General features: G+C 66.2%; 393 protein-coding genes, 5 tRNA genes, 1 other RNA gene, 1 pseudogene and 1 riboswitch (2 of these 401 only partly in view). Of the genes and pseudogenes, 132 read left to right on the top strand and 268 right to left on the bottom strand.

What is annotated here, in order from left to right; all coding sequences use genetic code 11:
- The 8 genes and pseudogenes from purF to AC1PLA_RS05445 form a co-directional block, all read right to left on the bottom strand.
- Positions 1-357: the 5' end (the start) of an amidophosphoribosyltransferase gene (gene purF, locus AC1PLA_RS05480; RefSeq protein ID WP_016902228.1), read on the bottom strand. 1110 nt of this gene lie to the left of the window's left edge; the window shows 357 of its 1467 coding nt (coding positions 1-357); the start codon lies at positions 355-357; the stop codon falls past the left edge of the window.
- Between the two features lie 30 nt (positions 358-387).
- A complete protein-coding gene (locus tag AC1PLA_RS05475; protein ID WP_016902227.1) occupies positions 388-1134 on the bottom strand; it encodes a CvpA family protein in 747 nt (248 codons plus the stop codon).
- A 224-nt stretch (positions 1135-1358) separates the two neighbouring features.
- Entirely contained in the window at positions 1359-2426 is a 1068-nt protein-coding gene (locus AC1PLA_RS05470; RefSeq protein ID WP_184353440.1) for an SPOR domain-containing protein, read from the bottom strand.
- A 59-nt stretch (positions 2427-2485) separates the two neighbouring features.
- On the bottom strand, positions 2486-3778 hold the full coding sequence (gene folC, locus AC1PLA_RS05465; RefSeq protein ID WP_481105729.1) for a bifunctional tetrahydrofolate synthase/dihydrofolate synthase: 1293 nt from the start codon (positions 3776-3778) through the stop codon (positions 2486-2488).
- A 150-nt stretch (positions 3779-3928) separates the two neighbouring features.
- Positions 3929-4474, bottom strand: a complete 546-nt coding sequence (locus AC1PLA_RS05460) for a hypothetical protein (RefSeq protein WP_481106163.1) — start codon at positions 4472-4474, stop codon at positions 3929-3931.
- A 53-nt stretch (positions 4475-4527) separates the two neighbouring features.
- Positions 4528-5172: a histidine phosphatase family protein gene (locus AC1PLA_RS05455; RefSeq protein WP_016902223.1), complete on the bottom strand. Its 645-nt coding sequence runs from the start codon at positions 5170-5172 to the stop codon at positions 4528-4530.
- A gap of 97 nt (positions 5173-5269) precedes the next feature.
- Positions 5270-5456 (bottom strand): annotated as a pseudogene (locus AC1PLA_RS05450) (S46 family peptidase); the annotation flags it as partial.
- Between the two features lie 11 nt (positions 5457-5467).
- The gene (locus tag AC1PLA_RS05445; RefSeq protein WP_481105728.1) at positions 5468-7549 is read right to left on the bottom strand and encodes a phosphocholine-specific phospholipase C; all 2082 of its coding nucleotides are present in this window, start codon (positions 7547-7549) and stop codon (positions 5468-5470) included.
- A 194-nt stretch (positions 7550-7743) separates the two neighbouring features.
- Between AC1PLA_RS05445 and AC1PLA_RS05440 the strand changes: the two genes are divergently transcribed.
- Entirely contained in the window at positions 7744-10089 is a 2346-nt protein-coding gene (locus AC1PLA_RS05440) for a TonB-dependent receptor (RefSeq protein WP_481105727.1), read from the top strand.
- Between the two features lie 565 nt (positions 10090-10654).
- Positions 10655-11689 (top strand): L-threonine 3-dehydrogenase, encoded by a 1035-nt coding sequence (gene tdh / locus AC1PLA_RS05435; protein WP_016902219.1) that lies wholly within the window; start codon positions 10655-10657, stop codon positions 11687-11689.
- A gap of 625 nt (positions 11690-12314) precedes the next feature.
- Here tdh and AC1PLA_RS05430 read toward each other — a convergent pair.
- The 5 genes from AC1PLA_RS05430 to AC1PLA_RS05410 all read right to left on the bottom strand — a co-directional run bounded on the left by AC1PLA_RS05430 (position 12315) and on the right by AC1PLA_RS05410 (position 17285).
- Complete coding sequence (locus tag AC1PLA_RS05430; protein ID WP_481105726.1) at positions 12315-13031, bottom strand: TorF family putative porin; 717 nt, start codon at positions 13029-13031, stop codon at positions 12315-12317.
- Positions 13032-13331: 300 nt separating this feature from the next.
- Positions 13332-14363 carry a sulfate/molybdate ABC transporter ATP-binding protein gene (locus AC1PLA_RS05425; protein ID WP_349779252.1) on the bottom strand — a complete coding sequence of 344 codons (1032 nt, stop codon included), beginning with the start codon at positions 14361-14363 and terminating at the stop codon, positions 13332-13334.
- A 7-nt stretch (positions 14364-14370) separates the two neighbouring features.
- Entirely contained in the window at positions 14371-15324 is a 954-nt protein-coding gene (cysW, locus tag AC1PLA_RS05420; RefSeq protein ID WP_481105725.1) for a sulfate ABC transporter permease subunit CysW, read from the bottom strand.
- Positions 15321-16181: a sulfate ABC transporter permease subunit CysT gene (gene cysT, locus AC1PLA_RS05415; RefSeq protein WP_046345821.1), complete on the bottom strand. Its 861-nt coding sequence runs from the start codon at positions 16179-16181 to the stop codon at positions 15321-15323. The genes cysW and cysT overlap by 4 nt, the downstream gene beginning before the upstream one ends.
- A 3-nt stretch (positions 16182-16184) precedes the next feature.
- On the bottom strand, positions 16185-17285 hold the full coding sequence (locus AC1PLA_RS05410; protein WP_481105724.1) for a sulfate ABC transporter substrate-binding protein: 1101 nt from the start codon (positions 17283-17285) through the stop codon (positions 16185-16187).
- Between the two features lie 89 nt (positions 17286-17374).
- On the opposite strand from AC1PLA_RS05410, the gene kbl reads away from it, so the two are divergent.
- Positions 17375-18583, top strand: a complete 1209-nt coding sequence (kbl, locus tag AC1PLA_RS05405) for a glycine C-acetyltransferase (protein ID WP_481105723.1) — start codon at positions 17375-17377, stop codon at positions 18581-18583.
- Positions 18583-18972, top strand: coding sequence for a hypothetical protein (locus tag AC1PLA_RS05400; RefSeq protein WP_047128227.1), 390 nt, complete (start codon positions 18583-18585; stop codon positions 18970-18972). The genes kbl and AC1PLA_RS05400 overlap by 1 nt, the downstream gene beginning before the upstream one ends.
- On the opposite strand, the gene AC1PLA_RS05395 is transcribed toward AC1PLA_RS05400, so the two are convergent.
- The 3 genes from AC1PLA_RS05395 to AC1PLA_RS05385 all read right to left on the bottom strand — a co-directional run bounded on the left by AC1PLA_RS05395 (position 18926) and on the right by AC1PLA_RS05385 (position 21600).
- Positions 18926-19777 (bottom strand): pseudouridine synthase, encoded by an 852-nt coding sequence (locus AC1PLA_RS05395; RefSeq protein ID WP_481105722.1) that lies wholly within the window; start codon positions 19775-19777, stop codon positions 18926-18928. The genes AC1PLA_RS05400 and AC1PLA_RS05395 overlap by 47 nt on opposite strands.
- Before the next feature lie 19 nt (positions 19778-19796).
- Positions 19797-20312, bottom strand: a complete 516-nt coding sequence (locus tag AC1PLA_RS05390) for a hypothetical protein (RefSeq protein WP_481105721.1) — start codon at positions 20310-20312, stop codon at positions 19797-19799.
- Positions 20313-20502: 190 nt separating this feature from the next.
- Positions 20503-21600, bottom strand: coding sequence for an OmpA family protein (locus AC1PLA_RS05385; protein WP_016904179.1), 1098 nt, complete (start codon positions 21598-21600; stop codon positions 20503-20505).
- A gap of 416 nt (positions 21601-22016) precedes the next feature.
- On the opposite strand from AC1PLA_RS05385, the gene AC1PLA_RS05380 reads away from it, so the two are divergent.
- From AC1PLA_RS05380 to AC1PLA_RS05360, 5 genes are all read left to right on the top strand, one after another.
- Positions 22017-23039, top strand: a complete 1023-nt coding sequence (locus tag AC1PLA_RS05380) for a zinc-binding alcohol dehydrogenase family protein (protein ID WP_481105720.1) — start codon at positions 22017-22019, stop codon at positions 23037-23039.
- Between the two features lie 579 nt (positions 23040-23618).
- Positions 23619-25658, top strand: coding sequence for a 2,4-dienoyl-CoA reductase FMN-binding domain-containing protein (locus tag AC1PLA_RS05375; RefSeq protein WP_481105719.1), 2040 nt, complete (start codon positions 23619-23621; stop codon positions 25656-25658).
- 298 nt (positions 25659-25956) lie between these two features.
- On the top strand, positions 25957-27270 hold the full coding sequence (locus AC1PLA_RS05370; RefSeq protein ID WP_481106162.1) for an MFS transporter: 1314 nt from the start codon (positions 25957-25959) through the stop codon (positions 27268-27270).
- A gap of 1130 nt (positions 27271-28400) precedes the next feature.
- Positions 28401-28862: a cell wall hydrolase gene (locus AC1PLA_RS05365; RefSeq protein WP_016905076.1), complete on the top strand. Its 462-nt coding sequence runs from the start codon at positions 28401-28403 to the stop codon at positions 28860-28862.
- A gap of 63 nt (positions 28863-28925) precedes the next feature.
- On the top strand, positions 28926-29540 hold the full coding sequence (locus tag AC1PLA_RS05360; RefSeq protein ID WP_411862672.1) for a glutathione binding-like protein: 615 nt from the start codon (positions 28926-28928) through the stop codon (positions 29538-29540).
- A gap of 191 nt (positions 29541-29731) precedes the next feature.
- Here the strand turns inward: AC1PLA_RS05360 and AC1PLA_RS05355 are convergent, their stop codons facing one another.
- Both AC1PLA_RS05355 and AC1PLA_RS05350 read right to left on the bottom strand, forming a co-directional pair.
- Positions 29732-30718, bottom strand: a complete 987-nt coding sequence (locus AC1PLA_RS05355) for a malate dehydrogenase (RefSeq protein ID WP_024938556.1) — start codon at positions 30716-30718, stop codon at positions 29732-29734.
- Between the two features lie 115 nt (positions 30719-30833).
- Positions 30834-31328 carry a peptidylprolyl isomerase gene (locus tag AC1PLA_RS05350; RefSeq protein ID WP_016904578.1) on the bottom strand — a complete coding sequence of 165 codons (495 nt, stop codon included), beginning with the start codon at positions 31326-31328 and terminating at the stop codon, positions 30834-30836.
- Between the two features lie 218 nt (positions 31329-31546).
- Here AC1PLA_RS05350 and typA point away from each other — a divergent pair, with 218 nt between their 5' ends.
- The 3 genes from typA to AC1PLA_RS05335 all read left to right on the top strand — a co-directional run bounded on the left by typA (position 31547) and on the right by AC1PLA_RS05335 (position 35580).
- Positions 31547-33376, top strand: a complete 1830-nt coding sequence (gene typA / locus AC1PLA_RS05345; RefSeq protein WP_016904579.1) for a translational GTPase TypA — start codon at positions 31547-31549, stop codon at positions 33374-33376.
- 70 nt (positions 33377-33446) lie between these two features.
- The gene (locus AC1PLA_RS05340; RefSeq protein WP_175430059.1) at positions 33447-33866 is read left to right on the top strand and encodes a DUF2127 domain-containing protein; all 420 of its coding nucleotides are present in this window, start codon (positions 33447-33449) and stop codon (positions 33864-33866) included.
- A 106-nt stretch (positions 33867-33972) separates the two neighbouring features.
- Positions 33973-35580 carry an amidase gene (locus tag AC1PLA_RS05335; RefSeq protein ID WP_481106161.1) on the top strand — a complete coding sequence of 536 codons (1608 nt, stop codon included), beginning with the start codon at positions 33973-33975 and terminating at the stop codon, positions 35578-35580.
- Here AC1PLA_RS05335 and AC1PLA_RS05330 read toward each other — a convergent pair.
- The 55 genes from AC1PLA_RS05330 to AC1PLA_RS05060 all read right to left on the bottom strand — a co-directional run bounded on the left by AC1PLA_RS05330 (position 35570) and on the right by AC1PLA_RS05060 (position 79818).
- The gene (locus AC1PLA_RS05330; protein WP_047128220.1) at positions 35570-36697 is read right to left on the bottom strand and encodes a mechanosensitive ion channel family protein; all 1128 of its coding nucleotides are present in this window, start codon (positions 36695-36697) and stop codon (positions 35570-35572) included. The genes AC1PLA_RS05335 and AC1PLA_RS05330 overlap by 11 nt on opposite strands.
- 84 nt (positions 36698-36781) lie before the next feature.
- Positions 36782-38173, bottom strand: coding sequence for a class II 3-deoxy-7-phosphoheptulonate synthase (locus tag AC1PLA_RS05325; protein ID WP_039530484.1), 1392 nt, complete (start codon positions 38171-38173; stop codon positions 36782-36784).
- A 48-nt stretch (positions 38174-38221) separates the two neighbouring features.
- Positions 38222-38740 (bottom strand): disulfide bond formation protein B, encoded by a 519-nt coding sequence (locus AC1PLA_RS05320; RefSeq protein ID WP_039513404.1) that lies wholly within the window; start codon positions 38738-38740, stop codon positions 38222-38224.
- A 324-nt stretch (positions 38741-39064) separates the two neighbouring features.
- Positions 39065-39448: a 50S ribosomal protein L17 gene (gene rplQ, locus AC1PLA_RS05315; RefSeq protein ID WP_065046565.1), complete on the bottom strand. Its 384-nt coding sequence runs from the start codon at positions 39446-39448 to the stop codon at positions 39065-39067.
- A 181-nt stretch (positions 39449-39629) separates the two neighbouring features.
- Positions 39630-40628 (bottom strand): DNA-directed RNA polymerase subunit alpha, encoded by a 999-nt coding sequence (locus AC1PLA_RS05310; protein ID WP_002811635.1) that lies wholly within the window; start codon positions 40626-40628, stop codon positions 39630-39632.
- Between the two features lie 53 nt (positions 40629-40681).
- Entirely contained in the window at positions 40682-41308 is a 627-nt protein-coding gene (gene rpsD / locus AC1PLA_RS05305; protein WP_002811641.1) for a 30S ribosomal protein S4, read from the bottom strand.
- Between the two features lie 15 nt (positions 41309-41323).
- A complete protein-coding gene (gene rpsK / locus AC1PLA_RS05300) occupies positions 41324-41716 on the bottom strand; it encodes a 30S ribosomal protein S11 (RefSeq protein WP_003486671.1) in 393 nt (130 codons plus the stop codon).
- Positions 41717-41726: 10 nt separating this feature from the next.
- Positions 41727-42083, bottom strand: a complete 357-nt coding sequence (gene rpsM / locus AC1PLA_RS05295; protein WP_003486672.1) for a 30S ribosomal protein S13 — start codon at positions 42081-42083, stop codon at positions 41727-41729.
- A gap of 332 nt (positions 42084-42415) precedes the next feature.
- Positions 42416-43783, bottom strand: coding sequence for a preprotein translocase subunit SecY (secY, locus tag AC1PLA_RS05290; RefSeq protein WP_016900648.1), 1368 nt, complete (start codon positions 43781-43783; stop codon positions 42416-42418).
- A 7-nt stretch (positions 43784-43790) separates the two neighbouring features.
- Positions 43791-44234, bottom strand: a complete 444-nt coding sequence (gene rplO, locus AC1PLA_RS05285; RefSeq protein WP_016900650.1) for a 50S ribosomal protein L15 — start codon at positions 44232-44234, stop codon at positions 43791-43793.
- 4 nt (positions 44235-44238) lie between these two features.
- Entirely contained in the window at positions 44239-44430 is a 192-nt protein-coding gene (gene rpmD, locus AC1PLA_RS05280) for a 50S ribosomal protein L30 (protein ID WP_024938563.1), read from the bottom strand.
- Positions 44423-44965, bottom strand: coding sequence for a 30S ribosomal protein S5 (gene rpsE, locus AC1PLA_RS05275; RefSeq protein ID WP_003486682.1), 543 nt, complete (start codon positions 44963-44965; stop codon positions 44423-44425). The genes rpmD and rpsE overlap by 8 nt, the downstream gene beginning before the upstream one ends.
- Before the next feature lie 159 nt (positions 44966-45124).
- Entirely contained in the window at positions 45125-45484 is a 360-nt protein-coding gene (gene rplR, locus AC1PLA_RS05270) for a 50S ribosomal protein L18 (RefSeq protein WP_016900655.1), read from the bottom strand.
- A gap of 90 nt (positions 45485-45574) precedes the next feature.
- Positions 45575-46102 (bottom strand): 50S ribosomal protein L6, encoded by a 528-nt coding sequence (rplF, locus tag AC1PLA_RS05265; protein ID WP_016900656.1) that lies wholly within the window; start codon positions 46100-46102, stop codon positions 45575-45577.
- Positions 46103-46117: 15 nt separating this feature from the next.
- The gene (gene rpsH / locus AC1PLA_RS05260) at positions 46118-46516 is read right to left on the bottom strand and encodes a 30S ribosomal protein S8 (RefSeq protein WP_010371096.1); all 399 of its coding nucleotides are present in this window, start codon (positions 46514-46516) and stop codon (positions 46118-46120) included.
- 205 nt (positions 46517-46721) lie between these two features.
- Positions 46722-47027, bottom strand: coding sequence for a 30S ribosomal protein S14 (gene rpsN / locus AC1PLA_RS05255; RefSeq protein WP_005917137.1), 306 nt, complete (start codon positions 47025-47027; stop codon positions 46722-46724).
- An 18-nt stretch (positions 47028-47045) separates the two neighbouring features.
- Positions 47046-47588, bottom strand: coding sequence for a 50S ribosomal protein L5 (rplE, locus tag AC1PLA_RS05250; RefSeq protein ID WP_010371090.1), 543 nt, complete (start codon positions 47586-47588; stop codon positions 47046-47048).
- A gap of 11 nt (positions 47589-47599) precedes the next feature.
- On the bottom strand, positions 47600-47917 hold the full coding sequence (rplX, locus tag AC1PLA_RS05245) for a 50S ribosomal protein L24 (protein WP_003486696.1): 318 nt from the start codon (positions 47915-47917) through the stop codon (positions 47600-47602).
- A 15-nt stretch (positions 47918-47932) separates the two neighbouring features.
- Positions 47933-48301 carry a 50S ribosomal protein L14 gene (gene rplN / locus AC1PLA_RS05240; RefSeq protein ID WP_003486699.1) on the bottom strand — a complete coding sequence of 123 codons (369 nt, stop codon included), beginning with the start codon at positions 48299-48301 and terminating at the stop codon, positions 47933-47935.
- Between the two features lie 14 nt (positions 48302-48315).
- Positions 48316-48585 (bottom strand): 30S ribosomal protein S17, encoded by a 270-nt coding sequence (gene rpsQ, locus AC1PLA_RS05235; protein ID WP_016900663.1) that lies wholly within the window; start codon positions 48583-48585, stop codon positions 48316-48318.
- Between the two features lie 11 nt (positions 48586-48596).
- A complete protein-coding gene (rpmC, locus tag AC1PLA_RS05230; RefSeq protein ID WP_006450638.1) occupies positions 48597-48782 on the bottom strand; it encodes a 50S ribosomal protein L29 in 186 nt (61 codons plus the stop codon).
- Positions 48782-49195: a 50S ribosomal protein L16 gene (gene rplP, locus AC1PLA_RS05225; protein WP_011036127.1), complete on the bottom strand. Its 414-nt coding sequence runs from the start codon at positions 49193-49195 to the stop codon at positions 48782-48784. The genes rpmC and rplP overlap by 1 nt, the downstream gene beginning before the upstream one ends.
- A 5-nt stretch (positions 49196-49200) precedes the next feature.
- Positions 49201-49935 carry a 30S ribosomal protein S3 gene (gene rpsC, locus AC1PLA_RS05220; protein WP_024938565.1) on the bottom strand — a complete coding sequence of 245 codons (735 nt, stop codon included), beginning with the start codon at positions 49933-49935 and terminating at the stop codon, positions 49201-49203.
- A 17-nt stretch (positions 49936-49952) separates the two neighbouring features.
- The gene (rplV, locus tag AC1PLA_RS05215) at positions 49953-50288 is read right to left on the bottom strand and encodes a 50S ribosomal protein L22 (protein WP_002811686.1); all 336 of its coding nucleotides are present in this window, start codon (positions 50286-50288) and stop codon (positions 49953-49955) included.
- A 12-nt stretch (positions 50289-50300) separates the two neighbouring features.
- A complete protein-coding gene (gene rpsS, locus AC1PLA_RS05210; RefSeq protein WP_005993369.1) occupies positions 50301-50570 on the bottom strand; it encodes a 30S ribosomal protein S19 in 270 nt (89 codons plus the stop codon).
- 6 nt (positions 50571-50576) lie between these two features.
- Positions 50577-51404 (bottom strand): 50S ribosomal protein L2, encoded by an 828-nt coding sequence (gene rplB, locus AC1PLA_RS05205; protein WP_003486715.1) that lies wholly within the window; start codon positions 51402-51404, stop codon positions 50577-50579.
- A 10-nt stretch (positions 51405-51414) separates the two neighbouring features.
- Entirely contained in the window at positions 51415-51714 is a 300-nt protein-coding gene (gene rplW / locus AC1PLA_RS05200) for a 50S ribosomal protein L23 (protein ID WP_002811694.1), read from the bottom strand.
- Positions 51711-52316 (bottom strand): 50S ribosomal protein L4, encoded by a 606-nt coding sequence (gene rplD, locus AC1PLA_RS05195; protein ID WP_016900669.1) that lies wholly within the window; start codon positions 52314-52316, stop codon positions 51711-51713. Before rplD ends, rplW begins: the two co-directional genes overlap by 4 nt.
- Before the next feature lie 12 nt (positions 52317-52328).
- A complete protein-coding gene (gene rplC, locus AC1PLA_RS05190) occupies positions 52329-52979 on the bottom strand; it encodes a 50S ribosomal protein L3 (protein ID WP_006450633.1) in 651 nt (216 codons plus the stop codon).
- 11 nt (positions 52980-52990) lie between these two features.
- Positions 52991-53302, bottom strand: a complete 312-nt coding sequence (gene rpsJ / locus AC1PLA_RS05185) for a 30S ribosomal protein S10 (protein ID WP_003486723.1) — start codon at positions 53300-53302, stop codon at positions 52991-52993.
- A 466-nt stretch (positions 53303-53768) separates the two neighbouring features.
- Positions 53769-54959, bottom strand: coding sequence for an elongation factor Tu (tuf, locus tag AC1PLA_RS05180; RefSeq protein ID WP_024938571.1), 1191 nt, complete (start codon positions 54957-54959; stop codon positions 53769-53771).
- A 48-nt stretch (positions 54960-55007) separates the two neighbouring features.
- Positions 55008-57125 carry an elongation factor G gene (gene fusA / locus AC1PLA_RS05175; protein WP_024938568.1) on the bottom strand — a complete coding sequence of 706 codons (2118 nt, stop codon included), beginning with the start codon at positions 57123-57125 and terminating at the stop codon, positions 55008-55010.
- 137 nt (positions 57126-57262) lie between these two features.
- A complete protein-coding gene (gene rpsG / locus AC1PLA_RS05170; protein WP_005993356.1) occupies positions 57263-57730 on the bottom strand; it encodes a 30S ribosomal protein S7 in 468 nt (155 codons plus the stop codon).
- Positions 57731-57742: 12 nt separating this feature from the next.
- A complete protein-coding gene (rpsL, locus tag AC1PLA_RS05165) occupies positions 57743-58117 on the bottom strand; it encodes a 30S ribosomal protein S12 (RefSeq protein WP_002811712.1) in 375 nt (124 codons plus the stop codon).
- Positions 58118-58338: 221 nt separating this feature from the next.
- On the bottom strand, positions 58339-62553 hold the full coding sequence (gene rpoC / locus AC1PLA_RS05160; RefSeq protein ID WP_039524480.1) for a DNA-directed RNA polymerase subunit beta': 4215 nt from the start codon (positions 62551-62553) through the stop codon (positions 58339-58341).
- Between the two features lie 100 nt (positions 62554-62653).
- A complete protein-coding gene (gene rpoB, locus AC1PLA_RS05155; RefSeq protein ID WP_016900677.1) occupies positions 62654-66805 on the bottom strand; it encodes a DNA-directed RNA polymerase subunit beta in 4152 nt (1383 codons plus the stop codon).
- A 298-nt stretch (positions 66806-67103) separates the two neighbouring features.
- The gene (gene rplL / locus AC1PLA_RS05150; RefSeq protein WP_016900679.1) at positions 67104-67469 is read right to left on the bottom strand and encodes a 50S ribosomal protein L7/L12; all 366 of its coding nucleotides are present in this window, start codon (positions 67467-67469) and stop codon (positions 67104-67106) included.
- Between the two features lie 54 nt (positions 67470-67523).
- The gene (gene rplJ, locus AC1PLA_RS05145; RefSeq protein ID WP_016900680.1) at positions 67524-68057 is read right to left on the bottom strand and encodes a 50S ribosomal protein L10; all 534 of its coding nucleotides are present in this window, start codon (positions 68055-68057) and stop codon (positions 67524-67526) included.
- A gap of 549 nt (positions 68058-68606) precedes the next feature.
- On the bottom strand, positions 68607-69305 hold the full coding sequence (gene rplA / locus AC1PLA_RS05140; RefSeq protein ID WP_016900681.1) for a 50S ribosomal protein L1: 699 nt from the start codon (positions 69303-69305) through the stop codon (positions 68607-68609).
- Positions 69306-69308: 3 nt separating this feature from the next.
- Positions 69309-69737, bottom strand: coding sequence for a 50S ribosomal protein L11 (rplK, locus tag AC1PLA_RS05135; protein ID WP_016900682.1), 429 nt, complete (start codon positions 69735-69737; stop codon positions 69309-69311).
- Between the two features lie 199 nt (positions 69738-69936).
- Positions 69937-70494, bottom strand: a complete 558-nt coding sequence (gene nusG / locus AC1PLA_RS05130) for a transcription termination/antitermination protein NusG (protein WP_016900683.1) — start codon at positions 70492-70494, stop codon at positions 69937-69939.
- A 13-nt stretch (positions 70495-70507) separates the two neighbouring features.
- Positions 70508-70918 carry a preprotein translocase subunit SecE gene (gene secE / locus AC1PLA_RS05125; protein WP_016900684.1) on the bottom strand — a complete coding sequence of 137 codons (411 nt, stop codon included), beginning with the start codon at positions 70916-70918 and terminating at the stop codon, positions 70508-70510.
- 49 nt (positions 70919-70967) lie between these two features.
- A tRNA-Trp gene (locus AC1PLA_RS05120) sits at positions 70968-71043 on the bottom strand.
- A 106-nt stretch (positions 71044-71149) separates the two neighbouring features.
- Positions 71150-72340, bottom strand: coding sequence for an elongation factor Tu (gene tuf / locus AC1PLA_RS05115; protein WP_024938571.1), 1191 nt, complete (start codon positions 72338-72340; stop codon positions 71150-71152).
- Between the two features lie 46 nt (positions 72341-72386).
- A tRNA-Thr gene (locus AC1PLA_RS05110) sits at positions 72387-72462 on the bottom strand.
- A 33-nt stretch (positions 72463-72495) separates the two neighbouring features.
- Positions 72496-72569 (bottom strand) — tRNA-Gly (locus AC1PLA_RS05105).
- A gap of 29 nt (positions 72570-72598) precedes the next feature.
- Positions 72599-72684 (bottom strand) — tRNA-Tyr (locus AC1PLA_RS05100).
- Between the two features lie 154 nt (positions 72685-72838).
- Positions 72839-73930: a redox-regulated ATPase YchF gene (ychF, locus tag AC1PLA_RS05095; protein ID WP_016900686.1), complete on the bottom strand. Its 1092-nt coding sequence runs from the start codon at positions 73928-73930 to the stop codon at positions 72839-72841.
- A gap of 74 nt (positions 73931-74004) precedes the next feature.
- Positions 74005-74589, bottom strand: coding sequence for an aminoacyl-tRNA hydrolase (pth, locus tag AC1PLA_RS05090; protein ID WP_167704705.1), 585 nt, complete (start codon positions 74587-74589; stop codon positions 74005-74007).
- 49 nt (positions 74590-74638) lie between these two features.
- Positions 74639-75274: a 50S ribosomal protein L25/general stress protein Ctc gene (locus AC1PLA_RS05085; protein WP_016900688.1), complete on the bottom strand. Its 636-nt coding sequence runs from the start codon at positions 75272-75274 to the stop codon at positions 74639-74641.
- A gap of 110 nt (positions 75275-75384) precedes the next feature.
- On the bottom strand, positions 75385-76344 hold the full coding sequence (locus AC1PLA_RS05080; RefSeq protein ID WP_002811729.1) for a ribose-phosphate diphosphokinase: 960 nt from the start codon (positions 76342-76344) through the stop codon (positions 75385-75387).
- Between the two features lie 186 nt (positions 76345-76530).
- Positions 76531-76607, bottom strand: a tRNA-Gln gene (locus AC1PLA_RS05075).
- A gap of 3 nt (positions 76608-76610) precedes the next feature.
- Entirely contained in the window at positions 76611-77498 is an 888-nt protein-coding gene (gene ispE / locus AC1PLA_RS05070) for a 4-(cytidine 5'-diphospho)-2-C-methyl-D-erythritol kinase (RefSeq protein ID WP_481105718.1), read from the bottom strand.
- The gene (gene lolB / locus AC1PLA_RS05065; RefSeq protein ID WP_481105717.1) at positions 77480-78133 is read right to left on the bottom strand and encodes a lipoprotein insertase outer membrane protein LolB; all 654 of its coding nucleotides are present in this window, start codon (positions 78131-78133) and stop codon (positions 77480-77482) included. The genes ispE and lolB overlap by 19 nt, the downstream gene beginning before the upstream one ends.
- A complete protein-coding gene (locus AC1PLA_RS05060) occupies positions 78130-79818 on the bottom strand; it encodes a tetratricopeptide repeat protein (RefSeq protein WP_481105716.1) in 1689 nt (562 codons plus the stop codon). The genes lolB and AC1PLA_RS05060 overlap by 4 nt, the downstream gene beginning before the upstream one ends.
- A gap of 65 nt (positions 79819-79883) precedes the next feature.
- Here AC1PLA_RS05060 and hemA point away from each other — a divergent pair, with 65 nt between their 5' ends.
- From hemA to ppk2, 5 genes are all read left to right on the top strand, one after another.
- Positions 79884-81182 carry a glutamyl-tRNA reductase gene (gene hemA / locus AC1PLA_RS05055; RefSeq protein WP_481105715.1) on the top strand — a complete coding sequence of 433 codons (1299 nt, stop codon included), beginning with the start codon at positions 79884-79886 and terminating at the stop codon, positions 81180-81182.
- Positions 81160-82245, top strand: a complete 1086-nt coding sequence (gene prfA / locus AC1PLA_RS05050) for a peptide chain release factor 1 (RefSeq protein ID WP_481105714.1) — start codon at positions 81160-81162, stop codon at positions 82243-82245. Before hemA ends, prfA begins: the two co-directional genes overlap by 23 nt.
- Complete coding sequence (locus tag AC1PLA_RS05045; RefSeq protein ID WP_481105713.1) at positions 82242-83948, top strand: O-linked N-acetylglucosamine transferase, SPINDLY family protein; 1707 nt, start codon at positions 82242-82244, stop codon at positions 83946-83948. The genes prfA and AC1PLA_RS05045 overlap by 4 nt, the downstream gene beginning before the upstream one ends.
- Positions 83949-84506: 558 nt before the next feature.
- Positions 84507-85025: a molybdenum cofactor biosynthesis protein B gene (gene moaB, locus AC1PLA_RS05040; RefSeq protein ID WP_039510148.1), complete on the top strand. Its 519-nt coding sequence runs from the start codon at positions 84507-84509 to the stop codon at positions 85023-85025.
- A gap of 30 nt (positions 85026-85055) precedes the next feature.
- Positions 85056-85838, top strand: a complete 783-nt coding sequence (gene ppk2, locus AC1PLA_RS05035; RefSeq protein ID WP_104593905.1) for a polyphosphate kinase 2 — start codon at positions 85056-85058, stop codon at positions 85836-85838.
- On the opposite strand, the gene AC1PLA_RS05030 is transcribed toward ppk2, so the two are convergent.
- From AC1PLA_RS05030 to AC1PLA_RS05015, 4 genes are all read right to left on the bottom strand, one after another.
- Positions 85820-87043, bottom strand: a complete 1224-nt coding sequence (locus tag AC1PLA_RS05030; RefSeq protein WP_126968013.1) for a hypothetical protein — start codon at positions 87041-87043, stop codon at positions 85820-85822. The two genes, ppk2 and AC1PLA_RS05030, sit on opposite strands and share 19 nt — an antisense overlap.
- Positions 87044-87127: 84 nt before the next feature.
- Positions 87128-87394, bottom strand: a complete 267-nt coding sequence (locus AC1PLA_RS05025; protein ID WP_104593907.1) for an acylphosphatase — start codon at positions 87392-87394, stop codon at positions 87128-87130.
- Positions 87394-88002 carry a TlpA family protein disulfide reductase gene (locus AC1PLA_RS05020; protein ID WP_016900699.1) on the bottom strand — a complete coding sequence of 203 codons (609 nt, stop codon included), beginning with the start codon at positions 88000-88002 and terminating at the stop codon, positions 87394-87396. The genes AC1PLA_RS05025 and AC1PLA_RS05020 overlap by 1 nt, the downstream gene beginning before the upstream one ends.
- The gene (locus tag AC1PLA_RS05015) at positions 87999-89276 is read right to left on the bottom strand and encodes a YihY family inner membrane protein (RefSeq protein WP_115510485.1); all 1278 of its coding nucleotides are present in this window, start codon (positions 89274-89276) and stop codon (positions 87999-88001) included. Before AC1PLA_RS05015 ends, AC1PLA_RS05020 begins: the two co-directional genes overlap by 4 nt.
- Positions 89277-89327: 51 nt before the next feature.
- Between AC1PLA_RS05015 and wrbA the strand changes: the two genes are divergently transcribed.
- The 4 genes from wrbA (at position 89328) to ybaK (ending at position 91374) form a co-directional block, all read left to right on the top strand.
- Positions 89328-89984: an NAD(P)H:quinone oxidoreductase gene (wrbA, locus tag AC1PLA_RS05010; protein ID WP_172454310.1), complete on the top strand. Its 657-nt coding sequence runs from the start codon at positions 89328-89330 to the stop codon at positions 89982-89984.
- A complete protein-coding gene (locus AC1PLA_RS05005) occupies positions 89981-90325 on the top strand; it encodes a DUF2069 domain-containing protein (protein ID WP_039523750.1) in 345 nt (114 codons plus the stop codon). The genes wrbA and AC1PLA_RS05005 overlap by 4 nt, the downstream gene beginning before the upstream one ends.
- Positions 90326-90410: 85 nt before the next feature.
- The gene (locus AC1PLA_RS05000) at positions 90411-90896 is read left to right on the top strand and encodes an asparaginase domain-containing protein (RefSeq protein ID WP_102583828.1); all 486 of its coding nucleotides are present in this window, start codon (positions 90411-90413) and stop codon (positions 90894-90896) included.
- Between the two features lie 4 nt (positions 90897-90900).
- On the top strand, positions 90901-91374 hold the full coding sequence (gene ybaK, locus AC1PLA_RS04995; protein ID WP_115510486.1) for a Cys-tRNA(Pro) deacylase: 474 nt from the start codon (positions 90901-90903) through the stop codon (positions 91372-91374).
- Between the two features lie 201 nt (positions 91375-91575).
- Here the strand turns inward: ybaK and AC1PLA_RS04990 are convergent, their stop codons facing one another.
- From AC1PLA_RS04990 to sufT, 5 genes are all read right to left on the bottom strand, one after another.
- Complete coding sequence (locus tag AC1PLA_RS04990; protein WP_481105712.1) at positions 91576-93273, bottom strand: S8 family peptidase; 1698 nt, start codon at positions 93271-93273, stop codon at positions 91576-91578.
- A 363-nt stretch (positions 93274-93636) separates the two neighbouring features.
- On the bottom strand, positions 93637-95046 hold the full coding sequence (locus tag AC1PLA_RS04985; RefSeq protein WP_039530516.1) for a S8 family peptidase: 1410 nt from the start codon (positions 95044-95046) through the stop codon (positions 93637-93639).
- Positions 95047-95307: 261 nt separating this feature from the next.
- Positions 95308-97053 (bottom strand): S8 family peptidase, encoded by a 1746-nt coding sequence (locus AC1PLA_RS04980; protein WP_039523743.1) that lies wholly within the window; start codon positions 97051-97053, stop codon positions 95308-95310.
- A 315-nt stretch (positions 97054-97368) separates the two neighbouring features.
- A complete protein-coding gene (locus tag AC1PLA_RS04975; protein ID WP_481105711.1) occupies positions 97369-98454 on the bottom strand; it encodes a branched-chain amino acid aminotransferase in 1086 nt (361 codons plus the stop codon).
- A 64-nt stretch (positions 98455-98518) separates the two neighbouring features.
- Complete coding sequence (sufT, locus tag AC1PLA_RS04970) at positions 98519-99073, bottom strand: putative Fe-S cluster assembly protein SufT (RefSeq protein ID WP_016900709.1); 555 nt, start codon at positions 99071-99073, stop codon at positions 98519-98521.
- A gap of 174 nt (positions 99074-99247) precedes the next feature.
- Between sufT and AC1PLA_RS04965 the strand changes: the two genes are divergently transcribed.
- On the top strand, positions 99248-99667 hold the full coding sequence (locus AC1PLA_RS04965; RefSeq protein WP_024940819.1) for a hypothetical protein: 420 nt from the start codon (positions 99248-99250) through the stop codon (positions 99665-99667).
- 787 nt (positions 99668-100454) lie between these two features.
- Positions 100455-101378 (top strand): IS110 family RNA-guided transposase, encoded by a 924-nt coding sequence (locus AC1PLA_RS04960; protein WP_481105486.1) that lies wholly within the window; start codon positions 100455-100457, stop codon positions 101376-101378.
- Positions 101379-101755: 377 nt separating this feature from the next.
- Here the strand turns inward: AC1PLA_RS04960 and AC1PLA_RS04955 are convergent, their stop codons facing one another.
- Positions 101756-103213: an NAD(P)(+) transhydrogenase (Re/Si-specific) subunit beta gene (locus tag AC1PLA_RS04955; RefSeq protein ID WP_115510491.1), complete on the bottom strand. Its 1458-nt coding sequence runs from the start codon at positions 103211-103213 to the stop codon at positions 101756-101758.
- On the bottom strand, positions 103210-103515 hold the full coding sequence (locus tag AC1PLA_RS04950; protein ID WP_115510663.1) for an NAD(P) transhydrogenase subunit alpha part 2: 306 nt from the start codon (positions 103513-103515) through the stop codon (positions 103210-103212). The genes AC1PLA_RS04955 and AC1PLA_RS04950 overlap by 4 nt, the downstream gene beginning before the upstream one ends.
- 123 nt (positions 103516-103638) lie before the next feature.
- On the opposite strand from AC1PLA_RS04950, the gene AC1PLA_RS04945 reads away from it, so the two are divergent.
- From AC1PLA_RS04945 to AC1PLA_RS04935, 3 genes are read left to right on the top strand one after another with little or no spacing between them, the layout of a single operon-like run.
- Positions 103639-104202: an RNA polymerase sigma factor gene (locus tag AC1PLA_RS04945; protein ID WP_167704710.1), complete on the top strand. Its 564-nt coding sequence runs from the start codon at positions 103639-103641 to the stop codon at positions 104200-104202.
- Positions 104199-104543: a hypothetical protein gene (locus AC1PLA_RS04940; RefSeq protein ID WP_047125931.1), complete on the top strand. Its 345-nt coding sequence runs from the start codon at positions 104199-104201 to the stop codon at positions 104541-104543. The genes AC1PLA_RS04945 and AC1PLA_RS04940 overlap by 4 nt, the downstream gene beginning before the upstream one ends.
- Positions 104544-104548: 5 nt before the next feature.
- On the top strand, positions 104549-105037 hold the full coding sequence (locus AC1PLA_RS04935) for a DUF3106 domain-containing protein (protein ID WP_481105710.1): 489 nt from the start codon (positions 104549-104551) through the stop codon (positions 105035-105037).
- Positions 105038-105218: 181 nt separating this feature from the next.
- On the opposite strand, the gene AC1PLA_RS04930 is transcribed toward AC1PLA_RS04935, so the two are convergent.
- Both AC1PLA_RS04930 and AC1PLA_RS04925 read right to left on the bottom strand, forming a co-directional pair.
- Positions 105219-106310 (bottom strand): NAD(P) transhydrogenase subunit alpha, encoded by a 1092-nt coding sequence (locus AC1PLA_RS04930; RefSeq protein ID WP_481105709.1) that lies wholly within the window; start codon positions 106308-106310, stop codon positions 105219-105221.
- Positions 106311-106370: 60 nt separating this feature from the next.
- Positions 106371-106967 (bottom strand): TetR/AcrR family transcriptional regulator, encoded by a 597-nt coding sequence (locus AC1PLA_RS04925; RefSeq protein WP_126966985.1) that lies wholly within the window; start codon positions 106965-106967, stop codon positions 106371-106373.
- 136 nt (positions 106968-107103) lie between these two features.
- Here AC1PLA_RS04925 and AC1PLA_RS04920 point away from each other — a divergent pair, with 136 nt between their 5' ends.
- Positions 107104-107967, top strand: a complete 864-nt coding sequence (locus AC1PLA_RS04920) for an alpha/beta hydrolase (RefSeq protein WP_481105708.1) — start codon at positions 107104-107106, stop codon at positions 107965-107967.
- Between the two features lie 38 nt (positions 107968-108005).
- On the opposite strand, the gene AC1PLA_RS04915 is transcribed toward AC1PLA_RS04920, so the two are convergent.
- Positions 108006-110363 carry a DUF1631 domain-containing protein gene (locus AC1PLA_RS04915; protein ID WP_481105707.1) on the bottom strand — a complete coding sequence of 786 codons (2358 nt, stop codon included), beginning with the start codon at positions 110361-110363 and terminating at the stop codon, positions 108006-108008.
- Between the two features lie 222 nt (positions 110364-110585).
- A complete protein-coding gene (locus AC1PLA_RS04910; protein WP_212579208.1) occupies positions 110586-112832 on the bottom strand; it encodes a DUF1631 domain-containing protein in 2247 nt (748 codons plus the stop codon).
- A gap of 130 nt (positions 112833-112962) precedes the next feature.
- Here AC1PLA_RS04910 and AC1PLA_RS04905 point away from each other — a divergent pair, with 130 nt between their 5' ends.
- Genes AC1PLA_RS04905 through AC1PLA_RS04890 form a run of 4 tightly spaced genes read left to right on the top strand, consistent with a single transcriptional unit; the run spans position 112963 to position 115847 of the window.
- Positions 112963-113538, top strand: a complete 576-nt coding sequence (locus tag AC1PLA_RS04905) for a nitroreductase family protein (RefSeq protein WP_481105706.1) — start codon at positions 112963-112965, stop codon at positions 113536-113538.
- A gap of 14 nt (positions 113539-113552) precedes the next feature.
- Complete coding sequence (locus AC1PLA_RS04900) at positions 113553-114521, top strand: 5'-3' exonuclease (protein WP_221202393.1); 969 nt, start codon at positions 113553-113555, stop codon at positions 114519-114521.
- Positions 114518-115069, top strand: coding sequence for an NUDIX hydrolase (locus AC1PLA_RS04895; protein WP_481105705.1), 552 nt, complete (start codon positions 114518-114520; stop codon positions 115067-115069). Before AC1PLA_RS04900 ends, AC1PLA_RS04895 begins: the two co-directional genes overlap by 4 nt.
- Positions 115062-115847, top strand: coding sequence for an N-formylglutamate amidohydrolase (locus tag AC1PLA_RS04890; protein WP_481105704.1), 786 nt, complete (start codon positions 115062-115064; stop codon positions 115845-115847). The genes AC1PLA_RS04895 and AC1PLA_RS04890 overlap by 8 nt, the downstream gene beginning before the upstream one ends.
- Before the next feature lie 131 nt (positions 115848-115978).
- Here the strand turns inward: AC1PLA_RS04890 and pip are convergent, their stop codons facing one another.
- Both pip and prmC read right to left on the bottom strand, forming a co-directional pair.
- On the bottom strand, positions 115979-116920 hold the full coding sequence (pip, locus tag AC1PLA_RS04885; protein WP_481105703.1) for a prolyl aminopeptidase: 942 nt from the start codon (positions 116918-116920) through the stop codon (positions 115979-115981).
- A gap of 230 nt (positions 116921-117150) precedes the next feature.
- Entirely contained in the window at positions 117151-118002 is an 852-nt protein-coding gene (prmC, locus tag AC1PLA_RS04880; RefSeq protein WP_481105702.1) for a peptide chain release factor N(5)-glutamine methyltransferase, read from the bottom strand.
- Between the two features lie 201 nt (positions 118003-118203).
- Between prmC and ahpC the strand changes: the two genes are divergently transcribed.
- The 6 genes from ahpC to AC1PLA_RS04850 all read left to right on the top strand — a co-directional run bounded on the left by ahpC (position 118204) and on the right by AC1PLA_RS04850 (position 124427).
- Positions 118204-118767, top strand: coding sequence for an alkyl hydroperoxide reductase subunit C (gene ahpC / locus AC1PLA_RS04875; protein WP_016900725.1), 564 nt, complete (start codon positions 118204-118206; stop codon positions 118765-118767).
- Positions 118768-118982: 215 nt separating this feature from the next.
- The gene (gene ahpF / locus AC1PLA_RS04870; RefSeq protein ID WP_024940622.1) at positions 118983-120575 is read left to right on the top strand and encodes an alkyl hydroperoxide reductase subunit F; all 1593 of its coding nucleotides are present in this window, start codon (positions 118983-118985) and stop codon (positions 120573-120575) included.
- A 79-nt stretch (positions 120576-120654) separates the two neighbouring features.
- A complete protein-coding gene (locus tag AC1PLA_RS04865) occupies positions 120655-121596 on the top strand; it encodes a LysR substrate-binding domain-containing protein (protein ID WP_024940621.1) in 942 nt (313 codons plus the stop codon).
- 460 nt (positions 121597-122056) lie between these two features.
- A complete protein-coding gene (gene rnk / locus AC1PLA_RS04860) occupies positions 122057-122479 on the top strand; it encodes a nucleoside diphosphate kinase regulator (RefSeq protein WP_016900728.1) in 423 nt (140 codons plus the stop codon).
- 75 nt (positions 122480-122554) lie between these two features.
- A complete protein-coding gene (gene tal / locus AC1PLA_RS04855) occupies positions 122555-123520 on the top strand; it encodes a transaldolase (RefSeq protein ID WP_481105701.1) in 966 nt (321 codons plus the stop codon).
- A gap of 337 nt (positions 123521-123857) precedes the next feature.
- Positions 123858-124427, top strand: a complete 570-nt coding sequence (locus AC1PLA_RS04850) for a type 1 glutamine amidotransferase family protein (protein ID WP_016900730.1) — start codon at positions 123858-123860, stop codon at positions 124425-124427.
- A 331-nt stretch (positions 124428-124758) separates the two neighbouring features.
- Here the strand turns inward: AC1PLA_RS04850 and msrA are convergent, their stop codons facing one another.
- Together msrA and AC1PLA_RS04840 are read right to left on the bottom strand one after the other, a co-directional pair.
- On the bottom strand, positions 124759-125409 hold the full coding sequence (gene msrA / locus AC1PLA_RS04845; protein ID WP_065032008.1) for a peptide-methionine (S)-S-oxide reductase MsrA: 651 nt from the start codon (positions 125407-125409) through the stop codon (positions 124759-124761).
- Positions 125410-125491: 82 nt separating this feature from the next.
- A complete protein-coding gene (locus AC1PLA_RS04840; protein ID WP_047128182.1) occupies positions 125492-126007 on the bottom strand; it encodes an SgcJ/EcaC family oxidoreductase in 516 nt (171 codons plus the stop codon).
- Between the two features lie 124 nt (positions 126008-126131).
- On the opposite strand from AC1PLA_RS04840, the gene AC1PLA_RS04835 reads away from it, so the two are divergent.
- The 3 genes from AC1PLA_RS04835 to AC1PLA_RS04825 are packed head-to-tail and all read left to right on the top strand — an operon-like array spanning position 126132 to position 129207.
- Complete coding sequence (locus AC1PLA_RS04835) at positions 126132-126839, top strand: helix-turn-helix transcriptional regulator (RefSeq protein WP_047125944.1); 708 nt, start codon at positions 126132-126134, stop codon at positions 126837-126839.
- On the top strand, positions 126836-128746 hold the full coding sequence (locus AC1PLA_RS04830; protein WP_166772565.1) for an ATP-binding protein: 1911 nt from the start codon (positions 126836-126838) through the stop codon (positions 128744-128746). The genes AC1PLA_RS04835 and AC1PLA_RS04830 overlap by 4 nt, the downstream gene beginning before the upstream one ends.
- Positions 128743-129207 carry a response regulator gene (locus AC1PLA_RS04825; protein WP_039530555.1) on the top strand — a complete coding sequence of 155 codons (465 nt, stop codon included), beginning with the start codon at positions 128743-128745 and terminating at the stop codon, positions 129205-129207. Before AC1PLA_RS04830 ends, AC1PLA_RS04825 begins: the two co-directional genes overlap by 4 nt.
- A 141-nt stretch (positions 129208-129348) precedes the next feature.
- Here the strand turns inward: AC1PLA_RS04825 and AC1PLA_RS04820 are convergent, their stop codons facing one another.
- Together AC1PLA_RS04820 and AC1PLA_RS04815 are read right to left on the bottom strand one after the other, a co-directional pair.
- Positions 129349-129579, bottom strand: coding sequence for a putative signal transducing protein (locus tag AC1PLA_RS04820; protein WP_016900736.1), 231 nt, complete (start codon positions 129577-129579; stop codon positions 129349-129351).
- A 1-nt stretch (position 129580) separates the two neighbouring features.
- Positions 129581-130222 carry a glutathione S-transferase family protein gene (locus tag AC1PLA_RS04815; RefSeq protein ID WP_102254739.1) on the bottom strand — a complete coding sequence of 214 codons (642 nt, stop codon included), beginning with the start codon at positions 130220-130222 and terminating at the stop codon, positions 129581-129583.
- Positions 130223-130466: 244 nt separating this feature from the next.
- On the opposite strand from AC1PLA_RS04815, the gene AC1PLA_RS04810 reads away from it, so the two are divergent.
- The 6 genes from AC1PLA_RS04810 to rlmM all read left to right on the top strand — a co-directional run bounded on the left by AC1PLA_RS04810 (position 130467) and on the right by rlmM (position 135900).
- On the top strand, positions 130467-132206 hold the full coding sequence (locus AC1PLA_RS04810) for a glutamine--tRNA ligase/YqeY domain fusion protein (protein ID WP_481105700.1): 1740 nt from the start codon (positions 130467-130469) through the stop codon (positions 132204-132206).
- Between the two features lie 217 nt (positions 132207-132423).
- The gene (locus tag AC1PLA_RS04805) at positions 132424-133353 is read left to right on the top strand and encodes a DMT family transporter (protein ID WP_154831507.1); all 930 of its coding nucleotides are present in this window, start codon (positions 132424-132426) and stop codon (positions 133351-133353) included.
- A gap of 40 nt (positions 133354-133393) precedes the next feature.
- Positions 133394-133666 (top strand): hypothetical protein, encoded by a 273-nt coding sequence (locus AC1PLA_RS04800; protein ID WP_481105699.1) that lies wholly within the window; start codon positions 133394-133396, stop codon positions 133664-133666.
- A gap of 177 nt (positions 133667-133843) precedes the next feature.
- Positions 133844-134260, top strand: coding sequence for a hypothetical protein (locus AC1PLA_RS04795; RefSeq protein WP_104574008.1), 417 nt, complete (start codon positions 133844-133846; stop codon positions 134258-134260).
- On the top strand, positions 134260-134820 hold the full coding sequence (locus AC1PLA_RS04790) for a nucleoside deaminase (RefSeq protein WP_024938261.1): 561 nt from the start codon (positions 134260-134262) through the stop codon (positions 134818-134820). Before AC1PLA_RS04795 ends, AC1PLA_RS04790 begins: the two co-directional genes overlap by 1 nt.
- Before the next feature lie 36 nt (positions 134821-134856).
- The gene (gene rlmM / locus AC1PLA_RS04785) at positions 134857-135900 is read left to right on the top strand and encodes a 23S rRNA (cytidine(2498)-2'-O)-methyltransferase RlmM (protein ID WP_481105698.1); all 1044 of its coding nucleotides are present in this window, start codon (positions 134857-134859) and stop codon (positions 135898-135900) included.
- A gap of 311 nt (positions 135901-136211) precedes the next feature.
- Here the strand turns inward: rlmM and AC1PLA_RS04780 are convergent, their stop codons facing one another.
- Positions 136212-137321, bottom strand: coding sequence for a Gfo/Idh/MocA family protein (locus AC1PLA_RS04780; protein WP_481105697.1), 1110 nt, complete (start codon positions 137319-137321; stop codon positions 136212-136214).
- A gap of 260 nt (positions 137322-137581) precedes the next feature.
- Between AC1PLA_RS04780 and AC1PLA_RS04775 the strand changes: the two genes are divergently transcribed.
- From AC1PLA_RS04775 to AC1PLA_RS04745, 7 genes are all read left to right on the top strand, one after another.
- Positions 137582-138484, top strand: coding sequence for an SMP-30/gluconolactonase/LRE family protein (locus AC1PLA_RS04775; RefSeq protein WP_481105696.1), 903 nt, complete (start codon positions 137582-137584; stop codon positions 138482-138484).
- 81 nt (positions 138485-138565) lie between these two features.
- Complete coding sequence (locus tag AC1PLA_RS04770) at positions 138566-139288, top strand: hypothetical protein (protein ID WP_016900745.1); 723 nt, start codon at positions 138566-138568, stop codon at positions 139286-139288.
- A 203-nt stretch (positions 139289-139491) separates the two neighbouring features.
- Entirely contained in the window at positions 139492-139887 is a 396-nt protein-coding gene (locus tag AC1PLA_RS04765) for an EF-hand domain-containing protein (RefSeq protein ID WP_024938265.1), read from the top strand.
- Between the two features lie 145 nt (positions 139888-140032).
- Positions 140033-140506: a MarR family winged helix-turn-helix transcriptional regulator gene (locus AC1PLA_RS04760; RefSeq protein ID WP_024938266.1), complete on the top strand. Its 474-nt coding sequence runs from the start codon at positions 140033-140035 to the stop codon at positions 140504-140506.
- Between the two features lie 34 nt (positions 140507-140540).
- Entirely contained in the window at positions 140541-141368 is an 828-nt protein-coding gene (locus AC1PLA_RS04755; RefSeq protein ID WP_016900748.1) for a p-hydroxycinnamoyl CoA hydratase/lyase, read from the top strand.
- A gap of 83 nt (positions 141369-141451) precedes the next feature.
- Positions 141452-142921 carry an aldehyde dehydrogenase gene (locus AC1PLA_RS04750; RefSeq protein ID WP_481105695.1) on the top strand — a complete coding sequence of 490 codons (1470 nt, stop codon included), beginning with the start codon at positions 141452-141454 and terminating at the stop codon, positions 142919-142921.
- A gap of 204 nt (positions 142922-143125) precedes the next feature.
- Positions 143126-144604 carry an AMP-binding protein gene (locus tag AC1PLA_RS04745; RefSeq protein WP_481105694.1) on the top strand — a complete coding sequence of 493 codons (1479 nt, stop codon included), beginning with the start codon at positions 143126-143128 and terminating at the stop codon, positions 144602-144604.
- 195 nt (positions 144605-144799) lie between these two features.
- Here the strand turns inward: AC1PLA_RS04745 and AC1PLA_RS04740 are convergent, their stop codons facing one another.
- The 3 genes from AC1PLA_RS04740 to AC1PLA_RS04730 all read right to left on the bottom strand — a co-directional run bounded on the left by AC1PLA_RS04740 (position 144800) and on the right by AC1PLA_RS04730 (position 147143).
- On the bottom strand, positions 144800-145801 hold the full coding sequence (locus tag AC1PLA_RS04740; RefSeq protein WP_016900751.1) for a LysR substrate-binding domain-containing protein: 1002 nt from the start codon (positions 145799-145801) through the stop codon (positions 144800-144802).
- 66 nt (positions 145802-145867) lie between these two features.
- Positions 145868-146227 (bottom strand): protocatechuate 3,4-dioxygenase, encoded by a 360-nt coding sequence (locus AC1PLA_RS04735; protein WP_039523676.1) that lies wholly within the window; start codon positions 146225-146227, stop codon positions 145868-145870.
- 10 nt (positions 146228-146237) lie between these two features.
- Positions 146238-147143: a gallate dioxygenase gene (locus AC1PLA_RS04730; RefSeq protein WP_481105693.1), complete on the bottom strand. Its 906-nt coding sequence runs from the start codon at positions 147141-147143 to the stop codon at positions 146238-146240.
- A gap of 235 nt (positions 147144-147378) precedes the next feature.
- Between AC1PLA_RS04730 and AC1PLA_RS04725 the strand changes: the two genes are divergently transcribed.
- Positions 147379-148053 (top strand): GntR family transcriptional regulator, encoded by a 675-nt coding sequence (locus AC1PLA_RS04725; protein ID WP_047128171.1) that lies wholly within the window; start codon positions 147379-147381, stop codon positions 148051-148053.
- A 210-nt stretch (positions 148054-148263) separates the two neighbouring features.
- On the opposite strand, the gene AC1PLA_RS04720 is transcribed toward AC1PLA_RS04725, so the two are convergent.
- From AC1PLA_RS04720 to ubiH, 5 genes are all read right to left on the bottom strand, one after another.
- Positions 148264-149298, bottom strand: coding sequence for a SphA family protein (locus tag AC1PLA_RS04720; RefSeq protein ID WP_349780365.1), 1035 nt, complete (start codon positions 149296-149298; stop codon positions 148264-148266).
- 125 nt (positions 149299-149423) lie between these two features.
- Positions 149424-149855, bottom strand: coding sequence for a nuclear transport factor 2 family protein (locus AC1PLA_RS04715; protein WP_039523669.1), 432 nt, complete (start codon positions 149853-149855; stop codon positions 149424-149426).
- An 85-nt stretch (positions 149856-149940) separates the two neighbouring features.
- Entirely contained in the window at positions 149941-150663 is a 723-nt protein-coding gene (locus tag AC1PLA_RS04710; protein ID WP_047125963.1) for an alpha/beta fold hydrolase, read from the bottom strand.
- Between the two features lie 114 nt (positions 150664-150777).
- Positions 150778-151959, bottom strand: coding sequence for a UbiH/UbiF family hydroxylase (locus AC1PLA_RS04705; protein WP_349780364.1), 1182 nt, complete (start codon positions 151957-151959; stop codon positions 150778-150780).
- Positions 151956-153164 (bottom strand): 2-octaprenyl-6-methoxyphenyl hydroxylase, encoded by a 1209-nt coding sequence (gene ubiH, locus AC1PLA_RS04700; RefSeq protein WP_481105692.1) that lies wholly within the window; start codon positions 153162-153164, stop codon positions 151956-151958. The genes AC1PLA_RS04705 and ubiH overlap by 4 nt, the downstream gene beginning before the upstream one ends.
- Before the next feature lie 284 nt (positions 153165-153448).
- On the opposite strand from ubiH, the gene AC1PLA_RS04695 reads away from it, so the two are divergent.
- The 9 genes from AC1PLA_RS04695 (at position 153449) to AC1PLA_RS04655 (ending at position 162770) form a co-directional block, all read left to right on the top strand.
- On the top strand, positions 153449-154027 hold the full coding sequence (locus tag AC1PLA_RS04695; protein WP_481105691.1) for a hypothetical protein: 579 nt from the start codon (positions 153449-153451) through the stop codon (positions 154025-154027).
- A 1-nt stretch (position 154028) separates the two neighbouring features.
- A complete protein-coding gene (locus AC1PLA_RS04690; protein WP_481105690.1) occupies positions 154029-154586 on the top strand; it encodes a cob(I)yrinic acid a,c-diamide adenosyltransferase in 558 nt (185 codons plus the stop codon).
- A 37-nt stretch (positions 154587-154623) separates the two neighbouring features.
- Positions 154624-155532: a histone deacetylase family protein gene (locus tag AC1PLA_RS04685; RefSeq protein ID WP_481105689.1), complete on the top strand. Its 909-nt coding sequence runs from the start codon at positions 154624-154626 to the stop codon at positions 155530-155532.
- A gap of 125 nt (positions 155533-155657) precedes the next feature.
- Positions 155658-158087 (top strand): LPS-assembly protein LptD, encoded by a 2430-nt coding sequence (gene lptD / locus AC1PLA_RS04680; protein WP_167763027.1) that lies wholly within the window; start codon positions 155658-155660, stop codon positions 158085-158087.
- Positions 158084-159484, top strand: a complete 1401-nt coding sequence (locus AC1PLA_RS04675; protein WP_104560200.1) for a peptidylprolyl isomerase — start codon at positions 158084-158086, stop codon at positions 159482-159484. The genes lptD and AC1PLA_RS04675 overlap by 4 nt, the downstream gene beginning before the upstream one ends.
- 4 nt (positions 159485-159488) lie before the next feature.
- Complete coding sequence (gene pdxA, locus AC1PLA_RS04670) at positions 159489-160457, top strand: 4-hydroxythreonine-4-phosphate dehydrogenase PdxA (protein WP_104590410.1); 969 nt, start codon at positions 159489-159491, stop codon at positions 160455-160457.
- A 116-nt stretch (positions 160458-160573) separates the two neighbouring features.
- Positions 160574-161362, top strand: coding sequence for a 16S rRNA (adenine(1518)-N(6)/adenine(1519)-N(6))-dimethyltransferase RsmA (rsmA, locus tag AC1PLA_RS04665; RefSeq protein WP_047124649.1), 789 nt, complete (start codon positions 160574-160576; stop codon positions 161360-161362).
- 36 nt (positions 161363-161398) lie between these two features.
- Positions 161399-161782, top strand: coding sequence for a Co2+/Mg2+ efflux protein ApaG (apaG, locus tag AC1PLA_RS04660; protein ID WP_039523655.1), 384 nt, complete (start codon positions 161399-161401; stop codon positions 161780-161782).
- A gap of 28 nt (positions 161783-161810) precedes the next feature.
- Positions 161811-162770, top strand: coding sequence for a symmetrical bis(5'-nucleosyl)-tetraphosphatase (locus tag AC1PLA_RS04655; protein WP_039530601.1), 960 nt, complete (start codon positions 161811-161813; stop codon positions 162768-162770).
- 351 nt (positions 162771-163121) lie between these two features.
- Here the strand turns inward: AC1PLA_RS04655 and AC1PLA_RS04650 are convergent, their stop codons facing one another.
- The 7 genes from AC1PLA_RS04650 to AC1PLA_RS04620 all read right to left on the bottom strand — a co-directional run bounded on the left by AC1PLA_RS04650 (position 163122) and on the right by AC1PLA_RS04620 (position 168465).
- Complete coding sequence (locus tag AC1PLA_RS04650) at positions 163122-163616, bottom strand: dihydrofolate reductase (RefSeq protein ID WP_481105688.1); 495 nt, start codon at positions 163614-163616, stop codon at positions 163122-163124.
- Positions 163617-163681: 65 nt separating this feature from the next.
- Complete coding sequence (locus AC1PLA_RS04645; protein ID WP_481105687.1) at positions 163682-164476, bottom strand: thymidylate synthase; 795 nt, start codon at positions 164474-164476, stop codon at positions 163682-163684.
- Complete coding sequence (gene lgt / locus AC1PLA_RS04640) at positions 164473-165363, bottom strand: prolipoprotein diacylglyceryl transferase (protein ID WP_039523643.1); 891 nt, start codon at positions 165361-165363, stop codon at positions 164473-164475. The genes AC1PLA_RS04645 and lgt overlap by 4 nt, the downstream gene beginning before the upstream one ends.
- A 54-nt stretch (positions 165364-165417) precedes the next feature.
- A complete protein-coding gene (locus tag AC1PLA_RS04635; protein ID WP_481105686.1) occupies positions 165418-165909 on the bottom strand; it encodes a TPM domain-containing protein in 492 nt (163 codons plus the stop codon).
- Positions 165909-166805, bottom strand: a complete 897-nt coding sequence (locus AC1PLA_RS04630; protein ID WP_481105685.1) for a TPM domain-containing protein — start codon at positions 166803-166805, stop codon at positions 165909-165911. The genes AC1PLA_RS04635 and AC1PLA_RS04630 overlap by 1 nt, the downstream gene beginning before the upstream one ends.
- 384 nt (positions 166806-167189) lie before the next feature.
- Entirely contained in the window at positions 167190-167807 is a 618-nt protein-coding gene (locus tag AC1PLA_RS04625; protein ID WP_016900775.1) for a LemA family protein, read from the bottom strand.
- 277 nt (positions 167808-168084) lie between these two features.
- Positions 168085-168465: a diacylglycerol kinase gene (locus tag AC1PLA_RS04620; RefSeq protein ID WP_481105684.1), complete on the bottom strand. Its 381-nt coding sequence runs from the start codon at positions 168463-168465 to the stop codon at positions 168085-168087.
- A gap of 318 nt (positions 168466-168783) precedes the next feature.
- Here AC1PLA_RS04620 and AC1PLA_RS04615 point away from each other — a divergent pair, with 318 nt between their 5' ends.
- The gene (locus AC1PLA_RS04615; protein ID WP_481105683.1) at positions 168784-169485 is read left to right on the top strand and encodes an SGNH/GDSL hydrolase family protein; all 702 of its coding nucleotides are present in this window, start codon (positions 168784-168786) and stop codon (positions 169483-169485) included.
- A 294-nt stretch (positions 169486-169779) separates the two neighbouring features.
- On the opposite strand, the gene AC1PLA_RS04610 is transcribed toward AC1PLA_RS04615, so the two are convergent.
- From AC1PLA_RS04610 to AC1PLA_RS04600, 3 genes are all read right to left on the bottom strand, one after another.
- A complete protein-coding gene (locus tag AC1PLA_RS04610) occupies positions 169780-171051 on the bottom strand; it encodes a sensor histidine kinase (RefSeq protein ID WP_481105682.1) in 1272 nt (423 codons plus the stop codon).
- 144 nt (positions 171052-171195) lie between these two features.
- Positions 171196-171909: a response regulator transcription factor gene (locus AC1PLA_RS04605; protein ID WP_002811889.1), complete on the bottom strand. Its 714-nt coding sequence runs from the start codon at positions 171907-171909 to the stop codon at positions 171196-171198.
- Between the two features lie 104 nt (positions 171910-172013).
- The gene (locus AC1PLA_RS04600; RefSeq protein ID WP_481105681.1) at positions 172014-172682 is read right to left on the bottom strand and encodes an arylesterase; all 669 of its coding nucleotides are present in this window, start codon (positions 172680-172682) and stop codon (positions 172014-172016) included.
- A 109-nt stretch (positions 172683-172791) separates the two neighbouring features.
- Here AC1PLA_RS04600 and AC1PLA_RS04595 point away from each other — a divergent pair, with 109 nt between their 5' ends.
- From AC1PLA_RS04595 to AC1PLA_RS04565, 7 genes are all read left to right on the top strand, one after another.
- Positions 172792-173391, top strand: coding sequence for an ATP-binding cassette domain-containing protein (locus AC1PLA_RS04595; protein ID WP_166764110.1), 600 nt, complete (start codon positions 172792-172794; stop codon positions 173389-173391).
- Positions 173388-175871 (top strand): ABC transporter permease, encoded by a 2484-nt coding sequence (locus tag AC1PLA_RS04590; RefSeq protein ID WP_481105680.1) that lies wholly within the window; start codon positions 173388-173390, stop codon positions 175869-175871. Before AC1PLA_RS04595 ends, AC1PLA_RS04590 begins: the two co-directional genes overlap by 4 nt.
- Before the next feature lie 194 nt (positions 175872-176065).
- A complete protein-coding gene (locus AC1PLA_RS04585) occupies positions 176066-176983 on the top strand; it encodes a TauD/TfdA dioxygenase family protein (protein WP_102254771.1) in 918 nt (305 codons plus the stop codon).
- Between the two features lie 85 nt (positions 176984-177068).
- The gene (locus AC1PLA_RS04580; RefSeq protein WP_481105679.1) at positions 177069-178115 is read left to right on the top strand and encodes an ABC transporter substrate-binding protein; all 1047 of its coding nucleotides are present in this window, start codon (positions 177069-177071) and stop codon (positions 178113-178115) included.
- A gap of 3 nt (positions 178116-178118) precedes the next feature.
- Entirely contained in the window at positions 178119-178958 is an 840-nt protein-coding gene (locus tag AC1PLA_RS04575; RefSeq protein ID WP_065032036.1) for an ABC transporter ATP-binding protein, read from the top strand.
- Positions 178955-179839 (top strand): ABC transporter permease, encoded by an 885-nt coding sequence (locus AC1PLA_RS04570; protein ID WP_481105678.1) that lies wholly within the window; start codon positions 178955-178957, stop codon positions 179837-179839. The genes AC1PLA_RS04575 and AC1PLA_RS04570 overlap by 4 nt, the downstream gene beginning before the upstream one ends.
- Positions 179840-180024: 185 nt before the next feature.
- Positions 180025-180378 carry a DMT family protein gene (locus AC1PLA_RS04565; RefSeq protein ID WP_024938302.1) on the top strand — a complete coding sequence of 118 codons (354 nt, stop codon included), beginning with the start codon at positions 180025-180027 and terminating at the stop codon, positions 180376-180378.
- Between the two features lie 127 nt (positions 180379-180505).
- Here AC1PLA_RS04565 and AC1PLA_RS04560 read toward each other — a convergent pair whose 3' ends face one another.
- The 5 genes from AC1PLA_RS04560 to AC1PLA_RS04540 form a co-directional block, all read right to left on the bottom strand.
- Complete coding sequence (locus AC1PLA_RS04560; protein WP_481105677.1) at positions 180506-181429, bottom strand: DUF6607 family protein; 924 nt, start codon at positions 181427-181429, stop codon at positions 180506-180508.
- 27 nt (positions 181430-181456) lie between these two features.
- Entirely contained in the window at positions 181457-182089 is a 633-nt protein-coding gene (locus AC1PLA_RS04555; protein WP_481105676.1) for a Hemin transport protein, read from the bottom strand.
- A gap of 5 nt (positions 182090-182094) precedes the next feature.
- Entirely contained in the window at positions 182095-184326 is a 2232-nt protein-coding gene (locus AC1PLA_RS04550; RefSeq protein WP_481105675.1) for a TonB-dependent hemoglobin/transferrin/lactoferrin family receptor, read from the bottom strand.
- 155 nt (positions 184327-184481) lie between these two features.
- A complete protein-coding gene (gene hemP, locus AC1PLA_RS04545; RefSeq protein WP_024938306.1) occupies positions 184482-184721 on the bottom strand; it encodes a hemin uptake protein HemP in 240 nt (79 codons plus the stop codon).
- Positions 184722-185053: 332 nt separating this feature from the next.
- Positions 185054-186022, bottom strand: a complete 969-nt coding sequence (locus AC1PLA_RS04540) for a potassium channel beta subunit family protein (protein ID WP_104624410.1) — start codon at positions 186020-186022, stop codon at positions 185054-185056.
- A 1348-nt stretch (positions 186023-187370) separates the two neighbouring features.
- Between AC1PLA_RS04540 and AC1PLA_RS04535 the strand changes: the two genes are divergently transcribed.
- The 4 genes from AC1PLA_RS04535 (at position 187371) to AC1PLA_RS04520 (ending at position 191981) form a co-directional block, all read left to right on the top strand.
- Positions 187371-188669, top strand: coding sequence for a NupC/NupG family nucleoside CNT transporter (locus AC1PLA_RS04535; RefSeq protein ID WP_016903833.1), 1299 nt, complete (start codon positions 187371-187373; stop codon positions 188667-188669).
- A gap of 78 nt (positions 188670-188747) precedes the next feature.
- Entirely contained in the window at positions 188748-189704 is a 957-nt protein-coding gene (locus tag AC1PLA_RS04530; RefSeq protein WP_016903834.1) for a ribokinase, read from the top strand.
- A gap of 422 nt (positions 189705-190126) precedes the next feature.
- Positions 190127-191125: a tRNA dihydrouridine synthase DusB gene (dusB, locus tag AC1PLA_RS04525; RefSeq protein ID WP_102254778.1), complete on the top strand. Its 999-nt coding sequence runs from the start codon at positions 190127-190129 to the stop codon at positions 191123-191125.
- A gap of 28 nt (positions 191126-191153) precedes the next feature.
- On the top strand, positions 191154-191981 hold the full coding sequence (locus AC1PLA_RS04520) for a methyltransferase domain-containing protein (RefSeq protein WP_047125989.1): 828 nt from the start codon (positions 191154-191156) through the stop codon (positions 191979-191981).
- Positions 191982-192040: 59 nt separating this feature from the next.
- Here AC1PLA_RS04520 and AC1PLA_RS04515 read toward each other — a convergent pair whose 3' ends face one another.
- Together AC1PLA_RS04515 and AC1PLA_RS04510 are read right to left on the bottom strand one after the other, a co-directional pair.
- Positions 192041-193129: a metal-dependent hydrolase gene (locus AC1PLA_RS04515; protein ID WP_349780349.1), complete on the bottom strand. Its 1089-nt coding sequence runs from the start codon at positions 193127-193129 to the stop codon at positions 192041-192043.
- A gap of 233 nt (positions 193130-193362) precedes the next feature.
- Positions 193363-194169 (bottom strand): UDP-2,3-diacylglucosamine diphosphatase, encoded by an 807-nt coding sequence (locus tag AC1PLA_RS04510; protein ID WP_039524069.1) that lies wholly within the window; start codon positions 194167-194169, stop codon positions 193363-193365.
- 446 nt (positions 194170-194615) lie between these two features.
- On the opposite strand from AC1PLA_RS04510, the gene metK reads away from it, so the two are divergent.
- Complete coding sequence (gene metK / locus AC1PLA_RS04505) at positions 194616-195827, top strand: methionine adenosyltransferase (RefSeq protein WP_349780348.1); 1212 nt, start codon at positions 194616-194618, stop codon at positions 195825-195827.
- A gap of 871 nt (positions 195828-196698) precedes the next feature.
- Here metK and AC1PLA_RS04500 read toward each other — a convergent pair.
- The 7 genes from AC1PLA_RS04500 to AC1PLA_RS04470 all read right to left on the bottom strand — a co-directional run bounded on the left by AC1PLA_RS04500 (position 196699) and on the right by AC1PLA_RS04470 (position 209484).
- Entirely contained in the window at positions 196699-198021 is a 1323-nt protein-coding gene (locus AC1PLA_RS04500; RefSeq protein WP_374151343.1) for a histidine-type phosphatase, read from the bottom strand.
- A 593-nt stretch (positions 198022-198614) separates the two neighbouring features.
- On the bottom strand, positions 198615-199817 hold the full coding sequence (locus tag AC1PLA_RS04495) for an OmpA family protein (RefSeq protein WP_016904953.1): 1203 nt from the start codon (positions 199815-199817) through the stop codon (positions 198615-198617).
- Between the two features lie 318 nt (positions 199818-200135).
- Positions 200136-202079 carry an esterase/lipase family protein gene (locus AC1PLA_RS04490; RefSeq protein ID WP_230673699.1) on the bottom strand — a complete coding sequence of 648 codons (1944 nt, stop codon included), beginning with the start codon at positions 202077-202079 and terminating at the stop codon, positions 200136-200138.
- Positions 202080-202156: 77 nt separating this feature from the next.
- Entirely contained in the window at positions 202157-203194 is a 1038-nt protein-coding gene (locus tag AC1PLA_RS04485) for a DUF4105 domain-containing protein (RefSeq protein WP_016902214.1), read from the bottom strand.
- A complete protein-coding gene (locus AC1PLA_RS04480) occupies positions 203191-203763 on the bottom strand; it encodes a TetR/AcrR family transcriptional regulator (RefSeq protein ID WP_016902213.1) in 573 nt (190 codons plus the stop codon). The genes AC1PLA_RS04485 and AC1PLA_RS04480 overlap by 4 nt, the downstream gene beginning before the upstream one ends.
- A gap of 132 nt (positions 203764-203895) precedes the next feature.
- Positions 203896-206610: a phosphoenolpyruvate carboxylase gene (gene ppc, locus AC1PLA_RS04475; protein ID WP_349780346.1), complete on the bottom strand. Its 2715-nt coding sequence runs from the start codon at positions 206608-206610 to the stop codon at positions 203896-203898.
- 399 nt (positions 206611-207009) lie between these two features.
- The gene (locus AC1PLA_RS04470; RefSeq protein ID WP_374151358.1) at positions 207010-209484 is read right to left on the bottom strand and encodes a S9 family peptidase; all 2475 of its coding nucleotides are present in this window, start codon (positions 209482-209484) and stop codon (positions 207010-207012) included.
- A 188-nt stretch (positions 209485-209672) separates the two neighbouring features.
- A riboswitch (S-adenosyl-L-homocysteine riboswitch) is annotated at positions 209673-209786 on the top strand.
- 31 nt (positions 209787-209817) lie between these two features.
- Here AC1PLA_RS04470 and ahcY point away from each other — a divergent pair.
- The 5 genes from ahcY to AC1PLA_RS04445 all read left to right on the top strand — a co-directional run bounded on the left by ahcY (position 209818) and on the right by AC1PLA_RS04445 (position 212978).
- Positions 209818-211260 carry an adenosylhomocysteinase gene (gene ahcY / locus AC1PLA_RS04465; RefSeq protein WP_016902210.1) on the top strand — a complete coding sequence of 481 codons (1443 nt, stop codon included), beginning with the start codon at positions 209818-209820 and terminating at the stop codon, positions 211258-211260.
- 24 nt (positions 211261-211284) lie between these two features.
- Entirely contained in the window at positions 211285-211677 is a 393-nt protein-coding gene (locus AC1PLA_RS04460) for a hypothetical protein (protein WP_481105674.1), read from the top strand.
- Positions 211674-211859, top strand: a complete 186-nt coding sequence (locus tag AC1PLA_RS04455; RefSeq protein ID WP_481105673.1) for a hypothetical protein — start codon at positions 211674-211676, stop codon at positions 211857-211859. The genes AC1PLA_RS04460 and AC1PLA_RS04455 overlap by 4 nt, the downstream gene beginning before the upstream one ends.
- Positions 211860-211875: 16 nt before the next feature.
- Positions 211876-212181 (top strand): hypothetical protein, encoded by a 306-nt coding sequence (locus AC1PLA_RS04450; protein ID WP_481105672.1) that lies wholly within the window; start codon positions 211876-211878, stop codon positions 212179-212181.
- A 203-nt stretch (positions 212182-212384) separates the two neighbouring features.
- Positions 212385-212978: a porin family protein gene (locus AC1PLA_RS04445; protein ID WP_039530662.1), complete on the top strand. Its 594-nt coding sequence runs from the start codon at positions 212385-212387 to the stop codon at positions 212976-212978.
- A gap of 213 nt (positions 212979-213191) precedes the next feature.
- On the opposite strand, the gene AC1PLA_RS04440 is transcribed toward AC1PLA_RS04445, so the two are convergent.
- Together AC1PLA_RS04440 and AC1PLA_RS04435 are read right to left on the bottom strand one after the other, a co-directional pair.
- Entirely contained in the window at positions 213192-213749 is a 558-nt protein-coding gene (locus AC1PLA_RS04440) for a DUF3228 family protein (protein ID WP_024938322.1), read from the bottom strand.
- Positions 213750-213806: 57 nt separating this feature from the next.
- Positions 213807-214352: a DUF2058 domain-containing protein gene (locus AC1PLA_RS04435; RefSeq protein ID WP_481105671.1), complete on the bottom strand. Its 546-nt coding sequence runs from the start codon at positions 214350-214352 to the stop codon at positions 213807-213809.
- A gap of 383 nt (positions 214353-214735) precedes the next feature.
- Here AC1PLA_RS04435 and AC1PLA_RS04430 point away from each other — a divergent pair, with 383 nt between their 5' ends.
- Complete coding sequence (locus tag AC1PLA_RS04430) at positions 214736-216106, top strand: alpha-amylase family protein (protein ID WP_481106160.1); 1371 nt, start codon at positions 214736-214738, stop codon at positions 216104-216106.
- Between the two features lie 135 nt (positions 216107-216241).
- Here the strand turns inward: AC1PLA_RS04430 and AC1PLA_RS04425 are convergent, their stop codons facing one another.
- Complete coding sequence (locus AC1PLA_RS04425; RefSeq protein WP_481105670.1) at positions 216242-217177, bottom strand: Gfo/Idh/MocA family protein; 936 nt, start codon at positions 217175-217177, stop codon at positions 216242-216244.
- 399 nt (positions 217178-217576) lie between these two features.
- Here AC1PLA_RS04425 and AC1PLA_RS04420 point away from each other — a divergent pair, with 399 nt between their 5' ends.
- The gene (locus AC1PLA_RS04420; protein WP_104627036.1) at positions 217577-217975 is read left to right on the top strand and encodes a VOC family protein; all 399 of its coding nucleotides are present in this window, start codon (positions 217577-217579) and stop codon (positions 217973-217975) included.
- A gap of 264 nt (positions 217976-218239) precedes the next feature.
- Here AC1PLA_RS04420 and AC1PLA_RS04415 read toward each other — a convergent pair whose 3' ends face one another.
- Positions 218240-219217 carry an NAD(P)H-quinone oxidoreductase gene (locus tag AC1PLA_RS04415; protein WP_481105669.1) on the bottom strand — a complete coding sequence of 326 codons (978 nt, stop codon included), beginning with the start codon at positions 219215-219217 and terminating at the stop codon, positions 218240-218242.
- An 87-nt stretch (positions 219218-219304) separates the two neighbouring features.
- Between AC1PLA_RS04415 and AC1PLA_RS04410 the strand changes: the two genes are divergently transcribed.
- The 3 genes from AC1PLA_RS04410 (at position 219305) to AC1PLA_RS04400 (ending at position 221140) form a co-directional block, all read left to right on the top strand.
- Positions 219305-219574, top strand: a complete 270-nt coding sequence (locus AC1PLA_RS04410; RefSeq protein ID WP_349780337.1) for a hypothetical protein — start codon at positions 219305-219307, stop codon at positions 219572-219574.
- Positions 219571-220398: a methylenetetrahydrofolate reductase [NAD(P)H] gene (gene metF, locus AC1PLA_RS04405; protein WP_024938327.1), complete on the top strand. Its 828-nt coding sequence runs from the start codon at positions 219571-219573 to the stop codon at positions 220396-220398. Before AC1PLA_RS04410 ends, metF begins: the two co-directional genes overlap by 4 nt.
- Positions 220399-220468: 70 nt before the next feature.
- A complete protein-coding gene (locus AC1PLA_RS04400; protein WP_481105668.1) occupies positions 220469-221140 on the top strand; it encodes a hypothetical protein in 672 nt (223 codons plus the stop codon).
- A gap of 160 nt (positions 221141-221300) precedes the next feature.
- On the opposite strand, the gene AC1PLA_RS04395 is transcribed toward AC1PLA_RS04400, so the two are convergent.
- The 5 genes from AC1PLA_RS04395 to AC1PLA_RS04375 all read right to left on the bottom strand — a co-directional run bounded on the left by AC1PLA_RS04395 (position 221301) and on the right by AC1PLA_RS04375 (position 227560).
- Positions 221301-221813 (bottom strand): P-loop nucleotide/nucleoside kinase family protein, encoded by a 513-nt coding sequence (locus tag AC1PLA_RS04395; RefSeq protein WP_481106159.1) that lies wholly within the window; start codon positions 221811-221813, stop codon positions 221301-221303.
- 2 nt (positions 221814-221815) lie between these two features.
- Positions 221816-222763, bottom strand: coding sequence for a Nudix family hydrolase (locus tag AC1PLA_RS04390; RefSeq protein ID WP_115510553.1), 948 nt, complete (start codon positions 222761-222763; stop codon positions 221816-221818).
- A 137-nt stretch (positions 222764-222900) separates the two neighbouring features.
- On the bottom strand, positions 222901-223269 hold the full coding sequence (locus AC1PLA_RS04385) for a VOC family protein (protein ID WP_016902193.1): 369 nt from the start codon (positions 223267-223269) through the stop codon (positions 222901-222903).
- Positions 223270-223721: 452 nt separating this feature from the next.
- Complete coding sequence (gene secA, locus AC1PLA_RS04380) at positions 223722-226460, bottom strand: preprotein translocase subunit SecA (protein WP_039523566.1); 2739 nt, start codon at positions 226458-226460, stop codon at positions 223722-223724.
- Positions 226461-226615: 155 nt separating this feature from the next.
- A complete protein-coding gene (locus tag AC1PLA_RS04375; RefSeq protein ID WP_166764105.1) occupies positions 226616-227560 on the bottom strand; it encodes a M23 family metallopeptidase in 945 nt (314 codons plus the stop codon).
- Between AC1PLA_RS04375 and AC1PLA_RS04370 the strand changes: the two genes are divergently transcribed.
- Complete coding sequence (locus AC1PLA_RS04370) at positions 227561-228007, top strand: DciA family protein (protein WP_166764104.1); 447 nt, start codon at positions 227561-227563, stop codon at positions 228005-228007. It abuts the gene before it with no gap.
- Between the two features lie 186 nt (positions 228008-228193).
- On the opposite strand, the gene lpxC is transcribed toward AC1PLA_RS04370, so the two are convergent.
- The 15 genes from lpxC to mraZ all read right to left on the bottom strand — a co-directional run bounded on the left by lpxC (position 228194) and on the right by mraZ (position 245931).
- The gene (lpxC, locus tag AC1PLA_RS04365) at positions 228194-229105 is read right to left on the bottom strand and encodes a UDP-3-O-acyl-N-acetylglucosamine deacetylase (protein ID WP_166764103.1); all 912 of its coding nucleotides are present in this window, start codon (positions 229103-229105) and stop codon (positions 228194-228196) included.
- Between the two features lie 231 nt (positions 229106-229336).
- Positions 229337-230575, bottom strand: a complete 1239-nt coding sequence (gene ftsZ / locus AC1PLA_RS04360; protein WP_016902188.1) for a cell division protein FtsZ — start codon at positions 230573-230575, stop codon at positions 229337-229339.
- 293 nt (positions 230576-230868) lie between these two features.
- Complete coding sequence (ftsA, locus tag AC1PLA_RS04355) at positions 230869-232104, bottom strand: cell division protein FtsA (protein WP_003485272.1); 1236 nt, start codon at positions 232102-232104, stop codon at positions 230869-230871.
- The gene (locus AC1PLA_RS04350) at positions 232101-232937 is read right to left on the bottom strand and encodes a cell division protein FtsQ/DivIB (protein ID WP_047126005.1); all 837 of its coding nucleotides are present in this window, start codon (positions 232935-232937) and stop codon (positions 232101-232103) included. Before AC1PLA_RS04350 ends, ftsA begins: the two co-directional genes overlap by 4 nt.
- Positions 232938-233106: 169 nt before the next feature.
- A complete protein-coding gene (locus tag AC1PLA_RS04345; RefSeq protein WP_481105667.1) occupies positions 233107-234063 on the bottom strand; it encodes a D-alanine--D-alanine ligase in 957 nt (318 codons plus the stop codon).
- The gene (gene murC / locus AC1PLA_RS04340) at positions 234060-235493 is read right to left on the bottom strand and encodes a UDP-N-acetylmuramate--L-alanine ligase (RefSeq protein WP_016902185.1); all 1434 of its coding nucleotides are present in this window, start codon (positions 235491-235493) and stop codon (positions 234060-234062) included. Before murC ends, AC1PLA_RS04345 begins: the two co-directional genes overlap by 4 nt.
- Positions 235490-236770 carry an undecaprenyldiphospho-muramoylpentapeptide beta-N-acetylglucosaminyltransferase gene (gene murG, locus AC1PLA_RS04335; protein WP_481105666.1) on the bottom strand — a complete coding sequence of 427 codons (1281 nt, stop codon included), beginning with the start codon at positions 236768-236770 and terminating at the stop codon, positions 235490-235492. The genes murC and murG overlap by 4 nt, the downstream gene beginning before the upstream one ends.
- Positions 236767-238146, bottom strand: coding sequence for a putative lipid II flippase FtsW (gene ftsW, locus AC1PLA_RS04330; RefSeq protein WP_481105665.1), 1380 nt, complete (start codon positions 238144-238146; stop codon positions 236767-236769). The genes murG and ftsW overlap by 4 nt, the downstream gene beginning before the upstream one ends.
- Positions 238146-239231: a phospho-N-acetylmuramoyl-pentapeptide-transferase gene (gene mraY / locus AC1PLA_RS04325; RefSeq protein ID WP_016903082.1), complete on the bottom strand. Its 1086-nt coding sequence runs from the start codon at positions 239229-239231 to the stop codon at positions 238146-238148. Before mraY ends, ftsW begins: the two co-directional genes overlap by 1 nt.
- A complete protein-coding gene (locus AC1PLA_RS04320) occupies positions 239221-240714 on the bottom strand; it encodes a UDP-N-acetylmuramoyl-tripeptide--D-alanyl-D-alanine ligase (protein WP_434982430.1) in 1494 nt (497 codons plus the stop codon). The genes mraY and AC1PLA_RS04320 overlap by 11 nt, the downstream gene beginning before the upstream one ends.
- Positions 240711-242186 (bottom strand): UDP-N-acetylmuramoyl-L-alanyl-D-glutamate--2,6-diaminopimelate ligase, encoded by a 1476-nt coding sequence (locus AC1PLA_RS04315; protein ID WP_481106158.1) that lies wholly within the window; start codon positions 242184-242186, stop codon positions 240711-240713. Before AC1PLA_RS04315 ends, AC1PLA_RS04320 begins: the two co-directional genes overlap by 4 nt.
- 8 nt (positions 242187-242194) lie before the next feature.
- Positions 242195-244063 carry a peptidoglycan D,D-transpeptidase FtsI family protein gene (locus AC1PLA_RS04310; protein ID WP_016903085.1) on the bottom strand — a complete coding sequence of 623 codons (1869 nt, stop codon included), beginning with the start codon at positions 244061-244063 and terminating at the stop codon, positions 242195-242197.
- An 82-nt stretch (positions 244064-244145) separates the two neighbouring features.
- Positions 244146-244409: a cell division protein FtsL gene (ftsL, locus tag AC1PLA_RS04305; RefSeq protein ID WP_005991913.1), complete on the bottom strand. Its 264-nt coding sequence runs from the start codon at positions 244407-244409 to the stop codon at positions 244146-244148.
- Positions 244406-245461, bottom strand: a complete 1056-nt coding sequence (gene rsmH, locus AC1PLA_RS04300) for a 16S rRNA (cytosine(1402)-N(4))-methyltransferase RsmH (RefSeq protein WP_181098526.1) — start codon at positions 245459-245461, stop codon at positions 244406-244408. Before rsmH ends, ftsL begins: the two co-directional genes overlap by 4 nt.
- A gap of 14 nt (positions 245462-245475) precedes the next feature.
- Positions 245476-245931 carry a division/cell wall cluster transcriptional repressor MraZ gene (gene mraZ / locus AC1PLA_RS04295; RefSeq protein ID WP_016903087.1) on the bottom strand — a complete coding sequence of 152 codons (456 nt, stop codon included), beginning with the start codon at positions 245929-245931 and terminating at the stop codon, positions 245476-245478.
- A gap of 314 nt (positions 245932-246245) precedes the next feature.
- Here mraZ and AC1PLA_RS04290 point away from each other — a divergent pair, with 314 nt between their 5' ends.
- The gene (locus AC1PLA_RS04290; protein WP_126961618.1) at positions 246246-247019 is read left to right on the top strand and encodes an NRDE family protein; all 774 of its coding nucleotides are present in this window, start codon (positions 246246-246248) and stop codon (positions 247017-247019) included.
- A 420-nt stretch (positions 247020-247439) separates the two neighbouring features.
- Here AC1PLA_RS04290 and rnpB read toward each other — a convergent pair.
- An RNA gene (rnpB, locus tag AC1PLA_RS04285) (RNase P RNA component class A) lies at positions 247440-247867 on the bottom strand.
- A gap of 164 nt (positions 247868-248031) precedes the next feature.
- On the bottom strand, positions 248032-248853 hold the full coding sequence (rsmI, locus tag AC1PLA_RS04280) for a 16S rRNA (cytidine(1402)-2'-O)-methyltransferase (protein WP_039523544.1): 822 nt from the start codon (positions 248851-248853) through the stop codon (positions 248032-248034).
- A gap of 82 nt (positions 248854-248935) precedes the next feature.
- Here rsmI and AC1PLA_RS04275 point away from each other — a divergent pair, with 82 nt between their 5' ends.
- From AC1PLA_RS04275 to AC1PLA_RS04260, 4 genes are read left to right on the top strand one after another with little or no spacing between them, the layout of a single operon-like run.
- The gene (locus AC1PLA_RS04275) at positions 248936-250666 is read left to right on the top strand and encodes a penicillin-binding protein activator (RefSeq protein WP_016903090.1); all 1731 of its coding nucleotides are present in this window, start codon (positions 248936-248938) and stop codon (positions 250664-250666) included.
- A gap of 4 nt (positions 250667-250670) precedes the next feature.
- Positions 250671-251039: a YraN family protein gene (locus AC1PLA_RS04270; RefSeq protein WP_016903091.1), complete on the top strand. Its 369-nt coding sequence runs from the start codon at positions 250671-250673 to the stop codon at positions 251037-251039.
- Positions 251040-251055: 16 nt separating this feature from the next.
- Entirely contained in the window at positions 251056-251595 is a 540-nt protein-coding gene (locus AC1PLA_RS04265) for a metal-dependent hydrolase (RefSeq protein ID WP_166764099.1), read from the top strand.
- Entirely contained in the window at positions 251592-252980 is a 1389-nt protein-coding gene (locus AC1PLA_RS04260) for an FAD-binding oxidoreductase (protein WP_481105664.1), read from the top strand. Before AC1PLA_RS04265 ends, AC1PLA_RS04260 begins: the two co-directional genes overlap by 4 nt.
- A gap of 179 nt (positions 252981-253159) precedes the next feature.
- Here the strand turns inward: AC1PLA_RS04260 and AC1PLA_RS04255 are convergent, their stop codons facing one another.
- The 7 genes from AC1PLA_RS04255 to AC1PLA_RS04225 all read right to left on the bottom strand — a co-directional run bounded on the left by AC1PLA_RS04255 (position 253160) and on the right by AC1PLA_RS04225 (position 263481).
- Positions 253160-255160, bottom strand: a complete 2001-nt coding sequence (locus AC1PLA_RS04255; RefSeq protein WP_481105663.1) for an alpha/beta hydrolase family protein — start codon at positions 255158-255160, stop codon at positions 253160-253162.
- 259 nt (positions 255161-255419) lie between these two features.
- Positions 255420-256136 carry a response regulator gene (locus AC1PLA_RS04250; protein ID WP_016903095.1) on the bottom strand — a complete coding sequence of 239 codons (717 nt, stop codon included), beginning with the start codon at positions 256134-256136 and terminating at the stop codon, positions 255420-255422.
- On the bottom strand, positions 256126-258786 hold the full coding sequence (locus tag AC1PLA_RS04245) for a DUF4118 domain-containing protein (RefSeq protein WP_481105662.1): 2661 nt from the start codon (positions 258784-258786) through the stop codon (positions 256126-256128). Before AC1PLA_RS04245 ends, AC1PLA_RS04250 begins: the two co-directional genes overlap by 11 nt.
- Before the next feature lie 55 nt (positions 258787-258841).
- Positions 258842-259495 (bottom strand): potassium-transporting ATPase subunit KdpC, encoded by a 654-nt coding sequence (gene kdpC / locus AC1PLA_RS04240; RefSeq protein ID WP_026064462.1) that lies wholly within the window; start codon positions 259493-259495, stop codon positions 258842-258844.
- Between the two features lie 3 nt (positions 259496-259498).
- Positions 259499-261547, bottom strand: coding sequence for a potassium-transporting ATPase subunit KdpB (kdpB, locus tag AC1PLA_RS04235; protein ID WP_039515790.1), 2049 nt, complete (start codon positions 261545-261547; stop codon positions 259499-259501).
- Positions 261548-261558: 11 nt separating this feature from the next.
- Positions 261559-263373, bottom strand: coding sequence for a potassium-transporting ATPase subunit KdpA (gene kdpA, locus AC1PLA_RS04230; RefSeq protein ID WP_481105661.1), 1815 nt, complete (start codon positions 263371-263373; stop codon positions 261559-261561).
- A gap of 15 nt (positions 263374-263388) precedes the next feature.
- Positions 263389-263481, bottom strand: a complete 93-nt coding sequence (locus AC1PLA_RS04225) for a potassium-transporting ATPase subunit F (protein WP_006452907.1) — start codon at positions 263479-263481, stop codon at positions 263389-263391.
- 1007 nt (positions 263482-264488) lie between these two features.
- On the opposite strand from AC1PLA_RS04225, the gene AC1PLA_RS04220 reads away from it, so the two are divergent.
- On the top strand, positions 264489-264827 hold the full coding sequence (locus AC1PLA_RS04220; RefSeq protein ID WP_039509881.1) for a hypothetical protein: 339 nt from the start codon (positions 264489-264491) through the stop codon (positions 264825-264827).
- Between the two features lie 40 nt (positions 264828-264867).
- Here AC1PLA_RS04220 and AC1PLA_RS04215 read toward each other — a convergent pair whose 3' ends face one another.
- Together AC1PLA_RS04215 and AC1PLA_RS04210 are read right to left on the bottom strand one after the other, a co-directional pair.
- On the bottom strand, positions 264868-265794 hold the full coding sequence (locus AC1PLA_RS04215) for a DMT family transporter (protein WP_481105660.1): 927 nt from the start codon (positions 265792-265794) through the stop codon (positions 264868-264870).
- On the bottom strand, positions 265791-266582 hold the full coding sequence (locus AC1PLA_RS04210) for a PhzF family phenazine biosynthesis protein (protein ID WP_481105659.1): 792 nt from the start codon (positions 266580-266582) through the stop codon (positions 265791-265793). The genes AC1PLA_RS04215 and AC1PLA_RS04210 overlap by 4 nt, the downstream gene beginning before the upstream one ends.
- A gap of 130 nt (positions 266583-266712) precedes the next feature.
- Between AC1PLA_RS04210 and AC1PLA_RS04205 the strand changes: the two genes are divergently transcribed.
- Positions 266713-268122, top strand: a complete 1410-nt coding sequence (locus tag AC1PLA_RS04205) for an aminotransferase-like domain-containing protein (RefSeq protein WP_481105658.1) — start codon at positions 266713-266715, stop codon at positions 268120-268122.
- Positions 268123-268701: 579 nt separating this feature from the next.
- Here AC1PLA_RS04205 and fghA read toward each other — a convergent pair.
- From fghA to AC1PLA_RS04170, 7 genes are all read right to left on the bottom strand, one after another.
- A complete protein-coding gene (fghA, locus tag AC1PLA_RS04200) occupies positions 268702-269532 on the bottom strand; it encodes an S-formylglutathione hydrolase (protein ID WP_024939445.1) in 831 nt (276 codons plus the stop codon).
- A gap of 58 nt (positions 269533-269590) precedes the next feature.
- On the bottom strand, positions 269591-270166 hold the full coding sequence (gene gfa, locus AC1PLA_RS04195; protein WP_024939446.1) for an S-(hydroxymethyl)glutathione synthase: 576 nt from the start codon (positions 270164-270166) through the stop codon (positions 269591-269593).
- Positions 270167-270234: 68 nt separating this feature from the next.
- The gene (locus AC1PLA_RS04190) at positions 270235-271344 is read right to left on the bottom strand and encodes an S-(hydroxymethyl)glutathione dehydrogenase/class III alcohol dehydrogenase (protein WP_016902625.1); all 1110 of its coding nucleotides are present in this window, start codon (positions 271342-271344) and stop codon (positions 270235-270237) included.
- 63 nt (positions 271345-271407) lie between these two features.
- Complete coding sequence (gene frmR, locus AC1PLA_RS04185; RefSeq protein ID WP_016902624.1) at positions 271408-271683, bottom strand: formaldehyde-responsive transcriptional repressor FrmR; 276 nt, start codon at positions 271681-271683, stop codon at positions 271408-271410.
- Positions 271684-271962: 279 nt separating this feature from the next.
- On the bottom strand, positions 271963-275538 hold the full coding sequence (locus AC1PLA_RS04180; protein ID WP_481105657.1) for a PAS domain-containing sensor histidine kinase: 3576 nt from the start codon (positions 275536-275538) through the stop codon (positions 271963-271965).
- A 362-nt stretch (positions 275539-275900) separates the two neighbouring features.
- Positions 275901-276461, bottom strand: a complete 561-nt coding sequence (locus AC1PLA_RS04175) for a hypothetical protein (RefSeq protein ID WP_481105656.1) — start codon at positions 276459-276461, stop codon at positions 275901-275903.
- A 235-nt stretch (positions 276462-276696) separates the two neighbouring features.
- Positions 276697-277797 carry a glycosyltransferase gene (locus AC1PLA_RS04170; RefSeq protein ID WP_481105655.1) on the bottom strand — a complete coding sequence of 367 codons (1101 nt, stop codon included), beginning with the start codon at positions 277795-277797 and terminating at the stop codon, positions 276697-276699.
- Between the two features lie 137 nt (positions 277798-277934).
- Here AC1PLA_RS04170 and AC1PLA_RS04165 point away from each other — a divergent pair, with 137 nt between their 5' ends.
- Together AC1PLA_RS04165 and AC1PLA_RS04160 are read left to right on the top strand one after the other, a co-directional pair.
- Complete coding sequence (locus tag AC1PLA_RS04165; RefSeq protein ID WP_087962308.1) at positions 277935-278654, top strand: response regulator; 720 nt, start codon at positions 277935-277937, stop codon at positions 278652-278654.
- Positions 278651-280171, top strand: coding sequence for an ATP-binding protein (locus AC1PLA_RS04160; protein ID WP_481105654.1), 1521 nt, complete (start codon positions 278651-278653; stop codon positions 280169-280171). Before AC1PLA_RS04165 ends, AC1PLA_RS04160 begins: the two co-directional genes overlap by 4 nt.
- A 135-nt stretch (positions 280172-280306) precedes the next feature.
- On the opposite strand, the gene AC1PLA_RS04155 is transcribed toward AC1PLA_RS04160, so the two are convergent.
- Complete coding sequence (locus tag AC1PLA_RS04155) at positions 280307-281671, bottom strand: glutamate--cysteine ligase (protein ID WP_481105653.1); 1365 nt, start codon at positions 281669-281671, stop codon at positions 280307-280309.
- A 291-nt stretch (positions 281672-281962) separates the two neighbouring features.
- Here AC1PLA_RS04155 and AC1PLA_RS04150 point away from each other — a divergent pair, with 291 nt between their 5' ends.
- Together AC1PLA_RS04150 and AC1PLA_RS04145 are read left to right on the top strand one after the other, a co-directional pair.
- Entirely contained in the window at positions 281963-282799 is an 837-nt protein-coding gene (locus AC1PLA_RS04150) for a helix-turn-helix transcriptional regulator (protein WP_039523510.1), read from the top strand.
- A gap of 104 nt (positions 282800-282903) precedes the next feature.
- Positions 282904-283881, top strand: a complete 978-nt coding sequence (locus tag AC1PLA_RS04145; RefSeq protein ID WP_039523508.1) for an MBL fold metallo-hydrolase — start codon at positions 282904-282906, stop codon at positions 283879-283881.
- A 72-nt stretch (positions 283882-283953) separates the two neighbouring features.
- On the opposite strand, the gene yihA is transcribed toward AC1PLA_RS04145, so the two are convergent.
- Positions 283954-284577 carry a ribosome biogenesis GTP-binding protein YihA/YsxC gene (gene yihA / locus AC1PLA_RS04140; protein ID WP_024939454.1) on the bottom strand — a complete coding sequence of 208 codons (624 nt, stop codon included), beginning with the start codon at positions 284575-284577 and terminating at the stop codon, positions 283954-283956.
- 144 nt (positions 284578-284721) lie between these two features.
- On the opposite strand from yihA, the gene AC1PLA_RS04135 reads away from it, so the two are divergent.
- The 7 genes from AC1PLA_RS04135 to betA all read left to right on the top strand — a co-directional run bounded on the left by AC1PLA_RS04135 (position 284722) and on the right by betA (position 293415).
- Positions 284722-285519 (top strand): c-type cytochrome, encoded by a 798-nt coding sequence (locus AC1PLA_RS04135; protein ID WP_024939455.1) that lies wholly within the window; start codon positions 284722-284724, stop codon positions 285517-285519.
- Between the two features lie 97 nt (positions 285520-285616).
- Positions 285617-286264: a thiol:disulfide interchange protein DsbA/DsbL gene (locus tag AC1PLA_RS04130; protein ID WP_481105652.1), complete on the top strand. Its 648-nt coding sequence runs from the start codon at positions 285617-285619 to the stop codon at positions 286262-286264.
- 91 nt (positions 286265-286355) lie between these two features.
- On the top strand, positions 286356-287171 hold the full coding sequence (locus AC1PLA_RS04125) for a thiol:disulfide interchange protein DsbA/DsbL (RefSeq protein ID WP_016902612.1): 816 nt from the start codon (positions 286356-286358) through the stop codon (positions 287169-287171).
- A gap of 49 nt (positions 287172-287220) precedes the next feature.
- Complete coding sequence (locus AC1PLA_RS04120) at positions 287221-287958, top strand: endonuclease/exonuclease/phosphatase family protein (RefSeq protein ID WP_024940789.1); 738 nt, start codon at positions 287221-287223, stop codon at positions 287956-287958.
- Positions 287959-288094: 136 nt separating this feature from the next.
- The gene (gene betT, locus AC1PLA_RS04115; protein WP_016902610.1) at positions 288095-290074 is read left to right on the top strand and encodes a choline BCCT transporter BetT; all 1980 of its coding nucleotides are present in this window, start codon (positions 288095-288097) and stop codon (positions 290072-290074) included.
- Positions 290075-290114: 40 nt separating this feature from the next.
- Positions 290115-291587 carry a betaine-aldehyde dehydrogenase gene (betB, locus tag AC1PLA_RS04110; RefSeq protein WP_024940791.1) on the top strand — a complete coding sequence of 491 codons (1473 nt, stop codon included), beginning with the start codon at positions 290115-290117 and terminating at the stop codon, positions 291585-291587.
- Between the two features lie 157 nt (positions 291588-291744).
- Complete coding sequence (gene betA / locus AC1PLA_RS04105) at positions 291745-293415, top strand: choline dehydrogenase (protein ID WP_481105651.1); 1671 nt, start codon at positions 291745-291747, stop codon at positions 293413-293415.
- A 441-nt stretch (positions 293416-293856) separates the two neighbouring features.
- On the opposite strand, the gene AC1PLA_RS04100 is transcribed toward betA, so the two are convergent.
- Positions 293857-296736: a TonB-dependent receptor gene (locus tag AC1PLA_RS04100; protein WP_481105650.1), complete on the bottom strand. Its 2880-nt coding sequence runs from the start codon at positions 296734-296736 to the stop codon at positions 293857-293859.
- A gap of 271 nt (positions 296737-297007) precedes the next feature.
- Here AC1PLA_RS04100 and AC1PLA_RS04095 point away from each other — a divergent pair, with 271 nt between their 5' ends.
- Together AC1PLA_RS04095 and AC1PLA_RS04090 are read left to right on the top strand one after the other, a co-directional pair.
- On the top strand, positions 297008-298981 hold the full coding sequence (locus tag AC1PLA_RS04095) for a transglycosylase SLT domain-containing protein (protein WP_481105649.1): 1974 nt from the start codon (positions 297008-297010) through the stop codon (positions 298979-298981).
- An 881-nt stretch (positions 298982-299862) separates the two neighbouring features.
- Entirely contained in the window at positions 299863-301095 is a 1233-nt protein-coding gene (locus tag AC1PLA_RS04090) for a multifunctional CCA addition/repair protein (protein ID WP_481105648.1), read from the top strand.
- 168 nt (positions 301096-301263) lie between these two features.
- Here the strand turns inward: AC1PLA_RS04090 and AC1PLA_RS04085 are convergent, their stop codons facing one another.
- The 26 genes from AC1PLA_RS04085 to AC1PLA_RS03960 form a co-directional block, all read right to left on the bottom strand.
- A complete protein-coding gene (locus AC1PLA_RS04085; RefSeq protein WP_481105647.1) occupies positions 301264-303927 on the bottom strand; it encodes a TonB-dependent receptor in 2664 nt (887 codons plus the stop codon).
- Between the two features lie 618 nt (positions 303928-304545).
- Positions 304546-305301, bottom strand: a complete 756-nt coding sequence (locus AC1PLA_RS04080; RefSeq protein WP_481105646.1) for a S41 family peptidase — start codon at positions 305299-305301, stop codon at positions 304546-304548.
- Entirely contained in the window at positions 305246-305866 is a 621-nt protein-coding gene (locus AC1PLA_RS04075; protein WP_481105645.1) for a hypothetical protein, read from the bottom strand. Before AC1PLA_RS04075 ends, AC1PLA_RS04080 begins: the two co-directional genes overlap by 56 nt.
- Positions 305867-306145: 279 nt before the next feature.
- Positions 306146-307300 (bottom strand): N-acetylglucosamine-6-phosphate deacetylase, encoded by a 1155-nt coding sequence (gene nagA, locus AC1PLA_RS04070; RefSeq protein WP_104576121.1) that lies wholly within the window; start codon positions 307298-307300, stop codon positions 306146-306148.
- A 2-nt stretch (positions 307301-307302) separates the two neighbouring features.
- Positions 307303-308331 carry an SIS domain-containing protein gene (locus AC1PLA_RS04065; RefSeq protein ID WP_228608594.1) on the bottom strand — a complete coding sequence of 343 codons (1029 nt, stop codon included), beginning with the start codon at positions 308329-308331 and terminating at the stop codon, positions 307303-307305.
- 5 nt (positions 308332-308336) lie between these two features.
- Complete coding sequence (locus AC1PLA_RS04060) at positions 308337-309404, bottom strand: LacI family DNA-binding transcriptional regulator (protein WP_024940298.1); 1068 nt, start codon at positions 309402-309404, stop codon at positions 308337-308339.
- A 40-nt stretch (positions 309405-309444) separates the two neighbouring features.
- Entirely contained in the window at positions 309445-310722 is a 1278-nt protein-coding gene (locus tag AC1PLA_RS04055) for a sugar MFS transporter (protein ID WP_024940299.1), read from the bottom strand.
- A 46-nt stretch (positions 310723-310768) separates the two neighbouring features.
- Positions 310769-311491 (bottom strand): GntR family transcriptional regulator, encoded by a 723-nt coding sequence (locus tag AC1PLA_RS04050; RefSeq protein WP_016900882.1) that lies wholly within the window; start codon positions 311489-311491, stop codon positions 310769-310771.
- Between the two features lie 260 nt (positions 311492-311751).
- A complete protein-coding gene (locus AC1PLA_RS04045; protein ID WP_481105644.1) occupies positions 311752-312918 on the bottom strand; it encodes an acyltransferase family protein in 1167 nt (388 codons plus the stop codon).
- A 121-nt stretch (positions 312919-313039) separates the two neighbouring features.
- Positions 313040-315472 (bottom strand): alpha-N-acetylglucosaminidase, encoded by a 2433-nt coding sequence (locus tag AC1PLA_RS04040; RefSeq protein WP_481106157.1) that lies wholly within the window; start codon positions 315470-315472, stop codon positions 313040-313042.
- Positions 315472-318366 (bottom strand): beta-galactosidase GalA, encoded by a 2895-nt coding sequence (galA, locus tag AC1PLA_RS04035; RefSeq protein WP_481105643.1) that lies wholly within the window; start codon positions 318364-318366, stop codon positions 315472-315474. Before galA ends, AC1PLA_RS04040 begins: the two co-directional genes overlap by 1 nt.
- A 165-nt stretch (positions 318367-318531) precedes the next feature.
- The gene (locus tag AC1PLA_RS04030; protein ID WP_481105642.1) at positions 318532-321240 is read right to left on the bottom strand and encodes a TonB-dependent receptor; all 2709 of its coding nucleotides are present in this window, start codon (positions 321238-321240) and stop codon (positions 318532-318534) included.
- A 725-nt stretch (positions 321241-321965) separates the two neighbouring features.
- On the bottom strand, positions 321966-322649 hold the full coding sequence (gene gspN / locus AC1PLA_RS04025) for a type II secretion system protein N (protein ID WP_374151357.1): 684 nt from the start codon (positions 322647-322649) through the stop codon (positions 321966-321968).
- 32 nt (positions 322650-322681) lie between these two features.
- Positions 322682-323158, bottom strand: coding sequence for a type II secretion system protein GspM (gene gspM, locus AC1PLA_RS04020; protein WP_349780744.1), 477 nt, complete (start codon positions 323156-323158; stop codon positions 322682-322684).
- Entirely contained in the window at positions 323155-324210 is a 1056-nt protein-coding gene (gspL, locus tag AC1PLA_RS04015) for a type II secretion system protein GspL (RefSeq protein ID WP_481105641.1), read from the bottom strand. Before gspL ends, gspM begins: the two co-directional genes overlap by 4 nt.
- Positions 324207-325199, bottom strand: coding sequence for a type II secretion system minor pseudopilin GspK (gspK, locus tag AC1PLA_RS04010; RefSeq protein WP_481105640.1), 993 nt, complete (start codon positions 325197-325199; stop codon positions 324207-324209). The genes gspL and gspK overlap by 4 nt, the downstream gene beginning before the upstream one ends.
- Positions 325196-325819, bottom strand: a complete 624-nt coding sequence (gspJ, locus tag AC1PLA_RS04005; protein ID WP_349780741.1) for a type II secretion system minor pseudopilin GspJ — start codon at positions 325817-325819, stop codon at positions 325196-325198. Before gspJ ends, gspK begins: the two co-directional genes overlap by 4 nt.
- Entirely contained in the window at positions 325816-326196 is a 381-nt protein-coding gene (gspI, locus tag AC1PLA_RS04000) for a type II secretion system minor pseudopilin GspI (protein WP_481105639.1), read from the bottom strand. The genes gspJ and gspI overlap by 4 nt, the downstream gene beginning before the upstream one ends.
- Positions 326180-326662 carry a GspH/FimT family pseudopilin gene (locus AC1PLA_RS03995; RefSeq protein WP_481105638.1) on the bottom strand — a complete coding sequence of 161 codons (483 nt, stop codon included), beginning with the start codon at positions 326660-326662 and terminating at the stop codon, positions 326180-326182. Before AC1PLA_RS03995 ends, gspI begins: the two co-directional genes overlap by 17 nt.
- Before the next feature lie 27 nt (positions 326663-326689).
- The gene (gene gspG / locus AC1PLA_RS03990; RefSeq protein WP_481105637.1) at positions 326690-327154 is read right to left on the bottom strand and encodes a type II secretion system major pseudopilin GspG; all 465 of its coding nucleotides are present in this window, start codon (positions 327152-327154) and stop codon (positions 326690-326692) included.
- Between the two features lie 28 nt (positions 327155-327182).
- Positions 327183-328379 (bottom strand): type II secretion system inner membrane protein GspF, encoded by a 1197-nt coding sequence (gene gspF / locus AC1PLA_RS03985; protein WP_481105636.1) that lies wholly within the window; start codon positions 328377-328379, stop codon positions 327183-327185.
- Positions 328366-329853: a type II secretion system ATPase GspE gene (gene gspE, locus AC1PLA_RS03980; protein WP_481105635.1), complete on the bottom strand. Its 1488-nt coding sequence runs from the start codon at positions 329851-329853 to the stop codon at positions 328366-328368. Before gspE ends, gspF begins: the two co-directional genes overlap by 14 nt.
- 4 nt (positions 329854-329857) lie before the next feature.
- Positions 329858-331939, bottom strand: coding sequence for a type II secretion system secretin GspD (gene gspD, locus AC1PLA_RS03975; protein WP_481105634.1), 2082 nt, complete (start codon positions 331937-331939; stop codon positions 329858-329860).
- Complete coding sequence (locus AC1PLA_RS03970; protein ID WP_481105633.1) at positions 331936-332751, bottom strand: type II secretion system protein N; 816 nt, start codon at positions 332749-332751, stop codon at positions 331936-331938. Before AC1PLA_RS03970 ends, gspD begins: the two co-directional genes overlap by 4 nt.
- A 158-nt stretch (positions 332752-332909) precedes the next feature.
- Positions 332910-335564: a TonB-dependent receptor domain-containing protein gene (locus tag AC1PLA_RS03965; RefSeq protein WP_481105632.1), complete on the bottom strand. Its 2655-nt coding sequence runs from the start codon at positions 335562-335564 to the stop codon at positions 332910-332912.
- Between the two features lie 78 nt (positions 335565-335642).
- Positions 335643-337121 (bottom strand): hypothetical protein, encoded by a 1479-nt coding sequence (locus AC1PLA_RS03960; protein WP_104595494.1) that lies wholly within the window; start codon positions 337119-337121, stop codon positions 335643-335645.
- A 189-nt stretch (positions 337122-337310) separates the two neighbouring features.
- Here AC1PLA_RS03960 and AC1PLA_RS03955 point away from each other — a divergent pair, with 189 nt between their 5' ends.
- Entirely contained in the window at positions 337311-338171 is an 861-nt protein-coding gene (locus AC1PLA_RS03955; protein WP_481105631.1) for a 2OG-Fe(II) oxygenase, read from the top strand.
- Positions 338172-338885: 714 nt separating this feature from the next.
- Here AC1PLA_RS03955 and AC1PLA_RS03950 read toward each other — a convergent pair.
- Positions 338886-339302 carry a VanZ family protein gene (locus AC1PLA_RS03950; protein ID WP_102583443.1) on the bottom strand — a complete coding sequence of 139 codons (417 nt, stop codon included), beginning with the start codon at positions 339300-339302 and terminating at the stop codon, positions 338886-338888.
- Positions 339290-340543: a class I SAM-dependent methyltransferase gene (locus tag AC1PLA_RS03945; protein WP_024939666.1), complete on the bottom strand. Its 1254-nt coding sequence runs from the start codon at positions 340541-340543 to the stop codon at positions 339290-339292. The genes AC1PLA_RS03950 and AC1PLA_RS03945 overlap by 13 nt, the downstream gene beginning before the upstream one ends.
- Here AC1PLA_RS03945 and AC1PLA_RS03940 point away from each other — a divergent pair.
- The gene (locus tag AC1PLA_RS03940) at positions 340542-341279 is read left to right on the top strand and encodes a pteridine reductase (RefSeq protein ID WP_481105630.1); all 738 of its coding nucleotides are present in this window, start codon (positions 340542-340544) and stop codon (positions 341277-341279) included. The two genes, AC1PLA_RS03945 and AC1PLA_RS03940, sit on opposite strands and share 2 nt — an antisense overlap.
- A 12-nt stretch (positions 341280-341291) precedes the next feature.
- Here AC1PLA_RS03940 and folK read toward each other — a convergent pair whose 3' ends face one another.
- From folK to AC1PLA_RS03915, 5 genes are all read right to left on the bottom strand, one after another.
- The gene (folK, locus tag AC1PLA_RS03935) at positions 341292-341804 is read right to left on the bottom strand and encodes a 2-amino-4-hydroxy-6-hydroxymethyldihydropteridine diphosphokinase (protein WP_016900856.1); all 513 of its coding nucleotides are present in this window, start codon (positions 341802-341804) and stop codon (positions 341292-341294) included.
- A 92-nt stretch (positions 341805-341896) separates the two neighbouring features.
- Positions 341897-343399: a hybrid sensor histidine kinase/response regulator gene (locus AC1PLA_RS03930; protein WP_039523449.1), complete on the bottom strand. Its 1503-nt coding sequence runs from the start codon at positions 343397-343399 to the stop codon at positions 341897-341899.
- Positions 343400-343402: 3 nt separating this feature from the next.
- A complete protein-coding gene (locus AC1PLA_RS03925; RefSeq protein ID WP_016900854.1) occupies positions 343403-343843 on the bottom strand; it encodes a response regulator in 441 nt (146 codons plus the stop codon).
- Complete coding sequence (locus tag AC1PLA_RS03920) at positions 343840-345651, bottom strand: sensor histidine kinase (protein WP_481105629.1); 1812 nt, start codon at positions 345649-345651, stop codon at positions 343840-343842. The genes AC1PLA_RS03925 and AC1PLA_RS03920 overlap by 4 nt, the downstream gene beginning before the upstream one ends.
- A 288-nt stretch (positions 345652-345939) precedes the next feature.
- Complete coding sequence (locus AC1PLA_RS03915; protein WP_016900852.1) at positions 345940-346314, bottom strand: BON domain-containing protein; 375 nt, start codon at positions 346312-346314, stop codon at positions 345940-345942.
- A 150-nt stretch (positions 346315-346464) separates the two neighbouring features.
- Between AC1PLA_RS03915 and AC1PLA_RS03910 the strand changes: the two genes are divergently transcribed.
- Positions 346465-347532 carry an oxidoreductase gene (locus AC1PLA_RS03910; protein WP_481105628.1) on the top strand — a complete coding sequence of 356 codons (1068 nt, stop codon included), beginning with the start codon at positions 346465-346467 and terminating at the stop codon, positions 347530-347532.
- A gap of 206 nt (positions 347533-347738) precedes the next feature.
- On the opposite strand, the gene gnd is transcribed toward AC1PLA_RS03910, so the two are convergent.
- The 8 genes from gnd to AC1PLA_RS03870 form a co-directional block, all read right to left on the bottom strand.
- On the bottom strand, positions 347739-348680 hold the full coding sequence (gene gnd / locus AC1PLA_RS03905; RefSeq protein ID WP_104560615.1) for a phosphogluconate dehydrogenase (NAD(+)-dependent, decarboxylating): 942 nt from the start codon (positions 348678-348680) through the stop codon (positions 347739-347741).
- A 20-nt stretch (positions 348681-348700) separates the two neighbouring features.
- The gene (locus AC1PLA_RS03900) at positions 348701-350008 is read right to left on the bottom strand and encodes a hypothetical protein (protein ID WP_481105627.1); all 1308 of its coding nucleotides are present in this window, start codon (positions 350006-350008) and stop codon (positions 348701-348703) included.
- Positions 350009-350206: 198 nt separating this feature from the next.
- Entirely contained in the window at positions 350207-350587 is a 381-nt protein-coding gene (locus AC1PLA_RS03895) for a glycine zipper 2TM domain-containing protein (RefSeq protein ID WP_026063982.1), read from the bottom strand.
- A gap of 120 nt (positions 350588-350707) precedes the next feature.
- On the bottom strand, positions 350708-351490 hold the full coding sequence (locus AC1PLA_RS03890; RefSeq protein WP_481105626.1) for a DUF2242 domain-containing protein: 783 nt from the start codon (positions 351488-351490) through the stop codon (positions 350708-350710).
- Positions 351491-351563: 73 nt separating this feature from the next.
- Positions 351564-352628 carry a DNA methyltransferase gene (locus AC1PLA_RS03885; RefSeq protein ID WP_481105625.1) on the bottom strand — a complete coding sequence of 355 codons (1065 nt, stop codon included), beginning with the start codon at positions 352626-352628 and terminating at the stop codon, positions 351564-351566.
- Positions 352621-353721, bottom strand: coding sequence for a radical SAM family protein (locus AC1PLA_RS03880; protein ID WP_481105624.1), 1101 nt, complete (start codon positions 353719-353721; stop codon positions 352621-352623). Before AC1PLA_RS03880 ends, AC1PLA_RS03885 begins: the two co-directional genes overlap by 8 nt.
- A gap of 22 nt (positions 353722-353743) precedes the next feature.
- Entirely contained in the window at positions 353744-355147 is a 1404-nt protein-coding gene (locus AC1PLA_RS03875; protein WP_126968051.1) for a nicotinate phosphoribosyltransferase, read from the bottom strand.
- Positions 355148-355273: 126 nt separating this feature from the next.
- Positions 355274-356329 (bottom strand): bifunctional nicotinamide-nucleotide adenylyltransferase/Nudix hydroxylase, encoded by a 1056-nt coding sequence (locus AC1PLA_RS03870; RefSeq protein ID WP_481105623.1) that lies wholly within the window; start codon positions 356327-356329, stop codon positions 355274-355276.
- Positions 356330-356493: 164 nt separating this feature from the next.
- Between AC1PLA_RS03870 and AC1PLA_RS03865 the strand changes: the two genes are divergently transcribed.
- A complete protein-coding gene (locus AC1PLA_RS03865) occupies positions 356494-357360 on the top strand; it encodes an endonuclease/exonuclease/phosphatase family protein (protein ID WP_481105622.1) in 867 nt (288 codons plus the stop codon).
- A gap of 54 nt (positions 357361-357414) precedes the next feature.
- Here the strand turns inward: AC1PLA_RS03865 and AC1PLA_RS03860 are convergent, their stop codons facing one another.
- Entirely contained in the window at positions 357415-358299 is an 885-nt protein-coding gene (locus AC1PLA_RS03860; RefSeq protein WP_481105621.1) for a LysR substrate-binding domain-containing protein, read from the bottom strand.
- Positions 358300-358476: 177 nt separating this feature from the next.
- On the opposite strand from AC1PLA_RS03860, the gene AC1PLA_RS03855 reads away from it, so the two are divergent.
- Entirely contained in the window at positions 358477-359220 is a 744-nt protein-coding gene (locus AC1PLA_RS03855; protein WP_212579158.1) for a sulfite exporter TauE/SafE family protein, read from the top strand.
- Positions 359221-359403: 183 nt separating this feature from the next.
- Here the strand turns inward: AC1PLA_RS03855 and AC1PLA_RS03850 are convergent, their stop codons facing one another.
- The 5 genes from AC1PLA_RS03850 to AC1PLA_RS03830 all read right to left on the bottom strand — a co-directional run bounded on the left by AC1PLA_RS03850 (position 359404) and on the right by AC1PLA_RS03830 (position 365052).
- Entirely contained in the window at positions 359404-361563 is a 2160-nt protein-coding gene (locus AC1PLA_RS03850; RefSeq protein ID WP_481106156.1) for a carboxy terminal-processing peptidase, read from the bottom strand.
- Between the two features lie 384 nt (positions 361564-361947).
- On the bottom strand, positions 361948-362961 hold the full coding sequence (gene lipA / locus AC1PLA_RS03845) for a lipoyl synthase (protein WP_024939683.1): 1014 nt from the start codon (positions 362959-362961) through the stop codon (positions 361948-361950).
- A 15-nt stretch (positions 362962-362976) separates the two neighbouring features.
- Positions 362977-363675 carry a lipoyl(octanoyl) transferase LipB gene (gene lipB / locus AC1PLA_RS03840; RefSeq protein WP_481105620.1) on the bottom strand — a complete coding sequence of 233 codons (699 nt, stop codon included), beginning with the start codon at positions 363673-363675 and terminating at the stop codon, positions 362977-362979.
- Positions 363663-363941, bottom strand: coding sequence for a YbeD family protein (locus tag AC1PLA_RS03835; protein WP_016900827.1), 279 nt, complete (start codon positions 363939-363941; stop codon positions 363663-363665). Before AC1PLA_RS03835 ends, lipB begins: the two co-directional genes overlap by 13 nt.
- Before the next feature lie 127 nt (positions 363942-364068).
- Positions 364069-365052, bottom strand: a complete 984-nt coding sequence (locus tag AC1PLA_RS03830) for a CsgG/HfaB family protein (protein WP_024939685.1) — start codon at positions 365050-365052, stop codon at positions 364069-364071.
- Positions 365053-365342: 290 nt separating this feature from the next.
- On the opposite strand from AC1PLA_RS03830, the gene AC1PLA_RS03825 reads away from it, so the two are divergent.
- The gene (locus AC1PLA_RS03825; protein WP_481105619.1) at positions 365343-366404 is read left to right on the top strand and encodes a lipid A deacylase LpxR family protein; all 1062 of its coding nucleotides are present in this window, start codon (positions 365343-365345) and stop codon (positions 366402-366404) included.
- A gap of 152 nt (positions 366405-366556) precedes the next feature.
- Here the strand turns inward: AC1PLA_RS03825 and AC1PLA_RS03820 are convergent, their stop codons facing one another.
- The 9 genes from AC1PLA_RS03820 to AC1PLA_RS03780 all read right to left on the bottom strand — a co-directional run bounded on the left by AC1PLA_RS03820 (position 366557) and on the right by AC1PLA_RS03780 (position 378787).
- Positions 366557-367762, bottom strand: a complete 1206-nt coding sequence (locus AC1PLA_RS03820) for a D-alanyl-D-alanine carboxypeptidase family protein (RefSeq protein WP_016900824.1) — start codon at positions 367760-367762, stop codon at positions 366557-366559.
- 259 nt (positions 367763-368021) lie between these two features.
- Positions 368022-369437 carry a septal ring lytic transglycosylase RlpA family protein gene (locus AC1PLA_RS03815; RefSeq protein WP_481105618.1) on the bottom strand — a complete coding sequence of 472 codons (1416 nt, stop codon included), beginning with the start codon at positions 369435-369437 and terminating at the stop codon, positions 368022-368024.
- Positions 369434-370573 (bottom strand): lytic murein transglycosylase B, encoded by a 1140-nt coding sequence (mltB, locus tag AC1PLA_RS03810; RefSeq protein WP_481105617.1) that lies wholly within the window; start codon positions 370571-370573, stop codon positions 369434-369436. The genes AC1PLA_RS03815 and mltB overlap by 4 nt, the downstream gene beginning before the upstream one ends.
- A 340-nt stretch (positions 370574-370913) precedes the next feature.
- A complete protein-coding gene (locus AC1PLA_RS03805; protein WP_104623411.1) occupies positions 370914-372314 on the bottom strand; it encodes a glycoside hydrolase family 28 protein in 1401 nt (466 codons plus the stop codon).
- Between the two features lie 321 nt (positions 372315-372635).
- Positions 372636-373754, bottom strand: a complete 1119-nt coding sequence (gene rodA / locus AC1PLA_RS03800; RefSeq protein ID WP_039523409.1) for a rod shape-determining protein RodA — start codon at positions 373752-373754, stop codon at positions 372636-372638.
- Positions 373751-375811: a penicillin-binding protein 2 gene (gene mrdA, locus AC1PLA_RS03795; protein WP_104623412.1), complete on the bottom strand. Its 2061-nt coding sequence runs from the start codon at positions 375809-375811 to the stop codon at positions 373751-373753. Before mrdA ends, rodA begins: the two co-directional genes overlap by 4 nt.
- A 3-nt stretch (positions 375812-375814) precedes the next feature.
- Positions 375815-376300: a rod shape-determining protein MreD gene (mreD, locus tag AC1PLA_RS03790; RefSeq protein WP_115510411.1), complete on the bottom strand. Its 486-nt coding sequence runs from the start codon at positions 376298-376300 to the stop codon at positions 375815-375817.
- Complete coding sequence (gene mreC / locus AC1PLA_RS03785) at positions 376297-377568, bottom strand: rod shape-determining protein MreC (RefSeq protein ID WP_481105616.1); 1272 nt, start codon at positions 377566-377568, stop codon at positions 376297-376299. Before mreC ends, mreD begins: the two co-directional genes overlap by 4 nt.
- A gap of 172 nt (positions 377569-377740) precedes the next feature.
- Positions 377741-378787: a rod shape-determining protein gene (locus AC1PLA_RS03780; RefSeq protein WP_006452025.1), complete on the bottom strand. Its 1047-nt coding sequence runs from the start codon at positions 378785-378787 to the stop codon at positions 377741-377743.
- A gap of 276 nt (positions 378788-379063) precedes the next feature.
- On the opposite strand from AC1PLA_RS03780, the gene AC1PLA_RS03775 reads away from it, so the two are divergent.
- Together AC1PLA_RS03775 and AC1PLA_RS03770 are read left to right on the top strand one after the other, a co-directional pair.
- Positions 379064-379996 (top strand): carbohydrate kinase family protein, encoded by a 933-nt coding sequence (locus AC1PLA_RS03775; protein WP_003482735.1) that lies wholly within the window; start codon positions 379064-379066, stop codon positions 379994-379996.
- 346 nt (positions 379997-380342) lie between these two features.
- Positions 380343-382316, top strand: a complete 1974-nt coding sequence (locus AC1PLA_RS03770; protein ID WP_481105615.1) for a sigma-54-dependent Fis family transcriptional regulator — start codon at positions 380343-380345, stop codon at positions 382314-382316.
- A gap of 747 nt (positions 382317-383063) precedes the next feature.
- On the opposite strand, the gene AC1PLA_RS03765 is transcribed toward AC1PLA_RS03770, so the two are convergent.
- The 11 genes from AC1PLA_RS03765 to ubiE all read right to left on the bottom strand — a co-directional run bounded on the left by AC1PLA_RS03765 (position 383064) and on the right by ubiE (position 398498).
- Complete coding sequence (locus AC1PLA_RS03765; RefSeq protein WP_481105614.1) at positions 383064-385448, bottom strand: TonB-dependent receptor; 2385 nt, start codon at positions 385446-385448, stop codon at positions 383064-383066.
- A gap of 11 nt (positions 385449-385459) precedes the next feature.
- Positions 385460-386566, bottom strand: coding sequence for an S-(hydroxymethyl)glutathione dehydrogenase/class III alcohol dehydrogenase (locus AC1PLA_RS03760; RefSeq protein ID WP_211914791.1), 1107 nt, complete (start codon positions 386564-386566; stop codon positions 385460-385462).
- A gap of 35 nt (positions 386567-386601) precedes the next feature.
- Positions 386602-387636 (bottom strand): beta-propeller fold lactonase family protein, encoded by a 1035-nt coding sequence (locus AC1PLA_RS03755; RefSeq protein ID WP_481105613.1) that lies wholly within the window; start codon positions 387634-387636, stop codon positions 386602-386604.
- Positions 387633-388283: a c-type cytochrome gene (locus AC1PLA_RS03750; RefSeq protein ID WP_181142002.1), complete on the bottom strand. Its 651-nt coding sequence runs from the start codon at positions 388281-388283 to the stop codon at positions 387633-387635. Before AC1PLA_RS03750 ends, AC1PLA_RS03755 begins: the two co-directional genes overlap by 4 nt.
- Before the next feature lie 25 nt (positions 388284-388308).
- Complete coding sequence (locus tag AC1PLA_RS03745; protein WP_481105612.1) at positions 388309-390069, bottom strand: quinoprotein dehydrogenase-associated putative ABC transporter substrate-binding protein; 1761 nt, start codon at positions 390067-390069, stop codon at positions 388309-388311.
- Complete coding sequence (locus AC1PLA_RS03740) at positions 390066-392084, bottom strand: methanol/ethanol family PQQ-dependent dehydrogenase (RefSeq protein WP_481105611.1); 2019 nt, start codon at positions 392082-392084, stop codon at positions 390066-390068. Before AC1PLA_RS03740 ends, AC1PLA_RS03745 begins: the two co-directional genes overlap by 4 nt.
- A gap of 627 nt (positions 392085-392711) precedes the next feature.
- Positions 392712-393335 (bottom strand): HAD family hydrolase, encoded by a 624-nt coding sequence (locus tag AC1PLA_RS03735; protein WP_481105610.1) that lies wholly within the window; start codon positions 393333-393335, stop codon positions 392712-392714.
- Between the two features lie 142 nt (positions 393336-393477).
- Positions 393478-394197 (bottom strand): hypothetical protein, encoded by a 720-nt coding sequence (locus AC1PLA_RS03730; RefSeq protein WP_104561876.1) that lies wholly within the window; start codon positions 394195-394197, stop codon positions 393478-393480.
- 252 nt (positions 394198-394449) lie between these two features.
- Entirely contained in the window at positions 394450-396405 is a 1956-nt protein-coding gene (locus AC1PLA_RS03725; protein ID WP_481106155.1) for a M1 family metallopeptidase, read from the bottom strand.
- A gap of 237 nt (positions 396406-396642) precedes the next feature.
- Positions 396643-397533 carry a GGDEF domain-containing protein gene (locus AC1PLA_RS03720; protein ID WP_024940237.1) on the bottom strand — a complete coding sequence of 297 codons (891 nt, stop codon included), beginning with the start codon at positions 397531-397533 and terminating at the stop codon, positions 396643-396645.
- A gap of 203 nt (positions 397534-397736) precedes the next feature.
- Positions 397737-398498, bottom strand: a complete 762-nt coding sequence (gene ubiE, locus AC1PLA_RS03715) for a bifunctional demethylmenaquinone methyltransferase/2-methoxy-6-polyprenyl-1,4-benzoquinol methylase UbiE (protein ID WP_016903622.1) — start codon at positions 398496-398498, stop codon at positions 397737-397739.
- Positions 398499-398585: 87 nt separating this feature from the next.
- Between ubiE and AC1PLA_RS03710 the strand changes: the two genes are divergently transcribed.
- From AC1PLA_RS03710 to AC1PLA_RS03695, 4 genes are read left to right on the top strand one after another with little or no spacing between them, the layout of a single operon-like run.
- Positions 398586-400235 (top strand): MFS transporter, encoded by a 1650-nt coding sequence (locus tag AC1PLA_RS03710; RefSeq protein WP_411758970.1) that lies wholly within the window; start codon positions 398586-398588, stop codon positions 400233-400235.
- Positions 400232-401320: an HlyD family secretion protein gene (locus tag AC1PLA_RS03705; RefSeq protein WP_039523380.1), complete on the top strand. Its 1089-nt coding sequence runs from the start codon at positions 400232-400234 to the stop codon at positions 401318-401320. The genes AC1PLA_RS03710 and AC1PLA_RS03705 overlap by 4 nt, the downstream gene beginning before the upstream one ends.
- Before the next feature lie 26 nt (positions 401321-401346).
- Positions 401347-401847 (top strand): GNAT family N-acetyltransferase, encoded by a 501-nt coding sequence (locus AC1PLA_RS03700; RefSeq protein ID WP_104575250.1) that lies wholly within the window; start codon positions 401347-401349, stop codon positions 401845-401847.
- On the top strand, positions 401844-402299 hold the full coding sequence (locus tag AC1PLA_RS03695; RefSeq protein WP_024940233.1) for a nucleoside deaminase: 456 nt from the start codon (positions 401844-401846) through the stop codon (positions 402297-402299). The genes AC1PLA_RS03700 and AC1PLA_RS03695 overlap by 4 nt, the downstream gene beginning before the upstream one ends.
- 588 nt (positions 402300-402887) lie before the next feature.
- Here the strand turns inward: AC1PLA_RS03695 and hslU are convergent.
- The 8 genes from hslU to AC1PLA_RS03655 form a co-directional block, all read right to left on the bottom strand.
- Entirely contained in the window at positions 402888-404255 is a 1368-nt protein-coding gene (gene hslU / locus AC1PLA_RS03690; protein WP_024940232.1) for an ATP-dependent protease ATPase subunit HslU, read from the bottom strand.
- 109 nt (positions 404256-404364) lie between these two features.
- Complete coding sequence (gene hslV, locus AC1PLA_RS03685) at positions 404365-404916, bottom strand: ATP-dependent protease subunit HslV (RefSeq protein ID WP_005997221.1); 552 nt, start codon at positions 404914-404916, stop codon at positions 404365-404367.
- Positions 404917-405362: 446 nt separating this feature from the next.
- Entirely contained in the window at positions 405363-406250 is an 888-nt protein-coding gene (xerC, locus tag AC1PLA_RS03680; protein WP_481105609.1) for a tyrosine recombinase XerC, read from the bottom strand.
- Positions 406251-406328: 78 nt separating this feature from the next.
- Complete coding sequence (locus AC1PLA_RS03675) at positions 406329-407000, bottom strand: DUF484 family protein (RefSeq protein WP_167708387.1); 672 nt, start codon at positions 406998-407000, stop codon at positions 406329-406331.
- A complete protein-coding gene (dapF, locus tag AC1PLA_RS03670; protein WP_481105608.1) occupies positions 407000-407851 on the bottom strand; it encodes a diaminopimelate epimerase in 852 nt (283 codons plus the stop codon). The genes AC1PLA_RS03675 and dapF overlap by 1 nt, the downstream gene beginning before the upstream one ends.
- Positions 407841-408095, bottom strand: coding sequence for an LPS translocon maturation chaperone LptM (lptM, locus tag AC1PLA_RS03665; RefSeq protein WP_016903632.1), 255 nt, complete (start codon positions 408093-408095; stop codon positions 407841-407843). Before lptM ends, dapF begins: the two co-directional genes overlap by 11 nt.
- Positions 408096-408133: 38 nt before the next feature.
- Positions 408134-408532 carry a YbaN family protein gene (locus tag AC1PLA_RS03660; RefSeq protein ID WP_026064608.1) on the bottom strand — a complete coding sequence of 133 codons (399 nt, stop codon included), beginning with the start codon at positions 408530-408532 and terminating at the stop codon, positions 408134-408136.
- A 161-nt stretch (positions 408533-408693) separates the two neighbouring features.
- Positions 408694-410808 (bottom strand): S9 family peptidase, encoded by a 2115-nt coding sequence (locus AC1PLA_RS03655; protein ID WP_481105607.1) that lies wholly within the window; start codon positions 410806-410808, stop codon positions 408694-408696.
- 109 nt (positions 410809-410917) lie between these two features.
- Between AC1PLA_RS03655 and AC1PLA_RS03650 the strand changes: the two genes are divergently transcribed.
- On the top strand, positions 410918-412102 hold the full coding sequence (locus AC1PLA_RS03650; protein WP_481105606.1) for a pyridoxal phosphate-dependent aminotransferase: 1185 nt from the start codon (positions 410918-410920) through the stop codon (positions 412100-412102).
- Between the two features lie 195 nt (positions 412103-412297).
- Here AC1PLA_RS03650 and AC1PLA_RS03645 read toward each other — a convergent pair whose 3' ends face one another.
- From AC1PLA_RS03645 to AC1PLA_RS03635, 3 genes are all read right to left on the bottom strand, one after another.
- The gene (locus AC1PLA_RS03645) at positions 412298-412870 is read right to left on the bottom strand and encodes a hypothetical protein (protein WP_244860157.1); all 573 of its coding nucleotides are present in this window, start codon (positions 412868-412870) and stop codon (positions 412298-412300) included.
- A 4-nt stretch (positions 412871-412874) separates the two neighbouring features.
- Positions 412875-414968, bottom strand: coding sequence for a prolyl oligopeptidase family serine peptidase (locus AC1PLA_RS03640; protein ID WP_481105605.1), 2094 nt, complete (start codon positions 414966-414968; stop codon positions 412875-412877).
- Positions 414969-415035: 67 nt separating this feature from the next.
- A complete protein-coding gene (locus AC1PLA_RS03635) occupies positions 415036-415347 on the bottom strand; it encodes a hypothetical protein (protein WP_481105604.1) in 312 nt (103 codons plus the stop codon).
- Positions 415348-415635: 288 nt separating this feature from the next.
- On the opposite strand from AC1PLA_RS03635, the gene AC1PLA_RS03630 reads away from it, so the two are divergent.
- Positions 415636-416205, top strand: coding sequence for a lipocalin family protein (locus tag AC1PLA_RS03630; protein ID WP_024940222.1), 570 nt, complete (start codon positions 415636-415638; stop codon positions 416203-416205).
- 285 nt (positions 416206-416490) lie between these two features.
- Here the strand turns inward: AC1PLA_RS03630 and AC1PLA_RS03625 are convergent, their stop codons facing one another.
- Entirely contained in the window at positions 416491-417456 is a 966-nt protein-coding gene (locus tag AC1PLA_RS03625) for a helix-turn-helix transcriptional regulator (RefSeq protein WP_024940221.1), read from the bottom strand.
- A 296-nt stretch (positions 417457-417752) separates the two neighbouring features.
- On the opposite strand from AC1PLA_RS03625, the gene AC1PLA_RS03620 reads away from it, so the two are divergent.
- Positions 417753-418553: a DUF481 domain-containing protein gene (locus AC1PLA_RS03620; protein ID WP_016903804.1), complete on the top strand. Its 801-nt coding sequence runs from the start codon at positions 417753-417755 to the stop codon at positions 418551-418553.
- A 338-nt stretch (positions 418554-418891) separates the two neighbouring features.
- Here AC1PLA_RS03620 and hemC read toward each other — a convergent pair whose 3' ends face one another.
- The 8 genes from hemC to AC1PLA_RS03580 form a co-directional block, all read right to left on the bottom strand.
- Positions 418892-419806, bottom strand: a complete 915-nt coding sequence (gene hemC / locus AC1PLA_RS03615) for a hydroxymethylbilane synthase (protein WP_481105603.1) — start codon at positions 419804-419806, stop codon at positions 418892-418894.
- A 112-nt stretch (positions 419807-419918) separates the two neighbouring features.
- On the bottom strand, positions 419919-420650 hold the full coding sequence (locus AC1PLA_RS03610; protein WP_016903806.1) for a LytR/AlgR family response regulator transcription factor: 732 nt from the start codon (positions 420648-420650) through the stop codon (positions 419919-419921).
- A gap of 32 nt (positions 420651-420682) precedes the next feature.
- Entirely contained in the window at positions 420683-421735 is a 1053-nt protein-coding gene (locus AC1PLA_RS03605) for a sensor histidine kinase (RefSeq protein WP_349781085.1), read from the bottom strand.
- A gap of 4 nt (positions 421736-421739) precedes the next feature.
- A complete protein-coding gene (locus AC1PLA_RS03600) occupies positions 421740-422408 on the bottom strand; it encodes an alpha/beta hydrolase (RefSeq protein WP_115510393.1) in 669 nt (222 codons plus the stop codon).
- A 173-nt stretch (positions 422409-422581) separates the two neighbouring features.
- A complete protein-coding gene (mdoH, locus tag AC1PLA_RS03595) occupies positions 422582-424519 on the bottom strand; it encodes a glucans biosynthesis glucosyltransferase MdoH (protein WP_102583374.1) in 1938 nt (645 codons plus the stop codon).
- A 1067-nt stretch (positions 424520-425586) separates the two neighbouring features.
- Positions 425587-427215, bottom strand: coding sequence for a M28 family metallopeptidase (locus AC1PLA_RS03590; protein WP_481106154.1), 1629 nt, complete (start codon positions 427213-427215; stop codon positions 425587-425589).
- 320 nt (positions 427216-427535) lie between these two features.
- Entirely contained in the window at positions 427536-428516 is a 981-nt protein-coding gene (locus AC1PLA_RS03585; RefSeq protein ID WP_481105602.1) for a GGDEF domain-containing protein, read from the bottom strand.
- Positions 428517-428744: 228 nt separating this feature from the next.
- Positions 428745-430232: a SulP family inorganic anion transporter gene (locus AC1PLA_RS03580; RefSeq protein WP_481105601.1), complete on the bottom strand. Its 1488-nt coding sequence runs from the start codon at positions 430230-430232 to the stop codon at positions 428745-428747.
- A 211-nt stretch (positions 430233-430443) separates the two neighbouring features.
- Between AC1PLA_RS03580 and AC1PLA_RS03575 the strand changes: the two genes are divergently transcribed.
- On the top strand, positions 430444-431892 hold the full coding sequence (locus AC1PLA_RS03575; RefSeq protein ID WP_481105600.1) for a cellulase family glycosylhydrolase: 1449 nt from the start codon (positions 430444-430446) through the stop codon (positions 431890-431892).
- Positions 431893-432199: 307 nt separating this feature from the next.
- Positions 432200-434332, top strand: coding sequence for a methyl-accepting chemotaxis protein (locus AC1PLA_RS03570; RefSeq protein WP_180969355.1), 2133 nt, complete (start codon positions 432200-432202; stop codon positions 434330-434332).
- Positions 434333-435463: 1131 nt separating this feature from the next.
- Here AC1PLA_RS03570 and AC1PLA_RS03565 read toward each other — a convergent pair.
- Positions 435464-438160, bottom strand: coding sequence for a PAS domain S-box protein (locus AC1PLA_RS03565; RefSeq protein ID WP_481106153.1), 2697 nt, complete (start codon positions 438158-438160; stop codon positions 435464-435466).
- 351 nt (positions 438161-438511) lie between these two features.
- Here AC1PLA_RS03565 and AC1PLA_RS03560 point away from each other — a divergent pair, with 351 nt between their 5' ends.
- Both AC1PLA_RS03560 and AC1PLA_RS03555 read left to right on the top strand, forming a co-directional pair.
- Positions 438512-441391 carry a M16 family metallopeptidase gene (locus AC1PLA_RS03560; protein WP_016902980.1) on the top strand — a complete coding sequence of 960 codons (2880 nt, stop codon included), beginning with the start codon at positions 438512-438514 and terminating at the stop codon, positions 441389-441391.
- 312 nt (positions 441392-441703) lie between these two features.
- Positions 441704-442651, top strand: coding sequence for a GAF domain-containing protein (locus AC1PLA_RS03555; protein WP_024937799.1), 948 nt, complete (start codon positions 441704-441706; stop codon positions 442649-442651).
- Between the two features lie 822 nt (positions 442652-443473).
- Here the strand turns inward: AC1PLA_RS03555 and AC1PLA_RS03550 are convergent.
- Both AC1PLA_RS03550 and AC1PLA_RS03545 read right to left on the bottom strand, forming a co-directional pair.
- Positions 443474-444487: a hypothetical protein gene (locus tag AC1PLA_RS03550; protein WP_481105599.1), complete on the bottom strand. Its 1014-nt coding sequence runs from the start codon at positions 444485-444487 to the stop codon at positions 443474-443476.
- A gap of 275 nt (positions 444488-444762) precedes the next feature.
- Positions 444763-445515, bottom strand: coding sequence for a DNA-formamidopyrimidine glycosylase family protein (locus AC1PLA_RS03545; RefSeq protein ID WP_481105598.1), 753 nt, complete (start codon positions 445513-445515; stop codon positions 444763-444765).
- A 107-nt stretch (positions 445516-445622) separates the two neighbouring features.
- Between AC1PLA_RS03545 and AC1PLA_RS03540 the strand changes: the two genes are divergently transcribed.
- Positions 445623-446393, top strand: coding sequence for a DUF72 domain-containing protein (locus AC1PLA_RS03540; protein ID WP_481105597.1), 771 nt, complete (start codon positions 445623-445625; stop codon positions 446391-446393).
- A 430-nt stretch (positions 446394-446823) separates the two neighbouring features.
- Positions 446824-448497: an alpha,alpha-trehalase TreA gene (gene treA / locus AC1PLA_RS03535; RefSeq protein WP_166772657.1), complete on the top strand. Its 1674-nt coding sequence runs from the start codon at positions 446824-446826 to the stop codon at positions 448495-448497.
- Positions 448498-448644: 147 nt separating this feature from the next.
- On the opposite strand, the gene AC1PLA_RS03530 is transcribed toward treA, so the two are convergent.
- Complete coding sequence (locus tag AC1PLA_RS03530; RefSeq protein ID WP_166772658.1) at positions 448645-449604, bottom strand: arabinan endo-1,5-alpha-L-arabinosidase; 960 nt, start codon at positions 449602-449604, stop codon at positions 448645-448647.
- Between the two features lie 320 nt (positions 449605-449924).
- A complete protein-coding gene (locus AC1PLA_RS03525) occupies positions 449925-452024 on the bottom strand; it encodes an NHL repeat-containing protein (RefSeq protein WP_166772659.1) in 2100 nt (699 codons plus the stop codon).
- Between the two features lie 202 nt (positions 452025-452226).
- On the opposite strand from AC1PLA_RS03525, the gene AC1PLA_RS03520 reads away from it, so the two are divergent.
- The gene (locus AC1PLA_RS03520) at positions 452227-452922 is read left to right on the top strand and encodes an AIM24 family protein (protein WP_039523320.1); all 696 of its coding nucleotides are present in this window, start codon (positions 452227-452229) and stop codon (positions 452920-452922) included.
- A 560-nt stretch (positions 452923-453482) separates the two neighbouring features.
- On the opposite strand, the gene AC1PLA_RS03515 is transcribed toward AC1PLA_RS03520, so the two are convergent.
- Both AC1PLA_RS03515 and cycA read right to left on the bottom strand, forming a co-directional pair.
- Positions 453483-454394, bottom strand: coding sequence for a CorA family divalent cation transporter (locus AC1PLA_RS03515; RefSeq protein ID WP_039523317.1), 912 nt, complete (start codon positions 454392-454394; stop codon positions 453483-453485).
- Between the two features lie 186 nt (positions 454395-454580).
- Positions 454581-455957, bottom strand: a complete 1377-nt coding sequence (gene cycA, locus AC1PLA_RS03510) for a D-serine/D-alanine/glycine transporter (protein ID WP_039523314.1) — start codon at positions 455955-455957, stop codon at positions 454581-454583.
- 562 nt (positions 455958-456519) lie between these two features.
- Here cycA and AC1PLA_RS03505 point away from each other — a divergent pair.
- On the top strand, positions 456520-458292 hold the full coding sequence (locus AC1PLA_RS03505) for an expansin EXLX1 family cellulose-binding protein (protein WP_166772660.1): 1773 nt from the start codon (positions 456520-456522) through the stop codon (positions 458290-458292).
- Between the two features lie 126 nt (positions 458293-458418).
- On the opposite strand, the gene AC1PLA_RS03500 is transcribed toward AC1PLA_RS03505, so the two are convergent.
- Complete coding sequence (locus tag AC1PLA_RS03500) at positions 458419-458634, bottom strand: hypothetical protein (protein WP_024937810.1); 216 nt, start codon at positions 458632-458634, stop codon at positions 458419-458421.
- 155 nt (positions 458635-458789) lie between these two features.
- Between AC1PLA_RS03500 and AC1PLA_RS03495 the strand changes: the two genes are divergently transcribed.
- On the top strand, positions 458790-459590 hold the full coding sequence (locus AC1PLA_RS03495; RefSeq protein ID WP_126967298.1) for a transporter substrate-binding domain-containing protein: 801 nt from the start codon (positions 458790-458792) through the stop codon (positions 459588-459590).
- Positions 459591-459701: 111 nt separating this feature from the next.
- Here the strand turns inward: AC1PLA_RS03495 and AC1PLA_RS03490 are convergent, their stop codons facing one another.
- Positions 459702-460577 (bottom strand): DMT family transporter, encoded by an 876-nt coding sequence (locus AC1PLA_RS03490; RefSeq protein WP_016902964.1) that lies wholly within the window; start codon positions 460575-460577, stop codon positions 459702-459704.
- A gap of 214 nt (positions 460578-460791) precedes the next feature.
- Here AC1PLA_RS03490 and AC1PLA_RS03485 point away from each other — a divergent pair, with 214 nt between their 5' ends.
- A protein-coding gene (locus AC1PLA_RS03485; protein ID WP_374151339.1) for a class I SAM-dependent methyltransferase crosses the window boundary here: on the top strand, positions 460792-461373 show its 5' portion. Its footprint extends 360 nt past the window's final position; only the first 582 of its 942 coding nucleotides appear in the window; it begins with the start codon at positions 460792-460794; its stop codon lies off the right edge, out of view.

Raw genomic sequence — 461373 nt, 5'->3', positions numbered from 1 at the left:
GCGGTCGGCTTCGAACACCTGCTGGCGCAAGGCCTCGGTGTTGATCAGGTTGCCGTTGTGCGCCAGCGCGATGCCGTAGGGCGAGTTGACGTAGAACGGCTGCGCCTCGTCCATGCCTTCCGAGCCTGCGGTCGGGTAGCGGCAATGCGCGATGCCGACCCGGCCTTCCAGCACCGCCATCTTCTTTTCGTCGAAGACGTCGCGTACCAGCCCGTTGGCCTTTTGCACACGCAGGCGCGTGCCGTCTGCGGTGGCGATGCCTGCGGCGTCCTGCCCACGATGCTGCAGGACGGTCAGGCCGTCATAGAGCTGCCCGGCGACGTTCTGGTTGCCGACAATACCGACGATGCCACACATGGTGCGCGTTCTCCGCTACGGCTTGCGCCGTTACTGTGAAGGGGGCCGTGCCTGGCCTTGGGACTCGACCCGAGCCGGGTCGCTTTCTCCGCCGCGAACCTGCGCCGGATCGATATTGGCCGGCATCGCCTGCGCCGGATCGCGTCCGTCGCTGGCGGCTTTACCGGGTTGCCCGAGCGCACGCGTGATGGTGTCGCTCAGACCGGACCCGGACAGCGCCTTGCCCAGATCCGTATTATCGCCTGCCGAGGGCAACTTCCCCAACTCCGTTGGCAAGTTGCCGAGTTCCATTGATGGCATGTCCATCGACGGCATCCGCCAGGCCGGCAGTTGCGCCCGCATCCAGCTCGCGCCCGGCGACAGCATCGGCATCAGCATCGACTGGCGCCAGGACGGCTCGCGCGGCAGCGGCGTGAAGCTCATCAGTAGCACCAGCACGCTGGCGAGGAAACCGCCGCGCACCAGACCCAGGCCGAACCCGAGCATGCGGTCCATCCCGCCCAGGCGCACCGCATCCACGCCGGCGCGGATCACCATGCCGATCACCGCCACGGTGATCAGCACGCCGACGAACACCATCGCGTAGCCGCCGAACGATTCGGTGGCCGACGGATGCTTGCCGTCGGCGATCCAGCGCGCGGCCGGCCCGCCGAACTGGAACGTCGCCCAGCCGGCCAGCAACCACGACAGCGTGCCGACCACGATCGCGACAAATCCGCGCAGCAGGCCCAACAGGGCCGACACCAGGATGATGACGCCCAGCACCATGTCGATCATTGCCCACTTCTCCGCGCGGCGCGTGCGCCGCTGGTCCAACCTGGCTCGGTGTTCATTGCGCTCCCCTCCATGGGTGTGAGGCGATCAGGAAATCCGCTCGCCGCTGGCGATACCACGCAAGCGGCGATCAGGCGGGCTGCGGACGAGCCGCACTGCACGTAGCGAACCAACCGGCATGCCGATCTCCGCCATGCACCGCGCCCGCCCGATGGAGGCGCAATGGTTTACGGATGCGGACGCACCATGCCGGAAATGCCGACCTTGGCCGCCACCTGCGCACGCAACTGTTCGGCATCGCCACGGTTGGCCACCGGGCCGACTCGCACGCGGTTGAGTGCGCCCTTGTCGGTACGCACCTGTTCGACGAAGGCACTGAAACCGGCGGCGCGCACGCGGTCGCGCAAGGCGTCGGCGTCTTCGGCGCGCCCGAAGGCGCCCAACTGCACCGCAAATCCGACCGAACTGGCCGCAGGGGCTGCCGGCGCGGCAGGCGCCGCGACAACCGGCTTGGTCGGCTCGGGCTTGGCCGGCTCCGTTTTCGCCACCTCCGGCTTGGCCGGAGCGGGCTTGGGCGCTTCGGCCGGCTTGGGCGCGGCGGCCACCGGCTTGGCGGGCTCCGGCTGCAGGCTTTCGGTCTTGGTCGGTGCGGCGGTGCTGGCGGCGGCCACGCTGCTGCTCGGCTTTGCGGCCGGCGCCGGCGTCGGTGTGCTGGCTGCAGGCGCCGGCGCGGCGGAATTGGCATCCAGCGTCACCACCTGGGCGTTGACGTCGCTGCGCACCTTCACTGCCTGCAGGCGCGCCGATTCGGCCTGCGCCTGGTCGACATACGGCCCCACGCGCACGCGCCAGGCCGGGCGGCCGTTGATCTGGGTCTTTTCGCTGAAGCCGGGCAGCTGCGCCTGCTTGAGCCGCGCCAGCACCGCGTCGGCATCGGCGCTGGTGGCATAGGCGCCGAAGTTGACCGCGTAGTTGCCGGCCGCCACCTCAGGCGCCGACGGCGCGCTGGACGGGTTGGCCAGATCGGCCGCGTCCGGGTTGTCCTGCACCGCAGCCGGCGCCGAGGCGGTGGCGCGCATGCCCAGCGCGCCACCGGCCGGCGCATCGCCCGGGGTGACCAGCGGCAATTCGCGGGTTTCGAACTCGCCATTGGCCGGTGCGGCAGGCGCCTCCAGCGGCACATCGGCCACGCCGCTCGACGGCGCAGGGCCCTTGACCAGCATCGGCAGGAAGATCACGGCAAGCGCCACCAGAACGATGGCGCCAATCAGTCGCTGTTTCAGAGCAGTATCCACGTAATGAGACGAGAGGCGGCGTGGCGGGGTGCCGCGGCGATTATAAGGCCGCAGCCGGGCTACCGACCCGGGTGGACTGAACGAAGTGCGTTTAGGGCGTCGGCAACGGTATGAAACGAGCCGAACACCAGCACCCGATCGCCCGGTGAGGCCTGCGCCAGCACCGCGCGCAGTGCGCCCGCCACATCGCCATGGCAGGCCGCCTGCGCTGCGGCACTGCCCTGCAGCCGGGCCTGCAAGGCCTGCGCCGACTGCCCCCGCGCACCGTCCAGCCCCGCCAGAGCCCAATGGTCGACCTGCGCGGCCACCGCCTCCACCACGCCCAGCACATCCTTGTCCGCCAATGCGGCGTAGATCGCATGGGTGCTGCCGGTGTGCGCCTGCGCTCCCAGTGCATCGGCCAGCGCGCGCGCAGCCTGCGGGTTGTGGCCGACATCCAGCAGCACCTGCACGCCATCGATGTCGCTGCGCTGCAGGCGCCCGGCCACCCGTGCATTGGCAATGCCCTGCGCCCAGGCGGCATCGGGCAGTTCCACCGGCAAGGCCTGCAACGCGGCGATCGCCGCGGCGGCGTTGGCCAGTTGTACCGGCGCCTGCAAGGCCGGCATCGGCAGCTCCAGGGTCACCGCGACATCGCGCCAGCGCCACCGCGGCGCGTCCGGGTGCTGCGCCTCGATCGGCTCGAAGAAATAATCGCTGCCGGCGCGGATCGCATTGGCGCCCAGCTGGTAGGCCCGCCGCAACACGCTCGACGGCGGGTCGATTTCGCCCAGCACCACCGGCTTCCAGGCGCGGATGATGCCGGCCTTCTCGGTTCCGATCGCCTCGCGGTCTTCGCCCAGCCAATCGGTGTGGTCGATATCCACGGTGGTGATCACCGCCACATCCGAATCAATGATGTTGACCGCGTCCAGGCGCCCGCCCAGGCCGATTTCCAGCACCGCCAGGTCCAGCCCGGAGCGCTGCAGCAGCCACAGCGCCGCCAGCGTGCCGTATTCGAAATACGTCAGCGCGGTCTGGCCACGCGCCGCTTCGACGGCGGCAAAGGCGTCCACCAGTTGCGCGTCGCCGGCCTCGTTGCCGTCGATGCGCACGCGCTCGTTGTAGCGCAGCAGATGCGGCGAGGTGTAGCTGCCCACCTTCCAGCCGGCGGCCTGCGCGATCGCCTCGATAAAGGCCACGGTGGAGCCCTTGCCATTGGTGCCGCCTACGACAATGACATGCCTGGCTGGCGCTTCAATCTGCAACCGCGCAGCGACCTCGCGCACGCGCTCAAGGCCCATGGCGATGTTCTGCGGATGCTGTTGCTCGATGTAGGCGAGCCAGTCGGAGAGGGAGTCGGTTGCGTTCACGGTCAGGGCTGCGCGAGAAGAACCGCATTATCGCCGTTTGCCGGCGTGCCAGGCACATCACCAGGCATGCCGGCAGATCGCGTGCTGTCGCATGGGCCGACAGGGTGCGCGCGCCTCAGCCAGCAACTGGAGGAGCGCTGTCGTCCGCAGTCAAGGGACATCGGAAATGGACGCAATGCGCATGCCCAACACGGAGCGTTGACCGCGCAACAGCACCGAGACGCGCTGCTCGGGATGACGCCGATACTGCGCTTCGTCGATGCACAGATGGCCCGGAAAACGATGCGCGAGCGGCCCGCCACTCAACCGGTATTTGCACGCTCGCGCCCCGGGCATGGCGGCGGTCTGCATGACATGCGTTTCTTCGAAATCGACGCCGGCGATGCGGGTGTAGATCAAGGGCCCACCTCTGGTCAGCACCAGCCAGCACAGCAATCCCAAGAGCGGCGGCGCCAGGCAGAGCGCCAGCACGGTGTTGAAAAGCTGCTTGCCAACGACCGCCTTCCACCCGCCGATGCGATAGGCCGGCGCGACGATCGATACCGTCAGACCGCTTCCCAGCAGCACCATCTGCGCTATCCAGGCCCGACCGGACAGGAAAGGCGCGGGAATGAAGTCGGAGAACGCTCCCAGCGCCAACAGGCCGGACACGCTGCCAAAAACAGCGTAGCGAAGCGCCCTGGGCCACCTGGCAATTGTGCCGATATCACAGGCCACGGTCTCATCCAGCGTCCGTGCCGGGCGTTGTCTTACAGCGCCCGATGCTTGGCTTCACCAAAAAACGGCGTGTGGTGCGCGCAGTCGTTGAGCCGCACCACTTCCAGGTGATCCACGTCCTCGCCTTCGAGCAGGTTGAGCGTGGTCGGCGCCTGGCGGAAGGTCCACAGCCGGGACAGCGGCAGGCCCAGGATCTTGCACAGGATCACGCGGTTGACCGCATCGTGCGCGACCACCAGCAAAGTATCGGCCGCGCCCAGGCCTTCGGCCGCGCGCGCCAGGCCGCGCCAGCTGCGGTCCAGCACCTGCCGCAGGGACTCGCCGCCGGGCATCAGCACAGTATCGGGCTCGTCGCGCCAGGCGCGCAGACGTGCCGGATCCTTGTCGTTGATCTCGCTGGCCAGCAGGCCTTCCCATTCGCCGTGGGCGATTTCCTGCAGGTCTGCATCGGTCTGCAGCAGGCTTTCGCGGTTGCTGCCCAGCGCCAGCCTGGCGGTGGCCTGCGCACGCGACAGCGGCGATGCCACCGCGCGGGTGATCTCCAACGATTGCAGACGCGCGCCGAGGGCGGCGGCCTGGCCTTCGCCGACCGGCGACAGCGGGATATCGATCTGGCCCTGGTAACGGCCTTCGGCGTTCCACGGCGTCTCGCCGTGACGGGCAAGCAGGATGCGCATGCGCGAGAGATTCCTTGGGGAAGGGGCCGGCTCGCCGCAGCGAAACGGGAGCGCATGATAACCCCTCCCGCTGCGGTGCCGGCCGCCCGCGTCGGCACACGCCGAGTTCCGGCAACAGCTGCGATGCCGGGGCGACTCCGGCATGACCCAGCGCAAATACCGGCTATCCACGGCGATCGTGCGGGTCATCGCCGGATCGAAGATCCCGTTGCGGCTCACCAACGCCCGGTTGCCGTCGAGGCCAGGCCAACCCGCCTGTCCTGCGCGTCCATCACCGGCGCGCCCCGGCGCCGGCTCAGGCGCGCCCGAATGCCGGATCGCTGCGGCTGGGCCTGCCGGTTTCCAGATGCCCGGCCAGGCGGCGGCGGAATGCCGCGCCCGGTTGTTCCAGCACCACGTCGTACCAGTGATCACTGGCAGCAAGCGCCAGACGCACGGTCTGGCGCTGACCTGCGGCCAGGTGCAGCGAGCGCGCGGTCGGGTCTGCATAGTCCAGCGCGCGCAGTTGCAGCGTGCACGGTTGCTGCCCGGTATTGCCGATGTCCAGCACCAGCACCTCGCCGTCCTGCCGCGCCTCCAACCAAGGCGCTGCCGATTGCGTCCCGGCCGCAGCGAGGTCGCCGGCGAATTCGCGCAGGAAGCCATTGGGTCCATGCACGCTCAGCGCATAGCCGCCGTTGTGCGCAGCGCCGACCGGTACATCGTCGAGCCGGGTGCCGGGCAACACGGTGTAGTACCACGGGCCGCCGCTTGCAGCGCTGGTGTAGACGTTGAACGCGGCCGCCGCAGCGCCACTGTTGACGAACTGCAGTTGCACGCCGCTGTCGCCCTGCTCGCGCGCATGCACCTGCAAGGCATACGGCAGCGCGCGCGCCGGACGTTGTCCCGGCTCCTGCCGCGGCATGCTGGCCTGGGCCGGCGGCACCGGTAGCGGCTTGTTGCGCACCGCGGCGGTGCGCGCGCGGTAGTCGTCGACCGACGGCAATGCGCGCAGTGCCGAATCGTCCGGCTTGCGGAAATCGAACACGCTGGTCAGATCGCCACTGACCGCGCGACGCCACGGGCTGATGTTGGGTTCGGCCACACCGAAGCGGCGTTCCAGCAAGCGCAGCACCGAGGTGTGATCGAACACCTGCGAATTGACCCAGCCACCGCGCGTCCAGGGCGAGATCACCAGCATCGGCACGCGGATGCCCAGCCCCATCGGCACGCCCTCGTAGACCTCCCCGCGCGTATCGACATTGCTGCGCCCCATGCGCGCATCCAAAGCCGGCAGCGCTGCGGGAACGTGATCGAAGAAGCCGTCGTTCTCGTCGTAGTTGATGATCAACGCGGTCTTCGCCCACACCTGCGGGTTGGCGGTGAGCGCGTCGATCAGGCGCGCCACCAGCGATTCGCCATAGGCCGGCGGCGCTTCCGGATGCTCGCAGTACGCGGTGGGCGGCACGATCCAGGACACCTGCGGCAAGCGATCGGCCTGCACGTCGGCGGCGATTGCGGCGATCAGATGATCGGCCTGCGTGGTGGCGGCATTGTCTGCAGTGGACCCGGGCACGCAGGCACGTGCACGTCGATAGCGTTCGTCGCTCGGGTGCAGATCGCGGTAGTGCGAAAAATACGCCAGCGAGTTGCAGCCGAAGTTGTCGTACTCCTGGTATACGCGCCAGTCCACACCTGCGGCCTGCAGGCGCTGCGCATAGGTGGTCCAGTCCATCGCCGCATAACCAGGCTTGTCGCGCGCCATGTCGGCGGTCCAGTTGCCGTCGTCGGCATTGGTCACCGCCTGCGCGCCGAGGTTGCCCACGCTTGGGCCGCTGGTGCCGGTGAACAGATACATGCGATTGGGATTGGTCGGCCCGTGCAGCGAACAGAAATAGCCATCGCAAATGGTGAACGCATCGGCCAGTGCGTGGTAGTACGGGATGTCGTGACGCTGGAAATATCCCATCGTCAATTCACCCTTGTACGGCACCCAGGCATCGTACTCGGCCCAGCGCGCCGGGTCCTGCCCGTGGCCGGCTTTCCACGAGTGATCCAGGCTCTTGATCAACGGCGCGCAGGTGCTTTGCGAATCGAAAGCAAACGGCAGCAGGCGACGACCATCGGCGGCCGGCTGGCTCCATACCGGGTGACCGTCGCGCAGCTGCAACGGGCGCGGATCGCCGAAGCCGCGCACGCCGCGCAGCGCACCGAAGTAATGATCAAAGGAGCGGTTTTCCTGCATCAGGATCACCACGTGTTCGATGTCGCGCAGCGTGCCGGTGCGCGAGTTGGCCGGCAGCGCGAGTGCGCGGCCGATCGAGGACGGCAAGGCGCCGGCGGCGGTCAGTGCGGCGACGCGCTTGAGGAAATCGCGTCGCGAGGGGGAGGACGTCATGGCTACTGGACCTGCAAGAAATACATGTACATCGCCGCGCAGTGCGGCCGGGTACGACACGTATAGCGGGCAAGCACGACAGTTTTGCGACAGCCACCGTCATCAATGTTTCATACGTCGTTGACACCCTGCGTCGCGAAACGCCGGTCCTGCACCGCGCGTTGCCCTCAGCCGTGCTCGAACAGGATTCCCCCATGACTTCCGCTCGCCGTTTTCATGTCACTCCGCTGGCGCTTGCCCTGGCCGCGCTGCTCCCCGCCATCGCCTCTGCTGCCACACCGGCGGCCGATCCGGTTGCCGTTGCAGATGCGCCGGTAGCCGATGCCCCGGCCAGCGTGGCCGATGCCGCCACCAACGCCACCCAGCTGGACGCGATCAACGTGGTGTCGCAAGGCAGCACCCGCCAGGTCCAGCGCATCAGCCGGCAGGACATCGAGCAGCTGACACCGGGCAGCAGCGCCTTCAAGGCAGTGGAAAAGCTGCCGGGCGTGCAGTTCCAGTCGGCCGATCCGTTCGGCACCTACGAGTGGTCCACGCAGGTCACCCTGCACGGCTTCGATCAGAGCCGGCTGGGTTACACGCTCGATGGCATTCCGCTCGGCAACATGAGCTACGGCGTCACCAACGGCCTGCACATCACCCGCGCCATCATTTCGGAAAACCTCGGCTCGGTGGAAATCGCGCAAGGCGCCGGTGCGCTGGGCACTGCGTCCAACACCAACCTTGGCGGCACCATGCAGTTCTACTCGGCCGACCCGCAGAGCACGCCCGGCCTGCGCCTGGTGCAGACGGTCGGCAGCGATGCCACGCGCCGCACCTTCGTGCGCGGCGACACCGGCGATCGCAACGGCTTGTCGGCATACCTGTCCTATGCCAATGCCAGCACGGACAAATGGAAGGGCTTCGGCGACCAGCAGTCCGAGCAGGCCAACCTCAAGACCGTCTACCAGTGGGGCGACGGCAACCGTCTGAGCCTGTTCGTGGATACCTCGCGGCGCAAGGAATACGACTACATGGACCTGTCGTTGACCAGCCAGCGCGCACTGGGCTGGGACTACGACTACCTGCAGCCGGACTGGGCCACCGCCGTGCAGATGGCGCGTGCGTATCAGAACACCGGCGCCACCAGCGGCGTGGCCAACGGCTATCCGCAATCGCTGGCCGGGCTGCCCGACGATTACAGCTGGCTCGATGCCAGCTACTACGCCGGCGGCGGCCTGCGCCGCGACAACCTGGCCGGGCTGTCGGGCACGTTCGTGTTCGGTGGCGCCACCCTGGATGCCACCGGCTACTACCACGGCAATCGTGGCGAAGGTCAGTGGGTGACACCGTATGTACGCACCTCTGCGCAGGTGCCGCTGTCGATGCGCACCACCGACTACGGCCTGGATCGTTTCGGCGGCACCAGCGCCTTGAAATGGTCGTGGGGCAACCACGATCTGGAAGTGGGCCTGTGGGCGGAAAACGCACGTACCACGCAGCAGCGCAACTACTTCGCGCTCGGCAACGAGGGCTATACCTCGCTGTACAACGTGTACGAAGTGCAGACCCCGTTCCGTCGCGATTTCCTGCAGCGCTACACCACCCAGACCCGCATGTTGTACCTGCAGGACACCGTGCGCCTGCTCGACGATCGGCTGACCCTCAACTACGGCGCAAAGGCGCTCAGCACCACCACGCGCGCGCAATCGCTGGTGCCGACCACCGCACTGGCACAGGGCCGCATCCGTGCCGAAGACAACTTCCTGCCGCAGGTCGGCGTGAACTACAAGCTGGACGAGCGCCAGGACCTGTACGCCTCCTACAGCAAGAACATCGCCGCGTTCGGCTTCACTCCGTTCGGCACCTCGCAGGCGGCGTTCGACCGCAGCCGCTCCACGCTGGAACCGGAAGAATCGCAGACCGTGCAGGTGGGTTACCGCGTGCAGGATGCGCAGTTCCAGCTGTCGGCCGACGCCTATTTCACCAAGTTCTCCAACCGCTTGTTGACCACCTCGCCGTGTACCGCCGTGCAGACCTGCGCGGCAATCCTGAGCAACGTCGGCGCCGTGCATAGCGCGGGTGCCGACCTGGCCTTGATGTGGCGCCCGGTGGAGGGCCTGAGCTGGTTGAACTCGCTGTCGTGGAACCGCTCGCGCTACCAGGACGATTACCTCAACAACGGCGTGGTCGCCACCTCCGGCAAGGACGTGGTCGGTATCCCCGCGTTGATGTTCTCCTCCAGCGCAAGCTACCAGCTCGGCAACCTGCGCCTGGATCTGGACGGCAAGTACGTCGACAAGCGCTACATCACCTTCCTCAACGATTCGCAGGTGCCTTCGTACTGGCTGTTCAATGCCGGCGCGCGCTACGACTTCGGTCGCGTGGGCGGGGTGGCCGATGTGGCGCTGGCGCTCAACATCACCAACCTCACCGACAAGCGCTATTTCGCCAGCACCGGCACCAACGGCTATGTCGCCTCCGATCCGGATGGCTACAACCAGACCATGGTGGTCGGCGCACCGCGGCAGTACTTCATGAGTCTGGATGTGAAGTTCTGAGTCGCCGCCGCTGTAGCCCTCTCCTTCGGTCTAGAAGGCATGGCTTGCGCGCGATCGGCGCGCGTGGCTGGGAGCGCCCGGCCCGCATGTGCGGGCTGAGGCGCGGAGCAGGGACTTCTAGGGTGAGGGTAGCGCCAATGATTCACCCTGGCGACGCGTGGCGACGCGCCTGCCATCGCAGGCGGTGACATATTGCTGAGGCGCCGCTCATCCGGCGCTTTGCGTCACCTTCGCCTGGTAAAGAGGCCAATGTCCCGACGGGAGAAGCAAGATCAAAGCCCCTCTCCCTCCGACAGAGGGGTTGGAGTGAGGGTACGCTGCGAAGCACCCGGCGCGTCACTTCTGAAGGCGCGTGGCGACGCGTTTGTCATTGCATGTACTGGTAAATCTCTCGGGTACCCCATCCGGCGCTGCGCGCCACCTTCTGCGATGGGAGACGGGCGGCACCGGCCCTAACCCGCCATGATCCGGGGCGGCCAACACTGCAATTCCCGCACCGCCGCATGGCCCCGACCTCGCGCCGCATATAATCGCCGTCTTACTTTCACTCAGCAGGTCCCGCCAGATGGCGCAGACGATGAAGGCGCTGGTCAAGCGCGAAGCAAACAAGGGCATCTGGCTGGAACAGGTCGCCATTCCCAGCCCCGGCCCCAACGAGGTGCTGATCAAGCTGGAAAAGACCGCGATCTGCGGCACCGACCTGCATATCTACCTATGGGACGAGTGGAGCCAGCGCACAATCAAGCCCGGCCTGACCATTGGCCATGAGTTCGTCGGCCGCGTGGCCGAGCTCGGTTCAGCCGTGACCGGCTACCAGGTCGGCCAGCGCGTGTCGGCCGAAGGCCACATCGTCTGCGGCCACTGCCGCAACTGCCGTGGCGGCCGCCCGCACCTGTGCCCCAACACGGTCGGCATCGGCGTCAACGTCAACGGCGCCTTTGCCGAGTACATGGTGATGCCAGCCAGCAACCTGTGGCCGATCCCCGACCAGATTCCCTCGGAGCTGGCCGCGTTCTTCGACCCTTACGGCAATGCTGCGCACTGTGCGCTGGAGTTCGACGTGATCGGCGAGGACGTGCTGATCACCGGCGCCGGCCCGATCGGCATCATTGCCGCCGGCATCTGCAAGCACATCGGTGCGCGCAACGTGGTGGTCACCGACGTCAACGACTTCCGCCTCAAGCTGGCGGCCGACATGGGCGCCACGCGCGTGGTCAACGTGTCCAAGACCTCGCTCAAGGACGTCATGGCCGACCTGCACATGGAAGGCTTCGACGTGGGCCTGGAAATGAGTGGCAACCCGCGCGCTTTCAACGACATGCTCGACTGCATGTACCACGGCGGCAAGATCGCCATGCTCGGCATCATGCCGCGCGGCGCCGGTTGCGACTGGGACAAGATCATCTTCAAGGGCCTCACCGTGCAGGGCATCTACGGCCGCAAGATGTACGAGACCTGGTACAAGATGACGCAACTGGTGCTGTCGGGTTTCCCGCTGCACAAGGTACTGACCCATCAATTGCCGATCGACGACTTCCAGAAGGGCTTCGACCTGATGGAAGAAGGCAAGGCCGGCAAGGTCGTGTTGAGCTGGAACTGATCGGCCGATACGTTTCAACGCAAAAGGCGCCGCGAGGCGCCTTTTGCATGTCCGTTTTCAGAGCGCAGGCAACGCAGCAGGCAAAGCTTAGTGGGTCGAGGGCGCGGCGGCCTCAATGCACCCAAAAGTTGGTCGGTGGTCAGGTAAAAAACACGCTTGTTGCTAGACGTTGAGACGCTGAGAGGTCCATAGATTGCTTGTTGGAAGTCCGCCCGTTGCTCAGCGCGCTACGGGAAAATTGTCGGATGCAAGGTGATCCGGACGATGCACGAGATGGCCTGCTTGCAACCACGCACCGACCATCTCGACTGGTCCTTGCCCGCCTACCGTCGCGGGACCTTACGCGGCATGGATGCCGCGTAAGAGCCTACAAGGACGTACTTGCGGCGTGTCCCGCGACGGTAGGCGGGCAAGGGCCCTGCAGCCACGCAGCAGATCAGCCGCTCCGTAGGTGATCTATCCACACGATGCATCACGCAAAGACAAAACAAACGGGATTTGAGCCTCGGTGTCGTTCAACTTCAGGCACTGAAGAACCCAGGCATCAACTCTTGCCGCCGCCGCACCACTACCACTGCACGGCCGAGTCGTTAGAGCCGCCGTTCAAGCGATTGCCATCACGGCATCACGGCCAGGTGACCGTGGCAGTCGCCACCAGATGGTTCTGCGAATTCTGCCGACCAAAGCCGAATTCCGCCGCCTCGCTGGTGTCGTAATAGCCCACGCTCAAGCCCAGCGGACCGAAGGCCTTGCCGACATTCACGCCGAAGTCGTTGTAGTCGTGATCCACCTGACTCAGCGACGAGGTATAGACGCTGTGCCCCGCATGCGCCCCGAAGGTGAAGTCGTAGGGCAGCGACCAGTTGGCATCCAGCGCGTAGTAGTAGCCATCGGTCTTGGTGCCGTAGAGATCGTTGGTGTAGGCAACGGTGAGGCTATAGGCTTTCAGGAACGTGGTCTTGGTGATCAACTCGGCGTAATTGGAAGCGCCCGCTCCCAAATACTGGTAGCGATTGACCATCACATCGAAATTGAAATTGGTGCCCAGATCGGTGTTGTAGCCGACAAAGCCATCCACTTCCCAATCCGGATCGCCGGCACCGTAGTCGACATTGGACGTCCAGGTGCCGATGTACAGACCGAACGGCGTCTTGTAGGTGAGTCCAGCCTGGAAGGCGGGCTCTTCATTGGTCTGCGAAATACCGCGGAACAGATAGTCACTGGTCACCGCAAAAGTGCCGCTGAAGGGAGAAGCGGCGGCTTCTTCGTCCTGCGCCTGTGCCAACGGCACCACACCGAGCAACAGCAACGACAGACAACACGCGAGCGAGGACGGCTTCATGGACATCTCCTGGAACGATGGGCGGTCGGATTGCGCAAGGCGGGCCTGCCATGACTTATTAGTCCAACTGTCATTGCAGCGCAACATACAAGTCGCGCTCGCTTGACCCAGCGCACACGCTCGAGCGCAGATGACGCTGGTCAGCGTTCTGTCTCATCGACCGCCCACGCGGAATCTTGATGGCCGGGAGTGGAGATTGGGGATTAGAGATTCGCAACAGCAATGCGCAGCGCTGCCGACCGCTAATTCCAATTCCCTATTCCCGATTCACCATTCCCGGCTGGCGCCAGTCAGCCCAAATCAGACCGGAAACACCCCGTAATGCCGCGCGGCCAGCCGCAGCTGCTGCCCGGGCTGAAAGCTGCCCGCCGATGCTGGCAGCTCCACTTCCACCTCGTTGCCTGCCGGCTCCAGCGTTGCGCGCAAACGCAGACGTGCCCCGCTACGCTGCGACCAGGCCACCGTAGCCGGCCAGCCGGCATCGTCCGGCACCAGATCTTCCGGCCGCACGTAGACCTCTACCGGGCCGGCCGCCAGCGCGGCATTGGCTGCCGGCAAGGCATGCCCGGCAACCTGGATCTGGCCTTGCGCCAGCACGCCGGGGATGCGGTTCACCGCTCCCACGAAGGAGTACACGAACGGCGAGGCCGGCTTGTCGTAGATCATCGCCGGCGTGTCGAGCTGCTCGATGCGGCCACGGTTGAGGATCGCCACCCGGTCGGCCAACTCCAGCGCTTCTTCCTGATCGTGGGTGACGAACACCGTGGTCAGGCCGGTCCGTTCGTGCAGCTCGCGCAGCCAGCGGCGCAGATCGCGGCGCACCTGCGCATCCAGCGCACCGAACGGCTCGTCCAGCAGCAGTACGCGCGGCTCGATCGCCAACGCACGCGCCAAGGCCACACGCTGCCGCTGGCCACCGGACAGCTGGGTGGGATAGCGCTCCTCCAGACCCTGCAACTGCACCAGCGCCAGCAACTCCTCCACGCGTGCGCGGATACGCGCTTCGGCCCAGCGCTCGTTGCCGCGCCGCACCCGCAGGCCGAAGGCAATGTTCTCGAACACGTCCATATGCTTGAACAGCGCGTAGTGCTGGAACACGAAGCCGACCCGGCGCGACTGCACGCTCATGCGGGTGGCGTCTTCGTCGCCGAACAGCACCTGCCCGCCATCGGCATGCTCCAGCCCGGCCATGATCCGCAGCAAGGTGGTCTTGCCCGAACCGGACGGGCCCAGCAAGGCCAGCAACTCTCCCTGACGCACGTCCAGGGTAATGTCGTCCAGCGCGGTGAACGTATCGAACTGCTTGCGCAGGCGGTGGATGCGGATGCCCATGTTCACCTCAATGTCGGTGGTTGGCGGCGAGCGAATCGCCGTGCCGCCATTCCAAGTGCGTCTTCAGCGCCAGCGTCAGCAGCGCGGTCAATGCCAGCAACGAGGCACACGCAAACGCGGCGCTGTAGGCGTATTCGTTGTAAAGAATTTCCACATGCAGGGGCAGCGTATTGGTGCGCCCGCGGATATGCCCGGACACCACCGACACCGCGCCAAACTCGCCCATCGCACGCGCCGCGCACAGCAATACGCCGTACATCAGGCCCCAGCGGATGTTCGGCAGGGTCACCCGCCAGAACATCTGCCAGCCGTTCGCACCCAGGCTCAATGCGGCCAGTTCTTCATCACTGCCCTGCTGTTCCATCAGCGGCATCAACTCGCGCGCGATAAACGGGAAAGTGACGAAGGTCGTTGCCAGCACGATGCCGGGCAACGCAAACACGATGCGCGGCAACTGGATCAGCAACTCGCCAAAAAACGGCAACTGCAGCCGCCAGCCTTCGTCGATCAATGGCCATGCCCAGCCGCTGCGGCCGAAGATCAGCACGAAGATCAGGCCCGCCACCACTGGCGACACCGAGAACGGCAGGTCGATCAGGCTGATCAACAAGCGCTTGCCGGCGAATTGGTGCTTACTGACCGCCCACGCCGCCGCCACGCCGAACACCAGGTTCAGCGGCAGCACGATGGCAGTGACGATCAGGGTCAGCTTGATCGCCGACAATGCATCCGGGTCGACGATCGCGCGCAGAAAGGTCTCCCAGCCGCCGCGCAGCGCCTCGGCAAACACCAGCACCAGCGGCAGCAGCAGGAACGCCAGCAGGAACAGCAGCGCCCCCGCAATCATCAACCACTGCACCCAACGCGGCTCGTTGGTGGCCGAGTCGGTGATGCGGCGGGCCTGTTCGTTCATCTGGCGGGTGTGCAACATGGCAGGCAGCGGCGAAACAGCATCGTTCATGCAGTCCTCCGTTGATAGCGCAGCAGGCGTGCCTGCAGCGTATTGACCACCAGCAGGATCACGAACGACAGCAGCAGCATCGCCGCGGCAATCGCGGTGGCGCCGGCATAGTCGAATTCCTCCAGCCGGATGGTGATCAGCAGCGGCGCGATCTCGGTCGAATTGGGCAGGTTGCCGGCGATGAAGATCACCGAGCCGTACTCACCCACACCACGCGCGAAGGCCAGCGCAAACCCGGTCAGGACTGCCGGCCAGAGCCCAGGCAGCACCACCCGCCACACCGTCTGCCAGCGCGATGCGCCCAGCGTGGCCGCGGCCGCTTCCAGCTCGCGCTCGCTCTCGGCCAGCACCGGCTGCACCACCCGCACCACGAACGGCAACCCGACGAACACCAGCGCCAGCACGATGCCAAGCTGGGTGTAGGCCACCTTGATGCCGATCGCCTCCAGCCAGCGCCCGACCCAGCCGTTGCCGCCGTACAACGCGGTCAGCGCGATGCCGGCCACTGCGGTCGGCAATGCGAACGGCAGGTCGATCACCGCATCGAACAGGCGCTTGCCCGGAAAGTTGTAGCGCACGAACACCCACGCCACCCAGGTGCCCATCACCGCATTGAAAGCGCCGGCCGCGAACGCGGTGCCGAAGCTCACCCGCAGCGCCGACAGCACGCGCGGCTCGCTCCATACCCGCCACAGGCCGTCCCAGCCCAACCCGCTGGTTTTGATGAAGATGCCCAGCAGCGGGATCAGCACAATCAATCCCAGCCAGGTCAGCGTGATTCCAAGACTCAAGCCCAGCCCCGGCATCACGCGTCGGCGCGGTGACGGCGCTGGGTGGGGTGCAACCGACATCGGCATCGCCTACTTTTTTGCCTGGATCTGATCGAACACGCCACCGTCGGCGAAGTGTTCCTGCTGCGCCTTGTCCCACGACCCGAACGCGTCCTGGATGGTTACCAGCTTGATGTCCGGGAACCGCGCCAAATCGGCAGGGTCGGCAAATTCCGGATGGCGCGGCCGATAGAAATGCTTGGCCGCCAGCTTCTGCCCTTCCGGCGCATACAGGTAACGCAGATAGGCCTCGGCCACCTCGCGGGTGCCGTGCTTGTCGACGTTCTTGTCGACCAGCGCCACCGACGGCTCGGCCAGGATCGACAGCTTGGGCACCACGATCTCGAACTTGTCCTTGCCCAATTCTTCGCGCGCCAGCAGCGCCTCGTTTTCCCAGGCCAGCAGCACATCGCCGATACCACGCTGCACGAACGTGGTGGTGGCGCCGCGCGCACCGGTATCCAGCACCGGCACGTTGCGGAACAGCGCCTGCATGTAGCGCAAAATGCGCTCGCGGTCGCCCTTGAAGATATGGTCGGCGTAGGCCCAGGCGGCCAGATAATTCCAGCGCGCGCCACCAGAGGTCTTGGGGTTGGGCGTCACCACCGCCACGCCGGAGCGCAGCAGGTCCGGCCAATCGTGGATGTTCTTCGGGTTGCCCTTGCGCACCAGGAACACGATGGTCGAGGTGTACGGCGCGCTGTTGTCGGGCAGGCGCTTTTCCCAGTCGCTGTCGATCAGCTTGGCCTTTTCGGCGATCGCATCGACGTCGTAGGCCAGCGCCAGCGTGACCACGTCGGCTTCGATGCCGTCGATCACCGCACGTGCCTGTTTGCCGGAGCCGCCATGCGAGGTCTCTACCGTGACGGTGTCCTGCGGATGCTGCTGCTTCCAGTTCGCGGCGAAGGCGTTGTTGTAATCGCGATAGAACTCGCGGGTGGGGTCGTAACTGACATTGAGCAGGCCGATATCGCGCGCGCCTGCCGGGCCGGCCAGGACCAGCAGGCTGCACAACACGGTCGATACAAGACGGAAGCGGGGGTGGGTCACAGCAATCTCCAAACCGTTGGGGCGCAGCTGAACAGCAAGCATGCCATGCTGCGCAGCGGCACGCAGGCGGTGAAATGACATCAAGGCCGCACCTTATGCCGATTTTGCATGACGTAGTGGTATGCCACCGTGATCGTTAAAATCATGCGTCTCTTGCCACTGCGACCGCCATGACCAACGCTCCCGCTGCGCTGACCGCCCATTACGCCGCCGAACTGGAAACCATCCAGTCCCAGGGCCTGTTCAAGTCCGAGCGCATCATCACCGGCCCGCAGTCGGCGCGGATCACCCTGGCCGATGGCCGCAGCGTGCTCAACTTCTGCGCCAACAACTATCTGGGCCTGGCCGACCACCCGGACATCATCCAGGCCGCCAAGGACGCGCTGGATACGCACGGCTTCGGCATGGCCTCGGTGCGCTTCATCTGTGGCACCCAGGACCTGCACAAGCAGCTCGAGCGCACCATCGCCGATTTCTTCGGCACCGAGGACACCATCCTCTACGCCGCCTGTTTCGATGCCAACGGCGGCCTGTTCGAACCGCTGCTCGGCGAAGCGGACGCGATCATTTCCGACGCGCTCAACCACGCCTCCATCATCGACGGCGTGCGCCTGTGCAAGGCCAAGCGCTTCCGCTACGCCAACTGCGACATGGCCGATCTGGAAGCGCAGCTGCAGGCCGCCGATGCCGCCGGCTGCAAGACCAAGCTGATCACCAGCGACGGCGTGTTCTCGATGGATGGCTTCATCGCCCCGCTGGACGAGATCGCCGCCCTCGCCCGCAAATACAACGCGCTGGTGCATATCGACGAATGCCATGCCACCGGCTTTCTCGGCGCCAGCGGCCGCGGCTCGGCCGAGGTCAAGGGCGTGCTGGACCGGATCGACATCATCACCGGCACGCTGGGCAAGGCGATGGGCGGCGCACTGGGCGGCTTCACCACCGCCAAGCGCGAAGTCATCGAACTGCTGCGCCAGCGCTCGCGCCCATACCTGTTTTCCAACTCGCTGCCGCCGCATGTGGTGGCCGCCGGCATCAAGGCCTTCGAGATGCTGGAAGCCGCCGGCGAGCTGCGCACGCAGCTGGTCGACAACACCCGCTACTTCCGCGAGCGCATGACCGCCGCCGGCTTCGACCTCAAGCCCGGCGTGCACCCGATCAGCCCGGTGATGCTCTACGACGCGCCGCTGGCGCAGAAATTCGCCGAGCGGCTGCTGGAAGAAGGCATCTACGCGATCGGCTTCTTCTTCCCGGTGGTGCCCAAGGGCCAGGCGCGTATCCGCACCCAGATCAGCGCCGCGCACACCCGCGAACAGCTGGATCAGGCGATCGACGCGTTCATCAAGATTGGGCGCGAACTGGACGTCATCCAGCACTGATGCGCTCGGTGCTGCGCCAACGGCTGCTGCTGGCGGCGCAGACCGATACCCAGGCGCAGCTGTTGGATGGCAACTGGGAAACCCGCTGCCTGCATTGCCGTCGGCGCCTGCAACTGCGTGCCGATGGCGAACCGCTCGGGCACACCACGCTGGAACACGTGGTCCCGCAGGCCTGGTTCGGCCGTCGCGCGGCGGCGGCCCTGTGTACGCTGGTCGGCGACGATGCCAATGCAGCGCGCAATCTCGCCCTGGCCTGCGCCGGCTGCAATCACGCCAAAGGCCGTCGCCACGATGCCAACGGTGCCGGCGACGCCCGCGCCGTCGAGGTGGTGAGCGCCTTGCTCAGCGCGCGTCTGGCGCGCTGGCGGGAGCCGCCGTCAGCGCGCTGACTTCCGCTGGACTGAGCATCCGCCACGCCCCCTTGCCCAGCTCGCCCATCGCCAGCGAGCCGATCGCCACCCGCACCAACCGCAGCACGCCGATCTCCACCGCGGCCAACAAGCGGCGAATCTGCCGATTGCGGCCCTCGTCCAGCACGATCTCCAGCCACGCATTGCGCTCGCCTTCGCGCAGCACGCCGACCCGCTTGGCGCGCAGCAGCACGCCCTCGCCATCCGGATCAGGATCGACCACGCCGGCCTGCAGTTGCGCCAGTTGCGCAGCGCTCGGGCGGCAATCGATCTGCACGTGATAGGTCTTGTCCGGCCCGGTCATCGGGTCGGTCACCGTTGCTGCCCATTGCGGATCGTTGCTGAAGAGCAGCAGGCCTTCGCTGGCCTTGTCCAAGCGCCCGACCGGGGCGATCCATGGCAATCCGGCGCCATCGAAGCAGCGATACACCGTGTCCCTGCCCTGCTCGTCGCGTGCAGTGGTGACCACGCCGCGCGGCTTGTTGAGCATCAGGTAGCACCGCGCCGGGCCGGCCAATGGCTGTCCATCGACACGGATGGTGGAGTGCTGATCGGCGCGGATCGGATATTCGGGATCGCGTATTACGCGCGCGGCCACGCTGACCCGCCCGTCGGCGATCCAGCGCGCCGCTTCGGTACGCGAACACACGCCCAGTTTGGACAGCACGCGCGCCAGCCCGTGGCGTGGCGCGCTGGTCGCCGTGGTCGTACCGGAGGCGCGCGATGCGCCCGCCGGACCACGCGTGCGCTGCCGGGACGTCGCCGGCGCAGGCCGCCGGGTCATGCCGTCCCGACCGCGCTGCTTACTTATTTTCGACCGACTTGGCGTCGGCCGCAGGCGTTGCCGTTGCGGCAGCAGCCGGAGCCGGTGCAGCCACCGGGCGTGCCTTGACCACACGCACGCCGCGCGCCCTCATCCAGGCATCGAATTCTTCGGCGGTCATGCGCTTGCCGTTCTGGCTCATGTCAAAGCGCCACGGCGTGTTGTCGAACGCGGTGGTGGCCTTGTAGGCGGCCGGATCGTTCGGATTGACGGTGCCGCCGGGCGGAATGACCTTGGCCAGATCCTGGCAGCCTTCCACGCGCAGACGCAGCAGCACGCGGTCCACCGACTGCTCGGTGGTGTAGGGCTGTGCCAGCACGCCGGTGGGCATGCCCAGCTGCACGCTACGGGTGTAGAACTCGGCAGCCGCCGGCGCGATGACGGTGGCGGGCAACGGCAGCGGCTGGGACACCGTGCTGCCGGCGCAGTTCGGAGCGGCGTAGGCGGCGGGAATCAAGGCGAGACAGAGCAATCCAGCCGTAGCGGTACGCAGCATCGGGTTCTTCCAATTATGAGTGTGGTGTTGACGCGGCGAGTGTAGGCAGCGATGAACGCCGTTTCAACCGGAAGCGTGCCTGGATGGCAACACAGACAGGATTTGGCCGCCCAGGCGCAGGTTTTGCGGTCCCCACAAAGACAAAACCCGGCGCAAGGCCGGGTTTTGTATGCAACAGCTAGCGGTCCAATTAGTTCTGGACGTTCAGCTCGGTACGACGGTTCTTCGCACGGCCTTCCGGATTGTCGGAACCATCCGGGTTGGCGTTCGGAGCAATCGGACGGCTCTCGCCGTAGCCGATCGGACCAACCAGACGCGACGCATCAACGCCGTTCTTGGTCAGGTAGTCGTACACGGTGGTCGCACGACGCTCGGACAGCTTCTGGTTGTACTCGTCGGTACCCTTCGAGTCGGTGTGACCAGCAACCTCAACCTTCAGGTCGGGGTAACGCTTCAGGATCTCGGTCGCTTCGCTCAGGATCGAGACGGCGTCCGGACGCAGGGTCGACTTGTTGAAGTCGAAGTTCACGCCCTTCAGATCGATCGACACAGGCACCGGGCAACCGTCCGGACCGATGGTCTGGCCAGGCTGCGAAGCCGGGCACTTGTCGTCGCAGTTGTTGACGCCGTCACCGTCGTCATCCAGGTCTGCACAGCTCGGAGCAACCGGAGCCGGAGCCGGCGGCGGAGCGGTCGACGGAGCCGGTCCCAACGGGATCACGACGCCGACCGAAGCCAGCACGTCGCCGAACCAGTCTTCCTGCGGAGCAGCAACGCTCTGGTCGTTGAAGTCAGCGCGGTAGGCCAACTCGGCACGCACGGCGACGCGCTTGTCGAAGGTGGTCTGCAGACCGACACCAGCTTTGGCGGCAAAGTTGCCGTCCTTCTGCTGGCCCGGCGAAACCGGGTTCGGGGTCGCGTCGAATTCTTCTTCCGAACGCTGGTAGCCCAGACCGAACAGCAGGTAGGGGTTCCAGCCGCGGCCTTCCTGGATGAAGTGGCGACGCAGGTCGAACGAGATGCCGTACTGGCTCCAGTTCTGATCCTGGTTGGCATCGAAGTTCGGGTTCTGATAGTTCAGCTCGCCGTCGATCGACCAGTTCGGGCTAACGAACTTGCCCAAACCCAGGGTGACGAACGGGGCATCATTGGTCAGACGATCGCTGTCCTGGAAGTTGAAGCCAGCGCTACCGGTCAGGTACCAACGGTCATCGAACTCCTGCGCGGAAGCAGCCTGGGCAACCGCCAGACCGCCGAGCAACGCGGCAGTGAGAATTTTCTTGTTCATGTGTATACAGCTCCTTCTTTGGGAGATAAAACCGATAGAGGCGTTGTTCTTGGTAAAGATGCTCGTCACATCCAGAGCCATCGGGGCGCAGATTAAGCCGGCTTCAGTGAAGATCGCGTTAACGGTCATATAACATGTGAAAGCAATCACCAGAGCCGGCGATCCCCTTCAATACTACGTATACAGTTTCATGAAGGGAAGGACCGCGCACTCAGTTTGCACATCCGACCCGCATGAACCGCAGCCCAATTAAGCCAGTTGAATACGCTAGCGGATCCAACTTGCCGGCGGGCTGCGCAGTGATGCGAAAACCACATTGGTGAACGCCAGGCCCCGTCCGAGCTGAATTGTGGGGCCGGTGGTTGCAGCGCGACGGCTTCACAACGCACCCTGAACTCCCCACATGGAGCGACCCGATGAAAGCTGTCGTCATCACCCGTCATCTTCCAATCGACGATCCCGCCGCACTGCTTGACATGGAACTTCCGGCCCCGTCGGCCCCTTCGGGGTATGACTTATTGGTGCGTGTCGAGGCAATCTCGGTCAATCCGGTCGACACCAAGGTGCGTGCACCCAAGCCGCAGACGCTGGATGCGCCGAAGATCCTGGGCTACGACGCGGCCGGCGTCGTCGAAGCGGTAGGCCCCGAGGTCACCGCGTTCGCAGTCGGCGACGAGGTGTATTACGCGGGCGACATCGGCCGACCGGGCAGCAATGCGCAATATCAGCTGGTCGATGCGCGCATCGCCGGCTGCAAGCCCACCTCGCTCAGCTTCGCCCAGGCCGCGGCCCTGCCGCTGACCACGTTGACCGCCTGGGAGCTGCTGTTCCAGCGCATGCCGTTCTCTTTCGACGGCGCCCGCAATCGCGGCAAGCACGTGTTGATCATCGGTGGCGCGGGCGGCGTGGGCTCGATCGCGATCCAGCTGGCGCGGCATGCCGGCTTCAGCGTGATCGCCACCGCCTCGCGGCCGGAAACCATCGAATGGGTGCGACGGATGGGCGCCCAGCATGTGGTCGACCATCACCAGCCGCTGCAGCCGCAGTTGCAGGCCTTGGGAATGCAGAGCGTGGACGCCGCACTCAACCTGGCCGACACCGACCGCTACTGGGAGCAACTGGGCGAGATCCTGGCACCGCAGGGGCATGTGGGCTTGATCGTGGAGCCGCGCGGCCCGCTGTCGATCGGCGACCCCTACAAATCCAAGTGCATCGGCATCCATTGGGAGCTGATGTTCACCCGTGCCCGCTACGCAACCGAGGACATGGTCGAGCAGCACCGCATCCTCAACCGCGCCGCCAGCCTGATTGATGCGGGCGAATTGCGCACCACCCATACCGAAACGCTGTCGCCGATCAATGCGCAGCAATTGCGCGAGGCGCACCGACGGCTGGAAAGCGGCAGTACGATCGGCAAGCTGGTGCTGGCGGGTTGGTGATCGGCATTAACGCTTCAGTGCGGCTGCTGCGTGGGGTACTGGGCGTGTTGGCTTGCGCATAACCTGTTGGCTTGCACATAAGTCAGGGAAGCAAGGCCACGGCTCACGCGCTTGAATCGGCGGCAAAGCGGGACTGGCCTCCTGGTCGTGCGGCCCGCGTTGCTGCTGTGGCGTCGGCGTAGTCGCCTTGCGTGCGCCGAAATGCACGCAAGGCGATCTGTTCCGCGATAGGAACGCCGATGTGGATCGGCTCTGTTCTATTAGAGAGTCGCCACTGTGACCACGGCGGCCAGCGTGGCGCTTGGAGCGCGGCCGCCAAGCAAACGCAACTGATCGAAGCGTCGGCGAGCGCCGGATCGCACGTCAGCCATCCAAGGCCGTCTCGTTTGTTGTTTGCCCAGCTGGGCGCTCTGATACAGATAGAGGTGGAGCGCCCTAGCTGATGCGCGGTCAACTGCTGACACCCTCCGCCCTGCCCTCGTCCCAAGCTGCCGACAGCACCGGCCGCGCGCGTCAAGACTTGCCGCCAGGCCCGTTTGCCTGCATCGTGCGCACTCCGTACGCCAGCGTATCCACACCATGTCGCCCGCCACCGGCCCGTCCGTCTCGTCCTACCCGCACCTGTTCGCACCGCTCGATCTGGGCTTCACGCAACTGCGCAACCGCGTCCTGATGGGCTCGATGCACACCGGTCTGGAAGACCGGGCGCGCGATTTCCCCAAACTGGCCGCGTATTTCGCCGAGCGCGCTGCCGGCGGGGTCGGCTTGATCGTCACCGGCGGCTTTTCGCCGAATGTGGTGGGCTGGCTCAAGCCGTTCGGCGGCAAGCTGTCGTGGCCGTGGGAGGTGCGCCCGCATCGTCAGGTCACCCGGGCGGTGCATGCGCACGGCGCCAAGATCTGCCTGCAGCTGCTGCATGCCGGGCGCTACGCCTATCACCCTCTGTCGGTGGCACCGTCCAGACTCAAGGCGCCGATCAACCCGTTCACTCCTCGCGCGCTATCGGCACGTGCGGTGGATCGTCAGATCGCTGCCTATGCGCGTGCGGCGCGGCTGGCGCGCGACGCCGGCTACGACGGCGTGGAGGTGATGGGATCGGAAGGCTATCTGATCAACGAATTCACCGCTGCGCGCACAAACCAGCGCAGCGATGCCTGGGGTGGCGATGCGGCCAAGCGCATGCGCTTTGCGGTGGAGATCGTGCGACGCATTCGCGAGGCCTGCGGGCCGGACTTCATCATCATCTACCGGCTGTCGCTGGTGGACCTGGTCGAAGGCGGCAACCAGTGGCAGGACATCCTGACGCAGGCACAGGCGATCGAAGCGGCCGGCGCGACCATCATCAATTCCGGTATCGGCTGGCACGAGGCACGCATCCCGACCATCGCCACCTCGGTACCGCGCGCGGCATTTGCCGGTGTGACCGCCAAGCTCAAGCCGCACCTGCGTATTCCGGTGGTGGCCACCAACCGCATCAACATGCCTGAAGTGGCCGAGCGCATCCTCGCAGATGGCGCGGCCGACATGGTATCGCTGGCGCGCCCGCTGCTGGCCGACCCGCAATGGGCCAACAAGGCCCGCACCGGCCAGTCGCACGCCATCAATACCTGCATCGCCTGCAATCAGGCCTGCCTGGATCATGTGTTCGACAACAAGCTGGCGAGCTGCCTGGTCAACCCACGCGCAGCGCACGAAACCGAACTGATCTACGCACCGACCCCCAACCCCAGGCGCATTGCGGTGGTCGGTGCCGGCCCGGCCGGCCTGGCTTGCGCAACGGTGGCCGCCGAGCGCGGTCACCACGTCACCTTGTTCGATGCAGGCGATGCAATCGGCGGGCAATTCAATGTCGCCAGGCGCATCCCAGGCAAGGAAGAATTCAATGAGACGCTGCGCTACTTCGGCCACCGCATCGACGCGACCGGGGTGCAGCTGCGCCTGAATACCCGGGTAGAAGCGGCAGACCTGAAAGACTTCGACGAGATCGTGCTGGCCACCGGCATCGAGCCGCGCAAGGTGGACTTCCCCGGCGCCGATCACCCGATGGTCGTGAGCTATCTCGACGTGGTGCTGGGCCGCCATGTCGCTGCCGACAAGGTCGCGATCATCGGGGCCGGCGGGATTGGCTTTGATGTCGGCGAATTTCTCGTGCACACAGGGCCATCGTCGTCGCTGGACCCTGCGCGCTGGATGGCCGAATGGGGCGTGGACCCCAGCTTCGAGACAGCTGGCGCATTGGCCAAGCCGCAGCCCGAGCGCCCTGCCCGCCAGGTCTGGCTGCTGCAGCGCAGCCCCGGCAGACCCGGCGCGCGCCTGGGCAAGACCACCGGCTGGATCCACCGCGCTACGCTCAAGGCCAAGGGCGTGAAGATGCTGGGCGGCGTGGAATATCTGGGCGTGGACGACGCCGGGCTGCGGATCCGCGTGGAAGGCGCCGAACAATTGCTCGATGTCGGCACGGTGGTGATCTGCGCCGGGCAGGAACCGCGCCGCGACCTGCTGGCCGCCCTGCAGGCCAACGGGCAGCAACCGCATCTGATTGGTGGTGCGGATGTCGCCGCCGAACTGGATGCCAAGCGCGCGATCAATCAGGCCTGCCGACTGGCGGCGAAGTTGTAACACGCGCTGCTGTAACGCGCTGAACGCCACAGCAGCCTGCTCGCGGCGCCTGCATGAACCTCCGTGCGAGTCTCGTTTTAGCAAGAGTGCCCCACCATCAGCGCCGATGGTGGTGGTCGAGCGATGACCGGTCTGCCCATCCGATGTCGGCGCAGGCGTCCACGCCGGCGTCGGATGCGCCGGATCGGTGCGCACCCCAACGCTGCCATCGATCTGGCGCCCGATAATGCGAACGCCGCTGATCGGCGCAGCGCGGTACATTCTTTTTCCTGTCGCGCAGCTCGGCTATAACCCGCACATGCCCTTGACGCTGACTGCATCGCTGCCTCCCATCCTGCCGCCGGCAGCGCTGCGGGCCTACGTTGCGGCGCATTTTGGCAAAAGCCTGCTGTGGTACACCAGCGAGTTGCTGCTGATTTTTGCGTTGACCGAATACGTCGGATTGAGCGCGGTGGCCGCCGGCGTGTCGGTCGCCGGCGGATTGGTCGTCAGTGCGGTGATGGGCATGCTTGCAGCGCGACGCTGGAGCGCCGGCGTCAGCCTGGCCTGGGCCGGCCGCTCGCAGTGGCGCGGCATCGCCTTGGCAGCGATCGCCCTGGCGCTGCTGTTCGTGACGCCATCACTTCCCGCCGATGTCCACCTGATCAGCGTATTGCTGCTCAGCCTGCCCTTCCGGGCCGCCTATGCGGTGGGTGACGTCGCACAGAACACCTTGCTGGGATTGGGCCACTGGCCCTGGCGTGGCGCGCGCGGCGTCAGTGCGCTGCGTCTGATCGGTAGCGGGCTGGCCGCACTCCTGGTCAGCGCCGCGATCGGCCTGGTCCTGAAGGCCGGCACACCTGCCGCCGCATCGACTGCGTTAATGGTGGTCGCGCTGGTCAGCAGCATCGCACTGCTGTCGGCATGGTGGTTACGCAACGCACTGCAGCCTTACACGCACACGGCTGCCGCCACTGCATCGCCGCCGCTAGCTGCCTCTTATTGGCGGCGCGATCAGTTGCTGCCCTTGGCGGTCATCGCCGCACTGGCCTTGGCGTTGCCGACTTTCACCAAATTGGCGCCGTATCTGGCGCAGTCGCGTACCGGCTCGGCCGGCTGGGGCAGCGCGGTATTGATTGCATATGCGTTGGGCAGCGTTTGCATACAGCCCTTGGCAGCGCGTTGGCCGACCGTGGCAATGCGTCGATTGGGCCTGAGTGGAGCCGCGTTGTCCGGACTGGGATTGCTCTTCGCCATCGCTACGTCTCGATATTACGTGCTGGATGCCAGCCTGGCCTTCGGCATTGGGTTGGCGGCCGGTAGTGCCGGGCAATGGGTGTGGGCACGCCACGCAGAACTTGCTTCGCACAATGGCCCCGCAAAGCAGGCGCGCGAAAGTGCCGCACTCACCGCGACCGCCCAACTCGCGCTGGCAGCCGGCAGTGGCGTGATCGGACTGCTGCTGGGCACATCCGACTATCACACGGGAAACGATGCGCATCTGGCGTGGGCGATGGCCTTGGGGCCGATGCTCTGCGGCGTGTTGTGCGTGCTGATCGCCTGGATCGGCAGTGCATTTGCAATGCCTGAAAAACGCAGACCTGTTGCATCAATGCCGTCGAGTCAGGTCTGACAATCTCGATCAGGCACGACGATTTTCAATACTTGTGCATAAGGGTCTGCGCTGACTGCAATTGTGGTCTTCGGCAATCGTCACGCATGTCTGCATGTCTGCATGTCTGCATGTCTGCATGTCTGCATGTCTGCATGTCTGCATGTCTGCATGTCTGCATGTCTGCATGAAATTATTTCGCACCGTGTCGAACTTGATGCGTTTGATTCAAGATGCCTGACACGTTTGAACATATGCACTGCGAATAAGCAAAAGCGGCAGCAAGCGCGCAATGCGATTTCTGCATGGCCAACGCAGATGTGCCACTGATACCGTCGAAAGAATCGTGATCGATGATTTTGACGATCTCGGCTACACATCGTTGCGCGGCCACTACACGCCATCTAAAATTCCGCTGACGCATTTGTGCGCGATGCATATGCAAGCTTGGCGCGCGACTTGTTGATGGGATGCGAGGGCAAATCACGTCGTGGCGCTTCGTGCTCACTCGTCACCATCAACGCGCATCGAGCAACTCGGACGCCTCTTCTAGTGATTACAACACCGCGCTCTACGATGCACATGCGAGCGTTCGACGCATGATCCGGGCAGCATCAAGCACCACGCACTGAAAGTTCCTTTATGCACCCCGCGTTCGCATCTCGATGTATCCCCGCTGCGGTAGAAAACCGCAGGACGCAAGCACACGTACTAGTGACGATGATGTGTAGCGCAGCCTGCCAATGACGCTATACGCGTAGCCCACGCGCAACGCATTGCGTATCTCGAACAAACGCGCAGACGCGCAACACTGCGCGGGCACCGTGTCGATATCGGTTACAGCATCGCTGTCGCCACCGCGATGCGACGCACACAACGAATGCATCGCACTGTTGTCGTTGAGCGAAGCGGTAGATGCAGCAAGCAATCACACGCGTCAACCCCGCCTATTCAGCCGCGATTCTGTGATCGACGCCTACCTTGCGCCAACTTTTTGACCCACCGCATTTGGTGGGCACCTCCGGTAGATCTTCTTTCGCCGGAGACCGGGCGACCCGTGGCAGGTCGCCTCCCCATGACGCCAAGCCCTCTGTACTGGTGCATCCACCTTGGATGCTCTGCGGATCGGCCCATACGGAGCAAGGAGTTATATGAAACTGGTTTGGATACTTTGGCTGTCGCAGTTGTTGCCGCAGCCGGCTGCAGATTCGTTGTGCTTGAGCACCACCGTGTACCTGGAAGCGCGCGATCAGACCTTGCGCGGCCAGCAAGCCGTCGCGGAAGTTGCGTTGCGTCGGCTGGACAGCGGTTTGTGGGGCGACTCGATGTGTCAGGTGGTCACTGCGCGCAAGCAGTTCGCGCCCACCATCGTGGCTCCGGGAACGCAGCTGAAAAACGACGATGCCTGGAACAAGGCGCTGGATGTGGCACTGGCTGCAGAGCGCAACTGGGCGCTGCCGGTGGGTCAACGCAAGGAAATCGTGCCGGGCGCCAGTCACTTTGCCGCAAGCGCGATCGCAAGCCCGAGCTGGCGTAATGCCTATCAGGTGGCCACCATCGGCGACCACACGTTCTATCGCGTACAGAAGCTGCGCCCGCGCACCGCATCCTGACGCTGCCCACGCACTCACGCGTTGCCGCTAAGCTTGCGTCTTCGTTCTTGTGCGGAAATTCTCATGAAGCTGTACACCAAGCCGGGCGCGTGTTCGCTGGCAGATCACATCGTGCTGCGCTGGTCGGGGCTGCCCTTCGATCTGGAGGTGGTCGACGCCGCCACGATGAAGTCCCCCGAGTATCTGCGCCTCAACCCGGCCGGTGCCGTGCCGCTGCTGCTCGTTGACGACTGGGCACTGACCCAGAACGCGGCCATCCTCAACTACATCGCCGACATCGCGCCGCTCACCGGCTTGTCCGGCGATGGCACCGCGCGCAGCCGTGCGGAGATCAATCGCTGGATCGCCTTCGCCAATGCGGATGTGCATCCGGCCTTCAAGCCGATCTTCGGCAGCACCGCCTATCTGCAGGACGACGCACTGATCGCGCGCAGCCATGACGACGCACGCAGCAAGCTGCGCAGCTTGTACGAACGTGTCGACGCGCATCTGCAGGGGCGCAACTGGCTGGCAGGCGACACCCACACCGGCGCCGATGCGTACCTGTTCGTGACGCTGCGATGGGCGCAGAAGGTGGGCGTGGACCTGAGCGGCCTGAGCGCAGTGGATGCATTCGTGCAGCGCATGCTGGACGATACGGATGTGCAGGCCGCATTGCAGGCCGAAGGCCTGGCCTGAGCCGAGAGTAGCGCGCGAAGGGATCGGTGCAGCGGCCATGCGTCTTGCACCGGCTCTACAACATCGATGGGCATGCCTGTGGCTTTTCCGCGCCGCAGCCCACCGCATCTCACGCACTGCATCGCACAAGCGCCACATAAAAAACGCCGGGCATTGCCCGGCGTTTTCGTCACAACAGCGAGGCGAGAAACTCAGCCCAGCAGATGCGACACGCCGCTGCGCTCTTCTTCCAGCTCAGCCAGGGTCTTGTCAATGTACTTCTGGCTGAAGTCGTCGATCGGCAGATCCTTGACCAAGGTGTACTCGCCGTTGGCGGTGGTCACCGGGAAGCCGAAGATCACGCCTTCCGGAATGCCGTAGGAGCCGTCGGACGGCACGCCCATCGTCACCCACTTGCCGTTGCTGCCCAGCACCCAGTCACGCACGTGATCGATGGCGGCGTTGGCGGCCGACGCAGCCGAGGACAGGCCGCGCGCTTCGATGATCGCCGCGCCGCGCTTGCCCACGGTCGGGATGAAGGTCGATGCGTTCCATTCCTGGTCGTTGATCGCATCGCCGATGGACGCGCCATCGGCGGTGGCGAAACGGTAGTCCGGGTACATGGTCGGGCTGTGGTTGCCCCACACCACCAGCTTCTCGATGCCGCCGACCGGCTTGCCGAGCTTCTGCGACAGCTGGCTGAGCGCACGGTTGTGGTCAAGACGCAGCATGGCGGTGAAGTTCTTCGGGTTCAGATCCGGCGCCGACTTCATCGCGATGTAGGCATTGGTGTTGGCCGGGTTGCCGACCACCAGCACCTTGACGTCACGCTTGGCGACCTTGTTCAACGCCGCGCCCTGCGCAGTGAAGATCTTGGCGTTTTCCAGCAGCAGGTCCTTGCGCTCCATGCCCGGGCCGCGCGGACGCGCACCGACCAGCAGGGCGACGTCGATGTCCTTGAACGCCACTTCGGCGTCGTCGGTGCCGACCACGCCGGCCAGCAGCGGGAATGCGCAGTCTTCCAGCTCCATGATCACGCCCTTGAGCGCGGCCTGGGCCTTTTCATTGGACAGTTCCAGCAATTGCAGGATCACCGGCTGATCCTTGCCCAGCATTTCGCCGGAGGCGATGCGGAACAGCAGGGCATAGCCGATCTGGCCGGCAGCGCCGGTCACGGCAACACGAACAGGTGCTTTCATGGGGAGTTTCCTCTGCTAAAAAACATGGGTGGAGGTGCACGCTGGCGTGGCGCAAGGCCTGGCGGCGCGCAGTGACAGACGAACGGCCGCACAAGGCGGCCGTTCGGGAAAGACATCAGGCGGCGAGGATCTTGTTCCACTCCGCGACGCGGTCGGCCTTGGCGGCCAGCACGGCGTCGGTATCGCCTTCGATCGTCACCTTGTTGATCACATCGCCCTGGGCAACGGCATCGACCACGTCCAGGCCCTGGGTGACCTTGCCGAACACGGTGTGCTTGCCGTCCAGCCACGGGGTGGCGGTGTGGGTGATGAAGAACTGGCTGCCGTTGGTGTTGGGGCCGGCATTGGCCATGGACAGCACGCCGCGCTCGTGGCCGACGCCGTTGTTGGCTTCATCCTCGAAACGGTAGCCCGGGCCGCCGCGGCCGGAGCCTTCCGGGCAGCCGCCCTGGATCATGAAGTCGGCGATGACGCGGTGGAAGCTCAGGCCGTCGTAGAAGCCGCGCTGGACCAGGTTGACGAAGTTGGCAACGGTCAGCGGGGCCTTGTCGGCGAACAGCTCGACCACGATCGGGCCGCGGGTGGTGTCGAAATGGGCAATCAGGGACATGGAAATCCTTGCAGGTTTCAGGGTGTATGACAGCCCATTAGAATACACCCGGGCGTGCAGGCGGCCGTGCAGGTTGGACCATCGTCGGGGGTATCCGGGCTAGCTGAATGGGCGTTTTGGACCGCTTGGCGGCCGAACGCAACGGCACGGCAACGAAACCGCTATAATGTCGGGCTTACCTCATCTCAAGACTGGCGCCAGACAGGGGCCCTTTCCGCATGTCTATCGAAAAACTCCGCAATATCGCCATCGTCGCGCACGTTGACCATGGCAAGACCACCCTCGTCGACTGCCTGCTGAAGCAGTCCGGCACCCTGTCCGAACGCACCGTGCTGGCTGAGCGCGTGATGGACAGCAACGATCAGGAAAAGGAGCGTGGCATCACGATCCTGGCCAAGAACACGGCCATCACCTGGAACGGCAACCGCATCAACATCGTCGACACTCCGGGACACGCCGACTTCGGTGGCGAAGTCGAGCGCGTGCTGTCGATGGTGGACTCGGTGCTGATCCTGGTCGACGCGATGGACGGCCCGATGCCGCAGACCCGCTTCGTGACCCAGAAGGCGTTCGCGATGGGCTTCAAGCCGATCGTGGTGGTCAACAAGATCGACCGTCCCGGCGCACGCCCGGACTGGGTCATCGACCAGGTGTTCGACCTGTTCGACAAGCTCGGCGCAACCGACGAGCAGCTGGACTTCCCGATCGTCTACACCTCCGCCCTGAACGGCTACGCCAGCCTGGATTCGAGCGTGCGCGACGGCGACATGACCCCGCTGTACGAAGCGATCATGCAGCACGTGTCGGCACCGGACGTGGATCCGGACGGCCCGTTCCAGATGCGCATCAGCCAGCTGGACTACAACAACTTCGTCGGCGTGATCGGCATCGGCCGCATCCAGCGCGGCGTGCTGAAGAAGAACATGCCGGTCAGCGTGATCGACCGCGAAGGCAAGAAGCGCCAGGGCAAGGTGCTGCAGGTGCTGGGCTTCCTCGGCCTGGAGCGCATCGAGCAGGACACCGCCGAGGCCGGCGACATCGTCGCCATCTCCGGCGTGGCCGAGCTGACCATTTCCGACACCGTGTGCGCGCTCGACGCCCCGGAAGCGCTGCCGGCGCTGACCGTGGACGAGCCCACCATCTCGATGACCTTCCAGGTCAACAACTCGCCGTTCGCCGGCAACAAGGACCTGTCCGGCGGCAAGTTCCTGACCAGCCGCCAGCTGCGCGACCGCCTGGACCGCGAGAAGGTGCACAACGTGGCACTGAAGGTTGAGGAAGGCTCCGACGCCGACAAGTTCCTGGTCTCCGGCCGCGGCGAACTGCACCTGTCGGTGCTGATCGAGAACATGCGTCGTGAAGGCTACGAGCTGGCCGTGTCGCGTCCGGAAGTCATCATCAAGGAAATCGACGGCAAGCAGATGGAGCCGATCGAACAGCTGGTGGTGGACATCGAAGAACAGCACCAGGGCGGCGTGATGGAAAAGCTGGGCACCCGCAAGGGCCAGCTGAAGAACATGGAGCCGGACGGCAAGGGCCGCGTGCGCCTTGACTACATGATCCCGGCGCGTGGCCTGATCGGCTTCCAGAACGAGTTCCGCACCCTGACTCAGGGCTCGGGCCTGCTGTTCCACGTGTTCGACCATTACGGTCCGAAGGAACAGGGCGCGATCGCCAAGCGCCAGAACGGCGTGATGATTGCCAACGCAGCGGGCGCCACCCCGGCCTATGCGCTGGGGCCGTTGGAAGAGCGTGGCCGTCTGTTCGCTGCTGAAGGCGACAACGTGTACGAAGGTCAGCTGGTCGGTATCCACTCCAAGGACAACGACCTGACCGTCAACGCGATCAAGACCAAGCCGCTGACCAACATGCGCGCCTCGGGCAAGGACGATGCGATCAAGCTGACCCCGGCGATCAAGTACACGCTGGAGCAGGCACTGGACTTCATCGAGGACGACGAGCTGGTCGAAGTCACCCCGAAGGAAATCCGCCTGCGCAAGAAGTTCCTCACCGAAAGCGACCGCAAGCGCGCTGGCCGTTCCGGCTAAGCACGGGACGTCCATCTCCGTGAGCAACACGCCCTACAGCCCGGATCCGCGTGCGCATCCGGGGCTGCATGTGATCGCCTTGCTAGAGGCGGTCAAGGGGACGCTTGCGCTGTTGGCGGCGACGGGCCTGGAAATTCTGGGCCCGCTCCCGCTGCAGGACGCGGTCAGCACGCTGATCCGCCGCTTCAACCTGGATCCCGACCACGGCGCACTGCCGTCGTTGCTCAAGACCATCAGTCCCGACGCCGTCCATCTGGCTGCTGCCGCAATGCTGGCGTATGGCCTGCTGCACGTGGTGGAAGCCTGGGGTCTGTGGCGTGCCAAGGCCTGGGCGTCACTGCTGGGCTGCCTGTCGGCGGCCATCTACCTGCCTTTCGATATCTACGCCATCGTCCGCCATCCCGGCTGGACCGCCTGGGGCGTGCTGGCGATCAATCTGCTTGTGGTCGGCGTGCTGGCACGCGATCTGATCAAGCGCCGGCGCCGCTGACGCGCTCCTGCCCGTGTGCGGGCATGTCATACACGTTGTCACCCCGACGCAGCGCCGTTAGCCTGCGAACAGTCCCCGGGGAACACCGCCAATGCGATCCACCACCTTGTCCTTCGCGCTGCTGCTTGCGCTGTGCGGCTGTGCGCATACCGAAAGCCTGACCTTGGCCGGTGCCAACGCAGCCACTGCCAGGCAAGACGATCTGATCGACGCCGATATCGTCGGCCTGCAGGCACGCATGGCGTCAGGGAAGATCAGCAGTCTGGATCTGACCCGCGCGTATCTGCAGCGTGTCGCCACCATCGATCGCGCCGGGCCCGCTCTCAATGCGGTGATCGAACTCAACCCGCGAGCCGAAGCCGACGCACGTGCATTGGACGCCGAACGCCGCGCCAGTCATGTGCGCGGGCCCCTGCATGGCATTCCGGTGCTGCTCAAGGACAACATCGATGCGCTGCCGATGGTCAACAGCGCCGGCTCGCTGGCACTGGCCGATTTCAGGCCCGGCCGCGATGCGTTCCTGGTGCAGCGCCTGCGCGCCGCTGGCGCGGTGATCCTGGGCAAGACCAACCTGAGCGAGTGGGCCAACTTCCGCTCCACCAAGTCCAGCTCCGGCTGGAGCGCACGCGGCGGGCTGACCCGCAATCCGTACGCACTGGATCGCAATCCCTGCGGCTCCAGTGCCGGCACCGGCGCGGCGATCGCGGCCAGCCTGGCCACGGTCGGCATTGGCACCGAAACCGACGGCAGCATCACCTGCCCGGCCTCGGTGAACGGCCTGGTCGGACTCAAGCCGACCGTGGGCCTGGTCAGCCGCGACGGCATTATTCCGATCTCGGCCAGCCAGGACACCGCCGGCCCGATGACGCGCAGCGTCGCCGATGCGGCCGCCGTGCTGCAGGCGATCGCCGCGCCTGACCCGCAGGATCAGGCCGCGCGCACTGCACCGACGTCCACACCGGACTATCTGGCGCATCTCAGGCCCGATGGCCTGCGCGGCGCCCGCCTGGGCCTGCTGCGCAACCCCTTGCGCGAAGATCCGGCGATTGCCGCCACGCTGGAGCGCGCCGTGCAGACGCTGCGCGCCGCCGGCGCCACCGTGATCGAAACCAGCCTGGCAACCGATGGCCAGTGGGATGCCGCCGAGCAAACAGTCTTGTTGGTCGAGTTCAAGGCCGGCCTGAACGCGTATCTGCGCAGCCACGCCGCGCCGGTGTCGAGCCTGGAGCAATTGATTGCCTTCAATCGCAACCATGCGCAGCGCGAGATGCCCTACTTCGGGCAGGAGCTGTTCGAGCAGGCGCAGGCCGCGGCCGGACTGGACGATGCCGCCTATCTCACGGCCCGCGCCACTGCCAAACGGCTGGCCGGGCCGGACGGCATCGACGCCGCGCTGCAGGCCAATCGCCTGGATGCGCTGATCGTGCCGACCACCGGTGCTGCCTGGGTCACCGACCTGGTCAAGGGCGATACCTTTCCCGGAGCCGGCTACGGTGCGGCCGCGGTGGCCGGTTATCCCAGCCTGAGCGTGCCGATGGGGCAGACCCAGGGCCTGCCGCTGGGCTTGTTGTTCATGGGCAGTGCCTGGAGCGAGCCGCGCCTGATCGAACTGGCCTACGCCTACGAACAACGCAGCAAGGCACGTGTTGCGCCCCGCTATGCGCCGACCGCGCCCAGCGCACCAGCGGCCGCGCCTGCAGCTACTACACCGTAGTCGCAGGCTCGCCGTCTTCGGCACCGGGCGAGCGCACGCTCTCCTGGGCGATCGGCGCGGCGGCACGCAGGGGCGGCTTTTCCTGCGCGGCGATTTCGGCGCGAATCCTGGGCAATGCGTAAGGATGCTCGCGGGTCAGGAAGTCGATCATGCGCTCGCGGCTGATGCAGCGCAGATCGAACGCATCGCCGGAATTGCGCGCGCTCACCAGCAGGCGTACCTGGATCGTGCTCTCGCTGGTTTCGGTCACCTGAGTCACGCACACGCGTCCATCCCACAGCGGCTCGCTCTTGCAGATGCGCTCCAGCTCGGCACGCACCGCCGCGATCGGGGTGCGGTAGTCCAGCCACAGGAATGCGGTACCGAGCAGATCGGCACTGCTGCGTGTCCAGTTCTGGAACGGGTGCTCGATCCACCAGGTCAACGGCACCACCATGCGCCGCTCGTCCCAGATCCGCACCACCACATACGAGCTGCCGATTTCCTCGATGCGGCCCCACTCGCCCTCCACGATCACCACATCGTCCAGCCGGATCGGCTGGGTCAGGGCGATCTGCAGACCGGCGATCAGGTTGCCGAACACCGGCTTGGCCGCGATACCGGCCACCAGGCCGATGATGCCGGCCGATGCCAGCAGCGTTTTGCCGATCTGGCGTACCTGCGGAAAGGTCAGCAGCACCACCGAGATGCCGAGCAGGATCACCGCGCCCATCACCACCCGGCTCAGTACGCGTGTCTGGGTCTGGATGCGCCGTGCGGTCAGGTTGTCGGACACCTCGATCGGGTTGCTGCGCAGGATCGCCATCTCGCCGGCGGCGACCGCGCGCACCAACAGCCAGGTCACGCAGCCAACGATGCCGACGTGCAGCAGATGCTGCATCGCCGCCAGCCCTTTGCCGGACAGCGGCGTCGCTTCGGTGGCGACGCCCAGAAACAGCAGCGGCAGGATGAAGGCAGCCGGCAGCGTGACCACGCGGATGATGCGTGCACGGCGATAGTCGCGGCCCTGCATGCGGCGAAACAGCCACAGCATCAGCGACCAGGTGACGATGCCCGCCAGCAGCGCGGCACCAAGCGGGATTGCGTATTCGCGGATGACGTTCCAATCGGCAGTCAAACCGTTCCTCCTGTGGGGGAAAGAGGGATGGCTGCAGCATCATGCCGCACGCGGCATGAGCATCACGTCATGCGTACAGCGACATCACGCGCCCAGCGGCTGCGACGCCACCTGCTGTTGCTTGCGCACGATCGCCATTGCGATTTCCAGCGACTGCTCGTAGTTCAGGCGCGGATCCACGCTGGAGCGGTAGGCGCGTTCCAGATCGCGCTCGGTCAACTCGCGCGCGCCACCGGTGCATTCGGTGACGTCTTCGCCGGTCAGTTCCAGATGCACCCCGCCCAGCCGCGTCCCGGCGGCCGCATGCAGATCGAACGACAACTCGACCTCGCTGCGGATATTGTCGAAACGCCGTGTTTTATAGCCATTTCCGGTGCTTTCGGTATTGCCGTGCATCGCATCGCAGACCCACAACACCCGACGTCCATCGCGCTTGACCGCCTCCAGTAGCGGCGGCAACTTCTCGGCGATCTGCGCCGCGCCCATGCGATGGATGAAGCTCAGGCGGCCGGGTTCGTCTTCGGGATTGAGCACGTCGATCAGACGCAACAGCTGATCCGGCTGCACCGACGGCCCTACCTTGATCGCGATCGGATTACGCACGCCACGCAGGTATTCCACATGCGCGCCATCCAGCGCGGCGGTGCGCATGCCGATCCACGGGTAATGCGTGCTCAGGTTGAACCAGCCCCACTGGCGCGGCACCTGCCGGGTCAGGCCTTCCTCGTACGGCAGCAACAGCGCCTCGTGCGAGGTGTAGAAGTCGATGCGGTTGAGGTTGTAGACCTCCGCGCCGGACAGGGTCTCCATGAAGCGCACCGCGTCGCCGATCGATGCCACCATCTTCTGGTAGTCCGCCGCCAGCGGCGAATACCCCACCCAGTCCAGATTCCAGTATTCGGGATGGTGCAGGTCGGCAAAGCCGCCGTCGATCAGGGCGCGTACGAAATTCATCGTCATCGCCGAGCGCGAATGCGCGGTGATCATGCGCTGCGGATCCGGCACGCGCGCCGCTTCGGTGAAGGCCGGCGCATTGATCACATCGCCGCGGTAGCTCGGCAAGGTCACCCCGTCGCGGGTTTCGGTGTCGGCCGAACGCGGCTTGGCGTACTGCCCGGCAAAGCGCCCTACCCGCACCACCGGCAGGTGCAGGCCATGCACCAGCACCAGGCTCATTTGCAGCAGCACCTTCAGGCGATTGGAGATCGTGCCCGATTCGCAATCGCTGAAATTCTCGGCGCAGTCGCCACCCTGCAGCAGGAAGCGCTTGCCTTCCTGCGCCTCCGCCAGCTGGCGCTTGAGCGCGAAGATTTCCCAGGAGGTCACCAGCGGCGGCAACTGCCGCAACTCGCCCAGCGTGTGTTCCAGCGCAACGGCGTCCGGGTAGACCGGCATCTGCAACGCCGGACGCTGCCGCCAGCTCTGCGGCGACCACTGGTCTGCCTGGTTGACGGACGAATGAGGGGAAGCGGACATCGTGAACTCCAGAAATCTCGGGCGCCGGCCAGCGCCGGAACGAAACGATCAGAACAATTTGCGCGGACCACGCTGCCTGAAGCCGGCATACAGCGCCCATAGCGCCAGGCCCACAAACCACAGCATGCTCCACATCGGCATGCTCAGGCCCAGAAAGCGCCAATCGATATTGCCGCAGTCGCCGGTACCGGTCAGCACGGTGCGGAACACTTCGAACGGCCCCATCGTTTCGCTCAGGAAGCTCAACGGCGGCCCGCACGAGGACATCATGTCCTTGGGCCGGATCTGCACCCAGACATGCCGCGCCGCGATGCCCATGCCGACGCCGGCAGCGATGAAGCTCAGCACGCCATAGAGCTTGCGCGTGCCCGCGGCGCGCGGCCCATGCAAGGCGCCCAGCAGAAACAACACCGCCAGCGCCGCAAACGCGATCCGCTGGAAGATGCATAGCGGGCAAGGCTCCAGCCCAAGATGCAGCTGCACATAGATCGCGTAGGCAAGCAGTCCTGCGCAGGCAAGAAAGCCCAGCAAAAACTGCGCCCGGAAACCCCAACGAAATGGATTCATCGCTACCGCTTGCCTAGGATCGAATGCCCGATTATCAGCCATCGCTGCCGCGGTGACCACGGATGGCTGCATCGGGCAGGTCGTCTGGCGGCAGGCCCCGTGCAGCCATGCATGTTGCCAGTCATGTGTCGGCCTGCAGACCCTCGACACCGCCCGGAGACGGTCGCCTTTGCGGCAGCGAAATTGATCCTGGTTGAGGCATGCACATCGCTGCGATGTTGCCGAAACACCCAAACTAAGATCGACTGCCATGGTCCGGCACCGGCTATAAAAAAGCCCGGCGCTAGCCGGGCTTTTCGAGAATCTTTGCGAAGAGCGAACCGATTACTCGGTCACTTCCTCGGCGACGACCGGACGGTCGACCAGCTCGACATACGCCATCGGCGCATTGTCACCGGCACGGAAGCCGGCCTTCAGGATGCGCAGGTAGCCGCCGGGACGGGTCGCGTAACGCGGGCCCAGTTCGACGAACAGCTTGCCCACTGCTTCCTTGTCGCGCAGGCGAGCGAACGCCAGACGACGATTGGCAACGCCATCGACCTTGCCGATGGTGATCAGCGGCTCGGCGACGCGACGCAGTTCCTTGGCCTTCGGCAAAGTGGTCTTGATCAGCTCGTGCTTGAACAGCGACGCGGCCATATTGCGGAACATGGCTTCGCGGTGTGCGCTGGTGCGGTTAAATTTACGACCGGATTTCTGGTGACGCATGAGTGTGATTTCCTAAGGAATGTTGAGACTGCTTGAGAGACGTTGTCGCCATCCTGGCGCTGTTGAATGGACTGCGGTTGGTCCGAGCCGGCCGTCCTTTGACCGGATGTCACCGCGGGCTTTGGCCCGTCGATGTAAAAAAAACAGCATGGGCGCCCGAAGACGCCCATGCGGTGATGCATTAACCAAGCATGCCGTGCTGGGCGACACCGGCCGGCGGCCAGTTCTCCAGCTTCATGCCCAGTGCAAGGCCGCGCTGTGCCAGCACTTCCTTGATTTCGGTCAGCGACTTCTTGCCAAGATTCGGGGTCTTGAGCAGTTCCACTTCGGTCTTCTGGATCAGATCGCCGATGTAGTAGATGCTCTCGGCCTTCAGGCAGTTGGCCGAACGCACGGTCAGCTCGAGGTCGTCGATCGGGCGCAGCAGCACTGGATCCACGCCGCTGGCAGCCGGCTTGGCCGCACCGCGATCGCGGTGGGTGAAATCGCCGAACACCGACAGCTGATCGCTGAGGATGTCGGCGGCGGTGCGCACGGCTTCCTCGGCATCGATCGTGCCGTTGGTTTCGATATCGATCACCAGCTTGTCGAGGTCGGTGCGCTGTTCAACGCGCGCAGCTTCCACGGCATAGGCAACGCGGCGCACCGGCGAGAACGACGCATCCAGCATCAGACGACCGATGGTGCGGGTCTCTTCGTCCGGACGACGACGCGCGGCAGCCGGCTGGTAGCCAAAACCACGCTCGATCTTCAGGCGCATGTTCAGCGCCGTGTCCTTGGTCAGGTGGCAGATCACGTGGTCGCCGTTGATGATCTCAACGTTGTGATCGGTCCTGATGTCGGCCGCAGTGACCGTGCCCGGACCCTGCTTGGACAACGACAGCGTCGCGCTGTCGCCACTATGCATACGAATCGCCACGTCTTTCAGGTTGAGCAGGACGTCAAGCACGTCTTCCTGCAGCCCTTCGACCGTGGTGTACTCGTGCAGCACGCCGTCGATCTCGACCTCGGTGATCGCAAAACCCGGGATCGACGACAACAGCACACGACGCAGGGCATTGCCCAGCGTGTGCCCGTAACCGCGCTCCAAGGGCTCGATCACGACCTTTGCGCGATTGTCGGTAAGACGTTCGATCTGCGGACCACGGGGGCGCAGAACCTGGTTGGCGGTAACCGTCATGTTGCGGGGTCTCCTGCGAACCTCCGGCGGTGCCGGAGGCTCTCCAATGTGAATTACTTCGAATACAACTCGACGATCAGCGCTTCGTTGATATCCGAAGGCAGGTCAGCGCGATCCGGAACGGCCTTGAACACGCCGCTGAACTTCTTCGAATCGACTTCGACCCACGACGGCGTCATGTCGTGCTGCTCAGCCACGGTCAGGGCTTCCTGCACGCGAAGCTGCTTCTGTGCCTTTTCCGACAGCGTGATCGCATCGCCAGCCTTGATCTGGTACGAAGCCAGATTCACCGACTTGCCATTGACCAGCACGCCACGGTGCGACACCAGCTGGCGCGCGGCCGGACGGGTGACGGCAAAGCCCATGCGGTAGCAGACGTTGTCCAGACGGGTTTCCAGCAACTGCAGCAGGTTCTCGCCGGTGTTGCCCTTCTTGGTCGAGGCCTTCTTGTAGTAGTTGCGGAACTGACGTTCCAGCAAACCGTAGATGCGCTTGACCTTCTGCTTTTCACGCAGCTGGGTAGCGTAGTCGGAGAGCTTGCCTTTGCGAGCCGCGCCATGTTGGCCGGGCTTCTGCTCAAGCTTGCACTTGGAGTCCAGCGCACGCGCCGGGCTCTTGAGGGAAAGGTCGGCGCCTTCGCGGCGGGCGAGCTTACAGGTAGGACCGATATAACGAGCCATTTCTTATCGCTCCCTTTAGACGCGACGCTTCTTCGGCGGACGGCACCCGTTGTGCGGGATTGGCGTCACGTCGATGATGTTGGTGATCTTGTAGCCCACGTTGTTCAACGAACGCACGGCCGACTCACGGCCCGGACCCGGACCCTTGATACGTACTTCCAGCGACTTCACGCCGTAGTCGAGCGCAGCGCGGCCAGCCTTTTCGGCGGCAACCTGAGCAGCGAACGGGGTCGACTTGCGCGAACCACGGAAACCGGCGCCGCCGGACGTAGCCCACGACAGTGCATTGCCCTGGCGATCGGTGATGGTGACGATGGTGTTGTTGAACGAAGCGTGGACGTGAGCGACGCCGTCAGTGATGACGCGCTTGATCTTCTTCTTCGTTTTCTTTTCTGCTGGCTTTGCCATGATCTATCCCTTACTTCCTGATCGCCTTGCGCGGACCCTTACGGGTGCGGGCGTTGGTACGGGTGCGCTGACCACGCAGCGGGAGACCACGGCGATGACGCAGACCGCGATAGCAGCCCAGGTCCATCAGTCGCTTGATCGCGATACCGATTTCGCGGCGCAGGTCGCCTTCGACGACATACTTGCCGACCTCGGCGCGCAGGCGCTCGATTTCGGGTTCGGACAGATCACGAATCTTCGTGGTCGAGGTAACGCCTGCGGATTCGCAGAGCTTCTTCGAACGGGTACGGCCGATGCCGTAGATGCTTTGCAACCCGACCCAGACGTGCTTCTGGGCTGGCAGGTTGACGCCTGCAATACGCGCCATGACGCGATTCTCCAACTGAGTGATGGCCCGACAGCGCCCAGGCGCCATCCGGCAGGATGGATCAAAAGTGAACTCGGAATTGTAGCAAGGCCTCGGATTGCTTTGAAGCCCGTGGAACCAAAAGTTCCATGGACCCGGCGTGGGGAGTGTGCCCTCGCTCCGGCGCCGGACGATGTTGATCCAGAAAACTTCTCCGAATCGCCTGTACTACTCCCGCACAGGACCACCTCGCCACACCCGCGCGCGAGACGTCGCGCGAGCCGCCCTTCTGATCGGAAGATCGTGGCCCGGGAACCAGGCCGTCTTCACGCAATGAAGATCTAGTGTACCACTTAACTGCGCGCCAGACCGCCGCGCGAGCCACCCTTGAGGTTGGCCTTCTTCAGCAGACTCTCATACTGATGCGACATCAGATGGGCCTGGATCTGTGCAATGAAGTCCATCACCACCACCACGGCGATCAGCAACGACGTACCACCGAAGTGGAACGAGGTGCCCAGCTGGGTGCGCATGATTTCCGGCAGCAGGCAGACGATCACCAGGTACAACGAACCCGCTGCGGTCAGCCGGGTCAGCACGCCGTCCACATAGTCAGCTGTCGCCTTGCCCGGGCGGATACCCGGAATCAGTGCGCCAGACTTCTTGAGGTTGTCAGCGGTTTCCTGCGAGTTGAACACCAGCGCGGTATAGAAGAACGCGAAGCCGATGATCAGCGCAGCAAACACCAGCATGTGCACCGGCTCGCCAGGCCCAAGCGCATTGGCAATCTTCTGCAGCCACGAACCCACGCCACTGCCGGATGCCGCCTGACCGGACCACATCGACAGCGTGGCCGGGAAGGCCAGGATGCTGGAGGCGAAGATCGGTGGAATCACGCCTGCCATGTTGAGCTTCAGCGGCAGGAACGAGGTCTGGTTCATGTACGCATTGCGACCGCCCTGGCGGCGCGCGTAATTGACCGTGATACGTCGCTGCCCGCGCTCGACAAACACCACAAACAGCGTGAACGCCAGAATGGTGATGACGATCAGCAGCAGCGAAATGAAGCTCAGATTGCCTTCGCGGAAGGCCTCGACGGTCTGGATCGCCGCCGACGGAAGGCCTGCCACGATGCCAGCGAAGATGATCAGCGATACGCCGTTACCGATGCCACGCTCAGTGACTTGCTCGCCCACCCACATCAGGAAGATGGTGCCGGCGGTCAGTGCAATCACTGCGGTGAGCACAAAGCCCATGCCCGGCGCGTACACCACCGGAGCGCCACCAGGCGCGGTCTGGTTCTGCAGTGCCAGCGCGATACTGCCGCCCTGCACCACCGCCAGCAACACCGCACCGATACGCGAATACTGGGTGATCTTGCGTCGGCCGGATTCGCCTTCCTTCTGCATCGCCTTGAGGGCGGGAAAGATGTGCGTGGCCAACTGGATCACGATCGATGCCGAGATATACGGCATCACATTCAACGCAAAAATACTGAAACGGTGCAGGGCGCCGCCCGAGAACATGTTGAACATGTCCACGATGCCGCCACCCTGCGCCTGCATCAACGAAAGCATGGCATCGGGATTCACGCCCGGCACCGGCACATAGCAGCCGATGCGATAGACGATCAATGCCCCGAGGACGAACAGTAGCCGCTGGCGAAGTTCCGTGAACTTGCCGAGCCCGCCACCGAGGTTACCAATGCCAGCCTGCGCCATCTGCCGATTACTCCTCTACGCTGCCGCCGGCAGCTTCGATTGCTGCCTTGGCGCCCGCACTTGCGGCGACACCCTTCAGCACGAACTTCTTGCTCAGCTCGCCCTTCAGCACGATCTTCGCCTTCTTGGCGCGGCTCGGGACCAGGTTGGCCGCACGCAGCGCTGCAAAGTCGATCTCACCGGCTTCCAGCTTATCCAGCTGGTAGGACAACACTTCGGCACTGTCACGCGCCATCTTGGAACGGAAGCCGATCTTCGGCAGACGGCGCTGCATCGGCGTCTGGCCGCCTTCGAAGCCGGCCTTGATCTTGCCGCCGCCCTTGCGAGCGAACGAACCCTTGTGGCCGCGGCCGCAGGTCTTGCCAAGGCCGGAGCCGATGCCACGACCGACGCGGGTGCGCTCGGTACGGGCGCCGTCGGCGGGCTTGAGGTCATTGAGATGCAAAGTCATGGGATTAGTCCTCAACCTTGACGAGGTAGTGAACGGTGTTGATCAGACCGCGAACCTGCGGGCTGTCCTTCAGTTCACGCACATCGTTGAGCTTATTCAGGCCCAACGCACGCACCGACAGGCGGTGACGCGACTGGGTTCCACGCAGGCCACGCACCAGGCGCACCTTCACGGTCTTGTTGGTGTCCTTAGCCATGGTTGAGCTCCTCCACCTTCTTGCCGCGCTTGGCCGCAACACGGGCCGGCGACTGCACTTCCGACAGACCCTTCAGGGTTGCACGGACCAGGTTGATCGGATTACGCGAACCAACCGCCTTGGCCAGCACGTTCTTGACGCCGACCGCTTCCAGCACAGCGCGCATGGCGCCGCCAGCGATGACGCCCGTACCTTCCGACGCCGGCTGCATGTAGACGCGTGCTGCGCCGTGGCCGGACTTGACGGCATGCCACAAGGTACCGTTGTTCAGATCCACAGTGGCCAGGTTCTTGCGCGCCTGCTCCATCGACTTCTGGATGGCGACCGGCACTTCGCGCGCCTTGCCATAACCGAAACCGACCTTGCCCAGACCATCGCCGACCACGGTCAGCGCGGTGAAGGTGAACTGGCGACCGCCCTTGACCGTCTTGCTGACGCGATTGACCGCGACCAGCTTTTCGATCATGCCATCGTCGACTTTCTCTTCGCGGTTACGGTCGCGATCACGACCCCGCGGTGCACGTTCTTCTGCCATCTTGATTCCTTGATTGATTGAGTATGTACGGCTTGGGGCCGCTTATGGTTGTGGAGTCACGCTGTGTTCCCGGCACCGTTGCAAAAGAACGGGACGGTCCGGCATCTCCCCTGCCGGCGGTAACGCGAATGTGGCCGATGGCCACATCCGCAGCAGTGCTTAGAACTGCAGGCCGCCTTCGCGAGCTGCGTCGGCCAACGCCTTGATACGGCCATGGTAGCGGTAGCCCGAGCGGTCGAATGCGACCTTCTCGATGCCCGCAGCCTTGGCGCGCTCGGCGATCAGCTTGCCGACCTTGACGGCCGCATCGCTGTTCTTGCCGTTCTTCAGGCCTTCCTTGACGTCGGCCTGCAGGGTGTTCGCCGCAGCGATCACCTTGGAGCCGTCGGCGGTGAAGACCTGCGCATACAGATGCTGGCCGGTGCGCAGCACCGACAGGCGAGCGACGCCCAGTTCACGGATGTGCGAACGGGTGGACTTGGCGCGACGCAGACGGGCGATGTTCTTGTTGATGCTCATGATATTTATCCTACGAAAGCTGAAGGAAGCAGGCTTTTGCATCGAAAAGTCCGGCCATGGCTGGCCGGGCTCCTAGCAGAGGGACCTGCATTACGCCTTCTTGGCTTCCTTGCGAATGATGACTTCACCGGCGTACTTCACACCCTTGCCCTTGTAGGGCTCCGGCGGACGGAAACCGCGAATCTTGGCGGCAACTTCGCCGACGCGCTGCTTGTCGGCGCCCTGGACCACGATTTCGGTCTGGGTCGGAGTCGACAGCGTGATGCCTTCCGGCGCCACGAACACCAGCGGATGCGAGAAACCGAGCGACAGGCTCAGGTCCTTGCCCTGCATGGCGGCACGGTAACCGACGCCGACCAGCTCGAGCTTGCGCTCGAAGCCCTCGGACACACCCTTGACCATGTTGGCCAGGATGGCGCGCACGGTGCCGGTGATGGCAATCTGCGACGGTTCGTTGGCCGACAGCGTGGCAACGTCGCCGTCGATGGCGATTTCGACGCCAACCGGCTTCGGCAGGGTCAGGGTGCCTTTCGGGCCCTTGACGCTCACCAGCTCGGGCTGGACCTTGAGTTCAACACCCTTCGGAAGGGAAACAGGCTTCTTGGCTACACGGGACATGATCGATTCCTTCCCTTAGGCCACGAAGCACAGGACTTCACCACCAACGCCGGCTTCGCGAGCCTGCGCATCGGTCATGATGCCCTTCGACGTGGAGATGATGGCAATACCCAGGCCGCCAAGGACCTTGGGCAGCTCGGTCTTGCCGCGGTACTGGCGCAGACCCGAGCGCGAGAAACGCTTCAGGGTCTCGATGACCGGACGGCCTTCGAAATACTTCAGCACGATTTCCAGCTCCGACTTGTTGTTCTCGGTTGCTGTCACGCGCAGGTCGGTGATGTAACCCTCGTCCTTCAGGACCTGGGCGATCGCGACCTTGATCTTGGACGACGGCAATTTCACCGTCTGCTTACCAACCGCGGCCGCATTCTTGATGCGTACCAGCAGGTCGGCGATGGGATCAGTCATGCTCATATGAGTACCTTTGAGTGCACCGATATCCGCTTTCGCGAAAATCTTGTGTTTTCCTGGGGATGGGCCAGGACCCTTTACGCCATGCCAGGCCCATGCGGGCAAGACAGAAGCGGAAGTATACGACAAAAGAGCCCGACTTGCGTCGGACTCCCTTGTTGAACAGAACCATCCTGTTCAAGCCGGCCGCGAACGGCCGGCAATGCTGTTACCAGCTTGCCTTGCGCAGGCCCGGAACGTCGCCGTTCATCGTGGCCTTGCGCAGCATGTTGCGACCCAGACCGAACTTGCGGTAGACACCGCGCGGACGACCGGACAACTCGCAACGGTTGCGGTGGCGGCTCGGCGACGAATCGCGCGGCAGCTTCTGCAACTTGGTCGACGCGTCGATCTTCTCTTCGTAGGACGCATCCTGACTGGAGAGGATCTTCTTCAGCGCATCACGCTTGCCGGCGAATTTCTTCGCCAGCTTTGCACGCTTGATGTCGCGGTGGATCATGGAGGTCTTTGCCATTTCGGATGTCCTCGACGGTCAGTTACGGAACGGGAACTTGAACGCTGCCAGCAGCGCCTTCGCTTCCGCATCCGTCTTGGCGGTGGTGGTGATGGCGATATCCATACCGCGAATCGCGTCGACGGCGTCGAAGTCGATTTCCGGGAAGATGATCTGTTCCTTCACACCCATGTTGAAGTTGCCACGACCGTCAAAGGAGCGACCGGAAACACCACGGAAGTCGCGCACGCGCGGCAGCGAGATGTTGATCAGACGATCCAGAAACTCGTACATCTTGGCGCGACGCAACGTGGTCTTGCAGCCGATCGGCCAACCGTCACGAATCTTGAACGATGCGACCGAAACGCGCGACTTGGTGACCACCGGCTTCTGACCGGAGATCTTGGACATGTCGGCGACCGCATTTTCCAGAATCTTCTTGTTGGTAGCCGCCTCGCCCACGCCCATGTTGAGCGTGACCTTGACCAGCTTCGGCACTTCCATCGGATTGGTGTAGCCGAATTCCTTCATCAGGGCCGGCACCACGTTTTCCTTGTAAAACTTTTCGAGACGAGTGTTCATGATCGCATTCCTCAGGCGTCGAGCGCCTCACCGCTGGAGCGGAACACACGCAATTTGCGTCCATCCTCCAGCACCTTGAAGCCAACGCGCTCGCCCTTGCCCGTTGCCGGGTTGACGATATTGACGTTGGAGATATGGATCGACGCTTCACGCTCGACCACGCCGCCGGCGACACCCGCCTGCGGGTTCGGCTTGGTGTGGCGCTTGATGACGTTGGCATTGGAGACGATCACGCGATCGCCATCCACACGCACAACTTCACCCTGCTTACCCTTGTCCTTGCCGGTGTTGATGACGACCTGGTCGCCCTTCTTGATACGGTTAGCCATGTATATGTCCTCCGCTCACAGCACTTCGGGAGCGAGCGAGACGATCTTCATGAACTTCTCGGAACGCAGCTCGCGCGTCACCGGCCCGAAGATGCGGGTCCCGATCGGCTCCTGCTTATTGTTCAACAGCACAGCGGCGTTGCCATCGAAGCGGATCAGCGAACCGTCGGGACGGCGCACACCCTTGCGGGTACGCACCACGACGGCGTCGTAGACTTCGCCCTTCTTGACCTTGCCACGCGGAATGGCGTCCTTGACGGTCACCTTGATGATGTCGCCAATGTGTGCGTAGCGGCGCTTGGAGCCGCCCAGCACCTTGATGCACATCACTTCCTTGGCACCCGAATTGTCGGCGACATCGAGGTAGCTCTGCATCTGGATCATGATTCAGATCTCCCTTATTCGGCCGAACGGGTGACGATTTCGACCACCCGCCAGTTCTTGGTCTTGGACATTGGAGCAATCTCGGTCACACGCACGACGTCGCCTTCGTTGCAGGCATTGTCGGCGTCGTGTGCGTGGAGCTTGGACGAGCGCTTGATGTACTTACCGTACAACGGGTGCTTGACCTGGCGCTCCACCAACACGGTGACCGTCTTGTCCATCTTATTGCTGACAACACGGCCTTCGACCGTGCGCAGCGCTTGCTTTTCGTTGTTGTCGCTCATCGCGGCCGTCCTTACTTGGTGCTGCCGAGCAGGTACTTGACGCGAGCAATCTCGCGGCGCACCCGGCGGGTATCGTGGGTCTTCGGCAGCTGGCCGGTGACCTGCTGCATACGGAGCGAGAACTGCTCCTTACGCAGATCGGTCAGGTGGGCCTTCAGTTCGTCAGCCGACTTCTCGCGGAGTTGTTTGATATCCATCAGCGCACCGTCCGGGTCACGAAAGTGGTGGTCACCGACAATTTCGCGGCGGCAAGGCGGAACGCCTCACGTGCGATATCTTCGGGAATACCCTCGATTTCATAGATCATGCGGCCCGGCTGAATCTGCGCGACCCAGTACTCCACGTTGCCCTTACCGGAGCCCATGCGGACTTCGATCGGCTTCTTGGTGATCGGCTTGTCGGGGAACACACGAATCCACATCTTGCCGCCCTTCTTGACGTGGCGGCTGATCGTACGACGTGCTGCTTCAATCTGACGCGCGGTCAGCTGACCGTGCGCGGTTGCCTTGAGGCCGTACTCGCCGAAGCTGACGGCGTTTCCGCTCCATGCCAGGCCGTCGTTACGGCCCTTGTGCATCTTGCGATATTTGGTTCGCTTGGGTTGCAACATTGCCGTTACCTCGCTTCACGAGCCGGGCGCGAAGGACGGTCACCACGGTCGCCGCGATCGTTACGATCGTTGCGCGGGCTGTCGTCCTGCTTCTCCTGGCCAACCTGGGAGAAGTCAAAAACCTCACCCTTATAGATCCAGACCTTGATGCCGATGATGCCGTACGTCGTGGACGCCTCGGCAAAACCGTAATCGATGTCGGCACGTAGCGTGTGCAGCGGCACGCGGCCTTCGCGGTACCACTCCGAACGGGCGATTTCTGCACCGTTGAGGCGGCCAGCCACGTTGACCTTGATGCCCAGGGCACCCAAGCGCATCGCGTTGCCGACCGAGCGCTTCATTGCACGGCGGAACATGATGCGACGCTCAAGCTGCTGCGCGATCGACTCAGCGACCAGCTGCGCATCCAGCTCCGGCTTGCGCACTTCGGTGACGTTGATGTGGGCAGGAACACCCATCATCGCGCTCACTTCCTTACGCAGCTTTTCGATGTCCTCGCCACGCTTGCCGATCACCACGCCCGGACGGGCGGTGTGGATCGTCACGCGGGCGGTTTTGGCAGGGCGCTCGATCAAGATCTTGCTGATACCTGCCTGCGCGAGCTTCTTGCGCAGCATTTCACGCACTTTCAGGTCGGCTGCCAGGTAGGCGGCGAAGTCGGCCTTGCTTGCGTACCACTTGGAATTCCAGTCCTTGGCGATGCCAAGGCGAATTCCAGTCGGATGAACTTTATGACCCATGGTCTTTTCCTTTCCGCTTACTTGGCGGCGCCGACAATCACAGTGATGTGACTGGTGCGCTTGAGGATGCGGGTACCGCGGCCTTTCGCCCGCGCCATGAAACGCTTCAGGGAGGGACCTTCATCAACCATGATGGTCTTGACCTTCAGCTCGTCGACATCCGCGCCCTGATTGTTCTCGGCATTGGCAATAGCCGACTCCACAACCTTTTTGATCAGGTGCGCAGCTTTCTTGTCCGAGAACTTCAGCAGATTGACCGCACGTTCGGCGGACAGTCCACGCACCTGGTCAGCGACCAAGCGGGCCTTCTGCGGGGAGATGCGCGCGGTGCGCAGGATTGCTTTCGCTTCCATCGTCATCTCTCCTTACCTGCTCGACTTCTTGTCGCCACCGTGACCCTTGAAGGTCCGGGTGACGGCAAATTCGCCGAGCTTGTGGCCGACCATATTCTCGTTGACGAGCACCGGAATGTGGTTCTTGCCGTTATGCACGGCGATGGTGATGCCTACCATTTCCGGCAGGATCATCGAACGGCGCGACCAGGTCTTGATCGGCTTCTTGCTACCCGCAGCGGACTCCACCTTCTTTGCAAGGTGGTGATCGACGAACGGGCCCTTCTTAAGTGAACGTGCCATGGTCGATTAGCCCCTACGATCGCGGACGATGAATTGCTGGGTGCGCTTGTTCTTGCGCGTCTTGTAACCCTTGGTCGGAACACCCCACGGGGTGACCGGATGCGGATTACCCTGGCCAGCCTTGGCCTCACCACCACCGTGCGGGTGATCGACCGGGTTCATGGCCGCACCGCGAACGGTCGGACGAACACCGCGCCAGCGCTTGGCGCCAGCCTTGCCCAGCTTCTCGAGGTTGTGCTCGTCGTTGCCGACTTCGCCGATGGTGGCGCGGCACTCGACCGGCACCTTGCGCATTTCGCCCGAGCGCAGACGCAGCGTGGCATAGATGCCTTCGCGAGCGACCAGCTGGACGGCTGCACCGGCAGCACGTGCGATCTGAGCGCCCTTACCCGGCTTCAGCTCGATACCGTGGACCGTCGTACCGACCGGGATATTGCGCAGCGGCAGCGTGTTGCCGGTCTTGATCGGTGCGTTGGCACCGGCAATGACCTGATCGCCAGCCTTCAAGCCCTTGGGGGCGATGATGTAGCGACGCTCGCCGTCGACGTAGCACAGCAGGGCGATATGAGCGGTACGGTTCGGATCGTATTCGATCCGCTCCACACGCGCCGGAATGCCTTCCTTGTTGCGCTTGAAGTCGATGATGCGGTAGTGCTGCTTGTGGCCACCACCGACGTGACGCACGGTGATGCGGCCATGGTGGTTACGACCACCGGACTTGCTCTGCGAGTCGAGCAGCGCCGCGTGCGGTGCGCCCTTGTGCAGATCGGGAGTAACCACGCGCACGGCGGAACGACGGCCGGGAGAGGTGGGTTTGAACTTCATCAATGGCATGGGATGGACCTCAGGCCTTAGCCGTTACGTCGATGGACTGACCATCAACCAGGCGGACGTACGCCTTGCGCCAATTGCCACGGCTGCCAGCACGGTTACGGAAGGACTTGCTCTTGCCCTTGACGTTGACCACGTTGACCGCTTTGACCTTGACGTCGAACAGCTGCTCAACCGCGGCCTTTACATCGGCCTTGGTGGCTTCGTTCGAAACTTCGAAGACATACTGGTTGGAGATTTCCTGCAGGCGCGCGGTCTTTTCGGAGACTCGCGGAGCACGCAGCACGCTGAAGATTTTTTCGTTGCTGCTCATGCCAGCCACTCCTCGACCTTCTTGACCGCATCGGCGGTGATCACGACCGTATCGGCCCCGACCAGAGCGACCGGATCCAGACCCTGCACATCACGCACCTGCACATACGGCAGATTGCGGGCGGACAGATACAGGTGCTCGGACGCTTCCTCGGTGACGATCAGCGGGCGCTTGCCCACGTCCAGTCCCTTCAGCTTCTCAATCAGACCCTGGGTCTTGGTGGTTTCGACGTCGAACGCATCGACGATCATCAGGCGACCCTGGCGGTTAAGCTCAGAGAAGATCGCGCAGATGGCCGCACGGTACATCTTGCGGTTGACTTTCTGTTCGAAGCTGCGCGGCTTGGCCGCGAAGGTCACGCCGCCGCCGACGAAGATCGGAGCCGTCAGCGCGCCATGACGCGCACCGCCGCCCTTCTGCTTCTTCGACTTCTTGGTCGTGCCCGCAACTTCCGAACGCGTCTTCTGAGCCTTGGTACCAGCGCGACCGGCATTGCGATAAGCGACGACGACCTGGTGAACCAGATCTTCGCTGAATTCGCGACCGAACACGGCATCGGAGACCGAGACCTTGTTGTTGCTACCCGTGATAACGAGTTCCATCGTCATCTCTCCTTATGCCTTGCTCGCCGGACGGACGATCACGTCGCCACCAGCTGCGCCAGGCACGGCGCCGCGGATAGCAATCAGACCACGCTCGACGTCGACCTTGACCACTTCCAGGTTCTGCGTGCTTTGCTGCACGGCGCCCATGTGGCCCGACATCTTCTTACCCGGGAAAACGCGACCCGGGGTCTGGCGCTGACCCAACGAACCCGGCGCGCGATGCGACAGCGAGTTACCGTGAGTTGCATCGCCCATACGGAAGTTGTAGCGCTTGATGGTGCCCTGGAAACCCTTACCCTTGGTGACGCCCTGGACGTCGACCTTCTGGCCGACCTCGAAGATGTCCGCCTTGATTTCGCCGCCGACGGCGAAATCGCCGAGCTGCGCGTCTTCAACGCGGAATTCCCACAGGCCGCGACCCGCTTCCACCTTCGCCTTGGCGAAGTGGCCAGCAGCCGGCTTGTTGACCAGCGCGGCACGACGGGCACCAACGGTAATCTGCACAGCGCTGTAGCCGTCAGCTTCGACGGTCTTGATCTGCGCAATGCGGTTTGGAGTTGCTTCGATCAGCGTGACCGGTACCGAGCGACCGTCTTCAGTGAAGACGCGGCTCATACCAGCCTTGCGGCCTACGAAGCCCAACGAATATTTCTTCGTCATGGTCGTAGTCCTCAGGTCAACTTGATCTGAACGTCGACGCCAGCCGCGAGTTCGAGCTTCATCAGCGCGTCCACGGTCTTGTCGTTCGGGTCGACGATATCGAGCACACGCTTGTGCGTGCGGGTTTCGTACTGGTCACGCGCATCCTTGTCGGCATGCGGGGATACGAGGATGGTGTAACGTTCGATCTTGGTCGGCAACGGGATCGGGCCACGCACTTGCGCGCCGGTCCGCTTAGCCGTTTCGACGATCTCGCTGGCCGAACGGTCGATCAAACGATGATCGAACGCCTTCAACCGAATCCGGATCTTTTGTTCCGACATGACGGAAGCTTCCTTCGTTAAAAGAGCGACGGGCAAGGCCTCTGGGATACCTGCCCCGATATTCCTGACGTAGATGAAATCGCCATGCATCCTGCTGACGAGGGCATTTCCTCCGCCCAAAAACTGAGGCAGACCGGTAAACCGGCCTGCCCAGACGGAAAAGTATAATGCGCAACAAGAGCACGGTCAACAACATGTGAGTTGTTGAGTGCTCCATGCAACGCGACCTTCCCGGTCTGGCGAACACGAGCGGCATCCTGCCGTTCTTTTCGCTGTAACTCAGCGCCCTACCCAGGGACACCGAGCCGCGCATTATAGCGATGGACTTTTACCTGTGCAAGCGTCCTATTCCATCAATGCGCCCTCGTGTGCATGCCCGCCCGACCTGGCGCACAAAAAAAGGGCCGGCTTGCGCCGACCCTCCCTTTTGCAGATCCAGCGACTGAACGCCGCTGGGCCGCAGGACTTACTTGATGATCTTGGCAACCACACCGGCGCCGACGGTACGACCGCCTTCACGGATGGCGAAGCGCAGACCTTCGTCCATCGCGACCGGGTTGATCAGGGTCACGACCATCTTCACGTTGTCACCCGGCATCACCATCTCCACGCCTTCCGGCAGCTGGCAAGCGCCAGTGATGTCGGTGGTGCGGAAGTAGAACTGCGGACGGTAGCCCTTGAAGAACGGGGTATGACGGCCACCCTCATCCTTGGACAGCACGTAGACTTCGGCTTCGAACTCAGTGTGCGGCTTGATCGAACCCGGCTTGCACAGCACCTGGCCACGCTCGACGTCGTCACGCTTGGTGCCGCGCAGCAGCAGACCGGCGTTGTCGCCTGCCTGACCCTGGTCGAGCAGCTTGCGGAACATTTCCACGCCGGTGACGGTGGTCTTCTGGGTGTCACGGATACCGACGATTTCGATTTCGTCGCCAACCTTGATGATGCCGCGCTCGATACGACCGGTCACCACGGTGCCGCGGCCGGAGATCGAGAACACGTCTTCGACCGGCATCAGGAACGGACGGTCGACGTCGCGGGTCGGCTCCGGGATGAAGGTGTCGAGCGCGTCGACCAGCTTCAGGATCGCCGGCACGCCGATGTCGCTCTGATCGCCGTCCAGCGCCAGACGCGCCGAACCGTGGATGATCGGGGTGTCATCGCCCGGGAAGTCGTACTTGCTGAGCAGCTCGCGCACTTCCATTTCGACCAGCTCGAGCAGCTCGGCGTCGTCGACCATGTCGGCCTTGTTCAGGAACACGACGATGTGCGGCACACCGACCTGACGCGAGAGCAGGATGTGCTCACGGGTCTGCGGCATCGGGCCGTCAGCAGCCGAACACACCAGGATCGCGCCGTCCATCTGCGCCGCACCGGTGATCATGTTCTTGACGTAGTCGGCGTGGCCGGGGCAATCGACGTGCGCGTAGTGGCGGTTCGGGGATTCGTATTCGACGTGTGCGGTCGAAATCGTGATGCCGCGCGCCTTCTCTTCCGGCGCCGCGTCGATCGCGTCATACGCCTTGAACTCGCCACCGAAACGCTCAGCACCGATCTTGGTCAGCGCGGCTGTCAACGTGGTCTTGCCATGGTCGACGTGACCGATGGTGCCGACGTTCACGTGCGGCTTGGTGCGCTCAAATTTAGCTTTTGCCATGACTAACTACCTCTAATTGAAAAATTTGTGAGAAGCGGCTGAGCGAACTCAGCCCTTCTTGGTGACGGCGTCGGCGATGTTGGCCGGTGCCTCTTCGTAGTGGTCGAATTCCATCGAGAACGTCGCGCGACCCTGGCTCATCGAGCGCAGCGAGGTCGCATAGCCGAACATTTCACCCAGTGGAATCATCGCATTGATGATCTTGCCCGACGGGCTGTCGTCCTGACCCTGCAGCACGCCACGACGACGGCTCACGTCGCCCATCACGTCACCCAGGTAATCCTCCGGGCTGACGATTTCGACCTTCATGATCGGCTCCAGCAACACCGGGCTGGCTTTCGCAAAGCCCTGCTTGAACGCCATCGACGCAGCCAGCTTGAACGCCATTTCCGAGGAGTCGACGTCGTGGTACGAGCCGAACACCAGCTTGACCTTCACGCCCACCACCGGGAAGCCGGCGATCGGACCACTGGTGATCGTCTCGCGCAGACCCTTCTCGACCGAGGGGATGAATTCCTTCGGGATGATGCCGCCGGTGATGTCGTTGATGAAGAGGAAATCGTCCTTGACGTTGTCGCTCTTGCGATCGTCTTCGGTCATCGGCGACAGCTCGATCACCACGTGACCGTACTGACCCTTACCACCGGACTGCTTGGCGTGCTTGTAGTCGGACTTGACGTCGGACTTGCGGATGGTTTCGCGGTAGGCCACCTGCGGCTTGCCGACGTTGGCCTCGACATTGAACTCGCGACGCATACGGTCGACGATGATGTCCAGGTGCAACTCGCCCATGCCCGAGATGATGGTCTGGCCGGATTCTTCGTCGGTCTTGACGCGGAACGAGGGATCTTCCTGCGCCAGACGGCCCAGGGCCATGCCCATCTTTTCCTGGTCCGACTTGGTCTTGGGCTCCACCGCCATCGAGATCACCGGCTCCGGGAACACCATGCGCTCCAGGGTGATGACCTTGTCCTGCGCACACAGCGTGTCGCCGGTGGTGACGTCCTTCAGGCCCACGGCAGCGGCGATGTCACCAGCGCGCACTTCCTTGATCTCTTCGCGATTGTTGGAGTGCATCTGCAGGATGCGGCCCACGCGCTCTTTCTTCGACTTGACCGGGTTGTAGACCTGGTCGCCGGAGTTCAACGTGCCGGAGTAGACACGGAAGAACGTCAGCGAGCCCACGAACGGGTCGGTCATGATCTTGAACGCCAACGCCGAGAACGGCGCGGTATCGGTGGCCGGACGGGTGTCTTCCTTCTCGTCCTCATCGATACCCTGGACCGGCGGACGGTCGGCCGGCGACGGCAGCAGGTGCACGACGCCGTCGAGCATGGCCTGCACGCCCTTGTTCTTGAACGCCGAGCCGCAGAACACCGGCACGATCTCGACCTTCAGGGTGCGCTCGCGCAGACCCACCAGGATCTCTTCTTCGCTCAGGTCGCCTTCGTTGAGGTACTTGTCCATCAGGTCTTCGCTGGCTTCTGCAGCCGCCTCGACCATGAACGAACGCGCCTCGGTCGCGATCTCGACCAGATCGGCCGGGATATCGCGGTATTCGAAGGTGGTGCCCTGCGATGCGGTATCCCAATGGATCGCCTTCATCTTGAGCAGGTCGACCACGCCCTCGAAGCCGTCTTCGGCGCCGATCGGCACCTGCATCGGCACGGCGTAGGCACCCAGACGGGCCTTCAGCTGCTCGACGACCTTGTCGAAGTTGGCACCGGTACGGTCCATCTTGTTGACGAAGGCCATGCGCGGCACGGAGTACTTGTTGGCCTGGCGCCACACGGTCTCGGACTGCGGCTGCACGCCACCGACGGCGCACAGCACGAACACCGCACCGTCGAGCACGCGCAAGGAGCGCTCCACTTCGATGGTGAAGTCAACGTGCCCGGGGGTGTCGATGATGTTGAAGCGGTGCTGCGGCATGGACTTGTCCATGCCCGACCAGAACGCGGTGGTCGCAGCGGAGGTGATGGTGATACCACGCTCCTGCTCCTGCTCCATCCAGTCCATCACTGCAGCGCCGTCATGGACTTCGCCGATCTTGTGACTGACACCGGTGTAGAACAGGATGCGCTCGGAGGTGGTGGTCTTGCCGGCATCGATGTGGGCCATGATGCCGAAGTTGCGGTAACGCTCGATAGGGGTGGTGCGGGCCACGGGGAGCCTCTCAATTTCTTGGATTTCGGATGGCCGAACGCCGCCTTTCGGCGGCCTTCGGATTGGATGCGACGCGTAACGCGTCGCAAACAGCACTCAGATGGTGCTGAAGGGCCCCGTTACCAAGGCCCACGAGGTCACCAGCGGTAATGTGCGAACGCCTTGTTCGCCTCCGCCATACGGTGCGTCTCTTCGCGCTTCTTGATCGCGCCGCCACGGCTTTCCGAGGCGTCCAACAGTTCTGCAGCCAGCTTGCGCGGCATGGTGTTCTCGCCACGCTTGCGCGCGGAATCGATCAACCAGCGCATTGCCAGCGCCATGCGACGGGAGGAGCGCACTTCGACGGGCACCTGATAGGTAGCACCACCGACGCGACGCGATTTAACTTCGACAGCCGGGGCCACGTTGTCCAGTGCTTTCTGCACCAGCTCGACGGCATTCGGATTCTTTTCGCCAATGACGTCCATCGCGCCATAGACAATTTTCTCAGCAACCGACTTCTTGCCACTTTGCATCACCATATTGATGAAGCGGGCAATGGTTTCGCTGCCATGCTTTGGATCAGGCAGGACGGTGCGCTGCGGAGTAGAACCTTTACGGGACATTGGAGTGTTTCCTTAGCTCTTCGGGCGCTTGGCGCCGTACTTGGAACGACCTTGACGGCGCTTTGCGACGCCGGCGGCGTCCAGCGAACCACGGACGGTGTGATAACGCACACCGGGAAGATCCTTGACGCGGCCACCACGAATCAGGACCACGGAGTGCTCCTGCAGGTTGTGGCCTTCACCACCGATATAGCTGATGACCTCTTCCTGGTTCGTCAGGCGCACTTTGGCAACCTTACGCAGGGCCGAGTTCGGCTTCTTCGGGGTAGTGGTGTAGACGCGTGTGCAGACGCCACGGCGCTGCGGACACTTGTCCAGTGCCGGGGAGGCACTCTTGTAGGTGGTCGCTTGCCGAGGCTTGCGGACCAGCTGATTGATCGTCGTCATCAGTTGATTCTTCTGATTGAGAGGCCGAGACGGCCTTGCACGAAAACAAAGGCAGGCCGAAAAACGGCCCGCCGAGACAGGGAAGTATAGCTGGCAGGACGAAACTCCGTCAACTTCACGGAATTCTAACCCTGCTGGCCCATCCAGGGCCGGAAAACGGAGGGCCTCCTGCCCTCCTTTTCGCTTGGCTTACGGCGGTCTTGCGACCGCCGTCGGAGCGCTTACTCCTCGTCCGCGCCAGCGTCGGCCACGGCTGCGACCGGTTCGGCTACCGTCGGCTTGCCCGACAGCGTTTCCATTTCCGAGTCGGTCAGACCCGACGACTTGCGACGTCCGGCGTGATACGCCAGGCCGGTACCGGCCGGGATCAGACGACCCACGATCACGTTTTCCTTCAGACCGCGCAGGTTGTCGCGGGTGCCGCGCACGGCAGCCTCGGTCAACACGCGGGTGGTCTCCTGGAACGAGGCCGCCGAGATGAACGACTCGGTGGCCAGCGAGGCCTTGGTGATACCCAGCAGCACCGGATCGTACTTGGCCGGCAGTTCGTTGCGCTTGACCAGCCGGGCATTTTCCTCGATGACGCGCTGGCGCTCGACCTGCTCGCCGTTGAGGAACTTGCTGGTGCCCTGGTCGGTGATCTCGACCTTGCGCAGCATCTGGCGAGTGATCACCTCGATGTGCTTGTCGTTGATCTTCACGCCCTGCAGGCGGTACACGTCCTGGATTTCCTTGACCAGGTACGCGGCCAGCGGCTCGACACCCAGCAGACGCAGGATGTCCTGCGGGCTCGGCTCGCCGTCCACCACGGTCTCGCCCTTGGTCACATGCTCGCCTTCGAACACGATGATCTGGCGGTACTTCGGGATCAGCTCTTCGTGTTCCGACCCATCGGTGTCCTTGATAATCAGGCGCTGCTTGCCCTTGGTGTCCTTACCGAAGCTGATGATGCCCGAGCGCTCGGCCAGGATCGCAGGATCCTTCGGCTTGCGTGCTTCGAACAGGTCGGCAACGCGCGGCAGACCACCGGTGATGTCGCGGGTCTTGGAAGCTTCCTGCGGGATCTTGGCAACCACGTCGCCCACGCCGACGGCAGCGCCGTCCTGCAGGTTGACAATGGAGCGCGGCGGCAACAGGTACTGGGCCGGCAGATCCGTATTCGGGATCGTCAGGTCGTTACCCTTGCCATCGACGATGCGCACGATCGGGCGCAGTTCCTTGGCATGTGCACCGCGACGCTTCGGGTCGGTGATTTCGCGCGAGGCCAGACCGGTCAGTTCGTCGGTCTTCTCGATGACGGTGACGCCGTCGACGAAGTCGATGAAGCGGATGAAACCGGCCACTTCCGACACGATCGGGTGGTTATGCGGATCCCAGTTCGCCACGCCCTGCCCGGCCTTGACCGCATCACCGTCCTTGGCGGTGATGGTGGCGCCGTACGGCAGCTTGTAACGCTCGCGCTCGCGGCCATGGCCGTCGAGCACGGACAGTTCGCCCGAACGCGAGACCGCGACCAACGCGCCGCTGGCATGTGCCACCGACTTGAGGTTGTTGAACTTCACCGAACCGGTGGTCTTGACGGTGATGTTGTCCACCGCCGCCGCACGCGATGCCGCACCACCGATGTGGAACGTACGCATGGTCAGCTGGGTACCCGGCTCACCGATCGACTGGGCGGCAATGACGCCGACCGCTTCACCGATGTTGACCTGGTGACCACGTGCGAGATCGCGACCGTAGCAGCGTGCGCACACGCCGAACGAGGACTCGCAGCTGATGGTCGAACGCACCTTCACCGACTGCACGCTGGCGTCTTCCAGCTTGGCAACCCAGGCTTCGTCCAGCAGCGTGTTGCGGGTGACGATCGGCTCTTCGTCGTTGCCCGGCAGGTACACGTCCTCGGCCACCACACGGCCCAGCACGCGCTCCTTCAATGGCTCCACCACGTCGCCGCCTTCCACGATCGGGGTCATGATCAACCCTTCGGTGGTGCCGCAATCGACTTCGGTGATCACCACGTCCTGCGCCACGTCGACCAGACGACGGGTCAGATAACCCGAGTTCGCGGTCTTGAGCGCGGTATCGGCCAGACCCTTACGGGCACCGTGGGTGGAGTTGAAGTACTCCTGCACGTTCAGGCCTTCGCGGAAGTTCGCCTTGATCGGCGTCTCGATGATCGAGCCATCCGGACGAGCCATCAGGCCGCGCATACCGGCCAGCTGACGGATCTGCGCCTGGCTACCACGCGCACCGGAGTCAGCCATGATGTAGAGCGAGTTCATCGACTTCTGGTCGATGGTCTCGCCCTTGGCGTTTTCGACCTTCTCGGTACCGATGGTGTCCATCATCGCCTTGGCGATGCGCTCGCTGGTACGCGACCAGATGTCCACGACCTTGTTGTAACGCTCGCCGGCGGTGACCAGACCGGACTGGTACTGCTCCTGGATTTCCAGCACTTCGGCTTCGGCCTCGGTGAGGATGCCCTTCTTCTCGTCCGGGATCAGCATGTCGTCGATGCCGATCGACACGCCTGCGCGGGTTGCGTAGGCATAGCCGGTGTACATCAGCTTGTCAGCGAACACGACGGTGTCCTTCAAGCCCAGCAGACGGTAGCTGGAGTTGATCAGACGCGAGATGTTCTTCTTGGTCATCTCGGTGTTGGCCAGCTGGAACGGCAGGCCTTCGGGCAGGATTTCGCTCAGCAGTGCACGACCGACCGTGGTGTCCACGATTGAGGTGCCGCTGCTGCGCTTGCCGTCGGCTTCCACGTCCACCTGGGTGATGCGGACCTTGACCTTGGCGTGCAGTTCCACCACGCGGTTGTCGTAGGCGCGCTTCACTTCGCTGGTGTTGGCGAACACCATGCCTTCGCCCTTCTTGTTTTCCAGGGCGCGGCTCATGTAGTACAGGCCCAACACCACGTCCTGCGACGGCACGATGATCGGCTCGCCGTTGGCCGGCGACAGGATGTTGTTGGTGGACATCATCAGCGCACGCGCTTCCAGCTGGGCTTCCAGCGAGAGCGGCACGTGGACGGCCATCTGGTCACCGTCGAAGTCGGCGTTGAACGCAGTACAGACCAGCGGATGCAGCTGGATGGCCTTGCCTTCGATCAACACCGGCTCGAACGCCTGGATACCCAGACGGTGCAGGGTCGGCGCACGGTTCAGCAGCACCGGATGCTCGCGGATCACCTCTTCCAGGATGTCCCAGACTTCGGCTTCTTCGCGCTCGACCAGCTTCTTGGCCGCCTTGATGGTGGTGGCCAGGCCGCGACGCTGCAGCTTGGCGAACACGAACGGCTTGAACAGCTCCAGCGCCATCTTCTTCGGCAGGCCGCACTGGTGCAGCTTGAGGTACGGACCGACGGTGATGACCGAACGACCGGAGTAGTCCACGCGCTTGCCGAGCAGGTTCTGACGGAACCGGCCCTGCTTGCCCTTGATCATGTCGGCCAGCGACTTCAGCGGACGCTTGTTGGTGCCGGTGATGGCACGGCCGCGACGGCCGTTGTCCAGCAGCGCATCGACCGATTCCTGCAGCATGCGCTTCTCGTTGCGCACGATGATGTCCGGCGCATTGAGCTCAAGCAGGCGACGCAGACGGTTGTTGCGGTTGATCACGCGGCGGTACAGATCGTTCAGATCCGAGGTCGCGAAGCGGCCACCATCCAGCGGCACCAGCGGACGCAGATCCGGCGGCAGCACCGGCAACACGGTCATGACCATCCACTCCGGACGGTTGCCCGATTCCAGGAAGGCTTCGATCAGCTTGATGCGCTTGGTGAGGCGCTTGAGCTTGGTTTCCGAACCGGTGCTGGCGATTTCCTCGCGCAGGCGGGTCATTTCCGACTGCAGGTCGATCGTGCGCAGCAGCTCGTACACGGCCTCGGCGCCCATGGCGGCGTCGAAGTCGTCGTTGTACTCCTGGCGTGCGGTCAGGTACTGCTCTTCGGTCAGCAGCTGGCGGCGCTCGAGCGGGGTCAGGCCCGGCTCGGTGACCACGTAGGCTTCGAAGTACAGCACGCGCTCGATGTCACGCAGGGTCATGTCCAGCATCAGGCCGATGCGCGAGGGCAGCGACTTGAGGAACCAGATGTGCGCGACCGGCGAGGCCAGGTCAATGTGACCCATGCGCTCACGACGCACCTTGGCCAGGGTGACTTCGGTGCCGCACTTTTCGCAGACCACGCCGCGGTGCTTCATGCGCTTGTACTTGCCGCACAGGCACTCGTAGTCCTTGATCGGTCCGAAGATGGCGGCGCAGAACAGGCCGTCACGCTCGGGCTTAAAAGTACGGTAGTTGATGGTTTCGGGCTTCTTCACTTCGCCGTAGGACCACGAACGGATCAGGTCGGGCGATGCCAGCGCGATCTTGATCGCGTCGAAATCCAGCGTCTGGCGCTGTTGATTGAAGAGGTTGAGCAGGTCTTTCATTTGATATCTCCGGGTCGGAGGAATTTCGTAGCTGAGATGAAACCGAGGGCCTTACGTTCCGGATCCCGGCACCGCATCGCGGCGCCGGGATCCAGCTCGATCACTCTTCCAGTTCCATGTTGATCGCCAGCGAGCGGATTTCCTTCACCAACACGTTGAAGGATTCCGGCATGCCCGCGACCATCTCGTGCTCACCATCGACGATGTTCTTGTACATCTGGTTGCGGCCCTGCACGTCGTCGGACTTCACCGTCAGCATTTCCTGCAGGGTGTAGGCCGCGCCGTAGGCTTCCAGCGCCCAGACTTCCATCTCACCGAAGCGCTGACCACCGAACTGTGCCTTGCCGCCCAGCGGCTGCTGGGTGACGAGCGAGTACGGACCGGTCGAGCGCGCATGCATCTTGTCGTCGACCAAGTGGTTCAACTTCAGGTAGTGCATGTAGCCGACCGTGGTCTTGCGATCGAACGCTTCGCCGGTACGACCGTCGTACAACTGGGTCTGACCGCTCTGCGGCAGTTCGGCCAGTTCCAGCATGCGCTTGATTTCCGCTTCGCTGGCGCCGTCGAACACCGGCGTGGCCATCGGCACGCCATCGATCAGGTTCTTGCCCAGGTTGAGCAATTCCTCATCGCTGAACTGCGACAGGTCCACGCGCTGTGCATTGATCGCGCTGTCGTGGTTGTAGATGTCGTCCAGGAACTTGCGCAGCTCGCTGACCGCCGCCTGGGCTTCCAGCATGCGCTGGATCTTGCGACCCAGGCCCTTGGCGGCCCAGCCCAGATGCACTTCCAGAATCTGGCCGATGTTCATACGCGACGGCACGCCGAGCGGGTTCAGCACAATGTCGACCGGCTCGCCGGTGGCCATGTACGGCATGTCCTCGACCGGCACGACGTTGGAGACCACACCCTTGTTGCCGTGGCGGCCTGCCATCTTGTCGCCCGGCTGGATGCGGCGCTTCACTGCCAGGAACACCTTGACCATCTTCAGCACGCCCGGCGCCAGGTCGTCGCCCTGGGTGATCTTGCCGCGCTTGTCGGCGAAGCGTGCTTCGAATTCCTTCTCGTGCGCCTGGATCTGCTTCTGCGCGCGCTCGATGGCGTCGGCAGCGTCTTCGTCCTTCATGCGCAGCTGGAACCAGTCGGACTTCTTCAGGCCGTCCAGATACGCGTCGGTGACGTTGTCGCCCTTCTTCAGGTTCGGACCGCCGTTGGCGACCTTGCCCACGATCTGCGAACGCAGACGTGCGTAGATGGCCGCTTCCAGGATACGGAACTGGTCGTCGAAGTCCTTCTTGACGCGCTTGATTTCGGACTCTTCGATCTGACGCGCACGCTTGTCCTTCTCGATGCCGTCGCGGGTGAAGACCTGCACGTCGATGACGGTGCCGTCCATGCCCGGGGGCACGCGCAGCGAGCTGTCCTTCACGTCGGACGCCTTCTCACCGAAAATCGCACGCAGCAGCTTTTCTTCCGGGGTCAGCTGGCTCTCGCCCTTCGGCGTGACCTTGCCGACCATGATGTCGCCGGCGCGCACTTCCGCACCGATGTACACCACGCCGCTCTCGTCCAGACGGTTCAGGGCCTGCTCGGACACGTTCGGGATGTCGGCGGAGATTTCCTCCGGCCCCAGCTTGGTGTCGCGCGCAACGCAGGTCAGTTCTTCGATGTGGATCGTGGTGTAACGATCTTCTTCCACAACGCGCTCGGAGAGCAGGATGGAGTCTTCGAAGTTGTAGCCGTTCCACGGCATGAACGCGATCAGCATGTTCTGACCCAGCGCCAGCTCACCGATGTCGGTGGACGGGCCGTCGGCCAGCACGTCGCCGCGCGCGATCACGTCACCCACGTTCACCAGCGGACGCTGGTTGATGCAGGTGTTCTGGTTGGAGCGGGTGTACTTGATCAGGTTGTAGATATCCACGCCGGCATCGGTGCCGCCGCCGATTTCTGCCTCGTTGACCTTGACCACGATGCGGGCCGCGTCGATCTGCTCGATCACGCCACCACGCAAGGCATTGACGGTCACGCCCGAGTCGCGCGCAACCGCACGCTCGATGCCGGTACCGACCAACGGCTTCTGCGAACGCAGCGTCGGCACGGCCTGGCGCTGCATGTTGGCGCCCATCAATGCGCGGTTGGCGTCGTCGTGCTCCAGGAACGGCACCAGCGCCGCGGCGACCGACACGGTCTGCATCGGCGAGACGTCCATGAAGTGCACTTCGGCCGGCGGCTTCAGCAGCGACTCGCCCTGGAACCGGCACGGAACGAACTGCTCGGTGAGCATGTTCTTGGCGTCGGTCAGTGCGTTCGCCTGGGCGATCACGTACTCGTTTTCCTCGATCGCCGACAGGTACTCGACGTCGTCGGAGACCTTGCCGTCCAGCACCTTGCGGTACGGCGTCTCGAGGAAGCCGTACTGGTTGGTGCGGGCGAACACGGCCAGCGAGTTGATCAGGCCGATGTTCGGGCCTTCCGGGGTTTCGATGGTGCAGACGCGGCCGTAATGGGTCGGATGCACGTCGCGCACTTCGAAGCCGGCGCGTTCGCGGGTCAGACCGCCCGGGCCCAGTGCGGAGACGCGACGCTTGTGCGTCACTTCCGACAGCGGGTTGTTCTGATCCATGAACTGCGACAGCTGCGAGGAGCCGAAGAATTCCTTGATCGCGGCAGCCACCGGCTTGGCGTTGATCAGTTCCTGCGGAGTCAGACCCTCGGACTCGGCCATCGACAGGCGCTCCTTGACCGCGCGCTCGACGCGGACCAGGCCCACGCGGAACACGTTCTCGGCCATTTCGCCGACCGAACGCACGCGACGGTTGCCCAGGTGATCGATGTCATCGACCACGCCGCGACCGTTGCGGATCTCGGTGAGCACCTTGATCACTTCCAGGATGTCGGAGGTGTCGGTGTGCTCGGCGACCAGGCGCTTGGATTCTTCGTCGTTGCGCTCGGCAAAGTACTTCTTGTCGTACAGCACCGACTCGCCCAGCACGTCCTTGCGGCCGACGCGACGGTTGAACTTCATGCGGCCGACGGTGGACAGGTCGTAGCGCTCGAAGGTGAAGAACAGATTGTGGAACAGGTTCTGCGCGGCTTCCTTGGTCGGCGGCTCGCCCGGACGCATCATGCGGTAGATCTCGACCAGCGCTTCGAGCTGGGTCTTGGTCGGATCGATACGCAGGGTGTTGGACAGATACGGACCACGGTCCAGATCGTTCACCCACAGGGTGCCGACCGCATCGACGCCGGCCTTGCGGAACGCTGCCAGCTGATCTTCGGTGATCTCGTCGTTGGCATTGGCCAGCAATTCGCCGGTCGAGCCATCGACCACGTCATGCGACAGGATGCGGGTGAGCAGATAGTCGTCCGGCACGGCCAGCGCGGCAACGCCGGCGGCTTCGAGCTGCTTGACGTGACGGGCAGTGATGCGCTTGCCCGCTTCCACGATGACCTTGTCGCCATCGGCCAGGTCGAAGTTCAGCGTTTCGCCACGCAGACGCTCCGGCACCAGCTCCAGCTGCACGCCTTCGTCCGGATTGATATGGAACGTATTGATCTCGAAGAACTCGGCCAGCATCTCTTCGTTGCTGTAGCCAAGCGCGCGCAGCAGGATCGACACCGGCAGCTTGCGGCGACGGTCGATACGGGTGAACAGCGCGTCCTTCGGGTCGAACTCGAAGTCCAGCCAGGAACCGCGGTACGGAATGATGCGGGCGCTGTACAGCAGCTTGCCCGAGCTGTGGGTCTTGCCACGGTCGTGGTCGAAGAACACACCCGGCGAACGGTGCAGCTGCGAGACGATGACGCGCTCGGTGCCGTTGACGATGAAGGTGCCGTTGTCGGTCATCAGCGGGATTTCGCCCAGATAGACCTCCTGCTCCTTCACGTACTTGATGGCCTTGGTCGACGACTCGCGGTCGTAGATCACCAGGCGCACGGTCACGCGCAGCGGCGCGCCATAGCTCATGCCACGCTGACGGCATTCGCGCTCGTCAAACACCGGCTGACCCAGCTTATAGCCCACGTATTCCAGCGCGGCATTGCCGCTGTAGCTGGAAATCGGGAACACCGACTTCAGTGCCGCGTGCAGACCGAGGTCCTTACGCTTGTTCGGCTCCACGTCTTCCTGCAGGAATTCGCGGTAGGAGTCGACCTGGATGGCAAGCAGGAACGGCACTTCGAGAATCGAGCGCTGCTTGCCGAAGTCCTTGCGGATACGCTTTTTTTCGGTGAACGAATAAGACGTCATGAGTCTTCACCCTAGGCTGCGGGGGCCGCGTCGCGGCGGCCCTGAAATAACAAAATTGTCAGTTGGAAGTCGCTGGTATTGCCGGCACCAGCACGCCTTCTCCCGCTACTTCCAACTACCAACTCGGTGAGGCCGGAATCGGGAATGGAGAAATGGGAATCGGATGAGCACGCGATGTTGCATTTGCGATTCCCCAATCCCGATTCTCGATTCCCGCCCGAAACGGCCAAAGGCCGGGAGCTTTACGCTCCCAGCCTTCAGTGCATCACCATGAAACGCTGGCGATGCAAGATGCTGCTTACTTGACTTCGACCTTGGCGCCGGCTTCGGTCAGTTCCTTCTTGATCTTCTCGGCTTCGTCCTTGGTGGCGCCTTCCTTCAGGATGCCACCGGCTTCGGTCAGATCCTTGGCTTCCTTCAGACCCAGGCCGGTCACGGCGCGGACGGCCTTAATGACGCCGACCTTGTTGGCGCCGCAATCAACCAGCACCACGTTGAACTCGGTCTGCTCTTCGACCACGGCGGCCGGGCCAGCTGCAGCGGCAGCGACCGGAGCGGCGGCGGAGACGCCGAACTTTTCTTCGATGGCCTTGACCAGCTCCATCACTTCCATCAGGGACTTCTCGGCGATGGCGTCGACGATCTGTTCGTTGGTAAGGGACATTGTGATTACCTTTAAATGATTTTCTGGATTGGGGTTCTAGCGAACGCTAGGACATCAAGCTTCGGCAGTCTCGGCGACCGGCGCGGCGGCTTCGTCGCCACCACCCTGCTTGTCGCCCACGGCCTTGACGGCACGGGCAAACATGGCAGCCGGTTCGGACAGCACGCGGGCCAGCATGGCCAGGGCCTGATCGCGGGTCGGCAGCGAAGCCAACACGTCGACGTGACCAGCCGGGAACAGTTCCCCGCCGATGGACACGACCTTGGCCTGCAACTTGTCGTTGCCCTTGGCGAATTCCTTGATCAGGCGACCGGCAGCGCCGGGCTCCTCCATCGAAAACGCATACAGCAAAGGACCGACCAGCTTGTCAGCGACGACAGCGAAATCAGTACCTTCAACGGCGCGCGCAGCCAGGGTGTTCTTGACAACTTTCAAGAACACACCGGTTTCGCGGGCCTGCTTGCGCATCGCGGTCATCTGGGAGACCGTGATGCCAGCGTATTCGGCGGCGATCAAGGAGTGAGCCTTGGCGGCGATGTCTGCCAGCTCGGCGACTACTTCTTGCTTCTGAGACAGATTGAGAGCCATTGCACTCCTCCGTTAAAGCCGGGATTGGTGATCGGTGGTTGGTGATTCGTCGAAAGCCATGAAGCAGCCCCTGCAAATCCCCAATGCCGAATCCCAAATCCCCGCTTCAAACTACTCCGCTCGCGGCTCCTGCCGGTTGCGGTCCAGGGCAGCCTCCTTCCTGGAAGCCGGGAACATCGACCGATGTTCCTTTGGTGGCCGTTCTAGACCTGGAGTGGGCTCGATCCGGGATGTCCCAGACGCGCGTAAACCAGAAAGCTCCAGAAGGGCGACACCATCTACGCCGGCCGGCTCTTGCGAACCTGATTAAGCGATCCCGCTGCATCGACGGCGACTCCCTGCCAGTGCGAGCATCCATGCCCGTCGTCGATCTGCGCTGACCGCGCCTGCGGTCTTTGACGGCTACCGCCGGACATGCCGGCGATCGCCTTCAAAATGTCCGTTACCCCAAAGGAGGGAACGGACTCCCAGCACACGGTGACCCGGGCCGGAAAAACAATGCTGTACTACATCGACGGGTCAGGCCAATGACAGGCCCGACCCCTCAACTCACTTCAGCGCAAGGCTGGACTGGTCGACGGTCACGCCAGGGCCCATCGTCGAGCTGACCGACACCTTCTGCAGGTAGGTACCCTTGGAGGTGGCCGGCTTGGCCTTGATCAGGTCCAGCAGCAGCGCCTGCAGGTTCGACTTCAGCGCTTCGTCATCGAAGCTGGCCTTGCCGATGGTGCAGTGGATGATGCCGGCCTTGTCGGTGCGGTAACGCACCTGACCCGACTTGGCATTCTTGACCGCTTCGCCCGGGTTGGCCGACACGGTGCCGACCTTCGGGTTCGGCATCAGGCCGCGCGGGCCCAGCAGGGTGCCGAGCTTACCGACGACGCGCATCGCGTCCGGGGTGGCGATGACCACGTCGTAGCTCAGATCGCCGGCCTGCATCTTCTCGGCCAGGTCGTCCATGCCCACCGCCTCGGCACCAGCGGCCAGGGCTTCGTCAGCCTTGGCACCGGCCGGTGCGAACACGGCAACGCGCACGCTCTTGCCGGTACCGGCCGGCAGCACGGTCGAACCGCGCACCTGCTGGTCGGACTTCTTGGCGTCCACGCCCAGGCGCACGGCAACGTCGATCGACTCGACGAACTTGGCCTTGGTCACGGTCTTCAGGATCTTGATTGCGTCTTCGAAGGCATAGGTCTTGCCCGGAACGACAGCGGCCGCAATGGCCTTAACGCGCTTGCTCTGTGCCATGTCTTAGCCCTCCACCGTCAAACCCATGCTGCGGGCAGAACCCGCAATCGTACGCACTGCCGCTTCCAGCTCGGCCGCCGTCAAATCGGCTTCCTTGACCTTGGCGATCTCTTCCAGCTGCTTGCGCGTCACCTTGCCCACCTTGTCGGTGTTGGGGCGCTTGGAACCGGAAGTCACGCCTGCAGCCTTCTTGAGCAGCACGCTGGCCGGGGTGCTCTTGGTGATGAAGGTGAAGGTACGATCGGAGTACGCGGTGATGACCACCGGCGTCGGCAGACCCGGCTCCAGCTTGGAGGTTGCTGCGTTGAACGCCTTGCAGAATTCCATGATGTTCAGACCGCGCTGACCCAGGGCAGGGCCGACCGGCGGCGCAGGATTGGCCTGACCGGCCTTGACCTGCAACTTGATGTAAGCAGTTATCTTCTTTGCCATTTCGATACTCTCCGGGTGCTAGCGCCTTGACTGCAGGCTCCCCATCGGACCGGGAAATCACGTGTCCCGGCTTCACGTTTCTGACCACACGCAGATGGCTGCCATGCGGCAGCCATTGGTTCCCGGCGGTTCGCCAGGTCAGCGAGCCGCGCACTATAGCAGCATTCAAGGCGGGCGCCTAGACGGCGCCCGGCTAGCTTCAGCCCTTCTCGACCTGGCCGAACTCGAGCTCGACCGGCGTGGAGCGACCGAAGATGAGCACGGCAACCCGCAGCCTGCTCTTCTCGTAATTGACCTCTTCCACCACGCCATTGAAGTCGTTGAACGGACCATCGGTGACGCGCACCATCTGACCCGGCTCGAACAGCACCTTCGGACGCGGCTTCTCGACGCCATCCTGCACACGCTGCAGGATCGCATCGGCCTCTTCGTCGCGAATCGGCAACGGACGGTCAGCGGTGCCGCCAATGAAGCCCATCACCTTGGAAGTTTCCTTCACCAAGTGCCAGCTTTCATTGTCGATGCGCGGAATACCGGCCTCTTCGTGGGTCTCGATCTGCACCAGCACGTAGCCGGGGAAGAACTTGCGCTCGGACCGGCGCTTCTGGCCGGCGCGCATCTCGATGACTTCTTCGGTCGGCACCAACACGTCGCCGAAACGATCTTCCATCTCGGTACGGGCGATACGGTCGCGCAATGCCTGCGCAACGGATTTTTCGAAGCCTGAATAGGCGTGAACGACATACCAACGCTTCACTGCTTGATTCTCCTCAACGAGCCAGGAACCACTGCGTGAGCTTCTGGATGACGAAGTCGAAGCCGCCCAACAGCAAACTCAGAATGATCACAACAACAATCACGACCCAGGTCGTGCGAATGGCTTCCTGGCGCGTCGGCCAGACCACCTTGCGCAACTCGAACCTGGATTCGGACATGAACTCACGGGTCTCCCGGCCTTTGCCGGTTCCCAAAAATACGAATGCGCCCGCCACCAACCCCACGATCACGGCCAGCGCACGCAACTGCGGCGTCCAGGCTCCGAACTGGGTGGCGCGCTCGGGCGCAGAAAACCAGAACCACACAAACAACCCCGCGATCACCAGGAGCGCGGAGATGACGTATTTCACGATATCAGCGCTGGCAGCAGACGCGCTTTTGGAAGGCTCGATTTTGCTATTCATCCGGCTCTAGTTACCGATCTGACCCGAATCGCTGGGCCGGAAAGAGGAGTGGCACGCCAGGAGGGACTCGAACCCCCAACCTGCGGTTTTGGAGACCGCTGCTCTGCCAATTGAGCTACTGGCGTATGTACTCGTTTACCGCAAACCCTAAGACAACGAAGGCGGACCGCGGTTCAGCCGGCCCGCCATTCGTTTGAATCCAGCCGCCGCGAGGCGACTGGATGCAGGCACTTACTTGATGATCTTGGCAACCACGCCGGCGCCGACGGTACGACCGCCTTCACGGATGGCGAAGCGCAGACCTTCGTCCATCGCGACCGGGTTGATCAGGGTCACGACCATCTTCACGTTGTCGCCCGGCATCACCATCTCCACGCCTTCCGGCAGCTGGCAAGCGCCAGTGATGTCGGTGGTACGGAAGTAGAACTGCGGACGGTAGCCCTTGAAGAACGGGGTATGACGGCCACCCTCGTCCTTGGACAGCACGTAGACTTCGGCTTCGAACTCGGTGTGCGGCTTGATCGAACCCGGCTTGCACAGCACCTGGCCACGCTCGACGTCGTCACGCTTGGTGCCGCGCAGCAGCAGACCGGCGTTGTCGCCTGCCTGACCCTGGTCGAGCAGCTTGCGGAACATTTCCACGCCGGTGACGGTGGTCTTCTGCGTGTCGCGGATACCGACGATTTCGATTTCGTCGCCAACCTTGATGATGCCGCGCTCGATACGACCGGTCACCACGGTGCCGCGACCGGAGATCGAGAACACGTCTTCGACCGGCATCAGGAACGGACGGTCGACGTCGCGGGTCGGCTCCGGGATGAAGGTGTCGAGCGCGTCGACCAGCTTCAGGATCGCCGGCACGCCGATGTCGCTCTGATCGCCGTCCAGCGCCAGACGCGCCGAACCGTGGATGATCGGGGTGTCGTCGCCCGGGAAGTCGTACTTGCTGAGCAGCTCGCGCACTTCCATTTCGACCAGCTCGAGCAGCTCGGCGTCGTCGACCATGTCAGCCTTGTTCAGGAACACGACGATGTGCGGCACACCGACCTGACGCGAGAGCAGGATGTGCTCACGGGTCTGCGGCATCGGGCCGTCAGCAGCCGAACACACCAGGATCGCGCCGTCCATCTGCGCCGCACCGGTGATCATGTTCTTGACGTAGTCGGCGTGGCCGGGGCAGTCGACGTGCGCGTAGTGACGGTTCGGGGATTCGTATTCGACGTGTGCGGTCGAAATCGTGATGCCGCGCGCCTTCTCTTCCGGCGCCGCGTCGATCGCGTCATACGCCTTGAACTCGCCACCGAAACGCTCAGCACCGATCTTGGTCAGCGCGGCTGTCAACGTGGTCTTGCCATGGTCAACGTGACCGATGGTGCCGACGTTCACGTGCGGCTTGGTGCGCTCAAATTTAGCTTTTGCCATGGGTGCGTGTCTCGGTAATCGTTTGGAGTTAAAGACGATTGAGTAGTGGTGCTCACGAAAGGAATCGAACCTTCGACCTCCTCCTTACCAAGGAGGTGCTCTACCGACTGAGCTACGTGAGCGAGTTTTGCATTATGCCATGCATTTGCGTTCAATGGAGCGGGAGACGGGAATCGAACCCGCACCATCAGCTTGGAAGGCTGAGGTTCTACCGTTGAACTACTCCCGCGCCGGGAACTGCATGCCACAACGTGAAACTGGTGGAGGGAGGTGGATTCGAACCACCGAAGGCGTAAGCCAGCAGATTTACAGTCTGCCCCCGTTGGCCGCTTGGGTATCCCTCCAGCTTTTACTACCGGACCGGTGCGCGATGAGGCGAATTCGGTTCGGGGTGAAGCAGCCCGTTATTTTGTTGTGGGACGCATGCAGTGTCAACAAAAATTTTGAGCAAATCGTCAGTGCCGAAGACGCGCGACCATCGGGGTCGCGCGCAACCGGTCAGACGTTGAAGCGGAAGTGCAGCACGTCGCCTTCCTGGACGCGGTATTCCTTGCCTTCCAGACGCAGACGCCCCGCATCGCGCGCACCGGCTTCGCCCCGGTGCTTGATGAAGTCGTCGAAGCCGATCGTCTCGGCGCGAATGAAGCCCTTCTCGAAATCGGTATGGATCACCGCTGCCGCCTGCGGCGCGGTCGAGCCAGCCCTGACCGTCCACGCACGCACTTCCTTGACGCCGGCGGTGAAGTAGGTCTGCAGGCCAAGCAACTTGTAGGCCGCGCGGATGACGCGATTCAGACCCGGCTCGTCCAGACCCAGATCGGCCAGGAAGGTGTCGCGATCCTCGTCGTCGAGCTGCGATAGCTCTTCCTCGATCGCTGCCGAGACCGGCACCACTTCGGCGCCTTCGGCCAACGCATGCCGACGCACCGCGTCCAGGTGCGGATTGTTCTCGAAACCGTCCTCAAGCACGTTGGCGATGTACATCACCGGCTTGAGCGTCAACAGGAACAGGTCGCGCACCAGCGCCTTTTCATCGTCGTCCAGGCCGGCTGCACGCCCCGCCTTGCCGTCGGCCAGCGCGGCCTGCAACTTGGCCAGCACCGGTTTGCGCGCCGCGGCATCCTTGTCGCCGCCCTTGGCGCTGCGCTCGGCACGGTTGAGCGCCTTTTCCACGCTGTCCAGATCGGCCAATGCCAGTTCGGTATCGATGGTTTCGATATCGCTGATCGGGTCGACCTTGTTGTTCACATGGATGACGTCGTCATTCTCGAAGCAGCGCACCACGTGGGTGATCGCATCGACTTCGCGGATATGCGCCAGAAACTTGTTGCCCAGCCCTTCGCCGCTGGCCGCACCCGCCACCAGGCCGGCGATATCGACGAACTCGACCGCGGTCGGAATCAGCTTCTGCGGCTTGACGATCTCAGCCAGTTGATTGAGGCGCGGATCCGGCACCGGCACGATGCCGACGTTCGGCTCGATGGTGCAGAACGGAAAATTGGCCGCAGCGATGCCCGCCTTGGTCAGCGCATTGAACAGGGTCGACTTGCCGACGTTGGGCAGGCCGACGATGCCGCATTTGATACCCATGGGTCACATCCGGGATTTGGGATTCGGGATTGGAGATTCGCCATGCCGCACGGCTGCAAATCCCCAATCCCCAATCACGCATCCCTGCTGGTATGCAGGCGCTTCATCGCCTCGTTGAAATTACCCTCCAGTGCCAGCGGCAGGACATCGATGGCCGCATCCACTGCAGTGCCGATTGCCGCGTCGTCGTCGCGCCCTGCCCGTCCCAGCACCCAAGGCACCACACGGTCCTTGTGGCCGGGATGGCCGATGCCGATCCGCAAGCGATGGAATTTACCGTGTCCCAGCAGGCGAATGGTATCGCGCAGGCCGTTCTGGCCGCCGTGGCCGCCATCGAACTTGAGCCGCGCGATGCCCGGCGCAAGATCCAATTCGTCGTGTGCAACGAGCAGTTGCTCCGGCTCGATCTTCCAGAACCGCAACGCGGCGGTGATCGATTTGCCGCTGAGATTCATGAAGGTGGCCGGCTTGAGCAGCCAGACCGACTGCCCGGCGATCTCGACCTTGGCGGTCTCGCCGAACAACTTGGCGTCCAGCCCCCAGCGCACGCCATGGCGCTCGACGAGGGCATCGACGAAACGAAACCCGGCGTTGTGCCGGGTTTGCGCGTGTTCCGGACCGGGATTCCCGAGTCCGACAATCAGGCGGAGTGCAGACATGCCAGTGACCGCAGCCGATCCCGCGCAGTGCGAGGGATCGGCCGACGGCTTACTTGGTCTCGGCGCCTTCGCTGCCTTCTTCACCGGCAGCGTCTTCTTCCTCGATCCGCACGTGCTTGGCAGCAACCACCGCCACGTCGTGCTCCTTGCCCAGCTTCAGCTCCGGAATTTCCACACCGGCCGGCAGCTTGATCTCGGACAAGTGGATCACGTTGCCCACTTCCAGGGCACCCAGGTCCACTTCGATGAACTCCGGCAGATCCTTCGGCAGGCAGACGACCTGAACTTCGTTGAGTTCGTGGGTGACGACCACTTCGCTGGACTTACCGGCCGGCGATGCTGCTTCGTTGATGAAGTGCAGCGGCACGGCGGCGCTGAGCTTCTCGTTGGCGCTGACGCGCTGGAAGTCGATGTGGATGATCAGCTGCTTGAACGGATGGCGCTGCATGTCACGCAGCAGCACCTGCTGCACGTCGCCATTGAGGTTCAGGTCGAGGATCGACGAGTAGAACCACTCGTTCTGCTGGGCAAGCCAGATCTGCTCGTGGTTGAGCTGGATGCTGACCGGCTCGAGTTCGCCACCGTAAACGATGGCCGGAATGACGCCAGCGTGACGTAGGCGGCGGCTCGCACCCTTCCCCTCGTTCGCGCGGCGCTCGACCTTGATTTCGTGAGTCTTTGCCATGTTGTTTCACTACCTAGATTGGAATACCGCCTCGCGGCGATGAAGCGTCTCACCCGCGACCAGGCGAGACGTGGTACCGGCACCCGGAACTCCGGGCGCCGAATGCGGCATCAGTCGACGTAGAGCGAACTCACCGACTCGCCGAAGGCGATGCGGCGAATGGTCTCGGCCAGCAGTTCGGCCACGCTCAGCTGACGAATCTTGGCGCAGGTGCGCGCGGCTTCGTTCAGCGGAATCGTGTCGGTGACCACCAGCTCGTCGAGCTGCGAATTGTTGATGTTGTCCACTGCCGGGCCGGACAGCACCGGGTGAGTGATGTAGGCCACCACCTTGAGCGCGCCGCGCTGCTTCAGCGCTGCTGCGGCGGCGCACAGGGTCCCGGCAGTATCGACCAGATCATCGACCAGCACGCAGGTCTTGCCCTGCACATCGCCGATGATGTTCATCACCGTGGCGACGTTGGCGCGCGGACGGCGCTTGTCGATGATGGCCAGATCCGCATCGTCCAGGCGCTTGGCGACGGCGCGCGCGCGCACCACGCCGCCCACGTCCGGCGATACCACGATCAGGTTGTCGGTGCCGTAGGCGCGCCAGATGTCGGCCAGCAGCAGCGGCGAGGCATAGACGTTATCGACCGGCACGTCGAAGAAGCCCTGGATCTGGTCGGCGTGCAGATCGACCGTCAACACGCGGTCGGCCTCCATTGCGCAGATCATCTTGGCGGCGACCTTGGCGGTGATCGGCACGCGCGAGGAACGCATGCGGCGGTCCTGGCGCGAGTAGCCGAAGTACGGAATGACCGCGGTCACCGACGCGGCGCTGGCGCGCTTGAGCGCGTCGATCAGCACCAGCAGCTCCATCAGGTTTTCCGCGCTAGGCGCGCAGGTCGGCTGGATCACGAACACTTCCTGCCGACGCACGCTTTCTTCGATCTCGACCTGCACCTCGCCATCGGAGAAGCGCGTGACCAGCGCCTTGCCCATGCGAACGCCGAGCTCCTTGCAGATGCTCAGGGCAAGCGGTTTGTTGGCATTGCCGGAGAACACCAGCAGGTTACGTTGGTCTTGCATGGGATCTCTCGGGCGGCGGCAAAGAGCGTGCGGGCGATGATGGAGCTGGACAAAGCCGACCAAATGCCGGGCTTTTCGTTGAATCTCCGCACATGGATGTGCGGGCTGTTGCAGGGGACCTGCATATACGGCTGTTGCAGAGGGACCTGCATGTACGACTGGTGCAGGGGGACCTGCATCAACAACTGGCAGGGGCGGTAGGATTCGAACCTACGAATGCCAGGATCAAAACCTGGTGCCTTGGGCCTCTTGGCGACGCCCCTGCATCAAACCTGTCTCGCATCCAGGACGTCGAGCAGTGGCGAGTGCGCTGCACCTTCCACGACCCACGCCCTCAGGCTGTCCGGCAACTGCACCGTGGCCTGCTCTGCAGCAGCGCGCGTGGCGAATTCGACGAAACACCCGCCCCCTGACCCGGTCAAACGCGGCGTCCCGATCCTGGACAGCGCCTGGAACACTGCCTCGATGGCGGGTTCACGGCGCCGCAGAACCGGCTCGAACGCATTGTCGAGCAGAGAACCCGAAGCGAAGTCCGCTATTTTCACGGGCGCGGCATCCCGCGTCAATTCCCGTGATTGAAATAAGACCGGGGTGGGCACATGAATTCCCGGATCGACCAGCACGTAGGACGCTGCCGGGAGACCGATCGGGGACAGTTGCTCGCCAACACCCTCGGCCCAGGCATTGTGCCCGTGCACGAACACCGGCACGTCGGCACCCAGCCGCAGCCCCAGTTCGGCCAGGGTGTCGACCGGCAAGCCCAGGCCCCACAAGGCGTTCAGCGCGACCAGCACGGTGGCGGCATCCGACGAGCCGCCGCCGAAGCCGCCGCCGGCGGGAATGCGTTTGTCGACCCGGATGTCGGCGCCGGCCTGCGTGCCCGCGCTGGATTGCAGCAGGCGCGCGGCCCGGATGACCAGGTCATCGGCTTCCGCCACGCCGGGCAGGCTGTCGCCGATGCGCCGGATCAGCCCGTCGTTGCGCACACGAAGATGAATGGTATCCCCCCAGTCCAGCAGCCGGAACACGGTCTGCAGCAGGTGGTAGCCATCGGCGCGGCGCCCGACGATCTGCAGGAACAGGTTGAGCTTGGCCGGCGCAGGCCAGGCCGACCAGCCCGTCTCCAGCGCGGACATCAGGGCGATACCGTCCACTGATCGACCAGCAGACGCACCTTGGCCTCGCCGTTGCGGGCTTCGATGCGCTGCGGCAGCTCGGGTTGCCCGGCACCGGCCGGCGCCCAGGCGAGAAAGTCGATCGTCCAGCCATCCTGCCGCACGGTACGTGGCCGCCCGGCCGCATCCAGATCCGCGCGCTCGGCACGGGCGTCGGCAATGCGCAGCGCGCGGACCCAGTCCGGCATCTGGTTGACCGGGATGGTCCAGCCGGTCGCTTCCAGCAGCACCTGCTCGGCATCCGGACCGCTGCGCGGGCCGCCGTCCAGCCCTTCCAGGCGTCCGCCGCCGCTGGCGGTGTCGCCGGTGAGCACCCAGCTCTGCCGGGTCACCGGCGCGCTGAGCTGCACGCGGTATTTCGCACCGTCCTGCTGCCAGTCGATGCGGCCGCTACCGCCGCTGCTGCCCTTGCTGATCGCAACCCGGCCCTGGAACGACCAGGCCGGATGCGCCTGCAGCCAGGCCTGGCGTGCGGCTTCGGCTTCACGCGCACCCTCGGAGACCTGCTCGACCACTGCGGCACCACCGCCCTGCCCGCGCGGCACGCTGACGCAGGCGGACAGCCCGACCAGCACCAGCCCGCTCAGGACCAGTGTTCGGATCGCCCCGCTCATAGCCCGAATTTTTCCACGGCGCGTTGCAGCGCGCGGTTGTCCGGATCCAGGCGCCGCGCTTCATCGAAGTAGCGCCGCGCCTCATCCTGCTTGCCGCTGACCCACAGCACCTCGCCCACGTGCGCGGCGATTTCCGGGTCCTTGACCAGGGCCCAGGCGCGGCGCAGTTGCACCAGGGCTTCCTTGGTGCGGCCCATTCGATACAGCACCCAGCCGTAGCTGTCGACGATAGCCGGGTTATCCGGGTCGGCGGTGCGGGCGCGGTCGATCAGCGCCAGCGCTTCCTTGTAGCGGGTGGTGCGGTCGGCCAGGGTGTAGCCCAGCGCGTTCAGCGCCGCCACGTTTTCCGGTTCGGCCACCAGGATCTTGCGCAGATCGGCCTCGGCACGCGCGACATCGTCACGGCGCTCCCAGGCCAGGCCGCGGGCGTACAGCAGCGCGCCGTCGTCCGGATAGGCGGCCAGGCCGCGTTCGAAGGCATCCAGTTCGCCCGCTGCGTCGTCGGCGCGCTGGTGCAGCTCGGCTTCGAGCACGTAGGCGTCGCGACGCGCGTCGTCGTCGGCGCTGGCATCGCTCTGCAATGCGCGCGCTTCGGCGAGCGCCTCGGGCTTGCGGCCCAGCTCGTACAGGGCGCTGGCGGCGCGCAGGCGTGCCTCGCTCAGCTGCGGCCCCCCGGGCACGCCGCGATACCACTCCACTGCCTCGTCATAGCGCTTGAGGAATTCGGCGATCTTGCCGAGCAGCAGGCGGCGGTCCGGGTCGGGCTTGGTGGCGTTGCTCTTGAGCTCGCCGTACAGCGCCTCCAGCGCGCTGCGATCCTTTTCCTTGGCCAGCATGGAGGCACGCAGCCCGTAGGTCTGGGTGTCCTGCGGCCCGGTCGACAAGACCCGCGCGGCGGCTTCGGTCTGCCCCATGGCGTCGTAGGCAAAGGCCAGCGCGCCACGCAGCTCGGAATCCTTGACTGCCTGCGGCTCGACATTCTTCAGCAGTGCCAGCGCTTCGTCGTTCTTGCCTTCCTGCTGCAGCTGGGTGGCGTGCAACAAGGCCACGCGCGGCTCTTCGGGGAAGCGGCGCACCACTTCGTCGACGATGCGTTTGGCCAGCGCCGGGCGCTCCATGCGCAGGGCAAGCCGGCCGAATTCCTGCCAGGCTTCGATCTGATTGGGGATGGCGCCGGCCTTGACCAGGTCTTCGAGCACGTCGGCCGAGGCTTCCGGCTCGCGCCCGCCATTGGCCAGGGCGATCAGGGCGAAGCGCCAGCCGCGCGGGTCTGGCTCCTTGAGCAGGCCGAGCAGGTCACGGCGGGCGGTACGCAAGTCGTTGCGGCGCAAGGCCAGCGAGGCTTCGGTGCTGCGCATGGACATCGACGAGGGTGCGCGGGCACGCCACAGCGCCAGGGCCTCGATCGCACGCGGGTCGTCGTTGGCCAGCATGGCGATGCGGGCAGCGCGTTCGGCCAGCCCGGCGTCGCCGGCCTCGGCCTTGGCGGCATCCAGGTAGGCGCGGGCGGCATCGTCCAACTGCCCGGCCTGCAAGGCAAATTCGCCGGCGAGCACCGGCTCCAGCGAGGTGGTGCCAGCGCGACCGGTCGGCGGCGCGGGCGGTGCTTTCTTGGGTGCTGCAGTGGCACTGGTGGAGACTGCGACCAGCAAAAGAACACACAGGATGCGAATCGGTACAGGCATCGGGGGCAACCGGGCCGTAAAATGGGGCCCTGAATGGCCGCCAGCTTATCGCAAGCAACTGAACAATGACGTTGTGGGTGCTCGGACTGAATCACCAGACCGCACCTGTGGACCTGCGCGAACGCGCGGCGTTCGCAGGTGACGCGTTGCCGCGCGCGCTCGAATCCCTGCGCGCGTTGCCGCAGGTGCGCGAGGCCGCGTTGCTGTCCACCTGCAACCGCACCGAGCTGTATGCGATGTCCGACGACCCGCACAGCCTGGTGAGCTGGCTGGAGACCCATGCGCCGGGCTTGAGCGGCTACCTGTATCAGCACCAGGAGGAAGCGGCGGTGCGCCACCTGTTCCGCGTCGCCACCGGTCTGGACTCGATGGTGCTGGGCGAGCCGCAAATCCTGGGCCAGGTGAAGGACGCCTGGGCAGTGGCACGTGCACATGGCGCACTGGGCAGCGGACTGGACCGCCTGTTTCAGCAGACCTTCTCGGTCGCCAAGCGGGCGCGCACCGATACGCGCGTCGGTGCCAATCCGGTGTCGGTGGCCTCCACTGCGGTGCGACTGGCGCAGGAATCCTTTGCGCGACTCAACGAGTCCACCGTGCTGCTGATCGGCGCGGGCGAAACCATCGAGCTTGCGGCCAAGCATCTGAGCGAAGGCCGCGTGCGCCGCTTGTTGATCGCCAATCGCACGCTTGCGCATGCGCAGACGCTGGCCAGCCAGCACGGCGGTTACGCCCTGCCGCTGACCGATCTGGACCGCCATCTGGCCGAAGCCGACGTGGTGTTCTCGGCCACCGCCGCGCGCGAGCCGATCGTGACGCGGGTGCAGGTGGAACAGGCGCTGCGCGCGCGCAAGCGCAAGCCGATGCTGCTGTTCGACCTGGCGGTGCCGCGCGACATCGAAGCCTCGGTGGCCGAGCTCAGCGACGCCTACCTGTACACCGTGGACGACCTGGAACGCGCGGTGGAAGACAACCGCCGCGGCCGCCGTGAAGCCGCCGACCAGGCCGAAGCCATCATCGACCTGCAGGTGGCTCGCTATGTCGAGACCTTGCAGGCCAACGCGCGCCAGGCGCCGCTCAAACGCTTGCGCGCGTTCGGCGACAGCACCCGCGACGAACTGCTGGCCAAGGCGCGCCAGCAATTGCACAACGGCAAGCCGGCCGACGAAGTACTGGAACAGCTGGCGCATGCGCTGACCAACCGGCTACTGCATCCGCCCACTGCCGCGCTGCGCGATGCCGCGCTCAACAACGACCTGGAATTGACCAGCGCGGCCGACCGGCTGTTCCCGGAAAAACCGGGTTACCAACATCCCCCTGTAGCCACCCCGATCGTGAGGACCGATGACGCCGACCCTGCGCCGTAAGCTCGAAGCGCTGGCCGAGCGCCGCGAAGAACTGCAGCACCTGCTCTCCGACCCCGATGTGATCAACAACAACGACAAGTTCCGCACGCTGTCGCGCGAACTGTCGCAGCTGGAGCCGGTGGCCGTGGCCCTGGAAGACGAAGCGCGCGCCAAGGCCGACCTGAGCGCGGCCGAAGCGATGCGCAACGATCCGGAAATGCGCGAGCTGGCCGAAGAGGAGATCGCCGCCGCACAGGCGCGCCTGGAAGAACTGGATGCGCAACTGGCCTTGCTGCTGGTGCCGCGCGACCCGCGCGATGACGGCAACCTGTTCCTGGAAGTACGCGCCGGTACCGGCGGCGACGAGGCGGCGATCTTTGCCGGCGACCTGTTCCGCATGTACGCGCGTTATGCCGAGCGCCAGGGCTGGAAGGTGGAAATCGAATCCGACAGCCCCGGCGAGCACGGCGGCTACAAGGAAGTGGTGGCACGGGTGGTCGGACGCGGCGCGTATTCGCGGCTGAAGTTCGAGTCCGGCACCCACCGCGTGCAGCGCGTGCCGGCGACCGAGTCGCAGGGCCGCATCCACACCTCGGCGGCGACGGTGGCGATCATTCCGGAAGCCGACGATGTGGAAGAGATCGTGATCAACCCGGCCGACCTGAAAGTGGACACCTTCCGCTCGTCCGGTGCCGGCGGCCAGCACGTCAACAAGACCGAGTCGGCGATCCGCATCACCCATGTGCCCAGCGGCGTGGTGGTGGAATGCCAGACCGAGCGCAGCCAGCACGCCAACCGCGACAAGGCGATGAAGCGGCTGAAGGCGCAATTGGTGGAAGCCGAACGCAGCAAGGCGGCCGCCGCCGAAGCGCAGACGCGCAAGCTGCAGGTCGGCAGCGGCGACCGCAGCCAGCGCATCCGCACCTACAGCTTCCCGCAGGGCCGCATCACTGACCACCGCGTGGAGGGCCTGACGCTGTACGACCTGCCCAACATCATCGAAGGCGATCTGGATGCACTGATCGCACGACTGCTGCATGAGCATCAGGCCGACGAACTGGCACGGTTGAGCGACAGCCCGTGAGTGCGCAGGTCCCGCGCGAGCTGCTGCAGCTGCGCGAGGCGGTGCGACGCCAGCCGGGTGATTTCATCGCCTGGCTGATGCTGGCCGATGCCGAACTCGGCATGGGCGCAATCGCTGCAGGCGAGGCCGCGGTGCAACGCGCGCTTGCACTGCAGCCGGGCCATCCGGAAGCGGTGGCGCGGCTTGGCCGGGTGCGCTGGACACAGCAACGGCATGCCGACGCGGCAGCGTTGTTGCAGCAGGCATCGGACCTGGTGCCGCAGCATCCGGGCATCGCGCTATGGCTGGGGCATGCATTGGAAGATGCAGGCCAGGCCGAAGCGGCCGCGGCCGCGTATACGCGTGCGCACCAGTTGCTGCCCGACGAGCCATATATCGCTGCGCAACTGCTCAACTGGCGACGCCGCCTGTGCGATTGGCGCGAACTGGATGCGCTTGCTGCGCAGGTGCGCAGCGCCGTGGCGCAGGGCGCTGCTGCGGTGGAACCGTTCGCCTTCCTGAGCGAGGACGCCAGCGCTGCCGAACAGCTGGCCTGTGCACGGACGCGCGCGCAGGCAGTCGCTGCGATGTTGCGCCCGTTACCGCCGACTGCCGTGCGCAGCCAGGGCGGGTTGCGGCTCGGCTTCGTTTCCAACGGGTTTGGTGCACATCCCACCGGCTTGCTGACGGTCGCGTTGTTCGAAGCGCTGAAGCGCCGGCAGCCGGCGCTGCAACTGCATCTGTTCGCCACCAGCCATGACGACCGCAGCGAGATCCGCGTGCGCCTGGCGCAGGCCACCACGCTGCACGATGTCACCGCGCTCGGGCACCTGGCCACTGCGCAGCACATCCGCGACCAGGGCATCGATCTGCTGTTCGACCTGCGCGGCTGGGGCGGCGGCGGGCGCCCGGAAGTGTTCGCACTGCGGCCGGCGCCGCTGCAGCTCAACTGGCTGGCATATCCAGGCACGTCGGGCGCGCCGTGGATGGACTATGTGCTGGGCGATGCGTTTGCGCTGCCGCCGGCGCTGGAGCCGTTCTACCGCGAGCGCGTGCTGCGCCTGAACGGTGCGTTTCAACCGTCGGACACCTCGCGCGTGATCGCCGAGCCGCCGTCGCGGGCGCAGTGCGGCCTGCCCGAGCATGGCGTGGTGCTGTGCTGCTTCAACAACAGCTACAAGCTCAATCCGCGCAGCATGGCGCGCATGCTGGCAGTGTTGCGTGCGGTACCGGGCAGCGTGCTGTGGCTGTTGTCCGGACCGGGCGAGGCCGACGCACGCCTGCGTGCGGTAGCGCAGACGCAGGGCGTGGCTGCGCAGCGCCTGGTGTTCATGCCGAAACTGCCGCACGCCCAGTATCTGGCGCGTTACCGGCATGCGGACCTGTTCCTGGATACGTATCCGTACAACGCGCATACCACCGCATCGGATGCCTTATGGGCGGGTTGCCCGGTGTTGACCACGCCCGGCGAGACATTTGCCGCGCGCGTGGCCGGCAGCCTGAATCATCATCTGGGGCTGGATGAGATGAATGTGGCCGATAACGCTGCGTTCGTGGCCAAGGCGGTGGCGTTGGCGAGTGACCCAGCGGCGTTGAGTGCATTGCGTGCGCGGGTGGCGGAGCGTCGGCGCGAGTCGGGCGTGTTCGATATGGATGGGTTTGCCGACGGGTTCGCGGATCTATTGCAAGCACTCGCGCGCCAACATGGTTGGTTGGGTAACTAGCGGGCTGCTTGCCTTTTTCAAGGTAGATGGCTGTCTTCCGCCGCACCCTCACCCCCAGGCACGCGCGCCCAGCTGTGCCTCCTCGCCCCAGCGGGAGAGGTGCTTCAAAGCGTCATTGAGTTTCTTCGAGACCTTTTCAGGTCATGGAAACAACGTGCAGAGCGGCAGCGTGGCCGGGGATTGGCGGAGAGCGGCACACGGATGTGCCGCGGCGGCGAGTCAGACAGGATGTCTGCCGAGCCGAGGAGCCGATCCCCGGCCGCGCTGCCGCCCTCACCGAAGCGAGTACCGACAGGCATCTTGCTTCGCCGTACCCTCACCCCAGCCCCTATCCCGGCGGGAGAGGGGCGTCCAACCTTGCGGCGTGGGCGCTCGGCGGAACGCACACCAGGGGCGCGTAAGCTGTGCCTTCTCGCCCCGCAGGGAGAGCGACTTATCGATTTGCCACGAACTGTCAGTTGCTAATTGCCAGTATCAGCGAACCCGCTGGCAATCAATGTTGTGCGGCTTCACGCCGTGGTGCTGTACCCGGTCGTTCCGGCTCGCTAGGCTTGGGGCATGCCTTCCAATCTCGACTTCATTCCCTTGCACCTGTGCGTGCTGACGGTGTCCGACAGCCGCACGCTGGCCGATGATCGCTCCGGCGACTATCTGGTCGATGCCCTCACTCACGACGGTCACCTGCTGCACGAGCGCGCCCTGTGTCCGGACGATCGCTACCGCATGCGCGCGATCGTCTCTGCGTGGATCGCCGATGCGCAGGTCGACGGCATCCTGATCACTGGCGGCACCGGCTTTACCGGCCGTGACAGCACGCCGGAGGCGATCACCCCGTTGCTGGACAAGACCATGCCCGGTTTCGGCGAATTGTTCCGCGCGGTCAGTGTCGACGAAATCGGCACCTCGTCGCTGCAGTCACGCGCGTTTGCGGGGCTGGCCAATCACAGCTTCGTGTTCTGCCTGCCCGGCTCCACCTCGGCCTGCCGCACGGCCTGGGAAAAGATCGTGCGTGCGCAGCTGGATGCGCGGACCAAGCCCTGCAATCTGGCGACACTGCGTCCACGTCTGGGCGAATAGCCTGCGCGCTCCATCGCTGTCGGAACGCGCATGTCGCACCTGAAACGCAAGGCCTACAAGAAGTTGCTGGCACCGCTGCAGCTGGAACTGGTCAACATGGCCCGCTGGCTGCGCCATACCAACCAGCGCGCGCTGGTACTGGTGGAAGGCCGCGACACCGCCGGCAAGGGCGGTGTGATCCAGGCCATCGCCAGCCATCTGAACCCGCGCCAGTGCCGGGTGGTGGCGTTGCCGACACCCAACGATCGCGAAAGCACGCAATGGTATTTCCAGCGCTATGTGGCGCACCTGCCGGCGGCCGGCGAGTTGGTGCTGATGGATCGCAGCTGGTACAACCGCGCCGGCGTGGAACGGGTGATGGGCTATTGCACCGACGCGCAATACAACGCGTTTCTGGAGCAGGCGCCGCGCTTCGAACAACTGCTGGTCGACGACGGCATCCTGCTGTTCAAGTATTGGCTGTGCGTGGATCAGGCCGAGCAGGAACAGCGCTTTGCCGAACGCCAGGAAGATCCGCTCAAGGGCTGGAAATTGTCACCGGTGGACCTGCAGTCACGCAGCAAGTACGAGGACTACACCGCCGCGCGCGAGCGCATGCTCGAGGTGACGCATACGCCGGACGCGCCGTGGACGCTGGTGGATTTCAACGACCAGAAGCGCGGCCGGTTGAGCCTGATCCGCAATCTGCTGGATCGGCTCCCGGACACCGCGGTGCCCGATGACACGCTGCAGCTGCCGCCACTGGACGGCAAGCCGCACAAGGAACGTTACGGCGTGCTGGAACCGATCGACGATTACGCCGGCCAGTCCTGAGAGATCTCGTCGCTGGCCGCGGTGGCGCGCGGCAACGGATACAGGCCGGCCTGGCGCTCGGCCTGCTCGGCCTGCAGCACAAGCTGGCTCAGGCGCTGGCTGAACAGCTGCATGAAACCGCGATGCAGCGGGCGCATCGCTTCGATGTAATCGACGTCGTCGGCCTGCGCGCCGAGCGGGCTGCAGGACGACAGCAGCACTTCGTCCAGGCGTAGCGCGCTATCGGGCAGACGCACCAGCGCGGCGCGGCGCAACCAGTCGCGCATGCCCTGGCGGTACTCGGCGGCCAGGATGTAGGCCACTTCGACCTGATCCAGGTCCACGTCCGGATTCCACGCCAGCACCTGGATGACCTGGGAGCGCTCGTCCAGCATGCGGCTTTCGGCAACCAGGCCGTGCAATTGCTGCAGCAGACGCCATTGGACGCCGGCGGCCTCGCGCTGCGGGGCCGGCATGGTCTCGATCGCCAGCGCCAGGCGGCGTGCGAACAGCGCCGGCACCTCGGCCAGGACGATCGGGCCGGCATCGGCGCCAAGCAGGAAACGTTCGGTGCGCAGCGTGGCGGTGTCGGGCAGGTAGCCGTCCTGCAGCGGGCGCATCACGCCGTGGTCGAGCAGCGACAGCACCACATCCAGCCAGTAGCGACGCTCCTGTTGCAGCGCGCGGTTCGCGGTGGCGTTCTGCCAGGCCGGACGGAGATCGTCCAGACGCGAGATGCAGGCCTGGGCATCCAGGGTGTCCCAGGGCGCACGGGTAGCGTCGTTGGGATCGAAATTCTCCACGCTGAGCATGCCGCCGCCGAAGTGGTGCCAGGCTGCGCCGCGCTGGGTGCCGGCAGGATCCGGCCTGGAGGCCGACAGCGGCACCGCGGGGGCCGGGCGCAACAGCGCCGCGTAGGCGTCGGCCCAGGAATCGGGCAGACGCGCCGACAGCGGATAGCTGGCAGCGGACGCGCCCAGGCCGTGACGTGCGAGCTTCAGGCTCCACAGCACCGCAGCGATCACGATGCCGCCGAAGATCCAGGCCAGCAGCCAGCTGGTGGCCGCCTGCCCTGGCTGCAGCACGCGGGTCTGCGGCTGCAGAAACAGCAACCAGCCGCTGCCCGACAGGACGCCCAAATACAGCCATGGCGCCAGCTGCGCCAGGCGACGGTTGCGGGCAGGCAGTTCGTGCCCGTCGGTGTGATCTTGAGATGGAGCGGCCATATATTCCCCCTGCACGCCTGATCGCGCTGACAAGGTTATCGGCGACGCATCGCAAGTCTGTTGGCCTGCCCGGCTGGCAGCGACTCAGCCAGTTACAAATTCTTCAGTCGGCGGCTGCGCGCAGGGCGTGCGGGTCACCGCCGCCACCCTGGCCGCCGGCGGACCTTGCCATAACCAGGTTTCCAGCGCGTCCAGCGCGGCGTCGGGCCCGGCAGCGACCACCTCCACGCTGCCGTCGGGCTGGTTGCGCGCATGCCCACGCAGGCCCAGCGCAACCGCGCGCTCGCGGGTGGAGGCGCGGAACCACACGCCCTGCACCACGCCGGTGACGATAAAGCGCGCCGCCTGCATCAGCCGGCCTTGCCGGTGATGCCCACCGCCGTCTCGATGTCGCGTGCGGTCACCGGGCCGAGGAACTGCTTGGCCACCTTGCCGTCCGGCCCGATCAGATACGTCATCGGCAACCCGCGCGGCGTGGCGAAGTCCTGCGGCGGCTGGTAGGGGTCGAGGATGGCGATCGGGTACGACACCGGGTGGTCCTTCAGGAACGCCTGCATGTCGGCGCTGCTGATGTCTTCATAGGCCAGGCCCACCACTTCGATGGTGTCGCGCATGGTGTGCAGCGCCGACAGCTCGGGCATTTCCTTCAGGCATGGCGCGCACCAGGTGGCCCAGAAATTGACCACCACCCACTTGCCGCGATGCGCGGCCAGGTCATAGGCCTCGCCGGTCACGGTCGGCAGCGACAGCTTGGGCATCTCGGCGGTCTGCTGCACCACCGAGGTGTCGGTTGGGCTGGCCGGGTCGGCGGGGGCGGCCGGCGTTTGCGGTGTTTGTGCGGTGGTCGCCGGCGCTGCACCGCCGGCGGCGGGCGTGCCCTCGCCGGTGGGTTTGCAGGCGGTCAGCAACACCAGCGGCAACAGCAGCGCACAGGCGCCGCGCACAAGGCGCACGGTCATGTAAGGTCTCCGGGAAGGTGGGTGTAGAGGTCGCCGACCGGTTGCGCCAGCACGCTGCGCAAGGGTTGGCGCAGTTGTTCCAGCGCAGCGGCAGCGGCCTGGCCGTAGGCATCGTCGCGGCACGGCAGGGGGCGGTCTTCGATCGGCACGCGCAGCTGGCAGCTTTCGTAGAGTTCGGCCAGCGGCACCACGTCCAGGTCGCGTGCCAGCAGCCACTGACCGCGCTCGTCGCGGCGCAGCAGGCGGATGCGTTTGAGTTCGCACAGCAACTCCTGCATCAGCGTGTCGGTGAGCATCGGCTCCAGCGCCAGGATGCGGTCTTCGTCCAGCCCGTTGCCGTGGATGCGTGCCTGGCGGAAGCGGCCGAGCAGGCGCAGCAGGCCATAGATCTCGAAACCCGGCGGCAGCCGCATCGCTTCGGGCTGGTAGCGGAATGCCGCCATCGAGGAGGCCAGCGAGGCGCCCAGCAGCACCGAGACCCAGCTCAGGTAGATCCACAACAGCAGGATCGGCAGCGCCGACAGCGCGCCGTAAATGCGCTGATAGGTCTGGAAATTGCCCAGATAGAAGCCGAAGCCCCATTTGACGATTTCCATCAGGATCACCGCCAGCAACGCGCCCGGCAACGCATGCCGCAGGCGTACCCCATGCTGCGGCACCACGCGGTAGATCAGCACGATGCAGACGAATTCCACCGCCATCGGCGCCAGCCGCCAGGCGAATTCGGCCAGCCACTGGCCTTCGGTGGTGCGGAATAGCGGCAGCGCGAACACGTAGGCGGCCATCGCCATCGAGGCGGCGGCCAGCATGGTGCCCAGGGTCAGCACCGTCCAGTAGATCAGGAAGCGTGTCACCTTCGGGCGTGCGGCGGCCACCCGCCAGATGCTGTTGAAGGTCTGCTCGATGCTGTGCAGGGTGATCAGCAGCGAGGCCACCAGCGCGACCATACCGGCCACGGTGAACTTGCCCAGGTCCTCCAGCGAACGATTGAGGTAGTTCTGCACCGAGCGCGCCGCGCCGGGCACGAAGTTGTTGAAGATGAAGTCGGTCAGCGCGTCCTTCCACTCGTTGAAGGCCGGGAACGCCGACAGCACCCCGAATACGACGATCGCCAGCGGCACCAGCGCAAATACCGTGGTATAGGCGAGCGAGGCGGCCGCCTGGAACAGGCGGTCGTCGAGAAAGCGGCGCCACAGGAAGCGCCCGAAGCTGACCGTCCGCGCGCGGTCGCGCAGCCGTTCTTTCCATTGGTGGATTTTGTTCACACGCGACATCGCGCAAGGGTACCCGATGCGCCGTCATCGCGGCCTTGCCGCAACTGCGGCGTGCAGGCAGGCGGTGGCTTGGCCGATACTGCGGCAACTCACACAGGCGGTAGATGCGCGATGGCGGAGATTCTGGTGCTGTATTACAGCCGTGGCGGTTCGGTGGCGCGGCTGGCGCGGCAGATCGCGCGCGGCATCGGCGAAGTGCCGGGCATGGGCGCGCGGCTACGCACGGTACCGCCGGTAGCGGCGGTGACCCAGACCAGCGCCCCGCCGGTGCCGGACGAGGGCGCGCCGTATGTGGACAAGGCCGATCTGGCCGAATGCAGCGGTTTGCTGCTGGGCAGCCCGACCCGCTTCGGCAACATGGCCGCGCCGATGAAGCATTTCCTCGACGGCCTGGGCGCCGAGTGGGCCAGCGGCATCCTGGCCGGCAAGCCGGCAGGCGTGTTCACCTCCACCGCCTCGATGCACGGCGGCCAGGAATCCACCTTGCTGTCGATGCACCTGCCGCTGCTGCACCACGGCTGCCTGATCGTCGGCATCCCGTTCACCGAGCCGGCGCTCAGCCATACCACCAGCGGCGGCACACCCTATGGCGCCAGCCATGTCTCCGGTGCCGGCGGCGACCCGCAACCGAGCGAGGACGAAGCGCTGCTGGCGCGTGCGCTGGGCCGCCGGGTGGCCGATATCGCCCGGCGCCTGGCCAGCCCATGAGCCTGCGCGCCACGCACTGGCTACTGACGGCCGCGCTGATCGCGCTGACGGTGCTGTTCGTGAGCTGGTTCCACGACGACCGCCACCGCACTGCCGCGCTGCTGGTGTTCGCACTGCCGCCGGCGCTGATGGCCGCGCTGGCGCTGCGCAGCGCACGTGCGCGTTTCTGGGCCGGCGTGTTCGCGCTGGGCTGGTTCAGTCACGGCGTGATGGCCGCCTGGAGCCAGCCGCAGGCGCGTGGGCTGGCCTGGCTGGAAGTGCTGCTGGCCCTGCTGGTGGTGGCATTGGTGGGCGGCCCCGGCATGGCGGCGCGCTTCGGCCGCAAGCGCCCTCCACGTTGACCCGCTTGGGCAGCACCCGCGCCGGGGTCGTATCATGACGGCCCTCGCGCGGCCTGCACCGCGCCCGTTTGAAGGACCCGCAGCAATGGAAGACCTCCTGATCGTCACCACCGGTGGCACGATCGACAAGATCTACTTCGACGACAAATCGGACTACCAGATCGGCGACCCGCAGATCGGCCAGATCCTCAAGGAGCTGGGCGTGACCTTCCGCTTCTCGGTGATTCCGATCATCCGCAAGGATTCGCTGCATATCACCGCTGCCGACCGCGAACTGGTGCGCGCCACCATCGCCGCCCAGCCGACACGCCACGTGCTGATCACCCACGGCACCGACTCGATGGTGGAAACCGGCAAGGTGCTGCAGTCGATCGCTGACAAGACCATCGTGATGACCGGCGCGCTCAATCCGGCGCGCTTTCGCGGCTCCGATGCCGAGTTCAACATCGGCTGCGCGGTCGGCGCGGTGCAGTCGCTGCCGGCGGGCGTGTACATCGCCATGAACGGGCGCATCTGGAATCCGGAAAAGGTGCGCAAGAACGTCGCCGCCAACCGCTTCGAATCGCTCTGACGCCATGAGCAAGGCCACCCGCGCGACCAAGGCATTGGATGCCGCCGGCGTGGCCTATGTGTTGCACCCCTACGCCTACCAGGCCGATGCCGACGCGAAGGGCGTGCAGGCGGCGAACGCCCTGGGACTGGCGCCGCACACGGTGCTGAAAACATTGATGGCCTGGGTCGACGACCAGCCGGTGTGCGTGGTGATCCCGTGCGATCGCCGGGTGTCGCTGAAGAAACTGGCCAGTGCCTGCAACGGCAAGTCGGCGCGCATGATGGAGGTGGCCGATGCCGAGCGTCGCACCGGCTACAAGGTCGGCGGCATCAGCCCGCTGGGGCAGCAACGCCAGGCCCCGGTCCTGATCGAAGCCAGCGCGCTGGATGCCCCGTCGCTGTGGATCAACGCCGGGCAACGCGGCTTGCTGCTGGAGTTGCCGGGCGACGGCATCGTTGCCGCATTGCAGGCGCGGCCCTGCAGTGTTTGCGACTAGCCGCGGCGAAACACCGCGCCGCGTGCAGGCCGGCTGACGCAAGCCGGCATCTGGAAATCCAAAGGTGGCTCCGGTTTGCTGCAGCGGTCACGCACGTCCGCTGCGGCGTGACGCATCGCCAACGCCACATGGCCGATGCAAGATCACGCCCCAAGGAAGACCGAAGTCCTGCACCCCACCGGCGCAGGACTCCGCGCACGCTCAGTACGTAGCCACCAGCGTGACCGCCGAGAACGCCAGCGTGGCCTTGAGCCGCACGTAATACACCCCTGGCGCGGGCGCGCTCAGCGTGCAGCTGTCGGCATTGCCCACCACCGCAGTGCGGCAGTTGTAGGCGGTATCGCTCGGCAATGCACCGGCACGCAGCGACAGATCGGCATTGCCTCTACCACCGCTGAGCGCCACCCGCAGGCTGCGCGTGCCTGCGGGCACATTGACCTGGTAATACAGCGAGCCACCGGTGGCTGCGGCCAGGCCGTTGCGTGCTGCATTGCTGGTCAGGGTGGTCGAGGCGATCACCGCAGCCACCGCACCATCAGCGTTGACCAGCCCTGCCCCACACCCCTGCGGACACGCCACCGGCAATGCACGCGCAGTGCTCTTGAGCATCGCTTCGACGCTGGCCGCGCTGAGTGGATTGAGCGCCACCGACTGCATCAACGCCACCACGCCGGCCACGTGCGGCGCCGCCATCGAGGTGCCGCTGTAGACCGCGTAACTGGGACTGCCCGCCGCCGTGCTGCCGCTGTTGAGCGTGGACAGAATTGCCTGCCCGGGCGCGGCGATATCCACGCCCTGGCCGAAGTTGGAAAAGCTGGCCTTGGCCCCGGCCGAGGTGGTCGCCGCCACCGCGATCACGTTCGGGCAATTGGCCGGCACGCTCTGGGACACGTCGCTATTGCTGTTGCCGGCGGCCACCACCACGCTGGTCCCGCGCGACACCGCGCTGGCGATCGCATTGCTCAAGGTGGTCGAGCAGGAACCGATGCCGCCCAGCGACAGATTGATCACCCTGGCCGGGGTCGGATTGGCCGGCACACCGGACACCGTGCCGCCGGAGGCCCACACGATCGCATCGGCGATGTCGGACAGATAGCCGCCGCAACGGCCCAGCACGCGCACCGGCAGCACCTTGGCATTGAATGCCACGCCTGCGGTACCGGCACCATTGTTGGCGGCGGCCGCGACGATGCCGGCCACATGGGTGCCGTGCCAGCTGGAGCTGGACGCGCCCGCACCGCTGCCGCACTCGTTGGCCGCGGCCCAGTCGCCCAGATCGGTGGCGTCAGTGTCGCGCGCATTGCCGTCACGGGCGATGAAGGCGTCGCTGATGAAGTCATAGCCGGCCAGCATATTGGCCGACAGCTCCGGATGCGCGGTCACGCCGGTATCGATCACTGCCACCACCGCGCCCTTGCCGGTGGCCTTGTCCCAGGCCGGCCGCACGTTGATGCCGGCGCTGGTGGTGCCCAGCGCCCATTGCTCGGACAGGCGGCTGTCGTTGGGCACCAGCATCGGGCGCAGCAGCATGTCCACTTCCACCCGCTTGACCGCCGGGTCGGCCGCCAGACGACGCATCAGGGTTTCCGCATCGACCCGGTCCAGCGCGCGATCGGCCACCAGCAATTGCGGCCCGACTCCAAGCCAGCGCGACGACGACAGGCCGAGCGCCCGTCCGCGCCGCGCCGGCACCGCGCGGGCGATCTCGCGCAACGAGCCACTCAGACGCCCACGGTTGCCGGCGCTGCTGTCCTTGTAGCTGACGATGAAACGCTGATGGGCGGACGCCGACCCCAGCCCCTGCAGGCTGATGTCGCCAGCAAATGCAGGCGCCGTGCCGCATAGCAGTGCACAGGCCAGCGCGACATGGCGCAGCCCCTTGAACGGTAAATAACGCATGGATCGACCCCTCCCCGGGATGTCGTGGTGCAAACGAGGGCACATCTGTGCCGCCCTTGCATCGTGGTGAGGCGCGCCGACTGGCGTCGCTGCCCACCTGCCCACGCTATCGACCGGGTATGGACGGACCTGAGCCGGGATCGCTGGCCAGGCGTGGCGAACCACCGGGTTGGTTAAGGTGGCCGGTTGAAGTCAGATGCCGGCGGCGACCAGGACCGCGCCGTCCTACTCTCCAGCGCCGCCCCCAAAACGCCGTTGCCCCGCACTTGGCGGGGCAATGGGGTATCGAGCGTGCTGCAGACACACCGCATCACGCAGACCGCAGCGCTGCCAACGGCTCGGCCGCTGGCACCGCGAGGCGTCTTACGGGGTCTGGCTGACCGCGCCGGCCGCGTTGACGATGCCGGCACCGCAGCCGCCCGAGCAGGCGCCCGGCAGCGGACGCGCGGTGTTCTTCAACAGCGTTTCCACCGCCGCCGGGGTCAGCGGACGACTGGCCGCCGACTGCACCAGCGCCACCACGCCGGCCACGTGCGGGGCCGCCATCGAGGTACCGTTGTAGGAGGCGTAGCTGGCGCTGCCCGGGGTGGTGGTGCCGCTGTTGAGCGTGGACAGGATCGCCGAGCCCGGGCCGGAGATGTCGATGGTGCTGCCGAAGTTGGAGAAGCTCGAACGCGCACCGGCCGAGGTGATCGACGCCACCGAAATCACGTTGGCGCAGCTGGCCGGGGTGAAGTTGGCCACGTTGGCATTGCTGTTGCCGGCCGCCACCACCACCGTGGTGCCGCGCGACACCGCGCCGTTGATGGCGTTCTGGTAGGTGCTTGAGCAGGTGCCGTTGCCGCCCAGCGACATGTTGATCACTTCGGCCGGATTGGCATTGGCCGGCACGCCGGAGACGGTGCCGCCGGATGCCCACACGATTGCGTCGGCAATGTCGGAGGTGGTGCCGCCGCACAGGCCCAGCGCACGCACCGGCACGATGCGCGCATTGAATGCGGTACCCGCCACGCCGGTGCTGTTGTTGGTGACCGCAGCAATGGTGCCGGCCACATGGGTCCCGTGCCAGCTGGAGTTGGCCGCTGCCACGCCGGAGCCGCATTGGTTGGCTGCGCGCCAGTCGCCCTGGTCGGCCGGGTTGTTGTCGCGGCCATTGTTGTCACGCGCACGCGCCGCGTCGCTGATGAAGTCGTAGCCCGGCAGCACGTTGGCGTTGAGGTCCGGGTGGCTGGTGATGCCGGTGTCGATCACTGCCACCACCACGCCGGTGCCGGTGGCGGTATCCCAGGCCGGACGCACGTTGATGCTCGAGGCGGTGGTGCCGAAGCCCCACTGCTCGGACAGACGGGTGTCGTTGGGGGTCAGCGTCGGGTACATGATCTGATCGACTTCCACGTACTCCACGCTCGGGTCGGCGGCGATCCGGCGCATCAGCGTCTCGGCCTCGGCACGGTCCAGGCCACGGTCGGTCTTGAGCACTTCCGATCCCAGCGCGGTGCGACGCACGTGATTCAGGCCCAGCGCGCGGCCGGCGCGTGCCGGCACGGCGGTGGCGACCGAATTGAGCGATGCGCGCATCGAGGTCGGGCTCACCGCGGCGCTGGAACCGTCCCTGTACTTGACGATGAAGCGGTCCAGGGTGGGCTGCGAATCCAGCCCGGAAAGATTGACCTGACCGGCAAACGCCGGCACTGCCAGCAGCGAGGTCAGCGCGGACACACCCAGGACCACCAGCGCGCGCGTGGGCGCACGACGTTGCGACACATTGGACATCGATCGTTCCTTATTTGAGAGGGTGCCGCAGTTGCGGCGAGATGGCCGAACCGGCTCCACGTGCTGCGGATCGGGTCAGGCAGTGCACGGGCGCGGGCGCCCGGCGAGACGACTGACCGACGTCCATTCCGGTCGAGCGGCAACACACCGCCGGCGCCTGCCGATGCGGCAGACGTGGGCGAGACGTCACTGATGGGATGAAGCGGATCTGCTGCAGCGGATCGGCACTGCCTAGCCGGGGCCAGGCAGTGCCGACGTGCCTCAGTAGCTGGCGCGCAAGGTCACGCCGGAGAACGTGCTGTACGCCTTGACGCGCACGTAGTAAGTGCCCGACGGCGCGCTGATGCTGCAGGTCTCGGCATTGCCGCTGCGGTACGGACGGCAGGTGTAGGTGGTGTCGGTCGGCGCACTGCCGGCACGCACGTACAGGTCTGCATCGCCGCTGCCGCCGCTGATCGCCACGGTCAGCGTGCCGCTACCGGCCGGCACTGCGATGGTGTAGTTCAGCTCCGCACCCGTGGCCGCGCCCAGTCCGGTGACCGGCGTGCCGTTGGTCAGGGTGTTGCCGGTGCCGCCACCGCCGCCGCCATTGCTGCCACTGATGGCGGCAGTCACCGCCGCATCGGCATTGACGATGCCGGCGCCGCAGCCGCCCGAGCAGGCGCCCGGCAGCGCACGTGCGGTGTTCTTCAACAGGGTTTCCACGGCGGCCGGCGTAAGTGCGCTCGGCGCGACCGACTGCACCAGCGCGACCACGCCGGCCACATGCGGCGCCGCCATCGAGGTGCCGTTGTAGGACGCGTAGCTGGCGCTGCCCGGGGTGGTGGTGCCGCTGTTGAGCGTGGACAGGATCGCCGAGCCCGGCGCCGACACGTCGATCCCGGTGCCGAAGTTGGAATAGCTGGCCTTGGCGCCGGCAGAGGTGGTGGCTGCCACCGCGATCACGTTGGCGCAGTTGGCCGGCAGCGAACCGGACACGTTGGCAGAATCGTTGCCTGCCGCCACCACCACCGTGGTGCCGCGCGAGACCGCACCGCTGATCGCGTTCTGCATGGTGGTCGAGCAGGTACCGCCGCCGCCGAGCGACATGTTGATCACTTCGGCCGGATTGGCATTGGCCGGAATGCCGCTGACGCTGCCGCCGGAGGCCCAGATGATGGCGTCGGCGATATCCGACAGCGAACCGCCGCACTTGCCGAGTACGCGCACCGGCACGACCTTGGCGTTGTAGGCCGTGCCCGCCACGCCGGTGGTGTTGTTGGTCACCGCGGCCACCGTGCCGGCCACATGGGTGCCATGCCAGCTGGAATTGGCGGCGGGAATGCCGGTGCCGCACTCATTGGCAGCGTACCAGTCGCCTTCGTCGGCAGGATTGCTGTCGCGCCCGTTGCCATCGCGCGCCGTGGTGGCATCGCTGATGAAGTCGTAACCCGGCAGGATGTTGGCGTTGAGATCGGCATGGGTGGTGATGCCGGTGTCGATCACCGCCACCACCACATTGGCGCCCGTGGCCTTGTCCCAGGCCGGGCGGATATTGAGGCCGGCATTGGTGGTGCCGAAGGCCCACTGCTCGGACAGGCGGGTGTCGTTCGGGGTCAGCGTGGCGTGCAGGATCTGGTCGACTTCAACGCTCTGCACGTTGGGGTCGGAGGCCAGCTGGCGCATCAGGGTCTCGGCTTCGGCGCGGTCGAGCGCGCGGTCGGCCTTGACTAGCTCAGGTCCCAGCGCCAGGCGGCGCACCGAGTTCAGGCCCAGCGCCTTGCCGGCCTTAGCCGGAACAGCGCGCGCGGCGGTGCGCAGCGAGGTGCTCAACGCGGTTGGACTGGCCAGCGCGGTGCTGCCGTCCTTATAGGTCACGATGAACTTCTGGTGGGTTTGGGCGGTGGCCAGGCCATCCAGATACACCTCGCCGGCAAAGGCCGGGGTTGCCAGCAACAACGAGGTCAGCGCAGCTGCGCTCAGGATGGTCAGTGCGCGGGGGCACTTGCGGAAAGACTCGTTCGACATCGAATTCCCTTCTAGATCAAAGAGAACCGCCGGAGCGGTGGTAGCCGGTGCCGCCTTCCATAGGTCAGCACCGAGGTCCCGGACCGATCCCCTGTTATCGATCCGTTCAGCGAACCTACCGCACTACAACCAGACTGGACAATAAGAAGTTCGCACTTTCCATAAATTAAATATCAGATTTGTGACACCGTACGGCACCGTTCAGTCAGTTGACGACACATTCGGACATGAATTGCCACATACCTGCTGCGCTGCGCCCAAAAAAAAGGCCCCTGCGCGACCGCGCAGAGGCCTTTTTTGACGCGATGTGTTGGCTCAGGACAGACGCACCAGCCAACCGTGGCGGTCCGGGACGCGCCCGTACTGGATGTCGGTCAGCTCCTGGCGCAGCGACATGGTCACCTCGCCGGCCGGGGCGGACAGGTCGCCGACCGCAAAGCCATCGCCCTTCAGCTCGCCGATCGGGGTGACCACGGCAGCGGTACCGCAGGCGAACACCTCGGTGATCTCGCCCGACGCCACGCCCTGCTTCCACTCGTCGATGGCGACCTTGCGCTCGATCACCTGCATGCCGCGATCGCGGGCCAACTGCAAGATGCTGTCGCGGGTGATGCCCTCCAGGATGCTGCCGGACAGTTCCGGCGTCACCAGCGTGCCGTCCTTGTAGACCAGGAACACGTTCATGCCGCCCAGCTCTTCGATGTACTTGCCTTCCACCGGGTCCAGGAACAGCACCTGCGAGCAGCCCTGCGCATAGGCCTTCTGCTGCGGCAGCAACGAGGCGGCGTAGTTGCCGCCGCACTTGGCCGCGCCGGTGCCGCCCTTGGCCGCACGTGCGTACTCGGTGGACAACCAGATCGACACCGGCGCCACGCCCTTGGCGAAATACGGACCGGCGGGACTTGCGATGACGTAGTACGAGGCCTTGTGCGCCGCACGCACGCCCAGGAACGCCTCGTCAGCGATCATGAACGGGCGGAAGTACAGGCTGGTTTCCGGCGCCGACGGCACCCAATTCGCATCCACCGCCACCAGCTGGCGCAGCGATTCGACGAACAGGTCCACCGGCAGTTCCGGCAGCGCCAGCCGGCGCGCCGAGCGCTGCAACCGCTCGCCATTGGCCTGCGGGCGGAAGGTCCAGATCGAGCCGTCGGCATGCCGGTAGGCCTTGATGCCTTCGAAGATCTCCTGGCCGTAATGCAGCACCGAGGCAGCCGGATCCAGCTGCAGCGGGCCATACGCGCGTACCTGCGCGTCATGCCAACCAAGCTCGTTGGTCCAGGAAATGGCGACCATGTGGTCGGTGAAATGCAGCCCGAAGCCGGGCGCGGCCAGGATCACGGACAGCTCGTCGGCACTGCGCGGCGACGGGGAACGGGTGGAAGCGAAGGACACGGACACCGGAAGATTCCTGTATGGCGGGCGAAAGGACGCGGCGCCACCTCTTGGACATGGCGCCTGACGATCAGAGCATGCCGGTCTCGAGACGGGCTGCTTCGGACATCATATGCCGGCCCCACGGCGGGTCGAAGACCAGCTCGACATCGGCTTCGGCAATGGTCGGAATCATTTCGACCTTGCTGCGCACATCGTCGACCAGGATCTCGCCCATGCCGCAACCGGGCGCGGTGAGGGTCATCTTGACGTCCACCCGGCGCTGATCGTCTTCCTCGCGATGGCTGACCACCGCCTCGTAGACCAAGCCCAGATCGACGATGTTGAACGGGATCTCGGGGTCGAAACAGGTGCGCAGCTGCTGCCACACCAGTGCCTCCACCTCTTCGTCGCTGGCATCGGCGGGCAGTTCCAGCCCCGGCGGGGCCTCCTTGCCGATCGCATCGCCATCCTTGCCGGCAATGCGGAACAGGTTGCCTTCGACAAAGACGGTATAGCTGCCACCCAGCGCCTGGGTGATATAGCCGTAACTGCCTGCGGGCAGGGTCACCGAATCGCCCTGCGGCACCATGACGGCATCGCAATCGCGTTCGAACTGGACGGGTTCGCTGCTACGGGAGTACATGGGCTGGATATGGGGCCGCGGCGGATGCGCGCAAGTCCGCCATTCTAGCCGACCACGGCAAGGCCGCTGCCGTTGCGGGATGGAGCCAGCGACGACGCTGCATTCCATCGGCGCGTCCATCACCGCGCAAAGTACATCGCGCGCTTTATCATGTGCGCACTGTCAGGAGCTCCAATGCCGCCTACCACCGCGTCCGCCAGAACCGCCCACTGGCTCTGGCCCCCGCTCCTGCTGCTGGGATGCGTCACCGCCCTGATCGCCTGGATGCTCATCGCGCTCGCGCTGGGCAACCAGGCCGGCTGGATGGCGGTGCTGGTGGCGCTGGAAATCGTCTGGATGCTGCGCCTGGGCACGCTGGGCGCCGGTCCCTTGCGCATCGGCATCGCGGTCGTGGCGACCGCGCTGATCATCGTCGGCGCCAACTGGGGCATCGCCTCGGCGCAGCTGGGTGGCGCACTGGGCCTGGACCCGTGGACCTCGGCACAGAAGATGGGCACCGGGCTGGCCTGGACCCTGCTGCAACTGGCCAACAACGGCTTCGACCTGCTGTGCTATGCCGCCGCGCTGGTCCTGGCGTGGTGGGCGGCGCGCTGAGTCGGACGTGTTCGCAATGACTGCCACTAGGCATCCGTTGAAGCTGATGCTTCATGTGCACAGCGCAAGTCACGCCGCTTCTGCAACGTAAGGTTCCGCGACGGTGAGCGGACAAGGCCCGGTCGAGATGGTCGGTGTGCATGGTTTTCGACAGAGCAACCGGTAACCGGTGCGGTGTCCTCGCCGAGCCCTCGACGCTGTGAGTTTGCTGCAGGGCCCTTGCCGGCCCACCATCGCAGGACACGCCGCAAGTACGTCCATGTAGGCTCTTACGCGGCATCCATGCCGCGTAAGGTCCCGCGACGATGGGCCGGCAAGGACCTGTAGAGATGGTCGGTAGGTTTGGTTGCAAGCAAAACATGGTGTGTGTTGTTCGGATCACCGTGCGTTCGATCAGCTTTCCAGCGCAAACCGAGTAACGGCAGCGGCTCAACAAAGCAACCTGCAAACGTTTCAGCGTTCCGACGCAAGACTTGCAATCGCAACAGGCAGCTTTTCATTCGACCACCAACCAACCTCCTGGTGCGGTGTCCTTGCCGGTTGCGGGACCCTTGGCGGCATGGATGCCGCCAAGGAGCCTTATCTGTTCAGATTCTGCCAGTCTGGGTGTCGAGAGCCGACGTGGGCCACCGTTAGAGCCTAGATCATTGCCGATCGTCGTGGAGACAGGTGCCCACGTCGGTTTCTCCCCCGTATCGCCCGAACAGTTGCCAGTGTTGCCACGCGTAGACGTAAGGCTGGGCAGGCGGGGGAGCTCTCGACCCTTTAAGCCTAACGGAGTTCACCCATGAACGGCATCGGGATTGATGTGTGCAAGGCCATGTTGGATGTGGCCGTCCATCGCGGCCCTTTCGAGCGGTTTCACAACACACCCGCGGGCCATCGCAAGCTTCTGTCCTGGCTGGCGACGCAGCAGGTTGGCCAGGTTGTCCTGGAGGCGTCTGGCGGTTACGAACAGCAGATACTGGATGCCCTGTTCGACGCCGGTCACCAAGTCGTGCGGGCCGATGCGTACCGCTGCCAGGCCTTCGCTGCTGCCACCGGTTTGCCGGCAAAAACAGATCGCCTGGATGCGACCAATCTGGCCTGCATGGCGGCCACCCTTGAGCTGCGTGCCTATCAGCCGATGGAGCCTTGGCGGCGAAAGCTGCGCGAGTTCGTGCGTGCGCGACAGCAGCTTGTGGACCTGGCAACAAGCGCGCAAAACCAGTTGGAACAGGGGACGGACACCAGCTTACGCCGCCTGCTGCAGGCCAATATCACGCAGATGAAAAAGCACTGCGTGCGACTGGAAAAACACATCGCCGAACAGGTCCGCCAGCAACCGCAGTTGGAAGCGATGCGTTCGTTTAAAGGCGTCGGAGCGATCCTGCAAGCGGTGATCGCCAGTTATCTGCCGGAGCTGGGCACCCTTGATGGCAAGGCCATTGCCAAGCTGGTCGGCGTCGCTCCCATCGCCCACGATAGCGGCACCACACGCGGCATCCGCAGGATCGGCGGCGGGCGGATCGAGGTGCGCAACGTGCTGTACATGGCCTGCCTGTCGGCCATCCAGCACGAGCCCCAGATCCGGGAGTTTTATCGGTCGCTGCGGGCACGCGGAAAGCCCGGCAAGGTCGCCGTCGTGGCGGCGATGCGCAAGATGCTGGTCATCCTCAACGCCCGCGCCAGAGATGCGCTAGGCGGACAGGCCCAAGCCATCCCGACCTGAGTGTCAATGCGCTCGATGGGGCCATGGCTGCCGACAGGCGGCCAGCACCACCGTGCCCGGCTTGCGGAGCGGCAGAGCCACTCCAACAACACAGTTGCTCCATGGACGGATTCACGGCGTGTCCCGCAAGCGGTGAGGGCACCGCGCACTCGAAGAGCCGAGCTTTTGAATGTTTTTAAACCCCGCTACGCCCCACAAAGCCCGGTATTTTCTTGAAGCTGCGTGGCTTGTTTACGACTGGCCGGACAAACACGAATAGATCAACTTAGGAGCGGCTGTTCTGCAGCTCGCTACAAGGTCCTTGGTAGTGAGAAAGGACACCGCCCCTCGACCAAGTGGCTTCGCAAATTCATCCGTTGAATCAGTCGCACAACGCCTCAGTGCCCGCCCCCGTCCAGCGCCTTCAGCTCGCTGACCAGCGCGCCGGCCGCTTCCGCGCCATCGCCGTACAGCATGCGGGTGTTGTCGGCGTAGAACAGCGCATTCTCGATGCCGGCAAAGCCGGTGCCCTTGCCGCGCTTGATCACTACCGTGTTCTTCGAATTGACCACGTCCAGGATCGGCATGCCGTAGATCGGGCTGGCCGGATCGGTCCTGGCCACCGGGTTGACCACGTCGTTGGCGCCGATCACCAGCGACACGTCGGTGCTGGCGAACTCGGGGTTGATGTCGTCCATGTCGGCGATCAGGTCGTAGGGCACGCCGGCTTCGGCCAGCAGCACGTTCATGTGCCCGGGCATGCGCCCGGCAACCGGATGGATTGCGAACTTCACCTTCACCCCGCGCGCGATCAGCCGCTGCGCCAGCTCCCAGATCTTGTGCTGCGCCTGTGCCACCGCCATGCCGTAGCCGGGCACGATCACCACCCGCTCGGCGAACGCCATCATCGCCGCCACGTCGCCGGCCTCGATCGGCTTCTGCGCCCCGGCGATCTCCTGCGCCTGCCCGCCGCCGCCGAAGTTGGAAAACAGCACCCCGCTGATCGGCCGGTTCATCGCCTTGGCCATCAGGCGCGTCAGCAGGATGCCGGCCGCGCCGACCATCATGCCGGCGATGATCAGCGCCTCGTTGCCCAGCACATAGCCTTCGAAAGCCACCGCCAGGCCGGTGAATGCGTTGTACAGCGAGATCACCACCGGCATGTCGGCACCGCCGATCGGCAGCGTCATCAACACGCCCAGTGCCAGCGCCGCCACGAAGAAGGCGATGATCGCCAGCGGCTGCAGGCTGCTGGCCGCCCAGATGCCGAGCACCAGCACCGCCAGCGCCACCAGCAGATTAAAGGCCTGCTGGCCCGCAAAGATCACCCGACGGTCGAGCCGGCCATCCAACTTGGCCCAGGCCACGATCGACCCGGACAGCGACACTGCGCCGATCGCCGAGCCCACCACCGCCAGCACCACCGTGGTGGTGTCCGGCCGCCGCGCCGCCAGTTCGGCGACCGCCTGGGCGCTCCAGTGGGTGGTGTCACGGTTGGCGAAGAAGGCAAAGCGCAGCAACTCCACCGCCCCGATCGCCGCCGCCGAGCCGCCGCCCATGCCGTTGTACAAGGCCACCATCTGCGGCATGTTGGTGATGGCGACCTTCCTGGCCGACCACCACGCCACCCCGGTGCCGATCGCCAGCGCGGCCAGGATGAGCGGCACGTTATGCAGCTCGGGCAGGAAGAATGTCGCCACCGTGGCGATCAGCATGCCCAGTCCGGCCCAGCGGATGCCGCTGCGCGCGGTCAGCGGCGACGCCATGCGCTGCAGCCCGAGCAGGAACAAGGTCGCCGCGACCAGATAGCTGGACTTCACCAGCCATGCCAGCAGCTCGGCAGTGGAGACGTTCATGGCGCGTCCCCGCCCGACGGCTTCTTGCTGGACTTGAACATGTCCAGCATCCGCTCGGTCACCACGTAACCACCGGCCGCGTTGCCCGCACCCAGCATCACCGCGACAAATCCCAGCGCCTTTTCCAGCGTGGTATCGGCATACCCCAACACCACCATCGCACCGATCAGCACGATGCCGTGGATGAAGTTGGAGCCGGACATCAGCGGGGTATGCAGGATCACCGGCACCCGCGAGATGATCACGTGGCCGGCGATGGCCGCCAGCATGAAGATGTACAGCGCTACGAATCCGTCGCTCATCGTCGTTCGCTCCACTGGCCGGTGCGGCCCGCCGATCATACCCACGCCGTGCGTGCCCGGGCGCGTGTCAACCGAATCGGCACTCGCCCGTTGACGTCGTATCGTCTCCGCGGAAGCTACGCTGTGCTGGTGGGAACCCCTTTCGATCCGCAACCTGCCGCACCGGCCGCCACCGCGCCCGTTTCGCTGGACGCCTTCCTGGCCGGCATCGGCCCGCGTGCGTTCCGCTTTGCCGAGGCCGGCCTGCGTCACCGCGAAGATGCGCTGGACGCCGTGCAGGACGCCATGGTGAAGCTGCTCGGCTACCGCGAGCGCCCGGCCACCGAATGGACGCCGCTGTTCTGGAGCATCCTGCGCAGCCGCATCATCGACCTGCAGCGCCGGCGCAGCTTCCGCCTGAAGTTCTGGGCGCCGGCCGAGCGCGCCGACGACGAAGGCACCATCGACTGGGCCGACCCCAGCACCGGCCCGGTGGACGAACAACAGCATCAGCAGGCCTACCAACGGCTGGTCGAGGCCTTGCGCAACCTGCCGGCGCGCCAGCGCGAAGCGTTCACGCTGCGCGTGCTGGAAGACCTGGACGTGGCCACCACCGCCAAGGCGATGGGCTGCTCGGAAGGCTCGGTCAAAACCCACCTGTCGCGTGCGCGCGACGCGTTGCAAAAACAGTTCGAGGATTTCCTGTGAACCGCTCCCACGACCCGGCCCAGCTGGATGCGCACCTGCGCCAGCTGCACGCCTCCGCACTGACCAGCCTGCCGCCGCAGACCCTGGCGCGCCTGCGCCAGGCCCGTCACGCGACCGCTCCCACGCGCGCCCGGCGCGGCTACTGGTTGCTGGCGACCGCGTGTTCCGGCCTGCTGGCGGTCGGCATCGGCCTGCAGCTGCGTCCGGGCGAGAGCACCTCGCCGGACCGCGCTCCGACCCAGGTGGTCGCCGGCACCACCACCGATACCGACGACATGCTGACCCAGAATCCGGACCTGTACGTCTGGCTGGGGTCCGATACCGCCCTGGCCATGGAATAAGCACGATGACCCGCACCACCCGCCTGTTGTTGACCCTGCTGCTGTGCGCCGCGCCCTGCGCGTCCCTGCTGGCCCAGGCCCATTCCCCAGGACCGCCGGGACCGCCGCCGGATGGCCCCGGCCCGCAAGGACCCGGACCGCGCGAGGCAGACACGCCGATGCCCGAGTGGGACAAGCTCACCCAGCAGCAGCGGCAGGTGCTGATCGATGCGCTGCGCGAGCGCTGGAACGATGTGCCGGAAGAACGCCCGCGCATGTACCGCCATGCGCGCCGCTGGCTGGACATGACCCCGGAGCAGCGCAAACAGGCCAAGGCCGGCATGGACCGCTTCCGCAACATGAGCCCGGAGCAACGCCGCGAGGCCAAGGCCTTGTTCGAACGCATGCGCACGCTCAACCAGCAACAACGCAATGAGCTGCAGCAACGCTGGCAGAAAATGAGCCCGGCCGAGCGCAGCACCTGGCTGCGCGAGCATCCGCCCACCGACGATTGACGGCAGCGCTGCCGCGGCAAGCGCGCCACGCCAGCGCACGGGTTCATCCCGGTCACAGGCGGACATGCGCGCGGCCACCGTAGGAGCGCGCTTGCGCGCGATGGAGCGTTACCGATAAAGCGTCATCGCGCGCCAGCGCGCTCCTACCCGCCAACGCGCAAGGCGCATGGGCTCGGCGGGGCTACGCAGTCGCTGGCGCCGACCAGCGTGTCTTGGCCAGCAGTTCGTCGTCCCAGTCGAACGACAGCGCGCCATCCTTGATCAGCAATGCGGCGAATGCGTAGACGTTGCGCGCAAACATCTCGCTGGCGTGCACCGCGCCCTGGCTGGCCAGATTGAGCGGGCCGGCGATCACCACGCCGTCGCGCTCATAGATATCGCCGGGCCGGGTGGCGGCGCAATTGCCGCCGGTTTCCGCGGCCAGATCGACGATCACGCTGCCGGCGCGCATGCCGTGCAGCATCTCCATACTCAGGATCTTCGGCGCCGGCCGGCCGGGCACGGCGGCGGTGCAGACCACCACGTCCACGCTCTTGAGGTGTTCGGCCAGCCGGCGTTGCTGTTCGGCGCGTTCGTCGTCGGTGAGCTGGCGCGCATAACCGCCCTCGCCGGCCGCGCTCACGCCCAGATCCAGGAAGCGCGCGCCCAGCGAGGCGATCTGCTCACGCGTTTCCGGGCGCACATCGAAGCCTTCGACCTGCGCGCCCAGCCGTTTGGCGGTGGCGATCGCCTGCAGCCCGGCCACGCCCGCACCGATCACCAGCACCTTGCACGGGCGCATGGTGCCGGCGGCGGTGGTCAGCATCGGAAAGAAGCGCGGCGCCAGTTGCGCGGCGATCAGCACGGCCTTGTAGCCGGCCATGCCGGCCTGCGAACTCAAGACGTCCATCGATTGCGCACGCGTGGTGCGCGGCAGGCGCTCCAGCGGAAACGCAACCAGCGCACCGGTGGCAATCGCCTGCGCACGTGCCGGGTCGGCGTCCGGCGCCAGCATGCCGATCAGCACGGTGTGGGGCCTGCATTGCTGCAGCAGTTCGGTGGGCGGTGCCTGCACGCTCAGCAGCACCTCGGCCTGGGCCAGCGTGTCTGCCGTGGCGAGCTGCGCCCCGGCCTGCAGATACGCCGCGTCGGCCATGCTGCTGGCACAGCCGGCGCCCGGCTCGACCCACACGCTGGCGCCGAGCGCGACCAGTTTCCTGACCGTTTCCGGCGTGGCTGCGACGCGGCGCTCGCCTGCCGCGTGTTCTTTCAGCACCAGCACCTGCACAGCCATGGCTTGCTCCGCTCGCGCGCCTGTCGTCGCGGCGATGCTAGCAGAGCGCGGCAGCCACGCTCAGGGCGTCAGCAAGGCCGGCAGCATCGGGGCGAGCAACTGTTCGGGCGGCGCCAGCGCCACCGCTTCGGTACGGTGGTCGATGGCCAGACACGCATAGCCATGTGCCGCGCTCCAGGCCAGCAGCACCCGTTGATGCAGCAGGTGCGCATCCGGCGCGCTGCCGTGCCGGGCCAGCCAGGCCGCATGCAAGGCATCGCGCAGGCAGGCCATTGCCGCATCGGTGGCCGCCAGCAGGCGCGGCAGGCTGCGTCGCTGCGGCTCCAGGCTCTGCATCAAGCGAAACTGCTGCGGGTAGGCGATGGCGAACCGGATATAGCCCAGGCCGCCGCCCAGCAGTGGGTCGACCTCGCGCTGAGCCTGCACGATCCACTCGACCATGCGTTCATACCCGTCTGCAACCAGTTCCACCACCAGACCTTCCAGCGAGCCGAAGTGATGTGCCGGTGCGGCGTGCGAAACGCCCGCACGGCGGGCGCACTCGCGCAGGCTCAGCCCGCGCGGACCCGATTCGCCGACGATCTCCCATGCCGCGCGGCGCAGGGCCGCGGGCAGATCGCCGTGGTGATACGTCGCTGACTTGGGCGCGTGGGACATGGCGGCTTCGCAAATCGGGATTTCATTGGAGCAGGGAATCTTGACGCTGACAAGATTGGCGGTGCAGACTCGCCCCGCATCTTGCCAGCGTCAAGATTTGGCGACGGATGCAGCCCTTCCCCCAGCGAGTGTTCCCATGGCTAAGGCATCCTCCCGCTGGCGCATGCGCCTGACCCGCACGCTGTTCGGGTTGGCCAGCCGCCTGGCCCCCGGCCCGACCGGCCGCCTGCTCGCACGCCGCTTCGTGACGCCGGATGCGGCATCACGCCGGCATGCCGCATCCACCCTGGCCACGCTGTCCGACGTGGGCCGCGACAGCCTGTCCATCGATGGCATCGAGATCGCGGTGTATGTCTGGGGCGACCCGGCGCAGCAACCGTATGTGCTGCTCTCCCACGGCTGGTCCAGCTATGGCCTGCGCTTTGCCGCCTGGGTGCCACGGCTGCAGGCGCTGGGCTATGCGGTGGTGGCGTTCGACCAGGCCGGGCACGGCTTGAGCGGTGGGCGCATCAGCTACATGCCGCACTTTGTCGAGGTGCTGCGCCGGATCGGGCGTCGCTTCGGCCGGCCGGCCGCCTTCATCGGCCACTCGCTGGGTTCGGCATCGATCGTGTTCGCCGATGAAGCGGCCTGGCAGCCGAAGCGCTACGTACTGATCGCGCCATTGCTGGCACCGGCCGACTCCGCGCACCGCCAGTTCCGCGCCTTCGGCATCGCGGCCAAGACCTTCGCTCCGTTCGAGAATCTGCTGCACACCATCACCGGCAAACGCTTTGCCGATTTCGATGCGTCCCCGCATCTGCCGCGTTTCCAGCGCCCGGCCCTGATCATCCACGACCGCCGCGACCGCGAGACCCCCTGGGACGAGGGCGCGCGTTTTGCGGCGCTGTGGCCGCAGGCGCAATTGCTGACCACCGAAGGCCTGGGCCACAACCGCATGGTCGACCATGCCTCGGTCATCGAAGCAGCGCTGGACTTTATCGGCCCGGCGCGCGCCTGACCGTACCGCGATGCGGCAAGCGCATCGCGCGGCACCCGCTAGTGCACGGTGCTGTTGTGCAACGGATCCAGGCGGTCGATGACACCCTGCATGGCGCTGTCGAAGGCGCCGTCATTGATGTGTTCGCGCAGCCGGCCCAGGCGCACCATCACCGCCAGTTCTTCCGGCGAGGCGACGCAGAAGCGCACGCCGCGGCGATTGACGAACAGCAGCCGCTGCGAGATCGGGCTCACCCACGACAGCTTGCCCGCCTGCACCTTGCCGTCCTTGTCGACAAAATCCAGCCAGGTACCGATATCCATCGCGCGGAAACGCTCGGCATCGGCACTGTCGATGCTCTGCGCCACCGCCTCGGCCCCCAGCACCACGCTGACGCTTTCGGCAGCCGGCGGCGGCAGGTTGACCTGCGGCAACTCCGGCAAGGCCTTTTCCAGCTCCGGGCGCGCTTCGGCAATGGCCTGCAAGGTGTCGTGCAATGCGGTGATCGCCACCACCACCGCGTCGCCATGCAGGCCCACGCTGGCAAACACGCGATGCAATGCCGGTTGCCAGACCTGCAGCCACGGCTTGCCGACGATGTGGCGACGCGCCTCGGCCAGTTCTTCCAGCACGCCATCGGCCAGGGCCAGTGCCTCGACGGTGCCCGGACCTTCGTCGCCATCGCGCAGGATCGCCATGGTCAGATGGTGCAGCCACGGCTGACGCAGGAAATCCTCCACGGCCCTGGGCAGCGGCGTGCCGGCCTGCGTGCGCTGTTCCAGCTCCGACAACGCGCGGCTGCGTGCCAGCTCGAGCTTTTCCTGGCCGCGCTGGGTTTCGGTGGCGCGCCGCTCGGCGATTTCCACCCGGCGCCGGTGCTGCGACAGGAAATCGCGGAATTCCTCTTCCAGGGTCAGGAAGATCGCCAGGTTCTCGTTGAATTCGGCCACCAGGCGGTCGACGATTTCCTCGACCTTGCCCATCAGCACGCGCTCGGCAGCGCTGTCGCCGTTGTTGCCTTCGCAGGCCTCGGCCAGCGAATTGAGCAGGCGCCGCGCGGGGTGGGTCTTCTGCACGAACATCTTGCGGTCCAGCAGCGCGACCTTGACGAAGGGCACCACCAGCCGGCCGATCATTTCGCGCGAGCGGTTTTCCAGATCGCGCTCGTCCAGCATCACGTCGAACAGCATGCCGACCAGATCGATCGCATCCTCGTCCATCGGGTCCAGGCGCGCGGTCGCCGGGTCCACGCCCAGCCGGGTGGCGCTGGACAGCACTTCGTTCTTCAGCCGCTGCGCCAGCGACTCGGTGTCGTCGCCGATGGCTGCCTGCAGCGTCGCGCTCGGCGTGGCCTGCAGCAGCGACAGCACCGACATCATCTCGCGCTGGCTCAGCGGGCGTTGCTGGTCCACCGCCACCGATGCGGCAGAGGCGGTGTTGTCGCGCACGCTGCGGGTCTGCTGCAGCAGTTCGTGCAGCGCCTCCAACAACATGCCCTGGCTACCGCCGGGGTGATCGGCCTCGCCACCATCCATGCCGCCGGCAGCGCCGCCGCCGGCCTGGCCACGTTGGGCGGCGGCCTGCATGCGGCCGCGGCTATGCGCCCAGCGGTCCAGGAAGCGGTTGGCCCAGGCCGGTGCGTACTGGTCGCTCTGGTCGTCGCCGCCCATGTCGGCAGCCGCGCCCTGGGCTTCGGCCTGGGCACGCTCCTCGGGCGTGTCGCCACGCGGTTGCACGCGCGGCGGCGGGCGCTTGGGCTGGGAGATTTCCGGCATGACGCCGGCCTTGGCCAGCGTCTCGTCCAAGCGCGCATACAACTTGCCGATCGGCTCGGCCAGGTCGCGCTCGCACAGCTTGATCAGCACCAGGCGCACTTCCGGCGCCAGGTCGCAGGTGGCGAAGGCTTCGTGGATCGCCACGCCCAGATGTTCCGGACCGAGCGGGTTGGTGTCGGCCACCAGCTCCAGGCCACCGGCGATCCAGCCCAGTCGGCGGTCCACCCGCGCCAGCACCTGCTTGAAGTCGCGCAGCAGCACGGTGGCCAGGTTGCGCACCGCCAGCCGCGATTCGAGCACGTGTTCGGGCACCAGACTCAGCGGGCCGGTGCCGATGTCGCCTGCCAGGACCACCTCGGCCGACAAGGGCTCGCCCAGCAGCAACGCCTGCCAGCCGTCGTCCAGCTGCTGGCGGAACTGCGTGGCCACTTCGTCGCGCTTGCGGCGCAACTCGCGCATGCCATCAAGAAACAGCAACTGCGATGTTCCCGCGGATTCGGCGCGATCGAACAGCACATCGTCAAAGTGTGCGACTGCAGCTGCAAAAACCTGCGCGAGTGCGGGCACGAACACGGCGTACGCCTGTTCGAGCAAGCGTTGGTCACGGCCCGGATGTCCCAACGGACTGGGCTGAAAAGTCATGCGCAAAGGCTCCCCGCCCCTGCAGGCGTGAAAATATTCAAACGAAAGGAAACAGACGCGGCCCCAAATTCCGCCACCGCATGGTAGGCGTTTCGCTCGTTTGTTAAGTGTGACGCAATTCGCACTTTAGTCGTGACCGCCCAGGGTTTGCGTGTCAGTCGGACATCCTAGCGTGCATCGCTGCGGTGGCGCTTGCCAGCGCGTATTAACCGCCTGCGGGGGTTAAGCCTTCAGCATGTGCGGCCGGTCCAGCGCATCGACGACACCCTGCATCGCGCTGTAGAACGCGTCCTCGTCGCGGTGCAGACGCAGGCGGTCCAGCCACACCATCATCGCCAGCTCCTCCGGCGAGGACACGCACAGCCGCCCGCCGCGCCGGTTGACGAACATCAGCCGCCCGGAAATCGGGCTGATCCAGGACAACCTGCCGGCCTGCACACGGCCGTGCCGGTCGACGAACTCCAGGCAGGTGCCGAGCGCCATGCCGCGGAAGAAATCGGCGGTGACACGATCGAATTCCACCTGCGCGGTGGCATCCAGCATCGGCGTCAGCGGCTCGCCGACCTGCTCGGCCGGACCGGGGCTCGGGCGCAGCGCGCTCAAGGTCGGCGCAAACAGGGCCGGATCCGGCGCTCCCGCAGCCGGCAACGATGGCGTGGACAGCAGCGCGCGCTGCAGTTCCTGCAGGGCCAGCTCGGCGTCGCGTTGCGCCAGGCCGGCCAGCGCAAAAGCCTGCAGCAGCTGCGCACGCTGCGGCTCCAGCGCAGTGTCACCAGGCGCAGCACCCAGTTGCGCCAACACCGCATCGCCCAGGGCCAGGGCGGCTTCCAACGCCGGGCCGGCGCCGTCGCCACGCAACGCCGCCTGTTGCACATACGGCTGCCAGACGCGGCCGAGGAAGTGCTCGACCAGCGGCGGCAGCGGCCCGCGCGCCAAGCGCTCTGCCAGCGCCTGCGCGGCAATGCTGCGTGCGGCTTCGCGGCGTTCTTCGGCGCGCTGCAATTCACTGGCGCGGCGCTCGGCGATTTCCACCCGGCGCCGATACTGTTCGTAACTGGCGCCGAACTCGGCCTCCAGCGTCAGAAACAGCCCCGGATGCTCGTCGAAGTCGCGCACCACCGTGTCGATCACCGCCTGCACCTGGCCGAGCAAGGCCTGCTCTGCCGCGGTTTCGCCGGCATTGCCATCGCAGGCGTCGACCAACAGGTTGAGCAGGCGGCGCGCCGGATGGCCGTCGCGCACGAACAGGTGGCCGTCCAGCATCGCCAGCTTGGCCATCGGCACCAGCAATTGGCCGAGCAGACTGCGCTGCGTATCGGACAGATGGCTCTGCAGCAGGATCGCGGCGAACAACAAGGCCACCAGATCCAGCGCGTCCTCGTCGTCGGGGTTGAGGCAGGTGGTGGCCGGATCCACCCCAAGCGCGGCGGCGGCGCGCCTGACCTGCTGCCGCAGGCCAGGCGCCAGGCTCGAATCGTTGCCGTCGATGGCATCGAAGCCGGCCGCAGGCATGGTCTGCAGCAGCGACAGCGCCGACACCACCTCGCGCGGCGACAACAGGCGCTGCCCGGCAGGTGCGGGCGTGTCGCCATCGGGTTCGCGCTGGCGGCGGGCATGCTGCAGCAAATGGTGCAGGCCGGCCGGCAACAGCTCGCGGCCGCTGCGCAGATGCACGTCGATCGCCTCGACGCCGGCCAACGCGCCCTGCCCGCCCGACCAGTCGGCGAAGAAGCGCGCGATCCAGTCCGGCGTCTCGGCGGCCTGCTCGCCAGCGCCTTCGTCCTGGCGCGGAATGCCGCGCCGCCGGCTGCGCGGCTGCGGCAACTCGCGCAAGCGCGCCACCTGCGCCAGCGCCTGTTCCAGCGCGCCGTAGCGCTGGCCGACGCGTTCCATCAGGTGCTGCTCGCAGACCTTGATCACCGCCAGATGCGCCTTGGGCGCCAGCGTCACCCCCTGAAAGGCCTCGTACAGGGCCACGCCCAGATGCTCCGGCCCGAACGGATTGCTGTCGCCGTCGATACGCAGCCCGCCGGCAATGAAGCCGAGATAGCGATTGAGCCGCATCAGCTCCGTGCGCCACTGGTGCTGCAGCGCGCCGGCCAGGTTGCGCACCGCCAGGCGCACCTCCAGGTCCTGCTCGGGCAGCAGGGTCAGCCCGGCCGCACCACGTCCCAGGCTGCGATCGGCCGACAACGGCCGCCCGGATTCCAGCCCCTGCCAGGCCTTGGCCAGATGCCCGCGAAAACGCGCGGTGATCGGCTCGCGCTGCTGCCGCACCGCCTGGATGGCTTCCAGGAAGTCGTTCTGGGCCGGGCCGGCATCGGCCGCCAGCCGGAACAGCGCCTCGGCCAAGGTGTCCTGGAATTGGACAAAGGCCTCGGCCAGCGGCACCAGCACGATCTCGCGGACCTGATCGAGCAACTGCGGATTGCGGCTGGGGAGCACGGGGGTAGATACGAACTGGGTCATCGGGCGGCGCACAGGACGAACATGGAAGGGATGTCACGACCGAGCCGGCATCGGCCCGCCACCCATGATGCGGCGGGCGTTGGGAAGGGCCCGTCTATAATTGCCCGCATCCTCGCCTCGACCCGGAATTATGCACGCACCATATTCGCTCCAGGCGCTGGACGCGCGCCGCTCGGTCCCCTCCAAACAGCTGGGCGAACCCGGCCCGGATGAAGACACCCTGCTGCGCATGCTCACCTCGGCAGTGCGCGTGCCCGACCACGGCAAGCTGGTGCCGTTCCGTTTCTTGCGCATCAGCGGCGATGCCCGCCAGGCACTGGGCGATTTCCTGGCCGAGCGCAGCCTGGCCGCCGATCCGCTGACGCCGCCCGCCGCAGTCGAAAAAGACCGCAACCGTTTCAACGATGCGCCGCTGGTGATCGTGGTGATCGCCGCGCTGCGCCCCGGGCACAAGGTGCCCGAGCAGGAACAGCTGCTCACCGCCGGCTGCGTATGTTTTGCGTTGCTGCAGGCTGCGCAGGCGCATGGCTTCGGCGCGCAGTGGCTGACCGCGTGGATGGCCTACGACCCGGCGGTGGCCGGCTATCTGGGGCTGGAGCAGAACGAGCGCATCGCCGGTTTCATCCATATCGGCACCCCGCGCCTGCAGGTGCCAGAGCGCGAACGCCCGGACCCGCGTGCGCTGCTGCGCGACTGGACCCCGTGACCACGCACACTCCCATGCTTGCAGGTGCGCCGGCAGCGATCAGCCGCCCGACCCCGCTGTATCTGGTCGATGCCAGCCTGTACGTGTTCCGCGCCTGGCATTCGATCCCGGACGAATTCCAGGATGCGCAAGGCTGGCCGACCAATGCCGTGCACGGCTTTGCGCGCTTCCTGCTCGACCTGCTCGAACGCGAGGATCCACAACACATCACCATCGCCTTCGACGAGGCGCTGGACAGCTGTTTTCGGCATGCGCTCTACCCGGCCTACAAGGGCAATCGCACCCCGGCACCGGATGCGTTGCGGCGCCAGTTCGCGCATTGCAAGGCGCTGTGCGCAGCATTGGGCCTGAGCGTGCTGGCGCACCGCGATTACGAGGCCGACGACCTGATCGGCAGCGCCTTGCACAGCGTGCGTGCGCACGGCCTGCGCGGGGTGATCGTGTCGGCCGACAAGGACCTGTCGCAGCTGCTGCTCGAGCACGACGAGCAGTGGGATTACGCGCGCAACCTGCGTTGGGGCATGGACGGGGTCAAGGCGCGCCACGGCGTGCACGCCCATCAGATCGCCGACTACCTGGCGCTGTGCGGCGATGCGATCGACAACATTCCCGGCGTCACCGGCATCGGCGCCAAATCGGCGGCGGTCCTGCTGGCGCATTTCGGCAGCCTGGATGCCTTGCTGGAGCGCATCGACGAGATCCCGTTCCTGCGCCTGCGCGGCGCGGCGCAGATGGCCGCGCGACTGCGCGAGCAACGCGAGCACGCACTGCTGTGGCGTCAGCTCACCACCATCGCACTTGACGCGCCGCTGGCGCTGACCGATGCCGGTTTCACGCGCGCGCCAGCCGATACCGACATGCTGGGCGGCTTGTGCGAGAGCCTGCGCTTCGGCCCGCTCACCCGGCGCAGGTTGCTGGCCGCCTGCGGCGGCGCGCCGGCACCGCGCACTCCCGTTTCCCTGGAACAAGGCCTGCACCCATGAACCGACACGACACCCCACCCACCGTGGTCTACGAAGGCAAGTACCAGCGCATGGTCGTGCGCGGCACCTGGGAATATTCCGAACGCGTGCACGCCGGCGGCCTGGCCGCGATCATCGTGGCGGTGACTCCGGACGATGCCATGTTGTTCGTCGAACAGTTCCGCGTGCCGCTGCAGGCCCGCACCATCGAAATGCCGGCCGGTCTGGTTGGCGACGTGCATGTCGACGAGTCGATCGAGCTGTCGGCCATTCGCGAGCTGGAAGAAGAAACCGGCTGGACCGCCGAGCACGCCGAAGTGCTGATGATCGGCCCCACCTCGGCCGGCGCCAGCAGCGAGAAGATCGCCTTCGTGCGCGCCACCGGTCTGCGCAAGGTCGGCGCAGGCGGCGGCGACGCCAGCGAGGACATCACCGTGCACGAGATCCCGCGCGCGCAGGTCGGCGCCTGGCTGGTGCAGAAGATGGCCGAGGGCTATCAGATGGATCCCAAGCTGTGGGCCGGGCTGTATCTGGTCGATCACGCACTGGACGGCACCCCGAGTGGCTGAAGCGACCGCTGCCCGCCTGCTGGGCGCTGACGATCCCGCACCGTTCAGCGTGCACAACCCGCAGGCCGCCTCGCCATGGCTGCTGATCGCCGACCACGCCGGTCAGCGCGTGCCGGCGCGGCTGGCCAATCTGGGCCTGCCGCAGCAGGAGCTGGACCGCCACATCGGCTGGGATATCGGCATTGCCGAGGTCACCCGCCTGCTGGCCGATGCGCTGGATGCGGTCGCCATCGCGCAGACCTACTCGCGCCTGGTGATCGACTGCAATCGCCCGCATGCTTCGGCCACGCTGATGCCCGAGATCAGCGACGGCACCTCGATTCCGGGCAACCTGCAGCTGTCGGCCGACGATCGGCAGCAGCGCATCGATGCGATCTTTGCGCCGTACCACGCACGCATTGCGGCGGAACTGGATGCACGCGCACAGCGCGGGCAACCCACCGTGCTGGTGTCGATGCACAGCTTCACGCCGATCATGGCCGGCAATGCACGGCCCTGGCATGCCGGCGTGCTGTACAACCGCGACACGCGGCTGGCGCATCGCCTGCTGCAGGCCCTGCGCAACGAGCCAGATCTGGTGGTTGGCGACAACCAGCCCTACGCGGTAAGCGACACCAGCGACTATGCGATTCCGGTCTATGGCGAAGGCCGCGGCCTGCTGCATGTGGAGCTGGAACTGCGCCAGGACCTGATTGCCGATGCCGCCGGGCAACAGGCGTGGGCACAGCGCCTGGCACGCATCCTGCCGCCGCTGGCGCAGGCGCTGCTGCCGCACTGACTCCAGCAGTCACCGTAGGAGCGCACCCGGGCGCGACAGGCCGTCCCGTTACCCTACGTCGCGCCCGGGTGCGCTCCTACCGCTGGCGCGCGAGCGCTGCTGCAGCTTCCCGTGCACGCTCGCGGTTGCGCTCAAGCGAACCCGTCGGTGGCGCGCACCAGCGCATCGACATTTTCCGGCTCGAAAGCCGAATGCCCCGATGCCGGGCTGACTTGCAGCTGCGCCTTCGGCCAGACCTTGTGCAGGTCCCAGGCGCTTTGCATCGGGCACACCACGTCGTAACGCCCCTGCACGATCACACCGGGGATGTCGGCGATGCGGTGCGCGTCGCGCAGCAGCTGGTCTTCGACCTCGAAGAAACCGCCGTTGACGAAGTAGTGGTTCTCGATGCGCGCGAACGCCAGGGCGAAGTGCGCGTCCTCGTGTCCGGTGACGAAGTCGGCGTCCACATGCAGGAAGCTGGTGGCACCTTCCCACACGCTCCACGCCTTGGCCGCGGCCAGACGCGTGGCTTCGTCGTCGCTGGTCAGGCGGCGATGGAAGGCGGAGATCAGATCGGCGCGCTCCACCACTGGAATCGCGTTGACGTAATGCTCCCAGGCATCCGGAAACAGCCGGCTGGCGCCCTGCTGATAGAACCATTCCAGCTCGAAACGGCGCAGCAGGAAGATGCCGCGCAGCACCAGCTCGGTGACCTGCTGCGGATGGGTCTGCGCATAGGCCAGCGCCAGGGTCGAGCCCCAGCTGCCACCGAACACCTGCAAGCGCGCGATGCCCAGGTGTTCGCGCAGGCGCTCGATATCGGCGACCAGGTCCCAGGTGGTGTTGTTCACCAGATCGGCATGCGGGGTGGAGCGGCCCGCGCCGCGCTGGTCGAACAGCACGATGCGGTACTTGGCCGGGTCATGGAAGCGCCGCATCTTGTCGTTGCAACCGCCGCCGGGGCCGCCGTGCAGCATCACCACCGGCTTGCCCTGCGGATTGCCGCACTGTTCGAAATACAGGGTGTGGCGGTCGTCGACCTGGAGGGTGCCGTGGTCGTACGGCGTGATCTCGGGATAGAGCGTGCGCATGCGTCGGTCCTGCGGGAAACCGCTAGTGTATCGGCACCCGGTCTGCACACGCGGGCGCCCCATGCGATCGAGCAAGGGCGGGCGCACGGCGAAGCGCGAGGAGTGGAGCGACGGAGCAAGACTCCTGCACGCAGCGCCGGACGGGCGCGGTCGGTGCCCGGAATCGGCATGTCCTGTTTCAGCTCTGAGCGCGCCGTCCCCCTCCACCTGGCGACCGCTCCGTGGCTGCGCTAGCCCGCGGCGGGCGACCAGCGCCCCGACGTCACCCGGTCACGCTGCTCCAGGTCCTGATGCGTGGCCACCGCGTCGAAGCCACGCGCCTGCAGCAGCGCGGCCACCGCCGCGCCCTGGTCCCAGCCGTGTTCGAGCAGCAGCCAGCCGCCCGGCAGCAGATGCGCAGGCGCATCGGCGACGATCAGGCGGATGTCGTCCAGGCCATCGGGGCCGGAAGCCAGCGCACTGGCCGGCTCGTAGCGCAGGTCGCCTTCGCCCAGATGCGGATCCTGCGCGGCGATATACGGCGGGTTGCTGGCGATCAGGTCGAAGCGCTCGCCGGCCAGCGGCGCGAACCAGCTGCCCTGCCGGCATTCGACATTGCGCAAGCGGTGGCTGTCGGCATTGCGCCGAGCAACCGCCAGCGCCGCCGCACTGGCATCGGTGGCGATCACCAGTGCCTGCGGCCGCTCGCTGGCGATGGCCAGCGCGATCGCGCCGCTGCCGGTACCCAGATCGGCAACGCGGCGGCCTGGCCGGGCGTCCAGGCGCTCAAGTGCCAGCTCGACCAGCACCTCGGTGTCGGCGCGCGGGATCAGCGTGGCGGTGGAGACCGCCAGATCCAGCGTCCAGAACCCCCGCGTGCCGGTCAGGTAGGCCACCGGTTCGCCGGCCTGGCGCCGCTGCACCAATGACTCGAACGCCTGCGCGACCGACGGCTCGACCGGATCGCGGCCATGCGCGAACAGCCAGGCGCGGTCGCGGCCCAGCGCGTGCAGCAGCAGCGGCTCGGCATCACTGCGCTCGATCCGCTCGACCGCACGCCGCAGCAACTGCTCGGCGGCAAGACCGGCTGGGTCCTCACTCATACGTATCATTCACTCATGCGCAACATCGGCTGACCATTATCGGAGATGGAATCGGCCCCTGCAGCGGCAGACGCCGTCTGCAAACTTGATAGCCACAGCCTATCTATACAATTCCATCAATCGATTTGAGAAATCTATCGATCCTACCTACCATGGCGACTGTTCCATCCCCCGCCCTCCTTCATCGCACGAGGAAACTCAATGTCTCTTATCAACACTCAGGTCCAGCCGTTCAAGGCGAATGCGTACCACAACGGCAACTTCATCGAAGTCACCGAGGCCAGCCTGAAGGGCAAGTGGTCGGTGCTGATCTTCATGCCGGCCGCCTTCACCTTCAATTGCCCGACCGAAGTGGAAGACGCCGCCGACAACTATGCCGCGTTCCAGAAGGCAGGCGCCGAGGTCTATATCGTCACCACCGATACGCACTTCTCGCACAAGGTGTGGCACGAAACCTCGCCGGCCGTTGGCAAGGCGCAGTTCCCGCTGATCGGCGATCCGACCCACAAGCTGACCCGTGCGTTCGGCGTGCACATCGAAGAAGAAGGCCTGGCCCTGCGCGGCACCTTCATCATCAATCCGGACGGCGTGATCAAGACCCTCGAGATCCACGACAACGCGATCGCCCGCGACGTCACCGAGACGCTGCGCAAGCTGACCGCTGCCCAGTTCGTCGCCAACAACCCCGGCCAGGTCTGCCCGGCCAAGTGGAAGGAAGGCGCCAAGACCCTGGCTCCGTCGCTGGACCTGGTCGGCAAGATCTAAACCGACTGACACCTCCGGCCTGTGGTTGAGGCCGGAGCATCTCCGGCCCAGCACTGGGCCGGGGGTGAACCGGAGCCGGTGCCGGGCTGCCCGCCAGCCATCGCCAGCACGCACTCCCGACATTGCGCCGGCTGCGGTTCATCCCCTCCTCCCCGGCGACCTGCCTCAGCGCAGCGACGCCACGCCCTCCCCTTGCCCATTACCAGGAGTTCTCCATGTTGGATGCCAACCTCAAGACCCAGCTGACCGCCTACCTGGAACGGGTTACCCGTCCGATCCAGATCAACGCCTCGATCGACGAAAGCGCCGGCTCACGCGAAATGCTCGACCTGCTCGAGGATCTGGTGCTGCTGTCGGACAAGATCAGCCTGGACATCCACCGCGATGACAACCAGCGCAAGCCCTCGTTCGCACTGACCACGCCGGGCCAGGACATCTCGCTGCGCTTTGCCGGCCTGCCGATGGGCCACGAGTTCACCTCGCTGGTGCTGGCGCTGCTGCAAGTGGGCGGCCACCCGTCCAAGGCCGCCGCCGAGCTGATCGAGCAGGTGCAGCACCTGGATGGCGACTACCAGTTCGAAACCTATTTCTCGCTGTCGTGCCAGAACTGTCCGGACGTGGTGCAGGCGCTGAATCTTGCCGCCGTGCTCAACCCGCGCATCAAGCACGTGGCCATCGACGGTGCGTGGTTCCAGGACGAGGTCGAAACCCGCCAGATCATGTCGGTGCCCACCGTCTACTTGAACGGCGAGCTGTTCGACCAGGGCCGCATGACGCTGGAGCAGATCGTGGCCAAGCTCGACACCAACGCGGCCAAGCGCGACGCCGCCAAGATCGCCGCCAAGGACGCCTTCGAGGTGCTGGTGGTCGGCGGTGGCCCGGCCGGTTCGGCAGCGGCCGTCTACGCCGCACGCAAGGGCATCCGCACCGGCGTGGCCGCCGAGCGTTTCGGTGGCCAGGTGCTGGACACCATGTCGATCGAAAACTTCATCTCGGTGCCGGAAACCGAAGGCCCGAAGATGGCCGCTGCGCTCGAGCAGCATGTGCGCCAGTACGACGTGGACATCATGAACCTGCAGCGCGCCGAGCAGCTGATTCCGGCCGGTGCCGATGGCCTGATCGAGATCAAGCTGGCCAACGGCGCCTCGCTCAAGAGCAAGACCGTGATCCTGTCCACCGGCGCGCGCTGGAGGCAGATGAACGTGCCGGGCGAAGACCAGTACAAGAACAAGGGCGTGGCCTATTGCCCGCATTGCGATGGCCCGCTGTTCAAGGGCAAGCGCGTGGCGGTGATCGGCGGCGGCAATTCGGGCGTCGAGGCGGCGATCGATCTGGCCGGTATCGTGGCGCATGTCACGCTGGTGGAGTTCGACGACAAGCTGCGCGCCGACGAAGTGCTGCAACGCAAGCTGCGCAGCCTGCACAACGTGCGCATCATCACCAGCGCGCAGACCACCGAAGTGCTGGGTGATGGCCAGAAGGTCACCGGCCTGGTCTACAAGGATCGCACCGGCGGCGACATCCAGCACGTGGATCTGGAAGGCGTGTTCGTGCAGATCGGCCTGCTGCCCAACACCGAATTCCTCAAGGGCTCGGTGGCGTTGTCGCCACGCGGCGAAATCATCGTCGACGACCGTGGCCAGACCAACGTTCCGGGCGTATTCGCTGCCGGCGACGCCACCACGGTGCCGTACAAGCAGATCGTGATCGCGATGGGCGAAGGTTCCAAGGCTGCGTTGAGCGCGTTCGATTACCTGATCCGCTCCAGTGCACCGGTCAGCGCCGACAACGTCGCCCAGGCAGCATAAGCGCACTCAAGCCAGCGCCCGGCCAGCCCGGGCGCTAAGCTCCAGTCGTACCCCGTTACCGCAATGAGGGCTGCTGCACATGAATCTGCGTGACCTGAAATATCTGGTCGCCCTGGCCGACCACAAGCATTTCGGCCGTGCTGCGACGGCCTGCTTCGTCAGTCAACCGACGCTGTCCACACAGATCAAGAAACTCGAAGACGAACTCGGCGTGCCGCTGGTGGAACGTGCGCCGCGCAAGGTGATGCTGACCCCGGCCGGCCGCGAAGCGGCGATGCGCGCACGCGGCATCGTGGCCGAAGTGGAACAGATGAAGGAAGCCGCGCGGCGCAGCCAGGATCCGGAAGCCGGCACCGTGCGGCTGGGCATCTTTCCCACCCTGGCGCCGTATCTGTTGCCGCATGTGGTGCCGCGGATCCGCGAGCGGTTCCCGCGCCTGGAACTGCTGCTGATCGAGGAAAAAAGCGATCAGCTGGTGCACCAGCTGCGCGAAGGCCGGCTGGATGCGGCGCTGCTCGCACTGCCATTGCAGGATGAGCAGCTGCATGCCGAATTCCTGTTCGAAGAACCCTTCGTGCTGGCCGTGCCGGAAGGCCATCCGCTGTCGCGCCACGACAGCATGACGCTGGACGATCTGTCCGAGCAGCGGCTGTTGTTGCTGGAAGACGGCCACTGCCTGCGTGAGCAGGCGCTGGATGTCTGCCATCTTGCCGGCGCCCTGGAAAAATCCGAATTCCAGGCCACCAGCCTGGAGACGCTGCGCCAGATGGTGGCTGCCAACGTCGGTGTGACCTTGCTACCGCTGCTGGCGGTCAAGCCGCCGGTTGCACGCTCGGAGAACATCCGCCTGATCCGTTTCCGCGAAGACAAGCAGCCCAGCCGCCGTATCGCCATGGCCTGGCGCCGCAGCTCAGCCATGACCGCGTTCCTGGAGCAGCTGGCGCAGTTGTTCAAGGAGCTGCCGGAGAGCCTGTTTACGCTGGACCAGCCGGCGACGGGCCCTAAGGCGGTTGCGGCCTGAGGGATCGGGAATCGGGAATCGGGAATCGGGAATCGGGAATCGGGAATCGGGAATCGGGAATCGCAAGATCGTTTCATGGCTGCGGTTGCTTGGCGGGATGTTTTTTCACCTGTTCTCGGACATAAGCGACGCGCAAGCGTCGTTTTTTGTTTGGTGGGTGGTTACGACGTGATGTATCTGGACGCACGTGGCAGTTGCGGTGTCATTGGCACGTGGTGGACTCCCACGAGGCACTTCAAGTCAGTCGCTGGGTGATGGCAGATGGCACGCGCCTGGGCGCTGCAGCGCTGCCTGCCTGATGCGCTGGCCACGGCCCGTCACTCGCGGTGCCGCGCCGGCCTCGCCCGATACCTGCCGTGCACTGCGCCATCTCGCCATGCATTGCGATCGGGCAGCGGCGCCCTCATCTGGGCAGTGAGGCTTGCCATGTTGGCGAGCCGTCATCGTCAAGGAGATTGCCATGACTTCGCAGCACCACAGCGGCTTGCCGCCATCCATCCTGGTTTCCAGCCATGACCTCGCCCGGCTCGAGGCCCTGCTCGATTCCCCCGCTTTCAACAAGCACCCGGCCGCCACCGCGCTGAGTGACGAACTGGGCCGTGCACGCGTCGTGCCGCCCGACCAGATTCCCGGCGATGTCGTCACCATGCACTCCCGCATCGATTGCGAAGATGAGCTGCATGGCGAACGACATACGCTCACCCTTGTGTATCCGCACGAAGCCGATGTGCAGCACGGCCGCATCTCGGTGCTGGCGCCGGTCGGCAGTGCGTTGCTTGGCCTGTCGGTCGGTCAGAGCATCGATTGGCGCACGCCCGACGGGCGCGACCTGCGTCTGCGTGTCAGCGCCGTGCACGATCAACATGCCCTGGCCGGCGCCTGACTTCCCACGCCAGGCGCGCTACCGTAGCGCGCTGCGTCCTATCCACGACCCGTTCCACGATTCGAGAGAACCCGCATGACTGCTCCTTCCAAGCTTGCCCAGTTGCGTGACCTGTCTGTCGTCGTTGCCGACACCGGCGACTACGACGCCATCAAGCGCCTGAAGCCGGTCGACTGCACCACCAATCCCACCCTGGTCAAAAAGGCATTGGATCTGCCGGTGTATGCCGACCTGATCGAGCGCGAACTGGCCTGGGGCCGCGAACACGGCGGCGAAGACCGCACCAGCACCGTCAACGAAGTGGCCGACCGCCTCACTATCGGCGTCGGCGTCAGGCTGGCCGAGCTGGTCCCCGGCCGCGTCTCCACCGAGGTCGATGCCGACCTGGCGCACGACACCGAGGCGACCATCGCCAAGGCGCGCAAGTTCATCGCGATGTACGCCGAGCGTGGCGTGTCCAGGGACAAGATCCTGATCAAGATCGCGGCCACCTGGGAAGGCATCGAGGCCGCGCGCCAGCTGCAGCGCGAAGGCATCGACTGCAATCTGACCCTGATCTTCAACCGCTCGCAGGCGCTGGCCTGTGCGGAAGCCGGCGTGTTCCTGATCTCGCCGTTCGTCGGCCGGATCCTGGACTACTACGTCGCCCAGGGGCAGACCCCGGCCAGCATCGACGAAGATCCGGGCGTGGTGTTCGTGCGCACGGTCTACAACGAGTTCAAGCAGCGCGGCTCGTCCACCGTGGTGATGGGCGCCTCGTTCCGCTCCACCGCGCAGATCGAAGCCCTGGCCGGTTGCGATCGCCTGACCATCTCGCCGGAGCTGCTGGAAAAGCTCGACGCCGAACATGGCGAACTGCCGCGCAAGCTCTCGCCTGCGCAGGCCAATAACGCGCAGATCACCCCGATCGACAGCGACAGCTTCGCCACCGATCTGGCGGCCGACCCGATGGCCACCGAAAAGCTGGCCAGCGGCATCGATGCCTTCGCCAAGGATCTGCAGGCACTGCGCAAGACCATCACCGACAAGCTCGCCGGCTGATTGCAGCGCGCGGTTCGCAGTACCAACGCCTGCAGCCTGGTAGCTGTGGGCGTTTTGGTTTTTGCAGTCTGGCTGCGCAGCACGCTGCAGCCACGACGTGTAAGGCAACGCCTCTTGCGATGATGGCATTGGAAACTGCGGCCGGCCTCGGGCTGCCTTACTTTCCAGGCAACGTTGAGCTTGTGGGCTCATCGACGCCTGCACAGCCGCCACCGTGCTGCCATGCGCGCGTTTTGGCCTGATCGGCGCGCGGTTCGGCGTCGTTCTCCACACGTCGCTTACACCCGCGCAACCCGCACTGCCTAGAATCCGGGTTCCTCAACTGGCGTAGCGGACAATGGCAAACATTGCAGTGGTGATGGTCGACGGCGTGGCCGATTGGGAAATTGGCGTTGTCCTGCCGGCGGCGCGCGAATGGTTCGGCGACCAGGTCGCCATTGCCAGCATCGATGGTCAGCCGGTGCAGTCGATCGGCGGGCTGCGCATCACCCCGGACTTCGCCCTCTCCGATCTGGCGCCGCTGGACGCCGATCTCTGGATCCTGCCCGGCAGCGAGCGTTGGCAGGCCGGCGAAATCCCCGGCCTGAGCGGCCTGCTGGTCGAGCGCGTGCAGCACCAGCGCCCGGTTGCGGCGATCTGCGGTGCCACCATCGCCCTGGCCTATGCCGGCCTGCTCGATCAGCGCGCGCATACCAGCAACGCGCTGGCCTTCCTGCAGGAACACGTGGTGCCGTATGCCGGTGCTGCGCAATACCGGCACGAAAAGGTGGTGACCGCCGATGGCGTGATCACCGCACCCGGCACCAGCCCGGTCGGCTTCGCGCTTGCCTGCATGCGACTGCTGCATCCGGAACGCACCGACATGCTCGCCCAGCTGCGCGGCATGTTCGCCGGCGAGTTCGTCTGACCCAGCGGATTCCGGCACGCCTGGCGCATTGGCTGCACTGACTGGATGCAGTGGGTCGCCGCACCGATCCATCGCACCGATTGGCTGTCGGGATTGACCGCAATGATCCGCCGGGCCGGTTCGCCGCTCGGCCACCCGCGGCGGTGCCGGCGCGGCTTACGCGCGCCGCAAAAAAAAGATGGCCACGCCGTCTCCGGCGTAGCCATTCAAGTTGCCTGGCATGCACTCCCATGCGCTGCCTGATCGTGATAACGCTGCCGGTCACTGTTGGCCATCGGCACGCCGCCACGATCACGTGGATGACAGCGCTTCAATCCGGCCCGCCTTTCCGTCAGGCATCCAGCCCGATCGGGCAGCTCACTCCCGTTCCGCCAAGCCCGCAATAGCCATTGGGATGCTTGGCGAGATATTGCTGGTGATCGTCTTCGGCGTAGTAGAACGTGGGCGCCGGGAAACGGATCTCCGTGGTGATCGCGCCATACCCGGCGGCGTCCAGTTGCTGCTGGTACGCATCGCGGCTGGCAAGCGCGGCGTCGTATTGCGCCTGTGTCGTGCAATAGATCGCCGAGCGGTATTGCGTGCCGACGTCGTTGCCCTGCTGCATGCCCTGGGTGGGGTCATGGCTTTCCCAGAACGTGCGCAGCAACTGTGCGAACGACACCGCCGCTTCGTCGTACACCACCAACACCGCTTCGGTATGGCCGGTCTGCCCGGAACACACTTCGCCGTAGGTGGCGTTGGGTGTCTCGCCGCCGGCGTAACCCACCGCCGTGGTGTACACCCCTGGCAGGTTCCAGAACTTGCGTTCTGCACCCCAGAAGCAGCCGAGCCCGAACTGCACCTGGGCCAGGCCGGTGAATTCCCCACGCAACGGATGGCCGTTGATCAGGTGGGTGTTGTGGAGCGGTAGTGCCTGCGCGCGTCCGGGTAAGGCCTCGCCCGGACGTGGCATGCGTTGTTTGAAAGCGCCGATTCCCAGCATGGTGCAACTCCGCAATCGTGAGGATTGCCTGCTGGATGGCGCCGGCCGTAGCGGCTTTCAAGCCACTACGGCCAATGCGGCGTTACTTCCTGGTCACCGAGGCGGTGGCGGTGTCCACTTCCGGCATCGCCGAGCTGTGGTGATTGATGATCAGCCACTTGCCGTCGCGCTTCTCGTACACGAAGGTGTAGCGCGCCTGCACGTCGGTCTTCTTGCCGTTCTTGTCGGTCAGCGTGAAGGTGTAGACACCGGCATCCACCGCGCTGTCGTCATCGAGCACACGCACAGTGCGGTAGTTGACGACGCCCTGCGGCTTCTTGGTCAGGAACATCTCGAAGTACTTTTCGATCTGCTCGCGCGAGGCGCGGACCTCGTTGGACACGGTCGGCAGCAGCACACCGTCCGGGGCATACAGATCGGCCACCTTGTCCGGATTGCCGGTAGCCAGTGCCGCGTTCCAGGTGTCGAACAGCGCGGCGACTTCGCGTTCTTCGCCGCCGGCCGGCAACGTGGCCTTGTCGGTGTAGTGCATCACGCCGCCAGCCAGCGCCGGGGTGGCAGCCAGAGCCAGAACCAGAGAGAACAGAGTGCGACGCATGGGAAATCTCCGTGTGGTTGAGGGGGATGCCTCATCGGGCGAGCTCAGTATCGAAACCAAGCGGCCCCAACAATTCTGCCGACTGGCATATACTCAAATATGCTGATCGGCCTAGAGCGAACTCATGGAAACCCCTACCAATGCTGGCGATTGGCGCCTGACGCTGCGCCGCGAAGCATCCGACAGCGCACGCTGGCAGGCGCTCTGGGAGGTCGCGGTGGCGCTGCGTCAGGCACAGACGCCGGAACAGGCCTGCGACGCGGTACTGGGCCGGGTGCTGCTGTTGCTGGGCCTGGAACATGGCGCGGTGCTGGCACAGCGCGGGCCGCGCGCGCAGGTGCTGGCCAGCCGCGGCCGCGCATTGCCGCCAGGTGCCAGCGCAGCCGGCGACAGCCATGAAGCGGCCTGGCTGATGCCACCGCGCCCGGCCGATATCCGCGAGGCCAAGGTGCCGATCCAGGCGCTGGGCAGCACCCTGGGCATGCTGTGCGTGGCCTGGAACGACACCCGTCCCGCCCCCGGCAACGACGATGTGCAGGCGCTGCAGGCCTTCGCATTGCTGCTGCCGGCGATGGTGGCCGAACCGGCCAAACCGCTCGCCACGCGTCGGCGCAAGCCGGTGCAGGACGACCGCCTCACCGCGCTCAGCAAACGCGAGAAACAGGTGCTGTCCCTGCTGCCACGCGGCCTCACCAATGCGACGCTGGCAGCTGAACTGGGGATTTCTCCCGGCACGGTCAAAGTGCATGTGGAGCGAATCCTGCAGAAACTTGAGGTAAAAGATCGCACCCAGGCCGCGGTGTACGCGGTCCAAGCCGGACTCGCGCTATGAATGCAATGGCGGTGCGTTGGAACGATTGGCCGATCACCCGCAAGAGCCTGGCGGTGGTGACCCTGCCCCTGCTGCTGCTGGCGGTGGCCTTGATGGCGATCTACAGCGTGGAGCGGCAGAACATCGCCGCCGAAAACGATGTGCGGCAGACGCTGGAAGTGTTGAGCGATCTGTACGAAGCACACGCGCTATTGGCCGAAACCGCGGCCGGCGTGCGCGGGTATCGGCTGGTGCGCCGCGATGAATTCCTCACCCCGTACCGCGATGCCGAGCCGCGCCTGCAACGGGTGGCCGAACGGCTGTCGCAACGCATCACCGACCCGGGGCAGGCGCAGCGGTTTGCACGCATCAAGCCGTTGTTTGCGGAAAAAATGCAGGGGTGGCGCCGGTTGCTGGCACCGGATCTGAGCCGCGAAGAAGAGATCCGCCAGCTGTGGGACGGCAAGTACAAGCTCGACATCCTGCGTGCCGAACTGCGCGAACTGCGCAATTACGAAACCGCGCAATTGCAGGTACGTACCGCCAAAGCGCAGGGACTGCGCCAGCGCAATCTCATCATCACTTTAAGTGCGGCAATGCTGGGCGGCCTGGGCGCAGTGTTTGCAGTGGCGTGGTTCGCCTCGGCGCTTTCCGGGCGCCTGCGCACGCTGGCGGCTAACGCCGACCGATTGGGCGAAGGCCTGCCGCTGGCGCCGCAACCGCGTGCCGGCGACGAGCTGGGCCAGGTCGGCCAGCGCCTGGCGCAGGCCAGCGAACTGCTCGCCGCACGTGCGGCCGAAGCGCAACTGGCACGGCGCGAGGCAGAAACCGCCAACCGCGCAAAGACCGAATTCCTGTCGCGCAGCAGCCACGAATTGCGCACACCGCTCAACGCGATCCTGGGCTATGCGCAGGTGCTGGAAATGGATCTGCCCGAGCCCGGGCATCGCCGTCATCTGCAGCATATTCTCGGCGCCGGCCGGCACCTGCTGGGGCTGATCACCGAGCTGCTGGACATCGCGCGTATCGAAGCCGACCAACTGGATCTGAGCCCGGAGCCGATCTCGGTGCGCGCGGCCGTCCACGAGGCGCTGGGCCTGATCGCCCCGGACGCGGACAAGCACGGCATCGCGTTGCAGCCGGCTGCCATCGACGGGCCGTGGACAGTGCGCGCCGATGCGCAGCGGCTGCGCCAGGTGCTGCTCAACCTGCTGTCGAACGCGGTCAAGTTCAATCGCACCGGCGGCCAGGTGCAGGTGAGCGCGCAGCCGGATGGCGAGCAGGTGCGCATCACGGTCGCCGACCAGGGCGCGGGCCTGACGCCGGCGCAGATCGAGCGGCTGTTCACGCCGTTCGAGCGGCTGGGTGCCGAGCGCTCGGCGGTGGAAGGCACCGGCCTGGGCCTGGCACTGAGCAAGCGGTTGATCGAGGCGATGGGCGGGTGCATCGGCGTGGACAGCAGCCGCGATGGCGCGCGCTTCTGGATCTCGCTGCCGCAGGGCGAACCGCAACGCAGCGAGCCGGCACGCGCCATCGTGCCGCCGAGTAACGCGGGCACGGGCGTGTGCCGGCTGCTGAGCATCGAAGACAACCCGTCCAACCAGGCCCTGATCCGCACCCTCAGCGAACGCCGCCCGCAATGGCAGCTGCTGGAAGCGGCCAGCCTGGCGCAGGCGCGCGCGCTGCTGCAGCACGGCGTGCCGGATCTGATCCTGCTGGACCTGCATCTGAGCGACGGCAACGGCGAAGAACTGCTGCGCGAGCTGCAGGCGCAGCCGGCCACGGCCGGCGTGCCGGTGGTGGTGATCAGTGCCGATGCCACCACCGCCACCCTGGCGCGAGTCGGCAATCAGGGCGTGCGCGCGTATCTGACCAAGCCGCTTGATGTGGCGGAATTCTTCACTGTGATCGACGGACTGCTGGCATGACACGCGACGAAATCCTGGCTTCCCGCATCCTCATCGTCGACGACGAGCCGGCCAATGTGCGGCTGCTCGAAGACCTGCTGCAGCGCGAAGGCTTCCAGCAGGTCATCGCCACCACCGACCCATTGCGGGTGATGGGGCTGGTGTCGGCGTTCGCGCCGGACCTGATCCTGCTGGATCTGAAGATGCCGGAACTGGACGGCTATGCACTGCTGGAACAACTGGCGCGGCTGTCCGATCCTGGCCACTTCCTGCCGGTGATCGTGCTCACCGCCGACCCCAGCCGCAGCGCGCGCCATCGCGCCCTGGGCCTGGGCGCCAAGGACTTTTTGACCAAGCCGCTGGATACCTTCGAGGTCGCGCTGCGGGTCTGGAACGTGGCCGAAACCACCGTGCTGTTCAAGCGCCTGCGGGCGCTGGCCGCACCGGATGCGGCGCCGCCAGGGTGGCGCCAGCCGGAATGACGCGCGCCAATCGTAGGAGCGCACCCGGGCGCGACCGGGGCTTTGCCGATAACACCAGCGCAGAAGCGCACCCGGGCGCGACGTGGCGTTTATCGGCACAGCCTCGTCGCGCCCTGGTGCGCTCCTACGACGGGCGCTGCGCTACAGCGCGCGGGTGACCTCGCCGCACAGGCCGATCTCTGCCAGTACCGCCTGTGCCTGGCTCAGGTGCAGGTCGGCCACGCAGACCTGCAGCACGCCGAAGGCAGGCAGTTCCCCGGCGCCGCCCAAGAGCGACTCGCCGAACACGAAGGCGGTGATGCCGGCATCCTCCAGCGCGTGCTTGGCCAGATGCGCGTCGATGATGTGACTGGCGCGATAGGCGATCTGCATGTCAGCCGCGCTCCAGGCGTTCGCGCGCGGCGTCCTGCTTCCACTCGCGCAGTGCCGGCAGTGCATCCAGTGCAGCCAGGTAATCGCCGGCAGCCTCGAACAGCGGCACGCCGTAGCTGGCAAAACGCAGCGCGACCGGGGCGAACATCGCATCGACAATGCCGAAGTCGCCGCACAGGAACTGCCCGGCATGACCATGTTCGGCGCGCAGGCTGGCCCATAGCGCCTGGATGCGTGTGATGTCGCGCTCGGCAGCCGCGTCCCAGCGGGCCGGGCCAGGCGCGCGGGCCAGATTCATCGGCAGCTGGGTGCGCAAATCCACAAAGCCCGAGTGCATTTCCGCCGCCGCCGCGCGTGCCTGCGCCCGCACCGACAGCTCGGCCGGCCAGCCGCGGCCATCCAGCCAGCGTTCGTTGACGTATTCGCAGATCGCCAGCGAATCCCAGACATGCAGGGTGTCGTCCCATAGCACCGGCACCTTGCGGGTGGGCGAATAACCGGCGATGCGGGCCTGGAATTGCGGCGTATCCAGCGGCAGCGCGATCTCTTCGAACGGTACCTGGAAGTGCCGCAGCAGCAGCCACGGGCGCAGCGACCAGGAGGACAGGGTCTTGTCGCCGATCACCAGGCGGGGCAAAGGCATGCGTGAGGCACTCCGAAGGATCGCCGCAGCGTACGCGCCGGCGGCGGTGCCGGCCAGCCCGTCGTGCCGCCTGCCGATGGCACCCGGCCTGGGTGCGGTCAGCCCATGCAGGCCCCGGCAGCAAGGCGCTTACGCGCAGGATCACCGCGCACAGGCCACGCGCGATGGCCGGCCTCCGACACGCCGCCTACCCCTAACCGGTGCCACCGCCTAAACTTGCGGTTTACCTATTGCTGATGCGCGCATGTCCGAGACCCTAGCCACCGACGCCACCGCCCCGGCGGAGAAGAAAGACTTCATCCGCCAGATCGTCCGCGAGGATCTGGCCAGCGGCAAGCACACGGTCATCCGCACCCGCTTCCCGCCCGAGCCCAACGGCTATCTGCATATCGGCCACGCCAAGGCGATCTGCCTGGATTTCGGCCTGGCCTCCGAGTTCGGCGGGCTGTGCAATCTGCGCCTGGACGACACCAACCCGGCCAAGGAAGACCCCGAGTTCGTGGTCGCCATCCAGGACGACGTGCGCTGGCTGGGGTTCGAGTGGGCGCAGCTGCGCCATGCATCGGATTATTTCGAGGTGTATTACCTGGCCGCGGAAAAACTGATCCGCGACGGCCATGCCTTCGTCTGCGACCTGTCCGCCGAGCAGGTGCGCGAATACCGCGGCACGCTGACCGAGCCCGGCCGCAATTCGCCGTTCCGCGAGCGCAGCGTCGAGGAAAACCTGGACCTGTTCCGGCGTATGCGTGCCGGCGAATTCCCCGATGGCGCACGCACCCTGCGCGCCATGATCGACATGGCCAGCGGCAACATCAACCTGCGCGACCCGGCGCTGTACCGCATCAAGCATGTCGAGCATCAGAACACCGGCAATGCGTGGCCGATCTACCCGATGTACGACTTCGCGCATTCGCTGGGCGATGCGGTGGAAGGCATCACCCATTCGCTGTGCACGCTGGAATTCGAAGACCACCGCCCGCTCTACGACTGGTGCGTGGACAAGGTGGACCTGGCCGCGCATCCGGAGCTGCTGCAGCCGCTGCTGGACAAGGGCCTGCCGCGCGAGGCCGCCAAGCCGCGCCAGATCGAGTTCTCGCGTCTGAACATCAACTACACGGTGATGAGCAAGCGCAAGCTCACTGCGCTGGTGGAAGAACAGCTGGTGGACGGCTGGGACGACCCGCGCATGTACACGCTGCAGGGCCTGCGCCGGCGCGGCTATACGCCGGCGGCGATGCGCCTGTTCGTGGACCGGGTGGGGATCAGCAAGCAGAACTCGCTGATCGATTTCTCGGTGCTGGAAGGCTGCCTGCGTGAGGACCTGGATGCGGCCGCGGCGCGCCGCATGGCGGTGGTCGACCCGCTCAAGCTGGTGCTGACCAATCTGCCGGAAGGCCACAGCGAGACGCTGAGCTTCTCCAACCATCCCAAGGACGAATCCTTCGGTACGCGCGAGGTGCCGTTTGCGCGCGAACTGTGGATCGAGCGCGAGGATTTTGCCGAAGTCCCGCCCAAGGGCTGGAAGCGCCTGGTGCCCGGCGGCGAGATCCGTCTACGCGGCGCCGGCATTGCGCGCGTGGACGAGGTGATCAAGAACAACGCGGGCGAGATCGTCGAGCTGCGTGGCTGGCTGGACCCGGAGTCGCGTCCGGGCATGGAAGGCGCCAACCGCAAGGTCAAGGGCACCATCCATTGGGTCAGCGCCGCGCATGCGGTGGAAGCCGAAATCCGCCTCTACGACCGCCTGTTCTCGGTGGAAAAGCCCGATGACGAGTCCGAGGGCAAGACCTACCGCGACTATCTCAACCCCGAGTCCAAGCGCAGCGTGCGCGGCTATGTGGAGCCGAGCGCGGCACAGGCAGCGCCCGAGCAGTCGTTCCAGTTCGAGCGTACCGGCTACTTCGTTGCCGATCGCCGCGACCATAGCGCTGCCACACCGGTGTTCAACCGCAGCGTGACCCTGCGCGACACCTGGGCCAAGTGAGTCAGACCGCGCCGGATGCCAGCCATCCGGCGCGGGAATGGCGGCAGGCAGCCGCAGCCAGGCCTGCGGCGATCGGCGCACCGCTGGTGGTCACCGCGCGTGATCCAGCCAGCGGGGACGACGCCTCAGAGCGGTATCTTCTGAGTTGATGAGCAAGCGCAATGGAGACTGCGTGCCGCACTTCGTTGCATGCTGCATGGCATGAAGGAGCAGCACGATGCGTGAGCGCTTGATGGTGGGTGTTGCCTGCGGCATCGGCGCAGGTGCGTTATGGGGACTGGTATTTCTGGCGCCGCAGTTGCTGGCGGCGTTCACGCCGTTGCAACTGGCCGTTGCCCGTTACCTGTCGTATGGCGCGGTCGCAGCCCTGGTGCTGGCACCGCGCGCGCGCCAGACCGCTGCGCGACTGGGGCGCGCCGAATGGTGGGCGCTGGTGCGTCTGAGCCTGTTGGGCAACCTGATCTATTACGTGCTGCTCGGCAGCGCGGTGCAGTGGGCCGGCAGCGCGGCGACCGCATTGATCATCGGCCTGCTGCCGGTGGTGGTCACCGTGATCGGCACGCGGGCCGCAGGCGCGGTGCAACTGCGACGCCTGGCCGCGCCGTGCGTGTTGTGCGTCATCGGCGTGGCGCTGGTCGCCCTGGATACCTTGCAGCACGATGCCGCTCACCACGCCAGCGATCGCGCCACCCGCATCGCCGGCCTGCTCTGCGCAGTCGGTGCACTGGTGTCGTGGTCGGCCTATTCCATCGGCAATGCGCGCTGGCTACGGCGGCGCCCGGACCTGTCCGGTGGCGATTGGTCGCTGCTGACCGGTGTGGTCACCGGCGCATTGGCGCTGTTGTTGGCGCCGGCCGCACTGATCGGCAGCGCGCCACATGCGCCGATCGACTGGGCCAGTTTCTGGGGCATCTCGCTGTTGCTGGGCATCCTGGCCTCGGTGATCGGCAACGCCCTGTGGAACCGGGCCAGCCGGGTGCTGCCGCTGACTTTGGTTGGCCAGATGATCGTGTTCGAGACGATCTTTGCGTTGCTATACGGCTTTGCCTGGGAAATGCGCCTGCCCACGCCACTGGAGCTGGCAGCCATCGCCTGCCTGCTGGTCGGCGTGCTGTGGTGCGCAGCACTGCATGCAGAAGCGAAATGACGCCGGCACCTGATGCACGCAGCGGCCTAGATTGCAGGCTGTGTCCGCCAGCAACGCCGCCATGTGCCTGCCACAACCATGTCCACGCCCGCCTGCAAACACGCTGCGCAGCGCGGTGTTTTCGCTGTCGTTCGGCCTGGCGGCCTGCTCGCCGCAGCCACCCGTCTCGAACGCGGTGACCCCGGCCGAGGTGTTCTGCACACTTCTTCCGAGCCGGCCAGATGACGATCTGCCCAGCGACCACCGCGACGAAAGCATGCAGCAACTGGACCTTGCCACGCGCTGCCACCGGGCTCTGCGCAGACAGCGTTGACTGCATAGAGGCTGCAGGCGTGTTGCGGTCGCACGCCGCGCCCCGGCCAGCGTCATCAGCCGTAACGCGCGCAGAGCTCCGATCCCCGGGTTTTCCGTAGCTGATCCAGCGCGCGCCGCATTCCGCGCATCCGGGGGCTTACCATGGCCGCTCACCTGTCCTGATCGGAGCGGCCGCATGTCCCGTCTTTTGTCCCGGTGTCTGAGCACGCTGTTGCTGCTGGCCTGCCTGGTGTCGATCGGCTGCGTGGCCGCACCACCGGCCGATACCGCCGCGCCGCCTCCGGCGACCGGCTCGGCAAGCGGCCCGGCCACCGGCAAACCGGTCACCGTGACCACCACCTGCCGCACCGACGCCGATTGCACGGTGAAGAACGTCGGCAACTGCTGCGGCGCATTCCCGGCCTGCGTCAACGTCAACAGTGCCACCGACCCCAAGGGCGTACTGGCGCAGTGCCAGGCCAGCGGAATGATGAGCGTGTGCGGCTTCCGCGAGATCAGCGCCTGCCAGTGCGTGGCCGGGCAATGTGCCGCAAAGGACGCCCAGGCCGATACACTGCGCCCCGCTCCCCCCTCTACAGAAATGGTCCACTGATGCTTTACGCGCAAGTCCACCTCACGCTGCCCGACTGGATCCACGCGCATGTCGACGACAGCCGCGCCTATCCCAGCGACGAGGACAAGGTGGCGCTGGCAATCGAACTGTCGCGGATGAATGTGCAAGAGCGCAGCGGCGGCCCGTTCGGTGCGGTCGTGTTCGGCCCGGACCACCGCATCATCGCCGCGGCGGTGAACCGCGTGGTGCCGCAGACCACCTCGCTGGCGCATGCCGAAAACATGGCCTACATGCTCGCGCAGCAGCGCCTGCAGACGCCGCGCCTGAACGATGTGCTGTCGCCAGTGACGCTGGCCACCTCCGCGCAGCCATGCTGCCAGTGCTACGGCGCCACGGTATGGGCCGGCATCGACCGCCTGCTGATCGGCGCACGCGCCGAAGACGTGATGGCGCTGACCGAATTCGACGAAGGCCCGCTGCCTGCCGACTGGGTGGGCGAGCTCACCCGCCGCGGCATCGAGGTGGTGCGCGACGTGCATCGCGACCAGGCCTGCGCGGTACTGCGCAACTATGGCGAGGGCGGCGGTGACCATTATTGATCTGCCCCGCAGCGATCGCGCACGCCAGGCACTGCGATGAGCGGCCTGCTGTGTTACTGCCGCCAGGGCTTCGAGCCGGAGCTGGCCGCCGAGTTGAGCGCGCGCGCCGCATTCGTCGGCATCGCCGGCTATGCGCGTACCCAGCGCAACGACGGCTATGTGCTGTTCGTCTGCGATGAGGCCGCACAACTGGCTGCCAAGCTGCACTGGCGTGAGTTGATCTTCGCGCGGCAGAAGCTGGTGGTGATTGCCGAACTCAAGGGCATCGACCCCAAGGACCGCATCACGCCGATCCTGGCCGCACTGGAAGGCCAGCCGCGTTTCGGCGATCTGTGGGTGGAACACCCGGATTCGGACGCGGGCAAGCCGCTGGCAGGGCTGGCACGCAGCTTCGGCAACGCCTTGCGTCCGGCCTTGCGCAAGGCCGGCCTGCTCACCGACAAGCCGCAGCCGCGCCTGGCACGGCTGCACATCTGTTTTCTCGATGGCGACCACGCCTTGCTGGCAGTTGCCGACAGTGCCGACAGCGCGCCCTGGCCTCTGGGCATTCCACGTTTGAAGCTGTTGCCGGAGGCGCCATCGCGCTCGGCGCTCAAGCTCGACGAAGCCCTGCTCACCCTGCTCGCGCCGGACGAACGCGAGACGCTGGTCAAGCCCGGCATGCGCGCCGCCGACCTGGGCGCAGCTCCCGGCGGCTGGACCTGGGTGCTCACCCGCCAGCACGTGCATGTCACCAGCGTCGACAACGGCCCGCTACGCGAGCATGTGCTGGAGACCGGCCTGGTCGAGCATCTGCGTGCCGACGGCTTTCATTGGAAGCCTGCGCAGGCGCTGGACTGGATGGTCTGCGACATGGTCGAGCAACCGCGCCGCGTGGCCGAACGCATGGCCACCTGGATCCGCGAAGGCTGGTGCCGCAACACCATCTTCAACCTCAAGCTGCCGATGAAAAAGCGCTGGGACGAGACCCGCCTGTGCCTGGACCTGTTCGAGCAGCAGGCCGAGAAATCGCTGATCGTGCGTGCCAAGCAGCTGTATCACGATCGTGAGGAGATCACGGTGTTGGCGATGCGGGGTTGAGAGCGGGGAATCGGGAATCGGGATTGGGGAATCGTAAGAGCTGGGATTCGGGATTTGGGATTCGGGATTCGTAAAAGCGGGGGATTGGTGGCGTTGTTGCTGTGGGTGCTGGCGGGTATCGCATTACTTTGGTGTGGCGTTCCACATCAGCGCAGTCGGCAGTGCTGGCAGTACGGCGTGATTGATCGGTAGCCGCTTTCGGTGCTGGACTGCACGGCCCTTGGGGACTCCATCGTGGCAGGCTGGTGCGCGCCAGCCTGCTTGTTTCGCTTCGGCGGGAAGCTCCGTCGATTGACGGAGCTTAGGCGCGATCAGAGCACGATTCGCTTGCTGCCCTCACGGGCCGAGCGGTAGATCGCATCGACGATGCGGATGTCGCGCAGGCCTTCTTCGCCCGGCGCACGCAGCGGAGTGCCGTTGATGATCGCCAGCGCGTCCTCGTCCATCTGCAAGGCCTGCTGGTGCGGCACCTTGGCGTCGAACACGCGCCCGTCACTGGCCTTGCCGGTCACGCCCTGGTAGCTCTGGAACGGCGACAACTCGTACCAGCCGCGCTCGCATTCGGCGCGCAGCACATTCATGTTGTTGCCGAAGCTGGTCTTGCACTCGGCACGCACCGCGTTCGGGAATTCCAGGGTGAAGTCCATATGCTCGTCGACTTCGTCGAACAGTTCGGGGCGATCGGTCCAGCGCTTGGCGGTCACGGCCAACGGCTCGCTGCCCACCGTGTAGCGCGCGGCATTGAGCGGATACACGCCCATGTCGTACATCGCCCCGCCGCCGAACTGGGAGCGCAAGCGCCACGGACGATCGGCCTTGGTCGCATCGTGATAGCCGTTGTACCCGGCCTCGGCGCGCACACGCTGCATCGCGCCGAACGGCTTCTCGCTGGCCATCGCGATCAGGCGACGCGTGTTGGGTTCGTGCTGCATGCGGTAACCGATGGTCAGCGCCACCTTGTTGCGATTGCACGCCGCGATCATCGCCTCGCATTCGCCGGCATGCATCGCCATCGGCTTTTCGCACCAGACGTGCTTGCCGGCCGCCGCCGCGCGCAGCGTCAGCGGCGCATGCAGATGCGTCGGCGTGACGATGTACACCACGTCAATGTCGTCGTTGTCGGCGATCCGGTCGAAGTTCTCGTAGTTGTAGACGTTGCGGTCGGCGATACCGTACTTGGCCTGCCACTGCGGAATCTTCGCGGGCGTGCCGGTGACGATGCCGGCCAGCTTGCAATGCTTGGTCAATGCCAGGCCCGGCGCGAGCTGTTCGCTGGCATAACTGCCCAGGCCGGCCAATGCCACGTTGAGCGGTTTGCCCGGCTTTTTCTTCGGCAATGCCCAGCCGGGCGCAGCAAGCAGGATGCCAGCACCGCCGAACGCGGCGAGCAAACGGCGACGTGTGATCGATTCCACGGACATGCAAACCTCCTTGGCAAGATTGAGAGCGGCTGACACCATCGCGTGCGTTCGTCAGTGACGACAACACACTCGCACCGGAGTGTCAGTGGGTACATGCCGCACCGCGCCCAATCGCACTGCCCGCAGGCGGACGCAGTGCTGCTGTTGGTCGCTCGTCGGCCAATGCTGCCCGGGCACCTTACTTGATCGTGCGTGATCACCGCCATGGCCGCTGCGCACGTTCTGGCACACTGGCAACGATCCCATCTGGAGCATGCCGCATGACCGCTGTTGCCCGCCGCCGTTTCCTGCCATTGGCGTTGCTGTTGTCCAGCTCGCTGGCGACCGCTGCCGATGCGCCGTTCGTTGCGCGCGACCTGATCGGCGATGGCGCCTTCACCCACAATGCCGAAGGTCCTGCAGCCGGACCGGATGGCGCGCTCTATGCGGTGAATCTGGACAAGGACGGCACCATCGCACGTATTGCCCTGCACGCCGATGGCAGCGCCAAGGCAGAGGTGTTCGTGACCTTGCCCGAGGGCAGCACCGGCAATGGCATCCGCTTCCGCGACGAGACGATGTACGTGGCCGATTTCACCGGCCACAAGATCCTGCAGGTGAACCTGCAGACGCGCGCGGTCAGCACCTTCGCCGCGCTGCCCGATGCCGACGGCCCCAACGATCTGGCGATTGCGCCCGATGGCAGCTTCTATGCAAGCGACCCGAACTGGAAGGACAACAGCGGCCGCCTGTGGCACATCAGCCGCGAGGGCGTCGTCGCGTTGATGGAATCGGGCATGACCACGCCCAACGGGTTGGACGTCAGCCCCGACGGCAAGCATCTCTACGTCAACGAAAGCATGTCGCGCAAGGTATGGGTATACGACCGCGTCGACGGCGGCCTGCGCAACAAGCGCCTGCTGATCAGCTTCCCGGACTTCGGCATGGATGGCATGCGTTGCGATGCCGACGGCAACCTCTATATTGCCCGCTACGATGCCGGGCAGATCGCGGTGGTCTCGCCGCAGGGCAAGTTGCTGCGCACGGTCGCGTTGAAAGGCCGCAAGGCCAGCAACGTCGCGTTCGGCGGCACCGATGGCAAACAGGTGTTCGTCACCTTGCAGGATCGTGGCGCAGTTGAAACGTTCAGGTCCGATCGTCCGGGCCGCGAAACCGGACGCTGAAACTGCTGCGCGCGTCGCAACGGTTCTCAGGTCGCGCAACAGCGTCCTGGCATCCTGCAGGTCACCCGTGGAGGACTCCCCATGCAACCGATCGAACTCAAGGACGCGGCTGCCTTCGGCAACGAATTCCTGCGCCTGACCCTGCTGCAGGGATTCCAATCGCTGACCAAGCGCGATCTGGAATTGCTGATCTTCGTGCTGCTCGAACGCGACGGCGCCATCTCGCGCAACAGCTCCAACGCGATGGTCGCGCTGCAGCTGCGGGTGACCTCGGCCAAGGTCAAGGCGTTGCGTCGCGACGGCTATGCGCGGTGGCGCTCGCTGGTGCCCGAAGAAGGCGACGCAGCAATGCAGCGCATCGTCGCCAACGTGCTCACCGAAGACAACCTGCGCTCCGGCGCCAAGCACGTCAGCGAGCGTAGCCGCAAGGAAGGCTTTCTAGCGGTGCGCATTGAACACCCGGACGATGCGCAGCAATTCGAACAGGCCATCCTGGATGTGGGAGCCTTGCCGGTGTACGAGCGCAATCGCGAAGTGGTCGCGGTGCGCTTCGACACGCTGCTGAAAGTCGCCGAGCGCTGGGGCTATCTGCAGCCGGATCCGCAGGCCACCGTGCGCGAACTGCAAAAGCTAACACCCACCGCCGAAGAAGTGGCGGACCTGTTGAAGAAGGACATCGCGCAGGTGCGTTGGGAAGACGTACGGCGCGCGCTCAACAGCCTGGGCGCCAAGGCCGTGGCCAGCACTGCCGAGGGAGGTCTGAAGGGCCTGTTGAAGATCGTGTTTCCATTCATCCCCGGCTGAGCCGCTGCCCCGGGTGCAGCGTACGAGGTTGCGGCACGGCCATTGGCTCCGGATCCCATCCCGGTTGCCGATGCCGCATCGCGCACGCCGCACCGTCAGCTAGTGCATGCAGGCACTGTCGTCAGACATCGAGCGCACGTTGCCCACCTCAGGACGCCCGACAGCCTCTATGCTTGCGGGCTGTTCCACATCAGGGGGATCTGATGACCACCGTTCGTACCGTTTCGTTTTCCGTATTGCTGCTGCTTGGCGGCCACGCGCTCGCGCAACAGGCGCCGACGCCGGCCAGCAGCATGCCGCTGATCGAGGTGCCCAACGTGATTCGCACCCAGCCGCTGTCCAGCGGCGAGGTCACCCATCAGGCCCAGCTGGAGCGCCCGCGCGGCGAGTCCAGCGTGATCGTGCGCTCGATCCAGCCCAACAGCGTGGTCGGCAGCTACCGCATCGACTTCCAGGCCATGGATACCGACGGCGACGGCAGCATCAGCCGCGCCGAGGCACAGGCCAACCCGGCACTGGCCGATGAATTCGACGCGCTCGACACCCAGCACAGCGGCCACCTGAGCCGCGAACAGCTGGCCGGCTGGCTGATTCAGTAAGTCATTCGGCAGCACCACGAACAGGGCCGCGCGCGTCCGCGCTACGCAGGCGCGCACGGCCCTTCGGTTATGACCGCCACAACCTCTTGCAGTGCCCGCTTCGGTCGGCTAGATTGTATTTAACGGATACAATTTGGATGGATCGATGAGCGCTCGCCTGGCCCTTGCCGCAGACCTTGGCTATCAATTGCAACTGGCGACCCTGGCCTCCAGCCATGCCGCGCGCCAGGAACTGGCCGAACTGCATCTGACCCCGGCGCGCGTCACCGCCTTGATCCACATCCGCGACCAGCCCGGCTGCGACCAGACCGAACTGGGCAACCGCCTGCTGGTCAATCGCGCTGCCGGCATGAAGATCGCCAACGCACTGGCCGAGCAGGGCCTGATCGAGCGCCTGGCCGGCCGCGACCGACGCAGCAAGGGCCTGTACCTCACCCCGCTTGGCGAGCGCACGCTCGGCACCGCGCAGGGCTGCCTGGCGCGGGCGGTCGCGCGCACCTGCACCGGCCTGCAGGCCAGCGAGCAGCAGACCTTGCTGCGCCTGCTCTGCAAGTTGAACGCCAGCGCCACGTTGGAACGGGCAAACGTGCCGGACGCCGCGCTCGCCGAAGAACTGTGACTTCCACTCTGTACCGACTCGAAGGAGACGCCGCTTGAACGAGCATGACGTGGTATCGGTCCGCATCGAAAACCGCATTGCCTGGGTGAAGTTCGCACGCCCCGACAAACGCAATGCGATGAGCCCGGCGCTCAACCGCCGCATGATGGACGTGCTGGACGAGCTGGAATTCGACGACAACGTCGGCGTGCTGGTGCTCGGTGGCGAAGGCACCGCCTGGTCGGCCGGCATGGACCTAAAGGAGTATTTCCGCGAGACCGAGGCCCAGGGCCTGCGCGGCGTGCGTCGCTCGCAGCGCGAATCCTACGGCTGGTTCCGCCGCCTGCGCTGGTACCAGAAACCCACCATCGCGATGGTCAACGGCTGGTGCTTCGGTGGCGGTTTCGGGCCGTTGTTCGCCTGTGACCTGGCGATCGCCGCCGACGAGGCGCAGTTCGGCCTGTCGGAAATCAACTGGGGCATCCTGCCCGGCGGCGGCGTCACCAAGGTCGCGGTGGAACTGCTGTCCATGCGCGATGCGATGTGGATGACGCTGACCGGCGAAATGGTCGACGGCAAGAAGGCCGCCGAATGGCGTCTGGTCAACGAAAGCGTGCCGCTGGAACGGCTGGAAGCACGCACCCGCGAAGTGGCCCAATTACTGCTCAAGAAGAATCCGGTCGCGCTGAAGTATGCAAAGGACGCCGTGCGCCGGGTCGGCACCATGACCTACGACGAAGCCGAAGATTACCTGGTGCGCATGCAGGAAGCGGCCAATTCCTTCGACAACAACGCCCGCAAGGAAGGCATCCGTCAGTTCATCGACGAGAAGAGCTACAAGCCCGGCCTGGGCGAATACGACCTGACCAAAAACAGCGCCTGAGCACGTCCTACGGCGCCTGAAGCGATGCGTGCAGCACGCGCATCGCTGGCGCTGCCAGTGGTTTTCTGCACCGAGGAGGGAGTATGGAAGCCTTGTCCGCAACCCTGCGCGGGATCGCCGCGCGTGGGCCGTTGGGCCTGTTCATCGATGGCCAATGGCGCGCAAGCAGCGGCGATCGCGACGTCGATGTGATTGCCCCACACACCGAACAACGCCTGCTGCGCTACACCGAGCCCTCGCCGGCAGACACCGAGGCGGCCATCGCCGCCGCGCGTGCCGCGTTCGACAGCGGCCCCTGGCCGCAGCTATCGCCGCAAGAGCGTGGCGTCGTGCTCAAGCGCGTGGCCGCACAGCTGCGTGCGCGCCTGCCGGAGCTGGCCGAAGCCTGGACCGGACAGGTCGGCGCCACCATCGGCTTCAGTCGCCGCGCCTCGCAGCAGGCACCCGGCCTGTTCGACTATTACGGCGATCTGATCGCGACCCATCCGTTCGTGGAGCCGCGTGCACGTGCGAACGGCGGCCGCGTGCATATCGTGCAGGAGCCGGTGGGCGTGGTCGCCACGATCACCCCCTGGAACGCACCGCTGGTACTGCTCTGCTACAAGGTCGCTGCGGCCCTGGCGGCCGGTTGCACGGTGGTGGCCAAACCCTCGCCGGAAACGCCGATCGATGCCTACATCTTGGCCGAGTGCATCAGCGCCGCCGGCGTGCCCGATGGCGTGTTCAATCTGCTGCCGGGCGGTCGCGAGGTCGGCGAACAGCTGATCCGCCATCCGCAGGTGGACAAGGTGAGTTTCACCGGTTCCACCCAGGCCGGGCGGCTGATCGGCGTGGCCTGCGCCGAGCGCCTGGCGCGGGTCGGGCTGGAGCTGGGCGGCAAGTCGGCCGCGATCGTGCTGGACGATGCAGACATCGCCAAGCTGCTGCCCAGCCTGGTGCCCTACTCGATGCCGATCACCGGCCAGGTGTGCTTCGCACTCACCCGCGTGCTGGTGCCGGCGCAGCGACGCGACCAGATCCTGCAGGCGTACTGCGCGGCTGTGGGCGCGCTCAAGTTGGGCGACCCGTTCGCAGCGGAGACCGGCATGGGCCCGTTGGCGCTTGGCCGCCAGCTCGAGCGCGTGCAGTCCTACATCGCACAAGGCCGCGCCGAGGGCGCACGCCTGGTAATGGGCGGCGGCCGGCCAAAGCATCTACCGCGCGGCTTCTTCATCGAGCCGACGGTGTTTGCCGGGGTGACGCCGGACATGACCATCGCCCGCGAAGAGATCTTCGGCCCGGTGGTGAGCTTCATCGATTACCACGACGAGGCCGACCTGATCGCCAAGGTCAATGCCAGCGACTTCGGCTTGCACGGCACGGTCTACAGCGAGGATCCCGATCGGGCCTACCGCATCGCCCGCCGCGTGCGCAGCGGCAGTCATTCGATCAATGGCATGTGGGTGGACTTCGACATGCCGTTCGGTGGGGTCAAACATTCCGGGATCGGCCGCGAAGGCGGCATCGAAGGGCTGCACGCCTTCCTAGAAACCAAAACCATCTACCTCAATTAGGCCCTTCAGCCCACCGACCGCGCAACCACCAGAGCGCGGTCGCAACGCGATGCGACAGGCACTGCCTTGCCCATCGGTTCCTGCGGTGTGTCCGCACTTTCTGGTGAACGTTCGCCAGGTGTTTTCGCACACGCGTCAACCTTCAGCCGCAGCCGTCGCACTCACGCCAGTCACTCCCCCAATCTGCATTCGGAAGACAGCGCCATGACCATGCCGACCGACTCGATCTCCTTCCACGCCCGCCTCACCCCACACCGGCTTGCCGCCCGCGACCTGCTGCAGGACCGGCAATGGACGTACGCAGAACTGGATATCTTGATCGGCCGTCTGGCCGCCTTGCTGCAGGCGCGCAGCTGCATCGATGGCGAACGGCTCGCCGTGCTGGCGCGCAATTCGGTCTGGCAGGTGGCGCTGCATTTCGCCTGCGGACGCGTCGGCGCGATTTACGTGCCGCTGAACTGGCGGCTGAGCACGGCCGAACTGGATGCATTGCTGCAGCGCGCCGAGCCACGCCTGCTGTTGGGCGACGACGTTGCGGCAGGGCGCACCGATGTCGCCTCGCTGGCCGACTTCGTCGACGCGGCGAACACGCTCGAGCCGGCGGACACCGGGTCGATTCCACCCGAACGCATCAGCCTGATCCTGTTTACCTCGGGCACCTCCGGCCAGCCCAAAGGCGTGATGCTGAGCGAGCAGAACCTGCAGCAGGTGGCGCACAACTTCGGCGTCACCACGCGCGTGGATGCCGGCAGCAGTTTCCTGTGCGAAGCGCCAATGTTCCACATCATCGGCCTGGCCACCAACGTGCGCCCGGTGCTGGCGGTGGGCGGCTCGATCCAGGTCTCCAACGGCTTCGAGCCCAGGCGCACGCTGGGCTGGCTGAGCGACCAGTCGCTGGGCATCACCCATTACGTCGGCGTGCCGCAGATGATGCAGGCCTTCCGCAGCCAGCCCGGTTTCGATGCGGCGTCGCTGCGGCATCTCACCGCGCTGGTCAGCGGCGGCGCGCCGCATGCCAGCGATGATCTGCTCGGCTGGCTGGACGACGGTGTGCCGATGGTCAGCGGCTTTGGCATGAGCGAAGCCGGCACGGTGTTCGGCATGTCGGTGGACTGCGCGGTGATCCGCGACAAGCTGGGCGCAGTCGGCATTTCGACCCCTGCGGTGCAGACGCGCGTGGTCGATGGCGATGGCAACGACTGCCCGGTCGGCGTGCCCGGCGAGCTGTTGTTGCGTGGCCCCAACCTCAGCCCCGGCTACTGGCGCGATCCTCAGGCAAGCGCCGCCGCGCTCGACGAACACGGCTGGTTCCGCACCGGCGACATCGTGCGGCGCGATGCCGACGGGTTCTTCTGGATCGTCGATCGCAAGAAGGACATGTTCATTTCCGGCGGCGAGAACGTGTATCCGGCCGAGATCGAAGCGGTGCTTGCCGATCACCCGCAGGTACGCGAATGCGCAGTGGTGGGGATCGCCGACCCGCAGTGGGGAGAGGTGGGCTACCTGGCGATCGTGCCGGCCGACGAGACGCCGGATCTGGAGCAGATCCGCGCCTATCTGATCGAACGGCTAGCCAAGTACAAGGTGCCCAAGCACCTGCGCGTGGTCGAGGCGCTGCCGCGCACCGCGACCGGCAAGCTGCAGAAGGCGCGCCTGAAAGATGCGCTGGCCACCGAAGCGTGATGCGCCCGGATGTGGCTTACGCCGCGAGCAGCCGGCAGCGACCCGCACGTTGCTGCCCCGCCACAGCAGCGACACGGCAGCGACCGATGCCAGACAGCACAACGGGCAGCCTGAGCTGCCCGTTGTGTGCATGCCGCACTTCAGCGCCATCCTGACACGGCAGCGGCTTGCGCCGCGCATGCCGCGCTCAATTGATCACGCGGACTCGCCCAGCAACAGGTTGTCCTCGCTGATCTGGTCGTCCACCCACACCGCCCCCTGCTCGGCCATGACCGCCAACTGGTGTTCCAGTTCGCGCATCAACAGGCGCACGCCGGGCTTGTGGATGGCACTGCCATCGCGATAGATCACCCCGCCTGCGCGCGCCTGCGACGGCTGCTGCAGCTGGAAGGCACGCAGCTCGCCGCGTGCGATATCCCCGGCCACCATCATGCTCGGCATCACCGCGATGCTGTCGGTGCCGAGCAGGATCTCGCGGGTAAAGCTGGCCGAACTGGAACGCAGCTGATCGCGCGTGGCCAGCCCGTGCTCGCGCATCACCTGCGCCACGTCGCGCTCGACATGCTGGCTCAGCGTCGGCAGCACCTGGCGATACGCAGCGGCTTCGGCAATGCGCACCTGGCCGTTGGCAAACAGGGGGTGATCGCTGCGCGCCACCAGTGCGATCGGGTCCTGGTACAGCACCTTGCGGATCAACGCGTCGTAGCGGGCCAGCGGATACAGCCGGCCCACCACCAGGTCGATCTCGTTACCGGCCAGCTTGGGCAGCAGTTCGTCGGTGCGTCCGTGCAGCAGGCGTACCCGCAGCGTGGGCTCGGCGCGATACAAGGCGGCCAGCACGGCCGGCAACAGGCCGCTGGCGGCGACCGGCAACGCGCCCACGGTGATGGTGAGCGCGTCGTCCTGCAGCAGCCCCTCGAAGGTGTCCTGCGCGCGGCGCAACTGGCCGAGCACGACATGCGCGGTCTGTACCAGCACCTCGCCCATCGCGTTGGGGCGCACGCCGCGCGAATGACGCTCGAACAGCGGCGCGCCGACGATCTCTTCGATCTCCTGCAGGGCACGCGTCAATGCGGGCTGGGTGACGTTCAAGACGCGTGAGGCACGGAGCAGGCTTTTCTGCCGGTCCAGCGCCTCGATGACACGTAGATGCCGGACCTTGATGCGGTGTTCGAAGAACACGGAGGACATGGTCATGGGGGTAGACCTTACGTTGGAAAGTCGGGGAATGCGGCGGGACGGCACCAGGCCGCCGCCTGCAGCTCAGCGTGCATCGGGTACACGCCGGGTCTGCATGAAATCTTCGAAGGATTCGCCACGCATGATGGCGTAGACCTGCAGATTGGTCATGCGCACCACGCGGGCGAATTTTTCGATGACGAAGAAATTGGCGCCGTACTGCACCAGCCCGAGCCAGTCGCGTGCACGGATCAGCGCCTTTTCATGCTCGGTGAGGCCGGCTTCCTGCATCAGGGTTTCGGAATCTTCAAGAAAGCGATCGCGCCATGGGGCGCGGATCATATGCCAGAAGAATCGGTTGATGCGCAACGCGCGGTTGCTGGTGCGCAGATCGAACAGGTAAGTGCCGCCGATCTGGTCCATGCCCTGTACTTGCGGATTCATCGGCCGGCCCTCATGCAGCATTCGCGGTAGACGTGGCGTGCGCGAGCAATTGCGCCGAAGACGGCGCGTCAGCGGCTTCGACGCCCGGCTCGTACAACACTACCGTCATCGCAGTGGTGGTCATCAGGTAGTAGTTCTGATGCAGCTTGCGGATCGGCCCGCCCAGCGCGCCACGCATCGCCAGCCACATGATCTGCTCCACGCTCTCGGCGCCGCCCAGGCGCACGTAATCGGTGTGGGTGAGATCGGTCAGCGTTTCCGGCGAATGCTGGAAGCGGTCCAGAAATTCCATGTCCCAGTCGGTGTTGTTGAAACCAGTGCGCTCGCCGTGGATCTGATGCGACAGCCCGCCGGTGCCCACTACCACCACCCTAAGATCTTCCGGATAGGATTCGATCGCCCGCCGCACCGCCTGGCCCAGGCGGTAGCAGCGGCGCGCGGTCGGCAGCGGGTACTGCAGCACGTTGATCGCGATCGGCACCACCGTGCCCGGCCAGTCCGGCACGTGCGGCCACAGCAACGGCAGCGGCGCCGCGCAGCCATGGTCGATCGGCTTGTCCTGAAAGACCGTCAGATCGAACTCGTCGTTGACCAGACACTCGGCGATATGCGCCTGCAATTGCACATCGCCGCGGATCGGCGGCAGGTTGCGCAGCCCTGCGCCTTCGTCGGCCACCGGGAAGCGCTCGCCGATGCCCAGGGCGAAGGTCGGATACAGGTCGAAGAAGAACGTCGTGCAATGGTCGTTGTAGAAGAACACCAGCACGTCTGCCTGCTGTTCGGCCAACCAGGCAGCCACCGGTGTGTAGCCGTCGAACAACGGCTTCCACAATGGATCCTGCTGTTTGCCCTTGTCGTAGGCCACCCCGATGGTGGGAACGTGCGAGGTTCCGATGCCGCCGATGATGCTTGCCATGCTGCACTCCTGCGATGCACGCCGGCCACCGCTGCTGGCCGATTGCGCATCATTGATTGAGTCGAAATCCGTCCCGCCTTGGGATCCCAACAACGCCGACCAGCCACTCCGGACCGCCAAAACGGTATCCTTGGGATCCAAAGTGCCACCAAGCGCTCTCATCTGCAAGGTTTTTATACCGGTTTTGCGAGTTTTCCCCGTCGAAGGAACGTGCGCTGCAGTACGGCGCGAGAGAATGGAGCCAATGGCGAACAACCACCGATTGCAAGCGGTCCAGCAGCTACGCGAACTGATCCTGTGCGGCACCTTCGCCCCCGGTGAGCGCATCACCGAAGCCGCGCTGGCCGAGCGACTGGCCATCTCGCGCACCCCCATCCGTCAGGCCCTGCCGGCGCTGTGCCAGGAAGGCCTGCTGGTGCAGGCCGGCAACCGCGGCTATGCGGTGCGACGTTTCAGCCAGCAGGAGAGCCTGGACGCCCTGGCGGTGCGTGCCCTGATGGAAGGCATGGCCGCACGCGCCGTCGCCGAACAGGGCGCCTCGGCTGCGTTGCTGGCCACGCTGCATGCCTGTCTGGGCGAAGGCGACCGGATCCTGGCCACGCGCAGCCTGGATGCCGACGACGAGCAGGCCTATGGCGCGATGAATGCCCGCTTCCACCGCGCCATCGTGGTGGCCGCCAACAAGCCGATCCTGACCGAGACCGTGGACCGGTGCACCGTGGTGCCCTTCGTCAGCCCGGTCAATGTGGTGTTCGGCCAACGCTCGCCCAGCCTGGCCTACGACGATCTGTACTACGGACATCGGCAGCACGGCGCCATCGTCTCGGCCATCGAACAACGCGATGGCGCGCGTGCCGAGCTGTTGTTCCGCGAGCACGCCAATACCCAGCGCCACAGCATGGGCATCTGACGCGCGCACGGGTTTGGCGCGGACAGCGTGCACTGGCCTGGCGCAGCAGCCTGCACAGCTCAGAACTCGAACGTAGGACTACCCGGGCTTGCGCTGCATGCAGCGTTGCCTGCATCAGCGTGCTGCATTCGTCTGCGCCGCGGCATGCACGCAGATACACCGGCGTGCATGCTGCGGATACGTGCGGATTTCCACGCCAGAGAGTCCACGCTAGAGGGAATGCACGAACATCAGGTTGACGCTGGTGCCGGCCACCGAGTTCTTCACCTCTACCGGCAGATAGACATTGAAATTCAGCAGGTTGTTGGCATCCAGCCGCCAGGACAGCCCCGGCCCGAGATAGAACTGCATGCGTTTGCTGTCCGGCACACGCTGCCCGTTGGTGCGATTGTCCTTCAGCTGCTGCAGGTAATACCCGTTGATGCCCAGGCGCAGTTGCTCGTTGACCTTCACCGAGCTGGCCAGGTTGGCCCACAGCACATCGCCGGCCTGACCATTGCGAAAACGGAATCCCGGGATCGGCGGTATGCCGCCGGCGCGATCGGTGCGGAAATTGTAGAGATAGTTCAGCCGCATGCTGATCTCCCAGTTGTCGCTGGGTTGTACGGTGAACGCCCAATGCGGCGCCACCGACCAGAATCCGGTGCTCTGGTTGATCGCGACATCGCGATCGAATTTGCCCACCGGAGCAAACGCATCGATCGCGAACCGCTGGAAGAACAGGATTCGTCCGTTGCGCATCACCGGGTCGATCTGCAGCGCCGGGCCGAAGGAAATGTCGCCCATCCCGAACCCGTTGCCGCGCAACTGCACCGGGCTGTCTGCAGCGAAGGACGTGTCGTAGTTGACCAGCGGCACGATCGTATTGAAGCTCAGCGACGCGCGCTTCCACCGATAGGGCGTGACATAGATCAGCTGGGTCAGCAGGACGCTGACACCGACCTTGGGATCGCGGAAGGCAGCCGAATCGTCGCCGCGCGCGTCCTTGATCGCGTCGAAGTCGTAGTGGCGCAGATACTCGATCACCGTCCAGCCCGGCGTCGAGGAGCCGAAGCCATCGAGAAAACTTGTCCCGCCCAGGTTGATGCCCTGCGGCGGTGCAGCGGTTTCCGGCACCGCTTGTGCGGATGCCGCAACGGGCACGCCGGCGCCAAGCAGTGTCAGCAAGGTCAGGACACGGCGCCGGTACGACGGCAACCGTGGCGGTGCAACAGCACAGCAGGCAGATGAGCTCACGCGTTCCACTAGGCGATTCTCCAATGCGATGGATGGATGACTGCGGCGCGACGTGGGGGAGGAAAGCGGTGCTGCGGTACGCGGCGGCGGCGAACGCGCCGTCTGTGCGTCGTTGAATCGGTTCGAGGCAGCGATCAGTCAGCGCCGATGCGCATCAGCAAGGCGCCAAGCCGCTGCTTGAACAACCAGCGCCCCTGCTCCAGTACCAGCACGTCGTCGAAACTGCCGAGCAACGCAGGCGATTGGGCCGTCCAGGGCGGCGCTGTCGAGGTGTCTGCAGCGGTGTAGAGCAGGACCTTGCTGTGCGCATGCGCCAGGGTCGGCGACTGGATGCTGACCAGGGTGTTGAGCATCAGGTGACAGGTCGTCCGCGGCGGACGGGCGCGGAACGATTGCAGAATCGCCTCGCGCCCGTGCACCGGCAGCTCCGGCGCACTGGGGCGGGCGAACACGCCGTCGGCAGTGAACAATGCGGCGAGGCCGTCGTGATCGTGACGATCGTTGAGCAGCGCGAATTGGCGAATCACCTGCTCGCAGGCAATGATGATCGATGCATCGTCGGGCATGCAGCCTCCTCGGGTCATTACTGAAAAACCGACACGCCTGATCAGCGACGGCAGCGCACGCGCCGCCAGCCGGACCGGGCCGCCATCACGCGTCCTGCAGCCAGTCGCGCATTGCTGCACTGACGGCCGCGGGCGCTTCCAGAGGCGCCATATGCCCGCTGTTTTCGAAGACCACCAGCCGTGCGTGCGGGATCTGCTGCGCCATCTGCTGGTGCTGGGCCAGGGGGCTCCAGACGTCCTGCCGACCCACGCCCAGCAAGGTCGGGCAGCGGATCTGCGCCAGCACCGGCGCGGCGTCGGGGCGCTCCAGCAAGGCTTCGATCTGGCCGGCGTAGTCCTGCACGCTATGCCGCTGCACCATCGCCATCAGTGGGTTCATCAGCTCGGCATCGGCGTGCCGGTCCGGATGCAGCATCGGCGGCAGCCATTGCCGTGCCAGCGCCTGCATGCCTTGCGTCTGCGCAAGCCGCACCAGCGCCGCGCGCTGCTCATGCTCGCCGTCGCGGCGTGGCGCGATGCCGGTGTCCAGCAAGGCCAGGCGCTGCACCCGTTGCGGCGCCTGGCGCATGATCTCCAGCGCCACCCGCCCGCCCATCGAATGGCCGGCCACTGCGAACTGCGGCGGAGCGACGGCCAATACGTGTGCCGCCATCTGCACGATGCTGTCGAAGCCGGCGAAGTCCAGCACCTGCACCTCGGCCAGATCGCTCAGCGCCGCGCGTTGCGGCTGCCAGATGCTGGCGTCGCAGAGCAGGCCGCAGAGCAGCAGCAGGCCGGGCTTGGACGAACGGGTGGTGGAAGATGACATGGCTCGACTGTAGCCACGCCGGCTGCGCCCGTCGTATGGAACATGCTGCCCGCGCTATAAGCGAATCCACATACCAAGACATGGCCGACGCCGTGCGCGTCGGCCCTCAGGCGATCACGCGCTGCCGGAGGCGCGCTTCCACAGCACATCGACCAGCGGCGGCAACTTGCCGGCCAGCCCGAGCACCGACCCGCGCAACAGGGTCAGGTGCATGTCGTCGTTGGAGAACACCGTGTTGATCGCATCGAAGCCATACGCGGCCACGGTATTCTCGCTGCGCCGGGTGCGCGCCCAGCGCTGCAGCCGATGCGGGGCGGCCCAGTCCGCACGCTTTGCCAGCGCATTGCGCACTTCATCGCGCAGCGCAGCAACATCGCGCAGGCCCAGATTGACGCCCTGCCCGGCCAGCGGATGCACCACGTGCGCGGCATCGCCCAAGGTCAGCACGCGGCCGCTGACGTATTGCTCCACCAGTTGCCGTTGCAGCGGAAACGCCGTGCGCGCGGAGACCACCCGCACCTGCCCCAGCCGCGCCGCGAAGGCCTGGGTCAGCTCGCGCGCGAAGTCGGCATCGTCCAGCGCCAGCACGCGCGCGGCCTCGGCATCCGGCAAGGTCCATACGATCGAACTGCGTCCATCGGCGAACGGCAGGAATGCCAGCGGGCCGGTGGTCAGGAAACGCTGCCAGGCAGTGGCCTGATGCGGCTCTTCGGTCTCCACGAAGGCGACCACGCCGCGCTGCGCGTAGGCATGCCGCGACACCGGCAGACCGGCGAGCTCGCGCAGGGTCGATGCGGCGCCGTCGGCAGCGATGGCGAGCGCCGCTTCCAGGCGGCTGCCATCGTCCAGGCGCAGGCGCACGCTGTGTGCATCCTGCTCCAGCTCGACCACGCGTGCCGGGCAATGCACCTCGATGCCGGCCGCGTGCACGGCGGCCCACAGGCGATCGACCAGCACCGCGTGTTCGATGATCCAGCCGAGTTGTTCGCGGCCCAGGGTGTCGGCATCGAAGCTCAGCTCGCCGCCACCGGCCGCATCCCAGACCCGCATGCGCCGGTACGGCTGCACGCGGGCAGCGCGCACCAAGGACCATACGCCCAGGCTGTCGAGCAATGCGGCATTGTCGGCGGCGAAGGCATAGACGCGTAAATCGGACTGGTCGGCCCGCCAGCGCGCGGGCTCGCGGCCTTCGATCAGAGCCACGCTCAGGCCGGCATCGGCCAGCGCCAGCGCGCAGGCAGCACCAACCACGCCACCGCCGACGATCAAGGCATCGCGGCTACCACGGCGACTCATGCGACGCCCCTGCACAACTGCGGCACATCACCCCGGAAACCCATCGCCCCGCCGACCAGCATCGACTGCAGCGGCGCCGCCTGCGAGGTGGCGAGCAGGCCGAGGCTGCGCAACGGCCGCAGCAACGGCGCCGGATTGCCGGTGAGCCGCGCCAGACCGCTGGAAAACCCGATGGTCTGCTCGCGGTCCACGCGCCGCCGCGCCAGGTACTCGGCCAACAATGCGCCCGCCCCGGCATCGCTGCGATCGTGCTCGATCAGTTCGGCCAGCGTCAGTGCATCGCGCAAGCCGAGGTTGAAGCCTTGCGCGCCAATCGGATGCAGCGTCTGCGCGGCGTTGCCCAGCAGCACCACGCGCTCGGCGACCAGCTCGTTGGCCAGCACCTGCACCAGCGGGTACGCGCTGCGCTCGCCGCTGGCGACAAAGCGCCCGGCGCGCCATCCGGCCGCCCGCTGCAACCGAGCCAGCCAGCCGGTCTCGTCGAGCGCGGCCACCGCCTCGGCCTCGGCGCGCGCCACGCAGTGGATCGCGCCGTAATGGCGGTCGCCGCGCGGCAACAGCGCGGTCGGCCCGTGCTCGCCGAAGCGCTCCCAGGCGGTGCCATCCGGTGGGCGCGAGGCACGCACCCGCGCCACGAACAAGGTCTGCAGGAAGTCGTGCGCATCGCTGCCGATATGCAGCAGCTCGCGCACTGCGCTATGGGTGCCGTCGGCGCCGACCACCAGCCGGGCCTGCACGCGCTGCTCGCCATCGGCGGTGGCAATCCGCAGCGCACGCAGACCGTCCTGCACCGGCTCGACCCCGATGCAGCGTGCCGGGCGATAGCGGCGCAGCCGAATCAGCTCGTCCAGGCGTGCCTGCAAGGCCTCACCGAAATCGCGCGCCACCACCACCTGGCCGAAGCTGTCGCGGCCGTAATCGGCCGCGTCCAGCTGCACACGGCCGAAGTCGCCGGCCCGGCTGACGTGGATGCGCCGGATCGGCCCAGGGGCGCTGCACAGCTTGGCCATCACCCCCAGCACGCTCAGCGCATTGACGGTGGCGGCGGCAAAACTCAGGTTGCGCTGGTCGAACACCGCTGGCGGCGTGCCGGCCGGGGTGGCTTCCACCAGCCCGACATCCAGGCCGATGCGGTCCAGCGCAATCGCCAGGCTGGAGCCAACCAGGCCGCCGCCGACGATCAGAACGTCATGTGGATGTGTCATTGCCACATGATAAGCCTTCGCCCGTGACCCGTTGCCGCGAGCGGGTGGGACAGCTTGCCGCGCCCTAGCTGGTCTGGCGCGGCCGGCTGATCGCGCAGGGAGCAGTGCCGACCCTTGCCGGTGCAGGGCGCATCCGGACACCCACCGATTTGCGTCCGCCGTGTTCGGCAACGGGGCGCTAGGCAGTTGCTTGCGCCAGGCGGGCCACCGCAAGGCCGCCAATGGCGCGGGCGTGCCGGGTTCCACGCTACACTCGCCAGCCTGTGATCCGGCCACCTCCGCGCATGACTCCTCGCTCGCACGACACCCTGGTATTGAGTCTGCTTGCCGTCCTGATGGCGGCCACGCGGATCAATCACTTCGCGCCGATCCCGGACGCGTCCTGGGCGGTGTTCTTCATCGGCGGCTTCCATCTGGCCGCGCGCACCAGGCTGGCGTTCCCGCTGCTGATGCTGCTGGCGGTGGCGGTGGATTGGCTGGTGATCACCAACCAGGGCCTGGGCTTCTGGCAGCACTACTGCGTGTCGCCGGCGTACTGGTGCCTGATCCCGGCGTATTTCGCGCTGTGGGCCGGCGGCGTGTGGCTGCGTCGGCAGTATCACGGCGCACAGTGGAGCGCGCTGGCCCGGCTGGTGCCGGCGCTGCTGCTCTCGGTGGCGCTGTGCCAGTTGATCGCCCAGGGCAGCTTCTACTGGATCAGTGCCAGCGTGGCCGAGCCGACCGTGGCCGGCTGGTTCAAGAACTACACCGACTGGCTAGGGCCGTATCTGCGCAGCGCCGCGCTGTATGTCGCTGCGGCTGCGGCAATCCAGGTGGCCGCCGAGCGCCTGACCAGCGCACCTGGCCAGACCCAGGCCGGCTGAGATGGGCAACCGGCTCTCGCGGATCTATACGCGCACCGGCGACGACGGCAGCACCGGGCTGGGCGACGGCAGCCGTACCGGCAAGGATGCGCTGCGGGTCAACGCCTACGGCACCGTGGACGAGGCCAATTCGGCCATCGGCGTGCTGCTGGCTGCCCCCGGCGTACCGGAACCGATCGCCGCGTTGCTGACCACCATCCAGCACCAGTTGTTCGATCTGGGCGGCGAGCTGTGCATCCCCGGCCATGCCGCCATCGATAGCGCCGATATCGATGCACTGGAGCGCCAGCTGGACCTTTTCAACGACACGCTGCCCCAGCTGAAGGAGTTCATCCTGCCGGCCGGGGGCGAGGCCGCTGCGCGCTGCCACCTGGCCCGCACCATCGTGCGCCGGGCCGAGCGCGAGACCGTTGCGCTATCGCGCCAGGAGAGCGTGCGCAGCGAGGCGATCAGCTACCTGAACCGGCTTTCCGACCTGCTGTTCGTGCTGGCGCGCGTGCTGGCGCGCGCCGATGGCCAGCAGGAAGTACTGTGGCGGCACGACCGCCGGCGCGGCTGACCTGCACATGGCACGGCGGACAGGCTAGATTTGCCCCATGTTGGTCTTTACCCATCCCGCCTGCCTCGGTCACGACGCCGGCCCCGAGCATCCCGAGAGCCCCGCCCGCCTGGAAGCGGTGGTGGGGGCTCTGCGCGACGCGTTCCCGGACCTGGACTGGCGCGAGGCGCCACTGGCCAAGCTCGGCGACCTGTGCCGGGTGCACGAGCGCGAACAGGTCGACGCGGTGCTGGAAACCGCGTTCCAAGGCCACCACCGGCTCGACGTGGATACTGTGATGTCACCTGGCTCGCGCGCGGCAGCATTGCGCGCGGCCGGCGCCGGCATCGCCGCGGTGGACGCGGTGATGCAGGACGCCACCCGCACCGCCTTCTGCGCAGTGCGCCCACCCGGGCACCACGCCACCGCGCAGGTGTCGATGGGCTTTTGCCTGTTCAACAACATTGCCGTGGCCGCCGCGCACGCGCGCGACCGGCATGGGCTGGAACGCATCAGCATCGTGGATTTCGACGTCCACCACGGCAACGGCACGCAGGCGATCTTCGAACGCGACCCGAGCGTGCAGTATCTCAGCACCCACCAGTCCGGGCTCTATCCGCACTCGGGCAGCGTTTACGAGCGCGGCATCGGCAACATCCACAACCTGCTGCTGCAACCAGGCAGCGACGGGCTGCGCTTCCGCAACGTGTGGGAAGACGAGATGCTGCCGCTGGTGGATGCCTTCCGCCCGCAGCTGATCCTGATCTCGGCCGGCTTCGATGCGCATCTGCGCGATCCGCTGGCCGATCTGATGCTCGATGCCGACGATTTCGCCTGGCTGACCGGCGCGCTGCGCACCCTGGCCGAGCGGCATGCCCGTGGCCGGGTGGTGTCCATGCTGGAAGGCGGCTACGACCTGCAGGCCTTGCGCGAAAGCAGCGTGGCGCACGTGGCCGCGCTGCGTTGAACCCTACCGGCGCCTTGCTCGCGCCCCCATCGCGATGAACCTCGCCCTCCCGACCAGGGAGCTCTTCATTGCCCCTATGCGGGGTATACGGCAAGCTAGTCGCCATTTTATTGGTTGAATCACGCGTGCGCCGAGTTCTCCGCCTGCTGCCCCTGCCTTTGAGCATCGCCATCTGCCTCCCGGCCATGGCTGCCGACAAGCCGTTGAACTGGGGACTGTGCCCGGCCGTGGATCCGCTGCCAGGCTTCGACGGCGCGCCCGCCGCAGACGCCAAGGCCGCCGAAATGCGCCAGCAGTTGCCGACCGACATCGAAGGCGACCAGCTGTCCGGCACCAGCACCACCCCGCAGTACCAGGGCAATGTGGCGCTCAAGCGCGGCGACCAGTTCCTGGGCGCCGACAACCTGCGCATGGACACCGAGACCGGCAACTACATCGCCGAAGGCCATGTCCGCTACCAGGACACCTCCTTCCGCATGGTCGCCGACCGCGCCGAAGGCAATCAGGACACCGACGCCCACAAGGTCACCAACATCCAGTACCAACTGGTGGACCGGCGCGGCAACGGCGCGGCCGAATCGGTGGACCTGCAGGGCCAGGTTGGGCAGATGCACCGCTCGACCTATACCACCTGTGATCCCTCGCAGCCGATCTGGCGCGTGCGCGCGCCGGAGATCGACGTCGACAACGAAGAAGGCTTCGGCACCGCCCGCAACGCCGTACTGCAAATCGGCAAGGTGCCGGTGCTGTATTTCCCCTGGTTCAAGTTCCCGATCGATGACCGTCGCCAGACCGGCTTGCTGTTCCCGCAGTTCGGCCTATCCGGCCGCAATGGCTTCGACTACCTGCAACCGATCTATCTGAACCTGGCGCCGAACTACGACGCGACACTGTTGCCACGCTACATGAGCAAGCGCGGTTTCATGTTCGGCACCGAGTTCCGCTATCTGTACGAAGGCGGTCGCGGCGAGATCACCGGCAACTATCTGCCCAACGACAAGTTGCGCGACAAAGATCGCGGCAGCGTCTTCTATAGCGGCTACCATAACGTCAACACGTATTGGCAGGCGCGCGCCAGCATTTCCTGGGTCAGCGACACCCGCTATGTGGAAGATTTCACCAGCCGCATTAATGGGATGGGCTCGGCCTCCAGCCTGCAGAGCACTGTAGGCATCTACGGCACGGGCGAGACCTGGACCGCCGGCCTGATGGCCGACCGCTGGCAGCTCACCGACTACACGCTGGACGAGCAGGCCTTGCCCTACAACCGCCAGCCGCGCGCGTATTTCACCTGGGACAAGCCATTCGGCGTCTTCGAGGCCGGTGTGTATGCCGAGGCGGTGCGTTTCACCCATGACGACTCGTACCTGGTGACGTTCACGCCCAACAGTGGCAACAACGATAACAACGGCGACGAGTACGTCCGCACCAATATCCGCAACAAGGAATATGGCAGCGGCTCGCGCTTTGACATCAAGCCCTACATCTCGATGCCGTTGTCCGGCGCTGCCTGGTTCTTCACTCCGACCGTGGCATGGCGCTACACCGCGTATCAGTTGGATTCGACGTTGGCCAACACCGCGCCGTTGACCGGCGACCGTTCTCCGTCGCGCAGCCTGCCGATCGCATCCGTCGACGCCGGTCTGTATTTCGACCGTGAGACCTCGGTGTTCGGCACCAACTATCTCAATACGCTGGAACCGCGCATGTACTATCTGTACGTGCCGTACCGCGACCAGGATGATCTGCCGGTCTTCGATACCCGCCCGTTCACCTTCAGCTATGGCCAATTGTTCCGCGACACGCGTTATACCGGTGCGGACCGCCAGAACGATGCCAACCAGTTGACCCTGGCGGTGACCTCGCGCTGGCTGCGCCAGGACGACGGCCGCGAGAAGCTGTCATTGAGTGCAGGCCAGATCCTGTATTTCAACGACTCGCTGGTCACCATCAACAACAGCACCAATGCCGCTGCCGGTAGCGAGCAGACCATCGATCAGGGCAAGTCGGCCTGGGTGGCCGATGCCAACTACATGATCAATGATCGTTGGTCGATGGGCGCCACCTATCAGTGGAACCCCAACTCGCGCAAGGAAGATCTGGCCAGCCTGCGCACGCGTTATCTGCTGAACAACGACGGCATCATCAATCTGGCGTATCGCTATCGTCGCAACCTGATCGACGATAGTGACCAGCTCAAGCAGGCCGACTTCTCCTTCCTGTACCCGATTAACCCCACCTGGAGTGCGGTCGGCCGCTATTACTACTCGCTACTGGACCGCAAGCCGCTGGAAATCATCGGTGGCGTGCAGTGGGACAGCTGCTGCCTGGCGGTGCGCGCGCTGGTGCGCCGGTTCGTGCGCAACCGCAATGGCGAGATGGACAACTCCATCCAGGTGGAGTTCGTGCTGAAGGGCTTGAGCTCGTTCGGGCAGAACACGGACCGCACTTTGCGCCGTGCTATTCTCGGCTATTACCGCGACGACCTGTACCTGGTCCCGCCCAGCAATACCACGACTAATCCGGACGATTACGATCCGAACTTGATTCCATGACCAAGCCTTTCTCTGTTGTTCTTGCCTCGCTGCTGGTACTCACCAGCACGCTCTCGCCGTTGGCCTCGGCACAGCAATCCCAGCCGCTGGATCGCATTGCCGCCATCGTCGATGAAGACGTGGTGCTGCAGAGCGAGCTCGATCGCGCCGTACGCAACGTCAAGTCGCAGTACGCCGGCCGGGAAAACCAGCTGCCGCCAGACGATGTCCTGCAGCGCCAGGTGCTCGAGCGTCTGGTTCTGGTCAAATTGCAGGTCGGTCGTGCCGATGGCAGCGGTATCCGCGTCAGCGACGAGGAACTCAACCGGGCAATTGCCAGCATCGCCCAGCAGAACGGCACCACTGTCGATGGCCTGCGCCAGAAACTGGCGGCCGACGGCATGGGCTATGGCGATTTCCGCGCTTCGGTGCGTGACGAAATCATCGTGCAGCGCCTGCGTCAGAGCTTTGCGCAGAGCCGCATCAGCGTGAGCGAAGGTGAAGTGGACACGGCGCTGGCACAGCAGGCCACCACCGGCAGCCAATATCACCTGGCGCACATCCTGGTTGGTTTGCCGGAAGGTGCGACGGCTGACCAGATCGCCACCGGCCAGAAAAAGGTCGATGGCGTGAAGGCATTGATCGACAAGGGCGAGCTGGACTTCTCGGCAGCGGCAGTGCGGTATTCCGACAGCCCGAACGCGCTGGAAGGCGGCGATCTGGGCTGGCGCAGCCTGGACGAAATCCCCAACGCATTCGCCCAGCTGATTCGGGACATGCAGCCCGGTCAGGTCGCCGGTCCGTTGCGTGGCCCGAGCGGTTTCCAGTTGCTCAAGCTGGTGGAAATGCGCGACGCCAATGCCGGCGGCGAAAAGAAGCTGGTCACCGAATACAACGCACGCCATATCCTGGTGCGCATCAACGACAGCCAGACCGAGGCGCAGGCCAAGGCCAAGATCGACACACTGCGTGCCCGCATCACCGGCGGCGCCGACTTCCAGGCTACCGCGAAGGAGTCTTCCGAAGACACCAACAGCCGTGGCCAGGGTGGCGATCTGGGCTGGTTCCCGGCCGATGCGTTCGGCCCGGACTTCGGCAAGCAGGTCGAAGGGCTGGCCGATGGCGCGGTGTCCGAGCCGTTCCGCACCCAGGCGGGTTGGCACATCGTGCAGCGCGTGGGCAGCCGTCAGACCGACGTCAGTGCCGAAAGCCAGCGTGCGCAGATCCGTGAAACGATCGGCCGCCGCAAGCTGGAAGAAGAATACAACCGCTATCTGCAGGAGCTGCGTGGCGAAGCGTATGTGAGCTTCCGCACCGGCGACCGCGCCGATGGCGATGCCACCGCCGCTCCGGTCAAGCCGGCCGACCCTGCGGCGCCTGCCGCACCGACGCCGCCGCCGGCGCAGCCGACGCGCTGATTCGATGCTCCCGTCGCTCGCGCTGGTGCCAGGCGAGCCGGCCGGGATCGGGCCGGAACTGTGCGTCCGGCTCGCCCAACGGCCGCGCTCGGATGCCCACCTGATCGCCTACGCCGATCCGGATACCCTGCACAGCGCCGCAAAGGCGCTGTCTTTGTCTGTACGGCTGCTCGATCCGGACCAGCGCGCCCGCGCGCCCGGCGACCTGCCGCTGCATCCGATCCGCCAGGCCGTGCCGACCCGTTTTGGTACCGCGGACCCCGCCAATGCGGCGGCGGTCATCGCCGGCCTGCGTGGCGCTGCCGGCGACTGCCTGTCCGGCAAGCTGCAGGGCATCGTCACCGGCCCGGTGCACAAGGCAGTGATCAATGCCGGCGGCATTCCCTACACCGGCACCACCGAGCTGCTGGCCGAACAGGCGGGCTGCCCGGTGGTGATGATGTTGGCCAATGCCATCGTGCGTGTCGCCCTGGTGACCACCCATTTGCCGCTGCGCGCAGTGGCCGATGCGATCACTGCCGACGCGGTGACGCGCTGCCTGCGCATCACCGACGCCGCGATGCGACGCGACTTCGGCCTGGAACGCCCGCGCATCGCGGTGCTGGGCCTCAACCCGCATGCCGGCGAAGACGGGCACCTGGGCCGCGAGGAACTGGACATCATCATCCCGGTACTGGAGCAGCTACGCGGCGACGGCATGCAATTGATCGGCCCCCTGCCGGCCGATACCGCATTCTTGCCACAGAAGCTCACCGGCTTCGATGCGGTGGTGGCGATGTATCACGATCAGGGCCTGCCGGTGCTCAAGTACAGCGGCTTCGAGCAGGCGGTCAACATCACGCTCGGCCTGCCCTATCCGCGCGTAGCGGTCGATCACGGTACCGCGCTGGAGCTGGCCGGGCGCGGTATCGCCGACCCGTCCAGCCTGATGGCGGCGACGGAGCTGTGCGCGCGCTTGGCCGCACGCGGCTAAGCGAGGGGGCGATTGCCGGGCTTGGACGGGGCACAGCGTGCACGCAGCCCGTCTGGCGTGCCGGCGATGCGCAGAACCGGCACCGCGTGCAGGCGCTGCCACGTTAAACTGCGCACATGAATCATTCTTTCAGCGCACCGGCCAAGAAGTCGCTTGGCCAGCACTTTCTTGCCGACCGGTATTACATCGACCGCATCGTGCAGGCAGTGGACCCGCGCGCCGGCCAGCACCTGGTCGAAATCGGCCCTGGTCAGGGCGCGATCACCTTTCCGCTGCTGCGCAAGCACGGCGCACTGACCGTGATCGAATTCGACCGCGACCTGATCGCACCACTGACCGACGCGGCCGCACCGATCGGCGCGCTGAGCATCATCCATCGCGATGTGCTCAGTGTGGATTTCACTGCACTAGCTGATGGCACGCCGATCCGGCTGGTCGGTAACCTGCCCTACAACATCTCCTCGCCAATCCTGTTCCATGCGCTGGACCATGCCGCAGCGGTGGCCGACATGCACTTCATGCTGCAAAAGGAAGTGGTCGACCGCATGGCCGCCGGCCCCGGCAGCAAGGTGTACGGGCGCTTGAGCGTGATGCTGCAGGCGTATTGCGAGGTCACCGCGCTGTTCGTGGTGCCGCCGGGCGCGTTCCGGCCGCCGCCGAAGGTGGACTCGGCGGTGGTACGGCTGGTGCCGCGCGATCCGGCCACGGTGCTGATCAGGGATCGGCGGCGCTTTGCCGACGTGGTGCGCGCCGGCTTTGGCCAGCGTCGCAAGACCCTGCGCAATGCCTTGTCCAACGTCTGCGAGCCTGCCCATTTCGAGGCCGCGCAGGTGCGCCCGGATGCACGCGCCGAACAACTCGAGGTCGCGGATTTCATCCGCCTGGCCAATGTCGAGCCGGCTTGAGCGCCGCTCCCACACGGTTTTATTTAGACTTTCCGCATGCACGATGATCCGCGCTACCGGGTCGAGGTCGAGGTGTCGCCCCGCTTCCTCGCCCACCAATCGACCCCTGACGAAGGCCGCTATGCCTTCGCCTACAGCATCCGCATCCAGAACGCGGGGGCCGTGCCTGCGCGCCTGATCGCGCGCCACTGGCAGATCACCGACGCCAACGGACGCACCGAACGGGTGGATGGCGAGGGCGTGGTCGGCGAACAGCCATGGCTGCGTCCCGGCGAGGCATTCAGTTACACCTCCGGCGTGCTGCTGGAGACCGAGCAGGGACAGATGCAAGGTCATTACGACATGGTGGCCGACGATGGCACCGAATTCACCGCCCCGATCGCCGCCTTCGTGCTGAGCGTACCCAGGACGCTGCACTGATGGATGCTGGACTGATGGAGCGCACGCGATGAGCGTCTGGGCAATTGGCGACCTGCAGGGGTGTTACGACATCACCCAGCGCCTGCTGGAAAAAATCAACTTCGACCCCGCGCAGGACACGCTGTGGTTCTGCGGCGACCTGGTCAACCGCGGCGGTCAATCGCTGGAAACGCTGCGCCTGGTGCATTCGCTGCGCGCACATAGCGTGGTGGTGCTGGGCAACCATGACCTGTCGCTGCTGGCGATCGGCGCGCGTTCGGAAGAGGAACAGCGCAAGGTCAACCCGGATCTGCTGCGCATCGTGCTAGCCGAAGACCGCGACCTGCTGCTCGACTGGCTGCGGATGCAGAAGCTGGCGCACGTGGACCGCGAACTGGGCTGGATGATGATCCATGCCGGGCTGGCGCCGAAATGGACCACGCAGATGGCCGAGAAACATGCGCGCGAGGTCGAGCAGCAACTGCAGGGCGGCGGCTATCGCAAACTGCTGCGCAACATGTACGGCGATCAGCCGGGCTGGTCGCCGGGCCTGAGCGGGTACGACCGCAGCCGCGCAATCATCAACCTGTTCACGCGCATGCGCTATTGCACCCCGCGCGGGCGCATTGCCACCGACGACAAGGGCACCCCGGGTACCCAGGCGCAGGGCCTGTATCCGTGGTTCGAAGTGCCGGGCCGGGTCGAGCGCGATCTCAAGATCGTCTGTGGGCATTGGTCCGCACTCGGGCTGACCATCACCCAGGGCGTGCACGCCATCGATACCGGTGCGGTATGGGGCGGCAAACTCACCGCCCTGCAGCTAGATACCGACGAGCTGCGCGTGGTGCAGGTGCCGGGAATCCCGATCACGCAGCCGCCGAAGACCGCACAGCGCAGCCGGCCACCGCGCCGTCGGCAACGCCAGCGTGGCGGTGGCGGAGACAATGCGAACGGGAGCGCCGGTTCGACCGCTCCCAGTGCTGCTCCGCCCGCTCCCGCTGCGGACTAGTTAACGTGAGTGATCGGCGCACTGGCTGCAGCACGCCGGGGGTAGTACCTCGCCGATTGCAAATTAGCCAGAGCATGCATCCGCTACGCGACTGGCACGTTTGCAGGTTCGACCTCCGGCGCGCGGACACGCGGGTCGCATTCACCGCCCTGGAACAGAGAGCTGCGTGCGCTAGACACGCACCATCGTGCACGCGCGGCGGGTCGCGTCAGGCGAGCTGGTGGTGAACAAGCGCATCGGATGATCGCGCGGAAGTTGCTTGAACGTGATCTGCGCAGTACCGAACAGCGCATGGACAACACGGCGTGCCGCAACCACTGAACCACTCGCTCTTCATTCGAAGCGCAAGCCTCAGCGCCGCTGGTAGTCCACATAGTCGAATGCGAAGGCATGCCGCGCATCGGCCGCATGCGACTCGCGTTGCACCGGCTCCCACACGGCCGGGTCGATCGGCAGAAAGTAGGTGTCGGCCCGTTCCACGGTGGTGTCCACTTCGGTGACGGCCAGCAGGTCCGCACGCTCCATGCTCAGGCGATAGACCTCGCCGCCACCGATCACGCACAGCTCCTGTGCACCGACCGCCTCGGCCTGCGCAATCGCCTCATCGAGCGACGCCACCGCCTGCATGTCCGCGAACGGCACCTGCCCCGAACGCGTCAGCACCAGGTTCACTCGCCCCGGCAAGGCACGCCCCAGCGACTGCGCGGTCTTGCGCCCCATCAGGATCGGCTTGCCCAAGGTCAGCGCCTTGAAGCGCTTGAGATCGTCGGGCAACTTCCACGGCAATTCGTTGTCGCGGCCGATGGCATTGTTACGGTCGAAGGCGACGATCAGGATAAGTTTCATGCAGCGGACGATATCCCTTCGAACATCAAATCAATGTGTGGCATCACTCGCCAGCCAAGCGATGCTCACACCGCCACCGGCGCCTTGATCGCCGGATGCGGGTCGTACCCCTCAATGGCGATGTCCTCGAAGCGGAACGCGAACAGGTCGGTCACCGCCGAGTTCAGGCGCAGGCGCGGCAGCGCGCGCGGTGTGCGGGTCAGTTGCTCGCGCGCCTGCGCGAAGTGATTCGAATACAGGTGCGCATCGCCAAGCGTGTGCACGAAATCGCCCACGCCCAGGCCGGTGGCCTGCGCCACCATATGCGTCAGCAGTGCATAGCTGGCGATATTGAACGGCACGCCGAGAAAGATGTCGCCGCTGCGCTGATACAGCTGGCAGCTGAGCTTGCCGTTCACCACATAGAACTGGAACAGGCTGTGGCACGGCATCAAGGCCATCTGCGGCAGCTCGCCGACATTCCAGGCGCTGATCACCAGCCGGCGCGAATCCGGGTTGCGCTTGATCTCGTCCACCAGCCATTGCATCTGGTCGATCTCGACACCGTCCGGGCCGGTCCAGCGCCGCCACTGCTTGCCGTACACCGGGCCGAGATCGCCGTTGTCGTCGGCCCATTCGTCCCAGATGCGGACCTGGTGGTCCTTGAGATAGCCGATGTTGGTGTCGCCCTGTAGGAACCACAGCAGCTCATGGATGATCGAGCGCAGGTGCAGCTTCTTGGTGGTGACCAGCGGAAAGCCGTCGTTGAGGTCGAAGCGCATCTGCCAGCCGAACACGCTGCGCGTGCCGGTGCCGGTGCGATCGGACTTCTCGGCGCCGTGTTCCAGCACATGCTGCAGCAGGTCCAGATAGGGCTTCACTTGGCCGCCTCCGCGCCCGCGGTCTGCACCAGCACCGGCTGCAGCACCGGCGCGCGGCGCGACATCGCCAGCAATACCAGGCCGCCGATGATCAACGGCAGGCTCAGGATCTGCCCCATCGTCAGCCAGTTGAAGGCCAGGTAGCCGATCGGTGCATCCGGCACGCGCACGAATTCCACGATGAAACGGAACACGCCGTACAGCAGCGCGAACATCCCCGACACCGCATAGCGTGCGCGCGGCTTCATCGAGAAGGTCCACAGCACCACGAACATCACCACGCCTTCCAGCGCCGCCTCGTAGAGCTGCGAAGGATGCCGCGCAAACTGGTTCAATGCACCGGCGGCGTACTGCGCCTGGAGTTCTGCCGGCAACTTGCCGGCCAGTTCCGGCGCAAGCGGGAAGATCACGCCCCAGCCGGCATCGGTGAACTTGCCCCACAACTCGCCGCCGACGAAATTGCCGAGCCTCCCGAAGCCCAGACCCAGCGGCACCAGCGGCGCCACAAAATCCATCACGTCGAAGAAGTGCAGACGGTGCTTGCGCGCCCACAGCCCGCAGGCGATCAGCACGCCCAGCAGGCCGCCGTGGAAGCTCATGCCGCCCTGCCACACTTTGAACAGGATCAACGGGTTGGCCAGCAGGCTGTCGAACGCATAGAACAGCATGTAGCCAATGCGCCCGCCCAGCACCACGCCGAGCATGCCGTAGAACAACAGGTCGGAAAATCCGTCCATGTCCACACCCGGCAGGCGGCCGCGCAAGATGCGCGAGCGCCCCAGCGCCCAGGCAGAGAAGAACGCGGCCAGGTACATCAACCCGTACCAGTGCACCTGCACCGGTCCAAGCGAGAAGGCGATGGGGTCGATGGCGTGCAGATAGATCATGCGGACCGCGGATCACGAAAAAGCGAGGCGTCTATTCTGACATCTCGCACGCGTTCAGCCTAAGAGCTGGGGACGATCGGGCAGCTCATCTTCATGCTGGGAGCCGGCAGCGGCAGGAAAATGCTCGGTCAACAGCTCGGTCACCGCCTCGATCCCGGCCAGCACCGCCGCCTCGTGCTCGCCATCGCGCAGGAACTTCTGCATGCGCCGGCACACCTCGGCCCACTGCGCCTCCGGCACCCGGCTGCGCAGCCCACGGTCGGCAACCACTTCGATGGCGTGGTCGGCCAGCAGCAGATACAGCAGCACCCCGTTGTTGGCTTCGGTGTCCCAGGTGCGCAATTGCGCGAAGGCCTGCTCGGCACGCTGGCGCGCGGTGTGCCCGCGCCATAGCGCGTCCAGCGGCAAGTCGGCTTCCACCGCCACCATGACCTGGCCAGTATGGGTGCGCTCGCTGGCGGCAACCGCCGCGGCGATCGCGTCCATGCAGCCGGCTGGGAAACTGCGCTGCGCCGAGGGCGCGAAGACATGCCTGAGCCACCGCATTACCAGCTCCCCGAGGCGCCACCGCCTCCCGATGATCCGCCACCACCACCCCAGCCGCCGCCACCGAAACCGCCGCGGCCACCGCCTCCAAAGCCACCGAATCCACCACCGCCCCAGCCACCGCCGCCGACAAAGCGCCCCGGCGAACCGGACGCCAGGCCGGCCAGTAGCCCGATCACCGCAGCACCGGCGCTGGCAAACAACAGCGAGGTAAACAGCAGGGCGGCACCGCCGGCGGCGACGCCGGTCAGCAGTGCACGCAGCGGCCGCGGCAGGGCGCCGAGAATGCCGCGCGCCACCATCGCGACCACAAAACCGATGAACAAGGCCATGATCCAGCCGCCGCCACCCGAGCCATTGCCGGCGCCGCCATCGGCGTGCCCGCTGACCGGCGCCGGCAAGGCCTCGCCCTCGATCAGGCCGGCCAGCGTCGCAGTCGCCGCACTGATGCCGCCTGCGTAGTCGCCCTCACGGAAGCGAGGTGCCAAATACTCCTGGATGATGCGGTTGGCCGTGATGTCGGGGATCGCGCCTTCCAGGCCGTAACCGGGCTGGATCCGCACCCGGCGGTCGTCCTTGGCCACCAGCAGCAACACACCGTCGTCCACGCCCTTGCGGCCGATCTTCCACTGGTCGAACACGCGCTGGGTGTACTGCTCGATCGGCTCCGGCTGCGTGGTCGGCACAATCAGGACCTGCAACTGCGCGCCCTTGCGCTGCTGCAAGACCAGCGCCTGCTGCTCGAGTTGCTGGATCTGGGTAGCGTCCAATGTGCCGGTGGTATCGACCACGGGCGAGCGCAGTGGCGGAATGGCTGCCAGATCCTGCGCCAGCAGCGAGGCCGGCAGCAGCAACAGCGCCAACATCCAGAACACCCGCATGTAGTTCTTCCGCATTCGCAACTCCTGGCTGATTAGCACTGACACTTCATCGGCACTACCTGGCTGATCCTTCTCCCTGCGGGAGAAGCTGCCCCGAAGGGGCGGATGAGGAGGCGAGCGAAGCCTCGTACAGTTGAATAGCATGAGGACTTCGCCCCGTACCCGCCCCCGCTCCGCCACCCAGCCCTCGCTGGCAGCGCGGGCGCTCCAGGGCACGCGCGCCAGTGGCGCGCAAGCCGTGCCTTATCGCCCCGAGCGGAGAGAGGCTTGATGTGCCGCTACTGAAAGTTGGCATTGATCCAACTGACGATCGATGGGTTGCCATCGCAAACCTAACGATTGCCTCGACATGCCGTGCGGCACATTGCGCAGTATTTGGTACTGCGCAAATTCATGTATTTACTGCGCTGGCTGCGGCTGCTGCGGCGCCTGCTGATTGCCGAAATCCACCTGCGGTGCGCGCGAAATCTGCGCTTCGTTTTCCACGCTGAAATTGGGCTTGGGCTGGTAGCCGAAGATCTTGGCGGTGATCACCTGCGGGAACGAACGGATGTAGGTGTTGTACTCCTGCACCGTCTGGATGTAGCGACCCCGCGCCACGGTGATGCGGTTCTCGGTGCCTTCCAGCTGCACCTGCAGATCGCGGAACGACTGGTCGGATTTCAGCTGCGGATAGTTTTCGCTGACCACCAACAGGCGCGACAGTGCGCTGCCGAGTTCGCCCTGCGCCTGCTGGAACTGCTTGAGCGAGGCTTCGTCGTCGGCATTGACCTGGATCTGCCCGACCCGCGAGCGCGCATTGGTCACCTCGGTCAGCACCTGGCGCTCCTGCTGGGCATAGCCCTGCACGGTGCGCACCAGATTGGGAATCAGGTCGGCGCGACGCTGATATTGATTCAGCACCTCCGACCAACCTGCCTTGACTCCTTCTTCCTTCTGCTGGATCGCGTTGTAGCCGCAACCGGACAGCGAGACGGTCAGGATCAGCAACACCAGGGCGCGAATCAGGACGGGCATGCAGGCGATTCCGTTGAAAGAGAGCCGCAGCATGCCACGCGGCGAGTCAAGCCGGCATGCACGCGTGCGCCTGGCAGGCGATTCGGCCAGGCACGATGACGCCCGGCCATCGGCAGAAGCAGTCGCTGCATGCTGCGGTGACAGGTTGATACGTCAGCTGGCGCGATCCGGTGCGTCTCATCGCAACGAAGGTCTCCATGCATCCGCCAATCCAGTCGCCTACAGAAGCGAACTGGTAGCTGCACGTCGCTCAGAGGTCGCTCAGAGGCAGTGCTCTTCAGAACAAGCGCGGCAGCAGGATCAGTCCCCAGCACAGCAGCACATTGATCAGCAGCAGGAACACCGCCGCCGAGCCCATGTCCTTGGCACGGCCGGCCAGCACGTGGCGCTCGGGGCCGTAGCGTTCGATCACCGCCTCGATCGCCGAGTTCAGCAATTCGGCGGCCAGCACGATCAGCAACGGCGCGATCAGCGCAATGCGTTCCAGGCCGGACTGGCCGAGCCATAGCCCCAGCGGCAGCAGCACTGCCGCCAGGCACACCTCCAGCCGAAACGAGGATTCGTGCAGCCATGCCGCGCGCAGACCCTGCCATGACCAGACCGCCGCCTTGAGCATGCGGCGCGGACCGCGCGGCACGTGTCCCAGTTGATCGGCCATGCGTCAGTGCTTCCGGCCGCAAGGGCGTGTCTGGGGACGGCTCGAACGCATGGTGTGGTCACTGCTGGGGAAAGTGCGAATCTTGCACCGTCGTGCAGCGCGCCGCCAGGGCGTGACCAGGCGCCGCAACAGCTGGCGTTGGGCCTGCAAGGCCGTCAGATGCTGCCGCATGGCGCAATCTTTTCCACATTGTCGGTGCAGGCCCGGCGGCACGCTCTGCGAGCAACCCATGACAGGCGCTGCAAGCCTACCGGTTTGCCCTGGGCTTCCAGCCTGTCGCACCATGGTGGTCCGCTTTACTGTCATAGGTTCTTTCGCATGACCAACCATCCCTTGCGCACGCTGCTGTGCGCGCTTGCCTTGTTGTCCGGCCACGTCCACGCCGCCGCCCCGCACGCCGCGCCACAGATACCGGCGCAGGCGTCCAATGCCGCCTGGGAAGACGACATGCGGCGCTTTTCCGATAGCGATGGGCAACAACCGCCGCCCAAGCACGGCATCGTCTTCGTCGGCAGTTCGTCGATCCGTTTCTGGGACACGCTGGCCCAGGATTTCCCCGGCATGCCGGTGATCAATCGCGGCTTCGGCGGTTCGGAGGTGCGCGACAGCACGTGGTACGCCGACCGCATCGTGATTCCGTATGCGCCGCGCCAGGTAGTGCTGTATGCCGGCGACAACGATCTCAACAGCGGCCGCACGCCACAGCAGGTGCGCGACGACGTGCTGGCATTCGTGCAGCGCATCCGCCGTGATCTGCCCACCGCGCGCATCAGCTATCTGTCGATCAAACCCAGCCCCTCGCGCGCGCATCTGCTGCCGTCGATCGTCACTGCCAACCGCCTGATCAAGGACGCACTCGCGCCGCTGCCGCACGTGGACTACGTGGACGTCTACACGCCGATGCTCGACGCCGACGGCAAACCGCGCGCCGAGCTGTTTCGCCAGGACATGCTACATATGACCGCCGATGGGTATGCCATCTGGCGCAAGGCGGTGGCCCCGGTACTGGAGCAGAAGTAACGCCTGCAGGTCGATCTGGCGACGCACTCGCCAGATCGGTCGATTGATCGATTGCGGCAAGCGATCCCGCAGATGCAGCTGTCGTCTGCGGTGGATCGGCGAGGCGGACAGCCTCATGCTACACGGTGGAAAATAGCTGCGTCGTCAATCGCAAACGGCTCCCCAGGCGCACGCAGCGCATCTGCCTCGTTAGCAGACGGTTCCAAACCAGCCAAACCTTATCGATCAGTGCTGCGGGCGCTCCCCCGCGGCAACGGATGAAGACAGACCGCGCGAGCCAAGACTACCGTTAACTCAGGCCACCACCACTGCAACCGAGGTGCCGACCCCGGACTCGCTATGCAGCTCGATCCGCCAGCCGAAGCGATCGCACAGCCGGCGCACGATCGACAGGCCCAGGCCGGTGCCCTGCGGGCGCGTGGGATCGGCGCGGAAGAACGGCTCGAATGCGCGCGCGCGCGCTTCCTCGCTCATGCCGATGCCGGTATCGCGCACGATGATGCGGTCCTGGGTGACTTCCACTTCGATGCTGCCGGTGTCGGTATAGGCGCAGGCGTTGCGCAGCAGGTTGCTGAGCACCACGCGCATTACCCGCGGCGGGGCGAACATCTGCAGGCTGCGGTCGCCGACCATCGTCAGGGACACCGGCTTGTCGCCCAGCAGTTCGCGGGCGCTGTCGACTTCCTCGCTGGCCAGTTCGGCGGCATCGAAGGTTTCGCTTTGCGGGTCGATCTCGGCCTCGCGCGCCAGGATCAGGAAGGCGTCGATCACCGCTTCCATGTCGCGGCCGGCGCGCTGGATCCGGCGCAGGCTGCGCTGGGTGCGCTGCGACAGTTCGTCGTCGGCCAGCGCCATGTCGCTGGCCACTCGGATCACCGTCAACGGTGTGCGCAACTCATGGCTGGCATCGCGGGTGAAATTGCGCTCGCGTGCAACATGGTCGCTGACCCTCTGCCCCAGCGCATGCAGCGCGGCGGCCAATTGCCGGGTTTCACCCTGCAGGTCGGCAGGCAGCCGCTCCGGCTCCAGTTCGTCGACATCCGGATTGCGCGGATCCCACTGCGACACGCGCCGCGCCAGCCAGCTGATTGGCGAGACCAGCCGCTTGGAAATCCGGTAGGTCACCCAGAACACGCCATAGATCGCCAATAGCACCAGCATCGCCGGCACCACCCCGAACCAGAGCGTCAGATGCGCCGCACGCGAGCGTGGGAACACCAGGTACAAGCGCCCCTCCGGGCGTTGGTCGACATACACCAGGGCATCGGCGGCGGCTACTTCGCTGAAGCCGGGCGACAGCCGCTGCAAGGCCGCTGGCGCAGGGTCCCGGCCTTGGCCGGCGGGCGAAAAATAGCCCTGGATGTTGCGTGTATTCGGCGGCGGATTGTTCGGCGCGCTCTTGTGCAGGTGCCAGAAATGCACCGCCTCGTCGGCAAGCACGGTGCGCACCAGGCTGTACTTGATCACGAAGGACAGCAGATAGCCGCCCAGCACGATCGCCAGGCTCGCCAGGGCGACCTGCAGCAGGAAGGCGAGACGTATTTTTCGTGGAAGCCCGTGCGGCATTGCTGCATCCAGGGGAGAGCGCCGGATTATAGGCAACGCTTCCGTAAGCCCGTCGTGCAGCCAGACGGCAGCACGCGGAAGCGACAGGCGAGTGGGCGCCTAGAGGAGGTGACCGGCCGCCAGAACGGCGGCCGGCCGGTGACATCAGGCCATCGGCTGGGCGATGTCGGCGATGCGATAGCCGGCGCTCTGCACGGTGTGCAGCAACGGACGGTCGAACGGCTTGTCGATGATCTTGCGCAGGTTGTACAGATGGCTGCGCAGAGTGTCCGAATCCGGCAACCCGTTGCCCCAGATCTCGCGCTCGATTTCCTGGCGGGTGACCACCCGCGGCGACTCGCGCATCAGGATGGTGAGCAGGCGCAGGCCGATCGGCGAGAGCTGCAGCTCGGTGCCGGCGCGGGTGGCGCGCATGCTGACCGGATCGAGCACCAGGTCGGCGACCTTGAGCACTTCCGAGCCGACCTGGCGGCGCTCGCGGCGGATCAGGGCACGCAGGCGCGCTTCCAGTTCCTGGATCGCAAACGGCTTGGTCAGGTAGTCGTCGGCACCGAAACCCAGGCCGGTGAGCTTGTCGTCAAGCGTGTCGCGGGCGGTCAGCATCAGTACCGGGGTGGACTTGCGTGCGTCGTTACGCAGGCGGCGACACACTTCGATGCCGTCCAGACGTGGCAGCATGAGATCCAGCACGACCACGTCGTAGCTGTTCTCGGCGGCCAGACGGTAGCCGTCGAGTCCGTCCTGCGCATAGTCGACCTCGAAGCCACGGCCTTCCAGGTACTCGCCGATCATTTCAGAGATATTGCGGTTGTCTTCGACGACCAGCACGAGGCCGGACGTTTCCTTGGTCTGACGCATGGACTTTCCTCGGTCTTCAGCTTTGTGAAACATGCCGGATCGGCAGTGGAAAGGGCGTGAAGACCAACTAACGTTCTGTGACGGCGCGCGGTGGCCGCCGGTTGTCAGCGCCCGAGCAACGGACGCAGCGCCGGCCACACCGTTTCCAGCACCTTGGGCTGGGCAGCGGCAGTGGGATGCAGGCCGTCCGCCTGCATCAGGCCTGGCTGCAGCGCGACCTTTTCCAGGAAAAACGGCACCAAGGCGGTCTTGTACTGCCTGGACAGGTCGGCGTAGCTCGCCTTCAGGCGCTCACGGTAGGCGGGGCCGTAGTTTGGCGGCACATCGATGCCCAGCAGCAGCACCTTCGCGCCGGCCTGCTGGCTGAGCTGGATCATCCTTTCCAGGTTGCCCTTGAGCTGGGCCGGGGTCAGGCCGCGCAGCGCATCGTTGCCGCCGAGTTCGATCACCACCACGCCGGGGCGGTGCTTTTGCAGCAGGCCAGGCAGCCGCGTCAGCGCACCGGAGGTGGTTTCGCCGCTGATGCTGGCATTGACGACCGCCGGTGGCGTCGCCATGTCACGCTTGAGGCGTTGGTCCAGCAAGGTGACCCAGCCGGACTGCACCGGGATGTTGTGCGCAGCGCTCAGGCTGTCGCCGACCACCAGGATCGGTGCGGTCGCCACCGGACTTTTGGCAGAGGCAATTCCCGGCGCAAGCAGGGACAGTGTCAGCAGCCACAGGACCAGCGCGCCATATCGCAGTGTTCTTTCACGCATTCGGAGATTCCTCATCGACAGTCTGGCCCCCCGCTCCAGCACCCGCACCGCCATCGACGTCCGCGAGGTCGGCAAGTCCGTCAGCGGACCGGAGGGAACACTCCACATCCTCGACAACATCAGCTTGACGGTCAGTGAAGGCGACAGTATCGCCATCGTCGGCGCATCCGGCTCGGGCAAGACCACCCTGCTCGGCCTGCTGGCCGGACTGGACCTGCCCAGCCGCGGCAGCATCGCGCTCTCCGGCCAGGAGTTGGGCCAGTTGGACGAAGAGGCGCGCGCCGCCTTGCGCGCGCGCGAGGTCGGCTTCGTGTTCCAGAGCTTCCACCTGCTGCCGGCACTCACCGCCGAAGAAAACATCGCGCTGCCGCTGGAACTGGCCGGCCGCGAAGACCCGGCGCGGGTGCGCGAGGTGCTGGAGGCGGTGGGCCTGAGCGCGCGTGCGCGCCACTACCCGCGCCAGCTGTCCGGCGGCGAGCAGCAACGTGTGGCGCTGGCACGCGCCTTCGTGGCCAAACCGCGCATCCTGTTTGCCGACGAACCCACCGGCAGCCTGGACCAGGCCACCGGCGCGCAGATCAGCGACCTGCTGTTTGCGCTCAATGCCACCAGCGATACCACCCTGGTGCTGGTGACCCACGACATGACGCTGGCGCAGCGCTGCAACCACATCTACCGCATCGACAGCGGCCGCCTGCACGCCCAGCCCGGTTCGGCCGCATGAACGTGCTGCGCCAAGCCGCGCGCGCGGTACGCCGCGAATTCCTGGCCGGCGACCTGCTGACCGTGTTCGCCGCGCTGGTGCTGGGCGTGGCGGTGATGACGGCCGTCGGCACGCTGGTCGATCGGGTGACCCTGGCGTTGACCTCTAGCGCGGCCGAAGTGCTCGGTGGCGATCTGGGCGTGACCGGCCGCCAGGAGATCCCGGCCGACTTCGCCGCGGAAGCGCAGCGGCGTGGCTTGCAGAGCACGCGCATGGTCAGCTTCCCCAGCGTGCTGTTCCATGGCGACGCCAGCCAGATGGCCAATATCCGCGGGGTCGGCGCGGGCTACCCGCTGCGTGGGCAATTGCTGGTGTCCTCGGACAGTGCCGGCATGCAGGGCAAGCCTGCGGGCGCACCGCCGCCGGGCCAGGCCTATGCCGATCCCCGCCTGCTGGAGGCCCTGGGCCTGCGCGTGGGCGAACAGCTGGAATTCGGCGCCGGCCATCTCACCATCACCGGCGTGCTGCGTGCCGAACCGGATGCCTCCGGCGAGCTGATGCAGCTGTCGCCGCCGCTGCTGGTCAATCGCGCGGATATTGATGGTGCCGGCCTGCTCGGCCCGGGCAGTCGCGCTTCGTATCGGCTGATGTTTGCCGGTGCGCCGGAGGCCATCGCCGACTTGCGTGCGTGGCTGAAACCGCGCGCCAGCGAATACCGCCTGGTCGGCATCGAGGACACCCAGCGCGGCATGCGCGCGGCGTTCGATCGCGCGGGGCGCTTCTTGGCCTTGTCGGCGTTGCTGGCGGTGCTGTTGTCCGGCGTGGCGACCGCGTTGGCAGCCAACCGCTTTGCGATGCGGCGTATCGACACGGTGGCGGTGTTGCGCTGCCTGGGCGCACGCCAGCGCGACATCCTGGCGATGCTGTCGCTGCAATTGCTGTTGACCGCGATCCCTGCCTGCCTGGTCGGTATCGGGCTGGGCATGCTCGCGCAGGAAGGCCTGGTGCAGGCGCTGGGCAGCCTGATCCCGAACCGGCTGCCGCTGCCGCAGGCCACCCCTGCCCTGGCCGGTGCCGGCATTGGCCTGGTGCTGTTGCTGGGCTTCGGCCTTCCGCCGTTGCTGCGGCTGCGCAACGTGCCGCCGATGCGCGTGCTCAACCGCAGCTTTGCCGCGGTGCCGCCAAGTTCCTTGCTGGTCTACGCCGCGGCATTGGCGGCCACGCTGGCGCTGACCGTGTACGCGACCGGCAACCTGGTGCTGGCCGGCTGGGTGCTGGGTGGCCTGGCCGCATTGGCGCTAGTGGCGATGGCGCTGGGACTGGGCCTGCTGGCCTTGCTGCGGCCAATCCAGCACCGCCTGCGCGGCGCCTGGAAGCTGGGTCTGGCCTCGCTGACGCGGCGCCGCGGGCTGAGCGTGGTGCAGCTGGTCGGGCTGTCGCTGTCGTTGTGCGCGCTGCTGCTGCTGGCGGTTGTCGGCCCCGGCCTGCTCGAACAGTGGCGCGATCGGCTGCCGGTGGATACGCCCAACTATTTCCTGATGAATATCCAGCCCGAGCAGACCGAACCGGTGCTGCAGACGTTGCGCGGCCTGGGTGTGCAGGATGCGGCCGTGGAGCCGTTTTCGACCGGGCGCCTGGTGGCGATCAACGACAAGCCGCCATTGCGCGGCGACCGCGATCCGGCCGACGATGGCGACGGCGACAACCGCCCGGTCAATTTCTCCTGGCGGCATGCATTTCCGCCGGCAAACACCTTGCTGGAAGGCAAGTTCTGGGCGGCCGACAGCACCGCGCCGGAGGCTTCGGTGGAAGAAGGCTGGGCGCAGCGGTATCAGCTCAAACTGGGCGATCGCATCACCCTGCTGCTGGGCGAGCAGCAGCGCAGCTTCACCGTCACCAGCATCCGCAAGGCCGACTGGGACTCGTTCCGGGTCAATTTCTTCCTGCTGCTCAACCAGGGCTCGGTCGGCGATGCGCCGTACAACCTGATTTCCAGCTTCCACCTGCCGCCCGGCAATGCACCCAAGCTGGCATCGCTGAGCCGCGACTACCCCAACATTTCGGTGCTGGACATCGATGCGATCCTCGGCCGCGTGCGCGAGGTGATCGACCAAGTGGCGCAGGCGGTGCAACTGGTGATGGGGTTCAGCCTGCTGGCCGGCGTGCTGGTACTGATGGCGGCCTTGCAGGCCACCGCCGGCGAGCGTCGCTATGACAGTGCGGTGCTGCGCACGCTGGGCGCGCGTCGCGGCCAGTTGCGTGGCGCGGTGCTGGTGGAGTTCGGCGCGCTCGGCCTGCTGGCGGCGACGCTGGCGGTGACCGCCGCCGCGGTGATCGGTGCGGTGGTCGGGCAGAAAGCGTTCGACATCGCGTTGACGCCGGACTGGCCGCGCCTGCTGCTCGGCGGTGCGTTTGGCCTTGCGCTGAGCCTGCTGGCCGGCTGGTCGGGCACGCGACGCATCCTGTCCACGCCACCAGCGTTGGCACTGCGGACCGACTAAGGCCGGGTCGGTTGAACCCGCGGACGGGCGGCGCGCAGGCGTCGCCCGTCCGCGTTCCGTCACACTGCTGCATATACCGGCAGCGCATAAGCACCTTGCCAATCGTACGTTCGCAGCGGCGACCGGACTGCCTACAGTGGTGTGTCCGGCCGCCGGCCCAGGCGGCCATCCGTTGCCGTCGAGGTGCCACCGTCATGGCCAGCGTCACTTCCGCTGCGCGTGCGCAGCCGCCGCGCGATGCGGTTTCCCCACAGCACTCTTCCAGCGTCCGGATCGTGCCGTTCGACGCCCCGCTGGGCGCCGAAGTGATCGGCCTGGATCTGTCACAGCCACTGGATGCAGACACCTTCGCGCGCATCCATCAGGCGCATCTGGACTACCACGTGCTGGTGTTCCGCGAGCAACGCATCACGCCGGCGCAGCAGGTCGCTTTCAGCCGTCGCTTCGGCCCGTTGCAGATTCATGTGCTGCGCAACTTCCAGTTGCGCGGACATCCGGAAGTGCTGGTGGTGTCCAACATCAAGGAGAACGGCGAGCCGATCGGCCTGGGCGATGCCGGCCACTACTGGCACTCGGATCTGTCGTACAAGGACACCCCCAGCCTGGGCTCGCTGTTGCATGCGCAGGAACTGCCCAGCGAAGGCGGCGACACCTTGTTCGCCAACCAGCACCTGGCCTGGCAGACCCTGCCCGACGCGCTCAAGCACGCGGTGCAGGACCTGCGTGCCGAGCACAGCTATCTGGCCAAGTACGAAGAACTGCGTGCGCGCAATCCGTGGCGCCCGGCGCTGACGCCGGAGCAGATCGCCGAAGTGAAGCCGGTGCAGCATCCAATCGTGCGCACCCATCCGGAAACCGGCCAGAAAGCGCTGTTTGTCAGCGAGCATTTCACCACCCGCATCGTCGGCTTGCCCGACGACGAAAGTGCTGCACTGCTGCAGGCCTTGTTTGATCACAGCACCCGCGATGCGCTGGTGTATCGGCATCGCTGGCAGCCGCACGACATGGTGTTCTGGGACAACCGCTCGGTCATGCATCTGGCCGCCGGCACGCCCGATCATCTGCGTCGCCGGCTCAACCGCACCACCATCGAAGGCGATGCCCCGTTCTAGCCAAGGTGCTACCTCGCGCGCGTTTCGCAACACGTAATACGCTGGGAAATGCGCCTTCTTCCTCCCCCCTCGACTGGAGCGCCGCATGCGTTTGACCGTCACCTCTCACGCACGTCCGCAGCGCCGACGTTTTTCCCGACGTGTCGCGCTGCTGCTCCTGGCCGCATTGCCGTTGCTGCATAGCGCGCATGCGCAGGCTGAAGGAAAGCTGCGCATCGCCAAACAGTTCGGCATCGTCTATCTGTTGCTGGACGTGGCACAGGATCAGAAGCTGATCGAGCAGCAGGGCAAGGCCGCCGGCGTGGATATTGACGTGCAGTTCCTGCAGTTGTCCGGTGGCGCCGCCGTCAACGATGCCTTGCTGACCGGTTCGATCGATATCGCCGGTGCCGGTGTCGGGCCGTTGTTCACCATCTGGGACCGCACGCATGGCCGCCAGAACGTGCGCGGCGTGGCGTCGCTGGGCAACTTCCCGTACTACCTGATCAGCAACAATCCGCGCATCAAGAGCATCGGCGATTTCACCCCGCAGGACCGCATCGCGGTGCCGGCCACCGGCGTGTCGGTGCAGTCGCGTTTCCTGCAGCACGCCTCCCAGCAACGCTGGGGCGACAAGGGCACCCACCAGCTGGATCCGCTGCAGGTCGCCTTGCCGCACCCGGACGCGGCCGCCGCGATCATCCGTGGCCGCACCGAGATCACCGCGCATTTCGCCAGCCCGCCATTCCAGGAGCAGGAACTGGCGCGCAACCCGGCCGCGCACATCGTAACCAGCTCCTACGAGATCGAAGGTGGCCCCTCCTCGGCCACCGTGCTGTATGCCACCGAGAAATTCCGCCGCAACAATCCCAAAACCTATCGCGCCTTCGTCGCGGCGCTGGATCAGGCCGCACGCTTCGTCACCGCGCATCCGGAGCAGGCGGCCGATATCTTCCTGCGTCGCAATGGCTCGAGCATCGATCGCGCGCTGGTGCTGCAGATCCTCAAGGACCCGAAAGTGCAGTTCACCGTGGTGCCGCAGAACACGCTGGGGCTGGGCAAGTTCATGCAGCACAGCGGCGCGATCAAGCAGACCCCGCGCAAGCTGAGCGACTACTTCTTCGACGATCCGCTGATTGCGGGCGGGAGCTGAGCGATGAGTCCGTCCACACCCTTGCTGCAGGTCGATCACGTCAGCTTGGAATACGCCTCGGCGCAACGCGTGGTGCGCGCCACCCATCGCGTGCGTTTCGATGTGCATGAAGCCGACCGCTTCGTGCTGCTGGGGCCTTCGGGTTGCGGCAAATCCACCCTGCTCAAGGCGGTGGCCGGCTTCGTCACCCCACGCGAGGGGCAGATCCGTCTGGATGGCAACGCGGTCACCGGGCCGGGGCCGGACCGGGTGGTGGTGTTCCAGGAATTCGATCAGCTGGCGCCCTGGAAGACCGTGCGCGAGAACGTGGTGTTCGGCCTGCGCGCAGCCCGCAAGCTGTCGCGCGCCGAAGCGCGCGAACGTGCCGACGACAGCCTGGCGCAGGTCGGGCTGAGCGCGTTTGCCCAGGCCTACCCGCACACATTGTCCGGCGGCATGAAGCAACGCGTGGCGATTGCGCGCGCATTGGCGATGCGCCCACGCGTGTTGCTGATGGACGAGCCGTTCGCCGCACTCGATGCGCTGACGCGTTCGCGCATGCAGGAGCAGGTGCTGGAGCTGTGGGAGCAATCGCGCTTCACCTTGTTGTTCGTCACCCATTCGATCGAGGAAGCGCTGGTGGTCGGCAATCGCGTGCTGCTGTTGTCGCCGCATCCGGGCCAGGTGCGCGCCGAGCTCAACGCGCATGCGTTCGGCCCGCACAGCGCCGGCAGCGTGGCGTTCCAGCAGACCGCACAGCGCATTCATCGGCTACTGTTCGACCTGCCCGACGATGCCCTGGATGACGCCAAGGTGGCGCCGCTGCGTCGCCCGGCCGAACGCCAACGCGAGGCGCTGCCATGAGCCGCAGTACCGCCACCGCGCTGCCGCCGCTTCCGCCGGTGCGGGCCGAGTACGAAGTCGCCCTGCAGCCGCTGGACCCGGCATTGGTTGCAGCCGCCGCGCCAACGCGCTGGCAGGCACCGCCTTGGCTGCGCAAGGCGCTGGTGCTGGTGGTGCTGGTCGCGGTGTGGGAGATCGCCGCACGCGTGGTCGGCGACGATCTAATGCTGCCCAGCACGCTGCAGACCGCACGCGCGTTCTACGACGGGCTGCTGTCCGGCGAGTTGCTGCGCCGCGTGGGCGCTTCGCTACGCGTGCTGGCGCAGGGCTATGCGCTCGGCGTGGTGCTGGCCTTCGTGCTGACCGCGCTGGCCGCTTCCACGCGCTGGGGCCGCGACGTGCTCGGCACGCTGACCGCCATGTTCAATCCGCTGCCAGCGATCGCGCTGCTGCCGCTGGCCTTGCTGTGGTTCGGCCTGGGCACCGGCAGCCTGGTGTTCGTGCTGGTGCATTCGGTGCTGTGGCCGCTGGCGCTGACCACCTACGCCGGTTTCCAGGCGGTGCCGGAGACCCTACGCATGGCCGGGCGCAATTACGGACTGCGTGGGCCACGCTACGTGGCGCAGCTGCTGATTCCCGCCGCGCTGCCGGCGATCCTGTCCGGACTGAAGATCGGCTGGGCCTTCGCCTGGCGCACCCTGATCGCCGCCGAGCTGGTGTTCGGCGCCACCTCCGGCCAGGGCGGCCTGGGCTGGTACATCTTCCAGAACCGCAACGAGCTGTATACCGACCGGGTGTTCGCCGGCCTGGCGATGGTGATCGTGCTGGGCCTGCTGGTGGAGGGCGTGGTGTTCCAGGCGATCGAGCGGCTGACCGTGCGCCGCTGGGGCATGCAGCGCTAAGGCGTGACCGCGGGAGCCACGGGCGCAGCGATGCGTGGCCAGGCGTTTTGCCTGGCCACGCTGCAGATGAACGTGTTGCGCCGGCCACCAACGGCCTGAGCCCGCGTGCCGGGCTCATCGGCACGGTCGCGTGCGCTTAACGGGGCTGGCTTATGCTGCCGGCCCCTTACCTGCCGTCTGCCGTCATGCCTACCGCCCCCTTCACTGCCTATCTGTATCCGGTGCTGTTGCTGATCGCCAGCAACGTGTTCATGACCTTTGCCTGGTACGGGCATCTGAAGTACAAGAGCACGCCGCTGATGATCGCGATCCTGGTCAGCTGGGGCATCGCGTTCTTCGAATACTGCCTGCAGGTACCGGGCAACCGCCTGGGCAGCGCGGTGTACTCGGCGCCGCAGCTCAAGGGCATGCAGGAAGTGATCACGCTGCTGGTGTTCGCCGGCTTCTCGACCTTCTACCTGGGCCAGTCGTTGAAGTGGAATCACTGGGCCGCATTCGGCTTGATCCTGGTCGCGGCATTCTTGATGTTCAAGGAATAACGGCCAACCGCAGTCTCGCTCGTAGGAGCGCACCAGGGCGCGACCTCGCAGAAGCGTCCCGCGGCGCGATGGGCCTTATCGGGAATGCCACGTCGCGCCCGGGTGCGCTCCTACGGCATCGGGATGGCTAGTTCGCCGGTTCGACCCACTGCGCGAATACCGCGTCCAACTGCGCGTCCTTGACCCGCTTGCCGTTCTGCACCGCCTCGGCCTGCTGGAACATCGGCATGATCATCGCCATGCCGTCCGGCTTGGTCTTCAGATGCAGGCCGGATGGCGTATCGAGGAACCTTGCCCAGCGCGTGCGCACCTTGGCCCAGTAGCCCTGGGTGCCCTTCCAGTACGCATAGGCCGGGGCGAAATCGACCTCGGTGGTCTTGCGGTAATCGTTGAAACCGAACTCGCGCGCGATCGCTTCCTGGCTGCCGTCGGGCTTGCGCAGCACCTTGGTGTTGAACTGTTCGTGGGTCCAGCCGTTGGGCGTGAGCGTGTGGCGATTGATCACCGCGAGCGCGTTGTAGTCGCTGCGCTTGGTGTACTCGCGGCGCGGCAACGGGCGCCAGCTCAGGTCGCTGGTCCAGGTGGGATGGCCGTCGGCATAGTCCCAGCGACCGGTGCCGCAATAGCGTGGCGCGTCGCTGACCTCGTAGACGCACTGGGTCCAGGCTCCGGTGGTGACTGCCGGCGGCAGCGCGTGCACCGTCCAGGTCTGATCGGCGCTGAATTCGAAACGCTGCGGCGCCTCGTAGATCCAGTCCTGCCGCCAATGCTTGGTCACATGCTTGCTTTTTTCGTCGACCAGCAGATGCTGCAGCACGAGCTTGCGCGGTGAATCCTCCACCACGATCACCACTTCGCTGGCGCCGCTGCGCATGGCCGATGCACGCTCGTAACCAGGCTTGAGCAACACCGTCTCGTCGAAGGCAAAGTCCACCGCGTATTCGCCCTGCATCGCCAGGATGCTCTGCCGATCGCGCTGAGCGTCGGCGGCGGCAATCAACGGCAACAGGCTCAGCGTCAGTGCGATACAACGGGAAAACGTTCGGCTCATCGGAACTCTCGGGAGTGGTTGGAGACGTCAGCAGCGCAGGCGCACCAGCGACGTCGTCATGTCGGATGGGTTGTTGTTATTGGATGTGGCGGAGGCCGTGCGCAAGGCGGCAGCGCGCGCGCAGCAGCAATCGTCCACCGCCACGCGGCCGTCGATGCCCTCTTCGCGCGCCAGGCGTGCGGCAACCTCCGCACCCAGCGCCGACACGGTCGCCAGGCTGGCGACAAACGGCTGCTCGCGGGTGGCGGCGGCCTGCAGGCGCAGCGCGCTCAAGCGCCACGCCTCCCCACGCATGCGCCCGGCCAGACGACGCCACAGCCGCTCGCCGACGCCCAGCTCATGGGTTTCCATCGGCAACGGCGGCAGCCGCGAGACCAGGCGATCCCAGATCAGGAAATCGCTGTCAGGCAGCAGGCAGATGCGCCAGCAGCACTGTCCCTCGGCATCGAAAAACCAGATGCTCTCGCGCACGCCATCGCTGTCGACCTGCCGGCACGCCGCCGCATCCACCGCGTGCTGCCAGCCATCCAGTTCGTTGCCCAATGCGGGCCGGTACAGGCACAGCACCGTGCCCAACGCCGCCAACTGCTGCGGACGCGGCAGCGCGGCGCGGGTGGCACGTGCATGCGGCAACGACGGCAGCGGGCGGGCGATGGGCATGGCCGCTACCAGCTCACCGCCAGGCTGACCGAGGCGGTGCGCCCGGCGCCGGTGAAGCGATCGATCACCGTGCTGCTGGCCAGCGTACCGTTGGGCAGCGCATTCCAGTCCACATAGCGGCGGTCGGCGAGATTGAAGATGCCGGCAGTGACCTTGGCACCGGGTGCGAACTCCCAATGCCCCAACAGGTCCAGCGTGGCGTAGCCGGCCGGGGTGTAGTAGCTGTCCAGCTGCGGGCGACGCTTGCGCGCGACGAAGGTGCCGATCAGTTCCGCCCCCCAGGCATCGCTGTCGAAGGCCACGCCGAGCGTGCCGCGCAGCGGGTCGACCGAGTTGAGCGGAGTGTCGTCGGTGAGATTGTCGCCTTCCGCATACGCCACGGCGCTGTTGAGCGACCAACCCTGCCAGCCGGCCAGTGCACCCAGATCGATTCCGCCGCGCGCTTCGGCGCCCTTGATCACCACATCGTCCACGTTGCGCGACTGGAACAGCATCAGCCCTTCGGCATTGAAGCCGGCCGGCGCATACGATTCGATGAAGTTGCGATAGTCGGTGTAGTACACGCTGACACCCAGATAGCCGACTGCATCGTTGAAACGCAGCCCCAGTTCGCCACCGCGGCTAGCCTCCGATTTCAGGTCTGGATTGGCGATGGCGGTGTAGCGCGCCTGCAGATTGGTGAAGCCGATATTGACGTCGTTGTATGGCGGCGCGCGGAAGCCGTGCGCGTAATTGGCATACGCCGACCAGGCATCCGAAAACCGCCACACCGCACCGAACTTGGGAGACACCTGGGTCTCGTCGATGGTCTCGGCGGCAACGCCGGGATTGTCTTCGCGGAAGATGTCGTCCACCCGCGGCGACAGCCGGAAATAATCCACGCGCACGCCCGGCGTCAGCGACAGCTTTCCATCGAACAGGTGGATCTCGTCCTGCGCATACAGCCCGAGCTTGGTGGTCTCGCTCTTGGGAAAATCGCGCAACGGGAACACGTCCTGACCGACGCGGTTGGTGATTGCGCCATTGGCCAGATTGACCGAGTAGCCATCGCGCTTGGCGCGGGTGTCGGTCCAGGTGCCGTCCAGGCCATAGGTGATGTCGTGGCTGAGCGTGCCGGTGTCGATGGCTTTGTGTGCGTTGACCAGCAGGCCGTACACGCGCTGATCGAAGTTGTGTTCGTTATGACGGCGGGTATTGTTGCCGCGCAGTTCGTCGGTGCGCTGCAGGCTTTCGCTGTCCTGGCGATACAGCTGCCACTGCAGATCGTCGGCCAGCGCCCAATCCAGTGCATCCAGTTCGTGGCGCAGCGAGACGCGCGCGCGGGTCTGATGGTCGCGTCCGTCCTGCGACAGGATGCGCTGCGATGGCGTGGTCACACGCGGGTCGATGCCGGTCAACGCCTCGATGCTGCCGTAGTCTTCGTTGCCTTCCACGGTGAGCTTGAAACGCTGCTGCGCGCTGGGCGCGTACACCAGCTTGGCCAGCACGCTGCGGCCATCGATACGCTGCGGGTTGGCCGCAGTACGGGTGAAATCGCGGCTGCGGTTGTCGCCCTGGTTCTGTGCTTCCTGGCCCTGGCGATGGCTGACCGCCACCATGCCGCTCCAGCGCTCGCCGCCGAACGCGCCGGTGGCACCGGCGAACAGGCCGTTCCAGTCGCCTTCGTAGCCGAACTTCAGGCCGACATAGCTGTGCTTGTCGGCACTCAGGTAATCGGATGGATCCTTGGTGACGAAAGCCACCACACCGCCCAGCGCGTCGGAGCCGTACAGGGAGCTGGCCGGCCCGCGCACCACTTCGACGCGCTTGAGCGTTTCCAGATCGACGAAGTTGCGGTTGGCGTTGAGGTAGCTGCCGAAGCTGAAGGTGTCCGACACCGGGACGTTGTCGACCAGGATCGCCACGCGGTTGCCGTCCAGCCCGCGGATGCGGATGCCGTTGGCGCCGGTGAAGCGGCCGCTGGTGCTGGTCACCGACACGCCGGGCGTGTAGCGGAACAGATCCTTGAGCTCGCGCACCAGTTGGTTGTCCAGTTGTTCGCGATCGATCACATCCACCGTGCTCGGCACATCGACCAGGGCACGCTGGGTGCGCGTGGCGGTCACCTGCAAGCGGTCGAAGTCGTGAACCTCACGCGCGGCATCACCACTGGCGGCGAGGTCGGCAGCGTGGGCACTCAACGGAAGAGCGGGCAGCGCAAGCGACAGCGCGACCACCAGCGGATGCAGGCGAATCATCGGGAACCTTTGAAGGGAAGTTCCCGGCAGCGTGTGCTGCAGACTAGGCCGCGACCGGCCGCCGGGGGAGAGCGTGGGGTGCGCGGACGGCGGCGGCAACGCCCGCGGCAGGCAACCCGATCCCTGCGCCAATGCGCGGAATCGGAGGGTGGAACTTACTTGGTCAGGATGAGCTTGTCGTTGCTGGTATGGCGCAAGCGATAGACGCGGTCGCCATGCTGGATCAGCACTTCGCGACGGCCTTTGAGCAGCGCCTCGCTGCTGATGAGGTCTTCTGCAGGGACGGCGCGCGGCGCAGCGCGGTCGCGCAGGTTGACCGGTTCGGAGCGGAGCAGCACGGGATGAGCGGTCATGATCTGGATCTCCAGTCGGTTGGCCAAACAAATAATAACCATTCTCATTTAATGATCAAGAGCCATTCTCATCTTCTCGACACGACCTTTGCATGGGTTAAACGATTTCGATTCACCGTGCCTATTGAAAAGATCTAGCCACGGGTTCCACCAGCGGTTTTTACGCACGGTGATCGTTGGCCTTGCTGATTACATCGCAGGTGGAAGGCACGCACTGGCAAGCGAAAGCGCGACTGGCATGACGCACCTTGCGCCGCAGAGGTTGGCTGACGTGCACGATCGGTCAGATGCGGCTTCTCGCTTGCTTTGAAGCGCCCGACAAAAAGCGTCGCAGCCAACCGTCCCGCACTTGCGCCCACCGCATGAGGCACCCCTCAGTGCGTCGCCGCCTCCACCCGTGCCCAACCGTCGGCATCGACCTGGGTCAAGGTCTCCAGCGCGCCGAGATTTTCTTCCAGCTGCGCGACCCGGCTGGCCCCCAGGATCACCGTGGACACGTGCGGGTTGCGCAGGCACCAGGCGATGGCCAGGCGTGCGGGCGACTGGCCCAGCTCGGCGGCCAACGCACAGAACGCGCGGGCACGTTCCAGGCGGCGCGCTTCCGGTGCGCCCAGCACTTCGTCCTGCAGCCACTGATTGCCCGGCTGGCCGAGGCGGCTGTCCGCGTCCACGCCGGCGTTGTACTTACCGGTCAGCAGGCCCGAGGCCAGCGGCGACCAGATCGTGGTGCCCAGCCCGCCCTCGCACAGCGGCGCGTATTCGCGCTCCAGCCGGTCGCGGTGCAGCAGGTTGTACTGCGGTTGCTCCATCGCCGGAGCGTGCAGGTGTTCCTGCTCGGCGATGCTGATGGCCTCGCGCAACTGCTCGGCGCTCCACTCGGAGGTGCCCCAGTACAACACTTTGCCTTGGCGGATCAGGGCATCCATGCTGCGCACGGTTTCGCGGATCGGCGTGTCCGGATCGGGCCGGTGGCAGAAGTACAGGTCCAGATAGTCCACGCGCAGGCGCTTGAGCGCGGCATGGCAGGCGTCGATGACATGCTTGCGCGAGAGTCCGCGCTGGGTCGGGCGCGGGCTGTCCACCGCGCCGAAGAACACCTTGCTCGACACGCAGTAACCATCGCGCGGCAGGCGCAGGTCGGCGATCACATCGCCCATCACCTCTTCGGCGCGGCCGCGTGCGTAGACCTCGGCGTTGTCGAAGAAATTGATGCCGTTGTCCCAGGCGGCGGCAATCAGGTTGCGCGCTTCGCTACGCCCGATCTGCTTGCCGAAGGTGACCCAGGCCCCGAACGACAGGGCCGACAGCTGCAGCCCGGTGGACCCCAGACGACGGTATTGCATTGGCAGACTCCAGCAACCTCCGCGGCGCCCTGCCCCGGATCGGCGTGCGCAGTGTAGGACGTGGTGCTGCCGGGGCGACAGGGTTGCGCGGCATCGATGCCGCTCAAGGTCCCATGCCGGCACGCGCACAAGTACAACCGGTTGCTATCGGTTCCGGAAAGAAAATGCGAACAGCCAGATGAGCCGCACGTTCTTCCGGGCGTCCATTCCTGGCGGCATGACAGCTGATGGATGGCTTACCGATTACGTCGGCCACGAAGTCCACAGGCATCGACACGTGCTTGACGCATTGCTTGCCGATCAGCGATAGCAATATTGGGAGCGTGGTGTCGCGTCCGGAGGCGGGACCGTGTGGCGGCATGGATGCCGCCACCGAGCCTCCAGGGACGGATTCACGGCGTGTCCTGACACCGGATGCGGCGCCGCGCTGCCGACCAGCTCACGTACGTGGTCTGCTAGTTTGATGCGAATGCTTCGGTCTGCTGCGGGCGCTTGCACGCGTACCGGCGTGGGACACGCCGCAAGTACGTCCATGTAGGCTCTGGCGCGGCATCCATGCCGCTCAAGGTCCCACGCCGGCACCCGCACAAGCACCACCAGTTGCTATCGGTTCCGGAAAGAAGTGCGAACAGCCAGATGAGCAACACGTTCTTCCGAGCGTCCATTCCTGGCGGCGTGACAGCTGATGGATGGCTTACCGATTACATCGGCCACGAAGTCCGCAGGCATCAACACCTGATTGAAGCATTGCTTGCCGATCAGCGATAGCAATGTTGGAAGCGTGGTGTCGCGTCCGGGGGCGGGACCGTGTGGCGGCATGGATGCCGCCACCGAGCCTCCAGGGACGGATTCACGGCGTGTCCCGACACTGGATGCGGCGCCGCGCTACCGACCGGCTCCGCACACCGATCAATCCTGTGCACGACATCTAGAGTTCCACGCGAATGCTTCGGTCTGCTGCGGGCGCTTGCGCGCATACCAGCGTGGGACACGCCGAAGTACGTCCGTGTAGGCGCTTGGCGCGGCATCCATGCCGCTCCAGGTTCCATGCCGGTACGCGCGCAGGCAGCACCGGTTTTCGTCGACGGCTGAAAGGAAAAGCGGCATCCGGTCGGGTGACCGTGCTTCGGGGTGCGGTCTTTGCGAGCGACGCACGGGCAGCGGATCGACGCCCCCGCCCCATGACCTTGCGCAAGCGCGGCTCGCCCGCCCGCGCGCAGGCAACTGCCCGCGCCCGCCCTGGCTTGCCTGCGGGCCAACGGGCGGGCCCTGAATGCTGCTCGCCTTGCCCACGGTCACCCCCTGCTCTAGGCTTCTCGTTTTGCCGTCAGCAGCCCCGGGGATTGGAATGGTCGAAGGTTTGGGAAGGATCGGTTTCGGCCTGTTCGGTCTGGCGGTGCTCATCGGCATCACCTGGCTGTTTTCGAGCAACCGCCGCGCGATCGACTGGAGGCTGGTCGCCACCGGTCTGGCGCTGCAGATTTCGTTCGCCGCACTGGTATTGCTGGTGCCGGGCGGACGCGATGTGTTCGATTCGCTGGGCAAGGGCTTCGTCAAGGTGCTGAGCTTCGTCAATGAGGGGTCCACCTTCATTTTCGGCAACCTGATGAACATCGACAGCTACGGCTTCATCTTTGCGTTCCAGGTGCTGCCCACCATCATCTTCTTCTCGGCGCTGATGGGCGTGCTCTACCACCTGGGCGTGATGCAGGTGGTGGTCCGCGCGATGGCGTGGGCAATCACCAAGGTGATGCGCGTGTCCGGTGCGGAAACCACCAGCGTGTGTGCCAGCGTGTTCATCGGCCAGACCGAAGCGCCGCTGACGGTGCGTCCGTACATCCCCAAGATGACCCAGTCCGAGCTGCTGACGATGATGATCGGCGGCATGGCGCATATCGCCGGCGGCGTGCTGGCCGCCTATGTCGGCATGCTCGGTGGCAGCGACCCCGCGCAGCAGGCGTTCTATGCCAAGCATCTGCTCGCTGCCAGCATCATGGCCGCGCCCGCCACCCTGGTGGTGGCCAAGCTGCTGGTGCCGGAAACCGGCACCCCGCTGACCCGCGGCACGGTCAAGATGGAAGTGGAAAAGACCACCAGCAACGTCATCGATGCGGCGGCGGCCGGTGCCGGCGACGGCTTGCGCCTGGCGCTGAACATCGGCGCGATGCTGCTGGCCTTCATTGCGCTGATCGCCTTGATCAACGCACCGCTGACCTGGCTGGGCGAGATCACCGGCGCCGCCGCACTGCTGGGCCGGCCGACCAACCTGTCGACGATCTTCGGCTACGTGCTGGCGCCGATCGCCTGGGTGATCGGCACCCCGTGGGTTGACGCGACCACGGTGGGTTCTCTGATCGGGCAGAAGGTGGTGATCAACGAGTTCGTCGCCTACAGCGAGCTGTCGCGTATCGTGAAGGGCGAAGTGCCCGGCGTTGGCCTGAGCGCGGAAGGTCGGCTGATTGCCACGTATGCGCTGTGCGGCTTTGCCAACTTCAGCTCGATTGCGATCCAGATCGGTGGCATCGGCGGGCTGGCACCGGAACGCCGTCACGATCTGGCCAAGTTCGGCCTGCGCGCAGTGCTGGGCGGTTCGATCGCCACGTTCATGACCGCTACCATTGCCGGCGTGCTATCGCATTTCGGTTGAGGCGGCGCGGGTTCATCGGCGTGACGGTCTAATCGCCGCACGCCACGTTTCATTCAGTCATTCAAGTCAAGGGTATTTATGAGTTCGGTCGTCGTTGTCGGGTCCTTCAATGTCGATCACGTGTGGCGCTGTGATGTCCTGCCTGCGCCAGGTGCCACCATCGCCGGTCGCTACAGCACCGGCCCGGGTGGCAAGGGCTTCAACCAGGCGGTCGCGGCCGCACGTGCCGGCGCCAGGACGCACTTTCTGTGCGCGCTGGGCGACGATGCCGGCGGCGCGCTAGCGCGCTCGCTGGCTGCGCACGACGGCTTTGCGTTGATCGCCGAGCCCAGCAATGAGCCGACCGGCACCGGCGGTATCTATGTCGACGCGCACGGCCGCAACACCATCGTGATCGGCGCCGGTGCCAACTCGGTGCTGAGCGCAGCGTTTGTGGACAACCAGCGCGCGCTGGTGGCCTCGTCCGGCGTGTTGCTGGCGCAGCTGGAATCGCCGGCGGAGACCATCGAGTCGGCGCTGGCGCTGGCACGCGAATGCGGCGTGCTGACCGTGCTCAACGCCGCACCGGCCAACGCGCCGACCTCGATCGGCCTGCTCAAGCTGTCGGACGTGCTGACGCCCAACGAAACCGAATTTGCGGCCCTGCTCGGCCGGCACGTCGGCGAACGCATCAATGCCGACGATGTGGCGGCGCTGGACGGCAACACGCTGCATTCGCTGTGCCGCAAGCTGCTGCCGGGCGGTACCGTGGTGGTGACACTGGGATCGGTGGGCGCCTTCATCTCGCATGCGGAAGAACAGCTGCGCGGCGACACGGCCGCGCATTACCGCGTGGGCGCGGAAAGCGCGCAGACGGTGGACACCACCGGCGCCGGCGACGCGTTCAACGGCGCGCTGGTGGCCTCGCTGGCGCAGGCGCCGACTGCCAGCTTCATCACCCACGTGCGTTTTGCCACCCGCTACGCCGCGCGCTCCACCGAAGTGGAAGGCGCCGCCACCTCGATGCCGCGCATGGTGCCCGAACCGGCCGTGTGATCCGCACGCTTCAAGCAAACAACGAAGGCGACCGCAGCGATGCGGTCGCCTTTTGCGTTCAAGGCGTCGGCATCCCATGGGACTGCTTCGATCCACGAACGGCATGTCGAGGCCTGTCCATCGACGGACGCCGCCAGGCCCGCTGCGTCGGAGCTTCGATCGTCTCCATCGGATAGCAATCTGGGCGGCGGTACCTGGCGTGATGCCGCGTCGGGCACCCGTACCCTCATCCGGCGCTGACGCCACCTTCTCCCGACGGGAGAGGAGTTGGGGTGAGGGTACGGTCAGCCAGCAATCTCGCCGCTGCCCTCGCTCTACTAGCCACGCGACCCGCACAGCAACCGCACAAGACCGAAGGCCGGAACTGCTCTCCCGATTCCCGATTCCCGATTCCCGAATCCCCACCCAGCTACAATGCCACCATGCAGATCGGCCCCTACTCCATCGACCCGAAAGTGATCCTGGCCCCGATGGCCGGCGTCACCGACAAGCCGTTCCGGCTGCTGTGCAAACGGCTGGGCGCCGGGCTGGCGGTGTCGGAGATGACCATCTCCGATCCACGCTTCTGGGGCACGCGCAAATCGCTGCACCGCATGGATCATGCCGGCGAGCCGGATCCGGTCAGCGTGCAGATTGCCGGCACCGAGCCGCAGCAACTGGCCGAGGCGGCGCGCTACAACGTCGACCACGGTGCGCAGCTGATCGACATCAACATGGGCTGCCCGGCCAAGAAGGTCTGCAATGCCTGGGCCGGCTCGGCGCTGATGCGCGACGAGGACCTGGTGGCACGCATCCTCAGCGCGGTGGTGCAGGCGGTGGATGTGCCGGTGACCCTGAAGATCCGCACCGGATGGGACTGCGATCACCGCAACGGCCCGACCATTGCGCGCATCGCGCAGGACTGCGGGATCGCCGCGCTCGCCGTGCACGGGCGCACCCGCGACCAGCATTACACCGGCACTGCCGAGTACGCCACGATTGCGCAGATCAAGGCGGCGCTGCAGATTCCGGTGATCGCCAACGGCGATATCGACTCGCCGCAGAAGGCAGCGCAGGTGCTGCGCGAGACCGGCGTGGATGCGGTGATGATCGGGCGTGCCGCGCAGGGGCGCCCGTGGATCTTCGGCGAGGTGGCGCATTATCTGTCCACCGGCGAGCTGTTGCCGCCGCCGTCGTTGGCATTCGTGCGCGACACCCTGCTCGGCCATCTGGAAGCGCTGCATGCGTTCTACGGGCAGCCGCAGGGCGTGCGCATCGCGCGCAAGCATCTGGGCTGGTACGCCAAGGATCACCCGCAGAGCGCCGACTTCCGTGCGGTGGTCAATCGCGCCGAAACGCCGGAAGCGCAGCTGGAACTGACCCGCGCGTATTTCGACGCCTTGATCGCCGGTGTGCCGCCAGCGATGTCGGTTGCCGCCTGAGTTTTCCTGCGTTGTTGGAGCTGCAGTCATGACCGCACCGAGCGACACCCCGACCTATCTGCATGGGTTTTCGTCCACCGAACAGGCACGCCTGCTCAAACAGGCGCGCCTGCTGGAAGCCACGCTGTTCAACCAGATCGACTACAGCGGCGCACGCCGGCTGCTGGAAGTGGGCAGCGGCGTGGGCGCGCAGACCGAAATCCTGCTGCGCCGCTTTCCCGACCTGCACGTCACCAGCGTGGATCTGAGCGAGGCGCAGTTGGGCGCGGCACGCGCCAATCTGGAACGGCTGGCATGGTGCCGCGAGCGCTACACGCTGCAACAGGCCGATGCCAGCGATCTGCCGTTCGAGGCGCGTCAGTTCGATGCGGCGTTCCTGTGCTGGGTGCTCGAGCATGTGCCCTCGCCTGCGCGCGTGCTCAACGAGGTGCGGCGGGTGCTGCTGCCGGGCTCGCCGGTGTACGTCACCGAGGTGATGAACGCTTCGTTCCTGCTGCATCCGTATTCGCCCAACCTGTGGCGCTACTGGATGGCCTTCAACGATTTCCAGCACGACCAGGGCGGCGACCCGTTCGTCGGCGCCAAGCTGGGCAACCTGCTGCTGGCCGGCGGCTTTCGCGATGTGCACACCGAGATCAAGACGCTGCATCTGGACAACCGCGAGCCAGGCCGGCGCAAGACCATGATCGGGTTCTGGGAAGAAGTGCTGCTGTCGGCGGCCGACCAGTTGCTCGAGGCCGGTGCGGTGAACGCAGACACCGTGGACGGCATGCGCCGCGAACTGGCGCAGGTGCACAGCGACCCGAACGCGGTGTTCTTCTACTCGTTCGTGCAGGCGCGCGCGACAGTGTATTGAGCCGGCCGGCTGCCCGGACTTGCTGCGTGCGTATTGCTGGGCGAACCGACTGAGCGAACCTACCGAGCGGCCGGCGCAGGCGTGGCGGCGTGTTCCAGATCGCCGGTCAGCACCGTGCCGGTGGGCTCGTGCCAGATACGGCGCCACATCTGTGCCAGTACCTCACCGATTTGATCGCGCGCCACCGGCGCGCGGTAGGCGGCCTGGATCTGCCGCGGCGTAATCGGTTGCCATTGCCCGTCTTGGCGATGGGCCACCACGAAGTTGAAGTTGTAGTCCGGCTCCAGACCCATGCGCAGATCGCTGAGCATCAGCTCGTCATCGACCAGGCGTGCGCGCATGAAACCGCGATTGAACCAGGTCAACCGGCGCACCGCGTCGAAACCGGCCACCTCGCCCAGGGCCTGGGTGTTGCTGGAATAGCCGCGAAACTGCATCGGCCCCTTGTCGGCCACCAGCGAGCGTTCGCCGATCACATAGCCGTTGGGCGTCATCGCCACCACGCGCCACAGCAAGGTGTTGAGCGGCATCGGCACCGAGAAGCGCGGCGCATCCTTCAAGCCGAGCGCGGCCAGTGCACGGTCCGCTTCCTGGTCGACCAGGTGCTTGGCCAGCAACGACCAGCCCAGGTAGGCGGAGCTGAGCGCCAGCCCGATCACCATCGCGTGCTGCGCGACCGGTCGCGCGCGCGCAAACCATGCCACCGCGCAAGCCAGCAACAGCCATAGCGTGTAGGCCGGGTCGATGATGAAGACGCTCGACCACATTGCCGGATGCGGCTGCAGCGGCCACCACAGCTGGGTCCCGTAGACGGTGAAGGCATCCAGCAGCGGATGCGTGATCAACGCCAACTGGATCGCCCAGAACCAGCGCTTGGGCGCAGTGGCCACGCGCCCGTTGCCGTAACGGCGAAACAGCCACCAGATCAGCCAGCCCAGCAACGGCTGCACGAACAACGAATGGCTGGCGCTGCGATGCACCGTCATCAGCGTGACCGGATCGTCGGTCAGCGGCAGCAATACCAGCGCATCGAGATCGGGCAAGGTGCCCAGTGCGGCGCCGGCCAACAGGGCGGCACGGCGCTGTCCGGCCGGTGCGATGGCGGCAGCGACGGCGCCACCAAGAACGATCTGGGTCAATGAATCCATCGGCCGATGCTAGCAGGACGGGCATCGTCCAGTGCCATCACGTGCGTTCTGGCCGGCCGGCAGTCAGCCAGCAGCCGCGGTGCTCACATTGCGCTGCGGCTCGCGGTCGAAAACGACGCTGCAGCCGCCGTCCGCAGTCCTTGCGCCAGGACAGCGAACGCTGCACGCCGCGCACATCCGATGGCACATACCGGCAGCTGCGGTCTGCCGGCAGCTGCTGCGCCTGACCAACCTCACGCCGCGCGCTGCTGCGCGGCATGAGGTTGCGGCGCCAGTTCGGCCAGCACGTCGCCATGATGGTTGACCAGTTGCAGTGCGCCGGACTGCGTCTCGCGCAGCGCCGTCAGGCTCTCCACCCAGTCGCCGGTGTTGGCGTAGAGATGGCCGGCCTGCATGCGCAGTGCGGCGCGATGGATATGCCCGCAGACGATGCCGTCCAGATCGCGGCGCACCACATCGGCCAGGCCGGCCGCCACGAAGCGGCCGATATAGCGCTCGGCCGCGCCGCTGCGGCGCTTGAGAAACTCGGCCAGCGACCAGTAGCGCATGCCCAGGCGCCGCCGCAGACGATTGGTCAGCTGATTGCCGGTGAGGATGCGGTAGTAGAGCCAGTCGCCGAATCGTTCCTGCAAGCCGCCGAAATGGGTTTGCGCATCGTAGTCGTCGCCATGGGTGACCAGCAGCCGGCGGCCGTCCAGCAAGGTGTGGACGCTGCGTCGGCGCACCTGCATGGCCGGCATCACCAGGCCGCAGAAGCGGCGGATGGCACGGTCGTGGTTGCCGGGCACGTAGATGATCTCGGTACCGCGCCTGGCCTGCGCATGCAGGGCGGCGATCACCTGCTGATGCGCCGCATCCCAGACCGCGCGCCGCTGCGACATCCACCACAGGTCGATGATGTCGCCGACCAGATACAGGGTCTGGCAACGCTGGCGGCCGAGGAACGCGGCGATCTCGGCGGCATGGCAGTGCCGCGAGCCCAGGTGCAGGTCGGACAGGAACAGGGCGCGGACGGGAGGGTGCAATGTGGACACGTGCATGCGGACATCTCCAGGGCAAAATCTCGGCGCCGCGATCGGGCGCTGCGCAGGCAGGTTGCGTGCGCCGCCCGCAGGCGTCGGCAGCGCGCTGACGCAGATGCGCGCGCAGCAAGCCGCGGCGGAGCGCTGCAATCGGGCACCCGCATCCCGGCTCGTGGTCGCCATGGCAGCCATGCGCCCTCGCACCGGCACACTGTCCAGCGACATCGCGCATTCCTCTCCAGCGGCGTGGCTGCACGCAGCCATGCCGCCAGGCACGCGCGCATGCTGACCGGTCAGTACGACCATTGCATGGCAAGCTGACGACACCCGGATGACCGTGCAAACCCCCGCCACGACACGGGTTTAACGCCACAGCGGGCTGTTCAGGCGCACAATGCACAGGGTTGTCGGACGGTGTATCATCCGCACCCATCTTTTCATCCGAATCAAGGGATATAAGCCTGATGTCCAGCTACCTGTTCACCTCCGAATCGGTCTCCGAAGGCCATCCGGACAAGATCGCCGACCAGATCTCCGACGCAGTGCTGGATGCCATCCTGGCCCAGGACAAGCGCGCCCGCGTGGCATGCGAGACGATGGTCAAGACGGGCGTGGCGATCGTTGCCGGCGAAGTGACCACCAGTGCCTGGATCGACCTGGAAGCGCTGACCCGCAAGGTCATTCTGGACATCGGCTACAACAGCTCCGACGTCGGCTTCGACGGCGAGACCTGTGGCGTGCTCAACCTGATCGGCAAGCAGTCGCCGGACATCAACCAGGGCGTGGATCGCAAGAACCCGGAACAGCAGGGCGCCGGCGACCAGGGCCTGATGTTTGGCTACGCGACCAACGAGACCGACAGCCACATGCCGGCCGCGATCCATCTGTCGCACCGCCTGGTCGAGCAGCAGGCCAAGATCCGCAAGAAGAAGAACTCAGCGCTGTCCTGGCTGCGTCCGGACGCCAAGTCGCAGGTCACCCTGCGCTACGAAGACGGCGTTGCGACCGCGATCGACGCGGTGGTGCTGTCGACCCAGCACGATCCGGGCATCAAGCAGAAGGATCTGGTCGAGGCCGTGCGCGAGGAAATCCTCAAGCCGGTGCTGCCGGCCAAGTGGCTGCACAAGGGCACCAAGTTCCACATCAACCCGACCGGCAAGTTCGTGATCGGCGGGCCGGTGGGCGATTGCGGCCTGACCGGCCGCAAGATCATCGTCGACACCTACGGCGGCTGGGCGCGTCACGGTGGCGGTGCGTTTTCCGGCAAGGATCCGTCCAAGGTCGATCGCTCGGCAGCCTACGCGGCGCGCTATGTGGCCAAGAACGTGGTGGCTGCCGGCCTGGCCGACCGTTGCGAAGTGCAGGTCTCCTACGCCATCGGCGTGGCCGAGCCGACCTCGATTTCGGTCACCACCTTCGGCACCGGCAAGATCGCCGACGAGCAGATCGAAAAGCTGATCCGCAAGCACTTCGACCTGCGTCCGTTCGGCATCATCCAGATGCTCGACCTGATCCACCCGATGTATCAGCAGACCGCGTCCTACGGTCACTTCGGCCGCAAGCCGAAGGACTTCTCCTACACCGACGCAACCGGTGCGCAGCACAGCGCCACCGCGTTCTCGTGGGAAAAGACCGACCGCGCCGACGCCCTGCGCGCCGACGCCAAGCTGAAGTAAGCCAGCTGCTCCTGCGGGAGCGAATATAGTGAATTGCACATGGGCCGCTGATGCGGCCCATGTGCGTTTTGGCGGAATGGATGTTTCCAATGGAGTTCCACGGATAGATTCACTGCGTGTCCGGTTTTTTGATGCGGCCACCGCCTGCTGACGAATCTCCGTGTTGGACGTCTAGTGGGGTTGTGCGAATGCTCCGGTCACTGATGCTTTGTTACTGAGGGCTTCGGCCATTGAAGGCGCTTGCACGCGTAGTGTCTGCCGATCAGCAGTGGCAATACTGGGAGCGCGGGGCCGTGTGGCGGCATGGACGCCGCCACCGGGCCTCCAGGGGCGGATTTACGGCGTGTCCCGACACCGGATGCGGCGCCGCGCTGCCGACCGACTCCGCACACCGATCGATCTTGCGCACGACATCTGGCGTTTTCATGCGACTGCTTCGGTCTACTGCGGGCGCTTGCACGCGTACCAGCGATCATTGTCGGCGGCTGATAGAAAAGCGGCGGCTGGTTAAGTGATCGTGGTTTGGATCGTGTTTCCTTCTCCACTACTCAAAGACCAAGTGTTGAGGTGATCTCGACGACCTGGCCGGCCCAATCCGCAAGCGCCACGTCTGCTTGAAAACATTGCTTGCCGATCAGCAGTGGCAATGCTGGGAGCGTGGTGTCGCGTCCGGGGGCGGGACCGTGTGGCGGCATGGATGCCGCCACCGAGCCTCCAGGGATGGATTTACGGCGTGTCCCGACACCGGATGCGGCGCCGCGCTGCCGACCAACTCCGTACTCCGATCAATCTTGCGCACGACATCTACCCTCTCCATGCGGATGCTTCGATGAGCTGAAGGTGCCTGCACATCGCAGCCCCGGCATTGCGTTCAAGGCTCACGTTGCAACTGTTGCTCCAACGCCTGAGCGAATGCCTTCAACGGACACGCCATCCGTTGCTCGCCCGTGCATAGACCCAAGGCCAGTTCCTGCTGCAACGGCGGGTGCGCCAGATCCAATGGCGCCAGCGTCCGCAGTTGATCCAGCGATTGCGCAAGATACTTCGCACGCACCACCTGCTGCCCATTCGGTTCGCGCCATAGCTCCAGCAGCAATGCGCCACCCGGCGGCGGATCGTCGGCGCCGTAGCCGGGGAGATGAAAGTGCACGCCCAGCAAACTGCTCAACGCGGCGATATGCGTGTCGCTGCCAACGAAGACCGAGACCTTTGGCGCCTGCACATCGCCGAAGCGCTGCAGCACTTCACGCGCCAGCGGTGCGCCCGAACGTGAAGCCATGTAATGCGGACGTGCGTAGATGTCGAACAACAAGGCATGCAGGCGCGAGACCTGCGTCAGCCGCTCGGGTGTGGCGCGGCCCCAGCCGACCTGCGACAGCGGCAGGCCTTCGGCGTATTGCAGCAGCAACACCTCGCCGGTGCCGGAGGTCAGATCGATCGGCCCACCCAGGGCCAGGCCGCGCCCGTTGGCCGACGGTGCCAGCGTGGACGGCATCTGCGCAAAGTCGCAGGGCGTGCGCGTACAACCCAGGATCTGCTGCATTGCCTGCAACTCGGCTGCGTGCCCTCGCAGTAATGCGGCGGGGCCACCGGTTTGCTTTTCGATCGCCGCAACCGCCGCCGTGCCATCGAACGGCACCGCGCCGGCTTCGATCGGGCGGAACAACGGATCGTTGCTGCCGGCCTGGCGATGTCCGGCGACGATCCCGCAGCCTGGTGCCAGCGCCTCGGCCAGCAAGGCGCCGCTGTCGATGGTGCGCTGATCGGTATTGGCCCAGACCGACACGCTGCCTGCTGCCGGGCAGCCGCTAAGCGGCAACACGCCCTGCTGCGCCAGCCATTGACGCAGATAGTCACCGCTCAACTGCACGCCGATGCGCCCGTGCGGCGTCAGCAGGCTGGCCGGTGTGGACCATTGCGGCCAGGGCGCGTCGGCATAGTGCGCTGCGGCGGCTTCGCCCTGCAGCGGTGCGCGCACGCCGTGCCGGAAGACAGCCACCACGCGTTTCAGTTGCGCGGTCTGCGCGATTGCGGGCGGCCCGGGCGGACGCGGCGTGCAGCCGATCAGCAGCAGCGCGCCGAGTGCGAGTACCGGCATCCGCCATCGTGGACGAAGCGCTGTCGTCGAACGTGGCCTGACGCCTGCGTGCAACGGCGCGACGATCCTGCACGACGGCAACGACGCGATCCCCATCGCGTCGCTGCCGTCATCGCCTGCGGGCGTCTGTTCACCACCCTGCCCCGTTTTCTTCGCTTGCCTGAAACCCATACCTGTCGGTCATCCGGTTGTTCATCGCGGAATTTACCGGGCCAATGTGCAAGGCAGACGACACCTGGCGGAACTTATCCAACATGTCCGGGAAGCTGCCACGCAGCGATGAATGCTCCTAAGCAGTCGCACGGTTGCGGTGCCAAGAGCGGACAACACAAGAAAGCTGGCGGTCGTCAGGTGGGTGCGGAGGGTGCGCTCAGAATCGAAATGTACGAATAGGTCCATACCGCTTCCGAGCACCGGCAGCGCCTCACCTGACGGCGGCGCAGTCGGTGTGTTGGCCGCTCGAAGCTCGGCATCAGCCTTGTACACCCGCAACTCACCGCATGGTGCGCCGCTTTGAGTAGATCCCCCGCGCACCGACCATCAGGACGCACTGCGCGAGGCCGCGCCGCGCTGACATGAGGTGGACCGGCATCCATCCATCGACACACGCCTGCGCAGCGCGCCAGCTATCTGGGACCGTCGTGCTCCTGCGCCTGCATGCGACTGTATGCGTGCAGATCGGCCCGCACTCAGGTGCGCAGGAAGATTTCCACGCGTCGGTTGAGTTGTCGCCCGCCGGGGTTGTCCTGTCCATCCAGCGTATTGGGTGCCACCGGTTGCGATTCGCCATAGCCTTTTGCGCCGGCCGACTGCGCGGCACCGCGGGTGCGTAATGCGGCCAGCACCGCCTCGGCGCGGCGCTCGGACAGCGCCTGGTTATAGGCATCGCTGCCCTTGGCATCGGTATGCCCCCGAACCTCCATGTCCTTGGCGCTGACCTTGCCGAGTGCGGCCGCCAGCACGTCGAGCACGCGCGCGGCGTCGGGGCGAATCTCGGCCTTGTCGAAGTCGAACAGGATGCGCTCGTTCAAGGTGATCAGATAGCCGCACGGTGCGCCGGGAAGTGCGAACTTCTGCAGCAGCGGGAAGCGCCCGGCCGGCGGCACCTTCGGCAGCGGCGGCATGCGCACTTCGCGCGGCGGGGTACCGACGGTGCCGGTGCCATTGCCGCGGTTCTGCACCAGCCCGTCCGGGCCGTTCCAGGTTCCCGAGCCGTCGGCGTTGATGGTGATCAGACCGCGCGGGCCGTTCCAGGTACCGCTGCCATCGCCGTGGTTGTCGACCAAGCCGCTCTTGTCGCTGTTCCAGGTGCCTGCCCCCTTGCCATCCAGACTGATCAGGCCGGCCGGGCCGTTGTAGGTACCGGCACCGCTGGCCTGGACCTGGACGATCGCGTCGTCGCCACCGGCGCCGCTGGCATTGATGGTGCCGCTGCCGTCGGCATTGACGCGGATCAGGCCGCCGTCGAAGTTGGCGGTACCGCTGCCATCGGCCTTGAGGTCGAACAGCCCGCCGTCGCCGTTGCGCAGCAGATTGCCGTTGGCATCGACACTGGTGATGCCGGCGTCGTTGATCAGGCTGCCGCCATCGCCGCAGCGTGCCGGCGTCACGCTGACGCCTTCGATCGGGTCGAGAATGTCCTGCAGCGAGGCCTCCAGTGCGCGCTGCGCCGGGGTCACGCCGGCAATCTCCGGCACCACGATCGACGGGATGGCCGGGAACTCGGGCACCGCTTCATCGGCGACCGGTGGCGATGCGGACGGAGGCGCTGCGGTCTGCGCTGCCGGGGGCGTGGCGCCCGCAGGGTCGGCTGGCTCGCGTTGACCTTCGCCGCGGCCGCAACCGGCCAGCAGCAAGGGCACCCAGATCACTGCCGACAGCGTCTTGCGCATTGCGTCTTCCCTGGTTCGAGCGTGTTCGAGAACCGCCTGATAGCACGGGCCAGGTAAACAACGCGCTAAACGCGGCCGACGCGACGACTGCGCGACCGTCAGGCAGTGCGGTCGGTGCCGGGATCGGCATGCTCGTGTACTCCGGCTCCTGCGCGTCGTCGCACCCACCGGATGACCGCGCGTTGCCCAGGTTGGCCGGCCCAGTCGTGAGCAATCGCAACGCCGGGAACTGGAAAATGGCGCGCATTGGCAGCGGCAAACTCCACACCCCGCGGTGCGTGACTAGCAGCCACGCCTTCCACTGATGGTGCAGCGCACTCAGAACGTCGCCGGCGCCCCAGCCGGACGCGCGGCCTGCGCCTGGTTTGTGTCTGCCGCTTCGGCTTGCAGCTGCTCGTGCAGGATGCGGCGGATTTCCAGAATCGCCTGCGGGGTTTCCTGCACGCTGTGCCAGGAGGTCACCACCAGCTCGGACTCGGCACCGTCCAGATGCGCGCTGCGATACGGCACCAGGCCATCGTCGGAATCGGCCAGCGGCACCTGCGGTTTTTCGCGTCCGACAATGGTGTGGTAATGCACCTGCGGGGAGATCGGCAGGTCCATGCTGGCGCGTACGAACGGGTCGGTATCGCGCAGGTTGTCGATGCTGGTCGGCGGCAGCAGGCGCCGCTTGCGTCGCGGGTCGTCGCCCTGCGCGCGCCGCTCGCTGCTGGCCAGATCCTGAAACACATCGCCGAAGCGATCCAGCAAGGCGATCGGCAAACGCACCAGGCGGCCGACGAAGCGCCCGAGCCCACCTTCGGCCAGGGGCGTGCCGCGGTGCGGCGCGGCGATGAAGATGGCGCGGTCGACCTGCGGCATTGGCGAAAAATGCAGCAACGGCGACAACTTCGCGCGCACGCGTGCGCCGCGCTCGCCGTCCAGCCGGTAGTTTTCCAGCAGGGAATTCCACAGGCGCTCGCCCGACGAAGACACCAGCAGGCGCCCGATCACCCCGCCCATGCTGTGGCCGATCAACACCATGTCGTGCGATGCGATCGCCGTGCCGGATGGATCGAAGTGCTGCAGGCTGCGCTCCACCAGAGCCTGGATTTCGGCGCGGTTGACCGCTACCGGCGCATTGGTGGGGTAGTACACCTGCCAGATCTGGTAGCGCTGGCGCAGCGCTTCATCGCCCATCACTTCGTTGGCGACATTGACCCAGGCTTCCGGGCTGCTGGCAAGGCCATGCAGCATCAACAGCACGCGTCGGTCCGGGTCGTAGGGCTGCATCAGATACAGGTGCGGGCGGTCGATGCCGCGCGCGCTGCCCAGCATCGACCGCAGGGACTGCGCGGCAAACCCGGACCTGGCCAACCACAGGCCATACGCGGCAGTGAAGTTGGCCGCCAGCGGCACGCGCTGGCCATGCAGTACCACTTCGTTCTGGCGATACGGATCGTAAGGCACCACGGTGACGGCACGACCGCGCAGCACCGCATCCAGCGTATCGCCCTCGAAGCGCAGCAGCAGCGTTGCCGGTGCATACGGCATCTCGCTGAAGGTGGGCAGCGGACGCTCCGGTGTCGCGACAGCGGCGGCAGATTGTTGCAAGGCCAGTCCGGCAGGGTCGCCGACCACCTGTGGGTCCACCTCGGCCACCAGTTCGGCGCCGAAGCCGTCGCGTCGATATGTGCTGCGCAGCCCATCGAAGCGCAATGCCGAGGCGGCGAAGATCGCGCGCGGCGTGTTGCCGCCGCCCGGCAACCGATACGCTGACATATCGATACCGACCTGCCAGCGGCCTATGCTGGTCGGTTCGCGCTCGCTCTGGCCGGTCTGCTGCGCGCGTGCGAACAGGCGTTCGATCACCTGCTGCACGGCGTAGTTGTAGTAGTCGCGCACCTGCGTCTGGCGATTTTCGAACGCACGCGCACTGGGCGCCCGATCGGTGAAAAACAGATACGCGTATGCGTGCCGCGCGGCCTCCAGCCAGGCGTCGACTGCGGCATCGCTCATGGTTGTCGGGTCGCGCCCGCCCAGCGCAACCGCATGCGCGGTCCATAGCTCGGCCTGCGTTGCCAGCCGGCGTTCATCGCCGATGCCTGCGACGGTGGCGAGTTGCTGCAGGCAGGGCAGCGGGTCGCTGCGGCAGGCCTTGGGTTGCAGACCGGCCACCTGCACCGTCTCGCCGCTGGCCTGGCTCAACGCGCCAGTGCTGAGCACATCGCCACGCGTGCGCGCGATGAAGTCGCCGCTGCTGTGCGATTGCACCGTGACCATGGCGCAGCCACTCAGCCACAGGCTCGCCAGTACACCCGCCAGCACTGCAGAGGTACGACATCCACGCAGGCAAGCCTTCACCGGGGTGCGCTCGCGGTGGCCCCAGGCGCCGGTGCCTGCGGCATGCCGGCGCGGATGCGCTCGGAGAAATCGGCCGCCTTGTCGGCGGCGATCGCACGTGCGGTGAAATGCCCACGCTGCTTCAGCGTCGCGAAGTCGTAGCCGGGCATCAGCCCATCGTGATCGTAGGCGTATTCGTCGGCGTAGCCGGACAGCAGCAGGCGATGATCCAGCGGCAATGTGGGCTGCAATTGCCGCGCCAACGCGAACACGATCGTGGTGCAGTTGCTGGTGAGCGTGTTGTAGAACGCCGGCGCGCGATTCAAGTCGTTGGCCAGGCCCACGTAGCCCATGAACATGCGGCGCAGCCCGGCTTTGGGAATCGCCAGCCGATACAGATACATGTCCTCGCCGCGCACATTGGTGCGCACGCGCAGGATGTCGCGCTCGTCGGCGGCTACCAGGGTCTCTTCGAAACTGCGGAAAAATCCGCCCAATGCCGAGAACGACTCGTCGCGCTCCTTGCGGATTTCCAGCGAGAACACCACGTGCGAGCCGTCGTCGAAACCGAACGACACCAGGGTGTGCGCGATCGCCGGGCCCATCCAGTACGACAGCGCCAGATCGGCGCTGACCAAACGGTCCAGATCGTACTGGCGGGTTTCCCAGCGCGGCTGGTAGTCGGTTTCACTATGCCAGTCGAAATTGCGCACGTTGTGCAGCGTGACGATGTTGCCGTGCACCTCGGGCTGCAGGCGCTGGGCGACATCGTCGGCCCAGTCGCGGTCCTGGCTGGGCTGCATCATCCACCACGACACCGCCAGCACCGCAAATGCCGCACTGAAGATGCCCACCAAGGCCCAGTTCTCGCGGCCACGGCGCAAGCCCCACAACGCCGCGATTGCCATCGCGCACCACGAGCCCACCCACGCCGCGCGCACGAACGCGTTGCCGGTCAGCGCGAAGTAGATCGCCAGCCCGCCCCAGAGCGCTGCCAGCACCAGCGCCACCCGCAACGCCCAGCGCCCGATGCGCGAACGCGTGGCCGGTTTCATCGGGTGCCGCCTTCCGGTACCTGCATGCCCAATGCGTGCATCAACAGATCGGCCGAACGATGGGCGAGGCGTTTGCGTTCGGATTCGTCATTGCCGCGCAGGCAGCTGCCCAGCATGTCGATCACCAGCAGCAGCTGTTCGTCGTCGACATCGGCGCGGCACAGGCCGGCGTCGCGGGCGCGATGCACGAATGGCAGGAAGATGCTCACCACGCGCCGGTCGGCGGTTTCCACCGCCGGGTGCGCGCGTTCGATGGAACGCCAGAAATCCACCAGCGGCGCGGACTGGGCGATGTGCTCGGCCACGTCGTGCAGCAGCACGGCCAGTCCGTCCGGGCGCTCGGCCAGATCGGCGGCCAGCCGCTCCAGGCCGTCCAGGCCGCGGGTCATCAGCGCGGTCATCAGCGCGAGCCGGTCAGGGAAATTGCGGTACAGCGTGGCGCGGCCAAGGCCGGCACGCTCGACCACCAGCTCCAGCGGGGCATTGACGCCGTGTTCGCTGAACACTTCGTCGGCGGCATCGAGTATCTGCCGGCGGCGCAGCGCGGCATCAGGGCGGGAAGTCGTCATCGCGGCATTATCGGACAGATTTGTCCGGTTACACCAGAGTCCGCTTGCCGATTCCGCACCCTCTCCGACCAACGGTCGGATCGGGCGGTCTGATTCGACCGTCTGATCCGATCGTCGTAGCGCCGAACCGGATCAGCCGGTGTTCTGCACGCCTTGCGAGACGCCGTTGACGCAGGCGACCAGCGCGCGCAACAGCTCGTCGTCTTCGCCATCGGTGGCACGCCAGCGTTGCAGCAGGTCCACCTGCAGCACGCTGATCGGGTCGATGTAGGGGTTACGCAGGCGGATCGACAAGGCCAGCCGCGGGTCGTGCTGCAGCAGCGACTGCTGGCCGGTCAATGCCTTCACCCAGCCTTTGGTCAGCGCCAGCTCGGCGCCGATGCCCGGGAAGAACCGCTCGTGCAGTTCGCCCGACAGCCGCGAGAACAGCTCGGCGATGGTGAGGTCGCCCTTGGACAGCACCATCGCCACGTCGTCGAGAAAGGTGCGGAAGAACGGCCAGTCCTGCGCCATCTCGCGCAAGGTGTCTTCGTGCCCGGCATCCACCGCCGCCTGCAGGCCGCTGCCCACGCCGTACCAGCCCGGGATCACCGCACGCGCCTGGCTCCACGCGAACACCCACGGAATCGCGCGCAGGTTGGACAAGGCCGCGTCCTGGCCGAGCCGGCGCGACGGGCGCGAGCCCAGCGTCATGCGTTCGATCACGTCGATCGGCGTGGCGCGGCGGAAGTACTGCATGAAATCCGGCGCGCCAACGAACGCGCGATACGCCACGGTGCTTTGTTCGGCGACCAGGTCCATCACCGGCCGCCAGCGATCCTCGCGCGGCTCGGGCGCACGCGGACGCAGGCTGGACAGCAGCACCGCGCCGGTCATCTGTTCCAGCGAGCGCAGCGCCAGGGCACGGATGCCGTACTTGCGATGGATCACCTCGCCCTGCTCGGTCACGCGCAGCCGGCCATCGACACTGCCGCGCGGCGCGGCATCCAGCGCGCGGCTGGTCTTGCCGCCGCCACGTGCGATCGAGCCACCGCGGCCGTGGAAGAAGGTCAGCCGCACGCCCAGCTCGGCGGCGGCTTCGAGCAGTTCCACCTGCGCGCGCTGCAGCCCCCAGCGCGAGGCGGTGATGCCGCCGTCCTTGCCGCTGTCCGAATACCCGAGCATCACCATCTGCGTATCGCCGCGCGCGGCCAGGTGCTGGCGGTAGACAGGGTCGGCCAGCAGATCCTGCACGGTGCCGGTGCCGCCGCGCAGATCGTCCACGGTTTCGAACAGCGGCACGATATCCAGCGGCACTGCGCCGGCGTCGTCGACCAGGCCGCCACGGCGCGCCAGCGCCAGCACGGTGAGCACGTCGGCGCGGTTGTGCGCCATCGAGATGATGTAGCTGCCCAGCGCATCGGCGCCGTGGCGGCTGCGCGCATCGGCAAGCGCGGCAAACACCGCATCCAGCCGCGCATTGCCTTCGTCATCCACGCGCGGCAATGCCTGCTCTCCGGCTGCATACGGACCGAGCAATGCAGCGCGCTGCCTGGCATCCTGTTCGTCCCAATCCGCCTGGCCGAGTGCGTCGGCCACTGCACGTGCATGCACGCTCGATTCCTGGCGCACATCCAGCCGCGCCAGGTGGAAACCGAAGGTGCGCACACGCCACAACAGGCGGCGCACCGCGAACCAACCGGCGTGCAGGCCCTTGTTGGCCTGCAGGCTGTCCAGGATCAATTGCAGGTCGTGTTCCAGCTCGGACGGGCTGGTGTAGGCACCCGCGGCATCGTCCAGCGTGGCCTGCAGGCGCGCGCGCATCAGATCGTTGAGCAGCCGGTACGGCATGTCGCCGTGGCGCGGACGCGAGCGTGCGGCGTCCTCCGGCAACAGCGCGCGGTAGCGCTGCAGTTGCTCGCTCAACGCCGGGCTCACCGCCACCAGCGTGGTCGACTGGCTGAGCAGGCTGGCCAGTTGCCAGAGTTCCTTCTGATAACGGTCCAGCACCGCACGCCGTTGCGCATCCAGCGTGCCGGCGATGGTGACGGCATCCACGTTGGGGTTGCCGTCCATGTCGCCGCCGACCCAGGTGCCGAAGCGCAGCAGCCGCGGCAGGGTCGGCACGCTGCCGTAGGTTTCTTCGATGGCGTGTTCGAGGGTTTCGTACATCACCGGGACCACGCGATACAGCACCTGGGTGAGATAGAAGCCCACATGCTCGCGCTCGTCCTCCACGGTGGGGCGCACCGGCGAGGAGTCGGCGGTCTGCCAGGACGCGGTCAAGGCCATGCGGAAGCGCGCCGCGTCGGTGGCGCGCTCGTTGGGCGTGCGCATGCCGTCCAGGTTGTCGACCAGGCTGGCGACCATCAGCTGCTCTTTTTCCAGCAGCGCGCGGCGCACCGCCTCGGTGGGATGCGCGGTGAACACCGGCTCCACGTCGATCCGCGGCAACCACTCGCTGAGTTCGTCCAGCGTCACGCCCTGCGCCTTGAGCCGGCGCAAGGCATCGTGCAACCCGTCCGGCTGCGGCGTGTCGGTGCCGCTGCGCTGGTATTCGCGGCGGCGGCGGATGCGGTGCACGCGCTCGGCGATGTTGACCACCTGGAAATAGGTGCTGAAGGCGCGCACCAGCGACTCGGCCTCGCGCGGCTCGCGCCCGGCCAGCTGCTCGCTCAGCGTCGACGGCGGGGCATCGCTCTCGCGGCGCGCAATCGCCGTGGTGCGGACGCGTTCGATCTCATCGAGGAATTCCGCAGAGACCTGCTCGGCGAGCAGGTCACCGACCAGTGCACCGAGCCGACGCACATCGTCGCGCAAGGCAAGATCGGGGGTAGCGAACACAAGACTGCTGCGGTACTCGTTCATCGGAAACGCACACCCTCTCAAGCGCAAAGTCGTCGAAGACTAACCCAAAAGGATTAGATGATCGCGACCGGCACGACGGTTTCAACACCAACCATCGTGTGCTGGCGCACGTGGCGATGAATCTCGTAGGAGCGCGCTGGCGCGCGATGGGGCTTTCCCGGTCATGCCCCATCGCGGGCCAGCCCGCTGCTACGCGATGTGGCTGTCCTGGTCATGCTGCGTCGCGCCCGGGTGCGCTCCTACCGGTGATCGCGGCAATCGTGTGGACGGCGCAGCAAATCTTCCCGGGACGCGAGGCGGACGCATTCACCGTAGGAGCGCACCCGGGCGCGAAGAAGCGTCACCGGTAAAGCCGCATCGCGCGCAAGCGCGCTCCTACCGGTGCCAGCGCACCATCGATCAACGCGTGCGCGTAGCGCCGGTCTCCTTCACCGGCTCGCCGAGATTGGTCTTCAACCACTGCTCGCTCTCGGCCAGCATCTGCAGGATCGACTGCCGCGCGCGGTACGCATGCGATTCGTTGGGCAGCAACACCAGCCGCGCGTTGCCGCCCAGGCCCTTGATCGCGGCGAACATGCGCTCGCTCTGGATCGGGAAGGTGCCGGTGTTGTTGTCGTCCTGGCCGTGGATCAACAGCAGCGGATCCTTGATCTTGTCGGCGTAGTTGAACGGCGACATCGCCTGATACACCGATTGCGCCTGCCAGTAGTTGCGCTCCTCGGCCTGGAACCCGAACGGGGTGAGGGTGCGGTTGTAGGCACCGCTGCGCGCGATGCCGGCCTTGAACAGCCGCGTGTGCGCGAGCAGGTTGGCGGTCATGAAAGCGCCGTAGGAGTGCCCGCCGATGGCGATGTGCTCGCGGTCGGTGACCCCGCGCCGCACCACTTCGTCCACCGCGGCCTGCGCATCGGCGACCAGCTGCGGCACATAGGTGTCGTTGGGTTCGGCATCGCCTTCGCCGACGATCGGCATGGTCGGGTTGTTGAGCACCACATAGCCGATCGCCAGAAACGCCTGCGGCCCCCAGTAGCTGATCGCATTGAAGCGATAGGGCGAGTCGGTGACCTGGCTGGCGGTGTCGGCACTCTTGAACTCGCCCGGATAAGCCCACATCAGCAGCGGCCGCGGGCCGTCGCGCTTGGGGTCGTAACCGGGCGGCAGCAGCAGCGTGGCGGTGAGGTCCACGCCATCGGCGCGCTTGTAGCGGATCTGCTCCTTCTGCACGCCACGCAACTGCGGCAGCGGATGGGCGAAATGCGTCAACGCCCGCGGCGCAGGCGCTGCATCGCCCAGCGCCTGCACGACATAGTTGGCCGGCTCCTCGGGCGATTCACGGCTGAGCAGCAACTGCGTGCCCTGCGCATCCAGCAATGCCAGCGGTGCGGAATAGCTCGGCGCCTGCGAATGGAACAGGCGCGTGGCGCGCTTGCTCTGCAGATCGAAGCGATCCACGAACGGGCGGTCGCCTTCCGGCGAGGCGCCCTTGCCGAGCAGGAACAGGCTGTTGCCATCGGCGCCGGTCTGCAGCAGCGTGCGGCCCTTGCCGTCGGCCACGGTCGCCGGCGTGCCGGGATCGTTGTAGCGGTCCTGCGAGGAGCGGTCCCAGAGCAGTTCGGGCGCGCGCTGCGGCTGGTCCGGTGCAATGCGCCACTGCTTGGTGCGGCGGGTCTTCCACCAGCTTTCGCTGAGGATGGCCAGATCGCCGCGGCCCCACTGGATGCCTTCGATGCGGCTGCCCAGTTGCGCCAGCGTGACCGGCGCACGCGTAAATGGCGCAGCCTGCATCAGCACCGCATCACGGATCTTGCTCTCGCGTGCCGGGTCGCCGCCGTCCTGCGCCTCGGCCCAGACCAGCGTGGCCGGCGCATCGACGCGCCAGGCGATGTCGCGCACGCCGGTGGGCACGGCATCGTTGCCGGTCGGCAGGCCTTCCACCAATGGCAGCCGGGCGATCTGGTGCACCAGCTTGCCCTGCAGGTCCAGCACCTCGATACGGCGTGCGAAGTTGTCCACCGGCACCAGATACGAGAACGGCCGTTCGCTGCGTTCGCTCAGGATGTAACGGCCATCCGGCGACACCGATAGATTGAGATAGATGCCGGGCGTGGCGATCGGGCGCACCTGCCCGCTCACGCTGACGATGACCGGCTGGCCGGTGGCGTAATACTCGAACACGCGCGCATCGGCCTCGTTGCGCAGCAAGTCCTGATAGGTCGGCAGTGAACGCACGCCGGCAGCGGCACTGGTCTGCTGGATCGCCGGGCCGTCCGGCACCGCATCGCGGGTGGGCGACGCGCCCTGCCCGGCCACTTGCTGCTGCAGCAGCAGGCCGCTGCCATCGGGCAACCAGCGCAGATCGTCGTTGACGCTGGTATTCAAACCGGCCACCAGACGCCGCGCCTGCCCGGCCGCCACGTCCACCAGCCACAGCTCGTTGGCACCGCTGGCCGCGTCCTCGCGGCGGAACGCCAGGTAGCGCTGATCCGGCGACCAGCTCAACGTGGCCAGCGACAGTGGTGACGGCAGCCCGGCGATCTGCCGCTCGCTGCCGTCGGCCACCGACAGCAGCCACAGCTTATCGGCAAAGGAGAACCGGCTGCTGGCAAAGGTTTGGGGATGGATGCGCAGGCCGGCCAGCTTGAGTTCGGGCTGGGCCACCTCGGCGATGTCCGGCAACGCCGGCAACTGCACCATCGCGCCCAGGTCGCGTTTGGGCGACAGGTGCAGCAGCGGCGCGCGCGGGGCGTCCACCACTGCCTGCAGCGCCTTGGAGGGCAGTTGGTAGCCAGTGCTTGCCGCAGCGGCAGGCGGGCCAGCCGGCGCGACGCCTGCGGCCGCAGCCAGTGGTGCGCTCAGCGCCAGTACGCCTGCCAGGGCCCATCGCTGCTGCCGCCTGCCGTGCCGTGCATCGGGTGTCGCCTGCATTGTCCATCCCCAGTGTCGATCGACTCCGGACCATAGCAGCCACGTGCCCCCCGCTCCCCTGCCGTTGGTTGGGGCGCGTGCCACTTCAAGCCGGCCAATTCATGCCGGAGGGGGGTGCTGCCGATATAATCAACGCTCTCGTCGAGGGGCGCTGCGACCGGTATGGCGGACTGATCCGCCAACTGCACGAAAAGTGCGGGAAATACGGCCAGGCTCGACAAGCATTCATCGTTCAACGGCGCCCCGCATTGCAGACATTGGTCTGCTTACCGGAGCTATTGCATGAACGCTGTCACGAAAATCGCCCCACATACCGATTACAAGATCGCCGACCTCTCCCTGGCCGATTGGGGCCGCAAGGAGCTGGACATCGCCGAGCACGAGATGCCGGGCCTGATGTCGATCCGCCGCAAGCATGCGCAGACCAAGCCGCTGAAGGATGTACGCATCACCGGCTCGCTGCACATGACCATCCAGACCGCGGTGCTGATCGAAACGCTCAAGGACATCGGCGCCAACGTACGCTGGGCCTCGTGCAACATCTTCTCCACCCAGGACCACGCGGCCGCCGCGATCGCCGCCTCCGGCACGCCGGTGTTCGCCTGGAAGGGCGAGACGCTGGAAGAGTATTGGGATTGCACCCTGGACGCGCTGACCTTCACCCTGCCCGACGGCACCCAGACCGGCCCGGAACTGGTGGTGGACGACGGCGGCGACGTCACCCTGCTGATCCACAAGGGCTATGAGCTCGAAAATGGCAGCACCTGGGTCGACGAGCCGGCCTCCTCGCACGAGGAAGGCGTGATCAAGGCGCTGCTCAAGCGCGTGGCCGTCGAGCGTCCGGGTTACTGGACCCGCGTGGTCAAGGACTGGAAGGGCGTCTCCGAAGAGACCACCACCGGCGTGCACCGCCTGTACCAGATCGCCGAAGCCGGCAAGCTGCTGATCCCGGCCATCAACGTCAACGACTCGGTCACCAAGAGCAAGTTCGACAACCTGTACGGCTGCCGCGAGTCGCTGGCCGATGGCCTCAAGCGCGCGATGGACGTGATGCTGGCCGGCAAGGTCGCGGTGGTCTGCGGCTATGGCGACGTCGGCAAGGGCAGTGCCGCCTCGCTGCGTGCCTACGGTGCCCGCGTGATCGTCACCGAGATCGACCCGATCTGCGCCCTGCAGGCGTCGATGGAAGGCTTCGAGGTCAACACCATCGAATCCACCCTCGGCCGCGGCGACATCTACGTCACCACCACCGGCAACAAGGACATCATTACCGTCGAGCACCTGCAGGCGATGAAGGATCAGGCCATCGTCTGCAACATCGGCCACTTCGACAACGAGATCCAGGTCGATGCGCTGAACGCACTCAAGGGCGTGGAAAAGATCAACATCAAGCCGCAGGTCGACAAGTACGTGTTCGGCAACGGCAATGCGATCTTCCTGCTGGCCGACGGTCGCCTGGTGAACCTGGGCTGCGCCACCGGCCACCCGAGCTTCGTGATGTCCAACTCGTTCGCCAACCAGACCCTGGCGCAGATCGACCTGTGGGAAAAGCGCGACAGCTACGAGAAGAAGGTCTACATCCTGCCCAAGCACCTGGACGAAGAAGTCGCACGTCTGCATCTGGAAAAGATCGGCGTCAAGCTGACCACCCTGACCAAGGACCAGGCCGACTACCTCGGCGTGGACGTGGCCGGCCCGTACAAGCCGGATCATTACCGCTACTGATCAACCGGGCGGTTGATTGCCCGGATGTCACCGCTTGAACAGAACGGGCGCCGCAAGGCGCCCGTTTTCTTTGCAGGATGCTGGATGGCCCCGCGTGAAGCGGACCCACATGGCGACCAATCTGCGTTCGCGCCATGCGGCATCGACATCGACATCGACATCGACATGCATCGCATGCAACGCATGCAACGCCTTGAGCAATACACCATGGAATCCAGCACGCCAGACAGCGCTGCCGTCGGCGTGGCAGCTGTTGCCGTGTACGATACTCGCGCAAGGCTTGCGGCTTACCTGCGTGGCAGCAAGACTGGTCAACCACTACGTAACACCCATCGTCAAAAGGAACCAACATGGGCGGCTTCAGCATCTGGCACTGGATCATCGTTCTTTTCTTCTTCTGCAGCATCGCTGCCGTGATCAGCCTGATCGTCTGGGTCGCAAAGCGCGCGTCGCGCAAATCGACTGTGGCAACGACAGGGTCAGCAGCGCCAAAGAGCGCTCAAGCCAGACTGCTGGAGCTGGACACGCTGAGGTCGCAGCAGTTGATCACCGATGCGGAGTACCAACAGCGCCGCAGCCATATCCTCAGCGAGATCTGAGCAGCGGCTGCAACGCATGAACCATGTTTCCGCTGTCCTGGATCAACATGTCCATGTGATCTGCGACAGTGCCATGCGCCAGCGATTGCTGACGCGTGGCAGTTCGATGCGAGACCGCATCAGTCTGAGCTTCAAGAGCTCTGAAGAACTTTCCGAAATCCTCAGCCTGCTGCAGTCACTGCAGATTCCCTTTGCCGACGCACCTGCGGGTTGGCCGCCTGCGGCCGTCTTTGCGCAGCTCAGGGATCAGGGACTGGTACAAGGCGCGATCACTACCGTCGTATGGGTCGCCCCGGACATGCCCGTGCTAGGCGTCGGCTAGCACGCATCAGCGCCAGGATTGTCGGCAGCTCGCCAAGTGCAATCCACGCAATGCTGCGCTTGAGAATGTCGGCTGCTGCGCATACGGCTGCGGCTAATAACTTTCCAAATTCCGCTGACCACTATGGCGCTGCAACGCTTGCGCCCGGTCATGGCGTGCGTTGGTGATTCCTTACCGCATTCGCACTTTCAAGAGAATTTGTCATGAACAAACGCATGCTCACGTTGGCGCTCTCGGCGCTGGCATTGACGGCCGCACCCGATGTCTTTGCGCAGTCCGCATCCGGCGACGGTGCGGGTTGGTTCGTCAACGGCGGCGTCGGCCGCACCTCGCTCAAGAGCGGGCCCTACGATGGCAGCGCTACCGGCTACAACATCGCCGCCGGGTATCGCTGGAACGTGCTGTTTCCGTGGTTATCGATTGGCCTGGAAGCTGGCTATAACGATCTTGGCAATATCCAGGCGAAAAATCTGTTCAACGGTGATGCCGTCGTGGAAGACGAAAGCCAGCTGCATGGCTGGACCGTTGGCCTGAATCAACGCTTCGCACTGGGCGACAGGTGGTACGCCAGCATGCGCGGCGGGCTGTATGGCTGGAAGGGCCAGGGCCTGCGCAATGACACCGTGTCCGACCGCTCCGACCTGGACAAGCTGTCGTGGTATGCAGGCGCCGGCGTGGGCTACAACCTGGGCGAGCACTTCAGCATCGGCGCCAACTACGACCATTACAACGCCAAGAAATTCGATGTCGATCTGAGCACCGACATGGCATCGGTGAATGCCGAGTACCGGTTCTGACAGCTATCAGCATGTCGAGCTGCGGCGAGTCCGAAACAGCAGACGCAGCTCGACTCTGCAGCCGTACGTGCAACCACGTGTCACGCTCGGCGAAAGGATGCGCCGGTGGCGGCGAAGCGGCGCCACGCCGCCGCCGCCACGCCTGAGTTCAAGAGCAGCGCTGCTTTCCCTAGCACGGGAAAATCCCACGATACGAAGCGAGCCGTCTACCTGCTACGGCCGCCAGTTCGCATTGCGTTCCCAGAACGCCACGCTGCGCCGGTACGCATCGCGGTCCAGTGCCACACCGGAGCCGCCCTCGTCCACGCCCAATGCATTGCGCAGCATGGTGATGGGCGCCATCGGAATTTCTTCCGGCTCGGTGGTGTAGAGGCAACCGACCACGCCCCAGTCGGCGTCGATCGGCGCGCCCTCCTTGGCCAGCTGATCGCGGCTGTAGAGGATCGGCAGCAGATACGTCGCCACCGGTGGCTCCACACCTTCGAACCAGCGCACCAGCACCGGCAACTCCTGCGTGCTGCGTGCCTCGTAGCCGGAGCGCAGCTGGTGGCGGTTGTCGTCGGTGATCGGCGCAGTGAGGCAGCGCGTCGAGGTCCAGTTGCGGTGCACATGCAGCTGGCAGAACGGCGCATAGCCTTCGATCACGCGCACCGGCGCCTCTTCATTGAGCCGCTGGATGAACTGCTCAGGCGTGCAATCCTGGATGGCGTTGCGACGACCATCGCGGGGAAACAGACGGGTGCGGGCAAACGGTGTGAGAACGATGGACATGACGGTGGTGGGTGGCAAAGAACGCCAGGGTAGCCTGCAGCCCTGCCATGCGACCACTTACCAGATCAGATCGTCCGGCACCTTGAACTGGCTGTAATAGTCGTCGTCGCTGTCCGGCGCCGATGGCGTGCTGCTACGGCCATGATCCAGCACCACAGTGTCCGCATCGCGGCTGTAGACCTTGTCGGCGGCGGCGCGCGGAATCAGCTCGAAGCCATCGCCATGCCGCACGATCACCAGCGCCCCGCTGGCCAGCTGGCTGCGCAGCGTGGGATTGACCAGCACGCTGCGGATGACGCTGCCGTCGTTGAAGCGGTAGGCGATCTCGCCATCGCGCTTGACCTTGTTGGTCTCCACGATCTGCCGGACCTGGGCCAGCACTTCCTGCCGCCGCAGCTGCAGCTTGCGTTCTTCGGCCAGCGCGCGATCGCGCTCGGCGCGCTCGGCCTGTAGCCGCGCCGCATCCACCTTGTCGACCTCGGCCGGTGCCACGGCCGCGCCCTTGGCATGACGCTGCTTGTTCTGCTCGCGCGCGACCTTGTCCACCTGGGCCTTCTTGACCAGGCCGGCCTTGAGCAGTTGTTCTTGCAGCGGATTGCGCATGGGAGGGGAACCGGTGAATGTGCGCCCAGTTTACCGCGCCCCGCGCCACCCAGCCTGACTGCCCAAGCCCGCGCCGGCTGCAGCACCGCGCCGTGCCGCGGTACCGCGATCCACCCGCACCGCGCAAAGCGCGACCTGCATCGGGGTTTTTGCAGGTACCCGCATTGAATACGTATGCACAACAGCGATGTTGCGCCGCGATGCACGCTTAGCATCACCGCGCGCTGCACGCCGTGCGCGCGCTTTCCGGAACAGGGGCCGGAGGCCTTGATGCGGGCATCGCGCAGCATGCGTGTGCTCGCGCTTACCGACTGGAGATCCATCCGATGCGCGATACGCACACTCCATCCCCACCCGCACGGCTTCAATGCAGCTCGCGGCTGCTGCTCGCCGCGCTGGTGCTGCTGCTGACCACCGCCAATGTGCAGGCCGATGTGATCCTGCATGCCTTCAATTGGCCGTATGCCACGGTGGAAGCACGCGCCAAGCAGATTGCCGACGCCGGCTATCGCAAGGTGTTGGTCGCTCCCGCCTATCGCTCGCAAGGCAGCGCATGGTGGGCGCGCTACCAGCCGCAGGATCTGCGCGTGATCGATGGCCCGCTGGGCGACACCGCCGCGTTCTCGCGCATGGTGCAGGCGCTGGCCAACAACGGTGTGGAAACCTATGCCGATGTGGTGCTCAACCACATGGCCAACGAGGCCGCGACACGCTCGGATCTCAACTACCCCGGCAGCGCCGTGCTCGCGCAATACGCTGCAAATCCAGGCCGTTACGACACCTTACGCTTGTTCGGTACCTTGCAATCGAACTTCCTGAGCGCCAGCGATTTCGGTCCGGCCCAGTGCATCACCAACTACAACGACGCCTATCAGGTGCGCACCTATCGCATCTGCGGTGGCGGCAGCGATCCGGGCCTGCCGGACCTGGTCGGCAACGATTGGGTGGTGCAGCAGCAGCGCGCCTATCTGCAAGCGCTGAAGGGCCTGGGTGTGACCGGCTTCCGTGTCGATGCGGCCAAGCATATGAGCTTCGACCATCTCAATCGGGTCTTCGATGCGGGCATTCGCTCCGGCGTGTATGTGTTCGGCGAAGTGATCACCGGCGGCGGTAGCGGCAATGGCGATTACGACCAGTTCCTGGCGCCGTACCTGCAGTCCACGCCGCATGCGGCCTACGACTTCCCGTTGTTCAACGCGGTGCGCAATGCTTTCGCCATTGGCGCCAGCCTGCAGCAGTTGGTGGATCCCGCCTCCACCGGACAGGCGTTGCCGGGCAATCGCGCGGTGACCTTCGCCGTCACCCACGACATCCCCAACAATGCCGGCTTCCGCTACGCCATCCTCGACCCCGTCGACGAGACGCTGGCATATGCGTATCTGATCGGCCGCAACGGCGGCATGCCGATGGTCTACACCGACAACGACGAAAGCGGCGACAACCGCTGGGTCAACGCCTATCTGCGCGACGACCTGCGCCGCATGATCGGCTTCCACAACGGCGTGCAGGGCAGCGACATGCAGGTGCTGTCGTCCAGCTCCTGCCATGTGCTGTTCCGGCGCGGCAGCCTGGGCATCGTCGGCATCAACAAGTGCGGCAATCCGGTCACCACCACCGTGGCGATGAATGGCAGCGTGCTGTACTGGAATGCGGATTATGTGGATGCACTGGGCTCGGGCAGCGTGGTGCGCATTTCCAGCGGCTCCTATACCTTCACGCTGCCGGCGCGCGGTGCACGCATGTGGCGCCGCTGAGCTGTCTGGCCAGCACGAGGCGTCCGCTGCGTGGTTGAAGCCTGATCGCAAAGACACGCGCCCCCCCTGACACAGGAAAACACCGGCTCATCGCCGGTGTTCTGGATGCTGCAACACATTGGATGGTGCGACCGGCTACCAGGCGAACGGCGCGGTGACCTTGCGCGCGCCGAGCATGAACGCATCGGCCACATGCACGAACGGGGTGACATCCACCTCCGATTCGCCGGCGCGCACCAGCTGCACGAAACGCCGGTACAAGCCGTCGTACTCGCCGGCGGCTTCCACTGGCTGCGGCTGGCCATCGATACTGAGCCTGGCACCGCCCTCGCTGAGCATGAGCAGGCCATCGGTGGTGTCCACTTCGATATCCCAGCGCTGATGGCCGGTCTGCAGAAAATCCAGTTCCGCCGTTACCGGCACCCCTGCGGTATCGACAAAACCGAGCCTGGCATACAGCGGTGCCTGGCGGTTTTCCGGCGTGTGCAACTCTGCTTCGCGCAGCGCGAAGGGGCGCGGCAACAGATGCGTGGCGATGGACAGCGCATTGATGCCGGGGTCGAACACGCCCATACCGCCCGGCTCCAGGATCCAGTCCTGGCCCGGGTGCCAATGGCGAATGTCTTCCTTCCAGGTGATGTGCGCGCGCAGGATCTGCTTGTCGGCCAGCCACGCCCGCGCAGGCTCCACGGCTGCGCCGCAGCGCGAATGCCAGCTGGTGAACAGGCTGCATTGCGCACGCTGCGCCAACGCGCGCAGATCGTCGATCTCGGCCAGGGTGGCGGCCGGGGGTTTTTCCAAGAACACATGGCGACCCGCGGCCAGCGCGGCCTGTGCCTGCGCATGCCGCCCGACCGGTGGCGTGCACAGCGCCACCGCTTCAATCTGCGGATGCGCCGCGAAGGCCTCTTCCAGGCTGTGATATGCCGGCACTCCATCGACCGTGCCATGCCGGCTCACGGTGGCCACCAGCTGCACATCGGCACGCGCGGCGATGGTGGGCACGTGCTGGTCGCGGGCGATCTTGCCGATGCCGACAAGGGCAATGCGCAATGCGTCTGAATGCTTCATCGAAACCTTCGGGCTGATAGTGACGTGGCGGGACCCGCGCGATCGCCCGATTCAGGCGCACGCGCGGAGACTGCGGCAGCGGCGCGCTGCACCAGCGCACGCAACGGCGCAGTGTAAGGTCAGGCTGCGGTTCGCTGCGAGACATCGCTCCTGCTTGTTTTGCTATACCTGCGCCGCCCGATGGCCGTGCAAAGGCAGCCATCGCTACGTTGTTATGGCGGCACCACTGCTAATGTGTCAGCCGGCCTATCGCAACCAGCTGAAGACGGCGTATCTCAGGATCAGAAAGCGCACGCGGCCCGGCCAATCCTGCCGACACGTCAATTGCCGCGTGGGCGGGCATGGACCACGATCGCCGCCGGCACGCGGATCTACTGCCCCCCTTGAAGGATCACACCGATGTTGCATCACCTTTCTCTGGGCGTCCGCACGATCGAGGCGTCGGCCGCCTTCTACGACGCCGTACTTGCCGCACTCGGTTATGTGCGGGTGTGGTCCGACCTGGAGCCGGGCACGCTCGATCAGGCGGTCGGTTACGGTCGGCCTGGCGGCGATGACAGCCTGGCGTTGAAGCAGCGCCAGGCTGCGCAATGCGCGCCGGGGGCCGGCTTCCATCTGGCGTTCGCCGCCAGCGATGCGGCGGCGGTCGATGCCTTCCATCTGGCCGCGCTGCAGCACGGCGGCAGCTGCAACGGCGCGCCCGGCCTGCGGCCGGACTACGGCGACGATTACTACGCTGCGTTTGTCATCGATCCCGACGGGCACCACCTCGAAGCGGTGGTCAAAACGACGGTCTGAGCGCGGGCGCTTGTCTACAGTTGCGCGGCTGCATCTGTGCGAGGCTTGAGCACGAGACTGATCTGCAGAATGCGCTCCTGCGCCATCGGCGCACTGGCGCTGACCACTGGCAACCGGGCAGAGGCCGGCAGATCCACGTCTCCGCGCACGCGATGCCCGCGCTGCGCACCGCCATGGTGGATGCCAGCAATGCCACGCCCAGAAACTTCCGCGTCGCCACCTGTCTGACCTGAGTTCGCAGGACAGACAGGTGGCCACATGCGCTCACATCTCCAGCACGACCTTGCCCAGGTGGCTGCCCTGCTCCAGATAGCGGTGCGCTGCAGCCGCTTCGTTGAGCGGGAAGCGCTTGTCGAGCAGCACGCGCAGCTTGCCCTGCGCGATCCACGGCCACACCACGCGCTCCACTTCCGCGGCCAGGCGCGCCTTTTCGTCGGCACTGCGCGGGCGCAGCGTCGAGCCGGTGAGGATGGCCTGCTTGCGCATCAGCAGCGGGATCGGCACCTCGATGTTCGAGCCGGCCTGCGAGGCGATGTAGACGATGCGCCCGCGCGGGTTGAGCGCCTCCAGGGTATCGGCGAATACCGCAGCGCCCACCATATCCAACGACACATCCACCCCGCCGTGCGCCTTGGCCACGTCGACAAACGATTCGGTGGTGGAATCGATCGCCACATCGGCGCCCAGTTCGCGCGCCTGCGCCGCCTTGCCCGCCGAACGCGCAGTCGCCAGCACATGCGCACCGGCGGCCTTGGCCATCTGGATCGCAGTCACACCGATCCCGGACGTGGCGCCGTGCAGCAGCAGCCATTCCCCGGCCGCCAGCCGGCCATGCTCGAACAGGTTGGTGTACGCGGTAAAGATGGTTTCCGGCAGCGCCGCGGCATGCGCCAGATCCATGCCCGGCGGAATCGGCAGCACATGCCGCGCGTCGACCGCTGCGTACTGTGCGTAACCGCCACCGCCCAGCAGTGCACACACCCGATCGCCGACCTTCCAGCGACCGGCCGGCTCCACGATCTCGCCGGCGATTTCCAGCCCGAGCGTCTGCGGCGCGCCGGGCGGCGGCGGATAGTGGCCGGCACGCTGCAACAGATCGGGACGATTGATCCCGGCCGCATGCACGCGGATCAGCACCTGCCCCGGCGCGGGACGCGGGCGCGGCTGCTCGCTGGCGTACAGTGCATCCGCATCGCCCTTGCCATCGCGGATGGCGATTGCAGTCATCGTGGTATCGCTCATGCGCAGCACTCCGTAGAAAGTGCGCCCAGTGTAGAGCTGCCTGCGTCAACGCCCGGCGCAAGCCGGGTCGCGACATAGCACGCAGGCGTGGCGAAACCCTATCTACACCAATCCTCGGCAAGCAACGACGCGATGGCCGGCATCACGCGTGAAACCAGTGCTGCAACAGAAGCGGTTCACCTAGTCGATGCGAGGCTTCGCTCGCCGCCGCGCGGCAAGCGCCTGCAGGTCCCCGCAGATCGCGCCGTCATTCCGCTGACAGCACGCGAGGTAATGCAGGACACCCGCAACCAAATATGCATTCATCGCGATGAAGCGATATTATGCTGGCACGATCCGCCGGACCCGCCGCGATGACGCATCTCAGTTTCGAGTTCTACCCGCCCAAGACCGACGACCAGCGCGCCCAGCTGGACCGCACGGCGGCCAGGTTGAAGGGCTACGCGCCGGAATACGTGTCATGCACCTTCGGTGCCGGCGGCTCCACGCTCAGCTACACCTCCGAGACGGTGCGTCACCTCAAGCAGAAGCACGGTTTCGAAGCCGCCCCGCATCTGTCCTGCGTCGGCGGCAGCCGCCAGGAGATCCGCGAGCTGCTCAAGCTGTATCGCGCAATCGGCTGTACCCGCATCGTCGCGCTGCGCGGCGACCTGCCTTCGGGCATGGGCCATCCGGGCGACCTGCGTTACGCCTCGGACCTGATCGCCTTCATCCGCGCCGAGCACGGCGATGCGTTCCGGATCGAGGTCGGTGCGTATCCGGAGACCCATCCGCAGGCGACCGATGCGCTCAGTGATCTGCGTTACTTCAAGGCCAAGGTGGATGCCGGCGCAGATGCCGCGATCACCCAGTATTTCTACAACGCCGACGCGTACTTTCATTTCCGCGACGCCGTGCAGCGCATGGGCGTGGAGATCCCGATCATCCCCGGCATCATGCCGATCTCCAATTTCTCGCAGCTGCGGCGCTTTTCCGAGCAGTGCGGTGCAGAAATTCCGCGCTGGATCAGCAAGAAGATGCAGTCCTACGGCGACGATGCCGATGCGGTGCGCGCCTTCGGTGCGGAAGTGGTCGCCACCGTGTGCGAGCGCCTGATCGCCGGTGGCGCGCCTGCCCTGCACTTCTACACGCTCAACCTGGCCAAGCCGACCACGCAGGTGCTGCAGCTACTCGGGCGCTGAGCAGGCCGGTCAAAGCCATGCCCTCAGCGGGCGTATCTGTGCGGGCACGTCATCGGCAAACGCACGCGTGATGCGCAAACGCCGTGCAAGCTGCCACGGTCCCGGCGTGTTGCTCGCCGGCTCACGCACGGCCCGTTACGCTGCGCCGATGCCTCGCCTCCTGCTGCCGTTACTGCTGTTGTTCTGCCTGTGCCCGGCCACGCGCGTGCAGGCGCAGGAGATCCGTCGCTGCGTGACAGCGGACGGGCAGACCATGTTCACCGACCGCCGCTGCGAAGATGTCGGCGCCGCGGCGCGCCCGCCGCCGGCCCCGCGCACGCAGGGCAACACCGGCCTGTATCGCTACGGCTGCCCGCGCCGGCTGAGCGAGCTGGTGTCGTTGCTGCAACTGGCGGTGGACAGCCGCGACGTCAATCGGCTCTCCAGCCTCTACCTGTGGAGCGGCCAGTCCGACGCCGCCGCCAATCAGGTGCTGAGCCGGCTGGAGGCGATCGTGCAACGCCCATTGCTGGACATCGTGCCGATGTACCCGCAACGCGATCCGCCGACCTGGGAAGCCGATGCCGGCACGGCAGCGGCTCCATCCCTGGACGGCAGCGCCATCGACGCCCCACTCCCGGCACCGCCAAGCCGCCCGCGCCCCTGGGGCCTGCGTTTGGAACAGAACCTCGCCAGCGGTGCGCCAGCAAGCAGCGTGTTGCGGCTGCGCCGGCAGTACAACTGCTTCTGGGTGACGTTTTAGCGCAGCGCCCGGCGTGAGCGGATTGCAGCGGCCAAGTGCATGCGACGGCGCATTGCCCCGGCAATCGGTGATGGTGACGATGGTGGTGTGGGCTGCGAGGCAGTGAGCGTATCGGCTCAGAGACCCCCGAACCTCATGCCTCATAGGTGACGCTTGCAGGCTATGCGACAAGCCGGCCCATGATCTGCGTGGCCGCCTGCTGCGGGCTCAGCACGGCGCTGTCGATCACCCAGTGCGGCTCGGTCCAGGCCACGTAGTCATGCGCGAGCACCGAGGCCCAATCCGGCACGCGCAATCCGACCACGTCGCTTTGCCGCGATTCCACGCGCTGCCGATGCACGTTGCGATCGCTGCACACTACCTCGATCTCCAGCAAACGGCTCCGTGTGCGACGAGCTACATCGCGCCACGCTTCACGGGTGACCGGCAACGGGTTCACGCAATCGGCGACCACCACGTGACCCAGTTGCAGATTGGCCTGGGCAAGTGCGTAGGCGGTCATGTAGCCGGCTGCTCCGACGTCGTTGGCGAGCGCACCACTTTCGCGTAGTGACTGCTCGATCGTATCGATACGCAAATAAAACGCAGTGCATTGCGTCAGTAGCGCCCGGGCAATGGAACTCTTGCCGACGCCCGGCAATCCACCGAACACCACCAGGATCGCTGACTGCAGGGTCACTGCGGCCAAAGCGCGCGAATCGCCGCGATGCCTTGCGCGCCATGCGAACGGGCTTCGCGCAGGTCGTCGACCTGCATGCCACCGAGTGCGTAGATCGGCAAGGAGACCTGCTCGCGCAAGCGTTCGAACCCATCCCATCCCAAGGGTGTCGCCCCCGGATGCGACGCGGTCGCCTGCACCGGGCCCAGCACCGCAAAATCGCAGCCAAGACGCTGGGCGTGGCGCAGATCTTCCAACCCGTGACAGGAGGCGGCGACCAGCTGCTCGGCCGGCAACGGGCGCTGCTGCAGGCTGGCCAGTTGCTCCGAACCCAGGTGCACGCCGATGCCGAGTTCGCTGGCCAGTGCGATGTCGCGGTTGAGCAGCAGTTGCGCGCGCGCACGGCCGCGCAGGCGCATCACCTGCTGCAGCAAGGCTTGCCAGCGCGCCGGTTCGGCCTGCCGCGCACGCAACTGGATGCGCGTGATGCCGTCCTGCAGCGCACGCTCCAGACCTTCCAGCCACAGCGCGTCATCGTCCGGCTCGGGCGTGATCAGATAGCGGTCGGGCTGGCGCAGCACACCGACCACCGGCACATCGGCCGGCGGCATCGAATACCGGGCCAGCTTGTCGGCGGCCACCCAGGTCATCGCCTGGCCTTCGCGGCCGCGCGGGCTGCCTTTCCATGCGGTGATGTGGCGCACTTCCAGGCGCAGCCGCTTGTCCGGGTACAACTGCGGCACGTCCATCAGCCACTCGCCGACCTGCGCCTCGATACCGAGCTCTTCGTTGAGTTCACGCACCAGTGCCTGTTCAGAGGTTTCGCCAGGTTCGCGCTTGCCGCCCGGAAACTCCCACAGGCCGGGCATGTCGCGGGTTTCGGTACGGCGGGTCAGCAGGATGCGGCCGCGGGCGTCGGTGATCACGCCGGCAACGACGTGGATGGATCTTAGAGAATCAGGCATGGCACAAGAGTGCCGCGAGTGAGCCGTTCAGTGCAATCGCTTGGGGGCGGGGAATGGAGATTCGGGAATCGGGAATCGGTTGAAGCACGCACCATGCCCGCCTTTGCAATTCCCCATTCCCGATTCCCGATTCACGCCTACAGTGGATGGCCGATGCGCCAGAGCACGCCGCTGGGATCGTGCAAGGTGAAATCGCGTGCGCCCCATGGACGATCTTCCGGCGCGCTGCAGCTCACCCCGAACTGCGCGCCCAGGCCGGTGTCGTGCACGTGCTGCCACCAGCTGTCGGCATCGTCCACCCACAGGTGCAGCATCAGGTTCTCGGCCAGTTCGCGCAGATAGAAATCCTGCAGCAGGAATGCGCAATGCGTGCCATGCCGGAAGCAGGTCACATTGCCTACCTCGTCCTCCTGCACGAAGCCCAGCGCGCGATAGAACCGCTGCGACACCGCGTAGTCGCGTGCAGGCACAAACACCTTCAATTGCTGGCTGGACAGCAGCGCCATGACCGCACTCCACGCAGGATGTGCATCGAGCATACGCCCCGCAGTGGCACCGGCGGAGACGCCTGCATGCGGCAGGCGCCGTTGGCGCCGCGAGAGATGGACAGCGTGTGGCTGGCCTGCCCTGCCGAGGCCCACCGCAAGACAGCTCGCCGGACGCTTCCAGCGTCTATGCCGTTGGTGTCCCGTCGTTGCCTGGCAACGATGCAGGCAATGCCGTTGGCGGGGAGCTGGACAAGGGTGAGAGGTCCCGGCGGGGCATTGCACCCAGCCTCCGACACTCCATGCCCTGCACATCAGCAGCTCCACCGGTTCCCATCCGTAAGCAGAGCCCCCTTGGTAAGGGAGCGCGCCAAAGGCGCGGGGATCGGAAGCAAGGACCGTGCACCAGGCATCCGCGTAGCGGATGCCTGGTGCGCAGCCCGCTTCGCGGGCTGCGCCACGGTCAACTCAGCTCAGCTGAGTTGACCGTGGCAGTGCTTGTACTTCTTGCCGCTGCCGCAGGGGCACGGATCGTTACGGCCCACCTTGGGCTCGTCGCGGGTCACCTGCGACACCGGCACCGGGGCGTTGCCGCCCTGCATCTGTTCCACTTCCTCGTCGGCACCGTAGCCGCCGGCGTCCTGATGCTGGAACTGCGAGGCCATCAAGCGCGCCTGCGCCTGCAGACGCTCCTGCTCTTCCAGCTCGGCCACTTCCTCTTCGCTGCGGATGCGCACGCGCGCCAGCAGGTTGATCACTTCGCGCTTGACGTTCTCCAGCATCTCCGAGAACAGCTCGAAGGCTTCCTTCTTGTATTCCTGCTTGGGCTGCTTCTGCGCATACCCGCGCAGATAGATGCCCTGGCGCAGGTAATCCATCTTGGCCAGATGCTCCTTCCAGCCCTGGTCGAGCACGGTCAGCATCACGTGCTTCTCCAATGCGCGCATGGTGTCGTTGCCCACCGCCGCTTCCTTCTCGGCAAAGTGCGCATCCACCGCTGCCTGCACCTTGGCCGCAATCTGCTCGGCGTCCAGTTCTTCCTGCGTGCGTGCCATCTCGCTCAGCGCCAGCGGCATGCCCAGTTCCGATTCCAGCGTGGCTTCCAGACCCTTCAGGTCCCACTGCTCATCGACCGAGTTGGGCGGCACGAAGCGTGCGACCAGGTCGTAGATCACATCGCCACGGATGCCGTCGACGTTGTCCTTGACCGATTCGGCATCCAGCAATTCGTCGCGCTGGGCGTAGATCACCTTGCGCTGGTCGTTGTTGACGTCGTCGAAGTCCAGCAGGTTCTTGCGGATGTCGAAGTTGTGCGCTTCCACCTTGCGCTGCGCCTTTTCGATCTGCCGGCTGACCAGACGGTCTTCGATGACGTCGTCTTCCTTCATGCCCATCATGCGCATCGCCTTCTGGACCCAGTCCGAGGCGAAGATGCGCATCAGGTTGTCTTCCAGCGACAGATAGAAGCGCGACGAACCCGGGTCGCCCTGACGACCGGCACGGCCACGCAGCTGGTTGTCGATACGGCGCGACTCGTGCCGCTCGGTACCGATGATGTGCAGGCCGCCGGCCGCCTTGACCGCATCGTGACGACGCTGCCATTCGGTCTTGGCCGCAAGGCGCTGCTCGTCGCTGATGTCGTCGCCCATGGCATGCAGCTCGGTTTCCAGCGAACCGCCCAGCACGATGTCAGTACCGCGACCGGCCATGTTGGTGGCGATGGTCACTGCGCCCGGCTGGCCGGCGTTGGCCACGATGGTGGCTTCGCGCTCGTGCTGCTTGGCGTTGAGCACTTCGTGCTTGACCCCGGCCTTGCGCAGGTGCTCGGACAGCATCTCCGAGGTCTCGATCGAGGTGGTACCCACTAGCACCGGCTGGCCGCGCTTGGCGCAGTCTTCGATGTCGGCCAGCACCGCGTTGAACTTGCCCTTGCGGTTGAGGAACACCTGGTCCGGATGGTCCTTGCGCACGGTCGGGCGGTTGGTCGGGATCACCACCACTTCCAGGCCGTAGATGCTCTGGAATTCGTAAGCTTCGGTGTCGGCCGTACCGGTCATGCCGGACAGCTTCTTGTACATGCGGAACAGGTTCTGGAAGGTGATGCTGGCCAGCGTCTGGTTCTCGCGCTGTACCGGCACGCCTTCCTTGGCCTCGACCGCCTGGTGCAGGCCATCGGACCAACGGCGCCCGCTCAGCGTGCGGCCGGTGAATTCATCAACGATCACCACCTCGCCGTCGCGCACGATGTAGTCCACGTCGCGCTGATAGATCGCATGCGCGCGCAGCGCGGCATTGAGGTGATGCACCACGCTCAGGTTCTGCGCGGCGTACAGGCCGTCTTCGGCATTTTCCAGGATGCCGGCCTGCATCAGCAGTTCTTCGGCGTGGCCCATGCCCGCCTCGGACAGATGCACCTGCTTGCCCTTCTCGTCGATCCAGAAGTCACCCTCGCCCTCTTCGCTTTCCTGCTTGGTCAGCTGCGGCACGATGCGGTTGACGCGGATGTACAGCTCCGGCGACTCGTCGGCCGGGCCGGAGATGATCAGCGGGGTACGCGCCTCGTCGATCAGGATCGAGTCGACTTCGTCGACGATCGCGTAATGCAGGTTGCGCTGGTAGCGGTCGGCCTTGGACAGCGCCATGTTGTCGCGCAGGTAATCGAAACCAAACTCGTTGTTGGTGCCGTAGGTGATGTCGCTGCCGTAGGCCTCGCGCTTGTCGCTGTGCGGCATGCCCGGATACACCACGCCCACGCTCAGGCCCAGCCAGTTGTACAGCTTGCCCATCTGCGCGGCGTCGCGGCGCGCCAGGTAGTCGTTGACCGTGACCACATGCACGCCCTCGCCCTGCAGCGCGTTGAGGTACACCGGCAGCGTAGCGACCAGGGTCTTGCCTTCACCGGTGCGCATCTCGGCGATCTTGCCCAGGTGCAGCACCATGCCGCCGATCAGCTGCACGTCGTAATGGCGCATGCCGAGCACGCGGCGGCTGGCCTCGCGGCACACCGCGAAGGCTTCGGGAAGAATCTTGTCCAGGGACTCGCCGGCGGCAAGTCGCTGCTTGAACTCCGGGGTCTTGGCTTGCAGCTCGGCGTCGGAGAGCTTCTCGATCGTCGGCTCCAGCGCATTGATCTGGGTGACGAGGCGGTTGAGCTGGCGCAGCTGGCGTTCGTTACGACTGCCAAAGACACGGGTAAGCAGACTGTTGATCATTGAAGAAACCGGTTGAAAAGGAACGGTTTGACCGACGCCGGTCCCCAAGACCCGGCCGCCGTAAACGAAACAGGGCGCACTGCGCCCTGTCGATGGCAACACCCTATTGTAGCTTGGGGCGGGCCTTCACGAATCAAGCGCCGCCCGCGCCGTCGTCAACCGCGCCCGCGGCGGCCCACCGGCGTGTTGGTATCGCCCAGGAACTTGCGCGGATTGACCACCCGCCCGTCCGCCCACACCTCGAAATGCACGTGGGCGCCGGTGGAGCGGCCGCTGGATCCGGCCCGGGCCACCTGCTGGCCGGCGCGGACCAGATCGCCCACCTTCACCACCAGGCGCGAGTTGTGCGCGTAGCGGGTCACATAGCCGTTGCCGTGGTCCACTTCCACCACGTTGCCGTAGCCACCGCGCACACCGGCATAGCTGACCACGCCGTCGGCGACCGACATCACCGGGTCGCCCACGTTGGCGTGGAAGTCCACGCCCTTGTGGAAGGCCGAACCACCGTCGAACGGATCGGCGCGGCCGCCGAAGCCGGAGGTGATGTAGGTGTTGCGGATCGGCATGCGCGAGGGCACCGAATTCTGTTCGAGCTGATGATCGAACATCAGCGCGGCCAGCACGTTCAGTTGCTGGCCCGAGGCGGAGAACTGCTGTTCGACCTGCCCCAGCGTCTGCTTGAGCGACTCGACCGGCATGTCGCTGACCGGCTCATCGCCGCCACCGACGCCGACCGGGGCGTCGAAGTCGAACTCGCCGTCTTTCAGTTTGCCCATTTCGGTCAGCCGCTCGCCCAATGCGTTGAGACGGGTGGCCTGCGCCTGCAGCTCGCCCATGCGCGCGGCCAGTGCGTTGACCTGCGCCTGCGAGGCGCGCTGCGCCTGGGCCAGCTCGGCCTGCTGCCGGGCAACCTTGGCCTGCAACGCGGAATTGGTCACCATGCCGGTGGCGGTGCTGGCACCGACGCCGATCAACATGCCCAGCCCAAGCACGGCGCCGAGGACTACCATCGGTCGATCCGTGGCAAAGCCCTGGAACTGGCGGGCCAACCGCTGCGCCCGGGTTTCGCGAGATTTGATTACAACTTTCTTCAACGCCATATGAGTGTCATGTCCAAGCCCAAGTCCAACGCACGCAACCCTTCCGTCCCACAACCGGCCATCGAGGCCGCGTTGGGTGAAAAGGCTGGCGACCCCTTGCGCCGAGCGTTGTGGCTCGATGCGCTGGACCAGCAGTTGCGCCCCCTGTTACCGCCTCATCTGGTCACCCGTTGCCGGCTGGCCAATGTCAGAGACGAACAGCTCGTTTTTCTGGTTGATTCACCTGTCTGGCATGCCAAGTTGCGACTTGCCGAGACCCAATTACTGGATGCCGCCCGATCCATCGGACTGAAGGCCACCGCAGTGACCATCAAGACCACCACCACCCCGCTGCATTCCCCAATGCAGCAGAATCGCGAGCGTCCGCGCCCCGTCTCGGAGGCCACGCACAGAGGTCTGCGCGATGCGCTGGCCTCCCTGCAGGATGTTCCACCCACCAAACGGTGAGCACCGCGCCGCTGGTTCGAAGCGGCCGCCGCAGCGTGAAAGAATTGCGAAGACCGCGCACGACCCGACGCATCCTAGCGGGCCTCAGCCACGCAGGAGTTAGAGAAGTCTTAAATAAAAGTTAAGAACGGGCCGGTAATCCGACGTAGTTCACACTTCGAACGCCAACTGCGGCATTCCCCGACATCAGGCGTAGACGGGGCTGGCGTAGGTGACCGGCGGTTGCACGGTGCCTTCGGGGAAGCTGACCCATTCCCAGGCGGCCTGATCCGCCAGCAGCGCACGCACCAGCTTGTTGTTGAGCGCGTGGCCGGACTTGAAGCCTTCGTAGGCGCCCAGAATGGCGCCGCCGGCCAGGTACAGGTCGCCGATGGCGTCCAGGATCTTGTGCCGCACAAATTCGTTGGTGTAGCGCAGGCCGTCCTCGTTGAGCACGCGGAACTCGTCCAGCACGATGGCGTTGTCCATCGAACCGCCCAGGCCCAGATTGCGCTCGCGCATGTATTCAAGGTCGCGCATGAAGCCGAAGGTGCGGGCGCGCGAGATTTCCTTGACATAGGCCGAGGTGGAGAACTCGATTTCCTGGCGCGACTGCTTGGCCGGGATCATCGGGTGATTGAATTCGATGGTGAAGCCGAGCTTGTAGCCCTCGTACGGCTCGAAGCGCGCGATCTTGTCGCCCTCACGCACTTCCACCATCTGCTTGATGCGGATGAAGCGCTTGGCCTTGTTCTGCTCGACGATGCCTGCCGACTGCAGCAGGAACACGAACGGGCCGGACGAACCGTCCATGATCGGCAGCTCGGCCGAGGACAGTTCGACGATGACATTGTCCACACCCAGGCCGGCCAGTGCCGACATCAGGTGCTCGACGGTTTGGATCTTGGCGCCATTGCAGGTCAGGCCGGTGCACAGCGTGGTCTCGGTGACCAGCTCGGCATCGGCCGGGACTTCGACGATCGGCTCCAGGTCCACACGCCGGAACACCACGCCATGATCGACCGGAGCCGGTCGTAGCGTCATGTACACCTTGTCGCCGCTGTGCAGGCCGACGCCGGTGGCGCGAATGGTGTTCTTGAGAGTGCGTTGCTGGGTCATATGCGAAGTCTGGATGAACAATGCAGACAGACGCTGAACCGGCTGTCTAATCCGTAGAGATTATCTGAATTTTAACAAGTCGCGCGTGACGGGAACTGTAATTCCCGGGTCACGCCACTGCAAAAGCTGCCGGATCGTGGCCGACCCGGCAGAAAGGACATGGCACTGCACCCCGAGGCGAACCCCGGGGCGGAACGGACCGCGCCGCCGTAGCGACGCAGCCGACGATCCTCAGTCGGCCTGGCGGCGCAGGAACGCCGGGATATCCAGGTAGTCGTTGGGCAGGTCTGCGGCCGGCGCAGCCGAACCGCCGCCGTTGTTGCTGCCGCTGCCGACCGAGTCGCTGCTCGGACGACGCAGGCCCAGGCCCATGCTGCCGCCGACGGCCTTGGACACCGCATCGCCGCCGCTGGTATCGAAATCGCCGAACTCCGGCTGGCCGGTGGTGGCGTTGCGCACCAGCTTGATCGGCGCGCGCTGGTCTGGACGCTGTGTCTGGCGGGCAACCGCACGGTTCAGGCCAGTGGCCACCACGGTGACGCGCACTTCGTCCTGCATGTCCGGGTCGAGCACGGTGCCGACGACCACGGTCGCATCTTCCGAGGCGAATGCCTCGATGGTGCGGCCGATCTCGTCGAACTCGGACATGGTGAAGTCCGGGCCGGCGGTGATGTTGACCAGGATGCCATTGGCACCGGCCAGGTTGACGTCGTCCAGCAGCGGGTTCTGGATGGCGGCTTCGGCAGCGGCCTGCGCGCGATCGTCGCCGCGAGCCGAACCGGTGCCCATCATGGCCAGGCCCATTTCCGACATCACGGTGCGCACGTCGGCGAAGTCGACGTTGATCAGACCCGGACGCACGATCAGATCGGCAATGCCCTGCACGGCGCCCTGCAGCACGTCGTTGGCGGCGCGGAAGGCCTGGATCATGGTGGCGTTGCGGCCAAGCACGGTGATCAGCTTTTCATTGGGGATGGTGATCAGCGAGTCGCAATGCTGGCTCAGTTCCTCGATGCCCTTGAGCGCAACCTGCATGCGGCGACGGCCTTCGAAGGGGAACGGCTTGGTGACCACGGCCACGGTCAGGATGCCCATTTCCTTGGCCAGCTGTGCAACCACCGGCGCTGCGCCGGTGCCGGTGCCGCCGCCCATGCCGGCGGTGATGAACACCATGTCCGCACCCTGCAGCGCGTCCATGATGCGCTCGCGGTCTTCCAGCGCGGCCTGGCGGCCGACTTCCGGATTGGCGCCAGCACCCAGGCCCTTGGTCACGTTGGTGCCGAGCTGCAGCTGCAGCTTGGCGCCGCAGTTCTTGATCGCCTGCGAGTCGGTGTTGGCGGTGATGAACTCCACGCCATCGACATTGGTGTTGACCATGTGCGCAACCGCGTTGCCGCCGCCGCCGCCCACGCCAACGACCTTGATTACCGCGTTGGGAGCCATCTTTTCGATCAGTTCAAAATGTGCCATGTCAGTGTCCTCTTGAGCCGGGATTGGGGAGTGGGGATTGGGGAGTCGCAAAAGCGCTGGTCCCTGGCCCACTCCGCATCACGGCGAGTGTTGTTGTTTGAAAGTCGGGATTCGTGTGCCTGGGCCATGGATGCGCTATTGCGCTCTACGACTCACCGCACCTACTCCTCGACGCAATGCCTGCAAAAAATTTTACCGCCTACCCGCTCGCCGCTCTCCACTTAATCGTTGCTACCACTCTGTTTTTTTTCGCTCTTGCCAATCCCAAATTCCGAATTCCAAATCCCGGCCCCTCAGAATTCCCCGCGATACCAGTTCTTCAATTTCTTGAACAAGCTCCCGGCGCGGCCGGTCGGGATCGACGGGCGGCGTGGGTGTTCGATCTGGCTGCCCATCAGCAGCAGGCCCACGCCGGAGGCGTGCACCGGGTTGCCGACGACTTCGCCCAGGCCGGTGACGTGCTGGGGAATGCCCACGCGCACCGGCATCTGCAACATTTCTTCGGCCAGTTCGACCACGCCTTCCATCTTCGACGCACCGCCGGTGAGCACCATGCCGGCGCGCACCATTTCCTCGAAACCGGAGCGGCGCAGTTCGGCCTGCACCATTTCGAAGATTTCCTCGTAACGGCCCTGCACCGCCTGCGCGAGCGCATGCCGCGGCATGCGACGTGGCGGGCGATCGCCGACCGACGGCACCTGGATGCTTTCTTCGGCGGTGGCCAGCTGCGCCAGCGCACAGGCGTAGCGCACCTTGATCTGCTCGGCTTCCGGAGTGGGCGTGCGCAGCATGTGCGCGATGTCGTTGGTGACGTGGTCGCCGGCGATCGGCAGCGAGGCGGTATGGCAGATCGCGCCCTGCACGTACACCGCAAGGTCGGTGGTACCGGCGCCGATATCCACCAGCACCACGCCCAGCTCGCGCTCGTCGGCCGTCAACACTGCGACGCTGGAAGCCAGCGACGACAGCACCAGATCGTCCACCTGCAGGCCGCACTTCTGCACGCACTTGGTGATGTTGGCCGCTGCCGACTGCGCGCATACCACCAGATGCGCGTGCACCTCCAGGCGCACGCCGGTCATGCCGACCGGATTGCGGATGCCTTCCTGCGAATCGTCCAGCACGTACTCGCGCGGGATCGCATGCAGGATGCGCTGGTCGGCAGGAATGGCCACGGCTTTGGCCGCATCCAGCACGCGCTCCAGATCGCTCCAGGTCACTTCGCCGTCGCGGATCGGCACGATGCCGGGCGAGTTCTTGCACTGCACGTGGTTGCCGGAAATGGATGCGTACACCGAGCGGATTTCGCAACCGGCCATCAGCTCGGCCTCTTCCACCGCGCGCTGGATCGACTGCACGGTGGATTCGATGTCCACCACCACGCCGCGCTTGAGACCGCGCGATTCATGCGAACCGATGCCGATCACTTCGATCGGATTGCCGGGCGAGTACTCGCCGACCAGCGCGACGACCTTGGAGGTGCCGATGTCCAGTCCAACGATGAGGGATTTGTCGCCTTTGCGGTTCATGTCTTAAAGCCGGGAATAGGGAATAGCGAATGGGGAATGGTCAACAGCGGTGCACGGAGGCGAGGAGAATTGAGGACAAGTGCGTGAGGCGCAGCGGGCGACGCCGGCTTGGGTTTCTTATCCATTCCCGATTCCCCACTCTCCATTCGTCGTTCGACTGTGAAGCCGTTGGTGTAGCGCAGGTCGGCGCGGGCGATCGGGCGTTGCGGGTCGGCCAGTTGCGGCAGCACGCGGGCGAAGCGCTGCAGGCGGGCGCGGGCGTCGTCGCGGCCGATCACGATCTGCACGCCGTTGCTCAGGCCCAGCGACCAGCTGCCGCGTGCATCCATTTCCAGACGCTCCACATCCAGCCCGGTCGGCGCGAACAGCGCGCGCGATTCGTTGTACAGCGCCACCACGTCCTGGGTCTTGCTGTCCGGGCCGCCGAGTTGCGGCAACTTGAAATCCTTCAGCAACGGCGGGGTGCGGAACAAGCGGCCCTGCTCGGACAACATGCGGTCGGTGCCCCAGCGCGCGAACGGCTTGTGCTCGGTGACGTGCACTTCCAGCACATCCGGCCAGCGCTTGCGCACCTGCGCACTTTCCACCCACGGCAGGCGCGCGATGGCGTCCTGCGCGTTCTGCAGCTTCACCGCGAAAAAGCCCGCGCGCGCATATGGCAGGACCACCGCGCGCAACTCTTCGGCCGGCACCCGCTTGAAGTCGCCCGACACCCGCAAGCGCGCCAACGGCCAACGCTCGGCACCGACCCAGCCATTGAGCACGGCCACCACCGGCAACGCGACCAGCGCCACCGCGAGCAACCACGCCAGGATGCGCAAGGTGGCGTTCATGCGCGCGCTCCGCGCGCGGGAATGGGGAATCGGGAATAGAGAATCGCAACGGCGCGCGCTGCGTGCGCGGGATTGGGGATTGGGGATTGGAGATTCGCCACGGCAACAGCAACGGCGCGCACGGCGTCGCTGTTGGCCAATCCCGAATCCCGAATCCCCAATCCCCGTGTCATAGCGTCTGCTCCAGCACGCGCCAGACCAGTTCTTCGAAATCGATGCCGAGCTGGCGCGCGGCCTTGGGCACCAGCGAGTGGCTGGTCATGCCGGGGGCGGTGTTGACCTCCAGCAGATAGAGCTGGCCGCTGGCACGGTCGCGCATCACGTCGACGCGGCCCCAGCCGCGGGCACCGGCAGCGCGGAAGGCGTCCAGGGCGAGCTGGCGCAGTTGCGTCTCGGCATCGCCGTCCAGGCCGGGGCACAGGTACTGAGTGTCGTCGGCCAGGTACTTGGCGTTGTAGTCGTACCACTGGCCCTTGGGCACGATGCGGATGGACGGCAGCGCGACCTCGCCGAGCACGGCCACGGTGAGTTCGTCGCCTTCGATCAGCTGCTCCATCAGCAGCGCGCCGTCATAGCGCGCCGCCAGCAGCACGGCTTGTTCGAGCTGGGCCTGGTCGAACACGCGGCTGATGCCGACGCTGGAGCCTTCGTTGGCCGGCTTGACGATCACCGGCAAGCCGATCTGCCGCGCGGCGGCATGGATGTCGTCGGCGCTGGCACCGGCGGCCAGGCGCGCATAGCGCGGCGTGGACAGGCCCAGTGACAGCCACACCTGCTTGGTGCGGATCTTGTCCATGCTCAACGCCGAGCCCAGCACGTTGGAGCCGGTGTACGGCACCTTGAAGGCTTCCATCAGGCCTTGCACGATGCCGTCTTCGCCGCCGCCGTTATGGCCGTGCAGCACGTTGAAGACGCGATCGAAGCGTTTTTCGACCAGGGCCTGCGCCAGGGCCGGAATGCCATCGACCGGCTGCGCGTCGACACCGCGCGCGCGCAGTGCGTCGAGCACGTTGCTGCCGGAGTTCAACGACACTTCGCGCTCGGACGAGGTACCACCGAGCAGCACGGCGACGCGGCCAAACGCGGCCGGATCGCTGCTACGTGCGTTGGGAATCACCGCGCTCATGCGCTCGCTCCGGTGAACCCGTTGTTGATGATGTGCTGCGCGACATAACCGATATCGCCGGCGCCCATCATCAGCAGCAGATCGCCGTCCTGCAGCACGTCCGGCAGCACTTCGGCCAGGCCGGAAATCTGCCCGACCACCACCGGCTCGCTGCGGCCGCGCGCACGGATCGCACGCGCCAGCGCGCGCGCATCGGCGCCCGGAATCGGCGCTTCGCCGGCCGGGTAGACCTCGCTCAGCACCAGCGCGTCGACGGTGCTCAGCACCGCGGCGAAGGCATCGAACTGGTCGCGGGTACGGCTGTAGCGATGCGGCTGGAATGCCACCACCAGGCGCTTGTCCGGCCAGCCGCCACGGGCGGCGGCGAACACCGCTTCCAGCTCGCGCGGATGGTGGCCGTAATCGTCGACCACGCGCACGCGCGCACCGGTGCTGGTGGTGACTTCGCCCAGGTCGTTGAAGCGACGGCCGATGCCGGCGAAGTTTTCCAGCGCACGCGCGATGGTCTCCGGCGCCACGCCCAGCTGCCAGCCGATCGCGGCGGCCGCCAATGCGTTGAGCACGTTGTGGCGGCCCGGCAAAGCCAGCGTCACCGGCGTGGTGGTGCCTTCGGGCAGGCGCAGCGTGAAGCGCATGCGCGGGCCGTCCTGCACCACGTCTTCGGCGCGTACGTCGGCGTTTTCGCTCATGCCGTAGCTCATCACGTGGCGCGGCGTCTTGCCGGCCAGCGCGGCCACTTCCGGGTCGTCGATGCACAGCAATGCCAGGCCGTAGAACGGCAGGCGCTGCAGGAACTCGGCGAAGGCGGCCTGGATGCGTGCGAAATCGTTGCCGTAGTTTTCCAGGTGATCCGAATCGATGTTGGTGATCACTGCCATCAGCGGATTCAGGCGCAGGAAGCTGCCGTCGCTTTCGTCGGCCTCGGCCACCAGCCACTGGCCGCCGCCCAGCTTGGCGTTGGCGCCGGCGGCCAGCAACTGCCCGCCGATGACGAAGGTCGGATCCAGCCCGCCCTCGCTCAGCACCGCTGCGGCCAGGCTGGTGGTGGTGGTCTTGCCATGCGTGCCGGCCACCGCGATGCCGCGACGGAACCGCATCAGCTCGGCCAGCATCGCCGCACGCGGCATGATCGGAATGCGCTGGCTGCGCGCTTCCATCAGCTCGGGGTTGTCTTCGCGGATCGCGCTGGACACCACCACGCAATCGGTGCCGAGCACGTTGGCCGCCGAATGCCCGCGCATCACCCGCGCACCCAGCTTGGCCAACCGCCGCGTCGCCACGTTATCGGAGTTGTCCGAGCCGGAGACTTCGTAGCCCAGCGTCAGCATCACCTCGGCAATGCCGCTCATGCCGGTGCCGCCGATGCCGACGAAATGCACGCGCGGAAACGCACGCACCAGGTCGCCACTGTCCTGCAGACGGCGAATCACGCGGCACCTCCGGTGGAGATGCGAATCGGGAATTGGGAATCGGGAATCGTGTAAAGCGAGACACCTGCGGCGTTGAGCGCCTGACCGGTGCGCGTGTTTTCTTGCATCACTGTCTGTTCCTGCAATTGTTCTGAGCTCTGCCCATTCCCCATTCCCGATTCACCACTCCCGGCTTCCTGCAGAATGATGTCGGCGATGCGTTCGGCGGCGTCCGGCTTGGCCAGGGTGCGGGCGGCCTGCGCCATCGCCAGGCGGCGGGCGGGGTCGGCGAGCAGGGTCTGCAAGACCTGCTGCAAGCGCGCGGCCAGGGTGTCGTCCTGCTTGAGCAGCACGGCAGCATCGGCGCCGACCAGGTATTCGGCATTGCGGGTCTGGTGGTCGTCCACCGCGGCGGCGAAGGGCACCAGCACGCTGCCGATGCCGGCGGCGCACAGTTCGGCCAGCGTGGAGGCACCGGCGCGGCACACGACCAGGTCGGCCCAGGCGTAGGCGGCGGCCATGTCGGCGATGAAGGGTTCGACGCTGGCGTTGACGCCCGCCTGCGCGTACGCGGCCTCGGCTTCCGCACGCAGCTTTTCGCCGCACTGGTGGCGCACGTCCACATCTGGGTGACCGAGCGCGGCCAGTGCCGCTGGCACGGCCTGGTTCAATGCGCGTGCGCCCTGGCTGCCACCGAGCACCAGCACGCGTACGGCATTGCCACGGCCGACCAGGCGCGTGGCCGGCGCGGGAAGCGCTGCGATTTCCGCACGCACCGGATTGCCCACCGCTTCCTCGCCGGCGAAGCTGCCCGGGAAACCGGTCAGCACGCGGCGCGCAAACCGCGACAACACCTTGTTGGTCATGCCGGGCGCACGGTTCTGTTCGTGCACCAGCAAGGGCACGCCGAGCAGCCGCGCTGCCAGGCCGCCCGGGCCGGCCGCAAAGCCGCCGAAACTGATCACCGCACGCGGCTGGCGCTTGCGCAGCACGAAGCCGGCGGCGCGCACCGCGCGCATCACCCGCACCGGTGCACCGAGCAATTTCACCAGGCCCTTGCCACGCAGGCCGCTGATGGCCAGCGTGTCGAGTTGAATATCGTGCTGCGGCACCAGCCGGGTTTCCATCGCGCCGTCGGCGCCCAGCCAGGTCACCGGCACGCCACGCGCGCGCAGCACCTTGGCCACGGCCAGACCCGGGAAGATGTGCCCGCCGGTGCCGCCAGCCAGAATCATCACTGGTCGGATCCCCGCACCTGGATATGCAGGCGTTTGCGCGGGATTCGCATGAGTGCTCATGCAATCCTCCCGAAGGTCGGTTCCACACGTGGCTGCATGCGGCTGGTGCCGCGCAGGAACTCGGACGCATGCGCAGACGTTGCCGAGGCTGCAGCGACCGGTGCCGGGGCGGATGCGGCGGCAACCGGCTCGCGCTGCGGCTTGCGCGCAGGCGCGTAGGCCGGCGCGGCCGATTCCACCACCGGTTCGGCCGGCTCGGCCGACGGCGCGCCCGTACCCTGCGGCGACAACTTGCTGCGCAGGCGCTCGGCACGATCCATTTCGTAGGACACGCGCAGCAGCAGGCCCATCGCCACGCAGGTCATCAGCACCGACGAACCGCCGGAGGAAATCAGCGGCAGGGTCAGGCCCTTGGTCGGCAGGATGCCCAGGTTCACGCCCACCGAGACGAAGCTCTGCAGGCTGATCCACAAGCCGATGCCGAAGGCGATGTAGCCGGAGAAGTGACGCTTCATTTCCACGCAGCGCATGCCCAGCCAGAACGCGCGGCCGACCAGCAGCGCGTACAGCGAGATCACCCCGCACACGCCGATAAAGCCGAGCTCTTCGGCGATGACCGAGAAGATGAAGTCGGTATGCGCTTCGGGCAGGTAGTTGAGCTTCTGCACCGAGGCGCCCAGGCCCACGCCGGTCCACTGGCCGCGGCCGACCGCCATCAAGGCGTTGGACAGCTGGTAGCCGGAGCCGAGCTGGTCGGCCCACGGGTCCAGGAACGAGGTGATGCGACGCAGCCGGTACGGCTCCAGGATCGCGATGAAGGCGAATACCGGCAGGCCGAACACGATTGGCATCGACATGCGCGGCAGGTTCACCCCGCCCAGCACCAGCATGCCGGCGGTGATCGCCAGCAGCAGCGTGGACGAGCCGAAGTCCGGCTGCATCAGCAGCAGGCCGACCAGTGCGATCGCCACGCCCAGCGGCTTGAGCATCGCCGGCCAGGTCGCATTGACCTCGTCGCGGAAGCGCACCAGATAGCTGGACAGCCACACGATGTAGAGCACCTTGACCGCTTCGACGGTCTGGAATTTCGATACGCCCAGGTTGATCCAGCGCTTGGCGCCGTTGACGCTGCTGCCCAGGCCGGGCACGAACACCACCATCAGCAGGCCGAAGCAGGCCAGCAGCAGCACCTGGTTGTACTGCTCGATCGTCTTGAGCTCGGTACGCATCGCCCAGAACGCCAGGCCCACGCCGATGCCCAGGAACAGCAGATGGCGGGTCAGGTAATAGAACGGGTTGTCGGACAGCTCGATCGAGCTGGACGCCACCATCACCACGCCCAGCGAGGCGAGCATGGCCGCGGCCCCGAGCAGCCACGGGTCATAGCGGCCGCCGATGGCGTCCAGTCGCGTGGCCTGGCGGGACATGTCGTTCATCAGCGCACCTTCAACGTGGCAAGGCCGATCAGCACCAGCACCACCGAAATGATCCAGAAGCGCACGATCACGCGCGGCTCCGGCCAGCCCTTGAGCTCGAAGTGGTGATGGATCGGCGCCATGCGGAACACGCGCTTGCCGGTCAGCTTGAAGCTGGCGACCTGGATCATCACCGACAGCGTTTCGATCACGAACACCCCGCCCATGATCACCAGCACCAGCTCCTGGCGCACGATCACCGCGATGGTGCCCAGCACCGCGCCCAGCGACAGCGCGCCGATATCACCCATGAACACCATGGCGGGATAGGTGTTGAACCACAGAAAGCCCAGGCCTGCGCCGGCGATCGCCGAGCAGATGATGATCAGCTCGCCGGCCCCGGGAATCAGCGGGATCTTCAGGTATTCGGCAAACACCACGTTGCCCGAGGCATAGGCGAACACGCCCAGCGCACAGGCCACCAGCACGGTCGGCATGATCGCCAGACCATCCAGGCCGTCGGTCAGGTTGACCGCATTGGAGAAGCCGACGATCCAGAAATAGGCGATCACCACAAAGCTCACGCCGGCCAATGGCAGCGCGATCGACTTGAACATCGGGATGTAGAAGGTGATCGCCGCCGGCACATCGGCGGTGTAGTACAGGAACAGGCCCGCGGCCAGGCCGAAGATCGACTGCAGCAGATACTTCCAGCGCGACTTCAGGCCGTTGGGATCGCGGCGCACGATCTTGATCCAGTCGTCGTACCAGCCGATCGCACCGAAACAGACCATCACCGCCAGCACCAACCACACGTAACGGTTGCGCAAATCGCCCCACAGCAGCACCGACAAGGTCACCGTCAGCAGGATCAGCGAGCCGCCCATGGTCGGCGTGCCGGCCTTGGAGAAATGCGTCTGCGGGCCGTCCTGGCGGATCGGCTGGCCACCCTTGAACTGGGCCAGCTTGCGGATCACCGCCGGGCCCATCCACAACGACAGGAACAACGCGGTCAGCGCGGCCAGGATGCCGCGGAAGGTCAGATAGTTGAACAGCCCGAACAGGCTCTCCAGTTGCTGCAGCCAACGCGCCAGCTCAAGCAGCATGGGATGCGTCCTCCGCCGGGGCGAGCAGCGCGGCGACGATGCGGTCCATGGCGCTGCCACGGGAGCCTTTCACCAGCAACGTGGGCGGGGTTTGCGCCGTGGTGGCGGCAGTCTGTGCCGCCGCACCGGTGTGTTCGTACATCGAAGAAGATTCCTGCGTTTGGGTCGGCGAAACGGCGAGCTGCGCCAGATCCGCCTGCAAGGCCGCGATCAACGCGGCATGGGTGGCGAACACGCGGCCGCCCTCGCCGAACGCCTGTGCGGCGGCGGCACTGAGCTCGCCCAGCGCGTACAGGCGCTGCAGCTTGGCCGCGCGCGCGCGACGTCCGGCGGCGGCATGCAGGGCCGCGCCTTCCGGGCCAAGCTCACGCATGTCGCCGAGCACCAGCCAGCCTTCGCCAGGCGCAGCGGCCAGGGTGTCGATGGCGGCATCCAGCGAGCCGGGGTTGGCGTTGTAGCTGTCGTCGATCAGCACCGCGCCGCCAGGCAGGGCGTGGGTGATCTGACGGCCGGCCACCGGACGAACCTGCGCCAGGCCGGCGGCAATGATCGGCAAGGCGATGCCCGCACCCAAGGCCAGGCCGGCCGCCGCCAGCGCGTTGAGCACGTTGTGGCGGCCCGGCAACGGCAGCGCGATCTGCGCCTGCCCTTGCGGGGTCACCAGGGTGAATTGCGCACCACTGGCCTGCAGCCGCAAGCCATGCGCGGTGATGTCGGCACTGGCCTGCAGGCCGTAGCGCAACACGCGGCGGCCCTGCACCGGCTGCGCATGCAGTTGCTGCTCGAACCAGGCACCGAAGGCATCGTCGGCATTGATCACCGCCACGCCATCGGCCGGCAATGCGGCGTAGATGGCGCCCTTGGTGCGGGCGACGCCGAGCAGGCTGCCCAGGCGTTCCAGATGGGCGGGGGCGATGTTGTTGACCAGGGCCACGTGCGGCTGCGCGATCTCGGTGAGATAGGCGATATCGCCCGGCTTGCCGGCGCCCATTTCGTAGATCGCTAGGTCCGCATCGTCCGGCGCAGCAATCACCGCCAGCGGCAGGCCGATCTCGTTGTTGCGGTTGCCCGGCGTGGCGTACACGGTGGTGCCGTCGACACGCCCGGCCTCGGTCAGGATGGCCAGCAGCAGCGCCTTGACGCTGGTCTTGCCGTTGGAGCCGGTCAAGGCGATCACCCGCGTGGCGCGGTCGCGCTGCATGCCGGCGGCGATACGCGCCAGCGCCAGTTCGGTATTTTCCACCAGCACCTGCGGCACGCTCAGCGCCGGCAGCAGGCGATCGACCAGCACACCGCTGGCGCCGTGCGCCACCGCGTCCGCGGCAAAGTCGTGCCCGTCGAAACGCTCGCCGCGCAGCGCCACGTACAGGCTGCCGTTGGCCAGCGTGCGGGTGTCGTTGCCGACGGTGTCGATGATGGCGTCGTCGCCATGCAGCTCGCCACCGGCCCAGTGGGCGATCAACGACAGCGGCGTGAGCTTCATGCGCGCATTCCCAGTCCGGTGCGCGGCAACAGGGCCTGCGCCGCCACGATGGCGTCGTCGAAGGCATGCCGCACGCCGGCGACTTCCTGGTACGGCTCGTGACCCTTGCCGGCGATCAGCACGATGTCGGAGGCACTGGCCATGCTGATGGCCTGATGGATCGCCGCGGCGCGGTCGCGCTGCACGATGGCCGCATCCGGGCGCGCGAAGCCGCGCAGGATATCGGCCACGATCACATCGCCATCTTCGCCACGCGGATTGTCGTCGGTGACGATCGCCACGTCGGCATTGACCTCGGCAATGGCCGCCATCTGCGGGCGCTTGCCGGTATCGCGCTCGCCGCCGCAGCCGAACACGCAGATCAGCCGATCCTGTGCATGCGAGCGCAGGCTGGTCAATGCCTGTTCCAGCGCGTCAGGCGTATGTGCGTAGTCGACGACCACCAGCGGTGCGCCATGCGCGCCACCCAGGCGATTCATGCGGCCATGGATCGGCTGCAGCCGACCGAGCACTTCGGCGATCTGCGCCGGCGCGATCTGCAGCGCAGACAACGCACCGGCCACGGCCAGCAGGTTGTCCACGTTGAAGCGGCCCAGCAGCGGCGAGTGCACCGGATGCACCTGACCGTCGAGATGCAGCGCGAAATTGATGCCGTTGTGATCCAGCTGCAGTGCCTGCGCTCGCACGCTTGCCTGGGCCTGCGCGCGCGAGCTCACGCCGATCGCGCGCAGCGCGGGGTCAAGCGAGGCCAGCAGCGTGCGGCCGAAGTCATCGTCCAGGTTCACCACCGCGGCCTTCAATCCGGCGCGCGTGAACAGCCTGGCCTTGGCCGCGCCGTACTGCGCCATGTCGCCGTGGTAATCGAGATGGTCGCGGGTGAGATTGGTGAACACCGCCACGTCGAAATGCACCGCATCCACGCGGCCCTGGTCCAGCGCATGCGAGCTGACTTCCATCGCCACCGCCTGCGCGCCCGCGTCGCGCAGCTGCGCAAGCAAGGCATGCGTTTGTAGCACCAGCGGCGTGGTGAAACCGGTCGGCACGGCGCTGCCGTACAGGCCGACACCCAGGGTGCCGAGCGTGCCGGCAGGGGTGCCGAGCAACGTCAGGGCCTGCGCCAGCAATTGCACGGTGGAGGTCTTGCCGTTGGTGCCGGTGACGCCGACCATGCGCATCGCCCGCGATGGCTGGCCATGGAACTGATCGGCCATCGCGCCCAGGCGCGCACGCAGGCCCGGCACCGCGATCGCGTCGGCCGGTGCCGGCAGATCGGCCGGTGCCGGCGGCTCGAACAACACCGCCGCCGCGCCATTGGCGCGCGCCTGGTCGACGAAGCCCAGGCCATGCGCACCGAAACCGGCGATCGCCACGAAGGCATCGCCCGCACGCACCGCACGGCTGTCCATCACCAGGCCCGACACCTGCACCTCATGCGCAAGCGGCACGTCCGGCAACAACTGCGACAGCGGCATGCTGCGGCTCACTGGCGGCTCTCCTGCAACGGTGCAGGCTGGGCGGGTGCGGGCAATGCAGCCGGCGCGAGTGCGGTGGGAATACCCGCAGACACTTCATCCACCGGGTCCGGTACCAACGCCGGATCCAGATCGGCCGGCTGCGGCTTGACCACCGGCTGCCCGGTCTTGCCGGCCGCCTGCGCGGCCAGCCACGACTGGATGTCGTCCGGCGGCACGTCCATCAGCCGCAGCGCGCCTTCCATTACCTTGTGGAACACCGGCGCCGACACCAGGCCGCCGTAATACACCTTGCCCTGCGGATCGTTGATCACGATGACGGTGGCAAAGCGCGGCCGCGTGGCCGGTACCAGGCCGGCAAACAGCGCGTTGTAATGCCCGCGCTCGTACCCGTTGGCGCCGTTCTTGCGGGCGGTACCGGTCTTGCCGGCGACGTGATAGCCCAGGATCGCCGCGCCCTTGGCGCCGCCCTGGGTGACCACGGTTTCCATCATGTCGATGACCTGGCGCGCCACTTCCGGAGTGACCACCTGGCGGGTTTCGTTATGCTGGCCGCGCACGAAGGTCGGCGGCGTCAGCTTGCCGCCGTTGCCCAGCGTGGCGTAGGCCTGCGCGATCTGCAGCGGCGTTACCGACAGGCCATAGCCGTAGGACATGGTGGTCTTGGACGGGCCGCTCCAGCGCGCCGGCTGCAGCACCACGCCGGCCGATTCGCCGGGAAAACCGCTGTGCGGGGCAGCGCCGTAACCGAAGTTGCGGATCGACTGATAGAAGGTCTGGTCCGGCACCTTGGCGGCGATCTTGGCCGCGCCGATGTTGGAGCTGCGGGTGATCACGCCGGTGACGTTGAGTACGCCGTTGTTGCGCGGCACATCGCGGATGGTGAAGCGCCCCACCGACATGTAGCCGGGGTTGGTGTCGATGACCGTGTCCTTGGTCACCACACCGGCGGTCAGCGCGGTGGCCACGGTCAGCGGCTTCATCGTCGAGCCCGGCTCGACCAGATCGGTGACCGCACGGTTGCGGCGCGCCGACGGGTTGATGCCGGTGACCGCATTGGGGTTGTAGGTGGGCAGGTTGACCATTGCCAGCACTTCGCCGGTGGCCACATCCATCACCACCATCGACCCGCCGGCCGCATTGTTTTCGACCAGTGCGTTGCGCAGTTCCTTGTAGGCCAGGAACTGGATGCGGCGGTCGATGCTCAGCGTCAGGTCCTTGCCCGGCTGCGCCGGACGTACCAGATCCACACTCTCCACGATCGCGCCGCGCGCATCGCGCACCACCTTCTTGGAGCCCGGCTTGCCGCGCAGCCATTCGTCGAAGGCCAGCTCCAGGCCTTCCTGGCCGCGGTCGTCGATATTGGTGAAGCCCAGCACGTGGGCCATCGCCTCGCCTTGCGGATAGAAGCGACGGAACTCGCGCTGCGAGAACACACCGGGAATCTTCAGATCGACGATCGCATGTGCCTTGTCCGGGTTGATCCGGCGCTGCAGGTACATGAATTCCTTGCCGGCCTTCTGCGCCAGCTTGGCGTTCAACTCGTCCAGCGGCTGGCCGAGCGCCTTGGCCAGCTCGGGGATGCGGTCCGGGTTGCGCAACAGTTCCTGCGGATTGACCCAGATCGATTCCACCGGCGTGGACACTGCCAGCGGCTCGCCGTTGCGGTCGGTGATCATGCCGCGCGAGGTGGCGATCGGCAGTTCGCGCAGATAGCGCGCTTCGCCCTGGCGCTGGTAGAAATCGCGGTTGACCAGCTGCACGAACGCCGCCCGGCCGATCAGCGTCACCGAGCACAGGCCCAGCGCGATGCCGACCAGCGTCAGGCGGCCACGCAGGTTGAAGTTGCTGCGCGCGCGGTTACGGCCGGCCTTCATTCCGCACCTCCGTGTGCGCCACCCTGCGGGCGGCTGCGCCGTGCACAACGGCTGTCCTGCCGTTCGGTCACCTGCCGTTCGCTCATGGGCGCACCACCACGATGTCGTTGGTCTCCGGGAACTTCATCCCGATGCGCGCACGCGCAACCTGATCCACGCGATTACTTTCCGCCCAGGTGGCCTGCTCCAGCTGCAGCCGGCCGAATTCGATATTCAATTCATCGCGCGTGTGCTCGAGCTTGGACAGCTGCACGAACAGCTTGCGATGCATGTGGCGCATGTACACGACCCCGATCGCCGAGGCGATGCTGCAGGCAAGCAGCACGATGAGCAGCAGGCGGCTCATGCGGCGTCTCCTTGAGAAGCCGGGAATCGGGAATCGGGATTCGGGATTCGTGAAGCAGCGGCACTGTTGCCTTTGCCCATTCCCGATTCCCCATTCCCCATTCCCAGCTTTTCGGCAACCCGCAATACCGCGCTGCGGGCGCGCGGGTTGACGCTCAATTCGGCGTCGTCGGCCTTGATGGCGCCGCTGATCAGCTGCAGCGTCGGCACGAACGGCTGCGCTTCGGGCAGGCGGCGGTTGCTCGGCGGGGCCTTGGCGTAGCGGGCCATGAACTGCTTGACGATGCGGTCTTCCAGCGAATGGAAACTGATCACCGCCAGGCGGCCGCCGGGCTTGAGCGCGCCCAGCGCGGCATCCAGGCCGGCTTCCAGATCGTCCAGCTCGCGGTTGATGTAGATGCGGATCGCCTGAAAGCTGCGCGTGGCCGGGTGGGTCTTGCTGTCGCCGCGCGGCATCACCGAGGCGATCAGCTCGGCCAGTTGCGCGGTGCGCAGCAGCGGCTGTTCGGCGCGGCGGGCCACGATGGCGCGCGCGATGCGGCGGCTCTGGCGCTCTTCGCCGTAGGTCCACAGCACGTCGGCGATCTCGCGGTCGCTGGCATGCGCCAGCCACTCGGCCGCGCTCTGGCCGGCGTCCGGATCCATGCGCATGTCCAGCGGGCCGTCCTTGCCGAAACTGAAACCGCGCCCGGCCACGTCCAGCTGCGGCGAGGACACGCCCAGATCCAGCAGGATGCCGTCGACGGTTGCCGCAGCGACCACCTGGCCGAGGCCGGCGAAGCTGCCGCGATGGATGGACACGCGCGCATCGTCACCGAACGACTGTTCGGCCACGGCAATCGCGTCGGGGTCCTTGTCCATCACCAGCAGTCGACCTCCCGGGCCAAGATGTTGCAGCACGCCACGGGCGTGTCCGCCACGTCCGAACGTGCCATCGAGATAGGTTCCGTTTTCGATCACCTGCAGGCCGTCCAGAACCTGCGTGTACAGCACCGGCACATGGGCCGCCGGTGGCTGCGACACCGGGTGACCGGGCTGCGCTTCACCGCGCATCCGGGCACCCCGGCTCACAACCTGAGATCGAGCAATTCATCGCCCAGATCCCCGTCAGACAATGTCTGCTGGATCAGTGCGCGATGTGCCTGCTCGCTCCAGAGTTCGAATTTGTCGCCCATGCCCAGCAGCACGGCCTTCTTCTCGATGCCGACCGCATTGCGGTGGCTGGCCGGGATGCTCAGACGCCCGTTGGCGTCCAGTTCCAGCACTGCGGAAGAACCCACCAGTTTCTGCTGCAGCGTGCGGACAACGCGCTGGGTATTGGGCTTGGACATCACATCGTCACGCACCCGCTCCCACTCCTTTTCCGCATACAGCCACAGGCATCCGGCTTCGAACGGGTTGTAGGTGAGCACCAGGCGATTGCCGCTCACGCGCGTGACCAGGTCGCGGTACGCGGTTGGCACCGCCATACGCCCCTTGTCGTCCACCGTGATGGCAGTCTCGCCCTGAAACACCGAATACAACCTCGAATACCCGCTGGGGGATCATTGAACCACGAAAAACCACAAAACACCTGGTTTTCCCTCCGTTGCCCACCTTAGCAGCGCGTCAAAGGTTGTCAACAACTTTGAAGGTCACAAATCGCCAGTCGCATCAATGAGTTGCAGCACTCTTTAGAGACTTGTTCAAAGGTTATCCACAAGTTGCTGTTTCATCTCAGATTTTGAGATTGAACAAAAATTCAGGGGCGTGAAGGCCATGTAAACCCAACCGCAGTCTCACTTCACACTGCGCCAGCTGCACATGGTCGTTGCGCAAACAGGCGACAATCGGCGCCATGTGCCTGGTCGCTCTTGCCTGGAAAACCCACCCACGTTGGCGTCTGCTGCTGGCGGGCAACCGCGATGAATTCCACGACCGGCCGACCGCTGCGCTGGCGCGCTGGCCGGCACCCGCCGACGGCGTGCTGGCGGGCCGCGACCTGCGCTCGGGCGGCAGTTGGGTGGGGTTGGGCAGCGACGGCCGCGCTGCGGTGGTGACCAACGTGCGCGACCCGCTCGCCACTGCGTCAGGCCGCTCGCGCGGACATCTCATTGCCGACTACCTGGCCGGCAGCCTGGACGCGGCCGTGTACGCCGGCGAACTGGCAGCGGCCGCGCACGAATTCCCGCCATTCAATCTATTGCTGTGCGACGCCGAGCGCTGCGAACACCTCAGCAACCACCCGCCGTTGGCACGCACGCTGGCGCCGGGCATCCACGGCATGTCCAACGGCCCGCTGGACGCGCACTGGCCCAAGACCGCTGCACTGACTGCAGTCCTGCACGACTGGTGCGCGGAAGGCCTCGACGACCTGCAACCGCTGTGGACCGCCCTGGGCAACCCCGCCATCGCGCCCGACGCCGCCCTGCCTCACACCGGCGTGGACCTGCCCACCGAACGCCTGCTCTCGGCCGCCTTCATCAACGGCTCCAGCTACGGCACCCGCGCCAGCACCATCGTCGCGGTGGACCATCAGGGCAGCGGCTTCATCCACGAACGCCGCTTCGGCCCCGCCGGGATCTTCCAGGGCGAAACGCGGCTGGACATCGTCGGGACGCGTCGACAATGACTGCAGCAAGCAGCTCACATTGATCGCAGCCAAGGCAAGGCACCCGGCAACGCACCCAAGTGCAAGCCCCCTTGAGTCAAGGGGGCGCGGCGACAGCCGCGGGGGTTCTGGCGTGCCCGGAGCGGGGCCCGCGTTTTGTACTGCCGAAGGCAGTACGAAGCGTGGGTGTCTTCTTGGGGCGAACGCCCAAAGAAGGCAGCGAAACAGCCGCGGGGGGTTCTGGCATGCCCGGAGCGGGGCCCGCTTTTTGTACTGCCGAAGGCGATACCAAGCGTGGGTGCCTTCTTGGGGCGAACACCCAGAGAAGGCAGCGACACAGCCGCGGGGGTTCTGGCATGCCCGGAGCGGGGCCCGCGTTTTGTACTGCCGAAGGCGGTACGAACCGTGGGTGTCTTCTTAGGGCGAACGCCCGAAAGAAGGTGGCGGAGCCGGCCGGTAAGCCGGGTTCTGTCGTGGACAGTCATTCGTCTAGGCGCTACGTCACCGCAGCGCTCAAGCAACCTACCCGGATCCAGCGCGGGCCACGCCAATGGATCCCTATTTGGTCTTGCTCCAGGTGGGGTTTGCCGTGCCGGTCCGTTACCGGACTCGCGGTGCGCTCTTACCGCACCATTTCACCCTTACCGGCCCCTCGCCACCCCTCTGCTGCCTCCGAACGCACCTGGCGATGCTGATGCATCGCCGACACGTTTCAGTGGCGGCAGAGGGGTGACGAGGGACGTAGGCGGTATCTTTCTGTTGCACTTTCCGTCGGCTTGCGCCGCCCAGGCGTTACCTGGCACCTTGCCCTATGGAGCCCGGACTTTCCTCGGCACTCTTGCGAGTGACGCGACTGTCTGGCCGACTCCGCCGGAGCGCACTATACGCTATCGCCACCTTCCAGAACGCCGCCGCGACACCGGCCCCGCCATCGCCGACAGGCCCGCAATTGCCGGTAGGAGCGCACCCGGGCGCGAGAGGCCTTACCGAGAAAAATCCCACTACAGGTCAACGTGCTCCTGCAACGGCACACCTAGCCGCCGTACAAGGCCTTGCGCGGCGCACCGGTCAGCTCGGCGGCCAGCTTGGCGGCGGTGGACGGCGGCAGGTGTTCGGCCAGCTTGGCGTAGACGCGGCGGCCTTCGGCCAGCTGGCCTTCGGCGGCGTCGGCGGCGCCCTGCACCATCACCACGAACTCACCCTTGCGCTGGTTATCGTCGGCTTCGACCCTGGCCTGCAGCTCGGCCAGGGTGCCGTCGAGCACGGTTTCGAACAGCTTGGTCAGCTCGCGGGCGATTACCGCCGGGCGTTCGTCGCCGAAGGCCCCGCGCAGGTCGGCCAGCGACTCGACGATGCGGTGCGAGGACTCGTAGAACACCAAGGTGCGGGTCTCCCCGGCCAGGTGCGCCAGGCGCTCGCGGCGGGCGGCGCTCTTGGCTGGCAAAAAGCCCTCGAAGCCGAAACGGTCGCTGGGCAGGCCGGCCACGCTGAGCGCGGCGATGGCGGCGCAGGCACCCGGCACCGGGCTGACCCGGATCCCGGCCGCACGGGCGGCGCGCACCAGCTTGAAGCCGGGGTCGCTGACCAGCGGGGTGCCGGCGTCGCTGACGATGGCCAGCGACTCGCCCTCGCGCAGGCGCGCGACGATGCGCTCGGACATGGCTTCTTCGTTGTGGTCGTGCAGGGCCAGCAACGGGCGGTCGATGCCGAAATGGCCGAGCAGCTGGCGGGTATGGCGGGTGTCTTCGGCGCAGATCGCGGCTACGCCACGCAGCACCTCCTGCGCACGCGGCGACAGGTCGGCCAGGTTGCCGATCGGCGTGGCGACCACGTGCAGGGTTCCGGGGGAGGTCATCAACGGTATTCCGTAGGGCAAAGGGTAGAATCGTAGCGTTTTTAACGGTCCGCCCCGGCGGGCCCCGTCCAATGGATCTGAAATGAACAAGCGTGTTGCAAGGATCTCCGCCCTGTCGCTGATGGTGATGCTGGCCGCCGGCTGCGCCACCAGCAGCGTGACCCAGACCGCCTCGCCGACCCAGAGCGCGGCGCTGGCGTTGCTGGACCAGGGCAAGCCGCGCGAGGCGGCGCAGCAACTGGAAGCCGAGGCGGCCAGCGCCAGTGGTGCGCAGCGCAGCCGCCTGCTGGCCGCGTCTGCGTTCGGCTGGCACGACGCCGGCGATGACGCGCGTGCGCGCACGCTGCTGGCGCAGGTCACCCCGCGCCATCTCAGCGGCGAAGACCGCGCCCGCTTCGCGCTGCTGACCGGCGAGCTGGCGGTGATCGACAAGCAGGCCGCGCAGGCGTTGCAGGCCCTGGGCGACAGCCCGCAAGGCCTGCCGCAGCCGCTGCAGACCCGCTGGCTGCTGGCACGCGCCGCCGCACTGGAAGGCACCGGCGACCTGTTCGGGGCCGCCGCCGACCGCGCACGCGCCGATGCCAGCCTGACCGGCACCCCGCGCAGCGAGAACCAGCGCGCGATCGTGCGCCTGCTCGCCGCACTCGACGATGCCACGCTGAAGGGCCGCACCGCGGCGCTGCCAGCGGGCGACCCGCTGTACAACTTTGCCGGCCGCGCCTTGATCAGCCGCGGACTGGCGCTGCCGCGCGCGTTCGATCGCGACGCGCAATGGGGCTTTGACACCAGCAAGCGCCCGCCGGCCGAACGCGACGGCTATCGCCCGCCGGTCAAGCTGGGCGTGCTGCTCCCGCTCAGCGGCAGCCTGGCGACCGCCTCGGCGCCGGTGCGCGACGGCCTGCTGGCCGGTTACTACGCCGAAACCCGCCGCCGCCCGGAACTGCGCTTCTTCGACACCGCCGGCACTGCCGCCGGCGCCAATGCCGCCTACGACAAGGCGGTGAGCGCCGGGGTCGATTACGTGGTCGGCCCGTTGGGTCGCGACGAGGTCAGCGCCGTGTTCGCACGCGGCCAGCTGCCGGTGCCGGTGCTGGCGCTCAACCGCCCCACCGACAACAAGGCACCACCCAGCGGCAGCGCCGGCTTCTCGCTGGCGCCGGAAGACGACGGCATCATGGCCGCCGAATACCTGCTTTCGCGCGAGCGCCGCAACGTGTTGATCGTCGGCACCAGCGACGACAACGGCAAGCGCACCATCAAGGCCTTCCGCGACCGCTTCACCGAACGCGGCGGCAGCGTGGCCGGCAGCATCAGCGTGGCCGAGGTACCGGGCGACATCGGTGCACAGCTGCGTAACTACGGTGCTGCCGATGCGGTGTTCCTGGCGGTGCGCGGCAACACCGCGCGCGCGCTGGCGCCGCAACTGGCGTTGAGCGGATTCGCCGGCAAGTCGCGCGTGGGCACCTCGCAGCTGGTGGCCGGCACCGGCAAGGTCGAAGACGACCTGGCCCTGGACGGCATCATCTACCCAAGCGAGACCTGGACCGCGCTGGGCGTGTCCGGGCTGCCGGCCTCCACCCAGGTCGCCAGCACGCTGCCCAGCGCACGCGGACCCGGCGCGCGCCTGTTCGCGTTCGGCTACGACGCCTGGAAGATCAGCGCGTATCTGGAAAAACTCGCCACCGGCACCGATGGCGGCCTGCGCGGCGCCACCGGCACCCTGCATCTGGATGGCTTCGGCAACGTGCTGCGCACTCCGGCCTGGTCCACCTTCAACGGTGGCCGCCCGGTGCCGATCGCCGACGGCCGTTGACGCCATGCCGGCAGCGCGCCAGCAGCGGGGTGCGGCGGTGGAAGCGGCCGCACGCGCGCTGCTGGAGCAGGCCGGGCTGCGGCTGGTGGTGGGCAATGCCAACTACCGCGGCGGCGAACTGGATCTGGTGATGCGCGACGGCCAGGCACTGGTGTTCGTGGAAGTGCGCTATCGCCGCGACAACCGCTTCGGCGGCGGCGCGGCATCGGTGGATGCGCGCAAGCGCCGCAAGCTGGTGCTGGCCGCGCAGTTGTTCCTTGCCCATCACCCGGCACTGGCGACCTTGCCGTGCCGCTTCGATGTGGTGGAAGCCAGCGGCGAGCCGCCGGTGCTGAACTGGATCCGCGACGCCTTCCGCGCCGACGATTGCTGACGACGACCCACGCGCGATGCCGACCATCATCACCCATGCCGCGGTGCCGCTGGCGCTCTGGTGCGCCAGTGAACGCGGCCGCCTGCCGCCGCGCCTGCTCGGTGCCGGCATCGTCGCGGCGATGTTGCCCGATGCCGATGTGCTGGCGTTCGCGTTGCATGTTCCGTATGCGGATGCGTTCGGCCATCGCGGTGCCAGCCACTCGTTGTTGTTCGCCGGGCTGATCGCGCTGCTGGCTGGTACTGCGCATCGTCTGTTGCGTGCGGACGCACTGCAGGCAGCAGCGTTCTTGTTTGTCTGCGCCGCGTCGCACCCGCTGCTGGATGCGATGACCTCCGGCGGACTTGGCGTTGCGCTGACCTGGCCCTGGAGCGAGGCGCGCTGGTTCGCGCCATGGCGGCCGATTCGCGTGTCGCCCTTCGCCAACGGTTTCTTCAATGCGCGCGGCCTTGCCACGCTGCTCTCCGAGCTGCGCTGGGTCTGGCTGCCGCTCACCGTCGCGGTGCTGGGATGGAAATGCATCCAGCGCGCGGCACCGCAGGATCACACTTCATGACCGATGTGCTTCCCACTGCCCTGGCCGCGTTGCTGGCCGCGCGGCTTGGCCCCGATGGCTGGTTGACCGGTGACGACGCGCGGCGCCGCTATGGCGAGGACGATTCGCGCCGCTGGGCATTGCCCGCCGCCGTCGCCTTGCCGGGCGATACCGAGGATGTGGTGGCGATCGTGCAGGCCTGCCGCGCGCATGGCGTGCCGATCGTCGCACGCGGCGCCGGCACCGGCACCACCGGTGCGGCGGTGCCGTTTTCCGGCGGCGTGGTGGTGTCGATGGCACGCATGGATCGCATCCTTGCGCTGCGTCCGGCTGATCGCTGCGCCATCGTGCAACCGGGCCTGCTCAACGGCCAATTGCAGCAGGCCTTGCAGCCGCATGGCCTGTTCTGGCCGCCGGATCCGTCCAGCGCGGACATCTGCAGCGTCGGCGGCAACCTGGCCACCAATGCCGGCGGCCCGCGCGCGGTGAAATACGGCACCACCCGCGACAACGTGCTCGGCCTGGTCGCAGTGACCGGCACCGGCGAGGTGATCCGCTGCGGCGGCGCGTATACGAAAAATTCCACCGGCTACGACCTGACGCATCTGCTGGTCGGCAGCGAAGGCACTCTGGCGATCATCGTCGAAGCGACCTTGAAGCTGACGCCGCGCGCGGTCGCGCAAGCCGGCGTGCGCGCGCTGTATCGCGATGCGGCCAGCGCCGCGGCGGCGGTGTCGCGCATCATGGCGCAACCGACCACGCCGACGATGCTGGAATTCATGGATGCCAGTGCGATCGCATTACTGCGCCGCAACGGCAGCGATGTGCCCGAGGCAGGCGCGATGCTGCTGATCGAAGCCGATGGCGATCACGACACCCTGCCCTACGCATTGCAGGCCTTGCACGATGCCGCCGATGGCGAGGGCGTGGTGAGCCTGGACGTGGCCGCCGATGGCAGCGCGCGCGACAGGTTGTGGGCCGCGCGGCGTGCGCTGTCGCCGGCATTGCGCACGATCAAGCCGGGCAAGATCAACGAGGACGTGGTGGTGCCGGTCTCGCGCATCCCCGAACTGGTGGCCGGCGTGGAAGCGCTTGCGGCCGAATTCGCGTTGCCCATCGTCGCCTTCGGCCATGCCGGCAACGGCAACCTGCACGTCAACATCATGTACGACCCGGCCGATGCCGACGAAGACGCGCGCGCACATGCCGCATTGCCGCGCCTGTTTGCGCTGGTGCTGGCGCTGGAAGGCACGCTCTCCGGCGAGCACGGCATCGGCGTGGCCAAGCGCGACTTCATGGCCCAGGCCTTCAGCGCACCGACGCTGGCGGCGATGCGCGCGATCAAGGCCGCACTGGATCCGAACGGGATTCTCAACCCGGGCAAGGTGTTGCCACCCGTTGAGTGACCCGCTTGCAGCGTTGCAGCTGGATTGCCGAACGTGATCCGGTGAACGCTGCATTGGCCTGGCTCGTTTCCGGGGTCGGAGAGCGCAGTGCGCCGATGGCACGGTCATCGGCGTCGAAGTCGAAGTCGAGAGAGTGTCCCCTGCAGCGACGATGAGCTGCGGATCAGCACCGGCACGACTCAACGCAACTGCGCATCCAGCCAATCCAGCACGCGCTGCTGCACATCCACGCCATGCTCGGTTTCGTAAAACCAGTGCGGGCCACGCGGATAGGTCACCTGCTCGACCGCTGTGCCCTGCAGTTTCAGCGCGCGGTACAACATGTCGCCTTGCGATGGCGGTACGCGTCGGTCGGCCTGCCCATGCAGGATCAGCACCGGCACCTGTACCCTGTCGGCGTAGCGTATCGGCGAGTGTGCGTCGTATTCGACACGGTTGCGCACCGGGTCGCCGAAATAGCCTGGCAGGTAATCGGGCACATCGGTGGTCAATGCCATAGCGCCGATATCGACCACGCCTGCACCGACGATGGCGGTCCTGAAGCGCGATGACTGCGTCACCGCCCATGCAGACAGATACCCGCCATAGCTCCAGCCGCCGATGGCCAGACGCGCAGGATCGATCACGCCTTCGCGTTCGAGTTGGTCCACGCCGTCGAGCACATCCTGAAAATCCGCACCGCCCCAGTCGTGGCGCGCCAGCTCGGTAAACGCCGCACCCTGCCCTTCGGAACCGCGCGGGTTGGGCAACAGCACCGCGTAGCCATGGGTGGACAGCAGTTGCGCCCAGTCATGCCAGGACCCCAACCAGCCGGACGCCCAGGCAGCGCCCGGTCCCCCGTGGATCTGCACCAAGGTCGGCAACGGCGTTCCCGCCTTCCAGCCGGGCGGCGTGACCAACACGCCCGCGATCGATCGCCCATCGCGCGATGAAGTCCAGCGCAATTCGCGCAGCTGGCCGTGCGCCCAGGTGGCGACCTGTGGATTGGTATTACTGCGCTGCGCGAGCTGACCCGCGCGCAGCGTCCAGACCTCGGCAGGCTGGTCATCACGCAGGCCGAGATAGGCGATATCGCCATTGCGCGCAACGGTGAATGCCTGATACGGAATCTGCGGCCGGGCAAGCGGCTTCCAGCGCCCGCTGTCGGCATCGATGCGCAGAAAGGCGCCACGTACGCCTTGCAACCCTTCGCCGATCAAGCTGCTGTCGTTTTGCCAGCGCGCCAGCCACAAGGTGCCGGGCCAGTCCTGTGCCAGCACCACACGCCGCTGACTGCGCAGTTGGTGCACTACCAGATGCGCCACCATGCCGTGCTCGCCAAGTTGCCCATACAGCAGCCGGCTGCCATCCGGTGACCATTGCAATGGCAATGCCGAGGCATGCGGCTCCAGCACCGCACCAAGCACGCCGTCCTGCAGCGCCAACAGCTGCACGCGCGATGCGTACCAGTAGTCGTTGAGCGTGGTGCCGTCGGACACGCGCAGCGCCAGTTGCCGGCCGTCCGGTGACCAGGCGAGGTCGTGCACCTGCAGCCCGGGCGGTGTCAGCACACGCGTCTGGCCGCTCTGCAGATCACGCACCCACACCCGTGAAAACCGGGTTGGCCGCTCGATCTGCACGGCATCGCGCTTTGCGTCCGCATCGGCCGTTGCCTGCGCGGTGGGCGGATCCAGCGCCAGGTACGCGATCTGGCGCGCATCGGGCGACAACGAGAACTCACTGACCTCGCCAGCCGAACGCGTCAGCAGCTGCGGTGCCGCCCCTCCGATCTGTTGCCAGACCTGGGCTGGCACCAGTTGCTCGCGGGTGGCGTCGTCCGGCAACGGCCGCGTCGACAGGAAGAGCAGCCTTTGGCCATCCGCAGACCAGCGTGGATGCTGGTCGTTGGCCTCATCGCTTGAGGGCATCGACACCGCGGCAGCGGTACCGCGTGCGGGTATCTGCCAGATCTTGCTGAGCGGCGGCTTGCCTTGCGCCTGCGGGATGGCGACGGTGTAGGCAATGCGGCGACCATCCGGACTGATCTGCGGGTCGCCCACGCTGCACAGCTGCATGATCTGCGCAGGCGTCGGCACGGTCTGTGCAAACGCGCAGCCGCTCAACAACAGCCAAGCCGACAACAGCCACAACACACCGAAGCGATACCGCATGTCACCCACCTCTTCCAAATGCCGACGCATGCTGCGCCGCGCATGTTGGCATGCCATTAGCGGCGGCGTGAAAGCACCTGCAACGCGTTCCAGACCATGTCCTTGGCCCGCGCCTGGTCTCGTTCCAGGGCATCTCCATCAGGGCGAGACCCTCGCCGCATTGCACCCACGTGCTTGCGTGCTCCTGCATCGCGCGACCGAATGCTCACCCGGCTTTGCACCGTCCGGGACAACCGGATCTCGCTCAAGCTGTCTGCGCCGTTGCCACAAAACAGCTGTGCTGCGCTGCTCAGCGCGTCACCCCGATAAAGCGCAAACCCACGCCCGGCTCGGTGACGATGTAATGCGGGTCGGCGGCATCGTCGTGCAGTTTCTGGCGCAGCTTGCCGACCAGGATGCGCAGGTAATGGGTGTCTTCCTCGTGGGTGGGCCCCCACACCTCGCGCAGCAGTTGCGGCTGGGTGACCACGCGGCCGGCGTGCTTGAGCAGCAGCGCGAGCAAGGCGTATTCCTTGCGGCTCAAGGGCACCGCCTCGCCATCGAGGGTGACCTCGCGCAGGCCCAGATGGATGTGCAGGCGGCCGTCGTCGAACACGCTCTCTTCCACCGTGCTGCCGGCGCCGGCCTGGCGCAGCAGCGCGCGGATGCGCGCCATCAGTTCCTGCACGCCGAACGGCTTGGTGACGTAGTCGTTGGCGCCGGCATCGAGCGCGGCGACCTTTTCGGTTTCGCCGGCGCGCACGGTGAGCATGATCACCGGCACGTTGGACCACTGGCGGATCTCGCGCAGCACCTCGTGGCCGTCGCGATCGGGCAGGCCGATGTCCAGCACCACCAGTTCGGCGCCCTGCCCGGCCAGCGTGGCCAGGCCTTCTTCGGCGGTGCCGGCCTGCAGCACGCGGTAGCCCTGCGCACGCAGGCTGATGTCGAGAAAGCGGCGGATCTGCGGCTCGTCGTCGACGATCAGCACGCGGGCAGGCGGGATGGCAGTGGGGTCAGTCGGCATCGGGGCGAGGTGGCGCGGCGGGAACGAGCAACGGCAGCGTAATGCGGATCGTGGTGCCGTGACCATCGGCGCCGGCCAGCGCCTCCACGCTGCCGCCGTGCGCGCCGATCATGCCCTGGCAGATGGTCAGGCCCAGCCCGGTGCCGTGACGGCCGCGGTCGCCACGCTCCACGCTGTAGAACATGTCGAAAATGCGCGCGCGCTCGTCCTCGGGAATGCCGGGACCCTGGTCGCCGATATCGATCTGCAGCGCGCCGGCCTGCAGCCGTGCCTGCACGGTCACGGCCACACCGGCTGGCGAAAATTTCGCCGCATTCTCCAGCACGTTGAAGATGGCCTGTTCCACCAGTGCCGGGTGCACCCAGATCGCCGGCAGGTCGGCAGCCAGATCCAGTCGCAGGCGCACCGCCGGCTGGTAGCGCTGCAGCCGCCGCGTGGCCGAGCCGATCAACTCGTCCACGCCGATCCAGTCGCGCTTCAAGGTCAGCCCGGTGTGGCCGAGCCGGGTCATGTCGAGCAGATTCTGGATGTAGCGGTCCAGCCGCTCGCCTTCGAGCTGGATGGTGTCGAGCAGGCTGTGGCGGTCCTGCGCGTCCATTGCATCGCCGTAGCTGGCCAGGCTGCTGGCCGAGCCGATCATCGAGGCCAGCGGCGAGCGCAGATCGTGCGAGACCGAGGACAGCAATGCCGACCGCAGTCGCTCGGTTTCGCCACTGACGCGCGCGCCTTCCAGATCGGCGACCAGGCGCGTGCGCAGCGCCGCCTGGCCGATGTCCTCCACCATCGCTTCGGCCAGCCGACGCTCCTCCAGGCCGGGCCGCTGCACGCTCTGACGAAAGCGCAGCGCGGCCACCCCCAGGCTGCCGCGTTCGTGCCGCACCGGCAGGCACCACCACTGCGCACCGGCCAGCGTATCGGTGAAGCGGCCAGCCGGCTGACCGTGGCGCTGGGTCCAGTCCGCCGCGCTGCGATCGAGTGCACCGAAGCTGGCCGGTGCATCGCTTTCGCGCTGCTCCAGACGCAGCCAGGCCTCGGCATCCAGGGCCGTGGCCAGCGCGCGACGGCCGGCTTCCAGCACCTGCCCCAGGTCGGCGGCGGTGCTGAGCTCGCGGGCCAGCGTCTGCAGCGCATTGGCATGCGCATTGGCGGCGCGCAAGGCCAGCACCTGGCTGCGCAGGCGCGAGGCCAGGCGGCCGGCGACCAGGGCGGCAATCAGGAACAGGCACACCGTCACCACGCCCTGGCGCGCGCTGATATGCAGGGTGAAGCGTGGTTCGATGAAGAAGAAGTTGTAGGCGACAAAACTCAGCAGCGCGGCGATCACCGCGGCGGCCATGCGCGTGCGCGAGGCCACCAGCACCACCGCGACGATGAACACCATCGACAGGTCGTCGATGTCGGTCCAGCGCTGGATCACCCACGCCACCGCGACCGCGGCAGCGGCGGCGATCGCCGCGAAGGCCAGGTCGTAACGCTGCAGCCACTGGCGCGGATTGCGCCAACGCTGGCGTGCGCGTGCGCGCGCATCGGCGGAACTGACGATGACCAGTTCGTAATGCGCGCCTCGTTGCAGCAATTGCTGGGTCAGCGTGCGGTTGAACATGCGCGCCAGCGGGCGTTCGCGCGTGCGCCCCAGCACCAGCGTGGACACGCCGTTTTGCGCGGCGAAATCCAGCAACGCCTCGGCGACGTTGGCGCCGTGCAGCAGCGCGGTATCGCCCCCCAGGCGGCGTGTCAGTGCGAAGGCGCGGTCGATCTCCAGCTGCCAGGCGGCGTCGGCCACGGTGCGCGTCTGCACGGTGACCACCGTCCACGGGGCATCGCGTCGTTCGGACAACCGCCGCGCCACCCGCACCAGATAATCCGAGCTGCCACGCCCATCGATGGCCACCACCACGCGGCGACGCAAGGCGGCAGTCCCCGGCAAACCGCGTGCGGCCTGGGTGTCGCGCAGGTCGCTATCGACGCGGTCGGCCGCGGTCTGCATCGCCAGCTCGCGCAGCGCGGTGAGGTTGGAGGGCGAGAAAAACGCCTGCAAGGCCTGCGTCGCCTGCTCGGGCAGATACACCTTGCCCTGCTGCAGGCGCTCGATCAGTTCGCGCGGCGGCAGGTCCACCAGCACGATGTCGCGCAGGCGGTCGAACACCGCATCGGGCACGGTTTCGGACACGCGCACGCCAGTGATGCGCAGCACGATGTCGTTGAGGCTTTCCAGGTGCTGGATGTTGACCGTGGTGTAGACATCGATACCGGCATCGAGCAGTTCGACGATGTCCTGCCAGCGCCGCTCGTGCCGGCTGCCCGGCACGTTGCGATGGGCCAGCTCGTCGATCAGCGCCAGCTTCGGCTTGCGCGCCAGCAACGCGTCCAGGTCGAGTTCTTCCAGCTCCCGGCCCTGGTAGTTGATGCGGGTGCGCGGCAGCAGCGGCAGGCCATCCAGCAGTGCCGCGGTTTCGCTGCGGCCATGGGTTTCCACCACCCCGGCCACCACGTCCATGCCCTGGCGCAGGCGCTCGCGCGCCCGCGACAGCATGGCGTAGGTCTTGCCCACCCCGGGCGCTGCGCCCAGAAACACGGTCAGGCGCCCGCCATGTTCGCGCTGCAGTTCGCCGATCAGCGCGTCGGCTTGTTGGGTGCGGGCGTCAATCATCGGGAATGGGGAATGGGGAATGGGGAATCGCAAAGCCTACAGCTGCCCGATGATCCTAGTGCTTTTGCTTCACCCCATTCTCGATTCCCGACTCCCCATTCCCAGCGCGATCCAGCGCCAGGTTCAGTGCCAGCACATTCACCCGCGGCTGCCCGAGCAGGCCGAACTGTGGCTGTTCGGTGGCGGCCTGTACCAGCGCGGCCACGCGCTGTTCCGGCCAGCCGCGCGCGGCGGCGACCCGGCGCACCTGGACCTGGGCACCGGCCGGGCTCAGGTGTGGATCCAGGCCACTGCCGGATTGGGTGATCAGCTCGGCCGGGACCGCCTCCGGTGCGATGCCGTCGCGTGCAGCCACCTCTGCGCGCGTGGCGGCGATGCGGGTTTGCAGGTCGGGATTGGAACGCGCCTGGTTGCTGCCGGCCGCCGCGGTCGGGTCGTACTTGGCCGCCGAGGGGCGTGGCTGGAAATAGCGCGCATTGGCAAACGGCTGCGCCACCAGGGCCGAGCCGACCACACGCGCGTCATCGCGCAGCAACGAGCCATGCGCCTGCTCGGGGAACAGTGCGCCGGTGATGCCGGTGGCGACCAGCGAATAGCTCAGGCCCAGGCCCAGCAGGATGAACAATGCCAGCATCACCGCCCCGCGCAGGGCGCCGTCGTCGCGTAACGGCTGCGCCGTGGACGTACCGGTTTTCGAAGAAATCGTCATGACTCAGTTCCCCAGGGTGGCGACAAGCGCCAGGTCGATCAATTTGATCGCGGCAAACGGCAGCAACACGCCACCCACGCCGTACATCAGCATGTTCCGGCGTAGCAGGGCCGTGGCGCTGGACGGGCGAAAGCGCACGCCGCGCAACGCCAGCGGAATCAATGCCGGGATGATGAGCGCATTGAAGATCAACGCCGCCAGCACCGCATGCCGCGGGTTGGACAACTGCATCACGTTGAGCGCGGCCATCGACGGAATCGCCGCGGCAAACAGCGCCGGCAGGATCGCGAAATACTTGGACACGTCGTTGGCCAACGAGAACGTGGTCAACGCGCCGCGCGTGATCAGCTGCTGCTTGCCCACTTCGACCACTGCCAGCAGTTTGGCCGGATCCGAATCCAGATCGACCATGTTGCCGGCCTCCTTGGCCGCCTGCGTGCCGGAGTTCATCGCCAGGCCCACGTCGGCCTGGGCAAGCGCCGGCGCATCGTTGGTGCCGTCGCCGACCATCGCCACCAGCCGCCCGCCGGCCTGCTCGGCGCGGATGCGGGCCAGCTTGTCTTCCGGGCGCGCCTGGGCGATGTAGTCGTCCACGCCGGCTTCGGCGGCAATCGCGGCGGCCGTGAGCGGGTTGTCGCCGGTGATCATCACCGTCTTGATGCCCATCGCACGCAGCTGCGCAAACTTTTCCTTGATGCCCTGCTTGACCACATCGCTCAGCTCGACCACGCCCAGCACATGCCGGCCTTCGGCCACCACCAACGGGGTGGCGCCGCCACGCGCGACTTCTTCGATGCGGCCGTTCAACTCCGGCGACACCGTGGCGCCCTGCGCCTGCACATAGGCCACGATCGCATCGCCGGCACCCTTGCGGATGCTGCGCCCGGCCAGATCCACGCCGGACATGCGGGTCTGCGCAGTGAAGCCGATGAAATGCGCGCCCTCCGGCTCGACCGCCACCGCGCCCTGCTGGCGTGCCAGCTTGACGATGGACTTGCCTTCCGGCGTCGGGTCGGCCAGCGAGGCCAGCATTGCCGCATCGCGCAGCTGCGCACGGTCGATGCCGGCCAGCGGATGGAACGCGGTGGCCTGCCGGTCGCCGTAGGTGATGGTGCCGGTCTTGTCGAGCAACAGCACGTCCACGTCGCCGGCCACTTCCACTGCCTTGCCGGATTTGGCCAGCACATTGGCAGACAGCGCGCGGTTCATGCCGGCAATGCCGATCGCCGGCAACAACCCGCCGATGGTGGTCGGGATCAGGCACACCAGCAGCGCGATCAGCAACAGCGGGTCCAGCGTGACGCCGACGAAGCCGGCGATCGCCGGCAGCGAGGCCACCACGATCAGGAAGGTCAGCGTCATCGCCGCCAGCAGCAGGGTCAGCGCAATTTCGTTCGGCGTCTTCTGCCGGTTGGCGCCTTCCACCAAGGCGATCATGCGATCCAGGAAACTATGCCCCGGCTCGGCGGTGACCTTGAACACGATCTCGTCGGAGAGCACGCGCGTTCCGCCGATCACGCCACTGCGATCGGTGCCGGCCTCGCGCAGTACCGGTGCCGATTCGCCGGTGACCGCCGCTTCGTTGATCGTTGCAACGCCGCGCACGATCTCGCCATCGGCCGGGACGAATTCGCCTTCGGACACCATCACGTAGTCGCCCGGGCGCAGCTCTGCCGCCGGCACGCGGGTCTCGCGGCCGCCGAGTGCGGTTTCCACCCGGCGGGCGACCAGATCCTTGCGCGCACGGCGCAGCGATGCGGCCTGCCCACGCCCGCGCGCTTCGGCAATGGCCTCGGCGAAATTGCCGAACAGCACGGTGACGAACAGGATCGCCGTCACCGCCCAGCCGAACCCGGCATTGCCATACCCGCTGGCGGTGATCACCGCCGCCAGCAGCGTGCCGCCCATCACCACCGCCATCACCGGGCTACGCAGCAGATGCCGCGGCGCCAACTTGAGGAAGGCCGCGCGCATCGCCGCCACCAGCACGGCGGCGTCGAACAACGCCGCGTCACCGCGCGCGCGTTTTTCAGTCGTATCGATCGTAGACATTGCTCAAACTCTCAGGACGCCGCCAGGGCGAGGTGTTCAGCGATAGGACCCAGCACCAGTGCCGGCATGAACTGCAGCACGGTGAGCACCAGCACGATCGCCATCAGGGTCAGCGCGAAGGTTGGTGTCTCGACCTGCAGGCTGCCGGCCGATTCGGGCGCGCGCCGCTTCACTGCCATGCGCGCAGCCACCATCAGCGGCAGGATCAGCGCGGGATAGCGGCCCAGTGCCAGCACCGCCGAGCAACTCAGGTTCCACCAGTACGTCGCATCGCCCAGGCCTTCGAAACCCGACCCGTTGTTGGCGAAGGCCGAGGTGTACTCGTAGAACACCTGGCTGATGCCGTGGAAGCCGGGATTGGAATTGGCGGTAAATGCCGGCACCGCCAGCGCCACTGCGGTGAAGCCCAGCACCACCAATGGCTGCAGCAGGATCAGCAGCGCAAGCAACTGCACCTCGCGCGCTTCGATCTTGCGGCCGAACAACTCCGGCGTGCGCCCGGTCATCAAACCGGCCAGGAACACGCTCAGCAGCAGATACACCACGAACTGCTGCAGACCGCAGCCGATGCCGCCCCAGATTGCGTTGATCAGCATGTCCACCAGCGTGACCAGGCCGCTCAACGGCGCCAGCGAATCGTGCATCGCATTGACCGAGCCGTTGGAGGTCTGCGTGGTCAAGGCCGCCCACAACGCAGACGCATCTGCGCCGACACGCACCTCCTTGCCTTCCATCAAGGCAGCCGAGCTGGCGTTGGCCGAATGCGCTTCGGACCACAGCAACAGCGCGGTGGACGCGGCCGACATCGTCAGCATGGTGCCGAATACCAGCGCGGTGAGACGCTTGCGCCCGGTCAGGTAGCCGACCATGAACACCACGCTCATCGGCAACAGCACCAGCGCCAGCGTCTCCAGCAGATTGCTCAGCGGCGTGGGATTTTCCAGCGCCACCGAACTGTTGGGGCCGTACCAGCCGCCACCGTTGGTGCCGAGCTGCTTGACCGCGACCATCGCCGCAACCGGCCCGACCGGAATGGTCTGCTTGGGCATGCCGGCGCTGCTGTCCAGCGGCGCGGCGGTGGCCGCACCCTGCAGCGTGGAGGGCACGCCCTGCCAGCCGAGCAGCACGGCCCACAACAGGCATAGCGGCAGCAACACACGCACGCTGGCGCGGATCACATCCGCCCAGTAATTGCCGACGTCTGCCTCCGGCAATGCCTCCAATCCGGAAGCGGACTGCTGCCGTCCCGGGCGCGGCAAGACGACCTCTGGCTCCTCCAGCCCGGCCAACCGTGGCTTGGCGCTGGCCGTCGCATTGGATGCCGGCAAGGTGTCGGACACAGTTGCGACCGCCCGCCCACCGAATAATGCGCGCAAGGTTGCCACCGCCAATGCCAGACCCATCATCGGCGTCACCACCTGCAGGCCGACGATGCCGGTCATCTGCGCCAGGTACGACAACTGGGCCTGGCCCGAGTAGTGCTGCTGATTGGTGTTGGTGACGAACGACACCATGGTGTGCAGCGCGGTGTCCCAGCGCATGTTCGGGATGGCGTCCGGGTTGAACGGCAGCCACGCCTGGGTCATGAACACGGCCCAGGTCAGCAGGCCGACAACCAGGTTGCTGAGCAGGAACGCCACCGCATACCCACGCCACGACATGCCCTGCTGCGGGCGGGTGCCGAGCAACGCATACAACGGCCGTTCGATCCAGCCGAACAGCAAGTCGCCACGCATCGGGGCGCCGCGCATCACCGCTGCCAGGTAGCGGCCCAGGGGCCAGGCCAGCACGATGGCCAGCGCGTAGACAAGGAGAGTTTCAATCATTGAAGCGCACTCGCATCAGAAGTCTTCGGGGCGCAGGACCACGTACAACAGGTACGCGGCGGCAACGAGTACGGCCACGCCGCACAATAGGGACAACCAGGCAGGCATGTCAGCTACTCCCCGAGACGCGCGCAACGCGGCGCGATGGATGCGATATGCGACGGCGCATGCAGCGTCTGCAGGCCGACAAGGCAAAGCGCTGCCGCACCGCGCGCGCAGCGGCGATGGAGCAGACAGGTCAAGGGATGCATCGGGATCGTCCACGGCGGAACCGCTCCGCCAACCTGCGCAGTGTCTTCCCGGGCTGCGTAAAGTCGCTATGGACCTGCGACAGCCGCCGCGTAAATTCCGCATAAATGCTGCGTGGCGACGGTCTGCAGTCACGTCTCCACGCTATGCAGTCGTTTCCGGGTAACTTCTGCCTCTAGTCCCAACTCAGGACGACCAGGTTTTGAGTCAGGGCGTTATGAGGTTGGAGCAGAGCCTCGTTGGTCGAGGGCGCGGTGCCCTCACCACTTCCGGGACACGCCGTAAATCCGTCCATGGAGGCTCCTTGGCGGCATCCATGCCGCCAAGGGTCCCGGAACCGGCAAGGTCACCGCACCAGGACGTTTTGAGGTTGCTTCATTGAAAGCCTGCTAACTGCTCGGCTCGTCTTGGCAACTGATTAGCCATGCTGCAAACACTGCATGCCACGCCCTGCTCGCCCGTGCACACCGACTATCTGGACTGGTCTTTGCCCGCCCACCGTCGCGGGACCTTACGCGGCATGGATGCCGCGTAAGAGCCTACATGGACGTACTTGCGGCGTGTCCTGCGATGGTGGGCGGGCAAGGGCCCTGCAAAAAGCCGCAGATCAACCGCTCTACAGCAGACCTATCCGCGCCACCTACTCCCCTAATGTCCTAAGACACAAAGACAACCGGAGCTCCGAGTTGCATCCTCGTTCTCCAGAGGCAGTCAAGACCTGGCGAGGCGAGCGCACAGCGCCCGCTCTGCTCGCAAAAACAAGCGTGACGCCGCAGCTGGAGGCTCCCCACGTGTCCCCACCTGTCGACGGAGCGCTCACCGCCGCTGCACTAACGTACCGGCGTCATCCATCAGAGTCCTTGCACATGCCTGTCAGCTACTCGATCAGCCTGCCCGACCCCAAGCTCGCCCGCGGCGGCGATGCGAGCGTGAGCTTTAGTGCCCATGGTGCCGAAGCCTTTGCCGAACAGTTGCAGGCCGCCTTGCGTGATCCGGCCTGGTTCGATCGCTGGCGCCAGCTGCAGGCCGACCCGGACGCGGTGGACCCCAGCCTGGGCGTGACCGATCCGTCGGCCACGGTTACCGGCAAGCAGGGCGACCTGCGTGTGGACCTGGTCGCCACCACCAGCATCCCCGGCGACCTGCTCAAGCAGCGCATGCAGGCCCTGGCGGGGCACCACTGGGAGCTGCGCGACGTGCGTTGAGTTCCACGGCCGCCGCGTGCACGACGCGGCGGCACTTTGCTCAGGCCGGTGCGCTGTCTGCCACACGCCGCGGCCAGCGCCATTTCAGATTCACCGCCAGCGTGCCCATCACGATCAGCGCCAGGCCCAGCCACTGCACCGGCACCAATGCGTGGCCGTAGAGCAGATAGTCCAGCAGTAGCGTCACCAGCGGATACACGAACGCCAGCACCGCAATCGTGGCCACATGCAGATGGCGGTAGGACGAATAGAACAGCACATAGACGATACCGCTGTGGATCACGCCCAGACCCGCCAGCCACAGCCAGTGCAGGCCTGGATGCAACGCCGCACTGCTGGAAAACCCGGCCAGCAGGAACGTGCCGACCCAACACTGCACCGTCACCACCGCCAGCGGCCGCTCGCGGCTGATACGGCGCGACATCAGCAGCGACGCACCGCATAGCAACGCCGCCAGCAGCGTGAGTGCAATGCCGATCAGATAGCCACGGTCGGCCGCCTGCCACAACCGCGCCGGGTTTGCCGAGCAGGCCACGCCGACGAATGCCAGCAACGTCCAGCCCAGATCGGCACGCCGCGTGCGCTCGCCCTGCACCAGCGCGGCCAGCAGCAACATCACGAACGGAAACACGTGGTAGACCATGGTCGCCACGCCGATCGACGAGCGCGCCATGCCGGCGAACAACGCCACCCAATTCAACACCAGCAGCACACCGCTGATGATGGCATCGCGCAACAGCGCACGCTCGCGCCATAGCCCTCGTAGCTGCCCACCGACCAAGCCACATACGGTAAGAAACAGCGCCCCGAACAGGCAACGATAGAACACCGCTGTCACCGGATCCTGCCCGCTTTCGTGGACGAACACGCCGACCGAACCGATCAGGACTTCGGCAACCAGCAATTGCCAAACCGCCCGTCGCCCAGCGCCGGCCGATACCGCGTGCACGGATAGTGGAGTGCTCATAGCGCAATGGTTCCCTGCAGATACTGGACAGCGCTGCCGCGCACGTAGACATGCCGCGGCTCGACCTGGCACTGCAGTTCGCCGCCACGCGCGGAAGCCTGCAGCGCGGTGAGCTGCGTCTTGCCCAGCCGCTGCGCCCACAACGGCGCAAGCGCGGCATGAATCGATCCGGTGACCGGATCTTCGCTACCACCGTTGCAGGGCCAGAAATAGCGGGAGACAAAATCATGCTCAAGGCCTGGTGCGGTGACCGCCACATCGCGCGGCGCCAGTGCCAGCATCCGGCCCAGATCCGGCGTCACCGCACGCACCTGTGCTTGGTCGGCGTAGACGGCGATATACGCCTGCGCGTTCGCATAGACAGCTTGGGGCGCGATCGATAACGACTCAGACAACGCGTGCGGCACCACTTGCAGCAGCGACGGCTCCTGGTCGGGAAAGCGCAGCTCGAAGCTGCGCTCATCCATCCTGGCAACGGCGATCTCACCGACAGCCGGCGCACGCAAGCGTAGTGGAAACGCCGCCAGCTGGTGCGTCGCGATCACGAACGCGCTGGCCAAGGTCGCATGCCCGCAGAAGCCGACCTCCTTGAGCGGAGAAAACCAGCGGATGTCGAACACCCCGCTGTCGTCGCAAACGAAGAAGGCGGTCTCCGAAAGATTGTGTTCGCTGGCGATGGCCTGCATCACCGGCTCCGGCAACCAGGCCTGCAACGGCACCACGGCTGCCGGATTGCCCCTGAAACGCACCGTGGTGAACGCATCGACGATAAACACAGGAAGCAGCACGGCCAACCTCACAGAAGGGAATCCATACCTGGCGTACCCACCGGGCACGGCCAGTCTGCAACGTGCTACCCGACCATCACAGATTCAGATACGCTGCAAATCGACCAATACAGATGGAAGGCGCCCGTAGATGCTGCTGTACGAATCGCTGGCCACGCAGCTGCGGCAGCAGATCGAAGGCGGCACCTTGCGTGCCGGCGAGCGCCTGCCCTCGATCCGGCAACTGGCCGCCAATCATGGCATCAGCACTGCCACCGCCGTGCAGGCCTGCCTGCAACTGGAACGCGAAGGGCGCGTGCAGGCGCGCCCGCGCTCGGGCTACTTCGTGCGCAGCACGACGTCTGCATTGCCGGCCGCAGCACCCGTCACACGTCGGCGCAAACCGGGCATGGTCGACAACCCGGCCTTGCAGCGCGTGCTCGACACCTTGGCGCGTACCGACCTGGTGCCGCTGCACACTGCCACCCCCGCGCCTGCGCTATTGCCCACCGCGCAACTGGCCGCGGCCCTGTCGCGGCAGCTGCGTCGCCAGCGCTCGGCGGCGTTGGATTACGCACCGCCGCAAGGCCACGCCGCACTGCGCCGGCAGATCGCACAACGTTATGCACACTGCGCAACTACGGTAGATGCGGAAGAAGTGGTGATCACCGCCGGCGCGATGGAGGCGATCAGCCTGGCGCTGCGCATGCTCACCGCGCCAGGCGATGTGGTGCTGGTGGAAACGCCCACGTATCACGGCATCCTGCAGGCGGTGGCGGCACTGCGCCTGAAGGTGCTGGAAGTACCCAACCTTCCCGGCCAGGGTATCGATGTCGCGCGTCTGGATACGCTGCTGCAGCGCACGCCGGTGCGTGCGGCGGTGCTGATTCCCAACTTCAACAATCCAAGCGGCAGCCTCACGCCCGACAGCGCCAAGCGCGCATTGCTCGACAGCTGCGCACGCCATGGCACCGTGGTGATCGAGGACGATATCTACGGCGAACTGGATTGGTCGGGGCAACGTCCACGTCCGCTGCGCCATTTCGATACCCATGCCAACGTGATCACCTGCGGCTCGTTCTCCAAGGTGCTCTCGCCCGGCCTGCGGGTGGGGTGGTTGCTGGGTGGCGACTGGACCGACGCCCTGGTGCGCGCCAAGTACTTTTCCACCGTCGGCAGCGCCAGCCTGCCGCAACTGGCACTGGCCGATTACCTGGCGCAACACGATCTGGAACGGCATCTGCGCAAGCTGCGCCGCACCCTGGCCGACAATGGGCAGCGGCTGCGCGATGCCATCGTGCGGCATTGGCCGGAAGGCACGCGCGTGGGCGACCCGGCAGGTGGGTTATCGCTATGGCTGCAGTTGCCCGACGGCGGTAGCGGCCAGGCCGTGTTCGAGGCCGCGCTGGCAGAACGCATCGGCACCTCGCCCGGTCATCTGTACTCCAGCCGTGGCGACTACGCAGATCACCTGCGGCTGACCTGCGGCCAGCCATGGAGCGACACGCTGGAGCGCGCGATGCGCCGATTGGGCAAGCTTGCGGCGCAGGTGGTGCGTTAGCCTGGTTTGTGGCAATGGCTATAGCCGACAAGATAATGATGTGACGCAGCTGGTCGACGCAGACTTCAGATGCAATAAGACTGCTTGCGCGCCTTAGCAGAAAGTTTGCAGGGCGTTGGGTTGAAGCCTGCCTGTCGACCGCGTTGTATTGAGAAACTGATAGGACGCGCCGCTATCCAAGCAACCACCACGTCATGCCCTGCTTGCACCACGCACAGCGACCATCCTGACTGGTCCTTGCCCGCCCATCGTCGCGGGACCTTACGCGGCATGGATGCCGCGTAAGAGCCTACAAGGACGTACTTGCGGCGTGTCCCGCGAGGGTGGGCGGGCAAGGGCCCTGCAGCCACGTCACAGATCAGCCGCTCTAACGGCCAACCTACGCGCTCTACCAAGCTTCGCCGTACCCTCATCCACCCCTGCGGGGCACCTTCTCCCGAGGGGAGAAGGGAGGTCAATTCGACGCTTTACTCATGCCGCGGCCCACGCAACACGGCAATGCGGCAATGCGAGGTAAGGCAATGCGCACCACCATCCACCATCGCATACCACGCATTTACCGCGCACTCGACCAAACGATCAACCACGCAACGCCGCGGCATGGTGTGCGATGTGTTCGCCGATAAAGCTGGCGATGAAGTAGTAGCTATGGTCGTAACCGGGCTGCAGCCGCACCGTGACCGGATAATCGGCAGCCTTGGCAGCCTGTTCAAACAGCGACGTCTTCAGCTGGTTTTCCAGAAATTCGTCGCCATCGCCCTGATCGATCAACAGCGGCAGGCGTTCCTGCGCCTGTGCGATCAACGCAGTGGCGTCGTACGCTTGCCACGCTGCGCGGTCCTGACCCAGATACTGGCCGAATGCCTTCTCGCCCCACGGCACCTGGCTGGGCGCCACGATCGGCGAGAATGCCGACACGCTGCGATAGCGGCCCGGATTCTTCAACGCGATGGTCAAGGCGCCATGGCCGCCCATCGAGTGGCCGCTGATCGCGCGCGCGCCGGTGGTGGCGAAGTTCGCTTCGATCAACGCCGGCAATTCGTTCACCACATAGTCGTACATGCGGTAGTGCGCCGCCCACGGCTGCTCGGTGGCATCGACATAGAAGCCGGCGCCCTTGCCGATGTCGTAGCCATCCGCGTCGGCCACATCGTCGCCACGCGGGCTGGTGTCGGGCGCGACGAGGATCACGCCATGCTCGGCCGCATACCGCTGCGCGCCGGCCTTGTTGATGAAGTTCTGTTCGGTGCAGGTCAGCCCGCTCAGCCAGTACAGCACCGGTAACGGGCCATCGGCGGCCTGCGGGGGCAGATAGACGCCGACCTGCATGCTGCAGTTCAAGCTCTGCGACTGATGCCGGTAGACGTCTTGCCAGCCGCCGAAGCAGGCATGGTGTTCGATACGTTCCATGAGATTCCTTCGATAAAAACCTGCGGCCGGCACGAGCGCCGGCCGCGGGGTTGGACGATCAGTGCAGCAAGCCCTTCTTGCGTGCCACATTGGCGGCCAGCGCATCCATCAATCCCGGCGACAGGCAGTCGTACGGGGTCAGCCCGAGCTCGTTGAGACGCGCGCGCACGCTGTCCATGTCAGCCGGCGGCGTGCCGGTTTCGATGATGGAGGACACGAACGCCGCAAAGCCCGGCGGCGACCAGCCCGACTGCTGCGACAACTCGGTATGGATGAAGTCCAGCCCGTAAAACGCGTGACCCTTGTCTTCGATGCGACCGAACATATGTACGCCGCAGCCGGTGCACGCATGCCGCTGGATCGCCGCGCTTTCGTCGACGATCTTGAGCTTCTCCGCATGCGCGGTCACCGTGACCTTGTCGCGCGGCACCACCGCAATCACTGAAAAGGTCGCGCCTTCCGGCTTCCAGCATTTACTGCAGCCGCAGGCGTGGTTGTGCGCGGTCTGCGCAGCCACGTCCACGGTCACCTTGTCGCTGGCGCAGTGGCATTCAAGGGTTCCGCCCTGAAAGCTTTCTGCACCGCCACGCGCTACACCACTGTCTACCGAAGGATGAATCGAGACGCTGGTCATCATGCCCCTCCCGGAGTATCGGGTACCACGTGCGCGGAAGCGGCCGCGCGCCGCTCCTGGCCGTACGGTCAGAAATGGATCACGGTGCGGATCGACTTGCCTTCGTGCATCAGGTGGAAGGCCTCGTTGATCTCTTCCAGCGGCATGGTGTGGGTGATGAACGGATCGAGATCGATCTCGCCCTTCATCGATTGCTCCACCATGCCCGGCAACTGGGTCCGTCCCTTGACGCCGCCGAAGGCCGAACCGCGCCACACGCGGCCGGTCACCAGCTGGAACGGACGGGTACTGATTTCCTGGCCGGCGCCGGCCACGCCGATGATGACGCTCTCGCCCCAGCCCTTGTGGCAACACTCCAGCGCCGAACGCATCACGTTGACGTTGCCGATGCACTCGAAGCTGAAATCCACACCACCATCGGTCAGCTCGACGATGACCTCCTGGATCGGCTTGTCGTAGTCCTTGGGGTTGATGCAATCGGTGGCGCCCATGCTGCGCGCCAGATCGAACTTGCCCGGGTTGGTGTCGATGGCCAGGATGCGCCCGGCCTTGGCCTGCACCGCGCCCTGGATCACCGCCAGCCCGATGCCGCCGAGGCCGAACACTGCCACGCTTTCGCCCGGCTTGACCTTGGCGGTGTTATGCACCGCGCCGATGCCGGTGGTGACGCCGCAACCGAGCAGGCAGACCTTTTCCAGCGGCGCTTCCGGGTTCACCACCGCCAGCGAGATCTCCGGCACCACGGTGTACTCGCTGAAGGTGCTGCAGCCCATGTAGTGGTAGATCGGCTCGCCGTTGTAGGAGAAGCGCGTGGTGCCATCCGGCATCAGGCCCTTGCCCTGGGTGGCGCGCACGGCCTGGCACAGGTTGGTCTTGCCCGACAGGCAGAACTTGCACTTGCGGCATTCGGCGGTGTACAGCGGGATCACGTGGTCGCCGACCTTGACGCTGGTGACGCCCTCGCCGACCTGCTCGACGATGCCGCCGCCCTCGTGGCCCAGCACGGACGGGAAGATGCCTTCCGGGTCGTCGCCGGACAGCGTGAACGCGTCGGTGTGGCACACACCGGTGTGGGTGATGCGGACCAGCACTTCGCCGGCCTGTGGCGGTGCGACGTCGATCTCGACGATTTCCAGCGGCTTGCCGGGTCCGAATGCAACTGCTGCACGGGATTTCATGTGGTGGCGCTCCTGACGATGGGGTTCAAGGACGGGCACGGCAGGCGCCGGCCCGGTGGGAGTTCATTTGAGATAGGACCGGACCAGCCCGAGCAGCTCCTGCACCCGCTCGGCGCGCTGCGCATCGGAGGCGGCGGCGTGGCCGAAGTCTTCGCGAATATGCGCTTCGAGCACCTGCGACATCAGCCCATTGACGGCACCCCGGATCGCGGCGATCTGCTGCAGCACAGGCGCACAGTCTGCGCCCGCCTCCAGCGCGCGCTCAAGCGCGTCGCACTGCCCGCGCAGGCGCCGTACGCGTGCTAGCGCCCGCTTTTTCTCCTGCGGCGAATGCGGCATGACGGCTCCGGCTAAATACTGGGGGGCAGTATATGGATTCGCCCGAAAAAATCCATGCCCCGCGAGAAGTTCGCTCAACCAGCGCCGAAGACGGCTGCTGCCTGGATCGGCGCCCAGCTACGACAACATCCGCGCCAGCCATGGCGCTTAACGTCCATCCAGGCACCTGCCGCTCGTCGACCCGTGCTGCTGCGCTGCTGCGGATTACGCGTGCCGGCCGCCGCTGTCGTCGCACTGCAGCACGCCACTGGCAAGCGTGTGCAGGCGCAGCACGCATCTTCAGCCGTCGTCGCTTTCCAGACGCATGCTCTCCGACACCGGCAGCTCGATGGTGCAGCGCACGCCGTCCGGCCCCAGCACGTAGGTCGTCTCGGCCTGCAACTGGTACGGCAGCGCGCGTTCGATCAGCTCGCGCCCATAGCCGGAGCCTTGCGCCGCTTCGCCAGGCGCCGGCATGTGCACACCGGTCTCGCTCCACTCGATGCGCAGGCGGGTGCCCTTGGCCGTACCCAGCAGGCGCCAGCGCACCCGCAGCTGGCCGCCGGCCTGTGCAAGCGCGCCGTACTTGTTGGCATTGGTCGCCAGCTCGTGCAGGGCCAGCGCAAAGGTCTGCACGGTGCTGGAGCGCAGACGCACGCCGGCGGGGCCGTCCAGTGTCACGCGGTCGCCTTGTCCTTGCGCATCGATCGCGCCCATGGCCGACAGCTCGACCCGGATCAATTCGTCGAACAGGATGCGATCGCCCTCGTTCAGGCGCGACAGCAGGCCCTGCACGCGCGCCAGGGCATCCAGGCGATCGTTGTAGATCAGTGCCAGCTCGGCGATGGTCTTGCTGCTGCGTTGCGTGCGATTGAAGACCACACGTACCACACCCATCAGATTACGCGTGCGGTGCTGCAGCTCGGCCAGCAACACCTGCTGGCGATCTTCCCACTGCCGTCGCCGGGTCACGTCCTGGCCGATCTTGAGATAGCCCAGCGGCTCGGCACTGCCATCGCGCAACGGCCGCGTCGCGCCCTCGATGAACACGCGCCGACCGTCCTTGCATTGATGCCAGCGCACATTCGGCGCGCCGCCGGTGTAATGCGCCTGCTCGATCTCGCGCTGCGGCACGCCGGTCAGCCGATCTTCGGCAACGAAGGTCATGGCGATGTGTTGGCCGATCGCCTCTTCCGCGGTCCAGCCGAACACCGCCTCCGCACCCGGCGGCCAGGTCTGGATGTGTCCGCGCGTATCGGTGGTAAAGATTGCGTAGTCGAGCGCGCTCTCCAGGATCACCCGGTAGCGCTCCTCGCTTTCGAGCAGCGCGCTCTGTGCACGCGCACGCTCCAGCGCCGCCCAGGTGCGCTCGGCGGTTTCCTCTGCCAGACGGATCTCGGCGGCATTCCAGTTGCGTGCGCTGCGTTGATTGACCACGAAGGTGGCCACCAGCCGGCCGCCCTTGATCAGCGGCACCACGATCAGCGCAGCGATCTGGTTGTCCAGGTAGGCTGCGCGCTGATCGTCGGGCAATGCAGGATCGATGGCGGCATCGCGCACCACCCAGGTCTGCGCGTCGAGCAGCCAGGGCATCGGCCAGTCGGTCAACGCGAAGCGACGCGCATGACTGGTTTCATCGGGCTGATGCCAGTCGCGCTCGACCACGTACTGCTGCGCCCTGGCATCCACTTCCACGTAGTAGGCGCGGCCGGCGTCCAGATGCTCGCCCAGCACGCGTGCGGCCTCGCCCTGGATTGCGGCCGGATCGGGCAATGGCCGCAAGGCGTCGGAGAGTGTCAGCAGGAAGGCATTGCGGTCCTGCACTTCGCGTAGCGCCGCTTCGGTGAGCTTGCGGTCGGTGATGTCGAGCACGAACTCGAAGCCGGTGCCGTCGGGCAAGCGCTTGGACGCAAACAGGGCCCAGCGCCGGGTTCCGTCCTTGCACAGGTATTCGCGCTCATACGGTGTGGCACTGCCCTTGGTCCTGAGTTCCTCGAACGCCCGCTCGCACAGGTCCCTGGCTTCGGGTGGGGTCAGCGCCTGCCAGGAGAGCGTGCCCGCTTCCACGTCGGCACGGCTGTAGCCGCTCATTTTCAGGAAGGTGTCGTTGGCATCGGTGAGGCGGCCGCCCATGTCGAAGTAGGTCGCACCGACGGTTTCGATCGTCAATGCGGTGCGGAAGCGTTCTTCGCTGGCACGCAGCCGCGCGTCGGCGCGTTTCTTGTCGGAGATGTCGCGGAAGTACACCGACATGCCGCCATCGTTGGTGGGATAGATGCTGATATCCACCCAGTACCCCAATGCCGGCGACAAGGCTTCCAGCCTGACCACCTGGCGTGTCTGCGACGCCTGCACATGTGCCTGATACGGAAGCGACCCGATCGAGTCGGGAAACTGCTCCCACAGCAGGTTTCCCAGCAGTTGGTCGCGTGCACGCCCCCACAGCAGCTCGGCTTTCTGATTGATGTAGGTGAAGCGCCCCTGCGCGTCGACGCCATAGAAGGCATCGGAAATACTTTCGAGGATGTCGCGATTGCGCTCGGCAAGCGCGCCTACTTCCGTCTGCACCTGGCGCTGCACCGTGACGTCCTGCACCACCGCAACGCCACCGGTCACACGGTCCTCTTCGCGCAGCGCCACCGCGGTGATGCGCAACCAGCGCTGCGCGTTACGGGGATCGATGAAATCCACCGGCACGGTCGTGTCTTCGCCGCGCAGCGCGCGGGCGCAGGGAAATTCCTGGATCGCGACCGCCTGCCCCTGCTGATCGACACCGGCCCGCGGTTGCTCCTGCACTGATTCGCGCGAAGGAACCCGCTCTGCCAGCTGCTCACGCAATTGTGGATTGCGGTAGGTGAAACGGCCTTGCGTATCGAACAGGCCGATCCCGATCGGAACCTGATCGAGCACATAGGTCAGCCGCGCCTCGCTCTCGCGCAGGTGTTCCTCGGCCTGCTTGCGCGCGGTGACATCGGCGCCGGCACCGAACCACTCGGTGATGCGCCCGTCCGCATCCAGTGCCGGTACCGCCTTGGTCGCCATCCACGCAATGCTGCCATCGGCGCGTCGCACCCGGTGTTCGAACACGATCGCGCTGCGCGCGCGGATGCCTGCATCGATCCTGCTCCGCACCAGCGCCTGATCCTCTGCAGGGATGTAATCCATGATCCAGGAACGGCTGGTCGCCATCGCATCGGCAGCGCGTTCGCCGGCGGTCAGCTGGTGCATCTCGTCCCAGTCGGCGCTCATACGGTAATGCACTTCGGAACTTGCCGCCGACAGCGCGGCCAGCCGCGATTCGCTGGTACGCAGCGCCAGCTCGGCACGGTGGCGCTCGATGTAGTCGGCAGCCGTCCATGCGAGCAGTTCGAGCAATCTGAGTTCATGCTCCGCAGGCCGATACGGCACGGTGAACTGGGTCCCGAGCAATCCCAGCAGGCCACCGGCACGATTGAACAACGGAGTGAACTGGGCAGCACGGATGCCGCTGCACAGCGCTGCCTCGTAATCGGGGGTTCCCTTTAACGGGGTGAAGGTTTCGATGTCCTCGATCACCAACTGCCGGCGTTCGCGCCGCACGGTGTCACAGGTCGCCTGGAAGCCGTCCTTCAGGAACTGCTGGACGAATGCGCTGCGTTCGTCGTGTCCGCGATAGACACGCAACTCCATCTCGCTGTTGTGTGCGCTGACCAGTTGCACGCAACCGCAGTCGGTACGCGCGAAGGCACAGGCAAGCGCAGTGATTTCCTGCAGCGCGATGCGGGCATCGGCCTGTGCCGCCAGGCTGACCTGTAGGGCGTGCAGGCGACGCATGCCGGAAAGCTCGTCCTGCAGCGCCGCATTGTCCTGCATGGTGTCGTCGGGCACGGCACTCATCGTGTCCGGCTCTTGCCTGCGCGCATCGTCATCGATCATTCGTACCGGGTGAGCCCACACAGTGCGCAATCAATGGCGAAGAGCTTGTCAGTAGCGTGCTCGACACTGCGGAATATCGCTGAGCGCCTTGCGTACGGATAAGACCGGGCTGAAGCATCACGGAGGGAAATCGCTTCAGTCGGCCTCGCGACTGCCTGGCGATTGTCAAAGAACCCAGGTAGAGGCCGCCAAGCGCGGCCAACGTCTGCTTCGTCAGGATCCAGCAGTGCGTCGCGCAGGGCGACCGCCGCTCCTGCGCAACTCACTCCAGCTGCAGCGTCGCCGCCAGCAGCTGGAACCGACGGTCGGCGTGATCAGCACGATCAGCCATGCCGCGGTGGTGGCGCGAAACCTTCGGCCTCCAGGCATTGCGACAGCGCGGGCGGGGGCGGGCCGAGGGGCGGCGCGTCAGGCGCAGGCAACGCGATGCCTTGCGCGGTGGCACAGGCCTGCAACGCGGCGTCGAAGTCGGGATCATGGGGTGGCGGACCATGCGGTTCGCCAGGCCCGTGCGGGCCATCAGGCGCCGGGCCGTCGCGCCAGGGCCCGCCGGGCATCGGCGTTGGCCAGCTCACGCCTTTGCTGACCAGACAGCGCTCAAACGCACTGTGGTCCATGCCCTGCGTGGGCGCATCGGGATGCGGCGTGGCCGCAGCTGGCGAGGGCAATGCCACTCCCTGCTCTTGAGCACAGGCCTGCATCGCGGCCAGATCGCTCGCACTCGGTGGCGGTGGTGGTGGTGGCGGACCACGCTGTGCCTGTGGTGGCGCGGGCGGCGGCGGTGGCCCGCCGGAAGGCGCGCCGCAGAAACTGGCGCAGCCGCCCAGGCCGAGCACTGCGAGCAATGCACTGATGGCAACGGCTGTGGTGCGTGTCTGGACCATCGTCGATCTCCCTGGCTGGATGGCGCATGCGCGTACTGCACGCACATGGCAGTGGCGGGCTATACCCGCTTGGTCAGGGAGAGCGTTGCATCGTGATATGTCGTGCATTTGCCGCTGCGCGCCGATCGCTGGCGTGCACCGTCATGCAGCGTGCAAGACCTGGGACCCAAGCAAGCATGCGGTGCTGCACGCGATACACGTCGACCGCGGGAAAGCCTCAAGCCGGATTAAGGCATCAGTTCTCGACGACCGCCGGTGCCACATCTACAGTGACGTCCGCCGCGTCTGCGGGCAACGACGCCAGCACCGCATTGCGAAAGCGCGCGGCGAATGCGGCATCGTTGGCCTGGTAGAACGCCCGCGCGTTGGCCGACAGCTGATCCAGCTGCGCCTGCGGCAAGGCCAGCGCGGTTTCCACCGCCTGCGCAATGCCCGCCGCATCCACGTAGTAATACGACGCCAGACGCCGCTGGCGCACCTCGGCCACCGGAATCAGCAGCCCGTGCTCGGGCCTGACCAGTTCGTTCATCGGCTCACCGTCGGTGGCCAGGGTCACCGCGCCCACGCTCAGCGCTTCCATCAGGTAATGCCCGAAGCCTTCAGCCTCGGATGGGCACAGATGGAACAGGTGCGCGTTCTGCAGGCGGCGCAGTTCGGCGTCGTCGAGATAACGGACGCGGTGGTCGATGTTCGGCGCCACCACCGGCTTGCCGGCCGTGCGTGGGTTCTGCACCACCGTCAGCAGCGGCCATTCCGGATGCCGCTGCCAGGTCTCCAGCAGCACGCGGGTGCCCTTGGCGGTGCTGCGCCCGGCCAGATGGAAGAACGCACGCTGACGCACGACCTGTGCGTCGTGGCGATCCGGGCTGGTGAAGCCGATGAACCGCGTGGTGCAGCCCAGACTGCGGAAAATCCGCTCCGCGTGATGGGTCTTGCACAGCACCGCGTCGAACTGCGGCAGCCGCGGCAGCCACTTGGGCAGCAACCACTCCGGATTGGGCACCAGCAGGTTGGTCTGGCCCAGCGGCAGGCAGCGCGCATACACGCGCTCGGAAAAGATCTGCACCGGCACCCGCCCGAACAGCGCGCGACTGGCCCACAGACGGGCTTCGCGTGCGGTGTCGTGCAGCCGCTGACTGGTGAAGCCCACTTCCTGCACCGGTATGCCGCCGGCACGCAGCGTCTGCGCCATCAGCACCATGTCCCGGGTCAGGCCCACGCCGTTGTCGCGGCTGATCACCCGCATCATCGGAAACGCCTTGTCATGCGTACACTCGCCATTGCTGCGGCACAGTGTCGATGGCCCGGTTTCCTGCGCGATGTCCCGTTCTGTCATGTTGCGTCACACGTGTGCCAAAGGTTGACAAATTCAATCATTATGATGCGTGCTCCAGCCCTGCAACTGCGAGCACCATGTATCCGGTAGCCACCACCCTGCGCGGGCCAAGTGCCGCGCCACCGACGATGATCTCCATGGACATGCAACAACCCTGCGTTCTTGTGGTCGACGACGACCCGGACCTGCGCAAGCTGATCGGCGAGTTCCTCAGCGCCCACGGCTACCAGGTGGACGTTGCCGAAAACGTGGCGGAGATGCGCAAGAGCATCGCCCAGCGCCGCCCGGACCTCATCGTACTCGACGTGATGATGCCTGGAGAAGACGGCCTGAGCGCAGCACGGGCGCTGGCCAGCGAGCGCGGTTCACCTGCGGTCATCATGCTCAGCGCGCTGGGCAACGACACCGACCGCATCATCGGTCTGGAAGTGGGCGCCGACGATTACCTGGCCAAACCCTGCAATCCGCGCGAACTGCTGGCGCGGGTACGCGCCCTGCTGCGCCGCAGCCAGGCCAGCAGCGAGCAGGCCGACCACCGCGGCAATGTCTACGAGTTCGCCGGCTGGCGGCTGGACGTTGTCCGTCGCGACTTGCGCGACCCCACCGGCATCTTCATCAACCTGTCCGACGGCGAGTTCGCGCTGCTGCGTACCTTCGTCGAGCATCCGCAGCGGGTGCTCAGCCGCGACCAGTTGCTGGACTACGCCCGTGGCCGCGACACCGACGTCTACGACCGCGCCATCGACAGCCAGATCAGCCGCCTGCGCCGCAAGATCAACGAGCGCGTGCATACCGAGTTGATCCGCACCGTGCGCAACGAGGGCTACATGCTGCTGCCGGGCGTTTCGCGTCTGTGAGCAAACCGGCACGTCGCGGGCTGTCGATCTTTGCCCGTACCTTCGTGCTGCTGGCGGTGGCACTGCTCACCGCCCAGGCGGTCGGCATCGCCCTGCTGGTGATGCGCACCCCGGTCTACGAGCCGCCGGTGCATCCGCCGGAAGTGGTGGCACTACTGTCCACGCGCATGCCGGCCGGCACCCAGACCCTGACGGTGCACGAATCGGCCCAGGCCCCGCTGCCGCCGGCAGGCCAGGTGCGCGACGGGTTTGCCGAAATGCTGCTGGCCCATTGGCTGGATGTCCCCGAGCAGCGCGTGCGCTTCTACCGCAGCGCCGACGATCGCCAGGGCCCGCGCATCGGCATGTCTCCACCGCCGCGCATGCCCGGCCAACCGCAGGCATTCGGGGCCGATGGCGATGCCGGTCACGCCGGCGATCGCCACGAGGCCTTGCAGCGTTCGCCGCCGGCGCCAGGCGACTGGCCGCGCGATCGCCCCCCCGGTGCCCCGCCGTTCGGCAATGGGCTGCGTCCGGACGATACCCCCGGCGCCTGGGAAAGCGAGCGCCTGACCCCGGGCGTGCCCTTGCTGGACGGCTTCACCGCCGCGCTACAGCAGCCCGATGGCCGCTGGCGCACGGTCGAATCGCCACCGCGGCGGCTGTCGGCCGAGTTCAAGACCCATGTGGTGCTGCTGTTCCTGGCCGGCCTGCTGGCCAACGTGCCGCTGGCGTGGTGGTTCTCTCGCGCGCTGTCGGCGCCGATCAAGCGCTTTGCCGAAGCCGCCGACCGGCTGGGCCGCAACCCGGATGCTGCGGCACTGCAACGCAGCGGCCCGCCGGAGATCGTGCGCGCGGCCGATTCATTTAATGCGATGCAGGCCCGCCTGAACCGCCTGATCAACGAACGCACCCACATGGTGGCGGCGATCGCGCACGACCTGCGCACGCCGCTGGCGCGCCTGTCGTTCCGCCTGGACGGCCTGCAGCCGCCATTGCGCGACAAGGCGCTGGCCGACATCGACGAGATGAAGGCGATGATTTCCGCCGCGCTGGATTTCATCCAGAACGATCGCCACCGCGGCAAACGCGCGCCGCTGGATCTGCGCCTGCTGGTGGAAAGCGTGGTCGACAACGCCACCGACATCGGCGCCGATGCCGAACTGCTGCCCGGCCCGGCGATCACCCTGGATGGCGATCCGCTGGCCTTGCGGCGCGCAGTGATGAACCTGCTGGAGAACGCGCTGAAATACGGCAAGCGCGCGCGCCTGCAACTGCAGCGCGACGGCGAAGACGGTGTGCTGTGGATCGACGACGACGGCCCCGGCATCGACCCGACCCAGCGCGAACAGCTGCTGCTGCCGTTCGTGCGTGGCGAGTCCTCGCGCAATCGCGACACCGGCGGCATCGGGTTGGGCTTGTCGGTGGCGCACAGCATCGTGCTCGCGCACGGCGGCGACCTGCGCCTGGACAACCGTGCAGCAGGTGGCGGCCTGCGGGTGACGGTGCGCCTGCCGTGCATGCCGGAGCGGCGCTAGGGCTGGGCTAGGGCGCGTTCTCTCGCACGCGGGCTCGGCGGTGCAGGCCGGCGCGCACCCGAGAGTTCACGCCGGCAGGTAACGCTCCGCGCGATCGATCAGCCGCGCGCGATCACTGCTGCGATCAGCAAGCGCTCAGTACGCAAACTCGCGGAACACGCGATCGATGTCGCCATTCCATACGCCGTGATACAGCGCCAGCTTGCGCTCGGCCGCGGTGACACCGCTCTCGGCGATCTCGGCGATCACGTCCACAAAGCCGGTTTCGTCCTGACCATCGGCGTTCAGGCGCGCACGCCGACGCAGGCCCTCGCGGGCGATCTTGACCGCTTCCACCGCCAAGTCGCGCACCGTGCCATTGCGGAACGGCAGGCCGAGCGCATGCTTGGGCACGCCGTCACGCAGCGCGTGGCGCTCGGTGGTGCTGAAATCCTTGACCAGATCCCAGGCCGCATCCAGCGCGGTGTCGTCGTACAGCAGCCCGACCCAGAACGCCGACAGCGCGCACAGGCGGTCCCACGGGCCGGCGTCGGCGCCGCGCATTTCCAGATACTTCTTCAGGCGCACTTCCGGGAACGCGGTGGTCATGTGGTCCGACCAGTCGCGCAGCGTCGGCAGCGCGCCCGGCAGTGCCGGCAACTTGCCCTGCATAAAGTCGCGGAAGCTCTGCCCACTGGCATCGACGTAGACGCCGTCGCGGTAGGAGAAATACATCGGCACATCGAGCAGGTAATCGACATAGCGCTCGTAGCCGAAGCCGTCCTCGAACACGAAGTCCAGCATGCCGGTGCGGTCGGCGTCGGTATCGGTCCAGATGTGCGAGCGGTAGCTCAGGTAGCCGTTCGGCTTGCCTTCGGTGAACGGCGAATCGGCGAACAATGCGGTGGCGATCGGCTGCAACGCCAGCGACACGCGGAACTTCTTCACCATGTCCGCTTCGGTGGCGTAATCCAGGTTGACCTGCACCGTGCAGGTGCGGGTCATCATGTCCAGGCCGAGCGAGCCGACCTTGGGCATGTAGTTCTTCATGATCTGGTAGCGGCCCTTGGGCATCCACGGCATTTCATCGCGGCGCCACTTGGGCTGGAAGCCCATGCCCAGGAACCCCAACTGCAACTCACCGGCCACCTGCGCCACTTCGTCCAGATGGGTGCCGGTTTCCACGCAGGTGTGATGCAGGGTTTCCACTGCCGCACCCGACAGTTCCAACTGGCCGGCCGGCTCCAGCGTCACCGAGGCGCCATCGCGCAGCAGCGCGATGGTGTGGCCGTTTTCCTGCACCGGCTCCCAGCCGAAGCGGGTCAACCCGGTCAGCAGCGCCTGGATGCCGCGCTCGCCTTCGAACGTGGGCGCGCGCAGGTCGTCGAGCTGGAAGCCGAACTTTTCGTGCTCGGTGCCGATCCGCCAGTCAGCGCTGGGCTTCTCGCCGGAGGCCAGCACCTGGACCAGCTCCGCGCGTTCGGTGATCGGCGTTTCGGCAACGTGGCTGGGACTCGACAAGGGCAGGCTCGCAGGAAAATTTAGGGGAACGATGTGGGGGTCCTCCCCAGCCACCGCAAGGCCCGCACTATAACCGCAGGGCATGGAAAGAATTGCTGCCATCGGCCGGGTCTGACATTTCCATCCATGCGCACGGCGTGGCCGCGGTAGCCGAGGCCGGGCGTGACGGAGGCGCCGCAGGCCGCAACCGTCCAGGCTGAAACTGGACCCCTGCTAATTCCCGCACGCGCGGATGCACGGCGTCTGATCGTCCGCAGCCGCGCAGCCGCGATCCTGTAGCATCGCCCGGCCATGACCGTTGCGCCCACACCCACCGACGCCCTGCTCGCGCAGATGGCCAGCCTGCTGCATTGCGAGCGCGCCGAAGGGTTTGCCTGCGTGAGTGCGCGGCGCGAACACGGGGCGCGCTCGGTGGATCTGACCCAGGCGCAGTTCGCGATGGTGCTGCAGGGCCGCAAGCAGGTGCGCAGCGCGACCCAATCGCTGCAGTTCGTGCCGGGCGACCTGTTCCTGGTGACGCGCCGTTGCCGGATCGATGTGATCAACACGCCCGACCCGCAGACCGGGCTCTACCTGAGCGTGGTGGTCCCGCTGTGCGAAGAGGCGCTGGCCGCTGCACGCGCATTGTGGAACGAGCCGCTGCCCGGGGCCGGCGCCGACATCGCACAACTGCCGGCGATCGATTTCGCGCTGACACTGCGGCAGTGGCGCGATGCGCTGCAGCACGGCCTGTATACCGAAGCACGCCTGGCGCTGGCCGCACTGGTCGTCACCCTCTGCCGCCGCGGCCACGGCGGCCTGCTGCTGCCGCCGGCGCCAAGCGTTGCCGAGCAGGTGCGTACGCTGATCACCGCGCAACCGCAGCGGGCGTGGCGCTCGCGCGATATCGAAGACAGCCTGGGCATCAGCGGCGCCACCTTGCGCCGGCATCTGGCTGCCGAACACCGCTCGCTGCGCGAACTGATCACCGACGCGCGGCTGGCGCACGCCATGGCCTTGCTCTACAGCACACGCTGGCCGCTCAAGACCGTGGCCGCGCGGGCCGGCTATCGCTCTACCCGCAGCTTCAGTCAGCGCTTTCAGCAGCGCTACGGGCTGGATCCGGCCAGCATCGGCAATAGCCGCTAGATCGCCGACGCGAGCGCTTCGCGCAGCGCAATGAGCGAACCGCGCAGGTCGCCACGGCCAGCATGGCGACACCGCGGCGCTTGCCGCCTGTCCTGGAGTTGCTCATGTCTGTTTTTTCCGCCCTGCGTCCGCTGGCGCCGCTGTTGCTCGCCGCAAGCGCCACGCTGGCGCACGCCGCTGCGCCCGCATCCACCCACGCACAGGTCCCCGGCTTCTACCTGCAGCGCATCGGCACGCTGCGCGTCACCGCCTTGTTCGACGGCAGCGTGGCGTTGACGCGGCAACAGCTGTCCAACGTGGCCCCGGCAGAGCGCGACCGCCTGCTCGCGCAGGGTTACGTGCCCGAAGACGGCAAGGGGCTGCAGACGGCAGTCAACGCCTATCTGATCCAGGACGGCCGCCACCTCAGCCTGGTCGATACCGGCACCGCGCAGTGCCTGGGGCCCGGCCTGGGTCAGGTGCTGAGCAACCTGCGCGCCGCCGGTTACGACCCCGCCCAGGTCGACGATGTGCTGCTCACCCATGCGCATCCGGACCACCTGTGCGGCCTGCTCGATGCGCAGGGCAGGCCGGCCTTTCCCAATGCCACGGTGTGGCTGTCCGATGCCGATGCCGCGTACTGGCTGGACCCGGCCTCGGAGGCCGGTGCCGCGCCGACGCTGCAGTTCGCCTTCCCGCTGGCACGCGCGGCGGTGGCGCCGTACCAGGCCCAGGGTCGGCTGCGCCGCTTCCAGCCCGGCATCAGCGCATTGCCGGCCGGCATCACCGCGCTGGACAGCCAGGGCCACACGCCCGGCCACGTCTCCTATCGCTTCGACGGCGGCACCGGCAACACCGTGCTGGTGTGGGGCGACGTGCTGCATTACCACGCGGTGCAGTTTGCCCGGCCGGACGCCTCGTTCGAGGCCGACAGCGACCGCAGCAAGGCGATCGCCTCACGGCGTCGTCTGCTGGCGCAGGCCGCCGACGGCCGCTGGTGGGTGGCCGGCGCGCATCTGCCGTTCCCGGGCCTGGGTCATGTACGCCGCGAGGGCAAGGCGTTCGCCTGGGTGCCGACCGAATTCGGCGCGGTGCCGCAATGAAAAAACGGCGAGCCCTGGCTCGCCGTCCTGCTGGTCTGAAGGCCAGGCGTCATGCGCCAGGCCCGCCCCGGCTCACTCCGCGGCAGGCGCCGCGACGTCCAGACCCAGCCAGCCGCCGACGATGCCGCGCAACTCGTCCACGCCCTGGCGCGACTCGCCGGAGTAGGTCTGCACGGTCACGCTGTCGCCGAAGCGCGAGGTCACTTCCTTCTTGACCTTCTGCAGGGTCTGCATCTGCTGGCCACGGCCGAGCTTGTCGGCCTTGGTCAGCAAACCGTGCGCGGGCAAGCCGCGCTCGGCCGCATAGCCGAGCATCTGCAGGTCGTAATCCTTGAGCGGATGGCGGATATCCATGACCACCACCAGCCCGCGCAAGGCTTCGCGGGTGCGGAAATAGCGGTCGATGAAGGCCTGCCAGTGCGCCTGCAGGTCCTGCGGCACCTTGGCGTAGCCGTAACCGGGCAGATCCACCAGATAGCGCTCGGGCTGAATCTGGAAGAACACCAGCTGCTGGGTGCGGCCGGGGGTCTTGGACACCCGCGCCAGTGCGTTCTGGCGGGTCAGCGCGTTGAGCGCGCTGGATTTTCCGGCGTTGGAGCGGCCGGCGAAGGCGACCTCGTAGCCGCCATCGTCGGGCAATTGCCGGGCGTTGTGGGCGGACAGGTGGTAGCGGGCTTGTTCGATAAGGAGCGACATCTCCCTAGGATCGCACGTTCGGGGCCTGACGGTTTTGCTGCACTGTTCGTTGACCCTGGCGCAAAGGCGTGTCGATAATCGAAGCACGCCTGCCACAGCCAGCACCCAACGCGCGCGGGCCGGGTCCATACGGAGCTTTAGCTGATGCGCCATGCTCGTGTGCTAGTCCTCGCCGCCCTCGCCGTGCCGGTCATCGCCGCCGTGGCGTTTGCGCAGTCGGCGGTTACGCCGATCCCCGATCCGCCGCCGGTGCGCATTGCCCCGCTAGAGGTGGACCTGTCCAAGACCACCTGGGGCGATGCCAAGGCCGGCCAGACCAAGGCCGCCGCCTGCGCGGCCTGCCATGGCCCGGACGGCAATCCGGCGGTGGCCATGTACCCGCGCATCGCCGGCCAGACCGAGCGCTACGTGGCGCACCAGGTCGCCTTGATCGCCAGCGGCGAGCGCAATACCGGCATGTCGGCGGTGATGGTGCCGTTCGTCAAGGACCTCACCGCGCAGGACATGCGCGACCTGGGCGCCTACTTCGCCACGCAGAAAGCCGCTGCCGGGGTGGCCGACGATGCGGTGGTCAACGAGGGGCCGTACCAGGGCCTGAAGTTCTACCAAGTCGGCGAGAAGCTCTATCGCAGCGGCGATGTCGCGCGCGGCGTGCCGGCCTGCATGGCCTGCCATGGCCCGTCCGGCAGCGGCAATCCCGGCCCGGCGTATCCGCGCCTGGGCGGGCAGCATGCCGAGTACGTGGCGCGGCGCCTGAAGGAATACCAGGCCGGCACCACCCAGGAGCGCAACCCGGCGCTGTTCAATATCATGGCGCAGGTGGCGCACCCGCTGACCGAGCAGGAGATCCAGGCGCTGGCCAGCTATCTGCAGGGTCTGCACGATCGCGCCGACGATGCCGCCGCCGCGCAACTGCCCGCAGCAACGCCCGCCCGCTCATGAGCTGACCGCCGCAACCGCCACAGCGTGTCACGACGCCGGTCCCGCGACCGGCGTCGTCGTTTCCCGCCCTCCCCCTTCCCACTCCCACGGAGCCTGCATGAATCTGCTTTCCCGCCTGTCCCTGCTGTTGCTGTTGATGCCGCTGGCGGCCTGTGCCGCCGACAAGAACGCCCCGCCGGTCGAAGGCGACGACTACATCGTCATCGACGACGGCCAGCCGTACGCGCCGCTGGCCGGCAAGGTGGAAGTGGTCGAGGTGTTCGGCTACACCTGCCCGCACTGCGCGCACTTCGAGCCAACCCTGGAGGCCTGGGTGGCCAAGCAGCCGTCGTATGTGCGCTTCACCCCGGTGCCGGCGGCCTTCGGCGGGTTCTGGGATGCCTTCGCGCGTGCCTACTTCGCCGCCGACATCCTGGGCGTGGCCAAGCGCAGCCATCGCGCCATGTTCGAGGCGATCCACGAGAAGCAGACCGTGCCGACCCAGAACGTCGCCCCGGAGGAACTGGCCGCCTTCTACGCCGGCTACGGCGTGCCGCAGCAGCGCTTCATCGAGACCTACAAGAGCCAGGCGGTCGACGCCAGGCTCGATGCCGCGCGCGAGTTCGCCAAGCGCAGCAAGCTGCCCGGCACCCCGGCGATCATCGTCAACGGGCGCTATCTGATCGGCGCGCGCAACTACCCGGACATGCTGCGCGTGGCCGACTACCTGATCGCCCGCGAACACGCTGCGCCTGCCAAGCGCTGAACCGCGTAACCGCCACCGACGGCCGCCCGTGGCATCATGCGCCCCGCGGCCGTCCGGCCCTTTCCTCGCCCCACGCTGGAGATCCAATCCGATGAAGACCCGCTTCGCCCTGACGCTGATGGCGCTGCTGCCGATCCTGGTCGCCTGCAAGGCCCAGGACGGCTCGTCCGATACCGCACCTGCCGCCACCACGCCGGCTGCCGAAACGGCGCCTGCTCCGGCCGCTGCCACGCCGGCCGCCGACCCCGCCGCACCGCCTGCAGTTGGCGAGAGCGCCAGCACCCCGCCAGCCGCCGCCCCCAGCGCCGCACCGCGCGCGCCGAACGGCCCCGAGCCGGTCGCCGGCACCGACTATCTGGATATCGAAGGCGGCCAGCCGTACCAGCAGGCCGCCGGCAAGATCGAAGTGGCCGAGGTCTTCGGCTATGTCTGCCCCGCCTGCAACGCATTCCAGCCGCTGATCGGGCCGTGGAAGGCCGGCCTGCCGTCGGACGTGCACTTCGTCTACGTGCCGGCGATGTTCGGCGGCCCGTGGGACGACTACGGCCGTGCGTTCTACGCCGCCGAAACCCTGGGCGTCCAGGAAAAGACCCACGAAGCGCTGTACAAGGCCATCCACACCGAGCAGACCCTCAAGGGTGAGCGCGGCAAGGATTCGGTGCAGGACATCGCCGCGTTCTACGCCAAGTACGGCGTGGATCAGAAGACCTTCATCGACACCATGAGCAGCTTCGGCGTGTCGGCCAAGACCAACCGCGCCAAGCAGTTCGCCACCCGCAGCAAGCTCACCGGCACCCCGTCGCTGATCGTCAACGGCAAGTACCTGGTCAAGGGCCAGAGCTTTCCGGACATGCTGCGCATCGCCGATCACCTGATTGCGCGCGAACGCGCCACGCTGGCCAAGTGACTCTGTCGATCGCCGCCCTGTGAACGCTTCGGATTCGCGCACCCTGCGGGTGCTGACGGCCAATATCCAGGCCGGCTCCAGCACCCGCCGTTACAGCGATTACGTCACGCGCAGCTGGTCGCATGCGTTGCCGCTGGGCAGCAAGCGCACCAGTCTGGACAGCATTGCCAAGCTGGCCGGCGAGCGCGACATCGTCGGCCTGCAGGAGGCCGACCCGGGCAGCCTGCGCTCGGGTTTTACCAACCAGACCCACTATCTGGCCGAGCGCGCCGGCTTCCATTACTGGAGCCACCAGCCCAACCGCCGCATGGGCGGGGTCGCCTCCAGCGCCAATGGCCTGCTCAGCAAGCTGGAACCGCTGGAAGTGCAGGACCACGCCCTGCCCGGCCGGATCGGCGGGCGCGGCATCCTGCTGGCCAAGTTCGGGCAGGGTCGCGAAGGCCTGGCGGTGGCAGTGGCGCATCTGTCGCTGGGCGCCAATTCGCGCATGGCGCAGCTGGCCTTCATCGCCGAGTTGTTGTCCGAGCATCCCAACGCGATGTTGATGGGCGATTTCAACTGCATGGCCGACCGGCCGGAAATGCAGGCGCTGTACCGGCACACACGGCTGCAGCCGCCGAGCTGCGAAGTGCATACGTTTCCGAGCTGGCGTCCGGACCGGGCGATCGACCATATCCTGGTCAGCGACAGCCTCACCATCGAGCATATTGAAGCGATTCCCGCAGCGTTCTCCGACCATCTTGCGGTGGGCATGGATATCCGCGTGCCGCTGCAGCTGCTGCGCTAGCCACCCCGCAAAGTGACTACGGGTTCGCACTGGCGGACTCGACCGATGACACCCCCTCGACACCGTCTGTGCGATAACGCAGGCGGTTTTTCGTTGGGAGCACAGCACGTGATACGCGTCATATGAGTGTGTCGGCATGAGTGCGGTTGAGCCGCAGCTGTTGCCGGTGCGCACCCTGCGCCCGGTGTTCGTGCTGGCGGCCACGGTGGTGTGTACGTTTGCGTTGTTGGTGTCGTTGTTTCCGCTTGAAGCGGGCCGCGTGCTGCTGGACGCACAGACCTGGGCCTCGCGCAATGTCGGCTGGTACTACCTGCTGGCGATGACGGTGTATCTGGTGTTCGTGCTTGGCGTGGCCTTGTCCAGCTACGGCAACATCAAGCTCGGCGCCGATCACGACGAGCCGGAATTCAGCTATCTGTCCTGGGCCGGCATGTTGTTCGCCGCAGGCATCAGCATCACGCTGTTCTTCTTCTGCGTCTCCGAACCGCTCACCCATTACCTGCAACCGCCGCAAGGCGGCACCGGCAGCGGTGAAGCCTCTGCACGTCAGGCGATGCAGTTGCTGTTCCTGCATTGGGGACTGCATGGCTGGGGCGTGTTCGCGCTGGCAGCGATGGCGCTGGCGTATTTCGCATTTCGCCACAACCTGCCGCTGGCCCTGCGCTCGGCGCTGTATCCGCTGATCGGCAAGCGCATCAACGGGCCGATCGGCTATACCGTGGATGCGCTGGGCATCGTGGCCACCGTGTTCGGCCTGGGCGCGGACATGGGCTTTGGCGTGCTGCATCTCAACGCCGGCCTGAGTACCTTGATGGATGTGCCGCACACCCATTGGGTGCAGGTCGCGCTGATCGTGGCGATGATGGGCGCGGCAATCGTGGTGGCGGTGTCCGGCGTCGAGAAAGGCGTGCGCTGGATGTCGGACATCAACATGCTGCTGGCGATCGCGCTGCTGCTGTTCATGCTGTTCGCCGGCCCCACGCAGTATCTGCTCAACGCGCTGATCCAGAACCTGGGCGACTACCTGGGCAGTGTGGTCAACAAGAGTTTCGATGTGTACGCCTACGGCGGCCGCAGCGACTGGCTCGGCAACTGGACGGTGTTCTACTGGGCGTGGTGGATCGGCTGGGCGCCATTCGTGGGCCTGTTCATCGCGCGTATTTCGCGCGGCCGCACCATTCGCGAGTTCGTGCTCGGCGTGTTGCTGATACCGCTCGGTTTCACCCTGGCCTGGCTGTCGATCTTCGGCAACAGCGCGCTGGACCAGTTGCTGCATCACGGCCAGGGCGCGCTGGCGCAACAGGCCATCGATGCGCCGCAGACGGTGCTGTATTCGCTGTTGCAGAGTTATCCATGGAGCCGCACGGTGATCACGGTGACGGTGGCGATCAGCTTCGTGTTCTTCGTGACCTCTGCCGATTCCGGCACGGTGGTGCTGTCCACGCTGTCCTCGCACGGCGGCGAGCCGCACGACGATGGCCCGCGCTGGTTGCGCGTGTTCTGGGGCGTGCTCACCGCGGTGGTGACCGGCGGCCTGTTGCTGGCCGGCAGCATGGACGCATTGAAATCGGCCGTGGTGCTGGCCTCGCTGCCGTTCTCTGCGGTGTTGCTGCTGATGGCCTGGGGCTTGTCGCGCGCGCTCAGCGAAGAATCGCAACGCAAGCGTGCGCAGCTCTACAGCCCCAGCCCGCTGATCGGGCAATCGCGGCATCACCGCGGCTGGCGTCAGCGCCTGGGCCAGGCGATGCATTTCCCGGCGCGCGATGAGGTCTATCGCTTCATGCACGACCAGGTGCGCCCGGCGATTGAAGCGGTCACCGCGCAGCTGCAGGAAGAAGGCTGGCAGGTCAGCAGCCGGCTGGACGACGACGACATGGAAATCAGCGTCGACCACGGCGAGCAGCAGGGCTTCCGCTACCAGGTGGTGATGCGCGGCTACCTGACGCCTTCTTTCGCCGCGCAACGCCTGCGCAACCAACGCTATTACCGCGCCGAAGTGTATCTGTACGAAGGCAGCCAGGATTACGACCTGGTCGGTTACAGCCGCGAGCAGATCATCAACGACATCATCGATCAATACGAGCGTCACCTGCAGTTCCTGCATCTCACTCGCTGAGGTGCCGCCGCTGCCGCGTGCGCCCCACAGGAGGTTTGTCATGCCACGTTTTCCCGACCAGTTGCTGTATATCGGCGGCCGTTATGTTCCCGCCCGCGGCGGCCACACCTTCGAGGTGGTCAACCCCGCCACCGGCGAGGTGCTGGCCAATGTGCACAACGCCGGTGCCGACGACCTGGATGCCGCGGTCGACAGCGCCACGGCCGGCCAGCAGCAATGGGCGGCACTGACCGCGGTGGAACGCTCGCGCATCCTGCTGCGTGCGGTGGCGCTGCTGCGCGAGCGCAACGACGCGCTGGCCGAGCTGGAAACGCTCAACACCGGCAAGCCGCTGAGCGAAACCCGCAGCGTGGACATCGTCACCGGCGCGGACGTGCTGGAGTACTACGCTGGCGTGGCGCAGGCGCTGCAGGGCGCACAGGTGCCGCTGCGCGAAGGCAGCTTCTTCTACACACGGCACGAGCCGCTCGGCGTGGTCGGCGCGATCGGCGCATGGAATTACCCGATCCAGATCGCGCTGTGGAAGGCCGCGCCCGCGTTGGCAGCCGGCAACGCAATGATCTTCAAGCCCAGCGAAGTGACACCGCTGACCGCACTCAAGCTGGCCGAACTCTTCACCGAGGCCGGTCTGCCCGATGGCGTGTTCAACGTGCTGCCCGGCGACGGCGCCAGCGTGGGCACCGCGCTCACCGAACACCCGCAGATTGAAAAGATCAGCTTCACCGGCGGCACCGCAACCGGGCGCAAGGTGATGGCCAGTGCCTCGAGTTCGTCGCTGAAAGACGTGACCATGGAACTGGGCGGCAAGTCGCCCCTGATCGTCTGCGCCGACGCCGACCTGGATCTGGCCGCCGACATCGCGATGATGGCCAACTTCTACAGCTCCGGGCAGGTCTGCACCAACGGCACGCGCGTGTTCGTGCCGCGCGCGCTGCGCAACGCCTTCGAGGCGCGGCTGCTGGCACGCGTGCAACGCATCCACATCGGCGACCCGCTGGACGCGCGCACCACCTTCGGCCCGCTGGTCAGCGCCGCGCACATGCAGCGCGTGCTGGACTACATCGAACAGGGCAAGGCCGAGGGGGCGCGCCTGCTGTGCGGGGGCGAACGTCTGCGCGATGGCGCGCTGGCACAAGGTTGCTATGTCGCACCGACCATCTTCAGCGACTGCACCGACGTGATGACCATCGTGCGCGAAGAGATCTTCGGCCCGGTGCTGAGCCTGCTCACCTACGACGACGAAGACGAAGCGATCGCGCGCGCCAATGCCACCACCTACGGCCTGGCCGCAGGTGTGGTGACGCCGGATCTGGCGCGCGCGCATCGCCTGATCCATCGCCTGCAGGCGGGCATCTGCTGGATCAACACCTGGGGCGAGTCGCCGGCAGCGATGCCGGTGGGCGGCTACAAGCAATCCGGCGTGGGTCGCGAAAACGGCCTAGCCACGCTGCAGGCCTATACCCGCACCAAATCCATCCAGGTCGAACTGGAACGCTACGCGTCGGTGTTTTGACCGACCGACGCCACCTGGCAGGCCGTCGCCGGCGATACCGGCGAGCTGCGCGAGCTGCAGCCTGTAGACCGCGCCGCCATTTCGAACAAGAACAGCCGCCCCCTGCGCAATCGTCTTGAAAGCCGCTTCACACCGGCACCGCAACAAGGAGAACCCCATGCAACGCGAATACGACTACATCATCATCGGCGCCGGCTCGGCAGGTAACGTGCTGGCCGCGCGCCTGACCGAAGATCCGGGCGTCAGCGTGTTGCTGCTGGAGGCCGGCGGGCCGGATTATCGGCTGGACTTCCGCACCCAGATGCCGGCGGCGCTGGCGTTCCCGTTACAGGGCCGTCGCTACAACTGGGCCTACGAGACCGAGCCGGAACCGCATATGGACAACCGGCGCATGGAATGCGGGCGCGGCAAGGGATTGGGCGGCTCGTCGTTGATCAACGGCATGTGCTACATCCGCGGCAATGCCCTGGATTTCGACCATTGGGCCAAGCGGCCGGGCCTGGAAGACTGGAGCTACCGCGACGTGTTGCCGTACTTCCGCAAGGCCGAAACGCGCGACATCGGCGCCAACGATTATCACGGCGGCGAAGGCCCGGTCAGCGTAGCCACGCCGAAGAACGACAACAACGTGCTGTTCCATGCCATGGTCGACGCCGGTGTGCAGGCCGGTTACCCGCGCACCGACGATCTCAATGGCTACCAGCAGGAAGGCTTCGGGCCGATGGACCGCACGGTGACGCCGCAGGGGCGTCGCGCAAGCACCGCGCGCGGCTATCTGGACATGGCGCGTCCGCGCGACGGCCTGCACATCGTCACCCATGCCACCACCGACCGCATCCTGTTTGCCGGCAAGCGCGCGATCGGCGTGCATTACCTGGTCGGCAACAGCAGCGAGGGCATCGACGCGCATGCGCGCCGCGAAGTGCTGGTGTGTGCTGGCGCAATTGCCTCGCCGCAGCTGCTGCAACGCTCCGGTGTCGGCGCGCCGGATCTGCTGCGCGCACTCGACGTGCAGCTGGTGCACGACCTGCCCGGCGTCGGCCAGAACCTGCAGGATCACCTGGAGGTATACATTCAGTACGCCTGCACCAAGCCGGTGTCGTTGTACCCGGCGTTGCAATGGTGGAATCAGCCGGCGATCGGTGCGCAGTGGTTGTTCGCCGGCACCGGCACCGGGGCCAGCAACCAGTTCGAGGCCGGCGGCTTCATCCGCACGCGCGAAGAGTTCGACTGGCCCAATATCCAGTATCACTTCCTGCCGGTGGCGATCAATTACAACGGCAGCAATGCAGTGAAGGAACACGGGTTTCAGGCGCATGTGGGCTCGATGCGCACCCCCAGCCGCGGGCGCGTACATGCCAAGTCGCGCGACCCGCGCCAGCATCCGTCGATCCTGTTCAACTACCAGTCCACCGATCAGGACTGGCAGGAATTTCGCGATGCGATCCGCATCACCCGCGAAATCATCGCCCAGCCCGCACTGGACGCCTACCGCGGCCGCGAAATCAGCCCGAGCGCGGACTGCAAGACCGATGCCGAGCTGGACGCCTTCGTACGCGCACGCGCAGAGACGGCGTATCACCCGTCCTGCTCCTGCGCGATGGGCACCGATGATATGGCGGTGGTCGATGGACAGGGCCGCATGCACGGCATGGAGGGCCTGCGGGTGATCGATGCCTCGATCATGCCGCGCATCATCACCGGCAACCTCAACGCCACTACCATCATGATCGCCGAGAAGATCGCCGACCGCATGCGTGGCCGCACGCCACTGCCGCGCAGCACCGCCGACTATTACGTGGCCGGCGATGCGCCTGTGCGCGGGTGATGCTAGAAAACGCGGTGCGCCACCGTGGGTCGAGTGCGCGGTACCCTCACCGCTCGCGGGACACGCCGCAAGTACGTCCTTGTAGGCTCGGTGGCGGCATCCATGCCGCCACACGGTCCCGCAACCGGTGAGGACACCGCACCAGAACATTTGCATGTTGTTTGCTAAAAAAACCGTCTTCTCATCTCGTTGCGTTGCGAAGCTGATCGGATGCGCCATTACCGAGCAACGCACGTCATGCACTGCTTGCAGCCATGCACACCGACCATCTTCGATGGTCATTGCCCGCCCACCGTCGCGGGACCTTACGCGGCATGGATGCCGCGTAAGAGCTTACAAGGACGTACTTGCAGCGTGTCCCGCGATGGTGGGCGGGCAAGGGCCTTGCAGCAAAGCCACAGATCAGCCGCTCTCCGTCTACGACCGACCCGACCTGACGGACTAAAACTTCAAATCCACCCGCGCATACCAGAAACGCCCACCGGGGATGTCGTAGGTGGAGGCGTCATAGCCATTGAGTGAGCACGACAGGCAGAGCGGCGGATCCTTGTCGAAGACGTTGTTCAAGCCGGCCGTGAGCTGCAGCCCCTTGAGCCAATCGACGCGATAACCCAGCTGTGCATCGTGGTACGTGATCGCATCCAGGCGATTGGTACCTACGGCTGGATCGGAACACACCGCAAATTCCACCGCATCGCCGCATTGTTCGGTGAGTTTGGAGATGTGGCGCGCCGTCCACGATGCAGTCCAGTTGCCCAGCGACCAGTCCAATACCGCGTTGCTGGTCCATTCGGGGATCGCGCTGTCCACCACTTCGATGCCCGGCCCCTGCGGCTGGCGCTGCCCTGCCGCACCGAGTGCCTCGTAGCGGCCCACGAAGGTGTTCTGCCAAGACAATTTGAAACGGCCAAGCGCCGTCTCCGGCAAGGTCCAGAACAGGTCCACATCCCAACCGTCGGTCTTGATCGAACCCAGATTGGTCAACCGATTGTTGAACGCATTGATGCCGCCGGTCGAGGCGCGCCCGATGCCATTGCAGTACAGCGCGTCCAGGGTATCCACGCACAGATCCAGCTGGGTTTGCGCATTGATCGCCTGGATCGCGCCGTCGACATGATGGCGATAGAAGGTCATTTCCAGATCGAGGCGATCGGACCAGCTGGCATTGCTGGCAAAGCCAGGACTGAACACGAAGCCGGCACTGAAGCTGCGCGAACGCTCCGGATCCAGTTGCTCGTTGCCGCCGGTGGTGACCGAGATCTGCTGGTTGGCCTGTTGATAGCCGGCCGGTACGCCGAGCGACGCGCAGTTCGCGGCGCTGCCACGCGGCGCAGTGCCGCCCAGCCCGATCGAGCATGGATCGGACAACTGCAAATCGGCGCGCGCGGCCGAACCGAACAGCTCGCCGATGGTCGGCGCACGGAAGCCCTCTGCATAACTGGTGCGCAGCACCAGCTCATCGGTGACCTGCCAACGCAAGCCGTATTTTGGCGTGAACTCGCCACCGAAAGTGGAGTAATCCGAATAACGGCCGGCGATATTCAAGTCGAGTTTGTCGCCCAACGACGAATTGGCGAAGATCGGGATATTGAGCTCGAGATAGGCCTCGTTGACGTCGTAGCTGCCTGACGTCGGCAACGACGGCACGCCGTTGTAGCGCCCCGCCACGGTGAGCGGATCGGGTTGGTAGGACCCTTCGTATTTGCGGTATTCGTAGCCGGTGGCGAACGACACCGCACCACCGGGCAGCTGGAACAGCTCGCTGCTCAGATTGGCGGTGAACAGGCTCAACTCGTTCTGGCTGCGGTCGCGCACCACCGGCTGGATCCAGCGCAACATCTCCGGCGTGATGCTGCCGGCACCGCTGAAGATATCCAGTGGCACGCAGCCGGCCACCGCCGCGCACGCGGCCGGATCGCCCAGGCCAAGGTTGATGTTGTAGAGGTTGTAGCTGCCGTAGTTGGTCTGTTCGGCCTTGTTCTTGCTGTACATGCCGTTGATGTCCCAGAACCAGGTGCGCGCCGCACCTTCGAAGGTGCCCACCAGACCGGTGCCGAAGTATTGCGTGTCGACCTGCTGCTCGAAACGGCGCGCCCCGCCTTCCACCGGGCGGCGGCCGATCTGGATCAAGTTGGTAGCCGAGTTCAGCTCGAAGCCGAACGGATTGAACGGATTGAGCGCGGAAATCACGATGTTGTCGGCCAGCGGATTGCCGGTGCCGGCATCGGGGCCGAGAAAGATCGGCTCGGGCGCGGCCTGGTTGGTCGACTCGCGCCGATTGCCCAGCGCCTTGACGTACCACTGCACGTCGTCGTTGAAGTAATAGCGAAATTGCGCGAACACGCCCTTGCGCTCGGACGGTGTCAGCAACAGGTTCTGTTCTGCAAAGTTGTAGCGGTCTGCAGTACCAAAGCAGTGGTAGTCGTCGCTGCGTGTACACCCCGCACTGCCGTCGTATTGTGGCGTGCCGACACCGGCATTGGGCGTGAGGTTCTGGCGCACGCCGGTGTTGGGGTCGACGAACTGGAAGCGACCATCGGGCGTTGCCGAGCTGGCAAAGGTCAACCCGGTGCCCGGGATCGGGAAGCGGGCCTGCGCGCGGTCGCGTGCGTAGATCGGATCCTGCTTGACGTAGCTGGCGCCCAGAAACAGGCTGAAATCCTCGCCGCTGGTGCCCCAGGCCAGGTCCATGCCCTGGTTGGCGCCGTCGCCCTTGCCGTATTGCCCGTAGTTGAGCGTGACCTGCGCACCGTCGAAGCTGCGCCGGGTGATGATGTTGACCACGCCGGCGATCGCATCCGAGCCGTACAGCGACGAGGCGCCGTCTTCGAGCACCTCGATGCGCTCCACGATCGCCAGCGGAATGGTGTTGAGATCGGTCGACGAGCCCACGCCGGAGGCCGAAGACTCGTTGACCCAGCGGATGCCATCGACCAGGACCAGCACGCGCTTGGAGCCGAGATGGCGCAGATCCACCTGCGCCGAGCCGGCACCCACACCGCCACCATCGGGCGGAAAGCCGAAGTTGCCCGACGAGTTGAACTTGGCGTTGAGCGCCGAACCCGATGCGGTGAGTTCCTGCAGCACCTCGCCGATCGAGGTCAGGCCGGTGCGTTCGATGTCGGCGCGATTGAGCGTCTGGATCGGCACCTGGCCCTGTAATTCTGCGGTCTTGATGCGGGTGCCGGTGACCTGCACGCTGTCGAGCGTGCGCGTACTCGGGGCGGCCTCGGGCTGTTGCGCCCAGGCGAGTGTGGGAACCAGACACAACGACAACTGCACGGCCAGGCATGACCGCGGGGAGCCAATCAGACGCTTCATCCTTTCTCTCTCCGGAAGGACTTGCTAAGTGTCCGCACGCCCCCGTGCCCTGCGGTCCGTCCCAACTTTTAAACGAAACCTTAACGCCCCGCAAGCCAACCATGCAGGCAGTGAGAGACGCTTCGCATTGCGCGCCGGGCCGCAGACCAAGACCGCGCGCCAACTGGACGCATCTGCACCTGCGGCGCATGTCGCTGCCGACAGCGCTGGCGGGCATCGATCCTGCACGTATTCACTCAGGCGCGCGGGCGCGCTTCGGTATCATCGCGCAATGACTTATGCCCCCCGTCTTGCCACTGTTTTCGTCGGCCTGCTGTGCCTTGGCAGCAACACGCTGCATGCCCAAAGCCTCGACCCGCAACTGACCGCCATGCGCGATGCCATCGCCGCTGCAGAGCGCGGCCAGTCCGATGCCGGTCAGCTCGGTGCCCTGAGCCGTCACCCGCTCTATGGCTGGCTGGAATTTGCCACGCTCAAGCGCAACATCGACAACGTCTCCAACGCGCAGGCGCAGGGATTTTTGCAGCGTTATGCAGGCCAGCCGGTGGCCGAAAGCTTCCGCAGCACCTGGTTGCCGGCGGTAGCGCGTCGTCAGGACTGGACCACGTTGCTGGCCAACTGGAAGCCCACCGACAACGTCGGCCTGCGCTGTGCGCAGCTGACCGCGCGACAGGCAACCGGCAAGCTGGATGCGCAGTGGAGTCGCGATGCGTTGACGTTATGGCGCACCGGCAAGGGCCTGCCCGATGCCTGCGATCCGGTGGTTGCCGGGCTGGAGTCGCGCGGCGAGCTCACTCCGGCGCTGCGCTGGGAGCGCGTGGAGGCGGCCGCCGATGCACAACTGCCTGCGGTAATGCGCACGGCCGCACGCGGTCTGCCGGCAGCCGATCTGGCCCTGGCCAACGACTACGCCGCGTTTCTGGACAAGGTGCATCCGCGTGCATCGAGCTGGCCCAGGACCGAGCGCAGCCGGCGCATCGCGGTCGATGGCCTGGCCAAGCTGGCCAAGAGCGACCCGGATGCGGCCGAGCAGCAGCTGCCGCAGCTGGCCAGCGCGCTCGCTTTCAGCGAGGCGCAGCGCGGCCAGGTGCTATACCAGATCGCGCTGTGGACGGTGGCGTCGTACCTGCCGGATTCGGCGCGTCGCCTCAATGCAGTGCCCGACGCCTCATACGACGAACGCCTGCACGAATGGCGCGCGCGCGAGGCGATGTCGCGTGGCGACTGGCCAGCGGCATTGGCGGCGATCCGCAAGATGCCCGCCACCCAACGCAGCGATTCGCGCTGGCAATATTTCGAGGCGCGCCTGGCCGAGAAGACCGGCGCGGCCGCGGCCGCGCAGCCGCTGTATCGCGCAGCCGCGCAATCGCCGACCTTCCACGGCTTCCTGGCCGCCGATCGTCTGCAGCAGCCATACCGGCTGTGCCCGTGGGAGCCCAAGGACACCCCGCAGGCCAAGGCCGCCGTCGCGCGCGATCCAGCATTGATCCGCGCCATCGCGTTGTTCCAGATCGACCGCCCCGGTTCGGCCGTGGCCGAGTGGAACGATGCCGCGAGCCGCTTCGACGACACCCAGCGCCGGCTGGCGGTGCAGGTGGCCAGCGAGAATGGCTGGTTCGATCGCGCAGTGTTCGCGCTTGGCAAGCAGCCGGACGAACAACGCCTGTATGCATTGCGCTTTCCGCTGCATCACGACGACAGCATTCGCCGCGAAGCGGCCAAGAATGCGATCGACCCGGCCTGGGTGGCAGCGGAGATCCGTGCCGAAAGCATCTTCAATCCGCGCGCCCGCTCGCCTGCCAACGCGATGGGCCTGATGCAGGTATTGCCGGGCACCGGCGCGGCCGTGGCCAAGGGCATCGCCCTGCCCGGTTATGCGGGCGCCACCAGTCTGTACGAGCCGGACACCAACATCGCCATCGGCACCGCCTACCTGCGCCAGTTGCTCAATACCTACGGCCTGCCCTACCTCACCATCGCCGCCTACAACGCCGGCCCGGGGCCGACCGGGCGCTGGCAATCGCAACGGCCCAACTTCGAGCCGGACTTCTGGATCGAGACCATCAGCTACAAGGAAACCCGTGAGTACGTCGCGCGCGTACTGGCTTTCAGCGTGATCTACGACTGGCGGCTCAACGGCGACATGCTGCCGCTGAGCGATCGCCTGATGGGCAAGCTGGTGGACAAGCGCCTGAAACCGGTGTGCACGCCAGGCCAGGCGACCAATAACGCGGCGCAGGACTGAGCTCCAAGTTAGCTGCCGAGCATGGCGGCTGGATGAGGTGACCGTGCTTGCGCGGTTGCGCGTAGTTGTCTTGGCCTGGGGCGCAGGGCAGACGATGCCGCTCTGGTATTCGCCTTTCGTTCGGTCCTAGGCTTGAAGCTCTGTGGCTCTGTGGCTCTGTGGCTGTGAGGCTGTGAGGCCAACCAAGCTTTTCCCTTCCTTGCTTTGTTTCGGTGCATCGAAGGCTCGGGTCGTCGAGGGCGCGGTGCCCTCACCGCTTGCGGGACACGCCGTGAATCCGTCCGTGGAGGCTCGGTGGCGGCATCCATGCCGCCACACGGTCCCGCAACCGGCAAGGACACCGCACCAGAAAGTTGGTCGGTAATCACGTGAAAGCAGCTTTTTGCACGACGTGCATTGGACGTTGTCCGTTGGGCCGGGCAAGTACATCACTATCCGAAATGCACATCACGCACTGCTCTTGCCCATGCGCAGCAGACAGCCCGACTGGTTGCCGCTCGACGTGCATCGCGCATTGAACCGGCGCATCGGCATCAAGCAACGCGCTTAGCTGTGCACAACGACCATCTCGACAGGTCCTTGCCCGCTCACCGTCGCGGGACCTTACGCGGCATGGATGCCGCGTAAGAGCCTACACGGACGTACTTGCGGCGTGTCCTGCGATGGTGGGCGGGCAAGGGCCCTGCAGCAAAGCCACACCGCACCCGCTCTACAGCTGATCTATCCGCAAAGCCGTACTGCCTTGCGGCGTGTCCTGCGATGGTGGGCGAACGAGGGCCACGCAGCAAAACCACGCCTTACCCGCCCTACAGCGGATCTATCCGCAAAGCCGCAGATCAGTCGCTCTACGACGCACGCACCGCATCGGGCATCATGTCGCGATGAAGATCTATCTCGTTGGCGGCGCAGTCCGCGATGCCCTGCTTGGCCAGCCCGCTGGCGACCGCGACTGGGTGGTGGTCGGTGCCGATCAGGCGCAGATGGAACGCCTGGGCTTCAAACCGGTGGGGAAGGATTTCCCGGTGTTCCTGCATCCGCGCAGCGGTGAGGAATATGCGTTGGCGCGTACCGAGCGCAAGTCCGGGCGCGGCTATCGCGGCTTCGTGGTGGATGCCGATCCTTCGGTGACGCTGGAAGAGGATCTGCTGCGCCGCGACTTCACCATCAATGCGATCGCACGCGACGAGGACACCGGCGAGTTGTTCGATCCGTATGGCGGCGCGCGCGATCTGCAGACGCGCGTGCTGCGGCACGTGGGGCCGGCCTTTGTCGAAGATCCCGTGCGCGTATTGCGTGCTGCCCGCTTCATGGCACGCCTGGCACCGCTTGGTTTTACTGTCGCGCCCGAGACCGCAGCACTGATGCGCGAGATGGCCGCCAGCGGCGAGCTGGACAGCCTGGTGCCCGAACGTGTGTGGCAGGAATTGCGCCGCGTGCTGGAGAGTGCGCAGCCGTCGGCATTCCTGCGCACGCTGCACGACACCGATGCGCTGCGCATCATCCTGCCCGAGATCGATGCACTGTATGGCGTGCCGCAACGTGCTGAGTTTCATCCGGAGGTGGATACCGGCATCCACCAGGAAATGGTCAGCGACATGGCCGCGCGACTGGAGCCCGGCGACGCACTGGTGGGCTTTGCCGCATTGACCCACGACCTGGGCAAGGCACTCACGCCAGCGGAAGAATGGCCGCGCCACATCATGCACGAACAGCGCGGCGTTGCCCCGCTGCAGACATTGTGCGAGCGACTCAAGGTGCCACAGGATTATCGCCAGCTCGCCATCACTGCCTGCCGCGAACACTTGAACGTACATCGCCTGGCCGAGCTGCGCGACCGCACCGTGCACGAGCTGCTGGTGCGCTGCGACGCGTTTCGCCGCCCCGAGCGCATCGCGCAACTCGCGCTGGTCTGCGAAGCCGACAAGCGTGGCCGGCTGGGCAGCGAAGACGCCGCGTACCCACAGGGCGAACAACTCAAACGCCTGCATGCCGCTGCGCTGGCCATCAATGCGCGCGACCTGGCTGCAGAAGGCTTGCAAGGCCCGCAGATCGGCGAGGCATTGGCGAAGGCGCGGATTGCGGCGATTGCGGCCGCAAGAAAGGCCGTCACGTAGCCGATGCATCGCGCATACCGTTGTCTAAACGCAACGGGGATGTAATCGCGCAAGCAAAGCGTTGCTGCAGCGATACTGGCTGGCGAAAGATCCACCGACGACCGTCAGCGACTCATTGCACCGCCATTGCAACAAGGCGGCTGCCCGAAAGCAGCCGCCCGGCCGACGTCACAGCTTGAAATTCAGACTCAGCATGAAGGAGCGGCCGTTCTTGTAGATGTAGTACGGCTGGTTCTTGTTGCCGATATAGCTGAAGTAGGTTTCGTCCAGCAGATTGGTGGCTTCCAGCGCTATGCGCAGGCGCTCGGTGGCCTGGTAGCCGAATGAGGCATCGACCTGGGTGAATGCATCGGTCATCTGCTGGCCGTTGAGGCGGCCGATCTGGGTGAAGTATTCCGAGCGCCAGCCCAGATTCACCCGCGCGCTCCATTTGCCCTGCTCGTAGTACGGGCTGATGTTATAGGCGTTGCGCGAGTTGTACGGCAGGCTGTAATCGCCGTCGGTCTTGGAATCGGAATAGGTGTAGTTGGCCACCACGCCGAACCCGTTGCCGAAGTTGTGCTGCAGGTTGAGCGCAACGCCGCGCACCTTGGCATCGCCGGCGTTGGTCGGCACGGAGGTCTGATAGGTGCTCGAGCCGCCGGTGGCGTTGTTGAAGAACACCCGGTCTTCCACGGTGGTCAGGATGTAGTTGGAGATATCGCGCGAGAAGAACTCGCCGCTGAGCAGGCTGCTGTCAGAGAAGTACCACTCCAGCGATGCGCCCAGGTTGGTGGACTCGTACGGACTCAATCCAGGATTGCCCGTGGACGCAGTGAGCGTGGTGTCGTCGGTGGCCACGTACGGGGTCATGTTGGTGTAGCGCGGCCGTGCGATCACCTTGGAGGCAGCAAAGCGCAGCATCAGATCGTCGCGCAGGTCGTAGGCGATGTTGAAGGACGGCAACCACTTGCCGTAGCTGTTGAGGAAGTTGACCGGCGTATAGCCGCCACCGGGCGCATAGCTGAAACCATCGGTGGAATCGCGGGTGTGCACGTAACGCACGCCAACGTTGCCGCGATAGCGCTCGCCGGAAAAATTGCCCTGCAGGAACCAGGCGCGGTTCTGTTCTTCGATGCTGTAGTTGCCGGCGTAGCTGATCGGCAAACCGTCATCGCCCTCCAGGCCACCGATGTACTGGCTGATGGCGCCGCTGTTGATGGTCGACCAGCGCTGCATGTCGGCGCTGGTCGACAAGCCGTCCAGATAGCCCGATGGCGTGGTGCCCGGCGAGAACGCGGCCAGCGTGCTGCCGTCGTTCGGGGTCCAGGTGCGGCTGTAGGAGGACTGCCCGGTGGCGTGATTGGTCAGCTTGATGCCGGTGAGGATCTGGGTGAACGGCCCCCACTCCACCGCATGGTCGAAGTCCAGCTGCAGGTAGCGTTCCTTGTCGTACTGCGGGCTGTGGCTGGCCGAGGCATTGTTGAGCTGCATCGCCGCCGCGTTGGTGGGGTCGGTGCTGTAGTCCATCGCGGTACGACGCCCGTCGATGTTGTAGCTGTAACCGGCAAGATTGCGGAACTGGATGCCGTAGATGCGCTCGGCACCACCCTGTGAACTGGTGTAGCCCACCTGGCTGGACGCGTTCCAGCCATCGCCATGCCAGTCGGCGCGCAGATGGATGCTGCCGGTGCTGACCTCGCTGTTGCGCAGGTAGCCGTCCAGGTAGGTGTTGGACTGGTCGCCGAACGTACCCGAGGTCGCCACGCCGTTCTCGAAGCCCAGCGCCTGCGCATCGCCGGGGGTGGAACCCCAGTAGCCGTAGCGGCTCTGGTTGTAGTTGTCGAAACTTTCCTTGACGTACAAGCCGGTCAGGTTGAGCTCGAAATCGGCATCCGGCTTCCACTGCAACGCCGCGCTGACGCCATCGCGCTTGCGCGTCTGCTGGAACAACGCGGTGTTGATCGAGGTCGGAAATACGCCGGTGTTGTTGCCGACCACAGACGCCGGGAACCCTGCGCCTTGCACATTGTCGTAGCCGAAGATCTCCACGCCATCGCGGCGCAACACGCGCTGCGAATGCATCACCGAGGTGAGCACACCGAGCGTTTCATCCTGGTTCTTCCAGCTGTACAGCGCCGAGGCATTCGGCTTGCCCTCCTCGGAACGATCGTTATAGCCGTAGCTCAGCGTGCCGGTCAGCGTGTTGCGCTCAAGATCCAGCGGCTTGCGCGTGTGCACGATCACCGTGCCGCCGATCGAGCCCTCGTCGATGCGTGCCTCCGGTGTCTTGTAGACCTCCATCAGGCCGACCACTTCCGGCGCCAGAGTGCTGTAGTTGAACGAGCGGCTATCCGGGTCGTTGGGATCGCCGCCCCAACTGGTGGAGGCGATGGTCTGGCCGTTGAGCAGCACGCGATTGAGTGCCGGATCGGTGCCGAGGATGCTGACCTTCTCGCCTTCGCCGAACTGGCGGTCCACGGTGATGCCGGACAGGCGCGACAGCGACTCGGCGACATTGGTGTCGGGGAATTTGCCGATGTCTTCGGCGCTGATCGCATCGACGATCGCATCGGCATTGCGCTTGACGTTGAGTGCCTTGCCGAGGCTGGCCTGATAGCCGACGACCTTGACCTCGTCCAACGTGGACACCGAGGGATTGGTTTGCGCGGGCGCCTGTTCCTGCGAGGCTGCAGCCTGCTCCTGCGCAGCTGCAGGCAACGCGGCAAGACCTGCCAGGGCAGCGCCACCGATCAACAGACTGCGGACTGCAGTACTCAACGGCGTGCGCCGCAGCGGGTGTGCATGACAGAACAGGTGACGGGACAACTCGAACACACGGGAAGACGGCATTGCGTAGACCTCTTGACGGATGTCAGGTGGCAACCATGTGGTTGCACGACAACGCGCGATGCGCGTGACATGCCCGCACTCCGTCCCCTGTGCCGGATGCGAGCAGCGTCCCGCACCGCCGTAGTGGCGTGCGGGTCAGCGCCTGTCCGACCAGCAGCCGGACGACAACGCTTTCAAGAATTCAGAAGTGGCTCCTGCTCGTTGACAACGTTATCAGCGAAGGTGCCTTTCGCAGCCGGGGCTGTCAACTCGCTGCCACAAATGGCCAGTTTCATGCTTGAAACCGCACCGACGATGCAGATATTGGAATGACAGCGTGATCGCGTTCGCATTCATTTGCTTCGATGAGCAGACCACTGCGCGTAGCGGCCTGATGCCATAAGGCTGCGCAGCCGGATGTTGCGATGCAGAGTGTGTTGCAGGCTTTGATGTGGTGCATGGGGGCGTTTTTTATTGGTGCGCAGGCAGTATTCGCGCAATACAACTCGCCCTGCGAACGCGGCACTCCGCGGCTAAGTAAGTCGTGGCCACCAATTCAGTTCCATACAGCTGAAGGTGCACCGACACCGGCCGTTCGTCACAATGTTTACCGGATGCACCAGCCCCCGTACAGGGCGATCACTTCGAACGGACGCAGGCCTGCGTCCGCAGCCACTGTGCAGCCGCGTCGATCATATCGACCTGCGAGTCAAGCAGGACATCCGGTTGCAGCCGGCCATCATTGCGATGCCCGTTGCGATCCTGCGTGTAGCTGGCGGCAATCGCAAGAACACCGCCGCCAGGCAGTTCCACCGAGCGATTGCCGGTGGTCTGGCCGGCGCTTGGCTGACCGAAGCTGCGCGTGTTCGCACGGCCACGGAAAGAGATCGCAACCATCTCGCCCGCACTCGCCGTCTTCGGGCCGATCAAAACGGCAACCGGGCGATCTGTTTGCAGGCCGTCGGGCGAGGCAGTCGAGCGTGGCGCAGGCCGTGCCCGCCATGGCGATTGCTTGCCGGCTGCATCGACAAAGCTGCCGAGCGCTGCATTGCCCAGTAGCAAATGCAGCCCGTTGATCATTGGCCACATCGTGCCGCCGGTGTTGTGGCGTAAATCGACAAGCCAGCCACAACTGGCCTGTGCGGCAGCTTGATCAAGCGCCCTCGCGAGCGATGTCTGGTAAGCACTGCTGACTTCTCTGGAGGATGTCATCAGGCCCGGGACGTCGATATAGGCAATGCCGGATGACAGCAGACGCGTCTGCATGGCAGGCAGCTCGCGTTGTGCAACGGCTTCCACGTTACGTCGCCCGGAAGGACGCATAAGGAAACTATGACCGTCATCGAGCTGGGCGACCAATGCATCGATGGCGACATAGGCGTCCACTTCGCGCATGTTTACATGCCTGCGCACGCAGCTGCGGCTCACGCGTGGTCCAGTCGATGCGGGCGCTGTGCAAGGCGTGCTCCCGGATCGCGGGGATGGCGATATCCAGGATCGCGCTGGCCGATGCGGCATCGACGATTGGCTGGACAGTCAGGCGCAACTGGCTGACATCCAGCGTTCCATCGCCTCGCAGCACCACACCAATGAACACCTTCTGCGCTTCCATCGGCACCTGCAGCGCAATGGAGCGGCTTGCACGCGTCGTACCGACGACCGGATCGGTTTGCGAGCTTTCGAACGCCAGGCGTTTGCCATGCGCATCATCGGCGCGCATCCATAGCGTGGCGCCCTGCGATGCGTTGGAGGTTGCCAATACCCCGGACAACAGCAACGACTGCCCGCGCAAAGACACAGTGTCCAGTTGTGCGGAGGCAGCACCGAACGGGGCAGTGCGCGCGGCAATTGCGGTCAGACGCAATTGCGCCCCTTCACCGGACTGCACGTCGCCTTGCACCGCAGTCAGTTGGTAATCGGCTCCGCCGGCAGCCGCGTACCAGCTTGGAATCGCTGCCATCGCATGCACACTGCACAACAGACTCAGTAACAACCACAATCGCATCCGTGCGTGTCTCATCCGTCACTCATCGCAACCTGAGGTCAGACGCAACTTTAGCAGCCATTGCCTGCGCTGTAAGGCCGTATGCGATCTGCGACGCCAACCCACAGGACATGGCGACTAGCGGCAATGTGGCTATAGATCGCACGCGACAACCGCGGTGGTCGGACAGCACATCCCGCGCCGCGCGGTCATCGATCCCGCTTGGCGCGAGCGTATTCGGCCTGACCGCTACGCCTACTCGCGCTGCCCGGCGACCCAGGTGGCAAGTACCTGCACGTCGGCATCCACCAGCACCAGGTCGGCCTGATAGCCCGGTGCAATGCGGCCCAGGCGCTGGCCCAGGCCGATGCATTGCGCCGGATAAGTGGACGCCATGCGCGCGGCTTCGGCCAGATCCACGCCCAGCCACTGCACGCTGTTGCGCACGGCCGTGGCCATGTCCAGCGCCGAGCCGGCCAGTGCGCCGTCGGCATTGCGTACCACGCCGTCCACGGCGGTGATGGTCTCGCCGTACAGGTCGAAACTGGGGCTGTCGGCACCGACCATCGGCATGGCGTCGGTGACCAGCAACAGCTTGCCGCGCGGTTTGGCGGCCAGCGCCACCCGCAGGCTGGCCGGGTGCACGTGCACGCCATCGACGATGATGCCGCACCACACATCGGGGTCTTCCAATGCGGCGCCGACCGCGCTGGGCTCGCGCCCGGCCAGTTGCGACATCGCGTTGTACAGATGGGTGAAACCACTGACGCCGGCGGCGATGCCGTCGCGCGCCTGCTCGTAGCTGGCCGCGGTGTGGCCGGCAAACACGATCGCGCCGCCGGCGACGAAGGCGCGGATGTCGTCCAGCGGCACGCGCTCGGGTGCGAGCGTGATCAGGGTGACGCCGTTGTCCAGCGAGGTATCGATGGCAATCTCGTGCGCGTCGGGCAGGCGGAACTTGTGCGCGTCGTGCGTGCCCTTGCGGGCCGGGCTCAGGTACGGGCCTTCCAGATGGATGCCGAGCACGCCGGGCACGCCTTGCGCGATGGCCTGGCGCGTAGCGGCTATCGCTTCGGCCATCACCTCGGCGGTGTCGCTGATCAGCGTCGGCAGCATGCCGGTGGTGCCGTAGCGGCGATGCGCGGCCGCGATCGTGGCCAGCGCCTGCGGATCGCGCGCATTGTTGAACAACACGCCACCACCGCCGTTGACCTGGATGTCGATGAAGCCGGGCAGCAAGGTGGCGCCGCCCAGATCCACGCGCGTATGCGCCTGCGCAACGCGCGCATCGTCGGCCGCCACCACCGCCTGGATCTGCGTGCCGGCCAGCAGGACCACCAGCCCATCCTGCAAGCCATCGTCGGTGAGCACGCGTGCATTGCACAACGCTTGAATCGGGGAAGCATCCATGTTCAAACGGTTTCCGTGACCTTGTTCAAATGCGGCGGCAGATCGGGATTGTTGCCACGCTGCAGGGCCAGCGCGTTGATCGCGCGGTAGAAGCTCTGCACGGTCAGCAGCGGCGCGCTGGCCGGGTGCGCCGCATCCACGAGCGGCAGGTCGCCGTCGGGCGCGGCCAGCCATACCTGCGCGCCACGCGCGCGGAATTCTGCGGCGAGCGCACGCGTGCCGGCGCCGGTTTCGTCGGGCTGGGCGAACACCAGCACTGGGAAGCCCGGCCCCACCAGCGCCATCGGGCCGTGCTTGACCTCGGCCGAGCTGTACGCCTCGGCATGCAGGCCGCAGGTTTCCTTGAACTTCAGCGCCGCTTCCTGCGCCGCGCCCAGGCCCAGGCCGCGACCGAGCACGAACAGGTTGTGTGCCGGCACCAGGCCGGCAGTGAGTGCGGACCAGTCGGCCTGCCAGGCGGCGCGCAACTGCTGCGGTAGTGCCTCCACCGCCGCGAGCAGGGCCGGGTCGTTCTTCCACACCGCGCCCAGGTGCAGCAGCGCAGCCAGCGAGGCGAGATAACTCTTGGTGGCGGCAACGCTTTTTTCCGGGCCTGCGCCCAGCGGAATCACCACCTCGGCCAGCTGCGCCAGCGGCGAATCCTCGACGTTGACCAGCGCGACCACGCGCGCGCCGGCCGCCTTGGCGGCCTCGGCATTGCGCAGCAGGTCCGGGCTCTTGCCCGATTGCGAAATCACGATGTACAGCGCGCCGCGCAACTGCAGCGGCGATGCGTAGACCGAGCCCACCGACGGCGATGCAGAGGCGGTCACGATGCCCAGTTGTGTTTCGAACAGATACTTGGCGTAGGTCGCAGCGTGATCGGAACTGCCGCGTGCGCAGGTCACCACGAACGGCGGCGGCGTATCGCGCAGCGACTGCGCGAGGGCGGCGATGGTGTCGGCATTACGGGCGAACTGTGCGGCGACCACATCGGCGGTCTGCGCCGCCTCGCGGAACATCAAGGTCTCGGTTTCGGTGGGAAGGCTCATCGTGCTCAGGCGGATTCGGGAGGAAGGGATTTGGCGGACGGCGTCTGCGCCGGTGCAGTGGAACCGCGCACCACCAGCTGCGGCACGAAGCCGCGGTTCTGCAATTGCGCGGGCTGGTCGTCGTAGGCATCGCTGCGCAGCTGGCTGATCAACAGGCGTGCGGCATGCCGCGCGATGTCGTCGGTGGCCTGCTTGGCGGTGGTCAGCGCCGGCCAGGACTGGCGCGAGAACGGGCTGTCCTCGAAGCCGGCGATCGACAATTGATACGGCACGTTCATGCCGGTGGACTTGGCCGCGGCCAGCACGCCCGCGGCGATTTCATCGTTGCTGCCGAAGATCGCGGTGGGCGGCTCGCGCAACGACAGCAGTCGGCGCGCGCCACGGAAGCCGTCGTCGAAGGTGTAATCGCCGGGAATCACCAGGTGCTTGTCCAGGGTGATGCCGTAGTCCTTCAACGCGGCCTCGTAACCGGCGTAGCGCTCGCCGCTGGAGCGGTGCTGCGGGCCACCCCACAGGAACCCGATGCGTTGATGGCCCAACTGGACCAGATGCTCGGTGATCTCGTAGGCGGCAGCGCGGTCGTCGATATAGACGCAGGGGCCGTCGCCCGGATCGTCGGTGGCGGCGATGATGCGCACGCTCTTGATGCCGCGCGCAGCCAGGCCGGCCATCAGCTCGGGGCGCTCGGACATCGGTGCGGTCAGCACCACGCCGGCCAGCCGCGAGCGCTGCACCCATTCGGCCAGTTCTTCGGCCAGCAATGGCGAGGTGGAATCGCAGGGATGGATCTGCAGGCCGAAGCCGGTTTCGCGGCAGGCGGCCAGCACGCCGTTCTGGATGCCGATGATGTGATACGGGTTGGGATTGTCGTAGACCAGGCCGATCACGAACGGCGTGCCGCTGCGCAGGTTGCGCGCGGACGGATCGGGTTCGTAGTCGAGATCGGCGATGGCGCGCAGCACGCGCGCGCGCGTGGCCTGCATCACCGACGGTTCGTTGTTGATCACGCGCGACACGGTCTTCAACGAGACCTTGGCGCGCTCGGCGACATCTTTGATGGTGGGCCTGCGCATGGGTGTGCCTTGTTCGTCGGAACGCATCATGCTGCCTGGTTCACTTGGCCTGGGCCGGCAGGCCCACACGGTAACCGCGCAGCGAATAGAACAGGATGTACAGATAGCACGGCACCATCAGCGCAGCGAACACGACCTGGAAGTCGTAGTGCTGTTTGAGAATGGCGAACAGCTGCGGAATGATCGCGCCGCCGGCAATGCCCATGACCAGCAAGGCCGACCCGATCTCGGTGAAGCGACCGAGCCCGCGGATGGCCAGCGGAAAGATCGCCGGCCACATCATCGCGTTGGCAAAACCGAGCGCGGCCACGAAGCCCACCGACACATAGCCGTGGGTCAGCAGCGCGCCCAGCGAAAACAGCACGCCCAGCACCGCCGACACGCTCAGATAGCGCGCCTGCGAGATCACGCCCGGAATCAACGCCAGGCCGACGATGTAGCCAACCAGCATCGCGCCCAGCGTGTAGGAGGTGAAGATCTTGGTGCTGTCCAGCGGCAGATTGAAGCCGTGGCCGTAGGTGCCGATCGCATCGCCGGCCATCACTTCCACGCCCACGTAGACGAACAGGCACAACACGCCCAGCCACAGGTGTGGGAACTGGAAGATGCTGGACTTCTGCACGCCAACCGCGCTGCCGGGCGTGGCATTGGCCTCGGAGGCCCGCAGCTCCGGCAGCGGCGAGAACAGCACGCCGATCGCCAGCAACAGCAGCACGCCGGACATCACCAGATACGGTGCGTGGATCTTGGCGGCAAAGGCCGTGAGCAACTGCTGCTTGGTCGCCGCATCGGCGCTGGCCACCTGCGCGGACAGATCGCCGATGCCGTGCAACACCAGCGAGCCGATCAGGATCGGCGCCAGGATGCCGGCGATCTTGTTGCAGATGCCCATCAGCGCGATTCGCCGCGCCGCGCTCTCGATCGGCCCGAGGATGCTGATGTACGGGTTGATCGCCGTCTGCAGCAGCGCCAGGCCGCTGCCGATCACGAACAGGCCGCCCAAGGCGCCCGGATACCAGCGCTGGGTGGCGAACTGGCCGAAGCCGGCCGCGCCCACCGCCATCACCACCAGGCTCAGCGCCAGCCCCTTCTTCATGCCGGTGCGCTTGAGGATCCACGACGCCGGCAGCGCCAGGAAGAAGTACGACAGGTAGAACACCATCAGCACCAGAAAGGCATTGACCTCGTTGAGGTCGAACGCCAGCCGCACGAAGGTGATCAGCGGCCCGTTGATCCAGGTGAAGAAGCCGATGATGAAGAACAGCACGCCGACGATGGCGATCGAGACAACGGGATTTGCGGGCCTGGCGGTAGTCATGGATCGGCTGGCTCTTGAGTTGTCGGTTGGGGGGCGCCGCGCTGGATCAGCGACGCAGTTCGGCGACGAAATCGTAGAAATCGTTGTGGCAATAGGTGTCGGTCAATTCGATCGCGCTGCCGTCGCGCGCATAGCCCACGCGCACCACATGCAGGATCGCCTCGCCGGTCTTCATGCGCAGGTGTTCGGCCAGCCGCGCGGGCAGATTGATCGCGCGGAAGTACTGCAGCGCGCGCACCACCGGGGTGCCCTGCGCGTCCAGGTAGCTGTAGAGCGAATCGCCGATCTGCTGCGGGTCGGCGACGATGCGCTGCGGCAACACCGCATGCTCGTAGGCCATGACCCGGTCGTCGGCGCTGCGCAGGCGGGTCAGCGAGGCCACCGCCGCATCCGGCGACAGGCCCAGCCGCAGGATCTCTTCGCCATGCGCCGGGCGCAGCCGCCGCTCCAGCCAGCGCGTGCCGGGCTCGTAGCCCTTGATGCGCAGCGTCTCGCTGAAACTGGTCAGGCCGCTGAGCTGGTGCTGGATCTGCGTGGTGACGAAGGTGCCGGCGCCCTGCCGGCGCGAGACCAAACCCTGTTCGACCAGCACGTCCACGGCCTGGCGCAGGGTCACCCGCGAGATCTGCAGCCGCTCGCACAGCTGGCGCTCGGCCGGCAGCGCCTCGCCAGCCTTCCACTGCGCGCCGCGGATCTGCTCGTCCAGCTTGCTCGCCAGTTGCAGATACAGCGGCGTCGGCGCGGAGGCGTCCAGCGTCAGCGCGTCCATCCGAGGGTCGCTGTCCGTCCTGGCTTCGGTTTTCGGTTTGGCCATTGCCTGTCCTCCGGACCGACTTGGATTCGTTAGGTCCAATATAGTACCAATTTGCCTGCAGCGCATTAGCGGCTGTGGATCGTCGGGAGCGATGACAAGCTTGGCTGACGCAGGCGTCCACCGCCCTGGTCAAGGGCGGGATGAATGCCGATGACCAGGCCGGTGCGGCACTGTCCGCGCCCCGGGGCTACGTCACCGGTTGCCGGGTCGGGCAATCACAGCCGCAGATACCAGCGCCGCCGATCCATCCACCAGCCCGCGCACCAACACAGCAGCGTGTAGCTCAGCGCGCACAGCAGCGACCCGAGCGGGCCCGGCGCGATGGTCTGGAACACGCGGATGCCGGCCCAGGCGTACAGGTCCAGCCCGGAGCTGCCGGCCGGAATCAGCCGCAGCACCACCACGAACAGTTCGGAGAACAGGTAGATCGCCAGCGGGTTGCGCCCCAGCACGGTGAAGAAGCCGCTGCCGCCGCTCCAGCCGCGCAACTCCAGCAGGTAGACCAGGACGCCCAGCGCCAGCAGATCCAGGCCTACCGTGCAGGCGACGAACGACCCGCTCCAGAGCTTCTTCGACAGCGGCCAGGCCGGGTGCCAGAGCAATGCCAGCAGCACCAGCCCCGCGCCCGCCAGCAACAGGCTACGCGTGGCGGCACCGGTCTTGCCGTGCCGCTGCAGGAAGCGCCCGCCCAGATAGCCGGCCAGCACGTTGACCGTGGCCGATAGCGTGCCAAGCAGGCCCTCGGGGTCGAAGCCGCCATCCTTGCGATACAGATGCGCGCGCCCGTACAGCCATAGGTCGAGCCGGGTGCCGGCGTTGCCGGTCTTGCTCAGCTCCGCACCGGGCTGGCCGAAGACGTACAGCAATGCCCAGTAGCCCAGCAGCAGCGCGACGCAAACCGGCGCGATAGCGCGTGGCGGCAGATAGCGCACCAGCAGCGCTGCGAGCAGATAGCACAGGCCGATCCGCTGCAGCACGCCGGTCAGGCGGAGTTGATCGACTGCAGTGAACGCCCATCCACCATCGGGCTGCGGGTGGAAGAACGGAAACCAGTACATCAGCACGCCGCACATCACGATCAGCGCGGCGCGCTTGCCCACGCGGGCGAGGAACTGCCGGTGCGGCGTGCCGGTGGCCAGCGCAAAACTCATCGCGCTGCCGACGGCGAACAGGAACGAGGGAAACACCAGATCGGCAAGCGTGAAGCCGAACCAGGCCGCGTGGGTCAGCTGCGCATATGGCTGCGCGCCGGGCCCGGCGGTGTTGACCAGGATCATCAGGAAGATGGTCAGGCCGCGGAACACGTCCAGCGACAGGAAGCGTTCGCGCCTGGGTGCTGCGGTTGCAGTGCCAGCTGCAGCAGGGAGTGTTTGTGCGCTCATTGCAGTTCCTTGCCCAGCGACTGCAGGTGGAGGCGGCGCGCAGACCTGCTGCCCGTGACGAGCGTCATTGCATCGGCGCGGAAGCGCTCATGCATGGCCGCGATGTGCGATACACATCTGCTCATTGGGCAGTGCCTTGCGTGGTGCCGCGAATGGCACCGTGCGCGATGCCGTGCACGTCGCCTTGTGCAATGCCTCGCGTTGCAGTGTGCGTACTGCCTTGCACATTGCGTTGCATGGCACTTTGCAAACCCTCTTGCGCGTCCACCTGTGCCAGCAAGCTGCGCAGCAAAGTCAGTGGGTCGCGGGGTGGCTGTCGCTTCGGCAGTGCCTCCTGCGCCGCCCATTGGCGCTCCCACGCGGCAAGCTGCGCGTTGACTGCCGCTGCGTCCAACGGCGTGCCCGCTTTGCGTGCGGCGCGGTATGCGCCGAGAAAGCGCGTCCAGCGCTGCAGATAGAAATCCGCGTACATGCCCTGCCATGCCTTGGATGCGTAATCGGCCAGATTGCCGTCGCCGCCCCAGATGCTGACCTGCGCACGCGCATTGCCGACATAGGCACGCCGCAGTGCGGCATCGTTGCCGGCGGCCGCGGCGGCCTGGCCGGTCCAGTCGGCCAGGGTTTCGTGCTGGCCGCCGACCAGTGCATCCAGCCCCTGCACCAGTTGCGTGGTGCGTGCCAGCAGCGCATCGCCGCGCGCGAACTCGCCGGCGTCGTAGGCCTGCACCACCGCCTGCAATTGACGGTCGGCGTGCAGGCTCAGGTAATGCCGCGCGTCTTCGATCAGGTCGTAGCGGTACAGCGGCGCATCGGCATAGTGGTGGGCCTGCTGCAGCAACGCGTCGATGGCGCGGCGCAGGCGTTGCGGGTCGCCGGGGCGGTCGTCAAAGCCGACGATGTCGGCGGTCGGCCGCTTGAACAGCAGATACGCGCCGGCGCGCTTGTTCCACCAGCGCGGCGACCAGTAGCGGGTCTGGTAGATGCCCGCTTCCAGATCCGACCAGGCCTGCAGCAATGCCGCATCGCTGCGGCCGTAGCGCGCGCGGGTGTATTGGCTGAGCCATTGCGACCAGGATTGTTGCGGGCCCTCCCAGGCCAGCGCGTAGAGATAGTCGTAAACCACCGAGTTGCTGTGCAGCCCTTCCGGAAACACGCCAAAGCCGCGCAGATTGCGTTTGTCCGGATCGGCCAGCAAGGCCTGCAGATCGTGTCGATAAAACGCGAAGTCGCCGTACAACGGGTTGCTGGCGCCGTAGTTGTGCACGTAGCCATAGATCCACTGCTTGTTGTCGAAGGCCTGCGCTGCCCTCCAGGTGCCGGGATAGCGGTCGTTGCCGATGTCCAGCACCATCAAGCGCGCGTCGGGCACCTTGCCGAGAAACGCGGCGATCGCCTGCGGTTGCCAGAACTCGCGGTCGGCACCGAACAGCCAGCCCTGCATCACCCAGGTGGCCTGCGGATTGACCTGCGCGATGGAGCGATACAAGGCCTGCCCGTACTCGGCCAGGCGTGCATCGCGTTGCGCCGCCGGCACCGCCTTGGCACGTGCCGCATCGGAGTTGGCGATGCTGTCGCCGTACTTGGCGGCGGCCACGTCGCTGCCGTCGTCGGCCACCGGCGGCAGCATCTCGTTGAAGGCGTCGGCCAGATAGAACTCGCCTGCACCATAGGCCTGCGTGTACAGCTCCAGGAACCGGCGCGCGACCTGGGCGAACAGCGGATCGCGTGGATCCAGCCAGTAAGTTTCGTGGAAGCCTTCCCAGGCGCGCATGCGATAGATGCGCGCGTTCGGATGCGCCTGCGCGAATGCCTTGGGCACGTAGCCGGCAAACGCCGGCAGCACCGGTTGCATGCCCAGCTCGCGCATGCGGGTGAGGATCTGCGTCTGCAGCACGCGCTTGCTGTCGATCCATTGCTGCGGCAACGGTGCGCGATAACCTTCGATATTGCCCATGCGCTGCCACGGGGTGAAGGCGGGGCCGGAGAAATACTCCGCGAGCGCGTCATCGCCCACGTCGAACTCGCGCCACAGCGCCTGCCAGATCGCCTCCTGCCCTTCCATCGCCAGCGGCATGTCGATGCCGTGCAGCGCCATCCAGTCGATCTCGCGCTGCCAGCGCGGCCAGTCCCAGAACGGCGTGGTGTAGCCGTAGGTGCAGGTGTTGAGATAGGCGCGATGGGCAAACGGCGTGCGCACCTGGCCGCTGCTGTAGGCCGGCCATTGCGCCGGCAGCGCCACGCGGTCGCCTTCCCAGCTCATCGAGGCTGCACCGGCCTGGCCCAGATAGGCGTAGGCGCCACGCGCCAAGGCCACCTGCGAGGAGCCGGCAATGCGCACCGTGTCGCCGCCGGCATCGATGCGATACCAGTCCGCGCCGTCGCCGCGCGGCGCCACGCGCATCTCGAACTGGGCGGCGCGTGCACCGATCAGGCGTTGCAGCACCGCCTGAGCGGGCGGTGCGGCCAGCACGGTGAGGGGAATGGCGAGCAAGGCGCCCAGCACTGTGCCGGCGAACAGCCGCGCGGGCGAGGACGGGAAAAACGATGCGGTAATCATGGCGAGTTCCGATACTGCACGGTGACGACGTCGTGGAATCCAAACGGTTGATCCGCAGCGACCTGCAGGATCACCGCCAGCGTGCGCGCGCCGGTCGCGGGTGCAAGCGCCAACTTGATCGGTGTGCCGGCCGCCGCTTGCGTCACTGCACGGCCATCCAGAAACACCTGCGCCGGCCCGCTGAGGCGGCCCAGGTCGAGCATGCCGCCGTGGGCCTGCACGCCTTGCCACGGCGTGAACCGGGTGCGGTACAACACGTAGCCAGCGCGTTCGGGCGCGGTTTCCAGGGTGCCGGGCAACGTGTTGCTCCAGCTGTTGTTGTCGTTGGGGCGGCGCGAGAGATCCGGTGCCGGCGGCTGCGCGAAGGCGGCGGTATGGCGCCAGCTCTCGACCACCATCACCGGCGCCACGATCGGCACCGTGGCTGGCAGCGGCACCGCCACGCGCGCGATCTCGATCACCGCATCGCGCACGCCTGCGCTGCGCGCCTGCAGCCGTAACGCGCCTGCGCCACGCCCGGCCTGCACGATCGCCTGCGCCAGCCCGTTGAACAGGGCCACCTGCATGCCCTGATCGGCGGCGTGTGCATTCGGGTCGCCATTGCCGACCCCCAGCAAGCGGCCGCCGCTGATCTGCAGCGTCAGCATTGCATTGCAATCGGGCACGTGGCGACCTTGCGCATCCACCGCTTCCAACGTCACCGGCTGCGCATCGCGGCCATCGCCGCGTAGCTGGGAGCGGTCGGGCGTGAGCCGCAGCGCGACAGGCGTGCCGGTGGTTTCCACCCGCGTACGCGCCACCTCGCGGCCGTCGCGCCAGGCCGCTGCTTCGAGCACGCCCGGCGCATAGTCCACCTGCCACTGATTCATCTGCGCGCGATCCACCGCCTGTTTGCCCAGCGAGCGGCCATTGAGCCACAGCTCCACCTGCATGGCATTGCAGAACGCCATCACCTTGATCGGCCGGCCTTCGCGACCGGGCCAGTTCCAGTGCGGCAACAGGTGCAGCACCGGCGCGTCGTCGATCCACAATGCGCGGCGCAACCAATACGCACCCTTGGCAAATCCGCATTGATCCATGATGCCGAAGAACGCGCCCACCGACGGCCATTCGAACGGCGTGGGTTCGCCGCGATAATCGAAGCCGGTCCACACGAAGCTGCCGGCGACGAACGGGCGTTCGGCAATCAGCTGCCAGGCGCGGCGGTGGGTATTGCCCCAGTCCGCGGCCAGGCTGTCGTCTTCGGCCACCATGTGCGCGTCCAGGTCGGTGAACCACGCGCCGCGGGTCTGGAACGCGCTGGTGTCCTCGCTGGACAGCATCGGCGTGCGCGGCCGCGCCGCATGCACGCGGTCGTAGTTGAACTGGCGGTAGTTGAAGCCAAGCACGTCCACCACATCGGCCGCGCCACGGTTGGCGAACATGCCGTCGTTCATGCCGGCGGTGATCGGGCGACTGTCGTCGAGCGCGCGCACGGCGCTGGCGGCGCGCGCCATGATCGCGTAACCGGTGGCGGTGCCCTGCAGCGGCTCCTCGTTGAGCAGCGACCACAGGAACACGCTGGGATGGTTGCGCTGGCGCCGCACCATGTTCTGCAGCAGCGCCACATACTCGGGTGCGGGATTGAACAGCCTGTTCTCGGCCATCACCAGCATGCCGAGCCGGTCGCAGGCCTGCAGCAGTTCCGGCGCCACCGCGTGATGCAGGCGGATGGCGTTGCAGCCCATCGATTTCAGGCGCTGCAGGCGAAACGTGTGCAAGGCATCGGGCAGCGCCACACCGACGCCGGCATGGTCCTGATGCAGGCATACGCCCTTGATCTTGAGCGGGCGGCCATTGAGGAAGAAGCCGTGGTCGGCATCGAAGCGCAGGCTACGAAAGCCGATCTCGCACTCGGCACGGTCGCTGCGGCCGTCTGCGCCACGCACGCTGGCCTGCACGCGATACAGCACTGGCGTGTCCACGCTCCAGCGCTGCGGCTGCGGCACCGACATGCTGATGGCGGCCTGCGCGGTACCGAATGCAGCCACGCGCAGTTGCGTCTCGCCACTCGCCACGACAACACCGTCTGGGTCGCGCAGCGCCACATCCACCCACGCCTCGGCAGGCTGTTCGCCGCTGTTGATCAGGTCCAGTTGCACCGGCAGCTGCCAGAGATCGCCCGGGCCTTCGCGCGGCACCGCCGCCAGGCCATCGCCGGCGATATGCAAGGGCGCACGCAGCGCCAGCCAGGTGTGCCGGTAGATGCCGCCGCCTTCGTACCACCAGCCGTCCATCGCTTCGGCATCGACGCGGATGGCGATGCTGTTCACGGCGTTGCCGTAGCGCGCGACCGGCGTGAGATCGATGACCAGCCCGTTGTAGCCGCTCCAGCTGCGCGCCATCAGCATGCCGTTGACCCACACGGTGGCATGGCTGGCGATGCCGTCCAGACGCAACTCTACCGCCTGGCCGCGCAAGGATTCGTCCAGCCGCAGCGTGCGCCGGTACCAGGCAATCCCGCGCGGGCGATAGCCCTGCGCGATATTGGCGTCGGCGCGCACCGCCTGCTCCACCACGAAGTCGTGCGGCAGTTGCAGCTGTCGCCAGCCGGTGTCGTCGAAGTCCGGTGCCGCCGCACCCCAGGCGCGGCCGGCCTTGGCGTTGTCGTAGGTCTCGTCCTGCGCAAGCAGGCGCGGCGGCGGCAGATCGCCGGCATGGAAGCGCCAGCCCTCGTCCAGATCCAGCCACTGGCCGGCGTCATCGGTGCCCGCTGGCGGTGGCGCGGGAGCCCGCTTGCCGCCATCGCCCGCACGTGTCGCTACAACGCTCGCCGCGCCCGGCAGCAGCGCCGGCACGCCAAGCAGCGACGAGGCGCAGACGCTGCCGGCAAGGAACTCACGCCTGCGCATGATGGCGCCTGCCAGCCTGCACCGCAGGCGTGCTCCGTGACGCACGCGGCGCACCCACGCGCGCGGCCACTGCATGGCGCGCGTCCATCACACCTGCGGCATTGCCGGCGCTGCTGGCTGCCACCCGCAGCGGTGCATGCCGGCGCAGTGCTCGCTGGCCCGGCATCACAGCATGTCCCACTGCATCGACAGGTAGTAGCTGCGGCCGGTGACGCCGGTCATCTGCCAGCGGCTGGCGATGTCCTTGTAGGCCTCCTCGGTGCGGTTGGTGAGATTCAGGCCACCGAGCTGGAAGCTCAGCTTGTCGTTGACCTGGTAGCCGAGCACCGCATCCAGCTGGGTGCGCGCCTTCATGGTGTGGCCTTCGCGCGCGAAGAAGCTGTCGCTGCTGTCCTGTTCGTACTCGCTGCGATGGTTGAGCGAAACGCGCGCCGAATAATGCGCGCTCTCCCAGTACGCGGTGGCGTTCCAGGTCTGCTCGGACAGGTTGCGGATCTGGAAATCGGTATCGCGCTGCGGAATCACCCGAGTGAAGTTGGTGGTCACCCCGAAGCCGTCGATCGGCAGCCAGGCATCCAGCGATTGCGTCCAGCCCAGTTCGTAACCGCGGATCTTGACCTTGCTCGGGTCGTTGGTGGTGGCGGTGATCTCGTAGATATCGCCGCCGCTGTCCACGCAGTCGCCGGCCGCGTTGCTGGACAGCGCGGTGCCGTTGAAGGCGGCCGGGCAGACGATGCTGTTGAAGGTGCCGTTCTTGATGTTTTTCCAAAAGCCGGCCACGGTCAGCGCGCCGCCGTTGCCGTAGTACCACTCCAGGCTCAGGTCGGCCTGGTCGGCGGTCAGTGCCTTCAGATCGGTCTGGCCCTGGGTGACGACATAGGTGGTGGTGCCGCCGGTATTGGTGCCGGTGGAAATGGTCGAGGCGATGGCGGTGTTGCTGTCCAGGATCGGCCGCACCAGCACCTTGGCGGCGGCAAAGCGCAGCAGCAGGTCGTCGCGCATGTCCAGCACCAGATTCAGGCTGGGCAACCAGTTGGAATACTCGTACGGCGCGCGCGCGGTGCCGATCACCACATTGGCATCGTCGCTGGCGGCCTGCGCCTGGGTCAGGTAGGTGTCGGTGGTGCGCTTGGTGTTTTCGTAGCGCAGGCCGAGGTTGCCGCGCAGACGCATGCTGCCGATGTCGGTGTCGATGCGCGCCATCGCATAGGCCGAGGAAATGTCGTTCTCGATGCTGTAGCTGCTCTGCGGTGCGAACAGCACCGGCACGCTGATGCCGGCCGCCGCCAGCGAGCGTGCGTAGGCGGCGATGTCCGGGGTGACCCAGCTGTCCTGCGAGGCCAGCTGCCCGTCGAGGAAGTTGCTGACCGTGCTGTTGGCGGCCGACAGCTCCGGGAACATGTCGAAGCCCGACACCGCACCGGTCCTGAGCAGGTACAGAAAGTCACGCCGGCGCACGTCGCGCTCGAAGGTTTCGCGGCGGTACTTGGCACCAAAGCGCACCGCATTCAACACACCCAGCTCCAGATACCGTTCGGCATCCAGCTGCAGCGACCATTCCTTGTTGCTGAGCGACTGGATGGAACCGTTGGGATATTCGCTACGTACCAGATTGCGCTTGTCCCAGGCGCTGGTATCGTTGGCGTCGGCATCGGTGGTCAGCGAGATCGCGTCGGGATTGGAGGTATCCAGCAGCGTCGCCGAGGGGATCCGGCCCAGGATCGCGGCACGTTCGTTCTCGTCGGTCTTGCCCTGGGTGTAATTGGCCGCGCCGCTGAGCGTCCAGGCATCGCCCTTCCATTTGAAGTCGTAGGTGAGCAACTGCGTGGACAGATCGTGTTGTTCGATCTGGCGGTTGTTCTCCAGCCAGTAGTCCGATGCCGACACCTGCGTGGCGGTCAACCGGTTGGTCTGCAGCACCGTCAGCGGAGTGCGCTCGAACGAGTACACCAACTGGTTCATGTCGTTGGCGGTCTTGTCCTGCGAATACAGCGCAGTGAGGTTCATCTCCAGCTGGTCGTTGGGCTTCCACTGCAGGCCGCCATTGAACATCTTGCGCGTGGTCTCGCGCTCGATCGAGCGATAGCGCGGACGACGCGGGATGTACAAGGTGCCGGCGTCGGTGTCCTGCGTGTACCAGCGGTCGATCCACAGATAATCGGCGCGGTCCTTGAGCTTCTGGTAGCCGGCACTGAGGAATACGCCCAGATCGCCGCCGCCGAACTTGAACTGGTCGATATAAGTCAGCACGCCTTTGGGCGTGGGCGAGCCACCGGCAAATTCCGCATATTGGGTCTTGGCCGAGAACAGCAGCTTGGTCTGCTGGTAGTCCAGCGGTTTGGTGGTGTTGATGTTGACCGTGCCGGACAGGCCACCGGCATCCATGTCCGCCGACGGCGACTTGATCACCTCGATCCCGGCAGCCACTTCCGGCTGGATGATGTCGTAGCGAAACCCGTCGGTGAAGTCGGCGCTCTTGATCACCTGGCCGTTGATGGTGGTGGCCGAATACTGCGGGCCCAGACCACGCACGCTGATGGTGGAGCCGCGCCCGTTGATGGTGGAGATCTGCACGCCGGGGATGCGCTGGATCGCCTCGGCGATGTTCTCGGCAGGAAACTTGCCGATGTCCTGTGCAGAGATGCCATCGGTCATGCGCACATCGTCGCGCTTGTTGTCCATCGCGGTGATCAGGCTCTTCTGGTACGAGCTGGTGACCTTGACGGTGTCGAGCTGGGAGATCTGCGCCGATGCCGGCGGCGGCGATTGCTGCGCCTGCGCATTGGCACCGCAGGCAAGCAGCGACAGCGCGATGGCGACGGACAGCGAGGAGGGCGAACAACAACGCAACGAGGCACGCGGGACAGGTGACATGGGAGATCCTGAGGTGGAATGGCTGGACGACGACGCGGCTGGCATTCCGATCGATCAGCAAAGACAGATCACGACGCTGGGCAACCCACCCACACGCGCACAGGCCACCAGTTCCGGACGTGCGGAACCGCCTGCGATCTGTTGTCTGCGAGCACCCCGTACGGCCCCCCGTGGGTGCCGATGCCGCCTCCCTCCCAGGACGGACATCGCATGCCATTGCTGATCAACGGCCCTGACTGGCAAATACCAATTCAGTGGATTTGATTCTTATGGTCTTTAAAAGATCCTGTCAACAGTCACTGTCGAAAGTGTTTGACTGGCGACTGCGAACGCGTCTGAGCCCTGCTTTTAAAGACCTTCGACGGTGCACAAAGGATCATTCGGGTGCGTAGCGGGCATCGTTGTCACAGGACCAGTCACTGACCAATCCCTTGCAACCAGACCAATTCCGGCGGATCCGGAATGTGCATACCGCAGCGCACGCATTGCGGGCTGCATCACAGTCGATCACCGCACGCTCCCGCGTGCTCGGGGCAGCATCTCTGCCCTATCAACGCGGCCCGTCGACTGCTGCAATGACTGCTAGCGGCGCAACGCCGACAACGTTGTCAACAGATCAATGAAGTGTGCCACCGCAGCGGCCGCGATGAAGACGCCAGCCACCAGGCATGCACGCTAATGGTGCAGACGACAGAGTTCTTGCCGCGCCGCGCGTAACAGCAGTCCTAGCGCAATTGCCCCTGATCGATGCGCAACAAGCTGCGCTCCGGGGTGGCGGCAAAGCCCAGCAATTGCAGGCCCACGCCCAACACTGCGTCCTGCCCCGGGTCGATGCGCGACTGCAATTGCCAACGCCCATCGCGCCACACTTGCAGCTGTGCATCGGCCTGCACGCCGGCAGGCAACGGTGCATCGGGTAGCAGACTCAGCACGGCGCTGTCATCCACGCACCGCGGCTGCCCGGACAAACGCAACGGCGGCAGACCGGGCAGCTCGCCCGCCCCGCTCGCCAGCAGTTGCAGGCCGACCCGCCCACCTGCGTGCACGCAGCCGGTGGCATCGAACAGCAGATCCACCTGCTGCAGCTCCACCGCCAGATCGATCAAGGCCATGCCCGCCGGCTGGCGCAACAGCAGCTGGCCCTGCGCATCACCGATACCGTGTTGCGCGCCATCCACCAGCAGCAGTTGCAGCTGCGGGGCCTGCAGGTGCACCTGCCGCTGTCCACGCAACAGCGGCCAGATGCGCGGCCGCACCATGACATCGCCGAAGGCGATGCCTTGCCATTGCACCTGCCGCAAGGTGCCGGCCCATACCGGCCCCTCCACATCCAGCGCCGAGAACGGCAGCCCCTCGCGTGGCAACACCAGGCGCAGAGGCAGCCATGCCAGCAGCGCAACGCCCACCATCAACAGGAAGACCAGGATCCAACGCAGGCGCGTCACGGTGCAGGCTCCGCAAACCCGCAGCGTACCCGCAGTTGGCCCTGGTCGCGCACGATGCTCAGCTGCGTCGGCGCCAGGCCATGCGCCTGGCGCAGCCGCTCTAGCCAACCGAACAAGCTGACGGCGCTGACCGCATCGATCTGCACGTCCACCCCGCCCGCTGCGTTGCGCTGCTGGGCGGTGATGCCGATACCGGCATCGCGTGCGCTGCTTGCGATGAGCTCGGCCAGTGCCGCCGTACCAGGTGCAGCCGTACGCCTGCTCGCCGATGCCTGCGCAGATGCATCGAGCATCAGCTGGGCCGCAGCGGCATAGCGCGCCTGCGCCTGGGCACGCCAGTGCCGCAACGGGGTGTAGAGCGCGTACCAGGCGACGAACGCGGCCACGGCAGCGCACATCACGCCCAGCATCAGCCGCTCGCGCGGCGCACGTGCCTGCCACCACTGCATGCCGCGTTGCACAGGTGCAGTCATCGCAATGGCCCCAGCACGAACGGCGTTCGCAGGCGATCGTCCTCGCCCTGGCTGCTGCCGGGCTGCAGTTGCCACCCCTCCCCGGCCAGCCGCGTGGACAACTGTTGCAGGCTGGCGCCATCGGCGTGCAGCAGGGTGCCGCGCAGCGGCTGTGTGGTGTGATAGTCGATCTGATCCAGTTCCGCCGCCGGCATGGCATCGACCGCTGCGAACAAGTCGCCGAGCTGCATGGCCAGGCGATCGGCGGCCGGCACCGCCGCTGCATCGCGCACGCCCAACTGCGCGGCGGCGCGCGATTGCAGCAGGCGCGCGCCGATTTCGTAGCGCAGTGTCTGCGCCAGCAGCAGCACCAGCGGCGACAGCAGTACCAACGCGGCCAGCGCCCCAAGACGGCGCGTAGTGACCGTGCGCGCAGCGGCAGGCCGCGCAGCGAATGCGTGCTGCAGCAGGTTGATCGGCGCGCGCGCGGCGCCTTGCGCAAGGCAGGCAATGGCGTGCGCGGTGTCCTGCGCTGGCGGCTGTGCTGGCGCGCGCTCGCCCAGCAGCATGCGCGCAGCCTCCGGCTCCACGCTGCAGGCCAGACCTGCGCCACGGATCAGCCAGCGACCGTCCCAGTCCACCACTGCCGCCGCAGCATCCGCGCCAGGCTCCAGCAACAGGCAATCGGGCACCACCGCATCGGGGACGACGCCCAGCTGCGCTGCGCGCGCCAACCACTGCTGCATCGTTGCGCCATCCATCGCAGCGACCAGGCGCGTGCCATCGGCCTCGTTGCGATCGGCGATCACCACATGCAGCGCCGGCGTCTCCACAGCCAGATGTTCGGCCAGTTGCAGGCGCGCAGCCGCGACCGACTGCGCGATGCTGCGGCCGGGTAGGCTCAGCCAGCGCAGATGCACATCCACGCCCGGCACCACCAGCACGGTGCGCGCGGACGGTTCGTACGGCGCGCTGGCCACACGCTGCGACAGCACCTGGCCATGCGCGTCCACACGCACGGCGATCGCGTGCGCGGTGGCATCGGCGGGCAGCAACAGCAAGGTGGTACTCATTCGTCAGAACTCCATTGGCGCGCCACCAGCCGCACGCGCCCGGCAGGATCCTGCTGCAGCAAGGCGTCCAGCACGACCTGCGCGCCGGCATGGTCGACCTGGCTGTAGAGGGAAAAATAACGGGTGCGTAATTCGATCTGTTCCAGCGCTGCATTGGAAAGCTCGGCCTGGATCAGCGCAGGCTGGCTCAGGAAGGTCTTGGCGTCGCGCCATCCTCCGGCCGGCCGCGCGGCGATGACGCGGCGCGCGGCCGGCAATTCCAGGGCGCCTTCGGTCAGCGCCACCAGCACCGGCGCATCCTGCAGACGCAACGTATTGATGTTGACCGGCGACAGCCGCGCCTCCGGCAGTGCGCACACATGCGGCCGCAACTGCGCGATCACCTGCGGCGTGTAGCCGGCGATGGCGCGCAGCTCGCTGACGCCCGCCAGCAGGGTCGCCCCGCTGCGCAACGGCACTGCCGATTGCAGGTAGCGATCGTCTTCGGCGCCCTGCGCACCGGGCTGGCTGTCGCTGTCGATCCAGTCCACCAGCGCATCGGTCAGCGCCTGCGCCTGTTGCGGTGCGATGCCCAGCACCTCCAGCAAGGCGCGGTACTGCGCTGCGCCGTCGTCGCTGCGCTGCCATTGCTCGGGCGCACCGGCGACCACGCTGTTTAGATTGAAGCAGCCGCCGCGGTCGCGCAGCCGCACGCTCACTGCGCCGTCGTCCAGCGGGAAGGTCACCGGTTGATCGTTCCAGCCACCCTCCAGCGTGGTACGCATCGGGTCGCGCCTGGCCAGTGCCTGCAGGCGTTGCCGGGCGATGGTTTCGGTGCCCAGCGCATACCACTGCGCCTGCGTCATCGCTTCGCCGTTGCCGCTGCGGCGCAGGCCAAAGCGCAGATCGTCCAGCACTGCGACCATCAGCAATGTCATCACCGCCACCAGCAGCAGCACCGTCAGCAGTGCGACGCCGCGTTGCCCGGCCTGTGCGTTCAAGGCCTTCATCCGCGCCCCTCCGGCAGCAGGAACAACTGGCGCACGCGGCCCCATTGCTCCAGGTCCAGCTCCAGCGAGATCGCATCCGGCAACGCGTCGAGCCCGCCGCTCCAACCATCGCTCCACTGGGCGCGATAATGGAACCCGACCACCGCCGAGCGCACGCCACGCAACACCACCTGCGGCGGACCGGCGACTGCACCGTCGAGTGCGGGGCGTGCACTGCGCTCCAGGCGTCCATCGATCACGCGGTATTCCACGTATTGCAGCGACGCGCGCGGCGCGTGATCCGGATTGCTCCAGCCGTGTCGTACAAAACCGAACAGCGGCCCCGGCACACCGGGCGGGCTTGCGACGAACGCGGTGCGTGCAGCGCCGCCCTCGCTGTTGCGCGTGCGCCGCACTGCGGCCTGCTGCAGGTCGCTGCGCAGCAGGCCATGTGCAAGCTGGAACTCGCGAACCTGCTGCAAACGTGCACGCACCGCATCGCGCTGGTCGATGCTCTGGCGCATCACCACCACCGCCGCGACCGCCACCAGCGCGAACACCGCCAGGGCGACCAGCAGTTCGATCAAGGTAAAGCCCGCGCTGCCACGACTGCCCGCTGCGCTGCGAGGTGCACGCATCATTCGGCGCTCCGCAAGACGCTGAGGCTGGCGATTTCCTGCGCCTGCGCTGCAGCGCGCACCTGCACCTGGATGCGCACGATGCCGGTACTGCCGGCCGGCATCGACGTACGCCGCCAGTCCCAGCTGCGTCCGCCCAGCATTTCCTGCCCGTTCGCCGGCGCCAATGCTGCGGCGGTGGGCGCCAGCATCGCGTCGATCGCCTGATTCTCCGCAACCACCGCAGCCAGTGCGCGCTCTTCCAGCACCACCGCGGTGCGCGTGCTTTCGCCGGACAGGTTCAGCAGGCCAACCACGGCCATGCCGAAGATCGCCAGCGCGACCATCAGTTCGAGCAGCGAAAATCCGGCGCAGGCATCGGGATTACTGCAGGGGCGCATCGACCCGTACCACGCCGGCGGCGTCCACCACCACCTGCAGCTGTTGCTGGCCGTCGCCCAGCGCGATGCGTTGCGGCGTGGCCGCACCGGTGGGATCGAAGCGCACGCTCAACTGCGTCCCGCCCACCGGCAACTGCGTCTGCACGCCGGCAGGCCAGCGCATCGCGGCGAACGGTTTTTCATCCAGCGGCACCCAGCGTTGCTGCGCCTGGCGGCGGAACCTGCAGCCACCTGCATCCACGGTCACCTCGACCATGCGCAGGCTCAGGATGGCTTCGTCGCGTGCATGCAGCAAGGCACTGGCCAATGCATCGGCCTGGTCGTGCAGGTCGCGCCGCGTGTCCGGCAAGGTCAGCACCACCAGCGTACTGGCCAGTGCGGTGATCACCAGGACGGCGAGCAGTTCGAGCAGGGTGAAGCCGCGCGCCTGCGCCCGCGACGCACATGCCCGTGCTTGCCTTACCATGGCGGTTTGCGCAAACACTGCTGCGACTCAGCGCCAGTTGCCGACATCGGCATTGTCGGCGTCGCCGCCTTTGGCACCATCGGCACCGAACGAATAGACGTCGAAGCCACCACTGCGACCCGGGCGGCGGTATTGATACGCATGGCCCCACGGATCTTCCGGCAGGCGGCGGATATAGCCGCCCTGGCGATAGCGCTCGGGCCGGGTCAATCCGCTCGGCGCATTGAGCAAGGCCTGCAGGCCCTGTTCGGTGCTCGGGTAGCTGAGGTTGTCCAGGCGATAGGTCTCCAGCGCCTGCTCCAGCACCGCCACGTCGGCACGCGCCTTCTCGACCATGGCGCGGTCCTGGCTGGGCATCACGTTGATCATCACCACCGTGGCCAGCAGGCCGATGATGACGATGACAACCATCAACTCGACCAGGGTGAAGCCGCGCAGGCGCGCGCGCGCAGTGAGCGAGCCAGGACGTGCGCGAGAATGGATGGACTGCATGAGGATCTCCAGGGATAAGCGTCCGCGCTCAACCAAGCGCGAGGGTGTTGAATTGCAGGATGGGCAGCAGGATCGACAGCACGATCACCGCCACCACGCCGCCGAGCAGCACGATGATGGCCGGCTCCAGCAGGCTCATCGCCGCGGTGGTGAAGGACGCGAACTCGCGCTCCAGATAATCGGCGGCGCGCTCCAGCATCGGCGCCAGGCGCCCGCTGTTTTCGCCGCTGGAGGCCATGTACAGCAACGTCGGTGGAAACACGCCGGCGCGCTTCATCGCCGCGGCCAGGCTGCCGCCTTCGCGGATTGCCGTGACCATGTTGTCGGTGGCCAGCCGCAAGGCGCGGTTGTCGACAGTGCGCGCGGCGATCATCAGGCCTTCCATCAACGGCAGCCCGCTGTTGACCATGATCGCCAGGGTGCGCGCCATGCGTGCGGCGTGCAGGTCGCGGATCAACCGGCCGAGCAAGGGCGCGCGCAGCACCGCACGGTCGGCCGCCAGGCGTAACTCCGGGCGCTTGAGCAGGCGCAGCGCTGCGATCACCGCAATGACCAGTGCCACCAGCAACGGAATGCCTGCATGCAACAGGAAATTCGACACGCCGATCACTGCGCGGGTCAGCCATGGCAATGCGCGGCCCATCGAATCGAACTGGTCCACCACCTTGGGCACCACGAAGGTCATCAGCACGATGACCACCGCACCGGCAGTCAGGGCCAACGCCGCCGGATACACCAACGCAGACTGCAGCTTGCTGCGCACCTGCGCCTGCCGCTCCAGCAGGTCGGCCAGGCGCTCCAGCACCTGCGGCAGCGCCCCGGCACTTTCGCCCGCGGCCACCATCGCGCGGTACAGCGGCGGAAACGCAGTGCCCTGGCGCGCCATCGCATCGGACAGGCGGAAGCCCTCGACCACCAACCCGTGCGTCTGGCCGGTGACCCGGCGCACGCCGCGCCGCTCGGACTGCGTGCCGATGGTGCGCAGCGCTTCTTCCAGCGGCGCGGTTTCCACCAGCGTGGCGAGTTGCCGGGTGAACAGCACCAGATCCTTGCCGCTGAAACGCGCCGGACGCACGCTGCTGGCCGCCACCGCCGCCTCCACGCGTACCGGCACCCACTGCCGCTGCTCCAGTTGCGCACGCGCATTCTGTGCGTTGTCTGCAGTGATCACGCCCTGGCGGCTGTGTCCGTGCAGATCGAGCACGGTGTAGTCAAACCGTGGCATGTGCCTCGTCCTGCTGGCGGGTCACCCGCAGCGCTTCTTCCAGCGTGGTGAGGCCTTGCAGCACCGCGGCGCGCGCAGCATCGCCCAGGCGCGCTGAACGTGCGAAGGCCGCTGCAGCCAGGGCATCCTCGTCGGCGTTGTCGCCGATCAGGCGGCGCATCGCATCGTCCACCGCGATGGCTTCGTAGATGCCCACGCGCCCGGCATAACCGCTGTGGTGGCAGGCCGCGCAGCCCACGGCGGTGTAGATGGTTGCATCGTCGGGCGCCTGCAACATCTGCCGCGTGTTGGCATCCAGCGGGCGCGGTGCGCGGCACTGCCTGCACAGGCGACGGACCAGGCGCTGCGCCAGAATCAGCCGCAGGCTCGACGCGAGCAGGAACGGTTCGATGCCCATGTCGCGCAGCCGCGTGACTGCGCCCACCGCATCGTTGGTGTGCACGGTGGACAGCACCAGGTGGCCGGTGAGGCTGGCCTGCACGGCGATCTGCGCGGTCTCGGCGTCGCGGATTTCGCCGATCATCACCACGTCCGGATCCTGGCGCAGGATGGCGCGCAAGCCGGCCGCGAAGGTCATGCCGACACGTGCATTGACCTGGGTCTGGCCGACGCCATCGATGGCGTATTCCACCGGGTCCTCCACCGTGAGGATGTTGCGCGAGCCATCGTTGAGCAGGCTCAGCGCCGCATACAGCGTGGTGGTCTTGCCCGAGCCGGTCGGCCCGGTCACCAGCACGATGCCGTTGGGCACCTGCAGGGCGCGCTGCACGGTGTGCATCACCGCCGGTGGCATGCCCAACTGGGCCAGCGACAAGGTGCCCTGCTCCTTGTCCAGGATGCGCAGCACCACCCGCTCGCTGCTGCGCGTCGGCAGCGTGGACACGCGCACGTCCAGCGCCTTGGCGCCCATCACCAGCGACACGCGGCCATCCTGCGGGATGCGTTTTTCGGCGATATCCAACCGCGCCATCACCTTGACCCGCGACACCAGCAATGGCGCGATGCGTCCGGGCAAGGTGGCCGCCTCGCGCATCACCCCATCCACGCGCAGACGCACGCGCAGCCGCGATTCGTAGGATTCCAGATGTACGTCCGAGGCGCCCAGGCGCGCGGCCTCGGCGATGATGCCGTTGATCAGGCGGATGATCGGCGCATCGTCCTGGCTGTCGAGCAGATCGGCGGTGGGGATGTCGTCGATCAACGAATCCAGGCTGCCGTGCAGGTCCAGCGCCTCGACCTGCACGCCCTGCTCCATGCCGGCATCGGCGTAGATCTCCGACACATGCCGGTCGAACACCGACGGCGCCAGCGTGTGCACCTGCAACGGCATGTCCAGCGCACGCCGCAGCTCGATCAGCGCCTGCACGTCGCCACCTTCGCGCAGGCCGATCTGTGCGGCGCTGTCGCTGCCGAGCAGCACCACGCCGTGGCGCTTGGCAAACGCGTAGGAAATGCTGGCGCGCGCGGTGGTCATGGCATCAGCGCTGCGCGGGACGCGCGCCGGGCGCAGGCGTTGTTGCCGGCGTAGGCACGGCCGACGATGGTGCGGCCGGCAGCTGCGGCGGCTGCGCACGCAGGTAGTCGCGCACCAATGCATCGAGCGCGGCTTCCGGGTCGCCATCGGCCAACTGGCGATCGCGCAGATAGGTGTAGCGCGGCGCGGTCATGCGCTGCGCATCGGCCGCGTCGCGGATGATGGTTGGGCGGATGAACACCATCAGATTGGTCTTGTCGCGATTGCGCGACTTGTGCCGGAACAGCGCGCCCAGCCCGGGCACATCGCCCAGCAGCGGCACCTTCTCCACGGTCTGCCGGTCGTTCTGGTCGAGCAGGCCGCCGAGCGCGACGATGGCGCCGTTTTCCACCACCACGCGGGTTTCGATCTGGCGCTTGTTGAACACCAGCTCGGACGACTGCGCGCTGACCGGCCCGGCAATCGCCGAGACTTCCTGCTTGATCGCCAAGGTGATGCCGCCGGCGGTATTGATCTGCGGGCGCACCTCCAGCTCCACGCCCACGTCCTGGCGCTGGATGGTGCGGAACGGGTTGTCGTTGGCCGCGCCCAGCACTTCGCCGGTGGTGATCGGCACCTCCTGCCCAACCAGGATGCGCGCCTGCTCGTTGTCCAGGGTCATGATCGACGGGGTCGACAACAGGTTGGAGCCGGTGTCGCTCTTGACCGCATCGATGATCATGCCGAACACCGCATCGTTGCTTTGCCCGGCCAGCCCGATCAGGCCGCCGCTCAGGCCCAGCAGCGATTGCGCGGCCACATTGCGCGCCTGTTCCAGCACCGAATCGTCGTCGCCGTTGTTGCTGCGCGTGCCGGCCGCCGCTGCGGCCAGTGGCACGATGCCCGGCGAGGCGCCGCTGTACTGCGTGGCGATCAACGGCACCGTGCCATTGCGCCCGGCCAGCAGCAGCTGCACGCCCAGGCGCTTGGCGGCGGTGTCGGAGATTTCCACCACGATCGCTTCGACCAGCACCTGCTCGCGATGCACGTCCAGCTGACGGATCACATCCATCAAGGCACGCTGGGTTTCCGGGTCGGCATTGATGATCAAGGCGTTGGAGCCGGGATAGCGCACGATTACCGGGCGCTTGCCGGCAGCCGGTGTGATCACCTGCGTCTGCGCAGCGCCTGCAGCGGCGGCGGCCACATCCACCGCGTTGGAGCGCGTGTCCTGCCCGGGCTGCGCCTCGTTGCCCGGGGTCTGCCCGACCAGTTGCTGCAACACCGGCAGCAATTGCTCGGCGCTGGCATGCTGCAGCCGCACCACGCTGACATCGCCGCGGCGTTCGGCACGCCCGTCCAGATCCACCGCGGTGCGCACCACCCGCTGCACTAGCGCCGGGTCGCCGCGCACGATCAGCGAATTGCTGCTTTCCACCGGCAGCACCGACAGCACGTTGCTGCGCTCGCCCCCCTGCCCGAACAACGAGGTCAGCGTGCGCGCCAGTTCCTGCGCGGAGCTATTACGCAAGCTCACCGTGTCGATCGCCGCGCGGTCGGTGTCGATCTGCGCGACCAGGCCGCGCACCCGGCGCAGGTTATCGGCGTAGTCGGCAATCAACAGGCTGTTGCCCTGCGGCATCGCCATGATCACGCCGCCGCGCCCGATCAAGGGCTTGAGGATCTCCGCGGCGCTGCGCGCATCCACGCGTTGCAGGGTGAACACCTGCGTGGCGAATCCGAGATTGCCGTTGGCGGCGCTGGCCGGCTGCTGTGCAGCGGTATCGTCGGGAATGATGCGGTAGGTCGACGGCCCGCTGGACACCGCGATCAAGCCGTTGGCACGCAAGACCGCCAGCAGCATGCCGAGCAGATCCTGTTCCGACATCGCCTGCGCACGCGCCACGTTGACTGTGCCCTGCACGCGCGTGTCCACGATGAAGGTGATGCCGGTGGCACGCGACACATCCTGGATAAAGGCGCGCAGGTCCACATCCTGCAGGCGCACGGCCGGCGCATCGGCGGCATGCAGCGACAGCACCGGCACCGCCGGCAGGGCGAGCAACAACGTGGCCGAAAGCAGCCATCTGGGGCGGGCAGCAGTCATTGCGGGCGCTTCAAGGTCATGGTGTGGGTCTGGCCATCACGGCGGTAGGTCAGCGTGGCCGCCTGGCCATCGCGCAGTTCGTCCTGCAGCTCGCGCAGGTGTTCGGCATCGAGCGTGCGGCCATTGAGTTGGGTGAGCACATCGCCCGGCGCCAGGCCGGCCTGACGCAGCAGCGCACCATCGCCGCGCGGCATCACGGTGAAGCCACTGCCGTCTTCGCTTGCACGCAGCCCGGCGGTGGTCAGCAGTTGTTGCGGGTCAACGGCCGCCGCCGTGGCCGTGCCAGCCGCGGCGCCGACATTCGACGTCACCGCAGGTGCGCCGCCCACTGCTGCAGTCGCGGCCGTTGCCGGCGATGTGGCTGCCGCAGACGCGGTGGATTCCACCAAGGCCAGACGTCGCACGCCGCTACCGGTACGCAGCAGCACGTGATCGCTCGCGATCGCCTGCACCGTCACGCCAAGCACAACGATATCGCCGATGCGATACGCACCTTGCTTGCCATCGCCACTGCTCAAGAACGCGGCTGCCTGCGTGCCACCTGCACGTACGCCATGCAATACGACGCCGTCGCTGCTGCTGCTCTCGGGCACGCTGCGATAGAACACATCGCGGCGCAATGCTGGCACATCCGCACCAGCTGCCGTCGCTGCCTCGGCAGTGCCCAACGGCCCGATCGGGGCGATCACCACCCACACCACGCGCGCGCACTGCAACGCGAGCAAGGCCAGCAGCACGCAGGCCAGTGCGCTGCGGCCGCGCGCCGACATCAGGGGTTTCAAGGAGGGCAAAGCGCGCTGCAAAGCGGACATCCGTCTCAGGATTGCGGTCGGATGACAGAATGCGGCAGCAATGTGTCAGTTCGAAGAAAGTGATGACACAGGCCGACACACGGCGACACAGACCCAGATGCAAACGCCCGCCATGCGAGGCAGGGCGGGCGTTTGCGATACCGGCAGCGGGCGTCGGATCAGAAGCGCGCTGTCACACTCAGGTCATACGTCACGCCGGGCTGGTACTCGTACAGGTCGACCCGGTTGCTGCCCAGGCTCTGATATTCCTGGTACTTGGTCTTGAGCAAGTTGCGTGCGGCGAAGTTCAACGACAGAGTATTGCCCGACCACACCAGGCCCTTCTTGATCACCAGATCCAGCGAGGTGCCGGGCTTGTCGATGTAATCCGGTTGCCCCGGCCGACCACGCGCGGACACCCGCTCGCCGACATAGTTGGCGATCAAGGTGGCCTGGCTGTGGGTGCTCTCGCTTTCCACACCGATCTGCAGGTTGGCGATGTCATCGGACTGCCCCTGCAAGGCCGAGCCATCGCGGATGAACAAGGTCGCCTGCACCGGCGCGGTGAAGCCGAACGGCTGCACGGTGTCGCCATCGCTGGCACTCACCTCCGACTTGGTGCGCGTGTAGTTGCCGGACACGAACACCCGCTTGTCGCCCCACCAGTCGGCCGCGATCGGCAGGTCCAGATATTTCTTGGCCTCCAGCTCGATGCCGTACAAGGTGGCCTCGGGTGCATTGATGAAGCTCTGCACGATGCCGCCGCCGGGTGCATCGTTGACGATGGCTTCGATCGGCTTGTCGATGCTCTTGTAGAACGCGCCGACGGTGAAATACTCGCCCGGCTCGAAGAACCACTCGTACCGCGCATCCAGGTTGACCAGCTCGCTATCGACCAGGAACGGATTGCCGAAGAACTGGCGGTCGATGTCCGGGTCCAGATACTGCTGCGGCGCCATCTCGCGGAACTGCGGGCGCGCGATGGTCTTGGATGCACCAAAGCGTAGCTGCTGGTTCTCGGCAAAGTTCCAGGTCACCGTGGCCGATGGCAGCGCGTAGCTGTTCTCCAGCGGTGCGACGCTGTCCTGGCGCACGCCAGTGAAGATGTCGTACGGATGCACCGCCTGCGTGGCGTCTTCGTAACGCACACCGACGGTGGCGCGCAGGGTCGGCACGATCTCGCCCTCGGCCTGCAGATACGCCGCCTTGACCTTCAGGGTCGCATCGTACGCGGCCGCACCGAAGCTGCCGGTGGTCTCGCGCAGGCGCAGCAGATCGTTGCTGAGGTTGTAATCGGAGATCAGGTAATCCACACGCTGGAACTGGTTGTAGAACGGCAGCGGGCCGTCCAGCGCCAGGAAGCGGAACTCGCGGCTCCACGCGCTGCGGTCGTTGTCCAGATAGGCCAGACCGCCCTTGACGGTGAAGTCGTGCTCGATCGGCAAACGCCAGGTCACATCCACCCCGCCGCTGGCCACCTTGTCGTCGACCTTGCTGAAGCGGGTGTAGTTCTGCACGCGCGAGGCATCGTGCGCCCAGTAGCCATCCAGCAACTCGTAGCGAATGCCGGTTTCGTACGGCACATCGCGGCTGGCATTGGCCACCGCTGCGCGCCATTCGATCTTGAGATCGTCGTACTCGCCGAACGCGTGCGTGCCGCGCAGCTGGTTGTTGATCAGCTGGCGCTCGTACCACTCGGTGTTGTCGTCGCGCACATCGAAACCGGCCAGCTCATCGCGGCCGGCACGGCTGCGTGCCACCTTCAAAGCATCGTGCACATACAAGGTGATCCAGCCGATGGTGTGGCGGCCGTATTCCCAGCCCAGGCCCAGCATGCCGTTGGTGCGCACGTTGTTGCGGGTGGTGGCGAAGTCGTAGTTGGAATTGAACTCGACCGTATCGCCGACAAAGATGCCGTCCTGCTGCTTGCCGGTGCGCGTGCGCCACTCGTTGTCGTAACTGGCCACCGCGATGATGCCCAGCTTGGCCTCGCCCACGTCCATGCTGTAACCGGCACTGCCGCCGACATTGACGTCCGGGGCGATGCTGTCCTTTTCTTGCAGCACATACAGGTTGGCATCGTTCAAGCTGCGCCCGATACGGCGGATGTCCTCGCGCGAGAAACTGCCCAGATCCACGCGCCGGCCGCTCTGGATCGCATCGCGCAACGCGGCAGGCTGCTTGCGGGTGCCATCGTCGTAGCCCCACTCGTCATCACCGGAGCCGTAATAGGTCAGGCCTTTTTCGCCGGTGCTGACGCTGTTGACGCCGCCACCTACAGTCAGCGACAGGAACGGTTTGTCCGGCACCACCATCGACTGCAGATCGATCACGCCGCCGCCGAATTCGCCCGGATAACCGGCCGAATACGTTTTCTGCACGGTCACGCTGGCCAGCACATCGCTGGGGAACAGATCCAGCGGCACCACACGCTGCATCGGCTCGGGGCTGGGCAACGGCGAGCCGTTGAACAATGCCGACGAATAACGCTCGCCCAGGCCGCGCACATACACATACTTGCCGCGCGACAGGCTCAGCCCGGTGACACGCGTCAGCGCCACCGCCGCGCTGCTGTCGCCGGTGCGCTCCATGTCCTCACGGGTGACGAACGATGCCACCTCCGAGGTCTGCAGCATCGGTTCGGGAATGTACTCGCCGCGCACCACGACCTGGTCGAGTTGCTTGGGCGCACTGGTGGCGGTGCTGCTACTGCCGCCGACAGAGCCGGCATCGGTGGTGGTCGACTGCGCCAGCGCAGCGCCGGAAAACAGCAAGGTGGAAATGGAAAGAGACAGGCCCGTCCGCGAGAGACGGGCGACAGCGGAGGTTCGCATCGTGGGAGCCCTGGCAACTGAAAGATGAAGCTGGACGCATCACCAGGCGACCTGATGGCCGCCTGGTGATGCTGTGCCTCAGCAGGGACGATCGGCGGTCAGGCCGCAGGTCCAGCCCTGCCACCAGGTGTCGTTGGCATCGCGCACGCCACCGATGTAGTTCACCTGCTGGAAGAAGCTGCTCACTCCGTTCAAGCCCTGGAAGGCCGGCACGGCGCTTTCGTTTGCGCCATTGACGAAGGTGTTCTGCAACGTGGACACGCCGTTGGCGACGTTGTTGGTGCCGGCCGCGAACTGGGTGGCCGCACGCGCGTCGCTGCCGAAGGCCGTCGGGCAGGCGAAGAACACCGAGTTGAAGGTCCCGAGCGTGTCGGTATCGGCCAGGTTGAAGCACACCAGGCCATCACCAGTGCCACCGGCCGGACGCGTGACGACCGAGTTGTAGAACGCGGCCTGCGTGCCCTGGTTGAGCATGATCGCCGCACCGGCGCGCGCATTGCCCACGTAGGTGAAGTTGGCCACCTTCGGGCGCGAATACGGCTGACGGCGCAGGCTGCTCCACTCGTTCATGCGGTCGCCGCCGCCGGCGCGCTGCACCACGATGCCGAACTGCAGGGCGCCGTTCCAGCCGGCATCGGTATCCAGCGAATCGTCGTCGGCGCCGGTGATCACGATGTGGCTGCCGTTGACGGTGCCACCGAACCATTCGATACCGTCGTCGGAGCTATTGTGGATCTGCACATGATCCAGGCGCGTGCCGCTGCCCACGCCGGCCAGGGTGATGCCCTGCAACTCGTTGTTGGGCGAAATTTCGAAGCCCGAATACATCACCCGCAGGTAGCGCATGGAGCCGCTGTTGTCGGTGGCGCTGTTGCCGCCGTAGAACGCGTTGGTACCTTCCACCTGGGCCTGGCATTCCGGCGTACCGGAGACCGTGGTGCCCGGGCAGTTATTGATGGCCGCGCGGCCCAGCACCACGATGCCGCCCCACAAGCCGATGGTGTTGGCGCTGACCTGACCCTCCAGCGCCTGGCGCGCGGTGAACACGATCGGGGCGGTGGCGCTGCCTTCGGCAAAGATCTGCGAACCGCGGTTGACCACGATGTAGTCGCTACCCGCCGAGCCGAACAAGGTCACGCCCGGCTCGATGGTCAGGATGCCCTGCGTGCTGCCGGCGGCCGGTGCGATGGCGTTGCCGCCGCGGTCAGTGCCCACGTTGACGCGTCCGCTGATCGAATACGCCGTGCCCGCACGTGCCGGCACCACCAGGTTGCCGTTGATGGTGTCCGGCAGCTGGCAGGCGCGCAGCGTGTTGTTGGCGATGGTGCCGACGTTGGAGAAACCGGTCGGGCAATCGGCGGCCGGGCCGGTCGGTGCCGGAGCGGGCGTCGGTGCAGGCGTGGGCGCCGGGGTCGGTGCGGGAGCCGGCGTCGGTGCCGGCGGAAATGCGCCCTCGCCGGGCGAGGCGACACGATCGGCACCACCACCGCAGGCCGACAACGCCAGCGCGGTACCAAAGGTCATGAGAAGTGTCTTGCTGCTATTGCGAACGGACATGCGGCTGATCTCCAGGTCAAAAAAGGTCCGGTATGAAGAGGAGTCGTCAAGAATTGGTTGCGTTCCGCTCACTGCAGTGGCGAGCACGTTCAAGATCCCCGTCACTTTTATAGGGGCTGTCTGTGTCATTTGTCTTACGACGACACAATTGACACATGTCTGCCACACATTGACATGCACTGTAGGGGGATGACGTCGACCCCCATCCCCGCAGCCCTGGGCGACTGGATCATTGCGCAGGCAATGGCCGGCCAGCCGCCCGAACAAGCGCTACAGCCGCTCCTGGATCAGGGCTGGAACGAGCAGGACGCCATCGACGCAGTCGAGGCCCTGCTGCGCGACCACATCCAGCAACACGCGCAGACGCATGGCCTGCCGGCGCCGGTGCGCGTGCCGGCAGTGTTGCAGGACAACGATGCCTCGTTGCTGGATCTGGGCGATCGCCAGGTGCGCGTGCTGGTCAGCCTGCTGCTGCCGCGCGTGGTGGTGCTGGGCGATTTCCTGTCCGATGCCGAGTGCGAGGAATTGATCGCACTGGCACAGCCACGCCTGGCGCGTTCGCGCACAGTGGACAATGACAACGGTGCGCAGATCGTGCATGCCGCGCGCACCAGCCACAGCATGTGCCTGCAGCTGGGCCAGGATGCGCTGTGCCAACGCATCGAAGCACGCATCGCCCGCCTGCTCGACTGGCCCGTCGACCACGGCGAGGGACTGCAGGTGTTGCGCTATGCCACCGGCGCCGAGTATCAGCCGCACTACGATTACTTCGACCCCGCGGCCGCCGGCACGCCGGTGTTGCTGCAGGCGGGCGGCCAACGCGTCGCATCGCTGGTGATGTATCTCAACACGCCCGAACGCGGCGGCGCCACGCGCTTTCCCGATGCGCACCTGGACGTCGCTGCGGTGAAGGGCAATGCGGTGTTCTTCAGCTACGACCGCCCGCATCCAATGACACGCAGCCTGCATGCCGGCGCACCGGTCCTGGCCGGCGAAAAGTGGGTGGCGACCAAATGGCTACGCGAACGCGCGGTGCGCATGCCCGGCTGAGAGCGAAGATTGAAAGCTACGCAGTCGCTGTGGACGAGCATCGCGCACTGCTGTCAACGTTGCACACCGACCATCGCCACCGGTCCTTGCAGCAAACTCACAGCGTCAAGGACAAGCGCACCAGAGAGTTTGCTCACTGCTTTACTGAGAGCTATGCACACCGACCATCTCGACGGGTCCTTGCCCGCTCACCGTCGCGGGACCTTACGCGGCATGGATGCCGCGTAAGAGCCTACATGGACGTACTTGCGGCGTGTCCTGCGATGGTGGGCGGGCAAGGGCCCTGCAGCAAACTCACAGCGTAGAGAACACCGCACCAGAAAGTTTGCTCACTGCTTTATTGAGAGCTATGCACACCGACCATCTCGACTGGTCCTTGCCCGCTCACCGTCGCGGGACCTTACGCGGCATGGATGCCGCGTAAGAGCCTACACGGACGTACTTGCGGCGTGTCCTGCGATGGTGGGCGGGCAAGGACCCTGCAGCAAACTCACAGCGTCAAGAACACCGCACCAGAGAGTTTGTTGGCTGTTTTTATTGAGAGCCATGCACACCGACCATCTCGACAGGTCCTTGCCCGCCCACCGCCGCGGGACCTTACGCGGCATGGATGCCGCGTAAGAGCTACAAGGACGTACTTGCGGCGTGTCCCGCGAGGGTGGGCGGGGCAAGGGCCCTGCAAAAAAATCGCAGACCAGCCGCTCTACAACAGATCTACCCGCGCGACCCAAACATGCGCTTGTCCATCCCCAACATCACCAACCGCAGTGGCGTCCACGCCAGGCACAGGCCGGCGAGGATGCCCAACGTGTCGGCCAGCGCATCGTACGGATCTGCGCTGCGGTTGGTGGTCAGTGCGCCTTGCGCGATCTCGATGCCGATCCCCAGCAGCACCAATCCGAACGCCGCAGACAACAGCGCGCGGCGGGTGGCGAACAGCTGCACCGCCCCCCAGCACAACAGCGCGAACGTCAAAAAATGCTCGGCCTTGTCGCTGTTGGACGGCAGTTCCGGAAACTCTGGCGGCGGCCCCATGCATACCGCAATCACCACCAGGATTGCGGTGATCCACAGGCCGACCCACAACCGCGGCCGCTGGAATGGACGCAGCGCCGGACTCACAACCGCCATGTGAGATCGCCCGCCAGAAATGCCGGCGCAAAATCGACGTCGCGCGCAAAACCCATCACCTGGAAGCGCTCGCCCATTTCGCTGGGCAAGGTCAGCCGCTTGATCTGCTCACGCAGCCGCATGCGCCCTACTTCGTCGGTGCGCGTGTCGGCCTGCGCCAGCAACGCATCCAGGCCGTTGCCGAGCAGAAAGCTCGCCTGCGTGCAGTAGCCGGCCAGTTCGAAACCGGCTCCGGTGCCGGCTTCGGCCAACGCGGTGAAGTCCACCGACGCAGTCAGATCCTGCAGGCCCGGCCAGCGATACAAATCCTCATGCATGCGATGGCGATAGAACGCGCGCAGGGTGCCGTCTTCGCGCTGCGCACGATAGAACTCGCCGCGCGGGTAACCGTAATCGACGAACAACATCGCGCCGCGCTTCAGACCGCCGGCCACCGCCTGGATCCAGTAGGGCAACTGCGGCAGCAACTCGGAGCGATAACCATCGGCGAAGGGCTGCTCCAGATAGCGTTCCAGATGCCGCACCGCTGCGCCCAGCAAGGCATCGGCCGGCTGCTCGCCGCGCGCGAATTGCTGCTGCGCATCCAGCACCACGGTTTCTTCATACACCTCGCCATCGCGCAGCGTGAAGCGCGGCGTGGGCAATGCGTCGATCACTTCGTTGGCGAACAGCACCCCGTCCCAATCGTCCGGGAACGGACCGTCCAGCCACTCCACCAGATCAAACACCGGCGGGATCAGGCTGCGTCCCAACCGCTCGCGCTGACGCTCGCGCAGGTCGGCACTGGGCTCCAGGATCGCGTAACGCTCCGGCAGCGCATCCAGCTCGAGCAGGCGCTTGAGCGTGACTTCGGCAAAGGCACCGCTGCCGCCGCCCACTTCCAGCACGCGCGCCTGCGGCCCGAGCTGCTGCAGCACCGGTGCCAGCGCACCGGACACGGTGGCCGCGAACAACGGCCCCAGTTCCGGTGCGGTGACGAAATCGCCAGCCTCGCCGAACTTGCTGGAGCCGGCGCTGTAATAGCCCAGACCGGGCGCGTACAACGCCAGCTCCATGAAACGCGAGAACGGAATCGCACCACCGGCGGCGGCGATCTCGGCGCGCAGATGCGCGGCCAGCCGGTCGCTATGCGCCAGGGCGTCCGGATCGGGAGTAGGAAGGTCGGCGTGCATGCGGGCACCGGTTGCGGGGACAATGCACAGGATAGCCGAGCCCTTTGCAACGCCGAGCGAGTACGCCATGACAGACAGTTCCAAGGTGGTGTTGATCACCGGTGCAGGTCGCCGGATTGGCGCGCAGATCGCCACCACGCTGCATGCGGCCGGCTACCGCGTTGCCCTGCATGCGCACCGCTCCGGCGAGGCGCTCGGCGCGCGCGTAGCGGAGCTCTGCGCCCTGCGCACCGGCAGCGCGCAGGCCTTGCATGCCGATCTGCGCTTGCCGGAGTCGCCGGCACAGCTGGTCGCCGACTGCATCGCCGCGTTCGGCCGCCTGGATGGCGTGGTCAACAATGCCTCCGCGTTCTACCCCACCGCGCTCGGCGCAGCGACAGCCGCGCAATGGGACGAGTTGTTCGCAGTCAATGCACGCGCGCCGTTCTTCATCGCCCAGGCTGCCGCCGCGCAGCTGCGCCATCATCGCGGTGCCATCGTCAACATCACCGACCTGCACGCGCAGCAGCCGATGCGCAATCACCCGCTGTACGGCGCGTCCAAGAGTGCGCTGGAAATGCTGACCCGCTCGCTCGCGCTGGAACTGGCACCGGAGGTGCGCGTCAACGCGGTCGCGCCCGGCGCGATCCTGTGGCCGGAAGAAGGCAAATCAACAGCGGCCAAGCAGGCGCTGCTCGCACGCACGCCGCTGGCCCGCATCGGCACGCCCGAGGAAATCGCCGAGGCGGTGCGCTGGCTGCTGGACGACGCCGGCTTCGTCACCGGCCACACCCTGCATGTGGACGGCGGCCGCCAGCTCAGTTGAGCTGCAACGGCGCTAGCGCGCCACATCCAGCGCCGGGGCCGCGTCCAGCGCCACCGTCGTGAACGCGATGCCGTGCTGCGGATGCGCCTGCCACAGCGCGGCCAGGGTCTGCCCGCTCAGCGGATCGACAAAGTCGGGCGCGATATCGGCCAGCGGCTTCAACACGAAGGCATGCTTGAGCTCGGGCCGCGGGATGCGCAGATGCCCGGGGCCTTCGATGATGCAATCGCCGAAGAACACCACATCCACATCCAGGGTGCGGTCGCTGAAACGCGGGCCGCTGCGATCGCGGCCGTGCGCATCTTCCAGCGCATGCAGCCAGTGGTCCAGCGCAGCCAGATCCATGTCCGTGTCCAGCGCCACGGCGTTGTTGACGAAGTCCGGCCCGTCGAAGCCCACCGCCGGCGTGCGATACGCCGGCGAGACGGCAAGCTGGCCGAAGCGTGCGCGCAAGGCATCGACGGCCAGGCGCAGGTAATGGGTCGGCTGGACGTTGCTGCCGAGGCTGAGAAGCACGGTGGTCATGCGTTATTCGCGCATGCGGCCAGCGTGGGCGTCAACTGTTGCAATCGTGCCGCACCTGAGCCTGCCCGCCCGCAGCGCGCCAGACCCTGGCCTCAGGCCACTTCCAGCGCATGCGCCACCGCGCGGAACACCCGGCGCATTTCCAGTGGTTTGCGCAGCACATGCACCGGGATATCCGGCGGGAAGTGCGAACGTTGCAGCGGCGCGCCGACATCCTCGAGCACGATCGCCGGGCCGTGATAGCCCAGCTCCTGCATGCTCAACAACACGCTCACCGCCGAGAGCTGGATGATGTCGCTGTCGATGATCACCAGGTCCGGCATCGCGTGCTGCTGCACCAGCTGCAGCGCCGCCGCACCATCGGTGGCCAGCTGCGGTTGATAGCCCTGGCTGGACAAGGCATTGCCCAGCAGCGACAGGCGCGTGGCCTCGCCATCCACCAGCAGGATGCGCTGCCCATGCCCCAAGGCCAGCGGCGGCTCGGTGTCGGCAATCGTCACCGCGGCCGCACGCATCGGCACGATCATGTCGAACCGGGTGCCCTCGCCCAGGCGGCTGTCGACCACGATGCTGCCGCCGTAGCTTTCGACGATGCGCTTGCAGGAAATCAGCCCCAGGCCGGTGCCATCGGCCTTGGTGGTGAAGAACGGACTGAACAGGCGTGCGCGGGTGTCCTCGCTCATGCCCACGCCGGTGTCGGCCACGCTCATGCGCACGCGCGTGCCGTCGTGGCGATCGGCCGACAGGGTCAGCATCCCGCCGCCCGGCATCGCCTGGATCGCGTTCAAGCCCAGGTTGAGCAGGCACTGCTGCAACTCGGTGTAGTTGGCCTCGATGGTCAGATCCAGCGGGATCGTGTCCATCTGCAGGCGCACGCCGTCGGGCAGGCTGCTCTTGAGCAGCATCTGCACGGCCTGGAACAGGCTGGCGATCGACACCTGCTCGCGCGGCTTGTTGGAGCCACGCACGAACGAGAGCATCGACTCGGCCATCTCATGTCCGCGCCGGCCGCACTCGGCCACCACGTTGGCCAACTGGCGCAGTTGCGGATCGTCGGTGCGTCCGGCCAGCAGGTCGGGCACGATCAGCAACGGCTGCAGGATATTGCGCAGGTCGTGGCTCAACCCGGCCGCCAGCATCGCCAGGCTTTCCAGCCGCTGCGCGCGCATCAGCTCGCTCTCCACGCGCTGGCGTTCCAGGTCGGCGCGCGCCTCGCGGATCGCACGGATGACCGCGCTCGGCAGGCGGGTCGGGTTGTGCTTGATGATGTAGTCGTTGGCACCGTCCTGCAGCGCCTTGACCGCGGTCTCCTCGCCCATGGTGCCGGAGACGAAAATGAAGGGCGTGGCGCCGTTCTGGCGCACCAGGCGCAGCGCCTGATGGCCGGAAAAACCGGGCATGCTCAGATCCGACAGCACGATGTCCGGCTGGAATTCATCCAGTGCGGCACGCAGCGACGGCTCGCTGTCCACACGCTCGAACGCCGCATCCAGCCCGGCATCGAGCAGTTGATCGGACAACAGCTCGGCGTCTTCCGGTGAATCTTCCACCAGAAGGATCTTCAGCTGCTCCAGTTTGCCCCCCTCTTGCAGCATGGGTCAGTCCAGCTCCGGTGCCTGATTGATGACCGCCCAGAAGGTGCCGAGCGTCTTGACTGCGTTGAAGAACTGATCCACGTCCACCGGCTTGACCACATAGGCATTCACGCCCAGGTCCCAGCTGCGGGCCAGGTCGCTCTCTTCGCGCGAGGACGACAGGATCACCACCGGCAGACGCTTGAGCGACTCCTCGCTGCGGATCTGCTTGAGCACTTCCAGCCCGTCCAGGCGCGGCATCTTGATGTCCAGCAGCAACACCGCCGGCAGGCCTTCCTCGCGATCGGCGAAGATGCCCCGACGCAACAGATAGTCCATGGTCTCCACGCCGTCCTCGACGTGCACGATGGGATTGGCCAGGCGAGCTTCGCGCAGGGCGTCGACGGCCATTTCCGCATCGGCCGGGCTGTCTTCTGCCAGAAGAATGGTACGGATGGCGGTCATACATTGAACTCTTGGTTGGGCGCTTCAAGCGCAGGTGGAAGCACAAAATAGAACGTGGCGCCTTCGTCGACCGCGCCTTCGGCCCAGACCCGGCCGCCGTGGCGCGTCAGCACGCGCCGCACGCTGGCCAGGCCGATACCGGTCCCGGGATATTCGCTGGCCTTGTGCAGGCGCTGGAACACGCCGAACAACTTGGCGCTGTATTCCATGTCGAAGCCGGCGCCGTTGTCGCGCACGCTGAACTGGTGGCCGCCGTCGGCCATCGGCGTATAGGTGACCTCGATCCTGGCCACCTCGCGCTTGGTGCTGTATTTCACCGCATTGCCGAGCAGGTTCATCCACAGCTGGCGCATCATGTTCTCGTCGGCCACCAGCACCGGCAACGGCGCGATATGCCAGTCCACACGGTGGCCAGTGTTCTCGCTCTGCACGTTGGAATCCAGGATCGCGCGGGTTTCCGACACCAGCGACTGCATGTCCACCGCCTGCAACCGCAGCGCGCTGCGGCCCAGGCGCGAGTACACCAGCAGATCGTCGATCAGCGACGCCATGCGCCGCGCTGAACTGCTGATCACTTCCATGTAGTGACGCGATTTCTCGTCCGCCGCATCGCCCAGGTGGCGCGCCAGCTTGTCGGAGAATCCGGCCACATGGCGCAGCGGCGCGCGCAGATCGTGCGAGACCGAATAGCTGAAGGCTTCCAGTTCGCGATTGACCTCCGACACCTGCTCCACCTTGCCTTCCATCTGCCGGTTGAGCTCCTGGATGCGCAGCTGCGAGGCCTTCTGCAGGCTGATGTCGCTGACCGTCATCAGCACCACGTCTTCGTCGCTGGTGTCCGGCAACGGCATGCGCCGCGCGTTGATCAACATGGTGCGCAGCACGCCATCGGCGGCGCGCTGCTCGTGTTCGTAGTCCCACAACTCGCGGCCGCGCAACAACACATCGGCCAGACGCTGATGGATCTGCGCATCGCGCCACACGCCCCCGCCCACGTCCTCCAGCGGCATCGATTCGTTGCCGCGCTCGTCCAGCCCGTACAACTCGGCAAACGCCGGGTTGTGCAGCAGGATGCGCTGGCCGGAATCCAGCAGCACGATCGGCTCGCGTACGGTCTGCAGCACCGACGACGCGCGGCCGTTGGCGCGCAGGTATTCCTGTTCGGCGGCCAGGCGGCGACGGATCTGCCGCTGCAGCAACCAGGTCACCGTGCCCAGTAGCAGCAACTGCACCACCAGCGTGCCCCAGCTCAACACCGCGTAATGCGCGCGTTCGGTGTCGGCACGCGCGTTACGCAACTCCAGCAGCTTGCCCTCGGCATCCTGCAACTCGTCGATCAGCACGCGGATCGGGTTGTTCAGGGTCATGTCGTTGATCAGCAGACGGATCTGCTCCGGCGCGGTGGTCACCGCAATCCGCTCGGCCAGCAACAGGCGCCGCTCGATCGTGCTCTGGATGCGCCCCATCCGCACCTGCTGTGCGGGGTTGTCCTTGGTCAGCACGATCAGCCGCTGCACCGCGGCCAGCGACTCGCGCCGGCCGCGCCGCATGCGCTCCAGCAGGGCCGGGCGCTGCACGCCATGCGAGCGCATCAAGGCCGCCGATTCGGTGTCGCGCATCGCCGCTTCCAGGCGCTGGGCGGTCTCCTGCACTTCCTGGCTATGCGACACCCATACCGCGGCCTGGTTGGCGTTGTGCGCCATCTGCTGCAGCAGCAACGACGGCACCACCACAATCAGGAACACGGCAACTGCCAGTAACGGCAGGCGCCAGCGATCCCATCTGTCTTCTTGGACCGTTGTCTGCATTGCTAGGTCGGTATCCGCTCGCTGCCAGGGCCCCGAAGGCAAGTCGGCATTGTCTCCGATCAGGCCCAGGATGAGATTAACGATTCAGCCTGATCACTCCCACGGCGACATAGCTGAATGGGCATATCATAAGTGCAGTAAACGTGAAAATGGTGCGAGCGCGTCACCCGCCTGTCGGCTTGCCTGAGGTCGCGCACGGGCAACAAAAAAGGCGCACTCCGTGGAGTGCGCCTCGTGCTCGGTTCAGCCGCCTCGCCTCGGCTGGCCCGGCATTTGCTACCGCTGCAATTACATCTTTGCAGCAACGACCTTCAGGCCGGTGGACTTGACGCTCTTGACGCCTTCGATGCCCTTGGCAACTGCCACGGCCTTGTCATGCTCGGCCTTGGTGGCAACCGTGCCGGTCAGGGTGACGATGCCGTTCTTGGTCTCGACCTTGACGTCGGTGCCCGACACATTGTCGGTGGCCAGCAGATCGGCCTTCACCTTGGTGGTGATCCAGGTATCGGTCACCGGCTTCTTGGATTCGTTGATGTTGTCGGCAGCGTGATCCTTGTGCGCAGCGTGCTCCTGCGGCGCAGCGAATGCCTGCGAGGCACCCAACGTCAGACCGAGCGACAGCGCCAGGGCCAGCAACTTGCGTGCATGTGTGATGTTCTTCATCGGATGTACCCTCCTGTGAATGTGGCGGCAGTCTGCAGTGGCGCTCGTCGTGCACACGTGACTGCCGGATGCAGGGGTTGTGAACCCGGCGCACACGGGTGGGTGCAATACCATGCAGGCCTCCTCCGTCGTTGCGATGAACCGTTTTCAATGCCTAAACCGTTCAATCTGGCCGTCGTCGGCTATGGCTATGTCGGCCGCACCTTCCATGCCCCGCTGATCGCCGGCACCCCGGGCCTGGCCCTGCACAGCGTGGTGTCGTCCAAGCCGCAGCAGGTACAGGCCGACTTTCCCGATGTCGCCGTGCTGGCCGATCTGGAAACGGCACTAGCCGATCCGGCGCTGGATGCGGTGGTGCTGGCCACCCCCAACCAGACCCATGCACCCTACGCGTTACAGGCCCTGGCTGCCGGCAAGCATGTGCTGGTGGACAAACCCTTTGCACTGGACGCCGCACAGGCGCGCGAAGTGGTGGCTGCTGCCGCCGCGGCCGGGCGCATCGTCAGCGTGTTCCAGAACCGGCGCTGGGATGCGGACTTCCTCACCGTGCGCCGGCTGATCGACGAAGGCCAGTTGGGCGAGGTGGTGGAATTCCACTCGCATTTCGACCGCTTCCGGCCGCAGGTGCGCGACCGCTGGCGCGAAAGCGACATCCCCGGCGCCGGCCTCTGGTATGACCTGGGGCCACATCTGCTCGATCAGGCGCTGCAGTTGTTCGGCACGCCGCAGGCGATCGGCGCGGACCTGCAGCGCCAGCGCAGCCAGGCGCGCAGCGACGACTATTTCCACGTCACCCTGCGTTACCCGCGGCTGCGCGTGATCCTGCATGCCGGCTCGCTGGTGGCCGACAGCGGCCTGCGCTTTGCCGTGCATGGCACCCGTGGCAGTTACCTCAAGCACGGGCTGGATACCCAGGAAGACCAGCTACGCGCCGGACGCCGCCCCGGTACCGCCGGTTGGGGCGTGGACCCGCTTCCGGGCACGCTGACCCGCGTCGACGACGAAGGCCGCGTGCACACCCACCAACCCGACACCACGCCGGGCGACTACCGCCAGTGCTACGCCGCATTTCGCGATGCCCTGGCAGGGGCCGGCCCGGCACCGGTCAGCGGTGCCGACGCGGTGCAGGTGATGGAACTGCTGGAACTGGCGCAACGCAGCGCCGCCTCGGGCCAGGTGCAATGGCTGGAAGGCGCAAGCGCGGCTTCGCGCGGCTGATGCACGGCCGGGCGCCGATATAGGCGCCCAGCTGATATTCGGCATCGGCAATGGCGCGCCCGCGCCCTGCGGTGCCACGTCCGGGCACCGCGTCAATGCGCACTGCCATCAGTCAGCGCGCACGCCGGCAGTCGCCCGACACAGACGCGATGGAACAGGCCTGCACTGCGCGCCCGACATGCAGGCGCGCAGGCGTCGGCGATCGCTCAGACGTCCTTGCTGCCGATCGTCGGCGCGGCTTCCGTGGTGGTCTTGACCGCATGACCACCGAACTGGTTGCGCATTGCGGCCAGCAGCTTGTCGGTGAACGAATCCTTGTCGCGCGAGCGCAGCCGCTCCATCAGTGACAAGGTGATGATCGGCGCCGACACTTCCAGGTCGATCGCTTCGGCCACCGTCCAGCGCCCTTCGCCCGAATCGGCCACGAACGGTGCGATACCGGCCATGGTCGGATTGTGCGCCAGCGCATCGGCGGTGAGATCCAGCAACCACGAACGCACCACGCTGCCATCGCGCCAGATCTCGGCGACCTGGTGCAGGTCCAGCGCAAAGTCGGTCTTGTGCTGCATCAACGCAAAGCCCTCGGCATAGGCCTGCATCATTCCGTATTCGATGCCGTTGTGGACCATCTTGGTGAAGTGGCCGGCGCCGCTCGGGCCGACGCGGCCCCAGCCCTTGTCCGCTGCCGGCGCCAGCGTGGCCAGGACCGGATGCAGGGTGGTCACCGCCGCTTCGTCGCCGCCGACCATCAGGCTGTAGCCTTCCTGCAGGCCCCAGACGCCGCCGCTGGTGCCGCAATCGACAAAGGCGATCCCACTGGCATGCAGCAGCGCGGCGCGGCGTTGCGAATCCTTGTAGTACGAATTGCCGCCATCGATGACGATGTCGCCGGCCTGCAACAGCGGCAGCAGCTGCGCCAGGGTGTCGTCGACGATCTTGCCCGCCGGCACCATCAACCACACCACGCGCGGGCTCGGCAGCGCGGACACCAGCGCGGCCAGCGCATCGGCAGTGACAATGCCCTTGGCCTGCGCACTGCTACGCGCGGCTTCGCCCGGATCGTAGCCATGCACGCGGTGTCCGCCGTGCACCAGGCGCTCGGCCATGTTGGCGCCCATGCGGCCCAAACCCACCATACCCAGTTCCATAATCGCTCCTCATGATCTGATCAGTGCAGGGTGCCACGCCCGGCGTACGCTGGCGTGGCGGAATTCTCAATGGATTGTTCCGCCGCGGTGCCGGCGCCGCACTGGTGCAGCTGCCAGTCGATCCAACGCCAGTACAAGGTGCTGCGCAGATTGTGCAGGGTCAGGTCGATGGCATACGGCGTGCGCGGATTGCGATCGAGCAGGCGCGCCACGTGGTACCCGATCGGCTTGATGCCCTTGGGATGCACGTACACCAGAAAGCCCTGGTAGAACGGGTCATCCAACAGGCCTTGCAGCATTTGCAGGCGTGCCTGCTGCTGCGGATCGAGCGTGGCGCGAAGCGCGGCATCGCGCTCGTACAGCAGCCGCTCGAAACGGCGCTTGCCCGGCCCGCGCAGCTCCCTGGCCAGCTCCCAGATCTGCCGGTTGAGCGCGTCGTAGTGCGCAAAGCCGCCGTGCTGCGCCAGCGCCTGCGCCGCCGCATCGCTGACGTCCACCACCACGAAGTTTTCGGCCTGGTTGTGGATGTCGTCCAGAAACGACTTGTCGAACACATGCGCGATAAACCCCGGCGCGCCGACAAATGCCTGCCGCCCCAGCTGCGCGGTCCTGGCCGCCTTGCCGTCGGCGAAGAACTCGCCGGCATGCGCACCCAGCAGGATGCTGTCGGTGTCGTGCAGGGTCAGAAACGTGCCGATCGACAACTCGCCCGAGGTGAACACCTGATCGAACCCGGCATCGCCGTACAACTCGCGCTGGGTGGCCAGCTGGGCCACCTGCCGCCCCACCCCGCATTCGGAACGCACCTGGCCGCGATAGAACGCATCCAGCGCCTGCGCATTGCTGCCGCGCGGTTGATGGCCGCGCCCGAAACTGCGAAAGCCGCTCCAGCCCTGCGAGGCCGCGCCACGCCAGCCGAATCCGATCCAGCCCAGCTGCAGCGCCGAAAACCGGTAGCCCGGGTTGTCCTGTAGCTGCGTGGTGGCACGCCGCGTCGCCGCACTGAGCTCGAACGCGTACGCGCATTGGGTGGCGCTATCATCCAGCAAGGCCTTGAGCGCGGCGCCGCGTTGCTGCGCGTTCCAGCTGGCCGGCAGCGTCAGCTGCAGATCGCCGGCCGCACGTGCCTGCGCAAGCGAGCCGCGCGTACACGGCTCGCCGCGCTGGATCACCGGCGCACTCACCGCAGCGCTGCGAATATCCCACCCTAGTCGCCGCAGCAAGGCATCGACGCAGTCCACAGACGCCTTGCGCGCGGTCTCGCTCGGCGTGGCTGCGGCGGCCTGCAACAGCTGCACACCGAGCAATGCGGCCGCGCATAGACGCACTACAATGCGGGAGCGCGGTTCGGGCCGCGCAGATGCGGATGCAGACGCACGCTGCCTCAATCCCGTCCACAGCCGCAGGCGGGGCTTCTGTAACGCACTCATCGGTACAAGGTGATGTAGATCGGCAGCAAGGTGCTGCATCCTCAGACGTAGAAAGCCCCGGCAGGACCGGGGCTCGCAGGATTCACTGCATCAGGTTCAGCGGCGTTCGCAGACGCGCTCGACCTGACGGTTACCGTTGGCTTGCTGGCGGTTGCCCTGGATGGTGCGGCCCGCTGCACCGCCGGCAACTGCGCCGGCCACGGTTGCCAGCTTCTTGCCATTGCCGCCGCCAACCTGGTTGCCGAGCAGGCCACCGATGGCCGCGCCGGCAACTGTGCCACCGATGCGATTGGGATCGGTCGAGTTCTTCTGCACTTCGACATTGCGGCAGCGCACGCGCGTGCCATCGCCGAACTTGCGGCCTTCATCTGCTTCGGTATAGCGCTGCTGGTGCGAACGCGTTTGCGCCTGCGCCAGGGTGCTCGTCGCCATCAACGCGATCAGGGACATACCCACAAGGGAATTGCGCATCTTCATCGTCTGTCTCCATCTCGCCCCTTGGCGAGTCATGGTTGCACTTTCGCCACTTGGTCGAGAACGCAACGTGAAGCGTGCAACCGGCTATTCAGGCTTTGGAGCAGAGCCTGAATCGCTCCGTCATGGCTGGGTTGCTGGCTCGGTCTGCGGCACCTGGGCTGGTGTCGGCGGCGGGTCCTGCGCCTCTACCGGCAATGGCGCCACTGGTGGCTGTTCGACAGGTGTTGCGGCAGGTTGCGGCGCAGCTGTTGCTGGCGTGGCGGGAGCAGTGGCCGCCTCGCTGGCCTGAGCGGCCGCAGGCACCGGAGCCGGTGCTTGTGATATCGCATGCGCCGGAGGCGGAGCAGCAGTTGCAGGTGCAGGCACCGCTTCGGTCACCTTGGGCAGATACGAATTCAGACGGTCGAAGAAGCGTTTGTAGAAGGCCGCGTCCTGCACCGTGGTGCTGGACACGCGCACCAGCGAATCGCCGCTGCTCCCGACCGGCAACGACAACGAACCAAGCACGCCGACACCGACGCTGGCCGAGGTCGAACTCTTCTTCAGCGCGTAACGGTCCTGCAATGCGCTGACGAACACCTGCGCCTTGCCGCCGTCCTGCGTGGCGCAGGAAATACGCAGATTGAGTTGTTCGCTCTGGTCCGCTTCCTTGAGCTGGAAGTTCTTGCTGCCTTCCACCGCAGCGGCATCGGCACGCGTCACCGCATAGCCCTGGCTCAACAACACCCGGCGCGCGGCTTCGCAGGCCTGCGGCGAGGTGGAGGCCACACTGCGCGAGTAGGTGTCGTCGGAATTGAACGACTCGCGCATCAGCATGGTGTCGCCCTTGCTGCCGCCGCAACCAGCCAGGGTTGCCAGCGCGCCAAGCAGGGCACCGCGCGCAATCAGGGAAGAACAAGACATGGAGACATTCCGGCATCCAAAACCGGCACAGAGCATAGCCGCAACCGGTGTGCGCGCGGCGTCGCGTGGCCGATCAGGGCAACGGCGGTTCATCCGCTGGCAGTTGCAGGTCCAGCTGCAGGCGGGCGCCGTCTGCGCCGATGCGCTCGGCGCGCAGATAGTGGTGCGCACGCACCGCCGCCAGCGCGACCGGCGCCCGGCATGGCTCGCCCCACAGGCTCAAGGCAAATCCCTGCGCCTGCAGCCAGGCGGTGAGGCGGTCCCAGAGCGGCTGCTCGGCCTGCAGGATCAGGTCCAGATCCGCCGGCCCCTCCGGCACCGACTCCGGCGCCTGCAGCCAGCGTGCGTAGCTGCCGTGCACCTGCACCGGCAGGCCGTCTGCGCGTAGCGCCTGCAGCAGCAGCGCTGCCTGCTGCAGGTCCAGCCGCGCACGACAGTGCTGGAAGATCAGCGCGTACTCGTGGCTGCGATTGCTGTGCGTGCCTGCAGGCGCCAGCGCTGCGCCCGGCCGCCGGTAGCACAGCACCCGCTCCTCGCGCAGGGTAAACAGGCTGGCAAGGATCCGCCCCAGATCCCACGCCTGCGGAATCACCCGCCCGCCGACGACGACGTTTTCCGCCATCGCCACACCGAAGCAATCCACTCGCATCCGCTTGCGCAAGGCATGCAATACCGCCCGCATGCCGGACAGATAGCCTGCGTAATCGGCACTGGCATACAACTGCCCCGGCAACGCCGCACCGCGCCAGTGGCAACCGAAATACGGCACGTTGGTCAGGCACAGATCGATCTCCGCCGCAGGCGCGGTGTCGACCAGCGTGCCGACCACGACCGGCGCCTGCACGCCGTGCCGCTGCAGGCGCGTGCGTGCCAGTTGCGCACGTGCGGCATCGATCTCCATGCCATGCGCGCGACGCCCTTCCAGCGCTGCCGCCAGCAGCGTGCTGCCGAATCCACAGAACGGATCGAACACCTGCGCGCCCGGCACGCTGAAGTGCCGCACGAACGGGCGCATTTGATTCACCCAGCCGCAGTCGCGCCCGCCAAGCGGATCGGCTGCGCGCAGATCCTCGGACAATGCCCAGGACGACTCATCCGGCGCCGGCGTCCACCAGCTGCGCTGATCGAGTTCATCCACCGGCCGGCTCCCACAGCACATCGGCATCCGGGTCCCAGCCCGCACACAGGCGGCCATTGGCGAAGAACACCAGCTTGTAGAGGTCGCCGGTGGCGTGGCGTGCGTGCATGGCCGCGTAGTCGGCGCTTTCGAACACTACTTCCAGGCCGTCTTCGCTGCGCATGCGCAGATTCCAGAAGTAGTAACCCTCGGTCATGCCGTCGGCTTGCCAATGCGACCACCACGGCTGCTGCATGCAGTCCGCCAACAGGCTTTCCATGCCGATGCGATGCTGCGCGATGTAGCGCCAGGTGCCATTGCTGCGGTACGCATCGTCCAGACGCGACAACTCGCGAAAGATCACCTGCGTGGCCCCACAGCGACGCGCCCACGCGATGTAGTGCGCCACGCCATCGGCACAGTCCACGCCGCCCCGCTGCACGATGCAGACCAGCCGCACCGGCACGCGCGCTGCGATGCGTTGCGCCGTCCGCGCGAAAATGGCCGCATCGGCAATGGGCTCGTCGGGTCGAAAGCGCATGATCGCGTCGTTGCCGGCCTGCAGCGGGTGGTGACGCGACAGCTCGATCCACGACAGGCCGAAGTCGACCAGGGCATCAAGCAACTGCGCCCCCTGCGCGCGCGCCAGGCCGGCGCCATTGCTGTACAGCACGCGCTGCTCCACGCACGGGCCGTCGGGCGTCGTCGCCAGGGTCTGCAGCAAGGTCTGCAACCAGTCCGGGTCGTCGGTCATCTCCAGGCCGGACAAGGAATACGACAACGGCACCCCGTGCAGCAGCTGCAACGCAGCGCGCAACTGCGCAAAGTAGTCCGGCCCTGGCCGCAACATCGCTGCCGCCGGGCCACCACGGTGTTGACGCAGGTTTTCCGAACAGAAGCCGCAGCGCGCCGAACATGGCCGTACCGAGGCATACGGGGTCAAGGTGATCGGCAACGCTGCCCGATACGCGCGCTCGCCGATGCGCAACGCATGCCATCGGCTGCTCTCGTCCTGCTGCGGCACGCGCCGCCGCAGGCTGGGCGCGGCGGCGCGCAACCCGGCCAACAGCGGCGATGCAGACCGCAACGAGTCTTCGTCGAGGGAGGCGTCCATGCGGCTAGCCACGCGGCGAACGTCAGCGGCGCGCGGCGTCGGCACGTGCGCGCACCTGCTCCAGGGTCCACTCCTGCTGCATGACGCCGTTCTCCCACACCGTCACCAGCGCATCTTCGCTGTCGGCATGCGCGTCGACTTCATCCAGCAACGCACTGCGATAGCTGCCATCGGCACGGTCGCGCAGCAAGGTCAGCCGACCGCGCTTGCTCTGCTTGCCCTTGTCGGTGATCGGATCCTTGTAGACATCGATCCATTGCCCGTCCACGCGCACGGCCGAGCACTTCAACGCAAACTTCTGGGTGTCGCGGTCCACCTTCTGCAACAGCGCACCGCCCATGCCGAAGGCGACGTTGTCGGCGGCATAGCCGGCTGCGGTGATGCGTTCGAGAATCGCACGCAGCGACTGCGGGTTGATGCCATCGCCCTGGATCACCCGCACATGGTTGAGCACCTTGTAGCCCTTGCCGTTGCGCTGATGGCCGAACGCCTCGTCCAGCAGCAGCAGGCATTGCTCGACCACATCCACCGGGTCGCCCGAATCCGGGCGGATCACTACCGTCGCACCGGAGGCGATCACCTCCTCGCGCAAGGTGGTGCCCCAATGCTCGCGGATCGCGCGATAGATGTCGTAGCTGTCCGAGACCACCGCCACCAGCGAACCGGGGCGCGCGAACTGCGCCAGCATGTTGCGATACGCATCGGCCTCGCGCTCGCGGCCCCAGCTGGTGATGGTGCTGTGCTCGGCAGCGGGAATCGAATATCCGGCTACCGGCGTGCGGTAATGCGCACGCGCCAGCAGCAACGCCGACAAGGTATCGGTGCCGAGGAAGTTCACCAGATGCGCGGCACCGCCCAGCGCGGCCGAGCCAAGGCTGGACACCCCACGCGCGCCGAAGTCATGCAGCTTGAACGGCAACTGCCCTTCCGGATCGTCGCTGGTGCGCTGCAGGTAATCGCGTACCACCTGCTTCACCTGCCAGCTCACCGTTGCCACCGTCACCGGGTACCACACGCGCAACAGCAGCGTTTCCAGGTATGACGGCACCCAGAACGCCTTGGGATCGGTGGATTCGATCGTCATCAACACATTGTGCGTGGGCACGACCGTGCCTTCGGGCACGGCACGGATGCGGATCGGCAGTTGCCCGCCGAGACGATCGACGATGTCGCGCCAGCCGGCCTCGTTGAACGGCTCGCCATGTGCGGCCAGCAAGGCCTTTGCATCGTCGATGTCGGCATGCGTCACCGGCCGGTTGATGGCCTCTTTCAGGATCGACTGCAGGCCGAAGAACACAGTCTGGTCATAGACGCCACCGCGTGATTCGACATAGAAAAACGCCGCATCGGTGCCGGGTGGATACTGCAGCCAATGGCTGGCCTTGTAGCTGTCGGTGTTGAGCAGCAGGTTGTCGAGGTAATGCATGACGGAAGCTCCTTCGCGTCGAATGAACCAGCGGTCTGTCCGCCGGCGGGGAGGCTACGGTTCAAGCCAATCTTGGATTGCGCGCGGACGCATTTGGTGGATGACGGCACGCAATCCTTGTCGGCCTCAGCCGCGACCCAGGAAGAATTCGAGGATATGCAGATGATCTTCGTACAGGCGCAGGCCCATCGCCATGACTTCGGCAAGCGGAATCCAGCGCGCCTTGTCGGCATCGTCGCCGCCGCGCACCGCGGGCAACTCACCGGCCGGAAATTCGAAATGAAATGCATGGGTGATGGTGCGCCCGCGCAGGCTGCGCTCGGGGTGGTCGAACACCTGGCGCCCGCGCAACGAGCCCTTGAGCACCGGCACCGGCACCTTCAGCCGTGTTTCCTCGCGCAGCTCGCGCAGGCAGCCGTCCAGCAGACCTTCGTCCTGGCCGACGAAGCCGCCCGGCAATGCCCACAAACCCTTGCCCGGCTCGGCGCGACGACGCACCAGCAGCACGTGGCCTGAGTGCACCACCACCGCATCGGTGGTGACGAAGGTCGGCGGATACGGCGCATCCTTCCAGGCGGCGCGATATTGCTCGATGAAACGATATTCGGCCACCAGCTGCGCGTAGCTCGGCGAGTTGCGCCGGAACGCTTCCAGCATGTCGTACACCGGCGCCGGCACATTGCCGCGCAGCATCAGCAACCCACCGTGGAAACCGATCTCGCCGGCCTCGAACAGATAGCGGCGCAACTCGGTGGCCGACAGCGTGGCGGTATGTTGCACATCTTCCAGCGGCCACTGCGGAAACTCGCGCAGGTAGTAGCTGCTGGCGTCCTTGTCCATGCCGATCAGGCCGATGCGCGCATCGAGCGTGCCGCCATCGGCCTGTACGGCCTCGGCGACCTGGCGCTGCACCTCGGCAATCCACAGGCTTTCGTTGTACAGATGGTCGCGCAGCGGGCGCAGGATCAGCCGCTGGCTCTCGCCCGGCAACGCAGACTCGATCATCACCGCACGTTCGGCGACGGTCCACGGATTACGAATGGTGCGGGGCGTGTCGGCAGAGCCGATCAACACGATGAGCTTGTTCGCCTTGCCCAGCGCGTGGCGGGCGACGGCGGCGTGGCCGTTATGAAAGGGCTCGAAACGCCCGATAAACACGAGATAGTCGTACTGCGGTGCCATGAGAATCCCTCACGGTTGTAGTAGGCAGCCAGCGGTCTATCCGATGGCTTGATGCAAATGCTACGCCGATGTGCGACGACGTCAAGCGGGCGCGGTATGTCGATGACATTTCGGTCATGCATGCCGATTAGACTCGCCGATTGGTCCTTGAGGAATCCGCCTGCATGTCACGCCTGTCCGTTCGCGCCATCTCACGTTCCCTGTTTGCGGCACTCGCGCTGCTGTGCATCGCCTTGCCTGCGTTGGCTGCACCTGCGCCCGCACCCTTGCGGGTGATGTCGTTCAATGTGCGCGTGCCGGTGGATACCGATGGCGACAAGCGCTGGAGCGTGCGCCGCACGGCGATGGTGGCATTGGTCGAACAAGCGCACCCGGACGTGTTCGGCACGCAGGAGTTGGTGCAGGAACAGGCGCAGTATCTGGCTGCGCAACTGCCTGATTACCGCTGGTTCGGCAAGGGCCGCCGCGGCGACGACAGCGACGAGCACATGGGCGTGTTCTACGACAGTCGCGCGTTGTCGGTGGTGGAATCGGGCGATTTCTGGCTGTCGGAAACGCCACAGGTCCCCGGCAGCAGCAGCTGGAACACCGACCTGCCGCGCATGGTGACCTGGGCCCTGTTCGAGCGCCGCAGCGACAAGCGCCGCTTCTATCTGCTCAACACGCACTTCGCCCACCGCGACCAGGACGAGGCCGCCCGCGAGCACAGCGCGCGCCTGATCCTGTCGCGCATCGCGGCGCTGCCGGCAAACATTCCGGTGGTGCTGACCGGCGACTTCAACAGCGATCCTGACCAAGGCACCTACCGCGTGCTCACCGCTACGCTTGGCGATGCACGCGCTCGTGTTTCCGAGCCGCAAGGCCCGGAAAAAACCTTCCAGGACTTCACCACGCAACCGACCCGTCGCATCGACTGGATCCTGTCCCGCGGCCTGACACCAACACGCTTTTCCACGCTGGATCAGCGTCCCGGCGGTGTATTGCCGTCCGATCATTATCCGGTGCTGGCCGAATTCGCCTGGCCGCGTTGAGCGCGCCGGCGACGTGATGCTGTCCCGATGCCGGCCGCTCTGACGCTACGCAGCTCAGTCGCGTTGCAGCCAATCCACCAGCGCTTGCAGCATGGCCGACGGCGCAGGCTCGCAACGCAGCACGATCGAAAGTTGCCGCGGTGCCCAGGCTGCATCCAGGGGCACCGTGGCCAGTTGATCGCGCACGCATGACCGCTGCACTGCGGCGTGCGGGAGAATCGCCACGCCCATGCCTTGTGCGAGCATGCGGCACAACACGTCGATGCCTTGTACCTTTGCACGCATGCGCACCTGCACGCCGGCGCGGTTCATCTGCACGCGCAGATGCCGTTGCAAGGCGCTGTCGGCGGCCAGTCCCAGCGTGTCCATTCCCGCGAGCTCGCTCAATTGCAGCGTCGCGGCACCGGCCAGTGGATGCGCTGCAGCCATCACCAGCACCAGTCGATCCTCACGGAACGGCAGCACCTGCAGCCCACTGAGATCGGCATGACCCGCGACCACGGCGATGTCGGCGCGTTCCTCGCGCACCGCATCGGCAGCTTCGTCGCTGCCCTGCTCGGTCAATGCCAGATCCAGCTGCGGATGTGCGATGAGAAAATCCGCCAACCGTTCGGGCAGCCATGCCGACAGCGCCGCGGTATTGGCCGCCAGCCGCAGCGTCACCTGGCCACCGCCACCGTAGCCGCCCAGCTCCAGCTGCAGCGCGTCTGCCTGCCGCTGCAATTGCCGTGCGTGCCGCAGCAACACGCCACCGGCCGGAGTCAGGCTAACGCCGCGGCGCCCGCGTTCCAGCAGTACGGCGCCCACCTGCAGCTCCAGCGCACGAATCCGCGCACTGGCAGCGGCCAGCGACAACGCCGCGCGTTGCGCACCGGCAGTAATGCTGCCGGTCTCGACCACCGCGATGAACAACCGTAAATCGACAAATTCCAGATGCATGAGCGCTCCACAAGCACGTGTACGTCAATCGACGTGCACTCGTCGCCGACAAGACAGGTCAGCCAAGCCAAGGGCCTCTGCACGCGCGGCATCCCTCCTTAGCCTTCGGCGCTGCCGAAGCCTGCATCAAACAATCACGCATTGTCTGCCGCGGAACAAGCCCGGATCCTTGGCTGCATGGAGACATTGCACACCCACTGGCATCTGATCGCAGGCGTTTTTTTATTGGCTGGCTGGGTCAAGGGCGTGGCCGGGATGGGCTTGCCGACCGTTGCGATGGGGCTGCTGGGTCTGTGGCTGACGCCTGCCGAGGCAGCGACCTTACTGGCTCTGCCTTCGCTTGTGACGAATGTGCAGCAAGCCTGGGGGCCGGACACGGCGACCCTGTTGCGACGTCTGTGGCCATTGCTGGCCGCCGTGACGCTGGGCACCTGGCTGAGTGCTGGGGTGCTAACAGGCGCCGACCCCAGCCTGGTCCGCGCCGGGTTGGGCGCGCTGCTGGCGCTGTACGCCTTGCTTGGGCTGGCCCGTCGGCACTGGACGATGCAGGCACGTCACGAACCGTGGGCAGGGCCACTGGCCGGGCTGGCCACCGGTCTGTTGAGTGGCGCCACCGGCGTATTCGTGCTGCCATCACTGCCCTACCTCACCGCCCTGCAACTCCCGCCCGAGCTGTTGATCCGCTCCCTGGGCTGGTGTTTCGGCGTGGCGACGCTGGCGCTGGCCAGTGCCCTGGCCTGGCACGGCGCGCTACCCCGCGCGGCGATCGCTCCGTCGTTGTGGGCACTGCTACCCACCGCCATCGGCATGTGGCTGGGTGCCTGGGTGCGCAACCGCATTTCTGCCGAGACGTTTCGGCGCTTCTTTTTCACCACCTTGCTGGTGCTCGGCCTGCAAGGCATCTGGCAGGCCTTGGCGTAAGCCACGTCGGGCGCAATGGAGCGCCGCACGGCCCACAGGTATGGCAGCCGGCAATCGATCATCAGTCAAACCCGCTCGCGCAGTAGTGCCGGACATGAAAGGGTCGCCCAATAAAAACGCCACCGCGATGCGGTGGCGTTTTGCATTGCAAGCTGATCTTGTCGCCAGCTGTTCGGCAGACGATCAGTCGGCCCAACGTCCCGGCGCGGTCGACTGCGGCAGCACCTGCGCCGACAGCGGCTGGTCCTGCGACAGCAGGCCCAGCGCATCGGCGAGGATGGCGGCCGATTCGTGCAGCAACGGATCCGGGCGCTTTTCTGCGGCCTTCTCACGCGCGGTGTCCTTGACGATATCGCGCTCGTTGCCGGTCAGGCCGTCATCGCTGTCTTCGGCAAGCGGGTCCAGCGGCAGCCCCAGCTGCTTGCGCACCTGCTGGCGATCCTTGCGCTGCTGATCCTGCTTCTGACGCTCGGCAACGCGCTCGGCTTCGTTCAACGAAATGTACTTCTTGGCCTTCTCATCGCGGAACTGCTTGACGTCCTCTTCCCACCACTGGAATTCCTTGTCGGTGGCAATGCGTGCGGTATGCAGGCCCTGCAATTTGGGCAGCAGCGGCGCGAAGTTGCCGTACTGGGTGTGCGGTGCGGCGGCAATGCGCGTCCACGGCAGCGCGTTGTCGTAGGTGCTCTCGCCGAACTCGGTGGCATCCACGCTGGCCGGGAATGCGATGTCCGGCACCACGCCCTTGTGCTGGGTGCTGGAGCCGCTGACGCGGAAGAACTGCGCGATCGTCAGCTTGACCTGCCCATAGCGCTGCCCTTCCGCCGCCGGCCAGCGGTCCAGGTCGACGATGTTCTGCACCGTGCCCTTGCCGAAGCTGGTTTCACCGATCACCAGGCCGCGACCGTAGTCCTGGATGGCACCGGCAAAGATCTCCGAGGCGGATGCCGAGCCGCGGTTGATCAGCACGCCCAGCGGACCATCCCAGGCCACCTTGGGATTGCTGTCGCCATTGACGGTGACCCGGCCGCCGGATTCGCGCACCTGCACCACCGGGCCCTGCTCGATGAACAGGCCAGTGAGCTCGATCGCCTCGTCCAGCGAACCGCCGCCGTTGTTGCGCAGGTCCAGCACCACGCCGTCGACCTTGTCGGTCTTGAAGCCGGCCAGCAGCTTGGCAACGTCGCGCGTTGCCGAGGCATAGTCGGTCGCGTTACGACGACGGCCTTCGAAATCCTGATAGAAGCCCGGCAGCTTGATGATGCCGATACGCCGCTCCGGCTCGCTGCCCTTGGCCGGCAGCGTGATGATCTCGCCCTTGGCGGCCTGCTCGGCCAGACGCACCTTCTGCCGAGTCAGCGTCACGGTGCGGTGCTTGCCGTCGATGCCCGACTCGGCCGGGATGTACTCCAGGCGCACCTGGGTGTCCTTGCTACCGCGGATCTTGGCGACCACATCGTCGATGCGCCAGCCGATCACATCCTCGATCGCGCCATTCTTGGCCTGGCCCACGCCGACGATACGATCGCCCGGCTTGAGCGTGCCATCCACTGCCGCCGGACCGCCCGGGATGACCTCGCGGATCACCACCATGTCGTCCTGCTTCTGCAGCTGCGCACCGATGCCTTCCAGCGACAACGACATCTGCTGATTGAAGGTTTCTGCGGTGCGCGGGGTGAAGTAATCGGTGTGCGGATCGACCGCATTGGTGTAGGCGTTGACGAAGAACTGGAATACGTCCTCGCCCTTCAACTGCTTGACCGAATCGGCCAGCGAGACATAACGCTTATCCAGCGTCTTGCGAATGTCGTCAGGCTTCTTGCCGGCCAGCTTGAGGCGCAGCCAATCGTTCATCACCGACTGCCGCCACAGCACGTCCAGCTGCTTGTCGTCTGCCGCCCACGGCACGTCCTTGCGGTCGTACTCGAACTTGTCGGTGCCGGAAAAATCGAAGTCCTGCTTGAGCAGGTCGCGCGCGTACTTGACGCGCTGATCGACGCGCTTCTTGTAGACCGAAAACACCTGGAACGCCGGCTCCAGATTGCCGCCACGCAGCGCATCGCCAACGCCCGTCTGCAACGGCGCAAAGCTATCGATGTCGGCCTGGGTAAAGAACTGTTTGCTGCCGTCCAGGGTTTCCAGATAGCGCTTGAAGACGTCCTTGGACATCGCCTCGTCCAGCGTGCGCGGACGGTAGGCATAGCGGCTGTCGGAGAGCAGACCGTAGACCAGCTTGGTCGCGGTGGCCTGGTCGGGCGTGGCTGCGGCCGGCAACGCCGTGTCGGCGCGTGCGAGCAAGGCCATCGGAGTAGTCAACACCAGCGCCAGCAGGCCGGCCTTCATGGACGTAGAAACGTTGTAGGTCATCGAATGGCTCTCGGCACAGGGCCGACGAAAGAAAGGCGGTGAACGGATCAGACAGCATGACAGTGCCGAAAGTTGCTGGCGTTGTCATCCGCTGGCTGAATCAGCCTAGCGCCGGGCCTGTAGCGGATTGTGAACGCGACCGCACCCTGCCCGCCAAGAGCAGCGGCCGGAGACACCACGACCCTGCGGTGTGCAGGGTCGTGTGGGTCGTTCTAGCTCGAAATCATCGGAGCTACGCGAGGGCGGTCGCGAGCAGTTCGCGACGACATGCACTCGGCATGCGGCCGGCTGCGGCATCAGATGACGCCAGCACCGGCGGCCGCGCCCGCCTGAGCATGGGCGCAGGCGTGATCGACTGGCTTAAGCAGCGACGCCCGCGCCGGCGGCCTGGCGATCGGCGTGATACGAGGAGCGCACCATCGGCCCGGAGGCGACGTGGCTGAAGCCCAGCGCATTGCCGTAGTCCTCCAGCGCCTTGTATTCCTCCGGCGTCCAGTAGCGCATCACCGGATGGTGATGCGGCGTCGGCTGCAGATACTGGCCGATGGTGATCATGTCCACATCGTGCGCGCGCAGGTCGCGCAAGGTGGCCTGAACCTGCTCCATCGTCTCGCCCAGGCCGAGCATGATGCCGGACTTGGTGGCGATGGACGGATGCTGCGCCTTGAAGCGCTGCAGCAGGGTCAGCGACCACTGGTAGTCGGCCCCCGGACGCACGTTCGGGTACAGGTCCGGCACGGTTTCGATGTTGTGGTTGAACACGTCCGGCGGGCTCAGCGCCAGGATCTCCAGCGCGCGGTCCATGCGGCCCTTGCCGCGGAAATCCGGTGTCAGGATCTCGATGCGGGTCTTGGGTGAGCTGACCCGGATGGCCGAAATGCAGTCGACGAAATGCTGGGCACCGCCGTCGCGCAGATCGTCGCGGTCCACGCTGGTCACCACCACATACTTCAGGCCCATGTCGGCCACGGTGGTGGCCAGGCTGGCCGGCTCGTTTGCATCCGGCGGCTTGGGCCGGCCATGCGCCACATCGCAGAACGAGCAGCGCCGCGTGCAGACCTCGCCCAGGATCATGAAGGTCGCGGTGCCGTGGCTGAAGCACTCGTGGATGTTCGGGCAGCTGGCTTCCTCGCAGACCGTGACCAGGCGGTTTTCGCGCAGCTTGGCCTTGAGGTTCTGCACTGCATTGCCGGACGGAATCCGCACCCGGATCCACGACGGCTTGCGCAACACCGGCGCATCGACGAACTGCACTGGCGAGCGGTTGATCTTGTCGCCACCGATCTGCTTGACGCCGGTCTGCAGCGGCGCAGGTGCAGCGGTGTCGCCGGAGACGACCTGCAAGGGGATGGAACGGGCGATAGGCTGGGTCATGGCAGTAACGGGCGCTCAGGCCGGAAGCGAAAGGTCGGGCAACGCGGAGACAGGCTGCAAGACGAGACCGAACTGGCGCGCCAGCTGATCGAGCAGCACCGCCTTGACGGCGTCCATCCCAGAGGGGCCGCCCAAGTCTAGCACCGAGGTCACCTGCAGGCCCTGATAGCCACAGGGGTTGATGCGGTGGAACGGCTCCAGGTCCATCGCCACGTTGAACGACAGGCCGTGGAAGGTGCAGCCGCGCCGCACCCGGATCCCGAGCGCGGCGATCTTGGCGCCGCCCACGTACACGCCCGGCGCGCCCTCGCGGCGCTCGGCGACGATATTCCATTCGTCCAGCGTGTCGATCAGTGCCTGCTCGATCCTGCACACGTAATCGCGCACGCCGATCTTGAGCCGGCGCAGGTCCAGCAGCGGATAGACCACCAACTGGCCGGGGCCGTGATAGGTGACCTGGCCGCCGCGATCGACCTGCAGCACCGGAATCTCGCCCGGTGCCAGCACATGCTCGGGCTTGCCGGCCTGGCCCAGCGTAAACACCGGCGCATGCTCGACCACCCACACTTCGTCTGCGGTGGCCTCATCACGCGCATCGGTGAAACGCTGCATCGCACGCCACACTGGCGCGTAGGCCTGTCGGCCGAGGTCGCACAACTGCGCCGGCAGGATGGGCACAGCGCCTTCCACCGCCTGGACCGCTACAGCGTCCACTTCACTTCCGGGTGATCGCGCAGCGCCTGGTGCGCAGCGTCGAACTGCTCGCGGCTCTCGGCGCGGAAGCCGATCTTGACCGAGACATATTTGCCGCTGGACGAATGCTTCCAGCTGATGCTTTCCTCCAGCAGCTCCACACCGGTGGCGGCGAGCAGGCGCGGAAGTTCGCTTTCCAGCCCGCGCTCGGCCGCGCCCATGGCGCTGAGCTCGAAGGTACCGGGAAACTGGAAGCCGTGATCGGGGTTGTCGGTGCTGATTTCCATCCGCCCATTATCGGGACGATGGCGGACAAACCCAAGCCCGCCGTGCGCGGGACAGAACAACCGGGCCGCAAGGGCCCCGTTGCTTCACGCCGTACGCGTCACGCCCAGCGTGGGTCTGGCCAACTGCTTACTTGGACAGTTCCAGCATGGCCGACGACACCCAGCCGCGGTTGCCCATTTCGTCTTCGACTTCCCACATGACGCCTTCCTTGGTGCCGGTCGGGTACAGCATCATGCCCGGCTCCAGCGTACGCACGGCCGCACCAGTGCCCTTGGCATTGCCCAACAGACGCCCTGCGCGGGTCACGGTCACAGCCTGCTGCACATTGGATGCAGCCGCGTTGCCGGACAGACCGCCGAGCTGGGTGACGACGTCGGTGTAAGCCTGCAGATAGGCCAGGGTGATCACCTGCCCGATCTCGGTATTGGCATAACCGCCGGCACCGGCGGCGCCGTAGTCGCCGCCGCTGAAGACGTTGCCACGCGCGCCCCAGCCCAGGTCGGTCTTCTTGGCATTGCCTTCGGCCATGGCGACCTGTTCGGAGGAACGCACATCGGTGATGGTCAGCACCACGTCGGCGGTCTTCTTGTTGAGGTTCAGGCCACCGACCAGGTTGCCGGCATTGCCGCCCATCAGGCCGCCCAGCATGCCGGCAATGGCGCTGCCGCCGGCATTGTGGTTTTGCGAAATGAGGTCCGGCGTCATCACATAGTCGGCTGCGCGGATCTGGCCCTTGCCGACGTTGGAGCGGGCGCGCAGGTCGCCGTTTGCCGCCATGTCGCGCTCGCGCTGCGATGCCGCCATGCCCGCGCCACGGTCTACCAGAGTGAAGCAGCGCGAACGGTTGACGAAGACCTTTATCAGCTTGGACGGCGCCGGCAACTGCTGACCCGACCACCAGTTGACTGCATCCTCCGGCTCGAGCACCGACAGGCTGCCCAGCGGTTTGGCGCACACCGGGATCTGCGCGACGGCCTCCTTGCGCTGATCCTGTGCAGACCCCTTGAAGGCATCCTTCAGTCCGGCCGAGGCCGGCGCGCTGACACTGACCAGTGCAACACCCAACACGCTGGACAACAGCGCTGCGCTCACAGAAATCGTCTTGCTCATATTTGTTCCCCTGACACCTGCGCTGCCGTCGGCAAACGCGATCCGTTGGTGATGAAACGGCCTGAGAAAGGCCGCCGTTCCTTGGGGCTAGTTCCCCCGGAGGCGGATCATATGCCATTCGCGCGGGCTTTTCATGGCCGCCGTACCGCAAATGGAACGGACTGGTGTTCCAGGCTCTGCCGCTGCATCCGGGCGGCTCGGGCATGATCCCGGAGCACATTCACGCGGCGCAGCAGCGGCCGCAGGCACCTTTGCTGAACATCGTCCTTTCCTACCTTTCCAGGCCCTCCATGCTTCGACCGCGCGCGTTGTCCGCTGCCCTGCTGCTCTCTCTTTCCGGGCTGTCGCTGCCGGCCCTGGCTGCCGACCAGTGCGACTCCAGCAGAATGAGCCGGACGCCGCCGGCGGTGAACTTCCGGGTCGACAACGACCTGTTTGGCGGGGAGGATCAGGATCAGGGCTATTCCAACGGCGCGGTGCTGACGCTGGTGTCGCCCAACCTGGTCGACTACACCGACGACCCCTGCCTGCCGCGCACCGCGCGCTGGGTCAACGGCTATCTGGAGCGTCTGCATCCGGGTGAGTTCGACCAGCAGAACATGGTGTTCTCGATCGGCCAGGCGATTTTCACTCCCACCGATCCCACCCGCCGCGATGTGATCCCGGACGATCGCCCGTATGCGGGCATCCTGCTGGCGAGCTTCGGCTACAACGCGCGCAACGATGCGCATCTGCGCACCACCCAGCTGCAGATCGGCGTGGTCGGCCCGTGGGCATTTGCGCAGGAAGCGCAGGATGCGATCCACGATGTGCTGGGCGACGAAAAATTCCAGGGCTGGGACAACCAGCTGCACAACGAGCCGCTGATCAACCTGGTGCACGAGCGCATGCGCCGCTGGCCGGGCGATGCGGCCGTCAATGCGGACGGCTTCGGCTGGGATTTCATCTCGCATTGGGGCGGCGCGGTCGGCAACATGGCCACGCATCTGAATGCCGGTGGCGAGGTGCGCTTCGGCTGGAAGCTGCCGGACGACTTCGGCAGCACCCCGACCCGCCCGGCCGGCGAGAACACCGCCCCCAGCCGGCTCGGACGCGCCAGCGGCTGGTCGGGCCATCTGTTCCTGACCACCGATGCGCGCTGGGTGCTGCGCGACATCACCCTGGACGGCAACACCTTCCGCAACAGCCACAGCGTGGACAAGCGCCCGTTCGTGGGCGATGTCGGCTACGGCCTGGCGGTGATGTACGGCCGCTGGAAGTTCGCCATCGCCCGTTACCACCGCACCCGCGAATTCGACACCCAGCGCGAAACGCCGGTGTATGGCAGTTTCACGATCAGTCGGATGCTTTGAGGGCTGGGATTGGGGAGTCGGGATTGGGGATTCGCAACAGCGGGCTGCTGGTGCTTCGCTGCCGCTCTCGCCTTTGCCAATCCCGAATCTCCAATCCCCAATCCCCAATCCCCGCAAAGAAAAAGCCGGCTTTCGCCGGCTTTTTCTTTGGATCACTCTGATTCCCACCACATCCAGAACGCATCCCAGAGGCGCTTGAAGAAGCCGCCCTCTTCGACTGCGTTGATGGCGACCAGCGGGGCCTGGGCGATGATCTTGCCGTCCAGGCTGACCTTGACGGTGCCGATCTGCTGGCCCTGCTTGATCGGGGCCTGCAGGTTCTTGGCCACTTCCATGCTGGGCTTGAGGTCGTTGTAGCGGCCGCGCTGCAGGCTGACCAGCAGTGGCTGGGCCACGCCCAGCTGCACTTCGTCCTGCTGACCCTTCCAGACCTTCTGCTTGGTCACGACCTTGCCGGGCGCGTACAGGCTGTGGGTTTCGAAGAAGCGGAAGCCCCAGTTGAGCAGGGCCAGGCTGTCGTCGGCGCGCTGGCGCTCGGACGAATCGCCCATCACCACCGCCACCAAGCGCTGGTCGCCGCGCTTGGCCGAGCTCAGCAGGCAGTAGCCGGCCTCGGAGGTGTGGCCGGTCTTGATGCCGTCCACCGCCGGGTCGCGCCACAACAGCAGGTTGCGGTTGTTCTGCTTGATGCTGCCGACCTGGAATTCCTTGATCTTGTTGTAGGCATAGGTCTCCGGGTAATCGCGCACCATCGCGCGGCCCAGCATCGCCAGGTCGTAGGCGGTGGAATGGTGACCTTCGGCGCTGAGGCCGTGCGCATTGACGAAGTAGGAGTCCTTCATGCCGATCTTGGCGGCGTAGCTGTTCATCAGCGAGGCAAAGGCTTCTTCGCTGCCGGCCACATGCTCGGCCAGGGCGATCGCGGCATCGTTGCCGGACTGGATCGCCATGCCCTTTTCCATGTCTTCCAGACGCGCGGTCTGGTTGACCGGGAAGCCGCTGTAGCTGCCGTCGGTGCCGGCACCGCCCTCGCGCCAGGCGCGCTCGCTCATCATGACCTGGTCGTCGCGCTTGACCTTGCCATTCTTGATTTCGGCAGCGACCACGTAGGAGGTCATCACCTTGGTGATGCTGGCCGGGGCCAGCTGCTGGTGGATGTTTTCACCGGCCAGCACCTGCCCGGTGGCGTAATCCATCAGGATCCAGGACTTGGACACCGCCGGCGCGGGTGCGGGCGGAACCGGGACGGCGGCCGGCGCAGCGGCAACGGCAGGCGTCGGCTGCGGCGCAGGGGTCTGCGCGCAGACCAGGCCAAAGGCAAACGTGGCCACCGCAGCGGCGGCGAAGCGGAATTTCATTGAAGAACGACTCCTGACGGGCCCGAAGGCTGGGTAATGCGAAATTGTAAGGCGCCACGGCGATCAGGGCGACGCGCGCGATGCTGCGCGCGCCTGCGCAGTTCAGCGATGGCGGCAGACGGCGTGCCGAACGTGGCTGACGCACTGGGCGATCGAGCAAGCTGCATGGGGCGCGTCGTGATCGCGGCTGCCCGACGCTAGCTGTCGATAGCGGGCGCCGGCCTGCCCGCCGACGCCTTGGCTGCCGGATCGATCGTGGCTAGTTGGCGACGATCTGCGGGCGCCCGAAGCCCAGGCCGGCGATGCGCTGCGCGATCTCCGAGGCATTGGCGTGATCGCGCGCGTTGACGCGCAGCCGCCACAAGGTGCGACCGCCGCTGACGATGTCACTGACGCTGGCACCGGCGATCCCGGCTGAGGCAAGCTGCGACAGCGCGCGGTTGGCGTTTTCGCGGCTGGCGAAACTGGCCACCTGCAACAGGATGTCGCCCAGTGCCGCCTCGGCCACGCTCGGCGCCTTGACCGGTACCGGTTCGCTCCTGAGCGGACGTGCCGGCGCGCTGTCGGCAGGCTTGATCGCCGCCACCGCGACCGGGGCGGCTGGCGCGACCGCCACCGGGACAGCCGAGGCAGGCCGCGGCGCGGCGGCAGCCGGCTTGCCGGTGGCCACGCGCACGCCTTGCGACTTCATCCAGGCATCGAAGTTGTCGGCATTGCCGGGCTGGCGCGAATCGGCCACGCGGTAGCGCCAACGCTCGCCCGCGGGAACCGCAACAGCCCCTGCACTGCCTGCCGCCGCGGCGGCCACCGGAGCGGCAGCACTGGCGGCCACTGCGCGCGGGGCGGCGGCCGGCAGGGTGCGGGTAGGCAGGCGCTGCACCAGTCCGTCGATCTGGCTGGCGCTGGCGGCCGGCCGTGCGGCGGCCACCGCGGTGCTGACCGGCGCGCTGCCACTGCGGCGCTTGGCCAGCAGATTACCGTTGTCGGCTTCGGTCAGGCCGCGCACCTCGACGTTGCCGGTACCCTTGCCGGTGATGCCCAGCTTGACCGCAGCGGCGTAGCTCAGATCGATCACGCGGCCATCGTGGAACGGGCCGCGGTCGTTGACGCGCACCACCACCGAGTCGCCGGTGTCGGTGTTGGTCACCAGGGCGAAGCTGGGCAGCGGCAAGGTCTTGTGGGCGGCGGTGAAGGCGTACATGTCGTAGACCTCCTTGTTGGAGGTCAGCCGGCCGTGGAATTTGCTGCCGTAATACGAGGCGGTCCCACGTTCGACATAGTCGCCGGGGTTGTCCATCACCACGTAGCGCTTGCCCAGCACCTCATACGGCGAGCGGTTGCCCACCGCCGAGCGCGGCTCGTTGGTGACCAGCGGTTCGGGGATGCAGGCCACGTTGGGCACGTGGTCCGGCGTGGTGTCCTTGACGCCGGGCTTGTACAGGCCGCCGGCGGTGTAGTCGCCGCGCGTGGACGGGTCTTCCTTGGCGGGTGCGTAGGGCGAGGTCGAGGGGCAACCGGTGGCCACATACGCCGGCCCCTTGCCGTCGACCTTGACGCCCTTGATCGCGCCGCTGCCGCCGGTGCCGGCGCTTTTCTTCGGTGCACTGCTACAGGCCGCCAGGCCGAGCATCAGCGCCATCGGGATCAGCCACTTGGGGCCTGTCGTGCTGTTCATGCCGGGGGTAACTCCTTGCCGGCGATGGCCTCGGACAGCTGGAACACGGCCATCGCGTACATCTTGGAAATGTTGTAACGGGTGATCGCGTAGAAATTCTGGAAGCCCAGCCAGTACTGCTTGCCGTTGGCATCGTCCAGGGTGATCGGGGTGGCGGTGCTGCCGGCCACCACCGGGGCATTCGGGTGATAGCCGCGCGCGGACAGGTCGGCCAGCGTGTACACCGGCGACCAGTCGGTGGGATTGAATTCCTCGTGGCCGGCGGCCAGCGTGGCCGGCACCGCGACCTGGCCACCGCGCACCCAACCGCCCTTCTTGACGAAGTAGTTGGCGACCGAGGCAAACACGTCGTTGTGGTCGGTGAACAGGTTGCGCTTGCCGTCGGCATCGCCGTCGACGGCGAACTGGCGGTAGCTGGACGGCATGAACTGGCCCATGCCCATCGCGCCGGCATAGCTGCCGATCAGCGTGGTGACATCGAGCTGCTCTTCCTTACCGAGCGCGAACAGCTGGCCGAGTTCATCGCGGAAGAACAGCTCGCGACGCACTTCGCGTTCGAGCTTGGCCGGGTCGCCGCTGCGCGGGTAGCGGAACGCCAGCGTGTACAGGGCGTCCAGCACGCGGTACTTGCCGGCATTGCTGCCGTAACTGGTCTCCACCCCGATGATGGCCACGATCACCTGCGCCGGCACGCCGGTGGCCGCTTCGACTTTGCTCAGTTCGGCGCGATGCTCGGCCAGGAACTTGCGGCCGCCATCGATCCGCGCCTGGGTGATGAACATCGGGCGGTATTCGTTCCACGGTTTGACCCGCTCGGCCGGGCGCGACATCGCGGTGACGATGGCGTCCTTGAACTGCGCCTGCGCCAGCACTGCTTCGATCTGTGCGGCGTCGATGCCGTACTTGGCGGCGGTGTCGCGCACGAAGTTGGCGCGGGCGACCTCGAACGGCACCGGGGTCAGGTCCACCGGCGGCAACGCGGGCGCTTCGGCAGCGGCACTGACGGGCGCGACCGGGGCGCTCGGCGGCTTGGCCGGGGGCGCGCTGGCGGCCGGCGGCGGGGTCGGAGGGCTGGGCTGAGTCGCGCAGGCGACAAGGCCGAGGGTGAGCAGGCAGGTCAGAGTGCGTCGAATCATCGGCCGAGGGTAACAGAGAACAGATGAACTTCTGGCAATAAGACCATGAAAGGAAAGAGCTTTAGTTTGCCGCTTTGGGTGGCAGGGGATTTGGGAGGGGGAATGGGGAATGGGGAATGGGGATTCGGAATTCGGGATTCGGGAATTGTGGGGTGCGGGGTGCTCGTGTGCCGACCGGGGTTGTCTGGTGGACCGGGCCAGGGGCTGGCGACGCTTTGTGTCTGGCGGCATGCCGTGAGCCTGCTTCTGATTTCTTCGTTTGATGGCATTAGCGGCCGGCTTGGGTCCCTTGAGGTCGATCCGGCCGTCAGGCGCGGCCGGAGTGGCCGCGCCTGGTTGATCACAGGGCCGGGAAGCGTGGCGCAGTTGAGCAGGTGGGTACGCTGCCGCTGAGTTGCACGCTGGACGTGGTGACGTTGCTGCCGGTCGGGGTGAGCGCGCTGTTGCTCAGCCCGATCTGCGCGTCGCTGGCGGAGACCGCGGTATTGCCAGTGGCCACATTGGCCAGCGTCAGGTCCAGCGGCGTCTGCGCATCGAAGCCTTTCAGGATCCAGCCCTTGCCCTTGAGGCCGACATCGCCGGTGGTGCGCAGGCCGTTGACGACGATCCCGGCGAAGCTGGGCTTGGTGCCGCTGCCGCCCACCGAATAGAACGGGTTGATCACCAGCGGGCTGGTCACCCCGTACAGGCAGGTATTGCGATAGGTGACCAGGCTGACCGGGCCGCCCTTGGCGAGGCTGGTCTTGATGCGCAACCCGGTGTTGTCGGTACTGCGATTGCCGGCATCGTCGGTGGCGGTGATGGCGTTGTTGTCGACCAGCACGTTGTTGACCCCGGACATCACCTCGCTGCCGATCGAGATGCCGTGGGTGCCGTAGCAGCGGTTGTCGCGCACGCTGATGTTGCCGGACTTGGACGCAATGGTCTTGATCGCCACGCAGTCGTCGCCGCCCATTACATCGTTGTCGACCAGGCTGGCGTTGACCACGCTGTCCAGGTCCAGGCCGTCGGTGTTGGGGCTGGTCGCCGGCGACTTCACCCGCACGCCCCAGATGGTCAGGCCATCGACGATATGCGCGAAGAAATGGAAGTACGCCGCGTTGATCAGATTGACGTTGTAGAGGGTGAACGTGTTGGAGTTCTGCACCTTGATCAGGTCCGGGCTGTTCTGCACCTGGCCGGCAGCCTTGGCGTTTTCGCCGAACTCCCACCAGGTGGTGCTCTTGCCGAGCATGGGCAGGTCGCCGCGCCCGTCGATCGTGCCCTGACGCCCGCCGGTGCGTACGCCCATTACGCCCGACCTGGTGCCCTTGACGCTGATCAGCGGCAGGCAGCCGCCGCTCTTGGCGCCCGCAACGCCGCAACCGCTGCCGTAGTCGGCCGGATTGCGCGAGCCGTACAGGGTCACGCCCTGATCGACGACCAGGGTGACGCCGGTGGGAATGGTCAGCGGGCCGGTGAGAAACGCGTTGCCGGTACCGGCCTTGAGCAGCACGCTGCCGTTCTTGCCGGTGCAGGCAGTCAGCGCGGCCTGGATGGCTTTGGTGTCGGGCGGCGCGCTTTCCAGCGCGGCGTCGAACAGCCGCCCGCTTGGCGTGTGGCTGGCGCTTACCGGCTGGCAGGCGGCGGGAATCGCGGGCTCGGAGACCGCGCGCGTATCGCCGGTGGCAAGATTGATGGCGCCGGCGTGTGCGGCGAACGTAAGACAGACACCGCCGATCGCGGCGGTTAGCAGTTTCATGGAAGAGGTCACCTGGAAGAGGAATGGCGCGTGCCTGCAGCTGCAACGCGACCCGGCCGCGCGCAGGACGGCGGCGCATCGGACTCTACGGAGCGACGCGCCCATTCACAGAAGGCGAGCGAACCCGATGCCGCATGCGCGAAGCGGCCCTGCGCCGGGATGTCGTCATTGCAACGTAGCGCGCAGAACCGCGCGCGCCTTGCGCAGCGTCAGCTACGTGTCACGCGCCTGTCGCCAGCGGCCTAGTGCGCCTGGCCAGGTGTGATTGGCTCTTTCGACACGGGTGAGTGCCTGTCAGCGTCGGCTGCAGAACGCGCCGGCTCAGTAGCCGTGCACCGGGCGGTGCGCCTTGACCGCCATCACCAGGCCCAGCCCGGCCAACAGCGACACCGCCGAGGTACCGCCGTAACTCATCAGCGGCATCGGCACGCCCACCACCGGCAGCAGCCCGGAAATCATGCCGCCGTTGACCAGCACGTAGACGAAGAAGGCCAGGCCGGTGGCACCGGCGACCAGGCGCGAATAGGTGTCGCGCGCCTGCGAGGCGATCCACAGGCAGCGCGCGATCACGATCAGGTACAGGCTGAGCACGGTCGCCACGCCGATCCAGCCGAACTCCTCGCTGAGCACCGAGAACGCAAAGTCGGTGGTCTGTTCGGGAATGAAGTTCAGATGCGACTGCGAACCCAGACCCCAGCCCTTGCCGTCGAAACCCCCCGAGCCAATCGCGATCTTGGACTGGATGATGTTCCAGCCGGCCCCCAGCGCATCGTTTTCCGGGTTGAGGAACATCATGATGCGGTCCTTCTGGTAAGGCCGCAGCAGCCAGAACCAGGCCACCGGCGCGGCCGCCGAGACGCCGCCCACACCCACCGCCACCCACCACCACGGCAGGCCGGCCAGCAGCAGCACGAACACGCCGCTGGCGGCGATCAGCACGCCGGTGCCGAAGTCCGGCTGCAGCATGATCAGCGCGGTCGGCACGCCGATGATCACGCCGGTCACCAGCACGGTGGAGATGCGCGGCGGCAACGGCATGCGGTGCAGATACCAGGCCGCCATCATCGGCAGGCTGATCTTGAGCAGTTCGGCCGGCTGCAGGTAGAACAGTTTCAGGTCCAGCCACTGGCGGCCGTACTTGCCGGTGCCCAGCGCGAACACCGCCAGCAGCGGCAGCATCGACAAGCCGTACACCCACGGCGTCCAGGCGCGCAGGCGCAGCACCGACATGCGCGAAATGCCCCACATCGCGGCCAGGCCGATGACGAAGCGCACGGCTTGCGCCATCACCAGGTGATCGCCGTTGGCGGCGCCGCCCGCGCTCTTGAGCACCGACAGGCCGATCACCATCAGCGCACCCAGCGCCAGGCACAGCATCCAGTCCAGGCTGCGCGTGAAGCGCGCAACCATGTCCACCAGCCAGCGCAGGATGTCACTCAATGGTCGGTCTCCTGGACCGCATCGGGCACGTCCGGCACCACCGGCTGCGCCGGCGTGTTGGGGTCCAACGCCACCGCGGTCTGGCCGATCACCACCGGCAGCTCGTCCAGCGTGGCCGCGGCCGCATCGCCGGCCTGGCGCGCATCGGTGGCGCCGGCTTCGAACTGGTTGACGCCCACCGCGGTCATGCCGAGCTCGCTGTCCAGCGGCTCCAGGCCGGCGGGCAGCTTGCCGAGCAACCAGGCGTCGAAGATCTTGCGTGCGATCGGCGCTGCCGAGCTGGTACCGAAACCACCGCCCTCCACCGCCACCGCCACTGCGATGACCGGGTTGTCGGCCGGCGCGAAGCCGACGAACAGGCCACGGTGGCGCAGATGCAGCGGCAGGCTGCGCGGATCCACCGCGGCCACGCCCTTGCGGCTGACCACCTGCGCGGTGCCGGTCTTGCCGGCCATCTGATACGGCGCGCCCGGCGTGATCGCATAGCCGGTGCCGCCGGGGCGCATGGTGTCCATCATGCCCTCGCGCACCACCTGCAGATGCGCCTCGCTCGGGCTGATCGGCTTGCCCGGCGGCTGGATCATCGGCTGCCATGGGTGATCGAAGCCAGTGCGCTGCTCCAGCACCAGGTGCGGGCGCAGCAGCAGCCCGCTGGCGATCGCCGACACCCCGCGCACCAGTTGCAGCGGGGTCACCTTCCAGTCGCCCTGGCCGATGGCGATGTTGACGGTGTCGCCGGGATACCAGCGCTCCTTGCGGGTTTTGTACTTGTAGGCCGGCGATGGCAGGATGCCGCCGATCTCGCCGAGCAGGTCCACCCCGGTCGGCTGGCCGAAGCCGTACTCGCCCAGGTAGTGGTCGAAGCGCTCGATGCCCATGTCCACCGCCAGCCGGTAGTAATAGGTATTGACCGACTGGGCGATGGACTTGCGCAGATCGGTCCAGCCATGGCCGCCGCGGTGCGAGTCGCCCCAGCCGCGGCTGACCCCGGGCAGGTAGAACATGCCGGTGGACAGCACCCGGTCTTCCGGCCGGCGCAGGCCGCTGTCCAGGCCGGCCAGCGCGATCAGCGGCTTGAGCGTGGAGCCCGGCGCCACGCCGCCCAGCACCAGCCGGTTGAACTGCGGCCGCGACGGGTTGTCGTTGAGCATCTTGAAGTCGGTATGCGAGATGCCGTTGACGAACAGGTTGGGGTCGTAGCTGGGCAGGCTGACCATGCCCAGGATCTCGCCGGTGCGCGGGTCCATCGCGATCGCCGCGCCCTCGTGCTCGCCGAACGCGGCCACCATCGCGCGCTGCAGGTCGGCATCCACCGACAGCCGCAGGTCCGCGCCCGACTGCGGCGCGACCCGGCCGACGGTGCGGATCGCCCGCCCCTGCACGTTGGTTTCGACCTGCTCGTAACCGACCTGACCGCGCAGGTCCTGCTCGTAATAGCGCTCCAGCCCGGACTTGCCCATGTGGGTGAGCGCGGCATTGCCCTCGCCCAGCACCGCCAGGTCCTTCTCGTCGATACGGCCGACGTAGCCGATGATGTGCGCGAACAGCGGCCCGTACGGGTAGCGCCGGGTCAGGTAGGGCTCCAGCTCCACCCCGGGAAAGCGCCAGCGCTCCACCGCGAAGCGCGCCATTTCCTCATCGCTCATGCGCAGCTTGAGGGTGACCGGCAGGAAGCTGCGGCGCGCGCGCCGCTCGCGGTTGAAGCGCTCCAGATCCTCCGGCGCGATCGGGATCACCTTGCCCAACGCGGCCAGCATGGCGTCCATGTCGGCGACCTTGTCCGGGGTCACGTCCAGGCGGAAGGCCGGCACGTTCTCGGCCAGCAGCCGGCCGGTGCGGTCGTAGATCATGCCGCGCCCGGGCACCACCGGCTTGGGCTTGATGCGGTTGGCTTCCGAGCGCGTGGCATAGACCTCGTGGTCGAGCACCTGCAGCTTGAAATACCAGCCGCCCAGGCCAACCAGGCAGATCACCACCATCACAAAGCCCAGCACCGCACGCCGGCGGAACTGCTCGGCCTCCGCGTGCGGGTTCTTGGGATGACGGCGCCCGTGCATGGCTTACTTCTTGCTCCGCTTGCCCAGCCGCACCGCATCCAGCAACACGAACAGCGGCGGCCATAGCGCCATGCCCAGCAGCGGCGCCCACCAGTAGCTCCACGGCAGGGTCGGCTCGCCCACCGCCAGATGCACGGCCGAGGAGACGATGCGGTCGTTGAGCAGCAGCCCGCCGATCGCCAACGCCTGCTGCGAGACCGGGAAGAAGCGCATCCGCGCGCGGAAGCGCTGCAGGATGAAGGTCATGATCACCAGCCGCAGCGCCTGCTCGCCGAGCAGCCCGCCATACAGCAGGTCGGCCAGCATGCCGGCCACGAAGGCGATACCCAGCCCGACCCGGTCCGGCTCCTCGATCACCCAGTACGCCAGCACCAGCGCCAGCCAGTACGGACGCAGCGGCTGCACCACCACCGGCAGCGGCAGCAGGCCCAGCACCAGCGCGATGACGATGCTCGCCGGCAGGATCCAGGTGTTGCGCATGCGGGTCATTGGTCCGTCTCCTGCGGAGCCGGACGGGATTGGGGAGTGGGGATTGGGGATTGGCTGGAAGCAGCGCCCTGTGGTGGGGACGAACGGGAATCGGGATTCGGGCCGTTGGATGCGGTCGATGCGGGACGCCGGGCGGACGTGCTGGCCGGGCGGCCGGACGCTGGCGCACTGGACGGCAGCGCGCCGGGCGCGGCAGGTGTCGCTGCGGACCGTGCAGGCGCCGAGGTACCAGTGCCCGATGCCGCGGCGGCCGTCGGGCGCGCGGTATCAGTCGCTGCGCTGGAAACACCGCCCGCAGGCGTGCGCGGTGTTGCAGTCACCGGCGCGCCGGCCGCCGCCGCGACGCCGTTGCCGTTGCCGTTGCCGTTGCCGTTGCCGTTACCAATCCCAACTCCCGACTCCCCAATCCCGGCCCCAGGCACCACCCGCAGCGGCTTGCCCGCGCGCAGCAGCAGCACATCGCGGCCGCGATCGAGCTTGGCGGCCGGGGTCAGTTCGCCGACCAGGAAGGCATGGGTGTCGTCCGGGTGCAGTTCGGAGACCTTGCCGACCGGGAAGCCGGCCGGGAAGCGGCCACCGAGGCCGGAGGTGACGATTTCGTCGCCCACCTGCACGCCGGCACTGAGCGGGATGTCGCGCAGTTCCAGCCGGTCGCCGCGGCCGTAGACGATCAGGCGCACGCCGTTGCGCGCCACGCTGACCGGCACCGCGTGGTCGGGGTCGGTCAACAGCAGCACGGTCGAATGCAGCGGGGTCACTTCGATCACCTGGCCCATCAGCCCGCCGGCGTCGATCACCGCCTGGCCCAGCAGCACGCCATCGCGGCTGCCGGCGTCCAGCAGCAGGCGTTGCCGGGTCGGGTCCAGGTCGATATCCAGGATCGGCGCCAGCTGCACGTCCAGCCCGCGGCGCTCGGCGACGTTGAGCAGTTCGCGCAGCTGCGCGTTGTCCAGCGCAGCGGTCTGCAGCCGGGTCAGGCGCGCATTGGCCACCAGCAACTGATTGCGCAGGGTGCGGGTTTCTTCCACCAGCTGCGCATGGGTGGCGGCGTTGTCGCGCACTTGCGAGCCGATCCGCCCCGGCAACCCGGCCACCGCCCAGATCGGCTGGATCAGCAGGTTGGCCTGCAGACGCACCTGGCTCAGCCAGCCCCCCCGGCTATCGAGCGCGATCAGCACGATCGCCAGCACCAGATAGACCAGCAGCCGCAGCGTGGAGGTGACTTCGCCCGGGCGGGAGGCGACGGGAGGACCGGCGTAGGAGGGCACTGTCAGGGCCGGGATTGGAGATTCGGAATTGGGGATTCGGGGAGCGGTTGGCTGCCCCCGATACGAATGCGGCTAAAACGTGAACTCGCGGAACTGCGGAGCAGTCCTACCGGGCCGTAGGCAGGAACCGCTTTTGCGAATCCCGAATGCCGACTCCCCGATCCCGAACGCATCACTCCGGCGCGAAGAACTCGTTGCCGTGCATGTCCACCAGCTCCAGCGCGCGACCGCCGCCGCGGGCCACGCAGGTCAGCGGGTCGTCGGCGACCTGCACGTGCAGGCCGGTTTCTTCGGAGATCAGGCGGTCCAGGTCGCGCAGCAGTGCGCCGCCGCCGGTGAGCACGATGCCGCGCTCGGCCACGTCGGCACACAGTTCCGGCGGGGTCTGTTCCAGCGCCAGCTTGACCGCCGAGATGATGCCCGACAGCGGCTCGTGCAATGCCTCGAGCACTTCGTTGGAGTTGATCTTGATCATCTTCGGCACGCCTTCGGCAAGATTGCGGCCGGAGATCTCCATCTCCTGCACCTCGTCCTGCGGGTAGGCGCAGCCGATCTGCAGCTTGATGCGCTCGGCGGTGGCTTCGCCGATCAGCATGCCGTGGTTGCGGCGCACGTAGTTGGTGATCGACTCGTCGAAACGGTCGCCGCCCACGCGCACCGACTGCGAGTAGACGATGCCGTTGAGCGAGATGACCGCCACTTCGGTGGTGCCGCCGCCGATGTCGATGACCATCGACCCGCGCGCCTCGGTCACCGGCATGCCGGCACCGATCGCGGCGGCCATGGGTTCTTCGATCAGATACACATCGCGCGCACCGGCTTCTTCCGCCGATTCCTTGATGGCGCGGCGCTCGACCTGAGTCGAGCCGGCCGGCACGCATACCAGCACGCGCGGGCTCGGGCGCAGGAAGCGCGACTTGTGCACCTTCTTGATGAAGTGCTTCAGCATTGCCTCGGTGTAGGTGAAGTCGGCGATGACGCCGTCCTTCATCGGGCGGATCGTGGTGATGTGGCCCGGGGTGCGGCCGAGCATCTGCTTGGCCTCGGCGCCGACGGCGGCCACCGAGCGCGTGCCGCCGATTGCGCGGTCCTGACGCACCGCCACCACCGAAGGTTCGTTCAGTACGATGCCCTGCCCGCGTACGTAGATCAGCGTATTGGCCGTGCCCAGGTCGATGGACAGGTCGTTGGAGAACATGCCGCGGAGTTTCTTGAACATCGAGGGAGTTGTTCCTGGGTAAGTCGCGTGCCCGCCGCCAGACTGGCGAAATTTTGGGCAGAAAACGAAGTCCACTAGCCTAGCAATCCCCCCCGGTGCGGGCAAGGAAAAATCGGCCGTTGCGGCGTCGTTTTCATGTGCCGGTCACGCCGGGCATGGCATGCGGTTGTGGCCCTGATCGGTCGCAGCCGTTACCCTTTGCGCCGCGGCGCGCGCGCCGTCCCGCTGCCATGCCCGGCAACTGGCGGGTATTTCCCAACGCAAAGGCCTGACTCGATGTCCGCACTGATCTGTGGTTCCCTCGCCTACGACACCATCATGGTGTTTCCGGACCAGTTCAAGAACCACATCCTGCCGGACAAGGTGCACATCCTGAATGTGTCGTTCCTGGTCCCGCGCATGCGCCGCGAGTTCGGCGGTTGCGCCGGCAACATCGCCTACAACCTGCATCTGCTCGGCGGCGCGCCGATCCCGATGGGCACCGTGGGCCAGGACTTCGGCCCGTACCGCGAACACTTCGAAACGCTGGGGATCGACCTGTCGCGGGTGAAGATCATCGACGACCTGTTCACCCCGCAGGCCTTCATCACCACCGACCACGACAATAACCAGATCACCGCGTTCCATCCGGGCGCGATGATGCGCAGCTACGAGAACCACGTGAAGGATGTGCCGGGCGTGACCCTGGGCCTGGTCGGCCCGGATGGGCGCGAGGGCATGATCCAGAATGCGGAAGAGTTCGCTGCCGCCGGCATTCCCTTCATCTTCGATCCCGGCCAGGCGATGCCCTTGTTCAATGGCCCGGAACTGCGCCAGTTCATCGAGCAGGCCCAGTACGTGGTGGTCAACGACTACGAATCCAACCTGCTGCAGGAACGCACCGGCTGGGACGAGAAGGACATCGTCTCGCGCGTGCAGGCCTACATCACCACGCAGGGCCCCAAGGGCGCGCTGGTGCATACGCCGGAAAAGACCTACGACATCCCGCCGGCACACGAGCGCCGCGTGGTCGACCCGACCGGCTGCGGCGACGCCTTCCGCGCCGGCCTGATCTACGGCATCCAGGGCGGTTACGACTGGCTGACGATCGGGCGGATGGGCAACCTGATGGGCGCGCTGAAGGTGGAGCACCCCGGCACGCAGAACCAGCGGTTCGACTTTGCCGAGTTCAACGACCAGTTCAAGCAGCAGTTCGGCTACGCGCTCTGACGCGCACCGCCGCTGATCAGCGCTTGCCCTTCTCCCCTCGGGAGAGGGTGCCCCGCAGGGGCGGATGAGGGTACGAGCGAAGCCTCGTGCAGTTTGAACAGCACAAGGCTTCGCCCCGTACCCTCACCCAACCCCTCTCCCGCAGGAGAGGGGCTCGTTTGCCTCGCTCGGTACTGAGTGGACAACTACCACATCCGTCACCTGCCATCGCTGGCCATGACATCGGCATCGGCAATGCATTTGCAACAACGCAATTTGCTGCAACGCAATTGCTGCAATGCAGTTTGAGCATCCGACCGATCTGTGCCTCTACTGACGCTTCGCGCTCACTGAGGAACGCTGGCCCATGTCCGAGCCAAGCGTTGTCGCCGCTACGTCCATCGCCCTGCCGGAGATCGAACCGGATGTGCTCCGGCAGATCCGCCGGCTGCGCGACATTGCCCCGTTGGCCGCGCCACTGTCGCGCTCGTGGCGACGCTGCCTGGACGAGCATGCCTTGTTGCCCGAGGCGCCACCCGAAGCGCTGGTGCACGACGCCTTGCACGTGCGCGAGCGCCAGCAGCGTCTGGGCGAGGTGCTGCGCATCGCCAAGGTGGAAATGGAAAACCTCTACGAGCAGATCGCCGGCAGCGGCTACGCCGTGATCTTTGCCGATGCCGAAGCGACCGTGCTGCACAGCGTGCACGACCCGACCCTGCTGCGTGAATTCCGCCAGGCCGGTCTGTTTTGCGGCGCCAGCTGGGCCGAATGCCATCAGGGCACCAACGGGCTGGGCACCTGCGCGGTGGAGCGCACGGCGGTGAGCGTGCACCGTGGCGAACATTATCTGACCCGCCATCTGCCGTTGTCGTGCTGCGGCGCGCCGATCCTGGATCCGCATGGCGGCCTGCTGGCGGTGCTGGATGCCTCAACACCCGATGCGCAGGACGGCAAGCAGATCCAGCGCCACACCGTGGCCCTGGTGAGCATGTCGGCGGCGCAGATTTCGCGCTCGCATTTCCTCAACCAGTTCGGTCACGCCTTCATCCTGCGCTTCCACAGCCGCCCCGAGTTTGCCGGGCTGCTGCACGAGGCGCTGATCGCGATCGATACGGACGGCCGTGTGTTGGCAGTCAACGAGGCGGTACTGGAGCAACTCGGCAAGATCGATCGCAGCCAGTTGGTGGGCCGCAATATTTCGCAGGTGATGCAGCTGGATTTCGACACCCTCGAGCACCGCGCCGGCAGCGATGCCGGCACCCTGTGGTCGATCCGCTGCGCCTGCCACGGGCGGCGGTTCTACGCACTGGTGCGCCCGCCGCGTGCGCGTCCTGCGCTGCCGGCGGTGGGCGGGCCGGCACAGCTGGCACCGGAAACCGAGCTGCAACCCGGCGAGCATGTCGGCTCGGATCCGCGCATGCGCCACAACCTGGCCAATGCGTTGAAACTGGCGGCGCATCGCGTGTCGATTTTGCTGAGCGGCGACACCGGCACCGGCAAGGAAGAGTTCGCCAAGGCCGTGCATCGTGGCTCGCCCTGGGCCGGCGGCGCGTTCGTGGCGATCAACTGCGCGGCAATTCCCGAGGCGTTGATCGAGAGCGAATTGTTCGGGTATGCGCGCGGCGCGTTCACCGATGCCGCGCGCGAAGGCCGCCATGGCAAATTGCTGCAGGCCAGCGGCGGCACGCTGTTTCTGGATGAAATCGGCGACATGCCGCTGCCCTTGCAGAGCCGCCTGCTACGCGTGCTGGAAGAACAATGCGTCACTCCACTGGGCAGCGAACGCGCGGTACCGCTGGAGCTGCACGTGATCAGCGCCAGCCATCGCGATCTGGCGCAGCGGGTGGCGGCCGGCGAGTTTCGTGAGGATTTGTATTACCGGCTCAATGGCGTGGTGCTGCACCTGCCACCGCTGCGCGAGCGCAGCGACAAGGCCGAGTTGATCCGTACGCTGCTGCGCGAGGAAAACAGCGAGCACAGCGTGCGCATCAGCGAAGAAGCGATGCACAAACTGCTGAGCTACGCATGGCCGGGCAACCTGCGCCAGTTGCGCAATGTGCTGCGCACGGCGGCGGTATTGTGCAGCGACGGGGTGATCCGCCTGCCGAATCTGCCGCAGGAAATTGTCGATGCCGGCAGCGCACCATGCCTGGTCGATGGCCGCGCGGTGGCCGCCGACGACATGCCCGGCCGCGTCGCACTCGACCAGGCCGAACGCCTGGTGCTGCAGCAACAACTCGAACGCCACCGCTGGAATGTCAGCCGCACCGCCGATGCCCTGGGCATCAGTCGCAATACGCTGTATCGCAAGCTGCGCAAGCATGGCCTGGATACCGGGTGATTGAGGGGCGGGGATTTGGGATTCGGAATTGGAGATTCGTAAAAGCGAAGGCAGCTTGGCGCTTTATCTTGAGCGATTAGCAGAACAACTTCCGGCCATCAGGTGGGCGTCACTGTTGCTAGGGCCGGCATGCAGCATTGGTACGTAGCGGATGATCTGCGGCTTGTCTTCGGGGCACTTTTGCGCTCAACATCGCGGGACGCGCTGCGAGCACGTCCGCATAGTTGTAGTTCTGCAGGTTTGCTGCAGGGCCCTTGCCCGCCCACCATCGCAGGACACGCCGCAAGTACGTCCTTGTAGGCTCTTACGCGGCATCCATGCCGCGTAAGGTCCCGCGACGGTGGGCGGGCAAGGGCCAGTCGAGATGGTCGGTGTGCATGGTTTTAAACAAGGCAACCAATCAACTGTCTGGTGCGGTGTCCTCACCGCTTGCGGGACCGTGTGGCGGCATGGATGCCGCCACCGAGCCCCCAGGGACGGGTTTACGGCGTGTCCCGCGAGCGGTGAGGGCGCCGCGCGCTCGACCGACTCGGCTCTTGATCTAAGCTTCCGAGTAACCATCAACTGTCTGCTGCAGTGTCTTCGTTCTTCAATGACGTCACCAGCCAACTCTCTGGTGCGGTGAGGGCACCGCGCCCTCCACCAGCGCAGCTCGGCACCATTCAGATAACGCTGCGGGCGACTGGCGATTGCACCTTGCGCCTTGCGCCTTGCGAATCCCTAATCTCCAATCCCGAATCCCCAGCCTCATAACGCCCAGCGTATGCCGATCAGATACTGCCGCGGCACACCTGGTGCGAGAAACCGCGCCGGGCCGGTTTCCACTGGCGCGTCCTGCGGGCGCGCGAGTGCTCCGTCCGGAAACACGTCTTCGGCCACGGCCGCGTAGGTCGCGTAGTGGCGGTTGAAGACGTTGTCGACGCGGGCGAACAGCGACAACCGCGCGCCCAGCTGCCAACGCGCCTGCAGATCCACCAACGCGTAGCCGGCGGTGCCGATGTCGATGCGCTCGGGTGCGGGCTCGCCGTCGTCGGCATTGTCGACCTGGCCATCCTCGTTGCCGCTTGCCACGCGCCCGGCCACCGCACGCACCCCGGCGCCCAGGGTCAGCGCATTGCGCTGCCATTCCACGCCGAGCTTGAGGTTGTGGCGTGGCAATGCGGCGATACGCAAGCCCGGACGCAGGGCGATCACACGCTCGCCGGACAGCAGTTCGCCATCGCTGCGATAGGTCGCATCCAGAAAGCTGTAGCCGGCCGACCATTGCCAGTCGCCGCTGCGCAGGCGCAGCGCCAGATCCGTGCCCTGGTAGCGGGTGCGGCCGACGTTGTCGAAGTAACCCAGCTGGGTGTCCGGTGCGCGCAGGAACAGGATGTCGTCGCGATTGTCGGCGCGGTACACCGACAGGCTGGCGTTGCTGTTGGCCGACGGTGCCCAGCGCGCGCCGAGCTCGTACGTGCGCGAGACGATCTGCTCCAGGCGCGGGTCGGCCTGCAGGCCGGTCGGCAAGCGGCATGGCTGGGTGGGATCGGCGCAACCCAGTTCGATCGCGGTCGGTGCGCGGCTGTTTTGCGCGACCGAGCCGTACACCGTCAGCCCCGAATCGAGCCGATGGGTCAACCCTAACGATGGATTGGCCTTGGCATAGACGAAGCGCTCGCGTGGGCGGTCGCCGTCCTCGGCGGTGGAAAGGATGTTGTCCACCACCACGCGATTCCAGCGCACTGCGGCACTGAGATGGGTGGCAGCGTCCAGCGCCCAGGTGTCGGCGACGAACACGCCCAGCGTCTTGGTGCTGCCGCGCACGCCGGAAAAAAACGCGCGCTCGGCATCCGGATCGGCAGCGACCGAGCGGTCCGGTTGCACCCAACCGTCGCGGGCGAATTGCCGATAGCGCACATGGCCGCGATCGAAGGTCACGCCGGTGCTGAGCGCATGCGCACCCCACTGCCTGCTCAGGTTGACTGCCAGGCCTTGCGCCTCCTGACGCATTTGGGTGGTGTTGAGCGCGCCGGTGGGCAATGCATCGGCATCGGCGCGCGCGACATCGCAATCGGCATCCAGCGCGCTGCCATCGGCGGCATAACCGGAGGCGCATTCTTCGACGAATTCTTCGTAGTCCTCGCCGATATCGCCATTGACGGTGTCGCGCCGACCCACGCGCGCATAGGCCAGTGCATGCAATGCGGTGTCCGCATCGAAACGATGGTCCAGTTGCGCGGTGAACAGCGTATTGCGATTGCGGGTGAGATCGGGCGAGGTGTACACCGCGCGGCGGTCGGCGCGATACAGGCCGGGCTCGGGGCCATCGTCGGTGTAGCGCGTATCCGGCAGCAGGCCATTACCGATCAGGCGGCTGCGCCCGTACAGCAGCGACAGGCTCCAATCGGTCTGCTCGCCCTGCTTGCCGACCTTGCCGAAAACGGTCCCCAGGCGACCCTCGGAGGCATCGCGCCAGCCGTTTTCGTCGAAGCCGGTGACTGCGACGAAGCCATGCCAGCCGTCCTGGCTGGCGAGCCCGTAACTGGCATCCAGTCGCTTGCGCGCACCGCTGCCGATGCTCAGCTCGCCCTGCACTCCCGGTGAGGTGAGGCCCGACGCGGTAGACAGCACCACCGCGCCACCGAGCGTGTTCGGCCCGAACAAGGGATTGGAACCGGGCATCAGGGTCACCGCGTTGATTGCCGACTCGGGCAGCATGTCCCAGCTGACGATATCGGCGAACGGTTCGTTGAAACGCACGCCATCCAGATACACCGACACGCCTTGCGAGGCGCCGGGCAAGGCGGAGGCACGAAACCCGTGGAAGGTGAGATCGTTCTGGAACGCACTGCCCTGCACATCGTTGCCATCCACGCCGACGAAGCGCCGCTGCAGCAGATCGCCGAGGTTGTTGCTGCGCGCGCGCGACAGCTCGCTGTTGGTGGCCGATTGCACCATGTACGGCAGTTGCGCCGCATCGATGGTGGTGCCGGGGATCGGCGTGGCGGTGACCTCGATGCGGTCCAGCCAGGTCACCTGCGGCGCCTCGGCCGCCACTGCCAGCGCGCTACTTGCGAGCAAGGCGCTGGCGCAGGCGCCTGCCAGTGCGTGATGGTGCAACGTCGCTGTGCTGCGTGTGCCTGCTGCCATCTGCGTCTCCCTCAATAGAGCACGATCGATTTGATGCCGCGCGCCGCACGCAAGTCCGCCAGCGCCTGATTGATGTCGTCCAGCGCCAGGGTGCGGGTGATCAACGGCGCCAGCCGGATGTCGCCGCGCAGATAGCGCGCGACATAGCCGGGCAATTCGCTGCGCCCTTTCACTCCGCCGAAGGCGCTGCCGCGCCACACCCGCCCGGTCACCAGTTGAAACGGGCGCGTGCTGATTTCCTGCGCGTCGTCGGCCACGCCGAGGATGACGCTCTCGCCCCAGCCTTTGTGGCAGCACTCCAGCGCCGCGCGCATCGCGCCGACATCGCCCACGCATTCGAAGCTGTGGTCGGCGCCGCCATCGGTGAGGTCCACGATCACCTGCTGGATCGGTGCGCCGTAGTCGCGCGGATCCAGGCAATCGGTGGCGCCCAAGGCGCGCGCCAGCGCGAACTTGGCCGGGTCGATATCCACCGCGATGATGCGCCCGGCCTGCGCCAGCACCGCGCCCTGTACCACCGACAAGCCGATGCCGCCCAGGCCGAACACCGCCACGCAGTCGCCGGGCCGCACATGCGTGCTGTTGAGCACCGCACCGACGCCGGTGGTGACCGTGCAGCCGAGCAGGCAGACCTGATCCAGCGCTGCCTCCGGCTGGATCCGCGCGACCGCGATTTCCGGCACCACGGTGTATTCGGAGAACGTGCTGGTGCCCATGTGGTGCAGGATCGGCCGGCCGTGCAACGAGAACCGGCTGCTGCCATCGGGCATCAGCCCGCGTTCCTGGCTGCTGCGGATCGCCTGGCACAGGTTGGTGCGGCCGGAGCGGCAGAACTTGCACACGCCGCATTCGGGCATGTACAGCGGGATCACGTGATCGCCGGGCTGCACGCTGGTGACGCCGATGCCGACCGCCTCGACGATGCCGGCGCCTTCCTGCCCCAGGATCACCGGGAAGCTGCCCGCCTGCGCATGCGCCAGCGCATGCGCATCGCCATGGCAGATCCCGGTGGCGACCAGGCGCACCAGCACCTCGCCGGGCCGCGGCGGCTGCAGGTCCACCTCTTCGATGGTCAGCGGCTGGTGCGGACCCCATGCCACCGCAGCGCGTGTCTTCATCCGGCCTCCCTGGCGCGCTGCGGCATGGCCGCCGCTCAGCGCGCGATGACCACGCCCCACGGCAGTTCGCCGACGGGGATCTGTTTGATCTCGCGCAACGCGACGGTGTCGATCACGCTGACCGTGTTCGAGCGCCCGTTGGCGACATACAGCTTGTCGCCGGCCGGGGTCAGTGCCGGATTCCACGGCCGCAGCCCCACCGCGATTTCGGCGAGACTGCGCGCAGTGTTGGTGTCGATCACGCTGAGCGTGCCGGCACCGCCGTTGGACGCATACAGCCGCGTGCCGTCGGCCGACAACGCCACGCCCGCCGTGCGCACGCCGGCCGGCAGGCTGGCGCGGCGTTGGCGCGTCTGCAGGTCGATCACGTCGACCACGTTGGCGGTTTCCTGCGCGATGTAGACGCTATGCCCGTCGGGCGCAAACGCCATCCCGCGCGGATGGCCGCTAGTGGCGACCACGCCACGCGAGCGACCGGTGGCCAGCTCGATCATGTCCATGTCGTTGGAGCCCTCGTTGCTGGTGAGCAGCCACTGCCCGTCCGGCGTGTAGGCGCAGTGCTCGGGCGCCTGCCCGCGCGTGGCGATCACCTGTTGCACGCTGAACTGTGCCGCATCGATCAACATCGCCTGGTTCTGGCCTTCCACGCACACCGCAAACTGCTTGCCGTCCGGCGACAGCGCAATGCCTTCGGCGTTCTCGCCGATCTCCACGCTGCGCAGCACCGCGTCCTTGTCGGTATCGAGTTCGATCAGGCGGTGATGCTCGGCATCGATCAGGTACAGATGCCCCTGCGGGCCCGGCAATACCTGCTGCAGGCGCTTGCCCAGCTGCCCCTGTGCGCTGAGCGTACGCACCACCGTGTCGGTGTGCGTATCGATCACCGATACCGTGCCGCTGCGCTGGTTGGGCACATAGGCAAATGCCGGCGGCGTTGCGGGCATCGCTGCCGCCGGCGCCGCGTTGGACGCCGGCAGCTCCGCATCGCGCCGGCAACCGGCCAAGGCCAGCAGCGCGCCCAGCGCAGTTGCCGCAAGCAGGCACCGCCAACCGGTTGGCGCTGGCCTCATTGCGCCTTGCCCGCGGTCTTGTTGATCGAATGGATGAAGGCGAGCAGTTTTTCGGTGTCGCCCGGCTTTAGCACCGGCGCGAACGGCGGCATCTGCCCGACCACCTTTTCATGCCCGACCCGCGTCTTGCCGTGGGTGATCATCGCGGCGGTGCCTTCGCTGATCAGCGTGCGCAAGGTGTCGTCGTCGCTGCCATACACCCAGATGTCGTTGGTCAACGGCGGGCACATGCCGCCGCCACCGGTGCCGCCATGGCAGGCATTGCAGCCGGCGGAGAAATAGATCTTCTTGCCCTCGGCGATCAGCTCGGGCGTGACCTTGACCTCCGGCCCCTTCGGGATCGGCACCACGGTGGCCGGCGCTGCGGGCGGCGTGGCCGGATCCGGCGCAGGCCCGGCGGCCGGGTTGGGCACCGCGGCGCTCGCCGCTGCAGGTGCAGCAGTACCGGTGGCCGGCGCCGGCGGACTGACAGCCGGTGCGGTGGCCGCCTCAGGCGCGGGCGCGGGCGGCGGTGCGTCCTTGCCGCAGGCGGCCAGCACGACGCTGAGCATCACCGCGCACAGCGGTGCGCGCATGGAACGATCGAAACAACCCACGGTGGACTTGCGCATGAACGAACCTTTCTGATCGGAGGGAGCACCGCGCACCCCGTGCGCGCGGCGGGTGACGCAGTCATTGCCGGGAGGGGCGCCTGGCCTCGGTAAGCAGCGTGGCCAGCGCGTTATCGCCGCGTGCCTGCGCTAATGCAGCGGCGGTCTTGCCGTCGCGATTGCGTGCGGCAGGGTCGGCGCCGGCCGCCAGCAGGCGCTTGGCCGCCGCGTCGCGCCCGGCCGCGGCGGCCAGCATCAATGCGGTGACGCCGGCCTGGTTGGCGTGGCCGACGTCGGCACCGCCGGCCAGTACCGCATCGAGAATCGCCGGGTCGTCGCGCGCCACCGCGAACATCACCGGCGTGAAGCCGGTGGCATTGGCACGCCGCACATCCGCGCCCGCCTTGAGCAAGGCCTGCACCACGCCGACATCGGCGTAGGACACCGCCAGGTCCAGCGCGCTCCAGCCATCGCTGGAGACGGTGTCCACCGGCGCGCGCTTGCCGAGCAACCTGGTCACGCTGCCGGCATCGTTGGCCCAGGCCGCCTTCATCAAGGCGGTCCAGCCGCTGCCATCGCGCGCATCCAGGCGTGCGCCGGCATCGAGCAGCAGGCCGACCAGATCCGGTTCCTGGTTGCGGATGGCCTGATGCAACGGCGGCTCGCCGAGCAGGTTGGGACGGTTGGCATCGGCGCCATGCCGCAACAGCCACGCCGCACGCACCGCGTCGCCGGCATCCAGTGCATGCGCCAGTTCCTGGTTCGGGTCGGCACCGTCGGCGATGCGCAGTTGCAACTGCGCCAGCTCCTGCGAGGACGCAGCCGGGCTTGGCGCCTTGGACACCGGCATCGGCGTCGCATACGGCCCGTGCGCGGCCAGATCGCCGGCTACCACGCAGTCGCCACAGCGCACCAGCGGCACGTGATAGCTGCGCAGGATCTCGGCGATCTTTGCTGAACTCTGTTGCATGGCCGTGTTCAAGGCATCGCGCAGGTCCGCGTTCTTGCGCGACACCGCCCACGCCATCGAATATTCCAGCACCGCATCGTCGATAGTATTGAGCGGCACCATGCCCAGGCCGCTGCGTTGCGCGTAGTAACCGGCCACCGGGCCCCAGGATTCGGCCGCATCCAGTTCATTGGCAGCGACCCGTTCAACCAGCTTGCCGGGATGTTCTTCCGGCGCGGTGGCCGAGTCGTAGAACAGGTATTGCACCTGGCCGCTGATGCCGTGCTCGTATAACGCCTGACGTGCGGGCGAGCTCTGGAACACGCCCAGCCGCAGTTTTTTCAGCGCCGGATCGTCCAGCGATGTCGGCACCAGATCCAGGCCCTTGCGCGTCACCAGCACATAGGCCGAGCGATACAGCGGGCGCGTGGTCAGGCCCTGCTCGAAATCGCTGTTGAGGTCCATCAACACATCGCAGCGGCCGGCAGTGATCGTGCTGCGTGCCAGCCCGCGTTGGTAATAGGTGCGCCACTCGTATTCCAGGCGCCGGCCCATGGCATCGGCCACGACCTGCGCAATCTTGTTCTGGAATCCCTCGCCAGCCTTGTTGGACAGCGGCATGTTGCCGGGGTCGGCGCAGACCCGCAGCACACGTGGATCGGACGTTGGCGGTGGAGCACTGGCCGTGGCCGGTGCCGCAGTGGAGGCCGCCGCAGCGGGCGCTGCAGCGGAAGCAGAAGCGCGAGCCGTCGGTGAGGACGGCTCGCGGGTGCAGCCTGCGGCGACGAGTCCGAGGCTGCAAAGCACCAGCAGCCGACACAGCTGCCGGTGCATGCCACGCGCACCGGCAGCGAACTGCCGGTGCGCGCGTCCAACGCCTTGCGTGGAACTCATCGTGCGGTCTTCGCTGCGGTGTTGGCGGTGCCGCCGCCTGCAGCCGCCGTGGCGGTGGCACTGGCGGTCACGGTCTTGCCGGCACCATCGATCCGGAAGCTGTGCACCATGCCGCCGAGCGGGATCTTGTCGAAGCCGGCACCAAATGCCAGACCGGCAGCCCCCAGCGCGCCATACGGATCGGACGGATCCAGACCTGCGGCCACCGGCAGGCCGATCCAGCCACCGATGCCGGAGAACACCGCCACGTACTGGTGCCCATTGGCCTTGTAGGCGATCGGGTTGCCGATGATGCCGGAGGGCAGTTTCATCTCCCACAGCTTCTTGCCGGTGTCCTTGTCCACCGCACGGAACCAGCCATCCAGCGTGCCGTAGAACACCAGCCCGCCGTCGGTGACCAGGGTGCCGCTCCACACCGGGAACTTCTCCTTGATCTCCCACTTGGACTTGCCTTCCACCACGTCGAAGGCCTTGACGATGCCCAGTGCACCCGGCTCGTTGGGCTTCATCATCACGTTGGCAAACACGTACGGCAGGCCCATCATGGTGTTGCCGCGTTCCTGCGGTTCCAGTTCCATATGCCAGTTGTTGGTGCCGCAGAAGAACACCGCCGCATTGGCCGGATCCACCGAGCACGGCTGCTGGTCCTTGCCGCCCATCGCCGACGGGAAGGCCTGCACCTTCTTGCCGCGTTCCAGCGGCGAATGCGCGGCCACCTTGACCGGGCGGCCGGTCTTCATGTCGATGCGTTCGGCCCAGTTGGCCGGCACGAACTTGTGCGCGCGCAGCAGCGTGCCGTCACGGCGATCGAGCACATACGCAAAGCCGTTACGATCGAACTGCACCACGGACGGAACTTCCTTGCCGTCGATGCTCAGATCGACCAGGATCGGCTCGTTGATGCCGTCGTAGTCCCACTGGTCGAACGGCGTCTTCTGGTAGCCCCACACCGCTTCGCCGGTATCGATCTTGCGCGCGAACAGGGTCATCGACCACTTGTTGTCATGCTCGCCGTTGTTGCATTCCTCCTGCGAGGTCTTGCCGCAGCGATACGACGGGCTCCACAGGCCGGGATTGCCGGTGCCGTAGTAGAGCAGCTTCAACTTCGGGTCGTAGCTGTACCAGCCCCAGGCCGCACCGCCACCACGCTTCCATTCGTCGTTGGGAAAGGTCTTGACGCCCAGATCGCCGAGCTGGCCATGCTGCGGGTTGGCCTTGTTGAAATCCGCACCCAGGCAGATCGATTTGTCGGTACCGGCCGCATCGCAGGACCACGCCTGCTTGCCATCGGCCAGGTTGTAGGCAGCGACACGCCCAAGCACGCCGAACTCGTTGCCGCTGATGCCGGCCACCACCTTGCCGTCGGCGATGATCGGCGCCATGGTGATGGTTTCGCCCTTGTCCGGGTGCGCGAGTTTCTGCTTCCACACTTCCTTGCCGGTCTTGGCATCGAGTGCGATCACATCGCCGCTCAGGCTGCCGAACACCAGCTTGCCGTCGGCATACGAGGCGCCGCGGTTGACCGTATCGCAGCACGCTACCGCCACCGAGCGTTCGTCCTGTTGCGGGGTGTACTTCCACAGCACCTTGCCGCCGTCGTCCTGCGCTGCCAGGTCGATGGCGAACACGTTGTTCGGATACGCGCTGACCATGTACATGACGCTGCCGATCACCAGCGGCTGGCCCTCGTGGCCGCGCGTGGCATCGGTCTTCATTTCCCACGACATCTTCAGGTTCTTGACGTTGTCGCGATTGATCTCGGCCAGCGGGCTGTGCCGGGTGAGCGCGAAGTCGCGCCCGATGCCGCCCCAGTTGTCCGGGTTGCTGGCATTGGTGGTGAACTCGCTGTCGGTATCGACCACGGCGGCGGCGGCCGGCGCGGCGGGTTTGGCGGCCGGTGCGGGCGTTGTCGTCGTTTCCGTGGCGGCGTCTTTCTTGCAGCCGGCCAACGCGGCGCTCAGCGCAAGCATGAGCAGCACACTGCTGCGCAGGCTGCGACAGGAAGATTGGTGCATATGCGTCTACCCCTCTCGATTGAACAACCAGTCGGTTGAAACATTCCGCAGCGCAGGCGTTGCACCCGCCAGTTGCACCGCGGACGTCGGAAACGTCGAGAGGGAAAGAGCAAACGCCATGCCAGCGCACTGGTGCGACGCACCATGTTGGAGCAGCAGGGTTTGATGTGATGGCAGTCGCTTGCGCAAGGCGCACTGTCACGGTTCTGGCACAGTTTGCGCCGGGCGTGCTGTGACATGGATGGTGCAGCGGGGGTGGGACTGCCTGTCGGTCAGTGCTGCGCACCCTGCACGCTTGAGTCGACATAGCTCGCTGTGGCTCGCGCAAGGCAACACCTCACCTCACCGAAGGCCAGCTACGTCGTCGAACGGGTGCTGCCGCGTTTCCCTTCTCCCATCGGGAGAAGGTGCCCGAAGGGCGGATGAGGGTACGGCGTAGGCCAGGTGTGTGATGTCTGGCTTGCTGATGACGCATTGCAAGATTCAGCGGCGTCCACGCCCCTTCGAGCGCATGTCACTTCCAATGCGATAACGGTGTCCTGATCGCCAGCGTTATCCAACAACACGCGGCCAGCCACACATCGCACTCCGTGCTTCGCGCGCCTGGCCTACTCGCCAAAGCTCACGCTAGCGGTTCCAGTGCGCCAGCAACTGCGTGCAATCCTGCAATCGCCAGTCGGCAAGGCCGGGCCATGGATCGCCGGGTGTGTTGACCAGCACGGTGCAGGCACCGACTGCACGGCCGCAGGCCAGGTCGTTGTGGTGATCGCCGACCATGACCAGTGCTGTGCCCTCCACCGCCCAGCGTTGCGCAAAATACTGCAAGCCATCGGGTGCGGGTTTGGGGGCGGCCTCATCGCGGCCGACGATGTCGTCCCAGGCGAATGCATCGTGCAGGCCGATCGCCTGCAATGTCACCTGCGCCAATGCGCGCGCATTGCGGGTGAGCATGCCGAGCCGGCATCCGGCTGTCTGCAACGCACGCACCAGCGCCACTGCACCAGGTGCGGGCTGTGCGGCCTGTGCGAGTTCACGCTCGTGCTCAAGCAACCAGGCGTGTTTGGCTGCGGCCTGCTCGGCCGGCAGTGATGCCAGGTGGTGCAGGATGTCCGCCTCGGGCGGGATCTCCAACGCGCGTCGGATCAATTCGAAATCATGCACCGCTTCGGTCAGCGTGCCGTCCATGTCGAACACCCAATGGCGGTAACCGGACAACGCGGGCGAGATCTGTGTGATGGCCATGGCATCCATACGTGAGGAGACTCCAGAGATGGTTGAGGCAACGCCGCAAGCCGTCAGGGAACGCATATCGCGCACGCACCCGAATGGACCGGCACCTCATGCCGATGCCGTACGCCGACTGCGCAGCTGGTGCCGTGCAAGGGCGGTGCGCCTACTTCCAGCCCGGCATCTGGGTGGTATCCAGGCCACCCACTTCGAACTCTGCCGTGCGCGTGCCGCCGGCCTTGACCGGGAACGCGATGCTGATGCGCTTGGCATTGCGCACCAGCTTCCACAGCGCCTTGTCGTCGTCGATGAACATCGCGATCGCTTCATCGGTGTCGGGGCGGTGTGCGGCCATCGGGCGTGGTGCGCCACCATCTGCCGAGACCTGCACCTTGCAGCCGCCATAGCAATTGAAGTCGCCGGCCTTGAGCACGAGATAGCTGTGACGCTTCCATTGCGGGTGATCACGGAACACCAGGCTCACCGGCTTGGGGCCGCTGCCGTCGACATCCACGCGGCTCTTGGCATCGATCATCGCCGAGCGCTGCGTGCCGCCCTTGGCCGGCACCTGCGAGTACTGCCACAACGCCTGCATGCGGCGCAGTTCGCGCGCCTGGTCGCCCTTGGCCTTGATGTCGGCATAGCCAGGTTCGATGCGTGTGGCCGCAGCGGTGCCGGCGTAGCCTTCCAGCAGTGCGGCGCCATGCGCGCGTGCCATGTCCCAGTTACCGGCCTTCACCGCCTCGTCGTATTGCTTGGCGAGTGCGTCGGCCTGCTGTTGCTTGGCTTGCGCCTGCGCGCTTGCCTGCGCCTGACGCTGCGCCTCGCGGTCGGTACAGCCACTCACTGCAGCGACGCACAAGGCCGCGCTCAGCAGATATTTCATCGTCGACTCCGGAAGGCATGAAAGGCAACGGCAACGATACCAGCCTGCCCACGACAGCCGCGATCAAACGGCCACACAGCGTAGGAGCGCACCCGGGCGCGATGGAGCATTCCCGGTAACGCCACGTCGCGCCCGGGTGCGCTCCTACGACGGCGATTGCCGGGCACGGTGCTAGCGCAAGGGCACGGTGCCGCCCGCACGATGCAGCAATGGAAAGCGGCGGGAGGGCGTCTGCAACGCCCTCCCCTGCCATTACGGCTGCGGCTGCGCCGGCGGTGCCGCCTTGGCCTTGGCGATCATCTCGGCCACCGATGCGGTGGTGATCGGGTGGTAGCTGGGCTTGGCCTTTTCGAAGGCCTGCTCGGCGAAGGCGATGCCGTCCGGGGTCTTCAACAACTCGGCGTAGATCGGCAGTACCAGCTTGCGGCGGCCGACGCGTTCGATGAACTCGCCTGCAGCGGGGCGCGCATCGGTGTAACCGCTGCGGATCGCCAGCGGATACCAGCGCATGGCGATTTCGCCGTTCGGGGTGCCGGTGAAGTGGTAGGCCTCATCCAGTTGCTTGAGCTGCTCGGGCTTGAGCGTGGCGCCCATGCCGCTGAGGAAGTGCACCCATTCCTGCGTGCCCCATTCGCCGGTGACCTGCTTGCTCGGCAGCGTGCCGCTGCCGCTCCAGGCGATGCGCGCGGTGTCCACGATCGAGAAGCTGCGCGAGCGTGCCTTGGCGGCGAAGGCCGGGATGCCTGGCTGCTTCAGCCACGCATCCACCTCGGCCGCACTGACCGTGTTGGGATGCTTATCCAGCAGGTTCTTGTTGAGGTAATCGACGAACTGGTCGGTGGTGGCGCTCTGGAACGCATGATCGTCGAACCAGCCGCGCAGGAACGGGTCGAACACCTCGCGGCCGAAGCGCTGCTCCAGGAACTGCAGGAACCACGCGCCCTTGACGTAGGCCACCTGGCTCAGGGCTTCGTCGGGGTCGCGCTCGGCCAGCGGCGGCAGCGCCAGCGCCTGGTCGGCCGGCGCCATGCCCTTCACTTCGGCCAGCAGGTCGCCCTGGTCGATCTCGCGCTCCATCTCGGCCATCTCCGCGCCATACAGCGCCTCGGTGATGCGGGCCTGCACGTAGGTGGTGAAGCCTTCGTTGAGCCAGATGTCCTTCCAGCTGGCATTGGTCACCAGGTTGCCCGACCAGCTATGCGCCAGTTCGTGCGCGACCAGCGAGACCAGCGACTTGTCGCCGACGATCACGGTGGGCGTGGCGAAGGTCAGGCGCGGATTCTCCATGCCGCCGAACGGGAACGACGGCGGCAGCACCAGCATGTCGTAACGGCCCCAGCGATACGGGCCGTAGAGTTTTTCGGCGGCACCGATCATCTTCTCGGTGTCTTCGAATTCCTTCGCAGCCTTGTCGGCCATGCTCGGCTCGGCCCACACGCCCGAGCGCGTGGAGATCGGCTTGAACACCACGTCGCCGGCAGCGATCGCCAGCAAATACGAGGGAATCGGCTCGGGCATCTTGAAGCTGTAGTCGCCGTCGCGCGCGGCCTTGGGGTCGTTGTCGGCGCTCATCAGCACCATCACGTCCGGGCGCGAGGTCACATGCGCGCTATAGGTGAAGCGCACGCTCGGGGTGTCCTGCAGCGGCACCCAGCTGCGCGCATGGATTGCCTGCGACTGGCTGAACATGAAAGGCAGTTGCTTGCCTTCGGTCATCGCCGGCTCCAACCACTGCAGGCCCGATGCGGTGGGCGCGGTGTGGTAGGTGATGACGACCTTGGCCGGCTGGTTGGGGGTTTCGATGGTGAGCTTGCTGCCGAAGGTCTTGTCGGCCGGCGCCAGCGCGAACTGCAGTGGCGACAGCGTGCCCTTGCCATCGTCGGCCTGCACCTGGGCGATGCTGAGCTCGCGCGTATCCAGCACCAGCTGCTTGGCGGCCTTGTCCTTCCAGTCCAGCGTGTAGGTGGCGGTGCCGCCGATCTGCTTGGCGTCGAAATCCAGCTTCAGGTCCAGCGCCAGATCCTTGATGACCACCAGCTGCGGCTGGGCGTAGGAGCTTTCGTCGTGGTTGCGGGCGTCTGCTTTCACGGGGGCCTTGGCAGTAGTGGCCGGCGCAGCGGTGCTGGCCGCCGGCGGCGTGGACTCGTTGGAACAGCCGGCCAGCGCGATGGACACGGCCAGGGACAGCGACAGGAACGGGAAGCGCATCGACGGCACCGCAGCGAGGGAATTGGGCATTTTAACGCCCCGGGCCGTTGCCTGCCCGTGCGGCTGATGGCGAGCCCGTGCCGGACGCTCAACCCGCGCCGGCTGGGGACACCGTGCATGTCGCTGGCCGCATCGGCGCGAACCTTACGCAGTAACCGCGTTAATGGCGTAACTCAGGCTACCCGTGCCTAGCGTGCACCCGCCCGCGGCCCGGCCGCCAGGTGATTGCCGGATCGCCTAGACCACCGGATGGCTGCGCGGGCTGTCATGCCCGTCGCGTACCAGACGCCGGCCACCGGAGAACTTGGCGCGATACATCGCCGCATCGGCGCGGCGATACAGCTCGGTGGCATCCAGGCCACGCTCGCACACCGCGCTGCCGGCGCTCACATGCAGCGGCGCCTCGTCGGCATCCTCGCGTTCGAGCATCGACAGCCATTGATTGAGCTTGAGCGTGGCGTCGTCCTCGCTGGCATGCACGCCGATCAGGAACTCGTCGCCGCCCCAGCGCCCGATCCAGTCCTGTGCGCCCAGCCAGCCGTAGGCCGATTCCACCAGCCGCACCAGCACGCGATCGCCGGCCAGATGGCCGAAGCGGTCGTTGATCGGCTTGAGGTTGTCCATGTCCAGCACGAACAGCACGAACGGCCAGCCTTCGCGCTGCGCGGCGGTGACCGAATCGCGCATCGCCTGTTCGCAGCCACGCCGGTTCAAGGCCTCGGTCAGCGGGTCGAACAAGGCGTGCTTCTTGAGATCGCGCATGCCTGCATCGATGCCGCGCAGGCTGCGATTGATGCCACGCAGCAACCGCCCCAGTTCGTCGTCGCCATGTTCGGGCAGGCTGGGCAGACGTTGATCGGCGTAATACGCATCCAGTGCGTCGGCGGCGATGCGCAGCGGTGCGAGCAGGCGATACAGGGCCGACAGGGTCGCCGCGGTGCCAGCCAGTGTGGCCAGCAGCGCCACGATCACCACCGACCACAGCGGGCGCCCGCTCAACTCGCTTTGCGCGGCCAGCCAGGCGATCAACAACAGCAACGGCAGGTGGATGCCGACAAAGGTCACCGCCAGCAGCTTGGCGCTGAAGGAGCGGGGAAACACGCGCGACAACCCTGCGTACAAGCGCATCCACGTCTCCGGCAAAAGAGCGCCTAGTGTCGCCGACCGTTGGTGGAGCCGACGCGACGGGAGTCTCAAAAGTTTGTCGGCAAACGCACCTGCGCATAGTGCAATCGTGCGGCAAGCGGACACGAGCGTGGCCTGCTCGTGCGATGTCCGGCGCAAGCTGCGCGCCGGACCGGACGCTCAGATCACGCTGCGTCGGATCCGGTTCAGATCTTGTAGCCGGAGTGGATCGCCACGATGCCGCCGGTCAGGTTCTTGTAGTGGCAACGCGCAAATCCGGCCTCGCCCATCATGCCCTTGAGCGATTCCTGCGGCGGGTGCTTGCGGATGCTTTCTGCCAGGTACTGGTAGCTGTCGGCGTCGCGCGCGAACAGCTGGCCCAGCCTGGGCAGGATCTTGAACGAGTGGAAGTCGTAGATCGGCTTGAACCAGTCGGCGGTGACCTCGGAAAATTCCAGCACACGCGCCTGCCCGCCCACCTTCAACACGCGGTACATCTCGCGCAGCGCGGCGTCCTTGTCGGTGACATTGCGCAGGCCGAAGGAAATGGTCACCAGATCGAAGCTCTGATCCGGGAACGGCAGCGCCTCGGCATTGCATTGCACGTAATCGAAGCCGGCCACCAGGCCGCGGTTGGTGAGCCGGTCGCGGCCCACCGACAGCATGCCGGCGTTGATGTCGCCCAGCACCACCGCGCCCTCGTTGCCGACGCGCTCCTTGAGCAGCACGGCGATGTCGCCGGTACCGCCGGCCAGGTCCAGCACACGGTCGCCCGGCTTCACCTGCGCGGTCGCCACGAAGTAGCGTTTCCATGCGCGGTGCACGCCCAGACTCATCAGATCGTTCATCAGGTCGTAGTTGCGCGCGACCGAGGTGAACACTTCGCCGACCAGCTTCTGCTTGTCCTTGGCAGCGACGTCGCGGAAGCCGAAATGGGTGGTACCGGAGGTATAGGGGGATTCGCTCATGGGCGGATTATCGCACTGCTGACGCCGCCATGACCGCAACCGGACCACAATCGCTGCCTTCCCTGCGACCGGCCCTGCGAGCCCTGCGTGCACGACAAGTACGTCCAGCGCGACTGGCAGCCCCACGAGAAGCCCACCCTGCCCGGGTCGGCCTCCACCCCCCTGCACTCCACCCGGCGCCGCATCCAGTACGGGCTGGTGGGCGTGGTGGTGGCGCTGACCGGCGGGTTGAGCAATGCGCTGGTCACCGCCAACCTGACCTATCTGCAGGGCACGCTGGGCGCCTACGCCACTGAAATGGCCTGGCTGCCGGCCGCCTACGTGATGACCAACATGTCGGCCAACCTGCTGCTGGTGAAGTTCCGCCAGCAGTTCGGGCTGCGGCGCTTCACCGAGATCTTCCTGGCGCTGTATGCGGTCATCGCCTTCGCGCATCTGTTCGTGCACAGCCTGAGCTCGGCGATCACCGTGCGTGCCGCGCACGGATTGGTGGGCGCCGCGCTCAGCTCGCTGGGGCTGTATTACGTTATCCAGGCGTTCCCGGCCAGGTACCGGCTCAAGGCGGTGGTGACCGGGCTGGGGGTGACCCAGCTGGCGCTGCCATTGGCGCGGGTGTTCTCCACCGATCTGCTGGAATTTGCACAGTGGCAGGGCCTGTACCTGTTCGAACTGGGCCTGGCGGTGTTCGCGCTGGCCTGCGTGCTGGCGCTCAAGCTGCCGCCCAGCGACCGCTATCGGGTGTTCGAGCCATTGGATTTCCTCACCTTCAGCCTGTTCGCGGCCGGTTCGGCCGGGCTGGCGGCGGTGCTGTCGCTGGGGCGGCTGCTTTGGTGGACCAGCACGCCGTGGCTGGGCGTGGTGCTGGCGGCCTCCATCGTGCTGCTGTGCACGGCGGCGTGGATCGAGCACAACCGCCGCAACCCGATGATCAATACGCGCTGGCTGGCCAGTGGCGACATGCTGCGGCTGGGCCTGGCGATCCTGCTGATCCGGCTGGTGCTGTCCGAGCAGAGCACCGGCGCGATCGGCTTCTTCCAGACCCTGGGGCTGGCCAACACGCAGCTGCAGACCCTGTTCGCGCTGATGTTGCTGGGCGCAGTGGTCGGCGTGGCCGCCAGCGCGTGGCTGATCAATCCGGCGCGGGTGGCCGAGCATCTGATCATTGCGGTGGCGGCGATCTGCATCGGCTGTTTCATGGATGCCGATGCCACCAGCCTCACCCGTCCGGAGCAGATGTACGTCAGCCAGTTCCTGCTCGCCTTTGGCAGCACCTTCTTCATCGGCCCGGCGATGGTGGCTGGGCTGGGTCGGGTCATCGCGCAGCCGGGCAACCTGATCAGCTTCATCGTGCTGTTCGGCATGGCACAGAACATGGGCGGCCTGCTCGGCAGCGCGCTGCTCGGCACCGTGCAGGTCGTGCGCGAGAAATACCATTCCAGCCAGCTGGTCGAACATCTGGCATTGACCGACCCGCAAGTGGCCGCGCGTGTGCAGGCCTATGCCGCGCTGTACGGCCGCAGCATCGGCGACCCGGCGCTGCGGCAGGCCCAGGGCGTGCGCGCCCTGGGCAGCGTGGCCACGCGCGAAGCCAATGTGCTTGCCTATAACGACGTGTTCCTGTTGATCGGCTGCATCGCCATCGCCACCGGGCTATGGATCCTGTCCGTGCTGGTGTGGCGGCGTTATCTGCGCCCACCCGCTTCGTCCCCCTCTCCTGCTTCCACCGCGCGCCCATGAATACACCTGCAGCTTCAACCTCTCCTGCCGATCTGCAACGTCGCAGGCGGCGCCGCATCGGTGGCGTGATCGGCTTCGGCGGGCTGGCCCTGCTCGGCGTCGCACTGGTGCTGTATGCATGGCGCCTGCCGCCGTTCGTCAGCGCCGTCGAGCGCACCGAGAACGCGATGGTGCATGGTCAGATCACGGTGATCGCGCCGCAGGTCAGCGGCTATGTCACCGAGGTGCCGGTGCAGGACTTCGCCCACGTCAAACACGGCCAGTTGCTGGCCAGGATCGATGACCGCATCTATGCCCAGCAGCTCGAACAGGCCAGGGCGCAGCTGCAGACCGCGCAGGCCAACCTGTCCAACTGGGACCAGCAGCGGCATAGCGCCGATGCCACCATCGCCGAACAACGCGCCGCACTGAGCAGCAACCAGGCCCAGCGCGACCGTACCCGCTCGGCGTATGCACGCGCACAGCAGCTGGCCGAGCAGAAACTGGTATCCGAACAGGATCGCGACACTGCCTTCGCCGCACGTGCGCAGGCCGATGCCGGCGTGGCACAGGCGCGCGCCGCCGTGCAGGCCGCCGAGGAAAACGCACGAAGTGTCACCGTCAATCGCGCCGCGCTGGAAGCGGCGGTGGCCAATGCGCAGGCAGCCGTGCAACTGGCGCAGATCAATCTGGACAACACGCGCATCCTGGCCCCGCGCGATGGCCAGCTCGGCCAGCTCGGCGTGCGTCAGGGTGCCTACGTCACCAATGGCACGCAGCTGATGTCGCTGGTGCCGGACACGCTGTGGATCGTGGCCAATTTCAAGGAAACCCAGATGGCCAAGATCCGCATCGGGCAGCGCGCCAGCTTCACCGTGGATGCGCTGGACAATGCGCGCTTGCACGGCCGTGTGCAGGAAATCTCCCCGGCCGCCGGCTCGGAATTCAGCGTATTGCCGGCCGACAACGCCACCGGCAACTTCGTCAAGATTGCCCAGCGCATTCCGCTGCGCATCAGCGTCGATCCGGACCAGGCGCTGGCACCGCGGCTGCGCCCGGGCATGTCGGTGGTGGTGGCGATCGACACTGACAGCGCGGTCGACTGACGCGACGCAGCCGCTATCATGCGGTGATGTCGTCCCTGTCCCCATCCTCGCTGCACTGGCAGTGCCTGCGCTTCGACCAACTGAGCACCACGCAGTTGTACGCGCTGCTGCGGCTGCGCTCGGATGTGTTCGTGGTGGAGCAGCAGTGCGCGTATCCGGAGCTGGATGGCAAGGACAGCCTGCCGGGTGTGCTGCATCTGCTCGGTAGCACCGACGACGGTGCGTTGGCCGCCTATCTGCGCGTACTACCGCCCGGTGTGAGTTACCCCGAGCCGAGCATCGGCCGGGTAGTGATTGCCGCCACGCAGCGCGGCCACGGCTTCGCACACGCATTACTGCGGGAAGGCTTGCGGCTGGTGCACCGGCAGTGGCCCGCCAGCGCCGTGCAACTCGGCGCGCAGGCGCACCTGCAGGCGTTCTACGCCGCACATGGTTTTACGCCCTCGTCCGCACCGTATCTGGAAGACGGCATTCCCCACATCGACATGCTGCGTCGCGCCGACGCCGCCACCCAGGAGCCTGCATGATCACCACCCCCGACTACCGCGCACTGCTCGACACCGCCATTGCCGAAGCCCGCCAGGGCCTGGCCGAAGGCGGCATCCCGATCGGCGCGGCGCTGTACCACAACGACGGACGCCTGCTCGGTTGCGGCCACAACCGCCGCGTGCAGGAAAACGATCCTTCCGTGCACGGCGAGACCGATGCCTTCCGCAAGGCCGGCCGGCAGCGTCGCTACAAGGACACCATCATGGTCACCACGCTGGCGCCGTGCTGGTACTGCAGCGGGCTGGTGCGCCAGTTCAATATCGGCACCGTAGTGGTCGGCGAGTCGGTCACTTTCCAGGGCGGCGTGGCCTGGCTGCGCGAGCACGGCGTCACTGTCATCGACCTGCAGAGCCAGGAATGCATCGACCTGCTGGGCGGCTATATCTCGGCCAACCCCGACGTGTGGAACGAGGATATCGGCGAGGACTGAGCGGTTCGGGTGCAGCGGTTTGGCTGCAGAGCGCTTGATCTGCGGCTTGGCCGCGAGGCCCTTGCCCGCCCACCATCGCCGGACACGCCGCAAGTACGTCCGTGTAGGCTCTTACGCGGCATCCATGCCGCGTAAGGTCCCGCGACGGTGGGCGGGCAAGGACCAAGTCGAGATGGTCGGTGTGCTTGCTTAAGAGCAGTAAGGGCCCTGCGTGATGCACGCCGTTGATCCTGATGCGCCGGCTCGAAGTCCGACACACGTTTCGGCAAACAGCTCTTCACGCGGCCATCGACCAACTCTCTAGTGCGGTGCCCTCGCCGCTTGCGGGACCCTTGGCGGCATGGACGCCGTCAAGGAGCCCCCAGGGACGGGTTCACGGCGTGTCCCGCGAGCGGTCAGGGCATCGCGCCCTCGACCAGCTCAGCGTTTGACTGCATCCGGGAAAATGCGGCCCACAAAACCACTGTGCTCACCGCCAGGCGAGCGCGGTCAAAATCGGAATCGGCATGTCCAACGCGTACACGCCGGTTCCGGTTGCGTCCACACCGGCCTGATGACCGTTGGCACCTGCACGCAGCTGCACTGCGATCAGAGGATATAGCGGCTCAGGTCCGGGTCCTGCACCAGTTCGCCGAGCTGCGCATCGACATAGGCCGCATCGACCGTGACGCTCTGGCCGTCGCGATCCGGCGCCTCATAACTCAGCACATCGAGCAGGCGCTCCAGCACCGTGTGCAGGCGGCGCGCACCGATGTTTTCCTGTCGCTCGTTGACCTGCGCGGCAATCTCGGCAAGGCGCTCCACCGCATCGGCGCCGAAGGTCAGGCGCACGCCCTCGGTCTGCAGCAGGGCTTCGTACTGCTTGATCAACGCCGCCTTGGGTTCGGTAAGGATGCGCACGAAATCGGCCTTGGTCAGCGCGGTCAATTCGACACGGATCGGAAAACGGCCCTGCAATTCGGGAATCAGATCGCTGGGCTTGGCCAGATGGAACGCGCCGGAGGCGATGAACAGGATATGGTCGGTCTTGACCGTGCCGTACTTGGTCGACACGTTGGAGCCTTCCACCAGCGGCAACAGATCGCGCTGCACGCCCTCGCGACTGACATCGCCGCCATTGGAGCCGGCTTCGCCACGCTTGGCGACCTTGTCGATCTCATCGATGAACACGATGCCGTGCTGCTCGCAGGCTTCGATCGCCGCGGCACGTACGTCGTCTTCGTTGACCAGCTTGCCGGCTTCTTCTTCGATCAGCAGCGGGCGCGCGGCCTTGATGGTGAGCTTGCGCTTCTGCGACTTGCCGCTGCCCAGGTTGGAGAACATCTGCCGCAGCTGCTGGCCCATTTCCTCCATGCCCGGCGGGGTCATGATGTCCATGCTGGCGTTGACCGCCACTTCCAGCTCGATCTCGCGCTCGTCCAGTTCGCCGCTGCGCAGCATGCGGCGGAACTTGATGCGGGTGTCGTTGTCCTGCGCCGAGGGCTCGTTGCGCGCCGCTTCCGGATCGAACCCGATCCCGGCCGCGCGGCGTGGCAGCAGCGCATCCAGGAGGCGGTCTTCGGCGCGTTCTTCGGCCTGGTTGCGCACGCGCACCTTGGCCTGCTCGCGATACAGCTTGACCGAGGTGTCGGCCAGGTCGCGGATGATCTGTTCCACATCCTTGCCGACATAGCCGACCTCGGTAAAGCGCGTGGCTTCGACCTTGACGAACGGCGCATTGGCCAAGGTGGCCAGGCGCCGCGCGATCTCGGTCTTGCCGACGCCGGTCGGGCCGATCATCAGGATGTTCTTGGGCATCACCTCGTTGCGCAGCTCTTCGGGCAGCTGCATGCGGCGCCAGCGGTTACGCAGCGCGATGGCAACCGCACGCTTGGCATCGTGCTGGCCAACGATATGACGGTCGAGCTCCTGCACGATTTCGCGCGGAGTCATGGTTGAAGTATCGGAATTTGGCATTGGGGAATCGAGAATGGGGAAAGGGGAATCGCAAGCGCGAAATCAAGAACCTATGTCGTCGGAGTGGAACCAAAACCGCTGTTGCGATTCCCGATTCCCCACTCCCGATTCACAGCTCTTCGACCACCACATTGCGATTGGTATAAATGCAGATATCACCGGCGATGTTGATCGCTTCGGTGGCGATGGTCTTGGCATCGAGTTCGGTGTGCGCGAGCAGCGCGCGGGCGGCCGACAGGGCGTACGAACCGCCCGAACCGATGGCGATGATGCCGTCTTCCGGTTCGATCACATCGCCAGTCCCGCTGATGATCAACGAGGTTTCCTTGTCGGCGACCGCGAGCAGCGCTTCAAGCTTGCCCAGGCGGCGCTCGGTGCGCCAATCCTTGGCCAGCTCCACGGCGGCACGCGTCAGTTGCCCATGCTTGTCGAGCTTGGCTTCGAACAGCTCGAACAGCGTGAACGCATCGGCGGCGGCGCCGGCGAAACCGGCCAGCACCTGGCCCTCGCGACCGAGCCGGCGCACCTTGCGTGCATTGCCCTTCATGACGGTGTGGCCGAGGGTGACCTGGCCATCGCCGGCAACGGCGACATGCCCACCACGCCGAACCGAAATGATGGTGGTGGCGTGAACGATGTTGGGGTTCTGGCTGGGGTCCATGGGTCCTCCGGGGGTTTCCAATGAGGTGGGGACGCCCCTGCCGGGTTCAAGCATGCTGCGCGCATGTGGCGCGGGCGGCTGATGCAGCGCGCTCAGACGGCAGACAGCATGCGTGTGTGCTACCGGCACGCAGGCATTAAGCAGCCGCACACAAGAACGATTGGGAGCGTGGTGTGCGCTTCGGGATGAACCGGGTGATCGTCGCCGGCGCGGAGACGCTGCTGCGAAACCCTGTCACCGCAGTACGCGGCCGTCATATGCGCATCACTGCAAGAAACGCTCCGGCCCGAATAACCACTCAGGCTCGCGCATGGATGCGCATACAAGCGCCGATGCCTGCGCTCTAGCCCCTCTCCCAATGCGAGAGCGGCTCAAGAGCTGCGATTCGCACGCGGCGGTACTTCAGAGAAGTGTTTAACCGCCAAGCGCAACACACGCCGCACCACTCACTCAGCAGCTTTCTTGCGCCTGGCGCGCGGATGCGCGGCGTCGTAGACCTTGGCCAGATGCTGGAAATCCAGATGCGTATAGATCTGCGTGGTGGCGATGTCCGAATGACCAAGCAATTCCTGCACGCCGCGCAGGTCGCCGGAGGATTCAAGGATGTGGCTGGCAAAGCTGTGCCGCAGCATATGCGGATGCACGTCCTTGAACATGCCCTGGCGCACCGCCAGTTGCTTGATGCGGATCTGCACTGCACGTTGCGAAATCGCACCGCCGGCGCGGCCGGGGAATACATGCGTGTCGGCCCGCCCGCCGCTGTCGCGCAGCCAGTCGCGCAGCGCGCTGATCGCATGCGAACCCACCGGCACCAGGCGCTGCTTGCCGCCCTTGCCGAGCACCATCACCAAACCGCTGTCCAGATCCAGGTCGCGCCAGCGCAGCGCGCAGAGCTCGCTCAGGCGCAGACCGGACGAATAGAACAGCTCCAGCAAGGCGCGATCGCGCAGGCCCAGCGGCGCGTCGGTCGGCACCTCGACCAGACGCACCGCTTCATCGGCATCGAGCACCTGCGGCAATTTACGTGGCGCCTTGGGCGCACGCAGCGCCGCCGCCGGACTTGCGGCAATGCGGCCATGCTTGAGCAACCAGGCGTAGTAACTGCGGCATGCCGACAGACGACGCTGCAGGCTCTTGGGCGACAACCCGCGCCGGTGCTCGGCCGCAACGAACTGCCGCAACTGTGCGCTATCGAGCTGCGCCACATCGTCGATGGCCTGTTCGCCGGCCCAGCTCACCAACGCAGCAAGATCGCGCTGGTAGGCATCCAGCGTATGCGCAGACACCTGCCGCTCGACCTGCAGATACGCCAGGAAATCGTCGACCGACGCCACCTCAGACTCCCCGCTGCCGCACCATCGGTGCGGCCATCCAGCGCAGGCTGCACGCATCGGCGCACCCTGCACGGCGCATCATGTGTCGAAGCGCTGCAAGGCCACGCCCAGGGACTCGCCCATCATGCGCAGGAACAAGGTGCCCATGCCGGGATAGAAACGGTTGGCGTCGCTGCTGCCGACTGCAATCAGGCCGATGCCGGGCAACGGCAGCAGCGCGGTGGATTGCACGTTGGCAGCCTGGTCGGCGTACAGCAGCGCGTGTTTTTCCGTCTGCAGGCGGCCGCAGATCGGCTCGCCGTCGCTCAGGCAGTCGCGGAACGGGGCAAGCCGTGCATCATCGGCGGCGATGACCTGCAGCCAGTCGGCCTCCAGGCCAGCGACCGGCTTGAGCAACACCAGCCGCACCAGTTCGCCATTGAAATCTTCCGCCAGCGAGGCGGCCATCGCCTTGAGCGTGTCGGCCGCGCTGGTCTGGCGCATCAGCGCCAGGGTCAGTTGATGCGTGCGTACCGCTAGGCGCTCGTTGTCCTGCGCATTGTGGCCAAGCTCGTGCAGGCGCCGCGACAGCTCGCGGTTCTTGTCGCGCAGCACTTCCAGCTGATAGGTGGCCAGCGAGGCGGTGGGGCCGTCGTCGCGCGGCACCAGCAGACTCACCGCCAGATCCGGGAACTGCTTGAGGAAGGTCGGGTGGCGCCGCAACCAGGTTGCCACTTCGTGCGCGCTGAATTTGTCCGTGTTCTCGCTCATCAGTTCCACTCTCCATCGAAGACGAACACGGCCGGGCCTGACATCACGACTTCCTGTTGTTCGCCGGCCCAACGGATGCGCAGCTCGCCGCCGGGCAAGGACACCTGCACATCGCGCTCGACACGGCCGCGCTGCATCAGCACCACCGCCGCCGCGCATGCACCGCTGCCGCAGGCCAGGGTTTCGCCGGCGCCGCGCTCGAACACGCGCAGGCGCACATGCGTCGGGTCGACCACCTGCACAAAGCCGACGTTGACCGAATCGGGAAACGCGGCGTTCTGCTGCAACAGGCCGCCGACGCGCTCCACCGGCGCCGCGTCCACCCGCCCCACTTCCACCACGGCATGCGGGTTGCCCATGGACACCGCGCCAAAGCGCACGGTTTCGCCATGCACCGGCAGCGCATATTCCTCGCGCGCACGCGCAAAGCCGGCCAGCGGGATCTGCGTGGGCTCGAACTGCGGCACGCCCATCGCCACCGCGTAAGTGCCGGCGTCCAGACGCTGCACGCGGTGGGAGGTGAACGGGCTATCGATGACGAAATCATCGCCCTGCGCGGTGCCGTCGCGCACCAGCCAGGCCGCCACACAGCGCGCGCCATTGCCGCATTGGCGCGCGGCCGAGCCGTCGGAATTCCAGATGCCGTAGGCGGCCACCGCCTCGCTGCTGCGCGGGGGTTCGATGGTCAGGATCTGGTCGCAGCCCACCCCGAAATGGCGGTCGGCCAGGCGTGCGGCCAGCGCGGCATCCGGCGGCGGCGTGCCGTCGCGCAGGTCCAGCACCACGAAATCGTTGCCGGCGCCATGCATTTTGGTGAAACGCAGACGCCCGCTGCGGCCGTCAGCGCTCATTGCCGCTGCTAGCGGGCTGGTCGGTGGTGGGCGCGGGCTGCGTATCGGTGTTCACCGGCGCAGGCGCAGGCGAGGACTCATCCAGCGGTTGCGGCGCGTCCGGCGGCTGCAGCACGGGCTGGGCTTCCACCGGCACCGGCTTCTGCGGCATTACCAGCGGGCCTTTGTTGCCGCAGGCGGCAAGCAGGACAAAGGTCGCACCAACCAGTGCGAGACGAACAGACGGTCGGGACATGATGCTCATGGCCGAAGTATAGCCAGAACACCCTGACTGCCGTGCGCTCAGTGCGCGCTGGGCAACGCGCGCGGTGGCGGCTCGGGGCGCAGCCATAGCCAGATCGCCACCACCGCCATGCTGCCGATCGACAGGCATTTGACCCAGAACACCGGCACGCACCACAGCATGATGCCGGCGCAGACGGTCATGGTGAGCGTGGCCATCCACTTGGCCTTGCGGCTGACCGCGCGATAGGTCTGCCACTCGACGATCGCCGGGCCGAAGCGCGGGTGCGAGAGCAGCCAGTTGTGCAGCCGCTCGGAGCCGTGCGAGGCGGCCCAGGCGGAAATGAGGATGAACACGGTCGTCGGCAGGCCGGGCACGAAGATACCGACGATGCCGGTCGCCAGGCTGGCGTAGGCCAGCAACCACCAGGCCCAGCGGAATCGAGTCGGTCGCGTCATGGGTAAATGATACGGCCAGCGGGCGCCGAGATGGTCCGGGCATCCCCTTCTCCCACCGGAAGAAGGGGCCCGAAGGGCGGATGAGGGGACGTTTGCACGCGGGGATGGGCGGGTCCTGCTTACGAATCCCCAATCCCGACTCCCCAATCCCCGCCCCTCAACTACTTGGCCCCGAGCTGATCCAGCACAAACGCATACGACTCGGCGAGTTCGCGGTAACGGCGGAAGCGGCCGGACTTGCCGCCGTGGCCGGCCTCCATGTTGGTGCGGAACACGATCGGCCGGGTGCCGGTGTTGTCGTCGCGTAGCTTGGCCACCCACTTGGCCGGCTCCCAGTACTGCACCTGCGAATCCCACAGGCCGGTGCCGACGAACAGGGCCGGGTAGGCCTGCCTGGTCACGTTGTCGTACGGGGAGTAGGACAGCATGTAGTCGTAATAGGCCTTCTTTTCCGGGTTGCCCCACTCGTCGTATTCGTTGGTGGTGAGCGGGATGCTGGCATCGAGCATGGTGGTGACCACGTCGACGAACGGCACCTGCGCGACCATCACGCGGTAGTCCTGCGGCGCCATATTGGCCACTGCACCCATCAGCAACCCGCCGGCGCTGCCGCCGGAGGCGGCGACGCGGTCCTTGGCGGCATAGCCCTGCTCCACCAGGCCGCGGGTGACGTCGATGAAGTCGGTGAAGGTGTTCTTCTTGTGCAGCAGCTTGCCGTCGTCGTACCACTGGCGGCCCATCTCCTGGCCGCCGCGGATGTGCGCGATGGCATACACCACGCCACGGTCCAGCAGGCTGATCGCCGGCAGGTTGAACGCCGGGTCCATCGACATGCCGTAGCTGCCGTAGGCGTACTGGAACAACGCCGCAGTGCCGTCCTTCTTGAAGCCGCGCTTGTAGACCAGCGACACCGGTACCTTGACGCCGTCGCGCGCAGTTACCCAGACGCGCTCAGTCACGTACTTGCCAGCGTCATAACCGATCACCGGCTGCTGCTTGAGCAGCTTGCGCTCGCCGGTCCGCGTATTGAGTTCGTAGGTGGTCGCCGGCGTGGTCAACGAGGTGTAGCTGTAGCGCAACCACTCGGTGTCCGGCTCGGAATTGACTGCCAGGCCCATCGAATACGCAGGCTCATCCGCCTTGACGTACTCATGACTGCCATCACCCTTGAGCAGGCGTACGCGTTCCAGCCCGCCGGAGCGCTCTTCGATCGCGGTAAACCCGTCGAACAGCTCGAAGTTTTCGATATAGACCTTGTCATCGTGCGCCACCCAGTCGGTCCACTGCTTGCGCGTGGTCGCATCGGTGGGTGCGGTCACCAGCTTGAAATTCTTGGCGCCATCGGCATTGGTGCGGATCACCCAACGGCCATCGAAATGCTCGGGGTGATATTCGACATCGCGCTCGCGCTTGGCCAGCAAGGTGAACCGCTCGGGATTGTCGGCCGGCGCATAACGCGTCTCCGACGACACCGTGCTTTCCACGCCGATGGTGATGTACTTGTCGTCGCGGGTACGGCCGATGCCCATGTAGAAGCTGTCGTCCTTCTCCTCGTAGACCAGCACGTCGTCCTTGGAGGGCGTGCCCAGCACGTGTTTCTTCACGCGCACGGTGAGCAGCGTTTCCGGATCGTTCTCGACATAGAACAGGGTCTTGTTGTCGTCGGCCCAGACCACGTTGGCCGACACGCCTTCCACCGTATCGGGGTAGATCTCGCCGGTGTCCAGATTCTTGAAACGGATCGTGTACTGGCGACGGCCCACCGCATCGTCGGCCCAGGCCAGGATGCGATTGTCCTGGCTCACTTCCGCATCGCCGACGCTGAAGTAGCCCTTGCCCTGCGCCATCTGGTTGACGTCGAGCAGGATCTGTTCCGGCGCGTCCATGCTGCCCTTGCGGCGCGCCTGGATCGGGTAGTCCTTGCCGGCCTCGAAGCGCGTGTAGTACCAGTAGCCGCGCTCGCGATACGGCACGCTGGCGTCGTCCTGCTTGATGCGCCCGACGATCTCGGTAAACAGCGTGTCTTCCAGCGGCTTGAGCGGCGCCATCACCGTGTCGGTGTAGGCGTTCTCGGCGTTGAGATAGGCCAGCATCGCCTTGTCCTCACGCTTGTCGTCGCGCAGCCAGTAGTAGTCGTCGTTGCGGGTGGCGCCGAACGGGGCCTTGACCACATGCGGACGCTTGGCCACGTCCGGTGGCGGCGGGAGAGCTGCGAAGGCGGAGGGAACAGATGTGGTCATCAGGCTGGCGATCAGAAAGGTGAGGACAGGCTTCATCAGATTGGGGTCCGTTGGATGAACGCAATGCCATCCCAGCGCCCGAGTGTGGAAGAGGCCGGCCGGGAGCGTCATGTGCCCGAGGTCATGCTGCTCTATCCTCTTCGGTATGGACTCCCTACATTCGAACGTTCCCCGCTACAGCCGCCGCAGCCAGGACATCGCGCCGTTTCATGTGATGGCGCTATTGGCGCGCGCCAATGCGCTGGAACAGGCCGGCCACGATGTGATCCACCTGGAGATCGGCGAACCGGATTTCACCACCGCCGCACCGATCGTCGCGGCCGGACAGGCCGCACTGGCGGCCGGACACACCCGCTACACGGCCGCCCGCGGCCTGCCCGCGCTGCGCGCCGCCATCGCCGGGTTTTACGCGCAGCGGTACGGCTGCGCTATCGATCCGGAACGCATCCTGGTGACCCCGGGCGGCTCCGGCGCATTGCTGCTCGCCAGCAGCCTGTTGGTCGACCCGGACAAACACTGGCTGCTCGCCGACCCCGGCTATCCGTGCAACCGGCATTTCCTGCGCCTGGTCGAAGGCGCCGCGCAACTGGTGCCGGTCGGCGCAGACACCGATTACCAGCTGACGCCAGGCCTGGTCGATGCCTGCTGGAACGCCGACAGCGTCGGCGCGCTGGTCGCCTCGCCGGCAAACCCCACCGGCAGCGTGCTGTCGCGCGCGCAACTGGCCGGCTTGTCGCAGGCGCTGCATGCGCGCGGCGGCCACCTGGTGGTGGACGAGATCTACCACGGCCTGACCTACGGCATGGATGCGCACAGCGTGCTGGAAGTGGACGACAGCGCCTTTGTGCTGAACAGTTTTTCCAAGTACTTCGGCATGACCGGCTGGCGCCTGGGCTGGCTGGTCGCCCCGCCGGAGGCGGTGCCCGAGCTGGAAAAACTCGCGCAAAACCTCTACATCAGCGCCTCGACCATTGCGCAGCACGCAGCGCTTGCGTGTTTCACGCCAGAGAGCATCGCCATCTTCGAAGCACGCCGTGCCGAGTTCCAGCAGCGCCGCGATTACCTGCTGCCCGCGCTGCGCGCACTGGGCTTCAACATCGCCGTCGAACCGCAGGGTGCGTTCTATCTGTACGCGGATATCAGCGCATTCTCGGACGATGCCCAGGCCTTCTGCGCGCACTTCCTGGAGACCGAGCATGTCGCCTTCACCCCCGGCATCGACTTCGGCTTCCATCGCGCCAATCAGCACGTCCGCATCGCCTATACGCAAAGCCTGCCACGCCTCGAGCAGGCGGTGGAGCGGATTGCACGTGGCTTGCAACGTCTTTGATCGAACCAGCGCCAGTGCGCACGGCGCATCTCTTCGATCAGCGCCTCGCTGTGGCCATAGGTTCACTGCATCTGGAATGCATCTCTTCTACGTGCGCACGTACCCTCATCCGCCCTTCGGGCACCTTCTCCCGACGAGAAAAGGAAACGGCCAGGTGTCGCGGCGCTCCTGATCAACCGCAACGCGCGTCAGCACTCACCTCTGCGCGGCGCAGCCATTCAGATCGAAGAATTGCCGTGCAATGTCCAATCGCTGCTCGGGCCCGGCCCGGTACCACACCGCTTCGCGCAGGTCGGGCAACAGAAAGTGCGCTGGTGCCGGTGCGCCCAGGCGCGGCACCTCGCTGAAGACACGATAGTCCGCATCTGTACCAATATATCTGACATCGCCCAACGGTCGCGGCCCGCCGTCGGGGTCTGGCGCATGCCACCCCGGCGCAGTGACGTCGGCCGTCGAGGCCATATGCTGACTTTCGTCGCTGCCGCCATTCCATGGCAGAAACCACGCATCCCGGCCCGAGCTTGTGGAGTACAACCGCAACGCCAAATGTGATGGCCACTGTGGGCCGCTGGCGACCTGATGGAATTCGGCACGCACGTCGGGGTGATCACGCAGCACATAGTGCGCATCCTGAGCAGCACAGCCGCTCAATGCCAAGGCAACCATCAGCGCCAGCATCGACCACTCTCCGACTAGATCAATCAATCGCAAAACATCCAAAACAACATGGGCACGCCGACCATCGCCGGCGCGCCCGTATCGGCGCATCAACTCAATCCGCCAACCGCTCCCACAGGAAGCTGTAGGCCAGCGCCGCCATGTGTGCGGCCTGTGCGTTGTTGGCCGCGCCGCCGTGGCCGCCTTCGATGTTCTCGTAGTAGGTCACGTCCTTGCCGGCCTCGATCATCTTGGCGGCCATCTTGCGCGCGTGGCCTGGATGCACGCGGTCATCGCGCGTGGAAGTCAGGAAGATCACCGGCGGATAGGTCTTGCCCGGGTCGAACAGGTGATACGGCGAGAAGGTCTGGATGAACTTCCAGTCGTCGGTGTCCGGGTTGCCGTACTCGGCCATCCACGAGGCGCCGGCCAGCAGATGGCTGTAGCGCTTCATGTCCAGCAGCGGCACCTGCACCACCACCGCGCCGAACAGCTCCGGATACTGGGTCAGCATGTTGCCGGTCATCAGGCCGCCATTGCTGCCGCCCTGCACGCCCAGATGCCTGGTCGAGGTGATCTTGCGCGCCACCAGGTCCTTGGCCACCGCAGCCATGTCTTCATAGGCCTTATGGCGGTTCTGCTTGAGCGCGGCCTGGTGCCAGCGCGGGCCGTATTCGCCACCGCCGCGGATGTTGGCCACCACGTAGACGCCGCCCTTTTCCAGCCATGCGCGGCCCAGTCCGCCGGAATAATTGGGCGTCATCGAAATCTCGAAACCGCCATAGCCGTACAGCAGGGTCGGCGCGCTGCCATCGAGCTTCAACGCCTTGGGACGCACCAGGAAGTACGGCACGCGGGTACCGTCCTTGCTGGTGGCAAAGTGCTGCTCGATGCTGTCCTTGCCGGCATCGAAGAACGCCGGCATGGCCTTGAGTGGTTGCGGCGCAGTGCCCACCTCCACCCACGACAAGGTGGTCGGAGTCAGGTAGTCGGTGACGGTCAACCACAGCGCGTCGCTGTCGTCGCTGTCCACCGCGCTGACGTCGACGGTGCCGAACGCCGGCGCACCGACGAAGGCGCTCTTCTTCCAGCCATCCTGCCCAGGCGTGATCACGCTCAGACGGTTCTTGACGTCTTCCAGCACGTTCAACACCAGGTGCGAACGCGTCCAGGCGATACCTGCCAGCGAGGTGCTGTCGGTGGGCTCGAACAGCACATCGAAGTTGCGCTTGCCGGCCATGAAGTCATCAAAGCGCGTCGCCAGCAGCGAGCCGGCCTTGTAGGTCTTGCCGGCCACGGTCCAGGGTTCGCGCAGCTCCAGGGTCAGCCATTGCCGCTTGACCGACTTGCTGGCCGAGTTGGGCGCATCCACCTTGACCAGCTTGCCGTCGGCGCCCTTGAGATACAGCTCCTCGTTGTAGAAGGCCAGCGTGCGGCTGACGAAGTCGCGCTCGAATCCGGGCGTGTCGTCGTGCATCGCGGCGATGTACATGTCGGTCGGCTTGCCCTCGTACACCACCGTGGCGGCGCTGAGCGGAGTGCCGCGCTTCCACTGCTTGGCGATGCGCGGATAGCCGGAGCTGGTCATCGTGCCGGCACCGAAATCGGTGAACACGTAGACGGTGTCCTGGTCGATCCAGCCCAGCCCGCCCTTGGATTCGGGACGGAAGAAGCCGTCCTTGACCCACTGCTTGCCGGCCAGGTCGAACTCACGGGTGACATCGGCATCGGCGCCGCCGCGCGACAGCGCGATCAGGCAGCGCTGGTAATCCGGGCGCAGGCAGTCGGCGCCGTGCCAGACCCAGTTCTCGCCTTCGGCCTTGTTGAGCGCATCCAGGTCCAGCACCGTTTCCCACTTGGGCGCCGGCTTGCGGTATTCGTCCAGCGTGGTGCGCCGCCACAGGCCGCGCTCGTGCTGCTTGTCCTTCCAGAAGTTGTAGTAGTACTCGCCGATCTTCTGCACGCCGGGAATCTTCGCGTCCGAATCCAGCACTTCGCGGATGCTGGTTTCCATCCGCTTGAAGGCCGGCGTGGCGGCCAGGCGCGCCTCGGTCTTGGCGTTCTGGGCCTTGACCCAGTCCAGCGACTTGGCGCCGGAAACATCTTCCAGCCAGGCGTAGGGATCGTTGGACACGGCGGTTTCCTCTGCAGAGACGGCGCCAGCGGTGATCAGACCGGCAACCAGGCAGATCGAGGCGAGTTTGGACATGAATGTTTCCGGGAGAACGAACGCCGGGAACGTAGCATAGCCCTCCGCTGCCCGACCCTGCCGAAGGTCAGGCCGCGCGCGCCTGTGTCGCCGCACGCGAAGTGCTGCGTCGGCGTTGCGCCTGCGGCCCGTGCCGACGTGGCGCGCCGCGCCGCGCACCGGGCCGCACCAGGGCCGGCAATGCGAACCGGTGCAGGCTCCACCAGGCCAGCATCGGCATGCCGACCAGCCACAGCGGCAGCCAGCCGATCCACTCGCTATGGCCGCGCGCGGCCGGCCAGACCAGCACCAGGGCCAGGCCGGCCAGGGCGATCTGCCGGACCGGGCGCAGCACGCGCGGGTCGGGACGTTCGGAACGACGGGAAGGACGAATCGACATGGCGGCACTCCGTGGCAGGAAGGATCAGGACAGGCCGGCAGGATTGCCTGCGCCCATCTCACCGACTGCGACCTGGCGGCGAAAACCGGAGAGACCGCCTTGCCGGGTGCCGGCGCCGCAGCGCGATAACCACCGCCAGGCCACCGATGGCGCCCTATTCCGCGCCCGGACCCAGGCGCCCGGTTGCCACGTTTGAGGCAGCCGCGTGCGCCAGACCCGACCGTTGACGCGAACTTGCCCCCTGCATGCGGTAGTGTGCTGCTCCAACCGCCCCTTTGTGATGTTGCGATGCGCCTGACCGTTACGATCGCCCTCGCTTTTCTGTTCGTCCTCGGCCTGCCCGTGGCATCCGCCAAGGACGCGCCTGCCAGCGAGCCGGCGGTCGATCTGTCCAAGATCATGGGCACCTGGTACGTGATCGCACGCATGCCCAACCCGGTCGAGCGCGGCCACGTCACCAGCCGCGACGAGTACACGCTGGTCGAGGACGGCAAGGTGGCGGTGCGCTATCTCTACCGCGAGGGCTTCGGCGAGCCGGAGAAAGAGGTCAACGCGCGCGCCTCGGTGGATGCCGAGAGCGGCAACCGCGACTGGCGGGTATGGTTCTACAAGGTCATCCCGGCAAAGCAGCGCATCCTGGAAATCGCACCGGACGGTTCGTGGATGCTGATCTCCTACCCCGGTCGCGACCTGGCCTGGATCTTCGCGCGCAAGCCGGACATGAGCCGCGACCAGTACCGCAAGCTGGTCGACAAGATGCGCGACGACTATTCCATCTACACCGACAAGCTCAAGCGCGTGCCGCAGCTGCGCGAGCAGGTGGACCGCCTGGGCTTTGAAGTGCCGAACAAGCGCTGAGCTTGGCGGGCGGGCCGGTCGGTTGCCCGGCCGGATTCGGTTGATACAGGCATGAGCTGGTTGGTACGACGGTCGATAAGATTCGGTGCAATGCGTCGCTATCGACCTTGGTACGTCAACTTCAATTGCACGCTCCCGGCGCGGTTGCAGCAGGAACTGCGCTGCAACGCGCGTTACCACCATTGGCGACATTGACGCGCGCTACGCTGCATTAGCGGTTACTTCGGATACGCGCACGCAGCTGTCGCACGACAGCTTGCTCCAGGCACCACGCCCCCGCCACGCTCAGTCGTAGTTGCTCAACGCCAGCGACAGCAGCGCCTTGGCCTGCTCGCGCAGCGAGACCGGCTCGACGATCTCCGCGTCCGAGCCGTAATGCAGCACGTCCATCAGCAGTTCGCGCGAGTTGCTGTACGGCACCTTGAGCTCGTAACGACCATCAGCCAGAAAGCGGCCCTGCTGCTTGGAATGCCAGTGCTCGTCGGCGACCCAGCGCGCGGCCTTGGCACTGAACACGATGGTCGCCCAGCCCTTGGGCGCGCCGGAAAAAATGCCGTAGCTGGCCGCCAGCTGCTCATCCAGCTCGCTGTCGGGCACATCGCGCGGCACGCTCTCGAGCAGGCGTGCGTGATTGATGCGGTCCACCGCAAAGCTGCGCACGCCATCGCGGCCGTGGTCCCAGGCATCCAGGTACCAGTTGTCGCGGTAGTGGGTGATGCGCTGCGGGGACACAGTGCGCTTGGTCGATTCGTCGGTGGAACGGGCGCGGTAGTCGAAGCTCAGCTGCTTGCGCTCCAGCACGCCGGAGGCCACGGTGCGGAAGCTGGCTTCGTCCAGCTTGCGGCCGCGGTGCGGAATCACCCGCACCCGGTCCACCGGCCATTGCGACACGCCAGCCTGGGCGGCCAGCAGCCCTTCGATGCGTTGCTGCAGCGGCGCCAGCATCGAGGACAACACCCCGCCACCGGTGCGCGCCAGCAGTTGCTGGGAGGCCAGCAGCGCGTGCAGTTCTTCCGAACTCAGCCACAGGCCGGGCAGTTCGAAGCGGTCGCTTTCGCCGGAGAGATAACGGAACCCCGATTCGCCGTCGCCTTCCACCGGCGCCATCAGCGCATCGCGCAGAAACGCCAGGTCGCGGTACACGGTTGCGCGGGAACAGCTCAGCTCATCCTGCAGCCGCGCCACCGTGACCGGGTAGCGTGCCGATTTGAGCAAGCGATGCAGGGAGTTGATGCGTTCGTAGCGGTCCATGCGTCGATTATGTCCGAGTCTTTGCGTGGCAGGGTGAGCGTCGCTGTACACCGGCAATCATGCCTGGATCGGCGCCGCCACTGCGCGCGGGCGGGCGGGCCGCGGGCCTGCAGCGCGCGCGGGCCGGGCCTGGTTGCGGTGCGCGCAGCCGCGCCATCCGCTGCCGTTGCGCGAGCCGACGCCCGAACCCCTTCTGAAGCGCGGCGTTCACTTGCTCATGACGCAGCCGCTCAGTCCGTTATCATGAAATCGCTTCCACCCTCTTTCGCCCCTCTGTCCTCCAAAGCGAGCCGCCCATGTCCCGCCGTGCCCCGTTGTCTGCCCTGCTGCCGCTGTTGTTGATCACGCCCACCGTCTGGGCCCAGGCAGTCGCACCGGCCCCGGTGGACCCGGCCGCCGCCGTGATGCCGTCGCCGTGGGGCGGGAGCAGTGGCGAGCTCGGCTATGCCGCCGCCCATGGCAACAGCACCACCGACAGCCTCAACGGCCGGATCCGCCTGCGCTATACCGACGGCGACTGGATCCACAGCCTGGATGCCACCGCGCTGCGCTCCAGTTCCGAATACACCAACACCAACGACGACGGCAGCACCTCGCGCGAGCGCCAGACCACTGCCGAGCGCTACACCGGCAGCGCCGGCAGCGCGCTGCAGTTGGGCGAACACCGCCAGCTCACCGCCACCGGCCGTTACGAACACGACGACTTTGCCACCTACGACCGCCTGGCCACCTTCGGTATCGGTTACGGCACGCGCCTGATCGATGCCGAGCGCTTCTACCTGGATGCGCAGATCGGCCCGGGTATCCGGCGTGCGCACAACAGCGACGAAGACCGCAACGAGACTGGCCTGATCGGGCGCGGGCTGTTCGACCTCAAGTACACCGTCACCGACAACACCGACCTGATCAACACGCTGCTGGTGGAATCGGGTGAATACAACACCTACGCGCAGAACGATTTCGGTGTGCAGGTCAGCATGAACTCGCACTTCGCGCTCAAGGCCGCCTGGCAGATGCGCCACAACAGCGAGGTCAGCGACGGCGACAAGAAGACCGACACCCTGACCACGGTCAACCTGGTCTATACGTTCAAGTAAACACCCGCAAATGTAGGAGCGGCCCTGGCCGCGAAGGGCGTTCCCTGTGGAGCCCTCGCGGCCAGGGCCGCTCCTACGCAGAGCGCACCCTTGCCGGACAGGCCTTCCGAGACGTGGTGGTCAATCTGTCCATACGTTCGAATACGCAACCGCGATCTGTAGGAGCGGACCTGGCCGCGAGGGGCTTTCCCGATAACGCCTCTCGCGGCCAGGGCCGCTCCTACGAAGAGCGGGCGTTGCGTGGGGGCGGGCATTGCGTGCGTCGCGGCCAGGTCTGGAGCTTGCGCTTGGGCGCCAGCGTCGATACCGGTCGTGTTACCGGCTGACGCAGCGGCGCATTACAGCTCGGCCAGCAGTTGCGCGGCGCCCTTGTCGAACAGGCCTTGCGCGACCAGGCGGCCGAGGGCCTCGGTGTCGTCGGCGCTGCCGTGCGCCTCGGCGTGGATCAGGCGTCCATCGCTGGCGCTGCCGACCATGCCCTGCAGGAACAGGCCCTGCCCTTCCCAACGCGCGAACGCCGCCACCGGCACATGGCAGCTGCCGTGCAGCGCGCGATTCATCGCCCGCTCCGCTTCCACGCAGGCGCGCGTGCGGCCGGCGTCCAGCACTGCCAGCAGGCCGTGGATGCGCGCATCGTCGCCACGGCATTCCACCGCCACCGCACCCTGGGCCGGTGCCGGCAACCAGTCCGGGACGTCCAGACGCGCGGTGATGCGCGCATCTAGGCCCAGCCGCTGCAGGCCGGCGCAGGCCAGCACAATGGCGTCGTAACCGCCGTTGTCGAGTTTGGCCAGGCGGGTGTTGACGTTGCCGCGCAGGTCGATCAACTCCAGATCCGGGCGGGCCGCGCGCAGCTGCGCCTGACGCCGCAAGGAGGAGGTGCCCACGCGTGCGCCCAACGGCAGCGCCTGCAGGTTGGCATAGAGATTGGACACCATTGCATCGGCGGCATCGCCGCGCTCCATGATCGCCGGCAGCACGAAGGGCGCATCCAGCTCCATCGGCACATCCTTGAGCGAATGCACCGCGCAATCGGCCTCGCCGCGCAACATCGCCAGCTCCAGCTCCTTCAGGAACAGGCCCTTGCCGCCGATCGCGGCCAGCGAACGGTCCAGCACCTCGTCGCCGCGGGTGCTCATCGGCACCAGCGCGACCTCCAGCCCGGGGTGGTGCTGGCGCAGCGCGGCGGCGACGTGTTCGCTCTGCCAGAGGGCAAGCGGGCTCTTACGGGTAGCGATGCGGAGCGTGGTCATCGGGCCATTATCACGGACCGGGCGCGTAACTCCTACCTGGAGCGCACGCAGGCGCCCGCAGCACATTGCCGCGACCGAGCAACGCGCCTCACCACACGTGACATGTCATGCCCTAACGCAGTTGCTCGCGCAGGCTGGCCACGCAGCGGCGGCTCACTTCCAGCGGGTGCGGCACGTTGCGCAGCACCGCGTGCACCTGGCCATCGCCGCTGCGGCGCAGTTCCACCAGCTCGGCGCGCGCGACCAGACAATTGCGGTGGATGCGCACCAGGCGGTCGGCGAATTCGTCTTCCAGCGATTTGAGCGACTCTTCGATCAGGTCCTCGCCGCGGGCGTGGTGGACGATGACGTACTTTTCCTCGGCCTGCAGGTAGCGGATGTCGCCGATGGCGATCAGCCGCAGGCTGCCGCGCAGGCGTGCGCACAGATGCGTGCGCAACGGCGGCGGCGTGGCGCTGGGGGCGCGCCCGGCCAGGAAGGTGGCCACCTTTTCCAGCGCGGCGGCCAGGCGTTCGGGGCGCACCGGTTTCATCAGGTAGTCCAGCGCGGCGGCATCGAAGGCCGACAATGCATGTTGGTCGTAGGCGGTGCAGAACACCACCGCCGGTTGCGGCTGGCTCTGGCGCAGCAGGCGCGCGGTTTCCAGGCCGTCGACGCCGGGCATGGCGATGTCCAGCAATACCAGGTCCGGATGCAGGTGATGGCACTGCTGCAGCACCTGCTGGCCGTTTTCGGCCTCGCCGATCACTTCGACATGCGGATGTTCGCCCAGCAGCAGGCGCAGGCGCTCGCGCGCCAGCGGCTCGTCATCGGCGATCAGCACCCGCACTTGCGTGGCCGTCATGGACATCCCCCTTCGCTGCAGCGACTCCCCCGTCACGACAGCGGCAATGTGATCTCACAAGCATAGTAGCCCTCGGCCCAGCTGGCCGCCATCCGTGCTCCGGCCCCGAACTGGAACGCCAGCCGGTGCGAGATGCTGGCCTGGGCGTGCCCGGCCCCGGCCACCAGCGGCAACTGGGTGCCCGGCTGCGGGGCCGGATTGACGATACGGATCTGCAACTGGTTGCCGCGCTGGCGCAGCGACAGGTACAGCGTGCCGCCCTCGGGCATGCGCGAGACGCCGTGCAGCACGGCGTTTTCCACCAGCGGCTGCAGCACCAGGCGCGGCATCGGCAGCTCCCACGGCAACGGCTCCTGCCGGTGCCAGCGCACCTGCAGGCGCTCACCCAGGCGCAGCGATTCGATCGCCAGGTAGCGTTCGGCCAGTTCGCATTCGGCGCGCAAGCTGGACATGCCTTCGCCGGCACCGAGCGCGGCGCGGAACAGATCCGACAGGTCCAGCACCGCCTGCTCGGCCACCACCGGGTCGCGGCGCAGCAGGCTGGCGATGAGATTCATGCTGTTGAACAGGAAATGCGGGCGGATGCGTGCCTGCAAGGCATCGGCCTGGGCACGCGCATTGGCCTGCACCTGCGCTTCCCAGCGGTCGCTGACGTAGAAGTAGCGCAGTGCCAGCGCGGTGATCAGCACCACCGTCGCCGCGCTGCCCAGGGTGAAACGCCAGAAGCCGACCAGGGGACCGAGCGGCGCCTGGTCGAGCGCCGCATACAGGGCGTGCACGATTCCGGCACCGAGTATCGCCACCACCGCGGCGATCGACAGCGCGGCCAGCCCGCCCACCCGTGGCGGCAGCCGCGACAACGCCGGCCGCAGTACGCACAGCAGCACGCTGACCGCCAGCGCCAGCCACAGCGCCAGGCCGCTGGCAGAGACAAAGCGCGACAGGGTGATGCTGCGCGCCGCGCCGGCGTCGGGCACCAGGGTCACCACCAGCACCACCAGTTCGGCCAGTCCCAGCATGGCGCCCAACCGTGGCAGCCGGCACAGGTCCGGCATCCAGGCGGTCTGGGGCACGTGCTGGGCCATGGCCTCAGGCGGCGGTAAAGCGCGCCTGCATCCAGGTGCGCAAGGCCTCGATCTCTTCCAGGCAGACCTGATGGCCCATCGGGTAGGTGTGCCAGTCCAGTTCGAAACCGAGCGTGCGCAAGGTCTGCATGCTGGCCTGGCCGGCACCGAACGGCACCACCGGATCGGCGGTGCCGTGGGCCATGAACACAGGTTGGCGGGCAGCGGCCGGCTGCAGCTGGCTGGCGGCCGCCGCCGGCTCGGGCAGATAGGTGGACAGCGCGATCAACCCGGCCAGCGGTACGCTGCGCTGCAGCCCGACCGCCAGGGTCACCGCGCCGCCTTGCGAGAACCCGGCCAGCAGCATGCGCTCGGAGGCGATGCCGCGGGATTGCTCATGGGCGATCAATGCCTCGACCTGGTTCACCGATTCGGCGATGCCGGCCTTGTCGGCACGCGTGGCGAAATCCATGCCGACGATGTCGTACCAGCCGCGCATGCGCACGCCGTTGTTGATGGTGATCGGGCGGATCGGCGCATGCGGAAACACGAAGCGCAGCGCCGGCCAGTCCGGGCGCACCAGTTCCGGCACCATCGGGGCGAAATCGCTGCCATCGGCGCCCAGGCCGTGCAGCCACAGCACGGTCCATTGCGGGTTCGGTCCGGTCTCGCGTTCGATCACTTCCAGCATCATCCAGCTCCGCTTGCGGGCTGGGCATTATGCATGTCGCCATCGGCCGGGCCGATCACGGGCCGGTCGAGCCAGATGCGTCGACCGGTCTCGGCGCCCGTCGTGGGCGCTTTGCCTGGCGTGACAGACGCGGAGGTCGCAACATGCACCGATCCCGCCATGCGCCGCTCGCACGCTCAGATCAGCGACGGCTCCAGCGCGGCGGCGCGGCGCAGCTCGGCTGCACGCACCAGCACCTTGGGCGGATCGAGCTCTTCGGGAATGCAGAAGATGCCGGCGCGGCGCAGCCCCAGGCCGGTGCGGCGCAACGAGGTCAATGCCACCACCGGGATCGACACCGCCATGCCCACGATCACCGGCGCCATCCAGGCCGCCAGCGACGGCGACACCGTATAGGCCACCGCGCCCATGAACAGGCCGAACACGGTCAGCCCGCCGTAGCTGCGCAACAGCGCCGGCCACGACAGCTTGCCGTCGTCGCGCACCTGCGCATCCCAACCCGAATCCTTGCCGGCCAGCACCTCGAACACGCCGCGCGACTGCAGATACATCACCACCGGCGCCATCAGCGCGGCCAGCACGGTTTCCAGCAGGATGCTCAGCAGCGCGCGGATGGCACCGCCGCAGGCGCGCAACTCGCGCGGGTTGAGCAGCAGTGCGATGTAGCCCAGCAGCTTGGGCGCCAGCAGCACGAACATGGTGCAGACGAAGATCCAGATCGCGTTGCCCTGGCTGCTGCCATGCCAGTAACGGGCGGGCGAGAACGGCAGGTCGCCGGCCAGATCGATCCCGCCGCCGGCCAGCGGAATGCCGATGCCGATCAGCATCAGCAGGCCCCACATCGGCGCGGTGAAGTAATGCCCGATGCCGATCAGCATGTGCATGCGGCTGATCCAGTGCAGGCCCTTGGCGCCGACCACCTTGGCATGCTGCAGGTTGCCCTGGCACCAGCGGCGGTCGCGGATCAGCAGGTCGGTCAGCGTGGGCGGGCCTTCCTCGTAGCTGCCCTGCAGGTAGGGCACCATGTGCATGGCCCAGCCGCCACGCCGCATCAGCGCCGCCTCGACGAAGTCGTGGCTGAGCACATGACCGCCGAACGGCTTGCGCCCGCGCAGCGACGGCAGGCCGGCGTGATCGGCGAAGGCCTGGGTGCGGATGATGGCGTTGTGGCCCCAGTAGTTGCTCTCGGCGCCATGCCACCAGGCCACGCCGAAGGCGATGATCGGCCCGTACACGCGCCCGCCGAACTGCTGCATGCGGGCGAACAGCGTCTGCCCGTTGACCACCGCCGGCAGGGTCTGGATCAGGCCCACGTCCGGGTTGTTTTCCATGCCGGCGACCAGCCGCACGATGGTGTCGCCGGTCATCACGCTGTCGGCGTCCAGGATCAGCATCTGCGGGTAGTTGCCGCCGAAACGGCGCACCCAGTCGGCGACATTGCCGGCCTTGCGCGCGGCATTGTCGGCGCGGCGGCGGTAGAAGATGCGCCCGTGTCCGTCGACGCGATCGCACAGCTCGTTGTACACCAGTTCTTCGGCACGGCCGATGTGTTCGCGGGTGGTATCGCTGAGCACGAAGAAGTCGAAATGCTCCAGCTGGCCGGTTTCGGCCACCGATTCGTAGATCGCCTGCAGGCCGGCCAGCAGCCGGCGCGGATCTTCGTTATAGGTGGGCATCAGCAACGCGGTGCGCGTGTGTAGGGTCGGCAGCGGCGCTTCCGGGTCGATGCCGAGCTTGCGTCCGGCGCGCGCCACCACGGTGACGAAACCGGCCACCGCGCTGGCGAAAGACATCGCGATCCAGGCAAACAGCAGCACGAACAGGCCGAGCAGGCAGCCTTCCAGCACGCTGAGGCCATCGGGCCACAGCACGCTGAGCATCACCCACACCGCCACGGCGGTGGTGGCGACGGTGCCGCCGATCAGATAGAAGCGCCGCACGCCGATGCCGACCGGCGCGGTGCGCTGATGCGGCACCTGCAGACGGCCTTCGCGCAGGGATTGCTCGGGCATGGCCAGCGGCGCTTCCGGTGGCAGCGTGGGCTGACCGGCGTCGAGGGCGGAAACGGGGGGAAGATCGGTTGGTGCGGGGGAAAGAGTCACAGTGCCGTCCATCAAGGCTGCCCGCCGCACGATCGCGGCAGTGTGGGCTGAAGCGGGAGATCCCTCCCCGCTACGCGTGGCGACGTCGCCGCATGCACCGCAGTCCGGGCGAGCCCGGCAGTGCGGGACCACGTCGCAGAATCAGCAGCTCTAAGACCACTCCGATGCACAAGCTCTCCTGGCTGCGACGATGACGTCGCGGCTCATCTTAAAGAATCGACCGTTAAAGGAAACGAAGGCCGCGCTGCAGTCTCCGCCCCACCCGACGAGGACCGCGCGGCAGACTACGCCGCAGCGACCTAACGCTACCCCAACAGATTGCAGTCTGGCGCGCGTGCTGTCACGGGCGGCAAACCGCACTGTCATGTCAGACAACTGCAAGTGATGTGCCAGGGCCTGCAATCGGTTGCAGCGCCAGCCTGTTGGCGCGCGCGATCACGGCGGTGGGCTGAGCGGATCCGAGGCATTCTGCCGCGCGTCATGGTGTATCGGAATAAGCGATGTCGGGCCTGACCCACGTCGGCGCAGTGCATGAAGGCTGCGTATGCGCCTGTAATCGCCCGCAAGAACACCGCACCAGGGAGTTGGTCGGCGGCCAGGTGAAAAGCTGTTGGTCGAGCGATGGACATCGGACGTTGAGCCGCGTCGTTAAATGCATCGTGCATTGCTTGCACCATGCCCACCGGCCATCCCGATGGTCCTTGCCCGCCTACCGTCGCGGGACCTTACGCGGCATGGATGCCGCGTAAGAGCCTACACGGACGTACTTGCAGCGTGTCCCGCGATGGTGGGCGGGCAAGGGCCCGCAGACAGGCCGCAGATCAACTGCTCTGCGCCTTTGTCACTCGCCCGTGAGCGAGCACTGGCCCAAGGGACCAACCCTCCTATCAGCCGCTCTGCGAGCGACGCATGCGTGGCATCCAAGCGCGCGCAGACGCCCGCGGCCTCGGCCTTGAACTAGCCAACCAGACCTGCAAGCACCGGGTACATGGCTGCAGGCAGGAGGCGGCATGCGCACATGCCGCATCGAACAACAGCAGCGCCGCCTGACGGAAGCGCTGCCGCCGTATCGGTCGGTGTTACTTGCGCGCAGCTTCGCTGGCGTCGCGGGTGGCGCGGAACTCCGAATCGTTGCTCCAGTTCGGCCACTGGCGCGAATCGGCCAGCTGCTGGCCCAGCGCGTACAGCACGCCCAGATCGCGCGCCGCACCGGCGAAGGTCCAGTCCGGCTTCCACTCGTCGCCCTGCTGGTGATAGCGCTTGGCGGTGTAGTCGTCGGAGGCGGCCTTGCCCGCGGCCACGCCGCCCACTTCCCAATCCTGCCCGGCCGCGTAGGACAGCGCCGGCACGCCACGCTTGGCGAAGGAGAAATGGTCCGAGCGGAAGAAGTACCCCGCCTGCGGCTTGGGATCGGGCGTGTAGCGCAGCTTCCACTGGCCGGCAACGGTCTTGAGCTGATCGAGCAATTCGAGTTTTGCGGTGCCGTAGATGCCGAAATCGCGCGATGGCACGAACGGGCTCATGCCGTCCATGTTGATCACCGCCACCGTGGTGTCCAGCGGATACAGCGGCTTGGAAGCGTAGAACTCCGAGCCCAGCAAGCCCTTCTCCTCGGCGGTGACCGCCAGGAACACCACCGAGCGCTGCGGCTTGGGGCCGGCGGCAAAGCCGCGCGCCAGCTCCAGCAGGGCAGCGGTGCCGCTGGCGTTGTCCAGCGCGCCGTTGAAGATGGTGTCGCCGCGTGCGTCCGGCTTGCCGACGCCGATGTGGTCCCAATGCGCGCTGTAGATCAGCGTTTCATCCGGATGCGTGCTGCCTTGCAGGCGTGCGACCACGTTGTGCGAGGTGATCACGTCGGATTTGACCTGGTAGCTGGCGCTCAGCCCCTGGCCCTTGAGTTCCACCGGCTTGAAGCCACGCGTCTGCGCCTGCTTCTTCAAGGCGTCGAAATCCAGCCCGGCCTGCTTGAACAAGTCGGCGGCCAGATCGCGCTGGATCCAGCCTTCCAGGGTGGGATGCGCGGCACGCGGGTTGTCGCGCACCACGTCGAACATGGTGTTGGTGTTGGAGCTGGCCACGGTGTCCCAGCCGTAGGAGGCGGGCGCGGTTTCGTGCACCACCAGCACGCCGAGCGCGCCCTGGCGGGCGCCTTCTTCGTACTTGTAGGTCCAGCGGCCGTAGTAGGTCATGCCGGCGCCGTCAAAGGCGCCCTTGCCGGTTTCGAAATCCGGGTCGTTGATCAGCACCACCGCGATCTTGCCCTTCAGGTCCACGCCCTTGAAGTCGTCCCAGTCACGCTCCGGCGCCTTGACGCCGTAGCCGACGAACACCAGCGGCGCGTTGGCGATGTCGACCTTGGACGATCCGTCCAGCGCGGCGCGGATGGCGATCTGCTTGCCCTGGGTCAGCGCTTGCGGCTTGCCGGCGTGCTGCAGGGCGATGGTCGGCGTGCCGACGATATCGGCGCGGCGCAGCGGCACTGCCTGGGTCCAGCCGCGCTTGCCGTCGGTCAGGTCGCCGCCCGGCTGCAGGCCGGCGTCGGCGAACTGCTTGCTCAGGTAGGCAATGGTCTTTTCCTCGCCGGCAGTGGCCGGGCCGCGGCCCTCATAGGCATCGGAGGACAGCTCCTTGACGTCGCGCGAGATGCGCGCGCCATCGAAGCTCGGCGTCGCCGCCATCAGTGCGGTCGAGACCGCCATCGCCAGCATTCCCATTGCAACGCGTTTGGTAACAACTCGCTTCACTGCAGCACCCAGGTAGTATCCGAACAGCCCTGGAGTGTAGCCACTGCGGCGTTCGATCGGGTGTGCACGGCGTCGAGCGATGCATGCCGTCGCGCTGGCACGACGTGCCTCGGCAGCGACGCAGCATTGATCGATATGGCCAGCTAGCGATGCGGCGCGTCGCAGCACATGGCGCTACCACCTGGCACGCCATCCACCTTGCGCCTCATGGCGCTGGATGCCGTCCAACTGCTACATGCTGCTGCAACCTAAACCGCAGCGCCGCCGCCGAACGCCACTGCCGCTCAGAACAGATCGACGCTGCCGACCTGCTGGGTGACCTGCTGCATCTTTCCGCTCGCCACCAGTTCGGCGTAGACCTCGGTGCGATTGCGGCCGTGCTGCTTTGCCCAGTACAGCGCCTTGTCGGCCTCGTCGAGCAGCTGGCTTATCAACTGGCCGTCGGTGAGCTCGACGATGCCGGTACTGAGCGTGACCTTGCCGACCTGCGGAAACACCTGCTCGGCCACCGCCATACGGAAACGCTCGAACAGACTCACCGCGATGTCGCGGTCCACACCGCGCAACACGATCACGAACTCCTCGCCGCCGAAGCGGAACAGCAGATCGTCCTGGCGGAAGCAGCGCTGCATCAACTGCGCAACCAGCAACAGCACCTCGTCGCCATACAGGTGCCCGAAGCTGTCGTTGACGCGCTTGAAGTGATCGATGTCCACGATCCCCAGCCACACGCCTTCGCTGGCCGCCGCATCCGCACCACCGGCGAACAGGCGCAGGATCACATCGTCAAAGGTCTTGCGGTTGCGCAGGCCGGTCAACGCATCGCGCTGGGCATCGTCGAGCAGGCTACGGTAATTCTGGAAGAAGCGCGCAAAGCCCTGCAGCATCACCTGCTCGGCGGCGCCGGGCGCGCGCGAGCCGCCCACACGCAGGCAGGTGCGGATGCCGCGTGCCTCCATCATCGGGTACACCAGCAGCGCGCGGCCGTCCTGCTGCAACTGCACCACATCGCCCGGCCCATGCAGGTCGGCCAGTTGCGCGCGCATCTGCGCGTCGTGGATGTCGGCCACCGTCAGCGACAGCCGGCCATCCTCGCGCAGCCGCGTTTCGGCCATGGTGCGGCCGTCCGGCGCGATGCGCAGCAACGACAGTTCCTCGGACGCGCAGACCTCGCGCATGGTGCGCAACAGGCTGAGGTCGAGCAGGTCGGCATCGCGGATGGCGGTCAGGTCCACCATGCGTTCCAGCAACGGTGCCGTGGTCATTGCCGCACCATCCCGCGGGCAGACGCAGGCCCGCAGCGCCGGTCACGGCACGCGGGCACACCTCTCGGGCTGGAACGCACTGGCATCACGACGGGTTACCGGCAATCTCGATGCCGGTTCATCGGCGCTGCACGCGCGAACTTGAGTCCGCCCGCCGGCCGGCGCAGCGCACGGCCAGCCGGCGTACACGGATGTGCAGGCGCGCGACCGGCCGGTGCACCAGCGCGCTTACGGCAGTGCGGACTCCAGCGCATCGTCGCCCAGCGCGTGCGCCTGCATCAGGCGCCGGCTGCCGGCATTCAGGCCTTTGACCTGGACGTCCAGCCCATGATGACGCAGCCGCTGCACCACCTTGTCCAGCGCCGCCACCGCGGTGATGTCCCAGAAATGCGCGCGGCCGACGTCGATCACCACTGCGCGGCCGGGCACCTGGCGCGCGTCGAAGGCGTCGATGAACACGTCGGCCGAGGCGAAGAACACCTGCCCGCGCACGTGGTAGGTACGCACGCCGTCGTCGCCGTCGCTGTGCGTGATCTGCAGCAGCCCGGCCACCTTGAAGGTGAAGAACACCCCGCTCAATACCACGCCCACCGCCACCCCGGCGGCCAGGTTGCGGGTGACCAGGGTCACCGCCACGGTGGCCAGCATCACCATGCTGGAGGTGCGCGGATGGGTGACCACGGTGCGCAGCGAACGCCAGTCAAAGGTCTCGGCCGAGACCATCACCATGATCGCCACCAGCGCGATCACCGGCACCTGCGAGACCCACGGCTTGAGCAGCACCATCAGGATCAGCAGGAACACCCCGGCGAACAGGGTGGAGAGACGGCCCCGCCCGCCGTATTTCACGTTGCCCACGGTCTGCCCGATCATGCCGCAGCCGGCGATGCCGCCGAACAGGCTGGCCGCGGTATTGGCCAGACCCAGCCCGGTGCACTCGCGGTTCTTGTTGCTCGGGGTGTCGGTAAGTTCGTCGACCACGCGTGCGGTCATCAGCGATTCGAGCAGCCCCACCATCGCGATGGCCAGCGCCGGCAGGGCGATGATGCGCAAGGTCTCCAGCGTCAGCGGCACCGCCGGCCATTGCAGGACCGGCAGTGCGTTGGGCAGCTTGCCCAGATCGGCCACCGTCTCCAGCGGCAGGTGCAACGCCGAGCCCAGCACCGTCAGCACCAGGATGCACAGCAGCGGCGAAGGGATTGCCGACACGCCCGGCAACGGCAGCCGCGGCAGGCCGTAGATGATGAGCAGGCCCAACGCCAACATGCCCCAGGTGGCCAGGTTGGCGTGCTGCAGATGCGGCAGCTGCGCGGCGAAGATCAGCACCGCCAGCGCATTGACGAAGCCGGTACGCACCGAACTGCTGACAAAGCGCATCAGCACGCCCAGCCGCAACAGACCGAACAGGATCTGCACCGCACCGGCCAGCAGCCCGGCCGCCAGCAGATAAGGCAAGCCGTGCGCGGCCACCAGCGGTGCGGCCACCAGGGCCACCGACCCGGCCGCAGCGGAAATCATCGCCGGGCGGCCGCCGAAGAACGCGATGACAATCCCGATCACGAACGACGCGAACAGCCCCACTTGCGGGTCGACGCCGGCCACGAACGCAAAGGCGATCACTTCGGGAATCAGCGCAAAGGTAGCGACCGCACCGGCCATCAGTTCGCGCGCAGGCGAGGCGCGCCATTGCGCCAGTTCGGCACGCAGAAAGGACATTGGAAGACACTCCGGGGACAGAAAGGACAGCCTGCGGACAGGCGACAGCGGCGATAGTGTGCGCGAAAGCGACCCGGCCCGCAGCCAGCGTGTGACCGGTGCGGCAATGCGCCTTTCTGTGGTCCGGATCACGCCAAACGATGCAGCCGCGGACCAAGATGCCCCCCTCACCGGGTTCGGGTGTCGAGCCGGGTTCGCTAGGGAGATCACCATGTCCATTTTCAGGACCGCCAGTACGCTCGCACTGGCCACCGCGCTGGCGCTCGCCGCCGCACCGGCCTTCAGCTACTCCATCAGCAACAACAAGATTGTCGACGACAGCGGCAAGGTGGTGCAGCTCAAGGGCGTCAACGTATTCGGCTTCGAGACCGGCAACCATGTCATGCACGGTCTGTGGGCACGCAACTGGAAGGACATGATCAACCAGATGCAGGGCCTGGGCTTCAACGCCGTGCGTCTGCCGTTCTGCCCGGCCACCCTGCGCAGCAGCACGATGCCGACCAGCATCGATTACAGCCTCAATGCCGATCTGCAGGGCCTGAGCTCGCTGCAGATCCTGGACAAGGTGATCAACGAATTCAACGCGCGTGGCATGTATGTGCTGCTGGATCACCACGCCCCCGATTGCGCCGCCATCTCCGAGCTCTGGTACACCGGCTCGTATTCCGAAGCGCAGTGGCTGGACGATCTGCGCTTTGTCGCCAACCGCTACAAGAACGTGCCCAGCGTGATCGGCCTGGACCTGAAGAACGAACCGCACGGTGCCGCCACCTGGGGCACCGGCAACGCGGCCACCGACTGGAACAAGGCCGCCGAGCGCGGCTCGGCCGCAGTGCTGGCGGTGGCACCGAAATGGATCATCGCGGTGGAAGGCATTACCGACAATCCGGTCTGCTCCACCAACGGCGGCATCTTCTGGGGCGGCAACCTGCAGCCGCTGGCCTGCACGCCGCTGAACATTCCGGCCAACCGGCTGCTGCTGGCGCCGCATGTGTACGGGCCGGACGTGTACGCGCAGGCGTACTTCAACGACAGCAATTTCCCCAACAACATGCCGGCGATCTGGGACCGCCACTTCGGCCAGTTCGCTGGCACCTATGCGCTGCTGCTGGGCGAATTCGGCGGCAAGTACGGTGAAGGCGACGCACGCGACAAGGCCTGGCAGGACGCGCTGGTGAAGTACCTGCGCAGCAAGGGCATCAACGAGGGCTTCTACTGGTCGTGGAATCCCAACAGCGGCGACACCGGCGGCATCCTGCGCGACGACTGGACCAGCGTGCGCGAAGACAAGATGGCGCTGCTGCGGACGCTGTGGGGCACGGTGAGCAGCACCACGCCGACGCCCACACCTACTCCCACTCCCACTCCCACGCCAACTCCGACGCCGACGCCGACGCCGACACCCAGCGGCAGTTTCAGCACCAAGGTGAGCGTGGACAGCCAGTGGAACGGTGGCTACTGCAATCGCGTGCAGGTCACCAACACCGGCACCGCCAGCGGCACCTGGGCGATCTCGCTACCGGTCACCGGCACCGTCAACAACGCCTGGAACGTCACCTGGTCGCAGAGCGGCAGCACGCTCAAGGCCAGCGGCGTTGACTTCAACCGCACCCTGGCCGCCGGTGCGACGGCCGAATTCGGCTTCTGCGCGGCAGGCTGATGCAATACGGCGGGCACGCAGTGCGTGTCCGCCATTACCTTGCACACTGCCGACAGTCTGCAAGTCACCAATGTCGCGTCATCCATCGATCGCTGGATCGATGCCCATGACCTGGTAGGAGCGCCCCCGGGCGCGATGAAGCGTTATCGATAACGCCCCATCGCGCCCAAGGGCGCTCCTACATTGCATCCGCCGCAAGCGGACGCTGCCGCAATTAGCATTCAACCCGCATGTGAATCAGCCGCTATTCATGACATAGCGCCCTGCGCGCGTTCTGGATGCCGTTGCCATGCCTGTTGTCTCCCTGTTGCGTCGTCACGTTGCCAATCTCCCGCTCACCCGCAAGTTCGTCCTGTTGTGCAGCTTGTTGACGGTGGGCGTGATCCTGCTGGCAGTGGCTGCGGCCCGCCTGCAATATCTGGACCTGATCGAGGCGCGCAAACTCAGCGTCAAGACCGAGGTGGAGATGGGCCTGACCGTGATGCAGCACTACGCAGACAAGGCCAAGGCCGGCGAGCTGACGGTCGAACAGGCCAAGGAAGCTGCGCGCACCACGCTGGCCGACATGCGTACCAACGACGGGGTGGATTACTTCTTCATCGTCGACCCACAGATGCGCATCCTGATGCATCCCAAGCGCGCCGTCGGCACCGACATGAGCGACTACAAGAGCGATGCCGGGCAGTACGTCTATCGCGACATCAAGACGGCGATCGAGCGCGGCAACGGCTTCAGTTATTACAACGCGCCCAAGCCGGGCAAGCAGGAGCAGCTGCCCAAGATCAGCTACGCCAAGACCTTTCCGGCCTGGAACTGGGTATTGGTGATGGGCGTGTACGCCGAAGACATCCAGGTGCAGGCCTGGGGCTTCACCCGCACCTTGACCTTGATCGGCGGCGCCTTGGTGGCGATGGTGATCGGCCTGTGCTGGTTGATCGCCTCGGCGATGGCGGCACCGCTGCGGGCAGCATCGCGTACCGCAGAGGCGATCGCCTCGGGCCGCTTCGACAACGATATCCGGGTTGAATCGCGCGACGAAACCGGCCAGCTGATGCACAGCATGCAGCAGATGCAGACCCAGTTGCAGCGCTTCAACGGCGAGATGCAGACCATGATCCGCCTGCAGCAGGGCGAGAACATCGCGCACCGCATTCCAGAGGATTTCCCAGGCGATTACGGCACCCTGGCGCACGGCGTGAACACGGTGGTGTTCGAGCATCTGGATGCCATCAACGAGGCGATGGACCTGATGGGCGAGTACGGCCGCGGCGATCTGCGCCGCGACATGCGTCGCCTGCCCGGCCAGCGCGCGGCGCTGCACGAAGCGCTGGACACGGTGAAGAGCAACCTGTCGGCGATCAACAGCGATATCGCACGCCTGGCCGACGCGGCCGCACGCGGCGACTTCTCCGCACGCGGCGAGCAGTCGCGCTACCAGTTCGCGTTCGCCGAAATGGTGCAGGCACTGAACCGCCTGATGCAGCAGGCCGATGCAGGCCTGGACGATGTCGGCCGCATCATGGCCGCGATTGCCGATGGCGATCTGTCGCAGCGGGTGGAATCGCATTACGAGGGCGCATTCGGCCGCCTGGCCAATGCGGCCAACCGCACGGCGATCCAGCTAACCACCATCGTGCAGGGCATCCAGCACTCGGCCGAGATGATCAACACCGCCGCCGGCGAGATCGCCAGCGGCAATGCCGACCTGTCCACGCGCACCGAGCACCAGGCGGCGAACCTGGAAGAAACCGCCGCCTCTATGGAAGAACTCACCTCCACCGTGCGCCAGAACGCCGACAACGCGCGCCAGGCCAATCAGCTGGTCAAGGGCACCGGCGAAGTGGCCGAAAGCGGCGGCCGCGTGGTGCAGGAAGTGGTCAGCACCATGCAGGCAATCACGCAATCGTCGGCACGGATTTCCGACATCATCGGGGTGATCGACGGCATCGCGTTCCAGACCAATATCCTGGCCCTGAACGCGGCGGTGGAAGCGGCACGTGCCGGCGAGCAGGGCCGCGGATTTGCGGTGGTGGCCACCGAAGTGCGCGCACTCGCGCAGCGTTCGGCCGGCGCCGCCAAGGAGATCAAGCAGCTGATCTCCGATTCGGTGGAAAAAGTGGCGCAGGGCTCGGACCTGGTGCAACAGGCCGGCAGCACGATGACCGAGGTGGTCAGCTCGGTGCAGCGGGTGACCGACATCATGGCCGAGATCACCGCCGCCAGCACCGAGCAAAGCGCCGGTATCGAGCAGGTCAGCACCACAGTGATGCAGCTGGACGAAATGACCCAGCAGAACGCAGCGCTGGTGGAAGAAGCCACCGCTGCGGCACGCAGCATGGAAGACCAGGCGGCGGATCTGACCCGCGCAGTGGCAGTGTTCCGGTTGGTGCCGCAGCAGGCTGCGCTGACGCAACGGCGCTCGGTGGTGCAGGCGGCTTGATGGATGGATGTAGAGCGCCTCCCCCTTCGAGCGCGAAAGCACGGCATGCGCGCCACTGGCGCGCGTGACGCAAACGCGGGCTGGGGCGCGGAGCGGGGATTCGGGTAAGGGTGCCCCCGAAAGCCGCATCTGCATCAGAACAAGCGCGTCATCAGATCAAAAGAGGCTGATCAGACCGCAGGTCATCGGACAACCGTGCAAGGCGCACGGCTCGCAACCATGCACACCGACCATCTCAACTGGTCCTTGCCCGCTCACCGTCGCGGGACCTTACGCGGCATGGATGCCGCGTAAGAGCCTACAAGGACGTACTTGCGGCGTGTCCTGCGATGGTGGGCGGGCAAGGGCCCTGCAGCGAGGTCACAGATCCTCCGCGCTGCAACTGAGCTATCCGTATTGTCCACGCCAGTCAAAGCGCAATGCGTAGAGCAACCAAGGCTTCGACTCGCGGCAGCGTTGAGGCGTGATTAGATACTTAAGTCAAACGCTCGGTGAGTCGAGCGCGCGATGCCCTAACCGCTCGCGGGACACGCCGTGAATCCGTCCATGGAGGCTCCTTGGCGGCATCCATGCCGCCAAGGGTCCCGCAATCGGCAAGGACACCGCGCCAGAGAGTTGGTCGGCTGCTTTCTTGAAAAGCTCGCCGGCTTACGTTTGGAAAATGACCGGACGCGCAATTATCCGAACAGCGCTTACAGCACATCGCTTGTGCCATGCACACCGACCATCTCGATGGGTCCTTGCCCGCCCACCGTCGCGGGACCTTACGCGGCATGGATGCCGCGTAAGAGCCTACACGGACGTACTTGCGGCGTGTCCTGCGAGGGTGGGTGAGCAAGGGCCTTGCAGCCGAGCCGCAGATCATCGCTCTGCAATCGATGCATCCATTCCCTGCATCACATCTCCAGACGACCGAGATAATGGATCTCAACATCGCGGGTGGTGAACATCATCGATGCGATTGACGTGGGTTTCTGGGTCAGCCGTACCCTCATCCGCCCTGCGGGCACCTTCTCCCGGTGGGAGAAGGGAGTGCTCTGATTGACGCGGGGTTATGGGTAAGTCGTCGCCTTGCTCGCCCTGCGGGGCCTTCTCCTGTTGGGAGAAAGGCGTGTTGCTGCATGCGCTGCGTCAGCGCGTGGCGTCGCGGCCGGCGCTGTCGTTGCCGTGGCGGGCGCGTTTGACGGCGTACATCGCTTCGTCTGCCGCGTGCATCAGGCTGGCGGCGTCGGCCTGCTGGCCGTGTTGCCAGGCGACGCCGATGCTGGACCGGATTGGCAGATGTTGCTCACCGAACACCGCACCCGCTGCCGATGCGGCGCGAATCCGGTCTGCCACGGCTGCGCATTCGGTCTGCGGATCCTGCAGGTTGTCCAGCAGCACCACGAATTCGTCACCGGCCAGGCGTGCCACCAGATAGCGGCCTTCGGCCGCCTGCTGCAGGCAGCGGCCGAAGGCGACCAGTACCGCGTCGCCGGCGCGGTGGCCGTGGACGTCGTTGATGCGTTTGAAGCCGTCCAGATCCAGGAACATCACCGCGACCGCGCACTGCTGCTGTTGCGCCTGGGTCACCGCAACCTGCAGCGCCTCGGACCAGGCGTGGCGATTGGGCAGGCCGGTCAGTGCGTCGCGGGTCGCGCGCTCGTGCATCAGCCGATGCAGGGTCTTGTGCGCGGTGACATCCTGCGCCATCAGGAAGAATCCCTGCGCCTGCGCCGCTGCGCCCTGTGTTTCCGGCACCAGGGTGATTTCCACATCACGCGGTGTCGCGCCGCCACGCAGGACGTGTTCGAAGTGGGCGCGCTGCCCGGCGCTCACCTGCGCCAGCGCGGCGCGTGCCTCCGCACCGAGCTCTTCGCCCAGTACCTGGGTGATCGCGCAGCCGACCAGACTGGCCGGCTCCACGCCGAGCCAGTCGCGATGCGCCTGGTTGGCGAACAGGCAACGCTGCGCGGCATCGTAGTGCCCCACCAGGGTGGGGGTGGCGTCGCTGATCGCGCGCAGCCGCGCTTCGCTTTCGGCCAGGCGTTCGGCAGCGACATGGCGTTCGGTGACGTCCTGGATCTGCGAGACGAAATGCACCGGCGCGCCGCTGCTGTCGCGCACCAGCGATACCGACAGCTGCGCCCAGATCACCGCGCCCTGCTGGCTGATGTAGCGCTTGGCCAGGCTGTAACTGTTGCGTTTGCCGTCGATCAGTTCCTGCACCAGGCGCAGGTCCATGTCCAGATCGTCCGGATGGGTGATGGTCTGGAAGGTAGTGCGCAACAGCTGCTCGCGCGGGTATCCCAGGATGCTGCACAGCGACGGGTTGACGTCGCGCCAGTCGCCATCCAGCGAGACGATCGCCATGCCCTGCGGCGCGGTTTCGAACGCACCGCGGAAGTGCTCGGCCGCCAGCTGCGCGGCGGCCTGCGCCTGCAGCTCGGCGGTGACGTCGATGGCCATTGCCAGGTAGCCGGACACTCCCTGCTGCGCGTCGTGGATGATGTTGAAGCACAGCCGTACGCGCCGCAGCCCGCCGTCCTTGCGCACCAGGGTCCAGAGTTCTTCTTCGAGCAGGTCGCCTGCGGCAGCGGCGGCCAGCTTGAGATACGACGGCGGCGACAACGCCAGCGTGGCCATGTGCCGCTCCAGCTCGGCCGGCAGATGGAACTGCGCCGGGCAGCTGCCCAGCACCTCGTCCGCCGTGTAGCCGAGCAGGCGCTCGGCGCCGGGATTGAACAATTTGATGCGCCCGTTCGGATCGAACGCGATGATCGCCACATCCTGCGAGGCGTCCACCAGCGACTGCAGGCGTGCGCGCTCGCCCGCCAGCGCAGCCGAGGCATCGCGCAGCTGGGTGATGTCGTGCATCACGCATACCGCACCCAATGCCGCGCCCTGATCGCTGACCACCGGGTCTGCATTGCACAGCACGCTGCGTGCCGGCTGGCCGGTGGCGCGGATCACCATTTCGGCATTGCGCACATGCTCGCCGGCCCAGGCGCGCACCAGCGGGATGGCCTCCGTGGGCAGCAGCGCACTGCCGTCGGCGTTGTAGAGATCGAAGTGCTGCGCCCATTGCGTCGGCGGCAACAGGCGCGGATCGGTGCCGTGCCATTGCCGGGCGGCGTGGTTGAATTCATGCAGCAGCCCGTCGCTGTCGCAGGACACCACGCCGTCGGGCATGGCTTCCAGCAGACGGCTCAGGGTCTGCCGCTGCGCCTGCGCGGCCAGCCGGTCGCGACGCGCCTCCAGTTGACTGACGGCCTGGCGCGCCAGACGGATCAGGCCTTGCTTCTGGTTCTCGTCGAGCACGCGCGAGCGGGTGCTGAGCGTGCACAAGGTGCCGTAGGCATAGCCTTCGCGGCCGACCAGCGGCACGCCCACATACGAGCGGATGCCCGGCGCGGCAGTGACCAGCGGGTTGAGCGCAAAGCGCGGGTCGGCCTCGGCGTCGGGGATCTCCAGCAGCTCGGTCCCCATCACCGCATACGAGCAGAACGACGCGCTGCGCGGGGTGCCTTCCAGATCGGTGCCGCAACGCGCCTTGAACCACTGGCGGTCGGCGTCCAGCAGGGACACCAGCGCCATCGGGGCGCCGGTGATGTTGGCGGCCAGCCAGGCGATATCGTCGAATTCGGCTTCCGGCTCGGTGTCCAGCACCCCCAACCGACGCACCGCCTCCACACGCAGGGCGTCGTCGGCAGGAATCGGTACGGGCGGCAACAGAAGGGTCATAGCGTGATCGGCGGGCAACGTCTGGGCAAGGTAGGTCGCCCCAGGTAACGGCGAGGCGATGATCAACTTGAGCGCGTACGGCCGGGCCTGCTTGCTGATGGTCAGCGTGCCGGTGCCGAGCCCGCCCGCAGATCTGCCAGCATGGGGATGTTGGAAGGCTCCAGACACGACCGGGCACGTGCCGGGCCTGCGCAATCGATCGCCCCACCGGGCGTGGTGCACACCGCAGACCGGCCATCTGCACCCGCCACGCCGTCACGCCCGTGCCGGATGGGAACCAACTCCGGCGCGCTGGGGGGACATGTTGCGGTTGCTGCGCCCTGACCAGCGCCGGCCCGGGCGTCCCGTCGCGCGCCATCCTGCCGGTAGTCGCACATCCCCCCCCTGCCGGACAGCATTTGCGACGCCGACAGGCAGCCACTACCCTCGGCCGATTGTCCTGCTCTGGAGTGTCACATGCTGCGTCCGCTGTCCCTGTTGATCGCCGGTGTGCTCGGCGTCGCTGCCGGTACCGTTGCTCCCGCCGTCGCTGCCGCCCCGGCCAGCCTGTCCAAGCCCGCGGCCAGCAGTGCCATTCCCGAGATCGGCTACACCCGCTTCACCCTGCCCAACGGCCTGACCGTGGTGGTGCACGAAGACCACAAGGCGCCGGTGGTGGCGGTGAGCATCTGGTACCACATCGGTTCCGGCGACGAACCGGCCGGCAAGACCGGCTTTGCGCACCTGTTCGAGCACCTGATGTTCTCCGGCTCGGAGAACAACAAGGGCAGCTTCTTCGCGCCGCTGGAAAAGGTCGGCACCACCGACATGAACGGCACCACTTGGTTCGACCGCACCAACTATTTCGAGACCGTGCCGACCACCGCGCTGGACACCGCGCTGTGGCTGGAATCGGACCGCATGGGCCACCTGCTCGGTGCGATCGGCCAGGAAGAACTCGACACCCAGCGCGGCGTGGTACAGAACGAGAAGCGCCAGGGCGAGAACCGCCCCTACGGCCGCGTGGACCAGAACATCCTGTCCAACCTGTTCCCGGCCAACCACCCGTACCAGCACGACACCATCGGCTCGATGGAAGATCTGGACGCGGCCTCGCTGGCCGACGTCAAACAGTGGTTCAACGACAACTACGGCGCCGCCAACACCACCCTGGTGCTGGCCGGCGACATCACCGTGGCGCAGGCGCGTGCCAAGGCGCTGCAGTATTTCGGCGACATCCCGTCCGGCAAGCCGGTGGCGCGCCAGCAGCCGTGGGTGACCCCGCTGGCCGCGCAGAAGCGTGGCGTGCAGCACGACCACGTCTCGCAGCCGCGCATCTACCGCACCTGGGCCGCGCCGCAGCTGGGCAGCGATGCGGCGATCCAGCTGGACCTGGCCACCACCGTGCTCGGCGGCGGCAAGACCTCGCGGCTGTATCAGCGCCTGGTCTACCAGGACAATCTGGTCGATGACGTGTCGGCGGCGATCCAGCCGTTCGCGCTGTCCAGCCAGGTGCAGATCCAGGCCGACGTGAAGGACGGCGTGGACCCGGCCAAGGTCGAGGCGATCATCGACGAGGAGCTCAAGAAGTTCATCGCCCAGGGCCCGACCGCCGACGAGCTGCAGCGCGCGCAGGTGGCCTACCGCGCCGGCTTCGTGCGCGGGCTGGAAAAGGTCGGCGGCTTCGGTGGCAAGGCGGTGATCCTGGCCGAGGGCCAGGTCTACCGCGGCGACCCGGGCGCCTACAAGCAGGATCTGCAGCGCGGCCAGGCCGCCACCGTGGACAGCGTCAAGCAGACCGCCGCCACCTGGTTCGGCAAGGGCGACTATCTGCTCACCGTGCTGCCGGCCGGCAAGGATTTCGACCCCGCCGCCGAAGACAAGGCAGTGGTTGCGCGTGGCGAAGAACCCGGCAAGCCGGCGCCCAGGCTGCCGGCCGCCGGCAAGTACAAAACCACCGCCTCCACGCTGGACCGCAGCAAGGGCGTGCCGCAGACCAGCCAGTTCCCCGACCTGAGCTTCCCGCAGCTGCAGCGCGGCAAGTTGAAGAACGGCGTCGAGGTGATCCTGGCCGAGCGCCACACCATCCCGGTCACCCAGGTGGAACTGCTGTTCGATGCCGGGTATGCGGCCGACCAGGGCAACAAGCTCGGGACCGCCAGCTTCAGCGCCGCGCTGATGAACGAGAGCACCGCCGCGCTGGATTCGGTGGAAGTGGCGCAGCGTCGCCAGCGCCTGGGCGCGATCACGGCGGTCGGCTGCGATCTGGACAGCTGCAGCGCCTCGCTGGATGCGCTCAACGACCAGCTGCAGCCGTCGCTGCAGCTGTTCTCCGACATCGTGCGCAATCCGGCCTTCAAGGCTGCCGACATCGAGCGCATCCGCGGCCAGTGGCTGGCCGGCATTGCGCAGGAAAAGACCCAGCCCAACAGCCTGGCGCTGCGTGCGCTGCCGCCGTTGCTGTTCGGCCAGAACCACCCCTACGGCATCCCGCTCACCGGCAGCGGCACCGAAGCGGCGATCAAGAGCCTCAACGCCCAGGACCTGCAGGCCTTCCACCGCCAGTGGCTGCGTCCGGACAACCTGCGCATCCTGGTGGCCGGCGACACCACGCTGGCGCAGATCATCCCGCAGCTCGATGCCGCCTTCGGTGACTGGAAGGCACCTGCCACGCCGTTGCCGAAGAAGAACCTGGTCCAGGTCGCCGCGCAGCCCAAGCCGCGCGTGTACCTGATCAACCGCCCGGATGCGCCGCAGTCGGTGATTCTGGCCGGCCTGCTCGCACCGTCCACCAAGGCGCCGGACAACCTGGCGATCGGCGTGGCCAACGGCGCCTTCGGCGGCACCTTCACCTCGCGCCTGAACATGAACCTGCGCGAGAACAAGCGCTGGGCCTACGGCGCCGGCACCCGCATGCTGGATGCGCAGGGCCAGCGGCCGTACATGTTCTCCGCGCCGGTGCAGACCGACAAGACCGCCGAGTCGGCCAACGAGATCCTCAAGGAAGCCACCGCGATCATCGGCGACAAGCCGCTGACCACCGACGAGATCGAGAAGATCAAGAACCAGCGCATCCGCGCCCTGCCCGGCAGCTTCGAAACCACCGGCGCGGTGCTGGGTGCGATCGAAGGCATCGTGCAGTTCGACCGCCCCGACGATTACGTGCAGACGCTCAAGCCACGCCTGGAAGCGATCGACCAGCCGGCCGCGCAGAAGGCCATCAAGGAAATCATCGCGCCCAACGCGATGACCTGGGTGATCGTGGGCGACCTGAAGAAGATCGAAGCCCCGGTGCGTGCGCTCAAGCTGGGTGAGGTGCAGGTGCTGGACGTGGACGGCAAGCCGGTCAAGCGCTGAGGCTGGTCAGTCGCACACCGACGGCGCGGCTTTCGAGCCGCGCCGTTTCCATATGCGCGGTACGCAATGGTGCGTGTGCGGATGAGTCCCCGGTTCCTGCGTGCAATGCGCAGGCATCGCACTCGGGTTTGAAATCTCGCGCCGGCGCTTCAGTCCGCCGGTTGCATGTCCCCTAGCCTGCGCAGCGCGGCGGGGATGCGGATCTGAATCCGCCCTGCAGGCCGTGCTCGGGCGCATGGCAAATCCACGCCGCGTTATCGGCGGTGCCGGTATCGTTACATCTTTCTCGCTCGCGCTTGCCTGGCTTATTCGATGAAGCAAATGCCCCTGGCTGACGAAGCCTCCCGCCAACAGGTACTGGACGGCTATCGCATCGTCGACAGCCTGCCCGAGGACACCTACCAGGACGTGGTGCAGGTGGCGGCCTCGCTGTGCAACACACCAATCGCACTGATGTCGCTGGTCGATCGCGACCGCCAATGGTTCAAGGCCCAGCTCGGCCTGGGCATGCAGCAGACCGACCGCAGCCAGGCAGTGTGCGATCACGCCATCCGCAGCCCCGAGCAATTGATGGAAGTGCGCGACCTCACCCAGGACAGCCGTTTTGCCGATGTCTCTGTGGTCACCGGCGAGACCGGCGCGCGCTTCTATGCCGGCATGCCGCTGGTTACCTCCGACGGTGTGGCATTGGGCACCGTCTGCGTGCTCGACACCGAGCCGCGCACGCTCACCGACATTCAACGCACCGGGCTGCAGGCATTGGCACGCGTCACCATGCGCCTGCTGGACGAGCGCAAGCGCGAGTTGCAGCTCGAGCGCGAGGCGATCCTGCAGCCGGTGGCACCGGTTGCCGCTCCGGCCGCCGCCGACACCGGCTATTACCTGGTGATCCTGGAAGTGCAGGAACTGGCCGCGCTGGCTGAAAAACAGAGCGAGCGGCTCCTGGGTCGCGCCTTGCAACAGCTCGACCAGGCCCTGGCCGCGCAGGCGCAAGCCAACGGCGACAGCGTGGACCGCGTGACCGACAGCGCCGAATTCATCGCCGTACTGCGCGATCCCAATGCCGAACAGAAGCTGCAGCGCCTGCGCGACATCGCCCAGCAGCAGCATGCGCACGGGCTGACCGTGCTGATTGGCCAGGCGCAGGCAACCCGTGGCGACGAGCCGATCGGGCAGGTGTTCCTGCGTGCGGAAGTCGCGCTGAGTGTCGAGAAAGACCGCTATCGGCAGAGTCTGGCGCAGGACGGGCTCAGCGCCTGATGTAGCGCGGGGCGGCAGTCCGGCTGCCGGCTGATCCGCCGTTTCATAAACCTGCCCTCACAACTCCCGCTGCGCGCCTCCAACCGCACTTGCGTCGCGGGCGCTCCAGGGCACACGCGCCCTTGCTGCGAAAGCCGCGCCTTCTCGCCCCGGCGGGAGGGGGGTCTATTCCCGATATCTGACGAGACCGCCTTACTTCTCCAATTCCTGTCGGGACGCTTCCCTTCTCCCACCGGGAGAAGGTGGCGCGAAGCGCCGCTCGTCCACTTCCACTTCGCGCGGCGACCAGGTGATTGAGCGGTGTGGGTGAGTCGGGTGCAGAGCTGCGGATCCGCGGCTTGGCTGCAGGGCCCTTGCCCGCTCACCATCGCAGGACACGCCGCAAGTACGTCCGTGTAGGCTCTTACGCGGCATCCATGCCGCGTAAGGTCCCGCGACGGTGAGCAGGCAAGGACCTGTCGGGATGGTCGGTGTGCACGGCAAGAGCAGTGCTTGCTACGCGTTGTTCGGATTGTCGTGCGGCCGAAAATCTTCCATCGCAAGCCGAGCAACAACCAGGTTTTCACTTGGCCGCCGACCAACTTTCTAATGCGGTGTCCTTGCAGGTTGCGGGACCCTTGGCGGTATGGATGCCGCCGAGGAGCCTCCACGGACGGTTTCACGGCGTGTCCCGCAAGCGGTAAGGGCACCGCGCACTCGACTCACTCGCCGTTACGCGTCAACGCTGCGAGTGTGGCGATACGTTGCCGCCATCGAGACAGCCTTAGAGCGGGGTTGCCCGCCACTCCTGGTCAGCTGCACCCAACGCAGTCACTGCACCACTCACCCAATCGCACACTGCTTCAACTGGCGGTCCGCGTACCACAGCGCGCGGCGGGCCAGATCGTAGGCGCTGTCGGCCTGGCGCGGCAGCATCTGTGCGGCCATCACCGGGTCGGCGCCGTTGTTCAAGGCATGCTCGGCACGCTCCAGATCGCCCAGGTGCGCGCGTACCGGCGACAACAGGGATTTGCGTTTGGACGCATCGCAACGCGCGCTGCGCTGCTCCAGCGCGGCCAGCGCCTCGCGGATGCGGCGGCTGGCTTCGCCCTTGAGATCGGGCGGCGTCTCGTGCGCGATCGGCGCGGCCTTGTAGGCATCGCCGGTCGCCTCGCTGCCCATCTCGGCCTGATTGCCCGCCAGCGCGGGGTTGAAGCGCACATCCGGCGGTGGTCGCGCCTTGGCCACCTGCGTCTGCGGCCCGTTGAGCATGTCGTTGAACTTCTTCATGCCGCGATTCATTTCCTGCATCGCCACATCGCCCAGCGTGCCGTCGCTCTTCCAGTCCTTGGCAAAGCGCGTGTCCTGGTACTGCACCGGATTGACCCGTTCCATCACGTTGCGCGCCTTGGCCTGCGCGCGTTCGTCGGCCATGCCCGGCGGCACCGCGGCGCCGGCCTGCGCCATCGGGTCGACCTGCGCATCGCGCGGCATGCGCAAGCGGCCTTCGCGGGTGTAGAGCTGGGCCGCCATCGATTCGCCAGCGGGCGCGTTGGCGGCCGCCACCTGCCGCTGCGGCGGCGGGGTGCGTGTCGGCGGTGGCGCACTGCGCGCGGATGAGGCCGCGGCCGGCGCCGCGCGCGGTGTGGAATCGCGCTGCTGCGGCGTTGTCACCGGCGCTGGCAGCGTCAACTGCGGCCGCGGCACGAAATACACCTGCAAACTGTCGTCGTGTCGCACCGTGTCGCGTGGCGGCGGCATATACAGCAACAGGCAGGCAAGAAAGAACAGGATGGCGCCCGTGCATGCGACAGCGGCGACATGCGGGACAAGCGTTTCCTTCCTGCGGGTAATCACAATGCGGGAGACCGATAAGATGAGAGATGCGCACGCCGCACCGTGAACCCGGTGCAGGACGCGCAAATCTAGCGGGCGTGGCGTTTGCGCGCGTTTGAAATTCGTTGTTTGGGCGGCAGGTGCCAGCCGCCATTCACATTAGCGAGCGCGGCGGCCGACTCTCCCTGCTCGCCGACGGGCACAGCCCTGCCCCGGCGGTATGGATCCTGCATGCTGTGCCGGCGGTCGTTCGCCCTACATCCGGTCGATGCGGCTGCCCAGGATGCGCACGTACCTCAGCCATCCTCCGGGCGGTACAGCCGCTGGCAGACCTCGCAGAAAAACGCCCGCCGCCCGGCCTTGCCCAGGTGCTTTCGATACTGCAGCGGCGCGCCGTCGCGCGGGCAGCTGGTTTTGGTATGCACCTGATAATGCTTCTTCAGCACGAAGGCCTTTTTCCAGGCGTAGAAGTCGAAGCTATAGTCGCGCGCCTGGGTGACCAGCTCGCCGAGCTTGCGCGCCGGCAATGCGCCCACCGTGCTTTCCGGATGCACACGGATGCGATGCAGCACTTCGTTCTTGATGATGTTGCCGACGCCGGCAAAGATGGTCTGGTCCAGCAATGCATCGGCGGCCAACATGCCGGGTGCGGCGCGCAACTTGCGCCGTGCCTGCGCGCCATCCCAGAGCGGGTTCATGACATCTGCGGTCCAGTCATAGACCTCGTCCAACGGGCGCTCGATGAACTGCACCGAGCAGGCGTAGAAATTCAACCGCTGGCCCTTTGAAAACTCCAGGCACAAACGCGGCACCGCATTCGGCTTGTCCTCGTCGATGCGATAACTGCCGAACAACAGAAAGTGGATGCGCACGCTGAACTGCGCGCACTCGATCAGGAAGTGCTTGCCCCAGCTGCGTAACGCCAGCACCTTTTGCTGCTCCAGCCGGGCGATGTCCTGCTTGCTGTTGCCGGACACGCGCAGGATCTTGCGGCCGACAAACGCTTCGGTCTGCTCGCGCAGGATGACAAGGGAAGGACCTTCTGGCATGCGCCCAGTATCGAAGTCGTCGGTGAGTCGGCCGTGAGCGCAGTGCACACGCAACGCTGACGCGCGCGCATGCATAGAGTGCTGCCCACCCGTCTTGCGTACACCTCATGCAGGCTCGTTCATCCATCGCCCTGCCGCGCGTGCGCTGTGGCTGCGCAGGCTGGTCGATTCCGGCCGCCGACCGCGCCGCATTCGGCGACGGTGACAGCGTCTTGCAGCGCTATGCCACACGTTTTGATGCGGTGGAAATCAACTCCTCGTTCCATCGTCCGCACCGTGCCAGTACCTACGCGCGCTGGGCCGACAGCGTGCCGGGAGATTTCCGCTTTTCGGTCAAGCTGCCGCGCAGCATCAGCCACGATGCACGCTTGCAGGGTGTGGGTCCGTTGCTGGATGCCTTCCTCGCCCAGGCCGGTGCGCTGGGTACGCGACTGGGCTGCCTGCTGCTGCAACTGCCGCCCAGCGCTGTGTTCGATGCGCCGGTGGCGGCCAGGTTTTTCGCCATGCTGCGGCGGCGCTGGGACGGCGGCGTGGTCTGCGAACCGCGCCATGCCAGCTGGTTTCTCCCGCAGGCACAGGCGCTGCTGGCGCGCCACCGCATCGCACGCTGCGCCGCCGATCCGGCGCCGGTGCCGGACGCCGCCACACCGGGTGCGACAGCCGGCCCGCAGTACTGGCGCTGGCATGGCGCACCGCGCATCTACTACAGCAGCTACGACGACAGTGCGCTGCAGACACTGGCCGACGCGGTGCGCAACGCAGCGCACCCGCAGGCAGAACGCTGGGTGATCTTCGACAACACCGCCGCCGGGCTGGCGGTGCCCAACGCGCTGCAGCTGCAGCGTTTGTTGCAGACCGGTCGGCCGCGCCGAGGCTGACGCATAAGGACAGCACGCCGCCTGGCTTTGTTCGGCGTGCCACCGGTGCGTCCACGCCGCTGCAATCGGTCAGGCGAGCAAGGCCGAGCTGCCGCCGGCCAGTCCCCGCGCGCGCCGGCCGCCGTGCACTGGCAGTGCCGTCCGCCCGTCGCTCGCCACGCTGCGCCCGCCGCGCACCGTGGCGCGCATCTTGCAGCGATGTCGGCAATCCGACGCGGTCCGCACGCGGCTCAAGCTGCCTCGATCCGGGCCGATAGGCCTGAATCGGCAACGCAACCCGCGCAACCACCTGCAGCACCGCGTCGGATCACCTTGCTGAATCCAGTCGTCTCCGTACGAAGCCTGTCGGCCTGCCGACACCGTCGTCCGGCCCCGCCCGCCACTTCGGTCGTTTACCATGCCGCACGTCACTGCCCGTTCTGGAGATGCCATGAGTTCTGCCGCGCCCCCGTGCTGCACGTCGCTGCTTGGCCTGTCGCTGAGCATGTTCGTGGCGCCCTGCACGCTGACCGCCGCGCCCATGGACACTCCGGTCGTCAACGCACCGGCGGCCACACCGCCCACGCCCGACCTGGCCTACCCGGAACTGTTCCAGGCGGTGCAGAGCGGCGAGCTGTTCGACGACCAGAAGCACTTCGTCGACTTCCTGCCGCTGCGCGACCCGGCGCTGATCAACGCCGACTATCTGGCGCAGCACGATCACCCCGGCTTTGACCTGCGCAAGTTCGTGGACGCCAATTTCGAAGAGTCGCCGCCGGTGCAGACCGACGCGATCCGCCAGGACACCGCGCTGCGCGAACACATCGACGAGCTGTGGCCCAAGCTGGTGCGCAGCCAGACCCACGTGCCGCCATACAGCAGCCTGCTGGCGCTGCCGCATCCATACGTGGTGCCGGGCGGGCGCTTCCGCGAGGTGTATTACTGGGATTCCTACTTCACCATGCTGGGCCTGGTGAAGAGCGGCGAGACCACGCTCAGCCGCCAGATGCTGGACAACTTCGCCTACCTGATCGACACCTACGGGCATATCCCCAACGGTAATCGCAGCTACTACCTGAGCCGCTCGCAGCCGCCGTTCTTCTCCTACATGGTGGAACTGCAGGCCGGCGTGGAAGGCGAAGCGGTTTACCAGCGCTACCTGCCGCAGCTGCAGAAGGAATACGCCTACTGGATGCAGGGCAGCGAAGACCTGCAGCCCGGCCAGGCCGCGCGCCATGTGGTGCGTCTGGCCGACGGCAGCCTGCTCAACCGCTACTGGGACGAGCGCGACACCCCGCGCCCGGAAGCCTGGCTGCACGACACCCGCACTGCCGCCGAGGCCGGCGACCGCCCGGCCGCCGAGGTCTACCGCGACCTGCGCGCCGGTGCCGAGAGCGGCTGGGACTACACCAGCCGCTGGCTGGCCGATGGACAGAACCTGCGCACCATCCGCACCACCGCCATCGTGCCGATCGACCTGAACAGCCTGCTGTATCACTTGGAGCGCACCCTGGCCCAGGCCTGTGCGCAGCCGGGTGCCGAGTGCACGCAGGACTATGCGGCGCTGGCACTGCGCCGCAAGCAGGCCATCGATGCGCACCTGTGGAACGCGGCCGGTTACTACGCCGACTACGACTGGCAGACCCGCAAGCTCAGCGACCAGGTCACCGCCGCGGCGCTGTATCCGCTGTTCACCGGCCTGGCAACCGACGCGCACGCCAAACGCACCGCCAGCACCGTGCGCGCGCGCCTGCTACGCCCCGGTGGCCTGGCCACCACCGCAGTGAAGACCGGCCAGCAGTGGGACGAGCCCAATGGCTGGGCACCGCTGCAATGGGTGGCGGTGGACGGCCTGCGCCGTTACGGCGAAGACGCGCTGGCGCGCACCATCGGCGAGCGTTTCCTCACCCAGGTGCAGGCGCTGTTCGCGCGCGAGCACAAGCTGGTCGAAAAGTACGGCCTGGAAGCCGACGCGGCCGGCGGTGGCGGTGGCGAATACGCCCTGCAGGACGGCTTCGGCTGGACCAACGGCGTCACCTTGATGCTGTTGAACCTGTATCCGGACACCGCGACCAAGCCGGCGCCGGCCAAACGCGTGCGCAAGCCCGAAGCGGCCACGCGCTGAGTGTGCGCCAGCGGCTGCCGGGCACTGCCCGGCAGCGCTTGCAGCCTCGCGGTTCTGGCAGTCGGCAACACCTGCGGATCGCTGCACCACACATCACCTGATCTCTGCGCCGGTGCAACGCGCAGCAGCGTGTTCGATTGGTTGCTGCTACTGCACCACCGGCCATGCGCTGCCGTCATAACCCAGCCGGTTGATGCCCAGGCGCGCGTCGCCGCGGTCGTCGTAGTAGTGGTAGACCAGGATGTCGCCGTCGCCATCGCGGAATACCGATTGCCCGCCCGGCCCATGCATGCCGCCCAACCCGGACTGGATCACCGTGCCGCCGCCGTTGCGCATGTCCACCCCGGCGCGATCCAGATACGGCCCGGTCACCGAGCGCGCACGCCCCACCGCAATCTTGTAGGTGCTGCTGGCGCCCTTGCAGCACGCATCGAACGACACGAACAGGTAGTACCAGCCATTGGCCTGCTGGATGAAAGGCGCCTCCACCGCGCCCGGGGACGGCCGGCTCGCCAGGCTGTAGCGCGTCGTGTTGCCGGACAGCTGCTTGCCGGTGCCCGGATCGAGCTGGATCAGCTTGATCCCCGACCAGAACGAGCCAAACGCCAACCACCATTTGCCATTGCCGTCCACCACCAGATTGCCGTCGATGGCGTTGTAGTCGTCGCTGCTCTTGGAGGTGTAGACGATGCCTTGATCCTTCCACGAGCCAGGCTTGCCGGTGCTGCTGCTGGCAAGCGCAATCGCCGAGGTATTGGTGGCGAACTTGGAGGCGGTGTAATACATCAGATACTTGCCGCCATGGAAGGACACATCCGGCGCCCATAGCTGGTTGTCCGGGTTGTAGCTGCGTACCCAGCTCGGCATGCTGCTGAAGATCGCGCCCGCATTGCTGAACTTGGTGCGGTCGGTACTGGTGACCACGCCGGTGGTGGCATAGATGTAGTAACGCCCATCGCTCAGCTTGAGCATCGACGGATCGTGCACGATGGTGTCGCCGCTCACCACACCCGGCCCCACTGCCGCTTGCGCGGGTGCGCTATACAAGCCAGTGGCAGCAGTGGCCAGCGCCAACAACGACGCGATCGCGCCACCACGCAGCGACATTCCAGACCAGCTACTTTCCATTCGACTGCCACCAACAACGCGCATCGCCCCACTCCTTGAACAACGTAACGACGTTTTCTGTAGGAGCAATCTAGCTCGGCTAGCAATGCTGCGAATCCGACGCCGATCTCAGAAGCACAGTGCAGGCGAGTTGGCACTGCGTTTTGCGACGCACCTTCGTAACGGAGCGTGCGATGCAGCCGAGTGCCGGGCGTGAGTCTGTGGATCGAATCTCGATCGCAGCGAGGTAATGCACAGGTGCCTGCACCCCGCATGCGTCACCGATACGCTATGTCATCATCAACGCAACGCTGTACGCGTCATTCCACCCGCACACGTAGATCCCGATTGGCGACGGCCTCATTGCCGCTGTAATCACGCGCGGTTATGCGGAGTACGTAGTCGCCCGGCGGCAGCGCACCGGCCTGCCACTGCCCATTGCCGATGCGACCATCGCGCACCATGTTGGTGACCAGATAGCGGAAGCGCGTCACCGCGCTGCCATGCACGGTGATGCCGCTGTCGGGCGCGTAAGCGGTGAGCACCGCAGCCGGATCGGCCGGCATGCGATCGAACACGATCGTCATGCGTGGCTCCGCTTCGCCGGCCAGCGGCACCCCTTGCGCATCCAGCACCTGATACCCCAGCGCATACAGCCCCAGGCGACGACGCGGCAGATTGCGATCCACCTGGTCCCAGGCCTCTACCACGATCTGCACCGCAGTCCCAAGCGGTACGTGCACCCTACCGCTGGTCATCGGCAGGGCTTGGCCAGTTGAGTCGAGCAGACTTACCCGGTCAATATGCGGCGCCACATGGTCGGCATAACCGACAAAGCCCAATTGCACCGCATTGCGTTCGAAGCCGTTGGCACCTGCGGTCAGATGCACATGCGCCATGCCATTGAGCGTACCCAGTGCATCTCCGGCACGGAAACGCGTGCCGCGCAGCACACGCATGCGATCGGGCTTGCCATCCACATCCGTCACCAAATGGAAGCGCTGCGGATCCAGCGGCGTCCCTTGTGCGGTGCGGCCCACGCGCATATGGGTGTAGCCGATCGTGTCCAGTGCCAACCACTCGCCCAATTGTCCCAACCCCCAGGTCGGGTACGGGCTGGAAACTTTGGCATCGGCAATGGCGTACACGGTTTGGCCGACATCGCCACGGATATCCAGGCCCGCATGCAGATGATCGCGGCTGAGACCCTGGTAGTTGCCACGCACCTCGCCAAGCGTGCCGACCACCTCATGCCACCCGGCCTGCGGCTGCAACGGCCAGCGACCCTGGGTGACGGGCAACGGCTGCGTGGCAGCCGGCCCGACTACGGGCGCGGCGTTCGCGTTCGCCGCAGTGGCCGGCACCAGCCGATGCACGCGTGCGCTGCCGGCATCGCTGACATACACCGCACCTTGCGCATCCACCGCGATCCCCGCCGGGCGCGACATGCGTTGCATCACGTCCTCGCCGCTCATTGTCACCACATGCCCGGCACGCGTCACCTGCAGCACGCGCCCGCTTGCATCGCCCACGTACAGCACGCCGTCGTGGGTGAGCGCAAGAGTCATCGGGCGATGCAACAGCGGGCTGAGGTCGGCAGGATCGCCACCGATCAAGGTGCTGACGCTGCCATCCGGTGCAATGCGGCGAATCGCGTCGTTACGCATGTCGGCCACCCACACCACACCGTGCGCATCCACCTTGAGGTCGGTCGGCGTATCGAAGCGCGCCTGATCGCCAACACCATCGGCCATGCCCGGCAAGGCGCCGCCGGCCAGGGTGCTTACCTGCCCATCTGGCGCGATCACCCGGATGCGATCGTTGTAGGTATCGGCGACATACACGCGCCCTTGCGTATCCACCGCCACGCCGATCGGGCCATTGAAGCGTGCCTGCGCAGCGGCACCGTCGCGAAAACCGGCACTGCCGTCGCCGGCCAGCGTGGTCACCATGCCTTGTGGCGTGCGTTTGCGGATCGCATGGTTTCCGGTGTCGGCGATGTAGAGATTGCCGGCCGTATCGAAGGCGATACCCGATGGCGTATTGAACTCCGCCGCCGCGTCAACGCCATCGCCGAATCCTTCCTGCCCACCGGCCACAGTCTGCACGCTGCCGTTGTCGAGCAGCCTGCGAATGCGGTTGTTGTCGCCGCCATCGGCGATGTACAGCGCGCCGTGCGGACCGATCGCCAGTCCGTAGGGATCGGCAAACCGTGCATCGGCAGCACGGCCATCCACTGCGCCACGCACACCGCTGCCGGCAACCCACTGCAACTGCGCCTTCCAGCCCAGCGGCGTCGCCGTGGGACCTTGTGCTTGCGGCAGCGCATCGGGTGCCGGCGCAGACCACCAGCTCGCCAGCAAGGCCGCCGCGCCTGCCAGAAGAACTGCGCAGATCCATAGCGCGTGTCGTTTTGTCATGCCGGTCGCGGGTGTCGGAGGACTCGCACTTTAAGCGCTTCTCGCCGGTTGCAGCGACTGGTGGCAGTGGTGCGTGAAGCACAAAACGCACTGCGCCACTACCGCAACGCCGGCACCCACTGCCCACGTGCGCTTGCGCGTGCTGCTGGCGCACAGGCCTGCCGCGTATCATGCGCACTCTTTCACCCTCCAGGACGGACCCATGGCCGTACGCACGCTCAACGAATTTCTCGCCCATTCCAAAGAAAAGGACGTCAGCCCCGATCCGTTCGAACTGGAAAACCCGCATCTGCTGGAAGTGCGCCTCGACGGCATGGTGTGGTCCAAGGCCGGCGCCATGGTCGCGCGCACCGGCAACGTCAAGTTCACCCGCGAGGGGCTGCTGGAGCAGGGCCTGGGCAATCTGCTGAAGAAGGCGGTCAGCGGCGAAGGCATGCAGCTGATGAAGGCCGAAGGCCAGGGCCGGGTGTATCTGGCCGACCTCGGCAAGCTGGTGACCTTGCTGCGTTTGAATGGCGAAGCGATCTTCGTCAACGGCAACGACGTGCTGGCGTTCGAATCCGGCGTCGAGCACAAGATCACGATGATGCGCAAGGTGGCCGGCATGCTGTCCGGCGGCCTGTTCAACGTGCGCCTGAGCGGCCACGGCATCGTGGCGATCACTTCGCACTACGAGCCGCTGACCCTGCCGGTCACCGCCGCCAGCGGCCCGGTGTTCACCGACCCCAATGCCACCGTGGCCTGGTCGGGCACGCTGTCCCCGGAGCTGGTCACCGACGTGTCGATCGGCACCCTGTTCGGCCGCGGCTCCGGCGAAAGCCTGCAGATGCGCTTTGCCGGCGAAGGCTGGGTGGTGGTGCAGCCGTACGAAGAAGCCAGCTTCCAGGCCAAGGGCTGATCGAGGCCGCCCGGCAGCAATCAACAATGCGCATCGCCTGGTTGCACGCTACGCAGCTGGGCAGTTTTCCAGTCACGGCGCAGTGCGCAGTGACAGCTGCGCATCCCAGCCCACCCTGTAGGAGCGCACCTGGGCGCGATATGGCCTTTCCGGTAACGCCGCATCGCGCCCTGGTGCGCTCCTACGGATTTCCTGCAGTCTGCCGCGCGCTGCACAGCTACCGGGCTGCCCCAGCTTGGCATTGCGTAGTCACGCAACCGTAGGCAACAGATGATTGCGCTGACGGCACCTCGTAGGAGCGCCCCTGGGCGCGAGGGCCTTCCCGGTAACCCCGCATCGCGCCCTGGTGCGCTCCTACGGGTTTCCTGCAGTCTGCCGCGCGCAGCACAGCTACTGTGCTGCCCTAGCCTGGCATTGCGTGGTCACGCAACCGTAGGCAACAGATGATTGCGTTGACGGCACCCCGTAGGAGCGCCCCTGGGCGCGAGGGCCTTCAGGGCCTTCCCGGTAACGCCATATCGCGCCCAGGGGCGCTCCTACGGGTTTCCGGCTCCAATGCATTAAACCCAGCCGCGTTTGCGGAACCATGCAAGCGGCACCAGCATGCTCAGCACGATCACGCCCAACGCCCAGTAATACGCGTCGTGCCACTTGAGCTCGGGCATGTAGGCGAAGTTCATGCCCCAGATGCCGACCAGCACGGTGGGCGGAATGCCGACCACCGAGGCCACCGCCATCACCTTCATCACGTTGTTCTGGTCCATGTTGATCATGCCCAGCACGCTGTCGAGCAGGAACTCGATGCGGTCGTCCATGTGCTGCTGGAACTCGCTCAAGGTGGTCAGGTCCTTGTGCAGCAAGCCGATGCGTTTGGCCGCATCGGCACCAAACCAGTCCGGCGCGGCGCCATCCAGATAGGTGACCAGGCGCAGCAGGCCTTGCCCGGCATTGTGCAGCCCGCCCAGACGCCGGCCCATGCCCCCGACCTGATGCAGCATGCGCTCCAGGTCCTTGGTTTTGTGCGGGTTGTCGAACACCTGCCGGGTGGTATCGGTGACCTCGGCTTCCAGCGATTCCAGCCGGTCTGCCAGGCGCCCCACCAACTGGTCGAAGATGCGCAACAGCAGGTCGTCGGCGCTATGGCAGGGCTCATGTGCAAGACGCGCGGCCACCGCATCCAGCGAGCCCATGTGCTGCTCGCGCAGGGTCACCAGCATGGTCGGCGACAGCGCAAAGCCCAGCGGCGCAGTCGGGCCATCGTCGTCCTGAAAGCGCGGCACGTTGAGAAACAGCACCTCGCCCTGGCGCCGCACCCGGCTGGAGAATTCGATCTCGCCGATGGCCGCGCGATCCGGCAGCGCAAAGCCCACCTTGTCTGCGGCCTGCGCCAGTTCCTGCGCGCTGGCCTGGCACAGGTCGACCCAGCAACCTTGCGTGTGCTGCGTTCCGGCAATCGGGTGCGTCGTGATCATGCGATGGGCCGTGGCAATGGATGGCGGCGAGCATCCCGTTCCACCCGAGCCGCGTCAACGTCGCGCGCAAAACGCGCTTAGCTGCCAGTGGCCTTTATCGCAGCGCCGTGCAGCCACAAACGCCAAGGCCCCGCGGTGCGGGGCCTTGATGAGGTCTTCGGTGGATGTCTTGGCTGGTACGCGCGCTCAGCCGCTGCGCGTCTGCTGCCGCTTCACCGCATAGCCGATCGCCAGGATCAGGAACCACACCGGGCTGGCCAGCAAGGCTTGGCGTGTGTCGGCCTGCAAGGTCAGCAGCACGATGACGAAGGCGAAGAATGCCAGGCACACGTAGCACATCAACACGCCACCGGGCATCTTGAACGCCGATGCCGCGTGCTGCTCGGGCCGCTTGCGCCGGTACGCGATGTAGGCGCACAGGATCAGCGACCACACGAACATGAAGAGCACCGCCGACAACGTGGTGACCAGCGTGAACGCAGTGACCAGGTTGGGGATCAGGTACACCAGCATCGCGCCCAGCAACAGGCATAGGCAGGAGAACAGCAGGCCACGTGCCGGCACCGCCGCACGCGAAAGCTTGGCAAAACCCTTGGGCGCGTGCTGCTCCTCGGCCAAGCCGTAGAGCATGCGGCTGGTGGAGAAGATGCCGCTGTTGGCCGACGAGGTGGCCGAAGTCAGCACCACGAAGTTGATCAGGCTCGCGGCCGCCGGCACGCCGGCCAGCACGAACAGCTCCACGAACGGGCTCTTGTCGGCCACCACCTGCCGCCACGGCGTCACCGCCATGATCGCGATCAGTGCCAGCACGTAGAAAATCAAAATGCGCACCGGGATCGAGTTGATCGCCTTGGGCAGGTTGCGGCGTGGGTCGGCAGTTTCTGCGGCGGTGGTGCCGACCAGCTCGATGCCGACGAAGGCGAACACCGCGATCTGGAACCCGGCAAAGAAGCCGCCAATGCCCATCGGGAACATGCCACCGTCGTTCCACAGGTTCGACAGCGAGGCCACATTGCCCGACGGCGAACGGAAGCCCCAGGCCACCAGCCCGGCGCCGGTGAGGATCAAGGCGCAGATGGCGATGATCTTGATCAGCGCGAACCAGAACTCCATCTCGCCGAACAACCTGACCGTCACCAGGTTCAGACTCAGCAGCAATAGCACGCAGAGGATGGCCGGGATCCACGGCGCCAATCCGGGGAACCAGAACTGCGCATAGGCGGCAATCGCGATGACGTCGGCGATCGCGGTGATGATCCAGCAGAACCAGTACGTCCACCCGCAGAAGAACCCGGCCCACGGCCCGAGCAGATCGGTGGAGAAGTCGATGAAGGACTTGTACTCCAGGTTGGACAGCAGCAGCTCGCCCATCGCGCGCATCACGAAGAACAGCATCGCGCCGATGATCAGATAGACGAACAGGATCGACGGGCCAGCCAGGCTGATCGTCTTGCCCGAGCCCATGAACAGCCCGGTGCCGATCGCGCCACCGATGGCGATCAGCTGCAGGTGGCGATTGGACAGGCTGCGTTGCAGATGATCGGGCGCGGACGGATCGGACATGGGGCACGGCACCGGCAAGTGAACAAGCCGTCAAAAATACGAGATCGCGGCAGCGCGCACCAGCGGTTTGCGCTGCGGCGCCGGGTAGGCCGCAGCGTGCGCCGGCGAAGGGTGGTCGGCTCGCCCCATCGTGGTGCGCTGCATATCTGCGCGTCCGCCGCTGCGTTCATCGGGGAACAGTAGCCATCGGGGATGCGCGCAATGCATCGCCGGAGCAGTCATCGCCCTGCCTGGCACTGCCGCGTTGCAACGCTGTCCACTCGCGCTGCGCACGCACATGTAATGCCAGGGCACGAGCACAGCCTTTCGACCACGTCCGCGCCATGCCTGCCGTTACGTCGGTCACCAGCGCAACGCAGCATCGTCACCGCTGGCCGGCGATGCATCAGCACATACCGCAGACAACGGCGGCGCGGCATCCCGCACAAACCGCGATCCCCATTCCAGTGCGGCCGCTTGCCTGCCGCAGCCCCCACACTCCTGCCCGCTTCCTTGACCCGGCGCACGGACCGCACACGACGATCGCTGGTCTCCTGCGCGGGCCATCCCTCAGGACACTCCCATGCGCTCTCATGCTCATCTGCTGCTTGGCCTGGCCTTGCTGACTCCCGTGACCGCACTGGCCGTGCAGGTCGACACACGCGGACACCTCACCGATGCGCGCGGCCAGGCGCTGCAGGTACGCGGCGTGACCTGGCCCGGCTTCGATCGCGCAGCGCTGGCGGCCACCGGACTGCGCAGCAATACGCTGCAGCAACTGCTGGATCAAATGCAGGCATCGGACATCAATACCGTGCGCGTGCCGATCTGCGCGGCAACCCTGCAAGCCAGACCGGTGGCCGCCGCCGAGGTGGCCGGCGACCCCGCGCTGGCTGGCCTCACGTCCCTGCAGCTGCTCGATGCCGTGGTGCGCGCCAGCACCCAACGCGGCATGCAGGTACTGCTCGCCTTTGCCGATGGCGGTTGCGACGATGCATCGCCGCAGCTGGGCACGCAGCACGACGCCTGGATGGAGGGCCTGGGCCTGCTCGCGCGCCGCTACGGCAGCACCGCGGGCGTGCTCGGGATCGACCTGGGCAGCAGCGGCTATCGCAATGCCAACTGGGCGGGCATTGCGGCAGACGCCGACTGGAACCGCATCGCCGCGCGTGCAGCGGCCGCAGTGCTGAAGCAGGCACCGGCCTGGGTGATCGGTGTGGAAGGCGTGGGCAACGACGCGCTCTGCAGCGATTCCGCACGCAAGGCCGCCGGCAGCAATCTGCAACCGCTCGCCTGCGTGCCGCTGCGCATTCCGCCCGCACATCTGCTGCTGATGCCGAAGCTGGCCGGGCCGGATCGCGACGCGGCGGACGCGTTTGCAGCGGCCGACTTTCCGCGCAGCCTGCCGGCGAGCTGGCAGCGCGATTTCGGACAATTCTCGGCCGATCACGCGGTGCTGCCGGTCAGCCTGGGCGGCGGCCTGGGCGATGGCGATCCACGCGACCGGGCATGGCAACACGCATTGAGCGGGTATCTGAGCAACACCGGCATGCGCAGCGCCGTGCTCGGCAGCTGGGAGGTGGGCAATGCCAACAACGGTGGCCTGCTCGCCAGTGATGGCAGCCCGCGTGCGGACAAGCTGCAGGTCCTGCATCAGGCCTGGGGGCTGACGAGCGCCAGCGCCGCCACGCCATCGGCAAAGACAGCCGCTGCCGCGGACGCCAGCAAGGCCACCGGCTGGAACAGCACCTTCACCGGCACCGCGACCTACACCGGCTCCGGCTATTCCGGCGGGGCGGTGCTGCTGGACCCGATTCCGAGCAATGCCTTCATCACCGCGCTCAACCCGATCCAGATGAACTTCGGCGGGGTCAGGGCCGCACTGGCCGGCGCCTACCTGGAAGTGACCGGGCCCAAGGGCAAGACCGTCGTCTACGTCACCGACCTGTACCCGGAGGGCGCATCGGGCGGCCTGGATCTATCGCCCAACGCGTTCGCGGCCATCGGCGACACCGTGCAAGGGCGCATCCCGATCAGCTGGAAGATCGTGCGCGCGCCGACCACCGGCAACGTGCAATACCGCATCAAGGAAGGCAGCTCGCGCTGGTGGGCCGCGATCCAGGTGCGCAATCACGCCTACCCGGTGGTCAAGTTCGAAGTGAAACAAGGTAGCAGCTGGAAGAGCCTGCAAAAGATGGATTACAACCACTTCCTCGGCGAACAGCTCGGCAACCAGCCCTTGTCCATTCGGATCACCGATATCCGCGGCAAGGCCATCCTGGACACGATCCCCGCGCTGCCCGAAGACGGCAACAAGCCGGTGTACTTCGAACCCGGGCATGTGCAGTTCCCTTGACGAGGGCATCGCGCCCTCGACCATCCGACCTGGGAACATCCAGACGATGCTGAAGAATCTCAGTGTCGGCCGCACACGCCTGGTGGCTAATCCAATTGCCCGGTTAGCCGCTTTTACCCACCCGCATCAACCACCCGCAAGCCCGCCACCGACGCGGCCGGGCAATGCCTGGTCGTCGTCTTCTTCCAGATCGCCCACCTCCTCGCGCAAACCGCCTTGCTGCGGGGTCTGTTCTTCCAGCGGGATTTCGTCTTCATTGGTATCCGGATCGGGCGTGCCGTGTGCCGACAGCCCGGCAATGGCGGTGGTCATCGGACGCGCAGTGCGTGGATTGAGCTGCATGAGGTGACTCCGATCGGTTCGAATGAAGCACCGACCGTGCGCATCGCAGCGCTACCGCACCGTGATCCCGGGCAGGATCGTGCTGACATGCCGTTGACGTCGGCCACACCGCAGTGGCCACGACTATCATGGCCGCATCTTTCCGAGGCCACGTCATGCGCCATCGCATCTGCCTTGCGTTCCTGCTCAGCTGCGGCCTTGCGCACGCAGCCGCGCCCGAGCCTGCCTCACGCCTGGATGCGGTGCTGCAATCCGGCGTGCTGCGGGTCTGCACCACCGGCGACTATCGCCCCTATTCGCTGCTGCGTGCCGACGGGCAGTTCGAGGGCAGCGATATCGCCCTGGCGCAGTCGCTGGCCGGCAGCCTGGGCGCGCGCGTGGCGTTCGTCCGCACCAGCTGGCCGCAACTGATGCCCGACCTGCTCGCCGATCGCTGCGATATCGCGGTTGGCGGCATTTCGGTCACCTTGCAGCGGCAGCGCCAGGCCAATTTCAGCGCGGTGCTGGATGTAGACGGCAAGATTCCGCTGGTGCGCTGCGCCGACCAGGCGCGTTACCGCAGCCTCGCGCAACTCAATCGCCCCGAGGTGCGCGTGATCGAACCGCCCGGCGGCACCAACGAGGCCTTCGCGCGCCAACAATTGCCGCGCGCACACCTGCGCCTGTTCGCCGACAACACCACCATCTTCCAGGAGCTGCTGCAGCAGCGCGCGGACGTGATGATCACCGACGCCTCCGAAGCGCTCCACCAGCAGGCACGCCTGCCCGGCCTGTGCGCAATCGCACCGGAGCAGCCGCTGCAATACGGCGAAAAAGCCTTCCTGCTACCGCGCAACGACCAGGCCTGGAAAGCGTACGTCGACCAGTGGCTGCACCTGAGCAAGGCCAGCGGCGAGTACGCGCGCATCGTTGAAACCTGGCGCGCACCGCGCAAGGAATCCACTGCGCCCCCGTAAAAACCGGGATTGGGGAGTCGGGATTCGGGATTGGCAGAAGCAAGTGACACCAGCGACAACACGCTTTGACGCCGTTACCAATCCCCAATCCCGACTCCCCAATCCCCGCCCTCAAACAATCTTGGTCCGCCGCCACCACCGCGACACCTGCTCCTCGCGGATCAGCGTGAACAGGCCTGCGCCCAGAATCAGTGCGATGCCGACTGCCATCGGCCAGTCCAGGTGGTCGTGGAACAGCAGGTAGCCGAAGGCGATCGCCCACAGCATCTGGCTGTATTGCGTTGGCGCAACCACGCTCACCGGCGCCATGCGCGTGGCATACATCAGGCAGATCGCTGCCAGGCCGGCAAGCAGGCCGTAGCCGGCCAACAGCCCCCACTGATACAGCGTGGGCCAGACGAAGGTCGGCAACATCATGATCCCGCCCATCACCAACGGGCCGATCACCCCGGCACCGTACAAGGTCAGGCGTTTTTCGCTATGCCCGGCCATGCGCAGGGTGATGACCGAAATCGCACCGACCAGGCCGCATACGATCGCGGCCACATGCCCGTGGGTAAGATGGCGAAAGCCCGGGCGCAGCACGATCAACACGCCGATGAAGCCGACGATCACCGCCGACCAGCGCCGCCAGTGCACTTCTTCCTTGAGGAACACCACCGACAGCACGGTGACGAAGATCGGCATCAGGAAGATCAGCGCAAACGCCTCGGCCATCGGCAAGGTGGTGAACGCAATCACCGAGGTCAGGTTGCCGATGGCACCGGTGAGCGCACGCAACAGCCACAGGCTGGGTTGCTTGGCCATTACCAGTTCGCGCAACCGATCGTCCGGCTTCTTCAAAAATGGCACGGCCACAAGCATCAGCAGTGCACCGAGAAACAGCACTTCGTAGACCGGCAGCGTGCCTTCCAGCAGCTTCACGAACGCATCGCTGATCGAATAGGCCGCATAACAGGCAAACCCCAACAACACACCCTTCAGCATTGCCGATCCTCCACGGTTGGCGCCAATCGGACAACATGTCGACGGGGGCAGTGCGCAGTATGCGGTGCGGCGTGCGTCAGAGGAATCGGCGCATGCATCCGGGCACGACGCTGCTGCATCGCCACCAGCACACCGTTGCAGACGACCCGGCGTCTCACGTCGCTGCAGATAAGCGCCGCTGCGCGGCTGCGCCATCGTGCCGGCGGTGCGCTGGATGCGCATGCGCGATGGGGTCGGTTACGATGCCAGTCCATCCCTTGCACCCGCAACGCGCGTGACGCGTGCCCACCCAGACCAGCGACTCGTGCCCCACTACTCCGGCCCCCTACTCATTTCCTCCGATGCCCAGGCGCTGCTTGCCGCGCGCGGCAGTGGTCTGACCCAATGGACCGGCTCGCTGGACCTGGGCCGCAGTACCGGCACCGCGCAGCTGGATGCGCAGACCTGGCAGTGGCGCGGCAGGGGCTACCCGTATCCGGGCAAGTTCAAGGAGCGCACGCTGTACTTCTGGGACGGTGATGATTTCGCCCCGATCTCGCGTTTCAGCGGTGCGCTGATCAAGCTCATTCCCACCGAATGGGGTGCGCCCACCTTCGAGATCGATGGCATCAAGATGCTGCCGTCGGCGCAGCTGTCGCCGTTCGACGATGCGCGCCGCAAGGTGGCGCTGGTCGACCCGCGCGGCAAGATCGTGCTGGATACCTGCGGTGGGCTGGGCTACTTCGCCGCCTGCTGCCTGGAGGCCGGGGTGGCGCAGCTGCACTCGTTCGAAAAGAATGCCGACGTACTGTGGTTG

Source organism: Xanthomonas sp. NCPPB 1826 (genome assembly GCF_056725285.1).
This window is presented reverse-complemented; position numbering and strand designations above follow the sequence as displayed.

Excerpts from the sequence above, each read along its gene's own strand:
- frmR (WP_016902624.1), bottom strand. The coding sequence starts at position 271,683 with ATGCCGCATTCGCCGCAGGAGAAAAAGCGGGCGCTAGCACGCGTACGG.
- AC1PLA_RS05385 (WP_016904179.1), bottom strand. The coding sequence starts at position 21,600 with ATGAACAAGAAAATTCTCACTGCCGCGTTGCTCGGCGGTCTGGCGGTT.
- rpsN (WP_005917137.1), bottom strand. The coding sequence starts at position 47,027 with ATGGCAAAGACCTCCATGATCCACCGCGACATCAAGCGTGCAAAGCTG.
- rplO (WP_016900650.1), bottom strand. The coding sequence starts at position 44,234 with ATGACTTTGCATCTCAATGACCTCAAGCCCGCCGACGGCGCCCGTACC.
- rpsG (WP_005993356.1), bottom strand. The coding sequence starts at position 57,730 with ATGTCCCGTAAAGGTTCTACTCCGCAGCGCACCGTCCTGCCTGATCCA.
- gspL (WP_481105641.1), bottom strand. The coding sequence starts at position 324,210 with ATGAGTACCACCTTGCTGTTGCTGCCCGCCGATGCCACCGCGCACGCG.
- AC1PLA_RS03720 (WP_024940237.1), bottom strand. The coding sequence starts at position 397,533 with ATGCGCTTGTACGCAGGGTTGTCGCGCGTGTTTCCCCGCTCCTTCAGC.
- ahcY (WP_016902210.1), top strand. The coding sequence starts at position 209,818 with ATGAACGCTGTCACGAAAATCGCCCCACATACCGATTACAAGATCGCC.
- AC1PLA_RS04725 (WP_047128171.1), top strand. The coding sequence starts at position 147,379 with ATGGAGCCAATGGCGAACAACCACCGATTGCAAGCGGTCCAGCAGCTA.
- AC1PLA_RS05375 (WP_481105719.1), top strand. The coding sequence starts at position 23,619 with ATGTCGCCCGCCACCGGCCCGTCCGTCTCGTCCTACCCGCACCTGTTC.
- AC1PLA_RS04135 (WP_024939455.1), top strand. The coding sequence starts at position 284,722 with ATGCGCCATGCTCGTGTGCTAGTCCTCGCCGCCCTCGCCGTGCCGGTC.
- AC1PLA_RS04480 (WP_016902213.1), bottom strand. The coding sequence starts at position 203,763 with ATGACGACTTCCCGCCCTGATGCCGCGCTGCGCCGCCGGCAGATACTC.
- AC1PLA_RS03695 (WP_024940233.1), top strand. The coding sequence starts at position 401,844 with ATGATCACCACCCCCGACTACCGCGCACTGCTCGACACCGCCATTGCC.
- AC1PLA_RS03740 (WP_481105611.1), bottom strand. The coding sequence starts at position 392,084 with ATGCACCAATCTTCCTGTCGCAGCCTGCGCAGCAGTGTGCTGCTCATG.
- AC1PLA_RS04530 (WP_016903834.1), top strand. The coding sequence starts at position 188,748 with ATGAGTTCGGTCGTCGTTGTCGGGTCCTTCAATGTCGATCACGTGTGG.
- AC1PLA_RS03890 (WP_481105626.1), bottom strand. The coding sequence starts at position 351,490 with ATGTCTTGTTCTTCCCTGATTGCGCGCGGTGCCCTGCTTGGCGCGCTG.
- AC1PLA_RS05060 (WP_481105716.1), bottom strand. The coding sequence starts at position 79,818 with ATGCCTGTACCGATTCGCATCCTGTGTGTTCTTTTGCTGGTCGCAGTC.
- AC1PLA_RS04290 (WP_126961618.1), top strand. The coding sequence starts at position 246,246 with ATGTGCCTGGTCGCTCTTGCCTGGAAAACCCACCCACGTTGGCGTCTG.
- moaB (WP_039510148.1), top strand. The coding sequence starts at position 84,507 with ATGCCTTCCAATCTCGACTTCATTCCCTTGCACCTGTGCGTGCTGACG.
- AC1PLA_RS04805 (WP_154831507.1), top strand. The coding sequence starts at position 132,424 with ATGCGTGAGCGCTTGATGGTGGGTGTTGCCTGCGGCATCGGCGCAGGT.
- rpoB (WP_016900677.1), bottom strand. The coding sequence starts at position 66,805 with ATGACGTCTTATTCGTTCACCGAAAAAAAGCGTATCCGCAAGGACTTC.
- AC1PLA_RS04390 (WP_115510553.1), bottom strand. The coding sequence starts at position 222,763 with ATGCCTGATTCTCTAAGATCCATCCACGTCGTTGCCGGCGTGATCACC.
- tuf (WP_024938571.1), bottom strand. The coding sequence starts at position 54,959 with ATGGCAAAAGCTAAATTTGAGCGCACCAAGCCGCACGTGAACGTCGGC.
- pth (WP_167704705.1), bottom strand. The coding sequence starts at position 74,589 with ATGTCTGCACTCCGCCTGATTGTCGGACTCGGGAATCCCGGTCCGGAA.
- typA (WP_016904579.1), top strand. The coding sequence starts at position 31,547 with ATGTCTATCGAAAAACTCCGCAATATCGCCATCGTCGCGCACGTTGAC.
- gspE (WP_481105635.1), bottom strand. The coding sequence starts at position 329,853 with ATGACCACCGCGCGCGCCAGCATTTCCTACGCGTTTGCCAAGCGCCAC.
- AC1PLA_RS03540 (WP_481105597.1), top strand. The coding sequence starts at position 445,623 with ATGCAGGCTCGTTCATCCATCGCCCTGCCGCGCGTGCGCTGTGGCTGC.
- AC1PLA_RS04790 (WP_024938261.1), top strand. The coding sequence starts at position 134,260 with ATGCTTTACGCGCAAGTCCACCTCACGCTGCCCGACTGGATCCACGCG.
- AC1PLA_RS04915 (WP_481105707.1), bottom strand. The coding sequence starts at position 110,363 with ATGACTTTTCAGCCCAGTCCGTTGGGACATCCGGGCCGTGACCAACGC.
- rpsH (WP_010371096.1), bottom strand. The coding sequence starts at position 46,516 with ATGAGCATGACTGATCCCATCGCCGACCTGCTGGTACGCATCAAGAAT.
- AC1PLA_RS04900 (WP_221202393.1), top strand. The coding sequence starts at position 113,553 with ATGCTTGCAGGTGCGCCGGCAGCGATCAGCCGCCCGACCCCGCTGTAT.
- AC1PLA_RS04950 (WP_115510663.1), bottom strand. The coding sequence starts at position 103,515 with ATGAGCGACGGATTCGTAGCGCTGTACATCTTCATGCTGGCGGCCATC.
- AC1PLA_RS04960 (WP_481105486.1), top strand. The coding sequence starts at position 100,455 with ATGAACGGCATCGGGATTGATGTGTGCAAGGCCATGTTGGATGTGGCC.
- AC1PLA_RS03875 (WP_126968051.1), bottom strand. The coding sequence starts at position 355,147 with ATGCATTACCTCGACAACCTGCTGCTCAACACCGACAGCTACAAGGCC.
- AC1PLA_RS03780 (WP_006452025.1), bottom strand. The coding sequence starts at position 378,787 with ATGTTCAAGAAACTCCGCGGCATGTTCTCCAACGACCTGTCCATCGAC.
- AC1PLA_RS03505 (WP_166772660.1), top strand. The coding sequence starts at position 456,520 with ATGCGCTCTCATGCTCATCTGCTGCTTGGCCTGGCCTTGCTGACTCCC.
- hslU (WP_024940232.1), bottom strand. The coding sequence starts at position 404,255 with ATGCCAAATTCCGATACTTCAACCATGACTCCGCGCGAAATCGTGCAG.
- AC1PLA_RS04580 (WP_481105679.1), top strand. The coding sequence starts at position 177,069 with ATGCGTTTGACCGTCACCTCTCACGCACGTCCGCAGCGCCGACGTTTT.
- betA (WP_481105651.1), top strand. The coding sequence starts at position 291,745 with ATGCAACGCGAATACGACTACATCATCATCGGCGCCGGCTCGGCAGGT.
- AC1PLA_RS04075 (WP_481105645.1), bottom strand. The coding sequence starts at position 305,866 with ATGGCAGCGATTCCAAGCTGGTACGCGGCTGCCGGCGGAGCCGATTAC.
- AC1PLA_RS04450 (WP_481105672.1), top strand. The coding sequence starts at position 211,876 with ATGAACCATGTTTCCGCTGTCCTGGATCAACATGTCCATGTGATCTGC.
- rnk (WP_016900728.1), top strand. The coding sequence starts at position 122,057 with ATGACTTCGCAGCACCACAGCGGCTTGCCGCCATCCATCCTGGTTTCC.
- metK (WP_349780348.1), top strand. The coding sequence starts at position 194,616 with ATGTCCAGCTACCTGTTCACCTCCGAATCGGTCTCCGAAGGCCATCCG.
- AC1PLA_RS03920 (WP_481105629.1), bottom strand. The coding sequence starts at position 345,651 with ATGCAGACAACGGTCCAAGAAGACAGATGGGATCGCTGGCGCCTGCCG.
- AC1PLA_RS03525 (WP_166772659.1), bottom strand. The coding sequence starts at position 452,024 with ATGACAAAACGACACGCGCTATGGATCTGCGCAGTTCTTCTGGCAGGC.
- tuf (WP_024938571.1), bottom strand. The coding sequence starts at position 72,340 with ATGGCAAAAGCTAAATTTGAGCGCACCAAGCCGCACGTGAACGTCGGC.
- AC1PLA_RS04145 (WP_039523508.1), top strand. The coding sequence starts at position 282,904 with ATGTCTGTTTTTTCCGCCCTGCGTCCGCTGGCGCCGCTGTTGCTCGCC.
- AC1PLA_RS03735 (WP_481105610.1), bottom strand. The coding sequence starts at position 393,335 with ATGGATGCCATGGCCATCACACAGATCTCGCCCGCGTTGTCCGGTTAC.
- AC1PLA_RS05400 (WP_047128227.1), top strand. The coding sequence starts at position 18,583 with ATGCGCTCGGTGCTGCGCCAACGGCTGCTGCTGGCGGCGCAGACCGAT.
- AC1PLA_RS04965 (WP_024940819.1), top strand. The coding sequence starts at position 99,248 with ATGCCGCCTACCACCGCGTCCGCCAGAACCGCCCACTGGCTCTGGCCC.
- AC1PLA_RS03815 (WP_481105618.1), bottom strand. The coding sequence starts at position 369,437 with ATGAACAGCACGACAGGCCCCAAGTGGCTGATCCCGATGGCGCTGATG.
- AC1PLA_RS04695 (WP_481105691.1), top strand. The coding sequence starts at position 153,449 with ATGACTCCTCGCTCGCACGACACCCTGGTATTGAGTCTGCTTGCCGTC.
- AC1PLA_RS04220 (WP_039509881.1), top strand. The coding sequence starts at position 264,489 with ATGCCTGTCAGCTACTCGATCAGCCTGCCCGACCCCAAGCTCGCCCGC.
- AC1PLA_RS04565 (WP_024938302.1), top strand. The coding sequence starts at position 180,025 with ATGCCTACCGCCCCCTTCACTGCCTATCTGTATCCGGTGCTGTTGCTG.
- AC1PLA_RS04275 (WP_016903090.1), top strand. The coding sequence starts at position 248,936 with ATGAACAAGCGTGTTGCAAGGATCTCCGCCCTGTCGCTGATGGTGATG.
- gspJ (WP_349780741.1), bottom strand. The coding sequence starts at position 325,819 with ATGATGCGTGCACCTCGCAGCGCAGCGGGCAGTCGTGGCAGCGCGGGC.
- AC1PLA_RS03700 (WP_104575250.1), top strand. The coding sequence starts at position 401,347 with ATGTCGTCCCTGTCCCCATCCTCGCTGCACTGGCAGTGCCTGCGCTTC.
- yihA (WP_024939454.1), bottom strand. The coding sequence starts at position 284,577 with ATGTCGCTCCTTATCGAACAAGCCCGCTACCACCTGTCCGCCCACAAC.
- AC1PLA_RS05320 (WP_039513404.1), bottom strand. The coding sequence starts at position 38,740 with ATGAATCCATTTCGTTGGGGTTTCCGGGCGCAGTTTTTGCTGGGCTTT.
- AC1PLA_RS03880 (WP_481105624.1), bottom strand. The coding sequence starts at position 353,721 with ATGGACGCCTCCCTCGACGAAGACTCGTTGCGGTCTGCATCGCCGCTG.
- prfA (WP_481105714.1), top strand. The coding sequence starts at position 81,160 with ATGACGCCGACCCTGCGCCGTAAGCTCGAAGCGCTGGCCGAGCGCCGC.
- AC1PLA_RS04825 (WP_039530555.1), top strand. The coding sequence starts at position 128,743 with ATGACACGCGACGAAATCCTGGCTTCCCGCATCCTCATCGTCGACGAC.
- AC1PLA_RS04350 (WP_047126005.1), bottom strand. The coding sequence starts at position 232,937 with ATGAACGCCACCTTGCGCATCCTGGCGTGGTTGCTCGCGGTGGCGCTG.
- AC1PLA_RS03865 (WP_481105622.1), top strand. The coding sequence starts at position 356,494 with ATGTCACGCCTGTCCGTTCGCGCCATCTCACGTTCCCTGTTTGCGGCA.
- AC1PLA_RS04635 (WP_481105686.1), bottom strand. The coding sequence starts at position 165,909 with ATGCGGTGGCTCAGGCATGTCTTCGCGCCCTCGGCGCAGCGCAGTTTC.
- AC1PLA_RS03725 (WP_481106155.1), bottom strand. The coding sequence starts at position 396,405 with ATGCGCTTCCCGTTCCTGTCGCTGTCCCTGGCCGTGTCCATCGCGCTG.
- AC1PLA_RS04385 (WP_016902193.1), bottom strand. The coding sequence starts at position 223,269 with ATGGCGCTGCTGTCCAGCCAGCAATTGAAGGTGTTTGTGCCTGCACGC.
- AC1PLA_RS05310 (WP_002811635.1), bottom strand. The coding sequence starts at position 40,628 with ATGACGGTTACCGCCAACCAGGTTCTGCGCCCCCGTGGTCCGCAGATC.
- AC1PLA_RS04775 (WP_481105696.1), top strand. The coding sequence starts at position 137,582 with ATGACCGCTGTTGCCCGCCGCCGTTTCCTGCCATTGGCGTTGCTGTTG.
- galA (WP_481105643.1), bottom strand. The coding sequence starts at position 318,366 with ATGCGCAGGCGTGAGTTCCTTGCCGGCAGCGTCTGCGCCTCGTCGCTG.
- AC1PLA_RS05030 (WP_126968013.1), bottom strand. The coding sequence starts at position 87,043 with ATGGCCGCTCCATCTCAAGATCACACCGACGGGCACGAACTGCCTGCC.
- AC1PLA_RS04100 (WP_481105650.1), bottom strand. The coding sequence starts at position 296,736 with ATGAAGCGTCTGATTGGCTCCCCGCGGTCATGCCTGGCCGTGCAGTTG.
- AC1PLA_RS03605 (WP_349781085.1), bottom strand. The coding sequence starts at position 421,735 with ATGGCCCAGCACGTGCCCCAGACCGCCTGGATGCCGGACCTGTGCCGG.
- AC1PLA_RS03560 (WP_016902980.1), top strand. The coding sequence starts at position 438,512 with ATGCTGCGTCCGCTGTCCCTGTTGATCGCCGGTGTGCTCGGCGTCGCT.
- AC1PLA_RS04415 (WP_481105669.1), bottom strand. The coding sequence starts at position 219,217 with ATGAGCGATACCACGATGACTGCAATCGCCATCCGCGATGGCAAGGGC.
- AC1PLA_RS04750 (WP_481105695.1), top strand. The coding sequence starts at position 141,452 with ATGGAAGCCTTGTCCGCAACCCTGCGCGGGATCGCCGCGCGTGGGCCG.
- ftsL (WP_005991913.1), bottom strand. The coding sequence starts at position 244,409 with ATGAGCCGCCTGCTGCTCATCGTGCTGCTTGCCTGCAGCATCGCCTCG.
- AC1PLA_RS04690 (WP_481105690.1), top strand. The coding sequence starts at position 154,029 with ATGGGCAACCGGCTCTCGCGGATCTATACGCGCACCGGCGACGACGGC.
- AC1PLA_RS03520 (WP_039523320.1), top strand. The coding sequence starts at position 452,227 with ATGGCCGTACGCACGCTCAACGAATTTCTCGCCCATTCCAAAGAAAAG.
- AC1PLA_RS04510 (WP_039524069.1), bottom strand. The coding sequence starts at position 194,169 with ATGCACGTGTCCACATTGCACCCTCCCGTCCGCGCCCTGTTCCTGTCC.
- pip (WP_481105703.1), bottom strand. The coding sequence starts at position 116,920 with ATGCGCACGCTCTATCCCGAGATCACGCCGTACGACCACGGCACCCTC.
- AC1PLA_RS03945 (WP_024939666.1), bottom strand. The coding sequence starts at position 340,543 with ATGGCGTACTCGCTCGGCGTTGCAAAGGGCTCGGCTATCCTGTGCATT.
- lipA (WP_024939683.1), bottom strand. The coding sequence starts at position 362,961 with ATGACCCAGCCTATCGCCCGTTCCATCCCCTTGCAGGTCGTCTCCGGC.
- AC1PLA_RS03965 (WP_481105632.1), bottom strand. The coding sequence starts at position 335,564 with ATGCGAACCTCCGCTGTCGCCCGTCTCTCGCGGACGGGCCTGTCTCTT.
- AC1PLA_RS03705 (WP_039523380.1), top strand. The coding sequence starts at position 400,232 with ATGAATACACCTGCAGCTTCAACCTCTCCTGCCGATCTGCAACGTCGC.
- AC1PLA_RS05425 (WP_349779252.1), bottom strand. The coding sequence starts at position 14,363 with ATGGGCATCCGCATCCACCGCCTGCGCAAGCAGTTCGATACGTTCACC.
- AC1PLA_RS04245 (WP_481105662.1), bottom strand. The coding sequence starts at position 258,786 with ATGATTGACGCCCGCACCCAACAAGCCGACGCGCTGATCGGCGAACTG.
- AC1PLA_RS04685 (WP_481105689.1), top strand. The coding sequence starts at position 154,624 with ATGTTGGTCTTTACCCATCCCGCCTGCCTCGGTCACGACGCCGGCCCC.
- AC1PLA_RS04435 (WP_481105671.1), bottom strand. The coding sequence starts at position 214,352 with ATGCGCAATCCGCTGCAAGAACAACTGCTCAAGGCCGGCCTGGTCAAG.
- AC1PLA_RS03955 (WP_481105631.1), top strand. The coding sequence starts at position 337,311 with ATGACGTCGACCCCCATCCCCGCAGCCCTGGGCGACTGGATCATTGCG.
- AC1PLA_RS05390 (WP_481105721.1), bottom strand. The coding sequence starts at position 20,312 with ATGCTGCGTACCGCTACGGCTGGATTGCTCTGTCTCGCCTTGATTCCC.
- AC1PLA_RS04260 (WP_481105664.1), top strand. The coding sequence starts at position 251,592 with ATGACCGATGTGCTTCCCACTGCCCTGGCCGCGTTGCTGGCCGCGCGG.
- mltB (WP_481105617.1), bottom strand. The coding sequence starts at position 370,573 with ATGATTCGACGCACTCTGACCTGCCTGCTCACCCTCGGCCTTGTCGCC.
- rpsQ (WP_016900663.1), bottom strand. The coding sequence starts at position 48,585 with ATGAGCGACAACAACGAAAAGCAAGCGCTGCGCACGGTCGAAGGCCGT.
- AC1PLA_RS03640 (WP_481105605.1), bottom strand. The coding sequence starts at position 414,968 with ATGTCCAAACTCGCCTCGATCTGCCTGGTTGCCGGTCTGATCACCGCT.
- AC1PLA_RS03860 (WP_481105621.1), bottom strand. The coding sequence starts at position 358,299 with ATGCATCTGGAATTTGTCGATTTACGGTTGTTCATCGCGGTGGTCGAG.
- mraY (WP_016903082.1), bottom strand. The coding sequence starts at position 239,231 with ATGCTGCTTGAGCTGGCGCGTTGGCTGCAGCAACTGGAGAGCCTGTTC.
- AC1PLA_RS04375 (WP_166764105.1), bottom strand. The coding sequence starts at position 227,560 with ATGGCGTTGAAGAAAGTTGTAATCAAATCTCGCGAAACCCGGGCGCAG.
- AC1PLA_RS05395 (WP_481105722.1), bottom strand. The coding sequence starts at position 19,777 with ATGACCCGGCGGCCTGCGCCGGCGACGTCCCGGCAGCGCACGCGTGGT.
- AC1PLA_RS04600 (WP_481105681.1), bottom strand. The coding sequence starts at position 172,682 with ATGAGGAATCTCCGAATGCGTGAAAGAACACTGCGATATGGCGCGCTG.
- AC1PLA_RS04130 (WP_481105652.1), top strand. The coding sequence starts at position 285,617 with ATGAATCTGCTTTCCCGCCTGTCCCTGCTGTTGCTGTTGATGCCGCTG.
- ftsA (WP_003485272.1), bottom strand. The coding sequence starts at position 232,104 with ATGAACCGCAAAGGCGACAAATCCCTCATCGTTGGACTGGACATCGGC.
- AC1PLA_RS04125 (WP_016902612.1), top strand. The coding sequence starts at position 286,356 with ATGAAGACCCGCTTCGCCCTGACGCTGATGGCGCTGCTGCCGATCCTG.
- AC1PLA_RS03600 (WP_115510393.1), bottom strand. The coding sequence starts at position 422,408 with ATGATGCTGGAAGTGATCGAACGCGAGACCGGACCGAACCCGCAATGG.
- rplR (WP_016900655.1), bottom strand. The coding sequence starts at position 45,484 with ATGAGCATCAACAAGAACATCGCCCGTCTGCGTCGCGCCAAGTCCACC.
- AC1PLA_RS03545 (WP_481105598.1), bottom strand. The coding sequence starts at position 445,515 with ATGCCAGAAGGTCCTTCCCTTGTCATCCTGCGCGAGCAGACCGAAGCG.
- AC1PLA_RS03590 (WP_481106154.1), bottom strand. The coding sequence starts at position 427,215 with ATGCTGGCGATGGCGGTCTCGACCGCACTGATGGCGGCGACGCCGAGC.
- nagA (WP_104576121.1), bottom strand. The coding sequence starts at position 307,300 with ATGGATGCTTCCCCGATTCAAGCGTTGTGCAATGCACGCGTGCTCACC.
- AC1PLA_RS04705 (WP_349780364.1), bottom strand. The coding sequence starts at position 151,959 with ATGAGTCGCCGTGGTAGCCGCGATGCCTTGATCGTCGGCGGTGGCGTG.
- AC1PLA_RS03610 (WP_016903806.1), bottom strand. The coding sequence starts at position 420,650 with ATGACGGCCACGCAAGTGCGGGTGCTGATCGCCGATGACGAGCCGCTG.
- AC1PLA_RS03765 (WP_481105614.1), bottom strand. The coding sequence starts at position 385,448 with ATGGCAGCAGGCACACGCAGCACAGCGACGTTGCACCATCACGCACTG.
- AC1PLA_RS04675 (WP_104560200.1), top strand. The coding sequence starts at position 158,084 with ATGACCAAGCCTTTCTCTGTTGTTCTTGCCTCGCTGCTGGTACTCACC.
- AC1PLA_RS04065 (WP_228608594.1), bottom strand. The coding sequence starts at position 308,331 with ATGAGCCTTCCCACCGAAACCGAGACCTTGATGTTCCGCGAGGCGGCG.
- treA (WP_166772657.1), top strand. The coding sequence starts at position 446,824 with ATGAGTTCTGCCGCGCCCCCGTGCTGCACGTCGCTGCTTGGCCTGTCG.
- AC1PLA_RS04570 (WP_481105678.1), top strand. The coding sequence starts at position 178,955 with ATGAGCCGCAGTACCGCCACCGCGCTGCCGCCGCTTCCGCCGGTGCGG.
- AC1PLA_RS03775 (WP_003482735.1), top strand. The coding sequence starts at position 379,064 with ATGTCCGCACTGATCTGTGGTTCCCTCGCCTACGACACCATCATGGTG.
- AC1PLA_RS03820 (WP_016900824.1), bottom strand. The coding sequence starts at position 367,762 with ATGAAATTCCGCTTCGCCGCCGCTGCGGTGGCCACGTTTGCCTTTGGC.
- AC1PLA_RS04710 (WP_047125963.1), bottom strand. The coding sequence starts at position 150,663 with ATGTCATCTTCCACCACCCGTTCGTCCAAGCCCGGCCTGCTGCTGCTC.
- AC1PLA_RS04740 (WP_016900751.1), bottom strand. The coding sequence starts at position 145,801 with ATGACCATGTCCTCCGTGTTCTTCGAACACCGCATCAAGGTCCGGCAT.
- fghA (WP_024939445.1), bottom strand. The coding sequence starts at position 269,532 with ATGGAACGTATCGAACACCATGCCTGCTTCGGCGGCTGGCAAGACGTC.
- AC1PLA_RS04045 (WP_481105644.1), bottom strand. The coding sequence starts at position 312,918 with ATGAGCGCACAAACACTCCCTGCTGCAGCTGGCACTGCAACCGCAGCA.
- gspD (WP_481105634.1), bottom strand. The coding sequence starts at position 331,939 with ATGACTGCTGCCCGCCCCAGATGGCTGCTTTCGGCCACGTTGTTGCTC.
- rplB (WP_003486715.1), bottom strand. The coding sequence starts at position 51,404 with ATGCCATTGATGAAGTTCAAACCCACCTCTCCCGGCCGTCGTTCCGCC.
- ftsZ (WP_016902188.1), bottom strand. The coding sequence starts at position 230,575 with ATGGCACATTTTGAACTGATCGAAAAGATGGCTCCCAACGCGGTAATC.
- AC1PLA_RS04270 (WP_016903091.1), top strand. The coding sequence starts at position 250,671 with ATGCCGGCAGCGCGCCAGCAGCGGGGTGCGGCGGTGGAAGCGGCCGCA.
- AC1PLA_RS04445 (WP_039530662.1), top strand. The coding sequence starts at position 212,385 with ATGAACAAACGCATGCTCACGTTGGCGCTCTCGGCGCTGGCATTGACG.
- AC1PLA_RS04315 (WP_481106158.1), bottom strand. The coding sequence starts at position 242,186 with ATGCCGCTGTCGCAGTTGTTGCCGGACGTGCCGCTTGCGCATGAGGTG.
- AC1PLA_RS04930 (WP_481105709.1), bottom strand. The coding sequence starts at position 106,310 with ATGGCTGTGCAGGTGCTGGTGCTGAAAGAACACGCGGCAGGCGAGCGC.
- rpsE (WP_003486682.1), bottom strand. The coding sequence starts at position 44,965 with ATGGCAGAAGAACGTGCACCGCGGGGTCGTGATCGCGACCGTAACCGC.
- AC1PLA_RS05445 (WP_481105728.1), bottom strand. The coding sequence starts at position 7,549 with ATGACGTCCTCCCCCTCGCGACGCGATTTCCTCAAGCGCGTCGCCGCA.
- AC1PLA_RS03625 (WP_024940221.1), bottom strand. The coding sequence starts at position 417,456 with ATGGACCGCTACGAACGCATCAACTCCCTGCATCGCTTGCTCAAATCG.
- AC1PLA_RS04050 (WP_016900882.1), bottom strand. The coding sequence starts at position 311,491 with ATGGACGCGCTGACGCTGGACGCCTCCGCGCCGACGCCGCTGTATCTG.
- AC1PLA_RS04625 (WP_016900775.1), bottom strand. The coding sequence starts at position 167,807 with ATGCCCGTCCTGATTCGCGCCCTGGTGTTGCTGATCCTGACCGTCTCG.
- secA (WP_039523566.1), bottom strand. The coding sequence starts at position 226,460 with ATGATCAACAGTCTGCTTACCCGTGTCTTTGGCAGTCGTAACGAACGC.
- ahpC (WP_016900725.1), top strand. The coding sequence starts at position 118,204 with ATGTCTCTTATCAACACTCAGGTCCAGCCGTTCAAGGCGAATGCGTAC.
- AC1PLA_RS04905 (WP_481105706.1), top strand. The coding sequence starts at position 112,963 with ATGCACGCACCATATTCGCTCCAGGCGCTGGACGCGCGCCGCTCGGTC.
- AC1PLA_RS04620 (WP_481105684.1), bottom strand. The coding sequence starts at position 168,465 with ATGGCCGATCAACTGGGACACGTGCCGCGCGGTCCGCGCCGCATGCTC.
- AC1PLA_RS04090 (WP_481105648.1), top strand. The coding sequence starts at position 299,863 with ATGAAGATCTATCTCGTTGGCGGCGCAGTCCGCGATGCCCTGCTTGGC.
- AC1PLA_RS03850 (WP_481106156.1), bottom strand. The coding sequence starts at position 361,563 with ATGAAGGCCGGCCTGCTGGCGCTGGTGTTGACTACTCCGATGGCCTTG.
- hemC (WP_481105603.1), bottom strand. The coding sequence starts at position 419,806 with ATGACCACGCTCCGCATCGCTACCCGTAAGAGCCCGCTTGCCCTCTGG.
- murG (WP_481105666.1), bottom strand. The coding sequence starts at position 236,770 with ATGAGCACTCATGCGAATCCCGCGCAAACGCCTGCATATCCAGGTGCG.
- AC1PLA_RS04760 (WP_024938266.1), top strand. The coding sequence starts at position 140,033 with ATGAGCGCTCGCCTGGCCCTTGCCGCAGACCTTGGCTATCAATTGCAA.
- AC1PLA_RS04830 (WP_166772565.1), top strand. The coding sequence starts at position 126,836 with ATGAATGCAATGGCGGTGCGTTGGAACGATTGGCCGATCACCCGCAAG.
- rplF (WP_016900656.1), bottom strand. The coding sequence starts at position 46,102 with ATGTCCCGTGTAGCCAAGAAGCCTGTTTCCCTTCCGAAGGGTGTTGAA.
- AC1PLA_RS04650 (WP_481105688.1), bottom strand. The coding sequence starts at position 163,616 with ATGAAACTTATCCTGATCGTCGCCTTCGACCGTAACAATGCCATCGGC.
- rpsS (WP_005993369.1), bottom strand. The coding sequence starts at position 50,570 with ATGGCACGTTCACTTAAGAAGGGCCCGTTCGTCGATCACCACCTTGCA.
- rplW (WP_002811694.1), bottom strand. The coding sequence starts at position 51,714 with ATGAGCAGCAACGAAAAAATCTTCAGCGTGCTGCGTGCTCCGCGAGTC.
- rplQ (WP_065046565.1), bottom strand. The coding sequence starts at position 39,448 with ATGCGTCACCAGAAATCCGGTCGTAAATTTAACCGCACCAGCGCACAC.
- rplJ (WP_016900680.1), bottom strand. The coding sequence starts at position 68,057 with ATGGCTCTCAATCTGTCTCAGAAGCAAGAAGTAGTCGCCGAGCTGGCA.
- AC1PLA_RS04265 (WP_166764099.1), top strand. The coding sequence starts at position 251,056 with ATGCCGACCATCATCACCCATGCCGCGGTGCCGCTGGCGCTCTGGTGC.
- AC1PLA_RS04420 (WP_104627036.1), top strand. The coding sequence starts at position 217,577 with ATGTTGCATCACCTTTCTCTGGGCGTCCGCACGATCGAGGCGTCGGCC.
- AC1PLA_RS04895 (WP_481105705.1), top strand. The coding sequence starts at position 114,518 with ATGAACCGACACGACACCCCACCCACCGTGGTCTACGAAGGCAAGTAC.
- AC1PLA_RS05370 (WP_481106162.1), top strand. The coding sequence starts at position 25,957 with ATGCCCTTGACGCTGACTGCATCGCTGCCTCCCATCCTGCCGCCGGCA.
- dusB (WP_102254778.1), top strand. The coding sequence starts at position 190,127 with ATGCAGATCGGCCCCTACTCCATCGACCCGAAAGTGATCCTGGCCCCG.
- folK (WP_016900856.1), bottom strand. The coding sequence starts at position 341,804 with ATGACCACCGTGCTTCTCAGCCTCGGCAGCAACGTCCAGCCGACCCAT.
- AC1PLA_RS03895 (WP_026063982.1), bottom strand. The coding sequence starts at position 350,587 with ATGAAGATGCGCAATTCCCTTGTGGGTATGTCCCTGATCGCGTTGATG.
- hemA (WP_481105715.1), top strand. The coding sequence starts at position 79,884 with ATGACGTTGTGGGTGCTCGGACTGAATCACCAGACCGCACCTGTGGAC.
- AC1PLA_RS04540 (WP_104624410.1), bottom strand. The coding sequence starts at position 186,022 with ATGCAATACCGTCGTCTGGGGTCCACCGGGCTGCAGCTGTCGGCCCTG.
- AC1PLA_RS03645 (WP_244860157.1), bottom strand. The coding sequence starts at position 412,870 with ATGCGCCGATACGGGCGCGCCGGCGATGGTCGGCGTGCCCATGTTGTT.
- lptM (WP_016903632.1), bottom strand. The coding sequence starts at position 408,095 with ATGAGCATCATGTCCCGACCGTCTGTTCGTCTCGCACTGGTTGGTGCG.
- AC1PLA_RS04080 (WP_481105646.1), bottom strand. The coding sequence starts at position 305,301 with ATGCGCGAAGTGGACGCCTATGTCGCCATCGATGCATTGGTCGCCCAG.
- kdpC (WP_026064462.1), bottom strand. The coding sequence starts at position 259,495 with ATGACGATTTCTTCGAAAACCGGTACGTCCACGGCGCAGCCGTTACGC.
- AC1PLA_RS03910 (WP_481105628.1), top strand. The coding sequence starts at position 346,465 with ATGCCTAAACCGTTCAATCTGGCCGTCGTCGGCTATGGCTATGTCGGC.
- AC1PLA_RS04770 (WP_016900745.1), top strand. The coding sequence starts at position 138,566 with ATGCAACCGATCGAACTCAAGGACGCGGCTGCCTTCGGCAACGAATTC.
- gnd (WP_104560615.1), bottom strand. The coding sequence starts at position 348,680 with ATGGAACTGGGTATGGTGGGTTTGGGCCGCATGGGCGCCAACATGGCC.
- AC1PLA_RS03830 (WP_024939685.1), bottom strand. The coding sequence starts at position 365,052 with ATGAGCAAGACGATTTCTGTGAGCGCAGCGCTGTTGTCCAGCGTGTTG.
- lpxC (WP_166764103.1), bottom strand. The coding sequence starts at position 229,105 with ATGACCCAGCAACGCACTCTCAAGAACACCATTCGCGCCACCGGCGTC.
- gspI (WP_481105639.1), bottom strand. The coding sequence starts at position 326,196 with ATGCGCCCCTGCAGTAATCCCGATGCCTGCGCCGGATTTTCGCTGCTC.
- gspK (WP_481105640.1), bottom strand. The coding sequence starts at position 325,199 with ATGAAGGCCTTGAACGCACAGGCCGGGCAACGCGGCGTCGCACTGCTG.
- AC1PLA_RS04555 (WP_481105676.1), bottom strand. The coding sequence starts at position 182,089 with ATGCCCATCGCCCGCCCGCTGCCGTCGTTGCCGCATGCACGTGCCACC.
- AC1PLA_RS04990 (WP_481105712.1), bottom strand. The coding sequence starts at position 93,273 with ATGCGTTATTTACCGTTCAAGGGGCTGCGCCATGTCGCGCTGGCCTGT.
- AC1PLA_RS03915 (WP_016900852.1), bottom strand. The coding sequence starts at position 346,314 with ATGAAGAACATCACACATGCACGCAAGTTGCTGGCCCTGGCGCTGTCG.
- rplC (WP_006450633.1), bottom strand. The coding sequence starts at position 52,979 with ATGACGAAGAAATATTCGTTGGGCTTCGTAGGCCGCAAGGCTGGTATG.
- AC1PLA_RS03995 (WP_481105638.1), bottom strand. The coding sequence starts at position 326,662 with ATGGTAAGGCAAGCACGGGCATGTGCGTCGCGGGCGCAGGCGCGCGGC.
- AC1PLA_RS05360 (WP_411862672.1), top strand. The coding sequence starts at position 28,926 with ATGAAGCTGTACACCAAGCCGGGCGCGTGTTCGCTGGCAGATCACATC.
- rpsJ (WP_003486723.1), bottom strand. The coding sequence starts at position 53,302 with ATGTCGGAACAAAAGATCCGGATTCGGTTGAAGGCGTTCGATCATCGT.
- AC1PLA_RS03930 (WP_039523449.1), bottom strand. The coding sequence starts at position 343,399 with ATGCTGCAAGAGGGGGGCAAACTGGAGCAGCTGAAGATCCTTCTGGTG.
- AC1PLA_RS05475 (WP_016902227.1), bottom strand. The coding sequence starts at position 1,134 with ATGATCGACATGGTGCTGGGCGTCATCATCCTGGTGTCGGCCCTGTTG.
- AC1PLA_RS03575 (WP_481105600.1), top strand. The coding sequence starts at position 430,444 with ATGTCCATTTTCAGGACCGCCAGTACGCTCGCACTGGCCACCGCGCTG.
- AC1PLA_RS04550 (WP_481105675.1), bottom strand. The coding sequence starts at position 184,326 with ATGATTCGCCTGCATCCGCTGGTGGTCGCGCTGTCGCTTGCGCTGCCC.
- rplE (WP_010371090.1), bottom strand. The coding sequence starts at position 47,588 with ATGAACACTCGTCTCGAAAAGTTTTACAAGGAAAACGTGGTGCCGGCC.
- AC1PLA_RS04585 (WP_102254771.1), top strand. The coding sequence starts at position 176,066 with ATGGCCAGCGTCACTTCCGCTGCGCGTGCGCAGCCGCCGCGCGATGCG.
- rplK (WP_016900682.1), bottom strand. The coding sequence starts at position 69,737 with ATGGCAAAGAAGATAACTGCTTACATCAAGTTGCAGGTCAAGGCCGGT.
- AC1PLA_RS05455 (WP_016902223.1), bottom strand. The coding sequence starts at position 5,172 with ATGCGCATCCTGCTTGCCCGTCACGGCGAGACGCCGTGGAACGCCGAA.
- ftsW (WP_481105665.1), bottom strand. The coding sequence starts at position 238,146 with ATGAACGACATGTCCCGCCAGGCCACGCGACTGGACGCCATCGGCGGC.
- AC1PLA_RS04225 (WP_006452907.1), bottom strand. The coding sequence starts at position 263,481 with ATGCCTGCCTGGTTGTCCCTATTGTGCGGCGTGGCCGTACTCGTTGCC.
- rpoC (WP_039524480.1), bottom strand. The coding sequence starts at position 62,553 with ATGAAAGACCTGCTCAACCTCTTCAATCAACAGCGCCAGACGCTGGAT.
- AC1PLA_RS05020 (WP_016900699.1), bottom strand. The coding sequence starts at position 88,002 with ATGACCGTGCGCCTTGTGCGCGGCGCCTGTGCGCTGCTGTTGCCGCTG.
- tdh (WP_016902219.1), top strand. The coding sequence starts at position 10,655 with ATGGCGCAGACGATGAAGGCGCTGGTCAAGCGCGAAGCAAACAAGGGC.
- rlmM (WP_481105698.1), top strand. The coding sequence starts at position 134,857 with ATGAGCGGCCTGCTGTGTTACTGCCGCCAGGGCTTCGAGCCGGAGCTG.
- AC1PLA_RS04590 (WP_481105680.1), top strand. The coding sequence starts at position 173,388 with ATGAACGTGCTGCGCCAAGCCGCGCGCGCGGTACGCCGCGAATTCCTG.
- AC1PLA_RS04085 (WP_481105647.1), bottom strand. The coding sequence starts at position 303,927 with ATGCCGTCTTCCCGTGTGTTCGAGTTGTCCCGTCACCTGTTCTGTCAT.
- AC1PLA_RS03650 (WP_481105606.1), top strand. The coding sequence starts at position 410,918 with ATGGACTCCCTACATTCGAACGTTCCCCGCTACAGCCGCCGCAGCCAG.
- AC1PLA_RS04810 (WP_481105700.1), top strand. The coding sequence starts at position 130,467 with ATGTCCGAGACCCTAGCCACCGACGCCACCGCCCCGGCGGAGAAGAAA.
- lgt (WP_039523643.1), bottom strand. The coding sequence starts at position 165,363 with ATGATCTATCTGCACGCCATCGACCCCATCGCCTTCTCGCTTGGACCG.
- gspN (WP_374151357.1), bottom strand. The coding sequence starts at position 322,649 with ATGGTGGGCGTTGCGCTGCTGGCATGGCTGCCTCTGCGCCTGGTGTTG.
- AC1PLA_RS05025 (WP_104593907.1), bottom strand. The coding sequence starts at position 87,394 with ATGCAGGCGGCGCGCTTTATCGTCACCGGCGTGGTGCAGGGCGTGTGG.
- rpsL (WP_002811712.1), bottom strand. The coding sequence starts at position 58,117 with ATGACGACGATCAATCAGCTGGTCCGCAAGCCTCGGCAAGCGACCACC.
- AC1PLA_RS04190 (WP_016902625.1), bottom strand. The coding sequence starts at position 271,344 with ATGAAATCCCGTGCAGCAGTTGCATTCGGACCCGGCAAGCCGCTGGAA.
- AC1PLA_RS03675 (WP_167708387.1), bottom strand. The coding sequence starts at position 407,000 with ATGAGCGAGAACACGGACAAATTCAGCGCGCACGAAGTGGCAACCTGG.
- ppc (WP_349780346.1), bottom strand. The coding sequence starts at position 206,610 with ATGAACGAGTACCGCAGCAGTCTTGTGTTCGCTACCCCCGATCTTGCC.
- AC1PLA_RS05350 (WP_016904578.1), bottom strand. The coding sequence starts at position 31,328 with ATGTCCCTGATTGCCCATTTCGACACCACCCGCGGCCCGATCGTGGTC.
- rpmD (WP_024938563.1), bottom strand. The coding sequence starts at position 44,430 with ATGGCTAAGGACACCAACAAGACCGTGAAGGTGCGCCTGGTGCGTGGC.
- dapF (WP_481105608.1), bottom strand. The coding sequence starts at position 407,851 with ATGAGCGCTGACGGCCGCAGCGGGCGTCTGCGTTTCACCAAAATGCAT.
- AC1PLA_RS03805 (WP_104623411.1), bottom strand. The coding sequence starts at position 372,314 with ATGAAACTGCTAACCGCCGCGATCGGCGGTGTCTGTCTTACGTTCGCC.
- AC1PLA_RS05325 (WP_039530484.1), bottom strand. The coding sequence starts at position 38,173 with ATGTCCGCTTCCCCTCATTCGTCCGTCAACCAGGCAGACCAGTGGTCG.
- kbl (WP_481105723.1), top strand. The coding sequence starts at position 17,375 with ATGACCAACGCTCCCGCTGCGCTGACCGCCCATTACGCCGCCGAACTG.
- AC1PLA_RS03555 (WP_024937799.1), top strand. The coding sequence starts at position 441,704 with ATGAAGCAAATGCCCCTGGCTGACGAAGCCTCCCGCCAACAGGTACTG.
- AC1PLA_RS05410 (WP_481105724.1), bottom strand. The coding sequence starts at position 17,285 with ATGTCATTTCACCGCCTGCGTGCCGCTGCGCAGCATGGCATGCTTGCT.
- hslV (WP_005997221.1), bottom strand. The coding sequence starts at position 404,916 with ATGGACCCCAGCCAGAACCCCAACATCGTTCACGCCACCACCATCATT.
- prmC (WP_481105702.1), bottom strand. The coding sequence starts at position 118,002 with ATGAGTGAGGACCCAGCCGGTCTTGCCGCCGAGCAGTTGCTGCGGCGT.
- AC1PLA_RS04425 (WP_481105670.1), bottom strand. The coding sequence starts at position 217,177 with ATGAAGCATTCAGACGCATTGCGCATTGCCCTTGTCGGCATCGGCAAG.
- betT (WP_016902610.1), top strand. The coding sequence starts at position 288,095 with ATGAGTGCGGTTGAGCCGCAGCTGTTGCCGGTGCGCACCCTGCGCCCG.
- AC1PLA_RS04735 (WP_039523676.1), bottom strand. The coding sequence starts at position 146,227 with ATGAATCCGCAAGTACAGGGCATGGACCAGATCGGCGGCACTTACCTG.
- cysT (WP_046345821.1), bottom strand. The coding sequence starts at position 16,181 with ATGCCGATGTCGGTTGCACCCCACCCAGCGCCGTCACCGCGCCGACGC.
- AC1PLA_RS03660 (WP_026064608.1), bottom strand. The coding sequence starts at position 408,532 with ATGACGCGACCGACTCGATTCCGCTGGGCCTGGTGGTTGCTGGCCTAC.
- AC1PLA_RS03630 (WP_024940222.1), top strand. The coding sequence starts at position 415,636 with ATGCGCCTGACCGTTACGATCGCCCTCGCTTTTCTGTTCGTCCTCGGC.
- AC1PLA_RS04615 (WP_481105683.1), top strand. The coding sequence starts at position 168,784 with ATGACCAACCATCCCTTGCGCACGCTGCTGTGCGCGCTTGCCTTGTTG.
- AC1PLA_RS03940 (WP_481105630.1), top strand. The coding sequence starts at position 340,542 with ATGACAGACAGTTCCAAGGTGGTGTTGATCACCGGTGCAGGTCGCCGG.
- AC1PLA_RS03655 (WP_481105607.1), bottom strand. The coding sequence starts at position 410,808 with ATGAAGCCTGTCCTCACCTTTCTGATCGCCAGCCTGATGACCACATCT.
- AC1PLA_RS04910 (WP_212579208.1), bottom strand. The coding sequence starts at position 112,832 with ATGACCCAGTTCGTATCTACCCCCGTGCTCCCCAGCCGCAATCCGCAG.
- AC1PLA_RS04745 (WP_481105694.1), top strand. The coding sequence starts at position 143,126 with ATGACCATGCCGACCGACTCGATCTCCTTCCACGCCCGCCTCACCCCA.
- AC1PLA_RS05365 (WP_016905076.1), top strand. The coding sequence starts at position 28,401 with ATGAAACTGGTTTGGATACTTTGGCTGTCGCAGTTGTTGCCGCAGCCG.
- AC1PLA_RS04820 (WP_016900736.1), bottom strand. The coding sequence starts at position 129,579 with ATGCAGATCGCCTATCGCGCCAGTCACATCATCGACGCGCATCTGGCC.
- AC1PLA_RS04500 (WP_374151343.1), bottom strand. The coding sequence starts at position 198,021 with ATGGGGATCGCGTCGTTGCCGTCGTGCAGGATCGTCGCGCCGTTGCAC.
- AC1PLA_RS04795 (WP_104574008.1), top strand. The coding sequence starts at position 133,844 with ATGTCCCGTCTTTTGTCCCGGTGTCTGAGCACGCTGTTGCTGCTGGCC.
- AC1PLA_RS05355 (WP_024938556.1), bottom strand. The coding sequence starts at position 30,718 with ATGAAAGCACCTGTTCGTGTTGCCGTGACCGGCGCTGCCGGCCAGATC.
- ahpF (WP_024940622.1), top strand. The coding sequence starts at position 118,983 with ATGTTGGATGCCAACCTCAAGACCCAGCTGACCGCCTACCTGGAACGG.
- AC1PLA_RS04310 (WP_016903085.1), bottom strand. The coding sequence starts at position 244,063 with ATGAAGGCCGGCCGTAACCGCGCGCGCAGCAACTTCAACCTGCGTGGC.
- AC1PLA_RS04030 (WP_481105642.1), bottom strand. The coding sequence starts at position 321,240 with ATGTCACCTGTCCCGCGTGCCTCGTTGCGTTGTTGTTCGCCCTCCTCG.
- rsmA (WP_047124649.1), top strand. The coding sequence starts at position 160,574 with ATGAATCATTCTTTCAGCGCACCGGCCAAGAAGTCGCTTGGCCAGCAC.
- AC1PLA_RS03950 (WP_102583443.1), bottom strand. The coding sequence starts at position 339,302 with ATGGCGGTTGTGAGTCCGGCGCTGCGTCCATTCCAGCGGCCGCGGTTG.
- AC1PLA_RS05430 (WP_481105726.1), bottom strand. The coding sequence starts at position 13,031 with ATGAAGCCGTCCTCGCTCGCGTGTTGTCTGTCGTTGCTGTTGCTCGGT.
- rsmH (WP_181098526.1), bottom strand. The coding sequence starts at position 245,461 with ATGCGCGGTGAAGCGCAGCCCGGTCACCCGGTGTCGCAGCCACCGGCG.
- mdoH (WP_102583374.1), bottom strand. The coding sequence starts at position 424,519 with ATGGACGGCACTGTGACTCTTTCCCCCGCACCAACCGATCTTCCCCCC.
- AC1PLA_RS05015 (WP_115510485.1), bottom strand. The coding sequence starts at position 89,276 with ATGTCGCGTGTGAACAAAATCCACCAATGGAAAGAACGGCTGCGCGAC.
- AC1PLA_RS04485 (WP_016902214.1), bottom strand. The coding sequence starts at position 203,194 with ATGAAACCGGCCACGCGTTCGCGCATCGGGCGCTGGGCGTTGCGGGTG.
- AC1PLA_RS04630 (WP_481105685.1), bottom strand. The coding sequence starts at position 166,805 with ATGCGGAAGAACTACATGCGGGTGTTCTGGATGTTGGCGCTGTTGCTG.
- rplA (WP_016900681.1), bottom strand. The coding sequence starts at position 69,305 with ATGGCACAGAGCAAGCGCGTTAAGGCCATTGCGGCCGCTGTCGTTCCG.
- AC1PLA_RS04345 (WP_481105667.1), bottom strand. The coding sequence starts at position 234,063 with ATGAGCGCGGTGATTCCCAACGCACGTAGCAGCGATCCGGCCGCGTTT.
- rpmC (WP_006450638.1), bottom strand. The coding sequence starts at position 48,782 with ATGGATATCAAACAACTCCGCGAGAAGTCGGCTGACGAACTGAAGGCC.
- AC1PLA_RS04605 (WP_002811889.1), bottom strand. The coding sequence starts at position 171,909 with ATGCGTCAGACCAAGGAAACGTCCGGCCTCGTGCTGGTCGTCGAAGAC.
- AC1PLA_RS03580 (WP_481105601.1), bottom strand. The coding sequence starts at position 430,232 with ATGTCCTTTCTGCGTGCCGAACTGGCGCAATGGCGCGCCTCGCCTGCG.
- AC1PLA_RS04150 (WP_039523510.1), top strand. The coding sequence starts at position 281,963 with ATGACCGTTGCGCCCACACCCACCGACGCCCTGCTCGCGCAGATGGCC.
- AC1PLA_RS04840 (WP_047128182.1), bottom strand. The coding sequence starts at position 126,007 with ATGCGTCGCACTCTGTTCTCTCTGGTTCTGGCTCTGGCTGCCACCCCG.
- AC1PLA_RS03760 (WP_211914791.1), bottom strand. The coding sequence starts at position 386,566 with ATGAAGACACGCGCTGCGGTGGCATGGGGTCCGCACCAGCCGCTGACC.
- AC1PLA_RS04095 (WP_481105649.1), top strand. The coding sequence starts at position 297,008 with ATGACTTATGCCCCCCGTCTTGCCACTGTTTTCGTCGGCCTGCTGTGC.
- pdxA (WP_104590410.1), top strand. The coding sequence starts at position 159,489 with ATGCTCCCGTCGCTCGCGCTGGTGCCAGGCGAGCCGGCCGGGATCGGG.
- AC1PLA_RS04535 (WP_016903833.1), top strand. The coding sequence starts at position 187,371 with ATGGTCGAAGGTTTGGGAAGGATCGGTTTCGGCCTGTTCGGTCTGGCG.
- ybaK (WP_115510486.1), top strand. The coding sequence starts at position 90,901 with ATGAGCAAGGCCACCCGCGCGACCAAGGCATTGGATGCCGCCGGCGTG.
- AC1PLA_RS03585 (WP_481105602.1), bottom strand. The coding sequence starts at position 428,516 with ATGACCACGGCACCGTTGCTGGAACGCATGGTGGACCTGACCGCCATC.
- ychF (WP_016900686.1), bottom strand. The coding sequence starts at position 73,930 with ATGGGTATCAAATGCGGCATCGTCGGCCTGCCCAACGTCGGCAAGTCG.
- AC1PLA_RS04055 (WP_024940299.1), bottom strand. The coding sequence starts at position 310,722 with ATGACTACCGCCAGGCCCGCAAATCCCGTTGTCTCGATCGCCATCGTC.
- AC1PLA_RS04980 (WP_039523743.1), bottom strand. The coding sequence starts at position 97,053 with ATGTCGAACGAGTCTTTCCGCAAGTGCCCCCGCGCACTGACCATCCTG.
- AC1PLA_RS03500 (WP_024937810.1), bottom strand. The coding sequence starts at position 458,634 with ATGCAGCTCAATCCACGCACTGCGCGTCCGATGACCACCGCCATTGCC.
- AC1PLA_RS04935 (WP_481105710.1), top strand. The coding sequence starts at position 104,549 with ATGACCCGCACCACCCGCCTGTTGTTGACCCTGCTGCTGTGCGCCGCG.
- AC1PLA_RS03870 (WP_481105623.1), bottom strand. The coding sequence starts at position 356,329 with ATGGCACCGCAGTACGACTATCTCGTGTTTATCGGGCGTTTCGAGCCC.
- AC1PLA_RS03530 (WP_166772658.1), bottom strand. The coding sequence starts at position 449,604 with ATGTCGCTGCGTGGTGGCGCGATCGCGTCGTTGTTGGCGCTGGCCACT.
- AC1PLA_RS04985 (WP_039530516.1), bottom strand. The coding sequence starts at position 95,046 with ATGTCCAATGTGTCGCAACGTCGTGCGCCCACGCGCGCGCTGGTGGTC.
- AC1PLA_RS03825 (WP_481105619.1), top strand. The coding sequence starts at position 365,343 with ATGCTTCGACCGCGCGCGTTGTCCGCTGCCCTGCTGCTCTCTCTTTCC.
- AC1PLA_RS04170 (WP_481105655.1), bottom strand. The coding sequence starts at position 277,797 with ATGACAGAACGGGACATCGCGCAGGAAACCGGGCCATCGACACTGTGC.
- rplP (WP_011036127.1), bottom strand. The coding sequence starts at position 49,195 with ATGTTGCAACCCAAGCGAACCAAATATCGCAAGATGCACAAGGGCCGT.
- AC1PLA_RS05085 (WP_016900688.1), bottom strand. The coding sequence starts at position 75,274 with ATGGCAAAGACTCACGAAATCAAGGTCGAGCGCCGCGCGAACGAGGGG.
- kdpA (WP_481105661.1), bottom strand. The coding sequence starts at position 263,373 with ATGATTGAAACTCTCCTTGTCTACGCGCTGGCCATCGTGCTGGCCTGG.
- AC1PLA_RS04655 (WP_039530601.1), top strand. The coding sequence starts at position 161,811 with ATGAGCGTCTGGGCAATTGGCGACCTGCAGGGGTGTTACGACATCACC.
- mrdA (WP_104623412.1), bottom strand. The coding sequence starts at position 375,811 with ATGCACGGGCGCCGTCATCCCAAGAACCCGCACGCGGAGGCCGAGCAG.
- AC1PLA_RS03855 (WP_212579158.1), top strand. The coding sequence starts at position 358,477 with ATGGAGACATTGCACACCCACTGGCATCTGATCGCAGGCGTTTTTTTA.
- AC1PLA_RS04955 (WP_115510491.1), bottom strand. The coding sequence starts at position 103,213 with ATGAACGTCTCCACTGCCGAGCTGCTGGCATGGCTGGTGAAGTCCAGC.
- AC1PLA_RS03490 (WP_016902964.1), bottom strand. The coding sequence starts at position 460,577 with ATGCTGAAGGGTGTGTTGTTGGGGTTTGCCTGTTATGCGGCCTATTCG.
- lolB (WP_481105717.1), bottom strand. The coding sequence starts at position 78,133 with ATGAGCGGGGCGATCCGAACACTGGTCCTGAGCGGGCTGGTGCTGGTC.
- AC1PLA_RS04520 (WP_047125989.1), top strand. The coding sequence starts at position 191,154 with ATGACCGCACCGAGCGACACCCCGACCTATCTGCATGGGTTTTCGTCC.
- cysW (WP_481105725.1), bottom strand. The coding sequence starts at position 15,324 with ATGAACGATGCTGTTTCGCCGCTGCCTGCCATGTTGCACACCCGCCAG.
- gfa (WP_024939446.1), bottom strand. The coding sequence starts at position 270,166 with ATGACCAGCGTCTCGATTCATCCTTCGGTAGACAGTGGTGTAGCGCGT.
- AC1PLA_RS05080 (WP_002811729.1), bottom strand. The coding sequence starts at position 76,344 with ATGCAAGACCAACGTAACCTGCTGGTGTTCTCCGGCAATGCCAACAAA.
- metF (WP_024938327.1), top strand. The coding sequence starts at position 219,571 with ATGACGCATCTCAGTTTCGAGTTCTACCCGCCCAAGACCGACGACCAG.
- AC1PLA_RS03730 (WP_104561876.1), bottom strand. The coding sequence starts at position 394,197 with ATGAAATATCTGCTGAGCGCGGCCTTGTGCGTCGCTGCAGTGAGTGGC.
- AC1PLA_RS04175 (WP_481105656.1), bottom strand. The coding sequence starts at position 276,461 with ATGGTCCAGACACGCACCACAGCCGTTGCCATCAGTGCATTGCTCGCA.
- AC1PLA_RS03835 (WP_016900827.1), bottom strand. The coding sequence starts at position 363,941 with ATGGAAATCAGCACCGACAACCCCGATCACGGCTTCCAGTTTCCCGGT.
- AC1PLA_RS04610 (WP_481105682.1), bottom strand. The coding sequence starts at position 171,051 with ATGCCGCACGGGCTTCCACGAAAAATACGTCTCGCCTTCCTGCTGCAG.
- AC1PLA_RS04255 (WP_481105663.1), bottom strand. The coding sequence starts at position 255,160 with ATGCGTCGGCATTTGGAAGAGGTGGGTGACATGCGGTATCGCTTCGGT.
- AC1PLA_RS04815 (WP_102254739.1), bottom strand. The coding sequence starts at position 130,222 with ATGCCTTTGCCCCGCCTGGTGATCGGCGACAAGACCCTGTCCTCCTGG.
- AC1PLA_RS04850 (WP_016900730.1), top strand. The coding sequence starts at position 123,858 with ATGGCAAACATTGCAGTGGTGATGGTCGACGGCGTGGCCGATTGGGAA.
- AC1PLA_RS04215 (WP_481105660.1), bottom strand. The coding sequence starts at position 265,794 with ATGAGCACTCCACTATCCGTGCACGCGGTATCGGCCGGCGCTGGGCGA.
- cycA (WP_039523314.1), bottom strand. The coding sequence starts at position 455,957 with ATGTCCGATCCGTCCGCGCCCGATCATCTGCAACGCAGCCTGTCCAAT.
- rplV (WP_002811686.1), bottom strand. The coding sequence starts at position 50,288 with ATGGAAGCGAAAGCAATCCTGCGCACCGCGCGCATCTCCCCGCAGAAG.
- AC1PLA_RS04575 (WP_065032036.1), top strand. The coding sequence starts at position 178,119 with ATGAGTCCGTCCACACCCTTGCTGCAGGTCGATCACGTCAGCTTGGAA.
- hemP (WP_024938306.1), bottom strand. The coding sequence starts at position 184,721 with ATGGTTATTATTTGTTTGGCCAACCGACTGGAGATCCAGATCATGACC.
- AC1PLA_RS04865 (WP_024940621.1), top strand. The coding sequence starts at position 120,655 with ATGAATCTGCGTGACCTGAAATATCTGGTCGCCCTGGCCGACCACAAG.
- AC1PLA_RS04490 (WP_230673699.1), bottom strand. The coding sequence starts at position 202,079 with ATGGTCACGGTGCAATCGCACAGCAGCGGCGACTTCATCGCGCGCACG.
- mreD (WP_115510411.1), bottom strand. The coding sequence starts at position 376,300 with ATGACCCGCATGCGCAACACCTGGATCCTGCCGGCGAGCATCGTCATC.
- AC1PLA_RS04925 (WP_126966985.1), bottom strand. The coding sequence starts at position 106,967 with ATGTCCCACGCGCCCAAGTCAGCGACGTATCACCACGGCGATCTGCCC.
- gspM (WP_349780744.1), bottom strand. The coding sequence starts at position 323,158 with ATGACTGCACCTGTGCAACGCGGCATGCAGTGGTGGCAGGCACGTGCG.
- AC1PLA_RS04495 (WP_016904953.1), bottom strand. The coding sequence starts at position 199,817 with ATGCGCAAGACGCTGTCGGCAGTGATCTGGGTGCCCTTGCTGCTGGCC.
- rplX (WP_003486696.1), bottom strand. The coding sequence starts at position 47,917 with ATGGCTAACCGTATCAAGAAGGGCGACCAGGTCGTCATCAACACCGGC.
- AC1PLA_RS03620 (WP_016903804.1), top strand. The coding sequence starts at position 417,753 with ATGTCCCGCCGTGCCCCGTTGTCTGCCCTGCTGCCGCTGTTGTTGATC.
- AC1PLA_RS04765 (WP_024938265.1), top strand. The coding sequence starts at position 139,492 with ATGACCACCGTTCGTACCGTTTCGTTTTCCGTATTGCTGCTGCTTGGC.
- AC1PLA_RS04920 (WP_481105708.1), top strand. The coding sequence starts at position 107,104 with ATGGCTAAGGCATCCTCCCGCTGGCGCATGCGCCTGACCCGCACGCTG.
- rpsD (WP_002811641.1), bottom strand. The coding sequence starts at position 41,308 with ATGGCTCGTTATATCGGTCCTACCTGTAAGCTCGCCCGCCGCGAAGGC.
- AC1PLA_RS03635 (WP_481105604.1), bottom strand. The coding sequence starts at position 415,347 with ATGTCGATTCGTCCTTCCCGTCGTTCCGAACGTCCCGACCCGCGCGTG.
- betB (WP_024940791.1), top strand. The coding sequence starts at position 290,115 with ATGCCACGTTTTCCCGACCAGTTGCTGTATATCGGCGGCCGTTATGTT.
- AC1PLA_RS03745 (WP_481105612.1), bottom strand. The coding sequence starts at position 390,069 with ATGAGTTCCACGCAAGGCGTTGGACGCGCGCACCGGCAGTTCGCTGCC.
- rplD (WP_016900669.1), bottom strand. The coding sequence starts at position 52,316 with ATGGAACTCGTTATCACGGGTAGCAACAACAAGGTCTCGGTCTCCGAT.
- AC1PLA_RS04180 (WP_481105657.1), bottom strand. The coding sequence starts at position 275,538 with ATGAGTGCCGTGCCCGACGACACCATGCAGGACAATGCGGCGCTGCAG.
- ubiE (WP_016903622.1), bottom strand. The coding sequence starts at position 398,498 with ATGAGCGAATCCCCCTATACCTCCGGTACCACCCATTTCGGCTTCCGC.
- AC1PLA_RS03515 (WP_039523317.1), bottom strand. The coding sequence starts at position 454,394 with ATGATCACGACGCACCCGATTGCCGGAACGCAGCACACGCAAGGTTGC.
- AC1PLA_RS04250 (WP_016903095.1), bottom strand. The coding sequence starts at position 256,136 with ATGCCGACTGACCCCACTGCCATCCCGCCTGCCCGCGTGCTGATCGTC.
- AC1PLA_RS04835 (WP_047125944.1), top strand. The coding sequence starts at position 126,132 with ATGGAAACCCCTACCAATGCTGGCGATTGGCGCCTGACGCTGCGCCGC.
- AC1PLA_RS04515 (WP_349780349.1), bottom strand. The coding sequence starts at position 193,129 with ATGGATTCATTGACCCAGATCGTTCTTGGTGGCGCCGTCGCTGCCGCC.
- AC1PLA_RS04560 (WP_481105677.1), bottom strand. The coding sequence starts at position 181,429 with ATGAGCCGAACGTTTTCCCGTTGTATCGCACTGACGCTGAGCCTGTTG.
- AC1PLA_RS03960 (WP_104595494.1), bottom strand. The coding sequence starts at position 337,121 with ATGTCCGTTCGCAATAGCAGCAAGACACTTCTCATGACCTTTGGTACC.
- kdpB (WP_039515790.1), bottom strand. The coding sequence starts at position 261,547 with ATGTCTACGATCGATACGACTGAAAAACGCGCGCGCGGTGACGCGGCG.
- secY (WP_016900648.1), bottom strand. The coding sequence starts at position 43,783 with ATGGCGCAGGCTGGCATTGGTAACCTCGGTGGCGGGCTCGGCAAGTTC.
- AC1PLA_RS03495 (WP_126967298.1), top strand. The coding sequence starts at position 458,790 with ATGCGCCATCGCATCTGCCTTGCGTTCCTGCTCAGCTGCGGCCTTGCG.
- ppk2 (WP_104593905.1), top strand. The coding sequence starts at position 85,056 with ATGTCGCACCTGAAACGCAAGGCCTACAAGAAGTTGCTGGCACCGCTG.
- rpsM (WP_003486672.1), bottom strand. The coding sequence starts at position 42,083 with ATGGCGCGTATTGCAGGCGTCAACCTGCCAGCCCAGAAGCACGTCTGG.
- rpsC (WP_024938565.1), bottom strand. The coding sequence starts at position 49,935 with ATGGGTCATAAAGTTCATCCGACTGGAATTCGCCTTGGCATCGCCAAG.
- AC1PLA_RS04165 (WP_087962308.1), top strand. The coding sequence starts at position 277,935 with ATGGACATGCAACAACCCTGCGTTCTTGTGGTCGACGACGACCCGGAC.
- rsmI (WP_039523544.1), bottom strand. The coding sequence starts at position 248,853 with ATGACCTCCCCCGGAACCCTGCACGTGGTCGCCACGCCGATCGGCAAC.
- AC1PLA_RS04730 (WP_481105693.1), bottom strand. The coding sequence starts at position 147,143 with ATGGCAAGCATCATCGGCGGCATCGGAACCTCGCACGTTCCCACCATC.
- AC1PLA_RS04370 (WP_166764104.1), top strand. The coding sequence starts at position 227,561 with ATGAGTGTCATGTCCAAGCCCAAGTCCAACGCACGCAACCCTTCCGTC.
- AC1PLA_RS04715 (WP_039523669.1), bottom strand. The coding sequence starts at position 149,855 with ATGCCCGACGATGCATCGATCATCATTGCCTGCGAGCAGGTGATTCGC.
- AC1PLA_RS04780 (WP_481105697.1), bottom strand. The coding sequence starts at position 137,321 with ATGTCCGTGGAATCGATCACACGTCGCCGTTTGCTCGCCGCGTTCGGC.
- sufT (WP_016900709.1), bottom strand. The coding sequence starts at position 99,073 with ATGTACTCCCGTAGCAGCGAACCCGTCCAGTTCGAACGCGATTGCGAT.
- AC1PLA_RS04440 (WP_024938322.1), bottom strand. The coding sequence starts at position 213,749 with ATGTCCATCGTTCTCACACCGTTTGCCCGCACCCGTCTGTTTCCCCGC.
- AC1PLA_RS04060 (WP_024940298.1), bottom strand. The coding sequence starts at position 309,404 with ATGCGCAGGCCCACCATCAAAGATGTCGCCGAGCGCGCCAAGGTCTCG.
- AC1PLA_RS04400 (WP_481105668.1), top strand. The coding sequence starts at position 220,469 with ATGCGCAAACGCCGTGCAAGCTGCCACGGTCCCGGCGTGTTGCTCGCC.
- apaG (WP_039523655.1), top strand. The coding sequence starts at position 161,399 with ATGCACGATGATCCGCGCTACCGGGTCGAGGTCGAGGTGTCGCCCCGC.
- AC1PLA_RS04205 (WP_481105658.1), top strand. The coding sequence starts at position 266,713 with ATGCTGCTGTACGAATCGCTGGCCACGCAGCTGCGGCAGCAGATCGAA.
- AC1PLA_RS05380 (WP_481105720.1), top strand. The coding sequence starts at position 22,017 with ATGAAAGCTGTCGTCATCACCCGTCATCTTCCAATCGACGATCCCGCC.
- gspF (WP_481105636.1), bottom strand. The coding sequence starts at position 328,379 with ATGCCACGGTTTGACTACACCGTGCTCGATCTGCACGGACACAGCCGC.
- AC1PLA_RS04460 (WP_481105674.1), top strand. The coding sequence starts at position 211,285 with ATGTCACCGCTTGAACAGAACGGGCGCCGCAAGGCGCCCGTTTTCTTT.
- ubiH (WP_481105692.1), bottom strand. The coding sequence starts at position 153,164 with ATGACACATCCACATGACGTTCTGATCGTCGGCGGCGGCCTGGTTGGC.
- AC1PLA_RS05005 (WP_039523750.1), top strand. The coding sequence starts at position 89,981 with ATGAGCCTGCGCGCCACGCACTGGCTACTGACGGCCGCGCTGATCGCG.
- msrA (WP_065032008.1), bottom strand. The coding sequence starts at position 125,409 with ATGCTGGGAATCGGCGCTTTCAAACAACGCATGCCACGTCCGGGCGAG.
- rpsK (WP_003486671.1), bottom strand. The coding sequence starts at position 41,716 with ATGGCAAAGCCAGCAGAAAAGAAAACGAAGAAGAAGATCAAGCGCGTC.
- rplL (WP_016900679.1), bottom strand. The coding sequence starts at position 67,469 with ATGTCCCTTACCAACGAACAGATCGTCGACGCCATCGCCGAGAAGTCC.
- AC1PLA_RS05000 (WP_102583828.1), top strand. The coding sequence starts at position 90,411 with ATGGAAGACCTCCTGATCGTCACCACCGGTGGCACGATCGACAAGATC.
- AC1PLA_RS03755 (WP_481105613.1), bottom strand. The coding sequence starts at position 387,636 with ATGAGGCCAGCGCCAACCGGTTGGCGGTGCCTGCTTGCGGCAACTGCG.
- rplN (WP_003486699.1), bottom strand. The coding sequence starts at position 48,301 with ATGATCCAGATGCAGAGCTACCTCGATGTCGCCGACAATTCGGGTGCC.
- AC1PLA_RS03925 (WP_016900854.1), bottom strand. The coding sequence starts at position 343,843 with ATGACCGCCATCCGTACCATTCTTCTGGCAGAAGACAGCCCGGCCGAT.
- tal (WP_481105701.1), top strand. The coding sequence starts at position 122,555 with ATGACTGCTCCTTCCAAGCTTGCCCAGTTGCGTGACCTGTCTGTCGTC.
- AC1PLA_RS05440 (WP_481105727.1), top strand. The coding sequence starts at position 7,744 with ATGACTTCCGCTCGCCGTTTTCATGTCACTCCGCTGGCGCTTGCCCTG.
- AC1PLA_RS04320 (WP_434982430.1), bottom strand. The coding sequence starts at position 240,714 with ATGAAGCTCACGCCGCTGTCGTTGATCGCCCACTGGGCCGGTGGCGAG.
- AC1PLA_RS03770 (WP_481105615.1), top strand. The coding sequence starts at position 380,343 with ATGTCCGAGCCAAGCGTTGTCGCCGCTACGTCCATCGCCCTGCCGGAG.
- secE (WP_016900684.1), bottom strand. The coding sequence starts at position 70,918 with ATGAATAGCAAAATCGAGCCTTCCAAAAGCGCGTCTGCTGCCAGCGCT.
- gspG (WP_481105637.1), bottom strand. The coding sequence starts at position 327,154 with ATGCAGTCCATCCATTCTCGCGCACGTCCTGGCTCGCTCACTGCGCGC.
- AC1PLA_RS03970 (WP_481105633.1), bottom strand. The coding sequence starts at position 332,751 with ATGTCCGCTTTGCAGCGCGCTTTGCCCTCCTTGAAACCCCTGATGTCG.